Genomic DNA, 452,991 nt, shown 5'->3' on the forward strand with positions numbered 1-452,991 from the left:
AATACTTGCAAGCAACCTGCCTCTCGCAATAGATTGCGTTGTTAAGTAGCATGTATGCGGGTTTGGAGAACCGCGTGCAGGCTTCAAGGAAATCAACTGGGAGGTTAATGTGGCGAAAGAGACGACACCGGCAAAAATAACCAAGAACGCCGCGGCAAAAGCGCAAGTTGATAAAGTGGTGAAGACCACCGCGCCAGCTTTGAAAAAGCAAACCGGTAATATCAGGAAGGCCGCAACGGACAAATCGGTAAAAGCGCCTGCGAGACCAACCGCAAGCGCTTCAAAGGCGACCCAAGCAAAAGCCGGTGTGCTTGCTGAAGTCCCAGCGAAAACGAGAACTGCGCGTGAGTCCAAGGCAGCAGCTGTCCCAACAAAATCTGTTGCGGAAGCCGCTACAAAACCGGTTGCGAAAGCAACACCTGCCAAGGCGAAATCGCTGGCAAAGGCAAAGGCGGTGACTGTCAAGGTGGCCAGCGCCAGGCCTATGCCGCGCGAGTGGGTGAAATCCTATCCGGAAGGTGTTCCGGCGGAGATCTCTGCATCGCAATATGACTCGGTCGGCGATTTACTTGCGAGGGCTTTCAAGCAATATGCCGACCAACCCGCATTCAGCTGCATGGGCAAGAGCATGACCTATGCTGATCTCAATCGCCACTCACGCGCCATGGCGGCATGGCTGCAATCGCGCGGACTGGTCAAGGGCGATCGCGTCGCTGTCATGATGCCCAATATTTTGCAATATCCAGTCATGATCGCCGCGATCCTTCGGGCGGGCCTGACGGTCGTCAATATCAATCCGCTTTATACGCCGCGCGAGCTCGAACACCAGTTGAAGGACAGCGGTGCCAAGGCAATTATTATTCTAGAAAACTTTGCCTCAACACTGGCAAAAGTTGTCACCAAAACGCCTGTTCAGCACGTGATCGTAGCGGCGATGGGCGATATGCTGGGCCTGAAGGGTCATCTCGTGAATCTCGTCGTGCGGCGCGTCAAGAAGATGGTTCCCGCGTGGTCTTTGCCGGGCCATACGCCATTCAGAACAGCACTCGCCCAAGGCGCAGCTCAGAAGCTGAAACCCGTCGAGGTTACCGGAGCTGACGTCGCCTTCCTGCAATATACCGGTGGCACAACGGGCATCTCCAAAGGCGCAATCCTCACACACAGCAATATTGTTTCCAATGTCGCACAAATGCGGCTGTGGTGCGATGTCGGGTTTCGAGTGAAAGGACGCCCAAAGGACATCGTCTACATTTGCGCGCTGCCGCTCTATCACATTTTCGCTCTGACGGTGAATGCGATGATGGGCATCGATCAAGGCGCGCTGAATGTGCTCATTCCAAATCCCCGCGATATTCCCGGCTTTGTCAAAGAGCTGCAGAAGTACAAGTTCCACATTTTCCCCGGGCTGAACACGCTGTTCAACGGCCTTCTCAATAATGAAGAATTCCGCAAGCTCGACTTCAAGGAATTGATCCTTTCGCTTGGCGGCGGCATGGCGGTGCAGAAGCCGGTAGCAGAGCGCTGGAAGGAAGTAACGGGCTGCCTGATCACCGAAGGTTATGGCCTGTCGGAGACATCTCCGGTTGCTTCGGCAAACCGGCTCGATGCAACCGAATTCTCCGGCACGATCGGATTGCCGCTCCCCTCGACGGATTTCTCCATCCGCGATGATGAAGGCAAGGAGCTTCCATTGATGGAGGTCGGCGAGATCTGCATCCGCGGTCCGCAGGTCATGGCGGGCTACTGGAACCGCCCGGACGAAACCGCGAAGGCGATGACCGCCGACGGCTTTTTTCGTTCCGGCGATATGGGCTACATGGATGAGCGTGGCTATACCAAGATCGTCGATCGCAAGAAGGACATGATCCTGGTCTCGGGCTTCAATGTCTATCCCAACGAGATCGAGGAAGTGGCGATGGAGCACGTTGGCATACGCGAGGCGGCGGCTATCGGCGTGCCGAACGAGCATTCGGGAGAGATCGTCAAACTCTTTATCGTTCGCAAGGATCCGGCGCTGACCGAGGAGGCCGTGAAAGCCTTCTGTGCCGAACGGCTGACCAACTATAAACGTCCGCGCATCGTGGAGTTTCGCGATGAGTTGCCGAAGAGCAATGTCGGCAAGATATTGCGGCGCGAACTACGGGATTGATCAGGGGCTACGCCGCCTTGTCGCGAACCTGATAATCCTTGATCGCGGCGAAGCGGATCGCCTTCCAGCGCTCCGCTTCGTAAGACAGCGAAAAAGTATTCTGGGCGAGAAACACCGGATCACTGTCGAGATCGTGTGCGATATCCGCGCGATGTGAATTGATGAAACGCTGCAACTCTGCCGGATCGTCCGCGGAAATCCAGCGTGCGACAGTAAAGCGGGCGGCTTCGAAGCCCACGGGCAAAGTATACTCGACCTTCAACCGCTCGGTCAGAACATCAATCTGCAGGGCGCCAACAACGCCGACGATAGCGGGGGAGCCGTCATCCGGCAGGAAGAGCTGGACCACACCCTCCTCGGCCATCTGCTGCAGGGCCTCGCGCAGCTTCTTTGCTTTCATCGCATCATCGAGACGCACGCGGCGCAGGATTTCCGGCGCGAAATTGGGCACGCCGCGGAACAGAAGGTCCTCGCCCTCTGTCAGCGTGTCGCCGATGCGCAGCGTTCCGTGATTGGGAATGCCCACCACATCGCCGGCCCAAGCCTCATCGGCGATCTGGCGGCTGCGCGCAAAGAAGAACTGCGGCGCAGACAGGCTCATCGGCTTGCCCGTGCGCACCAGCTTGGCTTTCATGCCACGCGACAGTTTCCCGGAGCAGACACGCAGAAAAGCGATGCGGTCGCGATGATTGGGATCCATGTTCGCCTGAATCTTGAAAACAAAGCCGGTCATCTTGTCTTCGGTTGCCTCGACCTTGCGCGTATCGGCGTCCTGCGCGCGCGGGCTCGGGCCATAATCGCAGAAAGCTTCGATCAGATCCCGCACGCCGTAATTGCGTAGTGCCGAACCGAAATACACGGGGGTAAGATGACCCTCACGGAAAGCCTGCGGATCGAACGGATTGCAGGCGTCGCGCGCCAGCGTCACCTCGTCAATCCACGCTTGACGTTCATTTTCCGGTAAAAGACCGGATGCGGCGGAGGATTCCGGACCATTGACCGGGGTCGGCACCTCTTCCTCGTCGCGCCGGCGCACCGTGTTGTTCTGCAAATTATACGTTCCGGCAAAGCTCTTGGCGCGGCCAATGGGCCAGGTGATTGGCGCGGTGTCCAGCGCAAGTTTCTGCTCGATCTCGTCGAGAATTTCGTAAGGGTCGCGGCTTTCGCGGTCCATCTTGTTGATGAAAGTAACGATTGGAATATCGCGCATGCGGCAGACTTCGAAGAGCTTGAGCGTACGCGCTTCGATACCCTTGGCGGCATCGATAACCATGACTGCGCTATCGACGGCTGTCAGCGTGCGATAGGTGTCGTCGGCGAAGTCTTCATGGCCAGGCGTATCAAGCAGGTTGAAGATGCAATCCCTATACTCGAAAGTCATGACTGAAGTGACCACCGAAATACCGCGATCACGCTCGATATTCATCCAATCGGAGCGTGTCTGGATACGGTCCTTCTTGGCCTTGACCTCACCCGCGAGCTGGATCGCTCCACCGAACAATAGCAGCTTTTCGGTCAATGTGGTTTTACCGGCGTCAGGGTGTGCGATGATCGCAAAGGTACGGCGCTTGGAAACGGGATGGTCAGCAGAAGACATGGAAACTCAAACTCGGTGAAGGAACGGTTGCGCGCCTTCTATCAGCCGCAGGCTTCGCAGTCGATGGCAATTCCAGATGGGTCTTATACGAAGGTCGTATCACGCCACGATACATCTTGATTGACTATGACTTGTATCAACATATGATACGCATATTTGAGGCGATAATAATATGTTCGTTCAAGGACAAATTAACGGAAGCGGTTTTTTATGGAGTGATCAAAAAAGGCTTCCCAACGGATATCATACGGAGAGCTCAACAGCTTTTGACACTTATGGATATTGCGACTGATTTGAACGAACTTCGTTCACCGCCCGGGAATAGGTTGGAAAGACTGGCAGGTAGCCGTCAAGGCGAGTATTCAGTCCGTATCAACCAACAATGGCGCATTTGCTTTATCTGGACCAGTGCTGGTCCAGATAAAGTGGAAATCACAGATTACCATTAGTGCGCTAGCTCAATAGGAACGGGTACTATGACAAGAGGCCTTAATCGCCCCATCCGCCCCGGAGACCTTTTGCCTCCGATACATCCGGGTGAAATATTACGAGAAATCTATTTGGAGCCCCTCAACATGAGTGCCGGTGCTTTGGCGAAAGCACTCCACGTTCCCCGTACGCGCATCGAACGTCTGGTGACCGAGCAGACTTCCGTGACACCCGATACCGCATTACGGCTCGGCAAATTCTTTAAAACGTCTGCCGAGCTCTGGTTAGGCATGCAGACCAGCTATGATCTCAAAATTGCCCGCCGCGACAAGCAGGCCGAGATCGAGAAAATAACAGAACTTGACGCGGCAACCCACGAGGCTGCCTAGCATCCTCTACGCGCTGCTTCCGGCGTGTATCATGTGCAAACAACGCACCCTTCATATCTTGTGAGTTGACCGTGGCCGCCGTCTGGTGAAAAAGGTCTTTTCATGTCCAAATTATCCGATTCCGTTCGTCACAAGAATCCCGCTCTCGGTATCATCCGGTTGCCGCATGGGCTGGATCTTGAATTGCCCTCCTATGAAACGTCAGGCTCGGCCGGCATGGACCTTCGAGCTGCCGTGCCGGAAGACCGGCCATTGCTGCTTTTGCCCGGCCGGAGAGCACTCGTGCCCAGCGGCTTGATCTTTGAAATACCACAAGGTTTCGAGGCGCAGATCCGGCCACGTTCGGGCCTCGCACTGAAAAACGGAATTACCTGTCTCAACACCCCAGGAACGATTGATTCCGACTATCGTGGTGAGGTAAAAGTATTGCTGATCAATCTCGGCGATGACGATTTCTATGTGACGCGCGGCATGCGTATTGCACAGGTCATCCTCGCTCCGGTCGTGCAGCTTGATGTCGAAGAACGGCAGCATGTCGGCGAGACCGTTCGAGGCGCCGGAGGATTCGGTTCAACAGGTACGTCCTAACATAAAGGATGTCCGCACTGGAGGTCGCCATGGACAAGGGCAGGGTTTTTCGTCAGCTGCATGAAGCCCCGGGGATATTTCTCATGCCCAACCCGTGGGATCCCGGCACAACGGTGCTGCTGGCGTCGCTGGGGTTCAAGGCACTTGCGACAAGCAGCGCGGGTTTTGCATTTTCGCGTGGCCTTCCTGACGGCGGTGTGCCGTTTGACATGATGATCCAGCATTGCAGGGATCTCATTTCTGCCACGGGCCTTCCCATGAATGCCGACCTCGAAAAGGGCAAGGGTGACAGCCCAGACAGCGCGGGCGAAACGATTTTCGCGGCCGAAGCTGCAGGGCTCGCCGGCTGTTCGATCGAAGACTATTCAGGGAACGATCATAACCCCATCTACGATTTCTCGCTTGCCGTCGAGCGTGTCGCTGCAGCGAGTGAAGCAGCCAAGGCCTTGAAGGGCGATTTCATCTTTACCGCCCGCGCGGAAAACTTCCTGCATGGCAGACCCGATATCGACGACACGATCAAGCGGCTGCAGGCGTTCGAGGCTGCTGGTGCCGACGTTCTCTATGCGCCCGGTATCCGCGATATCAATCTTGTCCGGCAAGTCTGCTCGTCGGTTTCCAAGCCGGTCAACGTGATGGCCGGCCCCACCTTCACGGTTGCGCAGCTTTCAGAGGCGGGCGTCAAGCGTGTATCGCTTGGTCCGTATTTGACGACCATCGCCTTTGCGGCGGTCCGGGATGCGGCGCGCGCGATGTTGGACAAAGGCACTTTTGAATTCAGTCAACAGGCGATGCCCTTCGGCGAATTGCAGCAACTCTTTTCGCAGGGCGCAGACGAGGACATCTGAAATAATGACAAAACCCGAGCTGGTGATTTTCGACTGTGACGGAGTTCTGGTCGATACGGAGACACTCGGCAACCACCATCTCGTCAAAATGCTCGACGCTTCCGGCTACGCAACCACTTTCGAGGCTGTCCGCAAAGATTTCTGCGGCATGCCCATGCGCGCAGTGAAAGAAAAGATCGAGGCCGAAGGCTATTCGCTTGGCGACGATTTCGTCGACCGCTGGTATCAGGCGATACCGGTCATCTTCGAAAACGGCGTCGAGGCCATCCCGCATATCGAAGAGGTCATCGCCGCGGTTCGAAAGGCGGAACTTCCCTACTGTGTTGCTTCATCGGCCAATGTCGAGAAGATGCACATCACGCTGGGCAAGACCGGTCTGATCGAGCATTTTCAAGATGTGCTCTACAGCGCCTCGATGGTTGCGCGCGGCAAGCCGTTCCCCGACCTGTTCCTGCATGCGGCCAAGGAAATGGGTTACGAGCCATCGCGGTCTGTTGTCATCGAGGACAGTGTTGCCGGAACGAAGGCGGGCACAGCCGCCGGCATGCGCGTGTTTTCCTATTGCGGCGACAAGCATGCGGACCACGAGGGTCTGGCTGCTGCCGGTGGCATACTCTTCGACGACATGCGCAAACTACCCGCGCTACTGGGAGTCGCCTGATGGCCGAGCCCTTGACCGTTGTCGACATGCACACTGGCGGTGAACCCTTGCGCATTGTTACCGGCGGTTATCCCAAACTGCCAAAGGGCACGATCCTCGAAAAGCGGGTCTATGTGCGCGAAAGGCTGGATCACCTCCGCAAGATACTGATATTCGAGCCACGCGGCCATTTTGATATGTATGGCGCGGTTCTGGTCGAGCCAAACCTGCCCGGCGCCGACCTGGCAGTGCTGTTCATGCACAATGAAGGCTACTCCACCATGTGCGGCCACGCCATCATGGCGCTTGGCCGCTACGCCGTGGACTATGGTATTGTGCCCAAGGTCGAGCCTGTGACGACGGTTCAAATCGAATGCCCGTGCGGCATGGTCGTGGCGTCCGTCGAAGTTCGCGACGGCAAATCCGGCGGTGTATCATTCGAGAGCGTGCCTGCCTTTCTTTATGCTGGGGAGCAGATGATCGAGCTGCCGGGATTCGGCAAGATCAATTTCGATGTGGCCTATGGCGGAGCCTTCTATGCCTTGGCGGACTGTCATCAGTTTGGTCTCGAATTCGGCCGCGATCCGGCAAGGACCTTCATTGACGCTGCAACCATCCTCACCGAGGCGGTAAAGGAGGCGGTGTCGCTCGACCATCCAGACCATAAGGACCTGGCGTTTCTCTACGGATCGATCCTGACAGATGGAGCGGACGACTGGAATGAAGGCCCGACGAAGAATGTCTGCATCTTCGCCGACGCGCAGCTTGACCGCTCGCCGACGGGTTCGGGCGTGACCGCGCGGCTGGCTGCGATGTTCGCCAAAGGACAAATACGCGAAGGGAATGCGCGGATATTCGAAAGCATTGTAGGCTCACGCTTTGCGGGCTTCGTTGCCTCTACGACCAAGGCGGGCGATTTCGACGCTATTACCGCCCGCGTTTCCGGCCACGCTTATTATAGCGGCAAGGCTGAGTTTATCGTCGAGGACGACGATCCTTTGGGCCAAGGATTTCTGGTTCTCTAGAGCAAATTCGCTCCGTTTTCACAGGTCCAAAACCGTTGCTTGAAAATATATTAAACCAAATGGTTGACTATCGAATATTACGATGTTATTAAACCATATGGTTGAATTTCAGACACCGCACCTCGACGCCGTTTTCCACGCTCTCTCCGATCCAACACGGAGGGCCATTCTTCACCGGCTGACCGAGGGCGAACGTACCGTCAGCGAGCTTGCAACGCCCTTCAACATGTCGCTCGCTGGCGCGTCGAAACATATCAAGGTGCTGGAAGGAGCCGGATTGGTGCGCCGCCATGTCCAAGGCCGTACGCATTATTGTCAGCTTGAGGCGGCCCGTCTTGCTGAAGCGCAAGAATGGCTACGTACCTATGAGCGGTTCTGGACAACGCGTCTCGACGATCTCGAGGAACTCCTGCGCGAGGAAGATCGCGCGTCGGCTCGATCAAGCGAACAGTCGCCGTCGAGGCTAACCAAATCTGATAAAACGTCAAGGAGCACGAAATGAACGAGCATGTCGGAAATGATCGCCTCGGTGTTGTGACAGCACCGCGTACGATTCGCATCGAACGTATCCTTCCCGGCCCAGTCGAACGGGTCTGGACCTATCTTACTGAATCGGACAAGCGCAAGAAATGGCTGGCCGAGGGGCCAATTGCCAATTATGTCGGCGGCGATGTGGAACTGACCTTTTACCACTCACAATTGTCGGACGAGCCGACCCCCGCCGACTACCAGAAATATGAGGGTCACACCAACAAGGGCAAGGTCACTCGTTATGAGCCGCCGTCATTCCTCAGCTTCACCTGGCCGGAATCCACAGGAGAACCTTCCGAAGTAACATTCGAACTTACGGCTTCGGGATCGGATACATTGCTCCGGGTCACGCACACACGGCTTGGCAGCAACGATTCCATGGTGAGCGTTGCCAGCGGCTGGCACACACATCTGGGTGTCCTCATCGATCACCTCAGCGGCGAACAGACCAGCGGATTCTGGGACAAGTTCACCCGGCTCGAGAAGGAATACAAGCAGATCATCGCGGGCTGATTGCGTAAGGTATCGCTTACATAATATGTTGGCCGGCATAGTATGCCGGCCTTCGGCCTTCAACTACGGTCTAAATCGCCTCTCGAACATCCAGACCGACTCTTCCGTATAGGTCGTTTCGGCAATCTTGCGGAAACCATTCTTTTCAGCGATCCGCTGCGATCCAGCGTTTTCCGGAGATATGATGCAGACCGCCCGATCGTGCTTGAAGAAAGCATCGCCCCAAGTGACCACCTTGGCGAGAGCTTCACTTCCGAAGCCTTTGCCGTGGATTTCCGGCGCGAGAACCCAGCCCATCTCCGGCGTATCGCCAATGCGCGGTTCCATATCGCGCTCGAAATTGCCAAAGCCGAGCTCTCCGACGAAACGTCCGCTGGCCTTCGCCTGCATCGCCCAGAAACCATAACCAATCAGCGGCCACATCCCGGCATAACGCAGGAGTCTCGCCCAGGATTGCTCCCGCGTGGAGGGCCTGCCCGAGATGTATTTATACACCGAAGGATGCGTCCACATTGCGTGCAGCGCCTCAAAATCCTCGCGTTTGTGAGGACGCAGGACGAGGCGTTCGGTTTCAAGTGCTGGAATCACGATTCTGGTCTCCTGATCCACATTTAAACTTCCACAATCTGCAATGCAGCTGCTATTTTTGCTGCCAGGCGCTCCGCGACTTCTTCCTTGCTCATATCTGGCCATTCCTCGACCCCTGAACGGGTGACGATCCGCACGGCATTGCGGTCACCGCCCATGACGCCGGTCGCGTGGCTGACATCATTGGCGACGATCCAGTCCGCCCCCTTCTTGTCGAGCTTCCGCTGAGCATTGGCAAGCAGGTCCTGTGTTTCGGCCGCAAAGCCGATAACCAGACGCGGCCGCGATTTGCTGTGTCCTACCCCGGCAAGAATGTCCGGATTTTCGATCATCTGCAGCGCCGGAACTTTTTCCCCCGGCTTCTTCTTTATCTTCTCGCCCGCTTCGTTGGCGGTGCGCCAATCCGCAACGGCCGCGACCATGATGGCAGCGTCGGCGGGCAAAAGCTGCTCCACAGCATCGCGCATTTCGCGTGCCGTTGAGACGTGGATCACCGCAACGTCTTCCGGATCCGGGATCGTGACGGGACCAGAAACCAGACGGACCGTTGCGCCGAGCCTGGCGAGTGCTGCGGCAATGGCGTGGCCCTGCTTTCCGGACGAGCGATTGGCTATATAGCGAACCGGATCGATGGGCTCGTGCGTTGGCCCCGAGGTCATGACAATGGTTTTACCCGCCAGCGGTTTCGGGCTGCGGTCCAGCAGCCCCTCGATTGCTTCAACAATTTCAAGTGGTTCCGCCATACGGCCATCGCCGCTTTCGCCACTCTCCGCCATTTCGCCCTTGTTCGGGCCGACAAAACGAATGCCGTCCTTTTGAAGCACGGCGCGATTTCGCTTCGTTGCCGGATGGTCCCACATTCTGGGGTTCATCGCCGGCGCTATCAGCACAGGTTTATCGGTCGCCAGGAGGATCGCCGAGGCCAAATCATTGGCAAGGCCAGTCGCCATTTTTGCCATCAGGTCAGCTGTTGCCGGCGCGACGACGATCAGATCGGCCTCACGGGACAAGCGGATATGGCCGACATCATGCTCGTCCTCGCGCGAGAAGAGGTCTGTGAAAACCTTGTCAGCGGCTAGCGCGCCCACCGCCAATGGCGTCACGAATTCTTCTGCCGCCTTGGTCAGTACCGGACGCACCTGTGCGCCACGCTCGCGCAGACGCCGGATAAGATCGAGGCATTTATAGGCTGCGATTCCCGCACCGATGATCAGCAGGATGCGACGCCCGGATAACGAGCCCGGGGCATGGATTGTCGTCGTCGGTGCGGAGCGCTCTATCGAAACTGCATTCCCTAGTTCCCCGAGGATAAGCCGCACTTCTTCTTCCATCGAGCGGCCATGCGCCGCGGCGCGCAAACGCAGCTTTTCCTTGATGGTATCGTTGAGATTGCGGATGGTGATACTGGCCATATGATTGCGTCCACTTGGCTAAAGATTGCCAGAATGCAATCATTGCAATCATATTAGCCGATATATACCTAGTTGAGAAGCTCATAGGTGATGATGACAAGACAAATTGCAATCACCCAGAGCGCGATACGCCCTGAGCGCGTATGGCGGGCCTCTGCCTTGCCGATAGCGTGTGCCGTCTGTTCGTCAAACCGCAAGCCATCTTCGGCCATCCTGTCGAGTTCCTTCGACAGACGGTCAGCGCGCCCGACCAATTCCGGCACCTGACGGGCCAGATGCAGGACTGCCTGAGCTCCTTCACGCGCATCGATGAGAATGCCCTGCGGCCCGAGATTGCGGCGAATCCAGCTACCGACCACCGGTTCCGAAGCCTTCCACATGTTGAAGTGCGGATCCAGCGTGCGCGATACCCCTTCCACCACAACCATGGTCTTCTGCAGCATGACAAGTTCGGGCCGCGTCTCCATGTCGAAGAGTTCTGTCACCTCGAAAAGCAGTGTGAGCAGCTTTGCCATGGAGATGGTTTCGGCAGGTTGGCCATGGATGGGCTCGCCGATGGCGCGAATTGCCTGTGCAAAGCTCGCGACATCGTGCCGATGCGGCACATAACCGGCCTCGAAATGCACTTCAGCAACACGGACATAGTCGCGTGTTATGAAGCCATAGAGGATTTCGGCGAGGAAACGGCGCTCCTTCTTGCCAAGCCGGCCGGTGATACCGAAATCCACCGCAACGATATGGCCCTCGTCGTCGACGAACAGATTGCCGGGATGCATGTCTGCATGGAAGAAGCCGTCACGCAATGTATGACGCAGGAATGACTGAATCAGCGTTTCGGCGAGCTTGATGAGGTTGTGTCCGGCTGCGCGCAAGCCCTCGATGTCCGACATTTTGACGCCATCGATCCACTCGAGGGTCAGCACATCGCGTCCTGTACGCTCCCAATCGACAGTCGGAACACGAAAGCCCGGATCATCCTTGGTATTCTCGCCGATCTCCGAGAGCGCAGCGGCTTCAAGGCGCAAATCCATCTCGATACGGGTCGTCTGCGCCAGCGTGCGCGTAACTTCAATCGGGCGCAGGCGGCGTGTGGCAGGTACATAGCGCTCCTGCCATCTTGCCGCCAAAAAGAAGCTCTCGAGGTCGTTGTTGAAACGCTGGCGCACACCAGGGCGCACAACCTTGACCGCGACCTTCTTGATATCGCCATTGCTTGCAACGAATGCCGGGTGCACCTGCGCAATCGATGCGGCGGCAATTGGTTCGTCAAGTCTTACAAAGAGGTCGGAAACAGGCCTTCCGAGCGAACCCTCGATAGCCTTGATCGAAGCGTCCATCGGGAAAAAATCGAGCTGATCCTGCAGGAGCGCCAGATCGTCGGCCACTTCGGTCCCGACCACATCGGGCCGCGTTGCGAGGAACTGCCCGAGCTTGACGTAGGACGGGCCAAGCTTGTTGATGGCGCGCGACATGCGCTCGGAGCGCTGCGCCGTCATGGCGCGGCGGCGTGCCAAAAGGCCGGCTACCCGGTGACCGAAGGCGGGGAGACCACTCAGGCCTTCGGCTGGCAAAGCAGATATGACGCCTTCACGCGTCATGATCCATCCGGCCCGCATCAGGCGAAATATTGCTGCAGGACTACTCATGCAGCAGTCACAGCTTCCAGCCGGAATGCAGCGCGGCAATACCACCAGTGAAATTGCGCCAACTGACCCGTTCGAACCCGGCCTTGCGGATCATCTCGGCAAAATCGGGCTGGCGCGGAAACTTGCGGATGGACTCCACCAGATATTGATAGCTGTCAGCATCGCCGGTCACGGCCTTGCCGATCTTTGGAATAGCATTGAACGACCACGCATCATAAATCTTGTCGAGAACCGGCAATTCGACCTCGGAGAATTCGAGGCAAAGGAAGCGTCCGCCGGGTTTCAGCACGCGAAAAGCCTCTGCCAACGCCTTGTCGATGTGCGGCACGTTGCGGATGCCGAAGGCGATCGTATAAGCGTCGAAACGCGCATCCTCGAAGGGAAGGTCTTCGGCATTGGCCTCAACAAACTCGGTATTGTCGGCAAGCCCCTTCTTTTCCGCGCGATCGCGACCGACACCAAGCATCGAACCATTGATATCAAGGATTGTCGCATGGGCATTGCGATTGGACGCTTCAACAATACGGAAGGCAACGTCACCGGTGCCGCCAGCCACGTCGAGCACTTTCCAGTTGGCCGTTCTTGAGGGGGCGAGCCAGGCAATCATCGAATCTTTCCAGACACGATGCAGGCCGCCAGACATCAAATCATTCATCACGTCATAGCGTTTGGCGACGCGGTGGAAGACGTCATTGACGCGTGTCTGCTTTTCCCCATCGCTGACGTCCTGAAACCCGAAGGACGTTTCCATGCCGCCATGGGCACCGGTGCGTTGCTGGCTCATTGTGCTACCTGTTTTTCAAATCGCCAGAACCATAGAAGATTGAAACGCATAAGGCTATTGTCTCTTGCGCGATGAAGCGCCGCGTTGATCTGTTTTGTCGGGAGTGACCGGGATGGTTTTGAAAGCCGAACTGCATTGCCATATCGAAGGCGCCGCCTCACCCCGGCTGGTCGAACGGAAAGCCACCAAATATGGTGCCGACGTCTCTGCATTCATCCAGAATGGCAGATTCGTCTGGCATGATTTCACCTCGTTCCTGCGCGCATTTGATCAGGCTTCGATGCTTTTCCGTACGGCAGAGGATTATGCTGATCTCGCGGAAGACTATCTTTTGTCGTTGAGCCGGCAAGACGCCATCTATTCGGAGTTTTTCATATCGACGGACCACGCCATCAGCGCTGGGCTCGACCCGCGCGCCTATATCGACGGTCTGGCGGAAGGCATCCAGCGTGCCAAAGCCGCGACCGGTATCGAAACCCGGATGATCGCGACAGGCCTGCGCCATAAGGGACCGGAGGCCGTCACGGCAGCAGCACAATACGTTGCCGCCAATCCGCACCCCCTGATCACCGGTTTCGGCATGGCGGGCGATGAGCGCATGCATCCCCCTAGTGATTTTGCGGCTGCATTCGATATTGCGCGCGATGCGGGGCTCGGCATAACTGTGCATGCGGGCGAGCTGGTGGGGTGGGAAAGCGTGGCTAACGCGCTAGACACTTTGAAACCCGCGCGTATTGGTCATGGTGTTCGCGCCATTGAAAATGCCGATCTCGTTAAGAGGCTGGCCGACGAGCAGATCGTTCTGGAGTGCTGTCCCGGCTCGAATATCTCGCTGGGCGTCTACCCGGATTTTCTATCCCATCCATTTGCCGCGCTTGCCGAGGCCGGTGTCCCGGTCACGCTCAATGCCGACGATCCGCCCTATTTCCACACGGATCTTGCGCGCGAATATGAGATCGCAGCTACATATTTCGGCCATGACGACGTGAAATTGACGGAAGTTACAGGGACGGCTCTCAAGGCGGCTTTTGTCGATGAAGACACGCGAACTGCACTGCTGGAGCGGCTCTACCCGGACAAAACTGTGCGCGCTACAGATGAGGTCTTTGCAGGATCGGTCTCAAGCAGCTAAGAGCCTGTCTTGAAACTCTACTACGGCGGTCATCTGACGTGGTTTTCTGCGCTTCCGGTGCTCACGTACTTAATGTACGCTGCGCTCCGGTCCTCGAAGACCACTCCATCTGACTCGCCGCAGCGACTTTCAAAACAGGCTCCAAAGTCTGCAGAATTTCTAGTAAAAGGGGTTTCCTATGGGCGTGACGATTGTTTCCCACCCGCTTGTCCAGCACAAGCTCACCATAATGCGCGACAAGGATACCTCTACCGCGGGCTTCCGGCGACTGCTCAAGGAAATATCGCTGCTCCTTTGCTATGAGGTGACGCGTGACCTGCAATTGACCAATATCCGCATCGAGACTCCTCTGACGGAAATGGATTCCCCGGTGATCGAGGGCAAGAAACTGGTCTTCGCCTCGATTCTGCGGGCGGGCAACGGCTTGCTCGAAGGTATGCTTGACCTGGTTCCCGCTGCACGGGTCGCGCATATCGGACTTTACCGCGATCATGAAACGTTGCTGCCGGTGGAGTACTATTTCAAGGCGCCCGAGGATATCGTCAACCGGCTGATCATCGTGGTCGATCCGATGCTTGCAACTGCAAACTCGGCTATCGCCGCTATCCAGAAGCTGAAGGATCGCGGGGCCAGCAATATCCGTTTCCTCTGCCTGCTCGCAGCGCCGGAAGGCATCGAGCGGTTTACCAATGCGCATCCGGACGTTCAGGTTTTCACCGCGGCGATCGACAGTCATTTGAATGAGAAGGGCTACATAGTTCCAGGCCTCGGTGATGCCGGTGACCGCATGTACGGGACGAAATAATCAGGGTCCTACCCGGCGAAGCACAGGGTTGACCGTGCGAGGCTTACGCTCGGAAAATCCATAGGCCGCCTGGATTACCTTTACTGCTGCTGCTGCATCGGCGTCGGTTCGGGCGTGGACCAAGGCAATCGGTTCTCCCTCTTCCATTCTTGCCCCGATTGGCTGTAGCGCCGTGATGCCGACCGCATGATCGATGGGGTCCTGCGGGCGAATGCGCCCACCGCCGAGTGTTACGACAGCCACCCCAATAGCGCGCGTATCGACGGCCGCGACATAGCCCGCCTGCACGGCTTTGACTTCGTGCGTGATGGGCGCAACAGCCAGATGCTGGCGCGTCCGGGAGATGAAATCCGTTGGCCCGCCGAGGCCTGCGACCATCCGGCCGAAGATCTCCGCCGCCTTGCCGCTGCTCAAGGCTTCGCTTGCCTTGTCGGTTGCGGCTTTATGATTTGGGGCAAGCTTGGCCGAAACCAGCATCTCTGCGGCAAGTGCCAGCGTGACCGCTTCAAGCCGCGTGTCACGCCGGTCTCCGGTAAGGAAATCGACGGCATTTCTGACCTCAACCGCATTGCCTGCGGCAAGTGCCAGAGGTTCGTTCATATCCGTGAGAACGGCAGTCGTTGTCAGCCCCGCTCCAGCCGCGACCGCAACAATGCTTTCAGCCAACGACACAGCATCGCGGTTTCTGGTCATGAAGGCGCCATTGCCCGATTTCACATCCAGCACCAGCGCATTGAGGCCAGCGGAAAGTTTCTTGGACAGGATTGAAGCGGTAATAAGCGGGATTGATCTCGACCGTCGCCGTCACATCGCGGATCGAATAGAACCGCTTGTCGGCGGGCGCCAGATTGGCGGTCTGGCCGATGATTGCGCAACCGACCTCGTGGACGACCTTGCGAAACAAAGCGTTGTCTGGCTGGCTGCGATAACCAGGGATCGAATCCATCTTGTCGAGCGTACCGCCGGTATGACCGAGCCCACGTCCCGAGATCATCGGCACATAGGCACCGCAGGCGGCTACGATTGGCGCGAGTATCAGCGAAACGTTGTCACCAACGCCGCCAGTCGAATGCTTGTCGACGGCGGGTCCGGGCAAGTCCGACCAATCAAGAATATCGCCGGAATCGCGCATAGCCAAGGTGAGGGCCACGGCTTCGTCGCGTTTCATTCCATTGAAAAATATGGCCATGGCAAAGGCGGCAACCTGTCCCTCGGTGATGGACCCTGAACTCATCGCATTGATGAAAGCCGTGATATCGGCAGCGTCAAGGGTATGACCGTCGCGCTTTCGCCGGATAATTTCTTGCGGCAACAACATCGTTTAGCCTATCTCCCGGATCAGTACACGGATGATCTTTTGAAGACGGGCGCCGCCCTTGGGCGCAACATCCTTGGTTTCTTCATGCGAAAGTTCCGCGCCAGTCATGCCTGCCCCATAATTCGTAACGACCGAGCAAGCTGCGACACGCAGTCCGAAGAATCGCGCCAGGATGACTTCCGGAACAGTGGACATGCCGACGGCGTCGGCGCCCAAGGTTCGCGACATACGAATTTCTGCCGGCGTTTCAAAGGAGGGACCTGAAAACCACATGTAGACCCCCTGTTCCAGCTTTTCGTCCGCCTCGCCGGCAGCAACGAGAAACGCGTCTTTCAGTTGTCTGTCGTAAGCTGTCGTCATGCCGACGAAGCGCTGGTCGGACGGCTCCCCGATGAGGGGGTTGAGGCCGGAGAAATTGATATGATCATCGATCAGCATCAGGCTACCCGGCGCAAGATCGTGGCGCACCGAGCCGGCCGCATTGGTGAGGATCAGCATCTCGATGCCGAGATCGGCAAGCGCAGCGATAACCGGCCGCATGACCGAGGCATCTCCCTTCTCGTAATAATGGGCGCGACCAGCCAGCATCAGAACGGGCTTGCCCGAGAGATAACCGGCAACGACCTCCCCGGCATGCCCCGAAACGCCACTATGCGGAAAGCCGGGCAGGTCGGCGTAAGGAATGCGAACCGCATCTTCCACAGCATCGACCAGTGAACCGAGACCGGAGCCGAGGACAAGCGCAACACGCGGTGCCAAACCGTTAAGCTTCTGAAAAAGCGCATTGGTCGCAGGTGCGATCATGTGGCACCCTTGCCCAGAACTTCCGCCTCGAAGCCGTAGGGGAAAATATCCTTCATGGTCAGCGTTTCAACGATGCCATTGTTATCGCAAAGGTGCAGACGGGTATCTGGCCCGGCGAACTCCGCCAAACGCTGACGGCAGCCTCCGCAAGGCGTACATTTCGCCTTCTTTTCCGCAACGACCGCGATATCCGTGATCGTACCGCCGCCACCCATGACGAAGTGCCCCAGCGCCGTCGTTTCGGCACACCAGCCTTCAGGATAGGAGATGACCTCGATATTGCAGCCGGAATAAATGCGGCCATCACTGGTGCGAATGGCCGCGCCAACCGGAAACTGCGAATAGGGCGAGTGCGTCTTCTGCATCGCGGAAAACGCCGCGTCGAACAGGTCTTTCATTATCTCTCTTTCACATAGGCGACGCCGCCGGCCTTTGGCGGGATCGCCTTGCCGATGAAACCGGCCAGAAGCACAACGGTCAATATATAGGGCAAAGCCTGCATGAATTGCACGGGCACCTCGCCTATAAGTGGCAGTGGATGGCCCTGCATGCGTATTCCCACAGCGTCTAGAAAACCAAACAGCAGGCATGCGAACATGGCCTGAACCGGACGCCATTTGGCGAAGATCAATGCCGCAAGCGCGATGTACCCCTTACCGGCAGTCATGTCCTTGACGAAACCGGCACCTTGCGCCGTCGCCAGATAGGCGCCCGCGATACCGCAAAGCACGCCGCAGCATATCACCGCGCGGTAGCGCAGCCATGGTACCGAGATGCCGGCGGTATCCACAGCTGCAGGATTTTCACCAACCGCGCGCAGGCGCAGGCCAAAGCGCGTGCGATAGAGCACCCACCACGTAAACGGCACTAGCAAGAACGCGAGATAGACCAGCACCGAATGGCCGGAGATCAGTTCGTAGTAGAACGGGCCGATGACCGGCACGCCGCGCATGGCTTCTGCACCGGGAAGATTGATCGGATTGAAGCGCGCAGCATTCGGCAAGGAAGGCGTGCGCCCACCTTGGCTGAACCACGCCTGACCGAGGATGACGGTCGTGCCGGCAGCGATGAAATTGATCGCAACGCCAGAGACAATCTGATTGCCGCGGTGGGTTATGGACGCGAAACCATGCACGAGCCCGAGGGCGACCGATACCAGAACTGCCGCGAGCAACGCGAGATAAGCAGAACCAAACCACGTCGCGACTGCGCCAGCGGCAAAGGCCCCGGCCAGCATCTTGCCCTCAAGGCCAATGTCGAAAATGCCGGCGCGCTCGGAATAGAGCCCGGCAAGACAGGCAAGCAGGAGAGGCGCCGAAAGCCTGATCGTCGAATCGAAAAGCTGCAAGACCGTTGTGAAAGACTCCATTACTGGTTTCCTCCGGCAATGGCGGCTGCGGCAGTTCGATTTTTTGCACGTCCAAGACGATAGAATATCCGTTGCAGCGAGGGCCGGAACATATGTTCGAGGGCGCCCGCAAAGAGGATAACCAAGCCCTGAATAATGACAATCATATCGCGCGATATATTGGGCATATCGAATGCGATTTCCGCGCCGCCCTGATAGAGCATGCCGAAGAGGATCGCCGCGAGGACGATTCCGGCCGGATGCGACCTGCCCATCAATGCGACGGCAATACCAACGAAGCCGGCACCGGCGACGAAATCCAGCTGCATACGATGTTGCGCCCCCATGATCGGATTAAGTGCCATCATTCCTGCCAGCGCTCCCGAAATCATCATCGTGATGATGACGATCCGTAGCTCGCTGATACCGGCATAGCGAGCCGCTTTGGGGCTAAAACCCATGGTACGAATCTCATAGCCGAGCTTGGTGCGCCAGATCAGCACCCAGACCAGAAAGGCCGCCACCAGCGCCAGCAGGAAACTGACATTCAAGGGAGCCGAGCGCATTGAGAGACCAACGAGATCGAGCAGCCAGCCGAGACCCGGCAACTGTCCACCCTCGGCAAAGACGCGCGTTTCCGGCGCCTGGCTGCCCGCCGGCTTCAGCACGCCTACCAGCACGTAGACCATGATGCTTGCAGCGATGAAATTGAACATGATCGTCGTGATGACGACATGTGAGCCGCGCTTGGCCTGAAGCCATGCGGGGATGAGCGCCCACAGCGCTCCAACCAGCGCCGAGGCGAGGATCGCCAAAGGGAAAGTCAGCCACCAGGGCAGAAAATTGCCGAGCCAGAGTCCGACCAGCGAAACACCAAGACCGCCAATATAGGCTTGGCCCTCCCCGCCAATGTTGAACAGTCCGCAATGGAAAGCAACGGCCACGCAAAGACCGGTGAAGATGAAGTTCGTCGCATAATAAAGCGTGTAGCCCACACCGTCACCCGAACCGAATGCGCCCTTCACCATCAGGACAGCCGCATCGATCGGGCTCTCGCCGACCAGAAGCACCACGAGGCCAGCGACTAGAAATGCAACAATCAGATTGATCAGCGGAAGAAGCCCATAATCCGCCCAGGCAGGCAGTTTGGCAAAAGGTTGGCTCATGGCAAGGTCTCGATAATTTCGTCGGACGTGGTGATGCGGGCATACTCGCCGCCCAGCACGGACAATGCCAGCGCGTGTACGTCCTCGGCCGCCCACAGCTTGCCGCGATAATCCCTCCTGTCGATGCTTGCAACGGCATCCTCCGGGATACCCACCTCAAATCCGAGATTGGCCGCCATGCGTACAGTCGCGTCAACCGAATTTTCCAGAAGAACACCCGTGACGACAAGGCTGTGAACCTGCAACTCGTCCAGAACATCCATCAGATCCGTGCCGATGAAGGCATTATTGGTCCGCTTATCGACGACGGGTTCGCCGACGTGTGGAGCGACCTCCGATTTGAATTCATTGCCCTCGGTGCCGGGCCTGTAGGGCGACGCCGGATCAGTGGAATCGTGCCGGATATGAATGACCGGCAGCCGCCGCTCGCGCCAGGCGGCAAGCAATTTGGCGATCATGGCCTCGGTGTCTGGCTGGCCGCGCCTTCCCCACTTTGGATCATCGATGGCATTTTGCACGTCGACGACGATAAGCGCCTGCGTCGTCATTCCGCGGCCTCCTTGTGTTCGACACCAGCCATCAGCAAGCCAAGTTCGCCCTCATCGGCATTGGAGTCCCGTTCGCCGACGATGCGACCGGCAAACATCACCAGGATGCGATCAGAAAGCGAGCGAATCTCATCGAGTTCAACCGAAACAAGCAGCACCGCCTTGCCGGCGTCGCGCATCTCGATGATGCGCTTGTGGATGAATTCGATCGCTCCGACATCCACGCCGCGTGTCGGCTGGCCGATGATCAGGACCCCCGGGTCGCGTTCCATTTCGCGCGCAAGCACGATCTTTTGCTGGTTACCGCCGGAGAAATTGGCGGTCTTCAGCCGCGGATCACTTGGCCGGATATCGTATTTCTCGATCTTCTTGCGCGCATCCGCCTTTATCGCCTCCAGATCAAGAAATGGCCCATTCAAATAGAGCGGGTCGTCATGATAGCCGAGGATAGAGTTTTCATACTCTTCGAAGGCGAGAACCAGCCCCATGTGGTGGCGATCTTCCGGCACATGTGCGAGGCCCCGATCGCGCAATTCTCCGGGATCCGCAGCGCCGGTTATATCGATGATCTGGCCGTCGAGCAGCACGCGGCCCGAAACGGCAGCGCGGATACCCGCGATGGTTTCGATCAGCTGCGACTGGCCGTTACCTGCAACACCTGCAATCCCGACAATTTCGCCTGCGCGCACCGTGAACGACGCGTCATCGACCATCACCACGCCGCGGCTGTCGCGCACTGTCAGGTTTTCGACGGAGAGCTTGATATCGCCTGGCTTCGCCTCGCCCTTTTGCACCCTCAGAAGCACGCGGCGGCCGACCATCAGTTCAGCCAGTTCTTCGACAGTGGTTTCCTCGGTCTTGCGCGTTGCAACGACCGCACCCTGCCGCATTACCGAAACATTGTCCGTCACCGCCATGATCTCGCGGAGCTTGTGCGTGATGAGCACAATCGTCTTGCCCTGACTTTTCAACTGCTCGAGAATACGGAAAAGGTGATCGGCCTCCGGTGGTGTCAAAACGCCGGTCGGCTCATCGAGCACGAGGATTTCAGCGCCGCGATAGAGTGCTTTCAGGATTTCCACGCGCTGCTGCAGCCCTACCGGCAGCTCCTCGATCAGCGCATCGGGGTCGACATCGAGCTGGTATTCCCGTTCGAGCCGCTTCAGTTCGGCACGAGCCTTGGAGATGCCGTTCTTGAGCAGTGGCGCACCCTCGACACCGAGCATGACATTTTCAAGCACGGTGAACTTTTCAACCAGCATGAAATGCTGATGCACCATGCCGATGCCGAGCGCGATGGCGGCGTTGGGATCTGCGATCCTGGTCGTTTGCCCATTGATGCGTATCTCGCCGCTGTCAGCTTGATAAAATCCGTAGAGGATCGACATCAGGGTAGATTTGCCCGCGCCGTTCTCACCGATGATGCCATGGATCGTGCCCTTTTCGACACGCATATGGATATCGCGATTGGCATGAACGGCACCAAAGCGCTTATCGATTCCAACTAGTTCGATCGCCGGTTCGGCCATATCCCCATCCGCTGTTGTTCAGCTTTTCGTCTTTTCAAGCTTTCGACCCTAACACGGGATTTTTTTCTTTCCAGTCAAGAAACACAAGAATAGACAAGCAAATGAAGATGGAGACGAGCAATGACAGCCGACGACCCCGAGCGTTTGACCCGCCTCGAAATTCTTGTGACGGAGCATGAAAAAACCGTCGAGGAGCTTTCCGGCCAGATCGCGGAGCAATGGAAAGTGATCGAAGCCATGCGCCGCAAGCTCGACGCGCTGACGGATCGATTTCTGGTTCTGGAGGAGCAGACGGCGCCCGATGTTCCCGTGACCAAACCGCCGCATTATTGATGATCAAAATTGAGCCTCTGGAGAACCACCCTGAGCTAGTGCCGTTGTGTGCATGTTGGAATTTCGAGGAATGGGGCCGAACATTGCAAGAGACCATCGACGGGTTCAAACCCTTTCTAAACCCGGCGGGCCAGCAAAGAGCCTTCATAGGTTTTGACAACGACTTGCCAGCAGGCTTGGTGCTTCTGATTGACAACGACCTTGAAAGCCATCCGCACTTGAAGCCATGGCTTGCCAGCCTCTTTGTGGTGCCTGAAATGCGTGGGAAGGGCATCGGAACCGCATTGATCCACGCTGTGGAAAATACCGCGCGCGATCAAAGGCATGCGGCGCTTTATCTTTATACGGGCAAGGCCAACTACTATCGAAATCTCGACTGGCAAGACCATGAAGCGCTTGGCGGCGACTACAATGGTTTGATGATCCTCATTCGCAAACTTTGACTACGGCCGGCCCTTCAGCGCCTCGACCATAAGTTTGACGCCTAGCGCTCCCATCACCATACCCGCGCCCCGATCGATCCACTGTTTTAGCCGGATATAGACAGACCGCGCGCGCGAACCTGAAAACGCGAAGGCGACGACGGCGTACCAGCCGGCTTCGACGCAAAACAGCATTGGCGGCAACGCCAAGAGCAGCCATAGCGGCGGCGAAGGCGGCATGAGAGCGGCAAAAATGCTGGCATAGACGATCGAGGTCTTGGGGTTGCTGAGCTGTGTGATCAGCCCGAGGAAAAACGCGCGGGAAACGGATATGGCCTTCGTGGTTTCGCCAGCGCCTGACGTCGTCAATGGTTCAGACGCTCCGCGCCAGATGCGAATACCGATGTAGATCAGATAGGCTCCGCCAAGCAGCTTGAGAATAAGGTAGAGCCACTCGAACTGCATCAACAACGCCGTAAGGCCGAGGACGGCGAGCGCCGCAAATATGGCGCCGCCAAGACCCATGCCCAAAGCTGAAGCAAGACCATGCGTCCGCGACGATGCGATGGCAACGCGTGAGACAAGCACGAAGCTTGGGCCGGGGCTCATTGCGCCAATGAAAATTGTGGCGAGGATGCTGAGAAGGACTGCAACAGCTGTCATGGAACATTCTCCTTTCATGCAATCTTCAAGCGAAAACCGCCGATCCTATGGCCGGCGGTTTCAATGACTAGGGCAATTCCGTTTTTGGAATAGCCTAACTCTTTGTTTTTACGCAATTCCGAACGGAAAACCGGTTCCCACTTTTCCTGGAATTGCTCCAGCATTGCTTATTTGTACGGGCAGGCATTGTCCGAGAAATAGCTGTGAACCTTGATCTTGCCGGAAATGATATCCGCCTTGGCAGCTTCGACAGCCTTCTTGACATCGTCGGTCATCAGTTTGGCGTTGTTCTCGTCGACTGCATAATCGACGCCGCCTTCCTTGACGCCGAGAACATTGACCCCTGGTGTGAACTTGCCATCCGCAGCATCCTTGAAAGCATTATAGGTCGCAACGTCGACACGCTTGAGCATCGAAGTCAAAACCTTGCCCGGATGCAAGCCGTTCTGATTGGAATCGACACCGATTGCCAATTTGTCAGCGTCGGCAGCCGTTTGAAGAACGCCGATGCCCGTGCCGCCGGCAGCCGCGAAGATAACGTCGGAACCCTGGTCAATCTGCGACTTTGCGATTTCGCCACCCTTGGCCGGATCATTCCATGCCGCAGGCGTATCGCCGGTCATGTTCTGGATTACCTTGGCGTCGGGATTTGTAGCCTTGACACCGCCAACATAGCCGCAGCCGAAATTGCGGATGAGCGGAACGTCCATGCCGCCGATGAAGCTGACGGTTCCGGTTTTCGACGATTTTGCCGCGATCACGCCAACAAGATAGGAACCCTCATTGTCATTGAACACAACGGAGCGCACGTTCGGCTTGTCAACTTCCGCATCGATAATGACAAATTTGGTCTCCGGAAACTCCGCAGCGACCTTTTCGATCGCAGCTGCGGCGGAGAAACCCGCGATAACAATAGGTGAATTGCCGTCCGATGCGAATTTGCGCAAAGCCTGTTCGCGCTGGGCCTCGTTCTGGATTTCGAACTCGCGATATTTGACGCCGGAGTCGGCCGTATATTTTTCGGCGCCATTGAACGCGGCTTCGTTGAAGGATTTGTCGAATTTTCCGCCAAGATCGTAAATGACGGCCGGCTTGTCATCCGCAGCAAAGGCCGAGACGGACATTGCTGTGGCAGCCAGGAGACCAAGAACAACACGCTTCATTTGATACCAACCCTCTGGATTTTGTTGAGCAGATTCAACTTCTGTTGAGCCTTAAAATCGTTGCGGATGGTCACTCCCCAGCCGCCCCGGAAGCAATCTTGCATGCCAAGAAGCAAAATTCACGCGGAATTTTGCCTCTTGGTCAAAGATCCTCCAAAAATACAGCCAAGTCAGTCTGTTAGGCGTTAACTGGCAGGAGACACCATAGCGCGCAGACACAGGAACCGGCCAGGATCCCGATAGGCCTCCTTCAACGGTTACAGGCTTCGGCTGCTCAACGAGCGGAGAAGCGACCGGCCCTGCTCTCGCGTTTATAACCCATCGCATAGAACAGAAATGCGAGCAGCGCGAAAACGCTGAAGGTAGGCGCCTCGAGTATCCAGAGCATCAAAGGGTCCCATAGTATTGGGGATATGTGGGTTTTGATGCTTGTTTGAGCGAGGGCGAGCGAGGAAGCGGAGAGCGACTGCCAGCTGTCCTGCAGCGATGTCATCATCAATTGCGATGCCCCGACAGAACGCGCCGCATCGAGAACGGCCGCAATGATCGCCAAGCTTAAAGCGACATAGGCGAGAAGCCTGAACATAAATCGGATCACAATGATCTCCAGGATAAGGCAATACAATCGGTCTTTCACCGCTCGAATAACATCGTAGCGCCGGATCGAGGCCAGATGAATTCACTTTTACCGGTATTTTGATGGGATAGGATGAATTATTCGAAAAAATTCCCAGCAATTTCAGCAGGAAATCCGGCAAATCCATACAAAGCACGATTATGTTGAAATAGGTGTTGATCAAGTGCCTGTTCTGACTATAGTGCGCGCCGCACGGGGTCACTGTCGGCTAACCATCGACGGGTGTCGCGTGTCTATCCAGATTTGAGTGACCGATGGTTGACGGTGCTCTTGAAGCCGGTTTTTCCGGCTGCAGTAAAACAACCCGACTGGCCAGATGCCGGCCGTATGCGGAGAGGTGGCCGAGTGGTTGAAGGCGCACGCCTGGAAAGTGTGTTTACGTCAAAAGCGTAACGCGGGTTCGAATCCCGCTCTCTCCGCCATTCTGACAAACTCACGCATCAGTAGCTTCCCTGCATCATGTCTTGCGAACTGCCTTTATACGCGCCATCCCAAGTTGTATAAGTCTTGTATCACTTTCGTCGCTCTACAAATTAATAGATTTCGAATTGCTTCCAATTGTACTAATTTACTTAAATAGCGGGAAATCTGCTTGTTGTAGCGTCATTGCATCGAGACAAGGAGACCCCCTTACGATGGCAAACGCACCTGAAGCTTCCAAATTTTCTTCAATACAACTGCCCAAAAATGTTCAGTTTTCTCTATTCTCGTCAAGGCTGACGGGGATTGTACTCACCATTGGTTTGTTGGGGGTATTCGGCTTGACAGAGACCGCCCAAGCACAATCATCTTCGCTCGAAATTGCATACCCAGGAAGCCTGAAGGCGGCCACAAAAATTGGTAAACCTGCGAAAATCAAAAAGGCTGGTTCTGCGGTCATCATCAAGGCCTCTTACCTTGGCAGCGCCCCCTGGATCTGCACGCCAAGCGGGTTTGGCAGAACGTCGCGGTGCTTCGCACGATAGACAGCCGTTATGGGGTTCGAAGCCCATTTGTTCATACCGCCTGACGCGGGCAGTAAAACCGGACAGTGCATCTGTCCGGTTTTCGAAGAACCGGAACGATTTACCTCGTTGGCGATAATTTCATTCGCATCCGATCGAATCGCGCCGTGGCGTAGTCTCCAGCCTGGACCTTACGATATTCGTCACTTGCGCTTCCTGGACTGGTCTTGAAAGCATACCATTCTCCGTTCGGTTCGCGCTTCTGGAAGATCGTGTTTCCCTTCTTGCGGTGGCTGAAACATGTCAAGGCATCTGCTTTGCCACTTTTCGCGTACCACATAGCCTTGAAGCAGAGTTTACCCGGATCCGTAACAAACCAGTGCCCGGTGCCGTATGAACCTGCCCCCTCCCTTGTCCAGGCCTTGAACTCGCGTTGCTTCACGGCGAAGTAGCCGGCGCCATCCTTCCAGATCCAGGAATGATTGCCATAGAGTTTAACCAAATCCTTGCTGGTCAGAGGCTCAGACATTGCCGGGGGCTTTGCCATTTTGCTCTGCGCTGCGTCAGCGTTGAAGGTGCTGGCGCCGATGGCAGCAATGATCGTGCACAGAAGCGGTAGTTTTCTAAATTTTCTCATTTTTCTTCCTCCTGTATGGGATTTAGTTCACGACTTCATCGCTGACGACCCGCCAGTTGGGAAGTCCGTAGGGCCGGGGCCAAGGATATACTTCCTTGTCGTTGAAATAGACTACGGCGGTGAGTTGCGGAAATTCTGGATATTGTTTGGCGGCATTTTCGGCCCAGTTGTGTACGTAGCCAAAATCACCTTCGTATCCCAATTCAGCCACAACGACGGGTTTCCCAAAACCTGCGACCAAGCGATAGCCGGGCGCGAGTGCTTCAGCGAAAGTTCTTTCTTTTCCGAACTTGTCCTTATCGTACTGCTGCAGGCCAAACACCGACAGGCCAATGATATCGACGACATCGTTTCCGGGATAGAAAGCAGCGAGTCCTGGCTCTCCCTTGGGCGACCACATATATTTTGCCGACTTGTTGTGCTGACGGCATACTGTCACCATGCGCCGATAGGCTGAGGCATAATCGGCTGCTTTCCAATGCGACCAGGTGAACTGATTGTCGGTAGCGTCCATTTCCTGTGCCCAGCGGATAGTCACTTCGCTCTTGAGCCCGGCCGCGGCCGAGCAGACTGCAGCCATATTAGCATCGTACCTGCCTGCCAGAATGCCGCTGAGCAACTGTTCGGGTGACGACCTCCAGTCAAGTGCCCAAGACCACGGCTCGACCGTAATGAAAAGCTTTCGTCCGCGTTTCTGCGCATATTCATCGGCGATTGACAGCGACGACAGATCGACGTCTTCCCATGGAAGGAAAAGGTGCTCGATCTTCGAGTTCGGATCCGCGCTAAAGTCGCTATGCGGGTCATACGCGCCAAAGGTAACCGAGTTGGGGCCGATAATTGGCCGTTTATCGAAAGCATGAGCCGTATTTGGCTTCACATTGGCTGGTATGCCGCGTGGCACGCTTGCCGCAAGGACCGTTCCAGTTAACAGCAACGTTGCAAATGAAACTGCAATGGCTGTGCGTGTTTTGTTATTGTTCATTGTGTTTTCCTCTTGCTAGCATTCGTCAACGTGTTGCCTGCTAGTCTTTTTTGATTTTGAAGATCGGATTTTATTGTCCCTATGTCCGCAGACACGAGATTTTCTGCCACGAGCTTTTTGAACTCGTCGGTCTCAGTTGGCACGGCATGCCGGAAGATGTACCAAGACCCGGACGGTTCTTTCTTTTGGTAAATAGTTTCACCGGCACGCTTGTGACTGAAACAGCTCCTATTGGCATGAACCCCTGACATCGTGTGCCATTCGGCGTTAAGGCATAAACGGCCATCGTCAGTCACAATCCAACGGCCCTGTGCCCATGCAATTTTATCCCCGGCACCGGTACTTGCCGTGAAACGACGCTCCGCATCGTCAAAGCGACCGGCACCATCAGTCCAGGCCCAGGACTTGTCACGGTAAAGCATATAGAGTTCAACACCGGTCATAGGCTGCGCATCTGCGGAGGGGGAGACGCTCTCGCCCGCACGGGCAATATTCGTGAATGCAACAGCTGACAGACAGAACGACACGATCAAGGACCAGCGAAAGTATCCTTTGGCGCCGAGCTTTCGCTGCATTTGCGCCTTTGTCGGCGTTTCCCAATTGCCGAGCTCAAATTGGCCCGTTCGAGTTTTTCTCAGTTTCATTTTGTTCCGCTCTCCTTGAGCCCTTCTTCTTTTGAGAAGTTGTTAATCGGCGCTGCTGCGGGCAGCCAACGCGGCTTAAACGTCAAGGTGCGGAGCTCTCCACTTCCCACCCCGGCACCTGACACTGCGTACCTCGTTTCATAGAGTCTTAGTCTGCCGGCACCCCACCAAGAGCCTCCAGTCCTTCCTTTCCATGCTCAAAAGTTGCAAATCCTGGCAGGACGACGAGTGCAAGAAGGCTCGCGGCCATAGCGGGGCGATATGCTCTTGTTCGGATCCTGACGATATTTTCCCGGGCGTGTTGGACGACAATGGTCAGAAACAGAAGCGTATAGAGCACGGCATTGATGATCGCGAAGATATAGAACCCGCGCGTTTCCCCCGCGTTCTGCACCAGAAGAACCGGCAAGGTCGAAATGATCGACAGAATTCCGTAAGGCATGAGCACCCGCGAAGGCAATGGATCCACCTCAGACGCTCCCTTAGGGGTGATCCGGAAATCGACATGGGACCCCATGATCCGGTCGCGAACGGCAGCAACTGTTCCAGCGAGCGCCCAAGGCCAGCGCGCGAAGAGAAAAAACATTGTCTCCCAGCTCAGGATTTTAGCATCGAAGGGCCGGAATGAACCGCTCGAACGCCAACGATATGCCAATACCATCAGCGCGACAGAAAGCGGCGTGAAATGAGCGAGAAAGTCCGGATAGGTCACGGCGACAAAGTTCTGCTGACGCACCAACGCCAGGATCGGCATGAAGAACATCAAAGCCATGAAGAACGCGAACAGCGGATACCACAATTGAGAGAACAGAAATTGGAATTTCAGCTTCAGCGGCAATCGTGGAACGTAGATTGGCGAGTATTGCAAGAGCACCATGACGAGGCTGCGTGACCACTGGAATTCCTGCGTGACGAGGTCCGCGAATGTACGGGGCCCATCGCCATGTGCAATCGCGTCGAGTGCATGCACTCCGCGCCAGCCATAGGCATTCATAATCAGCGTCGTGGAGTGATCTTCGGCGAGCTCCGGCCCAAGACCTCCAATTTCCTTAAGCGCGGACGTGCGCACCGCGTAGTGCGATCCTATGCAGAGTGGAGCAAGGCCGTGATTGTAGCCAGCCTGAAGCGAACCATGCATACTGGCTTCGGCATAAAGCCTTCCGCGAGCAGACCAGCTCTCAGAGGCATTTTGATCACAAATGCTCGGCGCCGATACATAGCCGACATCTGGATCGGCAAACGGGCGCAACATCTCGACGAGGTAACCCGCCTCGGGAACATGATCGGCGTCAAGCTGCACCACAAAATCGTAGCGCTCGTAGCCGTAGTGATCGTAGAAGAAGGCAAGATTACCCTCCTTGCACCGCGTACGGCGCGGCCAGGTCGACAGGTGATAATCCGGCCGGTTCTTCCGCGTCGAAACGAAGACGCCGTGCTGCTTGCACCACCTTAATGTTTCCAATGTTGGATCTTCATCCGCGAGCCACACATCATGGGGGAACTCTTGAGCAAGCATGGCTTTCAAAGTCGTCGCCACTATGGAAAAGGGCTCGGAGGGCGCTTTCGTCACGACCATGGCAACCCGACTGTCAGTTGGCAGTCGAAGCCTACCGTTTGGCTTCCTGGCATGATAGAATATGGCCATGAAGTAGGCAGGCAACAGTGTTACCCACGCCAGAATTGCAGTAACAGAAACGAAGCCCCAAAAGTCGATATAATGCTCCGGCTGTAACCACCAGGACCAAAAATAGACAAGCAATGCCAGCCAGATGGCTGCGCCGACGAGGTATTCCCTTTTGCTGGATCCCGTCAGGACCGGTACCAGAAATGGCTCTTGCGCCACATTAATTTTGCTCGCCTCGCTCATGCACGCGACTCCAGTCCAAAGAAAGGAGCCGCGGTACGAACTATCGTTTCCAGATCGGAATATTCAGGTGTGAAGCCAAGTGTGCTGCGCGCAAAGGTCGGGTCCGCATAAAGTGCTGGTGGATCTCCGGCGCGTCTTGGATGCATTTCGATCGGCACTTTCCGTTTGGTGACGCGGCCGATGGTCTCGATAATTTCTCCAATAGACGAGCCGCGTCCTGTTCCAAGATTGACGGAAAGATTTTCGCCACCAGCAATCAGATGATCTAGCGCCTGCACATGTGCACGCGCCAGGTCGGTCACATGTATATAATCGCGGACACAGGTGCCATCATCAGTTGCGTAGTCGTCACCATAGACGCTCAGGTGTGGAATAGCTCCTCCAGCAGCAAGCAGTGCTCGCGGGATCAAATGTGTCTCGGGCTCATGCCACTCGCCGAGTTCGCCTTCAGGATCGGCACCGCAGGCGTTGAAATACCGCAGCGCCACGTATCTCAGCGCATAGGCCGCCGCATAATCTTGCAGAATTTGCTCCGCCATCAGCTTGGTCCTGCCGTACGGATTGATCGGCCGCTGCGGCGTTTCCTCGGTGATTGGAAGCGAGTCGGGAACACCATAGGTTGCGCAACTCGATGAAAAGATAATCTTGTCGATTTCCGCATGCCGGCAAGCATCTAGAAGCGACAATGTCCCTGCGACGTTATTGCGATAGTATTTCGCAGGATCTTCGACGGACTCCCCGACATAGGCAGATGCCGCAAAATGCACAACTGCGTCCGGTTTATACTGCGCGAAAGTCCGCGCCAGGTTACTCGTATCCAGGATATCGCCGTGCACGAAAGGTCCCCAGCGCACCGATGAGCGATTTCCGGTAACGAGATTGTCGAAAACAATCGGCTCGACTCCGTTCGCGTGCAATAGCTTGGCGGTATGACTGCCGATATAACCGGCGCCACCCGCAACAAGAACTCTCCGCGGAGACATTATGCGATCTCCGCGAGTTCATGTGCTTCCTCCGCAAGGAGACGATCGAAGTAATGGATCGTCTTCTCGAGACCGGTGGCAAGGGGCACCATGGGCTGCCATCCCAACTCGCGCTGAGCGAGCGAAATATCGGGGCGGCGCTGGCGCGGATCATCTGTCGGCAAGGGATTGCGAATGGTCTTCGAACGCGAACCGGTCATCTGAATTACCATCTCTGCTAGCTCGAGAATGGTAAATTCGACGGGATTTCCGAGATTGACCGGTCCGGTGAATGATGGCTCGGTTGCCATCAATTGCTGAAACCCATCGATAAGATCGTTGACGAAGCAGAAGGACCGCGTCTGCGAGCCATCACCATAAATGGTTATGTCCTGACCCTTCAGCGCCTGTACGATAAAGTTTGAGACGACACGGCCGTCGTCGGGACGCATGTGCGGTCCGTACGTGTTGAATATCCGAGCGACCTTGATCTCGACGTGGTGCTTCTTGTTAAAATCGAAGAACAGGGTTTCGGCGCTGCGCTTGCCTTCGTCGTAACAGGATCGCGGGCCGAATGAGTTCACGTTACCCCAGTAACCTTCAACCTGCGGGTGAACCAGTGGATCGCCGTAAATCTCGGAGGTTGAGGCCTGGAAAATTCGGGCGCCGGTACGTGCGGCCAGCTCCAGAAGATTGAGAGCGCCAAGAACGCAGGTCTTCATGGTGTGGACCGGATCGGCTTGGTAATGTGGAGGGGATGCCGGGCAGGCAAGATTGTAGATTTCATCCACCTCGATATCGATCGGATGGATGACGTCATGCTTCAAAACACTGAAGCGATCGAAATTGCGCAGATGGCGGATGTTGCGTTCGAGGCCCGTCGAGAAATTATCGACGCAGATGACGGTATGTCCCGCCTTGAGGAGTCGTTCGCAAAGATGCGACCCGAGAAAACCCGCGCCGCCGGTGACGAGAATGTGGCGAGGCCGTTGCTTTGACCGGACCACACGCACCTCGCCGAAGAGTGCATTGACATTTGGAAGGGAAGATAGCGGGCGCGTTGTTTTCATTGATCTGACCCCAAAAACTCGTTCTTCTTATCGATCAGCGGCGCCTGTTTTTTCTTAAATCCAACATGGAATTAGTTTTGACGCCGTCGTCGTTCTTGTTTTTGGTATACTTTCTCGCCTCTAGCCTGTCGTTAGATGCGCATCCGGGAACTTGCCGCTCCGTCCATATTTGCGATGGAAAGCCTAAATCGTGGGGAAAAAGGCGAGCCGAAGCTTACCGCGGCAAGGTGTGCGACGGTACACGTTGCCGGTGGAACGGGACTGGCAGCGTTGGGATCGCTCAGGTTCGATCAGGGCATCAGTGGCCGAGGGATCTAAGCCACTCGTCGAATGAATGCGCACTGTCGACGAATTCCGCTGGCGCCACCACGTGCGCAAAATATGGCGGCACCGCAACGCTGCGGGCCTCGCGCGGGCTGTAGCCGAATTCCTTGCTGAAGGCCCGGCTGAAATGGGCAGCGGACGTGAACCCCACTGCGGCGGCAATTTCTACGATTTGCTGTCGGTTGGCCGAGTTGCTCAATGCGGCATGGGCCGACAGCAGGCGCCGCTTTTGTATGTAATGGAGAACGCCGCCGCTAGGTTCAAACAATTGATACAGCCGCGTCCGCGATATTCCGAGTGCTCGGCACAAAGTGTCTGGCGTGAGATCGGATGAACTCAAATTGCCTTGCACGAAGCGGCGCACGCGCTCCATCAAAGCCAGGTTGCTCTGTGTGACAGAGCCAGACGATTCTGTGGACGATGAAATGCATGTCACGATCATGTCCCGGGTCGTCTGCACCACCTGCGGGAGATCCTTTGCCGCCAGGTTGGCAAGTTTTGCCTCGATGCCGTCCAGATATTCGATCAACAGTTTGGGATAATTGCCGGACAATGTCGTGTTGTTTTTGATGTCGTTGCCAACCGGCGTATCAGCGAATATGTCGCGAGGCAAATAAACCGAGAGGCTTTGTGAGGCCGTCGTACGGCCGCGAAATGGATGTCCCAAGGATCTGAATTCGACTCTCCCCGGCCCACCTTCACAAACTTGCCCATCAACTTCCGTCCATGTTCGCCCGGTTCGCAGTACCACGACATGCCAATGGTCAATTGTGTTTGATCGCAGCTTAGTGGAGGATCGCAGATAACTGTGAGGCGGAGCGTCCTGCTGCACAATAAGCATGCTGCCGAGGTTCCAAGCAATATGGTCGGCAGGGAAGCCGCTTTCTGGCGTTACGCCATCTGGCAACTTGATGTCGACAAGGGGTGCCAGATAGTTCTGCCAGGCGACGAATTGATCACTTGGTGCTAAATCTCGCGTGGAAAACTGCAACGGATGCAACACTGGTGATGAAGGCGCGGACGCGTCCTCCGGGACAGCAGGTTGTCTCGGCCAACGGCGTCGTTCGCCCTGCTCATGCAAGGCATTGCTGTCAGCATCGTCAGATTTTGCAACCAGACGTGGCCGCAATTTTCCTTTGTTGGAGTCCGGCAATACTTCCTCCTGACAACCGAAGTTTGTCTCTCCTGTCGTTCGACGAGTGAACCCCCATGCGTTAGCATTGCACTTCGAGGTTAATGTCCCTTGAAGATTGGGGGCTGTCGCAATCCGTTAGCGGCGTTGGGCGGATCAGTTCAGCCACCAACGTGCTTAGCGAGATTTTCGATTGAACTCAATCCAGCAGACCTGTCACCGAGGGCATAAAGTCCGCAGATAGCCTCGACCGGCCGGATAAAGACGTCGTTATTCGCGCTGATAATGAGACTTTTGCGGACGCTGGCTCGATGGATGCGGCTTTGTGCTATCCTTCAAACAAGCGGCCAGAACACCAGCAATGCGGGCACGGCTGTGAGCACGATGATCACCGAAAGTGGCAAGCCTAGCCGAGGATAGTCGCTGAATCTGTAGCCGCCCGGACCCATAACCAGCGTGTTGCACTGGTGGCCGATGGGTGTCAGGAAATCACAACCGGCGCCAATGGCCACCGCCATCAAAAAGGCCTCCGGTTTAAAGCCGAGGGTGCCGGCAAAGCTGGTTGCAATTGGCGCCATCACAAGCACCGTTGCGGCATTGTTCAGGAATGGGGTGACGGCCATCGCGGCCACCAGGATAAGCGTCAGTGCCCCGAACGGAGGCAGTTGATGCGCCACTTGGGTTAACCAATGTGCGATCAGTTCGGTGCCACCCGACGTCCTCAGGGCGTCGCTGACAGGTATAAGCGTTGCAAGCATTATCAGTATCGGGCCATCGATTGCTGTATAAACTTCGCCGAGCGGAATCGCACGGAATAGCACCATCGCGACCGCACCGGCAAAGAAGGCTATCGACACCGGCAACAGCCCGAACGCGGTCGATCCCATCGCGGCAAACAGAATGACGAGAGGAATAAGCCCGCGCCTGACACTGCCCAGCATGATGGTCCTCTTTGCCAGCGGCAGGCAGCCGAACTCGCGCAGCAATGTCGGCAGTACACTGCTCTGCCCCTGCAGCACGATGACGTCGCCGAACCGGAAGGTGATCTCACCCAGACGCTCCTTGATCCTTTCGCCATGGCGGCTGACGGCAAGCAGATTGACGTTGTAACGATCGAACATTGCAAGGCGCTGCGCTGATTTATCGATCAACGGTGAGTGTTGGCCGATCACTGCCTCAACGGCCTCGACCTCCGCCGACCGCTCCTTATCCAGCGGCGACCGGTCACGCGACAGTTTCAACTTTCCGGCCGTCACGATGGCGTCGAGCGCATGCGGGTTACCCTCCAGTACAAGCACATCACCTTCCACCAGTACGGAATCGGGAAGCGGTGTGACCCGGTGATCGGCACGCACGATAGACGTTACCATCGCCGCGCCCTCTGCCGGCTTCACCAAATCCATCACGGTCTTGCCGACCGCCGACGATCCCTTCGCTACAGCAGCTTCGGAGACGTAGTTGCGAATTTCGATCGCCTCGTCCACAGAAACCGTTTCGCGTGTCCGCTCCGGAACCAGCCGGTAAAACAACACCAGATAAATTATCCCGGCGGCGGCGAGTGTTGCTCCGACAGGAGTGAAATCGAACATCGAGAAGCTCTGACCAACCACTTCCGCGCGCACGCGGGAGACCACGATGTTCGGCGAGGTACCGATCTGCGTCATCAGGCCACCAATAAGGGCGCCAAATGCCATGGGCATCAGGAACACGGAAGCCGACACGTTCGATCGCCGCGCGAACTGGTAGGCAATGGGGATCATGATCGCCAGCGCGCCTATATTTTTCACAAAAGCCGACAACACGGTCACGATGATCACCAATATGGCTAGCTGCGCCCTTACCGACGACACCTGCGGCACAAACCGCTGCACCGCCGCCTCCATCAGCCCGGAACGCGCCACCCCGGCGCTGACAACGAGTGCACTGCCGACGATGATGACAATCTCGTCGCTGAAGCCGCTGAACGCCGCGTTAATGGGGACGACTCCAAGGGCGACCGCTGCGAGGAGCGAACACATCGCCACGATATCGTAGCGAACCCGGCCCCAAACGAATGCGGCCATCATCAGGCCTATTACCGTGAAGGCCAGGAATTGTTGTGTTGTCATGAGGTCTCCCGTTTCTCACCAAATTCCGATAAAGCAGGATCGTTCCCAGCTCAATGAGTTCATGGCTCATATAGATGTCTAAGCGGTAGCAAATGAAAAATCGGGAATACGTTTGATGACGCCTGTCGATTTGCACCTGTCAATGAGCGAGCAAACCTTCGTTGGTGGATGCATCTGCCCAGGCTACATTCAATGGACCATCGGGATAAGCAAAGTTAATGCCGATCTGTCATCCATCGAGGGGATACCGCCGTGCTTCCCAAAATATCCGCCACAATAGTGACGCCTTCAAATATCGATCACGCATTTCCCGCCAGAAGTTTTCTTGACTCTCTTCAATCTCCGGAACGAAACTAGAACTCGAAGCCATTGCTGGCGACTTCAGGCAGATAAACATGGTGGAGGGTCTTGCTGGGAGGTGGATATGGACGAAGCTCAGGAACAACTGCCGGTCAACGACATCGCGGCTAGATGGTCAGTCCCTCCGTTTCCAGCCACAACGGCGGAGTACATTACGGTATTGGCGCATTATCACCGCGCCGAGATGGGCCGCATGGCGGGTTGGCGCGACCGGATCGACCGGACAACCAACTGGGCCATCACAGGCGTTGCAGCAATGCTGTCTCTATCGTTATCGTCGCCGACCTCGCATCACGGCGTGCTCTTGTTTGCCATGGTGCTGGTGCAACTTCTGCTGGTCATCGAGGCGCGGCGTTATCGATTCTTCGACGTCTATCGCGGACGAGTGCGCCGGCTGGAGAAACACTATTTCGCTCAGGTCTTTGCACCCCTGCCGGAGTTGGATAGCGGCTGGGCGGGCTTACTCGGCCAAGATTTGCGCAAGCCGCAATTCCTGATTTCCATCCGAGCGGCGATGTCGCGGCGGCTGCGCCGTAATTATTTATGGATGTTCCTGGTGCTGCTTCTGGCTTGGGTATTGAAAATCTCGACGCCTAAATTGCAGGATGACGGGGTCACGCTCGATGTTGCGCGATCACTTCATGAGATCGTCGCAAACGCTGCATTCGGGCCGCTACCGGGTTGGCTCATATTGCTCGGAGTCATTATTTTCTACAGCTGGCTCGCCTACGCAGCGCTGCTCGCCGGCGACACTGACAAGAAGGAGCACGGCGAGGTTCATGTCTGATAGGGGACCAAAACAGAGCGCACTTGATCTTTGCGAAGATCGAGGCTCACCCAGACAATACGAAGCCGGAAGTCGTATGGAACATCGCGAAGGTTCTCCCTCTATTCCACGGCAGACTTCATCAGAGCAGAAACATTCGCGCCGCGATGTTCCGCAGGATGAACGACGGCCATCTGCGATCGCATTTCATGAAGCGAGGATTTCGTACTCCTTTGCGATCGGCGCGTGGACGACAGTGTAATCCTATAAATTGTTTCGTAGGACATGCCTGTGGTACCGAGGCTCCGCGTCAGTTTTCCCGGCCATGGGCTTGATTTGGCTATCTTTCGGTCCAATATGGCCAAATGTCCAAGCAACGTCCTCGTATGACTACAACTGCCTTCTTCTTTTCCCTCGGTCTTGTCGCCTGTGCCGCCGGCGATAATAATACCAATAGCGGTCGCTCTGTAGATCAATGCAATCCAATTGCGGCGCAGACACTCGTTGGAAGGTCGGGCGTAATGGACAGCGAGGCGAAGGTAATCACGGGAGCAGTTACCATACGCCGAATATCGCCCGGAGATATGGTTACGCAGGATTTCCGAAAGGACCGGCTGACGATGGAAGTTGACAGTCATGGTATCGTTATGCGAGCCGTCTGCGGCTAATATGCCTGACGCGGCTACGGCAGCAAGGACGGCTTGCGCGGCGTGGGAACGGTCAGGAAATCGGAATTCTTTGCTATTTTGACCTGCTGTTATCGTTCGACTTTATTGTACCGAACCGTTGCACCGTGTTGTAGCGTAAATTCCTGATTTCCACGGTGCCATCTTCTAGTACGGTGTAAATAACTTCCCCGTTCTTGGCTGTAGCGGTTTCACCGGGCTTTCCCTCACCTCTGATGATCTTGTTGATGGTTACGAGTTGCGATGCACTGTCCTCCACGGCAAATGCAAATTGGGAATGCAAACCGATAGTCAGGACCAAAGCAAGAAGACCCGTTGTTGGTCTGTTCATGATCATTCCTTAAGCAGAGTTAGCAGAACACAAAGCGTAATAATCTAACTCAATTGATGTTCTCTTCCGGAGCTTGAAGCTCGCAGTCAATCATAAAATAGATACGAATAACGGTTGCCGCCAACTCGAGCTGCGCGTTGGAGATGCAGAGCATGAACTTTCATTCGCGTGAGGCAACTCCTGGGGAAAATTCCTTGACCGGGCGCAAGAAGGTGGTCCCGATCGCGGTAAGGAACCGAGGCCCGCTTTCGCATTGGTGGTTTTAACCACCTCCACGTCACTGGATCGAAAGTGACTGGTATTGGGCTGGCTACCATGAGCGATCTCATTTGCTCGCGCACCAGCGCATTGCGAACCAGCCGTTGGCAGCGCCGCCAATTTCAAGCCTGTTCGTACTCACAAAATCGTGGTGGAGCATGGGTTAATGCTATCGTTTCGAATGGTTCCATTGCAACCCTTTGGCCAATGAACCGTTCGCTACTCGAAAAAGCGGCGCCAAGGGAGGAAATCATGGAGGCAAGCGTAAGAAAGCTCTTCGACCGATACGAACGCTTTTTCAGACAATCCCTTAGCGGCGACATGGACATGGATGAGATCGCATCGCTGTATGCCTCCGACTTCATAGCGGCCTCGCCTGGAGGGGTCATGACCGGAAAGAATGACGACCAACTCAAGCAAGTCATGGCGCAAGGTTATAGGCACTATCGGGCGATAGGGACGAAGGAGATGCGGATACGCAATGTCCGTTTCTCGCCTATAGATGACCATCATTGCGTCGCCCATGTTGCCTGGACGGCAACCTATGTCCGCAAGAATCACTCGAACGTAGCGATAGATTTCGATGTTCACTACTTTGTCCAGGAGCTGGGCGGAGAGCCGAAAGTTTTCGGCTGGGTGTCAGGCGATGAAGAAGCACTGCTAAGGAAACACGGCATCATCTGAATGCACTGGCGTGGCGTTCTGACTGCTAGAAATAGTTCGAGCGCGACGTGTCGGAATCTCGCTTAGCAAATCGTCCTCAAGACGGACAAGCTATGGAGAACAGCGATGACCATTACAATTACCGCGTTTGAACAATCGCCCGATGGCGGGAAGGGTCTGGCGCGTGACATGCGGGTTCGCTGGGCGCTTGAAGAAGTGGGCCAACCTTACGACGTTCGTCTTCTATCGTTTAGCGCGTTGAAGGAGCCCGAGCATCTCGCGCTTCATCCTTTCGGACAGATTCCGACCTATGAAGAAGGCGACCTGGCCCTGTTCGAGTCGGGGGCAATCGTGTTCCATATCGCGGAGCACCATGCGGGCCTGCTGCCAGACGATGCGACGGCTCGGGCGCGCGCGATTACATGGATGTTTGCCGCACTCTCCACGATGGAGCCGCCGATCGTTGATCGCGAAGTTGCCGAATACCTGGAGGGCAATGAGAGCTGGTATGAGCAGCGCCTCTCTGGCGTCGAGGAACGTATACGTACGCGGCTGAGTGAACTTTCCAGTCGGCTTGGCCATGCGGACTGGCTTGACGGCGCGTTCAGCGCCGGAGATCTGCTAATGGTACTGGTACTCCGCAGGCTGGACGGATCCGGCATACTGAACGACTATCCGAACCTTTCTGCCTATGTCGCCCGCGGCGAAGCCCGGCCCGCATACAAGCGCGCTTATGATGCTCAGTCGGCAGTTTTCACCGCCGCATCGTCTGGCTGAAAAAGACTCCACTTGGGCGTGCCAATCAATGATTTACGGATGAGGGCTTCGGCGAGAGCTGGTAGGCAAACATGATGACCAGCATAGGTATCAAAGTTATCAGCGCTATCATGGCCCATGCGTCATTGATGGATTCCACCATCGCCGCCCTTGCAATCATAGGACTGAAAATGCTCTGAACGAGCGCATCGAATTTCCCCGGCACATGCGCAACAACCTCGTTAGCGGGCATTCCGATAAATCTTTCGGTCCGCTGATCCCCCGCCAGCAAACCGTTGGCAATTGCGATGCCGTGCGTTGTGGATCGCGTGTAAATGACTGTGTCAATCAGTGCCAGGCCTATCGCGCCGCCAAGGTTGCGCATCAGATTGAACAGGCTACTGGCATCCGGTACCTGATCATCTTGAAGATTACCAAGAGCAAGGCGCGTGGGCGGGAGCAGGCAAAACATTATTGCCAGACCGCGGATAACTTGGGGCCAGAACATACCGGCAGCATCGGTTTGCGGTGTTTGAAAAGCACTGCAACCGAGGCCGATTGCGAACAACACAAAGCCGATGGTTGACAGCAGTCGCGCTTCGACCCGCTGTTCCAGTAGGACGGCAAAGGGCGCAATCATCAGTTGTGCAATTCCGGTCACAAGCATTATTTCGCCTATTTGCAGCGCGTTGTGGCCCCTGACGAAAGCCAGAAAAACGGGCATGAGATATACCGATCCAAATAGACCGAAGCCCAGAACAAAACTCAGAATGCAGCCAATGGTGAAATTTCGGTCCTTGAAGTTACGCAAATCGACTATCGGCGTGGGCGACATCCAGGTTCGCCGGGTAAAGGCGGCCAGCATCACCACGCTGAAAGCCGAAAGTGACAGAACGACGGGGCCCAGCCAGCCGCGTTGTGGCGCTTCCTTCAATGCGATCTCCAAAGCGGCAAGACCCATCGCCATCATTGCCAGCGATTGAAAATCAATCGAACGGAAATACTTGAATTCCATTGGCGCGCGGGGAAGCAACCAAGCTGCCAAGGACGCCGCAACCAAGCCAGGACCGATGTTGATCAAAAAGAGCCAGTGCCATGAGTACGTCTCCGTTATCCACCCCCCGATGATTGGTCCGACAGTCGGAGCCATGACTGCGACGACACCAGCGACGGTTGTGGCGATACTTTGGTGCCGCTGCGGAAACAACAGGAAAACCGCAGAGAAAACCAACGGGATCAAGGTTCCGCCTGAGGACCCCTGCAAGACCCGCCAGCACAGAAGGGCATTGAAACTATCGCTTTGCGCACATCCGACGGAAGCAGCAGTAAACAGCAATGTGCCAAATACAAAAAGCCAGCGCATACTGAGCAAGCGGGTCAAGAAGCCCGTCAGCGGGATCGCAACGATTTCGGCGATCAAATAGGCGGTCTGAATCCAGCTCATTTGATCCGGATTTATCCCTAAGGCACCCTGGATTGTTGGTAGCGACGTAGCGACGATCTGGACGTCGAGAATAGCCATGAACATCCCGATGCACATTGCGAAAAAGCCCAGCCAAGTTGAAAGACTTGGCAACCGCACTTCGCTTGCATCAGGGCATTGCATCATGGCGCAACTCCGAAAGCGCGGCATTCTCTTCGCGAATCCTTACCGCCAGAACCAAGGCATTCAGCGCGGAGAACGCGAGAGCATACCATATCAGCCCAAAGCACAAGGGCAGCACGGCGATCTCTCCGATCACGACGACATAATTCGGATGCGAAAGAAAGCGGTAGGGGCCCGTTCTGACGAGCGGGCTTCCCGGCAGAACGATAATGCGCGTGGTCCAGCGCTTGCCCAACGTCCCAAGCACCCAGAACCGCAAGCCTTGAAGCAATATGAAAACGGCAAGCCATCCGGGTTCAATCGGCTTGTCCCAGGCAAGAACCCACAGGCCGGCAAGCCAGGCGGCATGCAACGCCACGATGAACACATAATGACCCGGCGCCGCCTCATAGGCTCCCTTCGCCAGCAGGGCTTTGGTGTTATGTCTGGCGAGCAGGAGTTCGCCAAGACGCTCGATAGTGACGAAAGCGAGAAGCGTGGAAGCCGCGATCATGCGGCTCTCGTGAGTGAAACACAGCTGACGCTGAAGCCTGGGCCCATCGCTGTCAGCAATGTGCGGGATGGCAAACCCGGCTCGGCGACGCGGTCGAGAACGAACAGCGCCGTGGGGGCCGACATATTTCCATATTCGGATAACACATCCCGTTCATGGTCCAGGCTGCCTTGACCAAGGGAAAGCGCAGTCTCCAAGGCAGTCACGACTTTGGCGCCGCCGGGATGACAGGCAAATCTATCGATATCCGCAAGTTCCAAATCCGCGCGTCCGAGGATTCCGGAAATCGCCGGGGCGATGCGCTCTTCGGCAAAAGGTGGAATATCGCGATCGAAAATGACGCCGAAACCTTGTCTGTCAACACTCCAGCCCATTATGTCCAGCGTGCCGGGCCAGGTGTGCTGGCCGGACATCTCGACAGCTGCAAGTCCCTCATTTGCAACCTTCAGGACGCATGCCGCCGCGCCATCCCCGAAAAGCGCACTGGCAACGATATTGGCTTTTGTCAGTTGATCCAACCGGAACGACAATGTGCACAGTTCAACAGCGACCAGCAGGACGACGGTTCCAGGTCTTGACTGCGCAAGCCGGGAGGCAATGGAAAAACCGGATACACCGCCCGCACAGCCCAACCCAAAAACAGGCACGCGTTCGATATCATCCCGAAATCCCATTTGCTGGGCGACACGGGCTTCCAGGCTTGGGGTGGCAATACCCGTTGACGACACTGTTACGACCGTATCGACGTCCTTGCCCCTGATGCCTGCCTTTTCCAGAGCGGCATTGGCTGCCGAGACGAACAAACTGCACGCTCCTTCAATATAAGCGGCATTTCTTTCCGGCCACCCCAAAGGCTCCAGATACCATTCCAGGGGCTGGACAGCGTAGCGCGTGCGAATGCCGGAACTCTCGAAAACTTTCGCCAAACGGTCAAAGTCTCTGAACCGGGCCGAAAAAGCCTGATGTGCCGCAGCAGCGGCGTCGCGTTGTTGAATGATGTGGGCAGGCACTGCTGTGCCTATTGATAGCAGTTTCACGGATTGAGACATCGACACTCCTTGGTGACATTGCCTCTGCAATCGACGCGGGCACAAGTGCTGCCACGAGGACCCTGCAAGACACATCTCTTCGACAACACTTGAACTGGTGTCAATATTCGATAACCACCGCAAGCCAAATGGGCTCAGATTCTCTACGAGAATGCCAAGGGTACCGCTGTGAGTCTCGACAGCAAGAATTTTGTCGATAACCTTTAAGGTGACATCTGGTATTTTTCACCAATGGGCGACGGTATCGCCGATTGATCATTCAGGTCGACGGCATTTCGATTCCGGATTGTCAGCACGCGATTCCATCATCGGAGGCCAATCCAGCGCTCGTCTAACAATCATTATGTTCAGAAGCAGATTGCGTCCCCGTCGACGATTTCCGTTACGCCGACCAACGTGACACGAAAATCCGCAGTCAGGTCGCCATTCACATCGATCTCTAAGCTGGTCGAGGTATCGCCATGGACAAGGTGCAACTCGCCCGCTTCCCCGGAGAAATTGCTGTAACCGACGAAGGTCAAATCCATAGGATCACCCTCTTGCGGATATCCCGCATAAAACGTTCTTAGATCGATCTTGTCACCCTCGGATGCGCTAAAGTCGCTGATGACATCCGCGCGGGGAATATCGCTGTCGTAAAGAGCGGTGAACACAAAAACGTCGGCCCCTGTTCCGCCACTGAGGCTATCGTTTGCGGGAAATCCCGGGATTGCACTGGCAGGTGCAAAGTTCTCGCTGAAGTAGGCACCCATTCCGCCGATGAGCGTATCGTTCCCCGCGCCACCATAAATCCTATCCGCTCCATCACTGCCCGACAGCATATTGTCCCCGCTGTCACCCCAAATGAAATCGCCGCCAAAGCCTCCGATGACGTTTTCAATGTTGGTGAACGTGCTGCCGCCGGAATTACCGCCGGAGACTGTGCCCGACGCGAGACCGATCGTCAGACCTTCATCGAACACACTTCCGCTGCCACTGAACAGGACGCTGTCGATTCCATCGCCGCCATCGATCCGGTCGGCCCCGCCCCTGACTTCAAAAAAATTGTCATGGTTATCGCCAGTCAGAACATCATCATGGTGAGTAGCTATGATGTTCTCGATATTGCGGAACGTTTCGCCGGTTTCGACCTCACCGCCCGATGCTATACCCGCCACCAGATCAACCGTGACGCCGCCGAGGGCTGGGTTGAAATGGGAGAGGTCCATTGTGTCAACACCATCACCCCCGTCGATCTGATCAGCGCCAGCACCACCGATCAGCTTATCATCGCCAGCGCCTCCATCAAGAATGTCATTGCCCTGACCGCCACGGAGTTCATCGTCTCCGGCATCCCCGGCAAGCATATCATTACCGGCGTTGCCGGATAGTCTATTGTTGGCGCTATTGCCGGTCAGAATGTCCCCATAAGCGCTTCCAACCACATCCATAGCGTCGCGGATGATATCCCCTTCGGCAAAACCACCCTGTCCCAGGCCCACCGCGAGGTTGACGGTCACACCGGCGCTCGAGGCGCTGTAATTGACCGCGCCATCACAAATGAGCAGATCGGCACCGGGATCACCGTGCAGTATGTCTCCCCCGCCATTGCCAATAAGTATGTCATCGCCCTCACCGCCATACAGGGCATCACCCATGCCACTACCGACCAATATATCGTCCCCGGCACCGCCAAAAAGTTGATCGCCGTCGGCATCACCGGGAATACTGTCAGCCTCTAGTCTGGCACGTCCGCTGATTAGTACGTCATCCCCGTCCCCTCCATAGAGGCGGTCGTTGCCGTAACCACCGACCAGAACATCATCGCCACCGCGTCCGTAGAGCGTATCGTCATCCCACTCGTCACCAAAACTGGCATCGACCCAGTCGTTTCCATCGCCGCCATCAAGGATATCGGAGCCACCGCCGCCATAAAGCGAATCGTGCCCTTCGAAGCCGTTAAGCACATCATTGCCGGCAAGGCCGTTGATGATATCGTCTTTATCGGACCCGGTGAGAATATCATTGCTCTCCGTCCCGTCTACGATGGCTTTCGTGACCATGTGCACACCAGATAGAGCAGCAAGATCGGCATCGTCAGAACCTCGAACCAACAATGCCTGTCGATGAGATGAAACAACCATAGTCTTTCCTCCCCTAATATCAGTAATTCTTACAGTTTTTGATTTTTAAGTGTGCACTGCAAAATAAGTTCCAGTAACACACGCCTCAACCAAAGCATCACCGCTATTTATGCAATTTTACTTTAACACGTAGCACATTTAGTTCGTATTTGGCAATATCTCATTCGGCTTGATACTTTCATCAGCCCCGCGGTACCTTAATATAATACTTGAAAATTACTTCAAAATTACGAATATTCCGCGGAAAAGTCACTGAGAGGCGTGGGAATTGTGCTTCAAGTAGTCTTTATGCCGGCGAGTGACAGGATAAGCCAGCGTCCCCTAAAACCCGAGAAGCGCCAGCGACCGTTTGTCCATACGACCGTCGCAGAATTGATCCAGAGCACGTTTGAAAACAACAGGATCACTCGATGCCAGTGAAAAGAGCGTCATCGATGAACAGAACTTCAGATCATCCGGAGATCCCAGTATTCGATTGAGAGACGTATCGGTGTGGGTCAACAATATCTCGGTACAAATGACCAACCGCTCGCCTAGAAGCCGATGACCCAGATAAGCTTGCGCTTCGTCAAGCGATGCTATGCCGTAGAACTGTGCCGTGGAGGAGTGACCGAGATTCTTTAGTTGTGGAAAGATGAACCACATCCAATGGCTGCGTTTTTGTCCAGATTTCAACTCCTCGAGCACCTGCTCAAAGACAGGTTCCTGCGCTTGGACAAACCTTCCGAGGTCAAATTCGCTTGCTTCTGTCATTACACTATGTGTCGCGATCTCCACGTCGAGCTTTTCGGCGCCGGCTATTGCCACATCCCTCGCATACGCGCCCCTATGTCCACACGCGTCGTTGGCGGCTCCGATTGTCCGGCAGCACAGGACCGGGCCAGAGGCCATGCGATGCACTCGAAATATTGCAATAGCGTAGCCGGGATGAATCGTGTCCGGGATGCATAAACATGCCGGTCGCCCTGGGCATTCTGGCCATGCGTAAAGAAGCGCTGCGGCACGACAAGGTGGAGATTGTCCTTGGCCCGGGTCATGGCGACGTAGAGCAATCGCCGTTCCTCTTCGAGTTCCGCCGTGGAACCGGCGCCGAGGTCGGAGGGCATGCAGCCATCGACAACATTGAGCATATAGACGGATTTCCACTCCTGGCCCTTGGCCGAGTGGATGGTCGAGAGAATGAGATAGTCCTCGTCAAGCAGCGGCACGCCGGACTGGTCGCTGGTCGCGTCCGGCGGATCAAGGGTCAATTCAGTGAGAAAACGCTCGCGCGATGGATAACCCGCTGCAATCTGTTGCAGTTGCAGAAGATCGGCTTGCCGCATCGACGCATCTTCATGGATGCGTTCCAAATGCGGTTCGTACCAGAGCCGTGCCTGCTCGATCTCGGCCGGCCACGCTTTACCTGCACCGATCTGCTGCAGCATTTGCACGAAACCAGTCCAGTCCTCGCCGGCCCGAGGCGGCACAGGAATGTCGGCGAGTGCTGCAATTGGATCGGCTTCTTCTGCCATCCGATCCAACACACGTTGCGCCGACGAAGGCCCGACACCGGGCAAAAGCTGCATTAGCCGAAAACCCGCCACGCGGTCGCGTGGATTCTGCGCAAAACGCAGCGCTGCAAGCATGTCCTTTACATGGGCGCTATCGAGGAATTTGAGCCCGCCGAATTTTACGAAGGGTATGTTGCGGCGTGTCAATTCCACCTCCAGCGGCCCGCTGTGATGCGACGTTCGAAAAAGCACTGCCTGCTGTTTCAAAAGGGTTCCGGTTTCGCGGTTCTCCAGCACGCGTTCCACGATATAACGTGCCTGATCGGCCTCGTCGCGAACACTGACAAGTTGCGGCCGTTCAGCCGATTGCCGTTCCGTCCAGAGGTTCTTGGTGAACCGTTCCGACGCCAAGTCGATGACACCGTTGGCAGCGGCGAGGATGGTTTGCGTGGAGCGATAGTTCCTGTCCAGCGTTATGATATCCGCGGAAGGGCTGAACGCCTTGGGGAAATCGAGAATGTTACGAACTGTGGCGGCGCGAAACGAGTAAATCGACTGTGCGTCATCTCCTACCACGGTAAGGCCCAGGCCACTTGGCTTCAGCGCCAGGAGGATCGAGGATTGCAGGCGGTTGGTGTCCTGATACTCGTCGACCAAAACATGGTCGAACCGGCCGCCCATATCGTCGGCGAAAGCTGAGACACTGGCGGTTTGCGCCCAGTAAAGCAATAAATCGTCATAATCGAGAATGTTCTGTATCTGCTTGGCTTCGACATAGGCGGCGAAAAGCTGGCGCAGCTGAGCATCCCAGGCAGCGCACCAGGGAAAGAAGGCCTTGAGTACTTCGTCGAGCGGCCGTTCCGAATTGACGGTACGGGAATAAATAGCGAGACAGGTGCCTTTGGTCGGAAACCTGCTTTCCTTTTTGGAGAAGCCCAGCTCATGCCGGACGATATTCATCAGATCGGCAGAATCCTCGCGGTCGTGTATGGTAAAATCCGGGCTGAGGCCGATCTGGTCCGCATATTCGCGCAAGAGACGTGCGCCGATACCATGAAATGTACCTGCCCATTCCAGAGCATCCACGATTATACCGGACTTCGCACCCAAGACCTGGCCGCATATACGCTCGACACGGCGCGACATCTCGGCGGCGGCCCGGCGTGAAAACGTCATCAGCAAGATCCGGCGCGGATCTGCTCCGTTTACGATCAGATGCGCGACGCGATGCGCAAGCGTATTGGTCTTGCCCGAACCGGCTCCGGCAATCACCAGTAGCGGGCCAGCCGCCTGCCCTACGCCATATTCCACCGCCATGCGCTGCTCGGCATTCAGTTTTTCCAAGTAGGCAGCGCTCATATGATCCCCGACAGGCAGCCTCGCGAATCAGCCGCGAACAGAGAGTGAACGTAACATCAGGGAAATTGCTTGGGAAGATCAACTCCGCGGAATGAAACCATCGGCGAACCAAGGCGTTGTGCTATTGCCGATCGTTTTTCGGCAAAAAGCTCATTGTGGAGTTCCAATACTTGCGATCGAGGCACATCGCTCTGGCCGCCGAAAGGATGATACCATGGTCGATGATTTCGACGAAGACGACGAAGATGTCTGGGCAGTTCACAATTCTCTCGGATGGTATCTCGGCATATTTATTACTGGCGTGATAGTGGCAGCACTCGTCGCGAATTTTATCTGAAGTGTTTGTGCCGATGGCCAACTACCTGAGAGCACCGGTGCAATACCTTTGGATACTCTTTAATAAGAAATAGTAGCCAATCGCGATTGATTGAAGCGAACATCGTATCTGTGCAGACTGGTGTGGCTGATTGACCCCAGCAGGCCCGGTGCCCATTCCCCCAAGCCCCGCCGGGCCTTTTTCCATGAGAGCGCATATCATCCGAAATGGATCCAGACGATCGAGACCCGCCAAAAGCCGAGTATGATCCGTACCTTACGCCGATCCGGCCTTACGTGGTGCTGTTCGTCGTGATAACAGTCTTGGTGCTTTTTGCAGGTTGGTTGTTCGGTCGATGAGGTTATAATCCCCACGCACAGCTGCTTTTGGCAATTCGCGGGAGAGCGTCGGATGATCCGCAAGAATTCTCTGCTTGTTTTGACGGCACTACTAATTGGAAGCCCTGTTTCGGCTCCGGCATTTGCGCAGGGAACGGAGATGCAACTCAACGGCAAGGGCTTTGGTCCACCGGCATTTCGCTCCTTTTGCGGGCGCTTCGCGAGCCTTTGCAACACCCGCTCAGGTGCGAGGATTGTCCAGTTGACGGCGGATAAACGCCGGCAACTTCAATTGGTTAACTCAACTGTCAACGCGAGTATCAAACAACAGAGCGACATGCAGACCAACGGTGTCGAGGACCTCTGGACGATCCCGACGAAAGCCGGCGACTGTGAAGATTTTGCCATCCTGAAGAAGCGCGAACTCCTGAAACGAGGCTGGCCAGCAGCTGCACTGTTACTTACGGTTGCCCGTCTTCCCTTCAGCAATGAAGGTCATGTGGTGCTGACTGTTCGTACCTCGAGCGGCGACCTTATCCTCGACAACCGCACCAATTCGGTCAGGGACTGGTCGAGCACATCGTATCGCTATTATGCGCGGCAATCGCAAAAGTCGGCGGGCTGGGATAGAATAGGCAAAGCAATCCCCATCGACGTTACCGCGCGGCTGAAGTAACGGCCTCAACCGCTTGCATCCAAAGTTCAATCGCAGGATGAGATTTTCATCCCGGACCTGACCTTGCTTGCATGGGAATCGTATCAGAATCGCATCTTTTTGTTTTATTTTCACTCCTCATCAAGCTTGTTTTTGGCAAATCGTGCGGCGCGTTGCCGCCTTCCTTTGCCGCATGTTGCTATTGCCGCAGTCAGGTGAAAAACTGGTGATCTATTCGCGCTCTTGCAATGAGAGGCCTCCGGAAATTTCCGGTAGGAAATCCGATTCCCGGTATGACTGACATTGAAGAATCCGGCTCCTCGACCGAGTCACTCTACTGGCGGCAGAACCTCGTCGTCTGCCTGCTTGGCTCTTTCACGACGATCGTCGCGATGACCTTGATCCTGCCATTCCTGCCACTTTACGTTGAACAGCTTGGCGTGAAGGATCATGCGGCGATCGTGCAATGGTCGGGTGTTGCCTATGGCGCAACATTTTTGACAGCAGCGCTCGTCGCGCCGCTTTGGGGGCGTCTCGCCGATCTCTATGGGCGCAAACTGATGCTCATCCGCGCCAGTCTCGGCATGGCGGTCGCAATGTCGCTGATCGGCATGGCGACCGATGTCTGGCAGCTTGTGTTCCTGCGGCTTTTGACCGGACTGCTCGGCGGCTATGCATCGGGCTCCACCGTTTTGGTGGCAACACATACGCCGAAGGCGCGCACCGGCTGGGCGCTAGGGACTCTTGCGTCGGGCATCATGGCCGGCAATCTTGTCGGTCCGCTGATCGGTGGCGCGCTGCCGCCGTTGATCGGCATCCGCCAGACCTTCTGGCTGGCCGGGGGCGTCATTTTCATCACCTTTCTGGCGACGAGTTTTTTCATCAAGGAAGAATGGCGCCCGGCAAAGTCGAAGACTGACAAACAGGTCGGCGGCTGGTCGGCCATTCCCGACAAACGGCCGATCATCGTAATGCTGCTCGCAGGCATGCTGTTGATGCTCGCCAATATGTCGATCGAACCGATCATCACGGTCTATGTGGCACAACTCGTCGACGATCCTTCCCATGTCACGATGGTGGCCGGCATCGTCATGTCGGCGGCAGCACTGGGAAGCATTCTTTCGGCGTCGCGTCTCGGCAAACTCGCCGACCGCATCGGCCATTGGAACGTCATCGTTGCGGCGCTCGGTGTATCGGCGCTCCTGTTGATCCCGCAGGCATTCGTAACCGAAGGCTGGCAGCTTGTCGTTTTGCGCTTCCTGATGGGGCTTTCGCTCGGCGGGCTTCTGCCCTGCATCACCAGCGTGATCCGCCACAATGTTCCCGACCGCGTCTCCGGCACTATTCTTGGCTATGCCACCTCTTCGCAATATGCCGGGCAGGTAATCGGACCCCTTGCCGGCGGGTTCGTTGGCGGGCATTTCGGCATGCGCGCGGTTTTTCTCGGCACCTGCCTCATGCTTGGCTTCGGCGCGCTCTATGGCTGGCTGGCGCGTCCCCGATAGAGCCGCTGTTGACCAGCGGGTTCGACAAACTCGAAAGCGACGTTGTCGGCGAGGTGCGCGATGAACTTTTCGACAATCGCCAGTGCGGCTTCCGCATGGCCGGAGATGGGGTGACCCGAGGGTTGCAATAGAAAAAGCGTACGCGTGAGCGGTGGATTGGCAATCTTGCGCGCGATCAGCGTACCGGCCTCCACCTCCCGCGCGACGACGCCATAGGGCAGAAGTGCAGAAGCGGTACCTTGCGCTATCAGTCCCTTGATCGCCTGTTTCGATTCAATCTGATAGGTGACGTCAAGCGGCAGCTGCAGTTGCTCCATCGCCTGTTTGACAAGCTGGATGATCTGGCTCTTTTCAGTGGAGATGACGAAAGTCGCCCTGGAAAGCTCGGCAAGATCGATTGGTCCCTGCTTGTTGAATTCCGTTGATGGACCGGTGACGAAGAAGATCGATTCGGTCAGGACCGGCGTGCAATTGACCGTCTTGTGAGGAGCAACGTCGAACGCCAACGCCAGATCAATCTCGCCCCTGGCAATCCGCTCCGGCAGATTGTGGCTGATATCTTCAATGATATGAACCTTGGTGGACCAGTTCTGCCGGTTGAACTCCTGCGCCAGCGGGGCTGCGAGCAGCATCGAAAGGCTGGCCGTCAGTCCGATCGACAGATGACCTGGCTGCGGGTTGTTGAAGTTCTTTATATTCTTCTTGATCGTCGCGAACCGTCCCAGCAGGTCCCTGGCTTCTTCGAGAAAATACTGACCTGCAGGCGTTGTCTTGATGCCCCTTGGGCTGCGATCCAGCAATTGCACACCGAGCTCCTGCTCAAGCGCAGTAATCTGCGAGCCAAGCGCCGGCTGGACTATGTTCAATATTGCCGCGGCCTGCGTGATGCTTCCGCTCTCACAAACACATACGAATGATTCAAGCTGACGAACCCTCACAGGTTTTCCTCCTCTGCACGAGGTCGTCTTACCATGCCGGCAGGATCAGGTCATGCGGAAGACGTCCTCCACCGGAAGACGGAATACAGTTCACGGGGATAGACCTTTCATATCTAGGCAGTAGTGCCGATTCTACTATTCACCCCCACCCGCAGCTTCGCAGCGACCTCCCCCATCAAGGGGGAGGTGGGGCTCCCCCTTGACCCTCCCACAAGTGGGAGGGCCCGCTACCTCAGATGACGATTTTGGTCATGATGCCTTCCGGGAAAACTTCCTGGGGACTCATATGTCGTTGGGCGATACCCTGCTGATAGGTATAGAGCATCATCTGTTCGAAGGTTGCACGGTTCTTTTCGATGCCGAAGGGAAATGTATCGCCGTCGAAGAGCGTGCGCATGCGGCGGGCGTAGGTGGCAAGCCACGGCAAGGGATAACGCGAGACGGCAGGATCGAGCAGACGTTCGAGACTGCGGTTCTTCGACTCCTCGAAGGCCTTGTAAAGGTTGCGGGCGATCCATGGATTGTCGTCAAGCAGGTGTTTCTTGAGCGCGATGATGTGCATGATCGGCCAGATGCGCGTCCGCTCGTAATATTCCTCCTCCATCTCCAGATAGTCCGGAAACAATCGTTCGATATTGGGGTCCCCCTCGAGGAAACAGGTGGGTGGCCGGGCGATGATGGCGCAATCGATCTCGCCGGAGGCGAGCATCTCCGAGAGAGACTTGTCGCCGACGCGTGTCAGCCTGACGCCCTCCGGCAAGTCGAGATCGACTTTCTCGATGCGCCCGGATGCGTTTGCCCCGGCCTGATACCAATGAACGTCCTGCAATTTGACGCCGCAATCATTGTGCATCCAGCCGCGCATGTAGACGGCCGCGGAATGCGCCCATTCCGGCGAGCCGATGCGTTTCCCGCGCAAGTCTTCGACTGTCTTGATGCCGCTGTTCTTGTTGACGTAAAACGAGCTGAACCGGAACAGGCGCGAGCAAACGACCGGCAAGCCGATGATGTCGCTGTCTGGCTGGCTGACCTGTGCCATGAACTTGGCAAACGAAAGCTCACTGATGTCCCATTCGCGATTGAAGGTGAAGCGCGCGAAAATCTCGTGGTGACCCAGGGTCAACCAGTTCAGGTCAAGTCCCTCGGCTTTCACTGCGCCAGTGCGGAAATCGCGAAAGTGATCATAGTCGGTCGTGGCGATCGTAAGTTTTTTCCTGGTCATTCCAAGTTCCTGATTGCTTGCTATTTCAGAGCGGAGAACATTCGATCGAGGGGCCTCTGCAATCTCATTGACCTTTGACGGCCGCGTTGAAGGTGTCGCGCCACTTCGGCAAATTATCCAGCGTGCTGGAGGGATCGACGACGCGCACCTGCAATCCTTCCGGAAGCGGGACGAGCTTGACGTTCGTCGGCGTGAATCCGCGATCGGCGAGGATTTTTTGCCCGTCGGTCAAGGTAAAGTCCTGAAAAAGCACTGCGGCATTCGGGTGCTGGGCGGTGCGGGCCACGCCAAGGCCGTTGATGCGCGCCACGGACTGACCAAGCGCATACCAATTGATCGGCGCACCATCCTTGTGCATCTGATCGGCCTTATACAGATAGGTCGTCAAGGCGAACGGCACTTCACCCGACGCGGTAAGTTGCGTGAGCAGGGAGTGACCCTTGCGCAGCGAAAGGCCATTTGCCGCCGCGAGCTGGCGGAAGAAATCGTTGCCCTCTTTTTCGGACGGGAATGTTGCGGCAACGGTTGCCATCCAGTCATAGGCCTCGGCTTCCAGACCGATTTTGCCGGACCAGCGCGGATCGAGAAGATCCTGCCATGTCTTGGGCAGATCTGCCTCTTTGACAAGGTTGGTGTTATAGGCTGCGGTGATGATATTGAGCCGGCTTCCGACCCAATCCCTGGCTTGGGGAACCGCGTCGGGATAAATGTCGGACATCACCGGCGATTCTACCGGTTGGAGCACCCCTTCGCGATGCAGCGCTTCCAACTCCGGTCCATTCGTTTCGATGACGTCGACTTCATTGCGGCCGGCCTTTATTTCCGTCACGGCACGATGCAGCACATCTTCGGAACTGCCCCGCCAGACGGTAACGGGAATTCCATACTTCGTTTCAAAAGCCTTGGTGATCGCCATGACGTCCTCGACGGGTGTCGCGGTGTACAGCGTGAGCGCCCCTTCTTTCTTGGCTCCCGCGACCAGCCGGTCCATGCGATCCGGACCACCATACTTGGCAATCTCGTCGATGGCGGATTGTGCCAGCGCCGGAGCGAGCAGCATGCCGCTGATAAGCGCAACGCAGGCTGCGGATCGTGCAAAACCGCGGCGGAATTTGTCCATATTCATCATGTTCCTCCCAGTGAATATTATCCCGGTTTCCTGCCTTCGCTCTCCCAAGCGAAACGTACCGCAAGCCCGTTCCCCGTTCGGAATCCGGTGTATATGGATGGTTAGTAGGAGTTCCGGCACCTATCCAATACATAGATTGTTTAGGGTCATCTAAAAAACAGATGACTGCCGATGGGAGGCCGGCGGATCGGTTCCTGCGAAATTCGATCATTCAAGAATAATTCTTCAAATTGTCATGGAACCGGACTCATACCGGACTCATTTTCATGGTTGGCTGAGCGGCGCAGAACCGCTGCCAAACTATCCGACATTTGTGGAGGAAGTGATGAACGACAAGCGTTTTCCCATCCCGGTTATGATCACTCTTGGAACTGCCGGCCAACGAGCAGTCTCCAGCGTTTGGGAAGCGATCGAATGCCTGCGAAGTTATTGGCCCGCCAAGAAAGGACCGAGCTATCGCCGGGCTCTGCAAGCCTGCCTTGATGCGCTTGACGGCTGGAAACCAGCGCACAAGGCGCGCCATGCCTTTATCAGCGCTGCACGCGAGGCCGGCGTATTTCTGGATACCAGACTGCATTAGGATGCATAGGGGTGCCGCTTTACCCTCCCCCTTGTGGGGAGGCGGAGCGAAGCGACGGGAGGGGGCTTTTCTTACGCTGCGAAAGAACCCCTTCCCCTGCTACGCAGCCTCCCTCCCCACAAGGGGGAGGGCAAGTGGAGCTGTCAGCGAATATCTGCCCGTGCCCGCGGGCGTTTTTCATTCATTTCATTGGAAAAGATTGCCGGCGGCAGAGGTGTCCTTTCACGAATGATATCCGCACCTTTTTCGCCCATCATGATCGTTGGCGCGTTGGTGTTGCATGACGGTACTCGCGGTATCACCGAACTGTCGCAGACGCGCAGACCTTCAAGACCCCGAACTTTGAGATCGAGATCGACGACGGCCATGGCGTCGGTGCCCATCTTGCACGTACCGACCGGATGGTGGTCGGTCTTGGCATTGGCGCAGCCATAATCGAACAGTTCTTCATCGCTGTTGTATTTTGGTCCGGGCAGGCGCTCCGCCATGACAAATGGTTTCAACGCGGCCTGCTGCATGATTTCCCTGGCAAGCTTCAGCCCCTCGATCGACATTTTCCGATCATGCGGATCGCTCCAATAGTTCGGATCGATGAGCGGTGCCGCGGATGGATCAGCCGATTTCAGCCGAACGGTGCCGCGCGAACGGGGATGCAGATAGGCTGAATTCAACGTGACGCCGGCATTCTTCAATCGTTCGACACCTGCCTCGATGCCGGAACCAAGGCCAAGATGGAACTGGATATCGGGCGAGCGGGCCTTGTCATCGGCGTACCAGAAGCCGCCAGTCTCGAACAGGCTGGATGCGACGGGACCAGAGCGAAACAGCAGATATTGCAGCCCGGCCCACAGGGTTCTGTGCAGCTTGGCTACGCCATCATAGGTGTGATCGCCGGTGCATTCACAGATGACGAACAAGTCAAGGTGATCCTGCATGTTCTCCCCGACGCCCGGCAGATCATGCACGACCGGCACGCCGACGCTTTTCAAATGATCGGCGGGGCCAATGCCCGATTGCAGCAGGAGCTTTGGCGAGCCTATTGCGCCTGAACTCACCAGAACCTCGCGGTTGGCCCGGACGATTTCGCGCGCATTGTTGCTGATGATCTCGACACCAATGGCACGTTTGCCCTCGACGATGATCCGCGATACCTGGGCGCCGGTGCGGACCGTCAAATTCTTGCGATCCTTTATGGGCGTGAGATAGGCCATAGACGCGGACGACCGGCGGCGATCCCGCTGGGTCAGCTGGTAGAAACCGACACCGCCTTGAGTCTTGCCGTTGAAATCATGATTATAGGGTATGCCCAGCTCCTGACCGGCGCGGATATAGGCATCGCAGATCGGCAAGGTGGCCGCAGGCATGGAGACACCCAGCGGCCCGCCATAGGAATGGTAGTCGTCGGCAAAACGCTGATTGTCTTCGGCGCGCTTGAAATAGGGCAGGACATCGCGATAGCTCCAGCCTTTGCAACCATCCTCGCTCGCCCACAAATCGTAGTCGGTTGCATTTCCGCGCGTGTAAAGCTGCGCATTGATGCTCGACCCGCCACCGATGACCTTGGCCTGCGTATAGCGGAGAACGCGGTTTTTCATGTGCTTTTGCGGCACGGTTTCCCAGCCCCAGCTGGCGACGCCCTTGGTCATCTTGGCGAAGCCGGCCGGCATGTGGAACAGCGGGTTCCAATCGCCGCCACCTGCTTCCAGCAGCAGCACGGAGATCGCCGGATCTTCACTGAGGCGATTGGCGAGGACGCAACCCGCAGGACCGGCGCCGGTGATGATGTAGTCGTAGGTCATGGTCCAACTCTTTGTTTACGCAATTGCGGACGGAAAACCGGTTCCCACTTTTCCTGCAATTGCTTTAAAGCCTGCTTATCGAAAGGGCGCCGTCGGCATTGATGACGGAGCCGGTGGCAAAGTTGAAATCGCCGCTGGCGAGCGCCGCGACGATGCGGCCGAGATCTTCCGGCTCACCCCAGCGCTTCATCGGCACCAGGCCTTCGGCGATAAGTTTGTCATATTTCGCCGCGGCAACCGCAGTCATATCTGAACGGATGATACCGGGACGTACATCGAAGACGCTGATGCCCTGATCGGCCAGACGCAGGGCGAGACCCTGGGTGAAGGCAGCGAGCGCCGCTTTTGTCATGCAGTAATCGAGCCGTTCCGGCGAGGTCATCGCGGCGGAAACAGACGTGATGTTGATGATCGAACGCGGATGGGACGTCTGCTTTTGCGCCAGCATCATTTTCAATACGGCCTGCGTGAAAAACACGGTTCCGCGCAGATTGATGTCGAAAATCGCGTTATAGTTAGCTGGCTCAAGGTCGAGGAAATCTCCACGAACTTTCGAGCCGATACCGGCATTGTTGACGAGGCAATCGATGTGGCCGAAGGCCTTGATGGCGGTCTCGACTGTTGCGCCATGGCTTGAAAGGTCAGCTATATTCGACTGGATGAAAACCGTATCTGCGCCCAGCTTTTGCAGCATCTTGACTGCCGATTGGCTGGCTGCGTCATCGGCTATGTCGGTGATGGCAAGGTCGAAGCCCTTCGACGCCAAGGCCTTGGCTATGCCAAGGCCGATGCCACGGCGGGCTCCGGTGACTAGAGCGACGGGTTTCATCACGCAAGCTCCTTCGACACGATGTGATCCGCCACACGCAATGCCTGCGCAGCAATGGTCAGTGCCGGATTGACGGCGGCGGAGGTCGGCAGGAACGCTGCATCAACCACGAACAGGTTCGGGTGCTCATAGGCGCGGCAATAGATGTCGAGCGGCGCCTTTGCCGGGTCATCGCCCATGCGGACTGTGCCGCATTGATGCGAGGGGGTCTTGCGGTCAAAGGCCTTGGAGAGAACGAGCGGAAAACCGGCTGAGCGGAGGACGGATTTGATCTGCGCAACCAGCTTTTGATGCGCCGGCCAGTTGCTGCGAATCCATTCAAGGATGATCCTGTCGCCATCGACGCGGACACGGCTGTCCGGTTTTGGCACATCCTCGCTCATGGCGAGAAAATCCACCGTATGGGCACAGAAGCGGTCGAGTATCCATTCGGGCACGAGCTTCAGGTCGGACTTGAGCACCGGCCCGCTTATGCGCTCGAGCAGTTGTGCATTGCCAAGGGGAGCTCCGCCCTTGCCATCGGACAAGTAGAAATCATTGAAACCAAAGGTTTTCTGGTAGACGGAATCGTTCCTGAAACGTGGATCGAAGCCGATGACCGCAGAGAGATTGTGGTTCATGAAATTGCGCCCGACCTGATCGGAACGATTGGCAAGGCCGGCGGGGTTGGCGTCATCGGCGGAACGCAGGAGCAGCACGGCAGACTGTACGGCGCCGGCAGAAAGGATGACAAGCTTGGGCTTGATGATGTAGCGCGTGCCGTCTTTTTCATAGTGCACCGCGGCGATGGTGGTGCCCTCAGGTACAGTTTCAAGCCGGGTGACCCTAGAATTGGTCTGCAATCTGACGTTCTTGTGTTTGAGCGCAAATGCCAAAGCTGCCGTCTCGGCATCCATCTTGCCGTTGAAACTGTTCGGATGCGCGTCCCATGGTGTGTTGCCGTGGGACAGCCATGTATCGATATCGACACCGAGCGGCAGGGTCGACGGGTGCACACCCGCAGCCATCAATCGCTCCCGCAAGGCAGCGATCGGCGCTTCGTCAGGAACCGGGGGGAAATCATAAGGTGTCGAATGCAGTGGTTCGGTCGGGTCTTCGCCCAACTTGCCACGAACCTGGAACAGAGCTTCGGCCTTGCCGTACCAGGGCTCCAGTTCCTCATAAGGAAAGGGCCAGGCCGGGGACACCCCTTCGAGATGCTGCATTTCCTCGAAATCCTCGGCGCGATAGCGCGTCAGCACCGCTCCGTAGAATTTCGAATTACCACCCACATTATAATAGTTCCCGGGGTTGAAGGCGCTGCCAGTCTTGTCGTACCAGCTTTCCTTTGGACGGAAGAAGCCGTGCTGGAAGATCGCCCGGGGATCACGATTTTCCGGACGATCTGGCAGATGATCGCCTGCCTCGAGGATGAGAATATCCGCACCCGAGGTTGCAAGTCCTGCCGCCATTGTCGCGCCGCCGATGCCTGAGCCAATGATCACGATATCTGCGGCTGTGGCCGGTTGTATCTCCTGGCTCATGCGCATTGACCGTTCATGCGATTCAGGCGCCGATACGCAATTGCGATTGCGGATCGAAGAATACGGCCTTGTCCAGATTGAAGGCGAGCTGTGTTTTCGCCCCGGGGACAATCTGCGCATCCGCGCGCAGGCGGGCAACGACTTCCTTGCCGCCAAGCTTCGTCACCGCGAAAGTATCCGAACCTGCCGGCTCGACCACTTCGATCAGGCATTCGCCTTCAACCAGCGAGCCCGCATTGCGGTCCGCGCCGTCCGGATCAGTCAGCGCTTCGGGGCGAATACCGAAGACGACATCCTTGCCGGCATATCCGACAAGAGCGCTGTTGGTCTTCTTGATAGGCAGGCGCAGTGGTGCCGCATCGGGCCTGTCGAGCACGACATGGAGATCCGATGCACTGCCATCAATCCTGGCCTTGAGCAGGTTCATTGCCGGTGACCCCATGAAATCGGCAACGAACAGATTGGCCGGGTTGTTGTAGATTTCCGCCGGAGTGCCGAACTGTTGCAGCACGCCATCCTTGAGAACCGCGATCTTGCTGGCCAGCGTCATTGCCTCGATCTGGTCATGCGTCACATAGACGATCGTGGTCTTCATGCGCTGATGCAGCCGCTTGATTTCCGTGCGCATGTCGACGCGCAGCTTGGCATCAAGATTGGAGAGCGGTTCGTCGAACAGGAATACCTGGGGATTGCGCACAAGCGCCCGGCCCATGGCGACACGCTGACGCTGACCACCGGAAAGCTGGCTCGGCTTGCGGTCGAGCAGATGGCCGATCTGCAGCATGTCGGCAACCTGCTTTATGGCCTTTTCGCGCTCTGGCTTCGGGACGCCGCGAATTTCCATGCCGAAGGCGATGTTGCCGCCAACGGTCATATTCGGATAGAGCGCATAGGACTGAAACACCATGGCGATATCGCGCTTGGAGGGATGCAGCCCGCTGATCGACTTGCCCTTGATGGAGATATCGCCGGAGGTGATGGGTTCCAGCCCGGCGATGGTGTTGAGCAAAGTGGACTTGCCGCAGCCGGAAGGACCGACGAGCACGAGGAAGCCGCCCTCATCAATCTCGATATTGATATCCTTGAGGATCGGCACATTGCCGTAGGATTTATACAGGTCTTTGATCTGGAGAAATGACATTGATTTATCCCTTCACGGCGCCGGACATGAGGCCGCGGACGAAATAGCGTCCGGAAACGATGTAGACGACAAGAGTTGGTATTGCGGCGATAATAGCGGCAGCGAAATGCACGTTGTATTCCTTCACCCCGGTCGACGAATTGACGAGGTTGTTGAGCGCAACAGTCATGGGCTGGCTGTCGAAACCGGAGAAGGACGCACCGAACAGGAAGTCGTTCCAGATATTGGTGAACTGCCAGATGACGGATACGACGATGATCGGTCCCGACGACGGCAGAAGGATGCGGCGGAATATCTGGAAAAAGCTTGCGCCGTCGATCTGCGCCGCACGCACCAGCTCTGTCGGAAACGCTTCATAATAGTTGCGGAAATACAGGGTGGTGAAGCCGAGCCCATAGATGATGTGAACGAGAATCAAACCATAAATCGTGCCGGCCAACCCCAGGATTCCCAGCATGCGCGCCATGGGAATGAGCACGATCTGGAACGGAATGAAACAGCCAAGCAACAGCATGCCGAACATCACGTTGGAACCGGGAAACCGCCATTTGGTGAGGACATAGCCGTTTAACGCTCCCATGATGGTCGATATGGCGACAGCCGGAATTACCATCAGCAATGAATTGAGGAAATAGGGGCTGACGCCTGTCGGCTGTACACCAATCTGCGCTGTCGACCAGGCTGTTCGCCAAGGCTCGATCGTCCATTCATGCGGCGGAGAAAGCATGCCACCCTGACGGATTTCATCCAGCGTCTTCAGTGAGTTAACCACCATTACGTAGAGCGGCAAGAGGTAGTAGAACGCGAAGAACAGGAGCGCGGTATAAATAAGCGCTCGCGTGAGCTTGCCGCTTGAAATTGCATTGTCCGGGCTCTGGGCGCTCATTTGCTGTCCCCCCTTACTTCAGAATAGAGATAGGGAATGATGATCGAGAAGATCATGATCAGCATGATGATGGCTGAAGAAGCGCCGATGCCCATGGAATTGCGGGTGAACGTATAGGAATACATGAACGTCGCCGGCAATGCCGTGGCCTGACCTGGTCCGCCATTGGTCAGCGCGATGACAAGATCATAGGCCTTGATGGCGAGGTGGGCGAGAACCACGAAGGCCGAGAGGAAGACCGGACGCATCAGGGGAATGATGATGCGGCGATAGATCATGCCTGTCGAAGCGCCATCGATTTGCGCCGCCTTGATGATTTCATTGTCGACGCCGCGTAAACCGGCAAGAAACATGGCCATGACGAAGCCGGAAGATTGCCAGACGGCGGCAATGACTACCGTATAGATCGCCATTTTGGAGTCCTTGATCCAGTTGAAGCGGAAACTCTCCCAGCCCCATTGATGCATGGTGTTTTCAAGACCGATTCCCGGATCGAGGAACCATTTCCAGGCAACGCCGGTGACGATGAAGGAAAGGGCCATCGGATAGAGATAAATCGGGCGCAAGAACCCTTCGATGCGGATCTTCTGGTCGAGCAGGATGGCAAGACCGAGGCCAATCACAGTGCAAATGATGATATACAGCGAGGCGAAAATACCGAGATTGGTGATGGCGCGCCACCAATACGGCAACGCCCAGAGCTTGCGATAGTTTTCAAACCCGACAAAGCCGTAGGATGGCAGCATCTTGCTGTCGGTGAAAGACAGGATGCCGGTATAGGCGATGAAGCCGTAGACGAAAATCAGGACGATCAGAAAACTCGGTCCCAATACCAGTTTCGGTATCAGGTCCTGTATGCGGCTGCGGGTATCCATAGCCTCACCCCTCGATGTGTAATCTTATATTGCCGCGAAGCGTCGCGGGGTACCTGTCCGGGGCTACATCGCCCCGGACAGAAACGCCTAACTTATTTCGCCGCTTCAACAGCCGAAACGAGTTCCTTGACCGCTTCTTCCGAGGTCAAGTCGCCGTTGAATTCACGGGTCACAACGTCATAGATCGCGTTCTTGACAGCAGCCGGATTGGCATGGCCATGGGCCATCGACCCGAAGAGCGTGCCGGCCTTGTTGGCTTCGGCAAGATCCTTGATGGCCTTCTTGCCGCAATCATCAAAAGCCGTATCCGGAACATCCGTACGTGCGGGAGCAGAACCCTTTACGACATTGAACGCCGACTGGAAGGTCGGGCTTTCAATGGCCGATGCCATGACGAGCTGCGGCTTGAGCTGTGCTTCACTGACCTTGAACATCGCGAACTGGTCGGAGTTGAAGGTGACCGAGCCTTGAGTACCCGGGAAGCGCATGCAGACGAAATCCTTGCCTGGCACCTTGCCAGCCTTGACGAATTCGCCCTTGGCCCAGTCGCCCATGAACTGCAGACCTGCCTTGTTTTCGATGACCATGGCGGAAGCAAGATTCCAGTCGCGACCGGAGAAGTTGTCATCCACATAGGTACGCAGCTTGGTCATGCGGTCGAAGGCTTCCTTCATCTTGTCGCTGCCGAGAGCAGCGGGATCAAGGTCGATGAACGCCGACTTGTAGAAGTCGTTGCCGAGAGAAAGAACGACAGCATCGAAAATCGTCGCATCCTGCCATGGCACGCCACCGTGGGCGATGGGGGTGATGCCCTGCGCCTTGAAGTTGTCGAGAAGAGCGATCAGCTCGTCCCAGTTCGCAGGCTCCTTGCCACCGGCCTTGTCGAGGGCAGCCTTGTTGATCCAGATCCAGTTGGTCGAATGCACGTTGACCGGCGCTGCAATCCAGTGGCCGTCATATTTCGAGAACTTCTGCAGGGCGGTCGGGATCACGTCATCCCACTTTTCCTTGGCAGCAACTTCATCGAGATTGCCGAGAGCACCCTGTTTCGCCCAGTCGGTGATGTCGAAACCGAGCATCTGTACGGCCGTTGGCGGATTACCGGCGGTAACACGGGCACGCAGAACGGTCATCGCTTCGGTACCGCCACCACCGGAAACCGGCATGTCGGACCAGGTGATGCCCTTGGATTCCAGATCCTTCTTGAGCACTTCCAGCGCCGTCGCTTCACCGCCGGAGGTCCACCAATGCAGGACCTCGACGTTTTCGGCCGCACGGGCCATCGTTGCTGTACCGAGCAGCATTGCTGCAGCGGCAACAGTATTCATCAGCTTTTTCATAACGATCCTCCCAGAGAAAAAAGAGATAAAATTTAACATGTCCGACCGAAGGTGCCCTTAGGTCCGGGGCATTCATACAATAGGCAGAACGGCTATTACAATCGATTTAGTCTCCTGACCATACTACTTTCCTTCTACCCATGTGCATGTTCAAAGTCTTGGTTTCCGTATAGTCCTCTACCGCGTGCCTGCCGAGTTCACGGCCGAGCCCGGATTGCTTGTATCCACCGAAAGGCAGTTCCGACGCACCGTCCATGAAGGTGTTCATCCAGATGGTTCCAGCACGTACCTGGCGGCCAATCGTCATGCAGGTATCGAAGTCGCGGCTCCAGACGCCAGCGGACAGTCCATAGTCGATGGAATTCGCGATACGGACGGCGTCCTCCAGCGTCTCGAATGTTAGCACAGACAGCACCGGTCCGAATACCTCTTCCCGCGCCACGGCCATCTCCGGCTGGACTGCCGAAAGGATCGTCGGTGCCATGAATTGTCCCATGCCGAGATCGAGCGCTTCACCGCCATGGCTGACATTCGCTCCCGCGGAAGCGGCGTTGCGAACATAGGCGCCGACCTTGGCGAGATGCTCCGGCGTGATGATCGCGCCAACCTTGGTTCGCGGATCGAGCGGATCGCCAACGCTGACCTTGGCGGACAGCGCTGCGACCCGCTGTACGACTTCATCGGCGATATCGCGATGAACGATCAGGCGGGATCCGGCATTGCAGCATTCGCCTGCGTTGAAGTAGGCACCGAACACTGCAGCGTCGATGAAATCATCGAGATTGGCATCCGGAAACACGATCTGCGGGTTCTTGCCACCGAGTTCCAGCGAGACCTTTTTCAGGGTCTGGGCGGCATTGGCCATGGTCAGCTTGCCGATAAGCGTCGAGCCAGTGAACGAGACCATGTCGACATCCGGATGCGTGGTCATTGGCGCGCCGACTTCGGCACCCGTCCCGACGATAATATTGACCACGCCAGCCGGAACGCCGGCTTCCATCAGAATTTCACCGAGCACCAGGGTCGAGCCGGATGTCAGCTCAGATGGTTTCACCACAGCGGTGCACCCGGCAGCGAGCGCGAAGGGTAACTTCTGGCTTACGATGAGGAAGGGGAAATTCCAGGGCGTTATGATCGAGACGACACCGATCGCCTCGCGCAGGACGACACCCAATGTTGCATCGCCAAGCGTGTTATAGCTTTCGCCATGCAAGTCGCGGCCAAGTGCGGCCGCGTAACGCCAGATATCCACGGCGCCGCCGAGCTCCGCCTTGGCCTGGCTGATTGGTTTGCCTGACTCAATGCAGTCGAGATAAGCAAGTTCATCGGAACGCCCCGCGATAAGATCGGCGGCCTTGAGAATGATGTTCGAGCGCTCCGCGCCGGTCATGCGCGACCACGGTCCATTGTTGAACGCGTGGCGGGCGGCGGCAATTGCGCGCTCGGCATCAGCCTTGGTCGCTGCCTGATAACGCGAGACGACCACGCCATGACCGGGGCTTTTGCGCTCGATGACGCCGCCTTCCGCGCCGTCGGTCCACCGGCCGTCGATCAGCATCTGGAATTCGCGCACCTTGAAATTATCGAGTGCCTGAGGCCGCACCAGAACTGTCATTACCATTCTCCCTTGAACACGGGCTCACGCTTTTCGGCAAAGGCCGAAACACCTTCTTTGAGGTCCGCAGTTTTTGCGACGAGGATCGAGCCAAGCGCCTCGACCGCCGTTCCATTGTCTTCGCCATTGGCCGAAGCGATCATCAGTTTTGCCACCTCCACGGCGGCCGGGCCGCGCTTGGCAATGCGCTCCGCATAGGCTTGCGCCGTGGAAACCGCGGTACCGGTTTCGACCACATGATCGACGAGGCCAAGCATCAAACCCTCGCTTGCGTTGAAGATTTCACCGCCAAGCGCCATCCGGCGAACCACTTGCGCGCCAAAACGCCGGACCAGCCGCTGCGTGCCGGACCAGCCCGGCACCATGCCGAGGCCGGTTTCCGGCAGGCCGAGCTTGATCTGTGTTTCGGCGATACGGATATCCGCAGCAGCAGCCAATTCGAGGCCCCCGCCCAGTGCATGGCCGTTAAGAGCCGCGATCAAAGGTACACGCAGTGTCGCCAGCCGTTCGAAGACACGATGGCCGAAACGCACCCAGGCATGGCCGAACTCATTGGGCGTCATCGCTGCCCAAGCCTTGATATCGCCGCCTGCAGAAAATGCCTTGCCGGCGCCGGTGAGGATCGCGACCCGCACCTGCGCGTTGGTCTCCACTGCATCGCAGGCAGTGCTCAACTCCTTCAACATGTCGAGGTCGAAGGCATTGAGCTTTTCCGGCCGCGATACAGTGATCGTGGCGATAGGACCGACGAAAGTGACGTTGATGCGCGGGTCAGCCATGGAGCGTCCTTTGCGGTTTCTGCGGCAACTTCAGGCCGAATGGTTCCGGCGCGAACAGATGCGCGTCCATCAGCTTGAGGTCGCGGGCGACGACCAGCGGGAATTCCGACTGATCGAGAATGTGCGACTGCAGGTCCACCCCCGGCGCGATTTCGGTCAGGACCACGCCTTCCGGCCTCAGGACCATGACGCAGCGTTCGGTGACATAGGTGATGTCCTGCCCCTGCTCGACGGCGCGACGGCCGGAGAAAGTGACGTGTTCGACTTGCGTGACGAGCTTCTTCAGCTTGCCTTCCTTCTCGATGACCAGCTTTCCATCCTCGACATGTACTTTCGCACCGGCATTGAACATGCCGGAGAAGACGATCTTGCGCGCCCTTGCGGTGATATCGACAAAACCACCTGCGCCAGCTGTCACATGCGGACGGAAGCTGAGCTTCGACACGTTGACGGAGCCGGACTTGTCGATCTCGAGGAACGACAGCAGCGAGGCATCGAAGCCCGCGCCCTGGAAATAGGTGAACTGGTGCGGCGACGGGACAAAGGCTTCCGCGTTGGAAGCGCAGCCGAACGCGAAATCCAGAAGCGGAATACCGCCGACAGGTCCTTGCTCAATCACCCAGGTGACCGCCCCGTGCAAGCCTTCCTCAAGCAGAATACGCGGCACGTTGGCGGAAATGCCGAAGCCAAGATTGACGGCACTGCCGGCTTCGAGCTCGGTTGCGACGCGGCGCGCAATGACTTTCTGGATATTGAAATCCGGGAGTGCGAAATCTTCGAGCGGATGGAAAATTTCGCCGGAAATAGCCGGATCGTAGAGCGTTTGCGTGGTCTGCTGCTGGTCGGGATCGACGACGACGTAATCAACAAGGATGCCGGGAACGCGCACATCATGCGGCTTCAGCGAGCCGCTCTTGGTGATGCGTTTGACCTGCGCGATAACGATGCCGCCATTGTTGCGTACCGCGAGCGCCTGATCGAAGCCGCCGAGATAGGCGCCCTCATGTTCGTAGGTGAGATTGCCGCGTTCATCGGCGGTGGTGGCGCGAATGATTGCGACCTGCGGAATGATGGGCTTGAAGAACAGCCATTCCTCGCCGCCGAACTCGATCTTGCGGACAACCGGTTCCTCAGCGGCGGAGGCATTCATGGCGCAGCCCTGCCGGTCTGGATCGACAAAAGTATCGAGCCCGACCTTGGTGAAAACGCCCGGCCGCTTCGCCGCCGCTTCCCGGTGCATGTCGAACATGATGCCGGAAGGAATATTGTAGGCAGCTACCTCATCATTGCCGATCATCTGCCAGATCAGTGGAGGTTCGGCGCCGGACGGGCCGGATGGATAGGAGCCGCCGATGATCTTCTTGAGCAGACCCTTCTTGGCGATGTGATCGACACCCTTTATGCCGCTCATATCCCCTGCCGCAATCGGATGCAAGGTCGTGAGGTCGCGCGGATGACCAGTCGCATCGAAGCGAGCGCCGATGGCTTTCAACATCAGATCCGGACAGCCGAGGCCGCTCGAAGACGACACCGAAATGATCGCTTCGTCGGGGATGAGGTTCGCGGCCTCTTCGGGGGTGATGTGCTTGTTCATATCGGTATTCGTTACTCAGAGTCCGGGATTGATAGGTTGTGCAGTACCGGTCCTGGCAGCCTCGGTGACGGCGAGGCCAGCCGCCAGCGACCACAGGCCGTCTTCGCCGCTCGCTGCTGGCTTGCCCTTGCCTGCCATGGCTGCATGGAACTTGGCGATGCCGGTTTCGTAGAGGTTCTTCTGTTCCAGCTTCAGTTCCGTCTCGCCATCCGCATTGCGCAACGTTACGGTGCCGATCGGCCTCTGTGTCATCACATTGCGCCCGACAAGCGAACCTTCGGTGCCATGCACTTCGAAGCCGGTCTCGGCGTATTTCGTGGTGAAGCCATCATGAAACAGCGCTACAACACCCGACTTGAAACGCATGACGCCCATGACCGCATCTTCGAGCCCGGCCTTGGCGAGCCCGCTTTTCTGAGCGAATGCCGTCGCCTCGACGGGATTATCACCAAGAACGTAACGCAGGGTGTCCGTGTCATGTACTGTTATGTCGAGAATGACCCCGCCTCCGGCCTCCGGACGATCAAGCCGCCAGCCCTGCAGATGCGGGGGAAGGTAACCGGCATGAAAGACCTTGGCGGCAAGCGGCGTGCCGATCTTGCCAGCGGCAATCGCATCGCGCATCGCCGTGTGGCTGGCCGCGTTACGCAAATGATGATTGGTGGCGAAAACGACGTTTGCAGCTCGGCAGGCTTCGACCATAGCGCGCGCGTCGGCGAGACTCGTCGCCAGCGGCTTCTCGCATAATACGTGTTTGCCGGCTTTTGCAGCGGCCAACACCTGGTCCTTATGCAATTCGTTGGTCGTTGAAATATAAACAGCATCGACATCCGGATCGCTGACCAGCGCATCCAAAGTGGTCACCGACTTGGGGATGTTGTGGTCCGCTGCATATTTCCTGCCGCGCTCTTCATTGGTACTCATCACAACGACGATTTCGCCACTGCTGGCGCGGATCGCATCGATTACCCATTCGTGTGCAATAGTGCTTGCACCGATCAGTCCCCAGCGTGTCATGCCAGCTCCTCCAATTGTTTTACAGGTGCACCGCAGCTCTGACGCACGACCAGGCGCACCGACGTTACGATCGATTCCGGATCTGTTTGCCCGGCATTGATCTGCTTCAGGACCAGCTGTGCCGCCCGTTGACCCATGCCCTGCGGATCGACCGACACCGTTGTCAGCGCAGGTACGGCCGTCTTCGCCTCGATTACATCGTCGAAACCGACGACGCCGAAGCCCTTGCCGGGCTCGATATTGTTGGAACGCAGGCCGTCGCAAACGCCAAAGGCGACCGCATCATTGAGGCAGAGGGCCGAGGTCGGGCGCTCGGCAAAGACCATCATGCGTTCGACCGCAGCGGCACCGCCAGCGCGCGACGGAGCGGAATGGATGACGAATTTCTCGTTGAAAGGGATATTCGCCTCAACCAGCGCATCACGATAGCCGCGCAGCCGTTCGCCAAAAACCGCCGTATCCACAAATCCGCCCATGAAGGCAATGCGACGATGGCCAAGCGAGATCAGATGGCGGATAGCAGCCTTGGCGCCGGTATAATTGTCGGAAAGAAGCGTCGAGACTTTCGCGCCGGGCACATTGCGCACGACCAGCACCACGGGAATGCCGCTATCGGCGAGCGGCTTGATATCACTGGCCTCCGTGCCACGCGCCGGCGACAGGATCAGCCCGGCAATACCATTCTCGCGCATCGAGGAAATGACTTCGCGTTGACGATCGACACTCTCGCCGCTGTGAGCCAGGAACTGCACGTAGCCTGCAGACTGGACCATCATATCCATGCCGACAGCAAGCTCGGCAAAGAAACTGTTGGTGAGGTCATTGACGACAATGCCGATGATTTTTGATTTCGACTGCCGCAGGTTGGCGGCGCCGCGATTGTAGACGTAGCCAAGATCGCCGATCAGCGCATTGACCTTTTCGCGGGTCTTTTCATTGACGAGCGGACTACCCTGCAGGACCAGCGACACAGTGGATTTCGACACGCCGGCGGCGTGCGCAATATCCACAATACTGGTCCGGGTCTTGTTCAATAAAAGTCCTCCACTTGCTTTCATATAATTGGAACGTTCCAAATTCGTCAAGTTTTTTTATTGTGATACGGCTTGTTTGCGGGGTATAGCGATTTTTTCAGGCTATTAAATTGCTGCTTGTTTTTTGGAACGTTCCAAATTAAAAGGGGCCGATCGATCTGGGAGCGATGCAGAATGACCCTCAAAATTCAACTGCCGAATGCGAGCGGGGCGACACTCGATTACGCCTTGACCGGCGTTCCGATTGCCGCGTCTTCAAGCCCGCCAACGTTCAACCGGATCGCCTATGCGGCCGCCCACGTGGTTTCCGATCCATTGCGCGACGCCCGGCCTTGGGGTGCACCAGCAATCGATTGGGATGCAACCATGGCATTTCGCCATCACCTGTGGTCGCTTGGTTTCAAGATTGCCGAGGCCATGGATACGGCACAGCGCGGTATGGGCGTTGATTGGGCCGGAGCACGCGAACTGATCCGCCGCTCCCTTGCAGAATCGCGAACCGTGCCGGGCGCCGATCTGGCTTGCGGTGCGGGCACCGACCAGCTGACGCCCGACGCCACGCGAACCCTGCAGGACGTCATCGAGGCTTACGAAACGCAGATCGGATTTGTCGAAGCGGAGGGCGGACGGGCTGTCATGATGGCGAGCCGGGCGCTGGCGCGCGTGGCGCGCTCGACCGACGACTACCGCACGGTCTATGACCATATCCTGGGCCAGACGCGCGAGAAGGTCGTGCTGCACTGGCTGGGCGACATGTTCGACCCGCAGCTCGCCGGTTACTGGGGCTCGCCCTCATTCGAGCAGGCGCTGGAGACAGTTCTTGCAATCATTAGCGACAACAGGGGCAAAGTCGAAGGGATCAAGATTTCGCTGCTCGACAACGCCAAAGAAATCGAACTGCGCAAACGGCTGCCGGAAGGCGTGCTCTGCTTCACCGGCGATGATTTCAACTATGCCGAACTGATTGAAGGCGATGGCGACCGCTACAGTCATGCGCTGCTTGGCATCTTCGATGCCGTGGCGCCCTCGGCGTCCAAAGCCCTGGCGCATCTTGCCAAAGGCGAGCCTGAGCAATTTCGTGCTGTGATCGAGCCGACGGTTCCCCTGTCGCGCAAGATTTTCGAGGCCCCTACTCAATACTACAAGGCCGGAGTGGTATTCCTCGCATGGCTCAACGGCCACCAAAGCCACTTCACCATGCCGGCCGGCATGCAATCGGCGCGCGGTATCGTTCACTATGCGGATATCTTCCGGTTGGCCGACCAAGCCAATGTCCTGGACAAGCCCGAGCTCGCGGTTAGCCGCATGAAGAGCCTGCTGCAGGTCTATGGCATTTGAAGATCGGACCGGAATTCAGCCTGCTGGACCCGCAAATAGTATGAGATTCCCGTCTGGATCCAACACAATGAAATTTCGGGCTCCCCACGGTTCTTCCTTGATCGTTTGATGAAACGGCACGCCGTTGGCCTGATAATCCAGAAAAAGTTGTTTGATCTCTTCGGCTGTATCGACTGTGATCGATGCAGAGAGCAGGTGCTCACGCTCCCGGATGTCGCCGATGAATACGGGTTCACACACCAGCCGTAGCGCGAGCTGTGCCTTGTCGCGAATGACCTGTCCATAGAATGGCGGTTCGCCGTAGACGAAGTCGACCGTGAATCCCAGCTTGTCGATAAAGAAGCTGCACGACACTCGAATGTCGCTTACAAAGAGTTGCGCCGAGGTCGAACCAAGGACGGGTCGAAGTGCGGTTCGTTTGAATTGCGTGCTCATGCATTGGGCTCCTGACTTGAGCGCCAGCCATCCCTCGAACCCCATTTGACGTGCGACGAGTTCCTGCGCGTCTGTAAGTTTGAAGCTCGCTTCCAGTATCTCACTGTCACCAAGATGTTGAAACCGGGGCAAAATTGCCCTGATCTCGGCGGCCACGGGATAGTACCGTTCCCGATGCCAGCGCAAATACTGCTTGGCTTGCTTCTTCAGATTTTCAAGATTTGGCATAAGCGCATCTGTTGTTACATCATGGAGGCGGGCATTGCCCTTTCGACCTTGCGTCGATGCACCCTACGCAGCCTTAGAATAATCCATCGATCTGCGCCTATTTGTCAATGAGCAGAATTGTGATGAGAGAAAAAAGGGGCAGCGCCGAAGCGCCGCCCCTCCCCCCACCAAAACGCTTGGAACTTACTTGTTCCAGCTCTTGACCAGTTCATCGTAGTTGATGGTCTGGGGCTTTTCCTTTTCGTTCTCGACCTTCAACTGCGGAGCGAGATTGCCGTTTTTGACGGCATCGGCATTCCAGTAGGCAAGGTCATGTTCTTCGGCCAGTTTCGGACCGATGTCACCCTGCACGCCTGAACGCTCCAGACGGCCAAGAACTTTCTCCTGCTCGGAGCAGAGTGAGTCCATGGCTTCCTGAGCCGACTTTGCACCCGAGGATGCATCGCCGATCGCCTGCCACCAGAGCTGAGCCAGCTTCGGATAATCCGGAACGTTGGTACCCGTCGGCGACCATTGCAAGCGAGCCGGCGAGCGGTAGAACTCGATCAGGCCGCCAAGCTTCGGCGCGCGGTCTGTGAACGACTTGTGATCGAGCGTCGACTGACGGATGAAGGTGAGACCAACATGGCTCTTCTTCACGTCAACGGTCTTGGACGTGACGAACTGTGCATAGAGCCAGGCCGCCTTGGCACGATCGTCCGGGGTGGATTTGAGCAGTGTCCAGGATCCGGCGTCCTGGTAGCCGAGCTTCATGCCGTCCTTCCAGTAGACGCCATGCGGCGACGGGGCGAAACGCCATTTCGGTGTGCCATCCTCGTTGACTACCGGCAGGCCGGGCTTGACGAAGTCGGCGGTGAAGGCCGTATAGGTGAACATCTGCTGGGCAACCTCGCCCTGCGATGGCACCGGTCCCGACTCCGAGAAGGTCATGCCCTGCGCTGCGGCCGGAGCATAGGCCTTCATCCAGTCCAGATACTTCTGGATCGAATAGACCGCAGCCGGGCCGTTGGTGTCACCACCGCGCGCCACGCAGGAGCCCACCGGCCGCGAATTCGCATCGACCTTGATGCCCCATTCGTCGACCGGCTTACCGTTCGGGATGCCCTTGTCACCATTTCCGGCCATGGAAAGCCAGGCATCAGTGAAGCGCCAGCCGAGTGACGGGTCCTTCTTGCCATAGTCCATGTGACCATAGACCTTCTTGCCGTCCACTTCGCGGCCGGTGAAGAACTCGGCAATATCCTCATAGGCCGACCAGTTGACCGGCACGCCGAGATCGTAGCCATACTTCGCCTTGAAGTCCGCCTTGTTCTTCTCGTCGTTGAACCAGTCATAGCGGAACCAGTAGAGGTTCGCGAACTGCTGGTCAGGCAGCTGATAGAGCTTGCCGTCCGGCGCAGTGGTGAACGACTTGCCGATGAAGTCGTCGATGTCGAGTTCGGGATTGGTAACGTCCTTGCCTTCGTTCGTCATCCAGTCGGTCAGGCTGCGCGCCTGCTGATAGCGCCAGTGGGTACCGATCAGATCGCTATCGTTGATATAGGCATCATAGACGTTTTCGCCCGACTGCATCTGTGTCTGCAGTTTTTCAACGACGTCGCCTTCACCGATCAGATCGTGCGTGATCTTGATGCCCGTAATATCGGTGAACGCCTTGGCAAGGGTCTTCGACTCGTATTCATGCGTGGTGATGGTCTCCGAAACCACCTTGATGTCCATGCCGGCAAAAGGCTTTGCCGCATCGACGAACCACTGCATTTCCTTTTCCTGCCCAGCCCGGTCAAGGGTCGACATATCGCCGATTTCCTTATCGAGGAAAGCCTTTGCCTCGTCCATGCCGGCCCAGGCACTGCCTGCGCCAAACAGCAGCGCGAGGGCTGTGGTTGTTGTCAATAATCGCGTTCGCATATGTAGTCCTCCCAGAGTTGCGATTGCATCGTCAATTGTCCGACGGGTGCCGGACATATTGTTTCTAGACAAAGCGGAATACGCCGATTGCGTAGACCACAGAGAGAGCCAGAGCCCACCAGAGGTTCGGACCGATCAGTCCGAGCCAGGCGAGGTGAATGAATGCGCTGCCGAGCAGCGACACGAACAGGCGGTCGCCGCGTGTGGTTTCAAAGCGCAGGATGCCGACACGCGGATTGCCACCTGGAGATGCATATTCCCACACGGCCATCAGCGACATCAGAAAGAAAATAGTCAAGAAAAACAGGGCCGTCGGGAAGGTCCAGGCCATCCAACCGCCTTTGACAAGTGGCGCGAACCAGTCGCGCGCACCGTCCTTGAAAGGAACCGCTCCCACGAGCAGCCCGACCATGATTGCGAAAGCGGCGACGACTGCCGCCAGCGTTACAGGCCAACGCCTTGTCGTTTCCATTATACCCTCCCCAGGGCGAAGCCCTTGGCGATGTAATTGCGGACGAAGTAAATAACGATCGCACCCGGAATGATGGTCAGCACCCCGGCCGCAGCCAGAACGCCCCAGTCCATGCCGGAAGCCGAAACCGTGCGGGTCATGATGGCGGCGATCGGCTTTGCCGCGGTGGTCGTCAGGGTGCGGGCGATCAGCAGTTCCACCCATGAGAACATGAAGCAGAAGAAGGCCGCAACGCCGATGCCGCTGGCGATGAGCGGTACGAATATCTTCACGAAGAAACGCGGGAAGGAGTAGCCGTCGATATAGGCGGTTTCGTCGATTTCTTTCGGAACGCCCGACATGAAGCCTTCAAGAATCCACACGGCCAGCGGTACATTGAAAAGGCAGTGTGCGAGCGCCACGGCGATGTGCGTATCAATCAGGCCAAAGGCCGAATAAAGCTGGAAAAATGGCAACGCAAACACGGCAGGCGGTGCCATGCGGTTGGTCAGCAGCCAAAAGAACAGATGCTTGTCGCCGAGGAAGCGGTAACGCGAGAAGGCATAGGCTGCAGGCAATGCCACCAGCACCGAGATCACCGTGTTCATCACCACATAGATGATGGAATTGATATAACCCTTGTACCAGGACGGATCGGTGAAGATGACCGCGTAATTGTGCAAGGTGGGGTTCTGCGGCCACAGCGAGAAAGCGCCGAGGATTTCCTGGTTGGTCTTGAAGCTCATATTGATGAGCCAATAGATCGGCAGCATCAGGAAGATGATATAGATCGTCGGGATCAGCCACCAGAACTTCGATTCATCGCCGCGTTTGCGCATCTTGCGGGCGAGCGCCTTGTCAATCCGGTGCTGTTCGGCCTCCGGACGTCCGCTTGTGCGTGCAAGTGTGTCTTGTTGCACCGACATTTCAGCGCTCCGCATCGTAGTTGGTCATGACGGTATAGAAGACCCATGACAGCAAGAGGATGATCAGGAAGTAGATGATGGACATCGCCGCTGCCGGACCAAGGTCGAACTGGCCGACCGCCACCTTTACCAGGTCGATCGACAGGAAGGTTGTCGAATTGCCGGGGCCACCGCCTGTAACCACGAAAGGCTCCGTATAGATCATGAATGAGTCCATGAAGCGCAGCAACACGGCGATCAGCAGCACGCGGTTCATCTTGGGCAGCTGGATGTAGCGGAAAACTGCCCAGCGCGACGCACCATCAATCTTGGCTGCCTGGTAGAAGGCATCGGGGATCGAAACGAGACCGGCGTAGCAGAGGAGGACGACGAGGCTCGTCCAGTGCCAGACATCCATGATGATGACGGTAAACCACGCATGCATCGGGTTCTGCACATAGTTATAATTGATGCCGAGATTCGCCAGTGTGCGTCCGAGAAGCCCGATATCGACACGTCCGAACACTTGCCAGATGGTACCGACGACATTCCACGGTATGAGCAAGGGCAATGCCATCAGGACCAGGCAGACGGGAACACCCCAGCCCTTGCGCGGCATGTTGAGCGCAATGATGATTCCGAGAGGAACCTCGATCAGCAGAATGATCGCGGAAAAGATCAGATTGCGGCCAAGGGAGGCGTGGAAGCGCTCGGAATGCAGAACCTCATCAAACCATTCCGTCCCCGCCCAGAAGAACTGGTTGTTGCCGAACGTATCCTGCACCGAATAATTGACCACGGTCATCAGCGGAATAATGGCTGAGAACGCCACCAACAGCAGAACCGGCAGGACCATGAACCAGGCTTTGTTGTTCCAGGTTTTCTCCATGGCTACAGCCCTCCCACGCGCCAGCTATCGGCATAGATGTTGATGCCCTTCGGATCGAAGGCGATGTGCGGTTCGGCCGGGATATCCCCGCCTTCCTCGACAATGATGGCGATGTCCTGGTTTTCGAGCCGGGTCCGGACGATCTTGTGCCGGCCGATATCCTCGACCTTGGCAATTTTCACGGGCATCCCCGAGCGTCCAAGCCGCACATATTCCGGACGGATCCCAAGTTCGATTACCTTCGCGTTGGCGGGCATCACTGGCGAAGGCAGCTGGATCTGATGGCTGCCGATCTGCGCCATGCCGCCGGAAAGTTTCACGGGCATGACGTTCATGCCGGGCGAGCCAATGAAATAACCGACGAAAGTGTGTTTCGGCCGCTCGAACAATTCTTCCGGCGTGCCGATCTGCACGATCTCGCCGTCATACATGACGACGACTTTCTGGGCGAAGGTCAGCGCTTCCGTCTGATCGTGCGTGACATAGACCATCGTGTAACCGAAGCGCTGGTGCAATTGTTTCAACTGCGATCGAAGCACCCATTTCATGTGTGGGTCGATAACCGTGAGCGGCTCGTCGAAAAGGATCGCGTTGACATCGGACCGGACGAGACCACGGCCGAGCGAAATCTTCTGCTTCTGGTCGGCGGTAAGGCCACGGGCCTTCTTTTTGGCCCAGCTGGCAAGGTCGATCATCTCCAGCGTCTCGCGCACCTTGCGGTCGATTTCCGCTTCGGGAACGCCGCGGTTGCGCAAGGGAAAGGCGAGATTGTCGTAAACGGTCATCGTGTCGTAGATGACCGGGAACTGGAACACCTGCGCGATATTGCGTTCCTGCGTCGACAGGTTGGTCACGTCAACGCCGTCGAAGAGCAATTGCCCGTGCGAGGGATGGATCAACCCGGATATGATGTTCAAGAGCGTGGTCTTGCCGCAACCGGACGGTCCGAGCAGGGCATAGGCACCGCCGTCTTCCCAGCTGTGATGGACTTCCTTCAGCGCATAGTCCTTGTCCGACTTGGGGTTGGGACCGTAGGCGTGACGGATATGGTTGAGGTCGATGCGTGCCATGGTTCCCCCTATGCCGCCAGCTTCTGGCGGCGGCTGACGGAATTGCCGCTCGCGTCGAAAATCACCAGATTGCGCGGGTCGATGAAGATGTCGATCTCCTCATCGGGCGCATAGATATGGATGCCATGCGTCAGCATCGTCCAACGCGCATCGGCGAAGGAGAGGTGGACAAAGCTTTCAGAACCTGTGATTTCGGTGGCCGTGACCGTGGCTTTAAGGCCGATCTCGTCAGGATTCCTGCGGCTCGTGTTCACATGATGCGGCTGGAAACCGATCGTGTAAGCACCATCGGCGAACTCCGCGAGATGCGCCGGTACGGGCAGCGTAACGCCGCCTTCGAGCTGAAATGCCTTGCCGAATTTCGCCAGCGCAATCGTGTTGAGCGGTGGATCGGCGAAAGTCTGTGCTGTTATCAGATCATCGGGCTTGCGGAAAACATCGATGGTCGGCCCGAACTGGGTGATGCGGCCTTCGGACAATGTCGCCGTGTTGCCGCCAAGCAGCAGGGCTTCGTGCGGCTCGGTCGTGGCATAGACGAAGATCGTACCGGATTCGGCGAAAATCCTTGGCAGCTCCTGACGCAGTTCCTCGCGCAGCTTGTAATCGAGATTGGCAAGCGGCTCGTCCAGCAGAACCAGCTTGGCGTTCTTCACGATAGCGCGCGCCAGCGCAGTGCGCTGCTGCTGACCGCCGGAAAGATTGAGCGGCGTGCGATCGAGGAAGGGCGTAAGCTTGAGCATTTCGGCCGCCTTGCGTACTTCGCGGTCGATTGTCGCTTTGTCGGCTCCAGCCACGCGCATCGGCGAGGCGATGTTCTCGTAGACCGTGAAGGCCGGGTAATTGATGAACTGCTGATAGACCATGGCAACCGAACGCTTCTGTACCGGAACGCCGGTCACGTCCTTGCCGTCGAACCAGACAGAGCCAGAGGTCGGCACGTCGAGTCCTGCCATGATGCGCATGAGGCTGGTCTTGCCGGACAGAGTCGGCCCGAGCAGGACATTCAGCGTTGCATGTTCCAAAGTCAGCGATATATCGCTGAGATGGGGTTTTCCGCCCACTACCTTGGATACATTCCGCAGTTCCAACATTCCAACTCCTCCCAGAGACAGTGCAGACCTGTCTGCACCGTATCATTCAATTCTATTCCGCCGCGATCTGGCGCCGTCTATCGACAGCATTTTCCATGAAACGGTCGAGCGCAGCAGCCTCATCGGCACTCAAATGCAAACCCTTTTTTGTCCGACGCCAGAGAACATCCTGAGCCGTCACCGCCCATTCGTTTTCGATCTGATAGCGCACCTCGGCTTCATAAAGGTCAGAGCCGAAATGCCTGCCAAGATCGGCGACAGAAGCAGCTTTGCCAAGCACCAAGCGTACCTTCGTACCATAGAGCCGGAACAGGCGATGTGCATGGCGTGGATCGAGAAATGGATAATCGCCTTTGAGTTTCTGCAGCTCCGCATCAAAAGCGGTGGCTGCAAAGTCGCCGCCCGGTAGTGTTCCGGACGCCGTCCAAGGCTTGCCGCGCTTGCCAAGCTGGTCTTCGATCTTTTCCAGCATGTGCTCGGACAAGCGCCTGAATGTGGTGATCTTGCCGCCAAATATATTGAGCAGCGGCGCCCGGCCTTCGGGCGCGTCGGTCTTCAGTACATAGTCGCGCGTGGCTTCCTGTGCCTTCGAGGCACCGTCATCGTAGAGCGGGCGCACGCCTGAATAAGTCCAAACGACCTGGTCGCGCTTCACTGGCTCGACAAAGTATTCGCTGGCGGCAGCGCAAAGATAATCGATCTCGGCATCGCTGATTTTCACTTCGGCCGGATTGCCGTGATAGTCCTGGTCGGTGGTGCCGATGAGGGTGAAATCCTGCTCGTAGGGAATGGCGAAAATGATGCGGCCATCGGTGTTCTGGAAGAAATAGGCGCGCGGATCATCGAACTTTTTCTTCACGACGATATGGCTGCCCTGCACGAGACGAACGTTGTGCGCATTATTGCTGCCGACAACGCCGGTCAAGACCTCATCGACCCATGGCCCGGCGGCATTGACCAGAAGACGCGAGCGGACCTCTTCTGTCGCGCCGGTCAACCCGTCCTGCAGCGTCAGTGTCCAATGATCCGCATCGCGGCGGGCACTGACGACTTTCGTACGTGTGCGGATGACCGCGCCACGATCTGCCGCGTCACGGGCATTGAGAGCGACCAGCCGTGCATCGTTTACCCAGCAGTCGGAATATTCGAAGGCCTTGGTATAGAGCGACTTCAATGGCTTGGCTGCCGGATCTCTGGTCATATCCAGCGTGCGTGTGGCAGGAAGCTTCTTGCGTCCGCCAATGTGGTCGTAGAGAAAAAGTCCAAGCCGCAAGAGCCAGGCTGGACGCAGTCCCGCATGATGCGGGAGAACAAAACGCAGCGGCCAGATGATATGCGGCGCGCTGGCCCAAAGCACTTCGCGCTCCATCAGCGACTCGCGCACCAGCCGGAATTCGTAATATTCGAGATAGCGCAAGCCGCCATGGATGAGCTTGGTCGAACCGGAGGACGTACCGCTGGCGAGATCGTTCATCTCCGCGAGAAAAACCGAAAAACCACGGCCGACAGCATCGCGCGCAATGCCGCATCCATTGATGCCGCCGCCGATGACAAAGATGTCGTAGACCATGTCGACCAGATTAGACAATCCCTGCGCTCCCCATTTCGCAGTGCACCATTTCTTCGCAATTGCGAAAGACATACGGAAGCATTACGAAACCAATACGAAACTAAAAGGAACTATACCGCGCATGGCGACGGCGCACAAGTGCATTGTCAAATCGAAGTTTCGATGAGCTGAACGTCCGCATCGACGCAAATCTGGCGGATTGCTTCACTTTCGCAGCGGTCGGTGATGAAGGTGTGGACTTGGGAAAGATGGCCGATTCGAACCGGCGCCGTGCGTTCGAATTTGGTTGAATCGGAGACGAGGATCACATGGCGTGCATTGGCCATGATCGCCTGCGCCACCTTGACCTCGCGGAAATCGAAATCGAGCAAGGCGCCGTCGCTGTCGATAGCGGACGTTCCGATGACGGCGAAATCCACCTTGAACTGACGGATAAAATCGACCGCCGCTTCGCCAACGATTCCGCCATCGGACCCGCGCACGACACCGCCCGCGATAACGACCTCAATGTCCGGGTAAATACGTAACTTGTTGGCAACATTGATGTTATTTGTGATTATCATCAGGCCCTTGCGGTCAAGTAGTGCCTGCCCCACCGCCTCCGTGGTGGTGCCGATGTTGACGAATAGAGAGGCATTGTCGGGGATGAGGTCCGCCGCGGCGCGGCCAATCGCTTCCTTTTCGTTCGCAGCAATCAAACGCCGCGCCTCGTATTCCAAATTCTGCACGCCGGAGGGAAACAGCGCGCCGCCGTGGATACGGTTGAGCAGGCGCTGGTCACAAAGGTCGTTGAGATCCTTGCGAATGGTTTGCGGCGTGACATTGAAATGAATGGCGAGATCGTCCACGAGAACGCGTCCGTGCTCCTTGGCCATTTCCAGAATTTCGGCGTGCCTGGGAGCGAGAAACATGACTTGCGCTTTCATTTTCGTTTTTCTGCAGCCTATACGAAAACGAAAATGAAAGCGCGTGTCAATCTATGGGTAAACGAACCCGGCTCGTTTCCCTATGCCGTTGCGCCTTCGATGATGTCGAACCCCGTATTGATGATGGTCTTTTCGGCGGGCCGCTCGCGGCTTTCAAGCAATTTTTCGGCAGCGGTTTTTCCAATGAGAAAACGTTTCGACAGGATCGTTGACAGAGGCATTGGCATGGCCTGGCCGATATCGAGTCCATTGAAACCAAATATACCAAGCTTATCCTTCACGGCGATTCCGGCATGCATGCAGTGAAAAATGCCGCCCATCGCCATATCGTCATTCGGGAATACAACAACGTCCAGGTCAGGATGGGTAGCAAGGAGTATTTCCAGTGCGTCGCGCCCCGCCTTGGTCGAACTCGCGTCGGGATAACAATGCTCTGCAACAAGAGACAGGCCAGCCTCCTGCAATGCCGAGCACAGCCCTTCATAACGGGCACTGGCGCGGTCGTCTGTCGTTACGTTGTGCCTGGCATAGCCGAAACGGCGATAACCGCGCTGAACGAGATGTTTTCCGGTTTCATAGCCAGCCTGGCGATGCGACATGCCAACGGCAATGTCTACAGGCTCGCCATCGATGTCCATCAATTCGGCGACCCGGAAGCGGCCATGCTCCAGATGCCGGCGCGCGGTCGGCGTGTGATGCAGGCCGGCGACGATCACCGCTGCCGGCTGCCAGGCGAGAAAAGAGACGAGAATCCGCTCTTCAATCAGCGGATCGTAGTCAGTGACACCGATCACCGGCTGGAACGCCGTTTCGGTAAGCGCCGTATGAATGCCGCGCAGTACGTCTGGAAAGACGATGTTCGATAGCGATGGCAGCAGCACGCTCATCAGCGTGGATCCTGCAGAAGCAAGGGTACCAGCGGCGCGGTTGGGAATATAGCCAAGCTCGGCAATGGCTGTCAGCACACGCGCTCTGGTTGAGTCTGCGATAGGCCCTTGCGCACGAACAACCCGCGACGCCGTGATTTCGCTCACACCCGCAAGCCGCGCAACATCGGCAAGCGTCGGCATATCGGGACTTCGGTGAGCGTTGCGTTTGCGCGGCATAAGCACCAATCCAGTGCGATTGACAAGATTTATGACAGCGCTACCATAAAAGGCTTGATGAATGCTAGTCAGTGTGCATAACTTTGCACCACGTTCTTATATATTAGTGCGATGATTGGTGCGACGGGCCCGGGAGGGGCTTGCAGGGAGGACTTCTTCTTATGCATGTTTTGGTGATCGGCGCAGCCGGAATGGTTGGCCGCAAATTGCTCGACAGGATCGCTGCCGAGCCCGGCTCCCTGGGTGGAGACATCGACAGGTTGACACTGGTCGATGTCATCGAACCCGCCGCGCCTGAAGCCTTTGCGGACATTTCCGTGACCAAGGCGGCAGACCTCTCGGACCCTGGCGTAGCGGAATCCCTGATCGCAAGCCGTCCGGACATGATCTTTCACCTCGCGGCGATCGTCTCCGGTGAAGCAGAAGCCGATTTCGAAAAGGGCTACAAAGTCAATCTCGATGGAACCCGGGCGCTATTCGAGGCGATCCGATTGGAAGGCAAAAATGCTCCCTACAAGCCTCGCGTGGTATTTGCCTCATCCATCGCCGTGTTCGGAACGCCTTTCCCGGACAAGATCGGCGATGAATTCTTCACGACACCCCTGACCAGCTATGGCACGCAGAAGGCGATCTCTGAACTCCTCCTGTCGGACTACAGCCGCCGCGGTTTCTTCGACGGGATAGGTATCCGCCTGCCGACGATCTGCATTCGTCCAGGCAAGCCCAACAAGGCGGCATCCGGTTTCTTTTCCAACATCCTGCGCGAGCCACTGGTGGGTCAGGAAGCGGTACTTCCCGTGGACGAAAATGTGCGGCACTGGTTTGCCAGCCCGCGTGCTGCCGTCGGATTTTTCCTCCATGCCGCAACGCTGGACCTCGACAAGGTCGGTGCAAGACGCAATCTTTCCATGCCCGGACTTTCGGCTCTGGTCGGCGAGGAAATCGACGCGCTGCGCCGCGTGGCCGGCGATAAGGCGGTCAAGCTGATCCGCCGCGAACCCGATGCAACAATTCAGAAGATCGTTGCCGGCTGGGCAACCGACTTCGACACGACGCGCGCCACGAAGCTTGGCTTCAAGGCAGAAACGGCTTTCGATGATATCATCAAGGCACATATCGAAGACGAACTGGGCGGGAACGTTGCGGCATGAGTAAAGAGGATTCAGGCAAGGGGAAGATCGCGCTGGTTACCGGCGGCGGCACCGGCGTGGGCAAGGCTATTACCACAGCGCTGCTTGGCGCAGGCTATACGGTTGTGATTTCCGGGCGCCGCAAGGATGTACTGGAAGATGCTGCCAAGGCGTTGGAGAGCGAAACGGGCGGCACCGTTAAAGCCATTTCTGCTGATGTCAGCGATCCGAAATCGGTCGCTGCGCTTTTCGATGCAATCAAATCCGAATTCGGTCGGCTCGACCTGCTCATCAACAATGCAGGGGTCAATGTTCCGAATATCCCGATGGAAGAACTGACCTTCGATCACTGGAATTCGATTGTGGGCGCCAATCTCACCGGCGTTTTCCTGTGCACGCAGCAGGCGATGAAATTGATGAAAGCGCAAACACCACGTGGTGGACGCATCATCAACAATGGCTCCATTTCGGCACAAACGCCCCGGCCGAATTCCGCGCCTTACACGGCGACGAAGCACGCGGTGACCGGCTTGACCAAATCGACAGCGCTGGATGGCAGACCATTCGACATTGCCTGCGGTCAGATCGATATCGGCAATGCCACGACCGAGATGACATCGAAGATGGCGACCGGCGTGCTACAAGCCAATGGCGAGACCGCCAGCGAGCCAACCATACCGGCGCATTATATCGGCGATGCGGTGGTGCATATGGCAAGCTTGCCATTGGAGGCCAATGTACTGACGATGACGATCATGGCTACGAAGATGCCGCTGGTCGGGCGCGGCTAAAGGATACTCGACAGCGATTTCTTTAAAGAACGTTGTCTTACGAAATTTTGGAGGAGAAGGCATGGCATCGGTTGAATTCGCCAATGTACGAAAATCATTCGGCACGCACCCGGTTATCAAGGGTGTCGACATCGAGATCGCCGACGGCGAATTCGTTATTCTGGTCGGGCCCTCCGGCTGCGGCAAGTCCACATTGCTGCGCATGCTGGCGGGGCTTGAGAACATCTCTGCGGGCGAGATCAAGATCGGCGGAAAGGTTGTCAACAACCTCGCGCCGAAAGAACGTGATATCGCCATGGTGTTTCAGAACTATGCGCTCTATCCGCACATGACCGTCGCCGACAATATGGCTTTTTCCCTGAAGCTGAAGGGTGCGCCAAAGTCGGAGGTCGACAAGCGCGTGAAGCCCGCAGCGGAGATCCTCGGACTTTCGCCGCTGCTCGACCGCTTTCCACGCCAGCTTTCCGGCGGTCAGCGCCAGCGCGTTGCCATGGGCCGCGCCATCGTGCGCGACCCGCAGGTCTTCCTGTTCGATGAGCCGCTATCCAACCTCGATGCCAAGCTGCGTGTCGCCATGCGCGCGGAGATCAAGGAATTGCACCAGCGCCTGAAAACAACCACCGTCTATGTCACGCATGACCAGATCGAAGCCATGACCATGGCCGACAAGATCGTCGTCATGCATGACGGCCTGGTCGAACAGATCGGCGCGCCGCTCGAGCTTTATGACCAGCCGGCCAATCTTTTCGTGGCCAGCTTCATCGGCTCGCCGGCGATGAATATGATCAAAGGCAAGCTCGATCCGAATGACGGACTGAAATTCACCACAGAAAAGGGTGTCGTGCTGCCGGTTGCCAAAGCACCGCAAAGCGCCAAGGGCCGCACGTTGATTTATGGACTGCGCCCCGAACACATGACCATTGCGGATGGCGGAATTCCCGCCGAAGTGGTGGTCATCGAGCCAACCGGATCGGAAACCCAGATGATCATGCGCGTTGGCGGCGATCTCGTCACAGGTGTTTTCCATCAGCGTATCAGTGCGAAACCCGGCGAAACTGTCGGTCTGTCGATCCATGCTGAAGCGACATATCTGTTCGATGCGGAGACGGGCAAGCGTTTGGCCTGAAGCTCAACGGTATCTGCCAGTCGGGGTGCAGATGCCGGATACAATTCCCCGCAAGAGCATTTTGAACAAGCCTTTCTAGTTTATCCGGTCGTTAAATGGAGGAGCATCAATGACCATCAACAGAAGACATCTACTCGGCGCATCTGCCGGTCTCGTGGCCGCAGCCGGAATGGGCCGGTTCGGTCTCACGCCGGCATTCGCGCAATCGGCACCCGCTTACAAACCGGAAGAAGGTGCGACCCTTCGCCTGCTGCGTTGGGTGCCGTTCGTCCCGGCTGAAGAGGCCGCATGGCTCGCCAACACCAAGAAGTTCACCGACGCCACGGGCGTTCAGGTGCGCATCGACAAGGAAAGCTGGGAAGACGTTCGCCCGAAGGCTGCCGTTGCGGCCAATGTCGGTTCTGGCCCGGACATGGTCATGAGCTGGTTCGATGATCCGCAGCAATATCCGGACAAGCTCGTCGATGTGACGGAGCTTGGCGAATATCTTGGTGGAGCACATGGTGGCTGGTATCCAGGCCTCGAAGGCTATGCCAAGCGCGACGGCAAGTTCATCGCACTGCCGCTCTGTGCCATCGGTAACGCGGTCGTCTATCGCGACAGCCACATGAAGGCGGCCGGTTTCAGCGAATTCCCGAAGGATACGGCTGGTTTCCTCGAACTTTGCAAGGCCATGCAGGCAAAGGGGACGCCTGCGGGCTTCCCGCATGGCAAGGCGGTCGGCGACGGCAACAACTATGCCCATTGGCTGCTCTGGAGCCATGGCGGCAAGATGGTCGACGAGAGCGGCGCGGTGGTGATCAACAGCCCCGAGACGCTGGCATCTGTCAAATATGCGCAGGAACTCTACAAGACCTTCATTCCGGGTACGGAAAGCTGGCAGGACGTCAACAACAATCGCGCATTCCTTGCCGGTCAGGTCTCGCTGACTGCCAATGGCGTGTCGGTTTACTACGCCGCAGTGAAGGATCCCGCAATGAAGGCGATCGCTGACGATATGCGCTCGACCAATCTGCCGATCGGGCCAGTTGGTCAATCGGTCGAACTGCACCAGACGTCGACGATTTCGATCTTCAAGCACACAAAATATCCTGAGGCCGCGAAGGCCTATCTGCAGTTCATGTATCAGGCTGAGAACATGAATGCCTGGATCGAGGGTGCCAGCGCCTATTGCTGCCAGCCGCTGAAGGCTTTCGCCAACAATCCGGTGTGGACGTCCAATCCGATCCATGCCGCCTATGCGAAGGCATCCGGAACCCTGCGCCCGAACGGCTATGCCGGCCCGCTTGGCGCTGCCTCGGCGGGAACCATGGCCGACTATGTCCTGGTGGATATGTACGCGACCGCCGTTACCGGCCAGATGACGCCCGAAGACGCCATCGCCCAAGCCGAGAAGCGCGCAAACCGTTACTACAAGGTCTAGGCAACGAGACCGGCTTCCGCTGTCCAGAAAAAGGGCTGCGGAAGCCAACTCATCAGCTAATTTGGCAACCGGAGATATCCGATGACAATGACGACAACTGCGAAGCAGCCCTTGGCCTTCGGAAATATCGCCCGGAGCAATACCGCCGTCGGCTTGTTTTTCATGCTGCCGGCCGCCGTCTTTCTCCTGTGCTTTTTGACCTATCCGCTCGGCCTCGGTGTCTGGCTCGGCTTTACCGATACGACGATCGGCAGGGACGGCATTTTCATCGGCCTCGAGAACTATCAGGCGCTGGCCAGGGATTCGGTCTTCTGGATGGCAGTCTACAATACGATTTTCTACACGCTCATCGCCTCGATCCTGAAGTTCGGGCTCGGCCTGTGGCTGGCATTGATCCTCAACGAGCATCTGCCGTTTAAATCCTTCTTCCGCGCAATCATCCTTTTGCCATGGGTGGTTCCGACTGTCCTTTCGGCGCTCGCGTTCTGGTGGATCTATGATGCGCAGTTCTCGATCATTTCCTGGTCGTTGATGAAACTCGGCTGGATCCACAGCCCGATCAATTTCCTTGGTGATCCCAATAACGCACGCGCTTCGGTGATCGCAGCCAATGTCTGGCGCGGTATCCCCTTCGTCGCGATTTCGCTGCTCGCCGGGCTTCAGACCATTCCGCAATCGCTGCATGAGGCAGCGTCCCTTGATGGGGCGACCGGATGGCAGCGCTTTCGCTTCATCACACTGCCAATGCTGACACCGATCATCGCAGTGGTAATGACATTCTCGGTGCTGTTCACCTTCACTGATTTTCAGCTTATCTACGTCCTGACCAAGGGCGGGCCGGTCAACGCCACGCACCTGATGGCGACCCTCTCATTCCAGCGGGGCATACCCGGTGGTCAACTTGGCGAAGGTGCGGCGATTGCCGTTGCCATGATCCCGTTCCTGCTTGCATCGATCCTGTTCTCATTTTTCGGCCTGCAGCGCCGTAAATGGCAACAGGGCGGACAGGATTGAGGGAGGAAACGAACATGAGCATTACCGAACAGACCAACCCGCATGTTCTCACCGACGACGCGCAGGGCATGAGCTATCTCAATCGGCTGCCACGGCGGATCGTCGTCCTGTACCTGCCGCTTGCCGTCTTTGTCTTTGTGCTGCTGTTCCCATTCTACTGGATGGCGATCACGGCGGTGAAGCCAAACTCGCAGCTGACGGACTACAACAACTACAGTCCGTTCTGGGTCGTGAAGCCGACGCTCGACCACATCAAATACCTGCTGTTCGAGACATCCTATCCAGGCTGGTTGTGGAACACACTGGTCGTTGCGGTGTGCGCCACAGCGCTATCTCTGGTGGCATCCGTTTTTGCGGCCTATGCTATAGAGCGAGTGCGGTTCTCAGGATCGCGCCCCGTCGGCCTTTTGATCTTCCTCGCTTATCTGGTGCCGCCGTCGATTTTGTTCATTCCGCTTGCCGTCATCGTCTTCAAGTTTGGCATCTATGACACCAAACTCGCGCTGATCTTCACCTACCCGACCTTCCTTATTCCCTTCTGCACCTGGCTGCTGATGGGCTACTTCCGCTCGATCCCGTTCGAGCTCGAGGAAAGCGCCCTGGTGGATGGCGCGTCGCGGTGGCAGATCCTCATCAGGGTCATATTGCCGCTGGCGGTACCGGGATTGATCTCGGCCGGTATTTTTGCCTTCACTTTGTCGTGGAATGAGTTCATCTATGCGCTGACCTTCATCCAATCCTCGGAAAACAAGACTGTTCCGGTCGGTGTCCTGACGGAGCTGGTGCGAGGCGATGTTTTCGAGTGGGGCTCACTGATGGCAGGCGCACTTTTCGGGTCGCTGCCGGTCGTCATTCTCTACTCATTCTTTGTCGACTATTACGTTTCTTCCATGACCGGCGCGGTCAAGGAATAGCGGACACCCAGGAGTTCCTTGCAAATGACGACTTCCCACACCCCGAAAAAACTTCGCTCGCAGGAATGGTTTGACAATCCTGACAATCCGGGGATGACGGCGCTCTATCTGGAGCGCTACCTGAACTACGGTTTGACCCGCGCCGAGCTGCAATCGGGCAAGCCGATCATCGGCATCGCGCAGACCGGCTCCGACCTATCGCCGTGCAACCGCCATCACATCGAGCTGGCCAAGCGCGTGCGTGATGGCATCATTGCGGCGGGGGGAATTCCTTTCGAGTTTCCGGTGCATCCGATCCAGGAAACCGGCAAGCGCCCAGGCGCCGCGCTCGACCGCAACCTTGCCTATCTTGGCCTCGTTGAAGTCCTGTTCGGCTATCCGCTGGACGGCGTCGTTCTGACTATCGGCTGCGACAAGACCACCCCCGCCATGCTGATGGGCGCTGCTACCGTCAATATCCCTGCGATTGCGCTTTCCGTCGGACCGATGCTGAACGGCTGGCATCGCGGCGAACGCACCGGGTCCGGCACCATCGTGTGGAAGTCACGCGAGAAGCTCACATCGGGCGAAATCAACTATGACCAGTTTATGGACATCGTCGCTTCGTCCGCTCCTTCCGTCGGCTATTGCAACACGATGGGCACCGCGACCACGATGAATTCACTCGCCGAAGCCCTCGGCATGGAACTGCCCGGTGGCGCTGCGATACCGGCGCCTTATCGTGAGCGCGGACAGATCGCGTATGACACCGGCAAGCGCATCGTCGATATGGTGTGGGAAGATCTGAAGCCCTCGGATATCATGACCCGCGCGGCATTCGAAAACGCCATCGTGATCAATTCAGCGATCGGCGGTTCGACAAATGCGCCAATCCATCTCAACGCCATCGCCCGGCACCTCGACATTCCCCTCGACAACGACGACTGGCAGGCTATCGGCCACGACGTGCCGCTGCTGGTCAACCTGCAGCCGGCAGGCGAATATCTCGGCGAAGATTACCACCGCGCGGGCGGCGTGCCCGCCGTCGTCGCGGAGTTGATGAAAGCCCGCAAGCTGCCACATCCGGGCGCGCTGACCGTCAATGGCCAGAGCATCGGTACAAACTGCGAAAGTGCCGAAAATCTCAATACGGATGTCATCAAGACCTATGATGCGCCGCTGAAGAAGAAGGCCGGTTTTATCAACCTGAAAGGTAATCTCTTCGACAGCGCTATCATGAAGACCAGCGTGATCTCCGAAGAGTTCCGCGAGCGCTATCTGTCCAACCCGGACGATCCGGAAGCGTTCGAAGGCATCGCCGAAGTGTTCGACGGACCAGAGGATTATCATCATCGCATCGACGATCCGAAGCTTGCTCTCAACGAGAACAGCATCCTGATCATGCGTGGAACCGGGCCGATCGGTTATCCTGGCGCGGCGGAAGTTGTGAACATGCAACCTCCGGCTTATCTTCTGAAGAAGGGTATCCATGCGTTGCCCTGCCTCGGCGACGGCCGTCAGTCCGGAACGTCGGGCTCGCCTTCCATCCTCAACGCTTCACCGGAAGCGGCAGTGAACGGCGGACTGGCGCTGGTACGCTCCGGCGATCATCTGCGTATCGATCTCAACAAGGGCACGGCCAACATTCTGATCAACGATGAGGAGTTGCAAAAGCGCAAGGACGATCTGATCGCTGCGGGCGGTTACAAATATCCGGCAAGCCAGACGCCGTGGCAGGAAATCCAGCGCAGCATGGTCGGCCAGCTCGATGAGGGCATGGTGCTCAAGCCAGCCGTGAAGTATCAGCGCGTCGCCCAGACCAAGGGTCTTCCTCGCGATAATCACTGACCTGGAGAGCAGGAAATATGGCGAATTCGATCAGGCGCTACGAGGGGCGGCACGCGGTCATCACCGGTGGCGCTTCCGGCATCGGCTTCAAAACCGCTGAGCGAATTGTGTCGGAAGGCGGCACGGTTTCTCTATGGGACGTCGATGGTGCCAAGATCGACGAGGCGCGTGCTGCACTTGGATCGTCCTCAGCGCACGGTGTAACGCTTGACGTCTCCGACCCGCACGAGGTGGAGAGGGCCGCAAAGGAGACAGCGGAGAAGCACGGCAAGATCGACATCCTGGTTTGCTCTGCCGGCATCACCGGCCCGAACGCCAAAGTTGCTGATTATCCAATCGATCAGTGGAAGCGCGTCTTCGACATCAACATCCATGGGCTTTTCTTCTGCAACCGCTTTGTCGTGCCTATCATGCAGAAGAACGGTTACGGCCGGATCGTCAATGTCGCTTCCATCGCAGGTAAGGAAGGTAACCCCAACGCCTCGGCCTATAGCGCATCGAAAGCAGCGGTCATCGGTCTGACAAAATCGCTTGGGAAAGAGCTTGTCAGCGATGGCATCACCGTCAATGCGATTACCCCTGCCACTGTGGATACACCTATCCTCCAGCAGCTCAAGCCTGAATTCATCGACTATATGCTCTCGAAAATTCCCATGCAGCGCTTCGGCAAGGTCGAAGAGCTGGCATCGTTGATCACATGGATCGCCAGCGAGGAATGCTCGTTCACGACCGGTGCCGTCTTCGATATTTCCGGTGGCCGTGCCACCTATTAGTCTCTCCAATAAAGAAAAGGTTATCCCATGAAACTGTTGCGCTATGGCCCTGTCGGTCAGGAAAAGCCCGGTCTTGTCGACAAGGACGGCAAGGTGCGCGATCTTTCCGCACACGTCAAAGACATTGCCGGCGATGCTATTTCACCCGAAGGCTTGAAGAAGCTTGCGGCTATCGATCCGACGAGCCTGCCGGTCATTGACGTCGAGCGTTATGGCCCCTGCGTAGCCGGCACCGGCAAGTTCATCTGCATCGGCCTCAACTATTCCGATCATGCTGCTGAAACGGGGGCGACGGTGCCGCCGGAGCCTATCATCTTCATGAAGGCGACTTCAGCGATAGTTGGACCTAACGACAATGTCGAAATCCCGCGCGGCTCCCTCAAGACCGATTGGGAAGTCGAACTCGGCGTTGTCATCGGCAAGCACGCAAAATATGTCAGCGAAGATGAAGCGATGGACCATGTTGCCGGCTATTGCCTGATCAATGACGTATCGGAGCGGGCGTTCCAGGCAGAGCGCCAGGGCCAGTGGACCAAGGGGAAAAGCGCCGACACGTTCGGCCCGACCGGTCCATGGCTGGTAACAAAGGACGAGATAAAAGATCCGCAGAACCTGAAGATGTGGCTCGATGTCAACGGCCATCGCTACCAGAATGGTACATCGGCAACGATGGTCTATGGCGTCAAGTATCTCGTGTCATACCTGTCGCAATTCATGAGCCTGCATCCCGGTGATATCATCTCGACAGGTACGCCTCCCGGCGTCGGCCTTGGACAGAAACCCAACGTGTTCCTCAAGGAAGGTGATGTCATCACGCTCGGTATCGAGGGACTCGGCGAGCAGCGCCAGGATGTAGTGCAGGGGTAAATTGACGGTAGCAGTTCATGCCGATTATTTCTCCCCCACAGAGGGGGAGATAAGCGGAGTCTTCCTCAATAATCCTTTTCGAAGAACAATCCTGCGCCGGAATCGCCATTGGCTCCTACCGAGCCCTTGGCTTTCAGGTTGGGGGTAATATCGAGGTTGATCGTGCCCTTCGTCGAACCTGCCGCGCCGGCCTCTACGCCGAGATAGACATTGTCGCGGATATAGCGGCCGGCGCGAACGCCTGCATTGCCCTGGCTGTCGGTCACGACGTCCAGATCGTCAAGGCCGGTGTTCTTGCGCAGATTTTCCAGCAATGATGAATTCGAACCACCGGCGAGTTCTGCTGCCGCCGCCGCAAGCCGTGCGACCTGAAACGCTGACAATTCGCTGATCGAGCGGTTGAAGATCAGCCGGGCCATGACTTCGTCCTGCGGCAATTCAGGCTGCGAGGAGAAGGTGATTTGCAGGTCCGAGACACGGCCGCGGACCATGACATTCACGGTGATATCGGAGCCTTGCGTACTGGCGACGAAGTTGATGTCCGGATCGAGATCACCTACCAGGGTGACCTGACCTTCGGTGAAGGTAATGCGCTGGCCAAGTATGCCCAGCCTTCCGCGAATGAGATCAAACGCTCCCACAGGCTGGATATTGGTCGCCGGCCCGGTAAGCCGGACGGAACCGCCGATTTCCGCATCGAGACCTCGACCCCGAATGAAAATCCTGTTGGGTGCAGTGACGTTTATATCAAGCCGCACGACGCTTGGGCGTGCGGTTGGCGTTGCCACTTGTGGCTGGTCAGCCTTGGCGCGTTTCAATGTCTGCGCAACTGCCTTTGACGGATCCTTATGTTTCACATCGATCACAGCGGACGAACCGCCGAAGCTCTCCGGAACGGTGATCTCGGCTCGATCGATGTTGACGTTGCCTGATATAACCGGATCGCGGGTCAGGGGGCCCCTTACCGCAAGCGCGCCGGTCACGGTTGCCACAACCAGATTGCCATCCGCATAGCGCGCCCTGTCCAGCCTTATGTTGATATTGGCCGGGAAGTTTGCAGCCGCATCGGTCGAAATCGTCCCGGTTGCGCTGATGGTGCCGCCGGTCGACAGGCTTGCATTGAATGTCCTGATCGTGACGGTGGTCCCTTCCAGGCTGCCGAGCAAGGTGATGCGCTGAAGGCGGAGATTTGCCTCCGGATCGATGACCTCGGCTCCATTAGCCGAGAACATGCCGCGAATTTGCGGCTGCGCGAAACTGCCCGAAATGGATGCCGTCAGGTCGATGTTTCCTCTGGCCTGCGTGCCCCGATCCGCAAGGAAGCGGTTGGCCAACGACAAGGGAATATTACCCGTGACATTGATGCCAAGGCCCGACCCGGATACCGGAACATTGCCGCTTGCCGAAACCGTGAACCCTTGCGGGCCATCGGCTTTGGCCGAGGAAAGCGTCAGTGTACTGTTCGCAAAACGGCCGGCCGCCGCAAGCTGCAACGGGCTCAGCCCCGCCTCCTGTAATGGTCTGGCGGAAAGTCCCGCGCCTTTCAGATCAAACTCGGCATTGGGTCTTTGCAGCGTACCGGTGACCCGGCCCCTGCCGGAAATAACCCCTGCAAGATTCTGGTTCTTGACGACGCCATTCAGCGCCGTCAACGGGAAGCTTTTCAGATCGAAATCGACGCCGAGTTGCCTCTGTGCCAGCGGCACCGAACCCCTGGCTGACGCGTCAAGTCCGCCGGCGCCAGTCAGATGGGCATCGATATTGAGCTGGTCCGTGGTCGATGTTCCCTTGGCATCGAGATTGAGCGCGTCGAGCCCGGCTTTCCTAAGCGCTGCCGCAGTGACCCCGCGGGCCTGCATATCGAAATTCACGTCGGGCCTTTGCCGGGTACCCCCGACCTTGGCGGTACCGTTTATCTCGCCGCCAAGTCCAAGGTCAGGCTTGATGGTATTTGCGATATCGAGCGGCAATCTCTGGATCCCAACTGCGAGATTGAGCGTTTCCGCCACTTCGCCTCCGAGCGTGACCCTGCCCTGCCCGACATCGAGCACGATATTGCCAAAGGACACATTGCTGCCGGCAACATTGATGGCGGCGGGCTGCACCAGCCGCGCAGCGAGCGCGCCGCGGGTAAGCTCGGCATTGGCCAGCGACAGCAGATAGCCCCTGTCCGTTGGCTGCAAGGCGCCCTGAAGTGACGTCTGTGCGCCATTGTTCAGACCAGCGTTGAGCCTGAAGTTGGTGGTCTTCCCGTCCTGCGTTGCCTGAGCGTCAAGGTTGTTGACGACGATGCCCGAGGCCGAAACATCCGATGCAGTGACGCTGCCATTCGCGGAGGGGACCTTGAAAATGTCCTGCGCGGCCAATGCGATCGCTGCCTTGCCGACGACGATGTCATTGGCCCTGAGATCGTCGATTTGACCCTTGATATCGACGTTTTGTTTCTCGTCGTCATGCGAGAGGGCAATGGTGGCATCGGCCTTGCCAGTCGCCTCGACGAGAAACAGCGCTGCAGCTGTCGAGACATCGCTCGAGGCAAGCGTCAAATTGCCGTTGTAGAGGCCTTGTTTCGACTGCTTAACGTCGCCGCGAAGCCGCGTGCCGCCCGCGATGAACGAAATATTGGTCAGGCGCTTTTCATCCTGATGCAGCGCGATTTCCGTCGTAAGGTCAGCGCGGATACCATCAAGGAAGGCGAGACCCGAGACCTTGCCGTCGACGATATCCTTGTAGAGCGTGCCGTTGAATGTGAGATCGCCCTGCGTCAGCTTGCGACCGGAAAGCGTTCCTTCAGGGACCCCGGCATTGAAAGCGAGTGCGATGATATTGTCCTGACCACGCGCGCTGCCTTTGACCTTGAGAGCACCGCCTGCTTTTTCCGACAAGAGCGCGAGATCGATGAGGTCGAGGCCGAAATCGAAGTTCGCGGCGCCCGTGGCGAAAGTTCCGTTGGCCGTTACCAGCGTCTGCGGATTTTCGACCCGGAAGTTCTTTGCGCTCAGCCCGGCTTCGCCTCGCGCCACCCCACCAGTGATCCGCGTTTCACCCGCCAGCACCTTGTCGGCAGCATCAATGCCGAGTGTCATGCCGGTGGCATTGCCATCGAGCATCAGATCGAAGGCCCCGGTGAGCGCCTCGACAAGGCCATTGGCCTTAAGGTCGATCGCCCCGGCGAGATCGCGCCCTGCCAGCGCGGAAAACGGCGCGAGGCTCGAAGCCTTGACGAAGATATCGCCCCGGTAGGCAAACTTGTCGATGGTCCCGGCCAGAGCCGTGCTGAATCCGTTCGCTGCAATCAATGCCTGCTTCAGATTGACGGGCGTGCCGGCTTTCCAGTCGCCATTGATCTTGAGCTGGATCAACTCCCCCAAGGCTTCTGCGATATCCGCGCGCGTGGCCGTAATGCCGGCGACTTCGCCATTCACATCGTAGGTCAGCGAGCGCGCCGTTGGATTGTCGATGTTTTCGGCGAGACCTTTAGCGACGAGATTGATGGATTTCGAGGCAAAACTGTCCGTGGTGAAGTTGGTCACTTCGACGGTGCTCGACCAGTCATTGTTGGTACTGGTTCCAAAACCTACCGCCAGCACTGCCTTGTCGACCGTAGTCTGCCCACCTTTGACAGGCAAAATTACCTTCTTGCCGGTCGGGTCGGCGATTGTCGCATCGACCTTCAAGCGCTTCAGAAAGCCGTCATTCGTCGTTTCGCCATTCGCATCGAGCACCAGGGCGTTGCTCTTGATGTTCAAGCGGTCGAGCGCCACGCCGCCAGCGTCGCGCATCACGCCGTTGACGATCAGCGCCGTTTCGTTGCCGAAGAAATCACGGAAGACCGGCGGGATCAGCGCGGCGATTTCACCGTTGAGATTGGTCTTGAAACCAAGCCCGTCGATCTGGCGGTCGAGTTTGGTGTCGCCGGTGAGAACGCGCTTGCCTGCAGCGTCGAGCGTGAGTTGCAGCAGGAGATCGCTGAGCGGACCCGAGCCTTTCAATGCGAGAGCAACCGGCGGTTTGCCTTCGATGTTGAGGAGGTTGGCAACGATACCGTTTTGCGGCTCATTCAAGGTCAAGTCGAGATCGAGCTGCTGACTTTGATTGGCATAAGCAGCCTTGATCCGGAATTCGCCACCCGGTCCATCAAGGCGTTGCACCTGCAAGTTCGAATCCAGTGACCCGCTTTCGAGGGTCAGATTGCCAGCAAGGGAAATTTCGGACTTGAGACCAAAAACGCCATCGCCAAAAGCGATACGCCCAATATTCAATTGCTGCAGGATCACCGCCAGCGGCAGTTCCGGCAGGCTGAAACCCTTGGCCTCCGGAGACGGCAGGCTCTCGTCCGGCAACGGCTTGCGCAAGATATCGATACGATCGGCGGCAAGCGTGTTTATGTCGAGCCGGCCGCGCAGCAATGCAAGCCGGCTCCAGACGATTCTGGCATTGGTAACTCTCAGCCAGATGCCTTCCCGGTCGGCAATCGTTATGCTGCCGATGCTGGCTTCGGAGGAGAGAACACCCTGAATACCGGAAATGACGATCTGCCGGTTAGGCGTGGACAGCTGGTTCTGCACGAAGCTCAGAAAATAGGATTTCTCAGCCTCAGCACTTGCAGAGTCCTGGGCCTGCGCCAGGGCATCCTGCGCGAGGATCGGGCTCATAAAGAGCAGGAGAAAGAGAGCTGCGATAATCCGGGTCAAAACGCCTGTCCTATGCCAACGTAGAAAGCAAAATCGGGATCGTCGTTCGTTCGATCCAGCGGCACCGCGAAATCGAGCCGTATCGGACCAAGGCCGGTATTATAGCGCAGACCAGCGCCGACGCCGAGCCGCATCTGATCGGCGAAATCTGGGAACGACTCTTCGCCGACATAACCTGCATCGACGAAGCCAACGACGCCTATCGTATCGGTCATGCGGATGCGCGCTTCGACCGAGCTTTCGACCAGCGAGCGGCCGCCGATGACAAATGTCTCGCCATCGCGGGTCACGTTTACACCGACGTTGCGATAGGCGTAGCCGCGGATCGAACCGCCGCCACCGGCGAAGAACAGCTGGTCCGGCGGCAATTCAGAAACCTCGGCGCCAACGATGGAACCAAGCTTCAGGCGGCCAGCAAGGATAAAGCGGTTGTCGGCATCGAAACTGTAGTAGGTGCGGCCTTCAGCGGTGAATTTGGTGGCGAAATTGCCATACTCGAATTCATAGAAGGGCGAAATCAGTCCCTCGAGGAAATAGCCCCGTGACGGATCGACCTTGCTGTCCCGGCTGTCATAGGTGAGACCGCCGAGTAGGCCGGCAGTCAAGAAATCGCGCTTGCCGAAGAAATCATCGTCAAAGCGGGACTTGGAGACGATTGCACTTATCTTGCCGGACAGTTCATCCGAGAAAATCTGGGTGAAACCCGCTTCGGCGGTGATCGAGGTCTGGGTATAGGCATCCAGAACCTCTCGCCTGCCAATCAGCGACGAAAAAAAATCCGTATCGGGCGTATAGACACCGGGTTTGGTGAAGGTCACGCCAAGCGTGTAGTTATAGTCCTCGGGACTATAGGATTGTGCGCCAATGCCACCGATCTTTGCATCGAACCGCAGGCGCTCGGCACGTCCGAAAAGATTGCGGTGAAGCCAATAGGCATCCAGACCCGCACCGTCCAGCGTCGAATATGATCCGCCGAGGCCGAAGCGCCGCAGCTTTTGCTCCTGCACGGCCACCGTGATCGGCAACAAACCGTTATCAGTAATCGCGTCAGCTTCTTCGATGCGGGCCGAACGGAACACTTCCAGGCGCGACAGGCGCTTCTTGGCCCGCTCGATTTCGTCTGGGTCGTACTCGACGCCCGGTTGCAGACCAGTGATGAAGGCGACGAACTCCGGATCCATGCGTTCGGTGCCCGTCACCCGAACCGGACCGAAGGCGGCGCGGCGATCAGGATCGACGTCGATCGTTGCGTCGACCTTGTTGTTGTCGTGATCCGCAAGCACGTTGCGCGATATAATTTTCGCTTTCGGGTGGCCCTGCTCGCGCCACGCATCGACGGCAAGCCGTTCCGCCTTGACGATCGCCGTTGACCTCGCGATGTCGCCGGGCGCAAATCCCTGCGTTTCCGGCCGGTCAACCATGTCCTTGGGGTCGAGTGTGGGCGGGGCCATGTGCTCGACACGGGCAGTCGCGAACAGGAACTGCGGCCCCGGATCGACGGAAATCACCACGGGTGCCGGGTTGGCCAGATCAGCGTCAATCGGAATATCGCTGGCTTCCCGCCCATCGACCTTGATGCTGATCGTGCCGCCATAGCGGCCCTCCGCATACAGCGCGCCAAGGATGCGGCGATAATCGCCGCGCGCCTTGGCCAGCAACCCAGCAGCTCCCGAAGCAGGCTTGTCCTTGTCTGCGATGAGGCTGGAAGCCCCTTCGACCAGCTTTTTTGTGTCTTTATCTTCGTCCGAAGTAGTCTCGACGGTGTATTTGTGTGGATCGGCGATCACCGCATCAGCATCGGCATCCTTCCTTTCACCCCAAAGATGAATGCCGAAAAGATCGAATGCATGGGCGGGCGAGACGAGCGCCGTACAAGCCAAAAGAGCTGCACCAAACAAACTGGCCTGTGGGCGCTTGAAGTCCATCAACCAGTAAAATCCCTACTCAAGAAAACACACAAATACGCCCGCAGAAACGGAGAAACATATCCTGCAATTGATAAAATTCCCCTCCCGAGCTTAAGAAAACGATAACATGCGGGGATATGCAGGCCAACCCGCAATAGCCTCCGCGAGGTTCCGCAGAGCTTGGCTTGTGGCAGTACGGCCACAAAAGGGCCCCGTATGGGGCATGAGAGACATCACGTTTTGTTAGGACACTGTAATGTGCCGCTGGATTCACGCGCAATTGCGCTGCGCGCGCAAGCAAATTAGGTTATGGAGATCAGACTTGACCTCCGGAGTGAAATTTTATGAAACCCGTCTTCCTGCAGCTGCAATGCTTTCCCGGTAAAACCTATGAGGTGGCTGCTGCACTTTTCGAGCGCGAAATCGTCTCGGAGCTTTATTCGACCAGCGGCGACTACGACCTGCTGATGAAGATCTATATTCCCGAGGATCAGGATATCGGCAAGTTCATCAACGACAATGTGCTCGACATTACCGGCATCGCCCGATCTTTGACGACGATGACGTTTACAGCGTTCTGAACCGAGACATTACGTCCCGTTTTATTCGTCAACGACCTTCCCTATGTAATGATCGGAAAATAAAACGGCCCCGCAGGGCAACAAACCTCCATTCTTTTGCCATGGAAGTGGTTTTTCTATAAAGATACTTCCTTGAGCATTATCATCAGGAATTACGCAGATGCCGCCCTATCGTTCACGCACAACCACCCATGGCCGCAATATGGCAGGAGCCCGCGGGCTCTGGCGCGCGACCGGCATGAAGGACGAGGATTTCGGCAAGCCGATTATTGCTGTGGTGAACTCTTTCACACAGTTCGTGCCCGGCCATGTTCACCTGAAGGATCTCGGCCAGCTTGTTGCGCGTGAAATCGAAAGTGCGGGCGGCGTTGCCAAGGAATTCAATACGATCGCTGTCGACGACGGTATCGCCATGGGCCATGATGGCATGCTGTATTCGCTCCCCAGCCGCGAGATCATCGCCGATAGTGTCGAGTATATGGTCAATGCCCACTGCGCCGACGCGATGGTCTGCATCTCCAATTGCGACAAAATTACCCCCGGAATGCTGATGGCGGCACTGCGCCTGAACATTCCGGTCGTGTTCGTTTCCGGTGGACCGATGGAAGCAGGCAAGGTCGTCTGGGACGACAAGGAAAAGAAGCTCGATCTGGTCGATGCCATGGTAGCTGCCGCAGATGACCGCATCTCCGATGAGGAGGTCAAGGCAATCGAGCGCTCAGCCTGCCCGACCTGCGGCTCCTGCTCCGGCATGTTCACCGCAAATTCGATGAACTGCCTGACCGAGGCGCTTGGCCTTTCATTGCCGGGCAATGGCTCTACGCTCGCAACCCATGCGGATCGGCGTCGTCTCTTCGTCGAGGCCGGTCACCTCGTCGTGGATCTCGCGCGCCGCTATTATGAGCAGGATGACGAGACTGCCCTGCCGCGCTCCATCGCGTCATTTGCCGCGTTTGAAAACGCCATGACGCTGGATATCGCCATGGGCGGGTCAACGAATACGGTGCTGCATCTGCTTGCGGCCGCGCACGAAGGCGAGATCGATTTCACCATGGCGGATATCGACCGCCTGTCCCGCCGCGTTCCGGTTCTTTGCAAGGTTGCGCCCGCAGTTGCCAATGTTCACATGGAAGACGTCCATCACGCCGGTGGTGTCATGGGCATTCTGGGTGAACTCGATCGCGCCGGCCTGCTCGACACATCGGTTTACTCGGTACATGCAGCCAATCTCGGTGCGGCGCTCGATCGCTGGGATGTCGTTCGCAGCAAGAACAAATCCGTGCATGATTTCTTCATGGCGGCGCCGGGTGGTGTGCCGACGCAGGTCGCCTTCAGCCAGGAGCGCCGCTTCGTCGATGTCGATCTCGACCGCGAAACGGGTGTCATCCGCAACGCGGAACACGCCTATTCCAAGGATGGCGGGCTCGCGGTACTCTATGGTAATCTCGCCGAGGACGGCTGTATCGTCAAAACCGCTGGCGTAGACGAGTCGATCCTGAAATTCTCCGGTCCCGCTCGCATTTTCGAAAGCCAAGACAGTGCAGTGCTTGGTATTCTGAATGGAGGCGTCAAGCCCGGCGATATCGTGCTGATCCGCTACGAGGGTCCTCGCGGCGGACCTGGCATGCAGGAAATGCTCTATCCCACCAGCTATCTGAAATCCAAAGGCCTGGGCAAGGCTTGTGCCCTTGTGACGGACGGACGTTTCTCCGGTGGATCGTCAGGCCTTTCCATTGGCCACGTCTCGCCGGAAGCGGCGGAAGGCGGGTTGATCGCGCTTGTCCATGAGGGCGATATCATCGATATCGATATTCCCAATCGCAAGATTCACCTTGCTGTCGATGATGCTGTTATCGCCGATCGTCGCGCTCATATGGAAGCCAAGGGCGCGGCCGCCTGGAAGCCGGAAGAAAAACGCAAGCGCAAGATCACCACTGCGCTGCGGGCCTATGGCGCGATGGCGACGAGTGCTGCCCGGGGTGCTGTCCGGCAGATACCGGATCATTGGGAATAACAATAGGATAGCATTACCATTGTGCGTGGTTCGCCCCTCGACGAGCTCGGGAGGCTCACCATGAGGGGCGAACCACGCACGATAAGGATGCAACCTCCTAGAAGCTGCATCCGAAGCTACTACTTCGCGGCATCCGTGATTTTCGTCGTCCAGGCGCCTTCGGGCTTCTTGGTGATGACCGGATCAGAACCACCGCCGAGCAACGTCTCGACCGTGCGGTCAGCGGCCGCTACATCGAGAACGCCATCGGAACCTTCCGTCAGCTTGTTGATCTCGGCAACCATGCGCTTCTGGTGCTTTTCCGTCTGGGCGCCACTGGCGTCATTGTCGAGCACGATGGTTGCGGCTTCATCCGGATTGGCGCGTGCGTAGTCCCAGCCCTTCATCGAAGCCTTGACGAACTTCGCTAGCTTTTCGACCATCTTCGGATCGTCCAGGCTCTTCTGCAGTACGTAGAGACCGTCCTCCAGCGTCGCCACCTTCTCATCCTCATACTTGAACGTCACAAGCTGATCGGCCGGGATCCCCGCGTCGATCACCTGCCAATATTCATTGTAGGTCATGGTGGATATGCAATCGGCCTGCTTCTGGATCAGCGGATCGACATTGAAGCCCTGCTTCAGAACCGTCACGCCGTCTGGCCCGCCGTCGGTCTTGAGGCCAAGGTGGTTCATCCACGACAGGAACGGATATTCATTGCCTCCGAACCACACGCCGAGCGTCTTGCCTTTGAAGTCTTCCGGCTTGGTGATGCCGGTCTCCTTGCGGCAGGTCAGCATCATGCCCGAACGTTTGAACGGCTGCGCGATGTTGACGAGCGGCAAGCCCTTTTCGCGTGTAGCCAATGCCGAAGGCATCCAGTCTACAACGACATCAGCGCCACCGCCGGCAATCACCTGTGGCGGAGCAACATCGGGCCCGCCTGGCTTGATTTCCACATCCAGCCCGGCTTCCTCGTAGAAGCCTTTGTCTTTTGCCACGTAGTAACCGGCGAACTGGCCCTGCGTGACCCATTTCAGCTGGAGTACGAGCTTATCCGCAGCAAGCGCCGAACCGGCCATCAATGTCATGGCGGCTAATCCCAGCGAAAATGCAATCTTGTTTTTCATGTTTTAGTTCTCCTCTGTTCTTCTTGGTTATGTTCTATACGAGGGGTGCCAGAAGGTGACAGCCCTTTCGATGAGTGTGATCAACCCATAGGATAGCGACCCCGCGAGTGCTGCAACAAATATTTCGGCCCAGACCATATCGACGTTCATGCGCCCGACCTCGGCCGAGATGCGAAAGCCCATGCCGACAATCGGCGAGCCGAAGAACTCCGCGACGATCGCACCGATCAACGCCAGCGTCGAATTAATCTTCAGGGCATTGAAGATGAACGGCATGGCTGCAGGCAGGCGCAGCTTGAACAAGGTCTGAGTGTAGCTCGAACCGTAGGTTCGCATGAGATCGCGCTCCATGGCGCCGGACGCGGCAAGACCGGCGACGGTGTTCACCAGCATCGGGAAAAACGTCATGATGACGACGACTGCCGCCTTCGATTGCCAGTAAGAGCCAAACCACATCACCATAATCGGTGCGATGCCGACGACGGGAAGAGCCGCAACGAGATTGCCGACCGGCAGCAGGCCCTTGCGCAGGAAGGGAACGCGGTCGACGATGATAGCCGCGAGAAAGCCCGACCCGCAGCCGATTACGTAGCCGGCGATCGCAGCCTTCAGAAAGGTTTGCTGAAAGTCTGCCCAAAGGGTTGGCACCGACCCAGCAATCCGCACTGCGATCATTGAAGGCGGCGGCAGCAGGATTGCGGGTACGCCAAAGCCGCGCACGATGATCTCCCAGAGGATCAGCAACCATGCGCCGAACAAAACCGGCAGTGCGAGGTTGACCGTTCGTTGCGCAGCGAGGGATTTCGGCCGCAGCGCGGCCAGCCTCTGTACAGCGAGCCACGCCAGCAACCACGCAGCGACCACCATACACCAGTAGCCGGTAGCGGGAGCCGCCATTGCGAAGGAGCCGAGCAAGCCGATCAGGAAGAATGCCGCCAGGTGGACCAGTATCAGCAGTGCGATCAGAGAACTGTTGGAAGCAGAAGCGAAAAGCGCCAAGGCGGATGCCGCGAACAACAGGGCAGGCGTTGCAAAGAAGAAGAGTCCGGGGGCGTCGGCGCCCGTCGGCAGCACCAACGCCGCCGCTGCGAGCAGGAAAGCGACAATCGCGAGCGGCGAACGCTTCATGTTCGCACTCCCATGCGCCGGTTGACGAATGTAGCGATCAGACCGATCAGGCTAACGAGAACCGCCGCCATCAACGCCGCTACAATCAGTGCCGCCCAGATTTGTACAGTCTGGCCGTAGTAGGACCCGGCAAGCAGCCGCGCGCCTATGCCGGCCACTGCGCCAGTCGGCAATTCTCCGACAATAGCGCCGACGAGACTGATGGCGACGGCGATCTTCATCGACGTGAAAAGATAGGGCATCGAGGCCGGCCAGCGCAGCTTCCAGAACACTTGCGCCTTCGAAGCATTATAGGTGCGCATCAGGTCGAGCTGCATGGTCTCGGGCGACCGCAGGCCTTTCACCATGCCGACGGCGACCGGAAAGAACGACAGGTAGGTCGAAATCATCGCCTTGGGCAGCAGTCCGGTAATATTTACAGCGTTGAGCACGACGATGATCATCGGCGCGATTGCGAGGATCGGCACAGTTTGTGACGTGATGATCCATGGCATCAGGCTCTTGTCCAGCGTGCGCGAATGGACGATGGCGATCGCCAGAAGGATGCCCAGCAGCGTTCCGAGGCCAAAGCCAAGCAGCGTCGATGAAAGCGTCACCCAGCCATGGTAGACCAGGCTGCGCTTGGATGTGGGGCTAATTTCGAAGACAGTCTTGCGGATTTCCGCCGCCACCTGATGCGGCGCTGGCAGGACCGGACGTTCCTGCGCCATGGTGTTCGCTATGAGCTGGCTTGTCGAAATGGTCGTATTTGCCCGCGCCGCCTGATCGCGCTCGAAGGGCGCATTGAGAGTGACGGTGAATACGTACCACAGTGCGAGAATGCCGATCAGCACGGTTCCCACAGGTAGAACAGTGTTGCGGACGAAATTCATAACGCCGTCTCCGAGCCAACCGGCTGCCAACGATAGAGAATGTCGGGCAGATTCTCCTCATTGTCACCATCGGTGCGCCGTACTTCCTTGAATCCCTCACGCTCATAGAATGCCTGCGCATCGCGGTTTGCGACGAATGTCCATAGTTCAACCGGACCGCCGGCCTCTTTCTTCGCATGATCGAGTAGTGCTTTGCCGACACCTGTGTGACGTTCGCTCGCGCGTACATAGAGCGCACTGACGGTGTGGTCCGGGGCCAGCGCTACCATTCCGGCAACGTGATTATCATTTTCGGCCACAAAGACCTGGAACCTCGAGAACACGGTGTCGCGATAAAACTCCGCGACATCTTCCTTCGGGTGGACGCGTGGCATCCATTTCGTCGCATCGATCCACTCGTTGACGATTTCTGCGCATTCGGACATGTCCCGCAGTTTGGCGGCCCGAATGATCATCATATGCCCCGTTGCAATGTCATAGATGCGCCTGGTCGTAGGAATGGCCGTGACGCAGGCCTTCGCGCACGCGGTGGGCGATTTCGAGGAACTCTGGCGATTCACGTATGTCGAGCGTGCGTTCCGAGCCGAGATTGCAGTCGATGACCTCGTGAATGCGTCCTGGACGCGGGCTCATTACAACGATCTTCGTGGACAGGAATACAGCCTCAGGAATGGAGTGGGTAACGAAGACCACTGTTTTCTGCGTCTTCGCCCAAAGCTTCAACAGCTCCTCGTTGAGGTGATCGCGGACAATCTCGTCGAGCGCACCAAAGGGCTCATCCATCAGAAGCAGGTGGGGATCAAAGGAGAGTGCGCGGGCGATGGAGGCACGCTGCTGCATACCGCCGGACAATTGCCATGGAAACTTTTTCTCAAAACCTGAAAGATTGACCAGTTCCAGATTCCTGGCGATGCGGTCCTTCCGTTCCGCCTTGGGCACGCCCATTACTTCCAGCGGCAGGGAAATATTGCCGCCGATCGTCCGCCAAGGGTAAAGCGCTGCTGCCTGGAAGACATAGCCATAGGCTCGCTTTTGCCGTGCCTCGGATGGTGTCATGCCGTTTACGGAGATCGAGCCGGATGTCGGCTGCTCAAGATCGGCGATTACGCGCAGCAGCGTGGTCTTGCCGCAGCCGGACGGGCCTATGAAGGAAACGAATTCACCGCCATCGACAGAAAGATTGATATTCGACAAAGCGTTGACGGGCCCGTCATTGGTCTCGAAGACCAGTGACAGGTCTTTGACGTCAATCACGGTTTTGGCCGCTTGTGGCATTGGCTTCGCCTTGGGTCGGAGGGTCACAACGGACATCAATCTATACGCCTGCCGGAATGTTTTTCGGATCGCGCTCTACTCTACGCGGAGCCGTCAATTCCTTCCAAGTGGAAAGCGCGCGGTTTTGCGAAGGATTGGCTTCGCGTTCAACGAAACGTCCGCTGCCAGTCGGCGCCAGTACTTCGCCGTCCTTGAAGGCGATGTTTCCGCGCGAGAGTGTCATGCGCGGCAGTCCGGTAACTTCAATGCCTTCGAAGACATTATAATCGATGGCCGATTTCTGGGTCTTTGCCGAGATGGTTTTTTTCGCTTTGGGATCCCAGACGACAATGTCTGCATCGGAGCCCGGGAGGATCGCGCCCTTGCGGGGATAGATGTTGAGTATCTGGGCAATATTCGTCGATGTCGCAGCCACAAACTCGTTCGGCGTCAGCCGCCCGGTAAGCACGCCTTTGGTCCACAGCACCGGCATGCGGTCTTCAAGCCCGCCCGTTCCGTTGGGAATCTTGGTGAAATCGCCGACACCGAAGCGCTTTTGTTCGGTCGTGAAAGCGCAGTGGTCCGTAGCGACGACTTGCAGGCTGCCGGAAGCCAGGCCAGCCCACAAACCGTTCTGATTGATCTTGTCCCGGAACGGCGGTGACATGACGCGACGCGCGGCATAATCCCAGTCTTCGTGTTTGTACTCGCTCTCGTCCAGAACCAGATGCTGGATCAGCGGCTCGCCATAAACGCGCATCCCCTTGGCACGAGCGCGGCGAATGGCTTCATGCGATTGTTCGCAGGATACATGCACGATATAGAGCGGCACTCCCGCTTGATCGGCGATCATGATCGCGCGGTTGGCGGCCTCGCCCTCGACTTCCGGCGGGCGTGAATAGGCGTGCGCCTCCGGTCCGTTGTTGCCTTCTGCCAGCAGCTTCTGCTGCAGGTGGGCGACCACGTCGCCATTCTCGGCATGGACCAGCGGCATGGCACCGATCTCGCCACAGCGCAGGAACGAGGCGAACATCTCGTCATCGTCCACCATCAACGCACCCTTGTAGGCCATGAAGTGCTTGAAGGTGTTGATGCCGCGCTCGACCACTTTCGGCATCTCGTCGAAAACCTGCTTGTTCCAGCTGGTGATGGCCATGTGGAAAGAATAGTCGGTTCGTGCCTTGCCCGCTTTCTGGAACCAGTCTTGCAAGGCAACCAGCAGACCATCTGACCCCGGAAGGACGAAATCGACAACCATCGTTGTTCCGCCCGCCAGCGCCGCTGCAGTGCCTGTGTCGAAATCGTCCGTGGAATACGTTCCCATGAAGGGCATTTCGAGATGGGTATGCGGATCGATACCGCCCGGCATCACGTAGCAGCCCGTCGCATCGATAATCTCGTCGCCGGAAAGGTCCGCTCCAATGGCAGCGATGATCTCGCCGTCGATCAACACATCCGCCTTGTATGTGCGGTCGGCGGCGATGATTGTACCGCCCTTGATCACTTTCGTAGCCATGTGTCCGTTCCCCTTTTTGGTTTTTTGCCGAACAATATTCACTCAGGGCTTAGCGTATTGGGAATTTGGCCCGGGTAGAACCTTGTAATTTCGCACTTGGTAACCAAGCGCGCCCCTCAAGCACGGCCAGTATCGTGTCCAGAACGGCACGGCGCTCTTTCACAACCTCATCATTCCAGAACCGTAACAAAGAATAGCCCTCTTTGTTTAGCCAGCGTGTTCTTACGTCGTCATGCGTGCTTTCAGCATGCTGTGAGCCGTCCAATTCGACGATCAGGCGTTCGGTTCTGCAGACAAAGTCGACCACATAGGGTCCCAAGGGAATTTGACGAGAAAATTTATACCCATTGAGTAGCCGGTTGCGAAGGTCGTACCAGAGACGATATTCGGCATCAGTTTCATTCTTTCTGAGCGCCCGGGCTTTCTGCGTGGCGCCAGTTTTTCTTCTGGTAATGGGTTGTTCTGGAGTGTTCATAGCACCCCCTCATCCGGCCCTACGGGCCACCTTCTCCCCGTCGGGGAGAAGAAAAGCGCTCCACGCTTGCCACCTGTTTCTTCTCCCCGACGGGGAGAAGGTGGCCGGTAGGGCCGGATGAGGGGGGCAAATCAGACGATTCACACCACGATCTCCGCCTTCTCCAAAACCGCATGCAACAGGACATCGGTGCCGGCAGCAGCCCATTCCCTTGAAATATCTTCGTCCTCGTTGTGGCTGAGTCCATCGACACAGGGACACATCACCATCGACGTCGGAGCGACACGGTTGATCCAGCACGCATCGTGCCCCGCGCCGGAGACAATGTTGCGGTGGCTGTAACCAAGCCGCTCCGCCGCATTGCGCACCGCGGTCACGCAGCCTTCATCGAAGGTCACGGGATCGAAATGACCAGCCTCTTCGATCAGGATATCCAGACCGAGCTCCCTGGCGATTTTCGGCGCCTTGTCCTCAATCTCCGTCTTCATGGCGGTCAGCGTCGAAAGATCAGGAGAACGTATATCGACAGTGAAAACGACCCTGCCGGGAATCACATTGCGCGAGTTCGGATAAACATCGACATGGCCGATGGCACCGACAGCACTCGGCTGATGCGCCATGGCGACAGTGTGGACGAGTTCGGTGATACCGGCCATACCAAGCCCGGCATTTTTGCGCATAGGCATCGGCGTCGAGCCTGTATGGCTTTCCTTTCCAGTCAGTGTAATCTGCAGCCACCACAGTCCCTGACCGTGGGTAACAACGCCGATATCCTTGCCCTCGGCCTCGAGGATCGGGCCCTGCTCGATATGCAGTTCGAAGAGCGCGTGCATCTTGCGCGCGCCTACCTTTTCATCGCCCTTCCAGCCGATGCGCTCAAGCTCATCACCGAACTTCTTGCCCTTGGCGTCTTCGCGATTGTATGCCCACTCCTGATCGTGAACACCCGCGAAGACACCCGAAGCCAGCATGGCCGGAGCAAAGCGCGTGCCCTCCTCATTGGTCCAGTTTACGACGACTATCGGATGCTTGGTCTTGATGTTGAGATCGTTGAGCGTGCGGATCAGTTCAAGCCCGCCGAGCACACCAAGCACGCCGTCATATTTTCCGCCCGTCGGCTGGGTATCGAGGTGACTGCCGACATAGACCGGCAGCGCATCAGGATCGGTCCCTGGCCGAGTGAAAAACATGCTGCCCATGGTGTCGACGCCCATGGAAAGACCTGCCTTCTCGCACCAGGACTGGAACAGACGGCGGCCTTCACCATCTTCATCCGTCAGGGTCTGGCGGTTATTGCCACCGCGCAAGCCCGGCCCGATCTTGGCCATCTCCATAAGGCTGTCCCAGAGACGGTCGCCGTTGATCCTGAGATTTCCTGTGAGCGCCATTTAGAGCTCCTAATCGAGATTTTTCAGAACGTCGGCCAGCGTGTCGAAGAGGTGCTCGATCTGCCCCTTGCTGATGATCAGCGGCGGGGAAAGCGCGATGATATCGCCAGTGGTGCGGATCAGCACGCCCTTTTCATAAGCCTTGAGGAACGCCTGGAAAGCCCGCTTGGTTGGCGCACCCTCGATCGGCTCGAGCTCGATGGCGCCGATCAGTCCGAGGTTTCGGATGTCGATGACATGCGGCAGGCCCTTCAGCGCATGCAGCGCATCTTCCCAGTAACTTGAAATCTCGGAGGCTCGGGTCAGAAGGCCTTCATCTTCATAGGTGTCGAGCGTTGCGAGCGCCGCCGCACAGGCGACGGGATGGCCGGAATAGGTATAGCCGTGGAAAAGCTCGATCATGTTTTCCGCGCCGGTCATGAAGGTTTCGTAAATCTGCTTCGATGCGAATACCGCGCCCATCGGGATGACGCCGCTGGTGATGCCCTTTGCCGTGGTGACAAGGTCTGGAACGACCCCAAAATAATCGACCGCAAACGGCGTACCGAGACGGCCGAATCCGGTGATGACCTCGTCGAAAATCAACAGTATATCGTGCTTGGTGCAAATCTCGCGCAGGCGCTTCAAATAGCCCTTCGGCGGAATGAGGACACCGGTCGATCCGGCAACCGGTTCAACGATAACAGCTGCAATGTTGGAGGCATCATGCAGGGCGACAACCTTTTCCAGGTCATCGGCAAACTCGGCGCCGTATTCCGGTTCGCCCCGGGTATAGGCATTGCGGGCCAAATCGTGTGTGTGGCGGATATGATCGATACCGCTGAGGGCATTACCAAAGGTCTTGCGATTACCCGAAATACCGCCAACCGAAATGCCGCCGAAGCCGACGCCATGATAACCGCGCTCGCGGCCGATCAGTTTGACCTTGGTGCCATTTCCCTTGGCGCGATGATACGCCAGCGCAATCTTCAGCGCTGTATCGACCGACTCCGAGCCGGAATTGGTGAAGAACACATGATCGAGCGGTGATGGCAGCATTGCAGCAAGGCGGGCGGCGAGCTCGAATGCCTTGGGATGGCCCATCTGAAACGCCGGCGCATAGTCGAGCTCGGCGACTTGTTTTTGGACGGCCTCGACGATCTTCGGCCGGCCATGACCGGCATTGCAGCACCACAGCCCGGCGGTGCCGTCGAGCACCTCGCGGCCGTCATGGGATTTATAGTGCATGTCCTTGGCGCTGACCAAAAGACGAGGGTTTTCCTTGAACTGGCGGTTTGCCGTAAATGGCATCCAGAACGCGTCAAGATTATTGGTCCCGTATGCCGCTTTAGACATTGTGAAGCCTCCGAAGAGCGGATGTTACCGCTTGTTTTGTGTTCCCGAATGATTGAACTTGCAGCACAATCAAAAACTTGACTACTTGGTCAAAATGCAGGCTAGAAGAGCATAGGAAGGCGGTCAAGCGCTTTATAAGGCTTTGGAGCAATTCCAGGATGCGACGAAAAGGCTCGTCCGGGCAAATAATAAAGGGACGCTAGGCATGGCGAGGGCGGAGAGGAAAAAACTGAAAGAAGCGCCGGAAAAGACGACGCGGATTCAGGAAATCAATCGCCGCCTCATCCTCGACGCGGCTCTCGACGTCTTCTCGACGTACGGCTTCCGCGGCACGACGATCGATCAGATCGCCGAACGAGCCGGCATGTCGAAGCCTAACCTGCTCTACTATTTCCCGCGCAAGCAGAACATCTATGTGACGCTGCTCGAAGAGACGTTGACGGAATGGCTGGCGCCGCTCGCCGAGATCGATGCGGAAGGTGATCCGATCGAGCAATTGCGCAAGTACATAACCCTGAAGATCAACATGTCCGAAACGCACCCGGAAGCGTCGCGGTTGTTCGCCAATGAGGTTCTGCACGGCGCGCCAGCCATCAGCGACTTTCTCACCAAATATCTGAAGCCATTGGTTGATGAGAAAGCTGCCGTGATCCGCCGCTGGGTCGGCGAACGCAAGCTGGCGCCAGTCGATCCCTATCACCTCATCTTCATGATATGGGCGACGACGCAGCATTATGCGGATTTCGATGTGCAGGTTCGTGCGATCATGGGCAGCCAGGTCGGCCGCCCAGGTTTCAAGGAGCAAACCGCACAAGCGGTGCTGAGCATTATTTTAAACGGAATCAGGCCGCGAGATCAGGGTAAGGACAGTGCAGAGCGGGAATGAAGACGAACCTGCTCTTGGCATTTGCAGCCGAGGTGGGCTAAACGTTCACGTGCTCCAAGCACTGAACGAATAATTTGAGGCGTATATGGCCGATCACGGTCAAAAAAATCGACCAGATCCGGATAAATTGCTGCAACTTGCCGCTCGCGAGACGCGCGGCAAACTGACTGTATTTCTGGGCGCAGCCCCCGGTGTGGGCAAGACATATGCGATGCTGCTTCGAGCGCGCCGTTTGAAAGAGGATGGCGCGGACATCGTTATCGGTCTCGCCGAGACCCATGGCCGGGTCGAGACGGCGGAACTGCTCGACGGGCTGGAAGGCATTCCGCGCAAGCAGGTCAACTATCGCGGCAAGGTACTGGAAGAGTTCGATATCGACGCGGCGATTGCCCGCAAGCCTAAAATTATCATTGTGGACGAACTCGCTCACACCAATGTTCCCGGCAGCAGGCATCCGAAACGTTACCAGGACATCGAAGAACTGCTTTGGCAGGGCATCGATGTCTGGACGGCAATGAATGTCCAGCATCTGGAAAGCCTGTCCGATGTAGTCACCAGCATTACCGGCGTGACTGTTCGGGAGATCGTGCCGGATATTGTCCTGAAGCGAGCCGACGACGTCTTGCTTGTCGACCTGCCGCCGGCAGAGCTCATCGCACGCTTGAAGGAGGGCAAGGTCTATCTGCCCGGCAATGCGGAGCGCGCGGCGGAGGGTTTCTTCAAACCCGCCAATCTGACGGCTCTCCGCGAACTGGCGCTCAGGCGCACAGCGGATCGCGTCGACGATCAGATGATTGATCTGTTGCGGCAGAACGCGATCGAAGGGCCTTGGGCGACGGGCGAACGGCTGCTAGTCTGCGTTGGTCCCGACAGCCTTTCCGAAAAGGTCGTACGCACGGCCAGCCGCCTTGCATCGGGATTGAACGCCCGCTGGTTGGTTGTCTCGCTGACCCAGACCAACGATGCTGGTGGCGAGACCGGCAAACGTCTCGACAAACTTCTGGACCTGGCGGAACGGCTCGGTGCGGAAACGCGGCGGGTGATCGCGCAGGATTTCGTCGACGAAATCTTCCGCATTGCCCGGCGCGAAAACGTCACGCAGATCGTTGTGGGTCGCCCGAAGTCAGCGCGGTTCGCCAATCCTTTCCGGCGTTCACTGCCGGACGAGATCATCAAGCGTTTCACCGATATTGGCGTGCATATCGTCACCGGTGAGGAACAGGGCAACCCTTACGTCCCACCGTCGATGCGCAAGCGTACCCGGCTCGAGCTTGCCAAGGCAATCGCGCTGCCCGTTGTGGCGACCGGTGTGACCACACTGCTCGGTCTTGCTGCCAGCGACATCGTTCACGCTCAAAATCTGTCGATGCTGTTCCTTGTCGCCGTTATCCTCTCGGCAATGATCTGCGGGCGGCTTTCGGCGGTGATTGCGGCTGGCCTTGCCTTCGTTTTCTACAACTTCTTCTTCCTCGAACCGCTGCATGATCTGAGCATTGCAAAACCGCATCAATTGTTCTCGCTGATCATCTTTCTCGGGGTTGCCTTGATGATCGGGGATCTTGCCGGTCGTCTGCGCGATCAGGTCGCCCGCTCGCGCAACCAGGCAAAGAACACGCAGGCGCTTTACGAATTTTCGCGCAAGCTTTCAGGCACGGCGCGCCTTGATGACGTCCTGATTTCCACCGCCACGCATCTGCATTCGACCTTTGGAACCGGTATTGTCATCCTGATGCCTTATGACGGCGAGCTTTCGCTGCAGACCGCATGGCCGCCAGACCTGACGTTGGATGGCACGGATATGACAGCGGTACGCTGGGCCTACGAAAAGAACGAGCGCGCGGGTTCCGATACGGCAACATTGCCGCAGATCGAATGGCAGTTTCTGCCCATTCTCACTTCAAATGGCGTGGCGGGTGTATTGGGCCTTTCCATGAAGGACCGTGCGGCTTTGAGTGAGAACGATGACCGAATGCTCTCCGCGATTCTCGATCAGACTGCCATCGCCATCGATCGCGCACAGCTCGTGCGGGAAAACGCTAAAACGGCCGCATTGCAGGAGAGCGACAAGCTGCACACGGCACTGTTTTCATCTCTTTCACATGATCTGAAAACCCCGCTTGCCTCGATTACCGGCGCGGTTACGACGCTGCGGCAGTTGGGCAGCCGCATCAAAGCCGATACGCGTGACGACCTCTTGCTTTCCATCGAGGAAGAAGCCGGACGGTTGAACCGCTTCGTTGCCAACCTGTTCGATATGACGCGGATCGAGGCTGGAACGCTCAAGGCCAAAAATCTTCCCGTCGATGCGGCAGAAATTATCTTGTCTTCAATCGAGCGCACGACAAAACTGAAGCCCGGCATCGCTATCGACACCAGCATCGCCCCGGATTTGCCCATGGTGAACGGCGATGCTTCTTTGCTTGGCCAGACTCTGTTCAACCTTTTGGATAATGCAACGAAATATGCGGGGGATGGGCCGATTGCCGTCTATGCAAAGCAGGATGGTCCGGAAGTTGCCATCAGTATCACGGATCAAGGAAGGGGCATCCCACCAAAGGATCTCGACAAGATTTTCGACAAGTTCTACCGGCGCGTCAAAGGCGACGGTCGCGCGCCGGGGACGGGGCTCGGCCTTTCCATCTCTCGCGGTTTTATTGAGTCCATGGGCGGTACGATCAAGGCGGAAAGCCCAGCCATTCGCAAACGCGGAACGCGGTTCATCATCCGCCTACCCATCGCCAATCCTGACGGCGAGGCAATGGGATGAACCAGCATCGTATCCTGGTCGTCGATGACGAGCCGCAGATCCAGCGTTTTCTAAACCCTGCGCTCACGGCGTCGGGTTACGAAGTGATCCTTGCTTCGACCGGCGCCGAGGCCGAACGGCTCGCTGCGACCAGCGCGCCGGATCTGATCGTCCTCGACCTTGGCCTCCCCGACAAGGACGGCAAGGAAGTGATCGAGACAGTGCGCGCGTTTTCTGAAGTGCCGATCATCGTTCTGTCGGCCCGTGACCGCGAGGCTGAAAAGATTGCATCCCTTGATCTTGGTGCCAATGACTATGTCGAGAAGCCCTTTGGCATCGGCGAGTTGCTGGCGCGTATACGCACGGCGCTACGCCAGCAAGTGGCCGGCACAAGCGTACCTTCACGGTTCGAAGCCAATGGACTTGTGGTTGACATGGTCAAGCGGATTGTCAGCCGCAACGGCGAGGAAGTGCATCTGACCCGCAAAGAATACCAATTGCTCGTGCATCTGGTACTGCACGCGGGCATGGTGATCACGCACCGTCAGCTCCTCGCCTCGGTCTGGGGCGCTGCACATGTGCAAGATTTGCAATATTTGCGCGTCTTCGTTGGCCAGCTACGTGCCAAGATCGAAGACGACGCCAACAATCCGCAATTTATCCGCACCGAAGCCGGTGTGGGCTATCGTTTCATCGCGGAGTGAAATGAGTTGCTCTATCCCTGGGTCGAATTGTAGGCACCACCGTCGAGCAACAAGTTCTGGCCGACGATAAAACCGGAATACTGGCTGCACAGAAAAGCCGCTGCGGCGCCGAATTCCTCTGCCGTTCCGTATCGCCCCGTGGGATTTTCCGCATAGGCATCGGCGCGTGCCTCCTCGATGGAAATGCCCTTGGCCAGCGCCGTTCGCTCCAGGAAGCCCTTCGTCCGATCCGTATCATGGGATCCGGGAAGAATATTGTTGATGATGACGCCATGCTTGGCCACTTGCCGCGCAGTGCCTGCAACGAAACCTGTCAGCCCGTTGCGGGCGGCGTTGGAAAGTCCAAGCGAAGAGATCGGAGATTTCACCGAGCCCGACGTGATATTGAGCACGCGCCCCCACTTCCGCTCGATCATGCCGGGCAAGATCGCGTTCATCAACAGGATGGGCGTCAACATATTGTTGTTGATCGCCTTCAGCCATTCCTCTTCGCCCCACTCGGACCAGTTGCCGGCTGGCGGACCACCTGCATTGTTGACGAGGATATCCGGTTGCGGTTCGGCCTTCAGCAGTGCGTTGCGCCCGGTCTCCGTCGTCACATCCTCGGCAACGATCTGAACCTTGACACCGTATTTGTCCGCAATCTCATTGGCCGTGGCGCGCAACGTTGTCTCGGTGCGTGCATTCAGCGTCAGGTCGACGCCAGCTTCAGCCAGTTTTTCCGCAACGCCGCGGCCAAGTCCCTTTGAACTTGCGCAGACGATGGCGCGCTTGCCTTTGATACCCAGATCCATGATGTCCTCGCCGGTTGTTCCCGTGTCATCCCTTATCGACAATTCCAGCATGTTTTGACAAGCTTGACCTCAAACAAAATCGGATTCGGGAAACGCAAAGCCATGACGACATTCGGAGCAACTGTTCTGTGGACGCGGCCGGAGGGCACCCCCTTCACCGACAACAAATATAGCCGAGCGCATGTCTGGCAGTTCGACGGCGGTGCCGAGGTGCCGGCTTCGTCTTCGCCGCATATTGTTCGCCTGCCCTATTCCACGGCGGAGAATGTCGATCCCGAAGAGGCTTTCGTCGCCTCGATTTCGAGCTGCCACATGCTGTTTTTTCTCAGTGGTGCCGCCAAAAAAGGATTTGTCATTGATGAATACCGTGATGCCGCGGAAGGCGAACTCGCAAAAAACGATCAGGGAAAACTCTATGTCAGTCGGGTCACGCTGAAACCGCATGTAACCTATGCGGGTGCCGCGCCCGATGCGGAGACTGAGCAACATCTGCACCACGAAGCGCACGAGCAATGTTTCATTGCCAACTCCGTGCTCACCCATATCGACGTTCAGCCCGTCTGAACTCACAGGAGGAAATATCATGTCTGAACTCAAGATCGGCGATGCCATAAACACCACCTGCCCATGGTCGGGTGATCCGATCAAGGAGGATAGCCTGACGCTTTATAACGGCGCTGTCGTCGGATTCTGCAACCCGGGCTGCCGCGACAAGTTCGAAAAAGCGATCAATCATTTCGAGGCGGCACTCCAGCGCCGCAGTCACGAAAGCGTCTAGAACTAAAAAATCCATTTGACAATTTTCCTGGATCACAATACTTAAGTATATGCTTAACCAACAAGTACCACTCGATCTCATGTTCCAGGCGCTGGCGGATCCCTCGCGCCGCATCATGGTTGAACGGCTGAGCCGCGGACCGGCTTCGGTCAGCGAACTCGCCAAGCCGCTTGCCATGTCACTGCCTGCAGTGGTTCAGCATCTACAGGTGCTGGAGGCGAGTGGGCTTATCCGCTCGGAAAAGATCGGGCGCGTTCGCACCTGCCATATCGAATGGGCAGCTTTGCAAACCGCGGAAGAGTGGATGCTGGAACGGCGCAAGACCTGGGAACATCGCCTCGACAGACTGGGTGATTTTCTCGCTGATCAGGAAAAAGGATAGATCTATGACCAACCGATCCGTGACACACGACACCTTCGTCCTCGAACGCAGCTATTCGGCCTCTCCAGCGCGCGTATTTTTTGCGCTCAGCGACAAGCAGGCAAAGGCCAAATGGTTTGGCGGTCCCGATGAATGGGGTCAGGGCAAATATGAAATGGATTTCCGTGTTGGCGGGCAGGAGATCAGCAGTGGAGGTCCGAAAGGCGGACCGGTGCACACTTACGTAGCCGTCTACCAGGACATCGTACCGGATGAGCGCATCATATACACCTATGACATGCACCTCGATGAAAAACGCATCTCGGTGTCACTTGCGACGATGGAATTGCGCCCCGAAGGGACGGGTACGAGGCTGATTCTCACCGAACAAGGCGCGTATCTCGATGATTTCGACGAACCATCCGTGCGCAGGGAAGGCATGGGAGAACTCCTGGACGCATTGGGCAGATCCCTGGAAAACACGAACGTCAACGCCTGACCCATGGTATCAAGGCGCTTCACCCGACCCCGTGACAATGGTCTCGGCCGGCGCCTTGATTCTGCCCTGGCGCTTCAATTGCTGTTCCCGGAAGAAGATGAACAGTCCCGACGCGATGATGAAGCCTGATCCGACGAGCATCGATATGCGCGGCACATCTCCGAATACCAGCCAGCCAAAGACGATCGCCCAGAACAACATCGTGTATTGCAGTGGCGCGACGGTCGCGGCATCCGCAACCTTCAGCGCCCGGTTTACCAGCACGTGCGCGAGCATGGCGACAACGCCAAGCAATGCCAGCAGAACGAGGTCGCGCAGGCTAACCGGCGTCCACTCGAAGCTGACAGCGACCAGGCCCGCAAGTCCGGCGCCGACGATCTGCCAGAATACCAGAGTCGTGTCCGGGGTGCCGCGAAGTGAACGCCCAAGCAGCAGCATGAATGCAAAGAACATGCTGCCAAGAATGGAGATGATCGCCTGCGGGGTCAGCGCCTGTGACGAGGGCTCGAGCGCAATCAGCACGCCGATGAAGCCGACGATGATGGCGGTCCAGCGTCGCCAGCCGACGGGCTCCTTCAAGACGAAAGGGGAGACGGCCGCCACATAGATCGGCGCGGCCAGCCAATAGGTCATGACATCGGCGAGCGGCAGATAGACAACGGCGAAATAGAAGGCGAAGACTTCAGCTGTCGAAAGAAATACGCGTGCAGCCTGCAGCCAGGGTCGCTCGACCTGAACGATCTTTGCCGGTCCATTGAACCAGAGAAATGGCGCAAGCACGATAAGTGCCGCGATGCTGCGGATGAACACCACCTGACCGACGGAATAGGTCGATACGAGCCATTTGCCCATGACGTCGTTGAGCGAGAACATCAACATACCGAGGAGCATAAGCAGAACGCCGCTGCGTGCTGCCGAGGACATGGACGCGCTGGAAAAGCGCGCCGGAGCGGTGGTCATGGGCCGTTTCCTGGATCACGATGTTTTTTCGATTGCTTTGGGCTATTTTCCGCCGCCAATCCAGCCGAAAAGCACGCAAATCGAAAAACTTTTATGAACCCAAGAGGGTTTCCAGCTGTTTGGCGCATGCTCGCAGTGGCTCGGCGCTCTGGCTCGCCTTGGCCATTGCCATGGCCCCGGAATAACTCGCGACCACCAATGTCGCGAGATCATGGGCCCGCGATGCGTCGAGATCCGGCCTGTCGGCTCGCAATCTGAGTGAGAGGGCCGAGCGCCAGCGGTCGAAGACAGCATTGACCGCTTCACGAAAATCCGTATCCGCCAGCGATAGTTCCAGCGCCAGATTGTTCAACGGGCAGCCGGATACCGCGCGGTTGCGCTCCAGTGTATCGGCCACGCCATTGAAAACCGCACGAATGCCAGCAGCGGCGGAGGTGGCGGTCATGATGGGCTGGATCGCGGTCTCGTCCACTTCCTTCGCCACACGTTCGGCAATAACTGCGAGACCGAGGGTCTTTTTCGTCGCGAAATGATGATGCAGCGCACCGCCGGTCGTCGCTGCGCCGCGCACCACTTCATGGACGCTGGTCGCGTTATAACCGTTTCGCTGGAAGAGATCGGCAGCAACATCGAGAATACGCGTCCGCATCGCCTGCGGATTATTGATGCGTCTGGGCCGTTCAATGGTGTCCTGCGTCATGATGCGCCTTTCAAAAACTTAAAATAACAAATTGACAAAACAGGACAACCGGTTTTATCAAAACAGGACAACCGGTTTGTTTTGGGAGGAACGGTTTATGACCACCGCCAAGATTGTGCAAAAACTCGACCGTGAACTTCATAGTCCAATTGTTGAGCTGCGCCGCTATACATTGCATCCGGGTCGGCGTGACGATCTGATTTCGCTTTTCGATGCGCATTTTCTGGAAAGTCAGGAATCATGCGGCATCAAGGTCATCGGCCAGTTCCGCGATATCGATGATCCCGACGCCTTTGTCTGGCTCCGCGGTTTTGGTGACATGCAGGCTCGCCACCAGGCGCTCACTGCCTTCTATGACGGTCCCGTCTGGGCTGCACATCGCAACGCGGCCAATGATACCATGATCGACTCGGACGATGTGCTTCTGCTGCGCCCCGCCGGCCGTGACGCCGGTTTTTCCCTTACGCACGAACGTCCTGGACGTGTTTCAGGAACGCCTTCGCATGCAATCATAGAGGCTGCGACGTATCAGCTAAAAACGTCCGTAGAGGGCTTCCTCGCCTTCTTCGACGATGTCCTTGCGCCGCTCCTGCGCGCGTCCGGAAACGACAGCATTGCAACCTTTGCCTCCAATCACAGCCCGAACAGCTTCACACGCTTGCCGATACGCCTCGGTGAGAATGTCGTCGTGGTTTTCTCACGTTTCGATTCAATTGATGATCAATCGGTGTTCAGAGATTTGCTCGATGACAATCCGGCGTGGCAGGCAGTGCAACAGCGCCTTGCAACCCATCTTATAGCACCGCCGATCATCACGCGGCTCGCGCCAACCGCAAGGTCATTGTTGAGATAGGCGTACGCGCTGCCAAAAAACTTGAGATCAGGGGTTTGCATATCGATGGAATTCAACTATATGACGACCCGCACCGGCCAATGCTGCCAGCTCTTTTGGGGAATAGGTTAACGGTAGACCCACGGACTCTGACTCCGTTAGTCCTGGTTCGAATCCAGGTTCCCCAGCCACTCACATTTTTCACAATAAAATCATATACTTAAGCGAATTAGAAAAACACTAAGTGTTACACCTTAGCGGATGTTCCGTATGGTCTACCAAAAGCCCTGAACCGAATCTGCCCACTGTTGGGCGATCTGAACTACAGCATGCAATGAATCGTAGACTTCCTTGGGATTGTTGTGCATCCAAGAAATTGCCTCCCAAGCGGCGCTTCCCGCGACACCTCCCGCAATAACTTTGACGCCAGACCAAATTGCCGAGCCAAGCTGTGACAATATGGTTGCTTGAGCACGCAGCACGTTTGCATCTGGCACTTCCTTGGCGGTCTCAACTCGCAACGCTGTAGCGGCTTGCTGGGCCCGCTCTATTTGGGCCGAGCTAATAACCTCTGCATCAATTAACTCTGGCGGATTATTGTGGTTTCTTGGTGCGAGATTTTGACTATACCCCGCAATCGCGGTCTCTAGCCGATCGAGCCGCGAAAGCATTTCAGTGCGGTAGTCAATTTCTGGGATGTCTCGTGAGACGATTATTCTATTGCCATTTTCGTCTGTTATAGAGTTTCCGTTTTCATCCGCCAGATATTCTTCACCATCATCATAGTCATCATCACTTTGGACGGGTCCCCATTCATAAAGTCCATCGCTAGTGATTTGCTCGACCGCTCTTTGCATTGTTTGAAATTCTACAACACCGGAAAATTCTGACTGAATTTCATTGTCAGCATCGAATGGCCCCCCGTGAACCCACAAGTAGCCCCCCTCGCGGCTGTTATAGGGAGTCCGGTGGACAGGGTCCTCGTAATGCTGGTGGAACCACTCCAGCATTGCTTCAACCTTCTCATCTTCAGTAAGCCTTCGAAACTCCTCCGCTGTGTAGGTAACTTCTCCAATTTGATAAGTGTGGTCGGCCATAGATCGATCTTCTTCGCTTCAAAAACTCTGCCCGCATCAGCTACAACAGAATAAGGAAGCCCGCCGATCTTCACCGGCGGGCCGAGCTACTTAACGGTTACCCTTTTTTTCGTCCTGAGAAAGGACCGACGCTGCAAGTCGCTTTGCATCGGCAGGGGTAGCCTTCTTAGTTCCCGAAAGAACCTTTGAGGCAAGGGTCGATACTGGTGAGGAAGATTGTTTCTTCACCATGCTGATGCCCCTCCTGCCGGAGCGACATCAACGAACCGCCTGCCGGTTTTGATCTCACTGACGCGACCCGGATTTATCCCGAATTGCGCAGCGATATCGTGTTGCATCATATTCTTCGAAAGGAGCCGCTTTATATGTGCGGCCATTTCAGGTGTTACGCGCGGAGAGCGCTTTCTATGGGACATAAAATTTTCCTTATGTCGTTGCGCTCCGCCTTGCCCAAGTGACTCGGAGTATGTAGAATCCCCTAGCTGCAAGGATTCTTATATCCGCTTGAGCATCCGCACGGCAGAGCATTTGCCAATGTGTGCGGCCACGTAGTCTCCGGCACCTTCTGTCCTGCCAGACGGTTGGTTGCCGGGTTCTGCGAATCGAACAATCCGAGAACATCGCCAATCTATCGTGAGTCGCGGTGGAGTCCAGATTGAATCTGGCCTTGCAACCATATTTTGTGTGTCCTTCCCCAAAATTCACACCTTATTGCAACATATTGTTAATGCAGGGAAAGAAAAGGTGTTTCGCCAGCGCTGTGGCCCGACTATTCGTAGCTGAATCCGGTAGAATCAGTCATTCTCCGAATAAATTACACAATCGGCTGTTAAAACGGGTGCGATAAGATGGGCTTTTTACTTAGAGATTGTGTGAGGTGCGGTGTATCAAAGGTCCAAATGATCGCGCGCGGATTCTCCACGTATGACAGTCTGAATTCGGAGGTTTTCTTCGCATGTCAGGCCTGTAACCTCGGGAGCATCTATCGAGGCCAACCACAAGACGATCCTGTTAAATCTACTTTATTGTTGGACTACGCTCGCCATTTTGATAGCAATCCAATATTCGTTTATCCGGGTGTTCCGACCGTTTCGACTTACATTCCTGAGCGTGTCGCAAATCTTTATCGCGAGGCGGCACGATGTCGTCGGCTTCAACTCTATGAAGCCGCGGGAGCAATTTTCAGAAAAGTAATCGATGTAGCTACAAAATACATCTATGCCCATGATTTGCGCCTAGCCGAACGAAATCCCGCTGAAGCTTTGCGGCCGCGCATCAAGGCTTTAGGCCAGTTAAAAATACTGGAGGATGATATTGTCGAGCTTGCTGATGTCGTAGCCTTAGATGGCAACGATGCTGCACATGACGTCGATCCATACACTGCCAATGAAGCGGAAGCGCTGGAGGAACTGACAGTCGATCTTTTGGAACGCCTCTTTGTTAAACCCGCAAAAATCGCGGCTGTGAGGGCCAAGCAAATTGCTTCCGGACAACGAAAGCCGGATCCGGTGCCAGAAGGCTGAGCGAAAACAAAGCTAAAAAGACCGCCGGGGCGGTCTTTCCATTGTCGTATTGATGCGCAGTATCAGCCAAGGAAATCGACTGGCAAGTCCGGATCGCAGAAGATCAATCGATCTCCATCCTTGGCAAGGGCACGGCGCTCAATTTCCTCCAGCAACGCGGTTGCTTTCGTTACGGCTTCAAGGTGTCCCGACACACTATCCCTGTCGTTCGCCAGTTCATGGAATATCAATTCCAGTACTTTATCGCGGGGCGTAGCATTGGTCATCACGCGGCCTCCTTTACCGAAGGTTCGCAGTCATCGCGAATGCTATCCGGCCATATGTCTAGCACTTCGCCAAGAATGATCGTGATCCGGGAACGAGGGTCAAGCAGCGGATCGTCGGAAGGCGCGGCTACGATCTGATCGAGCGCCGCGTGATAGTCGTCAGTGTTTACGTATAAAGGCATTTTTGAACCCATGAGCTAGTGTTTACGAGCGGAATCATGAGTCAAAGCCGGAGATTTGGCAAGCAGAAAATGAGAAAAAATGGAACAAAAACAATTAGTTATAGTCAGCGCTGACTGACTTTTCCTGCCGATTTGCCCGCATTCCTGGCCTTTAGCCGCGCTATGACCCTCTTACGATCCGCCTCATATTCAGCTTGCGCTGATTTCCGCAAAGCCTGAGACGCCGCATAGGGTTCACCGGAGAAGCCTCTGAACGGTGCGTTTCGGCTGCGAGCGCTGTTCCAAGCCAAATCTTTTAGCGCGTAAGAAACCCAACCATCGTCCGGAAGCTCGCTTGTGTGGCATTGATGCTGCCGAACCTGAGCCCATTCGCCGCCCGCCTTTCTAAGTGCTTTGCGTGCCAATGTGGCGTCTGAGCCCGGAAGTATGACTTCGCCGTGAATGTGCAAACGCTTTAGGCTCTGCGCCGCCTCTATCACAAACCAGCAATCGACCTTACGTCCATATGCTGCCTTCAGTTCCAACTGAATACGCTTGTGAAGCCATGACGCGGCGGAAAGCTGCTTACGCGCAAGCTCCTCAATATCCGGCCTGAGATTCAGTGAGAAGGAGTGAACCGTGCCAAGATGCGAACCGGCGTCGTGAAGGTGAACGGCTTGGAACCAGAACGTGAGATCGCGCCACGGTGCCGGAACCTTCCATTGATGCAGATGGGTATCGACGGGCTGTTGGCGTTGGCGGAGGGATCGATCCAGCTTGCTCGGTTTCGGTGATGGCGCCCGGGCGGCTTTTTGGGCGGCTGCTAGGGCTCCCATCTTCTTCAGCAATCGTGAGGGCGAGGTTCCGTGGTTGCCGGTGAGAGTATCAGCGTAGGTAGGCTTGTATGCGCCCCTCCCTGTAACTGAAGTCTCTATAGAAACAGGGGTAAGCCGCTCTTGCCTAAGTTCTTGGAAATAAGGGAAGAAATGAGCGTCCCGCATACTGAATTTCGGGTGATGCCGTTTTCCAAAATTGGCAACTGGCTTCGGTTCATTATCATTGGCTTCTTTTACAGTATCAATTGGTATATATTGACACTGAACAGAAAAATTGTTGTCATTTGCAGCAACATTTTCCTGCACTTCCCGAAAAGGTATGCTATAATTCATCCATAAACCCAATAGCCAAGTGGTTTAAGGGCTGGATCGTTGTTTAGCGGCGCGATCCAGCCCTCTTTATTTCAACAGTATAGCAAACATTTCAGAGAACATCAGATATATTTTGGTAGTGCTTGAAAAAAGTGTCACCGCCGCAACGTGCCGCCACCGCGCCGTTGATTGATCATTTCTTCCGCCATGATCGCCTTCACCGTATTCCGAACTTCGCGCGCCGTTTGCTGTGCAAGGTCGCGGTTCTGTTCCGGGCTGCCTCCTGTGGCATTGACGGTGGTGTTCACGTTGAACGTCACCTCCGGACTATCGCTCGCACGATTGCTGTTTGCGCCGGACAATGAGGGCCGCTGCAATGCCAGTGGTGTGAGGTTCGGCGCTACCAAGCCACCGTCCGCATATCCACGATGAAGGCGCTCAAGATTGTCGAGGCCAATACGACTGACGGCTTTCTGACTCATGACGTATTCGCCACGATGCACCACACCAGCCGGTTCATACTTTCCGCCGCTGCCGGTATAGCCACCATCGGCAAATCCGAACACTGCGCCAAGGATGCCAGTGCCGCCGCCGAACAAGCCGCCAAGCGGACCTTGTCCTAGCAGAGCGGCTTGAGCAAGCGCGCTGATCAAAGACGAAAGCAACTGCTGCACGGCCTGTTCTGCGGTCGTCGCGCCGGTGAGAACACCTGTCAGAACATCGGTGAAGCCTTGTGCAATGAACTGCTGCGCATCCCTCATCTGTTCCATGCGCGCTTGAGATTTTCCTGTCGCATCGTCCAAGCGCTGCGTTTCGGTGATCTTGGCACGGATGCCCGCAAGCTCCTGTGGTGTCAGTGTGATACCGGCGCGACGGGCTTCCAATTGGCGCTGATAGACGGCCAATTCGATTTGCTGCTGCGATTGCGTCTTTCCGGAAATCGACTGCTCGAACTTCGCGAGGTCCAAACCTTCCTGCACGGACAGATTGAGACTCTTACGGGCGTCATTCTGCTGCTTGAGCAAATCAACGGCCTTCTGCTGCGCGGGCGTGTTCTCCAGCTTCTGCGGCGCTGTAGACGTGCCGGAATAGGCTTCGCGGATGGTTGAGTCGTCAACGCGGCGTAAGCCCTCCCATTCATTGCGAAGGGAGTCCGGATCGCTGCCACGACGTCGGAGAAGAGCGCGGGCAATTTCGTCCTGGGTCTTCTCATCAAACATGCGGTCGCCGGTTAGACCAAGCTGGCTCATCATGTCGCGGAGCGTGCCGCTCGTGATCTGATAGCGGCCTAGCGCGGATGATCCTTTGCCGTCGCCATATAGCGCGCGATTCTCCGGCGTCCGCATACTATCCTGCAGCGCAAGAATTTCAGTGAGCGTCATGCTGGTGAGATTGCGAGCGCCGCCGGTCCAGCGGCCATAATCCAGTGTCTCGTTATAGCCGCGCCCTTTATCAGTGCCTTCCACCGCGCCAATGAGGGAAAGCATATCCTTATGAGTGCCGAACGTGGCGGTGGTCTTGGCGCGGTTCGCAATGTCGGTGGCGGTGCGGATTTCGGACATGGTGCGGGCGTTTTTGACCGCATTCTGATAAGCGGTATCGATCGCATCATTCTGCGCAAGCGTATCGAGCTCGGCTTTGAGTTCCGGAATAAACTTCTTGAGGTCAGTAAGTGCGGATTTGAAATTGGCCGCTGCCGTTACGTTGCCACTGAAGCCGCTGGAAAGTGAGCGGCTCGCATCGGACAAGGTGCGCATAGCCGTTTCCATATCGACGGTGCCGTTCTCAAGCTGGCTGATTTCGCGGTCGAGCGCTTCAACATCCTGCCTGAGCCTTGGCAATGCAGTCATGCGGCCTTTTTCGCTGGAGGCTTCAATCGCGGCAATAGTTTCTAGGAGCTTTTTCCGGCGCTCTAGGGCGCGCTCAAGCGTGGCTTCCTGAGACAGGAAATCATCGCGCGCGGACGAAACATAGCCATCACCTTTCAAGGTGCCGATCAAGCCAATGATCTGCTTGGCATAGCTCACAGACTCAATCGCGGCTTTCTTGGCATTAACGCGAACATTCTGCCAAAGGGTTTCGAATTCAGCATCGATCCGCTTGGCGGCTTCGATCTGCTCATTGCTGAAGGTCGCGGCCTCATCCCGAAGCTTCTGGATTTCCGCGACGGAAAGGCCCAGCACCTTGGCTAGCTGTTCCGCGCCGGTCCCACCGAACACTTCATCCAAGATACGTGTTTTACCCGCGCTGTCCAAAAGCTGAAGCTTGCTAATGATCTCATCAAGGAAGCGGTTCGGATCACGCAGGCGTTCGGCAACATCGGCAGCGGAAAAGCCTAGACGCTTGAAAGCATCCTCTGCGGAACCCTTGCCGGTCTTGGCGAATTCGTCGCCGCGAATGTTCAGTTCCTTCAGGGCGTCGGCAACACCATCAATGGTTGCGCCGGTCGCCTTGGCGACGTATGACCATTGCTGCCAGACTTGCGACGACACGCCGGCCTTGCGGGCCTCTTGATCCACTTCGGCGATGCTGCCGGCGATCTGAGTCACTGCGGTTGCTGTAGCCGCTATGGCTGCCGTCGCAATTCCTCCGGCCATGAATGGTTTGAAGAGGCTTTCCAGCCGACTATTAATGGAGCTGCCAGCATCAGCCATGGATTTTTCCATGCGCTGCGCTGACTGCTTGGCGCGAGCTTCCATCGCATCGAAGCTCTTTCCGCCTGAACGCATTGCGCGTTCCATGTTTTTCTCGTAATCGCGGATACGGGCCTCAAGAGCGATAACTAGGCGTTCTTCGTCGGTTGCCATTCTGATATTTCCTATGCTGCCGCAAACATGCGGTCGAATTCTTCGGGATCCTGATCGTAAATCGAGCCGGTCGTTTCCGCATTGCAGGCGCGGCTCACGGCCATTGCTGCGGCAACTGCGCCATCGATGCGATTGTTGTTCGCGGCCTTGTGCATTCGCACCAAGCCGGTGTCGTTTCGGGATGCGACAACGCTGTCAAAGTGATGCCGCAAGACGGGATGGCCGTTGTGCCGGATTTTGAAACCGTTCACGGTGCGCTCAAGATCACCGATAGCCGGTCCCATGGTGAGCGGTCCCTGTCGCATTTCGATGGTCGGCAAACCTTCATCGAAAAGGCGCTGCATGATCTTGCGAGCAAGATGCGGATCGAACGCGATTTCCTGCACGTTGTAGGTCGCGCAAAGCTCGCGAATATGGTTCTCGATTTCATCCGGCTCTATGATCGGGCCGTCAATGACATTGATAAGCTCGTCATCCTTCCAAGCGACGTAGGGAACGTTATCCTTAGCCGCGCGGTCGGCAAGATCGTCGCCGGGAACGAAAAACCAAGGGTGAATCGTGATCCGGCCATCCTCATGCCGCCAAGCAGCAACAATGGCAGTTAGATCGCCGTTCACCGACAAATCGACGCCAAGATAGCAGGGCAATTCCGTTAGCTCTTCAAGCTCGAACTCAAACCTGCCTTCATCATAGACGGCCATATCGAAGAGCGGATCACGGCTACTCGCTTGCCAGATATTCAAATTCAGTTGCTTGAACGCGTGGCGCTCGGATGGCCTGTGCTCGGCTTGCTGCGCTTCCCGGCGAAAAGACGGAAGATCAGGGAAGCCATATTGGAGGCCAGGATTAACGCGGTGCCAAAGGGCCTCATCCTGCCAATCGTCTTTAGCGTCAGCTTCAAAGATGATCGGCAAATAGGAAGGATCGATCACTTCTCCGGTCGCAACCTTCCGGGCGTATTCATATTCTTGATAGCCAAGGTTCTCTTGCCCGCGTCCGGCGGTTGTGGCGATCACCATGAGCGTGTTCGGCGTTTTCACTAAGCCGGACTTCAAGGCTTCCCAAAGGTCGCGGCCTTTCCAAGCGTGTATTTCATCGACCAGAACGAAGGCCGGTGTCTTGCCATGCTGTGCCGCGCCGTCACTGGAAACGGTTTGCAGGGAAACGCCTTGCTTCCTGTAGACGATCTTTTTCACGCTGTTATGGGCGTCATAAATGCGCGTTGCCGCGATTAGGCGCTTGTCTTGGCGGATGATATCGGCGGCTTCTTTAAAGCCAATTCCGGCTTGCTCGCGATCTGAAGCGGCGAAAATCACCTGTCCAGCCGGAACATGCTCGGGGCCAATGGTATGTAGAAGCGACAATGCGGCGGCTAGGCTAGTCTTGCGATTGCCGCGCGGAATCATCCAGAACACTTTGGTAACGATCCGGCTTCCGTCCCGATGGCGAGGGCCATAGATGGCGCGAATAATGCGCTCTTGCCAGTCGTAAAGCTGGAACACTCGTCCGGTTGCCGTGCTCCTCGGATGCCGCAAGAGCCGGACGAACTTAACGGCACGCTCGCCGAATCCCATAGGGTCAGCAATCGGTGAACCGTCAAAAATCCATTCCGGATAAGCACTCTTGCTCACTACCGAACGTCCAACGGGTTATCGTCACCATCTTCCGCCATCTCCATCATGGCAGCGCGTGAGCGAGCCGAGGGTGTCAGACCAAGCTCACCTGCACAACGCAGTTGCTGTTGCTGCATTGCAGTCAGGATACCGGCGGCAGGATGGCGTTTGCCCTCTGTCGTCACATAACCTTCAGCCTGAAGCAGTCGGTGCATCTCGCGAATGGTGCCAAGAGAAATGCAGTAATTTTCCAGCGTGCCAAGATCAGCAACCGTCAACACCTTTCGCTCACGGATCAAAATTGGCGCAACGCGTTTCCATTCCGCCTTAGCATCTTTTGAAAGGTAAGCAGGAGGTGAGGGAATTTTTATAACAGGCGAAGAACCGCCAATAATTGTCGATGGTTTAAGGCCGCGCATGTGCAGCCTTTTGGTGCGCCGTGCGGGAGTTGAACCCGCATGAGTTTCCTCGCCTGATTCCTAAAGGCCACCCCGTTGATGTGGCCCTTAGGTAATCAGGTGCGTCTGCCAGTTTCGCCAACGGCGCGCTGGAAAGAATATAGCATCCATGGCTGAGGTTCACAATCACGTCGCGCACCTCAGTTCGAGGCCGCGCCGCCTGCCAATTTCTTTGATTTCCTTTAGGTCGTAGGGCTTGCCGGAATAGAAAATGCGGTCGTCGGTGCTGATATCAGACACGTATCGGGTGCGGAATATGACGGCGTTCGTCTCGGCTTCACCGAAGCCGGTAAGATACTCGGACGCAGATTGTTGCACGATCTCGGCGCGGATGGTGGCGAATGTCTGCCATTCCTTCACGACTGAACCGGAGGGTTTCACAATTTGGGTTTCGCGCTGAAGTTCGATGCGCCGGTCGAGTTTACCGGCACGCATCAGAGCTTCCACCGGATCACGGCTTCAAACGTCAGAACACCATGGCAATAGTTCTTTTCCGGATCGGGATCGCGAAGCCAGCGAACCGAAGGCTTTGCAAATTCGTCAATGGTGCAGCCGTCCGCGTTTGGAATTTCCCGCAAAGCGTTCATGGCTGCAAAGCCGATGGCCTTGGCCGTGTCTTCGCCATCCTCGATAGCCCAAATGTGTGCGTCAACGAACACGCGGGCGGCGTATCCAGCGCCAGCCGTATAGCCAAGGAAGATGGTTTGAGCGTCGGTAAGCATGATGCATGGTAAGGCTTCGGGCCGTGACGATCCGGCAAAGATGGACGTTGCGGAAACAAGCGAGGTGACGGCGGTGTCACTGATTAGGCGGGCACGGATGGCCGTGCGCAGTGCAAGCGATGGCTCAATCACGGGCAAGCCTTTCCTTGATGGCCTTGCGGCTGGCACGATTGACACGGTTCGCGATACGCTTTTTCAGAATGCGATAGGCGGGCCAGAAATAAGCCTGCGCTTCTGCTTCAGCGGTGCCGTATTCGACAAGGTGAGCATAGCGAACGTCACTGTTGCCAGCGGTCACAAGCACCTCATTCTCAGCGGCAACGCGCGAGCCTCCCGGCTGCGAATATGCCGGTGTTGCTTGCTTCGGGCCGGTGACGGCAATGGAATTTTTCAGCGCGCCGGTATCTTCAGGCGCAAAACGGCGCTGCAAATCGGCCAATTCTTCAGCGGATTTCTCAAGCGCCGGAACGGTAGCTTCAAGATAGGCCTTCGGAAGGCTCATAACCTTGCGCTGGATACGGCTGTATTGTTCGGATTTCGCCATCAGAACGTCCATTCCCGATAGGGCCGGATCATATCGAGCAATCCGAACGGCAATTCATAAGGGTTTACGCCGACAAGCGTAGCTTCGCGGTTCTCGTAAAGGTGTCCAGCAAGGAGCAAAACGCCTTCCTTCACGTCCGAAGGAACCGTGTCATAATTCGTCCAGGGCGTGCCGGTGTAATTGGCGACCCATGCTTCGGCGGCGTCCAGCTTGTGCTGAAGCAACTCGTCATCGGCGGAATCATCGATATTAAGCTGGAGCTTCAGCAAGGATAGGGTGACGATACTCACTACAAAATCGCCTTTCGCGGTGTGGTTTCAGAAAAAGTTATTTCGGGCGTCTCTTGCAAAGTGCTCCCCGCGCCGGTCCCCTGAGAGGGCGTAAAATTGGAGACTACCCCCGGGGTGTTGTCGTTGGATGCAAGCACGCGAGAGGGATTGTGTCTGTGCTGCGGTTCATGGATGGCTCGTTCAATCGACCAGCCATAGCTCAAGCGGGCGTAGAGTGTCTGATGAGGGATGCCCGTGACCACAGACCATTGCCTAAGCGAGAGCGCTCTGCCGTCACACTCATAGAGCTTTGCTATGTTCTTTCGGCTCACACGCAATCTATCTGTGATGCCACGTAAAGGAGTTTCGAAGGTCTGTTGATTTGACCAACCTCTGTCTAAGCGAGCCTGTAGCGTCTTCACCTTTATCCCGGTGACTTTGGACCATTGAGCTAGGGTAAGTGTCCTGCCATCTAATGAATAGGGCTTTGCACCTTCATAGATGCTGGCGGGTTTTGCTTTTGGTTTGGTGGTGACTTTGATGGTGGTCGTCAGGGTCCGACGCGGGTTCAAATATCGACGGATATAACTACCATTCAGGATTTGCCCTTTGATTGCGAACATCGGGCGCGTGATCGCCTGTTCAGCATCCCAGCCCTTTTGAAGGCGGGCAATGATGATTTCCGGTGTGATGCCAAAATCAAGGGCCCATTCCGTCACTGATTGGCTCGTGCCGTCAAAAGTGATGATCGTATCGGGGTTCACAGGTTTTCCCCCGGTGTTTGGATAGGGTCCGTTGAAGAATTTTTAAATAACGCGCAAGGTGCGAGTGAAAATAAACAGCCGGGGAGGCAAGCATGGCGCGCACGCAATACATTGTTGTTCTTCTGAATGGTGAATGGAAGATCAGTTATAGCGGTAAACATGCCGGACCTTATGACACCCAGAAAGCCGCTATAAAGGCGGCAGTCGATGCTGCACATAAGACCGGACAGAATGGAGGGGATGCTCAAGTCCTTATTCAAGGTGAGGACAATAAGTTTCGCACCGAATGGACATATGGTCATGATCCATACCCACCCAAGGGTTGAGTGAAGCTGCGCTTTTCTTGACGTTGTTTGATGCTGTTATGACAGGTAGTGCAAAGTGGCTGCCAATTACGGCTGTCCCAGAATAAGCGGTCATCGCCTTTGTGTGGCCGGATGTGATCGACAACGTTTGCCGAAGAACCGCAGATTTTGCAGGTGGGAAAATACCCGAGATATTCAGCGCGGGCGTTCTGCCATTCATGATTATAGCCGCGGGCGCGGGCGCTAGGGCGCTTCTGATCGAAGCGTGCTTTACGTTCACGATCCTGCTTCGCTTGGCATGTGCAGCGAACGCCATGCGCAACGATCTTGCCGCATGAGCAAAGGTGTGGAGGGCGTGCCATTATGCAAACCCCTTCGAAAGCGCTTTTAACCGTGCAAGGTTCTCGCGAAGCTGGTCGGGCGATATTTCGTGGTCGGCGGGATTATATTGGTTATGTGGGTCCGGCTGATCGTCATCATCCTTAGCGCCGTGGATCGCCTTCAGCTTGGCAACATGACCATTAAAAGCCGTCATGATTTCAGCCGGTGTGCTAGTCCAAGCGGTTTCAGGCGTCCAGCCTAGCCAACCGGTCGCATATTCATAGAGCGACACAAGGCGTGCTGTGATGGATTGTGATTTGCCGGGATTGATAATGGTGTTCGAGGGTTCGTCTTCAGTGCCATCGTTCAAGCCAAACGACATACTGATGAAGTCAGAGAGCGATTGCTGAAGTTCGAGCAATGATAGAACGCCATCGGCTTCAATCATGTCGGCTATCAGGTTGCGGGCCTCATATGGATACGGGGTCGAGGCTGATACGATATCATTGATGATGGTTAGATTGCCCTGAAGTGCGCCAAACCATAGCTTGGTCAGGCCGTGCTTCTGTTCAAGGAGGTATGCGGCTCGCAACGAAGGGCGCAATTCTATGCGCCGGTCGTCATGGATGATCATGATTGCTTCTGATACGAGCCGCATATTCGTGGTTCCTTACGCGGCGATCTTCAAGCCGGTCAGGGCTTCGCCAAGCGTTACACGGCCACCCACGCGGCGACGTGCGGAAAGCTTCACAATGCCGTTAAGGAACGAGTTAGCTTCGTCACGGTAAGTCTCGAAACCAACGCGGTCGGCAATGGTGTAAGCCGACGCAAAGTCACCGAAGGCAATCGGAACTGCGTTGGCACCAATGGCGGGCATATCGACTGCTTCCAAGACCGGGCGGCCAAGGAGTGTCGGCGGAACGCCAGCGGCGATTGAAGGCTGCCAGAGATAGGAACCATCGGTGTCCTTCAGCTTGCGAATTACTGCCATTGTGCCACGGTTCATCAGCCAAGAACCGTTGGCCGAATAGGCCGAAGCGATCTTATAGAAGGCATCGATCAATGCGTCGGCGTCGATAACATCGGTTTCAAGTGGCGCAAACTCTGCGGATTTCAGGAAACCTTCCGCCTGAGTAGTGCCGTTGCCGTTTACGAACCAAGCGGCCTCTTTCTGACCAAACCGGCGGGCGACGTGGTTAGCGAGATAAGCTTCAAGATTGATCTGTGCGTCTTCGAGCAAGGTGCGCGTGACAGGCACGACTACGGCCATTTCGAAAGGCTTCAGGTCGATCTGTTCGAACGATGGTTCGGATTCAGGACGGTCGCCAGTTTCGCCAACGTCGCCAACCTGAACTTCGTTCACAAGGCGAGGAAGCTGCAAGAGCGGGCCGGACATGCTCATAGAAGCTGCAATCTGGCGAACCGGGGAGAATTCAGCAATTTTTTCGATGATCGACGCTGCGGTCTCTTCCGGTGCCAGAACAACAGCGGTTGAAGCGCCGTAAGAGAGCGTCTTCTCTTCCATGCGGCCTGTGCGGAGGAAATCGCCGAAGGCTTTACGTTCCTCATTATCGTTGGAAGCTGTCGGATGATTGTTATTATCAGCCTTCGGGCGATTGCTCTTGGCTTCCAGCTTATCCAGTCGGGCCTTCATCGCGTCGAAGGCCTTCTGGTCAATAACCGGCGCGGATTTCGCCTCCGGCTGTTCATTCTCAAGTTCATTTTCCATAGTATTTTCCTTATCGGTTGCCGTGCCATCGGCGGCTTTGATTGAAGTGATTTGTGCGGCCGGATGGCACGGAACCGCGACAACTGAGATTTCATGAAGATTGAGGGCGCTGATCGTTCGCCCGCCGCCCTTGCGTGACTTTGCCTGTTTGGTGACAAAGCCGATTGATAGGCCGGTTGCAGCGTTAGCTCTGATCATGGCGCGGACTTCTGCGGCGCGGGCAATCTGATCAACCAAAAGGCGACCTTTGACGATCAAGCCTTGTGTCGTTTCGGTGATGCTGTCCCAAACCCCAATGACTTGCGACTGATCATGTGCAAACAGCATTGGTAGGCTTGCCGGTGACGTGAACGATCCTTTTTCAATCACGTCGCCAACACGATCGGGCGAGCCGAACGGCCATGCGATGCCGGTGATCTCGCCAGCATCAGTTACGGTGAAATCGGCTTTCGTTTCGAGAAAATCCATTATGGTGCCACCTGATTAAGCGCGTCGTCGATTGCGGCGGCGTGTCCAATTTCGTCCTGGGGGATGGCTTCAGCCGGTTCATCAGTCGTAGTTGGCGAGCCGAACCAGACCGTTTCGAGCACAACAATTGCAAGAGGAAGGATTTCCACGATGGGGCGCGGCTTAGCGTATGCATCAACAAGGGCTTCCGCATCGCTAGACGAAGTGCCGCCGCCGATAAGACCAAGCCGGATCGTTTCGAGGATATCGGTGAAATGGAATTGAGCGCGGAACACGCGGTTGCAAAAAGCAGCAATGCCGATGCCGGTCTTGCGCTCAAGTTCAATGATCAATTCAGGCGTGAGCGCAAAGGCGCGCTCTTTGTCGCCAAAGAACGCCTTATGCGTCATTTGCGGGTGTTTCCTTATTCGGGATTGTAGTGGCCGGGGCGGTCGTGGTGTATGGGTTTGCCAGTTCGTCGCCGCCTTCCTTTGCCGGAAGGTTCATTGCGGCGCGCACTTCGTTCGGTGCCATGACGCGGGCGGCGATTAGCTTGCTGAAGGTATCGGCGCGGGCTGCGGTATCGGCGCGCAACAGATCATCGATGACGAATTCGCAGAATAGTTCGTCGCGCTCGTCGTCAGAGAAGAGAACGAGATTATAGGCGTCCTGCCATTTATCGAGCCAAGGCCGGAGGCAAAGCTGAAGGAAGGTCGAACCCATTTGTTCGGCGTTCGACCAAGTGGCGCGGGATAGCTCGAAGAGCATGTGCGGCGGGATACCGAAGGCGCGAGCAATCTCACGGATTTGTTCGGTGCGCATTTCCGCGAACTGTGAATCTGTGGAATTCAATGCAATCTGTTGATACCGCCAGTTGCCATCGAGAATGAGCGGGTCGCCTTGCTTGCCTTCGGCAAACGTATTGCGCCACGACCGCAGCATGTTGCCGATGGTCTTCGAACCGTTCTCGTTTGCCGGTGTCTTGCTTTCATTCCAGAGCATCGAAGCGGGGCGTGCGCCGCCAGCGAACAATTGCGCGGCGTGCTTCTCAAGCACCATCGCGAGGGAAATAGCTTCGCGGGCGCTTCTGATCGGAGCAACACCACCGAAGGCCGGTATGTGCAGAATGTCAGTGTAATGATAGGTCTTTTGACCCTTGCCCTTTCCGGAGACGAAAACCGGCTCTCCAGTGTCATCATCGATTTTTACGGTGATGTTTGTAGGATCGAGCCGGATCAATTCGAAGGGTTTGCCGTCAACGCGATTCACAAAGGCAAAGCCGCCATGATGTAAAAGAGCGTCGGCTGTTAGTTGCGCGCGAAAGAGGTTTGCAGAAGTCCAGCCATTAGACCAGCCGTGAACGAGCTTGTAGGCCGGATGATCCTTTGCGACCTCCTTGCCGTCATCAGTATTGCGATAGACCTTGCACGGAAGCGAACCAGCGGTTTCGGAGATAAGTCGGACGGCTTGAAGAACAGCCGGAACCTTCAACGCGGAAACAGGGCTAACGGAAGGTCCGGCAACCGTTGGCGTAACACCAAAAATCCCGAATGCTTCAGGAGAGGTAAGAGAATACGACTTCTCTTCTAACGAAACTGGCCTCGAACGGAAGCCAAAGAACTCACTTAAACGCGATACTGGCACAAAACATTCCTACACACTTAACGTAAGAATATTGTCCCATTTGCTAAGAATTTATGCAACACTAAATGTGAAAATAAACCTATTTTTTATCGCCGATAACTTCTCGCAATCTGACATCAAACTCTGTAGCGAAGAAGCCAAATGACAGACCGATGACACCTAATTTCTGAGCTAGCAGAAGTAGCTGTTCTCTCGTTACTGTCTTGGTTTCCAACTTCGTAGAAAGGCTTTCTGGATTAATCAGCGTTAATATGAATTCATCCTCGATTACTTCGAAGTTCAATATTGCCCAATGGACGATATGATGCCGGTCTGTCTTGATAGCATCTATGTTTGATTTATGTTTTTCGAACTCATCTTTAAATACCGATAGCTCATAATATTCTTTGGTCAGATAGGACATGAGCCTGAGTTTCGCATCAAGTCCTCGCGGCATTTTTTGATATTTTTTCGGGAGATCGTTCTCGAAAGCCGGATACAGCCAAAAGGTTAGGTAAGTTAAATCCTGCTCAATACGATTCCATAACGCCAAAATACGACCGATTAGCTCATACGCTTCGCTGTGCACTTCCGTTAATTCCGATGCTTGAAATACGGTAAACGGATTGGCGTCAAAGCGAAGTTCGAGCGAGATTTTGGTCAATGACTATGCTCCCTTATTCATCAGGTGCTCGATGTTAAGCTGAGGGTAATTGATTGAATCAATCAGCGCCGCTCGCTGCTCAAGCATTCCCTGCGGAAGAACACCGTAGCGCTGCGTCATAGTGCTGGACGTATGGCCGAGGATGAAGCCAAACTCCTCGTCCAGATATCCCGCGCGGCGAAGGGCATCAGTCGCGCCGTGTCGAAAGCTGTAAAGCGAAAGGCCGGGCCCGTTCTTGAGACTAATCTTCGCAAGGTAGCGCGGAAAGTCCCGGCTGAAATCCGCAATCATCTGGCCCCGTGAATTGCGCACCGCCTGCGGGAAAAGTCGGGTCTGTCCTGCTTGCTTCATGTCGGCATGATACTTGAGGAAACCGAGCTTCACGAGCTCTTGGTGAATCGGAACTACACGCATTGAGCCCTCGGTCTTAACGCTCTTGTCGCCGTCCCCTTCCGTCGTAATGTGCATGAACCAAATACCTTCCTGCTCCCGAACGTCATCGATAGCAAGCTGCGCAATCTCTGCCGGGCGTGCGCCGGAATAGAGCATAATAAGTGGGACCCAATAGCGATGATCGCGGATAAGAACGTTTCCCGGCTTGCTCCAAAAACGGGGCGCTTCATCGCTCTCGCACCCAATGAATAGCGGTGAAGAAAACAGGCCATTCAACTGGTCAACCTTGAACGGAACAGTTGTCTTATCCTTCTTTTTCGCAAGGAACATATCGGCTACCGGGTTGCTGTCCAAATAGCCGTTGTCAGCAAGCCAGCCGCAAAACGCGCCGAGGCTCGAAAGATAGCGGTTCACGGTCGTTGTGGAGAGAACCGGCTTGCCTACGGTTTCGTTGTGCTTGATGATCTGCGAAATCTTCATGCCTTCGAACGCTTTGCTTTCCGTCGCCTTCACCGGGTAGCGCATCAAAAGCGTTTTCCACTCGCGAACGGCCTTCTTGTCAATCCGATGGACCGGGCAAGTGCTGCCGACACAATCAACAAACGTGCCAATGTCCCGACGTGCTTGCGCGAGCGTGTCGGGTTTGATCTGTTTCGGGTTCTCGCGTTCATAAATCGCGAAAACCTCCATAATGTTTTCGCCCGGTGCTGCTACTTCGCGGTTCGTGCCGGTCGCGGGCTTCACAATGGGATCTTTTGGGGTGCCGCTATAGTCTCCCCGGTCGCGCTCAAGGGTGCGCTCTAAGCCCTGGATTTCAGCCCTCATCATCTTCCGGGCGATGTCGTTCCAATCCGGGTGCGCATCATCAATGAGCAAGCGGTTCCGCTGCGCGTAGTCCTCAACCTCATGAGCGATAAGGCCCGTTTCTCCCGTCACGAGATGTTTACGCAGAGCGTCCAGTTTGGCACGTCGGGCAAGAGCGTCATACTCGCGGGCCTTTTTCAGGACTTGCACATCGAGAGTCGCGTCGAGGATTGCCAGAGGGTCGGCGGATGAAATCTCGCCGCGACTAGCACGGGCTAACACGGCGCTCGTGGCCTCATCGATAATAGCTTGCGTCGGCATATCCTGCCGGGTTTGTTCGTCGCGCTGAAGGGTAGCTTCGTAGTGTTGCCATACGGCAAAGGCTTTGTCGTCAGCGGTAACGGCGCGGCGAGCGCGTAGGTCGTCGAAATGCCGGTTCCATCCTTCAATGACCGGCCAGAGCAACCGCTTCGCCTCGCTCTGTTCCTTTGTGCCCAGTGCTTTCACAAGCTCCTTCTTTCCGACGATACCCACCAAATCGAGAGGGACGCGGATGCGAGCCGAGTAGCTAGCGCCGCGCCGAATAAGATAGTTAAATCCGGTCATGACTGCCCCATGTGGAAGGTCTGCGTGTTACAGTCATGTGTTACAGATTTGCCCGAGATTCGTCAATAAAGACAATAAGATATTAGATATCAAGACTATAGAATTAGTTGGATTATAGTCCAGGTTCCCCAGCCAGCTAAATCAGCCATTTCTCATAACCGATTCGACGCTTCAGTCGCCCGAGTGTTTATCGCCCTCCGAACATCCGCATGCCGTCGTTGTCATGTCCGGTGAAAAGCGTTACACGAGCGATAAAGCCTATCCGCCGAATTTTGAGCTTAGCAGTGTGTCCCGGATCTCAACGATGATGATATTCCCATGACAAGTTTGAAGTTTGGAACAAGCGGGCTTCGCGGCCTGGTAACGGAACTGCCGGATCAGGTTTGCCGCGCCTATACGCTGGCGTTTCTCAAACATATGCAAAGCGCTCATGCAGCGCCTGCCGTTGTGCTCGTCGGGTATGATCTGCGATCAAGCAGCCCGCAGATGGCTGCTGCCTGCATTTCCGCGGCCCGGGAATTTGGCATGAACGTCGAAAACTGCGGCCCGGTACCGACGCCGGCGCTGGCCTTCCGGGCGATGAGCCTGAAAGTGCCGGCTATCATGGTGACAGGCAGCCACATTCCGGCAGATCGCAACGGGCTGAAGTTCTATCGGCCTGATGGTGAAATCGACAAGGGCGACGAGGCCGGTATTCTTTCCGCGCTCGACGCGGAAACGACCGCACCCCCATCCTCGCCGGAAGCTTTGCCGGTCGCATCGGAAGCACTGGAAAACTACATCAGGCGTTGCGCTTCTCTTCTTGCACCGAAATCCCTGGCTGGACTGCGGATAGGCGTTTATCAGCATAGCTCGGTCGCGCGCGATTTGATGGTGACCATCTTGCAAGACTACGGCGCGGACGCGGTTGCTCTCGCCCGCTCAGAGGTTTTCGTGCCAGTCGATACCGAAGCGCTGCGGCCGGAGGACGTTGAATTTGCGCACGCAGCTGTCAAAAAGTACAAGCTGGACGCGGTGGTTTCCACGGATGGCGATGCCGACCGGCCGCTCATCGCCGATGAACAAGGCGCGTTTTTGCGCGGAGATAGTGTCGGGCTTCTGACCGCGCACTTTCTGCGTGCCGATGCGGTCGTCACACCGGTGACCTCGAATACGGCGATCGAACTTAGCGGCCTGTTTTCAAAGGTTTATCGCACGCGCGTCGGCTCGCCATACGTCGTCGAGGGCATGGAAGAGGCCAGCAAGGACAGCTACCAGCGCGTCGTCGGTTTTGAGGCCAATGGCGGTGTTCTGCTTGGTTCGCAAGTCACCGCGGATGGCGGGCGTCTCGACGCCTTGCCGACACGCGACGCGATGCTTCCCATCCTCGCTGTCCTGGGCACGGCTGCAAAAGGAGGTGTCGCGCTGTCAAAGCTCCTCGATAATTTGCCAGCGCGATTCACACGTAGTGGCCGCCTCGAACACGTCGATGCGAGCCAGAGCGGACCATTCCTGCAAAATCTTGGCGACGACAGCCACCGGAAACATTTTTTTGCGGAGCTCGGAGCGATCAAGGAAAGCGACACTATCGACGGTGTTCGCACCGTGCTTGCGACCGGCGAGGTGGTCCATTATCGCGCCTCCGGCAACGCGCCCGAGTTGCGCTGCTATGCGGAAGCGGCGACGGACGAGCGCGCCGAAGAGCTTTTGCAGTGGGGTTTGAAACGGGCGCAGCAAGCCGTGGTCTCGGGCTAGGTCAGAACACTTTCATCTTATGCTGCGTGAAGAAAATCGCGGCTGAGCGCACAAATTGCCAAATGTGCCAAAGGCCTTTATCAGCCGCGCCGCCACCTTCGTGGACGATCCTGACTGCCGGCACATAGGCGATGCGAGCGATTTCTGCTGTGCGCAACGAGATGTCGAAGTCTTCGAAATATAGCAAGTAACGCGGATCGAACCCCTTCAATTTCGTGTAGACATCGCCTCGGAAAAACATGCAGCAGCCGCTGACGATTGGCGGATCCCATGCGATGGAATTGGTTGGCTGGTCATGCATCTCATACCGGTCGAGGCGCTTGCGAAACCAGGATTTAAGCCAGCCGGGCGCAAACCCGCGCAGAAGAAGATCGAACAGCGTAGGATATCGTTTGCACAGATACTGCTTGCTGCCGTCTGGATTGAACGCCTGCGGGGTAATAAGGCCACATTCCTCGTGCTCGCCCATGAACGACAGTGCTTGCTCGATCGCGTCCGGCTCCATCTCCACATCCGGATTGAGCACCAGATGATATTTGCCGGTATGGCCGAGCACCAGATTGTTGGCTTGGCCAAATCCCACATTACCCTGGCCTGCAATAATCTCGCAGGGCAGATCGCCCCACGCTGCATAGAGCCAGGCATGATCGGAAGCGCCAGGCGAATTATCGACAATAGTAAGTTTCACCAGTAATGGCGGCGCGTAACCAAGCGCATCACGCAAGCTTTGCAATGTCCTAAGGACAGTCGGCCTGTCGGGTTTGAAGATGACAATACAGACTGTGAGCTCGAGATCCTGCGATTCAGCCATTGCCGGCCTTCTTTCCCATCTTGCCGGAAAGGCCATGAAAGATGCCGGTCGTCATCATCTTGGCGTGCTGAACCCGCGGCACGGTCATCAGACTGTAGAATACGTATTTTCGCAGGAGGCGGGACCCGTCCACGACCTTCCAGTTGAACCTTAGCCACGGCTGACGGTAGAGCCAGACCGCATTTCTGAAATGATAATAATGCCGCAGCGGACCATGAACGGGAATTTGCCTGCCGAGAAACAGGATCGGTTCGTCGCCGAGATCGTGCTTCATGAGCGCCGCGCAAACCCCGAAGGAGCGATAACCCTTCTGCTGCGCCCGCAGACCCCACTCGATATCAACATAGTCGATGAACAACTCCTCCCGCATGCCGCCAACATCATCGAGCGTTCCCATCGGAATGAGACACCCTGAAGCGATCAGGTAGTCGACGTCCACGACGGCATCCGGTGTCGCGCAGGCCTGCCGTTCCAGCCGGAAGCCGTTCGTCCTGATGAAGGGCGGCGGATTGTTCTGGCGGGTGTCTTCATATCGCGGGCCGACACATCCAAGTTTCACGCCGTTGGAAATCTGCGCTTTGGCAGCGGCCAGCAGCGTCACCACCATGTCGGGCGCGGGAAGACTGTCCTGATCGAGGAGCAGCACAAATCGAGATCCATGCGCACGCGCCCGCTCGATGCCGACGTTCTGCGCCTTGGCGATGCCCAGATTATCGCCGAGCGCTACGATTTCGACATGAACATCCTGCTCACGCAGCCACGTTCCGATGTCGGCTTTCGAACCATTGTCAACGATGATCACCGGGCCGAGTTGCGGAACGATTGCATCGAGTAGCGATTTCAGGCCTTTGAGGTCAGGATTGTAGGTGACGATAATGCCGCTGACTTCTGGCTGGCGTTCAATCTGCATTTCAAACCCATGGTTCGCTATCTGGTGCGATCGCGCTACAAAAAATGTTATCTGTTGGAAGCAAAACGACTGAGCCCTCGGCGCGGTCGACTTGTCCAGGCATTGCCGCGAAATGTCTGTCCCAAAGATGAGCGAACCGCATCCCGCGCTTGTGCTGAAAACGGTTCTGTTTGTCCAGTACATTATTTTCCGCGTTCTGTTCTTCTCCGAAACCTATGATGCGCAAGCTGGCCAAACCGGGATCGATCTGCTTCGCCCGCAGATTGTCGACGGACAAATTCTCGACGTTTTCGATTGGCGTACGCCAAACAATACTTCGGAATGATTAGTACCGCGGCTCGAATGCTTTAGTCAGCAATTGAAAAGAATGTTATTCTTGTCGGCATTCGCGATGAGTCAACGACCATCTTGATCCAAGGCCGTTAACGGGGGACCTATGGAGGATGTCAGGAAATGGTTGAACAAGCTGAAGCTTGATCACTTCGCCGATGCGTTCGCGGAATCGCAGGTCGACTTTGATAGTCTCCCCCTCCTCTCGGACAGTGACCTGCAGAGCATGCGGATTCCGCTCGGCCCCAGAAAAAAGATCCTCGCGGGTATCGCGCGATTGGTCGAAGAAGGCAGTGGCGAACTGTCCCAAATTTCGGGCGAGCGCCGTCCGTTGACCATTCTATTCTGCGATCTGGTCGATTCAACCGAATATGCGGTTCTGCTTGATCCGGAAGATTTCAGCAAACTGACGCGAGACTATCTGCGGCAGTGCAACAATGCGGTGAGACGGCACAACGGCATTGCGGCCAACTATATCGGCGACGCTTTCCAGGCGTTGTTCGGTTACCCGATCGCTGAAGAAGACGACGCGGAGCACGCACTTGCCCTGGCCTTCGATATTCTGAGGCTCGTACCCGAGATTCCGGTGGCGGCAGGACCGCCTTTAAGGGTCCGGATAGGAATAGCCAGCGGCCTCGTGGTTGTGGGGGATTTTCTCGGAGCGCCTGCGGGCGTGTCTACCGTCGCTTTAGGATCGATACCCAACCTTGCACAGCGGCTCCAGACAATGGCGCAGCCGCAAACGATCTTGACGGATCAACAGACTCACGACAATGCCGCCGGCGCATTCGAATTCATTGATCATGGCCCGCAAACACTTAAAGGTTTTTCCAAGCAGATACACGTCTGGCAAGCCGAAAAAGAGCGGATTCTGGAGAACCGCTTCGCCAAACGAACGCAATTGACGGAACTTGTTGGCCGCCGCAATGAAATGTCGCAGGTGCTCGAACTCTGGCGAGATGTAGCTTCTGAAAACCGCGGTCAGGCAGCACTTGTTTTGGGCGAAGCCGGTATCGGCAAGTCGCGCCTCATTTTCGAAGCTCAGCGTCGCATGCCACAATGTACATATTTGACGCTGCAGTGTTCGGCCGCGTACTCCAACAGTGCCCTGTTCCCATTTCTCACATTGCTCAAACGCTACGCCGGAATTCACGGCGACGATCCTGCGCACCGTCTGGAAAAACTCGAGGCCATTCTCGCTCTGAGCGACGTTCCCCTCGCCGAATCCCTGCCCATATTTGCGGGGTTGCTTTCCATCGACCAACGGCGTTACCCACCGTCTGAACTGACGGCCCCCCGGCAGCGCAGTGTTTCGCATCGCATAATCATCGACTGGCTCCATCACGTATCGCGTATCAACCGCGTCCTGTTGTTGATCGAGGACGAACAATGGATCGACCCTTCTTCGAGTGATGTGCTTGAGGCGCTCCTGGAAGAGGTTGCATCGTTCCCGATGCTGATCCTCATCACAACGCGAGAGAAGACACTTTGCAGGCCCCCGAAAGTGGAGAACCTGCACGAGATCGCACTCAAGCGGTTAAGCGACTACGAAGCTCATATACTCGTCAGCAATGTCAGCGGCGGCAAACCCCTGGCGAGCGAAATTCAAACCTCTGTCCTGAACAGAGCCGAGGGCGTTCCTCTCTACGTCGAAGAATTGGCGCGGGCAGCTCTGGAGACCGGCGGTCCACTCTTTCCTTCCGAGTCGGAGGTGCGGGAGCAGTCCGTCGGGGTTCCGAATTCGCTGCAATCTTCGCTGTTGTCACGTCTCGACAAACTTGGCCCCGGCAAGATGATCGCCCAAACCGCTGCGGTCATTGGACGTGAATTCGATCTCAAGTTGCTAAGCCGGCTTAGCGGTCTGTCGGCTCGCTCCTTGAATGCCGCATTGCGTCACCTTGTCGAATCCGGGTTGTTCGCACCCCAACCCGACCGGAAGAGCTACGTATTTACACATGCGCTGCTCCAGGAAGCCGCGCGCGACACGCTGTTGCGGGAACGCTGCCGGCAACTTCATGGCAAAGTTGCGGAGGCTATTCAGAAGATCTATCCCAAACTGGCAGCCGAACACCCCGAGCTCTTGGCACAGCACTATTCGGAGGCCGGCGAGTTCGAAAAGGCAGCTGACTGCTGGCTGGCTGCTGGTCTCAACGTTGGCAAGACCTGGGCCAAAGTAGAAGCCGCGAACATGTTTGCACATGGCGTAGAATGCCTGCAGAAGCTTCCGGCTACGCTTGAGCGCAAAGAGAAGGAGTTGCGGCTTTGGCTGGAGATTGGCGACGTGCACTACGCGACATTTGGGTATGTCACGCGCGAAGGCAGCGATGCATACCGAAACGCCATGCAGTTGAGTGACGAGCTCGGCGATACGGAGTCGCCTGTCCGGGCGCTCGACGGGCTCTTCGGCACGGCCTTCAACTCTGCGCACTTTGCCGATGCCGAATGGGCAAGTGACCGGTTGCTCGACATTGGCAGTAAACGCGACCATATCAAGGCCCGGGTACTGGGACTGCAGTTCAAGGGCATGAGTCTGTTTGCTCAAGGTAATCTGAAAGGTGCCCGCGACTATCTCGAACGTTCGCTTGGGTACGAAGCACATAAGGACACAATCGGCAGCGACTTTCCGAGCATGCCGATGCTTTACCTCGCCTGGACGTTGCATTTGCTCGGTGAACATCAAAGGTCAATCGACCTCTATAACGCTGCGGAACTCGATGCACGTCAGCAGTCGGCTTACAGACTTGCCGCCTGCCTTGGTAATGGTTGCATTCTGCTGGCATTGCGCAATGATGTCATCAAACTACGCGAGCTAAAGGATGAGCTCATCCCTTTGGCAAGGGAGAACGGATTTCAGCTGTGGCTGAATATGGGTTCTTTTTTCGAGGGCTGGGCCATGGTCCGCGCCGACCGCAACTTTGACGGCTTGGAAAAGATGCGTAAGACCTGCGATAACCTCGGCGATCAAGAGATCGACAAATCTTGCTATCTGGGGCTACTGGCCGAATGCTATCTCCAGGCCCATGCCATCGAGCAAGCATCTGACGCCGTCGACGAGGCGCTGGATCTCGTGAGCAACACCAACGAAAACTATTTCACGGCGGAGCTGCTTCGGCTGAAAGGCGAAGTGCTGCGTATGAAAAATGCACCTGGCTTTGCCGAAGCGTTGTTTAAAAAGGCCATTGCCTTTGCGCGCAAACAAGGGGCGCGGTCGTGGGAGCAGAAGGCCACCCACAGCCTGAATGAACTGCGGCGCTCGTCCGATGGCAAGATCCAGAACGATCGGCCCTCTTCACTCGCATGAGACGTCAGCGTACAGAACATGATCAGCCTGCCCATAGGTGATGTTGCTTTGATCGAAGCAAAACCTCTTGGGCATTATGCGAACGAGGTAACGCCGATTGCATTGGGCAGGTAAATCCAGCCTGAAGGTCCGCATATCCTTTGACGGAACGGGGTCCGTGAGTTTCGAATGGCCGAAGTAGGAAACGTTGCGGATCAGCATAGCCGACCCCGACGTCCCTGTCTCATCGTCTATGGCGACAAAATTTTTATCCGTCGCCTGCTCCAAACCAGGATAGTCTGATGGTGACGGCGCTGCGCCTGACATCGGAATTTCCGTTGATTTGACCGCCACATTGAACCGCACGTCGTCCCGTTGCGGAACATTGCCGTAACTGTTCAAATAGCGCCAACTCAGCCCAACTACCCGGTCGGCAATCGCTTCTGCGCCCGGCGGGCGTACAACGTCAATGGACAGGCCCTCGGGCTTCGAGTGATCGCCCTGCGCCGCCACCCCTGGTGTGGGACAGGACGTATAAAGCGGCGTGTAAGCGCACTCATCTCCCCCTGCTCCCCACAGACAATTGCTCAACACGCTCCAGTCGGAGGCGCTGATTTCGGGTGGAGCAGCCGACAGTTCATTTCCGTCGATCGGAACCATCCAGGGATGAATTTTCCCCGGGCCGGATCGGGACGCCCACTTCGTCCGGTGAGAGTTTATTTCCCGCAACTTGCGCTGCTCCGCCTTGAGCCGAAGAAACTGAGACCTTTTCGGATGTGCAATGACCGGGTCTCGTGCCACTGCATCGGCGGCAAAGCGCTGCCCCGTCGTTTGCGTCGTCAAGGTATGACACTCCGTGCAGTTTCCCGTCGGATCCTGGACCGTCATGGCGCGTTCGAGATCGACGCGATAGGTGGCGGTGTAACCGGATCCTATAACCCGGAACGGTGTTGACCTGCGCCGCGGCGCCGCGGGGAGCAAACTGCCCAGACTGAAGGCAGACGCTTTCGGATCATGATTTCCGGCAAGGTAGCCTACTCTCGCCTGCTGGATATTGGGGTTGATGACATAGGCACCTTTGTTGTCGTGGCACGCAGAGCATTGCACCTGGAATGTCGGATCGTAAAGGGCTTCTGCGGCTGCTCGGCCCTCGTTGTCGTGATAGGAATGGCCACCTGGCGGCACAAATTTCTGCGACCAGTCGAATTCGCTCCAGTCTTTTCTGCCGTCAAAGAACACGATCTCGCCTGAGCGCCTGTTGAAACCGATGATGCCGAACAGCGCAAACTTCGGATTTGATCGCTGCCAATAGGGGATGGGTTCCACCTCGAGGTGGTGGCTCGATTTGCGGCAAAGGAAAAGCCATTCCACATTGCCATTTTCGACACGGTTCAGTCTTGAGTTCAGGCCGCAGTAAGTTGCGCTTCCAGTCAGTGAAGGCTTGTCACATCGCGCAACACCGCTTGTCCATTTGACCACTTTCCCCTTGATATCGCGGTGCTCGAATTCCAGTGGATGCCCTGCCTTCCCGGGGTTGGGTTTAAGGTCGACAAGATTGCCGTCGATTTGCAAGGGTATTGTCTTGGCCGCGCCGTCCGTGCAGTCCCCGTCAGGAATCGGACCGAACACAGCGCGTGTTTCATCCCCGAACCGGGTGATCGTCTCGCCGCTCGCCGACGCCGGCTCCCAAAGGAAATGTCCATTCCAGCGCTGCACCGTCTCAGCAAAAGAAATCTTATCAAATCCGAGACTACCGCTGCTGAGCCGGTCCACGTCGCTGCCTTGGGAGTATCTCGCCAAACCCTGAGTGAGGGCGACGACCGCGGCTCCGATAATGAGGATTTGGCCGATGTGCCTCACTGGCGATTCCGATAAAGTTCAACGTGCCCGGAATTCGATCTTGCGCCCATCGGTGATGAGCGTGATTCTCGAAAATTTCCAGACACCTCCTTCCCGCCTGAACACGGGTCTAAATTCACCGGTGTAGTCGAGCACCGGCGTTTCGATATCCGAGTGTTGGAGCGTCACCGCCAAACTTGTTTTCCCCTGGATGGTGTCTGTGTCCACGGAATTGAGCAATGCGTTGCTTTGAATATGCCGTGTCTGCGTACCCAGCCGCCCAAGTTCGTCGAAGACGCCGCCGAGATATATCTCCAGCTGGCCTTTGTCGGTCCTCTTGAGAATCTGTTCCCCGGCTGCATCGCACAATTCATAGAACACATCGTCCGTAAAAAGCCCGTCCAGCTGACCGAAGTCGTGATCGTCCAGAGCCCAGTTATAGCGATGAATCAATTTCAAAATTGCCCTGGCATCCGCGGGTCCGGGGTCGCTGGGATTTATCAGCCAGTCCGCTTGCGGACGATTCTCACACGCCGGCACAGCGGCAGACCCTCCCGTTGAAGGCGCACTTCCAGCCTGCTTGGTTTGACCCGTCTGCGCTATCGCTGTTCCAGCGACGACGAGGCAGAGTGAGCAACCGATCATCAAAGCTATCATTCTAGCCCAATCGGCAAAAAGCTTCCTGTCCATGACTGACATTCCAACCTCCTTTAACTCATGACTTTTAACAGACGTGCCTTGACCCGCAGTTGATTCTAATTCTCACCAAGCGAAGTTGGTCACCTTCGCGCTGAAGACGATGCGTGGTATGTGCCAGTGCTGGATCCTTGTTATCCTTGTCGCCCTTGTGATCCCTGTCCCCGAATTCGCCGTAGTTGACGAGGCCTTTGATAAATAATTGATCGACGAAAGCTGTTGCAGCCGCTTCGGGGCTGGGCGGCTCCATCGAGCTACCGTCCGGGGTTGCGCTTCGTGCTATGGTATTTACCGGGTCCGACGGCATCTGAACGAACAAGGGCTCGTTCAGTCCATAACGAGATGGATCAAGCGGAGCGAGTTTCGGCATGTAGGTTTGATTTATTCCTTCGTCTGCATCCGCACCGATCGTACCGTTCAGCAACGACATAATGGTTGAGGCCGATTCAAGTGACAGAATGTTGCGACGGACAAAGGCGGCTCGGAAGATCGCCGGATACGCAGGATTTTTTGCGGCACTTTTCTGCACGATCTTGGCCGCAACTTCCGCATAGTAGTTGGTCACGATCCCGGCAGATTTGACCGCCTCAACCATTATGTCCCGCATTTCCTCAGTAACCAAAAGCAACTGAGCTGAAGTTGGAGCAGGATAAAGGGAGAGCATACCTGCCAACGCCTCGAATATGGCGTTGGTAAAAATCCTTGAGAACGAATGCGAATCCGGTGTGGTGGGGGCGCTCGATGGCAGGGTGCTGGGGTCGCGATAGCAGAAAAACTTCACCGCATTGCGCAGGCAATCCGGATCCGCGTCGTCGGGAAAGTGGATGTGAAGGGCTGTCCCGAATTGCTCAGCAACTCGGGACAGTCTTGAGTTGCAGTATAGATTGCCGCCCGTCGACACCAGAATGGAATCCCGCATCGACGGGATTTGAAGCGAACATAGTATTGCACTGATATCGCCGAACGATTCATGAAAGGCTTCGACTTCCAGGGAAGTTGTAATCCAAAGATGTGGCTGGATCGCATCAAGCATGGCATGACCCAGCTCATGGCAAAGCATGTCAGGGCTTGCCGCAGCATAGATGTTCCCGGTGGAAGTTACCCCGTGATAGAAGTTCAGCGCTCGCCGATCATAGCTGGCGTTCCACCCGGGCCCTAGATCCAGGCTCACGCCAAGGGCAGGACCGCGAAGCCATTCACACCTGTCGACCTTCGGGCCCCAAAAATCTGCGCCTCGCCGCAAAGCTGCAGCAGCGTTCCAGTATCTAAACTCCCGCGTGTCCGGAAGTGGGTTGGGATTGAGACTAGGCGGCGGAAAAGTATATTTGAACGGAATCGTGCTGATGCTGGGTTTGTCAGCCATTACCAATACACCGGAAGCAGGATCGTTCTCCCAAATCAGAATCTGCTGGGCGGCCATGATACATCCCCCAAATGACCAGAACTGCGCCGGCGGGCACGGTGTATTATTCGAAGTTCTGACAGTCATTCACAGTTGCGAATACGGAAACAGCGTATAAACGCTGCTATAAGATCAAAACTGTAGAGCTATAAAAATGCGTCCTCCGGGCAAATTTCATTGTATTGTTGCCCGATTGCCCAATCACAGCTCCCCCATGAGGTAAGTCGATTGATTGTTCACTTACCCTGTATGATATAGCAATCTGGAACAACTATGAATACGTAGAACGGCTTAGCCTGATTACCGCCCATCTCCGCCCAAATGGATATAGCCGAATTGCAGGCTCTTCTTTTTCTTCAACTGACTTCACAATACATCGAAGAAATGGACGCAAGTTTTGCGGACTGAATGGAGAGACGCAATGCCGGAAACTCGCCCTATGTCAGAAGAAGCACCTAACCCGAACGTCAGCCAAAGTGCGATCTCTGGTTCCGCATCCGGTCACCTGGCTTTGGTGCCAACATGGCTGCCCCTCGAGGTCGTCCCGAGTCCCACATATTCCGCGGGCAGTGGTGGCGACGGCATTGCCATTGGTCTTATCAGCAGCATGCCTATGGCGATCTTCCAACCCTCCAATGCCGCCATTGCTGGTCCCAACACCGCGGTAGAAGCGCATCAGGGTAACAACGCCTTGATCAATCAGCATTCCACAGCAATAGCCGGCATGGGCGGAGACGGTGGAAACGGCAATGTTGCTCTCGGCGGGGGCGACGGCAATCACAATTCCGGAAGCGGTGGCAACGGGCTCTTCTTCGGTGGCATGGTGAGTTCGGATGTCGGTGTATTCGCGCCTGTCAACACTGCCATCTCGTGGGGCAGCGGTTCATCCGCTGTTGCCAGCCAGTCAAACAATTCCGTTATGCACCAAGGCGCCACGCAAATTGGCGGTGTCGGTGGTTCCGGCGGGGATAATAACGGGACATTCGACAGCACTCCCGGAGGCGTTGGAACACATACCTACACGGGAGATATGTTCGGCGGCCATGGCGGCAACGGCTATTTCATGGGCAGTATGGTCGACGTGAATGTTGCTATCTTTTCACCGATCAATATCGCCGTCGGCGCGGCGGGCGGCTCCGCCGAAGCGCATCAGACCAACAACGCGATTTTTGACCAGGGTGGCATCCAGATCGCGGGTATCGGCGGCGATGGCGGCGGATTCAATTTGAGTTCGGATACGATTTTCACCGGCAACCACAGCGGTGGCAATGGGGGTTCAGGCTTCTCGAACGGTAATTTCGTCGATCTCAATGTCGGCGTTTATCATCCGATCAACATTGCTGTGCCCGCGGGCGGCACAGCGGATGCCCAGCAGATCGATAATGTGCTTTTCGATCAGCACTCATTCCAAATGGGCGGCATCGGCGGCAACGGCGGCGACGGCAGCCTTGCTGATAATCACTCTGCGCTGGTGGATGATATTCTTTCGTTCCTGCACACCTAGAGCAAATTCTTCCCAGACTTCTCGCGGTCTTCGAAACCACGCTTCTTGTGGACGATTTTCGATGCGCCGCCAATCGGCGCGCCGCGCCGATGTAATAACCACACCCCGTCGCCAGATACACACCCCACCCAAACGGACGTCCCCGAATATCCGGCTAGTTCCCAAGCAAAATCGCGAGCACTCTTTCCAGGCGGTTAATCTGCCTGACGATGACGTCGCGGGTATCTGGCCGTGGGAGAAACACGGAAAAACTTAGTAAGGAGTAATATTATGCCTATTCCACAAATGTCTGACACGATCCAGCTGAACAATTCCGATGCTGGCGATGCAAATGCCGGTAACGGCGGTGACGGCTACAACAAGGGAGATATCAGCTTCAGCCCCAGCGCCTACTTCAACGCTTCACAAACGGTAGAGGGTGCTCATACCAAATTGTATAACGGCGATGACGTTTGGCAAAAAGCCAGTTGGGAAGCCAAGGACGCCGGCAACGGCGGCGATACCTCGGCGCATCATGGTCTCATTGCAGCAATCACCAACAATGGTGACGGCGGTGCCGGCGGCGACGCCAACTCCAATGGCAGCCAGTCCAACTCCAGCGGAGGCAATACGGCAACGGTTGCTGCAGCCACGACGGCCACTCAGGTGAATGAGCTCATGGCCAGTCAGGATGCCACTATTATCGCTGGCGTCGGTGGTAGTGGCGGCAACGGCAACCTGGCACTGGGTGGCAACATCGAGTCGACAGCGGTTCATATCGATCCCACGACCGTCAATAATACTCTCGACCATTTCGTCAACGTCCTCGGAACGATCGATCAGCACGATCTGGGCTCATAAAATCAATTCGCCAGGATCGCCGGTTGTGACCGGCGATCCTTAAATCCGGACGGCGACACCAGTTGGCTGTCCAATCAGTGAGCACCTGACCATGACAACGAGTCTCGTACAATCGCAGCGTCAACCGACGCATCTGGTGGTAGCCCTTCGTGCTTGCGCTGGAGCCTTCGGTCTGGTCTTCGTCTATAGCTGCGGTTACAACCTCTTTCTGCTCGCACCGTCCATCTATCTCCTGCAGATATATGATCGCGTCTTGTCCAGCCGCAGCACCGATACGCTGCTGATGTTGACGCTCATCATAGCGGTCGCCGTCATCGTCGGATCCGTGCTTGATATTGTCCGGCGCGCCGCCCTATCTCGCATTGGAAGCTGGTTCGACCATCGCTTGCGGCCTTGTGTCCTCACGGCATCGTTCGAATATGCGGCGAGAGCCGATGCGGGCGTGGCTACCGATTGCTACCGGGACCTCGCCTCTCTGCGCCAGTTTCTCGATTCGCCCGCAAGCGCACTGCTTTTCGACGTGCCGTGGGCGCCAGTTTTCCTGCTGCTGCTTTTCCTCGTACATCCCTTGCTCGGAGCAATCGGTGTCTTGAGCGCGATCGCATTGTTATTGCTTGCGCTGCTTACCGAACTCGCCACGCGGGAACCACTCACCCACGCGAATGTTGCGCTGGCAAGGAGCTACGCCCGGTTTGCCACAGCGCTCAAATATATCCAGGTCATCCGCGCGATGGGCATGCAGGATGGTGCTGCACAGATCGTCTATCGCGATGCGGAAGTCGCAAGGAAAGCGCAAGACAGCGCCATGCACCGGACCGAGATCATCCTTGGTTTTTCCAAGTCCATTCGCACCTTGACCCAGATACTCGTGATGGGTGCCGCGACGTGGCTGGTGCTGGCCGAAAACAGCAGCCCCGGTATCATTTTCGTCGCCAGCCTTCTGCTCGGTCGTGGGCTCGCTCCAGTCGAGGGCGCGATCGGCGCCTGGCGTTCCTTTGCCTATGCCCGCAACGCTTTCAACCGTCTCAACAAGATGCTCATTGCTGTTTCCTCGGACGCCGACACGCGTATGGTGCCGGTCCCCGAACCCAGCGGCCTTATCCTTGACAATGTCAGTTATGCATTGCCCTTTTCCGGCCGGCCACTGCTGAGCGGCGTCAAGCTTCGGCTCGCCCCGGGGGACTGCGCGGCGCTGATTGGCCCTTCTGGATCGGGCAAGTCGACGCTCGGCCGCATTATCGCAGGCGTCCTCCAACCCTCCAGTGGATGCGCGCTTCTTGGCGGTGTCGACATATCTGCCTTGCGTCTTTGCGGAGGAACCCACCACATCGGGTATCTGCCGCAGGACATCGAGCTTTTCGGCGGCGCCATCAAAGATGTGATCGGCCGGCTCGATGGTTCAGGGCCCGGTAAGGCAATCGAAGCGGCAAAGCTCGTTGGTCTGCATGATGCGATCATGCGGCTGCCGCAAGGTTACGAGACCGACGTCGGCGAAGGCGGCAACTTGCTGCTGCGCGCGCAACGCCAGCAACTCGGACTTGCCAGGGCAGTTTATGGCTATCCTTCCTTGATCGTCCTCGACGATCCGAACTCCAGTCTCGACTATGACGGCGAGCGGGTTTTGTTCAATGCGATCGAACGCATGAAGGCAAGGGGAATGACGATCGTCGTCATAACCCACCGGATGGGAATACTGCCTGTCACCAACAAAATCGCAATCATGCGCAACGGGACCGTCGATGCATTTGGAGATAGCGACGAAATTTACGACACTTATCTTCAACCGCCATCGAAGACAGGGACATAAGGATGTTTGCCATGGCCCTCGTTCAATTCGGCATTCCAGAAAAATTTACAGGCGCCTTGAGCGCAATCCGGCACAGCGTCCAAACGTCAGGAATCAAAACACGATTCTTGATCTATGCGCCGACACCAAACACCTCGACAGCCTTGGCACCAATATCCCCGATGCCGCGGCTTCGCAGGGTCGCCTTGGTTGGCAACCTTTTGATTTGTACCTTCATCGTTGGTTTCGGCGCCTGGTCTGTCTTTGCGCCTTTGAAGAGCGCCGCGATCGCCTCGGGTGTGGTTGAACCCGAATCGAGCCGCAAAACGATCCAGCACTTCGAAGGCGGTATCATCCGGCAAATTCTCGTCAAAAATGGTGACGCGGTCAAAGCCGGTCAAACATTGATTCAGCTTGAAGATACAAAGTCTCGCTCTGAGCGCGACGCCTTGCAGGGTCAACTTTGGGACGCCCAGGCCAACCATGCGCGCCTGACCGCCGAGCGGACGAGCAGCGACAACGTCGTCTATCCCGCAGACCTCGCGGCGATCCGAGCCACGAACCCGGCTGTCGACAGCATTCTAACGGGACAGCAGCGTATCTTCGCGACACGCAGGATGGTTATGCGATCGGAGATCGCAATCACCCAGAGCAAGATGGAGCAAGTGCAACAGGAGATAGCGGGCCTGACAGCACAAAAGGCGGGCCTGACGCAACGAGCCGAAATCGCGCGGCAGGAACTCGCAGTGGTGACGCCTCTCGTGGCGAAGGGCATCGAGAAAAAGAGCCGGCTTCTCAATCTCAACCGTGAGAAAGCCGATATAGATGGTCAGCTTGGTGAAGTGACTGCCCAAATATCACGGGCTTATCAGGTGATAGGCGAAAGTCAGGCTTACCTTGTCAAAATTGAGAATGACCGGTTAAACGAAGTGGCCCAAGGTCTGCGCGACGCCGAGAGCCAGATCATGCAGCTGAATGAGCGACTTCGGGCAATCGATGATCAACTCTCAAGGACACAGATCAAGGCACCGGAAGATGGCGTGATCATGGATCTGCGTATCCATACGGCGGGCGGTGTCATCGGTGCTGGCGAACCCATTGTCGATCTGGTCCCTCGCGAAGGGCGGCTTATCATTACGGCACATGTCCGCCCGGAAGATATCAACCTCGTGCACTCGGGGTTATCCGCACAGGTTCACCTCCTCCCATATAATCAACGTCGGGTGCCGCTTCTCAAAGGCCTCGTCGAATATGTTTCCGCAGACCGTCTTGTCGACAAGGCCACCGGTCTACCTTACTACGCGGCGACGATCCGAGTGACGGATGAGCGCCTGCCCAAGATGAAGAATGTTGGTTTGGTTCCCGGAATGCCGGCCCAGACCTTGATCGAAACGGGGGAAAGCACTGTGGCTTTTTATGCAGTCCGGCCGCTCATAGACAGTTTCAACAGGGCATTCCGCGAGGATTGAGCAGGAACTTGATCGGTCGATGATCGACGAAGCCAGTACGGCATGCCATCAAGCTCCGCGCTGTCCAGGTCGTAAACTCATACTGTCGGAGGGAGATGGTGCGATGAGCAAAAGGAAATTCAATGACGACGAGGTTATGAACATTCTCAAGGCACATCGCAGCGGAATGAGCGTGGCCCAGTTATGCAGCGAACATGGTATCAGCGAGCCGACGTTCTACCGGTGGCAATCCCTGCAACTCAGAAATGCCGGCTTTGACGTGAAAAGGCTCAAGGCCCTGGAAGACGAGAACCAGAAGCTCAAGAAGCTGTTGGCCGAAGCCATGCTGGCAGCAGCGACACTCAGCGAGATGCTTGCCAATACGCCATCAAGGGGAAATGCCTAGAGCAAATTTTTCTATTCAAAAACTTGCTCTAGGTTCCGGAATTATGAGGCAGTGTATTCATGATCCGTGGATGGCGCCTGCCCCAGCCGCGCAACCACCTCCGTCCGATTCTGGACGTTGAGTTTGCGCATGATGTGCTGCAGGTGCATCTTCACGGTGTTGCCCGACAGGTTGAGCTTTCCCGCAATCACCTTGTTCGGGTGACCGCGCTGCAATTCTGCGAGAACGTCCGCTTCGCGCGGCGTGAAATCTGCAACGCTTAGGTAACGTGCGCTTCCATTCCCGTTTGTCCGGTTCTCGCGGGCGGCGTATCTGTCGCTTTTTGGCATCTCGGCAACAAACGTGCCGAGCGGATTTGGACAAAATATGCCGCCTGCAAGAACCAGCCGTATTCCGGCAATCGCTATCTCAATGGGCAGCGAGGTGGTGAAATACCCGCGAACTCCCATCGCCAGCGCATGCGAGGCCATCGCAGGATCGTCCGTGCTGGATAAAAGCGCAATCGCAGCTTCAGGAAAGAGCTCGGATATTGCAGCGAGGTCATTGTGCAAACTGGAGCTTTCGACGTTTCGTCCCGCCACATCCAGTGCGACCAGACGCACGTCCATACCGATGGCGCTATCGAGGTTATCGATGCCCATCATGTCTATAAAATCCCAGCCAACAACTTCGTGCGCAAGGAGTCTTACGATAGTCGTCCTTGCAAGCGTGTGTTGGTCTATGATTATAACGGCAGGAACTTGACGCGCCCGACGGCGTTTTGTTTCATAATTGGACACTGCTCCCCCATTCTCCCCGTCTCTGCAGAGTTTGAATGCAAATGCCACATTCACATATTATATCTCTTTACTCTTCCTGTCGTGATAAAATTGGAAAAATACTACCAATTAGTTAGGGTCTCCTGAGAAATGACCCTGATCATACTACCGAAGGATTTAACCCGACGGCCGCTGATATGATGAACAGGATAAGGCCGGCGAACGGGAGGAATGACAACAGTGGCCTTGCCACGTCGCAATAATCGACATTGAGGAGACCATTATGTGCCGCAATATAAAGACACTGTTTAACTTCGATCCACCTGCAACCAAGGATGAGATCGACGCTTCCGCTCTGCAATTCGTGCGTAAGCTATCTGGTTTCAACAAACCTTCGCAGGCCAACACCGAAGCTTTCGATCGCGCCGTCAAGGAAGTTTCAGATGCTGCGCGGCGTCTGCTTGCCTCTCTCCATACTCAAGCGCCGGCACGTGATCGGACTGTCGAAGCCGAAAAAGCACGCGAGCGCTCAAGGGCACGCTTCGCACAGGCTGGGTAGGGCACAATGTCCTACCCGACCCGCAACATGCGGTAGGCGAGTTGAGAGCCTCTCGACCTGGCGCCCATAGTCGAGCCAAACAGGTTTCGTTATTTGGACAACGCATGCCCGAGTGCGGCACCTATTGCGATGCCAACCACTATTCCCATCGAGATGCTGCCAAACATTGTGTTTCCAAGCATCGCGCCGATGCCAATACCGAAGGCTATTCCGAGAGCCATGCCTCAAGACTTGCCCAACGTTATGACGAGAATTGGGCAACACCGCTCGTAAGGCTGAACTGCGAATATATTGGAAACCTGCTGAGAAATTTGGTGGAGCCAAGCGGGATCGAACCGCTGACCTCTTGCATGCCATGCAAGCGCTCTCCCAGCTGAGCTATGGCCCCATTCAAAATGGCCGTTTAGGCCGCCGGGCGAACCGGCAAACTGTCCGGCAAGGTCTGGAGCCTTGCCTCTTGCTTTCGCGAAGATGGCGGTACTTATCGCCCGCCGTCCGGAAGATCAAGTCCTGTTCACCGGATTTTTCGGTGAACAGGAATAATCAAAATCAATTCTCGTCGTCGTCGCCAATACCACCGCCAAGAATATCGGTGACATCGTCATCCTCATCTTCTTCGTCGGTTGCGAGGAACGTGTCGTCGTCATCCGTGTCCTCGACCTCGACATCGTCATCCCCGATATCCGGGACGTCGTCGCCTTCGGCGTCAGCTTCTTCAAGAGCAACGAATTCCGGCTTCTCGAGAGCAACGTCGAGCTCTTCCGTCTCGACCTCTTCCTCTTCCTCGCGCGCGGACGAAGCGGTGCTATCGAAATAGCTGAGCGGATAGCTCTTGCCCGTATAGGGCGAAACGATCGGATCGCGATTCAGATCGTAAAATTTCTGCCCGGTCTCCGGGTCAACTCGCTTGGTGCCAAGTTTTGGATTCGCCACGTTTTGCCTCGTCTTGCTGCGCTCGCCTGCGACCGGCTGATATCAGGTCCCTGTTGGCCCCAACCGTTTACGCCGATACTCATCAAAATGAATTTGCGGTCCCATAAACGCAATTCGACGCATTTGTCAAAGCGAAAAAAGCTTGTATCGATCATTGAATTTGCAAGATGACCACACTGGCAAGCTGTGTTAGTAGGATGCCCGCATCCCAATGACCTTCTTTTATCGCGATTGATCCTCTCCATGTCCCATTCCGCGCCGACGAAACCCGCCACTGCCCGCCGCTCACAGGCTCTCTCCGGCGATATCCGCATTCCCGGCGATAAATCGATTTCGCATCGCTCCTTTATGTTTGGCGGGCTCGCTTCCGGCGAAACGCGCATCACCGGTCTGCTCGAGGGCGAGGACGTCATCAATACGGGCCGCGCCATGCAGGCAATGGGCGCGAAAATCGCCAAGGAAGGCGATGTGTGGGTCATTCAGGGAACCGGCAATGGCTGCCTGCTTGCCCCGGAAACGCCGCTCGATTTCGGTAATGCGGGCACGGGCGCGCGCCTGACCATGGGTCTCGTTGGCACCTACGCCATGGAGACCACCTTCGTGGGCGATGCTTCATTGTCGAAGCGGCCGATGGGCCGCGTACTTGATCCCTTGCGCGAAATGGGTGTCCAGGTTTCCGCGGCGGAAGGCGACCGCATGCCGCTGACGCTGCGCGGTCCGAAAGTCGCAGCGCCGATCACCTACCGCGTGCCGATGGCCTCAGCGCAGGTGAAATCCGCCGTGTTACTCGCCGGGCTCAACACGCCGGGCATTACGACAGTCATCGAACCGGTCATGACGCGCGATCATACGGAAAAGATGCTGCAAGGGTTCGGCGCCAACCTTTCCGTCGAGACCGACAGGGATAATGCGCGCCACATCCGCATCGAAGGTCAGGGGAAGCTGACCGGCCAGACCATCGACGTGCCGGGTGACCCGTCGTCCACGGCTTTTCCGCTGGTTGCGGCCATCATCGTGCCGGGCTCAGATATCACCATTCGCAATGTGTTGATGAACCCGACGCGCACCGGGCTTATCCTGACGCTGCAGGAGATGGGCGCGCACATAGAAATACTCAATGCGCGCCTGGCCGGCGGCGAGGATGTCGCGGATCTGCGCGTTCGCGCCTCCGAACTCCACGGCGTCAATGTGCCCCCAGACCGCGCGCCGTCGATGATCGACGAATATCCCGTGCTTGCGGTTGCGGCCTGCTTTGCCACTGGCGAGACGGTGATGAACGGGATCGAGGAGCTGCGCGTCAAGGAATCCGATCGGCTTTCTGCTGTTGCCAACGGCCTCAAGGCCAATGGCGCCGATTGCACCGAGGGTCATGACACGTTGAGCGTTCGCGGCCGTCCGGATGGCAAGGGCCTTGGCGGCGGCGCAGTCGAGACGCATCTAGACCATCGCATCGCAATGAGTTTTCTTGTCCTCGGCCTCGCTGCCGAAAAGCCTGTCACAATCGACGATTCGACCATGATCGTTACCAGCTTCCCGGAATTCATGGACATGATGACGGGAATGGGTGCGGAGATTTCCGAACTCGAAATCTGAAAACGAGCAAGAAAGTCAGCGATGACCGAGCTCATATCGCGTCTCACCGTATATTTCCTGTATGCCATGTCCAGCGTGCCCTTCCTTGTCTGGGCAGGACGAAGCGCCTATAGCGGCACGGTCGCGAGCACGGCGCCGGCGCCGTGGCCGGGTATAACCAGCACGATATTTCGCGTCCTTCTTCCTTTGACGATCATCTTCCTCTATGCGTGGAACGTCTCGGCCGGTGCGGAGGCAGAGAATACGAGCGAGTGGGTACCATTCCAGTTTTTGCTGCTACCGCCGGCACTTGGATCTATCGCCGGATACGGTATCGGTTATTTCATGGGCAAGAGAAGGATCATCTGATGTTTTTCCTGCTGACGTCATTTGTCGTCGTTGCCATTCCCTATGTGATCGAACGGTTCGGTCTTCGGGTTCGCTTTGGCCTGTTTGCGCTGCTGTTCTGGCTGTTCGTCTTCCAGTTCGTGCTGATCTTCAGCATCGACGCGCTGCTGCAGAATTTTGCAACGTCCATGCCCGACTTGCTTGAATCCATGTTGACGACGCTCGGTGGCTTTGCTTTCGTCACAATCGGAATCACGCCTATCATCACCCTTGTTTTGGCTGCGGCCTATCTGCTCTTTGCGCTCGGACAATGGTTGTTCGACAAGGATGAGAAAGACCTGCCGACACCGCAGACGCACTTTACGGTCGCGATCGATGGCCCCGCGGCTTCTGGCAAGGGAACGCTCGCCCGCAGGATTGCCGAGGCTTACGGTTTTCATCACCTGGACACGGGCCTGACCTATCGCGCCGTCGCCAAGGCTCTGATCGATCAGAACATGCCGCTGGATGATGAATTTCTCGCTGAGAAGGCGGCGCGCAGTGTCGATCTGACGAAGCTTGATCGCGCTGTTCTGTCCGCACACGCTGTCGGCGAAGCCGCATCAAAAGTTGCAGTCATGCCAGCAGTGCGCCGTGCGCTCGTCGCCATGCAGCACAGTTTCGCCGAGCGCCCGCCCGGTGCCGTACTCGACGGGCGCGATATCGGCACAGTCGTCTGCCCCGATGCGCCGGTGAAGCTCTATATCACAGCGTCGCCCGAGGCACGCGCCCGAAGGCGCTATGATGAAATCAAGTCCAATGGCGGCGGCGCCAATTATGAGGAAATTCTCGAGGATCTCACGCGCCGCGATGCCCGCGATATGGGGCGCACCGATTCGCCGTTGAAGCCCGCTGCCGACGCGCACTTGCTAGATACGACGGAAATGGATATAGAGACCGCGTTTCTTAGCGCTAAAACCCTGATTGATCAGGCTCTCGCGAAGAACACGCATTAAGGGCTGTTGAGATTCATGCTCTGACGCGATGAAAATGGTGGTTTTCGAGCACCGGAGCGCAGCGTACTCTAAGGTACGTGAGCACCGGAGCTGCGAAAAACGGCATTTGCAGGCCGTCAGAGTGTGAATATCAACAGCCCTAGACCATCTGCAACCGACCCAAGCACCGGATTGCCCTTCAATGGGCGGGTTGGCATGCAGGTGAACCGAAACACGAACCACCGGTGCTGTGTCCGATGAGTTTTCCGGACACTCAGGAGTATTTATGTCTGAAGCCAATCCAACGCGCGAAGATTTCGAAGCTCTTCTCGCCGAGTCCTTTGCCACCAATGACCTTGCTGAAGGTTATGTCGTCAAGGGCCGTATCGTCGCCATCGAAAAAGACATGGCGATCATCGACGCCGGCCTCAAGGTCGAGGGCCGCGTTCCGCTGAAGGAATTCGGCGCGAAAGCCAAGGACGGTTCGCTCAAGCCGGGCGATATCGTTGAAGTTTACGTTGAGCGCATCGAAAATGCTCTCGGCGAAGCAGTTCTGTCGCGCGAAAAAGCACGTCGCGAAGAGAGCTGGGTCCGTCTCGAAGAGAAGTTCAACCGCGGCGAACGCGTCGATGGTGTGATCTTCAATCAGGTCAAGGGTGGTTTCACTGTCGACCTCGACGGCGCCGTAGCCTTCCTGCCGCGCTCGCAGGTCGACATCCGTCCGATCCGCGACGTTACCCCGCTGATGCACAACCCTCAGCCCTTCGAAATCCTCAAGATGGACAAGCGTCGCGGCAACATCGTTGTTTCGCGCCGTACCGTTCTCGAAGAGAGCCGTGCCGAACAGCGCTCTGAAATCGTCCAGAACCTCGAAGAGGGTCAGGTCGTTGAAGGCGTTGTCAAGAACATCACCGATTATGGTGCGTTCGTTGACCTCGGCGGCATCGACGGTCTGCTGCATGTGACCGACATGGCATGGCGCCGCGTCAACCATCCGTCGGAAATCCTGTCCATTGGCCAGACGGTCAAGGTGCAGATCATCCGTATCAACCAGGAAACCCATCGTATCTCGCTCGGCATGAAGCAGCTCGAGAGCGATCCTTGGGATGGTATCGGTGCGAAGTACCCGATCGGCAAAAAGATCACCGGTACGGTTACGAACATCACCGACTACGGTGCATTCGTCGAGATCGAGCCAGGCATCGAAGGTCTTATCCACGTTTCCGAAATGTCCTGGACAAAGAAGAACGTGCACCCGGGCAAGCTGCTCTCGACAACACAGGAAGTCGAAGTCGTTGTTCTCGAAGTGGATCCGGTCAAGCGCCGCATCTCCCTCGGCCTCAAGCAGACGCTCGACAACCCATGGACGACCTTCGCAGACAAGTTCCCTGTCGGCACGATCGTCGAAGGCGAAGTCAAGAACAAGACCGAGTTCGGCCTGTTCATTGGCCTCGATGGCGATGTGGACGGCATGGTTCACCTCTCCGATCTCGACTGGAACCGCCCAGGCGAGCAGGTCATCGAAGAGTACAACAAGGGTGACGTGGTCAAGGCGCAGGTTCTCGACGTTGACGTCGAGAAGGAACGCATCTCGCTCGGCATCAAGCAGCTGACCGGCGATAAGGTCGGCGAAGCCGCTACTTCGGGTGAACTGCGCAAGAACGCCGTTGTTACCGTTGAAGTCACGGGCATCACCGATGGTGGTCTTGAAGTGCGTCTGGTCGATCATGACCTCGACTCGTTCATCCGCCGCGCTGATCTGTCCCGCGATCGCGACGAACAGCGTCCGGAACGCTTCACGGTCGGTCAGAAGGTTGACGCCCGCGTCATCGCCTTCGACAAGAAGACCCGCAAGCTGCAGGTCTCGATCAAGGCGCTGGAAATCGCCGAAGAGAAGGAAGCTGTTGCCCAGTACGGTTCGACCGATAGCGGTGCTTCACTCGGCGACATCCTCGGTGCCGCTTTGAAGAGCCGTGAAAAGAACTAAGTTCTTTTCCTGATCTCGAAACAAATGAAACCCGCCGGTGCGAGCCGGCGGGTTTTTTCATGGCCAATACCAAACCAATAGGCGAAATCCAAATAGGCGAGTTTGCGCTAAAGCCTCAGGCTCTAACTTGCCTCTTTTTCCCCGATCCAGGCTGCCTTGCTTGCAGTACGTATCACTGCCGCGGCGAAAATGACGCTTAGAACGAGCACAATGGTCGGCGCTGGCGCACTGTCGAGGAAGAATGCGAGATAGACACCGAGGAACGAGGCGGTCACAGCGACGGCAACCGAGATGATCAGCATGGTGCCAAACCGGCGCGTGAGTAGAAAAGCGATGGCTCCCGGAGCAATGAGCATGCCAATGGCCATGATGATGCCAACTGCTTTCAAGGCCCCGACGATGGTCAGCGAGACCAGGCATAGAAGACCGTAATGCAGAAGCCTGACCCTGAGGCCAACGGCTTTTGCCTGAACGGGATCGAATGCGTGCAACAGGAAATCCCGCCATTTAATGATGATGATACCGGTGGTGATCGCCGCGATGATTGCGGTCTCGGCAATGTCGCGAAGAGCAACGCCGAGCATGTCGCCAAACAAGATGTGGTCGAGATGCATGTCCGGCTGGATCTTGACCTGGAGCACCAGACCGAAACCGAACATTCCCGAAAAGACCACACCCATGATCGTGTCCTGTTTGATGCGGCTATTGTCCTTCAAAAAACCGGTCACCAATGCGCAAGCCATGCCGGCTGTGAAGGCGCCAATAGCCAGCGGGATACCGGCAATGTAGGCGATGACAATGCCGGGAAAGACCGCATGGCTCATCGCATCTCCCATGAGCGACCAGCCTTTCAGCACCAGAAAACAGGAGAGCAGGGCGGCTGGGATTGCAACCAGCGCGGAAATCATGAACGCGTTGACCATGAATTCGAACTGAAACGGCGCAAGCAGATCCGGAATATTCATGGCGTTGCCTCCGTGCCTGCTGCCCGACGGCGTGCGGCAAGCAGGCCGTGCTTGGGTGCGAAGAGGAAGGCAGCAAAGAAGACCAGCGTCTGCAGGACGACGATGATGCCGCCGGTGGCGCCATCAAGGAAATAGCTGACATAGGCACCGGTGAAGCTGGTTCCCGCACCAATAGCGACAGCCAGGGCAAGCAGACGTGAAAAACGGTCGGTAAGCAGATAGGCTGTTGCGCCGGGCGTGACGACCATGCAGATGACAAGAAAGGCGCCGACGGTCTGGAGCGCCGCGACCGTTGACGCGGACAGCAAGGTGAAGAACATGATCTTGAGAGCTGTGGGATTGAGACCGATCGAACGGGCATGGCTTTCGTCAAAGAAGACGACCAGCAGATCCTTCCATTTCACAAGGAGGACTGCCAGGGATACAAAGCCAATGATCGCAAGTTGAAGCGTATCCTCAGGACTTATGGCAAGAATATTGCCGAGCACGATGGTCTGGATGTTCACTGAGGTTGGAGACAGCGACACCATGAACAGGCCAAGGGCAAAGAAGAACGAGAAAATCAGTCCGATAATGGCGTCTTCCTTCAGCCTTGTACGCTGATTGAGCAGCAGCATGGCAGCGGCAGCCAGGCCACCGGCAAAGAAAGCCCCAAGCGAAAAGGGAAGGCCGAGCATGTAAGCGCCTGCGACGCCAGGGACAATGGAATGCGAAAGCGCATCGCCAATCAACGACCAGCCCTTGAGCATCAGATAGCACGACAGGAAGGCGCAGACCCCGCCGACGAGGGCCGAAACCCACATGGCATTGACCATATAGCCATAGGCAAAGGGCTCCAGCAGAAGATTTATCAAGCCAGACTCCCGTTAACTTTTTCGCGATCATGCGCCGCGTGCCTGTCATGGTAAGAGCCAGACAGGCTCTCATCCCTAACGACGAGGTTGGCAGCACAGCCCGGCATGGTCCCGTTCAGCGCAAAATGGCGAAGCACCCCGCCAAAAGTCTTCTCAAGATTGGCCTGCGTAAAGGTCTCCTTCGTCGCGCCATGGGCCAGAACCGTCCGGTTGATCAGTACGGTGCGGTCGCAAAATTCCGGCACACTGGCGAGATTATGGGTCGAAACCAGCATTATCCTGCCTTCTTCGCGCAGCACGCGAAGAAGTTTGACAATGGCGTCTTCGGTCTTGACGTCAACGCCTGTAAAAGGCTCATCAAGAAGTATGACACGGCCATTTTGCGCCAGCGCGCGCGCAAGAAATACCCGCTTTTTCTGGCCGCCCGAAAGCTCGCCGATCTGGCGTTTGCGTAAGTCATTCATACCCACGCGTGCCAGAGCAGATGATACCGCCTGATGATCGGCGGCTTTGGCAAGACGCATCATGCCCATATGGCCATAGCGGCCCATCATGACCACATCTTCGACGAGGACAGGGAAGTTCCAGTCAACATCCTCGTTCTGCGGCACATAGGCCACGAGATTCTTCTTCAGTGCCCTCTCGGCCGGCTGCCCCAGAATGGATATCTCACCCCGTGCGAGGCGGGCAAAACCCATGATCGCCTTGAAAAGCGTCGATTTGCCCGAGCCATTGATACCCACGAGAGCGGTTATAGTGCCCGCCGGGATCTGGAAGGTGACGTCATGCAAAGCGGTGTGGCCATTGCGATAAGTAACCGTCGCATCCCGCAAGGTAAGGCCAGAGGGTTCGTCCGCATCCAACGAGCCAGGGGAAACCAAGGGTGAAACAAGGGCGTTCATTGTGACAATCCCCGCGCCAGACCCTTCTCCACCGTGTCGGAAGTCACGCGCAGAAGGTCGATATAGGTTGGCACCGGGCCATCGGCATCGCTAAGAGAATCGACATAAAGCACCCCTCCATAATACGCCCCTGTCTCGCGCGCCACCTGTTTGGCCGGCTTGTCCGAAATTGTGCTCTCGCTGAACACCGCAGCGATCTTGTTGGCTCTGACTGCATCAATGACCTTACGTACCTGCTGCGGCGTACCTTGCTGGTCGGCATTGATCGGCCACAGATAAAGCTCCTTCAGACGAAAATCGCGGGTGAGATAACTGAAAGCCCCTTCACTTGATACCAGCCAACGCTTGTCCACGGGGATCGTATCGAGCTTTGCCCGAATGGGTGTCACGACATCAGTGATCTGCTTTTTGTACAGCTCCGCATTGGCTTTGTAGGTTGCAGCATTGGCAGGATCATATTTCACGAAGGCGTCGCGAATATTGTCGATGTAAACAAGCGCGTTCTTTGGCGACATCCAGGCATGGGGATTGGGCTTGCCGGTATAGGGGCCCTCGGCAATGCCCATTGGCTCAACCCCTTCAGAAACCACCACGTTCGGGACATCCTTGAGGTTATGAAAAAATTTTCCAAACCAGAGTTCAAGATTGAGACCGTTCCATAAAATAAGCTGTGCGCCTTGCGCTTTCTGGATGTCGCCGGGCGTTGGCTGATAATTGTGAATCTCCGCACCCGGTTTGGTGATAGATTCAACGACTGCTGCATCTTTTGCCACGTTTCTGGCCATGTCCGCGATCACGGTGAAGGTGGTTACGACCTTGAACTTTTCCACCGCAAACGCGCTGCCTGAAATCACGCCGAGCATCAATGCCCCGACGATTGCGCCCAGAAACATGCGCCCAACGTAATTCATCATGCCGCCACTCCTTTTTGCTATTGCTTTGCAACTGCATCTTTATCGATCGATTTTTGATTCTGCAAGTGCGAATTATTTGCAACTGTCGCCAGATCCGACTCATCAACGAAAGGATAAGTCAGGTACCGTTCTGTCAGATTGTATCGAACTGGATCAGAATGAATGCGATCTGCGTGACAAGAGCCAAAGCCAGTACGACCAGCTGGATTTTTTGCCGGTGTACATAAATTCCCAATCCGAAAAGTGCGATGAGGAAGAGGTTGCGGAAGGGATATTCCGCCCCAAGTGCTTGAAAATGAGCCATGCCTTTCATGGCCGTATCGATGAAATCGAAAATGAATATCGATATCAATATCCCGAAGAACCAGGCCCTGCGCGACATGAAATAATCCTCATAGCCGGAATAACCCTCCATGCTGTCGGGAAAAAGCATGCTGCAGGCAAGAAAGTGCAGGCTGGCAAAGAAAATGACAAAGAGATAGGCCTCGAATTTCCACAACACCAGCGTATGCAGGTAGAACTCGAACCACCAGAAATGCACGACGGTAAGGAAAGCGAACAAAACCCAGCCAAGGTGCACCGCGTAGATATTCTTGCGCTGCGGATGCTGGATGATGCGGGCGATGCCAGTCAATAAACGCGAGACGCTCAGGCCAAGGATGATGCCGATAATCACGCGTACATGGGTGAAGACTTCCGGATTCGGAATACCGCCCTCCATTACATCCCTCCAGCTTCTGGCCGATGTTTACACTCTGAGGTTGCATGCTACTTGACTATCAACCCAATGCAATCTTGCACGCCATTTTCAACGACGTCAGCCTGGCGCAAGTTACCGCACGTAAACTTTAATGATTGAATAAGCCAACTTTCTGGTGCAGAGAGTTGAGGAGGGCGAAGAAAGCCCAAATAGCTCTATCTAGTTGATGCGGTTTAAATAAAATCTTGACGCATGTCACTCATGCTGTAAATTTTCAACCATTAAGAGCGGCCCTGGATCAATCATGCGATGTATTGCGTCGGCGTAGTTTTCAGCAATGATTGCAAATGTCCTTCGCAATTTCTTCGCCGGCATACGGTCTTGAAATGAGCAAGGGATAATAAAAAGGAATACGTGCGGTGAATCAGCCGATCAAGACAATGGAAGACTTCTCTGCATTTGTAGGATTGTCGCGTCCCACTGTGTCGAAATATTTCAACGACCCCACATCGGTGCGCAAGAAGACGCGTGACATCATCGAAGCGGCCATCAAGAAGTCTGGCTTCCGGCCAAACATATTCGCCGTCAATCTCAATCGCCGCCGCACGAATATTCTAGGCCTTATAGTTCCGAATTCGACGGACCCGTTCTACATGGCCCTGACGCGGCGGATCGAAGGGATCGCAGATCAAGCCGGGTATCTGGCGTTTGTACTGAGTTCCGATGGCAAGCCGGAGCTTGAGGAACGTGCCATTGAAACCTTCAAGTCGATGAACGTCGCTGGTGCGATCATCGGGCCGCTCGGTGTCAAGTCGCATCATGATAAACTGGCCAAGCTCGGCGAATCGATTCCACTGATCTACGTCGACTCTCCGCTAGACGCGACGTCGCCGTTTGTCGGTACGAATAATCGTCAAAGCTTCAAATTGATCGTCGACTATTTGATCCGCTCGGGTGATCAGCCGTGTTATTTCGGTATGACCTCGGTCAACAGCAACGCGCTCGAACGTCGCGAGGGCTATATCGAAGCAATGCAAAACCTCAATCTCGAGCCCCGCTTTGTTGTACACGAAGCGCATGCCAACTGGGAGTTCGAGAAGTTCGCCTTCGATGCGACGAAGCAGATCCTGAAGGAGGGTGGCTTTCCTACCAAAACCGTTCTTTGCGCCAATGATCGCATTGCCTATGGCGTCCTTGCTGCCGCTTTCCAGGCTGGCTTGAAGGTCGGACGGGGCGAGGGTTGCGATCTACGGGTTGCCGGCCACGATGACCAGCCACTGTCGCGTTATATGTGCCCGCCGCTGACGACAGTCGCGCAAAACTACAACGAAATCGGCAGACTGGCGATCAAGCTGTTGTTCGACAAGCTCGGGGAAAGCGACGAGGCGAAGATCGAGCTTCCCGATGACCAGCGAATTCTGTTGAATGCGGAAATCATGCTGCGCATGTCAGCCTGATTGCGCGCTGGTTGCGCCCGGACGGCATCAAACCTTCACAGCCTGCTCCACACGGTCCTGCGCTCCGAACAACTCCAGATAACGTTTGATTTCCGCCGGATCCCCAGTTGCCTTCTTCGGGTTATCGGAAAGCTTGACCGCGGGACGTCCATTGGCGTCACTGACTTTGCACACCAGTGAAATCGCATTCAACTGGTCATTGTAGCGGGGCGCGCAATCTTCAAAATCATTGGTGAGGTTGGTGCCCCAACCAAAACTCATACGGACCTTGCCGTCGAAGTGGCGATAGGTTTCCTCAATCGTATCGACATCGAGCCCGTCGGAAAACACCAGCAGCTTTTCCCGTGGGTCCTTGCCCTTTGATCGCCACCAGGCAAGGATTTTCTCTCCTCCCTCTACCGGAGGCGCGCTGTCCGGACGAAAGCCCGTCCAGTCCGCCACCCAGTCGGGCGCGTCGCGAAGAAACGCGGCCGTTCCGAACGCATCCGGCAAGACAATGAGCAGGTTGCCGCCATAATAGCGGTTCCAGTCCTGCAAGACCTTGTAGGGTGATTTCAGCAGCTCCGTGTCGCTGGTACTCAGTGCAGCAAGTACCATCGGCAATTCGTGTGCGTTGGTGCCGAGCGCTTCCAGATCATTGTCCATCGCCATCAACACGTTGCTTGTGCCGGTAAAGGCCTCACCGATACCTTCTTTCAGGGCTTCGACGCACCAGCGTTGCCAAAGGAAGGAATGGCGGCGGCGCGTGCCGAAATCGGAAATCTTGATGTCGGGGAGTGCACGCAACCGCTCCACCTTCGACCACATCTTGGCCTTGGCACGGGCATAAAGAACGTCAAGTTCGAACCGGCCCATCTTCTTCATGGCAGCACGCGAACGCAGCTCGTTGATGATGGTCAGCGCCGGTATCTCCCACATCGTCGTGTACATCCACGGCCCGTAGAAATTCAGTTCGTATTGTCCGTCCCGCTTTGTCAGTTCGTATTCCGGCAACTGGAAGTTCGACAGCCATTCGAGAAAGTCCGGTTCGAATATCTGGCGCTTGCCGTAGAAAGTGTTACCGCCGAGCCAGATCATTTCCTTTTTGGAAAAGCGGATCGTCCGCGCGTGATCGAGCTGCTCGCGCAATTCCTGTTCGTCGATCTCCTCGGCAAGCCGTACCTTGGTGGTGCGGTTGATCAGCGTAAATGTCGCATCTACGTCGGGATAGACGCCCCAGATCATCTGTAGCATGAGGAGCTTGTAGAAATCCGTGTCGAGCAGGCTGCGAACGATCGGATCGAGCTTGAACGTGTGGTTGAACACGCGCCGTGCGATATCGGTCTTCGTCGCCATTGACTGTTTTCCTTGCGAATTTTCCGCCCGTCATGTTGCACGCCAGAACCGGACCTTCAAGGAGCGACAAGCAAATCCGGCTGATTTCGGCGGATCTCGTGGCTGTGCTTACTCCATTAAATATTTGTAACATAACGGAATTGTCATTAACGGTTAGGTAAAACCCCCTTATTCTGCCCGGCAAACAACCGTTCGCGCTGAGTTGCGCGTTGGGATATGATCATGTTGTGCTGGCTCTGCTTGTGCGGGACCGGCCTTTTGGAGTGGTATATGCGGCTTTCGAAGCAACTGATTTTTGCCGTACTAATTCTGGTACTCGCTGGAGCTGGCTGGCTGTATTTCTATCCAGGCTCGAAGGCTGGCATTGATCGCAACTCGACCGCTGCAACCGAACCCGCTGCCACCCCGGGACAGCGTCGCGGCGGACAGGCTTTGCCGCTTGTCGTCGTCCGCGCTGCGGCTGAGGCGAAAATCAACGACAAATTGTCTGCAATCGGCACCGGCAAGGCCAAGAGTTCCGTCGCAGTCACTCCGTTCACCGCCGGGCGCCTGACCGAAATTCTTGTCACATCAGGAACCAAAGTAAAAGGCGGCGATGTGATAGCCCGTCTTGATTCAGAAGCCGAAAGCATCCTTGTCGACAAAGCGCGGGTAGCGCTGAAGGACGCACAGACCAAGCTCAAGCGCGCCGAGAGCCTGCGTTCAAGCAACACGGTATCCGCTGTGCAGCTTTCGGAAGCGGCATTGGCGGTCGATAACGCCGCCCTCAACGTTCGCGAGGCGGAACTCGCCCTGGATCGCCGGGCAATCAAAGCCCCTATTGGTGGCATTGTCGGCATCCTGCCTATAAACGCGGGCAACTACGTCACGATATCGACCACGGTCGCAATGATCGATGACCGCTCCGATCTTCTGGTTGATTTCTGGGTGCCCGAACGCTTTGCGCCGGCCATATCGATCGACCTGCCGGTGACGGCAACCTCCATCGCCCGCCCGGGTGAAACTTTCAAAGGTGCCATCAGCGCCATCGACAACCGCGTCGATCCGACGAGCCGTACACTGCATGTCCAGGCGAAAATCACCAATCCAAACGATGCCTTGCGCGAAGGCATGGCTTTCCAGATGGCGGTCGGCTTTCCAGGCGACACCTACCCGACGGTTGATCCCCTCGCCGTTCAGTGGGGTACGGAGGGCGCCTATGTCTGGAAGATCGACGATAACAAGGCGACACGCGTTCCGGTGCGTGTTGTCCAGCGCAACACCGCCTATGTGCTGGTCGATGCCGACATAAAGCCCGGCGATCAGATTGTGGCCGAAGGCGTGCAGTCAGTCCGCCAGGACGGGCTTGTCCAAATTCAGGGACAGCCGGCTCCAGCGGCCAATACCAGCGCGGAACCAACTGCTTCCGTCGGCGAACGGGGCTGAGGTCCAAGGTGAGCACGTCAAACGGACAGAACGATTCCAGTTTCACCGCACTGTTCATTCGTCGACCTGTCATGGCGCTGGTGCTCAATGCCCTTATCGTCGTCGCGGGTCTTGCCGCCTGGTATGGCGTCGATGTCCGCGAATTGCCCGATGTCGATCGCCCGGTGGTCACAGTCTCGACTGTTTTTGAATCAGCTGCCGCGGAGACAGTGGACCGTGAGTTGACTTCCGCCATCGAAGGCGCTGTATCCCGCGTTTCGGGCGTCAAATCCATATCTTCCAGTTCTTCTTTCGGCAGCAGCCGTGTCACCGTCGAATTCAATGATGGCGTGGATCTCAACGTTGCAGCCGCCGACATGCGCGATGCCATCAGCCGCATCGCCAACACTCTGCCAGACGAAGCGGATCCGCCGCAGATCGTCAAAGCCGATGCAAATTCTGATGCGGTAATGCGTCTTGCGGTCACCTCGGACACCATGGCGGTCGAGGATATGACCGTCCTCGTCGAGGATCAGATCGAGGACGTGCTCGCTTCGGTTCCGGGGGTCGCCGACGTTCAGGTCAATGGCAACCGCAGCAAGATATTCCGCATCGACATCGATCAGGGCAAGGTTGCCAGCCTCGGCATGAACATCGCGGACATTCGCAACGCCCTGACCACGATGGCCTTCGATACACCCGCCGGCCAGCTCAACAGCAACGACCAGAGCATCGTCGTTCGTGCAACGGCTCCGGTATCAACGCCTGAAGACTTCGAAAACATCATCATCAAGGGTCAGACGAAGATCCGCGACGTGGCGACGGTAACGATGGGCCCCGACATCGGCACCTCGATTCTGCGCGCCAACGGCAAGACCGGCATCGGCCTCGGCATCATCCGCCAGGCTCAATCCAACACGCTCGATATTTCGAAAGGTGTCCGTGCCGCGGTCGCGCAATTGCAGCAAACGCTACCTGAGGGTGTCGACATCCGCGTGACCAGCGATGATGCTGATTTCGTCAATGGCGCAGTGCATGAGGTGGAGATTGCGCTTGGCGTGTCTGTCGTCATCATCATCCTGATCATCTATCTTTTCCTTTGGGACATTCGCGCAACCCTTATTCCGGCTGTCAGTCTGCCGGTTGCGCTGATTGGCACCATTTCTGCTGTCTATCTTGCCGGTTTCTCAATCAACATTCTGACGCTGCTCGCCCTGGTGCTGGCGACCGGTCTGGTGGTGGACGATGCGATCGTGGTGCTGGAAAACATCGTGCGCCGCCGCAATCAGGGCATGGGGCCACGCGCTGCCGCAGTTCTCGGCACGGAGGAAGTGTTTTTCGCAGTCATCGCGACGACGGTGACGCTCGCGGCGGTTTTCGTCCCGCTATCCTTCCTGCCTGGCCAGACCGGGGGGCTCTTCCGCGAGTTTGGTTTCGTCCTGGCGATCTGCGTGCTTCTGTCCGCCGTCGTGGCGTTGACGCTGTGCCCGATGCTGGCTTCCCGCTTGCTCAGTGCGAGTGAGGCCAAGCATCAGGATGTCACCCACACGCCGGGACGGGTGGCCCGTGTCGGAAGCTGGTTCGGCAATCTTTACAAACGCATGTTGCATGTTTGCCTTGCCGCCCCGTGGATCGTCGTCGTGATCTCGGTGCTGTTTGCCGGCGCGGCGTTTGGCGCGTTTTCCCTTCTCAAACAGGAACTGACACCGGTCGAAGACCGAGCTTCGGCGTTCCTGCGCATTACAGCACCACAAGGCGTCAGTCTCGAATATCTCGGTGACGAGATGCGTCAGATCGAGCAGTTGATCCAGCCGTTGCGCGATAACGGCGAAATCCAGAATACGTTCTCGATCGCCGGACAGAATGGCAATACCAACCGTGGCTTCATGGTCCTCAGTCTCGCCACCTGGAAAGAGCGGACGCGGAGCCAGCAGGAGATCCTCGCCGACGTCTCGAAACGCGTTCGAAATATTCCAGGTATCCAGGTTTTTGCCGCGCAGCCGAATTCGCTTGGTATCCGCGGCGCAGGTAACGGCCTGCAATTTGCTGTCGTCGGCACCAGTTATGCCGAGCTCGGGACCACCGCCGCTAACATCGTGGCGGAGCTCGAAAAGGACAGCCGTTTTGATCGTCCGCGTCTGACCAATGAGCCGACCCAGCCGCAACTGGCCGTGTCGATCGACCGCGAGCGCGCTTCGGATCTCAACATCAATATCACTGGCCTGGCCGAAGCGCTGCAATCGGTGCTGGACGGCTACAAGGTCGGTTCAGTCTACATCGAAGATCGTTCCTTCGATGTGAAACTCGTATCGAGCACAAATCCCATCAACGATCCGACAGACCTTGAAAACGTTTTTCTGCGCACTGGCGATGGCCGGTTCGTCCCGATGTCGACGATTGCCAAACTCACCGAAGTCGCCGTTCCACCGGCATTGACGCGCGAACAGCAGATGCGTTCCGTCGCCATCACCTCGGGCCTTAGACCGGATTTTGCACTCGGCGATGCCTACAAGGACGTGCAGGAGGTCGCCGCACCTTTGCTGCCCTCCGGCTATCGCATCATTCCGCTGGCTGAAGCGGCGACGCTGGGCGAAAATTCGTCGAGCATGGTCACGACATTCGGCTTTGCCATCTTGATCATTCTACTGGTTCTCGCAGCACAATTTGAAAGCTTTATCAGTGCGGCCGTCGTGATGGCTACGGTTCCGCTTGGTCTCGCCTGCGCAGTCTTTGCCATGGTCATGACCGGCACAAGCATGAACGTCTACAGTCAAATTGGACTGGTGTTGCTCGTCGGTATCATGGCCAAGAACGGTATTCTGATCGTCGAATTTGCCAATCATCTGCGCGATGAGGGCAGGAATGTAAGAGAAGCCATCGAAGAGGCTTCGAACATCCGCCTGCGCCCCGTCGTGATGACCATGCTCTGCGCCATCCTTGGCGGTGTGCCGCTAGTCCTCGCCAGTGGTGCGGGGGCCGAAGCGCGTATCGCCCTTGGCTGGGTCATCGTCGGCGGCCTCGGCATGGCGACCGCCTCGACGCTCTTCCTGACGCCGGTTGCCTATCTGCTGCTAGCCGGCTTCTCCAAGCCGAAAGCCGAGGAAGAAGCGCGGCTCAACCGCGAACTTCTGGAAGTTGCCTCACAACCACCGCTGGCGGCGGAATAGCCACGATCAAGATTGTCGGGCATCGGGTTTGCAATAAATTGCGCTCATTGGCTCAATTCTGAATTTCTTTGACTATCGTATTATTGACGGCGTTCTGTTGCACCTATAGCCAAATCCTGCGGTTCCCTTGGGAGGAAACCCCGAAACTCTTTTCTACAGTCTGTGCCGTCGTGCGAGCGTGCGGCCGGTCGTTACTGCATGCGCATTATTTTTAAGACAAGCATTTTTTATTCATATTGGGAGGAATCATGGCTTCGTTTCGGATGCTGTTGGGAGCCTTGGCATGTTGTTTCATGCTGGCAGCCTGCAATGACTCGAACAAAACAGCGGGTGCGGACGACGAGTCCGGAACTTTTGTCTCGTGCGCAGGCACCCTTGTTGATGGCAAATGCGTCATCACGCCGGAAGTGGTTACGAGCGCATGTGAGGCGGGCACGCTTGTTGATGGCAAATGCATCGTCACGCCCGTTGTAACCTCGGTATGCCAGACCGGCACCCTTGAAGACGACAAGTGCGTCGTCAAGCCCGATGTGATGACCGGCAAGTGCGAGAGCGGCACTCCCGAAGGCGACAAGTGCATCATCAAACCCGTTGTGGTTGGCCGTTGCGATACAGGAACGCTCGAAGGTGACAAATGCGTGGTCAAGCCCGATGTAATTGCCCGATGCGACACAGGTACCCTTGAGGACGGCAAGTGCGTCGTCAAACCGAATGTGGTGACTAGCGCATGCGAGAAGGGCACTCGTGTTGGCAACGAGTGCGTCGTCACCCCCGTTGTGGTTATGCGGTGTGAATCAGGGACGCTCGTCGGCGACGAGTGCATTGTCAAGATTCCGCCCGTTACCGATCCCGTCAATAAGGATGATGGCATCAAGCGTGTGGATTGGAATGGCAGCAGTGCTGCGATAGAGACTGCCGATTTAGTATCTACGCTGCGCACCTATCAGCTGACGACCACCCAGGAACAGCGGAAAGCTGGCAAGAGCAAACAACTCAAAATTACGGAACAAGCCGGCGACCCGACGATCCGCACGGGCAGCCAGATGTTTGATGGGCTGTTTGCTATGGCAATGCAGGAAGCCAAGGAGCTGACCGTAACCTCCATCAAGGATGGCGCATACAATAACGGCAATCCGGTACCCTGTGGCGGCGACATTGGCTGCTACCAGACAGGGGACGAGTGGACCTATGTGTGGACGCGCGATACCGCCTATGCGGTTGATCTTGGCTTGGCGCAGATCAACCCGCAGGCCGCCAAAAACAGCCTGTTATTCAAACTGTCAAAGCGGCGCAGTGCAACGCAGACACTCGGTGCCGAAACAACGGAAATCGTTCAGGACACCGGCAGTGGTGGCAGCTGGCCGATCAGTACCGATCGCGTGGTTTGGGCGCGTGCCGCTTTCGAACTGCTCAAATATCTCGACGGTGAGGATCGCACGCAATTCCTGAACGACGCCTATACCGCCATTCACAACACGATCGAAAGCGATCGCCTTGCTGCCTATGACAACCGTGATGGGCTCTATCGCGGCGAAACCTCATTCCTCGATTGGCGCGAACAGACCTATCCCGACTGGATGAAGGATACTGTGGTCCACATTGCGATGTCGAAGACGCTGTCTACCAACATCAATCACTGGAAAATTCTCGATGTCGCGGCAAAAATGGCTGTCGAACTGAACAAAACTTCGGACGCCGCCAAGTATGCCGGCTGGGCCGACGAGTTGAAACAGCATATCAAGAGCGACCTTTGGATGAAGGATCCCGGCCTGTTCAGCATGATGAAATCAACCGAGCTCGATCAGGCTCCAGTTCGGCGCTACGAATTGCTTGGCGAGGCTCTGGCGATCCAGGACGGCATTGCTGATGAAGCCGAAGCAACGAGAATTCTGAACAACTATCCCCATACAGCGGCTGGCGCACCGGTCGTCTGGCCGCAGATGCGCGGTGTAAAGGTCTACCACAATCGGGCGATCTGGCCGTTCGTTTCCAGCTATCTGATCAAAGCCGCGGCCAAGGGGCGCAATTCAGACGTAGTCGATCGCAACTTCGAAACTCTCATCAACGGTGCGGCATTGAACCTGTCCAATATGGAGAATTTCGAATTCACCACCCTTGCGGTGACAGCGCCGAACGATGATGACCGGCCAGCTATCGATTCCGACAAGCAATTGTGGTCGGTGGGCGGCTACATCGGTTCCGTACTCGACGTCGTATTCGGGCGTGAGGCCGACATGACAGGTATCCGGTTCCAGCCGTCGATCACTAAAAAGATGCACAAGAACGTCTTCAACGGTGCCCGGCAGATCCAGTTGAACAATCTGGATTATCGAGGCCGAAAAATTACAGTCAAAGTGAATTTGCCCGATGCAAGTTTAGTCGATAATGGTTTCTACACAGCACAATCGGTCACACTGAACGGCGCACAGATACCGCTGGACCGCTACACGAAAGCGTCAGATTTCAAAAGCGACGGAACCAATATTTTCGTAGTGGAACTGATCAACAACAAGGTAGATGGCAGCTTGGCCACCGTGGCATCCGACACCGAGCTCTATGGTCCGGACAAGGTGGAACTCGATCTGCCAGCGAGCGGTTGGGCGCTGTCAAAGGATAGCAATAGGCTGATCAATATCAACTGGACAGGAGCAAATCCCGCCGGTACTGCGATCAACGTCTATCGCAACGGTGCTGTGGTCGCCGCAGAGGTCGCCGGCACCGGATGGACGGATACATCCAGTGAGATCACCGATCAGGCGCTTTGCTATTCGCTGGAACGGCAAGATAGCAGTGGGCTGAAGAATGTGTCGCAGCGAACCGATCCGGCGTGTTATTGGGGCAATGACAGACTCACATTTATTGGCGCTGACCAAGCGACGAACAATTCTGTTGCAGGTTCACACGCGCAACTGAAGTACGACCATGGTCGCAGAGCCTGGTCAGACTGGGGTGTCCCAGGCGAAGAGCTGACCTTCACCGTCACGCCATCTTTCAGCGGGAGCTATCATGTTCTCCTGCGCTACGGAAATGGTTTTGGCCCTGTCAATACCGGCGTAACAGCGGCAGTCAAGCAAATGGAGGTAACGGGTGCGGGTCAGACTCCGGGCAAAGGCGTTGTAGTCATGCCGCATTTGCCAAGGTGGAATATCTGGGGCGAATCGACCCCTGTCCCGGTGACGCTGGTAGCGGGCGTGTCCTACACAATCAAATTTAGCGATTTTTACAATATGTCCTATCTCGACTCAAATTCGGCCTATAGCGGCAGTGGTGGCGCCGGCGGCATATCGAACCGGGCTAATATCACTGAGCTGATATTGCGGCGTATGGCCGATTGAACTTGAATCTTGATGCGATGCATCGGGAGTGGCCCGGCAAGTCCGGGCCTCCTCTTTTTGCAAATTCCAGATACCCGCAAAGTTTAATTTCTTGACCGTTTGATAAAAAATTTGACCTTCCGAGAAAATATGCCATTCTTCCGTGCAGGGTCCGGACGCACCGGCCATCGAAAAGACTGCTGATCCATGGGAACCGGACGCAGTCAAAACGAGGAGATGAGATTTCATGGGATCGATGGATTCTGGAATCCGTGACGTCAGAGCCGGGCGGCTTTCGTCCGGCGCCTACGCGGACGTTTTTGCCGATCTTCATCCGCCGCTAAGCCGGCACGAAGCCTTCGTCGAATCGGACCGGTGTTACTTCTGCTATGACGCGCCATGCATGAATGCCTGCCCGACCGGCATTGATATTCCCCTGTTCATTCGCGAGATTGCTGCAGACAATCCTACCGGTTCTGCCAAAACCATTCTTTCCGAAAACATCCTTGGCGGCATGTGCGCCCGCGTCTGCCCCACCGAGACATTGTGCGAGCAGGCATGCGTGCGCGAAGTGGCGGAAGGCAAGCCCGTGAAGATCGGACTTTTGCAGCGTTACGCTACCGATCATTTGATGGCCAATGGCCAGCATCCCTTCACCCGTGCCGAGCCTACGGGCAAATCCATCGCAGTCGTCGGCGCGGGGCCAGCGGGTTTGTCTGCCGCCCACCGTCTGGCCATGCATGGCCACGATGTGACCATTTTCGAAGCGCGCCCCAAGGCAGGCGGCCTCAACGAATACGGTATTGCTGCCTATAAGAGCGTCGACGACTTCGCCCAGAAGGAACTCGACTTCATTCTCGAAATCGGCGGCATCACCATCCAGAATGACAAGGCTCTTGGGCGCGATATCAGCCTCGATGCGCTGAGAGCAGGTTTCGATGCGGTGTTTCTCGGCATGGGGCTGCCGGGCGTCAACGATCTTGGCCTCGAGGGCGAAGACGCTGCCGGCTGCATCGATGCCGTGGACTATATTTCGGTGCTTCGCCAGAGCGATAATCTGTCGGAAATTCCTGTCGGCCGTGATGTCGTCGTTATCGGCGGCGGCATGACCGCGATTGACGTCGCGGTACAGACGAAACTGCTCGGCGCGGAGAATGTCATTATCGCCTATCGCCGTGGCCCGGAAAACATGAATGCCAGCGACTTCGAACAGGAACTCGCGCTGAAGAACGGCGTTATCATCCGCCATTGGCTGCAACCTCGCGCGCTGACCCGCAACGAGCATGGCGAGGTCTGCGGCATAACGCTGGACTACACCGTCATGTCCGATGGCCGTCTTGGTGTTTCAGGAGAGAGCATCACGCTGGCCAGCGATCAGATATTCAAGGCGATAGGTCAGACACCGGCCGAAGCAATCCTTGGCGAGGCCGGCCTCGCGTTGTCGCGCGGGCGTATCAGCGTAGACGATGAAGGGCGGACCTCGGTCCCGGGCATCTGGGCCGGCGGCGATTGTGTTGCAGACGGCGAGGATCTGACCGTCGCGGCCGTACAGGACGGCAAGATAGCGGCCGAATCAATTCACCGTGCGCTGATGCAACAACCGGAAAAGGTCAACGGCTTCGTCGAAGCCATCATGGCCGATAGTCCAGATGGCGCGTCTGTTCCGGAACAACAATCCAGTCAACCAAGTCATTTAGTCAGCTAAAGGAAACTGCCATGGCTGATCTTTCAACGAATTTCCTCGGCATCAAATCTCCGAACCCTTTCTGGCTGGCCTCTGCTCCACCCACGGACAAGGCCTATAATGTCGAGCGCGCCTTCAAGGCGGGCTGGGGCGGGGTTGTCTGGAAAACCCTGGGCGAGGAAGGCCCGCCTGTCGTCAATGTTAACGGACCGCGCTATGGCGCTATTCACGGTCCGGACCGGCGCTTGCTCGGCTTCAACAATATCGAACTCATCACCGACCGCCCGCTCGAAGTGAACCTGCGGGAAATGACCGAGGTGAAGAAGAAATGGCCAGATCGCGCGCTGATCGCCTCGATCATGGTGCCCTGCGAGGAGGAAGCCTGGAAAGCAATCCTGCCGCTCGTGGAAGCGACGGGCTCAGACGGCATCGAATTGAATTTCGGCTGCCCGCACGGCATGTCCGAGCGCGGCATGGGCGCCGCCGTCGGTCAGGTGCCGGAATATATCGAAATGGTCGTTCGCTGGTGCAAGCAATATACGCGCATGCCGGTCATCACCAAGCTTACGCCGAACATCACAGACGTACGCAAGCCCGCGCGTGCCGCCAAATCCGGCGGAACCGACGCCGTATCGCTCATCAACACCATCAACTCGATTGTTTCAGTTGATCTGGATAACTTTGCCCCTAACCCGACCATCGATGGACGCGGCTCACATGGCGGCTATTGCGGCCCGGCCGTAAAGCCGATCGCGCTGAACATGGTCGCGGAAATCGCCCGCGATCCTGAAACGCGCGGCCTGCCGATTTCAGGCATCGGCGGTATCACCACATGGCGCGACGCGGCGGAATTCATAGCACTCGGCTGCGGTAATGTGCAGGTCTGCACGGCAGCCATGACCTATGGCTTCAAGGTCGTGCAGGAAATGATTTCCGGTCTTTCCGACTGGATGGATTCCCGCGGGTTCCGCACCATTGACGACTTCCAGGGCCTCGCCGTGCCGAATGTCACCGATTGGCAGTACCTCAACCTGAACTACATCACCAAGGCGCAGATCGATCAGGAGCTTTGCATCAAATGCGGCCGCTGCCACATCGTCTGCGAGGATACATCGCATCAGGCGATCACATCGATGGTGGATGGCGCGCGGCATTTCGAAGTCATCGACGAGGAATGCGTTGGCTGTAACCTCTGCGTCAGCGTTTGCCCCGTTGAAAACTGCATCACCATGGAACCGATGGTCTCAGGCGTCGATCCGCGTACCAAAATGCCGATCCAGCCGGATTACGCCAACTGGACCACGCATCCGAACAATCCGATGGCAAAGCTCGCCGCCGAGTGAACGCCGGGTTCGATTAGGGGCTGCGACAGCGCATCCATTGACTAACAGGGGCGGAATATGAAAAGTCCGGCGCAGTGAAAATGCAGCAGGTAGCAAAATTGTGATCCGCCATATCGTATTCTTCAGCGCCCGTGAAAAGAAAGACGTCGACACGATCGTGAAGGGCCTGCGGCGCCTTGGTGAAATCCCCCACTCGACGGTTTTCGAAGTGATGCAGAATACCAAGACTGACCCGATTTCCGGCGAAATCGATGTGGTCGTCTACGGCGAATTCGAAAATGCCGAGGCGCTGGCCGCCTACAAGGCGCATCCGATCTACAGCGAAACAACGGCCGTCGTCCGGCCGCTACGTGAACTGCGCATTTCTGCGGATGTGGTGTCGACGCTCAGTTAGACCCAGCCGTGCCGGAAATGCTCTCGAGAATCGGACAATCCGGCCGCTGGTCGCCATGGCAATGAGCAACCAGATGTTTCAGTGTGTGCTGTAATTCGCGCAGTTCGATAATCTTGCGCTCGATTTCCTGCAGCTTTGACTGCGCGATCGACTTGACGTCGGCGCTCGCCCGGCTTTTGTCCTCATAAAGTGCCAGCAGCTGGCGGCATTCCTCAACAGAAAAACCCAGGCCGCGCGAGCGCTGCAGGAAGCGCAGCTTGTGCACATCCGACATGGAATAATCGCGATAGCCATTGTCCGCCCGATCCGGCTTCAGGAGGCCGATATCCTCGTAATAGCGAATCGTTTTGGCGGGCAAGCCGGATTTATCAGAAGCGTTACCGATATTCATGGGACCTCACAATCTTATTGTCCGCAGCCGCAGCGCGTTCGCGATGACCGACACGGATGAAATGCTCATGGCCGCTGCAGCCAGCATGGGTGAAAGCAACAACCCGAATACGGGATAAAGCACACCTGCTGCGACCGGCACACCGAGCACATTGTAGACGAAGGCGAAGAACAGGTTCTGCTTGATGTTGCGGATGGTGGCGGCGGCAAGATGGCGGGCACGAACGATACCGTTGAGATCACCTCCGACCAAAGTTATTCCGGCACTCTGCATTGCTACATCCGCTCCCGTACCCATGGCGATACCGACATCGGCCGCGGCAAGTGCAGGCGCATCATTGACGCCGTCGCCGGCCATGGCGACCTTGGCACCTTTGGCATGCAGCGCATCGATGAGCTGTTTCTTGCTTTCCGGCAGCATATCGGCGCGAACCTCGTCGATCCCGAGCACGCGTGCAACTGCCTGCGCCGTCACGGCGTTATCGCCGGTGGCCATGATGACCTTCAGCCCAGCCTCATGCAGCAGACGAATCGCCTCCACGGCCGTTTCCTTGACCGGGTCGGCAACCGCAACGATCCCGGCGGCCCTGCCATCGACTGCTATGAAAAGCGCGCTCTTGCCCAGCGCGCGCAATTGGTCGGCCTTCTCGATCAATTGTGAAACGTCAGCACCGATGTCCTGCATCATGGCCTTGTTGCCAAGCGTCACGCTTCTGGCGTTGACCGTCCCGGATACCCCCTTGCCCGTCGCTGCTTCGAACCCGATTGCATCGGCAAGTATGAGATTGCGCGACTTTGCCCCCTCGACAATCGCTTCGGCGAGCGGGTGTTCGGAGCCTTTCTCGAGGCTTGCAGCAAGTGCCAGCAATTCGTCTTCAGCAAAACCCGGTTCTGCAACCATATCAGTAAGTTTTGGCTTGCCTTCTGTCAGCGTTCCGGTCTTGTCGACGATGAGCGTATCGACGGCGGCGAATCGTTCGAGAGCTTCCGCATCCTTGATCAGCACGCCCGCATGCGCCCCGCGCCCGGTGGCGGTCATGATCGACATTGGCGTCGCCAGACCAAGCGCACAAGGGCAGGCGATGATCAATACGGAAACAGCGGCAACCAGGCCATAGATCATGCTCGGCTCTGGTCCTATGAGCGACCAGACGATAAAGGCGATGATCGCAACAAGCACCACAGCCGGAACAAACCAGGCGGCGACGCGATCGGCCAAGCCCTGGATCGGCGCGCGCGAACGCTGGGCCGAGGCGACCATGGAGACGATCTGTGACAGTACTGTATCAGCGCCGACCTTTTCCGCTTTGATCATCAGCGTGCCGTTGCGATTGAGTGTGCCGCCGGTCACCGTGTCATGTTCGGTCTTTTCGACCGGCACAGGTTCTCCGGTGAGCATGGATTCGTCGATGGAGGAGCGTCCTTCAAGCACGATGCCGTCCACCGGCACGCTTTCCCCGGGGCGCACACGCAGCCGGTCGCCGGCAATTATCTCATCCAGGGGCACGTCCGTTTCTGTTCCGTCCTCGGCAACGCGCCGGGCCCTCTTGGGCGCAAGATCCAAAAGGGCGCGGATGGCGGAACCTGTACGCTCACGGGCTCTCAGTTCGAGTATCTGGCCGAGAAAGACGAGCGTTACGATCAGCGCCGCCGCTTCGAAATAGACCGGCACCGAACCGCCATGCATACGGAAGGAATGCGGAAAAATACCCGGCAGGAACGTGGCGACGACACTAAAAGCGTAGGCCGTGCCGACACCGATGGCGATCAACGTCCACATATTCGGGCTGCGGTTGACGAAAGAAGCCCAGGCCCGCTCAAAGAAGGGAATGGCCGCCCAGACAACGACCGGCGTTGCCAGCGCGAACTCCAGCCACGTAGCCAAACTCTCACCAATCCAGGCACGCAGCGGTAAACCGAGCATCGGACCCATGGTAATCAAAAGCAGAGGAACCGAGCACGCAGCGCTGATCCAGAAGCGGCGGGTAAAATCCACCAGCTCCGGGTTCGGCCCTTCGTCGCCAGTCGGAATACCAGCAGGTTCCAGCGCCATGCCGCAGATCGGGCATGAGCCCGGGCCATCCCTGATGATTTCGGGATGCATAGGGCAGGTATATTGCGTCCCCGCGGGCATCGGTTGGGCCGCTGGCCGGTCGCCAAGATAATCCTGCGGTGCGTTCTCAAATTTTGCCAGGCAGCCTGCCGAGCAGAAATAGTATTTTTCACCTTCATGACGCAGGAAATGTTTCGCGCTTGCGCGGTCTACTTTCATGCCGCAAACAGGATCGATCGCCTCGAGATAGGCCTCCGGCTCCGCCGTGAATTTGCTCTGGCAGCCTGCAGAGCAGAAATGAAACAGCCGCCCGCCATGTTCGGCTGTCGGTTTGTTCGCCTTCGGGTCTACAATCATCCCGCATACCGGATCGCGCACGATTGCAGCTTCTGCGCTTTTCTCCCCGCCGCAGCAGGAATCATCGTGGCTGTGGTGGGGGTGATGGTCGTGTTTCATGATGCAACTTTCGGTTAGGAACCAGATAGTGCATCAAAGGTAATCTTTCCAGTAACTGGAAGGTCAAGGGTTTTTCGAGGTGGATGGGAAGTGAAGAAAGAGCCCTTCGAAGGGTGCCGACACTAACCCTCCCCCTTGTGGGGAGGGAGGCTGCGAAGCAGCAGGGAGGGGCTTTGAGGCAAAGTTTTCATAAGCCCCCTCCCGGACCTACGGTCCTGCCCTCCCCACAAGGGGGAGGGTTAAGAAACTGAGCTCAACCCGCCTGTGCCTGATCCGCCGCTTCTCCGCCCAACTGACCGGCTTCCCAACCAAGGATGGCGCGTTTTCGAGTCAAGCCCCAATGATAGCCGGTCAGCGCTCCGGACTTGCCGACTGCGCGATGGCAGGGGACGACGAAACTGACCGGGTTGGCGCCGACGGCGGCACCCACGGCGCGCGAAGCCTTGGGGGAGCCGATATCGGCGGCGATATCCGAGTAGGCGACGCATTTGCCCATCGGGATCTTCAGCAATGCTTCCCAGACACGCAGCTGGAAATCCGTGCCGATCGTGACGACCTTGAGCGGCCGGTCGGCACGCCATTCTGCCGGGTTGAAGATGCGCGCTGCATAGGGAGCGGTCGCGGCGAGATCTTCAACATAGCTGGCATTTGGCCAACGCGATGTCATATCGGCCAGCGCTTCCCTCTCCTTGCCCGGATCGGCGAAGGCCAGACCCGCCAGCCCGCGGTCCGTCACCATCACCAGCGCCAGGCCGAACGGCGAAATCAGAAAGCCGTAGCGGATTGTCAGCCCCGCACCGCGGGTTTTGTAATCGCCCGGCGACATGCCTTCGTGCGTGACAAACAGATCATGCAGCCGGCTTGGACCCGAAAGACCCGTTTCATAGGCTGTTTCCAGGAGCGGCATCCCCTCATCCAGCAAACGCCGGGCATGATCGATAGTCACCGCCTGCAGGAACCCCTTGGGAGAAAGGCCCGCCCAGCGGGTGAACAGCTTCTGCAACGCGGTTGGCGACAGCCCGGTGTCGCGGGCCAGTGTCTCCAGCGACGGCTGGTCGCGATAGTCCTTGCTGATACGTTCGATGATATGACTGACGATCGCATAATCGTCGCCGGTCGGGGTGATGTCTTTCTGAAGTATGGCATGTGGTTTCATGAGTTTTTACCTCTCTATTGAGGCTATATGACCACTCCGGGGCCCTTGTCGCCACCCGATTCTTGCAGGCCGTGGATTTACCGGCCCTTGGCGGTTGCAAGTGCCATCTGGAATGCGGAAGCGAAGCTTTCACGGTCATCGGGATTGAGAAACGAGCCGATCGCCACGGCCTTGCCCTGCCCTTCGACCAGCATTGACGTGATGCCGATTTCCGCATGACGGGCGACGCTGAATCGTGTCCAGAACGGATTGAATTCATGCAGCTTGGCCCGGCCTGACGGGGCGACCTGGCGGATTTTCAAGGCAATGCGCGAAACGCTCACCTCTTCATGGGCTTTTGCCGACGTATAATTCATCCTGAAAGCTATATAGACCAGCAGAACATCGAGGCCGAAGAAGCCAAAAACCGGCCAGGCACCAAGGGATAGAAAAAATAGGCCGGTGAGGAAGCTGCTGACACCCATCGTTGCCATCAGGATTAGAAAACCCGAACGCGCGAGCGAACGATGAGGCACGAGAAGCGCACGAAAAATTTCTTCCTCGTTTTGGCCCGCAGCGTCAATTGGGTTCATTGTTTGGCTCATGGGCGTTGAGTATAGATTGAGCATGGAAAATCCCAAGCGTAAAATCGATCAGAAGAGAGCAATTCCAGGAAAAGTGGGAACCGGTTTTCCGTCCGGGATCGCGGAAGAGCAGAGTGTGAGCCCTGCCAAGTCAACCAAGGCACGCAACGTTCCGGGCACGCGTTATAACGCTGCGGAAATCCATGAAATCTTCCGGCGTTTTTCGGTCCAGCGCCCTGAGCCCCGGGGCGAGCTTGAACATATCAATCCCTTCACCCTGCTCGTCGCCGTGGTGCTTTCAGCGCAAGCGACCGACGCCGGTGTGAACAAGGCGACGCGGGCATTGTTCAAGGTCGCGGACACGCCGGAAAAGATGCTGGCGCTGGGCGAAGCAAAGGTCGGCGACTATATCCGCACTATCGGGCTGTGGCGCAACAAGGCGAAGAATGTCATCGCTTTGTCCGAGGCGCTCATCAACCAATATGGCAGCGTGGTTCCGGATGATCGCGACGAGCTGATCAAATTGCCGGGCGTTGGCCGCAAGACGGCTAATGTCGTCCTCAACATGGCTTTCGGCCAATCGACCATGGCGGTGGACACCCACATCTTCCGTATTGGCAACCGGCTTGGCCTTGCACCCGGCAAGACGCCGGAGGAGGTGGAAGCGCGGCTGATGAAGGTTGTTCCTTCTGAATATCTTTATCACGCGCACCACTGGCTGATCCTGCATGGCCGCTATATCTGCAAGGCGCGCAAACCGGAATGCCCTTCCTGCGTTATCGCCGATATCTGCAAAGCAGCGGAAAAGACCTCGGAAATACCGGCGCCGCTGGTGCCGCTGCCACCACAAATTATCTGATCACAGTGGCTGGAGGCTCGGACTGCGCGACCGCCTTGTGCAAATGCACCATCATCGCCGCAGCAAAGAGCGGGGTCAAAAGATTGAGGATCGGGATCGCCATGAAGGCGGCGATGACCAGCCCTCCCAAAAACACTGTCGTCGCATGTTTTGAGCGCAGCGCCTTGGCCTCCAATTCCGGACGAAAGCGCATCGCGGCAAATTCGAAGAACTCGCGGCCGAGCAGATAGCCATTGACGACGAAAAAGGCGATAATGTTGACGCCGGGGATCAGCAGCATCAGCAAAGCAGCAATATTGCCGAGAATAACGACGCCGAGGAATTTCACCGACAGGATCAGCGATCGGACAGCGGGCAATGGCTGTCCTTTCGGGTCGAGTGGGTAATCTTCTTTTTCTACCACCGCCGCCACATCGTCGAGGAAGAGCCCGGCAACGATTGCCGTGACGGGCGCTATAAGAAGTGCCAATCCAAGCGCAAGCCCAATGCTTGCAAGAATGCCGGCAAGGAACCCGAGCCATCCCGCCCAGGACGGCAGTTCCGGCAGCATCTGGTCGAAAAAGGGCCATGCGAGCGCTTCGAACAGTTCCCGCAGGCCGAACCATATGCCGATGAGCAGCAAAACGGTCAGGCCGATCGATTTCCACAGGACAGCACGAAACTCCGGGCGAAACAGATGATTGGCCGCAGCGCGGGCGCTTTCAACGATCATTTAGGGTCGCTCTCCAAGGTTGCCGGGTTGCGGACATAGGGGCAGTTCACCGGTGAGACAAGGCAACACACCAAACAAGGGGTAGTCAACCGGCTGCCGACGCGCTAGGACAGGCGCCAAAATAACCGCCAACAGGTACCGAACAGTTCAATCCCGGAGTTTTCATGTCCAGCTTTGACGTGCTTTGCATCGGCAACGCCATCGTCGATATCATTGCCCGCACCGATGATGATTTCATCATCAAGAACGGCATCATCAAGAACGCCATGAACCTGATCGATGCTGATCGCGCGGAGTTTCTCTACGAACGCATGGGTCCGGCGATCGAAGCGTCCGGCGGAAGTGCAGGCAACACCGCCGCTGGCGTCGCCAGTCTCGGCGGGCGTGCAGCCTATTTTGGCAAGGTCGCAGACGATCAACTTGGCCATGTGTTCACCCATGATATCCGTTCGCAGGGCGTTGCCTTCGATACACGCGTATTGAATTCGCCGCCCCCCACCGCGCGCTCGATGATCTTTGTCACCCCGGATGGTGAGCGCTCGATGAACACCTATCTCGGCGCCTGCGTCGAGCTTGGACCGGAAGATGTTGAAAGTTCCAAGGTTTCCGAAGCCAAGGTCACCTATTTCGAGGGCTATCTTTGGGATCCGCCCCGGGCCAAGGAAGCAATCCGCCTGTCGGCGAAGATCGCGCATGAGTATGGGCGCGAAGTGTCGATGACGCTATCAGACCCTTTCTGCGTCGATCGCTACCGCGAGGAGTTCCTTGAGCTTATGCGCTCCGGCACGGTGGACATCGTCTTTGCCAATGAGGCGGAATTGAAGTCACTGTACCAGACCGATGATTTCGAAAAGGGCCTCGAACTCATCCGCAGGGATTGCAAACTTGCAGCCGTAACCCGGTCCGAGAAGGGCTCGGTCGTGGTCTCGAAGGATGAGACCGTGGCGGTTCCGGCGATCGAGATTGCGGAACTGGTCGATACGACCGGCGCTGGCGATCTTTATGCCGCCGGCTTCCTGTTCGGGTATACGAACGGCCGGTCCTTGACGGATTGTGCCAAACTCGGTTCGCTGGCCGCAGGTCTCGTCATTCAGCAGATCGGTCCGCGGCCGCAGCAGAACCTGAAAGCGGCTGCCAAGCAAGCTGGATTGCTCTAGGCGTTGATCGCTATCGGATGAGCCACAAGCGCGCGATCTATCGTGACAAGGCGCAAGCCTTCGACCTGACATTGCGCCAGCAACAACCGGTCAAAAGGATCCCGCGTCAGTGGCTCGGGCTCGACGGCAATCAAAGTGTGGTGCTCGTCGATTGCAATGAGTTCGATACCAATGCTGGTCAACAGACTTGGCAATGCTTTGAGAGGGGGCGTCAGCTGGAGTTTTCCGAGCCGCCACTTGATCGCGATTTCCCACAAACTGGCCACGCTCACGTAGAATTCACCGGTCGGATCGGCGAGCAAGCTGCGGATTCCGGGCGTAAACCTGTCCAGCCGCTGTTCGATAATAGCCAGCAGAATATGAGTATCCAATAATATTCTCATGCGTCTGGCGGCAGAGGCTCAAGGAGAAAATCTTCTGGCAAAGGTTCGTCGAAATCGTCCGCAATAAAGGGCACAATCGTCGTGATGCCGTGGACTTTCTTGAATTCGTCAATCGCCTCCAACCGCAGCCCCTTTCGAGGCTTGTGCGGCACGAGATCAAACGCCGGGCGACCGTTGCGCGTGACCACAATGGTTTCCCCCTTTTCGACCTGCCGGGCAAGCTCGGTCAGGCGATTCTTTGCGTCCCGGATCGATACAGTTGTCATGGGCGGATTGTGGCCACATGTAGCTCTTTTGTCAAGCCATACATTCTACTCAGAGCGGATATAGCCCTCGCGCTTCAGCTCTTCCGATGTGCGACCGGGCTTGTGATAAGTCGGCAGTGCCCAGCCGAAATAGAGCGCGCCGCCCCGCACGGCAAACGCAGCAAGCGCTGCGACGAGGGCGGAAATCCCTAGACCAGCGGCGAGGCTGTGCAGCACAATGTATGTAACCGACCCGGCGAGAGCGGCGGTCACATAGATCTCGCGCCGCATCAGCACGGACGGTTCTCCCGATATGATATCGCGCAGAATTCCACCAAACGTCGCGGTCATGATTCCGGTAACAATCGCAATCGTTGAGTCGAAGCCCAGTGCCAGGCTTTTGGCCGCGCCGATGACACTGTAAGCGGCAAGACCGAGCGCATCGAGCCAAAGCAGGACACGGTAGCGCGATTCGAGCAGATTGGCGGAAAAGTAGACGATAATGGCTGCCGCAGCACAGACCATGAGATTTGCGGGATCCGTGACCCAGAAAACCGGTACACCAAGGATCAAGTCGCGCAATGTGCCACCGCCGATACCGGTGACGGCGGCGAGAAACACGAAGGCGATAATATCGAGCTGGCGACGCGATGCCGCCAAAGCCCCCGTCGCAGCAAAGACGAATATTCCGGCATAGTTGAAGAGCTGGATCATGGACATCGGCTTAAAACCCCCTCATCCGGCCCTTCGGGCCACCTTCTCCCCGTGGGGAGAAGAATAGCACACAACCGTTGCCACCTTTTTCTTCTCCCCACGGGGAGAAGGTGGCCCGAAGGGCCGGATGAGGGGGCTCTACCCAGGTGATCAGGCGTCTTTTTCCGCCTGCGGATTGATCGGGCCAGGCTCAGGCTGACCTTCGGCAGATGCCTGTTTCGGACCGCCTTTTGAGACGCCGACAAGCGCCGGCCGCAGCATGCGGTCACCGATGACGAAACCGCTCTGCGCAACCTGCAGCACCGTGTTGTGCGGCACGTCGACATTTGGAATTTCGAACATCGCCTGATGGAAGTTAGGATCGAATTTCTGGCCCAGGGGATCCAGTTTCTTGACGCCATGGCGTTCCATTGCCGACATGAGCGAACGCTCGGTGATCTCGACGCCTTCGGCGAGGGTCTTGAACCCTGCATCGCCACTTGCCAGCACATCGGCGGGGATGGCCTCCAATGCACGCTTCAGATTGTCGGAAACGGAGAGCATGTCGCGGGCGAAATTGGCGACCGAATAGGCCCGTGCATCATGGACATCGCGCGCGGTACGCTTGCGCAGGTTTTCCATGTCGGCAGCAAGCCGCAACAGCTGGTCCTTCAGATCGCCATTCTCGGCGCGCAATTTATCAAGCTCGGCCCAGTTGTTGGCATTTGCCTCCATCTCGTCGTCCTGAGCGAGGGCATATTCTTCAGCTTTGCGTGATTTCAGAAAATCATCGGCAGCGCGCTTCAGCGCATCGCGATCGCGCGGGTTCTTCAGGTCGCGCTGGTCGAGATCGGGGTTGTCGTGATTTTTCTTGTCTTCAGCCATGTATCCTGTCCATTCATTATTCGTAAGTTGCGCTGGATATCGAGGTTTAGGCCATAAAAATCAAGTGCAAATGACTATCTCAAGAGGCGCGAGACGAGCTGGGCGGTATAATCCACCATGGGTACGATGCGCGCGTAATTAAGCCGTGTCGGGCCGATGACGCCGAGTGCTCCAATGATCCGCTGTTCGGAATCGCGATAGGGCGCGATGACCAGCGATGAGCCGGAAAGCGAAAACAGCTTGTTCTCCGAGCCGATGAAGATGCGCACGCCCGGCCCGGCTTCCGCCAGATCAAGAAGCTGCAGCGTGCCCTCTTTGGTCTCGAGATCATCGAAGAGGTGCCGCAAACGATCAAGGTCCGCTTCAGCGTTGACGGACTTAAGCAGATTGCCCCGCCCGCGCACGATCAGCCGTGCCGGCTGGCCGCCGCCATCGCCGCCCCAGATGGCGAGGCCCTGCTCGACCAGGTGTTGCGAGAGGGCGTCGAGCGCCTGCTGGGTTTCTTCCTTCAGCCGGGCGATTTCCTGCCGCGCCTCGGTGATGGTGCGGCCTTGAATATGTGCATTGAGGAAATTCGAGGCTTCGATCAATTGCGACGGCGTCACGCCAACCGGCAGATCGATGACGCGGTTTTCGACGTCACCGCTTTGCGTGACCAGTACGGCGAGAGCCCTTGTCGGTTCGAGCCTGACAAACTCGATATGTTTGAGCGCACCTTCCGCCTTGGCCGCGAGGACCAGCCCCGCCCCGCGCGACATGCCGGAAAGTATCTGGCTCGCCTGCGTCAGTACGCTTTCGGCTGACTGCGTTTCCCCGGCCCTGACCTGCGCCTCGATGGAATTGCGTTCGGATTTGGAAAGGTCGCCAACTTCCATGAAAGCATCGACGAAGAAGCGCAGCCCGATCTGGGTCGGCAAGCGGCCGGCCGATATATGAGGCGCATAAACAAGGCCGAGATGCTCGAGATCGCTCATCACATTGCGGATCGTCGCCGGAGACAACGAGACTGGCAGGATGCGCGACAGATTGCGTGAACCCACAGGCTCGCCATCGCCGAGGTAACTCTCGACGATGCGCCGGAAAATATCGCGCGACCGCTGGTCGAGCGATTGCAATGTGTCCGGAACAACGGTCCTGTTCATCGTGCCTCGTACTTCCGTTCTTTGTGTCTTGATATAAGCATTCTCTGCGCAATCATCAAAGCCTTTGCTTCATCGCCCCATCACGGTTAAAAGGCCCGGAACACATCAACAAGAGGTCTACCCATGCGTCACTCCAAGCGAGCCCCCGACGAAATGCGCGCCATTTCCTTTGAGCGCGGCGTTTCCAAACATGCCGAGGGCTCGTGCCTGGTAAAGTTCGGCGACACGCACGTCTTGTGCACTGCCAGCCTCGAGGAAAAAGTGCCGGGCTGGATGCGAAACACCGGCAAAGGCTGGGTGACGGCGGAATACGGCATGCTGCCTCGCTCGACGGGTGACCGCATGCGCCGCGAAGCTTCTTCAGGCAAACAGGGCGGACGCACGCTGGAAATCCAGCGCCTGATCGCCCGTTCTTTGCGCGCGGTCGTTGACCTGCAGGCGCTTGGCGAAGTGCAGATTACCGTCGATTGCGATGTCATCCAGGCCGACGGCGGCACGCGCACCGCAGCGATTACCGGTGGCTGGGTTGCGCTGCACGAATGTCTGCGCTGGATGGAAACACGCCAGATGCTCAAGGTGGAAAAGGTACTGAAGGATCATGTCGCAGCCATTTCCTGCGGCATTTCCAATGGCACACCTGTGATCGATCTCGACTATCTCGAGGACTCGACCGCGCAGACAGACGCCAATTTCGTCATGACCGGCAAGGGTGGTATCGTCGAAGTACAGGGAACTGCCGAAGGCGAGCCCTTCTCCGAAGAGGAATTGCTGTCGCTGATGGGTCTTGCCCGCAACGGCATCAACCGCTTGGTTTCCCTGCAGAAAATGGCCGTCAGCTAACGGGATTTCACCATGCAGCCCTCGGGAATATTGGAAACAGCGCTTTATGTGACCGATGTCGAAACGGCTGCGCGATTCTACGGCGATGTGCTGGGGCTTGAATGCATCCTGCGTGCGGGCGAAGAATCCGTTTTCTTCCGCTGCGGGCCCGGCGTATTGATCCTGTTCAATGCGGAAAAACTGCAAGAACGCCCGAAAGGTGGTTTGCCGATACCCTCGCATGGTGCCACGGGTCCGGGTCATGTCTGCTTTCGCGCGACCCGGGATGAAATCGCCGGATGGAAATCCCATCTTGAAGCGCATGGCGTTGCCATCGAAAGCGAATTCGACTGGCCGAATGGTGCGCACTCGCTGTATTTCCGCGATCCCTCGGGAAACTCGATCGAATTTGCCGAACCGAAATTATGGAATCTAAAATGAAGACACTCGAAAAAGGCAAGCTGCTTGTCGCCAGTCACAACCAGGGCAAGATCAAGGAAATGATCGACCTGCTCGGTCCGTTCGGCTTTGAAGTGGTCTCGGCAAAGGATATCGGTCTGCCCGAACCGGACGAAACCGGCACGACATTTGAAGAGAACGCCTATATCAAAGCCTTCGCCGCCGCCAAGGCGACCGGTCTCGTAGCGCTTTCCGATGATTCCGGCCTTTGCGTCGACGCGCTGGGCGGCAAACCGGGTGTCTATACGGCCAATTGGGCGGAACTGCCCGATGGCAAGCGCGACTTTGCCCATGGCATGCAAAAGGTTGAAGCCGAACTGCGGCAAGCGGGCGCTAAAGCGCCTGAAGATCGCAGCGGCCGTTTCGTTTCCGTCATTTGCCTTGCATGGCCGGATGGCGAAGCCAATTATTATCGCGGCGAGGTGGAAGGCGAACTTGTCTGGCCGCCGCGCGGCACGGCCGGTTTCGGCTTCGATCCGGTGTTCAAGCCGGAAGGCCACGACGTGACGTTCGGCGAAATGACTGCCGAACAAAAACATGGCTGGAAGCCTGGCGACAAGGACGCGCTGTCGCATCGCGCCCGCGCCTTTCAGCATTTTGCCAAAGATTGTCTGGACGCCGGATGAGCGATTCCGACAAAGGCGAGTCCGGGTTCGGCGTCTATGTCCATTGGCCGTTCTGCATGGCCAAATGCCCCTACTGCGACTTCAATTCGCATGTCAGGCATCAAGCTGTCGATCAATCGCGCTTTGCCGCAGCCTTCGCACGCGAAATGGCGACAATGCGGGAACGGACCGGATCGCGCACGGTTTCGAGCATTTTCCTCGGCGGCGGCACACCATCGCTGATGCAGCCGGAAACCGTTGCATCCGTTCTCAACGAGATTTCGCGCAATTGGCATGTGCCAGATGATATCGAGATCACGCTCGAAGCCAACCCGACCAGCGTTGAAGCCGATCGCTTCCGGGGTTACCGCGCTGCCGGAGTGAACCGCGTTTCGCTTGGCGTGCAGGCACTCAACGATGCCGATTTGCGTCGCCTCGGAAGGATGCACAATGTCGAGGAGGCCCTTGCCGCGATCAAATTGGCGCGGGAGATCTTTCCCCGACTCTCGTTCGACCTGATCTACGCCCGGCCCGACCAGACGATTGCCGCATGGCGCGACGAACTGGCAAAAGCCATCTCCTATGCCGCGGATCATCTTTCGCTCTACCAGTTGACCATTGAAGAAGGGACGCCGTTCTATAACCTCTGGAAAGCCGGCAAACTGGTGACGCCCGATGGTGATCATGCAGCAATGCTCTATCAGGAGACGCAAGACGTGACGGCCCGGCATGGCTTGCCCGCCTATGAGATTTCCAATCACGCCGCGCCGGGCGCAGAATCGCAGCACAATCTCGTCTATTGGCGCTACGGCGAATATGTCGGTATCGGACCGGGCGCGCATGGCCGCTTTATCGAGAACGACACCCGCGCAGTGACAATCACCGAACGGCACCCGGAAACCTGGGTGCAGAACGTCGAAACCACCGGTCACGGAGTGGTCGAAGAAGAGTTTCTGACGCATGAACAGGAGGGCGATGAATTCCTGCTCATGGGATTGCGGCTCGTCGAGGGTATCGACCTTTCCCGTTACGAACGCCTGGCCGGACACAGCGTCAAGGAGAGCCGCGTGATTTCCTTGGCCGAACAGGGTCTTATCGAATATATCGGCAATAGCCGCATCCGCACGACGCCCGCAGGCGCGATCGTGCTCAATGCGGTCATCGCCGATCTCGCAGCTTAGGGAAGAGACTTGTCCGAAGGGGAAGCAAAAGAGCGGGACTATCAGATCGGCAGCGCGTCGTTCCGCGCCCGGCCGCTGGAGCCAGCGCTTTATATCGTGGCGACACCGATCGGCAATCTCGGCGACATGACCATTCGCGGGATCGAAACCCTGGCCGCTGCGGATATCATCGCTTGCGAGGACACGCGGGTCAGCCGCGTTTTGCTTGATAGATATGGCATTTCGCGGCGTCCCTATGCGTATCACGAACACAATGCGGATATGGCGGGACCCAAGCTGATCGAAGCGCTGCTGTCGGGGAAAAGTGTCGCGCTGATTTCCGATGCGGGCACGCCGCTGGTCTCCGATCCGGGCGGACGTCTGGTACCCGAAGCCAAGGCGGCAGGCATTCGCGTCGTCCCGATCCCCGGCGCATCGTCGGTTCTGGCGGCGCTCACGGCGTCTGGTCTGTTCAAGGATGCGTTTTATTTTGCCGGCTTCCTTTCATCCAGACAAGGCCAGCGCCGCGCCAAGCTTGAGCAACTGAAGTCGCTCGATGCGGCATTGGTGTTCTTTGAATCGCCCAATCGCGCGGCGGCGACCCTGGCAGATATGGTCGAAGTGTTCGGCCCTGAGCGCCAGGCCTCGCTGTGCCGCGAGCTGACCAAGACCTATGAGACAATCGTCACCCTGCGACTCAAGGAGCTGGCAGCGGAATTCGACGGCGAAGATCGGATAAGGGGAGAGGTCGTGCTGGTCATCGCTCCGCCTCCGGAAGATGAACACGTGCCTCGAACCGACCATGACATCGACGCGCTGTTGCGTGCACTCAGCCTTGAAATGTCTCCCGCCAAGGCGGCTGGTGAGGCCTCGCGCATGACCGGACGACCCAAAGGCGAGCTGTATCAGCGGCTCCTGGCGATGAAATGACAGAGCCCGGCAAGCGCCACAAGGCCTACCGTCGCGGTCATTCCGCCGAGCGCCTTGCCGCCGTTGCCTTGATGCTGAAGGGTTATCGCATTATCGGCCGCCGCTATCGCACGAAACTCGGAGAGATCGATCTGATCGCGCGGCGTAAGGATGTCGTGCTCATCGTCGAGGTCAAGGCTCGAACAACGCTTGAGCAGGCGATGGATTCTGTCAACGTTCTGACCATGGGCCGTATCGAAGCCGCCGCCGATCTGTGGCTCGCGCGCCAGCCAGACCATTCCCGCCTCTCCCTTCGCTTCGATCTTGTTGCTATTCTGCCATGGCGCTGGCCTGTGCACGTGCCTGCGGTATTTACAGCCTGAGGAGAAATATCGTGACAACGCAACAACTTGACCTCGAAAAACTGCGTAAAACGGCAATCGGGGGATGCATCAAGGCCTTGGTGGCATTGGTGCTACTGGTGCATGTTCCCGCCTGGACCTTCAGCTTCTGGCAGGGCTGGCTTTATCTGGTTGTCTTTACGCTTTGCATGTTCTGGCTGACATTCTATTTTCTCAAGCATGATCCAGCGCTCGTTGCCAGCCGGCAGAAAGCCGGTGCGGGTGCCGAGCGTGAAACTTCGCAGAAATGGATTCAGGGCGCGGCCAGCGTGGTCGGCCTCCTGATGTATATCGTACCGGGAATAGAGCGCCACTTTACCGGACTGCCCTTGCCGGTTTGGCTCGTCATCGTGGCCAACATACTTGTTGTCGTCGGGTTCTGGATCATGTTTCTGGCTTTGCGCGAGAATGGCTACGCGTCGAGCATCGTCGAGGTGAAATCCGGCCAGAGCGTTATCTCCAGCGGCCCTTACGCCTTGGTGCGTCATCCCATGTATTCAGGCGCAGTTGTGCTTTTTCTGGCAACGCCTTTGGCGCTCGGCTCGCTCTGGGCACTGCCTGTTGCAATCGTCTTGAGCGTCGTCATCGCCATACGATTGCTTGATGAGGAACGTTATCTGAAGGCAAATCTATCGGGATATGATGCCTATTGCGGGAAGGTGAAGTCGCACCTCATCCCCGGTATCTGGTAAAATGCAATTGGCCGCCCTCGCATGAGGAGGGCCAATTGCTGCAGAGTTTTCCTACTGTGCGGACATGTCCATGTACGCGACTTCCCAGACATGGCCATCGATGTCCTGGAAGCTGCGTCCATACATGAAACCGAGATCCTGAATCGGCTTCCACGCCTTGCCGCCTGCGCTAAGCGCCTTGGCCAGCATGTCGTCCACTTCCGCACGGCTCCCGGCGGAAAGCGCGATCAATACCTCCTGCGCCTTGGTGGCGTCGCTGATATCATTGTTGATGAAATCCCGAAACCGATCCTCCTCCATGAGCATCGCAAAGATGTTTTCCTCGATAACCATGCAGGCGGTCTTGTCGTCAGAAAAATCGGGATTGAAACTGAATCCCAAAGCAGCAAAGAAGGCCCGCGTAGCCTCTATCTTCTTGACCGGCAGGTTCACGAAAATCATGCGCATGAAATAAATCTCCTCTTCATTCAGCGGCTTTCCTATAGAGGACGAAGGAAGGTTGCGCGATCCGACATTGGCAATGACAAAAAAATAACTTGCATTTGCTTGCTAACACGATAAATCTAGTCGTGTATCGACGCCTCGCGGATACGGACAATCAAGCATGTCGTGCTTTGCCTTCAGGAGGCAATGGCGGGGCGTGTGTCCTTTTGAATGCTGGGAATGCGAATCCTCTTGTTCCGGCATTTTCAGAAATTCCATGCTCACCCGCGACAATCGGCGCATTTCTGTTCCTTATAAAACGAAGACGGATCATGGATAATCCCCGGAACCATCGGGATATCTTGATTATGTCTATCCGTTCCAGCCAGCTATCTGTCTTTCCAGCCTTCTTCCGCGTGCGGAATGAAGTGCTTGTCGTTGTTGGGAACGGCGAGGAAGCCTTGAACAAGGCGCGGCTTTTAGGCCAGACCAACGCCACCATCCGGGTCATCGCACCAGAGCCGGAGCCCGAACTCGCCGCATTCCTGCGTGATGGCCGCTACGAACACATCGCGACAAAATTTGCTCCCAAGCAACTGACCGGCGCAAAACTGGTCTTCGTCGCTACTGGCGACGAAGACCAGGATGCGGAGATCGCCGAGGAAGCGCGCCGCCAGCACATTCCGGTCAATGTCGTCGATCGCCCCGAGCTTTGCGATTTCTACACGCCTGCCATCGTCAATCGCGCACCGCTCGCCATTGCCATCGGTTCGGAAGGCACTGGCCCCGTGCTGACGCAGATGATCCGCACCCGTATTGATGCCGCTTTCTCGCCGCGGCTCGGCGATCTCGCACGTCTTGCCAATGCCTATCGCCCTGTGGTCGAGAAGCTGGTCAAAAAAGGAGTGCCGCGCCGCCTGTTCTGGCGCTCTTTCTTTTCGGGCGATGTCGCCGGCAAGATTTACAACAATGACCTTACAGGCGCCCACCAGGCAGCAGCCGGTCTCCTCGAGGACCAGGCCGCCCCGAAGGGTTACGTCTGGCTGGTTGGTGCGGGACCCGGCGCCGAAGATCTTCTGACACTGCGCGCGCACCGCGTCCTTATGGAGGCCGACGTTATCGTCTATGACGCGCTGGTTCCGGAAGCGGTCGTTGCCATGGGCCGCCGCGATGCAACCCGGCTCTCCGTCGGCAAGCGCAAGGGTTGCCACACCAAGAGCCAGAGCGAGATCAATGATCTCCTCGTCGCGCTTGGACGTGAAGGCAAGCGCGTCGTTCGCCTGAAGTCGGGTGATCCGCTGGTCTATGGCCGCGCAGGCGAAGAAATGGCCGCCTTGCGGGACGCCGGCGTTGCCTTCGAGATCGTACCCGGCATTACCTCGGCCTTTGCCGCTGCTGCGGATATGCAACTGCCTCTGACCCTGCGCGGTGTCGCATCCTCCCTCGTCTTCACCACGGGTCACGACATGGCGGGCGAAGTGCTGCCCGACTGGGCGCGCCTTGCCATTTCCGGCGCAACCATCGCCGTTTACATGGGCCGCAGCGTTGCGGCTTCAGTCGCGGAACGGCTGATGCAGGCAGGGCTTCATGCCGATACCGGCGTTGCCGTCATCGAGAATGCAGGACGGGTAGACCGGCGCATGTTCCATGGCACGCTCAATGATTTGCCGGCGCTGGAACAGCGCGACGATCTCGGCGGCCCGGTCATGGTCATTATTGGCGATGCGGTTGCCGGCGCAGCCATCGACAAGGCCGAACCGCTTTCCGCCAATGCAAAGAATTCCGTGGAGCAGCACCACCTTGAACCCAATGCTGCATAACTGCGAAGGATAAAGATCATGAGCGTTAAAGTCTTGACTGCAAACCGCCTGACCGATGGCGAAGTTGTATGGCTCGGCGCCAATGGCGAGTGGCTGGAGCATATCGATGGAGCGCTGATCGCGCGCCACGCGGAAGCGGTCAGTGCGCTGGAAGAAGCCGGCAAGTCCGCCATCAAGTCCAACCTCGTCATCGACGTGAATGTCATCGACGTCGAAGAGCGCGGCACAGATCTCTATCCGGTCCGCTTGCGCGAGCGCATCCGTCAGCTCGGACCCACTATTCGCCTCGACCTCGGCAAACAGGCTGAAAAGCCCAAAGCCGCCTGACTTGAAAATCGAAAGACCGCAGTATGTATCGTTATGATGAGTTTGATCACGCGTTCGTCTCTGCTCGCGTTGAACAGTTCAAAGATCAGGTGGAGCGCCGTCTTTCCGGCGAACTGACGGAAGAGCAGTTCCGGCCGCTGCGGCTGATGAATGGCGTCTATCTGCAGTTGCACGCCTATATGCTGCGTGTTGCGGTTCCTTATGGCACGCTGTCCAGCCGTCAGATGCACAAGCTCGCTCATATCGCCCGACACTATGATCGCGGTTATGGCCATTTCACCACGCGCCAGAACATCCAGTACAACTGGCCTGCGCTCAAGGATATTCCAGCAGTTCTCGACGAGCTCGCCTCGGTGGAAATGCACGCGCTGCAGACCTCGGGCAATTGCATTCGTAACGTGACCGCCGATCATTTTGCCGGCGCCGCTGCGGATGAGGTCGGGGATCCCCGCCCTTATGCCGAGATCCTTCGGCAGTGGTCGTCGATGCACCCGGAATTCTCCTATCTGCCGCGGAAATTCAAGATCGCCGTGACCGGCGCTGACCGCGATCGCGCCGCGATCCAGGTTCATGATATCGGCCTGCACCTGAAGAAGAACGAAGCCGGTGAACTCGGCTTTGCCGTCTATGTCGGCGGTGGTCAGGGCCGCACGCCGATGGTCGCCAAGAAAATCCGCGATTTCCTGCCCGTCGAGGATTTGCTGACCTACACGACAGCCATCGTGCGCGTTTACAATCTCAATGGACGCAGGGATAACAAGTACAAGGCGCGCATCAAGATCCTCGTGCATGAGACCGGTACCGAAGAAATCACCCGCCAGATCGAGGCCGAATGGCAAGCGATCAGGGAAACCGATCTCAAACTGCCGCAGCAGGACGTCGATGCCATCGATACCTACTTCGCGCCGCCAAATCTGGTCCAGCGACCGGAAGGCTGGTCCGGGCTTGCAGCCGCGCGCAAGGCCGATCATGCGTTCTCCGCTTGGGTCGACCAGAACGTCACACCGCACAAAAATCCAGATTACGGCGTCGTGACCATTTCGCTAAAGCCAATCGGCGGTATTCCGGGCGATGCCACCGACGCGCAGATGGATCTGGTTGCCGATATCGCCGAGAAATTCTCCTATGACGAGATACGCGTCAGCCATGAACAGAACCTTGTTCTGCCGCATGTGGCGATTGCCGATCTGCGCATCGTTTACGATCTGCTTTTGACGGATGGTTTGGCAACGGCCAATGCCGGTTTGATTACCGATATCATTTCCTGCCCCGGTCTCGACTATTGTGCTCTGGCGACGGCGCGTTCGATCCCCGTCGCGCAGCGCATTTCCGAACGCTTCGGCGATCCGGAGCGTCAGGCGGATATCGGCGAACTCAAGCTCAAGATTTCCGGATGCATCAATGCTTGCGGCCATCATCATGTCGGCCACATCGGCATTCTCGGCGTCGAGAAGAAGGGTGAAGAGCTCTATCAGATTTCGCTCGGCGGTTCGGGCGACGAGATATGCACGATCGGTGACATCACTGGCCGCGGCTTCTCGTCTGAAGAGATCGTCGATGCAATCGAAACGATCGTCGATCGCTACCTGGAAATCAGAACCGACAAGGAAGAGACCTTCCTTGCCACCTACCGGCGCGTGGGCGCAGCACCGTTCAAGGATGCGCTCTATAGCGAGGTTGCAAATGCTGCTTGAAGTCAATGACATTACCGTGGCGGACGAGGCGCGTGCGCTTCAGGCCCGCTATGGTAATCTCGAGCCGATGGATGTCATCGAGCTCGCGGTCGATCACCTCTTCAACGAGGAGATCGCCGTCGTTTCCTCTTTCGGCGCTGACAGCGCAGTGATGCTGCACATGATCGCGCAGATCGACCGCGCAACGCCGGTGCTTTTCCTTGAGACCGGCAAGCATTTTCCGGCAACGCTGCGCTACCGCGACCAGCTCATAGCCGAGCTTGGCATGACGGACGTGCATGATATCCACCCGCTGAAGCAGAGCCTCAAGGATGAGGACCCGTTCGGCGCACTGTCCATGACCAACAAGGATCGCTGCTGCTATATCCGCAAGGTCGAGCCGATGGCCCGTGCCGTCGCGCCCTACCGCGCATGGATGACCGGCCGCAAGCAATTCCAGGCATCGACGCGTACGGCACTGCCTGTGTTCGAATCTGTGGGGGCGCGTGTCCGCATCAACCCGCTTGCGCACTGGACCTCCGCCGACCTCAAGGCATATATGGCCGAGCATGATTTGCCGCCGCATCCGTTGGTCGCCGAAGGCTACCGGTCGATCGGCTGCATGCCCTGCACCTTGCCGGTCAAGGACGGCGAAGATGATCGCGCTGGCCGTTGGGCTGGCTCCGACAAGACCGAGTGCGGCATTCACCTGACCGGACTTACCGACGAACTGAGCAACATCTCGCTGACGGATTCGAGTTTATGAGTGACATTGAACAACCTGCGGGTGAGCTTTGGGGCCGCGAAGGGTTCCGCGAGGATCCCTACGTTATAGCCGAAACGCTGGAGGAGGCCGGTGATGCACCCGCTGTGATCCTGCCGCTGGGCGTCTGGCTCGGTCTCACCGAAGAGATACGCAATGCCTCCAATCGCAAGATCGGTGTTCTGGTCGCCCCGGGTGAAAGCATCGAGCCGCTATTGCCGTTGCTGGATTCAATCCCTGTGATTGCGCTGCAGTTTCCGGCTTTCAATGATGGGCGCTCCTATTCGAAGGCCGAGCTGATCAAGAACCAGCATCATTTCAAGGGTGAGTTGCGCGCTGTCGGGGATGTTTTGATCGATCAGGTCGCCTATATGCTGCGCACCGGCTTCGACACGATGAAGGTCAACCATGCGGTGACGCTGAACCGTCTTGCCGGCCATAATCTTCACGATGTTCCCGGTTACTACCAGCCGGGACGAGGCTCGCACACAGTGTCCGGCACCTATAGCTGGCGCCGCGTTCCCGGGGCGTGAACTCCAAACAACTCGAATTTGCTACCTAGAAGGCACCTTTATGTCCGAATTGATTGAAACAGATGTGGTTATTGTCGGCGCCGGCCCGGTCGGCCTCTTTGCCGTGTTCGAACTTGGTTTGCTCGATCTGCGCGCCCATGTGATCGATATCCTCGATCGTCCGGGCGGCCAGTGTGCCGAGCTTTATCCGGAAAAGCCGATCTACGACATTCCGGGTTTGCCTGAAGTCACCGGTCAGGACCTTACCACCAACCTCTTGAAGCAGATCGCGCCTTTTGATCCGCAGTTCCATTTCTCTACCATGGTCACCGCGCTAGAGAAGCTCGAGGACGGGCGTTTTCGCGTCGAGACCGATGCGGACGAAGTTTTCATCACCAAGGTCATCGTCATCGTGGCTGGCGGTGGTTCCTTCCAGCCCAAGCGCCCGCCTGTGCCGGAAATCGAGCTCTATGAGGGCGTCAGCGTTCACTATGCGGTGCGCAAGATCGAGGCTTTCCGCGGTCACGACGTGGTTATCGTCGGCGGCGGCGACAGCGCCCTCGACTGGACGCTCAACCTTGAACCGGTTGCGAAATCGGTGACCCTCGTGCATCGCCGGCCGGAATTCCGCGCCGCGCCCGATAGCGTCAACAAGATGTGGGCGCTGGAAAAGGAAGGACGCGTCAATTTCCGCATGGGGCAGGTCAGCGGTCTGGAAGGGGCAGACGGCCAATTGTCAAAGGTCATCCTCAAGGGCGCCGAGGGCGAAGAGATCCTCGACGCCGGGCGTCTGCTACCATTCTTCGGCCTGACGATGAAGCTCGGTCCGATTGCCGATTGGGGCCTCAATCTCGACCAGAACCTGATCGCCGTCGATACGGAGAAATTCGAGACATCGGAGCCAGGTATCTTCGCCATCGGCGATATCAATACCTATCCCGGCAAGTTGAAGCTGATCCTCTCTGGCTTCCATGAAGCCGCGCTGATGAGCCAGGCGGCCAAACGCATTGTTTCGCCGGGCGAACGGATCATCTTCCAGTATACGACGTCCTCCACCTCCCTGCAGAAGAAACTGAAGGCGGCATAGGTAACCCTGATGAGCTCAGAGTCCCTCTATATCCACGTCACCGATCAGCACGGCAAGCGCCATACGCTGGAAGCCCTCGAAGGCTTTCGCGTCATGGAAGTCATCCGCGATTGGGGACTAGACATCAAGGCGGAATGCGGCGGCGCCTGCGCCTGCGGCACGTGCCATGTCTATGTCGATCAGGATTGGTCGGAAAAGCTCTTTGCACCGCTTGATGAGGAAGTCGACCAGCTCGACGTGACCTTTCACGTCGAGGACAATTCTCGTCTTTCCTGCCAGCTGATCATGACCGAAGAATTGAACGGTCTCGAAATCACCCTGGCTCCGGACACCCAGCGGGAGAGCGTCGCAGCCTAGAGCAAGTTTTGTTTATTCAGAGCCAGTTCTGTTTCTCGGATGGCGAGACAATCCACGCGGAAGGTGGCGAGGTCGATGTGGTTCATCGGACGAAGCCGCCTGACAAAGTGGTTGTCCGCCAGCCGGAAACCCAAAGGGCCGGGTGAATTTTGCCCAATTTCTTCGAGCTTCGGCTTCGTCCGATGGATAAACATCGGCCTCGCCAAATCCCTTGATCTTGAACCAAATTCCTTCCGGCAGAACGACTCTGAATAGACAAAATTTGCTCTAGATTACGACGACTCTGGCACCTACCGGCACTCGCGCATACAGATCCATGACGTGTTCGTTGACCATGCGGATGCAGCCATTCGATACGGCGCGTCCTATCGTCCACGGCTCCGTCGTTCCGTGGATGCGATAATGCGTGTCGCGTCCATTGCGATAAAGATAGAGCGCGCGGGCGCCCAGCGGATTGCGGGGACCACCCGCGACACCACCGGCATAGCGCGCATATTTTTCCGGTTGGCGTCTGATCATACCGTTCGTCGGGATCCAGCGCGGCCATTTCGCCTTGCGGCCGACTTTCGCGACGCCATGGAAGACCCGGCCAGCCCGTCCGACCCCAACGCCATAACGCCGTGCGGTGAAACTGTCTTCGATCAGGTAAAGGAACCGGCCACGAGGGTCGATCACCACTGTGCCCGGCGCGTAGGATGAATCGTACGATACATATTGTGGGCGGAATTCCGGATTGATGACGAAGATTTTCTTCTTCTTTGGCGCCGCCAACGCAGCCTGCGGCGCCAGCGCCGCTGCAAGTATACCGGTAAGAACATCGCGACGTGTCAGCATATCAAACCCCAAGTTCTCTGCTGTCCATCCTTTGGACACTACTCGCTCAAGGGGATTTTGTCCGAGAATTACTTATTGATGGTTTACGCGATTTCAACTTTCCGTGAATAAACAAAGGGATAGGCCCAGCAAACCAGCCAGACCTGTATGGGCTCACGGCAGGCGTGCAACGCGTTCGGTCAAGAGATCGAAGAAACCTTCATCGTCGACATGGCGGATATAGAGCGCGTTCTTGGGGCGATGGGTCACCCCCCACCAATCGACAACGGTCATGCCGAGCGTCAATTCGTTCGTGGCGTCGACGACGACGTTGCAATGCCTGCCTCGATAGAGCTCAGGTTTCAGCACGTAGGCGATGACATTCGGATCATGCAGCGGACCGCCATCCCGGCCGTATTTTTCCTCGTCAAACCGTTCGAAGAATTCCAGAAGGGCAACGGAGGCATCCCCGGCCTTTGTCCCCATTGCCCGGAAACGCTCGATACGCTTGGCGGTTGTCAGCGTCTTGTGTGTTACGTCGAGCGGCAGGATGACCACGGGAACGTCTGACCTGAGCACGATCTGCGCCGCATGCGGATCCACATAGATATTGAACTCCGCCGTCGGTGTAATGTTGCCGCCTTCGAAGAACCCGCCGCCCATGAGGACGATTTCCTGGATACGGGGTGCAAGCTCCGGGGCGCGAATCAGGACTTGTGCAATGTTGGTGAGGGGTCCAAGTGCGCAGAGCGTAACGCTTCCCGTTTCTTCCTTGCGCAAGGTCTCGATGATGAAATCGACCGCGTGCTGATCTTGCAGCAGCATCGCCGGTTCCGGCAGATCAGGGCCGTCAAGCCCCGTCTTTCCGTGCACGTGCTCGGCCGTGACCAGCGGGCGCATCAAGGGGCGATCGGCGCCGGCGAAAACGCGCGCGTCAGGGCGGCCGGCAAGCTCGCAGATCTTGCGTGCGTTCAATTCGGTCAAAGCCAGTGACACATTGCCGGCGACAACCGTCACTCCGAGGACTTCCAGTTCCGGGCTGGCGAACGCCAGAAGGATTGCGAGAGCATCGTCTTGGCCGGGATCGGTGTCGATTATGATTTTACGCGTCATTTCTTACTTTCTTTAGGCCTTAAACCGGCACTCTCTTGAAGTCTGCAGTTCAATCGCCATATCAATGAACAGAAGTGAAATGCCTTAACATCACGGGTTTTGCTTTTAGGTCGCTTTTCTCAAGGACTGCACAAATGACACGAATGACACCGTTTTCAAGCCCCCTGTTGCTTGGTTTCGATTCGATGGAAAAGACGCTGGAGCGTATCGCCAAGTCCGGCGACGGCTATCCGCCTTACAATATCGAGCGCATCCGCGGCAACAATGACCGTGAACAGCTTCGAATTATTCTCGCCGTTGCGGGCTTCTCCAATGACGATCTCGAAGTGACCACGGAAGACAATCAGCTGATCATTCGCGGCAGGCAGGCCGAAGAAGAGACCCGCGAATATCTGCATCGTGGTATTGCCGCACGTCAGTTCCAGCGCATCTTCGTTCTTGCCGATGGAATGCGCGTCAGCGCCGCCGCTTTGAAGAATGGGCTTCTGTCGATCGATCTCGACCGGCCGGAACCCGAACGACTGGTCAAGCGCATCAATATTGCGGTTCAGGACTAGCCCCATGATCCCAAAATCATGTCGATTTTGGACAGGATCATGGGTAGTTGAAAGTGCTACTTCGACCTTTACGCGTCCAAGCGGACGCGCGGCGCAGTAGAAGCTCTAACTGGACGGGGCCTAAGAATGGACTGTCCGAACATGGAGGCTATTATGCAAACCACCGATCACAAGAATCTCCTGACCGAGCTTGAATTTGCGCGCCTTGGCGCTGGCCAGGTGGCTTATATGCGCAAGGTCAAAACCGATGACCTTGCTACGAGTTTCCCGGCGCTCCCGCCGATGACGCCGGGCGTCGAACTCTGGGCGCTTTTTGCGGCCAATGGCGAGCCGATCGTGCTTTCCGATGAACGTGACAATGTGCTTGTCGGCGCGCAGGAACACGAATTGCGCACCGTGATGCTGCAGTAGTCAATCAATGCGCGTGGTTCGGCGTTTTTGCCGGGCCACGCATATGTACTTCGGCGCGGCAACGCGCCGCGAACTTTGAGCTCCATTCCCCTTTGCGCGGGCAACAAAAGGCATTAAACAGCATTTGTTGCCCGCTTGCATTTTAGGAGAGCTCGATGACAATCATCAAGCCAAAACTCGTCACCGTTTTCGGAGGCTCCGGCTTTATCGGTCGTCATGTCGTGCGTGCGCTGACCAAGCGCGGCTACCGCGTTCGCGTTGCCGTCCGTCATCCCGATCTGGCTTTCCATTTGCAGCCGCTTGGCGGCGTCGGCCAGATCCAGGCCGTACAGGCAAATCTGCGTAACCGCGCTTCAGTGGATCGTGCCGTAGCGGGCTCCGACCACGTGATCAACCTTGTCGGGCTGCTGTTCGAAGGCGGCAAGCAGAAGTTCAGCGCGGTGCACGATTTCGGTGCTCGTGCCGTCGCCGAAGCGGCCCGTGCAGCGGGCGTCCCCCTTACCCACATGTCGGCGATTGGCGCCGATCCCCGCTCTCATTCCGCCTATGCCAGCACCAAGGGCCGCGCCGAGGTAGCCGTGCACGATACGCTACCGGACGCCATCATTATTCGCCCGTCGATCGTCTTCGGCCCTGAAGATAGTTTCTTCAATAAATTTGCCGGCATGGCGCGTATTTCGCCCTTCCTGCCGCTGATCGGCGGCGGCCATACCAGGTTCCAGCCGGTCTATGTCGGTGATGTCGCCGATGTCTTTGCACGTTCCGTCGATGGCACCTTGCAGCCGGGCAAAGTCTACGAACTTGGCGGCGGTGAAGTCTTGACGTTCAAGCAGTGCCTCGAAGAAATGCTGCGTGTCATTGGCCGCAAGCGTATGTTCGTATCGATCCCGTTCTGGATCGCCAAGATTCAGGGCTCTATCCTTGGCTATCTGCCAAAGCCACCACTGACAAGGGATCAGGTCTTGCTCCTGCAGCACGACAACGTGGTTTCGAACGCTGCGAAGGAAGAAGGGCGCACGCTCGAGGGCCTTGGAATCCGGCCGCAGACGATCGAGACGATCCTGCCGTCCTATCTCTGGCGTTTCCGGAGCCACGGACAATATTCCAGCCATACACCCGCCTGAGGCTTGATCATTGGGCGCTGAGATTCAGGTCAGGACGCGCCGAAAATGGTGGTTTTCGAGACCCGGAGCGCAGTGAAGTTTTGGGTTCATGAGCACCGGATCGCAGAAGAGCGCCATTCGCAGGCCGTCCTGGCGTGAATATCATCACCGCGTCAAAATCAGCGCGACCAGTCCGAGCGTCCCGACGACGAGCCGCCACCATGCGAACAATGCAAAGCCGTGGCGCGAGACATAGTCCAGCAGAAAGCGGACGACGAAGACGCCCGAGATGAACGCCGCGATAAATCCTACAAAGATCAGCGACGCATCGTTGAAGGTCAGTATGTGACGGTTTTTGAAGAGATCATAGGCGAAGGCGCCGGCCATTGTCGGCATTGCCAGGAAGAATGAAAATTCGGCTGCCGAGCGCTTGTCTGTTCCCAGCAGCAGGGCTCCAACGATTGTCGCCCCGGAACGCGACGTACCGGGAATCATGGCAAAACACTGGATCAAGCCGATCTTGAAACAGAGACCCAGCGGATAATCCATGACATTGGTATAGCGCGGCTTCAGTTCGACCCGGTCGACCCAGAGCAGGATCAGCCCGCCGATGATGAGCATCACGCAGATCAGCATGGGCGATTCAAACAGCACGGTCTTGATGACGTCATGGGCGAGCGCCCCGACGACTGCTGCCGGGAGGAAGGCGATAAGCACGCCAGCGACGAAACGGCGGGCTTTCGGATCGGTTGGAAGATCGCGCGCGATCTTCACGAGGCGGCCGAAATAGACGCTGAGGATCGCCAGGATAGCACCGAGCTGGATCAACACCTCGAATGTCTTGCCGTTCGATTCGAAGCCTAGAAAATGCCCCGCGAGCAACAGATGCCCAGTCGATGATACCGGCAGGAATTCGGTTATTCCTTCCAGCAAGCCAAGGAAGAGGGCTTCGACAATCGTCTGTGTTTCCATAATTACCGCTTTCTTGATGGGTGCCGGCTGGGAGAACCGGCTGTTGGTGAAATCCTGTTTACTTGTCTCGTGCTAGTGTTGCGCCTATAGGTTTGACGCAGGTCCGACGCGGCTGTCGCGAGACGACGGTGCGGATAAAATACCAGTTTGAAAGATTTACCAATCTGCCATGTTGACGCTCTTCCATCATCCCATGTCCACCGGCTCGCGCTATACCCGGCTTATCCTCAATGAATATGACATTGAAGTGGAGCTGATCGAAGAAAACAGCTGGGCACGGCGCAAGGAGTTTCTGGCGCTCAACCCGGCGGGAACCCTGCCCGTACTCCTGGCGGAAGGCGATGTTCCGGTTTCAGGGGCTTCCGTGATCGCCGAATACATCGATGAAACCCGCGGCGCACTCAAGCGCAGCCGCCGGTTGTTTCCTGAAGATTCGCTCAACCGTGCCGAAGTACGGCGGCTGGTCGACTGGTTCCTTACAAAGCTGGAAAATGAAGTGACCCGGCACATGGCACGTGAACGCATCTTCAAATTGCACATGACCGCCGAACAGGGCGGTGGAGCGCCGGATTCGGGCGCTATTCGTGCTGCCCGTACCAATATTACCCAGCACATGAAATATATCGACTGGCTGACGGCCACGCGCAACTGGCTGGCCGGACCGGCCCCGAGCTATGCGGACATGTCGGCCGCGGCTTCGATCTCGATTCTCGACTATCTTGGCGAAATCAAATGGGGCGATTATAAAGCGGCGCGCGACTGGTACACGCGGATGAAATCGCGTCCGTCGTTCCGGCCATTGTTGTCGGATCGGGTGCGCGGCTTGCCGCCTTCGTCGCATTATGGCGATCTGGATTTTTAATTGACCTCCAAATAATCCTTTTAGTCGATCCATCCGTGATCTTTGAATCTCAACCTCTCCGTCATCCTCGGGCTTGACCCGAGGACCCACGGCCAGGAAGTGCTTTCATAACAGCTTGCGCGGCGCGTTCCAGATGGCTATCCCTCAATCAACTCTTATAGCGCTCTCTGGATTTCCTCGCAGTTTTCCAAGACAGTGGCGCTCCTCTGCCATGGGTCCTCGGGTCAAGCCCGAGGATTACGGAGAGGTGGGTGCTTACGAAAACAGAGAGACGGCGGTCTCTGACAAGGTTCATGCAAATGAACTCAAACCAACAACAACGGCTGAAGCAGTTCATTCTTGAGGAATCGCGTGCCGCTGGCTTCGATCTGGTCGCCATCACGCGCCCGGATGCCATCCCGTTCGCCGAAGAGCGCCTGCGCCACTATCTGGCGCTCGGACGCCACGCCAGCATGGACTGGATGCAGGAAACGGAAGAGCGCCGCGCCAGTCCGCAAACCCTTTGGCCGGAGGTGCGTTCGATCATCGTGCTTGCCATGAACTACGGACCGGACAGCGATCCTCTGGCAATCCTCCAGCACAAGGATAAGGCCGCGATTTCCGTCTATGCACAGAACCGCGATTATCACGACATCATCAAAGGCAAGCTCAAAGGCGTCGCCAGCCGTTTCGCCTCCCGTGCCGCAGGCGAAGATCTGAAAGTCTTCGTCGATACGGCACCGGTAATGGAAAAGCCGCTGGCCGAAGCCGCCGGTCTCGGCTGGCAGGGCAAGCACACCAATCTCGTCAGCCGCAGCCATGGCTCCTGGCTGTTTCTCGGCACGATCTTCACCACGGCGGAATTGCCGCCTGATGAACGCGAGGCGGATCATTGCGGCTCGTGTCACGCCTGCCTCGACGTGTGCCCGACCAACGCATTCCCCGCACCTTATCAACTCGATGCAGGGCGCTGCATCTCCTACCTCACCATCGAGCACAAGGAACCCATCCCGCTCGAGTTCCGTAAGGCGATGGGCAACCGCATCTATGGCTGCGATGATTGTCTGGCCGTCTGCCCCTGGAACAAATTTGCCGAGACTGCGCGTGAAACCAAGCTACAGGCGCGCGATGAACTGAGATCGCCATCGCTCGCATCGCTGCTGATGCTGGACGACGCGGCATTCCGCACGATGTTCTCGGGGTCACCTATCAAGCGCATCGGCCGCGACCGTTTCATGCGCAACGTGCTTATCGCCAGCGGCAATTCCGGCGACCCGGTCCTCATCGAAGCCGTCAAGATACATCTCGCCGATCCCTCACCACTTGTGCGCGGCGCCGCCGTATGGGCGTTGGGTGAACTGATGGATGCAGACCGGTTCGCAGCCCTGCGCATGCACGGAGCCGCGCAGGAAAATGACGCGAGCGTCTTGACCGAGTGGCACAAAGCCGCGAAAAATCAATAATGAATATTTTTCTCTTCGGTGCCGGATACTCGGCGCGAGCCTTTGCCAAAGTCATCGATGGTCAAGCGGATTTCATCGGCGGGACGACGCGCGATAGCGCCAAATTTTCAGATCTCAAGAAGGATGGCATCACGCCGTTCCTGTTTCACGGTACCCATGCCTCACAGGAGATCGTCGATGTTCTCGCCGGTGTCACGCATCTCGTCATCTCGACGTCACCCGGGCAGAGCGGCGATCCGGTGCTGGCACAGTTTGGCAAGACCATTCGGCACGCCATGCCCAAGCTGCAATGGATCGGCTATCTTTCCACCGTTGGCGTCTATGGCAATCATGGCGGTGCATGGGTCGACGAGACTACACCATGCCACCCGCTTTCCGCCCGTTCCACCGAACGTGTCGCCGCCGAGCAGGGCTGGCAGCAACTGGCCGATGAGCGCGGTGTTCCGCTCGCTATCCTGAGGCTTGCCGGCATTTACGGGCCGGGACGCAACGCTTTCGTCAATCTCGCCAACGGCAGCGCGCGCCGGCTGAACAAAAGCGGGCAGGTGTTCAACCGTATCCATGTCGATGATATTGCCGGTGCACTGGTTTTTCTCAGCCTGCGCAATGAGGCCGGCGTTTTCAACATAACGGATGATGAACCTGCACCGCCGCAGGACGTCGTCGCCTATGCGGCGGAGCTGATGGGCGTCGAACCGCCGGAAGAGGCCGATTTCGATACAGCACCGCTGACGCCGATGGCACGCTCGTTCTACGGCGAGAACAAACGCGTTTCCAATAAGCGCATCAAGGCGCTCGGCTTTTCCTTCCGCTATCCCGATTACGGCACCGCCTTTGCCACCATGTGGCGCGATGGCAGCTGGAAATAGCGCCGCTGGCGCTAGAGACCGTTTTGAGAATTCAGCCTGACGAGGCAGCTGGTGCGGTTTTCGAGAACCGGAGCGCAGTGGACTTTTGGGTCCATGAGCACCGGAAGCGCAGAAAATCGCATTGGATGCTCGTCAGGGTGGATTGGCAAAGGTCTCTAAAACCGCGTTATCACGTTAATCCCCAGTCCCTCGAACCGGTCCATCGCCATGAGCGCTGCGGGTGCATCATCCAGCGCGATCTCCTTGCCGATCAGTTTTTGCGGCTGCAACTTACCCGTTTCAAGCATGTCCATCAGCGCCTTGTAGCGGAAAGCCTGCATGCCGTGGCTGCCATAGATCTCGAGCTCATGGGCGATGACCTTGTCCATCGGGATCGGCGGATGCGCGTGGTCGCCAAGCATTAGTCCCACCTGCACGTGCCGGCCGCGGCGGCGCAGATTGGCGATGGAGTTGAAACAGGTCGATGGATGGCCGAGCGCATCGATGGAGACGTGCGCTCCGCCCTTGGTAATTTCCCGCACCGCACCGATCACATCCTGCCTCTCGCGGCCATTTATCGTCGCAACTGCGCCAAGCTCGCGGGCGAAGGCAAGTTTCTCTTCGGTCAGGTCGATGGCGATAACATTGGCACCCATCGCCGTCGCGATCATGACCGCCGAAAGACCAACGCCGCCGCAGCCATGCACCGCCACCCATTCACCCGGCTTGACCTTTGCCTGATCGACGATTGCGCGAAACGATGTAACGAAGCGGCAGCCGAGGCTTGCCGCCGTGGCAAAATCCAGCGTATCTGGTAGCGCGACGAGATTGGTATCGGCAAAATCCACCGCCACATATTCCGCGAAGGAACCCCAGGCGGTGAAGCCCGGCTGAAACTGGTTTTCGCACACCTGATGGTTGCCGGAATTGCATTCAAAACAATGGCCGCAGCCGCCGACGAATGGCACGGTGACGCGCTGGCCAACCTTCCATTGCGTCACGTGCTTGCCTACAGCCTGCACGGTCCCGGCCAGTTCGTGCCCCGGCACATGCGGCAGGACGATATCGGCGTCGTGGCCCATCCAGCCATGCCAGTCGCTGCGGCAGAGGCCCGTCGCCTCGACCTTGATGACCACGCCCGTTGCAGCGGGTGTTGGGTCCGCAACACTCTGCACGCGCGGCGCCTGGCCGAATTGCTCGAAAATGACTGCTTTCATGGCGATGTTCCGTTCGAATCAATGTGAGGTCCGCATTGCTATATTGCGACTTTCCCGCGAATCTGGCCATCATAAAGCCCCGATCCGAAGCATAAATTCGCCAAGGTCACTTGTGGGGACAGCGATCATGAAATCGAAAACCCTGTTGCGTCTCGCCCTCGGCGCACTCATTTCGTTCACCAGCACCATCGATGCCATTGCCGTGGATGGTCCTGCCAAGCAATTGTTCGGAGCACAGAGCCTTCCGACCGTCAGTGCACCTCAATCGGCGGGTTTTTACTCCAAAGGCTGTCTTGCAGGCGGTGTCGCGTTGCCCGTGGATGGACCGGCCTGGCAAGTTATGCGCCTGTCGCGCAATCGCCGCTGGGGACATCCGCGCATGATCGCCCTCCTGGAAAGGCTGGCGCGCGATGCCGCGACGAAGGATGGTTGGCCGGGTCTGCTCGTGGGCGACATATCGCAGCCGCGCGGTGGCCCGATGCTGACCGGACATGCCTCGCATCAGGTGGGACTGGACGCCGATATCTGGCTGACGCCGATGCCGAAACAGCGCTTTACCGACGATCAGCGTGAGAATGTGGCAGCAACCTCCATGCTCAAGGGCGACACACTCTATGTCGATCCGGACAGATGGACCCAGTCACGAACGGCGCTTCTGAAACGCGCTGCCAGCTACCCCGAAGTCGAACGCATTTTCGTACACCCCGGCATCAAGAAGAAGCTGTGCGACAGTGTTCAGGGCGATCGCAGCTGGATGGCGAAGGTCCGGCCCTACTGGGGACATTATTACCATTTCCATGTGCGTATAAAATGCCAGCCGGGATCACCCAATTGCAAGCCGCAGGAGCCGATCGGTGCCGATGACGGTTGTGGCAAGTCGCTGGCGTGGTGGTTTACGGATGAGCCGTGGAAAAAGGCACCCGAACCTGCCAAACCCAAGAAGCCGAAGGTGACAATGCTCTCCGATCTGCCGAAGGCTTGCGCGATGATCCTCAACGCGCCAGGGCCGAAATCGGTTGATCAAGTGACCTACGGCGCAGGTGCGAAAGTTGCGCAGCCTGCTGCGGCGGGAACTCCGGCAACGGCCTATGCCCCGGAAGGCGGCGATTTGCCGGAAGACGTGCCGGCGCAAGGTCAATGACCACCAAAAAAGGCGAAATTTACCGCGTTGGGATTTTCTTTTGGTAGAGATTGTGTCCAGTATCTTCTTTTACGAGGAAGATATTATGAGAGATTTTTATTCAAGTCTAACAACTCGCTGGCCTGATTATCTGGCTGAGGTCAGCTCGGCGTGCAACTCATGACTGCCAGTGAGATCGAACGGATCAAACTTCGAGCCAACTTCATCAATGGACTGGCAATCGGTGTAGTCCTGATCGGCGTATTCACTCCAATCACGCGCGCCGCATATGATCCGGTTATGAAGGGCGATGTTTTCCTGTTCATGGCGCTGTCGGCGGGGGTGTGCCTTGTGCTTGGGGTTGTCCTCCATTACTATGCAACACGCCATCTGAGCGAGATGCTATAATGACCATATACAATTATCTATCTTTGTTGATTCCGATCGTTGCTGTGGCTGCGGTGCTTGCGGCCTTGCATCTGCAGAAGCATTAATCGCCGTCGGGCAGATAATTCAACTTCGAACTACCTCCGGCCTTTTCATGCTGTCATGAATTGAGTATAGGGTTTCAATCGATTTAGGGTTGGACCCGATACAGAGTTTTCATGACACAGCCATTTCGCCTCGCGTTGATCGCGCATGACCAGAAAAAGGACGACATGGTGGATTTTGCCCGCACCTATGAAAGGTTGCTTGCTCCTTGCACGATCGTCGCCACAGGTACGACGGGCGGGCTCGTTCAGGATGCTTGCCCTTCGCTGACCATCGCGCGAGTGAAGAGCGGACCGCTCGGCGGCGACCAGCAGATCGGCGCACTGATTGCCGAGGGGAAGATCGACGGATTGATTTTCTTTGTCGACCCGCTGTCTCCAATGCCGCATGATGTCGACGTCAAGGCGCTGATGCGGCTCGCAAGCGTCTACGATATTCCGATGGCCTTGAATCGGGCGACAGCCGAGGTTCTGGTGCAAAAGCGAGGTTTGCTGCGCGATGACGCAGCGGAAAATACACTTACTGCGCCGCGCGCTCTGAACGACACGCAAAGGTCGCAGTAACACTAAAATAGGGAAGCGATAATGGTTACACAGGCAGATACCGACCACATCATGAAGTTTCCGATCCTGGTTGGTGACATCGGTGGTACCAATGCGCGATTTGCCATTCTGGTCGACGCTTATGCGGACCCGAAGGAATTTCCGGTTTTGCAGACCGCCGATTATCCGACCATCGACGAGGCGATCCAGAACGCCATTCTCGACCATACCTCAATCCAGCCGCGTTCGGCGGTCCTCGCCATCGCCGGTCCGGTGGAAGGCGACGAAATCGATCTCACCAATTGCGCGTGGGTGGTCAAGCCGCACCAGATGATGGAGACACTCGGCCTGCGCGATATCACCGTGCTCAACGATTTCGAAGCGCAGGCGCTCGCCGTCGTGTCGCTAGAACCCAAGCATCTGGAAAAACTCGGCGGCGGTGCAGGCGATCCGCATGGCAGCCGCGCCGTGCTCGGACCCGGCACCGGCCTTGGCGTCGCCGGCATGGTCCGCGCACGCTCGAGCTGGGTCCCGGTTCCCGGCGAAGGCGGCCACGTGGATATGGGGCCACGCACGCCACGCGATCTCGAGATCTTCCCGCATCTCGAGCATATCGAGGGGCGCATCTCGGGCGAACAGCTGCTCTGCGGCCGTGGTCTGCAGAATATCTATCGCGCGATCTGCAAGGTTAACGGTACCGATGCGACACTGCAGACGCCAGCCGATATCACTTCGGCCGGCCTTTCCGGAGAATCCGCTGAGGCCAAGGAAACCCTGGCGCTATTTGTCATCTATCTCGGCCGCCTTGCCGGTGATTTCGCCCTGACGTTCATAGCCCGCGGCGGCGTTTACCTCGCCGGCGGCATCGTCCAGAAGATCATCGAACCGTTGAAGGATCCGGCTTTTCGCCAAGCTTTCGAGGACAAGGCACCGCATGGAGAGATCCTGCGTGAGACGCCGGTTTATGTCATTACCCATCCGCTCGCGGCGCTCAGCGGCCTATCCGCGTTCGCGCGGACACCGACCCGCTTTGGGGTTTCCATCGAGGGACGGCGCTGGCGACGCGACTAGCGTTTTTCATGCCTAAATAGAATTGTCTCGCCGGAGATGATTCGTTCGGGGCTAGCGAAGCCAATTGAAACGCCAGTTTCGGTTGCCAACAAGCCTTGGAGCGAATGACGTCGTTCGCGCCAATTCCGCCTCTGCGCCGCCATACGAGCCTTTGCAAAAAAATACGTCAACCTCGTATTTACTTCTATGTTTCTGTATGTTCTCATTAACATGAGACGTTTACTTATATTTCTGTCTCAGACGCCGCCCTTTTATAACTATACTTTAGTATTATTGTGATTTTTACCAAGGAGATATGATGTTGGCGAGATTTAAGCGCGTGACTTTTGAAATGAGCAACGTTTCTGGCATTGTTATTACGAAATTGACCGAGAGTGCCACCAGACTCACTTTGGGTGATAAAGGTCCAGTCCCAGAATATTTCCCTGATCCTTTTTTGGATGATGACGGGCCCTGCAAGTCCAGGCCCGGGGTGCCCTCCCGTTGCAAAGGACCCCCTGTTACTTTTTACGGGTAAATATCAATTGTGAGGACCGATTATTAATCGGTCCTCTTCCTCCAAACAACAATTTTGTGCTCTACAATAATGTATTATATCCTCCGAAATAACATAAAAGCAGCGCATTACTCAGATGATTTGATACTTCTGAACACATCACGAAATCGTTTTACGGTGCTCCACGATGTTGACCGTACGCGAGTAAATAAAGTTTTTTCTGAGCCATTTCTACAGGAGAGTTCCGATACTCTCCGGGCGTTGTTGTCATTAGACGTACTCGATAAAAGCTCTGCCCCCCGAAACTAATACCGGCTGTTGAACATCAAGGATATTATGATCACAGATGGATTACACCAGTCCATGTTGCTGAAAATTTTAAGCGAGCGGACTGTGCCAAAGCACTGGCTGCCCTTTGGCGGAGCGGGCTGATAGTCAGGCTGGCAGGATATCGAGGAATTCTAAAAAGACTTGGTGGAACTGTCGCAACAAACAGCATTTGCGGCGACCTCGATCGCGAACGTGATAAACTTTCTAGAATCATATCTGCCCTAAACAAAACTTTTATATTCGATTTCAGTGGCAACAAATGCCTGACATATGCACTAGCACTTGTGCTCCTTGCGCGATCCAAAAGATAGCTCTGAAGCTCATCATCGGCGCCAAGACAAGACCATTCTGTGCGCATGCCTGGGTTGAGCATGATGGAACAGTGATCAATGATGATCCCGCACTCCGCAACAAACTCGCAGTCCTGTTGGAGTGTTGATGTTTATTCTACATCAGGACAAAATCTCAACAGAAAATGCCACAAGAGTAGCTATCTTCGCAGCTAAACGCGGGATGTCCAAACATGTCTTGTCAGGATGTACTATATATTGCGGCGATTTATTCTTGATCGCGACCATCGAAAAAAACATGGTTTCTATTTTGGAATGGCATTCAGCGGCAGTACCAAGATAAATCCGTATGATCATCACTGTTTAGTTCACCTGGCGAAGACGCTGGAATCTGCAGTGGGATTTTTTCTGTGTATCGTAGTAGGCGACAAGGGCGTGACCGTTTTTTCAAGCTTGTATCGCGGCAAGGATTGCTTCTTTAGCGATGGCAGTGATGGATTCATTCTCGCTACGGACCCTGCTTTCTTGCAGTCCCTGTCTAATAATACAGCGGCACCTTTAAACGTCGAGTACTGCACGAATTTCATTCTAAACGACCACACCTATAATGGAGATACCGCATTCGCGAATGTTAGCCAGATAATGCTTGGGGAAATTCTTACTTTTCACCGGAATGGTCTTATTGATCGAAATGGAATCACAGCAGCGATACCTGATTGCAGTGACATCATTGATATCCATAAGCACAACATGCAGACCTTCGTTCCGCTTTTTAAGAGTGTCTCTCTGATGTTCTCGGGTGGCCTCGACTCAAGCACATTGTTTTTTGTCCTTGATGGATTGGGCTTTGATTTCTCGTGTCTGCATACGACGACGACCGAAGATCCGAATTCGACTGAGATCGATGAGGCGAGGTCGGTAGCGGCTTCTCGCGGGCGAGATATTGTGGAGTTGAGAGCGAAGGTGCCGTCCATGGAGAAAAAGCGTTTTACCCTATGTACGCTTGATACCGTCACTTCGCCATATGATGTTGATATAATGGAATTGTTAGATGGTTCCGAAAAACCTGACAATCACGACCCAAAAGTGAACGCAACCCATTCGCACGACTTATTACAATTGAACGGACATGGCGGAGAACATTTGTTTCTGCAGAACCCAAGTAGGGCGATTGGATATGATGCGTTTTATTATGGCGACGTCGTAAACGCAGTGAAGGAAATAGTGAAGTTCTGCACTCTGAAAAAAGAGTTTGTATTTCCGGTGATCCTTACAACTATTGCGAATCTCTTGAGAATCGGACATCCGCGTCGAAGCTGCGACCAACATCGTTCAGAATGGTGTCAGGCCAGTAGCACCGTCCCCAGTCGCCGACACCATTTGCTGATGGGCGCTGATCCGCGAAGCGCAAAATATCAGCATTTGCTTGGCATCCTGTCGGTCCTCCATTCTTGTCCCCGCATCGATTCACTCGAAAATATATCTTTGAGCCCATTCGTGCTTCAGAACATGGTGAGTTACGTAATCAATCTACCCGTAAGCAAATTATACTCCGATACATTTGACCGTTTGCCCATCAGGAAAGCACTATATGAATATAGCCGCAACGAAGTGGCGTGGCGAAGAACAAAGCGATCATCTTCTGGCTTCCTGTTTAATGTACTTAGAAGAAACCATGACAATTTTAACAAAGCCCTTTGTGAGGGAACTGTTGCCAGAACGTTGGGCATTTATGTATCCAAACTGAATTCATGCATTTCATATAATGCTCACATTGCGTTGACAGATGACTTGCCGGCGCTTCTCAGAATGTATCAGTTAGAGACATTCATCCGAAAACCACTGTATCGATTTAACTAGTTTGATTTGGAGAATTGCTCGCCACATCCACAGATGTGGGGCAGAGACGGGATAATATTGATGACGAATTGGTCAAGCCTGTGGATGTTTGTGCTTTATGATCTGGAACGTACCACCAAGTACAGGTGCGCTTCGATAATGGCCATCACCATAGGCACATCGATAATATTTGGAATTGCGCCATTCGCCCTTTCCAAGATTACAGATTTGGTTGCCAGTGGCAATCTCGCCGCAGGTATCTCCTCAAACACGATATTCTTATGGGCTTCGATCTATCTCGTCTGTCTCGCGGTCGGCAGATTCTCATCGACTTTGTCGTTGTATTTTCAAAGCATGCTCCGGCTCGACGTTGTTAACGTTTTGTCGAAGATCTATTTTCGCTACATTATTGGACAAAAGGCGGACTTTTTCACAATTAAGAATTCCGGCGATCTTTCTCAAGAACTAAACCAAGCAAACAATGACTTTTACGTAATTATCCGAAGTTTTTCGGGGAGCGTGGTATCACCCATTATTCAAATCGCTTCATCCTTCCTCGTTCTGTTGTATACCGAAAATTACCCCGTAGTGGTGTATTTCATTATATATATACTCGCGTTCTCTATAAATAACGCATACTTCACAAAAAAATTATATGATAAGAAGATTAAATTGATGGACGCTGGGCGGCAATCGCACTCGGTGTTAGTCGATTCTATAGCCAACATTTCTGTTGCGAAACAGTATGGTTCTTTTGATTTTTTCTTCGCACGTTATACCGGCGTGTTGGATCAAGACCGCGCCACACAGTCCGAATATTGGCGTACCACTATACTTATGCTTTTATTGAATACGACGCTCTTTACAACTCTCTACGTTGTCAGCTTTTTGCAAGTTGTTTATGGCGTGATCGCTGGTAGTGTGACCATTGGCGAGTTTGTTATGGTTGCGTCGTATATTGTGATTTTAGCTAGCCCCATTGAAAACTTGGGCAGTATGTTTACAGAAGTTAACCAGTCGGTAATGACATTTGGAGCTTTTCTGTCCCGCATTCGTGACCAAGTAACACGCGCTCCCAAAGCAATTTCGCCAATATTTTCCAACAACAAGATTGCACTAAAGGTCACGCAGCTTTCTTTTTCCTATATGCAATCTTCGCACAATGCATTGGAAGATGTTTCGTTTGAAATCCGTTCGGGCAATAGCATTATATGGACGGGCGAAAGTGGTTCCGGAAAAAGTACGCTCGTCAAGATTTTAACAGGCCAATACGAACCGTCGTCGGGACAAATTCAAGTATTTGGAGTTAATCTGGAGGACATTGATCCGGCGACTCTTAATGGAACCGTGGGAGTGGTTTCGCAAGATGTTATGATCTTCAAGGACACCCTGCGTTTCAATCTATTGATGGCCAAACCTGACGCGGACGATAACCAGTTAGTGGAGGCACTGATAAATGCAGGCCTAGGAGAATTCTTTGATCAATTACCTGAAAAGTTGGACACACTCTTAGGCGACCGTGGAACAAAACTTTCAGGTGGACAAAGGCAAAGGATTTCCTTTGCTCGTTTATTTCTCACCAGCCCCTCTATTGTGATCGTTGACGAGGGTACATCCTCCTTGGATGTGGTGACCGAACGAAAAGTACTGGAAAAGCTGGCTGATTATTTCAAAACAAGAACAGTCATTACCATTAGCCATCGAGCTAGTGCCATGGTCAATAGTGACGCGATTTTCGTATTTAACAGGGGACGCCTACAAGATCGAGGTACTCGCTCTGAACTTAAGGGAAGAAACCCATATTTCGCGCAACTTTTGGAACTATCATTATAGATGACCCTAAGTCAGCGTAGGCACAAGAGCAACACTCGTCCAATCCCTGCGAAACCGCGGCCAAAACCGATAGGCAAGCCGGGTCAATAACGCTATAGGGACGTAGAGCCCGTTTGGAAAGTCGCTGCGGCGAGACATATGGCGCGGTTTTCGAGAACCGGAGCGGAGCGTATATTGAGTACGTGAGCACCGGAAGCACAGAAAATCGCATCAGATGACCGCCGCAGTAGAGTTTCGAAACGGGCTCTGAATAAGCGGCAAAAGCAATGCCTTTGCCGGATTTTTGGTACCAGCGAGTTGCCGCCTCTAATGAGCGAACAGACCAGGAAAAAGAAGATCGATCCATCCGAGGCGAAGCGCGTCATCGGCCGGGTTCTTGGCGAAAATGTCCGCGATCACCGGTCTTCCTATGCCATTGCCATCGTCGCCATGCTTGCGGTTGCCTGCACGACGGCTTTCGTCGCCTATATCTTCAAGGACGTGATCAACAAGATCTATTACGAACGCCGCGAGGACCTCATACTTCCGATCAGTCTCGGCATTCTTGGTGCTTTCGTCATTCGCGGCATTGCGACTTATGTCCAGTCCGTCACCATGGCGAGAATCGGCAATAACATCGTTGCGCGTTATCAAGCCCGCGTCTTCGATCACCTGATGAAGCTCGGCCTCGATTTCTATCACGACACCCGCTCTGGCCAGCTTGCTGCCCGTATCAACCAGAACGTCGGCGGTGTGCGCGAGCTTTTGGATATCGTCGTCACGACCATTGCCAAGGACGTGCCGACGCTGATCGCGCTCATCGTGAGCATGGTTTTGCTCGATCCATTCCTGTCGCTGATCGCGCTGCTCGTCGGGCCGCCGTTGATACTTGTGGTCCGCTACCTGGCGAGACGGCTGCGCAGCATCCATCGCGAATCCGTGACGCTGAACTCGCATCTGCTCGGCGCCATGCAGGAGGCGACGCAGGGCATCGCCATCGTCAAGGCGTTCACGATGGAAGACCAGTTGCGCATCAAGATCAGCGCGCTGATCAAGCGGGCCGAGGAACGCGCCAACAAGATCGCTCGTGTTTCGGAGCGTATGACGCCGATCACCGAACTCATCGCCGGCATCGCCATCGCTTCGATGATCATCTATACGGGCTACCGCGCTGTCTACAATGCCGAGCCGCCCGGTGCCATGTTCGGCTTCATGACTGCAGTACTGCTCGCCTATGATCCCGTGCGCCGTCTGGCGCGTGTCCAGGTTGGACTCGAACGTTCGCTGGTCAATGCGCGCATGATTTACGAGATCCTCGATATCGAGCCGCGTCAGGCGGACAGCATCGGCGCCGTGCCGATAACCGTGCAGAGCGGTGAGGTGCAATTCGACAATGTCAACTTCAGCTATGGCAATGGCGTGCCGGTGCTGCATGGCATCAGCTTCACGGCGGAAGCCGGCAAGACCACCGCCATCATCGGCGCTTCCGGCGCAGGCAAATCGACGCTGATCGGCCTTGTCCAACGCTTCTACGATATCAATGGCGGGCGTATTCTCGTCGATGGGCAGGATATCGCCTATGTCAGCAAGCGCTCGCTGCGCCAGCAGATCGCCTATGTCTCGCAGCAACCCTATCTCTTCGAAGGAACGATCGCCGACAATATCCGCTACGGCCGACCGGATGCCACCGATGAGGAGATCATCGAGGCGGCGAAGCTTGCCAACGCCGACGAGTTCATCCGCCAGCAGCCGCAGAGCTATGGCACGGAAGTCGGCGAGAACGGCGTGACCCTTTCCGGTGGCCAGCGCCAGCGTCTTTCCATCGCCCGCGCCATCGTCCGCAATGCGTCCATCCTTCTTCTCGACGAAGCGACGTCCGCACTCGACAATGAATCGGAAAAACGCGTGCAGCAGGCACTGGAGCGCGTCATGCAGGGGCGTACCACGATCGTCATTGCCCACCGCCTGTCGACCATCGTCAACGCCGACCATATCGTCGTCATGGAGGCCGGCCGGGTCGTGGAGGAAGGCGTGCACGAAACGTTGCTCGCCCGTCCCAACGGGGTCTATGCCCGCTTCTACCAGTTGCAGGGCAAGGAAGAGTCGCCCATCATCGATGACAGCGAAGAAGTATCCCATCGGATAGCGAGACCAGCCGAATGAGCAGAGCGGAACAGCCCACGACACCAATGAGACTTGCAGTCGTCGGTGCCGCGGGGCGCATGGGCCAGACGTTGATCCGCGTCATTCACGCCACCCCCGGCGCGATACTTGCCGGAGCCATTGAAAGGCCCGGCTCACCCCATATCGGCGCTGATGCGGGTGACCTTGCCGGCGTCGGCAATCTTGGCGTTCCGATCACCGATGACGCGGCCACAGCATTTGCCCGCGTCGAGGGCGTGCTCGATTTCACGACGCCCGCCGCGACCGTGGCGTTTTCCGGGCTGGCAGCACAGGCGCGTATCGTCCACGTCATCGGCACGACCGGCTGCACGAGCGACAACGAAGCAAAGATCGCCGCAGCCGCCCGTCATGCGGTCGTCATCAAATCTGGCAATATGAGCCTCGGCGTCAATCTGCTCGCCGTCCTCGTCAAACAGGCGGCGCGTGCGCTCGGCGCGGATGATTTCGACATCGAGATTCTGGAAATGCACCACAAGCACAAGGTCGATGCGCCCTCGGGCACCGCATTGCTGCTCGGCGAAGCCGCAGCCGAAGGCCGCGACATCGGGCTCGGCCAGCATAGCGTGCGGGTGCGCGACGGCCATACGGGGCCACGCGAAAACGGCACGATCGGTTTTGCCGCATTGCGCGGCGGATCCGTCGTCGGCGACCATTCCGTCATCCTTGCCGGTCAGGGCGAGCGCATCACCCTTTCGCACCATGCGGAAGATCGCACGATATTCGCGCGCGGCGCCGTCAAGGCAGCGCTGTGGGGCAGAGGCCGCAAACCCGGCCTTTATTCCATGTCCGACGTTCTCGGTCTCAATTCATAAGTCTGTCAAACAGGAGTACTGCAATGTCCGGAACCCTCGTCCTTGTCCGCCATGGCCAGAGCGAATGGAATTTGAAGAACCTCTTCACCGGCTGGCGCGACCCCGCGCTGACCGAGCTCGGCCACGAGGAAGCCAAGGATGCGGGCCAGCGGCTGAAGGCCATGGGATTGCATTTCGACATCGCCTTTACCTCGGTGCTCTCGCGCGCCGAGGCGACCCTCGACCACATTCTCGAAGAGGTTGGCCAGACCGGCCTCGAAACGATCCGCGACCAGGCCTTGAACGAACGTGACTATGGCGACCTGTCCGGTCTCAACAAGGATGATGCCCGCGTCAAGTGGGGCGAAGAGCAGGTGCATGTCTGGCGCCGCTCCTATGACGTTCCGCCGCCCGGCGGCGAAAGCCTGCGCGATACCGGCGCGCGCGTCTGGCCTTATTACATGCACGACATGCAGCCGCATGTGCTGCGCGGCGAAAATGTGCTGGTGGTCGCGCATGGCAATTCGCTGCGCTCGCTGGTCATGGCTCTGGACGGCCTGACGGGCGAGGAGATCGTCGCACAGGAAATCGCGACCGGCGTTCCGATCGTCTACAAGCTCAACGCGGATTCGACGGTCGCTTCCAAGAAAGTTCTCGAAGGCTGACCGGGCGGCGCGCCAAAGGCTGACAATCGCTGACGAATTCCCCGGCAAATGGATTGACAGACTCTGAAGCGCCCCTTACATGGAACCCCGCTGCCCAGATGGCGGAATTGGTAGACGCGCACGGTTCAGGTCCGTGTGCCGCAAGGCGTGGAGGTTCGAGTCCTCTTCTGGGCACCATTTCCAAATACGCTAACGTTCGCGACTGTTCGTTAATGTCTTGAATAAGCCTCGGTTTTCCGGGGCTTTTTCGTTTGTGGCTTCCCCTCGTACACCAGTTCAGACAATTCCATGTTCAGGCAAGCTTGAGAGAGCTAGATGCTCGGAGTCGAACATGAGAATGGGATCAAGGCGAAGATGAACATGAGAAGAATCTCCACCGTCGCGGTGCTGGTAACATTTTCGGTCGCGATATCTGCGTGCGTAACTCACAAGGGTCCCGACGCGACGAACTCGCAATATGTCAATGTAGAGAAGATAGCACTATCCGGACAACGAACTGCCCTTTGGCGAAATTTTCAGGCTAATGAAGATTGTTCGCCCGGCGTAGTGCCCTCCATGAAGGTGACCTCACAACCAGCGCATGGAAAAATCGATATCGTTGTTGAGGCGTTTGATCCTAAATTTCCGAAGAGCAACATCCGGTTCAAATGCAACTCCAGGAAATACACTGGTCCCGTAGCCTATTACACGTCCTCGGATGGTTATAGCGGGACAGACAAGGTGAGCCTGGCCACTCAATTCAAGGGCATGGATTCACCCAACCTTACAGCAATAGTGGTCAAGGTAGGCAAATAGCTTGTCGTTGGTTCGATGGGTATTCGGCCTGTAGCGTGCACCAGTCACAGCTTTGTGGTCGCAGATTCGTGTCGTCGGTAAACCTGTTAATCGCGGCGACGGGATTCAAAGTGTATTCCGGAGCGACGTTGCAGGCGCGATGATCCGCATTGCCATTATCGCTGGCACCCCCATTTCCACCACTCCTCACCCATCCCCCCATACCTCTTCCGGTACTCCGCCAGCGTCACACCAACCCGCCGGACAAAGACGCGCCGCAGCGTGTCGACATCGGCAAAGCCGCAGCGTCCGGCTACCTGCTTCGGGGCAGCGTCTCCGGTCTCCTGCAGTTCTCGTGCGGCGGTGACGCGGACTTTTGTCACCCAATCCCCGGCGTCATCCAGACCTCTTGACGGAGAGCCGCGCGAAGGTGTTCCGGGAGTTCCCCCCACCCTGCCCGGTTGAAGCCATTATCGCTCACGGCAAAGCAGCGACGATCAGGAATGCAGCAACTATTGCCACGACGTCCTCGATGATCGCGGCGGGCCGGTCCTGACCAAAGCTCCTGGCCAAGCGCCCGCGGATGTCGGCGCCCGCCAGAGTGCCAACTACTGCGCCGATCACGCCGGCGACAGCACCGCCTATGGCCAAACCGCCGCTGATTCCAATCGCCGCGCCGCACAAGGCTCCCATGACAATACGTGCACCGAATTGCACCGGGACCTTTCGGCTTGGCGTGGACGGCAGTTGATCGGTGACCAGCTCCACGATTGCCAGGAGGGTGAATATCCAGGGTGTGAGTGCATAACCGAGGAATGCGAGCCAACTGTCGCCGAGATGCAGCCAACCGAGATGCGCCGCCCAGCTGATAGCCGCCGGGGCCGTCATCGCACGCAAACCAGCTACGATCCCGATCAGAAGTGCCAAGAGCAAGATCATCATGTTCCTTTGTCCAATCCGGTAGGCAGGTCCATTTCGATGTGAATATGACACGAACAAAGTTTGGTGCAACTCCAGCGCGCCACAGCGTTCCGCATGCAACCGCGCTTGGGTGGCTTGCGCCCATATAGACGTAGCCCCTATCTGTTTCGCGAAGTGGCGACTTTCATGTCCTCCCTCGCGTATCGCTTGCGGTACTCCGCCGGCGTCACACCAACCCGCCGGACAAAGGCGCGGCGCAGCGTGTCGACATCGGCAAAGCCGCATTGTCCGGCTACCTGCTTCGGGGCAGCGTCTCCGCTCTCCAGCAGCTCCCGTGCGGCGGCGACGCGGGCTTCCTCCACCCAGTCCCCCGGCGTCATGCCGACCTCCTGGCGGAAGAGCCTGGCGAAATGGCGTGCGCTCAACCCCGTTCGCTGCGCGAGGCTGCCGACACTATGGTCTTCGGCGGGGTTTGCGGCGACCCATCGCTGCACCTCCTGCAGTGCCGACCGCCCAACAGGCGCCGCCTCGCCTTTCCGGCTGAACTGCATCTGCCCGCCGGGCCGCTTGAAGAACATCACGAGCTGTCCCGCTACCCTCATCGCCACTTCGCGGCCGAGATCCTCCTCGACCAGAGCCAGGGCCAGATCGAGACCGGCGGTTACGCCCGCTGCCGTCCACAGGCGGCCGTCGCGGATGTGGAGTGCGTCAGCGTCCACGCTCACCCCCGGAAATTCCCGGACCAGCCGCTCGGCCACCGCCCAATGGGTCGTGACCCGCTTTCCGTCCAGCAGGCCCGCCTGCGCCAGGAAAAACGCGCCGCTGCAGACCGAGCCATAGCGGCGCGCGACCGGTACCGTCGATCGAAGCCACTCGACCATCCCGCCACCCTGCGGCACGTCCGCCGCATTGGGCGCACCCGCCACCAGCAACGTATCGATCTTCGGGTTCGGGCTTTCCCCGAGCACCATGTCCGGCATCAGCCGCACACCCGATGAACTTCGGATGGCGCCATGCCGGGTGCCGAGGACGCAAAGCTCGTAGACCGTCCGGCCGGCCTGCGCATTCGCCTCGGCAAAAACGTCGAGCGGCCCTGACACATCCAGCAGCTGAACACCGGGTACAGCCAGTATCGCAACCCTCAACGGCCCGCTCGGCATCGATCCCGTGTCCCTTTCTGGCGGAGAATGTCTGTTTTTGACGTAATACGTTTATTGCAGCCAAACTAGCGCATCCCCTACACTTTGCCAACGGAAAGAAGGAGAGTTCCATGGCATTGACAATCGAAGGGGTCAGCATCCCTGACAGCAAGCTCGCACGCGAGGTCACCGAACTGGTCCGCGACACCGCTTCGCCGTTGTTGTTTCACCATTCGAGCCGCGTCTATTATTTCGGCGCGCTCTCCGGCAAGCATCGCGGCCTCAGGTTCGACCCGGAGCTGCTCTATACCGGCGCCATGTTCCACGATATGGGCCTCACCCGTCAGCACAGCAGTGCGCATGAGCGGTTCGAGGTCGATGGTGCCAACGCCGCGCGCGATTTCCTGCGCGGACATGGCATCGCCCTGACCGACATCGATCTCGTCTGGACCGCCATCGCTCTGCATACGACACCCGGCATACCGCAGCACATGCACCCGGTCGTCGCACTCGTGACCGCAGGCGTTGAAATGGATGTGCTCGGGCTGACCTATGCCGAATACAGCGATATGGAGCGGGAGACTGTCGTCCACGCCCATCCACGCAGCGATCACTTCAAGGAGGATATCATCCAGGCCTTCTATGATGGCATCAAGCACAAGCCCGACACCACCTTCGGCAACGTCAAGGCCGATGTGCTTGCCGACAAGGATCCGCATTTTCACCGTGGCAACTTCTGCAGCGTCATCCGCGGCTCGGCATGGACAGCATAAGCGAGATCATGCCCCGGGCTCTTTTCTGAATGCATTGCAATGACTATCTAAGGGCCATATCGAAGCACATACAGAGGAGCCACGGCGATGTCCCGGCTAGACACGACCGTCCGCGTGTTCATTGTCGAGGGAAGGTTGACGATAACGGCAATCAAATACCCATGCGCCAAGGACGCCTTCCGCGCAGTACAGAAATATCCGGTGCTGCAGGTGGAGGTCGAAGGCGAAGGCATGATGTTGCCGGAAGAGTTCATGACCTATTGCGCTGACCGCGGCCTGAAAAATTAACGCTCCAATGGTGAGCGTCTCTGCCTGCTCGCAAAAGTTACCAATAATTATACAGAAGGCGGTTAAGTTGCCTTCCAGCAATAATAACAATGCATTTCTGGCAGAGACGCGATGAGCCCCAACCAACCTGCAGAAGCGCTTGCGCTGCCCTTGCGGCATCTGATCGCCGCCGACCAGCTATTGGCCGTGCGCCGCAGCATGCTTATTTCCGTTCCCGTCAGTATTATCCTGGGGTTGATCAGTCTGCTCGTCGCCCTTCACTACGGACAAGGACTGGCCGGTTTGTTGTGGTTTCTCGCTTCCAGCCTCGTGAATGTGGTCCGGATGCTTCTGTGCCGTTTTCCGGTGCGGCTGCTTGATCCCGGCGGCCCGGTGGAGCCAAAGAATCTGGACCCCGCCTCGGTAAGACAACATCTTTTCCTGCAGTCGCTCGTGGCGGCGGCCTCAGGTGTGGTATGGGCCTTCGTCGCAATTCTGTGCGACGGTTATACCGCCCCGCAATCGATATTCTACCTGGTCGTCCTGTGTGGAATTACTGCGGGCGCAATTACCGCCGGCTTTGCCTATGCGCTGATGCCAATCTGTTACATTGTACCGGTTCTACTGTCGGTTGCCGGATGCCTCGTCTATGCCGGTGGCTTTGACCGGTATTGTCTGGCAGCAACGACGATCATTTACCTCGCCGCCCTCATACGCGGCGCACGGGAAAGCGAAGCATTGTTCCGTCAGTCCAGCAGGCTGAAGAACGAGGCCACCGCAATGGCAATTTCGCTGGAAGTGGCCAGGGATCAGGCGACGCAAGCCGCTGCCAAAATGGGACATCGCGCCACTCACGATGAACTGACCGGACTTCTCAACCGCAGCGGGTTCATGCAGGAGGTTGCGTCTTTACCGTCCTCCGGCGAGGCCGGGTTCGCGCTCATGCTTCTCGATCTCGATGGCTTCAAATCGATCAACGACGCGTTCGGTCACAAAGCGGGCGACAGGGTGCTTGTGGAAGTCGGCAGGAGGCTTCGTCAGAGTCTGAGTAACGACGTACTTGTGGCACGTCTGGGTGGAGATGAGTTTGCCGTTCTGCTCGACACCGCGCGTCATGACGATACGCCGTCGATACTGGCGACCAAGTTGATCGCCGCAATATCCATTCCGTTCGCCACCTTCGATGCCGGCCGTATCGGCGTCAGCATCGGCGTTTGCGTATCCAGCGAACGTGACGTCGACGAGATGCTGGTCCGTGCAGATGCGGCGCTTTACAGGGCGAAGTCACAGGGCCGCAATCGGCATTATGTGTTCGACGACGATTTGCGCGATCACCTCGCGATGCGGCGCGATATAGAGCGCGACGTTGCCAAGGCATTGAGCAATGACGCATTGGAGGTCTGGTTTCAGCCAATTTTTGGAAATGGCGGGCGCAAGATTACCGATCTCGAAGCGCTTGTACGATGGAACCACCCGCGACATGGCTGGATTCCCCCGACGGACCTGGTAGCGGTGGCATCGTTTTCCGGACTCGCCGAACCGCTGTTCCGATACATATTGAAGGACGTCTGCACCATGATGCAGACATTGCGCGCAATGAACCTCGGTCATTTGCGTGTGGCGATGAACATGTCCCCGCGCGAGATGTCTCAACTCGCCGTGGACGATCTTATCATCACCAAACTGCGCAAACTCGATCTGCCGGCTTCCATGCTGGAGATCGAGATCACCGAAGACACTGCAAAGGACATCAGCTCGGTGCAAGGCAAACTGGCTGCGTTGGCCAAAGAGGGCGTGCGCATTGCCATCGACGATTTTGGCGTCGGCTATTCGTCGATGTCATCGCTGCGGCAATTGCATGTCGACCGGATCAAGATCGACCGTTCTTTCGTCTACGGCATCGCTCAGTCAGTGGACGATCGCAAAGTGGTGCAATCCATTCTCGGCCTCGGCAAGTCGCTCGGAATCGAAGTTGTCGCCGAAGGCGTTGAAACGGAAGCAGACCTGCGCATTCTGCGGCAACTCGGGTGCGTGAGCATGCAAGGCCATTACTTTGCGAAGCCCATGCCGCATCACGAAGCGATCGACTGGATCAACCAGTCCAGATCGCTCGTGCAGTAGTGCGGTATCCCGCTAGTTCAAAAGTGTCGGCTCTGTCTCCACCTCGATCCGGTCCGCCACGCGCCGGATATGCAGCGCCGGCTGTTTCTCTCCAACGGCAACGGGGATCGAGATCGAGTGGGACTGGCCCGGCTGCAGCACCGCGGAGAACCTTACCACGGCGTGATTTCCGGTCCCGGAACTGATGGCTGCGTTCTTCGTATCGACTGTTGTCACGACATGCCAGCCATCGGCTTGGCTGACCCAGTAGGTTACAGCGGACGTATCACTACCAAGGGTCGTAACGACGGCCTGGCCTTCTTTGACATTGTGATCTGGTTCGGTGGCCTGAACCGGCGATGTAGCGGCAACCATACCATACAGGGCGGCACTGCCAGCGATTTTCAAATATCCAGTCATTTCAGTCTCCTACATTTTGTAACGTTATGTGCGTATGCACACTATTTGGCACGCAATTTCAATTTCTGATACATTCTAGGTACTGTGTGTCATTTCCAGAAAATCGTGCCGCCATTGTGCGGCTCGCTCGGACCCTACCTGGGCCTCGAATTCCTGCTGGGCCTTTTGCCACAACGGTCTGGCCTCCCGAACCTTGCTCTGACCCGGTTCAGTCAGTGACAGCACCAGCTTTCGCGGCTCATTTTGAGCCGGCTCCGTTTTAAGCCAGCCATCGCGTTGCATTGGTTTGATGGCCCGTACGAGTGACGTCCTGTCCATGACCATTGCCTGCGCAAGCTCGCTCATCGTGATACCCGGTCTCTCATTGAGCAGCACCAATATCGAGAACTGGGTGCTCGTCACGTGCGCTGCCGCAAGATGCCGCTCGTAAAGCCTCGTGATGTAACGAGCAGCACGTCTCGTCGCGAAACCATTGCAGGCGTGCATGGATGATGTTTCACTCATACCCGCAATATAAGTGTGCATATGCACTACGTCAAGACCATTTCGATTTTAGTATCTGCCGTCTCCGCTGGGAACCAAACATGGTCCAGGGCATTTCGGGAGACCGAAACCTGCCAGATCCGGAGATCCGCCATGGCCGATACGATTGAAACGACGGCTTCCGCCATCGCCTCCAGCGTAAATCTGGTGAAAATGATCAAGCAAAAATTCAACTACACTGTCGAGGATCTCGCTATCGCGTGCGGCCTGACCGTCGATGAACTCAACGGCATCGAGATGGGCGAAAACACCGAGCCGGGGAAGTTGCATCGCATTGCCCATTCCGTTGGTCTTCCGGACGATATTGCCGGCGTCGCCCACTAGAGCTGATCCGTTTGTCAGAATGACGAACTCCGATACGTCATTCTTTCAGGATCACCATCGGGAGAATTCGTCATGGATAACTTCATGCATATTCTATCGCTGCTGCTCGTTGCCGTTGCGATGGGACTTTCATTGGCGCATGCCCTGGAGTTTCCAGGGAAGAAGCGGCTCGACAAGGATACATACAGCATCGTCCAGCCAATCTATTACCCGGGCTTCACTCTGGGCGGTCTGGTCGGCGAATTTGGCGGTATCGTGGCTCTCGCCATTCTACTCTTTATCCTGCCCTATGGCACTTCGCGCTTCTGGTGGAGCGCTATAGCGCTGGCTTGCCTCGTCGTCGTCAATCTCATCTATTGGACGTTCACCCACAGAGTGAACAATTTCTGGCTGAGGGATACCAAACTATCCGGCGCCGGAAACGCCTTCTTTTCGAGTTTCGCCGGTAAAGCCGGCAAAGAGGACTGGAAGCAGTTTCGGGACATCTGGGAATATTCACATGTCGCACGCGCTGTCTTTGCGATGCTCAGCCTTGTCTCAATAGCCATCGCATTGACCGCGTAGTAAATCACGACCTAATCAGAATGATCCGGATTACGACCCGTCATCGTCCTGAACGGGAGGACGGTCATCGATCTCGGACTGATAAGCGAGAAGAACAATAGCGAAGATTGCCAGGACTATCGTTAGGTCGTGCATCTGACTATCCTCCTTGGGCGGAAATAGTACCCTCGGCGCGAACGTCTAAAGCGAGGTTGTGTTCAGTTTAGGTCTGTTTTTGATCAAAAGGAGGCTTGAGGACGACGATTCCGCGAAGTTCGATCACACTGCATTTACCAGAGCCTTTCATGCCTAAATAGTGTCTCTTCTGCCGGAGGGAATTCGTCACAAGGTCAGGGGATTTGGCGACGCCGATGTCTTTCCATCGGACGATGCCGAAGCCCGATGGGTTTGGCCCGAATCCACCCGGAAGGACGATTCCATTCAGGCATGGAAAAGCTACCCCCCCATTGCCTTCGCACGCACTGGCATCCCCGATATGACAACCTTCGATGCGGGATCTTCAATCTTTCTCTGCGCCAATTTCGCGATGATCGCATCGCGGATCGGCCCGGCATATGCTGTCGGACCAATGATCACGCGGTCGATGAGCTCGGGCAGTTCTATACCCAGCACATTGTCGGCGGGGTTGTTTTTCAGCGGCATCCGGTAGACCGTCTGCGGAACTCCATTGATGACGTCATGGTGTTCGATCAGCTGGGGTGATGGCCAGAGTTGGGGATTGGTCAATACTCGCCACTCGCGCTCGTCGCCCAGTCCGGGATGTTTGGAGCATGTCGCTGCGAAGACCAGCATCAGGAACAGCATTTCGATCAGTGCGGGCTTCGGTAATTTTGACAGGAAATCCTTGTTGGCAGACACGCGCTGGGCGACGACCTTGAACTCGTCGTCGAGCTGGTGCCGCGTCCAGTACGCCACCGGGCTGGAGAAGGCTTTAAGGGCCTCCGTCACCTGCATGAAAGGCGCGACCTTGACGACGACGGCGACCCCGGTTTCGCTTTTTTCGTATGCCCGCCACATCGACAGCCGCCCGGTGTCATTTTCAGCAGGATCGTGTTCGGCGACCGACAAGACATAGGATTGGGTGCGCAAGCTCGGCAACGCGTGGTAGTATTTCTTGATTGCCTCACCCCAAATCCCTGGGCTGCTGGCTTCAAGCGCTTTCGCAAGGCGCTCGCTGCTTTCCCCGTCATTGTTCCACTGGTGCAGCTGCATGACCCCCTGTTCCACATCGCGATAGTCGTTCATGCATCGCGTGTTTCGGAACCGTATTTCCTCCTGATCGAGAATGCGAAACAGATTTTCAGCCGTGGTGTAATGGACGAAGCGGGAATGCCCCTTGATGGCCAGGCGCCTGTCAAAAGTGGTCGGCATGAAGATGCTGAGCATCTTGACTACGTTAGGGTCCCAGTCTTCCAAATCATACTCCGAACACTCGAACTGGCATGCTCGTCTGCATGTCTTCACTATTCGTACGGGTTTTCAGCTCACAGGATGAGATCGGCTGAAGGCACAGTACCGTCAAGATCGACATCCCACAATCGAACGTAGAAGTCTACCTGCCCGTCGCCATTCATATCGCCCTCGAGATCACCGTGAAATTCGCCGAGAATAAAGCCAAACCGGAGCTCACCGGCGACTCCTGAAAAATCGTCACTACCGATATAATGGAATGCCTGATCGCCCTCGATCATTAAATTTGCGTCTATAGCTTGCACGTTGATGATATCGCCGGTCTGTACACCGAACAAATATGTGTTGACCTCCGTAGGCGACGTGAAGACAAAGATATCATTCCCCTCCCCACCGAAAACATCGTCGTCTCCGCTGCAAATGAAAGTGTCGTCACCGCCTTCTCCGCTGAGACGATCGTATCCCTGCCCGCCGATGATCAGGTCGTCGCCTACACCGCCCTCGATCGTGTCCCAGCCGTCTCCGCCGACTAGCTTATCGTCCCCGGCACCGCCAGTTATCCTGTCGTAGCCGTCCCCACCGTCCAGCCAGTCGTTGTCATCGCCTCCATCGAGAACATCGCTGCCAGAGCCGCCGTTCAGGCGATCCTCGCCTGCGCCGCCGTTAAGGGTGTCATAATTGTCTCCGCCGCGAAGCCAGTCGTCGCCGTCTCCACCAAGCAGGTGATCGGGTCCGGCACCACCGTCCAGCCAGTCTGTCCCGACTCCGCCGATGAGCGTGTCGGCTCCAGCGCCACCGCTAAGCCGATCGTCGTCCGCGCCGCCGTCAACGACATCATTGCCGTCGCCACCATACAGCCAGTCATCGCCGTTTCCGCCGTAGATATGATCGTTGCCTCCAGCCCCGTCGATCCAGTCGGTGCCAGCGGTCCCAATGAGATGGTCCGGGCCATCGCTATCTTTCAACGGCTCTCCGGCCAGCAACTCGCCACTACCTGCGCCGCCGTTCACGCGGTCTTCATCGCCAGCGCCATTCAGCGTGTCACCGCCCGAATAGCCGGCGATCCATTCATCGTCCGGTGTCCCGCGAAGATTGTCATCAGCCAGCGTACCGCCGGGCCAATTTGCATGGTCGCCGGCGATCAGGCCATAACGCCAGTCGTAATCACCTTGCCTTGAACCCACCTGATCGACCACGTTGTTCCTTATTCATCACATCACGAAGTCATGCACCGACAGTCCATCCTCGACGTTCCCCGAGACCTCGGCGATCAGGTCGGCGATACCATCGCCATTCGTGTCGCCTTCGACCAGCCAATGGTCGATGGCCGTGCCTTCCGAGTGGTCCTGTGGAACGTGGAAAACCCGCAATTCGCCGGCAACGCCAGAGAAGTCGCTTTCGCCGATGAAATGGAAACCCTGATTGCCCGAGGTGCCCGTGTCGGCATCGATCCGACCGAGATCGATCCTGTCGCCTTCGCTGGCATTGAAATCGACGATCGAAGTCACGGCGCTGTGTCCGCCCTGGGTTTGGAAACCGGTTTCGACCTGACCGAATATGAACATGTCCGCGCCGGTCCCGCCCGCAAGGATATCGGATCCCGGGCCGCCAATGAGTTGATCATTCCCGGCACCACCATTCAGCGTGTCGTTGCCGGTGCCGCCATCGAGCGTATCGTTGTTGTCTCCGCCGCGCAGGAAATCATCGCCGGAACCACCAAGGAGATGATCGGCACCCGCGCCGCCATCCAGCCAGTCCGTACCTGAACCGCCAACGAGCGTGTCATCGCCGGCCTCTCCGTTCATCCGGTCCTCGCCCGAGCCGCCATCGAGCGTGTCATTGCCATCGCCGCCGTAGAGCCAGTCCTGTCCTGACCCGCCTTCAAGCCGGTCGTCGCCGGCTCCACCGTCCATCCAGTCGCTGCCCTGGCCGCCGGCGATGTAGTCGGTACCCGTACCGCCGTTCAGGCGGTCATCGCCGGAGCCACCGTTCAACGTGTCATCACCGGCGCCGCCAATCAGCGTATCGGCGCCGCGGCTACCATCGAGCAAATCGTTGCCGTCACCGCCATCGAGATAATCGGCACCATTGCCGCCATCGAGCCAGTCCGTGCCGCCACCGCCAAGCAGGTGGTCATCGCCGTTGCCGCCGTCGAGGCGATCCTCGCCTTCTCCGCCATTGAGCGTATCGTCGCCGTCCCGGCCATAAAGATAGTCCTCGCCGTCACCGCCGAGGAGCGTGTCATCGCCAGTTCCACCATCGAGCCAGTCGGTGCCTGCACCACCAACCAGCGTGTCATTGCCTTCACCGCCGGAGAGACCGTCATCGCCATCCATGCCGACAAGCACATTGTCACCGGCGTCGCCGGAGAGCTTGTCGTCAAAGGCGGAACCCACGAGATTCTCGAAACCGACGGCAAGCCGGTCGCCTTCGGCATCCCCGCCCCACGTACCGAGCGCACCGGATCCGTGGAGGCCGCCAAGGTGAACCATCACACCTTCGGACGATCCGACATAGGCCAGCGTATCGATACCCTCATAACCGAAGAGCAGATCGCTGCCGGCCTTGCCCTGGATAAAGTCGTTGCCGCTGCCTCCGAACAAAATGTCGGGTCCGTCGCCGCCGGTGAGTATCTGGTCCAGGCCGTTTTCCGGGTGGATATTGAGGAGGTCGAGCAGGGAATTGTTCAGCGCCATCATGGCCCCCATTTTGAGACAGTTAGAAACGGATTTATTTAGCTATATTTGGATATAGAACTAAATTTGGTATTTCATGCAAATGAATTTTTCATAACGAAGTATCGCAGAATATAATGGAAATGTACTTCAAAATTTGAATTAAATTATGCTTCGGATTACTGCTGTTTTTGGGGGGCCGTACCAGACGTTACGGCTCGCACCGGCAAAAAAATTCCACGCGACACCGATAATTACGGACTGCAGATTCCCGATAAAAATTTTCAGGCACAGGGGCTCAAATCGCGTCCATGTTTGCGCAAGAAAGCCGGAAAATGGAACAAGAGTTAGCAATTCCCATGCAAGAATGTGCGAAACTGGCGTAAGAATTTCAGCTGGCGCGTGTAATTCGGTTGCGAGCGGTTGATCATACCCCCCGCTGGATCTTCCGATGGCGTAATAGGTCCATCTTGCCACATTGCAACTGGCGCCGGATCTAATTAATATATTAATTGACCAGTTGGAGAATTCGATGGACACGCTTACCGCTCCCCGGCACTTGCGCCTTCACGCCAGCGACAATGTGATTGTTGCTGTCGATACGTTTCAGGTGGGCCAAAAAATCGAGGCGGTGACCGTGGCAAGCCGCGTTCCACGCGGGCACAAGCTGGCTTCCCGCGTGATTGCGGCGGGTGAACCTGTGCGCAAGTTCGGCCAGATCATCGGCTCCGCTTCCAAGCGGATCGAAGCCGGCGAATGGGTGCACGAACACAATCTCGACTACAGCAATTTCGTTCGCGAACCCGATGCAACGCACTTGATTCCTGCGAATGGCATTTTGCCGTTAGAGCAGCGCGCAACGTTCGAAGGCTTCCGCCGGGCCAATGGCCGGGCGGGTACGCGCAACTATATCGGCGTACTGACCTCCGTAAACTGTTCGGCTTCCGTCGCGCGGTTCATCGCAGAGGCGGTCCAGAAATCCGGCCTGCTTGACGAATATCCGATGATCGATGGCATTATTCCCCTGGTGCACGGCGGCGGCTGTGCGCTCGACGTCAAGGGCGAAGGCTACGAAGTTCTCAAGCGCACGCAGTGGGGCTATGCCTCCAACCCGAACATCGCCGCCGTGCTGATGGTTGGTCTGGGTTGTGAAGGTTTCCAGATCGGCCGCTGGAAGGAAGCCTATAATATCGTCGAGAGTGACACGTTCCGCAGCCTGACGATCCAGGAAGTCGGTGGCACGCGCAAGACCATGGAGGCAGGCATTGCTGCCGTACGCGACATGCTGCCGACCGCCGCCAATGTGAAACGTGAGACCATTCCGGCATCAGAACTCATGCTCGCCCTGCAGTGTGGCGGTTCCGACGGCTACTCCGGCATCACCGCCAACCCGGCGCTCGGTGCTGCCGTCGATCTTCTGGTGCAGCAGGGCGGCACTGCGATCCTTTCGGAAACACCGGAGATTTACGGAGCCGAGCATCTGCTCATCGAGCGTGCTTCCAACCCGGAGGCTGTCGAGCGCCTGCAATCGATCATCGCCTGGTGGGAGGACTATACCGCCCGCAACAAAATGGAAATGAACAATAATCCTTCACCCGGGAACAAGGCTGGGGGCTTGACCACGATCCTGGAAAAGTCCCTCGGGGCCGTGGCCAAATCCGGCACGACACCACTTGAAGCGGTTTACGGTTATGCGGAGCCTGTCACGTCGCATGGGCTCGTTTTCATGGACACGCCCGGGTATGACCCGGTCTCGGCCACGGGACAGGTCGCGGGCGGTGCCAACATACTCGCCTTCACCACAGGGCGCGGCTCGGCATATGGCTGCAAGCCGACACCATCGATCAAGCTTGCCACCAATACGCCGATGTATACCCAGATGATCGAGGACATGGACATCAATTGCGGCGATGTGCTCGACGGCGTGTCGATCAAGGACAAGGGCCGCGAGATTTTCGAGCATATTCTGAAGATCGCCTCGGGCCAGCGCAGCAAATCCGAAGAACTCGGCTACGGCGATGCTGAATTCGTGCCCTGGCAGATCGGCGCCACGATGTAAGGCTCTAGAGTCTGTCATGCCTAGATAGAACTGTTCTATTTAGGCATGACAGACTCTATGCGGTGGTCTGCTGCTGTTTGGCGCGGGCTACGATCTGCGTCGGATTGACAAAACGCAGCGCGGGTCAGCTCGAACATCGCTACAGTACGCACCAGAACCAGCAGCAAGGCCGCCAGAATACCAGGCAGCAGCATGGGCAACAGCACATGTCTGAACAGCTGGAATGTTCCGGCGCAAAAGCCAGCGCACGCGCTGGATCTATGGAGAGCCAGATCGAACTGCCAAGCTCGGCCGTCCGCGGCGCATGAGATTTGATATATTAATCTATCAGATCGGGACAGCAAGGGCTTTCGCGCCTTATGACGTCATCCCGGCAACGGTTCGTGCCGCACCATCCTCTAGAAGCTTTTCCAGAGCGCGGCCGACGGTTTGGCGAAATTCCAGGTTTCCGGGAAGGTCTTTACCGAATATCTGGTCAAAACCGAGATAGGCATTCAGAAGGTCGTCAGAGGATATTTTCCCGGTCGTACGCTGTTTGAATTGGTCAGTGAGCGGATCGCGCACATCGATCGGCTTGCCGTTTTCGTCCACTCCCGTAGCGTAGCGCATCCAGCCGGCGACGCCGAGAGCGAGACGGTCGAAAGGCTTCTTCTGCTCCAAACGCTGCCGGATCGTGTTCAGCAGGCGTTGCGGCAGTTTCTGCGAGCCGTCCATGGCGATCTGCCACGTGCGATGGCGCAGGGCCGGGTTGCGAAAGCGTTCGCGTAGCTGAGCCTTATAGGCGTCCAGATCAAACCCTGGAAGCGGCGGAAGTGTCGGCGTGATTTCCTCGTCCATCATTGCTTCAATGAAAGTACTGAAGCCTTCCGCCTTCATCACATCGGAGACGGTTTCATGACCCGCGAGATAACCGAGATAAGCCAAGGTTGAGTGGCTGCCATTCAACAGCCGGAGTTTCATCAGTTCGAATGCATCGACATTATCGACGAATGTTGCGCCGAATCTCTCCCATGTCGGACGGCCGGAAGGGAAATGATCTTCCACCACCCACTGTGTGAAGGGCTCGGTCATGATAGGCCATGCATCGAATAGTCCAGTGGCCTGGGCCGTCATGGTACGATCTGCATCGGTCGTAGCCGGGACAATCCGGTCAACCATGGTCGAAGGAAAGGCGATGTTTTCGCCAATATATCGCCCAAGCGCAGCATCGCGCAGTTCGGCAAAACGTGTAACCACGCGCTTCAGCGTTTCGCCATTGGAGGGAAGGTTATCGCAGGACAACAGCGTGAAAGGCTCGGTACCATTGGCACGGCGCCGAGCCAACGCTTCTACGATAAAACCGATGGCCGAGCGCGGCGCGGCAAGATCAGCAAGGTCGTGGATGATATCGGCATGAGATTCGTCGAGCGATACCGTGGCGGGCGAATAGCAATACCCCTTTTCCGTCACGGTCAAGGAAACGATCCTGACGTCGGGATCTGTCATTGCCGCGAGTACCGATTCCGGATTTTCGGGTGCGACCAGAACTTTTGCGACGCTGCCGATCACACGGAAGCTATCCCCGTCCCCATCGCGGGATGCGACCATATAAAGTCCGTCTTGCGGTTCGATTGCCTCTCTCGTATCGCTACTGCGCAACGAAACACCCAGTATGCACCAGCGATTGTCGCCACTGGCGATTACGCTGTCCGTATAGACGGCCTGATGTGCCCTGTGAAACGCACCAATGCCGAGATGCACGATACCAATGCGAACCTTGCTTCGATCATAGCCGGGTTGCTTCACATTTGTTGCCAGATGATGCAGCGTCGCGTCGGAGAGGCGGAGCTTTTCAGTCATTCGGTGCCTGCATTTGTAGTGTCTATTTTCAAAGCTTGTAGGCCTGTTTCGCCAGCCCGTAGGCAAGGTCGTGCGCAACCTCATGCGCCTCATCCTCATTCAACCGGTGATCGGCGACAAGCCGAGCCAGATACGCGCAATCGACGCGCCGGGCCATGTCGTGCCGCGCGGGAATGGATAAATAGGCGCGCGTATCGTCGTTAAAGCCGACCGTATTGTAGAAACCGGCTGTCTCCGTGGTCAGTTCACGGAAGCGGCGCATACCTTCCGGACTATCATGGAACCACCAGGCTGGGCCAAGGCGCAAGGCGGGATAATGGCCCGCCAAGGGGGCAAGTTCCCGGCTGTAACTGGTTTCATCGAGCGTGAACAGAATGAGCGTCAGCCGAGGATCATTGCCAAACGCATCGAGCAGAGGTTTCAGTTCCTCGACATAGCCGGTAGAACGCGGAATATCGGCGCCCTTGTCCGCACCAAACCGTTCGAAAAGAGCAGGATTGTGATTTCGATATGAGCCGGGATGTATCTGCATGACCAGACCATCCTCGACGCTCATTCGCGCCATTTCCGTCAGCATTTGCGCGCGGAAGAGGTCGGCGTCTTCAGGCGAAGCGCCTTTCAGCACGCGTTCGAACAAAGCTGACGCTGCGGAGACAGAAAGATCAGCGGTACGCGCGTTCGGATGCCCGTGATCGCTGGACGTGGCGCCACGCTGTTTGAAATAGGCACGGCGCACCCGATGCGCTTCGAGATACCCCTCATAGTCGAGCTTGGTGCCTGCTAGTGCAACGAAATCCTCAACGTTGGCGAGGAAGTCTGCACGCGATGCATCTACGACGGCATCAGGACGATAGGCGGGAACGACGCGGCCATCCCAGCCTGACTTCAAGATCGCATAGTGCGCAGCAAGTTCATCAGTCGCTGCATCGGTCGTCGATATGACTTCGATGCCAAATTGTTTGTAGAGCGCCCGAGGACGCAGGGAGGGTTGCGTCAGGCGCTCTGCAATCCGGTCATAAAGCGCCTCTGCATTCTTCTCGTCAAGCCGCTCCTCAATGCCGAAAACCGTTTCCAGAGCATGCTCGAACCAGAGGCGGGAGGGTGTCCCCCGAAACAGATAGAAGTGCTTCGCAAACAGCTGCCATATCTTGCGGCCGTCAACTTCCACCGGCCCGCCATCCTGACGTGGTACGCCTAGATCTTCGAGCCTCACACCCTGCGAGTAGAGCATGCGAAAAATATAGTGATCTGGTTTGACGAACAGGCTGGCCGGGTCCGGAAAAGCCTCGTCATTGGCATACCAAAGGGGGTCAGTGTGACCATGCGGCGAGATGATCGGCAGCCTCTCGATCACGCTGAACAGACGGCGGGCAATTCCTCGTGCATCGGGCTCGATCGGGAAAAGTCGGTCAGGATGAAGTGCCATTATGCGTCCTTGCTACCATCGTTCGTGTGCCTTGCCCTGGATCCCAGGTCGTCATGGCAGTTTATGATGGCAGTCGTCCCGTTTGTGAACATCGATAACGATGATCTTGGCGAACAGTAAATAATAATATATTAGTATGTCAACCGAAACTATGCTTACGATATCGTCGCATAACGGCGGTCTCGGACTATGAATTCAAATGGAATTCCATCATTCAATAGATCGGATGATCTGTGAATATGGAAAATGGAGCACTGCAATGACAGCAGAGAACCAGGGAGAAAAAGGCTTAGCCATTGCAGCGCCGCCCGAGGCGCAAACGTCAGGTGTCAATCGCGGTGCGCGCCCCGGAGCGCGCGGGGCACCAGCCGGGCGGATGACCACTGCCACCGCAATTTACCGAGAACTCCACGCAGCCATCGTATCGATGGAAATGACACCGGGAACGGCCCTCAACGAGAAGGTCCTGACCGAACGGTTCGGCGTCAGTCGCACGCCGGTGCGCGAGGCGTTGATCCGCCTGGTTGAAGACGGACTTGTCGATGTCTTTCCGCAATCAGGAACATTTGTTGCCCGTATTCCTGTTGCGCTGATCCCCGAGGCCGTCGTGATCCGCCAGGCGCTCGAGGGAGCAACAGTGGAGCGTGCAGCGGCGGTCGCAACGGCCAAGGATGTCGAATGGCTTGATGAAATCCTCGCCCGCCAGCGCTTCTTTGCTGATCGTCAGAACACGAGCGCGTTTCACGAGGCCGACGAGGCCTTCCACGAAGCGATTGCCGGAATTTCCGGCCATCCCGGCATCTGGCACTATCTCAAGCCGGTGAAAGTGCAGATCGATAGGGCGCGGCGCATGACGTTACCGGGTTTGGGCCGCATGGAGCATGTCCTGTCCGAGCATCAGATCATCCGTAATGCCATTGAAGCCCATGACGTGCCCGCCGCCTGTGCGGCGATGAAACAGCATCTGAACGCCGTCATCCCCGATATTGAAACCTTGAGAAAGAGCCATCCTGGATCATTTGTCTGATAGGGATTGGCGATGTAATTTGACGGAGGAATGAATGCGTCAGGCATGGCGATGGTTTGGCCCAAAAGCCGGTGTCTCACTCGATAATGTACGGCAGGCCGGCGCGACCGATATCGTTTCGGCGCTCCACGAAGTGCCCATCGGTGAAGCGTGGACAATAGCGCAGGTGCACGAGCGCAAATCACTGATTGAATCAACACCTGCAGGGCGGACGCCGCTGACCTGGTCGGTCGTCGAGAGCATTCCGATTCCTGATGCGGTGAAGCGCCTCGGCGGTGCTGCCAAGGATGAGATTGCCGCCTGGATCGCCAGCATGGAGGCAGTCGCGGCAAACGACATCAAGGTCATCTGCTATAACTTCATGCCTGTGGTCGACTGGTGCCGTACCGATCTCGACTATGTCACGCCGACCGGGTCGACGGCCATGCGCTTCGACCACAACGTCTTCGCTGTATTCGATTTGCACATCCTGCAGCGAAAGGGCGCCGAAAATGATTACTCAGAAGCTGACCGCGAGATTGCCAGCGACCTTTATAAAGCCATGGGCGCACCAGAAATCGCTGATCTTACGCGCAATATTGCCAGCGCGCTCCCTGGCTCGACCACTGAACCGCTGACCATACCGGCGTTCCGCGACAAGCTCGAAACCTATTCCGGCATCGATGCGAACCGGTTGCGTCAGCATCTGGTTGAATTCCTGGCGGCTGTGACACCGGTCGCCGAAAAGCTGGGTGTCAAGCTGACCCTGCATCCGGATGATCCGCCCCGTTCGCTCTTCGGCCTGCCGCGTATTGCCTCCACCGAGGTGGATTATGCGGCGCTGTTCGATGCGGTACCCTCGCCTGCAAATGGCATGTGCTTTTGTACAGGCAGTCTTGGTGTGCGGGCCGACAATGACCTGCCCGAGATCGCCAGGCGCTTTGCTTCGCGCATTCACTTCACCCATCTGCGGGCGACGACCCGCGAGGGTGATGGCCGCAGCTTCCACGAAGCAGCTCACCTCGAAGGCGACGTGGATATGGTCGCGGTGTTGCGCAAACTCCTCATCGAAGACCACAAGCGCGACAGGGCCAACAGCATTATTTTCCGCTCCGATCATGGGCACCGCATGCTCGACGATCTGAACAAGGACGTGACGCCCGGTTATCCGGCAATTGGTCGCCTGCGCGGTCTTGCCGAACTGCGCGGTATCATCCACGCTTTGGATGCCTCCGCGCTCGTATAATCCGGGCTGATTTTCTGGTTTTTAAAGCCCTGGTTTTCACGAGCCGGGGCTTTTCTACATCCGAAGGTACACCGATTTTTCTACGTATTCGCCAACATGCGGTCGCCGCTAAATAACTTTGTTAGAATTCATCACATTGTGGCCATATTCTCGGCCGTTGGCAGTCATACCGCATTTAACTGCAAGCATACGTCATCACTTTTTGAGTCATATTAAGACAAGTTTTTTGAGTAACTTAGACCATATGCTCGATTGATCTCGAGAAAGTTTCCAAAACGGGTCACCTCAAGGCCACATTTCTCCAAAATAGAGAGAGCTACTCGCTCACGCCACGATCTACTTGCCCGGGGGTCAATCTTTATGCGTGTGTCTTCAGTCCGGCAATTCTGCCGCGGGCTACTCAAAGTGTGAATTTCACATGGTTTCTTTCGCAAGTGTCCGCACGGCGCTTATTTCATCCATCCTTTTTCTGATGTTGGGCGCTGTATCCGCCAGTGCCGGTTCGGCCTGTGGCGGTGCTTCCTGGTACGCTCTCCATTCCAGAACCGCTTCTGGCGAGAGGATGAATCCCTCCGCTCTCACCGCCGCTCATCGCACCTTGCCGCTCGGCTCGCGGGTCAAGGTAACCAACCAGCGCAATGGCAAGACGGTCGTAGTACGCATCAACGATCGCGGCCCGTTTGTCAGGGGCCGCATGCTCGATCTTTCCAAAGGCGCGGCCGGCCGCCTTGGCTTTATCGGCGCTGGTCACACCAATATCTGCATGGCCCGTTTGTAACTCGCAGGATGTTGATGCCGTCTCGGCATTGACCTTGATCATTGAACGTGACATCGCCATGTGAACACTCCTAATCCACGGGGACGTTCCATGGCACTCAAAGTCGCGGTCCAGATGGACCATATCAAATCGATCCGGATCGCCGGCGATACAACTTTTGCGCTTTGCCTCGAGGCGCAAAAGCGCGGCCATGCACTCTACCACTATACCCCTGACCGGCTCAGTATGCGCGACGGCGTGGTTTCTGCGCGCGTTGAAGAACTCAGCGTCCGCGATATCGAAGGCGATTATTATACGCTGGGAGAACAGGTTTCACGCGATCTGTCGGAAATGGACGTGGTTCTGCTACGCCAGGACCCGCCCTTCGACATGAATTACATCACGACCACGCACATGCTGGAGCGGATCCATCCGAAGACGCTTGTCGTCAACGATCCTGCCTGGGTGCGCAACAGCCCCGAGAAGATTTTCGTCACCGAGTTTCCCGATCTGATGCCGGAAACACTGATCACCAAGGATCCATTGGAAATCGCGGCATTCCGCAAGGAATTCGGTGATATCATTCTGAAACCGCTTTATGGCAATGGCGGCGCAGGTGTATTTCACCTGGCCGATGGCGACCGCAACTTGACGTCATTGCTGGAAATGTTCGGCCAGATGTTCCGCGAATCGTTCATTGCACAGCGTTATTTGAAAGATGTGCGCTCGGGTGACAAACGTATCATCCTGATCGATGGCGAGCCTGTTGGCGCGATCAACCGAGTGCCATCTGAAACCGATTCTCGCTCCAACATGCACGTGGGCGGCCGCGCCGAAAAGACCGAACTCACGGATCGTGAACGCGAAATCTGCGCTCGGATCGGTCCGTCCTTGCGAGAGCGCGGCTTCATTCTGGTGGGCATTGACGTGATCGGCGACTATATGACCGAGATCAATGTCACTTCTCCGACGGGCGTTCGGGAGGTCAAGCGCTTTGGCGGTGCCGATATTGCCGCGCTGTTTTGGGATGCGGTGGAAGCCAAACGCCCGTAGCTCATCCTTCCGATCTGTTCCCTTATTGTTCTTGTCATGCGGATTGAAGTGTGCTGATGTGTGTTCATCAGCATGCTTCATTTTTTAAACGACTGCATTTTCAAGAAAGATTTCATGGTTACCCGCGTTCGTACGGTTGCCTTTCAAGGTATTGAAGCCCAGCCCGTAGATGTGCAGGTGATGATTGCCCCCGGCAAAATGGGAATGCATATCGTCGGTCTTCCGGACAAGGCAGTCGCCGAAAGCCGGGAACGTGTCCAGGCGGCCTTGCATGCCTCCGGGCTTTCAATGCCGGTCAAGAAGGTTACGGTGAATCTCGCGCCTGCCGATTTGCCCAAGGAGGGAAGCCATTACGATCTGCCGATCGCCGTGGGGTTGATGGCAGGGCTTGGCGCCATGCCTGCCGACGCGCTGCAGAATTATGTGGTGCTCGGTGAACTGTCACTTGATGGAACTATTACTCATGTCGCGGGCGTGCTGCCCGCAGCAATTGCTGCCAACCGACAAGACAAAGGCCTCATATGCCCGGCATCGTGCGGCCCGGAAGCCGCATGGGCCGGCTCCGACATCGACATCCTCGCGCCACGCAGTTTGATTCAGCTTGCTAATCATTTTCGCGGCACACAAGTCTTGTCGCGTCCTGAGCCGGTCATGCAGACCAGCGCTACAGGACTGCCAGATCTTGCAGATATAAGAGGCCAGGAAAGTGCGAGGCGCGCGCTCGAGGTCGCCGCAGCGGGCGGACACAACCTCTTGATGATGGGCCCGCCAGGGTCCGGCAAATCCATGCTGGCGCAGCGTCTGCCCTCTATTCTGCCGCCACTGCTGCCGCGTGAGCTGCTGGATGTCTCGATGATCGCCTCGATCGCGGGTGAACTAATGGGCGGCAAGTTGACGGACAGGCGGCCATTCCGCGCGCCTCATCACTCGGCGTCCATGGCAGCTATGGTTGGGGGCGGCATTCGAGCAAGGCCGGGGGAAGTCTCGCTGGCCCACCGCGGCGTACTGTTTCTCGATGAGTTCCCCGAGTTTACGCCGCAAGTCCTTGATTCCCTTCGCCAGCCTTTGGAGACTGGCGAATGCATGATTGCGCGCGCCAATCACCGTATCTCCTACCCGGCGCAAATCCAGCTTGTCGCGGCTATGAACCCGTGCCGTTGCGGCATGGCCGGGGAACCCGGTCACCAATGTGCGAGGGGCCCACGATGCCGGCAGGATTATCAGGCAAGGATTTCTGGCCCCCTGCTGGATCGTATCGACATCAGGATTGATGTCCCGTCGGTGAGCGCTAGCGATCTCATACGCCCGCATTCATCTGAAAGCAGCGCATCCGTCGCTGAACGGGTTGCGCGGGCCCGGGCAATCCAAAAGAGACGTTACGAGGAATTGGGTTTTCCAACGATCACCACAAACGCGCAGTGCTCCGTTGCTCTGATCGAACAGGTGGCACGACCGGATGGATCCGGTCTTTCCTTGCTTCAACAGGCGAGCGAGCAAATGCGTTTCTCCGCCCGTGCCTATCATCGCGTGCTGAAAGTTGCGCGGACCCTTGCAGACCTTGACGGACACGAAATCGTCGGGCGCATTCATCTTGCCGAAGCTATTTCATATCGGATGGGAGCGGACACGATGTCGACAGCTTGAGCAGAGCTAGCTCACGACACGATTTCGTTAACACACACACAAAAACTGCCAGACCTTCCGATCTGGCAGTTCGAATAGATTGACGTCGCTTCGCCCGATTATTGGACCGAACCAACCAGAATATTCGTGGGCGCCTCAATGCTGACCCAGCGACCCGAATTGTTGGTCGCTTGGCGTTTAAGGTAGGTATATGGGGTTTCTGACCAGTTTTTTACGCCGTCAACAAGGTTGTCGAGGACGAAGTCGCCCTTGTCAGTGCGGACGGTCAGCACAGCGTGACCTTCGCCATCGGGCTTGCGCACCACGGTAATCAATAGATTGGCCGGAGAAATTCCCGACTGCATCAGATCACGGCGCTTCAAAAGGACATAATCCTCGCAATCGCCCACCTTGTCGGGATAGGCCCAATATTCCTCCACGCCGTAGATTTCCATATCCGTCAACGGCTTGATCTTGTGGTTGTCATTGCTGTTGACGTTGACGATCAACTGCCAGAAATCATGGTTCATCTTTTCAGGCATGACATTCCGGCTGCGGATAGCGCATTCTTCCGGCAGTCTCTTGCAAAATTCATAATGGCCGATTGGCTGTGATGTCAGACCGCCAGTGGTCATGAATGCTTCGGAGGCAAAAGCGTTTGCGCCAAGCATGCCCATGAAGAGCGCCGCGGCGACACCTATGGTCTTTACAACCCCTGCTACCCCGAACATGCTTTACTCCAGCCCCGATCGCTATCCTTAACAAAACGTTAATGGCGGGAGGGGACGTGAGTCAATCACAATGGCGCCACGATCCAGCCATTGTTAATATATGGTTAAAATTTGAATTTTCGGAACTCCGCAATATTCATGAGAGATCATAAGCCGAAAGGAAACCACAATGGCCCGCCGATCCGACGGTGCAAATCGCTGTGATCAAACAAGACAAGCCACTGATTTTTCTCGATTTTACAATTCGACGGCCCCCGTGATAAACCGAGGTATCCGATCATAACGCGGCGTCGGTCAGTGTCGTCCCGGTACATCCACCGGCCTAGCGTCACGCACGCTTGACGATCGGAGTCACGTTGGTCCTGCGGTTCATTTGTGCGTGATCATTAACGAACTGGACAATGCGTGGAGCAATCTCCGCGCGAAACCGCGAGCCATTGAATACGCCGTAATGGCCAACCTTCGGTTGCAGGTAATGCATACGCATCTCGTCCGGAATATTGACGCACAGTGTCTGGGCAGCCTTGGTCTGGCCGACGCCGGAGATATCGTCGTTCTCCCCTTCGACTGTCAGTAGCGCAACATTGCGAATAGCGGCGGGATTGACCGGGAGGCCCCGGTGAGTCATTTCGCCTTTCGGCAATGCCTGGCGGACGAATACCGTATCCACAGTCTGCAAATAGAATTCCGCGGTCAAATCCATGACCGCGAGGTATTCATCATAGAATTCACGATGCTTGTCGGCGGAATCGCCATCTTCGTGCACGAGATGCATGAAGAATTCCTTGTGGGCAGTGATGTGGCGATCGAGATTCATACTCATGAAGCCGGACAACTGCAGGAACCCCGGGTAGACATCACGCATGAACCCGCCATGCGGCCACGGCACCGACATGATTACGTTATCGCGGAACCAGTTGATCCCCTTTTCTTCCGCCAGCTTGTTGACGGCAGTCGGATTCTTGCGGGTGTCGATCGGCCCGCCCATCAACGTCATGCTGGAAGGAGCGAATCTGTCACCATTGGTCTCCATGATGGAAACTGCAGCAAGCACCGGAACGGATGGCTGACAGACGGCCACGACATGGGCATCTTCGCCCAATGCATGAAGCATTTCAATAACATAGTCGATATAATCATCGAGATCGAATTTACCGTCGCTAAGCGGCACGGTGCGCGCATCGACCCAATCGGTAATATAGACCTCAGCATGCGGCAGCAACGCTTCCACCGTGCCACGAAGCAAAGTCGCATAGTGACCCGACATTGGTGCCACCACGAGAATCTTCGGGTCGGCGGGACGTTTGGCACTCAATGCGCGCTTGAAATGGATGACGTTACAGAATGGTTTCGACCAGACGATTTTTTCTTTTATGTCTGTTTCGACACCGTCAACGATCGTCGTCGGCAAGCCGAAGGAGGGTTTGCCGTAGCATCGCGTCGTGCGTTCGAACAGCTCGCACATGGCGGTAACCGAGCGTCCGACCACCGTTTGAGACAATGGATTCAAGGGGTTATCATAGAACAGCTTGGTGGCGTCGGCGAGTGCGCGATAGGGTTGGAGTGCGGCATGGTTCAGTTCATAGAGCTGATAAAACATCCAATTTCCGATCGATCAACGCAAAGTCAGTTCCAAGAACGCCTCCCTTAAATATGAAAGATTTCTTGACTGGTCAGCGACCGTAACCGGTTTCCTCAATATTGCAATGCAACAATGGGATAAGATCGGGTATAAATGTTCACAACTTCGCGTGCTGGAAACCACGGCCCGCCAGCGATCAAGCGCCTTCGACGACCAGCATCTCTCCATCAGCAACGGTAATGCGAATTGCCTTAGCTGCTTGATATTCCACAGAATTATAGCAATCGAGGGCGGCCTGAACCGAGGGAAATTCGATGACCACGTTGCGGCCACGAGCCTGACCTTCAAGCACATGGTACTGGCCGCCACGAGCCAGGAAATTGGCACCGTATTTCTCAAATGCAGGCTTGGCTGTGGAAATATAGTCCTTGTAGCGTTCCGCGTCCCTGACATCGATCCGTGCGATCCAATATCCTTTGGCCATTTCCTCTACCTTCCACAATCAAATTACACCAGCAGGTTGATATTCTTACCCCAGTTCCGGGTGTTCATGCGCCAGAATCAAACAATTCTTGTCCCAATTTCAGGCAAAGTCGCCCAATCTTCACCCCATCCCAGCACTTACGCCAGCCATTTCTGCAAGAATTGCCTTGGCGGCCGATTTCCGGTCTGAAGCGCCGACGATCGGCCGGCCAATCACCAGATGGCTTGCTCCGGAGCGCAGCGCATCGGCTGGTATCATCACCCGCTTCTGATCGCCCGCGTCGGCACCGGCCGGACGGATTCCGGGTGTGACGATTGCCAGCTCCGGTCCGACGATCTTGCGGACGGCGGCGGCTTCCGTTGCCGCACAGACGATCCCGCCCATTCCCGCCTGAAGCGCCTGCTCGGCTCGGATGAGGACCAGCGTATGGGGATCGTGCTCGTAGCCTGCATCGGCCAGGTCCTGCTCGTCCATCGAAGTCAGCACCGTTACACCGAGAAGACAAAGGTCCGATCCCCTGGCTGCCTCGACGGCCGCCCTCATCGCCTTGGGGTAGGCGTGCAAGGTGAGCATGGAAACGCCCATCCTGACGATGTTCTCGACGCCTTTGGCGACGGTATTGTCTATGTCGAGAAGTTTCATGTCGAGAAAGACTTTCTTGCCCGAACTGACAAGTTCGCTGGCAAAGCCAAGGCCGCCGGCAAATGCCAGCTGATAGCCGATCTTGTAGAATGACACCGTATCGCCAAGTTCGGCGACCGCCTGTTCGGCTGCTTTCAATGTCGGCACATCAAGTCCGACGATCAGGCGCTCGCGCAAGGCCGCATCCGTCATGACAACTCACCCTTTTTGTTGATCGAACCTCAATCGCACAGATCAACCGGATAGGAAATATGCTAGCGGCGAGAAATGGCGAATCTCGTTTGATCGATCAAGGATTGGCACGTGCGCTGCATCGATTTGGCAGTTCGCTCATCCTTGAACGAACCATCCTCGGCGAATGCGTCCTGGGCGCGCGGCACCGAACATTGTTCCGTAATGATCTGGGTGCCAACATTCATCATGACGGAGCGCAGGTGATAGAGGCCGCGAGCACCTGCGAAATTGCCGTCCGAAGACGAGCACAGCGCCACGACCTTTCCGGCATAGGGCTTCAGCGGCTTGTCGCCGTCCTTCGAGATGCGGCTGACCCAATCGATGGTATTCTTCACAAGCGGCGGGATCGACGAGTTATATTCCGGCGATGCGATCAAAATGCCATCATGCGCGGCGAACAGCCGGCCAAGTTTCATGGCATTTTCCGGAATGCCTTTTTCCTGTTCCAGATCCTGATCCATGAGCGGCAGCGGATAGTCGATCAGTGCAATCCGTGTGACATCGGCGCCAAGTTCCACCAGCGTCCTGACTGCAACATTCGCAACCTGGCCACTAAAGGCGCCCGTACGATTCGAGCCCGCGAAAACAAGAATTTTCGGCAGCATTGAGTCCCCTCTGAGGAGTTTATCAGATTACGGCGAAACTATAGGAGATCAATCGACCCGGCGGTAGACCCACAAACGCGCCGGCGGCACATTACGGATGATGAAATCGAGATGTTCGATCTTGTAATTGCCACGCCCGGCCGGAACCGGCGACATCGGCCCATAGGTGATCTGCACAATCGGACGGCCATGCGGAATACGGCGCAGCAAATCTTCGATGATCTTGACGCGGTCACCGACGGGGAAATTCAAAAGCGGTACGGCTGAAACGACCGAATCGAATTTCTGCTCGCGTTTGTCGCCAAGGGTCACGTCCAGGTCGAAGGCATCGCCCTCGATGATATTCACGCCGGGAAAATCCTCGCGCAAATGCTCGGCAAAATCCGCTGAATATTCGACGCTGTAGAGTTTGGACGGAGCAACACCGCGATCGAGAATTGCGCGGGTGATAACGCCGGTGCCCGGCCCCAGCTCAAGCACGGGAAGGCCCGAGTGCGGGTTGACGACACTGGCCATGCGGCGCGCGGTAATGGAACTTGTCGGCAGGATCGAGCCCACGGCCTTGGGGCCATGCATCCATCCCTTGAAGAACCGGATCTCCTCGCCGAACTTTTCGGCCAGTTTTTTTCCCAAGGGTCGTGACATCCCGCTTATCCTCCGTCGCAGCAAGAGCAAATTTTGCCTATGGAGAACCAGTTCTGTTTCTCGGATGGCGAGACAATTCACTAGGAAGGTGGCGAGGCCGATGTTTTTCCATCGGACGAAGCCGCCTGACAAAGTGGGTGTCCGCCAGCCGGAAACCCGAAGGGCCGGGTGAATGTGCTTCAAATCCTTCGGGCTTTGGCTTCGTCCGATGGATAAACATCGGCCTCGCCAAATCCCTCGACCTTGAACCACATTCCCTCCGGCAGAACGGCTCTCAATAGGCAAAACTTGCTCTGGACAAGTTTATGACGCAACCTATGGCGGAAGCAAGACCGACACCCGGAAAAGTTCCAATAAAATTATTCGCTTAGACCCTCGAAGAACTCTTTCATCCGCGCGAAGAAGCCCGACGATTGCGGGCTGTTGTCCTGCGACGAGATGCGGTCGAACTCTTCCAGCAACTCGCGCTGACGCTTGTTGAGGTTTTGCGGCGTCTCGATTGCGATCTGAATATAGAGGTCACCCATGGCCGGCTGGCGCAGGACCGGCATGCCTTTGCCCTTCAGGCGGAATTGCTTGGCGTTCTGCGTACCGTCAGGAATCTTGACACGCGTCTGCGTGCCGTCGAGCGTCGCTACCTCGAACTGACCGCCAAGCGCCGCGGTCGTCATCGAGATGGGCACTTTGCAATAAAGATCGGCACCATCGCGCTGGAAGAATTCATGCGGCTTCAACGAGAGGAAAATATAAAGATCGCCGGCGGGGCCGCCACGCAGGCCCGCTTCGCCCTCGCCCGTCAGCCGGATACGCGTGCCATCTTCGATGCCAGCGGGAATATTGACCGAAAGAGCGCGCTCCTCGGTTATACGCCCCTGGCCACTGCATTTGGGGCAAGGATCCTTGATGATCTGGCCGCGGCCATGGCAGGTCGGGCAGGTGCGTTCGATCGAGAAGAAACCTTGCGCCGCCCGAACACGCCCGGAGCCGCTGCACATGCTGCAGGTGACCGGCTGCGTACCTGGCCTGGCTCCACTGCCTGAACATTCGTCACAGGTGATCGAAGTCGGGACCCTGATCTGCGCCGTCTTGCCCGCATAGGCTTCTTCCAGCGTTATTTCCATATTGTAACGCAGATCAGCGCCGCGCTCGCGTCCGCCTGACCGGCGCTGGCGTCCGCCGCCCATCATCTCGCCGAAAATATCTTCGAAAATATCAGCAAAGCCACCGGCGCCGCCAAAGCCGCCGCCGCCATTCATCCCGCCGTTTTCGAAGGCAGCATGACCGAACCGGTCATAGGCAGCACGTTTCTGCGGGTCCTTCAGGGTTTCATAGGCCTCGCCTATTTCCTTGAAGCGGTGCTCGGCATCGGCATCGCCCGGATTCTTGTCAGGGTGAAATTGCATTGCCAGTTTACGGAAAGCGCTCTTCAGCTCTTTCTCATCAGCGCTTTTGGCTACGCCGAGGGTTTCGTAATAGTCAGCCTTCATCCAGACACTCGTTCCCAGAAAATCGCAAACGCTTCTTCAGAAGCACATTTAAAGCCGGTATTTAGGTGCTCACGGCCGAGAATGCCATAGCCAACTTATATTGATTCGCCCGAAATGGCGCATATTTGCTGATTATTGCGTTTGTGTGGCAAGTGCTCCACGAATGTTTCTTTTGCTTTTCCGTAGTCGGATGCTATTTCGCGCTGTTGCAATTGGTAGTAAGCTTACCTACCACAGTGCTTTCGGAGAACCCTAGCCATGGCAAATGTTGAAAAAGTGAGCGTTGCTCTCACTCCTGAAATGGCAACCATGATGCGCCAGGCGGTGGAAGCTGGGGAATATGCATCCGCGAGCGAAGTCATGCGCGAGGCTCTGCGCGAATGGAAGCTTCGGCGAACCGAGCGCCAGCGAGCTCTCGACGAACTTGGCCGTCTTTGGGATGAAGGAGTTGCAAGCGGTCCGCCTGTAGCGAGGGACGAAGCCTTTATTCGCATTAAAAGCGAGCTTGACGCCAAACTTGGAAAACACGCAACACGATGATTGTCCGCCTTCGCCCCCAAGCCGAGACGGATATCGAAAGAATCGTTCTTTACATCGCCGAAGATAGCCCAACTGCGGCGCGGCGCTGGTATGATGAAATTTATGATCTATGTGGCCGTGTCGGAGAAATGCCGCGGATGGGCACTGCGAGGCCGGAGGTACGACCGGATCTGCGCACATTTCCCATGGGAAATTATCTTGTTCTCTATCGCGAAATCGATAAGGACGTGGAGATCGTGCGCGTGATCCATAGTGCGCGACAGTGGCAGGAATTGCTGTAGTTATCGGTCGGGCATGTTGATTTAAAGTTCTATCTAAATTTTCGCCATTAGGTCACACTCTGGCAGTCTATGTGAACACTGCTAAACACCTGAATGGTCATAAAAAGCCCGGCACGAGGCCGGGCTTTTCGTTTGGAACTCAGTCGTCGGCCGGTTAAGCAGACTTCTTCTTGCCGTCTTCGTCGATTTCTTCGAAATCGGCATCGACGACATCATCATCCGCCTTGGCGGTCGCATCGGCTTCGCCACCTTCGGCAGAAGCGGCCTCGGCAGCCTGTGAGGCTTCATACATGGCCTGACCAAGCTTCATCGAAACTTCGGCAAGCGTCTGGGTCTTTGCCTTGATTACCTCGGCATCGTCGCCTTCGACCGCCGTCTTCAACTCGGCAAGTGCCGTTTCGATCGATGCCTTGTCCTCGGCCGAAACCTTGTCGCCATAATCCTTGAGCGACTTCTCGGTCGAATGGACCAAAGCTTCAGCCTGGTTCTTCGACTCGACGGCCTCGCGGCGCTTCTTGTCGCTTTCGGCGTTGGCTTCGGCGTCCTTGACCATCTTTTCGATATCGGCGTCAGAGAGACCACCGGATGCCTGGATACGGATCTGGTGCTCCTTGCCCGTGCCCTTGTCCTTGGCCGAGACGTTGACGATACCATTGGCGTCGATGTCGAACGTCACCTCGATCTGCGGAACGCCACGCGGTGCGGGCGGAATGCCGACGAGGTCGAACTGGCCGAGAGACTTGTTGTCGGCAGCCATTTCACGCTCGCCCTGGAAGACGCGGATCGTCACGGCGGACTGGCTGTCCTCGGCCGTGGAGAAGGTCTGCGACTTCTTGGTCGGGATCGTGGTGTTGCGCTCGATCAGACGGGTAAAGACACCGCCAAGTGTTTCGATGCCGAGCGAAAGCGGGGTAACGTCGAGCAGGAGAACATCCTTGACGTCGCCCTGCAGGACGCCGGCCTGAATGGCAGCACCCATGGCAACAACTTCGTCAGGATTGACGCCCTTGTGGGGTTCCTTGCCGAAGAAGGCTTTCACGATTTCCTGGATCTTCGGCATGCGGGTCATACCGCCGACGAGAACCACTTCATCGATCTCGCCAGCCTTGAGGCCGGCATCCTTGAGCGCCGACTTGCAAGGCTCGACAGTGCGCTGAACCAGATCATCGACCAGGCTCTCGAACTTGGCACGCGACAGTTTCATCGTCAGGTGCTTCGGGCCGGTAGCGTCGGCGGTGATGAAGGGCAGGTTGATTTCCGTCTGCTGGGCGGACGAAAGCTCGATCTTGGCCTTTTCGGCAGCTTCCTTGAGGCGCTGCAGAGCCAGCTTGTCGTTCTTCAGGTCGATGCCCTGTTCCTTCTTGAACTCAGCTGCAAAATATTCGACCAGACGCATGTCGAAGTCTTCACCGCCAAGGAACGTATCGCCATTGGTGGATTTGACTTCAAAAACGCCGTCGCCGATCTCGAGGATCGAAACGTCGAAAGTACCGCCGCCAAGATCGTAGACGGCAATGGTCTTGCCTTCCTTCTTGTCGAGGCCATAGGCAAGGGCAGCCGCAGTCGGCTCGTTGATGATGCGCAGGACCTCAAGGCCAGCGATCTTGCCGGCATCCTTGGTGGCCTGACGCTGCGCGTCGTTGAAGTATGCAGGAACAGTGATGACAGCCTTCTCGACTTTTTCGCCAAGATAGGCTTCTGCCGTTTCCTTCATCTTCTGCAGGATCATCGCCGAGATCTGCGATGGCGAATACTTCTTCTTGTGAACCTCTACCCATGCGTCGCCATTGTCGCCTTTGACAATGTTGTAAGGAACAAGCTTCTTGTCCTTCTCGACGGTCGGGTCTTCATAACGCCGGCCAATGAGGCGCTTCACCGCAAAAACGGTCCCTTCCGGATTGGTGACAGCCTGGCGCTTGGCCGGCTGGCCAGCGAGGCGCTCATCGCTATCCGTAAAAGCGATGATCGAAGGTGTCGTGCGTGCACCTTCCGCATTTTCAATAACCTTCGCGTTTTTGCCATCCATGACAGCTACGCAGGAATTAGTGGTACCTAGATCAATACCGATAACTTTAGCCATTACTCTTCTCCATTCAGCAGGCTGCCGGGACCTCTGCCGAGCATTCCATACGGCAGCCTCTAGGGGTTTCACAATCCAGAGCTGCCGAGACGGGCGGTTCTAGCGTGTTGAGGGCTATATAAGAAGGGGAAAATTACCATGCAAGTCGGAAGAAGCTGCATTTGCATGCATAATCACCCTAAAAGACTCGGCAAAATGCGTTTTTCGCTCCATATGTTGCCTATGACGGACAATGCACTCCACCTCCCCTTGCCTGGACATCGCCGGAACCGGCTTATCAACAGGCTGCACACATGGCTGCTGCTGGCGGGAAGCCTGCTATTGCTCATCGTTTGCGCCTGGACCCTGGCGGGGCCCGCCGGCATCATATACGCCTTCGTGTTTGGCGGCATCAGTCTTTATGCCATCAGGCGCATAAGCCCTCAAATGGTGCTGACGATGTATAAGGCAAGGCCTGTTACACGCGCCGAATTCCCGCAAGGACTGGCGATCGTCGAGGAGCTTGCGCGGCGCGCCGGCCTGCCAAAGCCGCCGAAACTACATGTCATTCCCTCGCGCATGATGAACGCCTTTGCTGTGGGGCGGAAAGACAATTCCGTCGTCGCCGTTACCGACCAGCTCATCCGGGCACTGACAGCGCGCGAGCTTACCGGCGTTCTGGCACATGAAATCAGCCATATTCACAACGAGGACCTCAAGGTCATGGCTCTGGCCGATACGGTCTCGCGCTTTACCTCACTGATGTCCACCGTGGGAATCGTTTCCCTCCTTTTCAACATCACCTGGATGGCCAGCGGATCGTCGGCGCAAGTGCCGTGGCTCGGCGTGATCGTGCTGCTGTTTGCGCCAACCATCGGCGGATTGCTGCAGATGGCGCTGTCACGCACCCGCGAATTCGATGCCGATCTCGGCGCAGCGATGCTGACCGGCGATCCCGATGGTCTGGCCGATGCACTGACGAAGCTGGAAAAGGCACAAGGCAGGATCTGGGAAAACCTCATCCTTCCCGGCGGACGCATTCCCGACCCCTCGATACTCCGCACGCACCCGCTGACGGAAGCCCGTGTGGCGCGGCTCCACGCGCTAAAAGAAGCGTGCGATATGGCGGCTCGCGGCGATATCCTGACTGATCTGGAGCTGAAACCGGAGGATCATATCCGCACGCGGCCAAGATCTGTCCCGCAGATCGGTCAGCAATATGGACGCTGGAACTCCAACAATCTGGAAATCCTGTCGCTGATCAACACACAGGCGACCCATCCGGTGGTCTCGGGCGACAATGCGGACTGCGAAGCGTGCGCCCAGAGCCTCTATACGCCGGATGGCAAGCCGCGCGTGCATGTGGCGCGCGGCGGCGTGTATTGGTGAGTTCTCCGGATTAAACGGCTTCCCAGTTGCCGCTCTCGCCTGCACGATAAACGGCGTCGATCAACTTTTGATTGAGGACGGAATTTTCAAGGGTGAACACCTCGACATCCTCTCCCTGTGCGGCACGGGCAAAGGCTTCCACCTCAAGGCAATAATGGTCGACATTGCCGAAATTATATTCGGTGGAAGTACCATGGCTGGCATCATGCAACGTGATCTTGGCGTGGTCGTATTTGCCGGTGTTGAACGGCGCGAGGACCTCGATGTAGCCCTTGTCGCCATGGAAGGCGATCGACTGGCGCGCCGCGAGCTGTGTCGCGACATAGAAGGTCAATTCGAAATCCTCGAAGTCGGCGCGGACGCTCGCATAGCGATCGGTACCGAAATCCGGATCGCGCTCGATGGTCGCCATGGCGCGAACAGGCTCCTTGCCGGTGACGAAGCGCGTCACCACGGTCGGATAGACACCGATATCCGGCAAGGCGCCGCCGCCCAGCGACAGCTGGTTGCGCATATTGCTCGCGTCCTTGTTGAAATAGGTGAAAGCTGCCTGCACCTGACGCAGCTGTCCGATTGCTCCCTGGGCGATCAGTTCGCGAACCTTCAGCCACTGTGGGTGATACGTCACCATGAAGGCCTCCGAAATCAGCACGCCATTTGTATCGCGGGCGCGCTGCAGCGCTGCGATCTCGCTGGCATGCAACGAGATCGGCTTTTCGCACAGGACGTGCTTGCCGGCTTCCGCCGCTTTCAAGGACCATTCCACATGCTGCGACGTAGGCAGCGGAATATAGACGCCGTCAATATCGTTCGAGGCCAGCATCTCCTCGTAGGAACCGAAGGCATGCGGGGCGCCGAAGCGGTCAGCGACGGCGCGCGCTTTCGCAAGGTCGCGGCTGGAAATGCCAGCGAGCACGGAATTTACCGCGTTGCATATTGCTGGAATAACCAGCGTTACCCCGATTTTTGCCGTCGATAGAACACCCCAACGAAACATAGTGACCTCTCCTTTGCGTCGATATTCACGCCATGGCAGCCTGCAAACGGCATTTTTCTGCACTCCTGTGCTCACGTACCAGAATGTACGCTGCGCTCCGGTGCTCGAAAACCACCGTTTTCGTCTCGCCCTGACATGAATCTTCACAACCCCTAGATCGTAAACTTGAAGAAATCAATGAAGGCGCGCAGTGCCGGACGCATCTGGCGGCGGCTGGGGTAATACAGGTAGACGCCGGGAAACGGCGCGCACCAATCCTCAAGCACGCGGCGAAGTTTGCCCTGGGCTATGGCTTCCGGCGCCATGTGTTGCAGCAGGAATGCGACGCCAGCACCGCCAAGAACTGCTTCGACCACGAGCCGGTCATCACCAAGAATAAGCGGGCCGTTTACGTCAAGGACGATCTCCTCGCCATCCTTTTCGAATTCCCAGCGATAGACCCGCCCACTGGAGAAACGGCGGCGGATGCAGAGATGATCGAGAAGATCGCGCGGGTGCCTCGGCACAGCATGGTTTTCGAAATAGGCCGGCGTGGCAACGATGCTGGCACTGATCGCGTCGCTCATGCGCACTGCAATCATGTCCGGCTCCAGGCTTTCACCAAGCCGCATGCCGGCATCGACACCCGTCGCGACAATATCGTTGAACGGTTCCTCGACACGCAGCTCGAGCGTCACGCCGGGATAGGCCTCGCTGAAGGCAGCAAGGCGGGGGGCGAGAAGCCAGTGCGCAGCAAAGGGCGGAACACTCAGGCGCAGATTGCCGGCAACGCGGTTGTTCGCCTCCTTGACCGCATCGAGCGCAAGATCGATCTCGCCAAGGGCCGGACGAAGCCGTTTGAGCAGCAGCGCGCCCTCTTCCGTCACGGCGACGCTGCGCGTTGTCCGGGCGAGAAGCCTTACGCCCAAACTTTGTTCGAGACTCGAAATCGCATGACTGACAGCTGACGGCGCAATGCCGAGTTCCTTGGCCGCGCCGCGAAACCCGCCACTCGCCGCGACAGTCGCAAAGATTGCCAGTTGGGGAAGCCGGGAACGATCCATTGATCTATCATATAGAACAAGCTGTGAAAGTTTAAGCCAATTATCGAACACTGCTCCACGTTCTATCTTCCACCCATCACACGTGAAGGAGATCAGTGATGGAAAAACGCAAACTCGGAACAGAACTCAGCGTCTCGGCTGTGGGCCTCGGCTGCATGGGCATGACTTTCGCCTATGGCGGGCAAGACGAAGCCGATGCAATCCGCACACTGCATCGCGCAGTGGATATCGGCGTCACCTTTTTCGATACGGCGGAAGTCTATGGGCCGTTCGACAATGAGATTCTCGTTGGCAAGGCAATGAGCGGCCGTCGCGACAAGGTTGTGATCGCCACCAAATTCGGCTTCAAGATCGCCGACGAAGGCGAGGGCATGTCGCGCATGGTCGGCGTCGACAGCCGGCCGGAACATCTGAAGGCCGTCGCCGAAGCATCCCTTGGACGCCTCGGCATCGAGCAGATCGATCTTTTCTACCAGCACCGCGTCGATCCGAACGTTCCGATCGAAGATACAGTCGGAGCCATGGCCGACCTCGTCAAGCAGGGCAAAATTAGAGCCCTTGGCCTCTCCGAAGCCAGCGCCGCCACAATCCGCCGTGCCCACAAGGTGCATCCCATCGCTGCCGTACAGAGCGAATATTCCCTTTGGAGCCGTGATCCGGAAGACGAGGTCCTCGCCGTCTGCCGCGAACTTGGTATCGGCTTCGTGCCATATAGTCCGCTTGGGCGCGGTCTCCTCACCGGCACGATCAACAAGCCGGACGAGCTTGGTGCCGATGATTGGCGCAAGACCTTGCCGCGTTTCCAAGCCGAAAACATGGATGCCAATGCGGTCCTGATTGCCACACTCAAGGGGCTCGCTGCGGATAAAGGTGTTACGCCGGCGCAGCTCGCGCTGGCCTGGGTGCTGCACCAGGGTGATTTCATCGTTCCCATTCCTGGGGCGCGCAAGATAAGGCATCTCGAAGAGAATGCAGCCTCGGCTGATATTTCCTTGTCTGCCGCTGATCTCACCAAGATTGGTGATGCGCTCTCGCCGACCCGCGTCGCCGGCAAGCGCTACACGGATGCGGGCCTCGCGTTGGTGAATGGCTGAGACAACGAGGCTTGGGGCCAAATATGCGAGAAGGGGCGGCCACGGCTGTCCCTTCTCGCGCCCTTGACAGACTAATCGACGTAAGGCCTATTCCTGACCGTCGCTGACCACTTTTAAAAGTTCGCCGGCGGTTGTATATCGCGCAAGATCGATTTGTCTCAACAAGCCGCGCCCTTCTGTCTCGCATCGCTGGCGCCGAACCTGGAATACCATGGAAAAAGCAACGAAAAAGTCCCTTCGGCGTTGGTCTGTCGGATTGGTTCTTCTGGCAATTCTCGCTTATTTTGTCCCTTATCTGGTGATCTTTTACCTGATCTGCGGCCTTTATGATTTGTCGCGCAACAAGAATTTGAACCTGCAGGTTGTCGAGCAATATTTCTTCGGCAATGGCATGTTCACCTGGATTTTGTCACCGCTCAACATTCTTCTCGACATCCTGTCGCTGCCTTACGTCAACAAGGGCGTTTACAAGCTGCAGGACCTTCCGGCCAATTATCAAGCCGAGGTGAAGCGCCTGATCACGGCGACGCAGAAGGAAAACATCGTTGGGCAGTTGCAGGCACGCGCCGAACAGCAGGCGCGCAGCATGTTCTTTTTCAAATGGTACGGCAAAGACCAGCCGAGCTTCGCCAACGTGCCATCCTTCTACGAGAAGTACAATTTCGTGAAGACAATCGGTGTATCGGTTTTCAACAAGAAGAACTCGACTTCAAAGCATTTCGGTCCGATCCGGGCAACGATACGCGTGCTTTACAACATCAACGACATGAATGACCGCACGGCCTATATCTGGTGCGGCGACACGACGAGCTACTGGAAGGACGACAAGCTGTTTATCTTCGATGACACGCTGATGCACCAGTCCGTCAACCAGACCGACCAGACGCGCTATTGCCTGTTCGTCGACATCCTGCGCCCATCTTATCTGCCGGGCCTGTTTGCCGCCATCGTTTCGTTCATGGGTGTTATTCTCAAAGGCAGCAACTCGATCTTCTACAAGAACTGGAAAGTCATCCAGAAATAGCTGTTACGGATTAGACATAGGAAAGGGGCGCGATGTGCCCCTTTTTTTGTTGACAGGATCATTGTGCGTGGTTCGACAGGCTCACCACGAGGGAGGTTGGGCATGTTGCAGGGAGATCGGCATACGGAGCTCGCAATCATACGAGCGTCCAAATGCCCTCCCTCATGGTGAGCCTGTCGAACCACGCACTACCGGATTGCAATCCGGCTTCATCGCTATCCGCGCAGCATGCCACCTGTCTGCTTGCCGACGCTTTCAACGATGCGTTTTGTCAGCGCTTCCAGATCCTCATCGGTCAAGGTACGCTCCACGGGCTGGATGGCCACTTCGATCGCAACAGACTTCTTGTCAGCGCCAAGCGATGCGCCTTCGAAAAGATCGAAGACCTGAACGCCGGTGATCAGCTTCTTGTCGCCGGCAAGAGCTGCCCGGACAATCGCGCCCGCTTCCACCGACTTGTCGACCACAAACGCAAAGTCACGGCGCACAGTCTGGAAATCCGAAAGGTTAAGCGCCGGCTTGGTGCGCGTCGCCTTCTGCTTCGGTTCGGGAATGGCGTCGATGAAAACTTCAAAGCCGCAAAGGCTTCCAGAGACATCAAGCGTTTCCAGCGTTTTTGGATGGAACTCGCCGAAGGTTCCGAGGATTACCTTTGGCCCGAGCTTGATGGTGCCGGAACGCCCCGGATGATACCAGGTGGGACCGCCGCTTTCGATCTGCAGCTTATCAACCGGAGCGCCGCACGCTTCGAGCACGGCCAGCGCGTCGGCCTTTGCGTCGAATACGCCAACCGGCCCAATATTACCCGACCAGTGACGACCCGAACCTTCGAGCTTCGCCGTGCCACGGCGAACACCTGCCGCCACGCGGCGCTGCGTTTCCGGCGTATTGCCTTCATAGGTGCCGGAGACTTCGAACAGCGCGAGGTCGTTGAAGCCGCGATCGGCATTGCGCTGAGCGGCAGCAAGCAGGCTCGGCAACAGCGATGGGCGCATGTCGGACATGTCGGCCGCGATCGGATTGGCAAGCTTCAGTTCGCTCTGACCGCCGCCAAATACTTTTGCTGACGTTTCCGAAATGAACGACCAGGTAACCGCCTCCATCATGCCGCGCGAAGCAAGTGCCCGGCGGGCATTGCGCGTACGGATCTGCAACGTAGTCAAGATCTTGCCGTTGACCGCCGCATGGCTAGCCAAGGGCTGCGGATCGATCTGGTCGACGCCATGAATACGCATGACCTCTTCGACGAGATCGGCCTTGCCGTCGACATCAGGACGCCATGACGGGACCACGACATCAACAAGCTCGCCGCTCCCTTGCGGCTTGAAGCCGAGGCGCGACAGGATATCGAGGCTGGTTTCGGCCGGAACATCGATACCGGTAAGACGTTTGACCTCCGATGCAGGGAAACGGACTGTCTTCGGTGTATGGCCCTTGTAGCCGATGACTTTCGCTTCGGATGGGGTGCCGCCGCAGAAATCGAGGACCAGCTGTGTGGCAAGCTCAAGACCGGGGATCATGAACTCAGGATCGACGCCGCGCTCGAAACGGTAGCGCGCATCGGTGATGATCCCGAGCGTGCGGCCTGTACGGGCAATATTCATCGCGTCCCAAAGCGCGGACTCGATCACGACATTGACGGTGTTCTCATCACAGCCGGAGTGTTCGCCGCCCATGATGCCGCCAATCGATTCGACCCCGTCAGCATCGGCGATGACCACATTGTCCGGGCCGAATGTGTATTCCTTGCCGTTGAGGCCGAGAATCTGCTCGCCTTCCCGGCCGCGACGCACGGTGAGATTGCCGCTGACCTTGTCGGCATCGAAAACGTGCAACGGGCGGCCGCGATCGAAGGTCAGATAGTTGGTTATGTCGACGAGCGCGTTGATCGGGCGCAGACCGATGGCGATCAACCGCTGCTGCAGCCATTGCGGGCTGTGACCGTTCTTGACGCCCTTGACTGTGCGCCAGGCGAAGCCGGGGCAAAGATGGGTATCGTCGCCAAGTTCAAGACGAACATCCACCAGCGCGGGTCCTGCGCCTTTGACCGTTTCGACTGGCTGCTGCCTGAGCTTGCCGATGCCGGCTGCCGCAAGGTCACGGGCAATGCCGTAGACGCTCGTGCAGTCCGGTCGGTTCGGCGTCAAATTGATCTCGATGACCGGGTCGTCCAGACCGGCATATGCAGCAAAGCTGGTGCCGACCGGCGCATCTGCGGGCAGGTCGATGATGCCATTATGTTCATCCGACATCTGCAATTCGCGCTCGGAGCACATCATGCCATGGCTCTCGACACCGCGGATCTTGCCGACTGACAATGTAAGGTCGATTCCCGGAACATAGGTACCTGGAGCCGCGAAGGCGCCGATCAGGCCCGCACGGGCGTTGGGAGCACCGCATACCACCTGCAGCGGCTTGCCATCGCCCGTATCGACGGTCAGAACCTGCAGCTTGTCTGCGTCGGGGTGGCGGGAAGCCGTCAGCACCTTGGCTATGACGAAGGGCTTTAGCGCCGACTTGTCGTCGAGCTGCTCGACTTCCAGACCGATTCTTGTCAGGGTCTCGACGATCTCGTCGAGTGAAGCCTCGGTCTCGAGATGATCTTTAAGCCAGGAGAGTGTGAATTTCATGATTTCACTCGTTTTCAAATTTCGAGGTTTAGAGGTTTCGGCAAGCGCCTTCGTCCCCGTGAAGCCTGTGGCGCGTTAGGCGCTCAGGCCTCCAAACAGCGTCGGCATGTCGAGCGGGCGGAAACCGTAGTGCTGGAGCCAGCGAACATCGGCATCGAAGAACGCGCGCAGGTCCGGCATGCCGTACTTCAACATGGCAATGCGGTCGATGCCCATGCCCCAGGCAAACCCCTGATACTCATCCGGATCGAGACCGCCGGCGCGCAACACTTTCGGATGCACCATGCCGCAGCCGAGGATTTCCATCCAGTCGGTGCCTTCACCGAATTTCACTTCCTTGCCAGAGCGGTCGCACTGGATATCGACCTCCAGCGATGGCTCGGTGAAGGGGAAATAGGACGGGCGGAAGCGCATCTTCAGCGACGGCACTTCGAAGAACGCCTTGCAGAATTCTTCGAGCACCCATTTCATGTTGGCGACATTGGCCGACTTGTCGATGACCAGCCCTTCCACCTGATGGAACATAGGCGAATGGGTGGCATCGCTATCCATGCGGTAGGTCTTGCCGGGAATAACGATGCGGATCGGCGGCTTCTGATTTTCCATCGTACGAATCTGCACCGGGCTCGTATGGGTACGCAGCACCCGTCGCTCGCCGGTCTCGTCGGGATTGAAGAAAAAAGTGTCGTGCATCTCGCGAGCCGGGTGACCCTCGGGGAAATTGAGCGCGGTGAAGTTGTAGTAGTCGGTCTCGATATCCGGACCTTCGGCAATGGAGAAGCCCATATCGGCGAAGATCGCAGTGATCTCATCGATGACCTGGCTGATCGGATGGATACGTCCCCGTTCTGCCGGCGCGGCGCGCACAGGAAGCGTGACGTCCACCTTTTCCTTTTCAAGGCGCAAGGCGATGGCCGCGTCCTTGAGGGCATTCCTGCGCGCGGTGAGCGCTTCGGTGATTCGGTTCTTCAAGCCATTGATGGCAGGTCCCTGGAGCTGCCGTTCTTCCGGCGACATGGAACCCAGCGACTTCAGCTTTTCCGAGATCGAGCCCTTCTTGCCGAGAGCTGCGATGCGGACAGCCTCGATGGCCGCTTCATCATTGGCTGACTCAATCTGCGCGGCAAGCACGCTTTCCAGTTCTACCAGGTCGTCCATCGTTCTTCACCTGTTGGTTTCTTGAGATCCTGTCATTTCTCTCGAAATGACCGCCTCTTGCTCGTCGATGCATAAAATCGAAAAACCCGCGCCAGCCGAGCCAGCGCGGGTTTCCCAAATCTAAATTTCCGGAATGCTTTGGGAGCGCTGGCTTAGTGGACAGCGCCTTCAAAAGCGTTCGGAGTTGTATTCTTGAGATATTCAAGCGCCTTCTTGGCAGAAGCCACGAGCGAACCGAATGCCTCCGGCTCGTGGATCGCGAGATCCGACAGAACCTTGCGGTCAACCTCGATACCCGACTTCGACAGACCGTCGATGAAACGGCTGTATGTCAGGCCATGTTCGCGGACAGCGGCATTGATGCGCTGGGTCCAGAGCGCCCGGAAAGTACGCTTCTTGTTCTTGCGGTCGCGATAAGCGTACTGCTTCGAACGATCGACAGCGGCCTTGGCGGTCTTGATGGTATTCTTGCGGCGGCCACGGAAACCCTCGGCCTGCTTCAGAACTTTTTTATGCTTGGCGTGGGACGTAACGCCCCGTTTTACACGTGCCATGATATGATCTCCTTACTGAGATGGATAACGTTTGCCCGATCAGAGACCGTTAGGCAGGAACTTCTTCACGATTTTCGCATCTGGCTCGGAAAGAACCATCGTGCCGCGTGCGTCACGAATGAATTTGTTCGAACGTTTGATCATGCCATGGCGTTTGCCAGCGGCGGCGGCTTTGATTTTGCCAGTTCCGGTAATCTTGAACCGTTTCTTGGCAGCAGATTTGGTCTTCATCTTGGGCATTTTGCTACTCCTGATTTTTGAGGCCTATGCCATTTCTGCGAAATGACTGCCTCTTGTTTTTGACTTCAGGCCGACCAAAGCCTGAAAGCATACAAAACCGCCACGGCATGCCCTGCCGGGCGGTTTGAACGCGTGCTTATTACCAGAAGTCAGAAAAAGCGCAACAGTTGAATTGCGTGAGCCGGCGAAAAGCCTAGTAGAGGCGCAACAGAACGGGCAAAATGTGTTCGCCCTGCAGGTATTCCACGAACTCGAGCAACGGATAGGAGACGAAGAACACAAGCCCATCGGTAAGCGTCCTGTAGAGCATGGACGACTTGACGCTCAGCACATCGGCTTCCCTGTAGAGCCGGGGATCGGGGAAGAAGCGCGGCACTTCGCGCTTATAACTGGTGTAGGTTTCACCGAACACCTTTTCGAGATAACCCTCTTCGGCGGTAATGACGAACTGGAAGGCAATGTAGCAAATCACGGCGAGCGCGAGCGACACCGTGAGGCTGCCGGTCATCATGCCGATGCCGAATGCGCCGATCGTGCTGAAGACATAAAGTGGATTGCGGCTCATCGAATATGGTCCGAGGCGGACGATCTCCGAACTTTTGCGCCCGCCGATGTAGAGCGTGCACCACATACGTCCAAGAATCGTCAGGACAATCACACCGATACCGAAATCCTCGATATACTCATGGACGCGATCATTACTCCATGCGGAGCGAATTGTAAGAAGTGCAACCAGGATCAAGCCGATAACGATTGCAACGGCAATGCGCCTGCGGTGTTGAAACCGGGACATGTCTTTGAGAGAGTTCAGTTCCGCCATGGTGGCCCTTCGAATTTCGGTCGGCATAGAAAAAGCCGCCCGAAGGCGGCTTTTCTATGTGCGTTGGCTGGCTTATCGCGGCGCCAGAACCATCATCATCTGACGGCCTTCAAGCTTTGGCTCGGCCTCGACCTTGGAAATTTCGACCGTATCTTCCTTGACGCGATCCAGAAGCCGCATGCCGAGTTCCTGGTGGGCCATTTCACGGCCGCGGAACCGCAAAGTCACCTTGACCTTGTCGCCCTCTTCGAAGAAACGCTTGATCGCCTTCATCTTCACATCATAGTCATGCGTGTCGATATTCGGGCGCATCTTGATTTCTTTGATTTCGACGGTCTTCTGCTTCTTGCGCGCTTCCGCCGCTTTCTTCTGACCCTGGTATTTCAGCTTCCCGAGATCGACGATCTTGCAGACCGGCGGCTCGGCATTGGGCACGATCTCGACGAGATCGAGTCCAGCCTCATCGGCCATCGCCAGTGCTGCTTGAATAGTGACTATGCCGTGGTTTTCACCTTCGGCATCAATGAGCTGTACCTGAGGTACGCGGATATCGCGGTTGGAACGAGGTCCATCTTTCTGGACCACCTGGGCTCTAAAGGGTCGACGAATGGCAGTAATCTCCTTGAATTATTTCGGACCCGCAAATAGCACCGTCAGGCCGGAGCCGCAATGCTTCTGTGCGCGGGCGCATGCCAATATCGTTATTTTTGGGAAAAATCACGCCAATCAAACATAGGTTTATTTCAGATTTATGCAATGTTGCGGGCTTCAACGATGAACTTTGCCGTGGCAAAAGGGCCGATCACGACACGGAGTTACCTTTATGAATGCACCCCTGCCCCAGTTTTTAGCCGTCAATGGCCTCGATATTGCACTGCGCCGCCGCGAAGGTCGCACGCCTGGCATTGTGTGGCTGGGGGGCTACTACTCGGACATGCTGGGCAGCAAAGCCCAATGGCTGGATCAGTGGGCATCGGAACGCGGCGTGGCCTTCCTTCGGCACGACTATTCCGGCCATGGCGAATCCGGCGGCGAATTCCGCGATGGCACGATCTCGTTATGGCTGGAGCAAAGCCTAGCGGTATTTCGGCAGTTTTCGTCCGGCCCGCAGATCCTCGTCGGCTCGTCGATGGGCGGATGGATCGCCTTGCGCATGATCGAGGAATTGCAAAGGACTGGCGAAGGCGGGCGGGTCGCAGGTCTGGTGCTCATTGCGCCGGCGCCGGATTTCACCTCGGAACTCGTCGAGCCGCAGCTGACAAATGATCAACGCCGGCAGATCGCCGAGCGCGGTTATATGGAAGAACCATCCGACTATTCGTCCGTACCCTACATCTATACAAAGGCATTGCTGGAAGACGGCAAGACCAACCAGGTTTTGAAGGGTGTCATCCAGACTGATTGTCCTGTCCACATCCTCCAGGGCATGGAGGACAAGGACGTGCCCTATACCCACGCGCTGCGATTGATGGATCATCTGCCTGTCGACGATGTGACGATCACGCTGGTGCGGGACGGCGATCATCGCCTGTCGCGTCCGCAAGACCTTGATCTTCTGACACGAACCGTGTCTTCAATGGTGGACAGAGTCAAACTCCTTCATCCGGTCCAATAGGTTCCCAAGCCCCCATGCGCTTTTCCGTGATCGCTTCTGCTGTCGTCGCTGCTGTCGTCGGCTTTGGCGGAACGCTTGCACTCATCATCGCGGCAGCGCAGGCACTCGGAGCCACCCAGGCCGAAACTGCGAGTTGGGTGACTGCATGCTGTCTCGCGATGTTCCTCGCGACGGGCTATCTGAGCTGGCGTTACAAGATGCCGATCATTGCCGCCTGGTCGACACCTGGACTGGCGCTCATCGGCGGCTCGATCGGCTTTACCATGCCGCAGGCTGTAGGGGCGTTCATTGTCACCGCGATAGCGATCATTCTCACCGGGTTGATCAAACCGGTTTCTGCCTTTGTCTCCAGGATCCCGGCATCGATAGCGTCTGGCATGCTGGCCGGTGTGCTGTTTGCATTCCTGATCGGCGCTGCACGAACCATACCCATAGACCCGGTTTTTGTACTGCCTCTTATTGCGCTCTTCTTCATCATCCGCCTGTTCAACCCGGCCATGGCAGTGCTGGCCGTGCTTTTCGGCGGCGTGATTTATGCCTTTGTCAGCGGCCGCGTTGCCAGCGTTCCTGGTGTCGAGCTTTCGACACTGACACTCATCATGCCGATCTTCGACATGCACGCGATGATCGGCCTGGCGCTGCCGCTCTATCTGGTCACCATGGCATCGCAGAACCTGCCGGGCTTTGCCGTGCTTCGTGCAGCAGGTTATGAGCCGCCGACAGCAGCGGCGTTGCAGGTCACAGGTCTGGTCTCTCTTGTCACGGCCCCCTTCGGCGCGCACACAAGCAACATGGCGGCAATTTCTGCTGCGATCTGCACCGGCCCGGACGCGCATCCCGACCCGGAAAAGCGCTGGCTGACCGGCCCGTTCTATGCACTGTCCTATCTGATCTTTGCGATTTTTGGGGCATCGCTGGTTGCCCTGTTTGCTGTCTTGCCTGCGCCGCTGATCGCCCTTGTCGCGGGTCTCGCGCTTATCGGGGCGTTCACCAACGCCCTGTCGCTCGCGCTCAAAGTCGAGCACGAGCGGCTGGCGGCGATCGTTACCTTTGCCGTCACGGCCTCCGGAATTACCATTGCGGGGATCGGCGCAGCCTTTTGGGCCCTCGTGGCTGGACTTCTCGTCATAGCCATCGACTACGCAAAGAAACGTTTCGTATTTCAGTGATTTGGAGCATTTGAAATCACAGTTTCTTGAAAAGCCGCAAAGTCTTTCCCATGTCGATATCAATCGGCCAATAGGGGCCGGGCTTTCTTGATAGGGAAGGGCTTTAGATGAACACCTCTGCTTTAATCCGTCCAGGCTGGTCTCCGGCGACCATCGCTCTGATGATTATCGGATTCATGTTGTTCTGGCCTCTCGGTTTGGCCATGCTTGCCTACATTGTCTGGGGCAACCGTTTCGGCGGTTTCAAGCACGAAATGAACAATGCGGCTGACAATGTTTGCGGTGCGTTCCGCCGAAGCCGCCGTTCTCAGCATTTCGGCCGCGGCCCATTCGGCACGGGTAATATCGCCTTTGACGAGTGGCGCGAGAAGGAACTGGAGCGGCTCGACGAAGAACGCCGCAAGCTCGAAGAGATGCGAACCGAATTCGAAGACTATGCCCGCGAACTCCGGCGCGCCAAGGACCGGGAAGAGTTCGATCGTTTCATGGCTGAGCGGAACGCTGCGCCAAAGAAACCTTCGGGTTCCGTTCCCGATACTGATCAGGAATAATTCCGAACCTGCAACGGCACCGCATCAATCCCGGTGCCGTTGTTTTTTTTCTGTTTTTGCAACTATGCTGTGCGTGGTTCGACAAGTTCACCATGAGGGGATTTGTGGGTTGCACGGATCATCGTCAACGTTGCAGGTCTTCTCACCCTGCAATCACCGAATCTACCTCATGGTGAGCTTGTCGAACCAAGCACAAGGATTTTGTAACCGAATCATTTATTGTCATCACTATGATCCTGTCCCTGTTCCGCAGCCCGCCGAAAAAATCCGCGACGCTTAAAGCCGAGCGGAGTTATGAGGTCGCGGGCCGTGTCCTGCCGCTGCTGGTAATGGAAAATCCGCGGGCGACGCGGTTGACACTGCGCATAGACCCGGGGGGCAAGGGTCTGCGCATGACCGTGCCACCGGGCATGCCTACGCGCGAGGTCGAAAAATTTCTCGCCCGTCACGAAGGCTGGATCGAGACCCGCATTGCGAAGATGCCGGATCAACCGAACGTACGCCCGGGCGTGAAGGTCCCCGTGCGCGGCGTGCCGCATCTCATCGTTCACGAACCGGCAAAGCGTGGAACTGTGCGGCAGGAAAACGGAGCCGAAGGGCCGAGGCTGATCGTCTATGGCGATCGTCCACATCTCGCCAGGCGCGTTGGTGACTTCTTGAAACGCGAGGCGCGACGCGATCTGGAAATGCTCGTCGCCCGTCACACGACAACCGTTGGGCGGCGCGCAAAGGCTGTCCGCCTGAAAGATACAAAAAGCCGCTGGGGCTCATGCACATCGGACGGTACGTTATCTTTTTCCTGGCGCATCATGATGGCGCCGCCGCCGGTTATCGACTATCTCGTCGCACATGAAGTGGCCCATTTGAAAGAGATGAACCACGGTCCGAAATTCTGGAAATTGTGCTGCGAGCTTTGCCCCGACACGGAGCGCTGCAAAGCCTGGCTGAAACGCAATGGCAGCGCCTTGCAGGCTATCGATTTCAGCTGATGGAACGCGCTTCTTCACCTGCCGTTTTGCAGGCGGCAAGAACGCTGTGGAATTTTCATCTGATATATGACGAATTGTCCGAGGTCGATGTGATCATTGGTCTCGGCAGCTACGACTTGCGCGTCGCCGATCGTTGCGCCGAGCTGTTTCACCAGCGCCTGGCCAAAAAAATTCTCTTTACCGGCAAAACCGGCAATTGGACCAACAATCTATTCGATGGCAGTGAAGCTGAAGCGTTTGCCAGGCGTGCCAAGGAACGGTTTGTTCCTGCGGACGCGATCCTGATCGAACCGCAAGCCACCAATATCGGGGAGAACATCCTCTTTTCACGTGCAATGGCGAAGGGCCAGGTTGGTCGCATCATCATTGTCACCAAGCCCCAGACCCAGCGCCGCGCCTATGCGACGGTCCGGGCACAATGGCCCGAAGTATCGGCACTTGTCACTGCACCGATGACGCCCTTCGAAGAACAACCTATCGAAGCCTACCCGTTTGAAATGTTCGTCCACGAAATGGTTGGCGACGTACAGCGAATACGCGACTATCCGTCGAAAGGCTTCCAGATAGCGCAATCCATCCCTGCATCTGTCGCGGATGCGTTCGATTTCCTTGTTAAAGAAGGCTATCACCACCATCTCTAACCATTGATCAATGCGCAAAATCCTCGACTTTGACGCATTTTCATGCGAGTGGCGGCTTATGAGCCTTGATATCAAGATATGCGGGTTGAAAACCGACGAAGCAGTGGCTGCGGCGCTGGACGGCGGCGCCTCTCATATCGGCTTCATTTTCTTTCCGAAAAGCCCCCGCTATGTCGATCCAGGCGAGGCTGGCCGTCTGCGTAAGGCTGCCAAGGGGCGCGCGATAGCAGTCGCTGTGACTGTCGATCCGGATGACGTCACGCTCGACGGTATTGTTGCTGCGATGCAGCCGGACATGCTCCAATTGCACGGCGATGAGAGCGTCACCCGGGTTGCGGAAATCAAGGCCCGTTATGGCTTGCCGGTCATGAAGGCACTTGCCTTGCGCGAACGCGGCGACCTTGAACAGATCAAGCCGTATATCGGCATGGCCGACCGCTTCCTTTTTGACGCCAAACCACCAAAGGGATCGGAGCTTCCAGGCGGAAACGGTGTTTCTTTTGACTGGGAGGTGCTGAGTGAGCTTGACGCCTCTACCGATTACATGCTTTCCGGTGGTCTCAACGCGCGTAATATCGGCGAGGCGCTGCGGGCGACGAATGCACGAGGCATCGACATTTCTTCCGGCGTCGAGTCTGCACCGGGCGTGAAGGATGTTGGCCTGATCAAGGATTTTTTCCGGGCTGTGCGCGCTGCCAAAAGCGCTGATGCGGCCTGAATATCAGAGGCGGTCGTTTCAATAAAGCGACAGGACCTCAAGAACGGAGTGATGCAGTGAACACCGTGGTTGAACCCAATTCATTCAAGACAGGCCCTGACGAGGAGGGCATGTTCGGCATTTTCGGCGGACGTTTTGTTGCCGAGACCCTGATGCCGCTGATCCTTGAACTGCAGCAGGCCTATGAAGACGCGAAGAACGATCCGTCGTTCAAAGCAGAGCTTCAGGCCCTGTCGACCCATTACGCCGGACGACCCTCCAAGCTGTACTACGCCGAGGGCCTGACAAAACATGTGCGCCAGTTGGCCAAGGATCAGGGCCTCGACGGCGGCGCCAAGATCTATTTCAAGCGCGAAGACCTGAATCATACGGGCAGCCACAAGATCAACAATTGCCTCGGCCAGATCCTGCTGGCAAAGCGTATGGGCAAGACGCGCATCATCGCGGAGACGGGCGCCGGCCAGCACGGCGTCGCATCGGCCACGGTGTCCGCCCGGTTCGGCCTGCCCTGTGTGGTCTATATGGGCGCGACTGACGTCGAGCGGCAGAAGCCCAATGTGTTTCGCATGAAATTGCTTGGCGCCGAGGTCAAGCCCGTATCATCCGGCCATGGCACGCTGAAGGATGCAATGAACGAGGCCCTGCGCGACTGGGTCTCCAATGTCGAGGATACGTATTACCTGATCGGTACCGCCGCGGGCCCGCATCCCTATCCGGAGATGGTGAGGGATTTCCAGTCGGTCATCGGGACTGAAGCCCGCGAGCAAATCCTCGAGCGCGAGGGACGTCTGCCGGACACCATCATTGCTGCCGTTGGCGGCGGGTCCAACGCAATTGGTCTTTTCCATCCCTTCCTTGACGACAAGAGCGTCGAGATCATCGGCATCGAAGCTGGCGGTCGCGGGCTCGATGGCGAAGAACATTGCGCTTCGATGAGCGCGGGGCGCCCCGGCGTCTTGCATGGCAACCGTACCTATCTCCTGCAGAACAAGGACGGCCAGATCCTCGACGGTCACTCGGTTTCGGCCGGTCTCGATTACCCCGGCGTCGGGCCCGAGCATTCATGGTTGCGCGATACGGGCCGCGTTTCCTATGTACCGATACTCGACGATGAAGCTCTCGAAGCTTTCACCCTGACAACCCGCACCGAAGGCATAATTCCTGCACTGGAATCCGCCCATGCTATCGCCCATGCGGTCAAAATCGCGCCTAAGATGGCACAGGACAAGATCATGATCGTCAACCTCTCAGGCCGCGGCGACAAGGATGTGCACACGGTCGGGCAGCTTCTAGGGATGGACATCTGATCATGAAGACGCGTATCGACAGAAAATTCGCAGCGCTCAAAGCTGAAGGGCGTCCGGCACTCGTGACCTATTTCATGGGTGGCGATCCGGACTTCGACACATCGTTGAAGATCATGAAGGGGCTGCCCGGCGCAGGTTCCGACATCATTGAACTCGGTGTGCCATTCTCCGACCCCATGGCGGATGGACCTGCCATTCAGGCCGCCGGTTTGCGCGCCCTGAAAAAGGGCATGTCGCTGACGAAAACACTCGATCTCGCCGCGCGCTTTCGGCAAACCGACGATACGACGCCGATCGTGCTGATGGGATATTACAACCCGATCTACATTTACGGCGTCGACCGTTTCCTTGTGGACGCCGTCGCCTCTGGCATCGATGGCCTGATCATTGTCGATTTGCCACCGGAAATGGATGAAGAACTCTGTATTCCCGCCATCAAGGCCGGAATCAATTTCATTCGCCTCGCGACGCCAACAACTGATGACAAGCGGCTGCCGAAGGTCCTGCAGAACACGTCGGGCTTTGTCTATTACGTGTCGATGAACGGCATTACGGGATCGGCTTTGCCTGATACCAGCAGGGTTGCGGCCGCTGTCGAGCGGATCAAGAAGCATACGGACTTGCCGGTCGTCGTCGGCTTCGGCGTCAAGACCGCTGAGCAGGCGAAGGTAATCGGCTCCGCCGCCGACGGCGTTGTCGTCGGTACGGCGATCGTCAATGCTGTTGCCAACACGATCAATCCCGACGGTTCTTTGGTGGCAGATCCCGCCGAAGCCGTTGCCACGATGGTCAAAGGCCTTTCCAGCGGTGTGCGGGCGTCAAGTCTTGCGGCGGCCGAGTAAAGCTCCTAAATCAACCGTTTGCTAGAAGAACAGGACCGATCATGAACTGGATCACGAATTACGTTCGGCCCAAGATCAATTCGATGCTTGGTCGCCGTGAAATGCCGGAGAATCTCTGGATCAAGGATCCCGAATCCGGCGAAATGGTTTTCCACACTGATCTGGAAAAGAACCAGTGGGTCGTGCCAACGTCCGGGCATCATATGCGTATTCCCGCAAAGGACCGGTTGAAGTTCTTTTTCGACGACGGCGTCTTTGAAGTGCTGGAACAGCCCAAAGTCGCGACAGATCCGTTGAAATTCCGCGATGAAAAGCGTTACGTCGACCGTCTGAAGGAACACCGCACCAAGACCGGCCAGGATGATGCCATCATCAACGCGCTGGGCACGATCGAGGGACTGCCGATCGTCGTGACCATCCATGACTTCAGTTTCATGGGCGGTTCGCTCGGCATGGCGGCGGGCGAGGCGATCATCAAAGGTTTCGAAACCGCGATCGCCCAAAAGAAACCGCTGGTGCTTTTCGCTGCGTCCGGCGGTGCTCGCATGCAGGAGGGAATTCTTTCCCTGATGCAGTTGCCGCGCACGACAGTTGCCGTCGAAATGCTGAAAGAAGCTGGTCTGCCTTACATCGTTGTCCTGACCAATCCGACGACAGGCGGCGTTTCCGCCTCTTACGCAATGCTTGGTGATATCCACATCGCCGAACCCGGTGCATTGATTGGCTTCGCCGGGCAGCGTGTCATTGAACAGACCATCCGAGAAAAATTGCCCGAAGGGTTCCAACGTGCCGAATATCTGAAGACGCATGGTATGGTGGATATGGTCGTTCCGCGGCCGGAATTGAAAGCAACCATCGCCCGGTTGCTGAAAATGCTGATGGGTGAAGCAGCCACTGAAATTGCGGAAGAACACCCGATTGAACCGGCTGTACTGCCGGTGCCGGCCGAAACCCAAGCTTGATGCCTACCTGCTTTTCGAATTGGCTGTGCAATGCCGTCGCGCGCTGAACAAGAGATCGACCGGCTACTCGGGCTTCACCCCAAGGGCTTCGATCTGTCTCTCGGCCGTATAACGCGCCTATTGGACACACTGGGCAATCCGCAGCTGCGGATACCGCCGGTAATCCACGTTGCTGGCACCAATGGCAAGGGTTCTGCCGTTGCCTTCTCGCGGGCGCTGCTTGAAGCCGCAGGCTACACGGTGCACGTCCACACCTCGCCACATCTCGTGCGCTGGCATGAGCGCTACCGGATTGGCGCGCCCGGCGGCGGCAAGATCGTCGACGATGATGTGCTGGCGGATGCGGTCAAGCGTGTTGCCGACGCCAATGCCGGACAGGCAATCACCGTCTTCGAGATACTTACCGCGGTCACTTTCGTTTTGTTTTCAGAACACCCGGCGGATGCTGTCATCCTCGAAGTTGGCCTTGGCGGGCGGTTCGATGCGACGAATGTCATTCCCGAGCCGGCTGTCAGCGTCATCATGCCCATTTCGCTCGATCACCAGCCCTATCTCGGCGACCGTGTGGAACTGATTGCAGCGGAAAAAGCCGGCATCATCAAGCCGCGTTGCCCTGTTGTCATCGGAGCCCAGGAAGAAGAAGCCGTCCGCATGGTGCTGATCGAGACCGCCGAACGCCGCGATTGCCCCTTTACGGTTTATGGCCAAGATTTTCTCAGTTTCGAAGAACGCGGGCGCATGGTCTATCAGGACAATAAGGGATTGATGGACCTTCCTTTGCCGGCACTGCTCGGCCGCCACCAGCTGGCGAACGCTGCTGCAGCAATTCAGGCGGTCAGAACTGCCGGCTTCAAGGTGCCGGAACAGGCCGTCGAACGGGCGATGGCAAACGTCGAGTGGCCCGCCCGGATGCAGCGGCTCATCAGGGGCAAGCTGGTGGAAATGGCAGTTCCGGGTTCGGAAATCTGGCTTGATGGCGGACACAACCCCGGAGCGGGGCTGGTGATCGCCGAGGCCGTTGCCACATTGGAGGATCGCAATCAACGGCCGCTATTTCTGATCACCGGCATGATCAATACCAAGGATCCTGTTGGCTATTTCCAGGCTTTTACCGGCATGGCGCGGCACGTCTATACGGTGCCGATACGGTCCAGCGGCGCCGGGATTCCACATGACGAGCTTGCGCTCGCAGCCAATGAAGCCGGGCTTTCGGCTGAACCTGTGCATTCGGTAGAAAATGCTCTGAAGATCCTGGCGCATAGCTGGGACACATCCGAGCCGGCACCGCGAATTCTTATTGGCGGATCGCTCTATCTGGCTGGCGACGTTCTTTCGGACAACGGCACGCCGCCTTTATAGGCAACAAAAAGCCCGGCACTAAACCGGGCTTTTTTCGTTCGAATGACTTGAACAATCAAGCAGCCGAATTCCTTATCCAGTCGGACAATTTGCTCTTCGGAGCAGCACCGACCAGATTAGCAGCAAGTTCACCATCCTTGAACATCAGCAAAGTCGGGATCGAACGTACACCGAACTGGGCAGCAAGTTCCGGATTTTCATCGATGTTCACCTTGGCAATCGTGATCTTGCCTTCCATCTCGGAGGCAATCTCTTCAAGAGCAGGAGCGATCATCTTGCACGGGCCGCACCATTCCGCCCAAAAATCAACGACGACAGGCTGGCCCGCCTGAATGACGTCGGACTGGAAATTGCTGGTGTCGATCTTGACGGTAGCCATGGGCTTTTCCTTGTGTGTTTGTGAATGTGTTGCACATCATGTGGTGAGTCGGCTCGCAATCGTCAAGCTCGGTATTGTCACGATTCAGTGCAAACAGTCTGGAGGAGCCTGCAACCCTGCTTCGTTGCCTGCCCGCAGCAATCAACAATCAGCATTACCACGTTTTGCATTTTCCAATCCATATCCTTTGCTCACACCATCCGACCGAGTGCGTCGCGCATCGCATCGGCGGGGATATCGATCAGGTGCGGACCTTCGGTGAAGAGCAGCGCAGCCTCCACAACCTTGCCTGGATAAAGCGGCTCCAGCAATTGGCGGTAAAGGGCGAGCTGCGCGACATACGCCTCCGGAACCTTGGCGAGAGTGCTCGGCGGTGGCCGGTTTGTCTTGTAATCCACGATGAGCACCCGCTTTTCATCGGCTGACAGCCTGTCGATCACACCCGAAACGGCGTGATCCTTGCCGCGCAGATGCAGCGTTCCCATGATCGCCACTTCTGCGAGCGAACCTGATGCGAAAACCGGTGCATAGCGTGGATCATCTATAACGCCGAGGACCGATTGCAAGACATCTTCGATTTCTTGGCGGGGCCAGTCGGAGGCCGCGCGCGAAAGGTAGCGTTCCGCAGCTGGGACCCGTTGCCCGGCGGGCAAGTTCGGCAGGGTCTGCAACAAGGCGTGGATGACCGTTCCTCGGCGGATCGCGAACGACGGATCACCCCCATCACTTGTCAGTACTGGTGAGCCGATCATTGCGGGTGCTTCGTCATCTGGTTCGATCAAGACCGAGACGCCGGATGGCGCAAGCGGTCTTGGCAGGCCGGCTTCTCGCGGCATGGGAGAGCGATAGGCCGTTGGAAATGGTTCGGCACGTGCTGCGGATGGGGTGGCAGGTTGATCGATCGGCGAGTGAGTGCGCTCCGTCACGCGATAACGCCTGGCGACCACAGCTTCTACGGGATGCTGGAATGGTTCGCTTAATTCACCCAGCGCGGCTTCGACCAAACCATGCCATGTTTCGGATGCCTGCCGTGGTCCGCGATAGCCGCACACGATCAAGCGATCCTCGGCGCGCGTCATCCCCACATAGAGAAGCCGGCGATACTCTTCTTCGGCGCGAACTTTCAGATTATCGACGATTGCCCCCGTGAAGGCGGTTGCATAGGTCTTGCCGGGGACGAAGAGAAAACCTGGACCTTGCCAGCCATCTTTTTCCTGCAGCTCGAAAGACAGCAAATTCGGCGTTCGCCCGCCTGCTGACGCCGCACTGCCGGAATCGACCAGGAAGACGACGGCCGCCTCCAGCCCCTTGGCCGCGTGTACCGTCATGATGCGAACTTCATTGCGGCTCTGATCGAGTTCGCGTTTTATCTCGGGGGTTGCGGCATCAAGCGTTTCAAGGAATGCCTGAAGTCCGGGGAGGCCAGTCTTTTCCGTAGCAACCGCATAGTTTTGAAACTCGTCGATGACATCACCGGCTTCATGGCCAAGTCTTGCCAACAGATCGCGTCTGGCGCCTCCCGGCCCCAGGATCTCCGCATAAAACTCGAACACCGGTACGGTGTCGGCCCGATTGCGCCAACTCTGCAATCGTTGCGCCGTTGCACTCGCGATCAGATCATCGTCGGCGCGCGCCTTCAACCTTTGGTAGAGTGTTTCATGCTCCGCCCGGCCATAGGCGAGGTCAAACAGTTGTTCATCATTCCACTTGAACAACGGGCTCTTCAACAATGCTGCAAGGGACAGATCGTCGGATGGCAGCAGCATGAACCGGCCGAGTGCCACCAGATCCTTGATGGCAATGTGGTTCGTGAGCTTCAACCTGTCAGCGCCGGCGACCGGGACCTGCCGTTTTTTCAGCTCACGCGACAACGCTGGCATGAACTGATCGCGCTTGCGCACCAGCACCATGATGTCTCGCGCTTCAAGACGCCGACCCTGCCCCTCAAGTACTTCACCACTCCTTAGCGAGCTATCTATCGTCTTGGCTATCTGCTCAGCGAGCCGAACGGGTGGGGCAGGCAGGCTATCCACGGGTTTGCGCCAATCATCTTCCTGGGGCGCGTTTTCAGGCGTGATCATATCCCATATCTGGACCTCGCCGGGATCATGATCGCGAATGGCCGTATGGACAGTCGGGCCGTGTTCCCGCCCGAAGCCACGATTGGCCTCGGGCCGCGCAAAAACTTTATCGACGGCAGACAAAACATCGGGGGCCGAGCGAAACGAGAAGTTGAGATTGACACGCTCAAAACTCAATTCAGATTGCCTGGTGTTCCTTTCGGTCTCCCTGCCATGCTTGGCAAAATCCTCAGGAACAGCGCCCTGAAACGAATAAATGGATTGCTTTTCGTCACCCACGGCAAACAATGTGCGCCGGATGTCGCGGGCGGATCTGCCGGCAAAAAATTCCGCGCTGAGCAGACGAATGACGCGCCATTGATTGGGGCTTGTATCCTGCGCCTCATCGACCAGAATATGATCGATACCCTTGTCGAGCTTGTATTGTACCCATGGTCCAGCATCCTGACGCGACAGCAATCTGACTGTACGCACAATCAGATCATCGAAATCGAGCAGACCATGCGTCTTTTTCATGTGCTGATAGCGGCCGATCAGATCGTCAATCAGAACCAAGGCTGACAGGGTAAGGCGAAGCAAGCGCCATTGTTTAAGGCGGTCCAACCCCTGGAATGCGCGTTGCGCCGCTTGATCGTAACGATCGATAAAATCCGGATAACGGTCAGTCACCCCCTTGGTCGCGATATAGGAACCGCTTTTGGGATCACCTGTCGCTTTCAGGAAGGCCGCCCGCAGTGCTTCCTCACGTTGATCGATCTGTTCGTTAACCTTTGCATGAAGCAGAATCAGCGCAAATTCTTGCGCCCGCGTCGCGCTCTTTTGTATCTGCAGAATGCCGGACAACATCGAGTGATCGAATTCGTCCACCGGCCAAAGCGTCGACAGGATACTGTCTTCGGTCTCGTCGCCTTGGAAGCCAAAGTGCGAATAGAAAGCCTGGCGGCGCAGATCATCGTGACCGACTTCGCCGATAAATTGTGTCAGATCATGCCGTTTGTTTACTGCCTCGTCGAGCAGTTGCTGCAGACCAAATTCTCCGGCGGCATCGAGCACATCGGCAAAAGCAGCGGCAAGCTCCGTGTTATGGTCAAGGCGCGCCGCCTGCAACAATTGACGGCGCGCTTCGCCGACCAGCGCAACCTGCATCATGTCATCCATCAATTCGAAATGACCCGCAATATTGGCCTCGAGCGGGAACTGATGGAGGATCGCTTCGCAAAAGGCGTGGATGGTTTGAATCTTGAGGCCGCCCGGCGTTTCCAGCGCCCGTGCAAACAGACGGCGCGCTTGTGCCAGCCGCTTCGGCCCGGGGCGATTGCCATCGATCTGCTCGATGGTCTGGGCCAACGCACCTTCGTCCAATGTTGCCCAATCGGACAATCGCGCAAAAACGCGGTTCTGCATGACCGCTGCCGCTGCCTTGGTATAGGTCAAGCAAAGGATCTTGGAGGGATCGGTTCCGTCAAGCAGCAGGCGAATGACGCGTTCCGTCAGGACATGCGTCTTCCCTGATCCGGCATTTGCCGAAACCCAGACGGAATCCTTCGGATCGGCCGCCTTGTTTTGATTGGCAATTGTTTCGCTCGGGATGTTGCGCGGCGTCTTCATTCGCCGTCACCGCTATCGTCAGCGCCGCCTGCCGACCATTCCAGCACACGCGCAAGATGATCGTAGTCCCCGGTCAAATCGCTTTCCTTGAATGGCAGCGCCCGCGAAAGATAGCCTTTGTGCGGGTCGCGATAAGCGGTCAACAACTCGGCCAGGCGATGCCACGAGAGCTCGCCCAATTCTGGCGCGGACTTCTCGCTGGCATTGGCGGCGGTGCCGATCTTCAGGATCGATTCGGGATCGACCTTACCATTAGGACGAAGCCGCACATAGAGGAGGTCCGCAGCATCGCGGGCACCGACTTCGTGGAAAGCACCGCGCGCCAGAAGTGCTGCCTCGAGTGCAAGCTGCGGAGACAACAGCACATGCGCCTGCCGTTTGGATGGTGTCGAACCGGTCTTGTAGTCGATAATCTCAGCCAAACCATCGTGCCGGAGATCAACGCGGTCAGCACGGCCAGAGAGCGTCACGCCGGTCGTTTCAACGGGAATCTTTCTTGAAGCGATTTCCGGATGACGTGCCGTTATAAGGTGCGCGCGCTGGCGTTCCCATTGGAGGTATTCCGGAACCAAAGATTGAAAACGAGGCCACCACACCGCATCGATTTCTTCCGGCAATGCGATCTCATCGAAAAAGCGCCGTCCGATGTCCACCAGACGCGCGGACGCGTCGGCGTTCTGCGGATCAACACCCTGCGCAGTGAAATCCGCCAGAATATCATGGAACAGCGATCCGCGCTCGGCGACATCAGGATCGCGGATCAGCGGATCGATGGGGCGCAGGCGCAGGATGCGCCGGGCAAAGATCGCGTAAGGGTCGCGCCTGAGCGTCTCGATTTCCGTAACTGAGAAATGCTTTGGCCGCGCGCCCAACGGCGGCTTTGGTTCGGGTCGCTTGACGAAATCTTCGTTCGGTGCAGTATCGATCTCCCGCGCCCAGTTCAGATATTTTACACCCCGCGCACGCAATTCTGCAGTTGCAGTTTTGCCCAGAACCGTTTCGAGCCGCTGCAGCCAGCGCGAAGCAACCGTCGGAGCGTTGGCGGCGCGCTGCGCCCGCGTGAGAATGACGCGATCCATGCCCATCGCCATTTGAAAATCATGCGCTGCAAGGCCAATGCGCCGTTCGGGTGGTTCAAGATTGATGATTGATTTCATTGGCCGCGACATGAAGGGATCATTGCGGGTTTTGCCCGGCCAGGACCCTTCGTTCAGACCGCCGATGACGACCGTATCGACTGTCTGCAAACGGGCTTCCAGTGCCCCCCAAATAAAAAGGCGGGGATGTGCACCGGCCTTAGGCTTGACCACCTCTCCCGCGACCAGCGCCTCGATTATCGACGGCCATTCGGAGGGCATGAACTCCAACCCCGCATCTGCCGATATCAAATTGCGCAGGAAGGCGGCAAACTGTTCGCCAGCGGCGCCTGAGTAGAGCGCCGCAATGTCGCCCTGGTCGTCCCGCGTCAGATTTTCCAGACTGGCGACTGTGGCATGGACAATCGCCGCCATCTCCACCGGAATTTCTTTGGCGGCAAAGGCGACTAGTGGTTCCATGCATTGCGAGAGCGCTTCGCAGGCTGAGCGCGCAGTCTCGATCTGCGCAACGGTAATCTGCCGAAGCCACCCGGGTTCAAATGGCGTTGTGCTTGCGTCCGAAAGGCGTTTTTCAAAGAAAGACCGCAGGCCGGTCACTGTAGCCCGGCCGGTACCACCGCGAAGCGATACGAGTTCGATGGTTTCCGCAGCTTGCCGTACGGCTGAACGTTCCTGGCCGAGCCGGGTCAAAGGATGCTTGAGAAGCGCGAGCAGTGCGACGGGATCGCCAGGATTGAAGACTGTTTCCAGTGCCAGCCGCATCAATGTGGCCGGTTGCGTTTCGCGCAGGGCATGCCCGCCGGAATCATCAGCTGCGATATTGAAGCGCGCAAGCTCGGTCGAGACACGCCGCGCAAGATCACGATCCGCTGTGATCAAGGCTGCCGTCTTACCTTGCTGGTCAATCGCGTCACGCAAGGCGACAGCCACGGCGAGAGCCTCTTCGCGTTCATTCGCGGCCTCTACAAGCGCGATAGGCGCGATGGCAGCCAAGAACCTGCCATCGCCACGGTCGATATCGGCCCAGGCTTCACTGGTGTCTGCTGGACGCATCGCCTCGGCCAGCAAAGCCTCACGCGCACGCTTTGGAGCCGCTACGTCTCCTAACTGGATGACGTCCTGACGCAGAACGCCGAGCTGGCTCAATAGCTTTCTCAAACCATATTGCGGGTGACCGAAGATCGATGGGCTGTCGATGGTATTGGCCAGAAGTTCCCAACTTGCCGCGTCCATGTCACGATCAACGCCGGGCAGAACCAAAGCGCCTTGTGGCAAAGAAGCGACCGCCGCGAGCAACTGTGCGGTGGCAGGTATCGAGCCCGTGGAACCGGCGGCGATAACCGGCCCGACTGGCGGGCTACGCAACAGACGTTCAGCTTCGAGCTCAATCAGCCGATTGCGATGTGCAGCAGGGTTGGATCGATGCCGATCGGCAAGAACCTCGGGCCAAAGACTGGTGACTATTCCCAAGAAGTCCAGGGTTACCTGCCACCAATTCGGCAGATCCTCCGACACAATGTTGGAGAGTGACGACCAGCCCATTGCTTCGGTCTCAACCTGATCCATCAAGCTCGCAAGATCGCGCGCCAGCCAGATTGCATCGGCGGTCGTAGCCGGGATGGCGATCTCTTCATTGCCAAAAAGTGCCCGGACATGGTCGGGCAGACGTTCGCGCCAAGGCCTCACGAGCCGCGCGAGCAGCAGCAAGCGTTCTGTCGAATTTATCGGCGGCAGGAGATCGAAAAAAGCATCCGATCCCAGATCGAACATTGCCGCATCCTCGTCCACATCACCGAGCGGCCGGATGACGGGGAGGATAGCAGACCTGGCCGGGCTCGTTTCGACCAGCAAGGAACGCAGGGTGCGTGCAGCGCGGCGTGTCGGCACGTAGATCGTTGCATGTGCCAGCGCCATGGGATCCGACGGATCGGCCGGATAACCTGGTACAAGCGTGCCCGATCGCAGCGCGTCAACCAGAGCGGGCAGAAATGGAATGCCCCGCGCTATGGAAAATATGCGCGAATGTCCGTGCTCAACCATTGACCATCTGTCTGGCGATGGCTGCTTCCGCCTCGCCAATCGCATCAGGTGTTCCGACCGTCAGCCACAAGCCGTCCATCCGCCGGCCATAAAGCCGGTCCGTGGCGATCGCCGCATCAAAATAGCGATTGAGCGAGGCCTTGCCCGCCACGGCGCCTGTGAAAATCCGAGGATGGATAATGGCTGCACCGGCATAAATATTGGGCGACGTTTCGCCAATTCCGAGGCGGCGCAGGCGACCGTCATTGTCCATGTGGAAATCACCGCGCCCATCATAGCCGGTGGCCTGATCCTTTGCTGCAATCATCAGCAGAATATCCATGCGCGCATCATCCCATCCTTCGGCCAACAGGACAAGATTTGGCTTCGATCCATCCACCCAAAAAGTATCGGCGTTGACCACATAGAAAGGATCGGCACCGATCTTCGGCAGTGCATTGATGATACCGCCGGCGGAATCAAGCAGTTCATTGCGCTCGTCCGAAATGACGATCGCCGGGTCCTTGCGCTTTGCCAGATGTGCATCAACCTGATCGGCGAGATAGTGAACGTTGACGATAGCTCGTTCAACGCCGACATTTTCAAGTGCTTCGAGTCCCCAGTCGATTAATGGTTTGCCGGCAACCTTTACCAGTGGCTTCGGTATAGTATCAGTAATTGGAGCCATGCGCTTGCCAAGCCCGGCTGCCAGAACCATTGCCGTGTGCGGACCCGCCATTGATCAAATCTCCGAAGAAAGTATTCCCGCCTTTTCGCACCATTGCTTGACCGGCGCCAGTGCAGGATGAACGATAACGCGATCAAGATAGGAGCGGATACGCGGCAGATGTTTCAAATAAAAGGACTTGCCGTCTCGTTCGTCGAGCCGGACGAAAATACCGAGTATCTTGGCGTTGCGCTGTGCCGCCATGATGGCAAACGCCTTACGAAACAATGTTTCGTCAAAACCGCGATCAGCCGAACGCCGTTCGTCGATATAAGCAGCAAGCAAATGATCCTGCAACTCCGGGGCAACCGTTACGCGCGCATCGAAGATCAACGACGCAACGTCATAGGCCGAAGGACCAATCATGGCGTCCTGAAAGTCAATAAGCCCGACACGATTGATACCAGTTTCGTTCTCGCGCCATAGGATGTTGGGAGAGTGCACATCGCGCAGGAGAAGGCTTTTCTCCGTATTATTTAGTTCACTAAATACTTTGTCCCATGCGACCACATATTCTGTCTTTTGGGCGGGTTCGAGTACTGCTCCACTCATCCGCGGCACATACCAATCGGACAGAAGTTCGACCTCGATCATCATGGCGTCGCGATCGAAATCGTGAATATGATGGGAAATGCCCTCACCTAGATCGATATCCTTTGACCAGGAATGCTGATGCAGATTTGCCAGCAAACGGACCGTTGCTTCATAACGTTCGAGGATTGGAGCGCCTTCAGCATCCAGTATCCCCTCGCTGCCGAGGTTTTCGAGAATGAGAAAACCGTTCTTTAAATCCTGCGCGTAGATTTTTGGCACTGTGAAGCCGCGCGATGTGAGCAGGCTGTCAAGGGCGACAAACGCAGTCACGGATTGGGAAAGGTGCGCGATTTGCATGTAGGTCTTGCCGTCGCGAAGGACCGGTCCACCTGGATTGTAGGGCGAATTCATGAGGATAAATGGCGACCCATCGCCCGTCGCAATGGTTTCATAACCCCGGGCCGAAGCGTCGCCAAGCAAATAGCGGCGTTCGGCCGTGGCAAATCCTTCCTCAGCGAGAAACGTGCGAGCTGCCAGGGAGCGTTGCAGCCGCGACAATGCAGCTGCTTCGCCCTCGATCAATGCCTTCCGGCCGTCGCCATCATTCAACAGCGTCACCTTCAAGCTGGACGCTGATACGATATCCCCGGCCCGTTCCGGCCACTCTACCAGAACCGCGCCATCCTCCAGGGCTTCGTCAAGACCGAGCTCATCCACCTCATTGGCAGAAGTCAGGCGAAAAAGATCTGCATGACTTATCGGCAGGCGCAACTCCGGATAGGATTGCACGATGGTGAAGGTCGGGCTCGGCACCTCAAAAAGATTGTCATCGGCGATGGTACGTATCAGTCCCCGTGCGAGCGTCGACTTGCCGGCACCGAGATCACCGGACAGCGTGACGAGATCGCCCTTGCGCAACGCCAGAGCAAGATCCTCGCCAAGCCTTGTCGTATCCTCGGGTGTTGCAAGTTGAATGATGATCGATGTCATGGAGAGTTTATTCGGCAGCGATGCTGAATGTGCGAGCCTCCACCGGGAACCGGCAGGTAACCAGCGTGCCTTTGCCGGCACCGCTATCGATGTCGACCGTACCACCATGCAATTCGACGAAACCCTTGACTATGGAAAGTCCAAGACCGGCGCCACGCTTGCGGCCGCCATTCGGATAGGGCTGAAAGCGCTTGAAGATGCTGTCGAGAACATAGTCCGGCATGCCTGGGCCATTGTCCTTTACGCTGAACACCATTTCGGCCTGTTCGCGCCAGCATGCGAGCGTCACCGTGCTGCCTTCTGGTGCGTAGTTGGCAGCATTGCTGAGAAGATTGGATAGAACCTGCTTGACCCTGCTGGCATCGGCGCGGAAAGAGCCCGTTCCTGGTGTGATGCGGATGTCGAGCAGGATATTATGCTCCCTGAATCGTTCCGCCACTTTCTCGGATGCTGTCGTGATCGCATCGGTGACCGACACATCGCTGATATCGAGTTCCATGATCCCGGCGTCAACGGTGGCGAGATCGAGAATATCGTTGACGATCGTCAGCAGCACCGACGATGACGTGCCGATGTGATCGAGATAATCGCGTTGACGGTCATTGAGCGGTCCCGTCATCGGCGTCTGCAGAAGCTCGGTAAAGCCGATGATATTGGTCAAAGGCGATCGCAGCTCATAGGACACATGCTGGACGAAATCGTTCTTCAGCTCATCCGTCCGCTCCAGCGCCTCGTTCTTTTCCTTCAGCGCCCGCTCCACTTGCACCGAGTCCGTCACATCAACGAAGGTCAGCATTGTCTGGCCGTTTGGCAGCGGCGCCGTCGCATAGTAGAGAATTTTACCGGAGCTGAGTTCGAGATGTCCCGAGAGAGAGAGCCGCTCGTCGTCAAAACCGGTAACGGTGGTGACAAAGGTTTCCCAATGCGCAGCATCCGAAACCGGCTCACACAGCCGGCGAATGGCCGAAATGTGCATACCTTCAGAGATTTGTTCGCGTTTCAGCGACCACAGGGAAGCGAAGGCAGGATTCGATAGACGAATCTTTCCGTCCGAACCGAACACGGCGACGCCTTCCGCCAGATGGTCCAGCGTCTGACCTTGCACCTTTATCAATGTGTTGTAACGGCTTTGCAGCTCGAGCTTCTCCGTAAGGTTTTCGAAAACCCACGTCACTCCGCCTTTTGGCTGCGGATTGACGATGACACGCAGCGTGCGGCCGTCAGTCAGATACCAGATATGTTCCTGCGACTCGACCGAATGATAGGCCGACAAGACCGTTTCCTTCCACCGGCGCCAATCCTGCTGCTCTGGCAGGATTCCATCACTACGAAAGCGATCGAGTAGCATAGCATTGTCAGGGCTACTCTCAAGGAATGCCGCGTCCAGTCCCCACAGCTTGGCAAACGCCTGGTTGTGGAACTGCAGCTTGCGATTTGCGTCGAACATCGCGACAGCAGTATTCAGCTGGTCGAGTGTGTCCGAATGGTTGAGAACCGTTCGCTTGAACTCTTCACGGATCAGTTCGACTTCGCTGACGTCGGTCGCGAGGCCGGCTGAACCCGCGCTACTGGCGACATCGGTGACCCGGAAGACATGACGATCGCCAGCAACCACTGTCGAAAGCTGATCCTGGAAGCGCCGGTTTGTCACCTTGTCGCGTTCGATCTTTTCTCGCGCCTGTGCGCCGAATAATTCGCGACCGTCGCGAACCGCGATCTGCGGATCGCGAACATCAACAGCCTTGGCATAGGCCATGTTCACCCAGTTGAGACGGCCATCCCCATCGCGGCTCCAGGACGGCATATCGATCAATTCCAGCAAGCCGCGCAGTGTGGTTACGGCCTCATTGAGCTGATAGTTTTCAGACTTGAGGAGCGCGTGCGCGACCCGGGTCTCACCAAGATTGATGAAACGCACTATTGCATAACCGCCGGAGGTGCGACCCTGGACTTCCAGTGGTGCGCCTTTCGACGTTTCGACGGCAATATCGAATGGCCGCGCTTTCTCGCGCAAAGCCGAGATGGAACGATCGAGCAGCGTAACGGAATCGACACGCAGCCATCGTCCGAAGGCCAAAAACAGCGCGCGACCCTCGGGCACGCCGATCTCCGGAGGAAGAGTGCCTATGAGATTGGGTGTGCTCGAAGCGCCTTCCCACACGACCACACGCTGATCCTTGAGATTAAGCAGGGCCTCATTGCGCTGGACTGTCACGTTGAGATCCGCAACCTTGCCACGCAGCTGGCGATTTTCCTGGGCAATACGACCGCGCTCGCGAATAAGCCAGCCAGCAGAAAGCAGCGCTGCACCCATGGCGCCGAGGAAAATAGCGAACTGCACGACTTCGAACGTGCCGACCTCAACGCCAAAGGGCGTGGTGATTTTACCTAGCGCGTCCTGTGCACCGGCTGACGGGGAAGATATCAACAGGACCGGCAGGGCTGAACTTGCCCCTTTAGCCAAGAGCCTCCGCAGTCTGTTCAGCACCGGTCCGTGTGCTGCATTTTTACTGCGAACATCACCTGTCCCAATTTTCATATCAACCGTCGCTGCCCCATCCTGACGAATGCCGGCTATTCCCTTCCGCTTGCTTTTTTAAACAAGCGGCCCACCTGGAACACCGTCATCCCGAATCACTACAATAAACCTTGAGCGAATCGACGGGAAGAACTAGGTGCAAAAAAGAAAACCGAAGGATTTGTCGATCCTCCGGTTTCTATATCTTGTGTGTATATACTAATCAGATCAATATCTGTAGTGGTCTGACTTGAAAGGACCCTTCGGCGTCACACCGATATAGGCAGCCTGTTCTTCCGAAAGCACCGACAATTTCGCGCCGAGCTTGTCCAGATGCAACCGGGCAACCTTTTCGTCGAGGTGCTTCGGCAGGACGTATACTTCATTCTTGTACTGTTCGCCGCGGCTATAAAGCTCGATCTGAGCCAGAACCTGATTGGTGAACGAGGCGGACATGACGAAGCTTGGATGGCCCGTAGCATTGCCGAGGTTGAGGAGACGGCCTTCCGAGAGAAGCAGCAAGCGCTTGCCATCCGGGAACGAGATCATGTCGACCTGTGGCTTGATGTTGTTCCACTTGAGATTGCGCAAGGCAACGACCTGAATCTCGTTGTCGAAGTGACCAATATTGCCGACGATGACCATGTCCTTCATCGCGCGCATGTGCTCGATGGTGATAACGTCCTTGTTGCCGGTCGTCGTGATGATGATGTCGGCAGTCGGGGCAGCATCTTCGAGCGTCACAACCTCGAAACCATCCATCGCGGCCTGCAACGCACAGATCGGATCGACTTCCGTGACCTTGACGCGGGCGCCGGCGCCAAGCAGCGACTGGGCAGAACCCTTGCCCACATCGCCGTAGCCGCAGACGACGGCGACCTTGCCAGCCATCATGACGTCGGTAGCGCGGCGGATACCGTCAACCAGCGATTCCTTGCAGCCATACTTGTTGTCGAATTTCGACTTGGTGACGCTGTCATTGACGTTGATCGCAGGGAAAGGCAGCAAGCCCTTCTTCTGCAGCTGATACAGACGATTGACGCCGGTCGTGGTCTCTTCAGTGACGCCCTTGATGGCATCGCGCTGCCTGGTGAAGAAGCCAGGTGTTTCTTTCATGCGCTTTTTGATCTGTGCGAAGAGGATTTCCTCTTCCTCGCTTTCCGGCTTCGACAAAACATCTTCGCCAGCCTCGGCGCGTGCACCGATGAGAATGTACATCGTGGCATCGCCGCCATCGTCGAGGATCATGTTCGATGGCTGACCATCCGGCCACTGGAAAATCTTGTCCGTATAGGTCCAGTACTCTTCGAGCGACTCACCTTTGACGGCGAAAACCGGCGTTCCGGTTGCAGCAATCGCTGCGGCGGCGTGATCCTGTGTGGAGAAGATATTGCACGAAGCCCAGCGAACTTTCGCGCCGAGTGCCTGCAGCGTCTCGATCAAGACAGCTGTCTGGATCGTCATGTGGAGCGACCCGGTGATGCGCGCGCCCTTGAGCGGCTGTGTCTTGCCGAATTCTTCGCGGCTGGCCATCAGGCCCGGCATTTCTGTTTCGGCGATATCCATTTCCTTGCGGCCCCATGCGGCCAGCTCAAGGTCCTTGACGATGTAATCCTGTGTGTCGGCCATCTCGTGTCAGCTCCGTCTTCGTTTTCATTTGGCCGCGCACTATTTGATCGGGCGACCGGAGATGACGTTGACTAGCAGATTAGACCTCGCCGCACAATGGGATATAAAGAAATCCTTATGCGTGCATATGATTCCACAGCGAGAGTTCCTTCAATCAGGCTTCTTCGCCGAACTTGTCGGCAATGAGTGCGCCAAGAGCCTTCATCAATTCGCGCGCCTGTACACCGGAGGCGCTGACCTTGATGCAGCAACCAGGAGACGCGGCCAGCATCATCAGACCCATGATCGAAGTGCCGCCAACTGTCATTCCATCCTTTTCAACACGGACATGGACGTCGTAACCATCGACGAGCTGGACGAACTTGGCGGACGCGCGTGCATGGAGACCACGCCGGTTGACGATCTCGAATTCCTCGACGAGTGCATTCTCCGGGTCAAACGTACCGGTTGTTTCGGCAGTCAGGCGCATCTATTTCCTCTTTGAGCACAAGCCCTATTTGGCTGTCAGCACCTGACTGGCCACATTGATATATTTCCGTCCGGCATCCTGACCTTCGCGCAATGCTGCTGCCATGTCATTGGTAACCCGCACACTCGAAAGCTTGATCAGCATTGGCAGATTAACCCCGGCAATGACTTCGATACGCCCCGATTCCATCACCGAGATGGCCAGATTGGAAGGCGTACCACCAAACATATCTGTCAGGATAATGACGCCCGAACCATTATCGGCCCGGGCAACGGCATCGACGATGTCACGCCGCCGCTGCTCCATATCGTCATCCGCACCGATCGAGACGGTTTCCAAATATTCCTGCTGGCCGACCACATGCTCCACGGCATGATGAAATTCTTCAGCCAGTCTTCCGTGCGTCACAAGCACGAGTCCGATCATTCTGAAACTGCTCCTGTCGCGCCAGCCCCTTGGGTTTGGGCTTTTTACTGCGCATTGAATGCCCCGTTTGGCAGGTGTCGCATTTTGGCAGGACGAATCGTGAAGGCAAGCGGAAAAATGGCCTTAGCAAGACGGTCAGTCATTTTATCGCAGTGCAACATTGCAACCACTTGAATCAGTTAGCCTATTTCTTCCAGAACGCCTGGAAAAGGCTTGCCTCCACCGCCCGGCAAGCCGCTTCCACCTCCTGCTCAGGTAGAATTAGATGTGGGATCGAGACCCCTTCGAGCAGTATCGTGGCGTCACTCGCAAATCGAATGGCTCGTCCGGGCTTGGTCAATTCAACGGCAAGATGGATCACTCCGCAAGTCTCAAAATCAACCCTATGCAGGCCGGAGCCGCGCACTTCCACGCCGCCCTGCAATGAGGCAGGGGCAGCGCAGACCAAGCGGCCGGATATGGCTTGCAAAAGACACTGATCGTCGCAGATCAGCGCGGCAAATACACCTCTGCCAGCCGCTCGACGCATCAGTTCATTGGCAATCGATGATTTACCCGATCCGGAAGGTCCCGAAATCAGGATGCCGCGATCTCCGACGAGGACTGCGGTCGCGTGCACACGCCCGTCCGGCTCGACAATCATCAGACCTCGACTGGAATAATGGCGATGAACTTCGCACCGAGATAATTGTCAGGATCTTTGGGGTCGATGATGTTCTCGGCATTCAACGTGCCGCCGTGAGCCTCGATTATCTGACGGCTGATGGATAATCCCAGGCCCGAGTTCTGGCCGAAGGCCTCTCCGGATGGCCGATCCGTATAAAACCGCTCGAAAATCCGGTCGATCTGTTCCACTCGGATACCTGGGCCGTTGTCTTCGACGGTAATGCGAATACGATCGCCCAGGTGCTCCAGGGTCACTGTGATAACGCCGTCCTCGACGGGAACGAAAGACCGCGCGTTTTCGATCAGATTCGAGACGACTTGGCCGAGCCGCAGATCATGCCCGGCGACAAAGAATCCCTTCCTGTTGTTCGGCAACTTGCCCACTACCAATTCGATGCGGGTGTCTTTCTTGTTCCGCCGCACCTCGCGGGCAGCCGTAACAAGATTGCCCAGCAGGTATTTGAGATCGACGTGCTCGGAATCCTCGCGGGCCAGTTCAGCGTCCAGTCGCGAGGCGTCGGAGATATCGGTGATCAGACGATCGAGGCGGCGCACATCATGCTGGATCACATCCATGAGCCGTTTCTTCGACTCTTCGTTCTTGGCAAGCGGCAGCGTCTCCACGGCGCTTCGCAACGAAGTCAGCGGGTTTTTGAGTTCGTGGCTCACATCGGCCGCAAAGCTCTCAATCGATTCGATGCGGGCATAGAGAGCGTTGGTCATGTCGCGGATCGATGTAGAAAGATGGCCGATTTCGTCTTGCCGCTCGGAAAAATCCGGTATCTCCTCGCGATTCTTGACCCCGTGCCGGACGCGATCGGCAGCGGCAGCAAGACGCCGAAGCGGATTGGCAATTGTTGAGGCGAGAAAAAGCGACAAAATAGCCATGACCAGCGCGGCAACCGTAAAGACCCGGATGATCGCATAGCGCTCCCCCTGAACGATCTTGTCGATATCGCCGCCTTCGGTCGAAAGAAGCAGCACGCCGAGCACGGCACGAAATCGCTGGATCGGAACTGCGACCGAGACGATCTGCTCTCCCTTTTCCGTCATGCGGACGACGGTAGCCGGAGAACCGGTCAACGCCTTCATGATTTCAGGATAAGACGAACCATTGCCACCAGGCTGCTCCTGATAAACCGGCAGGTCGCTACGGCGCAAAAGCCGTGTCATGCGATTGGTCAGACGTTCGAAAAAGCTCGGTTCCTCGCCATCGATCGGCGGGAGCTCGTACCGCAGAACCTGGCCCCGCGAATAGAGATGGCGCGAATCCAGCAACAGATTGGAATCCCGGTCATAGATACGGGCCCGCGTACGCGTCGGAGAGATCAGTCTGCGCAGAACCGGCGCCACGCGCTCCGGATTAATAGGGAAATCGAGATTGTCCAGAACATCGGGTGACGGGGTAATGCTCTGACCAGCCTGCAGTTCCAGCAGCTTCTCAGGGTCGATGGCAATGGAATTCGTATCGACCGTTGCCGATGACGCTATGGCGCCAGCGATGATCTCGCCCTGCGTCATCAGGCTCTCGACGCGAGCATCGATCAACCCGTCGCGGAACTGATTGAGATACATGATGCCGGACAGAAGCACGGCAAGCCCGGCCAGGTTGAGAAAAAGAATGCGCCGGGTCAGGCTTGAGAACAGATAGTTGCCAAAGACACGATTGAGCGGACGGAAAAAGCGGCGCAAGGCCAGCGAACGCTTGCGGCGCATAACGGCGCTTTTGCGCGTGATATTGCCGCCTTGCAGTTCGGCTACCATCTTTGCCTCAGAACATCGTGATTCGGTTGGCTCATCGCATTCATGCAGCGGCGAGACAACCTTGTTTTACAGCGGATCACGTAGCTTTGAAAGCGCAGGAACGTTTTCGCACCGAAGTCCCCTTGAGAGGAGCCAGTCTGACGATCAGGTTTCGCGGAAGCGATAGCCAACGCCGTACAGGGTTTCGATCATGTCGAAATCATCGTCGACGACCTTGAACTTCTTGCGCAGGCGCTTGATGTGACTGTCGATGGTGCGATCGTCCACATATACCTGCTCATCATAGGCCGCATCCATCAACGCATCACGGCTTTTGACGACGCCCGGGCGCTGGGCCAGCGAGTGCAGGATCAGAAATTCGGTCACGGTCAACGTCACCGGTTCACCCATCCACGTGCAGGTGTGACGCTCCTGGTCCATGACAAGTTGGCCGCGCTCGAGTGATTTCGTCTGGGGACTGCCGGGCTTTGCTGCGCTTTCCCTCGCCGCAACACGGCGCAGGACCGCCTTTACCCGCTCGACGAGGAGGCGCTGCGAAAACGGCTTGGTGATGAAATCATCGGCGCCCATCTTGAGGCCGAACAGTTCGTCAATCTCGTCGTCTTTGGAGGTCAGGAAAATGACGGGCAAGTCGGACTTTTGGCGCAGACGACGCAGAAGTTCCATCCCGTCCATACGCGGCATCTTGATGTCGAAAATGGCGAGATTCGGCGGACGGGCCATCAAACCATCGAGTGCGGAGGCACCGTCGGTATAGGTTTCGACACGATAGCCCTCCGATTCAAGCGCGATCGATACGGATGTCAGAATATTGCGATCGTCGTCGACCAGCGCAATAGTCTGCATTGCGGGTACTTCCCTCATGCCCTGCCTTTCATCATGTCATCAAAACAGCTATGCTTGTGCCGGACAAATTAGGTACAAAATGTGGCATAGATCGCGAGTCGTGTCATCCCTGCCGGTTTTAGCTGCTTTACGCTCACGGAAGCAGAGCGAAAATTTCCCTTATTTAAAACGATTTAAAAAAATTTAAATTCTTTAAATCGATTAAACATTTGATACTATTCAGTATTTCTGCTTTTGAGCATGGGCAGCCGCATTCATGCTGGAAGATGCAGGAAGCGGCACAATTGGCTTGACCCCTCAATGCGTACTTAAACAATGGCGGACACATGACTAGAGAGACCGGTATTCATAACGCGACGATCGCGCTCGGCACCTCAGGCTTGAAGGATGTTTCGGCGGTCTATTACAATCTCGGAACCGCGGAACTCTACGAGGAAACCTTGCGCAGAGGCGAAGCTGAACTGACGGCGCAAGGAGCGCTTGTTGCTCGTACCGGCCAACATACCGGGCGCTCGCCAAAGGACAAATTCGTCGTGCGCGATGCGTCAACCGACGCTCATGTCTGGTGGGACAACAACGCGCCAATGTCACCTGAGGCATTTGAGCTGCTCTATGCAGATTTTATGGAGCAGGCAAAGGGCAAGGAACTGTTTGTCCAGGATCTCATCGGTGGCGCCGATGAAGAGTACAGGCTGAATACGCGCGTCATCACTGAATTCGCCTGGCATTCGCTTTTCATCCGCAATCTGCTGATCCGTCCGGACCGTGCTGCCTTGGCTGATTTCGTGCCGCAGATGACGATCATCGACCTTCCGTCCTTCCGCGCCGATCCCGCAAAGCATGGCACGCGCTCGGAAACGGTAATCGCTGTCGATCTCAATCGCATGATCGTGCTGATCGGAGGCTCGGCCTATGCCGGCGAGATGAAAAAGTCCGTCTTCACGGCACTCAACTATATTCTCCCGGCCAAAGGCGTCATGCCGATGCATTGTTCGGCCAATGAGGGTCCGGATGGCGATACTGCCGTCTTCTTCGGTCTCTCGGGAACGGGCAAGACCACGCTCTCGGCTGACTCTACCCGTACACTGATTGGCGATGACGAACATGGCTGGGGCGAGAACGGTGTCTTCAATTTCGAGGGCGGTTGCTACGCCAAGACCATTCGTCTTTCCGCCGAGGCGGAACCGGAAATCTACGCGACGACCCAGCGTTTCGGCACTGTGCTTGAAAATGTCGTTCTCGATGAAAACCGTGAGCCGGATTTCAATGACGGTTCGCTGACGGAAAATACGCGCTGCGCTTATCCTCTCGACTTCATCCCGAATGCATCGAAAACCGGCAAGGCAAGCCATCCGAAGAACATCATCATGTTGACCGCGGATGCCTTCGGCGTCATGCCGCCCATCGCCAAACTTACCCCGGCGCAGGCGATGTATCACTTCCTCTCCGGGTACACCGCCAAAGTCGCCGGTACGGAACGCGGCGTGACCGAACCAGAGGCAACATTCTCGACGTGTTTCGGTTCGCCTTTCATGCCGCGTCATCCCTCGGAATATGGCAATCTTCTGCGCCAGCTGATCGCCGATCACAATGTCGATTGCTGGCTGGTAAACACGGGCTGGACCGGTGGCGCTCATGGCATAGGCAAGCGCATGCCCATCAAGGTAACGCGGTCGCTGCTTGCGGCGGCGCTCGACGGTTCGCTGAAGAACGCGCAGTTCCGGACAGACCCGAATTTTGGTTTCGCAGTACCTGTCGCCGTGCCGGGCGTCGATGACGCGATCCTCGATCCCCGCTCGACCTGGGCGGACAAGCCCGGCTATGATGCCCAGGCAACAAAGCTGGTTGATATGTTTATTCGCAACTTTGGCAAGTTCGAAAGCCACGTTGACGGTGACGTCAGGGCGGCAGCTCCGCATACGCCCGTCGCGGCAGAGTAATCGCCTGTATTTTGCACTTATTCAAGACCTCGCTGGTGTCCAGCGGGGTCTTCTTGCATTTTGGGGCACTGCTGGGGTGCTTTCCGCGAATCAAAGATTAGGCTACCAATCCTTTCATGGAAGAGAGCCGCAGCCGGATCAGGATAAGCAATAGAATCTGGATCGACGAGGACGATCTGGAGGAAAGCTTCATTCGCTCTGCCGGCCCCGGCGGACAAAATGTCAACAAAGTCTCGACGGCCGTACAACTGCGATTCCTGGCGGCGCGTGCCGGTTTACCAGACGATGTTTTTGCGCGCCTCATCAAACTTGCCGGCCAAAGGGCGACCAAAGACGGCGATGTGCTTGTCGAGGCCAACCGTTTTCGCACCCAGGAGCGCAACCGGCAGGACGCGCGCGAGCGCATGATTGCGCTGATTGCGAAGGCCGCAGAGCCGCCACCGCCACCGCGCAAGAAAACCAGACCAACAAAGGGATCGATCGAGCGTCGTCTCAAGGAGAAATCGGGCCGCGCCGATGTCAAAAAGATGCGTGGCAAGGTAAAGGGAGATTAGTTAAAAGAACGAATATTAACCGCGGGCAATAATCTTGGCTTTTCAACTGCTTCACGGAATGCCACAACACTATTTCGGTTTGAACAATCAACAGGAGCCAGACATGGGACTATTTGATTTCGTTAAATCCGTAGGCAAGAAAATCGGCATCGGCGACGACGAGCCAAGTGCCGATGCGCTGAAGAAAGAACTCGATTCCCACAAGCTTGGTACCGAGAATGTCCAGGTAGTGGTTGAAGGTGACAAAGCAGTCCTGAAGGGCAATGTCACCAATCAGGAAGTACTCGAAAAGGCTATCATCGCCGTTGGAAATTCACTCGGCATCTCCAAAGTCGAGACCGAAGGGCTGAAAGTCGATGAAGTAACCACCGGCTCCGTCGCGAAGGAACCGGTGTTCTATACGGTAAAGAAAGGCGACAATCTGTGGAAGATCGCCGAGTCGCAGTATGGCAAGGGCAAGGGCGCGAAGAATACGCTCATCTTCGAAGCCAACAAGCCGATGCTCACGCACCCCGACAAGATTTATCCAGGTCAGGTGCTCAGAATTCCCGAACTCGGCTGATCGCACCTCCATTGCCAAACGGCCCGGCTCCCTATTGCGCCGGGCCTTTCAATTTAGATAGTTGGATAAATGATGCTTTTGCTGGCCCCCGGCATTCGCTACTTCCCCGAACATTTTGATCCGGCCGAACAGGCTGCGTTGGTCGAGGATATCCGGGCTGTCGTCACGGAAGCGCCGCTTTACGTTCCTGCCATGCCGAAAACCGGCAAGGAAATGAGCGTGCGTATGACAAATTGCGGCGTGCTCGGATGGGTTACCGACAAGGAAGGCGGCTATCGTTATCAGGCAGCCCATCCTGTGACGCGAAGACCTTGGCCTTCTATCCCGCAGCGCTTGCTCGAACTCTGGCAGGAAGTCGGCGACTTTCCGCTTCTTCCGGAGGCTTGCCTCGTCAACTTCTATTCCGACACAGCGAAAATGGGCTTGCATCAGGATCGCGACGAGCAGAATTTGAACGCGCCCGTTGTTTCAGTCTCGCTCGGAGATGCGTGCCTGTTCCGCTTTGGCGGCACGAACCGCAATGACAAGACGCAGTCGATCAAGCTATCCAGCGGCGACGTAATCGTGCTTGGCGGGGAAGGCCGCATGGCGTTTCACGGCGTCGACCGCATTTATCCCGGCACTTCGACGCTGTTGAAAAATACCGGCCGCATAAACCTGACGCTTAGAAGGGTTACAGCTTCCTGAGCGCAACTTCCTCGACCAGATGATTATCGCCCTTGCGCAGAATGAGATCAGCGCGCGGCCGCGTGGGCAGAATGTTCTCCCGCAGGTTCTTCAAATTGATGTTTGCCCAAAGACTTTCGCCGATGGCCAGCGCGGAATCATCCGAAATAGTCGAATAGCGATGGAAGAACGAGCTCGGATCCTTGAACGCCGTCTCCCGCAAACGCATGAAGCGGCTGATGTACCATTTGTGTATCTGCTCTTCGTCGGCATCGATATATATTGAAAAGTCGAAGAAATCCGACACGAATGGCACCATTTTGCCGTCTTCAGGCAGATCGCGGACCTGAAGCACGTTGATTCCTTCGAAAATCAGAATGTCCGGCGCATCGACGGTCTGATAGCGGCCCGGCAGCACATCATAGGTCAGGTGCGAATAAAGCGGCGCGTTTACGTTGCGCTGGCCGGCCTTGATCTGCGAGAGGAACCGCAACACCATGCCGACATCGTAACTCTCGGGGAAACCTTTGCGCTCCATCAAACCTTTGGCTCGAAGCACCTCGTTCGGATAAAGAAAACCGTCCGTGGTAACCAGATCGACCTTGGGGCTCGATGGCCAACGGGCGAGCAATTCCTTCAGAACGCGCGCAGTGGTAGATTTGCCAACGGCCACCGAGCCCGCAATGCCGATAATGAACGGTGTCTTTAAGGCGTCTCCGGTATTGAGGAATTGGCGGCGCTGATAGAATAACAGCTGGCTTGCCTCGACATGCGCCGACAACAGCCGCGACAGCGATAGGTAAATTCTGCTCACCTCATCGAGGTCGATCGGATCGCCGAGAGAGCGCAGCCGCTTGACCTCATCATAGGTTAGCGTCAGTGGCGTATCAGCGCGAAATTCCGCCCACCTCTCGGCACTGTAAAACCGATAAGGCGAAAACTCGCTTGGTGCCAACTGATCCACGACATCCTCTCCCGTCTGCCGTTCAAGAGCCGGAGCTTTAAACATGATCAGTCATGTCCTCGCGCGGCTTTTTCTTCAAGTCCGGTCTGCGCCGTTCTCCGCTCCAGTTCTTCCAGCACTTCTTTGAGTTTTATGCCGGATATCCCGAGAACGACGAGAAGATGATAGAGCAAATCGGCGCTTTCCGAAATAACACCCTGCCTGTTGCTGGAGACGGCGGCAATGACTGTTTCGATTGCTTCCTCACCCAGCTTCTGGCTCGCCTTGCCAATACCCTTGGCATAAAGGCTGGCGGTATAGGATTTGGCGTCTGCTGACGTGGCACGTTCCGCCACAATGCGTTCGAGATCGGCAAGGGTGAATGCGCTCATTAACGTCTCCAGTCAGTGGACAGGGTCCAGGCGCATCGGGATACCCGCCGCCGCCATGTGGGCTTTCGCTTGCGCGATCGTATAGGTGCCAAAGTGAAAAATGGAAGCGGCCAGCACTGCCGAAGCGTGGCCTTCGAGAATGCCTTCAACCATGTGGTCGAGATTGCCAACACCGCCGGAAGCGATAACCGGGACACGAACCGCATCGGCAATCGCCCGCGTGACGGGAATGTCGTAGCCGATCTTCGAGCCATCGCGGTCCATCGAGGTCAGCAGAATTTCGCCCGCACCAAGATCAACCACCTTGCGCGCAAACACGACGGCATCGATGCCTGTCGCCCGTCTTCCGCCATGGGTAAAGATTTCCCAGCGATCGGCCTCGTCCTCGCGCGATACCTTCTTGGCATCGATGGCGACGACGATGCATTGGTTACCAAACTTGTCGGCGGCCTCGGCAATAAAGTCAGGATTGTCCACGGCAGCGGTGTTGATTGATACCTTGTCTGCACCCGCCAGCAAAAGCTTGCGGATATCGGCGACGGTGCGCACCCCTCCGCCGACTGTCAGCGGCATGAAGCATTGCTCGGCGGTGCGAGCCACCACATCGAGGATAGTCTCGCGATTGTCGGAAGAAGCCGTGATGTCGAGAAAGCAGAGTTCGTCTGCCCCCGCAGCGTCGTAGGCCTTTGCCGCCTCGACCGGATCACCGGCATCGATGAGATCGACAAAGTTTACACCCTTGACGACACGTCCGTCCTTGACGTCGAGGCAGGGAATTACGCGGGCTTTGAGGGTCATGCTGCGCGCTCCCTTGCATCGCGAAGCACCTTTAATGCCTCTGCAGGATCGATACGCCCGTCATAGAGCGCACGGCCGGAAATCGCCCCCTCGAGCTTTTGTGCGTCGGGCATGGTCATGCGAACGACATCGGCGATCGAAGCCAGGCCGCCGGAAGCGATGACCGGGATCGAGACCGCTTCGGCAAGTTGCAGTGTCGATTCCCAGTTGATGCCCGTAAGCACGCCGTCACGGTCGATATCCGTGTAGATGATCGCTGCGACACCGGCGCCCTCGAATTTCTTTGCAAGCTCAATGACGCCGAGTGTCGAGGCTTCGGCCCAGCCTTCAACGGCAACCTTGCCGCCTTTGGCATCGATGCCGACGGCGACCTTGCCTGGAAAACGTTTGCAGGCCTCGATCACCAACCCCGGATCGCGCACGGCAACGGTGCCGAGGATGACACGTGACAGTCCTTTCGTCAGCCAACTTTCGATATGATCGAGTGTGCGGATGCCCCCGCCAAGCTGTACAGGATTTTTCGTCGCCTTCAGGATCGCTTCGACAGCAGCGCCATTGATTGATTGGCCGGCAAAAGCGCCGTTCAGATCAACGACGTGCAGCCACTCAAACCCCTGATCTTCAAAGGCTTTGGCCTGAGCGGCCGGGTCGGCGTTGTAGACCGTCGCCTGATCCATGTCGCCAAGCTTCAGCCGCACGCACTGGCCGTCTTTCAGATCGATTGCCGGAAAAAGGATCACGGATTCCACCTTAAAAAATTGGCTATAAGAGCGAGGCCCAGCGCCTGGCTCTTTTCCGGATGAAACTGTGTCCCCGCCATGTTGTCATTGGCTACGGCAGCGGTAACCGGCCCGCCATAGTCAGTGACGGCGACGACATCTTTTTCCATCTCGGCATCGAGAAAGTAGGAATGAACAAAATAGGCATGCAGGCCTTGCGGCCCGGTCTCAATTCCGTCGAACAATGGATGCGGACGGGTAAGCCGGATCGTGTTCCAGCCGATTTGCGGAATTTTCAACGCCGTGTCAGATGGCACCATCTCGCGAACGTCGCCCTTGATCCAGTCAAAGCCGGTCGAAATGGTCTTTTCCAGACCACGCGACGACATCAGCTGCATGCCGACGCAAATCCCGAGAAACGGCCGCGCTTTTTCCACGGCTGCTTCATGGATTGCCTCGACCATGCCCTCGACCGCATGGAGCCCACGGCGGCAATCGGCATAGGCGCCAACGCCCGGAAGGACGATGCGATCAGCCGTGCGGACCCGGTCAACGTCGGCTGTCAGATCGATGCGCGCATCGACGCCACTTTCCCGCGCAGCGCGCTCGAATGCCTTTGTTGCCGAGCGGAGATTGCCCGACCCATAATCGATGATGGCGACGCGCATGCTCAGTTTTCTCCGCGGTGGCTGACCAGACCGACCATACCGCCGAGCGCCGGCTTGTGACTGGCTTGTACAGTAGGTATCGCCGGGGGGGCGCTGACAGATACCTCATGCGATGAAACGAAGTTTTCGCCGAGGAACCAAGCCATTTCAGCATCGTCCGCATTGCGTGCATCGACAACGCCGAGCTGGCTGAAGCCGCGGCGCTCGAGCGCCCTGACGCGCCAGTTATTGCCTTCAAAACCTACGAGGAGCGAAAGCAACGCTGTGATAAATCCAGCCATGTTTTCGTGGCCGCTATAGGTGCCCACCCCTGAAATCAAGACCATCGATCCAAAAACAACCGCCGCTTCGAACCACAGCCGCTGCACCAGCAGCCAGGGAACAGTCAGGATAAAGGCAAGCAAGGCAAAGCCGTCCCTGACGAAGACGGTCTTGTCATCGTCACGCTGGCCGTCCAGCTCAGGTGCCAACACAATGAAACTGGCCATGTTTCAGCCTTTCAAAGTACCCTTGGTGGATGGAATGGCATCCTTCTGCCGCGGATCGGTTTCTATGGCGTGCCGTAACGTGCGCGCGACCGCCTTGAAGCAGGTCTCGGCGACGTGGTGATTGTTGGCGCCATAAAGGTTCGAGACATGCAATGTTATTCCGGCATTCTGCGCCAGCGCCTGGAAGAACTCGCGGACAAGCTCCGTATCGAAGGTGCCGATCTTCGGTGCAGAAAATTCAACCTGCCAGACAAGAAATGGACGCCCGGAAACGTCGAGTGCCGCACGCGTCAAGGTCTCATCCATGGCGAGATCGAGCGAGGCGTAACGGTTTATGCCGCGACGATCACCCAGCGCCTCGGCTATAGCCTGGCCGATGGCGATACCCGTATCTTCCACTGTGTGGTGATCATCGATATGCAGGTCGCCCTTGGCCTTGATGTCCATGTCGATCAGAGAGTGACGGGAGAGCTGCTCCAGCATATGGTCAAAGAAGCCGACGCCGGTGGAAATATCGAACGCTCCGGTACCATCCAGATTGACCGAAACGGCAATGCTGGTCTCCTTGGTGCTACGCTCGATCTTCGCGGTGCGTGTGTTGACGCTTGTCATTACTGTATCCCGCCACAAGGTTCTATAAAAAAGCCGTTCCGAATGAGGCCTTCTAAAACACGAACGGCGAATCTCCAAATGCTTTGATGGCGCAGACCAACGTCGTGACCTGAGCAGTATTTGCAATTCTGCGAGCGCTTCATACATAAGTGGAACGGAAGGGGTTCGATCTGCTGCCGTTTGGGGCATAATCGAACTCGCTTGAAGGAGAACCGAATGCAAGAACACAATCCCTCAACCATGTATGGAACCACGATTGTCACTGTCCGCAAGGATGGCAAGGTGGTCATTGCCGGCGACGGGCAAGTCAGCCTTGGCAATACGGTCATGAAAGGCAATGCGCGCAAGGTACGCCGTATCGGCAAAGGCAATGTCATCGCCGGATTTGCCGGTGCCACCGCCGATGCGTTCACCTTGCTTGAGCGGCTGGAAAGCAAGCTCGAACAATATCCGGACCAGTTGATGCGCGCCTGCGTAGAACTCGCCAAGGATTGGCGCACCGATCGCTATTTGCGTCGGCTGGAGGCCATGATGCTTGTCGCTGACAAGTCAGTCACGCTTGCGCTGACCGGCACTGGCGACGTGCTCGAGCCCGAACATGGTGTCATGGCCATTGGCTCCGGCGGCAATTATGCGCTGGCCGCTGCCCGTGCCCTTGCCGATACGGACTTGAGCGCCGAAGAGATAGCCCGCCGTGCCATGCAGATCGCCGCAGACATTTGCATCTATACGAACACGAGCGTCACACTCGAGACTCTTGATGCCGAATGAGCCGAGAGCGGGATGGTGCCATATTGAAACGTTCTGCCGGAGAGAATTTGTGGACAAGGTCGAGGGATTTGGCGAGGCCGATGCCTTTCCATCGGACGAAGCCGAAGCCCGATGGATTTGGCCCGAATTCACCCGGCCCTTCGGGTTTCCGGCTGGCGGACAACCACTTTGTCAGGCGGCATCGTCCGATGGGTAAACATCGGCCTCGCCACCTTTCGCGTGGATTGTCTCCCCATCCGAGAAACAGAACGGTTCCAATATGACACCATCCCGCTCTACCTATCGCTACCGCTTTATCCCGGTGGAACCCCGCCATTTGAACATGATTTCGGAATGGCTGACGGAACCGCATGTGGCAAAATGGTGGAATGAGGACCCCGGCGTCGAGATGGCGTCGATCGCGGAACACATGGACAGCGTCTCAGTTGAGCCGTTCATTATCATGCTCGGCGACGAAGCGATTGGCTATCTGCAGACCTACGATCCGCATCTGGAGGATGATCACCCCTACCAGGATCAGCCCACCGGCACACTCGGGCTCGACCAGTTCATCGGCGAACCCGATCTGATTGGTCAAGGCCACGGTCCGCGTCTGCTTGATGAGTTCGTATCGCTACTTTTCGAAGAAGGCGTGCCTCGCGTTATCGTCGATCCTGACCCTGCGAACAGCCAGGCAATCAAGGCATACGAAAAGGCGGGCTTCGTCGCTTTCGATACCCGGACATCGATTTATGGTCCCGCCCTCATGATGGCACGGGACAACCCTGACCTTGTGTTTGAACAATCGCCCGACGACGGGCAGGAAACGAGATTACAATGACAACATTTTCCCCTCGCGAGATCGTCTCTGAACTCGACCGCTACATTATTGGTCAGAACGACGCCAAACGTGCCGTAGCCATCGCCCTGCGTAATCGCTGGCGCCGTCAACAGCTGGAAGGCCAGATGCGCGAAGAGGTGATGCCGAAGAATATTCTGATGATTGGACCAACCGGCGTCGGCAAGACGGAAATATCCCGCCGCCTCGCCAAGCTTGCCGGTGCACCCTTCATCAAGGTGGAAGCAACCAAGTTTACCGAGGTCGGCTATGTCGGCCGCGATGTCGAACAAATCATTCGCGATCTCGTCGAAGTCGCCATCGGTCTCGTGCGCGAAAAGAAACGCGAGGATGTGAAGGCCAAGGCGCATGTCAATGCGGAAGAACGCGTTCTCGATGCATTGGTGGGCAAGACCGCAAGCCCGGCAACGCGCGACAGCTTCCGCAAGAAACTGCGTGACGGTCTGATTGACGACAAGGAGATCGAGGTCGAGGTTGCGGACACCGGTTCAGGCATGCCGAATTTCGAGCTACCGGGCATGCCCGGAGCAAACATCGGCGTCCTCAACCTCAGCGACATGCTGGGCAAGGCCATGGGCGGCCGCACAAAAACGGTGAAGACGACGGTCAAGGAGTCGTATGGTGTCTTGATCAATGATGAATCCGACAAGCTTCTCGATCAGGATCAGATCACCCAGGAGGCGCTGCGTTCTGCCGAGGATGACGGCATCGTATTCCTCGACGAGATCGACAAGATTGCTGCTCGCGATGGCGGCATGGGCGCTGGCGTCTCACGCGAAGGCGTGCAGCGGGATTTGTTGCCGCTCGTGGAAGGGACGACCGTCGCCACCAAGTACGGTCCGATCAAGACAGACCATATCCTGTTTATCGCATCTGGTGCGTTCCATGTTTCGAAGCCCTCTGACCTTCTGCCGGAACTGCAGGGCCGTCTGCCGATCCGGGTGGAGCTTAGCGCTCTGACCCGCGATGACATGCGCCGCATTCTGACCGAGCCTGAAGCCAGCCTGCTCAAGCAATATATCGCGTTGATGGCAACCGAAGAGGTTACGCTCAATATAACCGATGACGCCATTGACGCTTTGGCCGATATCGCAGTCGATCTGAACTCGACTGTCGAGAACATCGGTGCCCGACGCCTGCAAACGGTGATGGAACGGGTGCTTGATGACATTTCGTTCAATGCGCCCGACAAATCGGGCGCCGAACACACGATAGACGCCAAATATGTACGGGAGACTGTCGGAGATCTTGCCAAGAATGCCGATCTCTCTCGGTTTATACTCTAGCGCCTCATCTTGGGTCTTGTGCCCGAAAGACATCCCTTATCCCTGGTGTCCCCTCGTGCTGCGCGGGGGCATTTTTGTTCAGAACGATCATTCATTCAGGTTTTTCTGGCTTTCGAGGGTGCAAGGCGCTATTCGGAGCGTCCCATCAATTTCTGGACCGATGATGAACCGCCACCTGATCCTTTTCGCGACAAGCTGTCTTTCGCTGTTGCTGGTCACTTTGCAGCCGGCGGCGGCTGTGACTGTTGTTCCTGAAGGCAACCGCAACGCGGCCCAGCCAGGTGTTCCAGCCGCCTCCGCCAAGCGGACGCGCGAGTTGAACACCACTTATGAGGCAAAATATCAGAAGATCTATAACCTGCTTAAAACCGACGCCAAACTGCGATCGAAGATCGTCAGCGTTGCGCGCACTTATGGTATCGATCCTGTTCACATCGTTGGCGCGCTCGTTGGCGAGCATACCTATAATGTCGATGCCTATGACCGGCTTCAGACTTACTACGTCAAGGCTATTTCCTACGTACAGCAAGGCTTGAATTTCGATTATCAAGGCGAGACAATCGGCACCTTCGTCAGACGTCCGCAATTTTCTTCCTGTGCGCAATTCAAGGACAGTTTGCGGCTTTGGACATGTCGCGAGGATGTCTGGGAAGAGAATTTCCGCGGTAAATCTGTTGGTGGCAAGCCCTTCCCGAACAATCGCTTCAGCGCCGTATTCTTCCAGCCGTTTTACGCAGGGCAAAGTTTTGGCCTGGGGCAACTGAGCCCATTGATAGCGCTGCAGATGACCGACATGGTCAACCGCTATTCAGGCCTTCCTAGGCTCGATGCTGACCACGCTGCTGATGTTTACAAGACCATCATGGATCCGGATCTTACCCTGCCCTACATGGCGGCAACGTTAAAACACTCTATCGACGTCTACCGCCGCGTCGCCGACTTCGACATTTCCAACAATCCTGGTCTTACGGCGACACTTTACAATACGGGAGGTGCCGATAGCCGCGCACGGGCGCTGGCTGATTCCAACTTGGCCCGTATCGCTAACGGCGAACAGCCGCAACTGCCGGAAGAGAATTACTACGGCTGGCTGGTTAACGACAAGATCGACCAATTACGGGCCCTCTTCTAGAGCAAGTTTTGTCTATTTAGAGTCGTTCTGCCGGAGAGAATTCGGGACAAGGTCGAGGGTTTGGCGAGGCCGATGCCTTCCCATCGGACGAAGCCGAAGCCCGAAGGATTTGAACCAAATTCACCCGGCCCTTCGGGTTTCCGGCTGGCGGCCAACCACTTTGTCAGGCGGCATCGTCCGATGGATAAACATCGGCCTCGCCACCTTCCGCGTGGATTGTCTCGCCATCCGGGAAACAGAACTGGCTCTAAATAGACAAAATTTGCTCTAGCGTTTTCGCTTTTCCGGCACTGCTTCCATTGTCCGGATCAAAAGTCGGGCCGTCTCTTCATCCATATCTCCGATCCTTGTGGCCAGAACATTGGCGAGTTCCGTTGCAGCTGGTGGAAGCCCCCCCGTATCGATGACGATGCGCGGGTCCGAGATCATCGCCAGCCGCTGCAGTTCCTCGGCCTCGTCCCAGATAATATTGAAATACTGGATGATGCGCTGCAGCTTGTCCCAGGTCGGCTGACCTCGCCTGCCGTGTTCGAGAGCTGACAAATAGGCAGCCGATACACCGATCGACCTGGCCATATCCTTTTGCGAGATGCCGCGTTCCGCGCGCAGGTCGCGCAATTTTGCACCAAAAGGCGTCACGGTGCCTCCGGCTGACGGCGCATGCGCACATAGATCGCACCTGTGCCGCCATGATTGCGAGCAGCATCTTCATAGCCATTGACCAGGATACGAAACGATGGCGTCATGAACCACATGGGAACCGCCTGACGTAGCACACCATCGCTGCCCATGGATGAGCCCTTTCCGGTGATGACGAGAACATGCCGAAGCTTGCGCAGATGGGCGCGTTGCAGGAACCCGAGAAGCAAGCCATAGGCCTCGCTTTGGGTCAGGCCGTGCAGATCAATCCTCGCTTCTATGACAACCCGCCCCTTGGCGATCTTCTTGTGTGTTGGCCGATCGATTGGATGCAGGCGATGCGCCGGCGCCGGCTTCGCCCCCGCCGGTGCGGCGAGCGGCCTCGGATTTTCCGGTGCAGACGGATGTATCGAAACCTGCTCTTTCTTTTCATCGATCAGAAAACTGGGCTTCTCCCTGCCCTTGAGCGGGCGGGCAGTCTTGGCCACCGTTTCCCAGAGGATCCGGTCCTCCAAAGTGGCGAATTCATCCTTTGCCGACTTCTTCTTCATCGGTCTGCGGCTGTCAGAAGAACGCGGGGAACCAGCGCGTAGAAATCCGCCTTATGGCGGATACCGCCGGCGATCTCGCCCGCCGCATTGCCAGAACCGGCAAAGAGATCACCCCGTGCCGGACCAACGATGGCCGAGCCCGTGTCCTGCGCGATCATCAGCCTTGCAAAGCGCTCCCCGCCAAAAGCCTTTAACTCCGGTGCATGAATATAGAACGGCGTGCCAAATGTATGCAGGAGCCGGTCTACCGCGAGCGACCGGCCGCCCGTCAGGGGGACTTTCGCGGCAGCGATCGGCCCCATCGTTGCATCGTCAACGTCGGCTTCGCGAAAGAAGATGTAAGAGCGGTTGTTCCACATCAGTGCCTGAGCTCTGTCCGGGTGATCGGCAAGCCAGCCACGGATGGATTGCATGGACATTCTGTCCGGCGCAACCTCACCGCTTTCGAGCAGGATCTTGCCAATACCGGTGAACCGATGCCCGGTCTTTGCCGCATAGGTGATGCGGTGCAAGCGCCCGTCAGTCATCTTTAGCCGAGCAGCGCCCTGCACGTGGATAAAGAAAGCATCGATCTGGCTTTCCACATAGGCGATCTCAAGACCTCGGCCATCAAGCGCGCCGCTCTCGATGGCCGGCCGGTCAAAATATTCGACGAGTCCCGCCGGCGTCTGTCGCGCAAAGGCAAAATAGGGATCGAAGCCCTCTGGCCGATTATTGTCGTCGACATCGACCAAATCCGCGGGACGGCGCAGGAATGGAACGGTAAATCTCGCATTGCGAACCGGCGAGGCAACCACTTCCGGTTCGTAGAAGCCGGTCACAATGCCACTGACTGCTTCGGTATTCTCAATGAGCGCGGGACGGAACCATTTCTCGAAAAAGGCCTTGGCCTCGCCGTCAGACTCGACGATTGTTTCACGTGAATCAGTAAAAATCGGTGCGAGGGCTTCGAAGCTGATCCCGAGCGATCCGGATTTGTAAGGCTTTGCCTGGACCTGTTCTGCCGAGCGAGCGAACGCGCGAAATGCTTCGAGGTGCCGGTCATCCCGCCAACCGGGGCAGTCAGCGAAATCCACCGGTTTGAAGAGGGGCGACAGCATGCTTTAGTCTTCGGCTTCAGTCGCGACCAGCTTCCAGTTCGGGTCTTTCGACCTCGTATCCCGCGCAAAGGTCCAGACATCCTTGACCTCCGCAACGGCTTCCTTGTCACCGTCGATCACGACGCCATCCTTGTCGAGCGTTGCCGAAATAAGTTCGCTGGTGATGCGCACCGTAACATGGGACTCACTGCCCTTCATTTCCGCGCCGATGATTTCCGCCTTGTTGATCCCGACGAACGAGGATTGCACTTTTTCGCCGCGTGCTTCGCGATCGGCAATGGCGGAAACGAAACCATCGAAGACTTCGCGCGACAGCAGGGTCTTCAATGTCTTGCGGTCACCATCGGCAAACGACATGACGATCATCTCATAGGCCATTTTCGAACCTTCGAGGAATTTCGCAGGCTCGAATGCAGGATCCGCATTCTGGATGGCGCGCAGGCCGTCATTCAACGGCGTGCCAGGTTTGGAAATGGCATCGATCTTTTCGAAGCTGTTTTCCTTTACTTCGCCGCGGCGTGGCAACGAAACGACATTGTCGCCAGGTTTGGACTTGTCGTCGGCATCGGCAGTGCGAGTATAGGGATTGAACGGTGGGCGTTCACTGCCTGTGCGGCGACCGAGGACCTTCCGCAGCTGCAGGAAAATCACCACTGCCGCCACGAAAAAGAAAATCGTTCCAAAGTCCAGATATTCCATGTCGCCTGCCATTCGTCCTAAATGTTCGTTTACGGCTTTCAATCTTCCGTCGAAATACCAAAAATATATAGATTGCCAACAGCAATCATACAAATACTCTTCACGCCATCCTATATAGGCATGAAATTGACACCGGCTATGGATAATATCCGGATATGTCCTTTGAAAGGTAAATTAGTTTGCGATCTCTTGTGCCCCTTTTCGTTCTGGCTTTGCCATTTCTTGAAATCGCCGGTTTCATTGTAGTCGGCAGCGAGATCGGTGTTTTGGCAACGCTTGGTCTGATAATCCTGTCGATTTTTGTCGGCGTGTTCCTTCTGCGCTTTCAAGGCCTTGGCCTCATCCAGAAAATCCGTGAGGAAACCGCCGCTGGCCGCACACCAAAACGCGAACTGGTTCATGGTGTCATGCTGGTTTTCGCGGCGTTCCTGCTGATCATACCTGGATTCATCACCGACATCATAGGCCTGCTGCTTTTCATCCCCGCTGTTCGGGACTTTGGCTGGCGCTGCATCAGTGACCGTGTGGTCGTCGTCAACTCCGGCGAACGCCCTCGTCGCCGTCCCGATACATCGCGCATCAAGGACCGGGTGATCGAACTCGATCCTGAAGACTACTCGAGCAAGCCCGATCCGGACTCACCGTGGAACCCGAAACCATAGGGATTCGGCGTGTCATTGAACTATGAGACTAGTGCGAGAGCCTTGCCTCGTTGAGGCACACATGCTAGCGACCCCTGCATTCATTCGATAACCGTGCAAAGCGGACGTAACAGAAGAAGGTTTCCAGACAATGGCTCAAAAGCCTGATGAAAAGGCCGAGAACGGCAACGAAGCGACAACTGGCAACGGTTCCGCTCAGCAGCAGACGCTGAATATACTGGCGCAGTATGTAAAGGACCTTTCCTTTGAAAGCCCCGGCGCTCCCTTGTCGCTGCGTCCGCGCGAAAATGCTCCCGGTATCAGCATCAATGTCAACGTCAACGCCAATCCGATCGCCGAAACCGACTTCGATGTCGTGCTCACGCTGTCGGCAAAGGCGAGCGAAGGCAAAGATGTCCTTTTCAATGCCGAACTCGTCTATGGTGGTGTTTTCAGGCTTGTCGGTTTCCCGCAGGAACATCTCTTGCCGCTGCTGTTCATCGAATGCCCGCGCCTGCTGTTCCCGTTCGCCCGCCAGATCATTGCAGAAGCCACACGTAATGGCGGCTTCCCCCCGCTGATGATCGACCCGATCGATTTCGCGCAAATGTTCCAGCAGCGCATGGCCGAAGAACAGGCCAAGGCGCAAGTCAGCTGAGCCAGACTATTTAAAGTTGAGAAAAACCCAGGTCTCGCCCGGGTTTTTTCACTCAAGCAGCGGAAGCTATGCGTTCGTTCCAGATGGCCTTGTCGCCAATCTTGTCGACCAGTTGCGCGTGGGCCATTTTCTCAGCCTCGGTTAAACGAGGCTGAAGCGGTATTGGCCGGCGGGAAATGATAATTGTTCCCGAGATATCACCTGACCGCTGGTTGTTTCCTTGTTCGGCAATCGTGAGGCCAAGTGCGGCCTGCTTGCCACCGATCAGCTCTATGTAGACTTCGGCGAGAAGCTGCGAATCCAGCAGAGCGCCATGCATCGTGCGGTGGCTGTTATCAATGCCATAGCGCCGGCAAAGAGCGTCGAGCGAATTCGGCCCCATCGGATGTTTTCGCCGCGCCAGCGCCAATGTATCCACGACGCGGTCATTGTGAATCGGCGGATGACCCAGCCGGTTGAGCTCCGCGTTGATGAAGCCCATATCGAAGGTTGCATTGTGGGCAATCAATTTCGCCCCGTCGATGAAATCCAGGAAGTCATGCAGTATCCCGGCGAAAAGCGGCTTATCGGCCAGCTTGTCATTGCTGATACCGTGCACGGCCAGCGCATCAGGATGGATGATCTTGCCTTCGGGATTGATGTAGACGTGGAACGTCCGTCCTGTCGGGAACCGGTTGATCAGCTCAACGCCGCCGATCTCTATGACACGGTCATCAAGCCGGTCAAGACCGGTCGTTTCTGTATCGAATATGATTTCGCGCATGTAATCACCCCTTTGCCCAAGTTCCACGAATCGGCCAATGTGGGCAAGTGGGGACTGAAATGTTATCCCCTCTATACTGTCAGCAGACTGATAATCCTGCGAATTTCACCTCGCGTGACGTCGAAATTATGGCGCGTGTCGATGATGAAATCGGCTCGGGCGCGCTTTTCCGCATCCGGCGTCTGGCGTGCCAAAATGGCGTTCAGCTTGTCTGGCGTCATGCCGGGACGTTCGAGAACGCGCTTTCGTTGCACTTCTTCAGGCGCGGTAACGACGAGTATCTTGTCAACCCGGTCTTCAGCCCCTGTTTCGAAGAGCAGAGGAATATCGACGACAATCAGTTTCGCACCGCTGGCGCGCGCGGCATCTCGAAATCTGTTCTCCTCGGCCCGAACAAGCGGATGGACAATCGCCTCGAGCTTTTCCAGCGCCTCCGGATTTCCCATAACCGCGGCGGAGAGTTTCGTACGATCCACCTTGCCTCCTTCGGTCGTTCCAGGGAATGCCGCCTCGATCAATGGAGCGGCGGCCCCGGAATAAAGCCGATGCACAGCCTCGTCTGCCGAATAAACCGATATGCCTTCGTCAATGAACATCTGAGCAGATGTTGACTTGCCCATGCCGATGGAACCCGTCAGGCCAAGCACGATCATATGGACGTCCCGCTATGGTTTGATCTGTCCATATCGGCGAGAATGAGTGCACGCAGTTCCGGTGTTACTTCCGGTGTGGCACCAAACCAATGTCTGAAACCGGGAACAGCCTGGTGCAACAGCATGCCAAGTCCGTCCACCGTTCTCAGTCCATGTGCGCGTGCTGTCTTCAGCAGCGGTGTTTCCAGCGGAACATAGACAATGTCTGTCAGCAGGGCATTTGAATTTGCAAACGACAGATCGATGCTCAGATCGTCCTTGCCTTCCATACCCAGTGAAGTCGTGTTGACAACGAATGTGGCGTCTTGCAGCAATTCAGGAATTGCCTGCCATCCATGCGCGCTTGTGCCGTACCCGAAGCGGTCCGCAAGTGCCTGCGCTCGATCCACCGTGCGATTGACTATGCGGATGTCGTTAAATCCTCGCTGCTTCAGTGCATAAACGACTGCACGACTGGCACCGCCGGCGCCGAGAACCAGCGCCTTATCGCCATTGTCCCAGCCTGCGCCAAGTGCATCCAGATTGGCGAGGAAACCGTAGGCATCGGTGTTACCACCCCACAACTCCCCATCCTCAAACCATAGCGTGTTGACGGCGCCTATATCTTCAGCGGCACTGTCGCGTTTTTTGCACAAGGCAAATGCCATCTCCTTGTGCGGTATCGTTACGTTACCGCCGGTATAACCATTGTTCTGCAGGCTTCGGACAAAATCAGCAAAGCCTTCCGGCGCAATCTCAATGGCCTGGTAGGAGCCTTCCACGCCATACTTTTTCAGCCAATAGCCGTGGATCAATGGCGAACGCGAGTGGCGAATGGGGAATCCCGTAACAAACGCCTTTGGATGATCAGCCATCTATCGCGCCCTCACGGCGTAACTCGGCGAGCAATGGTAAAAGCGGTAAACCCACTATGGTGAAATAGTCGCCATCAACCTTTTCGAATAACTGAACGCCTTCGCCCTCGAACTGATAAACGCCAACACTTTGCAAAGCGATAGGTCCAACGCGCGACAGGTATCTACCAATGAAACCCGGATCGAGATCGCGCAAAGTCATGCGTGCGACCGACACGTGGCGCCACAATGTCTGGCCATCCTTGGCGAGAACGACCGCGCTGTTGAGATGATGCGTTTTCCCAGACAGTTTCAGTAATTGCCGGCGAGCCGCTTCCATGTCTTCCGCCTTGTGGAGTACCTCATCGCCCAGGGAAAGTGTCTGATCGGAACCGATGATCAATGCGGAAGGGTTGCGTTCACTGACATCGAGAGCTTTTGCCTCCGCCAGAATCTGAGCGACATCTTCTGGCGTTGCGCCGCTTTCATACAATGGCGCCTCCACAGCACGCTCATCGATGTCCGCCGACTGAACGGTGAAAGAAATGCCAGCATTTTTCAACAATGTGGCACGGAAGGGGCTTTTGGAGGCCAGAATGATATCCATGTTTGGTTCTCCCTTGACCAGCGATGCGTTACCGCCCCTGCGAACGCAGGGCAAGAACCGCTGCCGCAGTTTCTTCAATCGAACGGCGGGAAACATCTATCATCGGCCAGTTATGCCGATGGCAAATCTGCCGTGCATAGGTCAGTTCTTCTATAATATTGGCACGATCAAGGTAATGATCCGCGTCGAAGCTGAGTGCTGCACCGAGCACGCGGTGCTGACGTACCTGTGAAATACGTTCCGCTGACGCGACCAACCCGACAATCAGGGGTCTTTCGGATTTCACAAGAACGTCTGGTATAGGTACCCCGATAACGATGGGAACATTGACCGTCTTGATGCCCCGATTGGCAAGATAGATGCTGGTTGGCGTTTTGGACGTGCGCGAAATGCCGATCAAAATGACGTCCGCTTCCTCGATATCGGGTGGGAGCTGGCCATCGTCGTGCTCCATTGTGAAATTGAGCGCATCAATCCGCTGGAAATATTCAGCATTGAGAACGTGCTGGGCACCGACGCGCCGCCCCGCCGGAGCACCCAGATAGGATTGGAACAGCGTCAGCACCGGCTCGAGAACGGAGACACAGGGAACACCGATTGCCGCGCAAGTGTCGTCGATCATGGCAGCGAGGCGCTGGTCGACGATTGTGTAAAGGACGATGCCCGGTTCGGCATCGATACCCTCCAGCACTCTTTTGATCTGCTTTTCGGTCCTTATCAGTGGATAGACGTGCTCAATCGCCCGCGCATGCGCATATTGTGCCGCGGCGGCGCGACCGGCTGCGATGAGAGTCTCTCCCGTCGCATCAGAGATCATGTGAAGATGAAAGTAGTTTATCGGTTTCGTCACAGAAAATTCCATGTCTTGTTGATGACTGGGGACAAAGTGCCAGCGCGTCCACAACTGATGGCAGCCATGTGAATTATTGGCAAGTCATCCACAGCGAGCCTGCCTGTGGGAACTCTTTCCGATCGTTTTGCAATTCTGTGGACTATTGCGACTTTTCGCCTGTTTTCCCATGGTTTTCACAGGATTATCCACAATTGATGCTAAGTTAAATATTTGATATTGTTGACTTATATCGATTATTATCACTACCTTTGGAAACTTTGCTGCAGTTATTCTGGATTGGATCCGGAATTGTTCGTTGTGGGAAAATTCTGGCAATGTGGTAATTCCCATTACAAACAGACTCTAAGAATCAGAAATCCAATTAGATCTAAATTTCTTTTTTGTAAGATAGACTGGGAGTGATCAATGATGGTTCGCAAAGTGATGAAAGTCCTTGGAGGCGAGACTGTCTTTCCTCCACCAATCTGGATGATGCGCCAAGCGGGGCGCTATCTTCCCGAATATCGAGAAGTGCGAAAGAACGCAGGCAGCTTTCTCGACCTGTGCTATTCGCCGGATCTGGCTGTCGAGGTGACTATGCAGCCTATTCGCCGTTTTGGTTTCGATGCGGCAATCCTGTTTTCTGATATTCTGGTTGTCCCGCATGCGCTCGGCCGAGATCTTCGCTTTGAAGAAGGACGTGGGCCCCTGATGACCCCGATCGACAAGGACGGGATTTTCTGGTTGGAATCGAAAGGCGCTGCCGATCGCCTGGAGCCGGTCTACGAGACCGTGCGGTTGCTAAGACAGCAACTCCCCACTGAAACAACCTTGCTCGGCTTCTGTGGGGCGCCCTGGACGGTGGCGACCTATATGATCGCCGGACATGGCACACCGGATCAGGCTCCCGCCCGGCTTTTTGCCTATCGCAACCCGGAGGCATTTCAAAAGCTATTGGACGAGCTTGCTGATGTATCCGCTGAATATCTCATCCGTCAGATAGATGCAGGTGCCGATGCGGTGCAGATTTTCGATTCCTGGTCTGGTGTTCTCGATGAAGCCTGCTTCGAGCAGTTTTGCGTGGCGCCCGTTGCGGCAATCGTTAAAAAGGTCCGCGAAGTCCATCCGGATGTTCCGATCATCGGTTTCCCCAAAGGTGCGGGTGCGCTTTATATGAATTATCGAGAACGTACCCATGTCACTGCACTCGGACTGGATTGGTCAGTGCCGCTTTCCATGGCCTCTTCATTGCAGGGTGGTGGCGCAGTCCAGGGCAATCTCGATCCCTTGCGGGTAGTTGCCGGCGGCCGGGCTCTGGATGATGGCATCGATGCTATTCTGGATGCGTTGGGTCAGGGACCACTGATTTTCAATCTGGGTCATGGCATTACACCGGATGCGCCGGTGTCTCATGTAGAGCAGATGGTAAACCGTGTACGTCAGGCAACTATCCGGACCTGACTCTCAACGTAGGCAAGCAATATGAGCGATATCAAATTGACCAATACGGAATCGAAGAAAATTCCAGTTCTGCCGCGGTTGATCGCTGCAGCTGTGGCGCTTTGTGTCATCACGCTGGTTTTTCTATACCCCGGCGACGCTTATCCATGGGTCAAGGCGATCCATGTCATTGCCGTCATCTCGTGGATGGCTGGCATGCTCTACTTGCCACGATTGTTTGTTTATCACTGCACCGCCGAACCGGGTTCAGTTCAATCCGAAACCTTCAAGGTGATGGAAAATCGCCTGTTGAAGGCGATCATCGATCCCGCCATGGGTGTGACCTGGCTCGCGGGACTGTGGCTCGCCTGGCAATCGGGCGCCTATATGGATGGCTGGTTCCACGTCAAGTTTCTATCTGTTCTCATTCTTTCGGCCGTGCATGGGTATTTTTCCAAGGCCGTACGGTTATTTGCCGAGGATCGAAACGTGAAGTCGGTTCGCTTCTGGCGTATGATGAACGAGGTACCGACCGTGTTGATGGTCATTATTGTGATCATGGTCATCATAAAGCCATTTTGATCGATAATAAAAATTTTGGTCAGTGATCAATACCACTGATGAAATCTCTTGCCCTTATGGTCATGATTGGCTAGACAAGGGCCTCCTCTCCGGAAATACCGCCACAGCAATCTTCGGCCATTTTTAGTGGCACTGCATTCAGGCATCGTCATTTCCCTTTCTCATTTCACACCAATAGAATTAAGAGTTCCGCACACATGCAGGAAATGAAACTACAAGAACTCAAGAACAAGACCGCGGTTGATCTTCTCGCCTTTGCCGAATCGCTCGAGGTTGAAAACGCCAGCGTCATGCGCAAACAGGAGTTGATGTTTGCGATCTTGAAAAAATTAGCCTCGCAGGAGGTAGAAATCATTGGCGAAGGCGTGGTCGAGATTTTGCAAGATGGCTTCGGCTTCATGCGCTCTGCCAATGCCAATTATCTGCCGGGCCCCGATGACATCTATATTTCGCCATCGCAGATCCGGCGTTTTTCGCTGAAGACAGGCGATACGGTAGAAGGCCCAATACGCGGACCGAAGGAAGGTGAGCGCTATTTTGCTCTACTCAAGGTTAATACCGTCAACTTCGAAGATCCCGAAAAAATCCGCCACAAGATTCATTTTGACAATCTGACGCCGCTCTATCCAAACGAGCGCTTCAAAATGGAACTAGAGAATCCGACCACCAAGGATCTTTCCGCTCGCGTCATCGATCTTGTCGCACCACTCGGCAAAGGCCAGCGCGGACTGATTGTTGCGCCGCCCCGCACCGGTAAAACCGTGCTCTTGCAGAATATCGCGCATTCGATCACTGCCAATCATCCGGAATGCTATCTTATAGTGCTTCTGATCGACGAACGCCCGGAAGAAGTGACCGACATGCAGCGCTCGGTGAAGGGCGAAGTCGTGTCGTCGACTTTCGATGAGCCGGCCTCGCGCCACGTACAGGTCGCCGAGATGGTTATCGAGAAGGCGAAGCGTCTCGTCGAACACGGCCGCGATGTTGTCATTCTGCTCGATTCCATTACCCGGCTTGGCCGCGCCTACAACACGGTTGTGCCCTCATCAGGTAAGGTCTTGACCGGCGGTGTCGACGCCAATGCCCTGCAGCGGCCGAAGCGTTTCTTTGGTGCTGCGCGTAATATCGAAGAAGGCGGTTCGCTGACGATTATCGCGACGGCGCTGATCGATACAGGCAGCCGTATGGATGAAGTCATCTTCGAAGAGTTCAAGGGTACGGGCAACTCCGAAATCGTGCTCGACCGCAAGGTCGCCGACAAGCGTATCTTCCCGTCCATGGATATTCTGAAATCCGGTACGCGCAAGGAAGACCTTCTTGTACCGCGTCAGGATCTGCAGAAGATTTTCGTTCTGCGCCGTATTCTTGCTCCCATGGGCACGACAGATGCGATCGAATTTCTTATCGACAAGCTCAAGCAGACCAAGACCAATGGTGAATTCTTCGATTCGATGAATACGTAACGTTTAAGGGAATGGCCGAAGCAGGGCGTGAAGCTCTTCGGTTGTCTCCACTGGTGCAAGACAGACAAACCCGCGGCACAAATAGGCTGCGGGTTTGTTTATTGTGACCTCGCCCGCACCGTGGACGAATTCGATCTTTTCGCCTTTGCGAAACTCGATCCATATGTCGGTACGGCGCGGGTCGGGGGTGTGATCCGCCAGGTTCATTAGAGGATGGTTGTTCCTGTCTGGCGCAACGACGACGAGTTTCAACGGCTCAAGCAGAAGACTGGCGCTGTTGAAAACTCCAGCCTGTCCGTAACGCTGTTGGATCACCCGGCCCAGGGCATTCTCAGCGATGCCTTCCGCATTCTGCCGAAGTTCGTCATCGCCCGTAAAGGTCGCCAGCCGTAGCATTGCTTCAATGATCTGGCTGGTGGCGCTAGGTATTGCCTCATCCTGATCGCCGCGCACGCGAATGATGACATCCCCGCTGTCCGAAGCGCTAAGGGCATAATTACCGTCCTCAGTCTTATGCCATTTATCCAGCATTGTCAGCCAATGTTGCGCATCCTTGATATATGGCTTTTCCTGCGTCGCCTGATAGAGCGACAGAGCGGCGTTGATCATCGCGGCATAGTCTGATGATAGCCCTGGAAACAGTCGCGACTGACCTAGGACCGAATGCGGAAGCCGCCCGTCCACCATAGATTCGGATATGGAACGATAGGCTGTGGCACCTAGTTGCACCCAATCCGGTCGATCAACGAAGCGCCCAGCCTCTGCGAGCGCACGAACCATCAGGCCATTCCAATCGGTAAGTGCTTTGTCGTCCCGCCCCGGGCGAACTCGATTCTCCCGTATGGCAAAAAGCTTTTGCCGTGCGCGGGTCAATTGGTGTTCAACGCCGGGATCCAGGCTGTTGGGAGCGCGGAGGCGATTGAGGATCGTCTTTCCCTCCCAGTTTCCCTCATCGCGCACATCATATATCCGCCGGAAAGTCTCGAATTCCCGTTCATCAGGGATTTGGGCAGCCTCCCAGACATAGAAACGCCCCTCCTCCCCTTCGCTGTCAGCGTCGAGACTGGATGCAAAACGGCCATCGATAACCATTTCTCGCTGCAGCCACCCAATCGTTTCTTCGATTCGGATACGGAACAATTCGTCTAGCGTCTGCGCGTAGGCGTAAGTGGCATGCCGAATGAGTTGCGCATTGTCGTAGAGCATTTTTTCGAAGTGCGGCACCAGCCAATCGTCGTCGACGGAATAGCGCGATAATCCGCCGCCTAGATGATCGTAAATCCCGCCCTGAAGCATCGTCTTCAGGCTAGTTAGAAATGCATCCCGATGGGCAATTTCGCCATTTCGGAGCCAGGATAGCCACAGGATGTCCATAAAGGGAGCATTTGGAAACTTGGGCGCACCCGAGAGACCTCCTTTTGACAGATCGATCATGCTGTAGACATCGGCGGCAAATCGATCAAACAGATCTTTATTGATCGGTTTGGAATCAGCCTGGGCATTAAGCCGCCCGCTTACGTGCTGGGTAACCAGGCGGACATTTTGCTCAACACGCGTCCGATCCTGATGCCACGCAGAACTGATGGAACTGAGCACGTCAAGGAAGCCGGGCCTGCCATACTTGGAGTGCTTGGGAAAATACGTCCCGCCCCAGAAGGGCTCCGCCTCCGGCGTGAGGAACATCGTCAGCGGCCAACCGCCCTGTTGGCCCATTGCACCGAGAGCGGCCATATAGATCTGATCGATGTCAGGCCGCTCTTCTCGATCCACTTTCACATTGACGTAGAGATTGTTCATCAATGCAGCGACTTCAGCGTCTTCGAAACACTCATGCGCCATGACATGGCACCAGTGGCAGGCGGCATAGCCGACGGATAATAGAATGGGCTTGCGGGTTTCGCGAGCCTCCTCCAATACGCGCTTGCTCCATGGCCGCCAGTGAACAGGATTTGCCGCATGCTGGCGTAGATAGGGGCTGGATTCGTGGCTGAGCAGATTGGCTTTCTCAAACATCGAAATTGCAACACCCTTTTCGAATGAAACACGACAGTCTATCAAGGCCTAGTGTAGGCGTGGATTGAATGAAATGGAACAGAACCATATTTTTGGCGATACGATTTTCGCCCTCTCGAGCGGCAGGCTTCCCTCCGGCGTGGCTGTCATACGCATCTCCGGACCACAGACTCGATTCGTCACCGAAACTATCTCCGTCCGACTTCCCCAGCCGAGAAGCGCAGCCCTGAGGTTCCTGAGGGATTCAGACGGCAGTCTCATTGATCGTGGACTGGTACTGTTCTTTCCAGCGCCGGCGAGCTTTACTGGCGAAGATTGCGCTGAGCTCCATCTTCACGGGGGCAAGGCCGTTGTCGACGCTATGATTACCGTCCTGTACAAATTTGCCGGCTGCCGGTTGGCAGAGGCGGGAGAGTTTACCCGCCGAGCTTTTGCCAACGGCAAATTTGATCTGACAGTGGCTGAAGGCCTTGCCGACTTGATAGCGGCGGAAACCGACGGCCAACGCAAGCTTGCGTTGCAGGTTTCTTCGGGAGCTCAAGCGAACCTCTATTCCTCTTGGCGCACCGAACTGATCCGCGCACGCGCTTTGATCGAAGCAGAGCTCGATTTCGCGGATGAATCCGATGTCCCCGGATCAGTTTCCGATCAGGTTTGGGAGTCGATGCGCAACTTGGCCGAACGCATTGGCAAGCACGTCGTAGATGGAAAACGCGGCGCGATGGTCCGCGACGGTTTTCGCGCGGTTATCGTCGGGGCACCGAATGCTGGCAAGTCCAGCCTCCTCAATGCGCTGGCGGGTCGCGATGTTGCTATTGTATCCGACGAGCCGGGAACGACGCGGGATCTGATAGAAATAAAGCTCGATCTGAATGGACTTCCGGTACTGGTCACTGATACGGCTGGCTTGCGCGAGACCGAAGGCAAGGTCGAGAAAATGGGGATCGACCGTGCTCTCGAACAAGCGTCGGCGGCGGATTTGGTCATTACGCTGACCGATCTATCGAATCCGGTGGAACCTAGGCTGAACGATGTTGCAGACGGCATAATCCTCCGCGTCGGCACAAAATCGGATCTCACCCAATCTCCCGGTGCTGCAGCGTATGATTTGGTCCTTTCCACTCGAACCGGAGAAGGACTGGACGATCTGTTGGAGATGCTTGCCAAACGAGTGGAACTTGCCGCTGGCAGTCTTTCGGACCCATTGCCCACACGCCGCCGCCACATGGAACTTCTGACGGAAACCGGCCGTGAGGTCACGGCTGCAGTTTACGACGAAGCCGCGCCTTTGGAAGTCCGGGCCGAATACCTCCGGCGCGCTTCACATTCATTGGGCAGGATAACCGGGGATGTGGATGTCGAAGATATACTGGACGTTGTCTTTTCGCAGTTCTGCATCGGAAAATGATTCACGTGAAACATATCCAGCGATGGATAGAGTCGCTGGTTATGCTGTGCGTGGTTCGACAAGCTCACCATGAGGGAGGTGGGTGGGCTGCACGATAACCTGCAATGTTGCGACAGCCACACGACAACCGGCCGCGTCGCGACAGGCATCAACGGTGCTGTTCCTTGCTCCCTGCAATCAACCCACCTCCCTCATGGTGAGCCTGTCGAAGGGCGCACAGCAGCATTGCCATCCGGCAAATCAAGCAGCCTTAAAGGTACCCGCTCGAACCTCCGGACAAAAATAATCATGGCTGTTTATCCACGCCCCTGAAACCTGAGCTATCCTATGCCCGTCCTTTCCATGGGGAGCTGCTTCCGGAGCCGTTCGAAAGTGGGGAAGGACGGCGTGTCAGCGGGCGGGCAACGGACCCGAGCGCTGGCCGACCTGTTCGTCTTCGGAGGTCAATCTGCGCATTCCAGGCAGATATTGCCTCCATTGTTGACGCCAACGCCAATCGTGCGGACACTGCACCGACGGCGACGATGGGCCCGGACTCCAGGCGTTCATCCACTCGCCCTTCGGAACAAGCAGAAGCTGGCCGGCAGGGGGAAAACGTTAGCGGGCGGTCTTCGGATCGCATTATTTATCTACCAAGACGCGCTTCGACGACCGCCCGTCTTCCCACAATGCAAAGCAATGGCCAGACTCTGATGAGGGCGTGGCAATGCAAGTGCACGCATCGAATAAGGACAAATTGTTTCACGTGAAACATGTCACACTCGCTTATACTTGACTCACGACACGGTTTTGCCCATCAAGGCACAGATTCTGAATCTCTGAAAGTTCTGGCACGTGGGAAACGCTTTTGACGTCATCATTATTGGTGGTGGCCATGCCGGCTGTGAAGCAGCAGCGGCCTCCGCACGCGTTGGTGCAAAGACGGCACTGATAACACACCGTGCTGACACTATCGGTGTGATGTCGTGCAATCCGGCTATCGGGGGGCTGGGCAAGGGTCATCTCGTCCGCGAGATTGATGCCCTCGATGGGCTCATGGGCCGTGTGGCCGACGCGGCCGGGATCCAGTTTCGGCTGCTCAATCGTCGAAAGGGCCCTGCCGTGCGCGGGCCGCGCACACAGGCCGATCGCAAACTCTATCGCGTAGCTATGCAACTGGCGATTGCCGAGCAAAGCAATTTAACCGTGATTGAAGGTGGCGCCGACGATCTCGCTGTCGAGGATGGCAGTGTCATCGGAGTCCAACTGATGGATGGGCGTGTGCTGTCCTGCAGATCAGTAGTATTGACAACGGGAACATTTCTGCGGGGTCTCATTCATATTGGAGAGAAGCAGATACCTGCGGGACGTATGGGCGAGGCCCCTGCTCTTGGCCTCTCAGCAACCTTGGCAAAGCATGAGTTTGCGCTTGGTCGTTTGAAAACGGGAACGCCGCCAAGGCTCGACGGTCGTTCGATCGATTGGCGTAGCCTGGATATGCAATCCGCCGATGCGGATCCCTCGCCGTTCTCGCTGATGACGGATTCGATCCGGAACCCGCAGATTGATTGCGGAATCACGCGAACGACGCCAGAAACACATGCAATCATTCGGGCGAACTTGCATCGATCCGCCATGTATTCCGGCTCCATCGAAGGTATCGGCCCGCGTTATTGTCCATCCGTCGAGGATAAAATTGTAAAGTTTGGTGATCGGGATGGACACCAGATATTTCTAGAGCCTGAGGGCCTCGACGATAACACGGTCTATCCGAACGGCATCTCGACCTCGCTGCCGGAGGACGTCCAGCGCGATCTTTTGCAGACAATACCGGGCTTGGAACGGGCTGTTATGCTGCAGCCAGGCTACGCCATCGAGTACGATTTTATCGATCCACGTGAGCTTGATCGCGGCTTGCAAACACGCCGTATTTCTGGCCTGTTCTTGGCAGGCCAGATCAATGGAACCACGGGTTATGAGGAAGCCGCTGCACAAGGTTTGCTCGCTGGTCTTAATGCTGCTCGCCTCGCCGGCGGTTCTTCTCCGGTCATTATTCAGCGGACGGAAGCCTATATTGGCGTCATGGTCGACGATCTTACGTCGCGTGGCGTAAGCGAACCATACCGCATGTTTACATCCCGGGCGGAATTCCGGTTGTCGCTTCGTGCGGATAATGCCGATGAACGTTTGACGCCAATGGCTGAACGGCTTGGTATTCTCGGTGCGCCCCGCAAAGAACGCTTTGCCGACCGGACGCGTCACCTTGATGCGGCGCGCGAGCTCGCAAAAGGATTGACGATCACTCCCAATGCGGCAGCGCGGGTGGATCTCCATTTGAACCAGGATGGCATCCGGCGCTCGGCCTACGACCTGCTGGCGTTCCCCGACGTCGACTTTGTGCGTCTTAAGCAAATTTGGCCAGAGCTTGGCGGGATCAATGGCCGTGTTGCCGATGCACTGGAGATCGAAGCACAGTACGCGGTTTATCTCGACCGTCAGAAGGCCGATGTGGCCGCCATGGAGCGCGAGGAAGCCTTACTGATACCGCAGTCGATTGATTTTTCCAAAACACCGGGTCTGTCGAATGAGCTTAGGCAAAAATTGAAGCAGCGGCAGCCGCGTTCGCTTGCTGAAGCGCAGCGTATCGATGGCATGACCCCCGCAGCCATGGCTCTCATCATTACGCAGATCCGCCGGACTGCTAGGCGTGAAGTTGCGTGAGTTCCAGCCGGGAAAAACGCCTGCAAGACGTATTGTCCAGTGTTTCACGTGAAACAGTGGATAACCTTCTCGATTTTGAAGCGTTGTTCCGCAAGTGGTCAAAAGCTATCAATCTGGCATCGCCCTCAACACTCGATCAGCTATGGGAACGGCATATCGTGGACAGCGCCCAACTTTTCGACATGGCGCCAAATGCTTTGAAGTGGCTGGATCTTGGTTCCGGTGGAGGGTTTCCCGGCATTGTATTGGCAATCCTTCTCAAGCAACGAGCGGGGGCCGGTATAGATCTGGTCGAAAGTAATGGTAAGAAAGCCGCCTTTTTGCGTACAGCGATTGGCCGGTTCTCCGCTCCTGCCACCGTCCATGCTATGCGAATCGATGCTGCATGGGCCAGAATAGCTACCCCGGACGTTATAACAGCCCGCGCTCTCGCCCCTTTAAGCGGGTTGTTCACCCTTGCGGAGCCTTGGTTGAAGCAGGATTCGGTAGGCCTTTTTCAAAAAGGGCGGGATTACCGAAGGGAAATTGAGGAAAGCCGTGACGCATGGTCGTTTGATCTGGTAGAACGTGTCAGTGCCGTCGACAAAGATTCTGTTGTGCTACAAGTAAGCCATTTGCGACGGAAAGACACGAACCAATAGAATTTGCATTCGCTTGATCGTCCTCGATCAACGTTTTGCTCAGGAAGTCAAGCGATGAACAGCCAGACTCGCATCATTACCATAGCCAATCAAAAGGGCGGAGTGGGTAAAACCACGACCGCCATCAACCTGGCCACGGCATTGGCTGCTATTGGCGAGAGTGTATTGATTGTCGACCTTGATCCGCAGGGCAATGCCAGCACAGGGCTTGGAATCGATCGAAAAAATCGAACTATATCGTCCTACGACGTCCTGATGCAGGTGGCTTCCGTCGAAGAAGCGGCTGTACCGACAGCGGTGCCGAATCTATCGCTAATTCCATCCACGCTGGACCTACTTGGTGTCGAGATGGAGATTTCGAATGCCTCCGACCGTGCTACCCGGCTGCGCAAGGCGTTTCGCGGCGGTGTAGACGCATCTCCTTTTACCTACATCTTGATTGATTGCCCTCCGTCGCTCAATCTATTGACAATGAATGCGATGGCTGCGGCCGATTCAGTTCTGGTTCCATTGCAGTGCGAGTTCTTCGCGCTTGAGGGATTAAGTCAGCTTCTGGAGACGGTCAATCAGGTCAGAGCGGCGCTTAATCCTAATCTGATGATCCAGGGGATCGTGCTCACCATGTTTGATGGACGAAACAATCTTGCGACGCAGGTCGTCGATGATGTGCGCTCTTTCATGGGCGACAAGGTTTACCGGACCGTCATACCGCGCAATGTTCGGGTTTCCGAGGCGCCGTCCTATGGAATTCCAGCGATTCTGTACGATCTGAAATGCGCGGGCAGCCAGGCTTATTTGCAACTCGCATCAGAGGTTATTCAAAGAGAGCGGCATCTGCGTGCAGCCTGATCGATTCGAAGACGAAACATTTATGAGAGCCCACTTAAAATGAATGAAGACCTGTCAAAAAAACGTTTGGGCCGCGGTCTGGCAGCCCTGATAGGCGAGATGGACCGTGTGCCTGATGAGGCCGGTTCACAGTCCATTTCGCCTTTGGATCGTCAAGTTCCCATCGAATTCATAACCCGAAATCCTCGCAACCCGCGCCGCCTGTTTACAGAAGGCGATCTGGAAGATCTGACGCAATCGATACGCGAGCATGGCATTGTCCAGCCCGTGGTCGTTCGTCCGGCAAAGGATTCTCCTGGCCATTACGAGTTGATCGCGGGCGAACGCCGCTGGCGTGCGGCTCAGCGCGCCGGCCTCGCGACAGTTCCAGTCATTGTCCGCGAAGTTGATGATCGCGTCGCGCTCGAGCTTGCAATTATCGAGAACGTGCAGCGTGCTGACCTTAACCCGATTGAAGAAGGTATGGGATATCAACAGCTTATCGATGATCACGAATATACCCAGGCTGATCTGGCGCAGGTGATCGGCAAGAGCCGCAGTCACGTTGCCAATACGCTGCGACTGCTCAAACTGCCTGATTCAGTGCGCGACATGATTACAAATGGATCGTTGTCGGCCGGCCATGCTCGCACCCTCATCACCACCGAAGACCCGAGTGGGCTTGCCGAAAAAATCGTCAGGGATGGCTTGTCGGTACGCCAGGCCGAAGCGCTTGCGCAGGATGGCGGCAAGCCGTCAGCCATCAAGCGGAAAGCCGAACCCGGAGAGGGGAAGGACGCGGATACCAAGGCCCTGGAGAAACTGCTTTCGGATGTCATGGGAATGCGCGTATCGGTCAATCACGTGAACAATGGTGGCGATGTGCGCATCCATTATACGACGCTGGAGCAGCTTGATGAGATCTGCCAACGTCTTCAAAATCGCGCAAAATGGGGCGGTCTAGCCTGACGAAGTTGTTCATCGACTATTGCGCGCTACCCGAGCTGCCTCGGCGGCGAGGGCAATCATGGATTGCCGGATAATCGGGACGGCCAGCGCCGCATTGCGCCGGCTCTCAAGGACCGTCCTCTGCAATCGCTCGATGGCACGCGTGCATGATTGCGTCGTCCAAAACCGAAGGGCAGTCTCCACCAGTTTTTTTCGTGCGAAGAAAATCGGGGGTCTGGCAGACGTAACGGCGAGGTTCGCGGTCTTTCCTTCGTTTTCCATGCCGTAACGTAACGTTTGTAACGACTGAAACTGGCGGATTGCGGCGCTGAGGACAAGAAAACTTGACGAACCGGTCCCGATGACGCGATCAAATGCGTGGGTGAAATCGACGATGTTGCCAACCATCATCGCATCGACAATTGTCTCATAAGAGACGGCGCTGACGTCCCCGATGATCTCGCGCACATCGTCAATAGAGATGCGCTCTTTGCCGTATGCGTAAAGGCAAATCTTGTCGAGCTCGGCTCGTGTGGCGAGACGATCACCGCCAAGGCTTTCCTTCAGGAGATTGCGAGCGTCAAGCGCGATCTGCAGCTGGTTCTTCGCCAGCACATCGTCAATAGTGCCATCAATTCCACGTGCATCATCGCTATAGCAGGGAAGGGCCATAGCGCTGGAGCTCTGCTCGACGATGCCACGCAAGCCCGCGCCCTTCTTCAGATCCCCGGCTTCGACCAGGATAAACGTGTCAGTGGGCGGGTTTTTGGCAAGAAACCCAAGGGCGTCTGCCAACCCTTTCTGGCCTGCCGCGCTGCGCACCCAGATCAAACGCTCGCCACCAAACATGGAAATCGTGTTTGCCTCGTCAGAAAGCCTGCCTGGCTCGGCGTTGATATCGTCGGCATCAAGTCGAATGACTGCAAAGGGGTCGTCTTTCGCAAGGCCGGTGAGCTTGATGAAAAGATCGGCTCGCTCACTCACAAGACCTTTGTCCGGTCCGTAAAGCAGAACGATGGGGTAGGCGCGATCCAGCCTTTTCAGGAAAGAATCAACCTCGTGCGCTTTCTTTTGTGCCATGGCATGGGTTTACCCATTTCACCAAGGATTGCAATTGCGACGTGGTCCGCCAGCATCAACTGCCGTGCCCCTAAACAGCAAAAAGGCCCAGGTAAACCTGAGCCTTTTGAACTTCGGACAACTGGAGCGGGAGAAGGGATTCGAACCCTCGACCCCAACCTTGGCAAGGTTGTGCTCTACCCCTGAGCTACTCCCGCATATGCCAGTTAGTCTTGCGAAGCGGGGCCTATATGGCCCAAGCGCCGGCTAATTGCAACAGGGAAATTTCGCCTTCTGCGAGATATGGTGGAAATCGCTCATGAACATCTGCCGGATTCGGCTTTCCCCTTGAGGAAGAGCGGTTGAACCATTACGAGAACATACGGTTATTACCCGAAAGACCAGCGAAAAGGCCGTCATGGGCAAGTCATTCGACGAGTTGATGCAGTATCTCGGCGACATGGGCATAGAGGTGTCGACCATTCGTCATGCCGCTGTGTTTACAGTAGCCGAGGCCCGGAACCTGCGTGGGCAGGTTTCTGGCGCTCACACCAAGAATCTTTTTCTCAAGGACAAGAAAGACAACTACTTTCTGGTGACGGTGGACGAGGATGCCGAGATCGATCTCAAGACAATTCACAGCAAGATCGGCGCTGCGAGCCGTGTATCGTTCGGCAAACCGGAAAAACTGCTGGAGTACCTTGGTCTGACACCAGGAGCCGTAAGTGTGTTCGGGCTGATCAACGACACGCAGCACCAAGTCAGCGTGGTGCTGGACGAAAAGCTCATGCAGCATGGCATTATCAACGCCCATCCGTTGACGAATGAGGCCACGACATCGATCCGGCGCGAAGACCTGCTGGCGTTCCTCAAGATGACCGGACATGAACCTCTCATCTTGAAAATCGACGTGGCAACACCAAACTGATACCTCGTCGCATGAGTTGGCCTTTGCAAGAGGTTGTGGTTGAATGGAACGGCAGATGACGGGAGAATTTCATGAGCAAAATCGATAACCCGTTCGGCAGCGGCTATGGCGCAGTCTCGGCCGCCCAAACCGTCTCCTTTGGAACGCCGTCTCCAAACGGAGCTGCAGCCAGCGCCGGCGACCTCATCAAGGAAACGACCACGGCTGGGTTCTCCAAAGATGTGATTGCGGAATCGAAAAGTCAGCCGGTCCTTGTGGATTTCTGGGCACCGTGGTGTGGACCATGCAAGCAGCTCACGCCTATTCTTGAAAAGGCAGTTCGCGCAGCTGGCGGACGGGTCAAGCTCGTCAAGATGAATATCGACGACCATCCGGCTATCGCTGGCCAGCTTGGAATCCAGTCCATTCCCGCTGTCATCGCTTTCGCCGACGGCAAGCCGCTCGATGGCTTCATGGGAGCCCTCCCGGAATCGAAGGTGACAGAATTCATCGATCGTATTGCGTCGCCCGATGGGGGCGGGGATGCGGCCATCCAGTCGGCACTCGACGCAGCGGCTCATGCTGTAGAAGCCGGCGATGTCGAGCAGGCGGCCCAGATTTATTCTGCTGTCCTTGGCGAAGTGCCAGACCACGTGGCGGCGCTTGCGGGCTTAGCCAATTGTTTGATCGAGCTCGGTGAACTCGACAAGGCCAAAGCCACCTTGGAGCAAGTGCCTGCCGCGAGCAAAGACGACGCGGGTGTCCGTGCCGCCGAGGCCAAGATCGCATTGGCTGAGCAGGTGGCAAAACTTGGCGATCCGGTGGCGTTGGAGGCGCGGCTTCAGGAAAACCCGAAGGATTACGCGGCACGATTCGACCTTGCGATGATTCTGAATGCCAAAGGCCAGCGCCACGAAGCCGCAGACCAGCTCCTCGCAATCATGAAGGCTGATCGGGCATGGAACGACGATGGTGCCCGCAAGCAGCTGTTGCAATTTTTCGACGCTTGGGGAGCCGCGGATGAAGCCTCGGTCACTGCACGCCGTAAATTATCTTCCCTACTGTTCTCTTGACGGAAATCAGGCACAATAGCCGAGACCCCGATTTTTTCGGGCCGGAGTAGGCAATGCAAGCTGGAAATGTTCGCTATCGGACGCTGGATGATATCCCTGAAAACGTGCCGATCTTTCCCCTTTCGGGTGCGTTGCTGCTTCCTGGCGGGCAACTGCCACTCAACATTTTCGAACTACGCTATCTGGCTATGGTGGACGCGGCGCTCAGCGGCAAGCGAATAATCGGCATGATCCAGCCGCGTTTCGACCAGGACAATGAGGATGGTGGCGATCTGTGTGAAGTTGGTTGCTTGGGCCGGATCACATCTTTTGCTGAAACCGGCGATGGCCGTTTGCTGATAACTCTTCAGGGCATATGCCGCTTTCGGGTCATCAAGGAACTCTCGACTCGCACTCCATTTCGTCAATGCAAGATCGCCCCACTGCGTGCCGATCTCGACGAACCAGACGATTCGGAAGTGGACAGGCTCGCATTGCTGCGGGTATTTCGTGCTTATCTGGATGCAAACAACCTTGAAGCGGATTGGGACGGCATCTCGCGGGCCGGCAATGAGACGCTGGTCAACGCATTGGCGATGATGTCGCCCTTTGGTGCAGCTGAAAAACAGGCACTCCTGGAGGCTGCGGATTTAAAGACGAGAGCTGAAACCTTGATCGCGATTACCGAGATTGCGCTAGCCAAGGATCAGGATGATTATGAGGGCAGCCTCCAGTGAGATATTTCAGGGGTGAGGCATGACTGAAGCGAAACACGAAACAGTGATCGATCGCAAGTTGCTCGAACTGCTGGTCTGTCCCTTGACCAAAGGTCCACTCGTTTACGATCAACAAAGGTCAGAACTGGTTTCCAAATCGGCACATCTGGCTTATCCCGTGAGAGACGGCATTCCGATCATGCTGCCATCGGAAGCGCGCCCAATCGAGGATTGAGTTGCACCAAGGCTTTTCATACAGGATTGTTTGCGGCATAGTGAGTCAGTTGTGCAACTGACTTGCTTGCGAATATGACAAAGCGTAACGACAAACGCGAAATTCTGATTGCTACAGCCGCCGGATTATTCTGGCGACAGGGTTATGCGACGACGAGTCTTGCCGATATTGCAACCGATTCTGGCGTACCGCTTGGGAATATCTACTATTACTTCAAGAGTAAGGCCGAGCTGGCGCGTGGCGTTGCCGATATCTTCGTTGCCGAGACCGAAGGCATGCTGGCGGAAATCACCGTGACCGACCAGAACCCGCGTACACGTTTAAAGCTCCTTATTGAGAAGCTCTCGAACTCACTCAAAAGCAGGGTGGAGCATGGATGCCCGATTGCTCTGGGAATTCGTGACTTCAGGCATGAATCGCCTGAAGCTGCAGGGCGAGCCGCCGAAGCGTTCAGTCTTCTCATCGGCTTCATAGGGCGGGAGCTTGGCCGTTCCGGTATTCGCCCTTCCAGCGCCTTGGGCATAGCACGCAATGCGGTGACCGAATGGCAAGGTGGAATCATGCTCGCCCATGGTTTGAATGACCCGGCTGTTCTGGTCGAGAGTTTTCGCCGAATGGAACGATTATTGATCGCAGGGTCAGCGCGCTCCTGACTGCGACAACTCCACTCGCATATATGGGTTAAAGGCCCTATATGACGCCAGAGAGCTCTCCAGGAGTTATGATGGCCAGAAGTAACCAAACCGCTGACTGGGCGAATCGCCTGTCACCATCGCTGGGCGAAATCGAATCATTGGCGATCGAGGCTTATGCTCATCTGCCTGAAACGTTCCGTGCGCTATGCGGCGACATTACAATTCAGGTATCCGAATTTCCAGACGATCAGATTATCGAGGATATGGGACTTGAATCGCCGTTCGATTTGCTTGGCCTTTTTGAAGGGACAGGTATCGGGGAGCGGTTTTCGCTGCAAACTGGCGAGCAGCCCAACCGGATCACCATCTACCGGCGCGCCGTTCTCGACTACTGGGCTGAATATGAAGAAGCGCTAGGCGACATTGTCACTCATATTCTCATCCACGAAATCGGCCATCATTTCGGTCTGTCGGATGAGGACATGGAACGCATAGAAGCAAGTGCTGAATAAAGTTTGCTGCGAGTTTCAGTAATCGCTCAGCTTGATGCCCGGTTCATAGTCGACGCCATCGATATCCTTGACAACAGCTTGACCGCATTGCATCACGCCTGTTGCTGAATTGAACGCATAGGTGGGTGAACCATAAATGTGCCAGCCTTTGTTTATGGCTGCCGTCACCTTGTGGCAGAAGCTTGCATCATCGGGACCTGTTAAAATCCGGTACAGTTTCATGTGACGTTCTTTCCCTAATCTACGAGAAATCGGCATGCTGATTTCATTTCTTGCCGATTATGTCGAGTTTTTCCAGCAGCTTTTCTGCCATTTCGAGATGCAGACGTTCGACCATCTTGCCATTCAGTGAAGTCACTCCCTTGCCAAGGTTTTCCCGATTGGAGAATGCCTCAACGATCATTTTGGCCTCCGCGACAGAAGCTGAGTCGGGAAGGAAGGAGGAGTTTGCTGTTTCAATCTGTGATGGATGGATCAACGACTTTCCGTCAAAACCCATCCGAACGGCCTCGATGCATTCGGCCGCAAACCCGTCGAGGTCGGAGAAATCATTGTATACGCCGTCGATGACATCAAGTTTGCCGGCTTTGGCACACAACAGAACTTGCATGATCCACGGCCCGAGAGCGCCGCGCCCTCTCGTTCCGGTTTCCTTCGAAATATCATTGGTCCCGATAACAAAACAGTCGAGCCGCGCCGTCGATCGCAATCCAAGCTCGGCAATTTCATCGGCATTGAGGATCCCACGCGGCGTTTCGATCATCGCCCAGAGACGAATGCCGTCCGAAGCATCGGTCTCCTCGAGAATTTCGGCAACGCCGGTGATATCCTGCGGGGTCTCCACCTTGGGAAGGAGTATGGCGTCCGGTCTGCAGGCACGAGCAGCAAGCAAGTCCTCAGCGCCCCATTCGCTCGCCAGGCCATTGATACGGACAATGCGTTCGGCCTTGCTTTGGGGATGAGCCAGGAAGTATTCCCGCAAGATCTCGCGCGCATCTTCCTTGACGTCGGGCGCTACGGCATCCTCCAGATCGAATATGATGGCATCGGCATCCAGCGATGCTGCTTTGGCCAGCGCCCGGTTGTTTGACGCGGGAACATACAGCACGGACCGGCGAGGACGGAAAGTTCGGATCATTCACCTGTTTTGCCTTGATCGGACAGTCAAGACAAGGACAATCACAAGGGATTGAGGGACTTCGCCCAAAGTGCCACAGGCGAAAAGCTTTGATTCGAAGTAAAGCTGGTGTAAAGCGAAACGCAAAATCATTACCCAATATCTACAGGCAGATATCATGGACAAATTCACCAAGCTCACCGGCGTCGCAGCTCCGCTGCCGATTATCAACGTCGACACCGACATGATCATTCCAAAGGACTACCTGAAGACGATCAAGCGCACGGGTCTTGGTACCGGTCTTTTTGCCGAAATGCGCTATAATGAAGATGGCTCGGAAAACCCCGATTTCGTTCTTAACAAACCGGCCTATCGCAAGGCGCAGATTCTCGTCGCCGGTGATAATTTCGGTTGCGGCTCGAGCCGTGAACATGCGCCATGGGCCCTTCTGGATTTTGGCATCCGCTGTGTAATTTCGACCAGTTTTGCCGACATTTTCTACAATAACTGCTTCAAGAACGGCATTTTGCCGATCCGGGTAAGCCAGGAAGATCTCGACAAGCTGATGGATGATGCGCAGCGCGGTGCAAATGCGACAATCTCCATCGACCTTGAAGAAATGACGATCAAGGGTCCCGATGGCGGTACGATCACTTTCGAACTCGATGAGTTCCGTCGCTACTGCATGCTCAATGGTCTCGACGATATCGGCCTGACCATGGAAAAGGCGGCGAAGATCGACAATTTCGAAGCGTCCAATGCCGAAAAGCATCCTTGGGCCTGAAAGCAATATCCTAATCTGAAAGCCCGGTTATCCGGGCTTTTTTCTGCGTCTTTTTGTGAGGGTTCTACAATGGCAGCAAGAAAGCTTCTCCTTCTTCCGGGGGATGGTATCGGCCCCGAGGCAATGGCCGAAGTCCGCAAGATCATCGCCTATATGAATGCGGAACTGAACAGTGACTTCTCATTGGAAGAGGGGCTTGTTGGCGGCTGCGCCTATGACGTGCATGGCAAGGCGATCTCCGAGGCCGATATGGCAAAAGCTCTGGCCGCCGACGCGGTCCTGTTTGGCGCTGTTGGCGGACCAGAGTGGGACAGCGTTCCCTATGATGTGCGCCCCGAGGCGGGCCTCCTGCGTTTGCGCAAGGATATGGAGCTTTTTGCCAACCTGCGGCCGGCGATCTGCTATCCTGCACTTGCCGATTCATCGTCCTTGAAAAAGGAAATTGTCGAAGGTCTCGACATATTGATCGTCCGCGAACTGACGGGCGGCGTCTATTTCGGCGAACCCAAGGAAATTCGCGACCTCGGCAACGGCCAGAAGCGCGGCATCGATACACAGGTCTATGACACCTATGAGATCGAGCGCATCTCTGGCGTTGCCTTTGAGCTGGCGCGCACGCGCGGCAACAAGGTGACGTCGATGGAAAAGCGCAACGTCATGAAGTCGGGCGTTTTGTGGAATGAAGTGGTTACGGCTACTCACAAGACGAAATATCCAGATGTCAAACTCGAACATATGCTAGCCGATGCCGGCGGAATGCAGCTCGTTCGCTGGCCTAAACAGTTCGACGTCATCGTCACCGACAATCTGTTCGGCGACATGCTTTCCGATATCGCCGCAATGCTCACCGGCTCGCTCGGTATGCTGCCGTCGGCTTCACTCGGTGCGCCCGACGCCAAGACTGGCAAGCGCAAGGCGCTTTATGAGCCGGTGCACGGCTCGGCGCCGGACATTGCCGGGACAGGCGCAGCCAACCCGATCGCGATGATCGCGTCGTTCGCGATGTGTCTGCGGTACTCGTTCAACATGGTCGCCGAAGCTGACAGGTTGGAGGCGGCCGTAGCCGGTGTGCTCGAAGATGGCCTTCGCACGGGGGATATCATGTCGGAAGGCAAGACCAAAGTCGGGACCGTTGAGATGGGTGACGCAATTCTCGCCAAATTCCAGGCTCTTGCAACGTAGTATCGAAATCTGGACAAACAAAAGCCCGGCATGAGAAATCATGCCGGGCTTTTTTTTACCGGGTCACTTAATGTCGTGGAGATCGACTCCCTTGGTATCACGGACAAAAATGAGACCGATTATCAGGGTCATGGCTGCAACGATGATCGGATACCACAGGCCGTAGTAGATATCGCCCTTGAACGCGCTCATTGCGAAGACCGTCGCCGGGAGCAGCCCGCCGAACCAGCCATTACCGATATGATAGGGCAAGGACATGCCGGTGTAGCGGATGCGGGTCGGGAACATCTCGACGAGGATTGCGGCGATGGGACCATAAACCATTGTCACATAGAGCACGAGCACGAACAGGATCGCGATGACCTTTGTCCAGTTGACAGCGGCCGGATCGGCAACCATCTTGAACGCGCCTGCGCCGGGAACAGTATAGACCGGCACCTCGGTTGCGCCGGCAGCCTCTTCTGCGGTCAGCAACTTGTCCTTGATGGCCTGGTCAACCGGAACGAGCGTCTTTTCGCCACCGCGGATCGCGGCAGCATCGAGAGCCAGTTTCGGATTGGCCGCGACCAGAGCATCAAGCTTCGAGTCGACGACCTTCACCGGATCGCGGACGAGGGGATAGCCGCCGTCTTGAAGCGCGATGTTGACACTTTTGGCGAAAGCCACGTCCTTTGCCTTTGCGTCTGCTCCGGCGGCTGTTGCGTCGTAGGACTCGACCGTTTCCGAGCCGATCTTCACCGTCGCTACAGTACCTGGTGCCGCCGTTGCCACGACGTCATAGGGAACCGAGTTGCGAGTCAGGTAAGAGGTCGCGATATCGCACGAGGTAGTGAACTTGGCCGTGCCAGTCGGATTGAACTGGAACTTGCAGTCGCCCGGTGCAGCTGTGACGGTCGCTCGAATATTTTGCTGTGCCATGGCGAGCGCAGGATTTGCTGCCCAGGTCAATGCCTTGAACAGCGGGAAATACGTCAGGATTGCCAAGGCAAGACCGGCCATGATGATAGGCTTGCGACCGATCTTGTCGGAAAGCCAGCCGAAGAAGACGAAGAAACCGGTTCCGAGCAGGAGCGCGATGGCGATCATGATATTGACTGACTGGCCGTCGACCTTCAGGACGTTCTGCAGGAAGAACAATGCGTAGAACTGGCCGCAATACCAGACAACGGCCTGGCCGGCAGTGAGGCCCAGGAGCGCGATGAGAGCGATCTTGGCGTTCTTCCACTGCCCGAAGGCTTCCGATAGCGGTGCCTTGGAGCCTTTACCCTCCTCCTTCATTCTTTGGAACGCCGGCGATTCGCTCAAGGACAAACGGATCCAGACGGAGATACCGAGGAGTATGAAAGATAGAATGAATGGAATACGCCAACCCCATGCAGCAAACGCTTCCTTGCCGAGCCAATTCTGAATGATCAGGATGACGACGAGGGAAAGGAAAAGACCAAGTGTTGCTGTGGTCTGAATCCAGGACGTATAGTAGCCGCGTCTATTGTTTGGTGCGTGTTCAGCGACATACGTTGCTGCACCGCCATACTCACCCCCGAGAGCGAGCCCTTGCAGCATGCGCAGGGCAATAAGGATGATGGGCGCGGCAATACCCCAGCTGGCTGAACCTGGAAGAATACCGACAAGGAAGGTCGACAGACCCATAATCATGATGGTGATGAGGAACGTGTATTTACGGCCGACAAGATCACCGATGCGTCCGAAAACGAGGGCGCCGAATGGCCGAACCAGGAAGCCTGCGGCGAAGGCCAGTAGCGCGAAGATATTCCGCGTCGCTTCCGGATACTCACTGAAGAAGGCGGTACCGATGAAAGCGGCCAGGGAACCATAGAGATAGAAATCGTACCATTCGAAAACGGTTCCGAGCGAAGAAGCGAAGATGACCTTCTTTTCCTCCCTCGTCATACCCCGACTAGAATCGTCGGCCACAGTAGTGGTTGTCATTTCATTTTCTCCCAGAAAACAGCAGTTGAGCCAAGAACACGACAGGTAACCCCCTTGTCATGCCATTACCTGTCGACACTACGCGTGGTCAGCTGCGGACCAGAATTGCTCGCCGTAGACAACGCGTTGGTGGGTGTCCTCCGGAATTTCCCCCCAAAAGGTCACGCACCCGATATACGGATGAAGTGTTCACCATATATTGATCAAAGCAAAGCCCGCAGCTTACGTCAATTGCCGAAAATTGTGCGTAACGCGACATATTCTTGTCATTTGCCGAAACAATTGACTCTTTACCGAAACCGCGTACAAGCACAGGCGGACAAGGAGAAGCCCGCATGGGTGGCGAATCAACAGCGCTGTTATTGACGAACGGTTCCGGCAAGCTCGCCGGCGGCATTGACGCGCGTACTCTTGTCCTTAAAATTTCGGCCAAACAGACTGCGAAAACGACCACTAAAACGGTCTGATTTCCCTTGGCCTGGTCGCCCCCTCCCGGGTCCGGCCCGGGGGAGAAGACCCGCAGTGGCCAGCGGGTTTATACAGCAGAGAGGGACAGGAGATATTACAGATGAGTTTCAAGGTTGCGGTTGTTGGTGCCACAGGCAATGTGGGCCGCGAAATGCTTACAATACTGGAAGAGCGCGGGTTTCCGGTCAGCGAAGTCGTGGCGCTTGCGTCGCGCCGTTCGCAGGGAACCGAGGTGTCCTATGGCGACCGGACGCTTAAGGTCAAAAACCTCGAGAATTACGATTTTTCCGATACGGATATTTGCCTGATGTCTGCCGGCGGTAACGTCTCGAAGGAATGGTCGCCGAAGATCGGCGCGCAGGGTTGCGTTGTCATCGATAACTCCTCCGCTTGGCGTTACGATTCAAACGTACCGCTGATCGTGCCGGAAGTTAATCCCGATGCAATTGTCGGCTTTACCAAGAAGAACATCATCGCCAATCCGAACTGTTCGACTGCGCAGCTCGTGGTCGCGTTGAAGCCATTGCATGATAAGGCCAGGATCAAGCGCCTGGTCATCGCGACCTATCAATCGGTTTCGGGTGCCGGCAAGGACGGAATGGACGAACTGTTTCAGCAGTCGCGGGCGGTATTCGTCGCCGATCCGGTGGAGGCCAAAAAGTTTACCAAGCGCATTGCTTTCAATGTCATTCCACACATTGACGTCTTCATGGAAGATGGCTCGACCAAGGAAGAGTGGAAGATGGTCGCCGAAACCAAGAAGATGCTCGATCCGAAGATCAAGCTCACGGCGACTTGCGTGCGCGTACCAGTGTTTATTGGCCACTCGGAAGCGGTAAATATCGAATTCGAAAGCCCGATGAGTGCCGAGGAAGCCCGCGAGATCCTGAGCGATGCGCCGGGCTGCCTGGTCGTGGATCGCCACGAAGATGGTGGCTATATCACGCCTTACGAAGCTGCCGGTGAAGATGCCACCTACATCTCGCGTATCCGCGAAGATATTACGGTCGAAAATGGTCTTTCCATCTGGATCGTTTCCGACAACCTTCGCAAGGGCGCAGCACTTAATGCAATCCAGATTGCCGAGCTTCTGGTTGCGCGCGGGCTCATCCAGCCGAAGAAGATCGCGGCCTGATAATCTAGCCTATTGAACTATAGAAGGGCGCGGGAAAACTGCGCCCTTTTATTTGCTGCGTCGATGCTCGCGATGAGGTTGTCGCGCATGGTAATCAACTCGGCACGCAGCCCTTTTGCCTCGTCCAAGGTGCAGCCGAATGCCTTTCCCATAGCGATGGGCACAGCTTCGGCCCGTTCGCGCATGGCGCGGCCATTGCCAGTCAGTCCGATCAGAACCTGGCGCTCATCAACCGTATCGCGGCGGCGTGTAATCAAGCCCGCGCTTTCCAGGCGTTTTAGAAGCGGGGTTAGCGTGCCGGAATCAAGGCTGAGCTTGTCGCCGATCGATTTAACCGTCTGGCTTTCGCGCTCCCAGAGTACCGCCATCACAAGATATTGCGGGTAGGTCAGGCCGAGCGCCACCAGGCGCGGTTGATAGGCGCGCGTAACGGCGTTGGCGGTCGAGTAGATAGCGAAGCACAGGAAGTTTTCCAGTTTGAGCAGCGAGTCCGGTGCCTTTCCCGATGTTGCGTTCATTGTTTGTCGTCCTTTCAGGGCAACGCACAATAGCAGGCCCGATTGAATTGCGCACCATTTAATTTTTCGTCACTCACCAAAATATCTATTGCGCACAATTTAATTGTATGCAAATTAAATTGTGCTGACTAACCAACCTAAGGAACAAATGATGAGCATTCTCTACACAACGAAAGCGACGGCAACTGGTGGCCGCGAGGGCCGAGCAGCAAGTGAGGATGGCCGCCTGCAGATTACGCTGTCAACGCCAAAGGAGCTTGGCGGGAATGGCGGTGATGGCACCAATCCGGAACAGCTCTTCGGCGCCGGCTATTCCGCCTGCTTTCTTGGCGCGATCAAATATGTAGCCGGCCAGAAGAAAGTTAAACTTTCCGAGGAGAGCGCTGTCACTGCAACAGTTGGCATTGGTCCCCGCGAGGACGGCAAGGGGTTCGGCCTGGACGTTGCGCTCGCAGTCACTCTGCCGGGCGTGGAAGCTGCACAGGCTCGGGAAATTGTCGATGCTGCGCACGTTGTTTGCCCCTATTCGGAGGCCACGCGTAGCAACCTCAACGTACGTATATCGATTAATTGACACCAAGGGTTGTCGTACTAGGGTTGTCCAAGACAGCTACACCCAGAGCGATATCCCGTTACACATGACATCTCCCCCGCGTTTTCCGAGGGCCGCGTTCGCTGCCCAAATGCAGAAAATCAAGCCACAACCAGCGAAAGGACAAGCTATGCCTACCATCACCACAAACGACGGTACCGAGATCTACTACAAGGACTGGGGTAAGGGACAGCCGGTGGTTTTCAGCCATGGCTGGCCGCTCTCTTCGGATGCCTGGGAGGACCAGATGTTCTTCCTCGCCTCAAATGGCTACCGGGTCATTGCCCATGACCGCCGCGGTCATGGACGCTCCAGCCAGCCTTGGAATGGCAATGATCTGGACACCTATGCGGACGATCTGGCGGAACTGTTCGAAAAGCTTGATCTGAAGGATACAATCATGATCGGCCATTCGACGGGCGGCGGCGAAGTTGCCCGTTATATCGGACGGCATGGCACAAAACGTGTTGCCAAAGCAGTGCTTGTCGGGGCTATTCCACCGCTGATGCTGAAAACCGAAGCCAACCCCGAAGGCCTGCCCATCGACGTTTTCAATGGCATACGCGATGGCGTTCTCGCTGACAGATCACAGTTCTTCACAGACCTGTCGCTACCGTTCTACAGCTATAACCGTCCTGGTGCGAAAATTTCCGAAGGCGTCAGAGATTTCTTTTGGCTGCAAGGCATGATGGCTGGAATGCCCGCCTCCTACTTCTGCGTCAAAGCATTCTCCGAAACCGACCTCACCGAAGATCTGAAGAAGTTCGACATTCCGACCTTGTTCATCCATGGCGATGACGACCAGATCGTGCCAATTGACGATGCGGCGCGCAAGGCTGTCAAAATCGTGAAGAACGCTACCTTGAAGGTCTATCCCGGTGCGCCTCACGGTCTTGCAACGACGCACAAGGATCAACTCAACAAGGACCTTCTGGATTTCGCCAAGGCCTGATCTGGACTTTAATCAAATCAAAGCCCACGCTTTTCGATCATGGCATCGGGCGTGGGCATCTTGCCGCGAAACGCCTTGTAGAGATCTTCCGGATCGCGGCTTCCACCCGCTGAATAAATATACTGTCTCAGCTTCGCGGCGAGATCACTGTTGAACACATCGCCGGTCTCCTCGAAAGCCTTGAACGCATCCGCATCCAGCACCTCCGACCACATGTAGGAATAATAGCCGGCTGAATAACCGTCTCCGGAAAACACGTGGGTGAAGTGCGGGGTGCGATGGCGCATGATAATGGCGTCGGGCATCTCCAGTTGCCTCAATGTATCGGCCTCGAATTTGATCGGATCGACGGGCGGGGTACCGTCCGCATGAAACGCCATGTCAACCAGCGCAGACGAGGTGAATTCAACGGTGTTGAACCCCGCATTGAATGTATTGGCTGCGAGTACCTTGTCGAGCAAGGCTTTCGGCATCGCTTCGCCAGTACGGTAATGAATTGCATATTTCTCAAGAATGGCCGGCACGGTCAGCCAGTGCTCGTAGAGTTGAGATGGCAATTCGACAAAGTCACGCGATACGGATGTGCCGGAAACCGCTGGCCAGGTGACGTCCGACAAAAGTCCATGCAGCGCATGGCCAAACTCATGAAACAGCGTTTTCGCACCATCAAGCGATAGCAGAGCGGGCTCACCCTTGGGCGGTTTGGCGAAATTCATAACGTTGTAGATGATCGGATTGTGCTCGCCGTCGAGCTTGTGTTGCGATTGGAGCGCGCTCATCCATGCGCCAGAGCGCTTCGATTGGCGATTGAAATAATCGCCGAGGAAAAGACCACGTTCGCTGCCATCCGCATTGAAAACTTCCCAGATGCGGACATCCGGATGCCAGGTCGGAATGCCCTGTTTCTCCTCGAACGTAATTCCGAACAGACGTGTCGCGACGTCGAAGCAGGCTTCGATGACCTTCTCCAGTTGCAGGTATGGTTTCAGTTCGGCCTCGTCGAAAGCGAAACGCTCGTTGCGCAGTTTCTCGGCATAGTAGCGCCAGTCCCAAGGTTCGACTTTGTGATTGCGGCCTTCCCCGGTGATAAGACGCTGCAGATCGGTCTCTTCTTCGGCGGCGCGCGCCTTGGCTTTGTCCCAGACCGGTTCCAGCAAGTCCATAACCGCCTTGGGCGTCTTGGCCATCGTGTCATCGAGCTTGTAAGCCGCGAAGCTTTGATAGCCCAGCAGTTTGGCTTTCTCGGCGCGCAGCTTCACCATTTCGGCAACGATGGCCGTATTGTCTGTCGACCCGCCGTTTTCGCCTCGAGCGGCCCAGGCACGGAACGACTTTTCCCGCAAGGAGCGATTTTCGGAGAAGGACAGGAAGGGTTCGATGATGGAGCGGGATAAGGTGACTGCCCAAGCATCGGGTCGATCACGCTCTTCGGCGGCACCGCGCATTGCGTCACGCACAAAATCCGGTAGGCCGGCTAGTTCCGTCTCGTCCGTGATGAAAAGTGCCCAGTCAGCTTCGTCTTTTTGCACGTTCTGTCCGAATTGCGCGCCAAGGCTTGCGAGCCTTTCATTGATGTCGGCAAGCCGTGCCTTCCCCTGTTCGTCGAGCCGCGCGCCGCTGCGCACAAAACCTTTCCAGGTTTTTTCCAGCACACGATCCGTTTCGGGATCGAGGCCGAGCAGATCGCGCTGCTCGTAAAGCGAATCGATACGCGCGAAGAGAAGCGGATTCATCATGATCGAGGAAGAATGGCGTGACATTTTCGGTGCGATGACCCGCTCAAGCGCCTGTATTGTTTCATTGGTGTGGGCACCGGCCCGCAGCCAGAAGATTGCCGAGACACGATCCAGGTCCTTGCCAGAAAGTTGCAGTGCCTTCAGCGTGTTCTCAATCGTTGGGACGTCGTGCTGGTCAACCACGGCCTCGATATCGGCGAGGTCTGCCGCCAGGGCGGCATCAAAGGCAGCAGCGAAGTCATCATCGTTGAAAGCGGTGAAGTCGGGCAGCCCAAGAGGCCCGGTCCATTCTGTCAATGCTGCGTTGATGGACGGTTTTGTTGAAGACATGGGGGCGCTCCGTCAGGTGGGAAGAACAACAAGGTTCTAACATCTAAGACGGAGACGGTGCAGCCACAAGCCGCGTCGTCAAGAAAGTAGCAGCATCGCTGAAAACAAAAAGCGGGGCAGGGCCCCGCTTCGTTTCGTGTTCGGAAGTATCAGCTGTTGCGCTTGCGGGCGGCAAGCGTGCGCAGCCGCAACGCGTTAAGGCGGATAAATCCGGCGGCATCCTTTTGGTCATAAGCACCGCGGTCGTCCTCGAAAGTCACGAGAGCGTCTGAATAGAGCGACTTCTTTGATTTCCGGCCGGAAACCATGACGTTGCCCTTGTATAGCTTCAAACGAACGGTGCCTTCGACATCGTCCTGGCTTTTGTCGATCATGGCCTGCAGCATTTCACGCTCCGGCGAGAACCAGAAGCCGTTGTAGATAAGTTCGGCATAACGGGGCATGAATTCATCTTTGAGATGGGCCGCACCGCGATCGAGCGTAATCGATTCCATTGCACGATGTGCGGCGAGAAGTATGGTGCCGCCCGGTGTCTCGTAGACACCGCGCGATTTCATGCCGACGAAACGGTTTTCGACCAGATCAAGACGGCCGATACCATTGTCGCGGCCAAGGTCGTTGAGCGCTTTCAACAATGTTGCAGGGGAGAGCGGCTTGCCGTCAATGGCAACCGCATCGCCTTTTTCAAAGGCGATTTCGATTTCCGTTACTCTATCTGGCGCTTCCATCGGCGAGATCGTGCGCTGGTGCACGTATTCCGGAGCCTCCACCCACGGATCCTCAAGCACCTTGCCTTCCGACGAAGAGTGCAAAAGGTTTGCATCTACGGAGAACGGGGCTTCACCGAGCTTGTCCTTGGCGATCGGAATCTGATGTTCGCGCGCAAACTCCAGAAGATCCGTGCGCGATTTGAAGGTCCAGTCGCGCCAGGGTGCGATCACCTTGATATCCGGATTAAGCGCATAGGCGGAAAGCTCGAAGCGGACCTGATCGTTGCCCTTGCCGGTCGCGCCGTGGGCGATTGCGTCAGCGCCGGTGCGAGCTGCGATCTCGACGAGATGTTTTGAAATCAGCGGGCGGGCAATCGAAGTGCCGAGCAGATAGACGCCTTCATAGACGGCATTGGCGCGGAACATCGGAAAGACGAAATCGCGAACGAATTCCTCGCGCACATCCTCGATATAGATCTCCTTGATGCCCATCATTTCGGCCTTCTTGCGCGCCGGCTCGAGCTCTTCGCCTTGGCCGAGATCGGCGGTGAAGGTAACGACTTCAGCGCCGAGTTCCGTCTGCAGCCATTTCAGGATGATGGAGGTGTCGAGTCCACCCGAATAGGCGAGGACGACCTTCTTGACGTCTTTCCACTTGTTCATTCTGTTTTCCTGCATATTCGCTATTTCTTGCAGGTCTTTTAGCAGGTGCGGTGATGTTGGCAAGGCTGGTCTCGGAGAGCTGCGGCTTGCCTCTGCAGGACTTGTCTCGCTCGGTGAACCGGAGACGACAGCTGTTCGAGAACAACGTACGAAAATGCATCATATAAAATGAGCCGCAGGAACCGAAAACGGGTGGTTAAAATCCGATAGTCGCGTTAGCTTCCGACAAAATTCATTGCGGAGCTTGTAAATGAACTTCATTCCCGAATGGTCCATCATCCTGCAGTTCGCCGTTGCGACCTTCGTTCTGTCAATCACACCCGGGCCTGATATGACGCTTTTCGTGGGACGGGCTTTGTCGGAAGGCAAGGCGGCCGGTTTTGCTTGTCTGGCCGGCGCAAGCAGCGGAGTTGTCGTACACACGACGATGGTGGCTATCGGGCTTTCCGCATTGATTGTTGCGTCGCCGACCGCGTTCCTTGCGCTCAAGATCGTCGGCGCAGGATACCTGGTATGGCTTGCCTATCAGGCCATCCGACATGGCTCAGCGTTCTCGCCGGAAAAGCAGGTCGGCCAATCCCACACATTGTTTCAAAACTGGTTGACCGGTTTCGGAATCAATCTGCTCAATCCGAAAATCATCCTGTTCTTCATGACCTTCCTGCCGCAATTCGTCTCGGCCTCGGACCCTCACGCACCCGGAAAGCTGTTTTTTCTAGGTGTGCTGTTTATCCCGCTCGCCTTGCCTGTGGTTGCGCCGATGATTATCGCGGCGGACAAGTTTTCAAAACTGCTCAAGAAAAACCCGACAGTCACCCGGATCACCGATTGGCTTTTCGCGGGCGTTTTTTCCGCTTTCGCGGCAAAGATCCTGATGGCACAAGCGAAGTAGTGCGCCAGGCTATAGGTCTTTCGGAAGCTGGGCGATCCCGCCTGCACTGCGTCCTGAAATCAGCCAGTATACAAAGCCACCGACAACACCGGTGGCAAGGATTGCTGCGAATGTACTTGTGTCTTCTGCCTGCGGCCGCCATTTCCAGACAATGATCACGACGGCAATGCCAGCACCGCCGAGCGCATAGAATAGCCAATCGCGCCAGGCGGTCAGCTCGGCATACAGGATAAGAATCGCCGCGGGAAAGAAGATGCTGTAGCCAATTACCACCGCAAAAGCCGGAACGGTCAAATACAAGAATGGACCCTCCGAGCCGATCAACTCGGAACTACCAAGCAGCAGCAGGTTGAGGAACAGCGATGCGGCGAAAATCGCGCAGACGAAGCCAAACGTGATCAGGGCAAAACGCAGCAAGTAGAACAGGATCCGGCTCAATCTTCGCCGTGCCCGGCGATCATGGCCGCCTCGAACGCCAGACGGTCCGTCTTCTTCATGCGTTCCGATTCTGATTTCAACTGACCGCAGGCTGCCAAAATATCACGTCCGCGCGGAGTGCGGATCGGCGAGGCGTAGCCGGCATTGTTGACGTAATCGGCGAACTTCTCGATCTGTTCCCAATCGGAACACTGGTAATTCACACCGGGCCAGGGGTTGAACGGGATCAGATTGATCTTTGCCGGAATGCCCCTGAGCAGCTTGACAAGCTGCTTGGCATCGTTGAGCGAGTCATTGACGCCCTTGAGCATGACATACTCGAAGGTGATCCGCTTCGAATTGGAAAGGCTCGGATAGGCCCGGCATGCATCCAGCAATTCTTTCAGCGGGTACTTCTTGTTGATAGGCACGAGCATGTCGCGCAGGTCGTCGTTCACCGCATGCAAAGAGATTGCCAGCATGACGCCAATCTCTTCGCCTGCGCGATAAATTTCCGGCACGACTCCTGAAGTCGACAATGTGATCCGGCGCTTGGACAACGACAGGCCATCGCCATCGGAGGCGATCAGCAGAGCCTTCTTGACGTTCTCGAAATTATAAAGCGGCTCGCCCATTCCCATCATCACGATGTTGGAAACCTTGCGGCCCTCAGCGGGCACAATGGCGCCATCGGGCGTATTGCGATCGGGGAAATCGCCGAGGCGGTCCCGGGCGATCAGTAGCTGTGCCAGAATCTCTTCGGCGGTCAAATTGCGGACGAGCTTCTGGGTGCCCGTGTGGCAGAAGGAGCAGGTGAGGGTGCAGCCGACCTGGCTGGAAATACACAGGGTGCCTCGGCCTTCTTCCGGAATATAAACGGTTTCGATCTCGACAGGACGTCCGGCCCCGCGCGGCGGGAAGCGGAACAGCCACTTGCGCGTGCCATCATTGGAGATCTGTTCCTCGACAATCTCCGGACGCGCAATATTGAAATGCCGGTCCAGCAATTCACGCATGTCCCGGGAAATGTTCAGCATATCGGCAAAATCGGAAACGCCGCGCACATATAGCCAATGCCAGAGCTGCGCGACGCGCATCTTTATCTGACGTTCAGGCACGCCGATCGCAACCAGCGCCTCGCCCATTTCCGCACGCGACAAGCCAATCAACGATGGCTTTTCAACGATCGCGGTTCGAATGGCATCACGGGATTTGTCCCGGGCAACAGGATGTGTCAGGTCTAGCGATACGGACATGGAGTTTTCTAACGTTCTAATCGGAAGCGGGGCTCATACCACGTTCCAGCCCGCGCGTCACCTCCACATGCAAAAGGGCCGAAACAGTGGTCGGCCCTTCTAACGACATCTCTTCGAATTGTTACTTGCAGGTCGCGATAGCTTTCAGAGCAGCCGATACACCCTTCAGCGAATATGCATAACTCGTCTTCGTACCGCGCTTCGAGACAGCGTTGATCGACATCTGTTGTCCCGCGCGCAGCGCAGCGACGAGTTGCGGTTCTTCGGCAGCGTTTTCCATCCAGCCGTGACTGCCACTGGTAAACATGGAGAAAGAACGCTCGTCGATCTTCACAACGACCTTGGAATTTGCCTGCAGATCGTAACCGGCCTTGAACTGCGGCTCATAACTGACGTTCTGACCCGGCTTCTGGCTCACCATAAAGAAGTTATCGCCATGATCGATCTTGGCAGGCTGCTTGTCGATCGGGACAGAAAGGACGTAGCAGACTTTACCATTGCCTTGCTGGTAGCTGTAAGCGCCCCACGCGTTGTACTGGCTGATCTGACTTGGGGTCTGGGCAAGAGCTGTTCCCGTCAGCCCAAACATGAGCACAGAGACCGCTACGATTGATTTACCAAACATTTTACCTACCAGTTTTTCTCGCGTACTTCATAACTCGCGAACCGGCAATGGCCCGGAGATTTCCGGATGCCGTATTGTCCAGTTCGCTTCCCTTAATTTGACTTAATCTGGGTTACCAAACGGTGAAGATAGAGCAAATTTTCAGAGCTACGAATATCGCGTCCTCGTTAACGTCCCACCAGTGAACTCCAGCCAAACAAAAGCGGCGAGACTTTGACGTTTCGCGGTTTCACGTCCTTGTGATGAATCGAAGTCAATTGGCCGGTGACGGATCGCGGTCGAGGTTTTCGATAGCCCTTTGGGCGGCCACACGATGCGCTGGTGTGATGTGACTACGAATAGCGCTCAATGCTGCCATCAGGACGGCAACATCGTCGGTGAAACCGAGACCGAAGAGGAAGTCGGGAATGAAGTCGAGCGGCAATACGAAATAGGCAAGCGAACCGAGAAGGATGCCGCGTACTTTCGTCGGCGTCGCAGGATCGAGCGCACAAAAATAACCGGCAACGACGTCATCAAGGAATGGAATCGATTTCGCTGCTTTGCGTGCCGTTTTCCAGAACCGCGCACGAACGTGTTCCTCACGGGAGCGTTGCTGATCCTCGCTTCCCGGTTCCAGAATTTCGCCAATCTTTGCGTCGTTCATCCCTTTTCCTTCAAAACCATTCCGTGACAACATGGTAAGAACGGCCACCTGCTGCAAGAGTTTCAACGAAATTGTTGTGGAATTCGTGAGCGCGTCCACGTCCAAACCAGAGTGCTGCATGACATCATACCCGCTCCATTCCGTCCTGTTCGTTTGTCTCGGCAATATTTGCCGCTCGCCCTTGGCGGAGGGTGTATTCCGATCGGTGCTCGTGGCGGAGGGGAAGGGTGATGGTGTCGTCATAGACTCCGCTGGTACCAATGGCTATCACACGGGAGAATTGCCGGACGAACGCTCTATTGCCGTCGCCAGCCGCCACGGCATCGATATTTCAGGTCAAAGGTGCCGCCAGCTCATTACGAGTGATTTCACCCGATTCGACTTGATCGTTGGCATGGACCGGCAGAATATCGCGATGATTCAGACGCGCCGGCCCAGCGTTGCCACTGCCGAAGTCGGTATGTTCCATGAACTCGCCTTTGGAGACGCCAAACAGATCCCGGATCCGTATTACGGCACGAGTGTCGATTTCGAACGCGTCTACCGAATGATCCTGGCGGCTTCCAAAGGCCTCTCCGCGCGGTTCTGATAGAAGGAGCGCGGGGCTTCGAGTGGCCAGGCTTCCTCGACGATATAAGGCCCGCCACCGATGGAGTCGCGCGATGACATCAGCACGAAACGTCCTATGGTGAACGGCGCTGTGGAGAAGTTTCCACGTGAGGACAGGTAGTGTGCGACTTCTTCATTACGGACATTGCGCAGTCGTGCCAGCGTGACATGCGGGGTGAACTTGCGTTGATCGGGCGGCAGCATAAGCCGCTGGCAGATGCGTTCGATTTCGGCGTGCAGCGCCTGAATATCGGGCGAAGGAGAAACACCCGCGACCAGACTATGCGGTTTCTTTGAACCGAAGGCCTTTACGCCGGAAAGTTGCAGCGTGAATTCCGGTCGCCTTATCCGGTCGAGCGCATTGGCAACCTCGTCGGCGATATGGCCTTCGACATCCCCGATAAAGCGTAATGTGATGTGATAGTTTTCGACATCAATCCATCGGGCACCTGGCAGGCCACCGCGCAAAAGCGACAGTGAGAGAGCGGCGTCCCTCGGGATTTCGAGGGCAGTAAAGAGACGCGGCATAAGGCATCCTCCCCGAATCGAGTTGTAACTTCAGAGAATCATCGAATGAACTCGCGAGCAAGACATAAGTTCAGATTATCCTCCGGCGCGACAAATTAGACACGGCTCATCCAAAGGTGGCGGAACAGGTTGCCGGATTGCCTTCATCAGCGCGTTGAGCACCTATTGTGATGCGGTGCGCTGGCTTATGGTCTTTTCCATGAGCGGCAGAAAACCTTCAACCATCTTGGCGACGCCCTCTGTGTTCGGATGTTCGCCGTCTTCGAGTTGCAATGATTTTACTGTCGCCACGCCGTCCAGAAAGAAGGGATAGAGCGGCACATCATATTTTTCCGCCAGACGTGGAAAGATCGCGTTGAATTTCTCGGCATAATCGTTGCCCATGTTAGGCGGTGCCAGCATGCCGGCGAGAATGACCTGAACGTTGCGCTGCTTCAGTTTCTCAAGGATATCGGAAAGGTTTTTCTCGCTGATAGCCGGGTCGATGCCTCGAAGCGCGTCATTGGCGCCAAACTCGAGAATCACCAGGTCAGTGCCTTGTGGCACCGACCAATCCAGCCTGGAAACGCCGTCTGTGGTCGTTTCTCCCGCGACGCCCGCATTGGTGATCGTCACGTTGACCCCCTTGTCCTTCAGCGCCTTTTCCAACTGGGCGGTGAACGAATCCTGGATTGGCAGTTGGAAGCCGGACATCAGGCTGTCGCCGAAACCGACGACCGCCAAGGGGCGGCCGGACACGGCATTTTGATTGGCCAGAGCCACGGACGGCAAGGCAACAAGGGCAGACAAAACGAAGAACTGTAACAATGGTTTGAATCTCATTCTTGGGTACCCATATCAGACCAGCTGCAATCAATCTGGTGATGACCATACCGCAAAGGAAGTGCTTCGTGACTAAATCCGTTATCGCGCTTGATCACATTGAGTTGACACTTGGCAGTGGCGCTTCCTCGGTTCACGTGCTGAAAGGCATCTCCCTAAACATCAACTATGGGCAGTCAGTCGGCATTGTCGGCCCGTCCGGCTCGGGCAAATCGACCCTGCTGATGGTTCTTGCCGGACTTGAGCACGTCGATTCCGGTTCGGTCCAGATTGCCGGCGAGAAGCTCGAAAGCATGAGCGAAGATCAGATCGCGGCGTTCCGCGGTCGCAATATCGGCATCGTATTCCAATCATTTCATCTCATCCCGAACATGACGGCTCTCGAAAATGTCGCTGTGCCGCTCGAGCTCGCGGGGAATCCGGATGCCTTCGGTATTGCAGAGAATGTGCTCGCGGCAGTCGGTCTTGCCGATCGCATAACACATTACCCAGGGGAGCTCTCGGGCGGCGAGCAGCAGCGTGTCGCGATTGCCCGCGCACTGGCGCCGTCGCCGAAGATCCTCATTGCCGACGAGCCAACAGGCAATCTCGACACTGCGACCGGCCGACAAATAGCCGACCTCTTGTTTGAGAAGCAGAAGGAATTCGGCGTCACGCTGGTCCTCGTCACCCATGATGCGACGCTTGCCGCGCGCTGCGACAGGGAGATCCGCGTTCGCTCCGGCCTGATCGAAGCGGATGAACATGCTCCGGAGCTGGCGAAAAGCGCATGAGCGAGATATCCCCCGCCCGCGTTACACCGTCCCTGAACCTGGCGTTGCGTTTCGCTCTGCGCGAAATGCGCGGTGGTCTATCAGGGTTCTATATCTTTCTCGCCTGTATTGCGCTTGGTGTGGCAGCCATTGGCGGTGTCAACTCGGTCGCAAACTCCGTTACGGCGGGTATTTCCACGCAAGGCCAAAGCATCCTTGGCGGCGATCTCCGTTTCCAGCTCAACCAGCGCGAAGTAAACCCGGACGAGCGGGCTTTTCTTGAGGGCAAAGGCGGCGTCGCCGTCAGCGCCAACATGCGGTCGATGGCAAGGCTCGCCGACGGGTCTGATCAGTCGCTGGTGGAAGTGAAGGCAGTGGACAATGCCTATCCGCTCTATGGAGCGCTGCAGACGACGCCTGCACTTGACCATCAGGCACTGTTTGCAGAAAAGGATAGTGCCTACGGAGCCGCTGTTGCCCAGATATTTCTCGACCGGCTCAATCTGAAGCTGGGTGACCGGGTTCTCCTTGGAACTGCAACGTTCGAGTTGCGCTCCGTCATCAACAACGAGCCGGATTTGCTCTCGGACGGCTTTGGCTTTGCACCTCGCTTCATGGTTTCGCTTGAAGGGCTTGGAGCCGCCGGGCTTGTCCAACCGGGAAGTCTTGTCGATCATAGCTACAAAATCGCCTTGCCTGCCGGGGAGACGGACGCTGCAATCACTGCCATACGCGACGAAGCGCAGAAGCAATTTCCACAAGCCGGTTGGACAATACGTGGCCGCAACAATGCCGCGCCTTCACTCAGCGCCAATATCGAACGGTTCTCGCAGTTCCTGACCTTGGTCGGGCTGACTTCCCTGATCGTTGGCGGGGTTGGCGTAGCCAATGCAGTAAGGTCCTATCTCGACGCAAAGCGCGGCGTCATTGCCACCTTCAAGTCGCTTGGAGCCCCAGGCTGGTTCATCATCGCCGTCTATTTGATACAGATCGTCATCATAGCGCTGGCCGGAATTCTCATCGGACTGGTTGTTGCGGCCCTTATTCCTTATGCCGCTGGCTATGCGTTGCAAAGCGTTCTGCCCATCGCCTCGAAGGGCGGCTTCTATCCCGGCGCATTGCTCTGGGCGGCGCTGTTTGGTCTTTTGACAACCCTCGCGTTCGCCATATTGCCCTTGGGGCGCGCCAGAGACGTTCCAGCGACGGCACTCTTTCGAGAACAGGGGTTTGAACAGCGCGGCTGGCCGAAGCCAATCTATGTCGTAGCCGCGGTTGTGCTAATTGCTATTCTTTGCTTGCTGGCCGTGATTTTTGCCTATGACCGGCGAATCGCCATGGTCTTTGTTGGCGCAGTGGCGTTCTCATTCGTCGTTTTGCGCGCTGTTTCGGGCCTGGTTCAGTGGCTTGCACGGCGTGCGCCGCGCGTGCGATCGACAGCGCTGCGACTTGCTTTTGGCAATATTCACCGGCCTGGAGCCCTGACTCCGTCCGTAGTCCTGTCGCTTGGCCTGGGACTGACCCTTCTTGTTACGCTTGCACTTATCGACGGTAGTTTGCGCCAGCAACTGGCGGGTAACTTGCCCGAGCGGGCGCCAAATTTCTTCTTTGTCGATATTCAGAGCAAACAGGTCGATCAGTTCACTAGTCTCCTGCAGAATGCGGCGCCGAATGGCAAGATCGTCAGCGCTCCGATGCTGCGCGGTCGGATCGTCGCGTTCAATGGAACCGACATCACCAAATTGACCATTTCCCCCGAGGGCGCATGGGTATTGCGCGGCGATCGCGGAATTACCTACGCAAAAAATGTGCCGGAAAACTCGACGTTGACTGAAGGTTCGTGGTGGCCGGCCGACTATTCCGGCGAACCGCTCGTCTCCTTCTCCGCCGAAGAGGCCGGCAATCTTGGCTTGAAGATTGGTGATACCGTTACGGTCAATGTGCTTGGCCGTAACATCACAGCGCGGATTGCCAATTTTCGTCAGCTGCAGTGGGAATCCCTTGCCATCAATTTCGTGATGGTGTTTTCCCCGAACACCTTTACCGGCGCGCCGCATGCATGGCTGGCGACCCTGACTGACTCCGCGGCTACCTCGCAGCAAGAAGCCACCGTCATGCGTGACGTGACCCGCGCCTTTCCTGCGGTGACGACGGTTCGGGTCAAGGATGCGATCACCATCGCCAATGAGCTGGTCGGGCAGTTGGCCGTTGCTATTCGAGCGGCAGCGTCGGTTGCACTCATCGCGTCGATCCTGGTGCTTGGCGGTGCTTTGGCGGCAGGAAATCGCGCGCGCGTCCATGATGCCGTCGTATTGAAAACGCTTGGAGCGACCAGACGCACGCTGATAAAGGCCTTTACACTCGAATATATGCTGCTCGGCCTCTCGACCGCTATTTTTGCGTTGCTCGCCGGTGGTGTGGCTGCCTGGTATGTGATTGTGAGGGTGATGACACTGCCAGCTTCATTTCAGCCGGAGGTGGCGATGATGACCGTAATTATCGCACTGGTTCTGACTATCGGTTTCGGCCTCGCTGGCACATGGCGAATACTTGGCCAGAAGGCGGCGCCGATCTTGCGAAACCTTTGAAATCATTAAAACGATGTAATATTGTACGGATTCAGGGCAATTTGGGACTGCAACACACGATCTTGAGTAAATGAGGTCTTGTTATAGCGCGTATAAATCACCATAATTCTTAGCAAGGCATGCTGGGGTTCCGCCAGCGGCGCCCGGGATTCCCCCCGACACCCGACGGGACGAAGCAAATGAGGAAAACCATGGCTGACTATCGCAACATCCAGGCCCGTACATCGGCCGGAGTGCGTGTGGACGCGGGGATCGATCAAGGTCTACGCAGCTACATGCTGAAGGTGTATAACCTTATGGGTATCGGTCTTGCAGTGACCGGTTTTGCCGCCCTTGCAATCGTTTATCTCGCAACCACCAATGATGCGTCTCTTGCCGCGGCGCAGTTGCCGAACGGCAAGATGCTGACAAATCTTGGCGTTGCAATCTATGGCTCGCCGCTGCGCTGGGTTGTGATGCTCGCACCGCTTGCCGCAGTGTTCTTCTTGAGCTTCCGCATCGAGAAGATGAGCGTTGCTGCTGCCCAGACGACGTTCTGGGTCTATGCGGCGCTCGTCGGTATCTCGCTGTCCTCGATCTTCCTCGTGTATACATCGGGAAGCATCGTTCAGACGTTCTTCATCACCGCAGCATCGTTTGGTGCGCTGTCTCTGTACGGCTACACCACAAAGCGCGATCTGTCCGGGATGGGCTCGTTCCTGTTCATGGGCCTGATCGGCATCATCCTTGCGTCGCTGGTTAATATTTTCCTTGCGTCGAGCGCATTGCAGTTCGCAATCTCGGCTATCGGCGTTCTGGTCTTTGCAGGCCTGACTGCCTATGACACGCAGAATATCAAGGAAATGTACTACGAAGGCGATAGCTCGGACACTTATGGCCGCAAGGCAATCATGGGTGCGCTCCGACTTTATCTCGACTTCATCAACATGTTCATGTTCCTGCTGCAGTTCCTCGGTAACCGCAACTGACTCTTGCGAACTTGAATTGAAGATAAGGGCAGCGGAAACGCTGCCCTTTTCATTTTTCCTGCCGCCGGTGATGCGGCGACAATTTTCGCAACGCTCCCTTCAAATTCCATGCAAAGAAGTGCATGAAGCGTGCAAGTTCATCATTATTGCGAAATGCCATGTCCCAGATTCATATCCGTTCGGCCCGCCCCGCAGACCTTCCGGCCATAACCGAAATCTATCGCGACGCCGTCCTGCATGGCACGGCGACCTATGAAATCGATCCACCCGATATGGAGGAGATGACGCGGCGGTTCCATGCGATCACCACGGATGGATTTCCCTACGTTGTCGCGGAACTCGACGGAGCAGTAATCGGCTATGCCTATGCCAGTTATTTCCGGACACGCCCGGCTTATTGGTGGTCAGCCGAAGATTCGATTTATGTTGCGCCGGAGGCCAAGGGGAAGGGGCTCGGCAAGGTCCTGCTGCAACAGCTGATCAAGGATTGTACCAATCTCGGCTTCCGCCAGTTTATCGCAGTCATCGGCGATGGTCACGATGCATCGGCGTCAGTACGCTTGCATTTGAGCTCCGGCTTCAAACATTCGGGGACGATCAAGGCATCGGGCTTCAAGCACGGACGTTGGCTCGACACCGTGTTGATGCAGCTGGATATGAACGGTGGCTCGGAAACATTGCCTGGCAAGCCTCCGCTGAAGGCTTAAGCGCTAACTCCGTACGACACTCAGACTCTTGTCGAAGATCCTTAGTACCCGATCGAGTTCCTGACCGCGCTTGAGAATGAGGCCACCGGCGGCAATGACACTGTAGGCGCCTTGCTTGCGCGCAAGCTTGGGGTTTTTCTCTATCCGGAACATCGGTACTTCGCTGGTTCGCCGGAAGATCGAAAAGACTGCCCGGTCCATCAAATGATCGATGGCATAGTCCCGCCATTCACCGGCAGATACCATGAAACCATATATTCGTAGGATCTGATCGAGTTCGCGCCGGTTGAAGGTTACGGGCAAATCGTTGTTACGGGTAAGGGAGATAAGTTTAGCCTGCTGTTGCGATTCGTCGCCACCTGCATTGCTGTCCATCAATCAACCGCCTTTGAGAACTGTTGTGTCACGTGGATGACATAAAGGTGGCCTGATCCGTGTTAATTTACAAGTCCGGAGTTAAGGGAGCTGTTCGATATCGCGGCTTACGAACTGTTTTGTTGGCTTTCTCACAAAGCAATACGCCGTGAATTCAATGGTGATAGGCTGACACATTCTCGCCATTATCTGTTCGCATTGCCGCCGGATTCGACACCCAACATCAATTGCATGTTGTCGGAGACCGGCCTCGTTCTCGAAGCAATCCGAAAACCCCAAGCCCCCGCCCACGGGTTGCCCGGGTTGAGCCCGACAAGTCTCCGTAAGCAACATGCCCCAATACTCAGGCCGGATTTATCCGGCCTGTTTTTCTGTGTGCTCTAAGGTTTCGCGGCAATAATGGAGGCGCCGATGATAGGGCCGGGCTTGCCTTCACCCAGCATCTCCTGCAACAGCACCGCGCAACCGGACGCTTTCTTGCTGGCGATCTCGCTTAGCGGGATTTCGATCTTCTGCGCCGCTCCGTCCCACATGCCGACCGTCTCCATCGCGCGCACACTATTGGCGTAATTGACCTTGCGCCCGGCATTCTCGCCATCGGGAATGGCGATGATGCTCTCCCGATTGAAATATGCCAGCAGAACCCGAACCGGATTGGTAGCGGATGGACCTGAACCTATGTCGATCAACAGCCGGTCCTGCGCGGCCTTTTCGATGGATACGGGGATGGTAAGCCCAGTCGGTGTGTTACGCGTTTCTGCAATACGCCTGCGAATCTTCTGGCCATCCTGACCGTTCATATGCTCACGGCCATTGAGGATCACCTGCGGCGTATAAACACCGTTCAATCCCAGCGCGGTACGATATGCATTCTGACGGTTGGTGTTTTCGGGTACTGCCAGGCTATCCCTCCAGCCACGGTAGTCCCAATAATCCACGTGGAAGGCCAGTGCGACAACCTTTCCTTCCGTAGCAAGCGACTTCAGCACCGCATCCGCCGGGGGGCATGATCCACAGCCTTGAGACGTATAAAGCTCGACGACACCTTCGGGTTGCTGGCCAGAATCCCCCGCATAGACAGGCAGCACATAGGCCACTGCTGCTACGAACGGTGCGCTGATTACAATGCGTCTGGATAGGGTGCGCAGGGGCAAGGCAGTTATTTTCTTCCCGAGTTTCTTAGTTCTTATTTGTCAGTTCATTGCCAGAAGATTGATAGGAGCCGATCGTTTCAACAGGAAGTCACTTTGAGGTGAATTCGATCACGTTTCGTCTTGCCTTAGAGCCCGAGGCTCTGGTCGAAAGGCCGCCGGTTTCCCGGCGACCATCAATTTCACATTATCCTTGAACAATCAGGCAGCAAGATCACGCAGAACGTATTGCAGGATACCGCCGTTTTTCAAATATTCCAGTTCGTCGATCGTATCGATGCGGCAGATCAACGGCACCTGCTTGACGCTGCCATCGGCATAAGTCACCGTGGCAAATGTCTTTTGCCGTGGCTGAATTGTCGCCAGACCGTCAATCGAGACGATCTCGTCACCCTTGAGTCCCAGTGATTGCCAGCTCGTGCCGTCTTCGAGAACGAATGGTACTATGCCCATGCCGACCAGGTTCGAGCGGTGGATACGCTCGAAGGACTGGGCAATCACGGCACGAACCCCAAGCAGGCTGGTTCCCTTTGCCGCCCAGTCGCGTGACGAGCCGTTGCCATATTCCACACCGGCAAAGACCACCAGAGGAACGTTTTCGCTACGATATTGCATGGCAGCATCGTAGATCGGCATCTCCTCCTTGGTCGGGTAATGGATCGTATAGCCACCTTCACGGCCGTTTTCACCCAGCATATGGTTGCGGATGCGGATATTGGCGAAGGTGCCGCGCATCATCACTTCATGGTTGCCACGGCGTGTGCCGTATTGGTTGAAGTCCAGCGGAGCGACACCATGCTCGGTCAGGTACTGTCCGGCAGGAGAGGCCGCCTTGATCGAACCGGCCGGAGAAATATGGTCGGTGGTGATCTTGTCGCCAAACAGACCAAGAATGCGCGCACCCTTGATGTCGTTGACCTTGCCCGGTGTCTTGCCCATGCCGACAAAGTAAGGCGGGTTCTGCACATAGGTTGACTGATCGTCCCAAGTATAGGTCTGACCTGCGGGAACCTTCACCGCCTGCCAGTTTTCATCGCCCTTGAACACATCGGCATATTTGGCCGAAAACAGTTTGCGGGTAACGTTCTTGGTGATGAACTCCTGAATCTCGTGTGAAGACGGCCAGACATCCTTGAGGAAAACCGGGTTACCGTTCTGATCTTCGCCAAGCGGCTGGGTGGTCAGGTCGAGTTTGACCGTACCCGCGATCGCATAGGCAACGACGAGAGGCGGTGAAGCCAGATAGTTTGCCTGAACGTCGGGCGATACACGGCCTTCGAAGTTGCGATTGCCGGAAAGGACCGATGCCGCGATCAGCCCCTTATCGTTGATCGTCTTGGAAATCGGCGTCAGCAGCGGACCGGAATTGCCGATGCAGGTCGTGCAGCCGAAACCGACGAGGTTGAAACCAAGTGCGTCGAGCGACGTCTGCAGCCCAGCGCTTTCGAGATAGGCGGCAACGACCTGTGAGCCCGGAGCAAGCGATGTCTTGACCCAGGGCTTCGACTTCAGGCCCTTGGCGACGGCATTGCGGGCAAGAAGACCCGCTGCAATCAACACGCTCGGATTCGAGGTGTTCGTGCAGGAGGTGATAGCGGCGATGGCGACATCACCGTGACCAAGATCGTAATCCTCTCCTTCGACCGCATAGCGGGCATCGAGCTGCGTGGTCTTCTTGTATTCTTTCTGCAGCGATTCATGAAAGCCCGACGCAATGTCTTCAAGCGCGATACGGCCCTCGGGACGCTTCGGTCCAGCCATGGATGGTACAACCGTCCCGAGATCGAGTTCCAGCGTGTCGGTGAACACCGGATCAGCCGAGTTTGGCTCGCGCCACATGCCTTGCGCTTTCGAATAAGCCTCGACAAGCGCAAGGCGGTCTTCATCGCGTCCGGACATGTGCATGTAATTGATGGTTTCACGGTCGATCGGGAAAAAGCCGCAGGTCGCGCCATATTCCGGACCCATATTGCCAATGGTTGCACGATCCGCGAGCGTCATGCTTTCGAGGCCAGGTCCGAAGAACTCGACGAACTTGCCGACGACACCCTTCTTGCGCAGCATCTGCACAACAGTAAGAACGAGGTCGGTCGCCGTCACGCCTTCCTTGACCTTGCCGGTCAGGCGGAAGCCGATGACTTCCGGCAGAAGCATCGAAACGGGCTGGCCAAGCATGGATGCCTCAGCCTCGATACCGCCAACGCCCCAGCCGAGTACGCCCAGCCCATTGACCATGGTCGTGTGCGAGTCGGTGCCGACACAAGTATCAGGATAAGCGACGGTCACGCCATCCTCTTCCTTGGTCCACACGCCTTGCGCGAGATATTCGAGATTGACCTGGTGGCAGATGCCGGTGCCGGGCGGAACGACGCGGAAGTTCTTGAATGCCTGCTGGCCCCACTTAAGGAAGCGGTAGCGTTCGCCGTTGCGTTCATATTCGAGATCGACATTGCGTTTGAAGGCCTGGGGATTGCCGAACTCGTCGACGATAACAGAGTGATCGATGACCAGGTCAACCGGAACAAGCGGATTGATCTTTTCCGGATCGCCACCGAGATTGACCATGGCGTCGCGCATCGCTGCAAGGTCCACGACTGCTGGAACCCCGGTAAAGTCCTGCATCAGGACGCGGGCCGGACGATAGGCAATTTCCGCACCGGCACTGCCGCGGTCGACGAGCCAGGCCGCGACGGCCTCGATGTCCTTCTTGAAAACCGAGCGGTTGTCTTCAAAACGAAGCAGATTTTCGAGAAGAACTTTCATCGAGAATGGCAGCTGGGAGATGCCTTCGAGGCCGTTCTTTTCGGCTTCGGTCAAACTGTAATAGACGTATTCCTTGTCACCCACGGCGAGGGTCTTACGACATTTGAAGCTGTCAATCTGAGACATTGTTGCGTTCGTCCTTATGCTGAGGCCTAAACCCGGGACGAACGCCTTTGCCGCGTTTCAAGGACGCGCTAAGGTGCGGGTGCAGTCATTTCCGCTGTCCGTCCCGCAACAGGTCCAATGAACCCGTATCGAGATCGGCCAAAATGGTTTCCACGCCGACCGCTGGCATGGTTGTCAGCTATATAGAGTTTTTCGCTGATCTGTGCCAGACCGGAATTAGTCTAAATTGTGTGCTGCGTCGAAATAATCACGTGGCGTTTCACAAGTACCAAAAAGCGGATCGGTCATGCGGTTAATCGCCGAGAATTTGGGTGGTGAACGGGGAGGAGAACTGTTGTTTTCCGGTCTTCATTTTGCTGTTTCCTCCGGTGAAGCGCTTATGGTGACCGGGCCCAACGGTTCAGGTAAATCGACCCTGCTTCGAATTATCGCAGGTCTGCTTGTCCAGGCGGAAGGAATGCTTCGGCTCGAGGGTGCGCCGGCCGCGTTTGAGGGGCTCGCCGCGGCCGCTCATTATCTTGGCCACCTCAATGCCATGAAGCCGGTTCTCAGCGTCGATGAAAACCTGCATTTCTGGCAATCGTTCAACGGACGCGGTCAGTATTCGATTGCCGAAGCGCTCGAACGCGTCAGTCTCGGCGAAATTGGTCACCTGCCTTTTGGCTATCTTTCGACCGGACAAAAACGCCGTGTCAGCATCGCCCGGCTTCTCGTCAGCGACCGGCCGGTGTGGCTCTTGGATGAGCCAACCGCCGGCCTGGACAAAGCATCGGAGACGCAGTTCACCGGACTTATGCGCGGACACCTGACAAGCGGCGGAATTATAGTTGCAGCGACCCATTTGCCGCTGGGACTTGAGGGATCGACGGAATTGGCCTTGGGAGCGGCCGCGTAATGGGCGCATTGTTCCTTCGTGACGTTCGACTGGGCTTGCGCGCTGGTGGCGGCGCGTTGGTTGGCATCCTGTTCTTTCTGGCGGTAATTGCCGTCGTTCCCTTTGGCGTGGGGCCCGATCTGAAGCTGCTTTCCCGCATCGGTGCGGCGATGTTGTGGATCGGAGCTCTGCTTGCGACCTTGCTCGGCCTCGACCGCCTGTTTCAGGCGGATCGTGATGATGGTTCGCTCGATCTCTTGATCATGGCGTCGGACCGGCACATGCTTCCACTTACAATTCTCGTCAAATGTCTGGCGCATTGGACAGTCAGCGTCTTGCCATTGGTCATTGCCTCGCCGCTGCTTGGGCTCTTCATGAACATGGAACCTGTGGCCATTGGTGCGACCGCCTTGACCCTTCTGGTTGGCACGCCGGCGATCACGCTGATCGGTGCTGTTGGCGCTGCGGTGGCGGTTTCGCTGCCGCGGGGCGGACTTTTGGTTTCTGTGATCATCCTGCCGCTGACGATACCGGTGCTGATTTTCGGCGTGTCTGCGTCCTATGGCGCAGTTGAAGATCCGGCACCGTTTCTGGCACCTTTCCTTATTCTTGCTGCGATTACGCTGTTTTTTGCAGTGCTGGGACCAATAGCCGCCGCAGCGGCGTTGAAGTCTTCAGCCGATTGACAGCGTGATGAATTGCGAAACGGGCATCAGAAAGCTAAGAGTATGTGATGAGTGACGCAGTATCCAAGACCGGACGATGGATCGACCTGGCCAACCCTACGCGGTTTTTGAGCCTGGCAGGTGGCATTCTGCCGTGGCTCGGCGGGCTCACTGTGCTGGTGCTGGCTATAGGCTTCTGGATGTCGATGAACGCGCCCGACGATTACCAGCAGGGCTCGACGGTCAAGATCATGTTCATCCACGTGCCTTTCGCATGGCTCTCGATGATGTGTTACACGATCATGAGCATCGCGGCGCTCGGAACGCTGGTATGGCGCCACCCGCTGGCCGATGTTTCCGCCAAGGCGGCTGCGCCGATCGGGGCGGTCTTCACTGCTTTGGCGCTGATCACCGGTTCACTTTGGGGTAAGCCGATGTGGGGCACGTGGTGGGTCTGGGATGCGCGGCTCACGTCCGTTTTTGTCCTGTTTCTGATGTATCTCGGGATCATCACGCTCACCCGCGCCATGGATGATCCGGCAAAATCGGCAAAGGCTACGGCTATTCTCACCCTTGTCGGCTTCATCAATATTCCGATCATCAAGTTTTCGGTCGACTGGTGGAACACGTTGCATCAACCTGCGTCAGTGCTGCGCATGGGTGGCTCAACCCTCGACCCGTCTTATCTTAAGCCGTTGCTGGTCATGGCAATCGGTTTCACCCTGCTATTTTTCACGTTGCATCTGATGGCGATGCGCAATGAAATCTGGCGTCGCCGCGTCACGGCGATGCGCCGCGTTGCTGCCCGCAGCGCCGATCGGGGAACAGTGTCATGACGAGCCATACCGGTTTCGTGCTTGCCTCCTATGGCGCTGCCATCATTGTCCTTGCTGCCTTGATCGGATGGATTTTCATCGATCAACGCAGCCAGCGTCAGGCGCTGCAGGAGCTGGAATCGCGCGGGGTGCGTCGCAGGTCCGAGACGAAGATGGATAACGCATCGTGACGGGGCAGGAGCAAGTCGAAAAGGCTCCACGTAAGCGCGGTCTGTTCTTTGTCTTTCTGCCGCTTATCCTGTTTGCCGCCCTAGCCGCTGTTTTCGCATTCCAGCTTGCGTCGGGCCGCGATGAATCTGTTATTCCGTCGGCGCTGATTGGCAAACCCGCTCCCAATGTGTCGCTGCCGGCCGTGAGCGGCTTGCAAAAGGATGGCCAGCCACTTCCCGGGCTTGATCCGGCAGACTTCAAGGGGCAGGTCACGCTCGTCAATGTTTTTGGCTCCTGGTGTGTGCCCTGCCGTGTCGAACACCCGCTGCTCATGCAATTGGGTGAAGACAAGCGTTTTCGGCTCACCGGGTTGAACTACAAGGATAAAAACGAGAACGTCCTCGGCTTCCTCGACGAATTGGGCAATCCTTACGCCGCCGTTGGAGCTGACTTGAACGGCCGTGCCGCAATCGAGTGGGGCGTTTACGGTGTGCCGGAAACCTTCCTAGTGGGCAAGGACGGCATCATCGCCTACAAGCATGTCGGACCTTTGACGGAAGACTCGATCCGCGGCAACCTCATACCTGCCATCGAGGCAGCGCTAAAGGCGAAGTAGACGCCTTTCAGTTTTCCAGCATGGCATAGCGCCGTACCCATCCCGCGGCCTTTGTTGCGGCGGTCGCCGTGCTGTCATAGGCATGGGTGAGCGGAACAGTGATCATCCGATAGCCGAATCTCGTTTTTGTTGCGACCGTGACAGGCGCAACAAGTGGCGTGCCAAGTGCAAGCGTTTCTATTGGCCGGTCCGCAGCGGGTTCCGGAACCGTAAAAGACCTGCTGGCAACCACCGAGCCCGGAGCGGATTTCACGGTACAGGTCGCGGTGATCAACGGATAGTCGACCTTGGTGTTCCGACGAATCTGATTCTCCTGGTCGGCTCGGCATCGTTCGACACTGGTCCAGCCGGCATCTGCTGTCTTGATATATTCGCAGATTTTCGCATCGCAGTCGCAACCCATCAGGGTCATTACGATGAGAGCCGTCTTCATAGGTCGCACTTTCTGAAAATTCGTTGCCAGTAACGTAATTCTTGAGCGCGGATCGCGGCGGGATTTCGTCGCGATCGGGCGGAAATTATGACCCTTTTCAGCCGGATTGTGGCGGTCCTATTGCTCTTTGCTCGACGCTTTCTCGGCCGCAGGCTCGATGGAATACTTCATTACGAGCGGCATCTGCGCGAAGGTGAAGAGCAGCGTGATCGGCATGGTGCCCCAAACCTTGAACGCTACCCAGAAATCGGTCGAGAAACTGCGCCACACGACTTCATTCAGTACGGCGAGGAAAATGAAGAAAATCCCCCAGCGCATGGTCAGCTTGCGCCAACCCTCGGCATTCAGCTTAAAGGCACTGTCAAAAACATAGCCGAGCAGGGATTTGCCGAAATAAAGTCCGCCGAGCAGGATGATCCCGAACAATGCATTGACGATGGTCGGCTTCATCTTGATGAAGGTCTCATTGTGGAGCCATAGCGTCAGCGCTCCGAAGATCAGCACGACAATGCCGGAGATCAGCGGCATGATCGGCAGGCTGCGCACCAGAATCCAGGAAGCGGCAAGTGCAATCGCCGTTGCCGCCATGAACAGGGCGGTGGCGATGAAAATCGGCCCGCCAATATTGGAGAGGGCAGGAAAGCGTTCGATCAACCATTCGCCGCGCGCGTTGGCGAAAAAGAACACCATCAGCGGGCCGAGTTCCAGAACCAGCTTGAGCAGTGGATTGATCTCCTTGCGCGCCGGATCGGTTCTGGCTGCCGGATCAGATGGATCGCGTTCGAATATGGGCTGTTCCATCATGCAACTCCTGCGATGGCTTTGGCAAAATCGCTTGCGGCGAAAGGTTCGAGGTCTTCGACCTGCTCGCCGACACCAATGAAATAGACTGGCAGTTTATGTTTTGCCGATATGGCGACAAGAATGCCGCCACGTGCTGTGCCGTCAAGTTTGGTCATCACGAGACCATTGACGCCGGCGATGTTCTTGAAAATCTCGACCTGATTGAGAGCATTCTGCCCGGTCGTCGCATCAAGCGTCTGCAGCACCGTATGCGGTGCTTCCGGGTCGTTCTTGCCGAGCACACGAACGATCTTCGCGAGTTCGTCCATCAGTTCCGCCCGGTTCTGCAGACGGCCGGCTGTGTCGATGATCAGAACGTCGCTTCCGGCCTCTTTTGCCTGTTTCCACGCATCGAAGGCGAGCCCCGCCGCATCGGCGCCAAGCTTGGAGGAAACGACAGGTGCGCCGGTGCGTTTGCCCCAGATGTGCAACTGTTCGATGGCTGCCGCCCGGAACGTATCGCCCGCTGCGAGCATGACGTTGAGGCCACCCGCCGTAAGCTTGGCGGCAAGCTTACCGATCGTCGTGGTCTTGCCGGTGCCATTGACGCCGACAACGAGGATCACATGCGGTTTATGCGAAAGGTCGAGTTCCAGCGGCTTGGCCACCGGACCCAGCACCTTCTCGATTTCCGCTGCCATGATGGCGCGGACTTCCTCCGTGCTGATATCCTTGCCATAGCGTGTTGCGCTCAAGGCGCCAGTGATGCGGATGGCGGTCTCCATGCCGAGATCTGCCTGGATCAGCACGTCTTCCAGATCCTGCAACGTTTCTTCGTCGAGCTTGCGCCGGGTGAAGATGCTGCCGATGGAATCGCCGAGTTGCTGGGAGGAACGGAACAACCCCTTGCGCAGGCGCTCGAACCAGGAAAGGCGCGTTTCCGGTTCTGTAATGGCGGGTTGTTCAGCCTGCTTTTCCTCGACCGTTTTGCTAACCGTTACTTTTGAGGGCTTGGGTGCGGCTACAGGCTCGGGTGCTTCTTCAACTTCGGGCGTGGGAGCTTCGGGAGCAGAGATCGGCACTGGCTCGATCGCCATGTCGCCCATGGGCGATTCAATCTCATCCGTGACCTCGACGAGTTCATCGACTGGCGAGGGTTCAATTTCGGTCTGTTCGACGACGACAGGTTCGATATCTTGAAGTAACTCCGGCTCTACCGCCGTCTCTTCGAAGGTATCCTGTTCCTCGACAACCGGTGCTGCCTCAGCAGGAATAGTTTCGACAGGAACATCCAATGCTTCCTGCGCCGTTGTATCCTCATAAAGCTGCTCAGGCGTCGGTAGCTGATCGAGCTCGACTAGAGGCTTCTCAACCGCAACCTCTTCGATCTCCTTTTTACCGAAGGAGAATATCTTCTTGATGAAACCCAGAGCCATGAAAACTGCTTTGCTGATTAAGTTTATGCTGCGCGCCGGCTGCTATCATTAGCCAATAGCTTGTCGCTGTCATGGCCATTGATCGTGCGCTCGATGATTTGGCCCGGCACACCGCCATCAACACCGACCAAGGTGAAACCCTCTGTCCGGCCAAGGCCTTCACGTTCGATGAGAATTTTCTGCGTCGTGCCAACGATACTCTGCAAGTGGCGGCGATAGGCCCTATCGCCCGCAGCCCGAAGGCTTGCCGCGCGTGCCTTGACGATCTGGCGGTTAACCTGCGGCATGCGCGCAGCGGGCGTTCCTTCACGCGGGCTGAACGGAAAAACGTGCAGATGCGTCAAGCCACATTCCTCGACGATCCGGATGGAATTCTCGAACATCTCGTCCGTCTCGGTCGGAAAACCGGCGATAATATCCGCACCGAAAACGACATCCGGGCGAATCTTGCGGACATTCTCGCAAAACTCGATTGAATCTTCGCGCAGATGGCGGCGCTTCATGCGCTTCAGGATCATGTTGTCGCCGGACTGCAACGATAGATGCAGATGTGGCATCATACGTTTCTCGGTCGCGAGCGCTTCCATCAAATCCTCGTCGGCCTCGATCAGAATCGATGGAGGAAAGACGCAGCCGCTGCAAGTCCGGTACTTCCCTGAGTACAGTCTTAATTAGCTTGCCCAGCCGCAAGTTTCCCGGAAGATCCGGTCCATAGCTGGTCATGTCGACGCCAGTCAGCACCACTTCGTTATAACCGTTGCCGACCAGGCGCTTTACCTGCTCGACGACGCCGCCCATCGGCACCGAGCGCGAGTTACCCCGGCCGTACGGAATGATGCAGAAGGTGCAGCGGTGATCGCAGCCATTCTGCACCTGAACAAAAGCACGGGCGCGACCCTCGATGGCGTCGACCATGTGCGAGGCGGTCTCGCGCACCTCCATGATGTCGTTGACACGCACTTTTTCAAACTGGTTGACACCGAAATCCGGCAGCATGCGATAGGAGTTGGATTTCAGCTTCTCCTCGTTACCGAGAACGAGATCGACTTCATCCATGGCAGCAAATTCATCCGCGCCCGTTTGCGCGGCGCAACCGGTAACGATAATGCGCGCTTGCGGATTGTCTCTGCGTGCCTTGCGGATGGCTTGCCGGGCCTGGCGCACAGCTTCGCTGGTAACGGCGCAGGTATTGAAAATGATCGCGCCATCTTCCAGCGCGCCCAGACCCGCCGCATCGGCTTCGCGCTTCATCACCTCCGACTCGTATGTATTGAGCCGGCAACCGAATGTGACGACGTCGACAGCCATCACGCCGCTCCCTGCGAGGATTTGGCATCGTCGCGGTGCCACGCTCCGGTCGCGGGGTCCAGAGATCCTGAAAACTCCCATTCCGCGGGCCCGATCATGATCACGTGATCGTTTTCAAGCCATTCGATCACCAGCGGTCCGCCCGGAACAGTGACCGTTACAGTTCTTTCGGTGCGGCCGGTACGCGCGGCGGAAACACCAGCGGCGCAGGCAGCAGAACCGCAAGCCTTGGTCAAACCGGCGCCGCGTTCCCACGTACGCAGGGTAATGGCATTGCGGCTTGTCACGTGCGCAATGGAGATGTTGGCGCGTTCCGGGAAGATCGGATGGTTTTCTAGGAGAGGCCCGAAGCGCTCCAGATCGTAGGTCCACACATCCTGGTCAACCCAGAAGATCGCATGCGGATTGCCCATGCTGGCGACCGATGGCGAATGCAGGACCGGTGCATCGATCGGCCCAATTTGCAATTCGATCCTGCGTGTGTCGTGAAACGGTTCCGCGAGGGGAATGTCCTGCCAATCGAAGCGCGGCTTGCCCATGTCTACGGAGATCTGCCCGTCTGGATGTTCGCGGGCGGTCAGGATTCCGGCGATAGTCTCGAAAGTGAACTCACGCTTGCCGGTTTCGGAACTCAGCGCCTGCACCACGCAGCGCATGCCATTGCCACAGGCCTGCGCCTCGCTGCCGTCGGAATTGATGATCTCGATATAGGCTTCCGTGCCGCCAGTTTTCGGTGCGTGAATTGCCATGATCTGGTCGAACTTGGTCGCCGGATCCCGGTCGAGCGCGATAGCCGCGTCAGCCGTAATCCGGTCCGCACGCCCGCGCATATCGGCAACGATGATTTCGTTACCAAGCCCGTTCATCTTCGCAAATTGCGCGTATGCCGCCATGCCTTCGCTAGCCTATAATTGTCATCATCTGTCGATAGAGGGCTTATATGGCGGAAAAGGGGAAGAAATGCCAGTGCCAGCGCGCACCAATGCTGCGCGGCATCGATACTGGCGTTGTGGTCTGCCAGCGTTCAGTGCGGCTCGTGCGCATCGGCGACGCCGCGCAACCAGTAGCCGGCTGCCTTGACCCACTCGGCATTGAAGCCGCGTTGGTCAACGAGATGATTGCGTACAGCCTTTGAAATGCTGCTTTCGGCGGCGATGAAGGCGTAGCAGTCCCCCTCGGGCAGATCGAGCTGCTCGATTCTGCGCAACAATAAATTGTTGTTACCGGCTTCCGCGCCATTGCGATGTACCCAGATGATCTCTGCTTGGGCTTGGGTATCAAGCAGCTGTTCTTCTTCTCTGCTGGCGACCTCGATTATCGCGATAGCCCGCGCCGAGGATGGCAGTTCCTCCAGGCGGCGGCTAATGGCTGGCAAGGCCGTTTCGTCGCCGGCAAGCAAGTACCAATCGAAAGCGTCAGGGATGACTAGCGAGCCGCGGGGTCCACCAATCACGATCTTTTGGCCGCCTTTCGCCTGCGCAGCCCAGCTTGAGGCGGGGCCATCCCCATGCAGGACAAAATCTACCTCCAGCGTATTGGAGGCCGCGTCATAGGCGCGCGGCGTGTAATCCCGCATTTCCGGGCGCGGGCTATCTGCCGGAAAAGCGAGGCCATCTGACCCCAGCACCGGCATAACGGGTTCGCTTCCTGCGGGCGGAAAGAAAATCTTGATATGATCCGCATAGCCCGGGCTGCTGAAACCCGCGAGCTGATCGCCTGCAAGGGTTACACGCAACATCAATGGAGTGATGTGTTTGACGGCATGCACGTCGAGGAGGCGGAGCCGGGCTTCATGGCGGATTCGTTGCGGAGATTTATTCATGAGTGTCATACTCAGGAAATATCTTACGATGCGGGTTAGTTCAACGGCGTTGTTTACACATTTCCGTCATTGCTTGCTGCGATGCATAAGACTTTATTCACCTTGAAATGATTGAATTGGTTAATACCGCGGGTCCAGGTTGACCGCGGGCAGCTTTGGAAGGTGTGGCGATATTGTCAGTTCCACCATATTTTGATGGTCCTGATGGCCGGTTCAGTCAGAAAAACAGCGCTTTTTCTGGGGTGCGGGTTGAAATTTCGCCGCTATCGCCATTGTATTGATAGTTAACGAGCGCCGAATGGAATCGCATTCCGAGTTCAAATGCGCAGATGGAGAACTGAAGTTATGGGGACTTTGAAAGTCAATTTGCTGGCCGTCGCCGTTGTCGGCATGGCGCTGGCGGGATGCCAGAGTTCACGGATGGATCCTGTCTCTACCGCGCCTGCACCATTGCAGCCGGCACCATCAGGCTCGGTGAGCCAGAGCCAGCTGCCACCACCGGGCGGGACCAATCAGTTTCCGACGGCGCCGACAACGGGTAACGCAACTCCAGCGCCCCAGGGCAATACGCAGGTCGCCGCGCTTCCCCCGGAAAACGCACCAGACCTTACTGCCAGCAGCGTCGCCGGCGTGTGGAATGCTTCGATGGGCGGGCAGAGCTGCAAGATCGCGACGCCGCAGACCAAGTTCGGCCAAGGCTACCGAGCCGGTCCTCTGCGCTGCCCGGGCGAACTTGCCAACCTCTCTTCCTGGGCTGTGAGTGGCAAACAGCTCACGCTTTATGATGCAGCTGGCGGTACAGTGGCAAAACTCTATTCTTCCGGCCAGTCGAAGTTCGATGGCCAGACTTCGGGCGGGCAGAACGTCAGCCTGTCACGTTAGCTAAAGTTGGAGTGCGCCACGGGCGCACCCGGAGACTGCATTTCGCATGTCGCACGATAATCTGAAAGTATTTCCCTCCGTGCGTGAGCGCTACGATGCGCTTGTGCATGCAGGAGATTTGGACGACGATCCATCGCAACAGCGTCTTGCCAGTCGATTTGATCGTTTGATCCACGACGTGGCGACGAAGCGTCTGGCAACAAAATCCAGTGCGCTGGGCTGGCTGTTCAGCCGAAAGGCGCCTCGGCACGAGATCGTCAAGGGCCTGTACATCCATGGCGAAGTCGGTCGCGGCAAGACCATGCTGATGGACATGTTCCATCAACTGGTGCCGGTCAAACGCAAACGCCGGGCACATTTTATCGATTTCATGGCGGATGTGCATGAACGCATCAATGCGCACCGCCAGGCTCTCAAGAAGGGCGAGACGAAACAGGAGGATCCTATTCCGCCAGTCGCCGATGCGTTGGCAGAACAGGCGTGGGTTCTGTGTTTCGACGAATTCACGGTGACCGATATCGCCGATGCAATGATCCTGTCGCGCCTGTTTCGAGCGCTCTTCGAGCGTGGCGTGGTGCTCGTTGCTACTTCTAATGTCGCGCCGGACAATCTTTATCGCGACGGTCTCAACCGCCAGCTTTTCCTGCCGTTCGTCGACCTTCTGAAAACCCACGTGGATGTCATCAACCTCGACGCGCGCACGGATTATCGCCTGGAGAAGCTGAACCGCATGCCGGTTTTTCTTTCGCCACTCGACGACGAGACGAACCGGCTGATGGATGAGGCCTGGCACGCTGCAACCGATGGCGCGACGATCACGCAAGATAGCGTCAAGGTCAAAGGCCGCACGGTCGTCATTCCGCATGCAGCGCGGCACGTCGCGCGTTTTACCTTTGCCGATCTTTGCTCGAAGCCGCTCGGGGCAGCAGATTATACCGCGATCATCAAGCGCTATCAGACAATCTTTATCGATGCTGTGCCGGTACTCGACCAGCCGAGACGCAATGAAGCCAAGCGATTCATCATCCTGATCGATATTCTTTATGACCACCATGTTCACGTGGTGATCTCGGCGGCCGCCTCACCGGACCAGCTTTACGTGGCAAAGTCAGGTACAGAGGCCTTTGAATTTGATCGTACGGCATCGCGGTTGTTCGAGATGCAGAGCGAAGACTATCTGGCGGAAGCAGGCAAGCTCGAGCCTGTCGCGGAGGCACGATCCGCCGGGATTTGACCCATCAATTGAGTGCGATGCGGCTCGCCATTCTTTCATCATTTTGATATGTTGCCTGTGTTAAAAACAACGGGGTTTGGCTGCCGTGGAGCGAATAGAATTGACGTTTACGTAAATCCCATCAATTCTAACCGATTGAATTTATTAGGGTGAAAATTTTATGTTGAGTTATTTTTGAAAGAGGAATATTCGAACGTCCCAGCGCAAAGACATGTGGTAAAAGGTTTGCCCGTGGGCTGCCTCAATATTGCGATGTGTCCTTTGGCGTCCGTCAAGACTTCAGATCAAGGAAGTAATCAGCATGGCACGTAATAAAATCGCCCTCATCGGTTCAGGCATGATCGGTGGAACGCTTGCACATCTGATCGGGCTCAAGGAGCTCGGTGATATCGTGCTTTTCGACATCGCAGAAGGCATACCGCAGGGCAAGGGACTGGACATCGCCCAGTCGTCGCCAGTCGACGATTTCGACGCCAGTCTCGTCGGCGCCAATGATTATTCGGCAATCGAAGGCGCGGACGTGGTGATCGTTACCGCCGGAGTACCGCGCAAGCCAGGCATGAGCCGCGATGATCTTCTCGGTATCAACCTCAAGGTCATGGAGCAGGTCGGTGCGGGCATCAAGAAGTACGCCCCCGGCGCTTTCGTGATCTGCATCACCAATCCGCTGGACGCCATGGTCTGGGCATTGCAGAAGTTCTCCGGTCTGCCGAAGAATATGGTTGTCGGCATGGCCGGTATTCTTGATAGCGCACGCTTCCGTTATTTCCTTGCTGACGAGTTCAAAGTCTCCGTTGAGGATGTCACCGCCTTCGTTCTCGGTGGTCACGGCGACAGCATGGTGCCGCTTGCACGCTATTCGACCGTTGCGGGTATCCCGCTTCCGGATCTCGTCAAGATGGGTTGGACCAGCCAGGAGAACCTCGATCAGATCATCCAGCGTACCCGCGATGGCGGCGCCGAAATCGTCGGCCTGCTGAAAACGGGTTCTGCTTTCTATGCGCCGGCATCGTCAGCTATCCAGATGGCTGAAGCTTTCCTCAAGGACAAGAAGCGCGTTCTTCCCGTCGCAGCGCATCTTTCCGGCCAGTATGGCGTCAAGGACATGTATGTCGGCGTCCCGGTCATCATCGGCGCCGGTGGTGTCGAGCGCGTCATCGAAATCGATCTCAACAAGACCGAACAGAAACAATTCGAGGCTTCGGTCGCTTCTGTTGCGGGTCTGTGTGAGGCCTGCATCAACATTGCTCCGAACCTGAAGTAACTCGGGCCTGAAACAATTCTGAAACGATCCGCACCTATGTGTGCGGATTATTCGTAGAGGAAATATCATATGAATATTCACGAATATCAGGCCAAGCGTCTGTTGCACTCATTCGGTGCCCCGATCGCCAATGGCGTCGCCGTCTATTCCGTCGAACAAGCGGAAGAGTGGGCGAAGACGTTGCCCGGTCCGCTTTATGTGGTGAAGAGCCAGATCCATGCGGGCGGGCGCGGCAAGGGCAAGTTCAAGGAACTCGGACCGGATGCAAAAGGTGGCGTACGCCTTTCGAGATCGGTTGAGGAGGTCGTTGCCAATGCGAAGGAAATGCTCGGCAACACGCTGGTCACCAAGCAGACCGGCCCTGCCGGCAAGCAGGTAAACCGCCTCTACATCGAAGACGGCGCCGACATCGAGCGCGAGCTCTATCTGTCGATTCTGATCGATCGCGCTACCGGGCGCCCGGCTTTCGTTGTTTCCACTGAGGGTGGGATGGATATCGAAGGCGTCGCGCACGACACGCCGGAAAAGATCATCACCGTTTCGATTGATCCGGAAAAAGGCGTGACTGCAGAAGATACCGCCAAGATCAATGACGCGTACGGCCTGGCGGGTGAAGCCAAGGCCGACGGCGAGACGCTTTTCCCGATCCTCTACAAGGCCTTCACCGAGAAGGACATGAGCTTGCTCGAGGTCAATCCGCTGATCGTTATGAAAGACGGCCGCTTGCGGGTTCTCGATGCCAAGGTGTCGTTCGATGGCAACGCGCTGTTCCGCCATCCCGACGTTGTCGAACTCCGCGATACGACCGAAGAGGACGCCAAGGAGATTGAGGCTTCGAAATATGACCTCGCCTATGTGGCCCTCGACGGCAATATCGGCTGCATGGTCAATGGTGCCGGTCTCGCCATGGCAACGATGGACATCATCAAGCTGTATGGTGCTGAGCCAGCGAACTTCCTCGATGTCGGCGGTGGCGCCAGCAAGGAGAAGGTCACGGCTGCGTTCAAGATCATCACGGCCGATCCCGCGGTCAAAGGCATCCTGATCAATATCTTCGGCGGCATCATGAAATGCGATATCATCGCTGAAGGGGTGATCGCTGCGGTCAAGGAAGTCGGCCTCAAGGTCCCGCTCGTCGTTCGCCTCGAAGGTACCAATGCCGAACTCGGCAAGAAAATCATCAATGAAAGCGGTCTGAATGTCGTCTCTGCGGACGATCTCGATGATGCGGCGCAGAAAATCGTCGCAGCTGTGAAGGGGAACTGAGGCATGTCTATTCTGGTCAACAAAGACACCAAGGTTCTCGTTCAGGGCCTCACCGGCAAGACCGGTACATTCCATACCGAGCAGGCCTTGGCCTATTACGGCACCCAGATGGTCGGCGGCATCCATCCGAAAAAGGGCGGCGAGACCTGGGAAGGCAATCTGCCGACCGGTTCGAGCGCGCAGCTGCCGATTTTCGCTACGGTTGCGGAAGGCAAGGATCGTACAGGCGCCAATGCGTCGGTCATCTACGTTCCGCCTGCAGGCGCAGCAGAAGCAATTCTGGAAGCCATCGAGGCAGAGATTCCTTTGATCATCTGCATCACCGAAGGTATTCCCGTCATGGACATGGTTCGCGTCAAGGCACGCCTCGACCGTTCGACCTCGCGCCTGATCGGCCCGAACTGCCCTGGCGTCCTGACGCCGGAAGAATGCAAGATCGGCATCATGCCCGGCAATATCTTCAAGAAGGGTTCGGTGGGTGTTGTATCGCGCTCAGGGACACTTACCTATGAAGCTGTGTTTCAGACGACGAACGAGGGCCTCGGCCAGACGACTGCAGTCGGTATCGGCGGCGACCCTGTGAAGGGCACCGAGTTCATCGACGTCCTGGAAATGTTCCTTGCCGACGAGGCGACCAAATCGATCATCATGATCGGTGAAATCGGCGGCTCGGCTGAAGAAGATGCAGCGCAGTTCATTGCCGACGAAGCAAAGCGTGGCCGCAAGAAGCCGATGGCTGGTTTCATTGCCGGACGTACGGCACCTCCCGGACGCACGATGGGTCATGCCGGCGCTGTCATCTCTGGCGGCAAGGGCGGCGCGGAAGACAAGATCGCAGCGATGGAAGCCGCGGGCATCCGCGTTTCACCTTCGCCGGCACAGCTTGGCAAGACATTGGTCGAAGTCCTCAAGGGCTGAGATGTCAACATAGCGAGAATGGATCGGGACGGTAGTCGCCCCGGTCAACCACCAGAAAAGGAGACGGAGCAGGGCTCCGGTCACGAACATGGCACGTCAAGAACAGGCCAACGATCTTTTCGCTCTCACCTCATTTCTCTATGGCGGCAACGCCAATTATATCGAGGAATTGCACGCGCGTTACGAGCAGGATCCGGCATCGGTGGATGCCGAATGGCAGGAATTCTTCGCCAACCTCAACGACAGCAAGGCTGACGTCATCGCCAATGCCAAGGGCGCGTCCTGGGAGAAGCCGAACTGGCCGATTACCAGCAATGGCGAGCTCGTTTCAGCGCTCGACGGCAATTGGGGCGAAGTCGAAAAGCACATCACCGACAAGTTGAAGGCCAAGAGTGCCAACGGCGCAGCAGCGACCAATGGCGCTGCCGTTGCCCTTCAGGTGCCAGCGTCAGATTCGGATATCATCCATGCTGCCCGCGATTCCGTACGCGCAATCATGATGATCCGTGCCTATCGCATGCGTGGTCATCTGCATGCCAAACTTGACCCGCTCGGCCTTGCCGAAGTCAAGGAAGATTATAATGAGCTGTCGCCCGAGAGCTACGGGTTTTCGCCGGCCGACTACGACCGCAAGATATTCATCGACAATGTGCTGGGTCTCGAATATGCGACGATACCGCAGATGCTCGACATCCTGCAGCGCACCTACTGTTCGACTATCGGCGTCGAGTTCATGCATATTTCCGATCCGGTGGAAAAAGCCTGGATTCAGGAACGAATCGAAGGGCCGGACAAGGGCGTCGCTTTCACGGCGGAAGGCAAAAGGGCCATCCTGTCGAAGCTGATCGAGGCCGAAGGTTTCGAGCAGTTCATCGACGTCAAATACAAGGGCACCAAGCGTTTCGGCCTCGATGGCGCCGAGTCGCTCATCCCGGCGCTTGAGCAGATCGTCAAGCGCGGCGGTTCCATGGGCCTGAAGGAAATCGTTCTCGGCATGGCGCATCGCGGCCGGTTGAATGTTCTCAGCCAGTTCATGCGCAAACCGCACCGCGCGATTTTCCATGAGTTCAAGGGCGGTTCCTATACGCCGGATGACGTTGAAGGTTCCGGTGACGTGAAGTATCACCTTGGCGCCTCATCGGATCGCGAGTTCGACGGCAACAAGGTTCACCTGTCGCTTACCGCCAATCCTTCGCACCTCGAGATCGTCAATCCGGTCGTCATGGGCAAGGCGCGCGCTAAACAGGATCTCATTGCCGGGAATGCCCGCGATGAGATTGTGCCGCTGTCCGAGCGTGCCAAGATCATGCCGCTGCTTCTGCATGGCGATGCGGCGTTCGCCGGTCAAGGCGTTGTCGCCGAATGTCTCGGACTGTCAGGTCTGCGCGGCCACCGCGTTGCCGGGACCGTACATTTCATCATCAACAACCAGATCGGGTTCACCACCAATCCGCGCTTCTCTCGTTCCTCGCCCTATCCCTCGGATGTGGCGAAAATGATCGAAGCGCCGATCTTCCACGTCAATGGCGACGATCCCGAGGCCGTTGTTTACGTGGCGAAGATTGCCACCGAATATCGCATGACGTTCCATAAGCCAGTCGTCATCGACATGTTCTGTTATCGCCGGTTCGGCCACAATGAAGGTGATGAGCCCGCATTCACGCAGCCGATCATGTACAAGACGATCCGCAGTCAAAAGACGACGGTCCAGGTTTATTCCCAGAAGCTGATCGAACAAGAGCTTATCACCGAGGCGGACCTCGACAAGATGCGCGCAGCATGGCGTGAAAGTCTCGAACAGGAATTCGAAGCGGGCCAGCATTACAAACCAAACAAGGCTGATTGGCTTGACGGTGCGTGGAGCGGCCTGCGGACGGCCGACAATGCCGATGAGCAGCGGCGCGGCAAGACCGGGCTGCCGGTGAAGACCTTGAAGGAAATCGGCAGGAAGCTCGCCGAAGTTCCCCCAGGGCTCAATGTGCACCGGACCATCCAGCGTTTCCAGGATAACCGCGCCAAGATGATCGAGACCGGCGAGGGCTTCGATTGGGCGACTGCCGAAGCTTTGGCGTTCGGTTCACTGGTCACGGAAGGCCATCCGGTGCGCCTGTCTGGCCAGGATGTCGAGCGCGGCACGTTCAGCCAGCGTCATTCGGTGCTTTATGATCAGGATACCGAGAAGCGCTATATCCCGCTCAACAATCTGCAGAAGGGCCAGGCAATCTACGAAGTCATCAATTCGATGCTTTCGGAAGAGGCTGTGCTCGGCTTTGAATATGGTTATTCGCTGTCCGATCCGAGAGCGCTGACCCTGTGGGAAGCGCAGTTCGGTGATTTCGCCAATGGCGCACAGGTCATCTTCGACCAGTTCATCTCCTCGGGCGAGCGTAAGTGGCTGCGCATGTCTGGTCTTGTCTGCCTGCTGCCGCATGGCTATGAAGGTCAGGGGCCGGAACATTCCTCGGCCCGGCTCGAGCGTTATCTCCAGCTTTGCGCCGAAGATAATATGCAGGTCGCGAATTGCACGACGCCGGCTAACTACTTCCATATCCTGCGCCGTCAGATGAAACGCGATTTCCGCAAGCCGCTTATCCTGATGACACCGAAATCCTTGCTGCGTCACAAGCGTGCCGTCTCGTCGATCGGAGATTTCACGGGCGATTCATCGTTCCACCGCTTGCTGTGGGATGATGCGCAACTCCTCAAGGATCAGCCGATCAAGCTGCAGAAGGACTCGAAGATCCGCCGCGTGGTATTGTGCTCCGGCAAGGTCTACTACGACCTTTACGAAGAGCGCGAAAAGCGCGGCATAGACGATGTCTATCTTCTGCGTGTCGAGCAGCTTTATCCATTCCCGGCAAAAGCCCTGATCACCGAGCTCTCCCGCTTCCGCAATGCGGAAATGGTCTGGTGTCAGGAAGAGCCCAAGAACATGGGCGCCTGGGCATTCATCGATCCCTATCTGGAATGGGTCCTCGCGCATATCGATGCCAAGCATCAGCGCGTCCGTTACACCGGACGTCCTGCTGCAGCCTCGACGGCAACGGGCCTGATGTCCAAACACCTTGCACAGCTTGAAGCATTCCTTGAAGATGCTTTGGGTTCATAATTGAACAGTAGACGATCAACGGAAGAACGAGAACATGGCCACCGAAATCCGCGTCCCAACGCTGGGCGAATCCGTTTCCGAAGCGACAATTGGCAAATGGTTTAAAAATGTCGGCGATGCGATTGCCGTTGACGAGCCTCTGGTCGAACTCGAAACCGACAAGGTGACGATCGAGGTGCCGGCATCTTCTGCCGGCTCGCTCGCTGAAATCACTGCAAAGGAGGGTGATACGGTCGAAGTCGGTGCCCTGCTTGGTATGATCGGTTCCGGTGATGGCGCTGCAGCGGCTCCTGCCAAGAAGGCGGAGGCAAAGCCGGAAGCTACCGCGCAGGCCTCGGGCAGTGCTGCTGCTGCTTCGACCAAGGAAGCAGAAGCAAAGACCGCCGAAGTCGCCGGTGAGCCGGCCATTACCGAACGCAAACCAAGCGAGATGCCGGCTTCCCCTGCTGCGTCCAAGATTCTTGCCGAGAAAGGCGTTTCCCTCTCTCAGGTCGAGGGGTCCGGCAAGCGTGGACAGGTGCTCAAGGGTGATGTGCTCGATGCCGTTGCCAAAGGCATCACGGCCCAGTCCGCCGCAGCGGAAGCATCCAAGCCTGTTGCGGCTCGTCCCGCATCGTCTGCCGACGACGCGTCGCGCGAAGAGCGGGTGAAAATGACCCGTCTGCGTCAGACAATTGCGCGCCGGTTGAAGGATGCACAGAACACTGCCGCCATGCTGACCACCTATAATGAGGTGGATATGTCGGCTGTCATGGATCTGCGCAATCGCTACAAGGAAATTTTCGAGAAGAAGCATGGCGTCAAGCTCGGCTTCATGGGCTTTTTCACCAAGGCCGTAACGCACGCGCTGAAGGAAGTGCCATCGGTCAACGCCGAAATCGACGGCAACGATATCATCTACAAGAACTTCGCTCACGTTGGCGTCGCTGTCGGCACGGACCGGGGTCTTGTCGTTCCGGTCGTGCGCAATGCTGACCAGATGTCGATCGCCGAGATCGAAAAGGAAATCGGCCGCCTCGGCAAGGCTGCACGTGATGGCGCGCTGTCCATGGCTGACATGCAGGGCGGCACATTCACCATTTCCAACGGCGGCGTCTACGGCTCCCTGATGTCCTCGCCGATCCTCAATGCTCCCCAGTCGGGCATTCTTGGCATGCACAAGATCCAGGATCGCCCGGTGGTTGTCGGCGGGCAGATCGTTATTCGTCCGATGATGTATCTGGCGCTGAGCTACGATCATCGCATCGTCGATGGCAAGGAAGCCGTGACGTTCCTTGTTCGCGTCAAGGAAAGCCTCGAGGATCCGGAGCGTCTTGTTCTCGATCTTTAACAAATGCGACGGTGCTGGCTTTGCTCCCGCAAGGGAGAACAGCTGGCCCGTCGTGTCAAATCCGAGAGTTAGAGTATTGATGGATTCGCGTGTTTATTCCCGTTCTGCACGTATTCTAGCTGCTCTCTTGGGGTCGGCTCTATTTACTGCTCCTGCCTCTGCCGCCTGTACGCAGGATCGCGCGATCTACACTGACAGGGATGATGCTTATACACTGAAGTTCAAGCATGTTCCCGAAGATCAGCCTGTCATGACATCGAATGAATTCTCTATCGAGATGAACGACAGCGATCTGAAGCTTGATGGCGTGGTCATGTGGAATGAGGGCATTGCAAGACCCAATGGCATCATCATGCACAAGTGCCCGAGCGGCGACGTTACCGGTGACGAACTGCAGGCGTGCACCGTTTGGCGCGGCGTCATTTATGCGTTGAAGGAGGGAGCTGACGCCGACCTGCTGCCCCTAGCCAAGGAACCGGCTGCACAGGCGTTGCTCCTGCCGGATTTTTCCAGTTCCATCAGCAAGTTCAATTTCAAAACTGAAAAACCCATCGAGACTTTTCCCTGGGAAGTCTTCCGCTTCAAAGAATGCGTGCCCGAACAGTAAGTTGTTGGCACCGTCGCAAGAGAAGGAATCAATCATGGCATATGATGTCGTCGTCATCGGAACAGGTCCGGGTGGCTACGTCTGCGCGATCAAGGCCGCGCAGCTTGGCCTCAAGACCGCGGTGATCGAGAAGCGCGCTACTTTCGGCGGAACCTGCCTCAATATCGGCTGCATCCCGTCAAAGGCACTGTTGCACGCCTCCGAAGTGTTCCATGAGGCGGGTCATTCCCATGCCACTTTGGGTGTCGATGTCGGCACGCCAAAGCTCAATCTTCCTGCCATGCTTGCCCATAAGGATGCAACGGTCGAAGCCAACGTCAATGGCGTGGCGTTCTTGTTCAAGAAGAACAAGATCGACACGTTCATAGGCACAGGCAAGATTTTGGCAGCCGGCAAGGTTTCCGTGACCGCCGAAGACGGCACGGTTCAGGAGATTGAAGCGAAAAACATCGTCATCGCTACCGGTTCGGATGTGGCCGGCATTCCCGGCGTCAATGTCGAATTCGATGAGAAGGTGATCATATCCTCGACTGGCGCTCTGGAACTTGAAAAAGTGCCGGAACGTCTCATTGTGGTTGGTGGCGGCGTCATTGGCCTCGAGCTCGGATCGGTCTGGTCGCGTCTCGGATCGAAGGTCACAGTCGTCGAGTATCTGGACAAGATCCTCGGACCAATGGACGGTGAAGTCTCGCGCCAGTTCCAGCGCATGCTGGAAAAGCAGGGCATCGACTTCAAGATGAGCGCCAAGGTGACCGGCGTTGAAAAATCCGGAAAAGGCGCCAAGATCACGTTCGAGCCGGTCAAGGGTGGCGAAGCCCAAACCATCGAGGCCGACGTAGTGCTCGTCTCAACCGGCCGCAAACCCTATACGGACGGTGTGGGCCTGAAGGAGGCCGGCGTTGCAGTCGATGATCGCGGACGTGTCGCCATCAATGACCATTGGCAGACGAATATCCCGGGAATCTATGCCATTGGCGATGTCGTCGATGGTGCGATGCTGGCGCACAAGGCGGAGGATGAAGGCATTGCCGTTGCCGAGATCCTCGCCGGACAGGTGGGCCACGTCAATTACGATGCAATCCCGAGCGTGGTCTATACGCAGCCCGAAGTGGCGTCTGTCGGCAAGACGGAGGAAGAGCTGAAGGCGGCAGGCATCGAATACAAAGCCGGCAAATTTCCGTTCACGGCCAATGGCCGTGCCCGTGCCATGCTGCACACGGACGGTTTTGTGAAAATCCTGGCTGACAAGGCGAGCGACCGGGTGCTCGGTGTCCATATTCTGGGTTATGGTGCTGGTGAAATGATCCACGAAGCAACTGTGCTGATGGAATTTGGCGGTTCTTCAGAGGATTTGGCGCGCACGACACACGCTCACCCGACCATGTCGGAAGCCGTGCGCGAAGCCGCTCTGGCGACTTTCTTCAAGCCGATCCACATGTAGGTTTTCTTGATAATCGTATCAAAAAAGGCCCGGAGATCCGGGCCTTTTCTGTGTCCTCGCTAATTATTGAGCGGGTGCAGGAGCCGGAGCCGGCGTAGTTGGTGCCGGAGCAGGTTCTGCAGGAGCCGGAGCAGTCGGTGCAGGTGCAGTCGCTGCTGGCGGCTCGGGTGTAGCCGGTGCCGGTGTTGTGTCAGTCGCAGCAGGCGGTGTCGGAGCCGTCGGGCTCATACCGGTATCGCTACGATTGAGGAAGAAGTAGCCGCCGATCACCAACGCAGCTATGATAATCCCGGCGATCAGGAATCCGCCGCCACCACCGCTTTTAACAATGGTTGATCTCGGATTGTTCGGATCGCTTTCCATCGGCCGCTGCTGCAGGTTTGGATCGTATGTCATTTCGTGTCCTCCATGACTTTTCAGTACATTCCGAAGAGCACAACGATTATTGGTCAGGAAAGTTCCGGAAATCGCCGTTGCCGTCCTAACGATGCTTTTTGACGTTTTGCCCGATATAGGACGGTTCATCACATCAATACTTGGTAAGACTATCAGTCTGCGGTGACTGTGTAGCCTTTGCTTCTCAGCAGTGAAACAAGACCTTGCTCGCCGGGCAGGTGCAGTGCGCCGACTGCTATGAAAGCATTGCCCTTGGCTACGATTGGCACGGCACGCTCTGCCATGGTCCGGTTGCGCGCATTGACCATCTTCTCCTCGAACTCGGCATAATTCGCGCCACTTGTGGTGTCGGGAGATACCGAACGCATCAAGGGAAAGATCATGCCGATATCGCCTTGGGTATAAAGTACGGTCATCGTTTCGAAGACATCCGGCAGTTTCGACCCGAGTGTCAGTGTCTCGATCAATCCGTCGATGTGAAACTGTGTTGGCAGCGACGCCATGGCGCCGAGTTGATCCTTGATGGTCTCAAGACCGGCAATCTGCTTGCCTTGTGCCTTGGCGTCTTCCGCCAGCTTGATATCGAGAAAAGCTGCGCCTTCCTTCTTGCGGGCGAACTCGCATGCCGGCATGGCGAGCATGCTGGTCAGCATCCAGGGCTGCATCCGATTGACCGCGGCAAGCGAGATACCCCGCTCTGACAGCGCAGTCCTGACCGTCTCAAGCTCGTCCTGGGGAATGATCTTGTCCAGCGTATTGCCGTCCATGAACATCATCAGTTCCGGCGTTTCGGCCATGACCTTCATTGGGGCCTTCGGGTCGAGGACCTCATCTGTTTCTATGACGACAGTGCCAGCACCCCGATAGGCGGCTTCAGCCGCATCGGAAAGCTTGAGTACGCGCGGATCGGTCAGATGCATCGTGCCATAGAGATAGGATGGTTGTGTTCCGGATTTCTCTATCTTCCACAGCAGACCCTTGCCGTTTACGGTCTCCGCGGCCTCCTTCCGCAAGGCATCAAGCTTTGCCGGATTGGTCCTTGCCATTTCCGCAATCAGATCATGGCCGCCGCACGAGACCTCTTCGGCCCCAGCGCGTGTCACGCTAGAGGCCACCACGAAGAGCGAAGCCAAGAGCAGCCAGCTCAGTACGAGGCAAAGCCGCAGCAAGCTATCTGCTATATGATCAAGCGAAGTGAGATTATTGGTGTCGTTCATGCCTGGTATCTATCCGTAAGCCTGCAGAGAAAACGTAGGGTCAGGACCCATTGATCTGGTCGAAATGGTAGTAGGCCATTTGTTCGGATACGAGGAGCAAAGGCGATGGCAATGTTTATCCATTGTCGAGCCTTTGCGACAAAGTAGCCGGGCAAATGGACCCTATCCTGCGGACGCCGAAACGGCTGCAAGCTGCAGTGTCGAACTGCTCGGCCGGGGGAAAGACCCCGCCCTTCACATCTCTCCTCGCACCTTCTTGCCGTTTCATGCGCCATTTCGATCATATCAATGGGTCCTAACCCTAATCTCCGCCGGTAAATTGTCCGTATTCAGGCGCGGGGATGGGCTTTGGCGTAAATTTCCATCAATCGCTCCGTATCGACGCCGGTATAGACCTGCGTCGTCGACAGGCTGGCGTGGCCGAGCAACTCCTGGATCGTGCGCAGATCGCCGCCGCGCCCCAGCAGATGCGTGGCAAACGAATGGCGCAAGGCGTGCGGTGTCGCCGTGTCTGGCAGGCCGAGCGCGCCGCGCATCTTCTGCATGTCACGCTGGATGATGGCCGGGTGCAGTTCGCCGCCGCGCGCGCCGCGAAACAGCGGCCTGCCCTCTTCGAGATCGTAGGGACAGAGCGCGCGATATTCGGCAACGGCCCTGTGTACGACAGGCAGCAATGGCACCATGCGGGTCTTGCCACCCTTGCCGGTAATCAGGATCGAGCGCGCATCCGGATCGGTCAGCGCGCCGCCATCGAGACCGAGCGCTTCGGAAATGCGCAAGCCGCAACCGTAAAGCAGGGTCAGAACCGCAGCATTGCGGGCCGCGATCCATGGTTCTTCGTTCAGCTGTTCGCCCTTCTCGACGACACGCCGCGCGTCCACCATCGTCAGCGGCTTGGGCAGGGATTTCGGCTGGCGCGGCGCCCGCATGGCGATCGAAGCAGCAGCGTTGGCCATGCCCTGCTTTTCGAGGAAGCGCAGAAATGAACGTATCCCGGCAAGCCCGCGGCCGAGCGTACGCGCACCGGCGCCGTCATTGCGCCGCCGCGCCAGAAATGAGCGCAGATCGGCGATCCGTAGTGTCGCCACGTCCTTCAGTGCTGGAGGTTCGCCGAGATGCCCGGTGAGAAACTGGAAGAACTGGCGTGTGTCGCGCTCATAGGCTTCCAATGTGTTGGCTGCCAGCCGCCGCGTGTTCTTCAGCGATTTCAGCCAGTTTTCGCGCGCATCGATCAGATCAGGTCGAGCGGAAACAAGAAACTGCTCGGTTTGTGGCTGGACGCCCATGGCATCGCTCCTTAGCTAATCTGCCCGGACTATGCCACATGACTTCTTACGGAGTCGTTTCGTCCTTGGATTTGCTCCGGCTTTGCTCTAATTCGATGCTGAATGAACAATATGGAAGAAGCCCAATGGCGAAGTTGAACGATCCGGTGCAGTTGGCGGTGATCGGTGCGGCGCATGGCACGCGCGGAGAGCTCAGGGTGAAAACCTTCACCGGCGACCCAATGGCGCTGGCGGACTACGGACCGCTTTACGACGTGACCGGCAGGCCTTTCGAGGTGCTTGATATCCGACCGGCGAAGACGGTGGTCGTCGTGCGCTTTCGCGGAGTGAACGATCGCAACATGGCCGAGGCCCTCAATGGCACGACCTTGTTCATAGATCGCTCGCAGCTGCCGCAGGATCTCGACGAGGACGAATACTACCATTCGGACCTGATCGGGCTCGAGGCGATCGACGCTGAAGGCAATAGGCATGGCAAGGTATCGGCCATGTTCGATTTCGGCGGCGGCGATTTGCTGGAACTAACCATGCCGGGCAAGCGCCCGATGCTGATCCCGTTTACGATGCTCGCGGTGCCGCATGTGGATATCAAGGCTGGCCATATCATTATCGATCCCGCAGCCGCCGGGCTCATCGCCGACGAGAACGAAGATGAGGAACGGCGCCGGCAACTTGGCGATGAGCATGGCGGGAAGAAGCAGCCATGACCACAGTTGAGGGCGGTTTTCGCGCCACTGTGCTGACGCTTTATCCGGAAATGTTTCCGGGACCGCTTGGGGTGTCGCTTGCCGGAAAAGCGCTTGTGGACGGCGCGTGGTCACTGGAAACGGTGCAGATACGCGACTTCACCACCGACAAGCATCGCATGGTCGATGACACGCCAGCGGGCGGTGGCGCCGGCATGGTGATGAAAGCGGATGTTCTCGCCCGTGCGGTCGATCATGTATCAGGTGGGCATGTAGCTGACGGGCGTCCGAAACTTTACATGACTCCGCGCGGCAAAACCTTGACCCAGGCCCGTGTACGGGAACTGGCTGCGGGTCCAGGCGCGATCATGCTCTGCGGACGTTTCGAAGGTGTGGACGAACGGTTGATCGAGGCCCGGAATTTCGAAGAAATCTCGATTGGCGACTACATCCTTTCCGGCGGCGAGACAGCCGCAATCGTCATTCTCGATGCGATCGTCAGGCTTCTGCCGGGTGTGATGGGCAATATCATGTCCGGGGAAACCGAGAGTTTCGAGACCGGCCTTCTTGAACATCCGCACTATACCAAGCCGCAGGAATGGGAAGGGCGGCGCATTCCCGATGTGCTCCTCTCTGGCAACCACGGCGCTATCGATAAATGGCGGCGTTCGGAAGCAGAACAGTTGACGAAGGAGCGCCGGCCGGATCTTTGGCAGGCGCATAGAGCGTCACTAAAGAAATAAGCAGGCAAAAAGAATCGCCAGTGTAGGTGACAAACCGGGTTTTATGGTGTATCAGCCCGCCAACTCGGGAAATACCCAAGTCCATTAACAATGGCCATTAATCAATGAATGGTGAATTCGCTCCTGCTTCGTCGGAGGCATAGAAATGTGGCCAGGTTGCTATGTTTCAAGTGTCGAGCGCTCTGACTGTTTGAAAAACAAAGGATGAAGACGATGACCGTCGATATTATTCGTCAGCTCGATCTCGAGCAGAGAGCAAAAATCGAAGCCAAGCGCGTGCTCCCGGATTTCCGCCCAGGCGACACCGTTCGTGTAAACGTCCGCGTGACGGAAGGTACCCGTACCCGCGTTCAGGCCTATGAAGGCGTTTGCATCGCCCGCAACGGCGCTGGCATCAACGAGAACTTCACGGTCCGCAAGATTTCCTATGGCGAAGGCGTCGAGCGCGTATTCCCGGTCATTTCTCCGCTGGTCGAAGGCGTCGATATCGTTCGTCGCGGTAAGGTACGTCGCGCCAAGCTGTACTATCTGCGTGGCCTCACCGGTAAGGCTGCCCGTATCGTCGAGAAGAAAGACAATCGCAAGAACAAGACAACTGTTCCTGCAACCGGTGCAGCCGAGACAGTCTCGGAAGCAACCGTTGCCAAGGCACCTGCCGCTGAATAAGCGCGGTCCAAGTCAATTTGAAAAAGGCGGTCTTCGGACCGCCTTTTTTGTTTGCCGCGCAAAATATCCTCTGTCTTCACGGCGCAGAAGGAACAGACGTGCTTGCAGGGATTGACGAGCCAGTGGCAAGGTGAAATCTGTTGCCGACGCAAACACGTGACAGGGGTTTGAGATGAACTTGCGATCCGTTCTTCTGGCAGGGCTGATACTCGCCCTGACGCCGTTTTCAGCATGGGCTGCGGACTTGCCCGATCTCGGCGGGCGGAAAGTCGCGGTCGTGACGGAAAATGCCTATCCGCCGCTCCAATTCGTCGACCCGAAGACGGGCAAGGCTGTCGGCTGGGAGTATGACGCCATGAACGAGATCGCCAAACGGCTCAATTTCAAAGTCGAATATCTCAACACCAGCTGGGACGCGATGATCCAGGCTGTTTCCGACAATCAGTACCAGATCGGCATGACCGGCATCACCATCAATGACGAGCGCAAGCAGAAGGTGGATTTCTCAGAACCCTATATGCGTTCGGAACAGTTCATGCTGGTGCGCGGCGACGAGAGCCGCTTTACCGATCCGAAAAGCTTCGCCGACGCCAAGGATACACTCGTCGGTGCGCAGCCCGGTACCAGCAATTTCTACGTGGCCGTCTATAATGTGCTGGACGGTAATGAGCAGAACCCGCGCATCAAGCTTTTCGAGACATTCGGCGCAACCATCCAGGCGCTGAAGACCGGCGATGTCGATCTCGTTCTTACTGACAGCACGGCCGGCAAGGGCTATGTCGATGCGTCCGGTGGTGCCTTGAAGCTGATCGGCGGGCCGCTCGGCGCCGAGGATTTCGGTTTCATCTTCCCGAAGGGTTCTGATCTCGTCGCGCCAGTCAATGCAGCTATCGCTGCGCTGAAAGCGGATGGCACCTTCGATGCGCTCAACAAGAAATGGTTCCTCGACTACAAACTCGGGCAGTAATCCCGACTGTGCCCGACAACACGAAGAACAGGGGACCTTCCGCGAAGAATGATTTCCCGTGGTGGCTGCTTGTTGCGGGAACCATTGCCGTTGCACTCGGCATCGCCATTCTCGTCAGTCCGATCTACGGGCAGGTCTTCACTACCGTCTCGCAAGGTATCTGGATTACGATCTGGGTTTCGCTGCTGGCCTTCTTCCTCGCGTCGGCCCTCGGTCTTCTCCTTGCGGTAATGAGCCTTTCAGATCATATCGCAATAAGGCAGACCGCGCGGTTTTATGTCGAGATTGTTCGCGGCATCCCCTTGCTCGTGCTGCTGTTCTACATCGCCTTTGTCGGCGCGCCGGCCGCAGTCTGGCTGTGGAATTTCATGACGCAGCCGCTGCAGGCGGCAGGGCTTCTCGATCCACTGCAAGTTCGCGATTTCTCGCTGCTCTGGCGCGCGATCATCGCGTTGATGCTGGCCTACGCCGCCTTTCTCGCAGAGATTTTCCGGGCGGGCATCCAAGCCGTCGACAAGGGGCAGATCGAAGCTGCGAAAGCGTTGGGCCTCAAGCGGTTTCAACGGTTCCGGCTGATCGTCATGCCGCAGGCGATCCGCACCATTCTGCCGCCCTACGGCAATGATTTTATCTCGATGGTGAAGGATTCTTCGCTTGTCTCGGTTCTTGGCGTCGTCGACGTAACCCAGATGGGCAAGGTCTATGCCTCAGGTTCCTTCCGCTTCTTTGAAACCTACTCCATCGTCGCCTATATATACCTGGTTCTGACAATCAGCCTGTCACTCGGGCTGCGCTGGCTGGAACGCCGTTTGAATCGTCGTTAATCCAGGAAATAGCGGCGCTTTGTCGCCGGATTATTACTTTTTTCGCTTGTTTCTTGACGTAACTGGGCCTCGAGTGCATATGTCCACGAAATAATCGGAAAGTCTGAGGAAACAACGCAATGTCTGCGCCACGCACACTCTATGACAAGATATGGGATGACCATCTGGTCGATAGTCAGGAGGACGGCACATGTCTTCTCTACATCGATCGCCATCTTGTCCATGAAGTGACCAGCCCGCAGGCTTTTGAAGGTCTTCGCCTCACCGGCCGCAAGGTTCGTCATCCGGAAAAGACACTCGCCGTCGTCGATCACAACATACCGACCTCGCCGGACCGGACCAAGCGTATCGAAAACAACGAGAGCCGTATCCAGGTCGAAGCCCTTGCCAAGAATGCGCTGGATTTCGGCGTCGAATACTATTCGGAGAAGGATATCCGTCAGGGCATCGTCCACATCATCGGACCCGAGCAGGGTTTTACCCTGCCGGGCATGACGATCGTCTGTGGTGACAGCCACACCTCCACGCATGGTGCTTTTGGTGCCTTGGCGCATGGTATCGGCACATCGGAAGTCGAACATGTTCTGGCGACCCAGACGCTGATCCAGTCGAAAGCCAAGAACATGCTGGTGCGTGTCGATGGCGTGCTGCCGGCTGGCGTCACCGCCAAGGACATTATCCTTGCCATCATCGGCGAGATCGGTACTGCGGGCGGCACTGGCTATGTCATTGAATATGCCGGCGAAGCCATTCGCGCGCTGTCGATGGAAGGCCGCATGACCATCTGCAACATGTCGATCGAAGGCGGGGCCCGCGCAGGTCTGATCGCACCGGACGAAACGACTTTCGCCTACGTCAAGGACAAACCCCGCGCTCCAAAGGGCGCAGCGTTCGAACAGGCGGTCGAATACTGGAAAACCCTCCAGAGCGATGAGGGTGCGCATTTCGACAAGGTCGTCGTTCTGAATGCAGCCGATCTGCCGCCTATCGTTTCCTGGGGTTCTTCGCCGGAAGACGTGATTGCCGTCACTGGTGCCGTGCCGAACCCGGACGAGATTCCGGATGAGACCAAGCGCTCATCGAAGTGGCGCGCGCTCGACTATATGGGCCTGAAGCCCGGTACACCGATGACGGATATCAAGCTTGATCGTGTGTTCATCGGTTCCTGTACCAATGGCCGTATCGAAGATCTTCGTGCTGTCGCCAAGGTCGTCGAGGGCCGCACCGTTGCTGCGACCGTCGATGCGATGATCGTGCCCGGATCCGGACTCGTCAAGCAACAGGCGGAAGCCGAGGGACTCGACAAGATTTTCAAGGCTGCGGGTTTTGACTGGCGCGAGCCTGGCTGCTCCATGTGCCTTGCGATGAACGATGATCGTCTGAAGCCCGGCGAGCGTTGCGCCTCGACGTCGAACCGCAATTTCGAAGGTCGTCAGGGCTTCAAAGGCCGTACCCATCTTGTCTCGCCTGCCATGGCTGCAGCCGCAGCGATTGCCGGACATTTTGTCGATATCAGAGAGTGGAAATAATCTGGATTGCATCGCTGCTGTGCGCGGTTCGACAAGCTCACCATGAGGGATGTGGACTGATTGCAGACGCCAAACATCAAGCTTGGCGACTGTCACTGCAATCCACTAATCTCCCTCATGGTGAGCTTGTCGAACCACGCACAGCAGTCGTGCCATCCGTTTAAGCGAATCACCGCCCCCTATAGGCAGGGACACCCTGGTCTGGCAGCCACAGACCTTCCGGTACCGGACCGGTCTGCCAGAACACATCGATCGGGATACCGCCGCGTGGATACCAGTACCCGCCAATGCGCAGCCACAAGGGCTTGACCGCTTCGACAATACGCTTGCCGATTCCGACGGTGCAGTCTTCGTGGAAAGCGCCGTGATTGCGGAAGCTGCCGAGAAACAGCTTGAGCGATTTGGACTCGACCAGCGTCTGGTCTGGCGCATAGTCGATCACAAGGTGGCCGAAGTCCGGCTGGCCGGTGACTGGACATAGCGAGGTGAATTCCGGGCAGGCGAAACGTGCGAGGAAAAGCGTTCCCGCCTGCGGGTTTGGGACTGCATCAAGGATCGCCTCATCCGGATGCTGCGGGATTTTGACATCCTTGCCGAGCATCGTCGCCTGTTCTGCATAATGACTCATGCTGCTTTCCTTTCCATCTCGAACTCGCCCTGATACTCGCAGCCTTCGCCGCAGGTGTCCCTGTAGACGCCGACCTCGGCCAAACCGGGCAGAGACAATGCAAAGTGCCGCCACAGCCACACCGCAATGTTTTCAAGCGTTGGTGTTTCCAGCCCTTCGATCTCGTTGAGATAGCGATGATCGAGTTGCTCGTGCGCGCTGTCGAAGGCGCTTTTGACAGAGCCAAGATCGGAGATAAGGCCGGTCCTCGCATCCGGTTTTCCTTCCAGCGTTACGCGAACGCGAAAGCTGTGCCCGTGCAGACGCGTATTGATGTGTCCGTCCGGAAAGATGTGCGGCAAATGATGTGCCGCCTCAAACGTAAATTCGTTGAAGATTCTCATGGTTGTCCTCGTTCGCATTGGCGCAATACAGGCGCCCGCAAAAGCAATTCCAGCAAATCGGAATTGCGGTAAACAAAGGGCTTACCTCAAGGCAAACCCAGTATCTTGTGTGTCTGCGTGCTCAGCCGCCAAAGCGGATGGGCGAGGCAATAGGCCGCTGCAGATGCCACATGCGCGGCGGTTTGCGCCGGATCACCGATGACGTCAAGAGGCTGCAAATAGAAATGCTCGAAGGAAAGCCGCTCGAACCGTGATGGATGTGCCTCGGCTTCCTTCTGCGGAAAGACCAGTTTGAGCTCGTTGCCGCTGGTCTGGACGAGCGGTGCTGCCGCCTTGGGCGATACACAGATCCAGTCGATCTCCGCCGGCGCCGCGATGGTGCCGTTGGTCTCGATACCCACTTCGAAACCGCGCGCGTGAAAGGCATTGATCAGCGGCGTGTCGAGTTGCAGCAGAGGCTCGCCGCCAGTGCAAATGACATAGGGCTTGCCGCCAGCATTTTGCGGCCAGGCTGCTGCCACCGCGTCAGCCAGAGCGTTGGCAGTCTTGAACTTGCCGCCGCCCGGACCATTCACGCCGACGAAATCCGTATCGCAGAACTTGCAGACCGCTTCTTCACGGTCGCGCTCGAGCCCGGACCACAGGTTACAGCCGGCAAAACGCATGAAGACGGCAGCACGGCCCGTATGATTGCCTTCACCCTGCAGGGTCAGGTAGATCTCCTTGACGGCGTAGGTCATGCGGCTTCTGCCTTGAACTTCTGCCACCCTTTCGAACGCAGTTCGCAGGCCGGACAGCTGTTACAGCCATAGCCCCACTCATGCCGCTGCGAACGATCGCCGAGATAGCACGTATGGGTGTGCTCGACGACCAGATCCAGCAAAGCTTCGCCGCCAAGATCTTGCGCAAGCGCAAAGGTCTCGGCCTTGTCGAGCCACATCAACGGCGTTTCGATCGTTATCCGGCGATCCAGCCCCAGCGACAGCGCTACTTGCTGGGCCTTCAATGTGTCGTCGCGGCAATCGGGGTATCCGGAGTAGTCGGTCTCGCACATGCCGCCAACGATCACACGCAGGCCACGGCGGTAGGCCAGCGCAGCGGCAAGTGTGAAAAACAGCAGATTGCGGCCGGGCACAAACGTATTCGGCAAGCCGTTTTCCGCCATCTCGATCGCGATATCCTGGGTCATGGCTGTCGATCCAAGCTGGCCGATGATGCTTGCGTCAAGCATATGGTCGCCGCCAAGCTGCGCTGCCCATTGCGGAAATTTCCCGGCAAGGGCGCTACGGAATTGCCCGCGCACCTCGAGCTCGATCCGGTGCCGCTGGCCATAGTCGAAACCAACCGTTTCAACGCGGTCGAAGCGTGATAGTGCCCAGGCGAGACAAGTCGCCGAATCCTGCCCGCCAGAAAACAGGACGAGTGCGCCGTCAGAATTGCGAGCCATTATTACTACCTCTTCGATGAAGCGGCCCCCAATACAGGGCGCAGCTAACAGAGGCAAATCAAATCTTGACGCGAGGAGGCGCTATTCGCAGCCCGGATTGCCAAGAACCGGCGTTTCGTTGCGGTCGACACCATACATGTAACCGCGTCCTTGAATGACAAACGCGCTGTTGCAACCGCCGGTATTTGGCGCTGGGACGACACCTGCGACGAGCGGGTCGCTGACTGGCGAGATTACCGAGGGGCCTTTACCGCGTTTGTAGACTGGCACCTGCCGCCGAATGTCCCGGCCCAGTTTGTCGGATTTCGCAGCAGCGGCACCCACAAAGATGATCTTCAGGCCTCCCGCCTCATGCAGGATCACATTGCCATATTCGTCGCCATAGCTATTGCCGGGATTGAAATCCTCTGCCGCCGCAATCTGCGAACTGATCGCGAGCGCCAGCGATAACAGCACTGAGCAGGCAAGATTCTTGTTCTGGAACATGGCCGACCTCGGATGCTCGAATTTCGTCAACCGAAGATTAACCTTTTATTAACAATTGTCATCCGCTCAAAACCTAATCAAATCGATTTTCATCCCCGGTGCAGGTTGACGTGCTGACCGCAATCAACCAATCCTCCGATGTATAAGAACACCCTGCCGAGGCAGCCAAAAAGGGACGGATGTGACCATGACCAAGAAAAGCGCGGACGAGCACGCCATCGACATTTCCTTGCTGCATCTCAGCCATGCCCACGAGTTCGCGCCTCTCCTCGCCAGTTATGCCCAGGCGTTGAAGCGCGGCGCACCGCGCCGTCCGGACGATTACTACGCGGAGAACCTGTTGCGGGATCGCACGGCGGAAATCGCGGGCGCCAGGCTCGATGGCGTTCTTGTTGGCTTCGTCATTTTCTACGATCTGCCCGAGCCGGTGTCCGGCATGCGGGCCGGTCAGGTCGATCATATCTATGTGCACCACGATCATCGCGGCAAAGGTATCGCCAAGGCTCTGATCGACGTGCTCGCCGACAAGGCGGAAGAACGTGGCTGGACCAAGCTTTCGCTGAATGCGCCGCGCGTGCCGGAAGATGGCCGCAAGCTATATGAACAGGTCGCGGCGCCGGCCGACTGGACCAGTTTCATCATCCGCTTCGGCAATCAGTAACCCCGGGGGCAACTGCGGATTGTTACGGCACGATGAATATCCTGCAAACGACCCGTCCCGTCGCGTTCGACTATCGTATAAATGCCCGCCTTAACGTCGCTATTCGAGACTCACGCGATTTATTTTTGCAGGGCACGCGTGCCAGATTCGACCTCTGAAACAGGCGTTTTTACTGCTTTAAACGATTGAATTCTAAGCAGAAACCTTATTGGCTTGCTATTCAAGCCAATTCGCCGCATGAGGGTGCGGAATGGGGCTTTGACGCAGTGCAAAAACCGGATTAAAACCCCTCTAAATTGCCTTTATCCAGCCTTTCGGCCCTGCCCGTCTAACCAGATGTGGCGCTACCCTCGGGGACGCTATGAGCAAGACAAATCTACATGCAAACCGGCCGCTGTCGCCGCATTTGCAAATCTACAAACCAATTCCAACCATGGTCATGTCGATCGTCCACCGCATCACCGGCTCGGCGCTCTATGTCGGCACGCTGCTGGTCGCCTGGTGGCTGATCGCAACGGCGACAAGCGAGCGGCAGTTCGACATTGTCAACATGGTCTATGGTTCGTGGATCGGCCTTCTGGTTCTGCTCGGTTACACCTGGGCGCTTATTCATCACATGATCGGCGGCATACGCCATCTGATCTGGGATACCGGTCGCGGCCTCGAGAAGGACACGACCACGAAGATGGCCTGGGGTTCGCTCGTTCTTTCCGTCGCATTGACGATCCTGGTCTGGATCGTCGCATTCACCATAGCTTGAGGAGGCGGATATGAGCGATATGCGCACGCCGCTTAAGAAAGTTCGCGGACTTGGTTCTGCGAAAGAAGGCACGGAACATTTCTGGCGTCAGCGCCTGACCGCGATGTCAAATATTCCGCTGATCCTGTTTTTTATCGGGTTGGTTCTGTCCCTGCATGGTGCAGGCTATGTCGAGACAAAGGCCGCCCTGTCCCACCCGCTGACCGCCATTGTGCTGTTGATGGTGCTCGTCTCCGGTCTCTATCACATGCGCCTCGGCATGCAGGTCATCATTGAAGATTATGTACACGGTGAAGGCGCGAAGGTCGTGCTTTTGATGCTCAATACGTTCTTCGCCCTTGGCGTCGGTATTGTCTGCATCTTTGCGATCCTCAAGCTGAGCTTTGGAGTTTAAACTCTACTATGGCACCAACAGATAAAGCCTATAAATTCGTCGACCATAAATTCGATGTGGTCGTCGTCGGTGCGGGTGGCGCCGGCCTGCGCGCCACGCTCGGCATGGCGGAGCAAGGCCTGAAGACAGCCTGCATCACCAAGGTTTTCCCGACCCGTTCGCACACGGTTGCGGCGCAGGGCGGCATTGCTGCCTCGCTCAGCAATATGGGTGCCGATTCCTGGCAGTGGCATATGTATGACACCGTCAAGGGTTCGGACTGGCTCGGCGATACGGACGCCATGGAATATCTGGTGCGGGAAGCGCCGGCCGCCGTCTACGAGCTCGAACATTACGGCGTGCCTTTCTCGCGTACCGAAGAGGGCAAGATCTACCAGCGCCCCTTCGGCGGTCACATGATGAATTATGGCGATGGGCCACCCGTGCAGCGCACCTGCGCGGCGGCCGACCGTACCGGCCACGCCATCTTGCACACGCTCTATGGCCAGAGCCTGCGCCACAATGCGCAGTTCTTCATCGAATATTTCGCGCTCGATCTCATTCAGGATGAAGAGGGTACGATCACAGGCGTTGTCGCCTGGAACCTCGACGACGGCACGATCCACCGCTTTGCCGCCAAGATGGTGGTTATGGCAACGGGAGGCTATGGCCGCTCCTATTTCTCCGCAACGTCGGCGCATACCTGCACCGGCGATGGCGGCGGCATGGTCGCGCGCACGGGCTTGCCCCTGCAGGATATGGAATTCGTCCAGTTTCACCCGACTGGCATCTATGGTGCTGGCTGTCTGATCACGGAAGGTGCGCGCGGCGAGGGCGGTTACCTCGTCAATGCCGAAGGCGAGCGCTTCATGGAGCGCTATGCACCCTCCGCCAAGGATCTGGCATCGCGCGACGTGGTTTCACGCTGCATGACGCTGGAGATCCGCGAAGGGCGCGGCGTCGGCAAGAACAAGGATCACATCTTCCTGCATCTGGATCACCTCGATCCGGCCGTCCTGCACGAGCGCCTGCCAGGCATCTCGGAATCGGCGAAGATTTTTGCCGGCGTCGATCTCACCAAGGAGCCGATTCCGGTTATTCCGACGGTTCACTACAACATGGGCGGCATTCCGACCAATTATTGGGGTGAAGCGCTCAATCCGACTGCAGAAGATCCGGACCGCATCCAGCCCGGTCTGATGGCGGTGGGCGAGGCGGGTTGCGCCTCGGTGCATGGTGCCAATCGTCTCGGCTCCAATTCGCTGATCGACCTTGTGGTGTTCGGTCGCGCGGCTGCGATCCGCGCTGGCCAGGTGATCGATCGCAACGCCAAGATCCCGGACATCAATGAGGCTTCTGTCACGAAGATCATGGACCGCTTCGACCGCCTGCGTCATGCCAATGGCGGCATTCCGACTGCTGCGTTGCGCGAAAAGATGCAAAAGACCATGCAGGAAGATGCGGCGGTGTTCCGCACTTCGGAATCGCTGAAGTCGGGCGTGAACCGTATGGCACAGATCTGGAACGAGCTGCCGGATGTAAAGGTCACCGATCGCTCGATGATCTGGAATTCCGATCTGGTGGAAACGCTTGAGCTCGAAAACCTTATGGCCAATGCCATCACCACGGTCGTTGCAGCCGAAGCGCGCAAGGAAAGCCGCGGCGCGCATGCGCACGAGGATTTCCCCAACCGCGACGATGTCAACTGGCGCAAGCACAGTCTTGCCTGGCTGGCGCCGGATGGCAAGGTCACGCTGGGCTATCGTCCTGTTCACCTCGAGCCGTTGCTCAAGGAGGAGGATGGCGGCATCAGCCTCGCCAAGATCGCGCCGAAAGCGCGTGTGTACTAAAAGCAGTCCCAGGAAAAGTGGGTACCGGTTTTCCGTCTAGGATTGCGAAAGAACAAATAGAGAGACCAGAATATTATGGTTGAACTTGCACTTCCCAAGAACTCGCAGATGCGGCCCGGCAAGACCTGGGATCGTCCGCAGGGAGCAAACAATCTGCGCGAGTACCGGATCTACCGCTGGTCGCCGGACGACGGCGAGAACCCGCGTATCGATACCTATTATGTCGATCTCGACGATTGCGGGCCCATGGTTCTCGACGGTCTGTTGTGGATCAAGAACCAGATCGATCCGACACTGACATTGCGCCGGTCGTGCCGCGAGGGCATTTGCGGCTCCTGCGCCATGAACATCGATGGCACCAATACGCTCGCCTGCACCAAGGGCATGGATGAGATCAAGGGCGCTGTGAAGGTCTACCCGCTGCCGCATCTGCCGGTCGTCAAGGATCTGGTGCCGGATCTGTCCAATTTCTATGCCCAGCATCGTTCGATCGAGCCGTGGCTGAAGACGGTTTCGCCCGAGCCAGCCAAGGAATGGCTGCAGAGCCACGACGATCGTGCCAAGCTCGATGGCCTTTACGAGTGCATCCTGTGTGCCTGCTGCTCGACCTCATGCCCAAGCTACTGGTGGAATGGCGATCGCTATCTCGGCCCGGCAGTTCTCCTGCAGGCCTATCGCTGGCTGATTGACAGCCGCGACGAAGCAACGGGCGAGCGTCTGGACAATCTGGAAGATCCGTTCCGGCTCTATCGCTGCCATACGATCATGAACTGCGCGCAGGCTTGCCCGAAGGGTCTTAACCCCGCCAAGGCAATCGCCGAAATCAAGAAGATGATGGTGGAGCGGCGGGTCTGATGCCGTCCCGGCCGAAGGAAGCTAGGCGGAATTCGGCCAGAAAACCCACAGCAACGCAATAGCCGCCAGCGTCCAGACCAGCACTACAAAGATCAGCCCCTCCTTGCTCACCGGTCTGGCGCGGCGCGTGGCTTCGTTCCGGAATTGGTGCATGAGAGCGTCAGGCACAAGTTTGACCGCCAGCATGATGCCAAGCGGTACTATGATGAGATCGTCCAGATAGCCGATGATCGGAATGAAGTCCGGTATAAGGTCGATAGGGCTTAGAGCATAGGCGGCAACGCCCCCGGCGACTGCTTTCGCATACCACGGAACACGCGGATCACGCGCGGCGAGCCAGAGCGCAACGACATCGCGTTTGATGGTTCGCGCCCACTGTTTGAGCGATGCAATCATAAGTTAAGTGATCCGGCCTATCGCCATACACAATAACGGGCGCAAGAGCGCCCGCAACTCATTCGGCAGGTTGGCTGACAATCAAGCCAACTTTGCATCCAGAGTAAGTTCGATCGCGCCGAGCGCCTTTGACACCGGGCAGTTGGCCTTGGCTTTGTTGGCAAGCTCGCTGAAAGTCGCTGCATCGATACCCGGAACACTGCCGACCAAGATCAGCGCACTCTTGGTGATCGCGCCTTTGGCCGGATCAAGCGTCACGACCGCCTTGGCTTCGAGCTTTTCAGCCGGGGTGCCGTTTTCCGCCAGGAAGTGTGAAAGCTGCATGGCGAAGCAACCCGCATGGGCCGCACCGAGCAGTTCCTCGGGATTGGTACCGGAAGTGCCGCTTGCGTCCTCGAAACGCGCCTTGAAATTGTAAGGGAGACCCTTTAACGCGCCGCTTTGGGTGTCGAGCGTGCCTTGACCATCTTTCAGCGCGCCTTTCCAGATTGCTGTTGCTTGTCTGTCCATTTGTCGTCTCCCTCGTGGTTGAAGTATCGAGCCGGCTGGTCTTCGATAAAAGCATAACGCGCCGAGCATAGTGCAGTTCCGAGACAGATGCATGTCGGGAATTCGCTCAACCTTTGGCAGCAAGAAGAGAATCCCATATTGATGAAATGCTGTCATCAGGCTAAAAAAACAATTCCCTTATGGAACGGTCTCACACGCTTCCGTTCAGACTATTCAATTCTCATCGCCAGAACTGGAATCATCCCGTGAAACTGAAGAAACTCGGCAGGACCGATATCGACGTCACTGAAATTTGCCTCGGCACCATGACCTGGGGCGCACAGAACACCGAAGCCGATGCACACAGCCAGATCGACTATGCGTTGGATGCGGGTATCAATTTCATGGATACGGCGGAAGTCTATGCAATTCCGTCGAGCGCGGACACCTACGGCAAAACCGAAAGTTATATCGGCACGTGGTTCAAGAAGACCGGGAAGCGCGACAAATTCGTGCTGGCGTCGAAGATTTCCGGCGGCGGCAATAGCTGGATCCGCAATGGAACCCCGCCTGATCGCCAGAGCGTGCGTGAAGCGGTTGAAGGCAGTCTGCAGCGTCTACAGACCGACTATATCGATCTTTATCAGGTCCACTATGCCGCCCGCGGTCATTATCATTTCGGTACCGCATGGCAGTATGCACCGCAGAACCAGGACAAGTCGCAGGTCGTCGCGCAGATCGAAGAGACCCTGCAGGGGCTTGGCGATATGGTCAAGGAAGGCAAGATCCGCCACGTCGGCCTGTCCAACGAAACGGCCTGGGGGATCGGTCAATGGCTCAAGCTTTCCGAGCGTCACGATCTGCCCCGCATTGCTTCTGTGCAGAACGAGTACAGCCTTATCCAGCGCGTCTTCGATCTCGATCTTGCCGAACTCAGCCATCACGAGGATGTCGGCCTTCTCGCCTATTCGACGCTGGCTTCCGGCGTGCTGACCGGCAAATATCTCGATGGGAAAACGCCGGCGGGCACGCGCGGCTCGATTCAGCCGGGCGGTCTATGGCGCAACAATGAATACTCCGCGCCTGCGGTTCGCGCTTATATTGAACTCGCCCGCAAGCACAATCTCGATGTGGCGCAGATGGCGATCGCCTTTGCGCTGTCGCGGCCGTTCATGACCTCGGTTATTATCGGGGCAACATCGATGGAGCAATTGAAGACCGATATCTGGGCAAGCCAGATCACGCTGCCACCGGAACTCCTCAGGGAGATAAACGCGATCTACCGCAGATATCCGCGACCGCTCTAGAGCAAGTCTAGATCGGCTGGCCCTGCAGCAGTTTCGGCGCTGTCGTCGATAGTCCCGCGGCCTGGCGGATGAAGAATCCCTTGAGCCGCGGCATCCGTTCGACAAGGCCGAGACCAAAATCGCGCAGCGCCCGGACCGGCACGTTGTCGTTGGAAAACAGCCGGTTCAAAACGTCCGTGGTGACGCCCATCTGCACCGTGTCGAAGCGCCGCCAGGTCTGGTAGCGTTCGAGCACCGCTACCGAACCGATGTCGAGCCCGAGCCGATCGGCATCGACGATGGTTTCCGCCAGCGCTGCCGCATCCTTGAAGCCGAGATTGAGACCTTGCCCGGCGATCGGGTGGATACCATGCGCTGCGTCGCCCACCAGCGCGAAGCGCGGCTTGACGAAATCCCGGGCAAGGGTAAGACCGAGCGGAAAAGCTTTACGCGCGCCTTCCACATGTACCTCGCCGAGTTTCAGGCCAAAACGCTGTTCGAGCTCGGCTTCGAAAACGAAATCATCCTCGTTGATCAGGCGTTCTGCATCGGCGGTCCGTTCAGTCCAGACCAGCGAAGAGCGGTTGCCTTTGAGCGGCAGCACCGCAAAGGGTCCGGCGGGAAGGAAATGTTCCTCGGCCCGGCCATGGTGCGGGCGCTCATGCGCGACGGTGCAGACGATACCTGACTGGCCATATTCCCAGTTCACGACCTTGATGCCGGCCATCTCGCGCAGGCGGGATTTGACGCCGTCGGCCGCAATCAGCAGCCGGGTTCGCAAGCTCTTGTCGTCAGAATAACGGACCGTCAGATCTGCCTCGCCATGTTCGAAACCGTTTACCGGCGCGCCCTCGACGAAGGTGACGCCAAGCTCTTCCGCCTTCTTGCGCAACGATGCGTTGAGGATGCGGTTCTCCACCATATGCGCGAATGGCTCGCCCGGCTCGACTTCGCCGTTGAAGGTCAGGAACACGGGTCGTACAGGATCGGACGTGCGCGAATCGGTGACAATCATCTCGGTAATGGGTTGCGCTTCGGGAAGGATCGCCTCCCAGCATCCAAGGCGGTCCAGCATGCGGCTTGCGGCGGCAGCGATAGCGGAGGCGCGCGTATCGTTACGCCATACGCCGGCGGGCGCCGCGTCGACAATCGTAACGGCAAGGTGCGGCGCCGATGATTTCAGCGCAACTGCTGTCGCGAGGCCAACATAGCCTGCGCCGGCGATGGTGATGTCTTGCGGGGAGCTTCGTTCAACCATGGTTTGCCTCCGGGTTGCAGTTATGCGGCGCTTGACTTGTGCTCTTGTTCCTGTTGCAAGCGTTGGACGCGCGAACGGGAGACTTCGATCATGTCTGACGCCATGAATGAGCTTTTGTCCATACTCGACCTTGAGATGCTTGAACACAACCTGTTTCGAGGTCGCAGCCCGCAATCCGGCTGGCAACGTGTTTTCGGCGGCCAGGTGATCGGCCAGGCATTGGTCGCAGCACAGCGCACCGTCGATCCTCTGCGTCATGTGCATTCGCTGCACGGTTATTTCATGCGTGCCGGCGATCCGAAAGTGCCGATTATCTATGAGGTCGATCGTATTCGCGACGGTTCGAGCTTCACCACGCGGCGGGTCGTCGGTATCCAGCACGGCCACGCGATCTTTTCGCTGGAAGCTTCCTTCCAGATCGAGGAGGAGGGACTCGAACATCAAAAGCCCAAACCGCTCGACGTCACCGAACCGGAAAATCTCATCAGCGACCGCGACCTGAAAGAGCAATATCTGCAGAATGCGCCTGCCGCTATCCGCAAGTACTGGGAGCAAGACCGGCCCATCGAGATGAAGCCATTGTCGCTCGCGCACTATTTTTCGCGCGAGAAGCTGCCGCCCGAGCAGAATGTCTGGATCAAGACCACAGGTCCCGTGCCGGATGATCGCGCCGTGCAGGCGGCGGTGCTGGCTTATCTGTCGGACATGACGCTGCTCGATACCTCGCTCTATGCGCATGGGAGATCGATTTTCGATCGCGACCTGCAGGTCGCCAGTCTCGACCACGCCATGTGGTTTCATCGGCCCTGCCGTTTCGACGATTGGCTGCTTTATACGGCAGACAGCCCCAGTACATCCGGAGCGCGTGGCTTTAATCGTGGTGCAATCTATAGCCGTGACGGCATATTGATTGCCTCGACAGCACAGGAAGGCCTAATTCGTGTGCATTCCGAAGCGTGACGTTTTTAAAGCCCGCCGAGTTTGCCTAAATTTTAGGCATGTTGCATCGTATTGCGTAATCATGCCGTCAATTGTTAAAAATATACATTTGTAATCAATGGCTTGGCGTTATATTTCGAGTCTGGCACAGAACTTGAATACTCCTTAGCAGTCACCGACTGCCGCAAGCGGCTTTAGGCGATGGGTTCAACGCGGATGTGAAGCCTTTCGAGTAATTCCACCTGAAAGGCGCCGCGCAAAGCGCAGGGGTATATTCAATGAAAATTGTGATGGCCATCATCAAGCCGTTCAAGCTGGACGAAGTGCGCGAAGCACTCACTGCTGTCGGCATCCAGGGCCTGACCGTCACCGAGGTGAAAGGTTATGGCCGCCAGAAAGGGCACACCGAGATTTATCGCGGGGCGGAATATGCCGTCAGCTTCCTTCCGAAACTGAAGGTGGAAGTAGCGGTCGCATCCGAGCTCGTCGACACTGCCGTTGAAGCCATCACCACGGCTGCCAAGACCGGTCAGATCGGTGATGGAAAGATATTCGTTCTCAGCATCGAGCAGGCCGTCCGTATCCGCACGGGCGAAACCGACACCGACGCGCTGTGATTTATTTGGGGTTCAAGGAGACAATAATGAAAATTCCAACCAGTCTGACATCTGCGGCGCGCAGCACCCTTCTCGGGTCGCTGGCACTGGTCGCTATCGGTACGCTGGCCGCATTCGCTCAGGAGGCCGCGCCAGCAGCTCCCGCCGCCGCAGCGCCAGCCTTCACAGTCGACAAGGGCGACACCACCTGGATGATGATCTCGACAGTGCTTGTGCTGTTGATGACCATCCCTGGCCTCGCGCTTTTCTATGGCGGTCTTGTCCGCTCGAAGAACATGCTCTCGGTTCTCATGCAGGTCTTCACCATCACCGCTGTGGTGATGCTGATCTGGGTGTTCTACGGCTATAGCCTGGCCTTCACACCCGGCAATTCGTTTGTCGGTGGCCTGTCGAAGGCATTCTTGCAAGGCGTCGACGTGACGACGATGTCCGAAACCTTCACGAAGGGCGTTGCCATCCCCGAGCTGGTCTATGTCGTCTTCCAGATGACCTTCGCCTGCATTACGCCGGCGCTTATCGTCGGTGCGTTCGCTGAACGCGTGAAGTTCTCAGCGGTCATCCTGTTCGTCATTCTCTGGGTTACCTTCGTCTACTTCCCGATCGCTCACATGGTCTGGTTCTGGGGTGGTCCAAGCGCCTATTCCGATCCGTCCGGCCTGATCTTCGGCTTCGGCGCAATCGACTTTGCCGGTGGTACCGTCGTTCATATCAATGCGGGTATTGCAGGTCTCGTCGGCGCTCTGATGATCGGTAAGCGTACCGGCTACAAGAAAGACATCATGGCACCGCACTCCATGACGATGACCATGATCGGTGCGTCATTGCTGTGGGTTGGCTGGTTCGGCTTCAATGCCGGTTCCAACCTCGAAGCCAATGCCTATGCGGGCCTTGCCATGATCAACACCTTTGTCGCAACGGCTGCTGCTGCGGTGATGTGGATCATCCTCGAATCCTTCCTGCGTGGTAAAGCCTCGATGCTCGGTGCCGTATCGGGTGCAGTTGCCGGTCTGGTTGCCGTTACCCCGGCTGCCGGTTTCGTCGGTCCGATGGGTGCCATCGTGCTCGGTGGGGTCGTCACCGTCGTCTGCTACTTCTTCGTCGCGGTGGTGAAGAACACGTTCGACTATGATGACAGCCTCGATGTCTTCGGCATCCATTGCGTCGGCGGCATCATCGGTGCTCTCGGCACCGGCATCCTCGTCAATCCGGCACTGGGTGGCGCCGGCATCGTCGATTATTCGACTGCCGATTTCGCCGCCAGCTATGCAGGTACGGCGACTCAGCTGTGGGCGCAGTTCAAGGGTGTCGCCGTGACACTGCTCTGGTCCGGTATCGGCAGCGCGATCCTTTACAAGATCGTCGATCTCATCGTCGGCCTGCGCGCATCGCCCGAATCAGAGCGTGAAGGCCTCGACCTCACCTCGCACGGTGAAGCTGCCTACCACAGCTGATAGAAATACCTTGAAAAGAACCAGAAGGGCCCGGTTTCCGGGCCCTTTTCTTTTTGAGCATGGCGTCCCGGCTTAACTTGCGAGCGCTTTTTCAGGCTGATAACGATCGGCAGCGTGGACCTGCGCGTAATTCGGAATCATCAGCTGTCGAGCCATGTCGAAAGCCTTCCATTGATCGGCATCCGGAAGCGGCGGAATAGTCACGGACTCGCGACGATCGAAGCCCACGAGCGCTGCGTCAACGAGTTCCTCTACTTCCATCACAGCCGGAAGTGCATTCACATCCCTGCCAGACCGCTCCCAGATTTCTGTTCGCGTTGCCGCCGGCAGCACCACCTGGACATACACGCCCTTTGGGCCAAGTTCGAGCTGGAGCCCCTGGCTGAGGAACAGCACGAATGCTTTTGTCGCTCCGTAGACGGTTAGACCAAACTCAGGAGCCAATCCAACAACCGAGGCGATATTGATGATCGACCCTGCCCCGGCTTCGATGAAACGTGGCGTAACAGCACTGATCAGCCGGGTCAGCGCAGTCGTGTTGAGGCTTATGAGCTTGGCCACGTCGTCCGGCGTTTGATCGGCGAACCCGCCAGCTGCGCTGGCGCCGGCGTTGTTGATCAGTATGCCAATGCGCGCATCCTCACGTACGCGCGACTCCACCCTGGCCAGCTCAACCTCATCGGTGAGATCAGCTTGAAGGATATCGACATTGGCTCCGGTTTCACGGCGTAGGCGCTCGCTCAGCGTTTCCAATCGAGCCAGGTCTCGAGCAACCAATACCAGATCGTGCCCCCGTTTTGCGAAACGGTCGGCATAAACAGCACCGATGCCCGTGGAGGCTCCGGTAATAAGGACGGTGGGTTTGGCTTTCATTGCTTTTTCCTTGAGTTTGGATTATTAATCATGATCGTCATCATGTTTAGTGTATTCATGATCGCTATCATGATTAAAGTCAAGTGAAAAATCGAGGACGTAATGAAAGTCAGTCGTGAGCGAGTGGCGGAAAACCGGCAAAAGATCCTGGAGGCGGCTGGCAGGCTTTTCAGGGCCCACGGATTCGAGGCGGTGACGGTGGCGGATGTGATGAAGGCGGCGTCTCTCACCCATGGCGCTTTTTATGGGCACTTCAATTCGAAAGATGACCTGATCGTTCAAACCCTGGCCCACATCGTTTCAGCCGGGATACCGGAGGACCTCGATCTGACGCGGTACGCGGCGACCTACCTTTCGGAAAGTCACCGAGATGATATCGCAGGCGGATGTCCAACGGCGGGGCTGGCCGGCCAAACCATCCATCAATCGCCAGAGGCCCGTGCAGCGATGACGGCAGGCTTGCGAGAGCACATCGAGCGCCTGAGTCGCTCGGCTCCTGGGGCAACTGCGGAAAACAAACGTCGGGCTGCCATTGGGAGCTGGGCGGCGATGGTGGGAGCAGTCATCTTGGCCCGGATGAGCGATGACCCGAATTTGTCTGATGAACTGCTGTCGCAGACGCGTGAGTGGATTAGCCCGAAGTGACGCCGCGTATCACAGCTGATAGAACAATCTTGAAAAGGAGCAGCAGGGCCGGGTTTTCCGGGGCTCTTTTTTGTTTTGAGAGCCACCTCTCTTGCCGGGGGAAAGAAATTCCCTGCGTGGTTCGACAAGCTCACCATGAGGGAGGTTGTTGTGCTGCAACTGGCGATGATCATCGCCTACACTCCAGAACTTGACTCTCTGCAATCCACACAACTCCCTCATGGTGAGCTTGTCGAACCACGCACAGCGCCTTTACCGCTGATCCTGCTAATTTCGTCCCACTCATTCCCCATGGTTAATGGCCCCTTAACCATCCGCACCGTAACGTCAGAATCAACTCTATGATTTGCGGCTGCTCGCAGCCGTTCTGTATGCGTTCACGCGGGGCCGGATTTCATGCGTCAAGGATACCTTTCCTCCTATGCCATTGAAGATCAGCGAACCGGGTTATCCAGCCTGTTTCGCAGGCAGATTCATATCCTGTGGGGGCTGGGACTTATCGGCTTCGTGGCCTTTGCCATCGGCAGCCTCGCCACCTGGAACGTGCTCGATCCAAGCTTCAGTCACGCCACGTCGAATCCGACCCGCAATGCCCTCGGTTATCCCGGTGCGGTCTTCGCCGATCTCGGCATGCAGTTCTTCGGTCTTTCCATGGTTGTGGCACTGATGCCGGCGCTTTTCTGGGGCGGGCTCTTTCTCACAGGGCGTGGTGTCGACCGTATGCCGCGCCGGGCCGTCGCCTGGCTTTGCGCGTCGCTTCTGGCTGCGGCGATCGCCGGCTGCTTCGCCATACCGGAAAGCTGGCCAATGCCTATTGGTCTTGGCGGTGTCTTTGGTGATATGGTCCTCAAGATACCCGGCATCTTTATCGGCACGTTCCCCCGTGGTGGTCTGGCCATGATCATGGTTGCCATTCTTGCCATCCCGACCCTTTGGATCTTTGGCTTTGCCAGTGGCATCACCTACCGTGACAGCGAACCGGTGGTCACCAAGAAGTCCACGCGCCACGTCGCCGAAGATGATGACTACGACGACGAGGATGATGATGACGATCGCGGAGGCGGTGGCCTGCTCGCTCTCGGCGCCTTGACCCATTGGTTCCTGAGCACGAAAGCCCTGTTCCGCCGGTTTTCCGGTCGTAGCGCCGGGCTCTATAGCAGCGCACGCAGTATCGGCTCGCGGCATGACGGTGATTTCCCTGACGTTGCGGTTTCGCGTCAGAAAAGCGCCCAGACCGATGGCCGGCGCGAGCCCGGCTTCTACGACGAAGCACCACAAATCGAGGCGCCTTCAATCGATATCGGCAGGGATGAATTCGACGGCCGCTTCGATCCGGTCGCCTTCAGCGATGAAGAGGATGTCGACGATTGGGCGCTGCAGTCAGCCCCGGCAAGACCGACGGCGATTCCGAACAGGCCAGTTGCCGCACGCATTGATACACCGGCACCTGCGCCGCGGGCCGGCGCGCGCGTTCAGCGCGAGGCGCAGGCGTCGTTGATTGCATCCGACGAATACGAGATGCCTTCGTTGCATTTCCTGAGCGAACCGAAGAACGTTGTGCGCAATCCGGGCCTTTCCAAAGAGGCTTTGGAACAGAACGCGCGGCTGCTGGAAGGTGTGCTTGAGGATTTCGGCGTGCGCGGCGAAATCATCCATGTACGTCCGGGTCCAGTGGTAACGCTCTATGAACTGGAACCGGCGCCGGGGATCAAATCGTCGCGGGTCATCACCCTCGCCGACGATATCGCCCGCTCCATGAGCGCGATTGCCGCGCGTGTCGCCGTTGTGCCCGGTCGCAATGCCATCGGTATCGAGCTCCCGAACCAGACGCGCGAAATGGTCTATCTGCGTGAACTTCTGGCAAGCCGCGATTTTGAGCAGACAAAGACCAAATTGGCGCTTGCCCTTGGAAAGACCATCAATGGCGAGGCGGTTATCGCGGACCTTGCGAAAATGCCGCATTTGCTGGTCGCCGGCACCACGGGTTCGGGCAAGTCCGTTGCGATCAATACGATGATCCTTTCGCTGCTTTACCGGATGACGCCGGAGCAGTGCCGCCTGATCATGATCGACCCGAAAATGCTCGAACTGTCGATCTACGATGGCATTCCGCATCTGTTGACGCCTGTCGTCACCGATCCGAAAAAGGCCGTCGTCGCGCTGAAGTGGACGGTCAAGGAGATGGAAGACCGCTACCGCAAGATGTCGAAAGTCGGCGTGCGCAATATTGACGGCTTCAATCAGCGGGTCGAGCAGGCCCACAAAAAGGGTGAGCGTATTGCCCGGACGGTACAGACCGGCTTTGATCGTGCAACGGGCGAAGCCGTCTACGAGACCGAAGAGCTCGACCTGAAGCCGATGCCCTATATCGTCGTCATAATCGATGAAATGGCCGACCTGATGATGGTCGCCGGCAAGGATATTGAAGGCGCGGTACAGCGGTTGGCTCAGATGGCGCGCGCCGCCGGTATCCACGTGATCATGGCGACGCAGCGTCCATCGGTCGATGTCATTACCGGCACGATCAAAGCCAATTTTCCGACTCGTATTTCGTTCCAGGTTACATCGAAGATCGATTCGCGAACGATCCTTGGCGAGCAGGGCGGCGAGCAGCTGCTCGGCATGGGCGATATGCTCTATATGGCCGGCGGCGGCCGCATCCAGCGCGTGCACGGACCATTTGTCGGGGACGATGAAGTAGAGAAGATCGTCCAGCACCTGAAACTGCAGGGCGTTCCGGAATATCTCGATTCCATTACAGAGGAAGACGACGAAGACGAAGGTGGCGGACCAGCGGGAACATCCAATCTCGAAGATTCGGACGATCCCTATGACCAGGCTGTCGCGGTCGTTCTACGCGACAAGAAGGCGTCAACGAGTTATATCCAGCGCCGGCTCGGCATTGGTTACAACCGCGCCGCTTCGATCATCGAGCGTATGGAACAGGAAGGACTAGTTGGCCCCGCCAACCATGCGGGTAAACGCGAGATTCTCGTGCCGACACAGGATGACGAGTTCTAGGCGTAACGTAACGTTTATGCGGTTCGTTATGGAACAATAGGCAGCGGCGCATTACATAACGATTCAAGCTCAGGTTACGTAACGGCGCAAGGGAACAAGAAACGATATCCTGCCGTTTAGCAGAGTGAATTGAGGAAATATTGGATCGTTCTGCCGGAGGGAATTTGGTTCAAGGTCGAGGGGTTTGGCGAGGCCGGTGTTTATCCATCGGACGACGCCGAAACCCGAAGGATTTAAAGCAAATTCACCCGGCCCTTCGGGTTTCCGGCTGGCGGACACCCACTTTGTCAGGCGGCATCGGACGATGGAAACCCATCGGCCTCGCCACCTTCCGCGTGGATTGTCTCGCCATCCGAGAAACAGAACTGATGCAATATTCCCTTAATTCACTCTCGCCATAGTGCAGCCCAACTGGCTTCGTACAGAAAGAGACGACAGGAGATATGATCATGATACTGACAAATGCACCGTTTCGCGCCCTTGGCTCAGTGGCGAAGAGCTCTGCGGTTGCTTCCATTGTCGGCATGGGTCTCCTGTTTGGCGCTGCGAATATCGCGCTGCCGACCCCTGCCCTGGCACAAGCCGGTCCCGCCGGCATCAATGCGGCGCAGGACATAGCCAACAAGTTTTCCAGCGTTAAAACGCTGACGGGCAGTTTTGTCCAGTTCGGCCCGCGTGGAGATCAGACCGGCGGCACGTTCTATATCGAACGCCCCGGCAAAATCCGCTTCAACTATAACAAGCCATCGCCCATTCGCGTTATCTCCGATGGCAAATCCGTGGTGATCAACAATCGCAAGCTCGACACCTGGGATCTCTATCCGCTGTCGAAAACCCCGCTGAAGCTGCTCCTCAGCGATCAGATCGATCTGTCCGCCAGGTCGGTCAAATCGGTGAAGCAGGAGCCGGACATGACGACGATAGTGCTCGGCGACAAGTCGATCTTCGGCAACTCGACCATTTCCATGATGTTCGATCCGAAAACCTCCGACCTGCGCCAGTGGACCATCACCGATGCCCAAGGCCTTGATACAACGGTGATGATCACCGATGTGCGGACCGGCGTGCGCTTTGCCGATGATATGTTCAAGATCGATTACACCCGCATCGCGATGAAGCGGTAGCCTTGCGATTTGCGGAATCTTTTGGCATGACCGGAGTGCGTGGTTCGACAAGCTCACCATGAATGGTGGTCATCTGGCATCAACAGTTGCAAAAGTTGGCGCTCTTATTCTTCAGCTCGACATCCCTCATGGTGAGCTTGTCGAACCACGCACTGCTTATAGTGCCGTCCATTCATCTTGCGAGTCTTCATGCCCTTTTCCGTTGCCACCTGGAACATCAATTCGGTGCGCCTGCGCTTGCCGCTGGTCCTGCAATTCCTGCGCGATTATCAGCCTGATGTGCTGTGCCTGCAGGAAACCAAGTGCCCGGATGATCTTTTCCCGCGCGAGGCATTTCATATGGCCGGGTATGAGCATATCGAGATCAGCGGCCAGAAAGGCTATCATGGGGTTGCCACCCTATCGCGCCGCCCCCTCACCGAACCGGCACGCGTCGGGTTTTGCGATATCGCCGATTGCCGGCATTTGAGCACGGTCGTCAATGCTGGAACGAAGCGGCTGCGTATCCACAATTTCTACGTTCCGGCTGGAGGCGATGAGCCCGATCCGGAAATCAATGCGAAGTTCAGGCACAAGCTCGGGTTCCTTGACGAGATGAAGGCGATGAATGCCGTCTACGGTGATGGCCATGCGTCTCTGCTGGTCGGCGATCTCAACATTGCTCCGCTCGAAACCGACGTCTGGTCGCACAAGCAACTTTTGAAGGTCGTCAGCCATACCCCGATTGAAACCGAAGGTCTGGAAAAGCTGCGGAAGGATGGCGGGTGGAGCGATCTGATGCGCCACCACATCCCGCCGAGCGAGAAGATCTATACGTGGTGGAGCTATCGCGCCGCCGATTGGGCTGCGGCCGATCGCGGGCGGCGACTGGATCATATATGGGGTTCGCCGGACCTTGAAACCGATCTGACCGACATCACGATCCTTCGTGAGGCACGCGGATGGGAGCGCCCGTCGGACCATGTTCCGGTCATCGCTCGTTTTAATCTGGATTGAGCTGGATCTGGAACAAGAATTGCACAAAATAGTCGAATCCCGCACAAACTTCCTCGAATCCTATGCCGGAATCCTCGATTCCGGTGCAAGAATTTCAATCGCCGCGGGCAATTTGGTTGCGGCCGGTTTAGTCACTGCTCATTGAACAGGTGTTCGTACCGGGTAATGGCCTCGATCATTTCGCTGAGGTCGGCCGATATCTGGTCATGCAAAGCGGCGGCGATTTCGGGATATTCTTCGAGAATCCGCCGGAAAAGCGAACGATTGAGCCGGATGACCTCGGTTTCGGATTCGGCCATGGCACTGGTCAGGCGCTTGGTCTGGGCGATGATCGCCATCTCGCCGAGGACGGCACCAGGACCCACCGTTTTCAGGATTATACGACCTGACGGCCCTTCGCGGAACAGGGAAATATCACCGCGATCAATAACATAGGCACAATCTGCCGCCTGGCCTTCACGGTAGAGTTCGCGGCCTTCGCGCAAAACAAGACGTTCGGTGCCGAAGGCGAGCAGGCGCAACTGGTCGCGCGTAAACGTCTCGAACAGCCCCACCGTCTCCAGAATGCGAATATCATCTTCAATTGCCATGCAATAACAGACATATACCTAGATTGGCGTCGCGCATAACCCCAAAAAATCATCTTCAGGATTACGCGCAAATCATTCGTGTGCTGCGTCCTTTATGCCTCAAAAAAGAGGTAGGGCGTAGCAATCGGCATCAAGGAATGAGCTTGTATCCCCCGCTTTCCGTGACAAGTATGGTTGAATTGGATGGATCATGCTCTATTTTCTGCCGCAAGCGGTACACATGCGTCTCCAGCGTGTGTGTCGTCACCCCAGAGTTGTATCCCCACACCTCTTCAAGCAAGATATCCCTTGTGATGACCTTGCCGCCCGCGCGGTAAAGATATTTGATTATGGCGACTTCCTTCTCGGTCAGCCGAATCTTGCTGCCTTTGGCGTCGATCAGCATCTTTTGCCCCGGCTTGAATGTATAGGGCCCGACAATGAAAGTCGCGTCCTCGCTTTGCTCATGCTGGCGAAGTTGTGCCCGAATGCGCGCCAATAGGACAGCGAAGCGAAACGGCTTGGTCACATAGTCGTTTGCGCCCGATTCGAGGCCGAGAATGGTGTCCGAATCGGTGTCGTGCCCCGTCAGCATGATGACCGGGGCCTTGAAGCCGCCCTTGCGCAAAAGCTTGATTGCCTCGCGCCCATCCATGTCCGGCAGCCCGACATCCATGATCAGGAGATCGACGACGCCGTTTCTCGCGGTCTGAACGGCTTTGGTTGCATTATCTTCCTCGATGATCTGGAATTCTTCATAGAGGCTCAGTTGTTCAACCAGGATGGCTCGCAAGTCTGCATCGTCGTCGACGATAAGAATGGTACGCGCTGTCATCGGATCTCCCGCAGATGGAAAGAAGTCATTGGAATTTAAGTCGAATAGGACAGGAAAGAAAGGGGATCGACTTGATATTGGTTATGCGGCGCATCAGTCTGACAAAAAAATGCTTTTTATGAGGCAAGCATGAGTCGCAGGTCCTTGAAATTGATTGATGTCCGTCCAAGACCTGGCCACACGAGCCAAGGGCAGCTGATTGCTGGCAATATAATCCTGCGCTGTGCGCTGGGCAAAGGCGGAATCACTGCTTTCAAGCGCGAAGGTGATGGTGGAACGCCGCTCACGCGCATGCGGTTGCTCTACGGCTTCAAGCGTCCCGACAAGAAAGTGAAGAGTACGCAGGCCTTGCTGTTACAGCCACTTCGCCGCGATGATGGCTGGTGTGAAGTCAGCAACGATCGCAATTACAACCGGAAGGTGCGCATTCCCTATGGCGCCAGCCACGAAACCATGTGGCGCAAGGATGATCTGTACGATATCTGCATCGTCATGGATTGGAACGTCAGACCGCGACGTCGTGCCAAGGGCAGTGCAATCTTCTTTCATTTGGCAAGACCGGGCTATACACCGACGGAAGGTTGCATTGCCTTGAGTCGAGTCGATATGAACCGGCTTTTGCCCTATCTCTCAGACCAGACGGTCATTCGCGTGCTGCGTTAGCGCTTGAAGCGCCAAACCGTCGTTTGCTTTACTTCGGCGTCTTCGAGAATTCTTGTCACCGGTACCGAATAAACTGCCAATGAATCCAGCAGGTTGTTGGGAAAATAGGAGCGGCCAGGATCGCCAACGATGATGTCCGCACCGCGGGCAGCCAGTGAGGTGAACCAAGGTACGAGTCTGTCGGCCAATGGCTTGTCATAAAAAACGTCACCGGCCAGAACGACATCCCAACCGTCGTCGCTGCCAATCAGATCGTCGATCCGAATCTCGACTGTTGCACAATTTGCATCGGCGTTAAGAGCGATGGCGGGGCGTGCAAACGGGTCGATATCGCAGCAGATGACATGCTTTGCCCCCGCCTGAGCAGCAGCAATACCGACCAGACCGGAACCCGAGGCGAAATCGAGGACAACTGCGTTTGCAACCGTTGCGGGATGGTCGAGCACGTAGCGCGCCACCCCTTGTCCGCCCGCCCAGGCAAACGCCCAGAAAGGCGGTGGCAGTCCGATTGTTGTCAGTTCTTCTTCTGTACGGTGCCAGAGGTCATGCGCTTCATCGGCAAGATAGAGCCTGATCTCCGGCACGTGCGGGGGCGGTTGGAGAATGGTATTCGCCAGAACGAACCGGCGATAGCGATCGCTTTCAGGATCGAGAGCAGCCTCAACCACGGGATGAAATCATTCCGGTGCTGGAACCAGTCCGCCCATACGGCAAACCTCTTTCCATTCATCCGGTTGCACTGGCTGCACCGATAGCCGCATGGACGTAACCAATGCCATTTTTTCCAGTTTCGGATTGGCCTTGACGTCCTTTAATGTCACCGGATTAGGCACATCCTTGACCGCGCGGATATCCACGCATTCCCAGCGCTGATCTTCGGTGCTCGAATCATGATGAGCGAGGGCACAAACCTCGACGATGCCGACGACGTCCAGCCCTTCATTGGAATGGTAGAAGAAGCCTTTATCACCGATCTTCATGGCACGCATATTGTTGCGTGCCTGATAGTTGCGCACGCCGGTCCACTCCGTACCTTTGGCCCCGGCGGCTTTCTGGTTGTCCCACGACCATGAATCAGGTTCTGATTTGAATAGCCAAAATGCCATGATAGCACCTATTTGTTGTCAGGATTCTTGATTGCCCAGTTCCAGGGGCGGATATCGACAGCCGCGAAAAGTCCAGCTCTAGCATAGGGATCATGCGCTGCAATCTCCTTTGCTGCGTCAAGGTCAGGCGCCTCGACGACCACCAGGCTGCCGTTCGGCTTGGCGTCATCGCCAAGAAACGGCCCGGCAAATTTCAGGCGATCACCCAGGCTGTTCAAATAATCGAGATGAACAGCACGTGTGTCGAGGCGTAATTGCAGATGATCAGGCTTGTCGTTGCACAGAAGGGCATAGAGCATTCATCGTCTCCAGGTTTAACTCTCGTTCTTTAGCGGCCGCGCCAGTAGCGCCTCCATGGCCTCGTCGATGGTGATGTGGCGGTCGAGTATTTGCGCGACAGTCGCAATGATCGGCGCTTCGATATTGTTGCGGACGGCAAGTTCCGCGGCAATCGCAGCCGTGGCCACGCCTTCGGCCAACGGTCGGCCAGTCAAATCTTCCCCGCGCCCGAGCGCAAGACCGTATGAATAATTACGCGATTGTGGTGTAGAGCAAGTAAGCATGAGATCGCCAAGCCCCGAAAGACCCATGATCGTCTCCGGCCTTGCGCCCATAGCCTCGCCGATCCGCCGCAATTCGACAAACCCGCGGGTGACCAGCGCCGCTTGGGCACTGGCACCAAAACCGCGGCCTATCGCTGCCCCGGCGGCAATGGCGAGCACATTCTTGAGTGCACCGCCGATTTCCACACCGATCAAATCATCGGTGGAATAACAGCGGAAAGTCGGACCGGACAGGATCAGGGCAATGCGGTCGGCAAGCGCCTGACTACGAGCGGCGACTGTTACCGCGGTCGGCAATCCCCTCGCCACATCGGTTGCAAAACTTGGCCCCGAAAGAGCGCCAAGGGTCTGATCGGGCATAATCCTGGCGACCAGTTCGGACATCAGCTGGCCACTGTGGCGCTCTATGCCTTTGGCGCAAATCACTAGCGGTGCGGCGACCGGAATGAGGTTTTTCAGTTCCTGTAGGGCGTCGGCAAGCGCTTGCGCCGGAATGACGCAAAGGATCACGTCAATTCCGGCCAGAACTTCCCGAGCGTCGATACTTGCCGTGAGTGCCGGATGCAGGTCTATTCCGGGCAGATAAGTCTCGTTACGATGGTATTTGTTGATGGAATCGACGGTTGTGGCGCTGCGTGCATACAGCCGGACGGCATTGCCGTTGCGGGCGGCCATTGTGCCAAGCGCCGTACCCCAGGCACCTCCGCCAATTACGGCAATCGAAGGCTCGCTCATGCCTTGGCTCCGCGCCGGCCAGCGCCGATCAAAGGCGTTGAATGCATGTCCAGTGGCCAGCGCGAGCGTGGCGCGATGTCGAGCGAATCGCCAAGTGTGAGACCAGCTCTTTCGGCACCTGCCCAGGCAATCATCGCGGCATTGTCGGTGCAAAGTGCCATGGGTGGTGCGATGAAGCGGAAGCCATTGTCCGAGCACAGACGCTGCAGGCCGTCGCGCAGAACCTTGTTTGCGGCAACTCCACCGGCAACAACCAATGCCGGCTCCTCGACGTCAGGGAAACTCGCGCGAAACCGTTGCAGCGAGCGTGAAACCCGGTCGTCAAGTGTGTCGGCGACGGCGGTTTGAAAGGCGGCGCAAATGTCGTTGACGTCGTCCTGTGACAAGGGTTCCAACGTGGTTGCCAGTTGCCGCACCGCTGTTTTCAAACCAGAAAAGGAGAAATCCAGTCGTTCCTCGCCCTTCAGCGGGCGTGGTAGTGTGAATCGGCTGGGATCGCCCGCCAGGGCCGCTTTTTCCACTTCAGGCCCTCCCGGATAGGGCAGGCCGAGTAGTTTGGCGGTCTTGTCGAATGCTTCACCGAGAGCATCGTCGATAGTCGTGCCTAGCCGCTCATAATCGCCGAGACCTTTGACCAGAACCATCTGCGTGTGGCCGCCGGAGACCAGCAGCAACAAATAAGGAAAATCGATGCGATCGGTCAAACGTGGGGTCAGAGCATGACCCTCGAGGTGATTAATGGCGTAGAAAGGCTTCTGACCGGCCATCGCGATCGCCTTTCCGGTCATCAAACCGACGATCAATCCGCCGATCAAGCCCGGACCTGCGGTGGCAGCCACGGCATCGACATCGCCCAGAGTTATCTGCGCCTCGTGCAGTGCCTGGCCAATCAATCGATCAAGCACCTCGACATGGGCGCGCGCAGCGATTTCCGGCACCACGCCGCCATAGGGCGCGTGTTCGTCGATCTGGCTCAGGACGACGTTCGAGAGGATGCGCCCATGGCCTTGGTCGTCGCGCTCGACTACCGCTGCCGCCGTTTCGTCACAGCTTGTTTCAATGCCTAGTACCCGCATCGGTAAACCTGATATCCTTCGCCGCATTGTCGACCTGCGAAAAGGTCGTTAGTAGAACGCTCAACTCGAATTCGCGTAACACGGACAGCCGCCAATGCAAACAAAAACGCTCAAGATTGGTACACGTGGGAGTGCACTGGCGCTCGCACAAGCCCATGAGACGCGTGACCTTCTGGTAAAGGCCCACGGACTTCGCGAAGAAGACATCGAAATCGTGGCCATTTCCACCAGCGGTGACCGGATACAGGATCGATCCCTGTCTGAAGTTGGCGGAAAAGGCTTGTTCACGCTCGAAATCGAAGAACAGCTTGCCGACGGGCGCCTCGATCTTGCCGTGCATTCATCAAAGGATATGCCAACCGTTCTGCCGCAAGGGTTGCACCTGTCTGTCTTCCTCGAACGCGAAGATCCCCGTGACGCATTCATTGGCCGCGAGGTAAAGACCTTCATGAATCTGCCGAAAGGCGCCGTGGTCGGTTCCGCCTCTCTGCGACGGCAGGCGCTGATCCATCGTGCACGCCCGGATCTGAAGGTGATCAATTTTCGTGGGAATGTCGAGACGCGGCTGCGCAAACTCGCGGACGGCGAGGTGGATGCAACATTCCTCGCTTATGCTGGTTTGAAACGTCTCGGCCTCGGTCACGTTGCAACCGAGCTTATGGATGCAAAAGCTTTTCCGCCAGCCCCTGGACAAGGTGCAATCACGGTAGAGAGCCGCATTGGTGATAATCGCATCGATGCGCTATTGGCGCCGCTCAACCACCTGCCGACCTCCACTGCACTGGCATGCGAACGCGCATTCCTCGGTTCGCTCGATGGTTCCTGCCGTACGCCAATCGCCGGTCTGGCGACCGTATCGGGAGGGAGGCTTCAATTCCATGGCATGATACTCTTGCCCGATGGCAGCGAGGTGCATGAGGTCACAGGTGACGGTGTACTCTCCGACGCTGTCGGCATCGGCCAGGACGCGGCGCTGCGGGTGCGCAAACTCGCAGGGCCACACTTCTTTTCGGATTGGTTCTGACGATGAAAACAGTTTTGGTCACACGGCCTCAGCCGGGCGCGATCAAAACTGCCGAACGTTTGCTTGGCGATGGCTTCCTGCCTCTGGTTTTGCCCCTGACCAAGATTGTTCCGCTTCCGGTAAAAACGCCCAGAGGAAAATTTGACGCGGTTGCGGTGACAAGTGCGAATGCATTGCGGCAGGCCCCGGACAAGATGTTGCGACCGTTCCTTGGGCTTCCCTGCTTTGTTGTCGGAGAAGCGACCGCAGCCGCGGCGCGCGCCCGCGGGTTCGAAACGGTGACAACGGGGGACAGAGATGGCGTCTCGCTTGCTCAAACCATAGGTGAGGAGTTATGTGCCGGCGCCCGCGTTCTTTATGTGACAGGGCGCGTTCGCGCGCCGGATTTTGAGCATGCTCTCCGTACATCAGGGATGCAATTTAAGCCCGTAATGGCCTACGATACTGTTTTAGTCAGTTATACGACTGAGTTTCTCTTAGAATTTTTCAGCAAGGGCGAGATAGATCACTGCCTCCTGTATTCTCGCTGGGGCGCTGAAGAGTTCTTGCGTCTGAGAGGCCGGGGAAATATTGCCCATCATTTTGATAACACATCGATTTTCTGCCTATCCCCTCGTGTGGCAAATGCGCTGACTGAAGTGGATCAAGCTTTAATCCATGTGGCAAACAGCCCCGATGAAGACGCTCTCTTCGAGCTTCTGCAGCAGGCGCAGGACGCTTCCTGCTCGTCGCAATGAATGTGTGTAGTTTCGCTGCCGGAACTTCCTTGCTAACTTCGGGTTTACGAGAAGTCTTACGTTCAGGAAAAGTCTGTCCATGGCCAAATCATCTGTTCCGCGTCATTCGAAGTCTGCCCGCAAACCCGTGACAATCGAACTGGCGCCATTGGCGGTCGACAAAGCTGCATCCAAGGCCGACGTACCGCAGCCCGAACCGGTCGGCTTCGACCCAAGCGCTGACGCGAAGGCAGATGTAGCAGAGAAGTCAAAGGAAAAGCAGCGCGAAGAGGCCCCAAAGATTTCGCATTCTTCGGAGTCCGGGCAGTCATTTGGGCGAACCAATTCCTCCGCTCAATCGACTGCTTCGCGACCAACGGTGTCGTCCTCCGGATCAAAGCCAAATGACCCATTGGGCCGCTTTGTAGCAGGAATCATTGGCGGCATTGTAGCTCTTGTCGGCGCTGCGGCGCTGCAATGGGCGGGCGTCCTGCCATCGCCAAAGGCGGATACTTCAGCGCTCGAGCAACAGATAGCTGAATTGCGAGATGCGCGACCAGCGGCTCAGACGCTGGATGAGGGTGCGCAGGTGGCGCTTAACGGCGCCGTGGAGAACGCCAAACAAGCCGCAAGCCAGGTTTCTGGGCTTTCCGCGGAGCTTGTCGCACTCAAGCAAAGTATTGCGGATATTCAGACAAGCGCCGGCTCCGGCGCAGTCGTAGATACGAGTGGTATTGACGGGCGCCTCGCTGCCCTGGAGACCCAACTGAACAGCAGCCAGCAACAGGCGGAGCAGGCCGGTGGCGTCGCTGCGGGCGCCACGGAGCGGTTGAATGCCCTGGAGGCGAAAGTCAACGATCCCTCGGCGCAGGCCAATATGGCGCTTGCCATGGCGGCAACGGGCATGAAGGCCGCTATCGATCGTGGCGAGCCGTTCGCGGCCGAACTGGATACGTACGTGGCCGTTGCGCCACAAGGCGGAGAGGTCGAGAGCCTCCGTGGGTTTGCTGCGAAGGGCATTCCGACGCTCAATACGCTGGTCAGCCAGTTCGCGGACGTCGCTCCCAAAATCATTGCAAGCGCCCACACAGTGGATCCCAATGCCGGGGTGGTCGATCGCTTGTGGGCAAGCGCGAGCAGCTTGGTGCAGGCGCGTCCGGTCGGTATGGTTGAGGGCGAGGGCGTCGATGCAATCACGGCACGGATCGAGGCGCATTTGAATGCAGGCGACCTTAGGCTCGCCATTGCCGAATGGGAGAAACTGCCGGAGAATGCCAAGGCCGTTTCAATGGATTTCGCCAACGCGATGAAAGCCCGGCAAAGGGCTGGGGACGTCGTGTCGAAGGCCTTGTCCGATGCCTTGACCGGCATCAAGTCCCCAGCAGCGGCCAATTAGGAGCAAGATCATGATTCGTATCCTGTTCTTCCTCCTTGTCGTTCTCCTCCTCGGTGTCGGTTTCGCTTGGCTTGCAGATCGGCCTGGCGATCTGGTCGTTACCCTTGGCGGCATGCAGTACAAGGTCACCCTGATGGTGGCGGCTTCTGCGATCGTGGCGATTGTCGCCGCGGTCATGTTGACCTGGTGGATTGTCAAAAGCCTCATCACATCGCCTTACGCGCTGCGCCGCCATTTCCGTGCGCGCAAACGCGATCGGGGCTACCAGTCGCTGTCGACTGGACTGATCGCGGCAGGTGCCGGTGATAGCGAGACTGCACGCAGAATGATCAAACAGGCGGAAAAACTGCTGAACGTCGATCAGGAGCCGCTGATCAAACTGCTTGATGCCCAGTCCGCCATGCTTGAAGGGCGCGCCGATGACGCGCGGGACAAATTCGAAGCCATGCTCGAAGATCCGGAAACGAAGCTTCTCGGGTTACGGGGCCTTTACCTCGAAGCTCAGCGCCTTGGCGCACGGGATGCTTCCAGGCATTACGCTGAGGAAGCCGCTTTGCTGGCTCCGAATGTCGAATGGGCAGCTTCGGCGGCTCTTGGCCAAAAAACCACCCATGGTGATTGGGATGGAGCGCTCTTGCTGCTCGAAAAGCAGAGAGCGGCCAAACAGCTCGACAAGGAGAAGGCCAAGCGCGAGCGCGCGGTGCTCTTGACGGCCAAGGCAATCGAAACCTTCGAAACTGATCCGGCTAGCGCCAAATCGACTGCCATCGAGGCGAATAAAATGGCTCCCGATCTCATACCGGCTGCGGTCATTGCCGCGAAAACATTGTTTAGCCAAGGCGACTTGCGCAAAGGATCGAAAGTCTTGGAATATAGCTGGAAGAAGCAACCTCATCCGGAAGTTGCCGAAACCTATGTACACGCGCGGCTTGGCGATTCGGTGTTGGATCGCCTCAAGCGCGCCCGTCATCTGGCGTCGCTCTATCCACATCACCCTGAGTCGAGCCTGGCCATCGCCCAGGCCGCGCTGGCTGCAGGCGAATTAAAGGAAGCGAGAGAGGCAGCGGAAGCGGTGCTCCGCAGTGCACCGCGCGAGAGCGCATATCTTCTACTGGCCGATATCGAAGAAGCGCAAACGGGCGATCAGGGCCGCGTCCGGCAGTGGCTGTCGCGTGCCGTCAAGGCGCCACGCGATCCCGCCTGGACGGCCGATGGCTACGTTTCGGAACGCTGGGCACCAGCATCTCCGGTGACGGGCAGGCTCGACGCCTTCGAATGGAAGGTTCCCGTTGAACAGCTCGGTCCGGTGATCGATTCCGGCGACGATTTCGACAATGCGTTGGCAAAGGAACCAGCGCGGCCTCGCGACGAAGTGAAGCCGCTCATATCGGCCAAGCCAGTCGTTCTGGAAGCGGAGAGGCCAGTTTCCAAGGAAGATCGCGGCCAAACGGATGTCGTCGATGCTGAAATCGTACAACTTGAGCCACCGGTAGACTCTAGGGAAAGGCCGGCCTCGAAGCCCACAGAAACGGTCAATCCGGAGAGAATAGCTTCCGTTCTGCCTGCATTTCCGGAGAAACCAATGCAATCCAAGGAAAAAGATGAGGAATTTGTCTTTCCTGTCCCGGATGACCCGGGCGTGCGGCCTAAAGATGGCGCAGAACGAACCAAGAAGTTCCGGCTATTCTGATCATCCAAACGTGATGATCGCCGCCGTCTTTGCGGCAAGATGTACAGTGGTTTAGGCATATAAACAGCTATATGGGTGGTTCAGCCCTCCAGATAGACGCGAAAGATTTCCCTTTATGCTCGATAGTCTCGTGACGTTTTTCAAATCCTTGCCGTCGGGTGACAGCAAGGAGCATTTTTCAAGGAAAGATCCGCGCCTTGCGGCAGCAGCCTTGCTGTTCCATGTGATGGATGCAGACGGTAACCGCGGCAAGGCGGAGCGCAAACGCGTCTCACAGCTGATTTCCGAGGCCTATGGCCTGAAGGGCGAGGCGCTGAAGCGCTTGCTTGACGAGGGCGAACAAGCGGACCAGGAGGCAGTCGACCTTTACAGTTTCACCAGCATCATCAAGCGCAATCTTGACGAAGAGGCGCGCATCAGATTCATTGAGCTGATGTGGGATGTCGTCTTTGCTGATGGTAGCGCGCATGAGCTGGAGGATAATGTCGTCTGGCGTGTCGCGGAACTGATCGGCGTATCGACACGCGATCGGGTGACTATGAAACGACAGGCAGCGGTTCGCGCAAAACAGACGGTGCAAGAGGAATAGGCTTAAGCGAATGTACCAAACTGGATGGATGGAAAGCGGACAGTCGCATCGTCCCAAGATCCTGACGGTGCTGCACCAGGAGCGTTCCAGTCCCGGCCGCGTCGGCCATTTGCTGATCGAGGCCGGTTTTGCTCTCGACATTCGCCGCCCGCCTCTTGGAGATACCTTACCCGTAACACTGGAAGACCATGCAGGCGCCGTTATTTTTGGCGGCCCGATGAGTGCCAATGATTCGGAAGAATTTGTACGCGCAGAAACCGATTGGCTGTCCGTACCTCTCGCTGAAGACAAGCCCTTTCTCGGCATTTGCCTGGGCGCACAGATGCTTGCCAACCACCTCGGCGGTCGTGTTGGCCCTCATCCGGATGGCCTTGTCGAAATAGGCTGGTATCCGCTCGAACCGACAGAAGCCGGTCGCGCACTAATGGACTGGCCGTCGATGGTTTATCATTTCCATCGCGAAGGTTTTGAATTGCCGCAGACAGCAACCTTGCTGGCGACGGGCAGCTCCTACCCTAATCAGGCGTTCCGGTATGGCAACAATGCCTGGGGCGTCCAGTTCCATGCGGAACTGACGCGGGCCATGATGCATCGTTGGGTTGTGCGTGGCGCGGAACGCTTTACCCTGTGCGGTGCGCAGCAGGGCCGCGACCATCTGGATGGCCGCATGATTTACGACGCCGTTCTCAGGGCCTGGCTGCACCGCTTCCTTGCGACGATTTTCGGCATTCCCGTAAAAGTCTAGGTCCTGCCCTGCAAATTCCGTGCCTTGCGCAATTGCGGGAACCAATAGGCCCAAAGGCCGGCAACGGCCACCGTTCCGATGCCACCGAAGACAACAGCAGGCACCGTACCGATCAGGGATGCCATAACACCAGCGCGGAATTCGCCTAGTTCGTTGGATGCGCCGACAAAAACCATGTTAACGGCATTGACCCTCCCTCGCACATGGTCCGGTGTCCACAATTGCAACAGTGTCTCGCGGATATAGACGCTGATCATGTCGGCTGCACCCATCAAAGCAAGTACCACGATCGATAACCAAGCAATATCGGAAATGCCGAACATGACCGTGAGCAAACCGAAGAGCGCCACGAAGGCAAACATGATCATTCCAGCATGGTCGCGAATGGGATGCCCGGTCAACCAGACCGCCGTTGCAATGGCGCCAATGCCGGGCGCAGCTCTCAGCATGCCTAAGCCCCACGGGCCGAGCTGCAAGATATCACGCGCGTAAACTGGCAGAAGTGCCACGGCCCCACCGAGCAGTACAGCAAACAGATCAAGCGAAATCGCGCCAAGAACAATCTTTTCCTTCCATATGTAGTGGAAGCCGGCCAGCAGAGTCTGAAACGATCTTGTTTCGTGCAGCGTATGCTGGGCGGGTTTGGCAATGGAAAACGTGCTCAGGGTCGCGATGACAAGCATTGCACTGGCGACGCCGTAGGCTGCGACAGGAGAGACACCGTAGAGCAGTCCCCCGGCGACCGGTCCGACGATCGTTGCAATTTGCCAGGCCGACGAGTTCCAGGACACGGCGTTGGAAAATGCCTCCGCTGGTACAAGATTAACGACTAACGACGAGGAGGCTGGTCCAAGGAACGCTCTGCCGACACCAAATCCCGCGAGAATGATGAAAACCAACGATGGCGTAAACAGGTGGGTTATCGTCAACAAGAGCAGCAGAGCGGCGCAAATCACCTCGACACACAAGGAAAGCCCCATGATCAATCGCCGCCCGAAGCGGTCGGAAGCTGCGCCGGTAATGAGCACGAGCAGCAGCGATGGTGCGAATTGTACCAGCCCAACGATGCCCAGATAAAAGGGATCGCGCGTCAGATCATAGATCTGCCAGCCGACGGAGACGCTGATGATCTGGATGGCAAATGAGCCAAAGAAGCGTGCTAGCCAATAGCGGGTAAAGGACGAATGGCGAAACGCGGCATAACGATCATGCGCAGCATTCGTTTCGGAGATGGTCATTTCGTTGAAAGGCTCCGGAATCGGGAGCTTTCTTCTAGACCAGTTTAGGGAGAATGGGGATAAGGAGAATCAGAAATATTATGAGAGAGGAAAAGCAAATGGGCCGGCCCGAACCGGCCCATTTTCGTTCAAGCCGCGTTTACAGCTGCAGTAACAGAAGCGTCTGAATCTTTGCTGAGCAAGGATTTCCAGATGATTGCGCCGAGTACCGCGCCGATGAGCGGGGCGAACCAGAACAGCCAGAGCTGGCCAAGCGCGGCGGTTTCCGCGAAAAGGGCGACGCCGGTGGAACGTGCCGGATTGACGGAGGTATTTGTCACCGGAATCGAAACCAGATGTATCAGCGTCAGGCCGAGACCAATCGGGATCGGTGCAAACCCAGTCGGAACGGAAGCCGAGGTCGCACCGAGAATGATCATGATGAAGAACGCAGTGAAGACGATTTCTGTGACAAGTGCGGCGACCAAGCCATACTTGCCGGGCGAAAGGTCACCGTAACCGTTGGAAGCGAATCCACCGGCAGTAAAGTCCGCCTTGCCGGATGCAATCAGGTAAAGGACGGCAGCCGCGACGATGGCACCGACAACCTGTGCGATCCAATAGGGAATGAGATCCTTGAAGTCGAAGCGTCCCGCAACGGCAAGGCCGAGCGAAACAGCGGGATTGAAATGGCCGCCGGAAATTCCGCCGACCGCATAGGCCATGGTTAGAACCGTAAGACCAAACGCAAAGGCAACACCAAGCAAACCAATACCGACATCAGGAAATGCAGCGGCAATAACGGCACTGCCGCAACCGCCGAGGACAAGCCAGAATGTGCCGAAGAACTCGGCCGACAGTTTATTGAGCATGGAAACCCCCTTGGATGAAAAGCGGGCCGGGATAGCCCGAATCACGACGCAAATTTATTCCGGTTTTTTAAATTCAACAATATCGGTAAAGATCAACAGGTCGTAATACCTTAGGCGCAGTCGATGTCGTGAATAGTCTGGCACGAATACTGTCACAATAATATCTGGACTGAGCCGTCTGCGTCTAGGTCCATCGCCGCCTCTTGCTCGCGAGCCAGCCAGTCGCTACATGTCGTGGAAATCTTAGGAGACCTGTATGCTCGCCCTCATCCGCACCATCGATCTGGCTCTCGACATTTACACCTGGATTCTCATTGCCAGTGCGATCTTCTCATGGCTCTATGCCTTCAACGTCATCAATTCCAGCAACCGGTTCGTTGCCTCGATAGGAGATTTTCTCTATCGCATCACCGAACCTGCATTGCGACCCATTCGCCGCTTTCTTCCTGACCTCGGCGGTATCGATATTTCCCCGATCGTCCTTTTGTTGATCATCTTCTTCATTCGCCAGTTTCTCTGGACGACGATCGCACCGATTCTGGTTTGATCAAAAAACCACAGCATTTCCGCAAGGAGCGTGACGGGATCACTCTCTTTGTGCGGCTGACGCCGAAATCGGCTAAGGATGCGATTGAAGGTGTGGAAGAGACAGATGATGGGCGCTCCCATCTCAAAGCACGGGTGCGGGCGGTTCCTGAAGACGGAAGGGCCAATGCAGCACTGGTAAAGCTACTGGCGAAGCAACTGGATCTTTCGGCGCGAGATGTAACGATTGCTGCAGGAGCAACTTCGCGACTGAAGCAGGTGAGAATTTCGGGCGATCCTGACGAACTGGCTTTGAAGCTTGCCGTTCTTGAACCGCCCGAATATTGAGCGATCAGGCCTTCTTGGCGTTGTGGCGTTCGATTGCTTCGGTGATGAGCTGGCGGGCGGCATCTTCATCGCCCCAATCCCCAATCTTCACCCATTTGCCGGGTTCCAGATCCTTGTAGTGCTCGAAGAAATGCTGGATCTGTTTGAGCGTGATGTCGGGAAGATCGGTGTAGTTGTGCACCTTCTCGTACCGTAGCGTCAGGTGAGGTGAAGGAACAGCAATGATCTTTTCGTCCTGTCCCTTATTGTCTTCCATGACGAGGACACCGATCGGGCGGACATTGATCACACTCGTAGGCATCAGAGCGCGTGTATTGCAGATCAACACATCTATGGGGTCGCCATCATCCGACAACGTATGCGGCACGAAACCGTAATTGCCCGGATAGGTCATGGGCGTGTGCAGGAAGCGATCGACGAACAACGCGCCCGAATCCTTATCGAGCTCGTACTTGATCGGTTGACCGCCAACCGGGACCTCGATGATAACGTTTACATCTTCAGGGGGATTGTTGCCGACAGCAATGGCATCGATGCGCATATTTTCAGAGTCCTTATGAAGTATGGAAGTCCTGTACTGATTTTTATACCGCGGCGCAACAATGCCGTCGATCCTATGTAAGGAAAACGATTGATAGGCTCATTAAGAGCGAATGGCAAAACACAACTCGGGATTTGAGTGCGAGAAGAATCTGGCCTAAACCAGCATCAATTCCAGACAAAAGCGACCTTCTTGAGCGTCTTGCCATCGAAACACTCGACACCCTCGGCGACATCGCGGCCACCGGCGCTCTGGTAGAATGAAATCGCAAGGTCGTTGTCCTCGAGCGCCCAGATCACCATACCCTTCAGGCCTTGATCGCCGAGACTGCGGCGAGCGGCGCCCAGGAGGCGGGTGCCCAGACCAAAGCCTTGGTATTCCGGCCTGACATAGAGTTCGTAAATTTCACCCTGTTGCTGCAACTGGCGGGCGCGGTTTGGCCCAAGCGTCGCGTAGCCGGCAACGATGCCGCCAACATCGGCTACAAGGATCTGTGTCGAGCGCTGGATCGCCTTTGCCCACCAATTGGCGCCGCGCCGCTCCAACATGTTGTTGAGCGCGCGGTGGGGTATGATACCTGCATATGCGCCTTTCCAGGCAGCCAGATGGATGGCTGAAATCGCCACTGCATCGGCCATATGCGCCCGTCTTATCTCGATCACATGGGTGTTCATGGTCCCTTAATCATAGACCCGCAACGCGCGAGTTCGCAACATCCAAAAAAGCGTTTTGGGCATGTACGAAAACAAAAAAAACGGCGAAGATCGCCGCTTTTGTCTCACGCAGAACATCGATGGTTAGGCAGCGCCTGCAGTCTTGCTGCTCTTTTCGAAACGCTTGCGCTCGTTCGGATCGAGGTAAAGCTTGCGCAGACGAATTGATTTCGGAGTTACTTCCATCAGCTCGTCGTCCTGAATCCAGGCAAGCGCACGTTCCAGAGTCATGCGGATCGGTGGAGTCAACTTGACAGCTTCATCCTTGCCTGCAGCACGAATGTTGGTCAGCTTTTTGCCTTTGAGGATGTTCACTTCAAGATCGTTGTCGCGCGAATGGATGCCGATGATCATGCCGGCATAGACCTTTATGCCAGCCTCGATAATCATTGCGCCGCGATCTTCAAGGTTCCACATGGCGAAAGCTACGGACTCTCCCTGATCGTTGGAGATCAGAACGCCATTGGTTCGGCCGGCGATTTCACCCTTGAAAGGCTCGTAGGCACGGAAAAGGCGATTCATGATCGCGGTGCCACGCGTATCGGTCAAAAGCTCCGACTGGTAGCCGATGAGCCCGCGCGTCGGCGCATAGAATACCATGCGAACGCGATTACCACCGGATGGACGCAGCTCGACCATTTCAGCCTTACGTTCGGACATCTTCTGGACAACGGTGCCGGAATATTCCTCGTCGACGTCAATCAGCACTTCTTCGATGGGCTCGAGCAAAGTGCCGGAGTCATCTCTTTTCAAAACGACGCGAGGGCGCGATATACTTAGTTCAAAACCCTCACGGCGCATGTTTTCAATGAGAACCGCGAGCTGCAATTCGCCGCGACCCGAGACGAAGAAGGAATCCTTGTCGTCGGATTCCTCGACCTTCAGCGCGACATTGCCTTCAGCTTCCTTCATCAGGCGGTCGCGAATGACACGGCTCGTAACCTTGTCGCCTTCGGTGCCGGCAAGCGGACTGTCGTTGACGATAAAGGACATGGTAACTGTTGGCGGATCGATCGGCTGTGCATGCAGGGCTTCGGTCACTTCGAGTGCGCAGAACGTGTCCGCGACGGTGCCTTTCTGCAGGCCTGCGATAGCGACGATGTCACCGGCATGGGCTTCTTCGATCGGCTGGCGTTCAAGACCGCGGAACGCCAGGATCTTCGAGATACGGCCAGTTTCGAGCTGAGTGCCATCGCCATGCAAAACTTTGACCTGCTGGTTCGACTTGACGGTACCAGAATGAATGCGGCCGGTGATGATGCGGCCAAGGAATGGATCGGCTTCAAGGATGGTGCCGATCATCTTGAATGGACCTTCACCGACAGTGGGCGCAGGGACGTGATCGAGAACCATGTCAAACAGCGCTGCCAGACCCTGATCTTTCGGACCTTCCGGGCTCGTCGCCATCCAGCCGTTACGGCCGGAGCCGTAAAGAATTGGAAAATCGAGCTGTTCGTCCGTAGCATCAAGAGCGGCGAAGAGGTCGAAAACTTCGTTCACGACTTCTTCGTGGCGGGCGTCGGGACGATCGATCTTGTTGATCGCTACGATTGGACGAAGACCAACTTTCAAAGCCTTGCCAACGACGAACTTCGTCTGCGGCATGGGGCCTTCTGCAGCATCGACCAGAACGATAGCGCCGTCCACCATGCTGAGGATACGTTCGACTTCGCCGCCAAAATCGGCGTGGCCGGGGGTGTCGACGATATTGATGCGTGTATCTTTCCAGATGACGGAGGTCGCCTTGGCGAGGATTGTGATCCCGCGCTCGCGCTCTATGTCATTGGAATCCATCATCCTTTCGCCAACCCGCTGGTTTTCGCGGAAGTTGCCAGACTGTTTCAATAGTTCGTCAACGAGCGTGGTTTTGCCATGGTCAACGTGTGCGATGATCGCGATGTTGCGCAGTTTCATAAGGTTCTCTTTTGGAGGATTGTGGACGCCATCTGAGCTGCGCCGCTTTACATTTGCGCGCTCCATACATGTTTTTTCGCAAACGCGAAAGGGGGCAAAGCGTTTTGGCCCGCATGACAGCCATGCAGACCAAAAGGTTTAAAGCAATGTTCCCGACAGGATTATCAAGGCGATACTGAAGTAAATCACCAATCCGGTTACATCAACGAGCGTTGCCACGAACGGCGCCGAGGCGCTCGCAGGATCGAAGCCGAGCTTTTGCATGGCGAATGGCAGCATGGACCCGGCCAGCGAGCCGAATGTCACGATCCCGACCAGCGCCGTGCCGACGGTTGCAGCGACGAGCGGCCAGTGCTGGCCATAATCATAGAGACCCAACATTTGCCACGTCGCAATCCGGACCACGCCGATCAGCCCGAGGAACGAGCCGAGCACGAGGCCTGTCGGGATTTCGCGCAATGCGACCCGCCACCAATCCTTCAACCGCAATTCCTGCAACGCCAGGGCGCGGATGAGCAAAGACGTGGCTTGAGAGCCGGAATTGCCGCCGGAACTCATGATAAGCGGAATAAAAAGAGTCAAAACGACTGCTTTCTCCAATTCCCCTTCAAAATGCTGCATGGCGCTGGCGGTCAGCATTTCGCTCAAGAACAACACGCCAAGCCAACCGGCGCGTTTGCGCAGCATCTGCACGAAGCCGATTTGCATGTAGGGCTTGTTCAAAGCCTCCATGCCGCCGAACTTCAGCGTATCCTCGGTCATCTCCTGGGTCATGGCGTCGATCACGTCATCCACGGTGACGATACCGATGATCTGGTCGCTGTCATTTACCACCGGGACGGCGAGCAGATCATGCTTGCGAAAAAGCCGTGCCACGTCTTCCTGGTCAGTCAGCGGGGCAACGGTCACGGGGGCGACGTCGCGGCCAATACTCATGATCGAAGCGTCCGGTTCGCTGGTGATCAAGCGGCGCAGGGTTACGACCCGCAACAGATTTTTCGTTGCAGGATCAGTAACATAGATGGCATAGATGGTCTCCCTCGACCGCTCCACTTCGCGAATGTGCTGCAGCGTTTGCGTGGCGGTCCAGTTGGACGGCACGCTGACGAATTCGGTCGTCATCAGGCTGCCCGCCGTATGCGGCGGATAGCGCAGGAGCTTGCGCAATGCGGCCGTCGTTTCTGGCCCGAGACCGACAACAAGCCGGGCCCGGGTCTTGGTATCGAACTCGTGAAAGATGTCGGTGACACGGTCGATCGACATTGCGTCAAGGAGTTGCCGCGCGGTCTCGGCCGGCAATCCCTTTATGATACCGGCAGCATCATGCAACTCCGGCTGATCAAGGATCAGGACGGCGTGCTCGTGCGGCATGTCGGCAAGAATCTCAATGGATTCAGATAGTTCGAGCTCATTGAGAAGTTCGATCGCATCTGCAGCATGCATGGTTGCAAGCTGTTCTGCGAGGGTCAGCACGGATGCCAGCTCGGCATTGTCCGCACCTGTGGGAAAGCGAAGATCGTTCATTTTAGCTCGCCTTTCTGTCGATCCGCCGTCACAGGGGATCGAGGCGAGCTGATCTCAGATCAGGCCACGATCGCCGTTGACGGCGCAAACAATCGACTACTACTGTCGTCGCTGGGCATGAGAGATTTAACTCCGGTTGAAGATATACAGACTTGTGGACACAGGTCCGCACGATGTGCATTTGGTCCTGTCGAACGTCAAAGTCAAGCCTTTTGATTTGCTGCAAAAAACACAACTTTGTGCAACTAAACTTCGCGCTCCGATTGATAAACATGGGCCGGAATCGACGATTGTTGTGGGGGTCTTATCGATTCCTGTGCAAGATTCGACTCATCCTGCGCCAAAAGCGCGGGCGACCGGAAGCTTTTCATTGAGGAACACAAATCCCGGAAGGCTCAGTCCCTCACCCGCGCATTTTCCGGATCATATAATGGCTCCAGATGGACTTCAGCAGCGTAACGTTCATTGGCGACGATGAGCTCATATTTGCCCTCGGTGAGGAAAGCGTCACTGATGCCATCGGCCTTGCGCACATAGCCCATGCCAATCGGACGATCGACCGTGTAGCTGTAGCCGCCGCTGGTGAGATAGCCGACCGGCTCGCCATTGCGCAGGATGGTCTCGCGGCCGAGCAGTACGACGTCCTTGTCCGTGACTGTGAACGTTGCGAGTCTTTTTTTGAGCGAAGCGGCATGGATGGCCTCGCTCGCCTGCCGTCCGACGAATTCGGTGTCCTTGCGCAGTTTCACCGCCCAGCCGAGTCCAGCCTCGAATGGTGAGTCATTCGGGGTGATGTCGGAACCCCAGGCGCGGTATCCCTTCTCCAGACGCAGGGATTCCAGTGCCCGATAGCCGACCGGCCTGATGCCGAATTCTTTTCCGGCCAGCATCAGCGCATCAAAGACCTCGCCGGTTGCAGCAATTGGCACATGCAACTCCCAGCCGAGTTCGCCGACATAGGTGATGCGCAGCGCCCGAACCGTTTCGCCGGCGATCTTGATCTCGCGAACATGACCGAAAGGAAATGCAGCGTTGCTGACATCGGCGTTGGTGACCCCGACCAAGACGTCGCGCGCCTTGGGGCCCATTAGCGAAAGGGTACCGAAGTCCTCGGTTACGTCGGTGAGTTTCGCATCGAGGTCTTTGCCGATGTGATCCCGGATCCAGGCGAAGTCATGGGTGCGAAAGCCGGTGCCGGTGACGATGTAGAACCTGTCGTCGGAGAGCCGTGCAACGGTCAGGTCGCACTCGATGCCGCCGCGCGTATTCAGGAGTTGGGTATAGGTCAGGCGGCCCGAAGGTTTCGACACATCATTGGCGCAGATGGTGTCGAGCGCCTTTGCGGAGTCCCTGCCGGTCAATTCGAACTTGGCGAAGGAAGACTGGTCGAAAATGCCGACCTTGTCGCGCACGTGCCGATGTTCTTCGCCGACGGCATCGAACCAGTTCTGGCGGCCCATGGAATAGACGTCTTCGGCAGCTACGCCTTCTGGCGCGAACCAGTTGGGCCGCTCCCAGCCGAGCTTGGAGCCGAAGACGGCGCGATGCTGCTTCAGACGCTCATAGAGCGGAGAGACGATAGCAGGGCGCCCGGACACATATTCCTCGTGCGGAAAGCCGACAGTGTAGTGTTTGCCGTAGGCCTCAAGAGTCCTGTCGCGCACCCAGTCGCGATTGCGGTGGAGATTGGAGAAGCGCCTGATATCGACGGTCCAGAGGTCGAGCGGCGCTTCGCCATCGATGGCCCATTGTGCCAGCACCCAGCCCGCGCCGCCACCGGAGGCGATGCCGAACGCGTTGAAGCCAGCTCCGACGAACATGTTGGAACATTCCGGCGCGACGCCGAGGATGAAATTGCCGTCGGGCGTAAAGCTCTCCGGGCCGTTGATCATCTGCTTGACGCCAACGGTTTCAAGCGCGGGGATACGTTCGATCGCAGCGAGCATATGCTGCTCGAAATGATCAAAATCATCATCGAACAGGCGGAACTGCCAGTCGTTCGGCACATCGCCGGTCATCCAGCTCTGCGGATTGGGCTCATAACCGCCCATGACCAGGCCGCCGACTTCTTCCTTAAAGTAAGTGCGGCGGTCCGGATCCCGGATCGTCGGCGCATTGGATGAAAGCCCGTCGATTTTTTCGGTGATGATGTATTGATGTTTGACCGGCTGCAGCGGCACATTGATGCCGGCCAACTCACCGACCTGCCGTGCCCATTGGCCGGCGCAATTGACGACCTTTTCGCAGGCAATGTCGCCCTGGTCGGTCTTGACCTTGACGATCCGGTCGCCATTCATCTCGAAGCCGGTGACGCGGATGTTCTCGATGAGTTTCGCGCCATGCATGCGAGCGCCGCGCGCCAGTGATTGGGTAATATCGGAAGGGCTGGCCTGCCCGTCGGTTGGCAGCCAGCTCGCGCCAACGAGATCATCGACACGCATCAGCGGGAACATGGCCTTGGCCTCCTGCGGGGAGAGGAGGTGCATTTCCATGCCGAAACTTCCCGCAGTGGTTGCGAGGCGGCGGAACTCGGTCCAGCGGTCCTGATTGGTGGCGAGGCGCAAGCAGCCGGTCATTTTCCAGCCGGTCGCAAGGCCGGTTTCCTCATCGAGACGTTTGTAGAGATCGACCGAATATTTGAGGACGCGGGTAATCGACGCGGAGGAACGCAATTGCCCGACCAGCCCCGCCGCGTGCCATGTCGAGCCAGAGGTCAGTTGCCCCATCTCCAGCAATACCACGTCGGCCTTGTGATCCTTGGCAAGATGATAGGCCGTCGAGCAGCCGATAATCCCGCCGCCAATGACGACGATCTGGGCATGGGAGGGGAGGGTCATAATGATGTACCGCTTTTGAAGATCACAGTTGCATATCCATTGTGCGTGGTTCGCCCTTCGACAGGCTCAGGAGGCTCACCATGAGGGAGGTTGGGTTGATTGCAGTGAGCCAAGCAATGCGCTCTTGGCGACCGTTGTTGCAAGGCACTAATCTCCCTCATGGTGAGCCTCCTGAGCCTGTCGAAGGGCGAACCACGCACATTTGGATTTGCCAACCAAACGACACAGATAGCTGCAGGTTAGAATCATTTTCCATACTCGGTCCGGTACCGATCAAGAGCTTGGTCGAGCCGCTGCAGGTTCTCGGTGGTATAGGCAACGTAGTCGACGCCGGGTGCGTCGAGGTAAAGCTCGGAAACCATGCTCCACATGGCCTCGCGCAACAACGAAGCGCATTGCATGGCTGCATGGGCGCGCCTGAGTTCGCGGTCGGGCGCGGCTTGAAAATAGGCGGCAAGCAAGGCCTCGGACTCGTCTTCGCTCAATCCCGCATTGGAAGCAAGGCCCGCAAGATCGAACATGGAGGTCGAAAAACCGGCATACTCGAAATCAATCAGCCAGAGGCGATTGCCATCATCGAGTATGTTGGCAGGCAAGAGATCGTTGTGGCTGAAGATGATCGGCAGTGGCCGTTGCACGGCTTCCATTTCCGCGGCGACGGCAAGATAGGTGGCAAGGTGCGGCACCATGCGGCTGTTGCCCGCCTGCAGCGTGCGGGCATAATCACGGATGACATGGAAGACCCAGAACATGAAACCCGGCCCGAGGATATGTTCGGGCATTGTCGTGTGGAATTGCCGGATCAGTTCGGCTATGCGCGGTATATTGGCCCGCACATCGTCCGCATTGTAGGTGCGTGCGCCGAGGAACGCGGTTACCATGACGCCGTCGCCCGCATGGAACAGTTCCGGGGCAAAACCGGCGCGATGCGCCGCCTTGGCCGTCATCGCCTCGCGGTCGCGGAACACATGGTGAAACGGATAGTCGGTTCCGAAGCGCACGACATATTTGCGGTTATCGTCTTCGACGACATAACTCTCGTTGCTAATCCCGCCCTTCAAAAGAGCAATATGAATATCGCCCTGCCAGAGCGGCAGAGCGGCAATACGTCGTCTGATTTCTGAAAATGCCGTCATCTGCTGACAAATGCGTGGTTCGACAGACTCACCATGACGGCGTTGATCTGCAGAAGGAGGGTTGTGGGCTCTCCAAGAACAGGAATCCGTCTGTGGCAAAGACTTCTGTTTCGCATCCCAATAACTGCTTTTTGATTATTTGCAGGGATACTCCCCCTCATGATGAGCCTGTCGAACCACGTATTTATCTAATAATGTGACTTTCCGCCTTTATATCACCTATGTCAACACGTTTTTGTGGTGATTTGTGGCTTTAATGACAAATTTGTGGGAATCGTGTGATAATGTTGCGGATAATTTACACTTGGCTGGGGTTTCAGGCATGAATTCCAAACGACACGGCGAAATAAAACGGCTGCTGCAGGACGAAGGGACTATATCCATCGCCGATCTGGCGCAAAAACTTGGTGTGTCCCTCGAAACCATCCGGCGCGACGTAAAGCCGATGACAGATGAGGGCACAATCGTCAAAATCCATGGTGCCATCGGTCTGCCGCAGCATCTGGGCGAAGCGCCATTCGAGATACGCATGCGCGAAAACGCGCCGGCCAAGCGCATGATTGCGCAATGGGTCGCGCGGACGATCCAGGACGGCGACTCCATCATGCTGGACACTGGTACAACCACGAGTTTTCTCGCCCGCGAGTTGCTACAGCACCGGAACCTGACGGTCATAACCAATTCATCCGATATTGCCCGCACGTTGGCGACCGTGAATGGCAACCGGGTTTTCATGGCGGGTGGCGAGTTGCGCCGGGATAGCGGAGCGGCCTTCGGGGTCTCGGCAATCGAGTATGTCAACCGTTTCAGTGTTGACCATTCCGTCATTTCGGTGGGGGCGATGGATGCGGTGGGCGGACTTACCGACTACGATCTGGAGGAGGCGGAATTTGCCCGCACGGTGTTGTCGCGCGGTACACGCTCGATCGCGATCACGGACGCGGCGAAATTCGGCAAGCGTGGCCTTGTCCAGGTCTGTGGGTTCGGCGGGTTCGGTGAACTGGTGACTGACCAGGAACCGCCGGACGACATCATGCAGGCGCTGCATGTAGCGGGCACGGTTGTTACTATTGCCGGCAGGAACGCATGAATCGGGTGGGCATCGCACGCTGAGGTGCTAGAATCGCGCGTGAATCGGAGATCACGTGATGAAGATTTTGCTGCGGAAGTCCATCCAGACGCCGCTTGGACCGATGATTGCGATGGCGGGCGATGAAGGATTGTCATTGCTGGAGTTTGACGACCGGCCAGCCTTGCCGGCGGAGGTCGAGGAACTCGAAAAACGCTACGGCTACACTATTGAACCGGGCAAAAATGCCGTGCTTGAGCAGATCGAGGCGGAGCTGGTTGATTATTTTGCCGGCAAGCTCACCTTGTTCGAAACGCCGCTTGTGCTGCCGGGCATGGCATTTCAGCGGCAGATTTGGTCGACACTGCAGGCAATTCCCTATGGGGAAACACGCACATATGGCGGCATAGCCAGAGATCTGGGCAAGCCGGGTTCAAGCCGTGCCGTGGGTGCGGCCAATGGACAAAACAGGGTTGCAATCGTTGTCCCGTGCCACCGGGTCATTGGCGCCGATGGTTCCCTGACCGGTTATGGCGGCGGGCAGCGGCGCAAGCGCTTGCTGCTCGATCTCGAACACCGCATATTCGCCAGCATGGCCAGGCGGCCAGTGTTCCATCCGATTACGGCACAGGGAAGCCTGTTGTGAACAGGGGCCTGTGCTAAACTGCCACCTGCATTTGTGTGCCCACCCTGCTTATATTCAACTTGGTCGCTCGCTGTGACCGGAAAGGCAGAAGTCCCGTGTCACATGTTCACTACCATCCCACTGAAAACCCGATGAAAACCGGGATTCTCGGGCGCTGCCCGCGATGCCAGCAGGGGCATCTGTTCAGTGGTTTCCTTCAACTGGCGCCGTCCTGTGAGGTTTGCGAGCTTGACTATTCCTTTGCCGACCCGGCGGACGGCCCGGCGTTTTTTGCCATGACCATCGTTGCCGTGCCCGCCCTGGTATTTGCACTGTGGCTGCAGACGACCTACGAAGTGCCCATCTGGGTGCATCTGATCACGACACTGCCGTTGACGCTGCTTGGCAGCCTCATCCTTTTGCGGCCGCTGAAGGGCTGGCTTGTCTGCTCGCAATATTTCCACAAGGCCGAAGAAGGCAAGCTCGTGCGCAAGGGCGATGTCTGACGGATTGCCCTTGCGCAGTATAGATCAGGCGTTGGCGCCGCCATCGATGGTGAGCGATGCGCCCGTGATAAAGCGGCCATCGTCACCCGCCAGGAACGCTACAAGACCGGCGATATCGCTCGCCTCTCCAAATTTTGGAATCGCCATACGGGCACGCTGGCCATCAGCGTGATCACCATTGGCGGGATTCATGTCCGTATCGGTCGAGCCGGGATGGACGATGTTGGCTGTGATTTCCCTCGGGCCAAGATCACGTGCCAGCGCCTTGGTCAGACCTATGAGGGCGGCCTTGCTGGTTGAATAGGCGATGAGACCGGGGAAAGGCACGATCTCGGCGAGATTGCTGCCGATGTTGATGATACGCCCGCCCGCGCCCATCAGCGCCGCTGCCGCCTTCGCGGCGACGAAGCTCGCGCGGACGTGGATGGACATGACGCGGTCGAACTCCTCGAGCGTCAGCGCATCGACGGTATCCATCGAGTAGACGCCGGCATTATTGACGAGAATATCCAGCCTGCCAAATTTGGCGTGCGTCTCGTTGACTGCGGCCTCGATGGCGGCTGCATCAAGATTATCCGCCTTAATGGCGATGGCGCGACGGCCCAGCTTCTCGATTGTCTTGACGGTCTCTTCTGCCTTGGCAGCGGCGCTCGTATAGGTAATGGCGATATCTGCACCATCCTCTGCCAATTTCAGTGCAATCGCGGCACCCATGCCGCGGCTTCCGCCCGTGATGAAGGCAATCTTATTTTCAAGACGTGACATCGTGTTTCCTTTTTGTAATGATCGATACGTATTGCAATGTCACTATTGCGTAGCGGCGTCAAGTGATTTATGTATTAGTCGTTACAGAAAGGAAATTCGTGATGTCTCCGAAGGGTCGTCCGCGTGCATTCGACCGCGATGCAGCGCTTGACTGCGCCATGCGGGTTTTCTGGCAGAAGGGCTATGACAGTGCGTCCCTGGCGGATCTGACGCAAGCGATGCACATCAATGCGCCCAGTCTCTACGCTGCGTTTGGCAGCAAGGCGGAGTTGTTCCAGGAGGCTGTCGAGCTCTATACGAACAAGATCGGCCAGCGCATCAAACATTCATTGCCGACGGCGGCGACTGCAAAGGAGGGGGTCGCCGATTTTCTCATGCAGACAGCGATCTCTCATACCGACCCAGGCCAGCCGCATGGCTGCATGGTGGTGATGGGCGCGTTGCACGGCGATGAGGGTCCGGGTACGCCGTCATCGCTGCTGAAAGAGCGCCGCCTCGGCAACGTGACCCAGTTGCGCCAACGGCTGGAGCGCGCCGTGCGCGAAGGCGAACTCTCCAAGACTGTCGATATCCAGCAGGTGGCGGAGTTCTACGCGACCGTGCAACATGGCATGTCGATCACCGCGCGTGACGGCGCCACATTTGAGCAATTGAAGAAGACCGCGGATGCTGCCATGGCGGCCTGGGGCGGGTTGACTTCACCCTGATGGGCATCTGATGCAATTTTCTGCGCTTCCGGTGCTCATGGACCAAATGTCCACTGCGCTCCGGGTCTCGAAACTCACACCAGCTGCCTCATCAGGCTGAAGTCAGATGCAAACTGGCATCAGATCGAACGAACAGGATCGAGCGTCACCTTGTAGAGTTCGGCATCGTCGCGGTCCATCAGCCTCACCGTCATCTGTTCGCTTGCCGCATCGATATCGACGAGACCGAAGAATTGCAGCCCGGCCGAGGGCGGCAGGTTCTGTCCCTGCTCGGGCGTTGGCGCCTTGATGAACTTCAATTCCGGCCCGAAGGTCTGATCGAGATCGTTGGGACCGAAAGTGCCGGCATGAATGGGGCCCGAGACGAACTCCCAGAACGGCTCGAAGTCCTGGAACTGCGCCTTGTCCGGATTGTAATAATGCGCTGCCGTGTAGTGCACATCTGCCGTGAACCAGACGGTATTGCGGATACCGGCAGATTTGATGAAGCGCAGCAGATCGGCAATCTCGAGCTCCCGGCCCTTCGCCGGGCCGTTGTCGCCATTGGCGACGGCCTCCGCCCCCTTCTTCTCCTTGGCATTATCCCACACCACCAGACCCAGCGGCATGTCCGCAGCGATGACCTTCCATGTGGCCTTGGAATTGAGCAATTCACGCTTCAGCCAGCGCACCTGGTTCGCGCCAAGAATGGACGATTCCGGCGTGATCGTGTCTTCCACATCCGGACCATTCGGACCGCGATAGGAGCGCAGGTCGAGAAAGAAAACATCGAGGAGCGGACCATATGCAATCTTGCGGTAAACGCGTCCGGGTTCAGCAGGCGTGTAGCGGATGGGGGTCATTTCGTGAAAGGCACGCCCGGCACGGGCCGACAGGAGCGCGATGGATTTTTCGGTGTAGCGATCGTCGGCGGTCAGATCCTTGGAGGAAGACCAGTTGTTGAGCACTTCGTGGTCGTCCCACTGGAGGAAAGTCGGGCAGATCGCATTCAGGGCACGGACGTGATCGTCGAGCATGTTGTATTTCCACTGGCCGCGATATTCGTCCAGCGTTTCGGCTACCTTGCGCTTCTCATCGGTGATGATGCGGTTCTTCCAAATGGTGCCGTCCTTCAGCTTGGTTTCCTCGACGAGAGGGCCGTCTGCATAGATCGTATCGCCCGAGTGCAGGAAGAAATCGGGGGTGTGGCTGGCAATCGTCGCATAGGTTTTCATGCCAATCTCGTCGATACCCCAGCCTTGGCCCACCGTATCGCCCGACCAGGCAAAACGGACATTGCGCTTTGCCGTCGGGGCAGTTTTGAAATGGCCTATAATCGGTTCCGAGACAGCATTGAGGTCGCTGAGATCAACTGCAGTCAGGCGATAGAAAATATCCTGATCCGAGACGAGATCGGTGAGCAATTGCTTGACCGCAAGGTCACTGTCCGGGAAGGCATCGAGCGGCGGCAACGAATAGGCGTTGGCAAAGCTCTCCGTCGTGGAAACTTCGATATTGACCCGCGCTGGCCTGTCGGTTCGCGTCCAGATCATGCCCGTTGTCGTGTCGACGTCACCCGACTGCACGCCATGGGTAAAAACGGGTCGCGCATTGGCGCGTGAATAGGAGGGGAGGGCAAGACCTGACGCTGCGGTCAGTGCAACGGCTCCCGATGAAGCGAGGAAGTTGCGGCGCGTGAACGAAGCCGATCTGCTCATGGTGTTCTCTCCGGGCTGGCTGACGCATGACCCCAAAACCGCAAAAGGGCCTTGGGGGAGGATTATGCGCCGATTCAATTGGCTGGCTGAGTCTTCTTTGCGCGGAGAACGTTTCAGTTTTTTTGCAGTTCTGTGAAGTTTGTTCAAAACAAAAAAACGGGCGGCAAAAACCACCCGTTTTCGTCGTCAACAGCAGAAGCTGATGATCAGCTTGCAGTTTCTTCAGCCGGAGCTTCTTCGGCAGGGGCAGCAGCTGCTTCTGCAGCGGCAGCCTTTTCAGCCTCAGCGGCGGCGGCAGCAGCTTCCGCATCAGCAATGACCTTGGCCTTTGCATCTTCTTCAGCCTGCTTGGCCATGGCAACGCGTTCCTGTGCCTTCTTGCCCGGCAATGCCTTTTCAGGATTGCTGCGGGTGTCGCGCTTGGCGATACCGGCCTGATCGAGGAAGCGCAGAACGCGGTCCGTTGGCTGTGCGCCGTGACCGATCCAGTAATTGATGCGGTCGGCATCGAGCTTGACGCGGTCGCCATCCTTGGGAAGCATCGGATTCCATGAACCGACGTTTTCGATGAAACGGCCATCGCGCGGCGAACGCACGTCAGCAATGACGACGTGGTAGTAAGGGCGCTTCTTCGACCCTGCGCGGGCCAGACGGATTTTCAGTGACATTGGTATTCTCCTTGGTAGTTGGGTTAAGCGCCATTTTCCTTGGCGGCTGTTGTTTCGTGATGCCTGATCACTTCCTTGACGATGAAGTTCAGGAACTTCTCGGCAAAATCGGGGTCCAGATCTGAATCCAGCGCCAAAGAGCGCAGACGTTCGACCTGTAGTTTTTCACGCCCCGGGTCAGCGGGTGCGAGGCCATTCTTCGCCTTCAAAACGCCCACTGCCTTGGTGCAGCGGAAACGTTCGGCGAGCATGTGGATCAACGCTGCATCGATATTGTCGATGGAAGCGCGCAGCTGGAGCAGTTCTTTGGGGAGAGAGGAGGACGACATATTCACCCTTTCTTTTTCGGCAGCCCTGGAAGACCACCACCAAGGCCGGGCAGGCGCGGCATGCCGCCGCCCAGGCCACCGAACCCGCCCGGAAGACCACCGAGCCCGCCAGGCAAGCCGCCGCCCTTGCCAAAACCAGCGGCTTCCGCCTGCTTCTGCAAGGCTTCAAGCTGCTTCGGGTCCATCTTGGACAGGTCGGGCATGCCGCCCATGCCGCCAAGGCCTCCAAGACCCATTTTCGCGCCGAGGCCGCCCATCATCTGTTTCATCATGCCGCCTTTGCCCTTGCCGCCCATCGCCTTCATCATGTCCGCCATCTGGCGATGCATCTTGAGAAGCTTGTTGATCTCGGCGGCATTGGTGCCGGAACCCTTGGCGATACGCTGCTTGCGCGAATGCTTGAGCAGATCGGGATTGCCACGCTCGGCCTTGGTCATCGAAGAGATAATAGCGAGCTGGCGCTTGAAGATCGAATCGTCGAGACCGGCCGCAGCCATCTGATCCTTCATCTTGCCCATGCCGGGCATCATGCCCATGATGCCGCCCATGCCGCCCATCTTCTGCATCTGTCCGATCTGGTCAGCCAGATCGTTAAGATCGAACTTGCCGGACTGCATCTTCTTGGCCATCGCCGCGGCTTTTTCCGCATCAATGTTTTCGGCTGCCTTTTCGACCAGCGAAACAATGTCGCCCATGCCGAGAATGCGATCGGCGATGCGCCGCGGGTAGAACTCTTCCAGCGCATCCATCTTTTCGCCGGTGGCGATCAGCTTGATCGGCTTGCCTGTGACGGCGCGCATGGAAAGGGCTGCACCGCCGCGGCCGTCGCCATCCATACGGGTAAGAACGAGACCGGTGATGCCGACGCGCTCATCGAAGGATCGCGCAAGATTGACGGCGTCCTGCCCGGTCAGCGCATCGGCGACCAGCAGGATTTCATGCGGGTTGGCCTTTTTCTTGATGTCGGCCATTTCGATCATCAATGGCTCATCGATATGGGTGCGGCCCGCCGTATCGAGAATGACGACATCATGGCCGCCGAGCTTGGCCGCCTGAACGGCACGCGCTGCGATCTCGACGGGTGTCTGGCCGGCAATGATTGGCAGCGTGTCGACGCCGGTCTGCACACCGAGCTGGCGCAACTGTTCCTGTGCGGCCGGGCGGCGCGTATCGAGAGAGGCGAGCAGCACCTTCTTCCTCGACCGCTCGGTCAGGCGCTTGCCGATCTTGCCGGTGGTGGTGGTTTTACCGGAACCCTGCAGACCAACCATCATGATGACGACCGGCGCCGGCGCATTCAGATCTATGGTGACGCCCTCGGCGCCGAGCATGTCGACCAGCTCGTCATGGACGATCTTGACGACCATCTGGCCGGGCTTGATGCTCTTGACGATATCAGCGCCAACGGCCTTGGCACGAACCTTGTCGGTAAACGAACGGACGACATCGAGCGCGACGTCAGCTTCGATCAGCGCCCGGCGCACTTCGCGCAAGGCCGCCGCGACATCGGCATCCGACAGCGCGCCACGGCCTGTGAGGCCGTTCAAAATCGAACCAAGTCGTTCCTGTAAGCTCTCGAACATCCAGTTTTCCTTTATCCTTTCAGGGACCCGTTCCCCAAAAGATAAGTACCAACCACGCCAGGGCAAAGAGCTCAAAGCAAAATGACACCCGAGGGCGCATCGCGCTGTCGGGTGTTGACCTCCGGGATCGTCTAGACCCTTGTGGGGCCCCGGTCGGCTGCTCGGAGTTTCAAAACTCGTCGCGGATTGATATGCGGCTTAAACAGGAAATGCCGCGTGGAGTCAAGACGCGCGGGGTCAGGCGCGCTTTTTCCGGCTTGTCGCAGCGTCCGGCGCCTCATTTAGAGTTGTATGGACTTGCGCAATGCCTCGTCGATGCGGCCCTGCCAGCCACGGCCGCTTGAGCGATAATGATCGAGCACATCCGGGCTGAGACGAATGGAAACCGGATTTTTGGCGCATCGGCTTGTCCGGAAATTACGGACTATGCGGCAAGCGGGATTAACAATTGGCGGGATCTGACGACCACAACGGCGCAGGTGAGGGGCTATCTCGGTATTTCCCCCTCGGCCTATGAGGATGCGCTCGATGTTTTTGGTCAGGAGAACACTGCCGTCATCATCGCCTGCATCCTGCAGCGAGCCCAACACATCAATTCCGCGGGCGGTTACCTGCGGGCTTTGACCGAAAAGACGCGGGCAGGGGGAGTTTTCCGTCGGGCCTATGCTGATGGCGGCGCTGAACGCAAAATGGTGCGCATCCGCAGTTGGTGGGTCCAGTGGGCTGGTTATCCGCCAGGTCCTGGCTGCTGCAGCGGAGTGGTGGGAGCCAGACTGGGAGGCGCCTCTTCGGTCGAACAAAAAGCAAGTGCAGCCAACAGCGCAAATCCCATGACAAGCGCGAGGAAGAAGAGGTGTTGTGTGTTCATCTGTTTCCACCGTTTGAGCACAGTTCGATGCGCATCCTTCCATCCTCTACCCACTAACGGAACATAACCTCAATGGATCGAAGAGCGCCAATATGTCAAATCGCCCGGTCCTGGGTTGACAGCTTTTTTAGCGGTATCCGGCTTTGACTCCACCATCGCAACCCGGTGTTTCGAGATCGCGCTCGTATATCTTCTGTATCTGGTTTGCGGCCCGTTGCTTCGATGCCTGGTCACCACTCATTGTACCTTGGCGGAATTGCGAATGGCCAAGCAGAAAAACCCAGCGCCAGTGGCCTTTGAGCGGGCCTCCATCGATGCGATAAATCCGGCCGACATCGATGGGATGCGCGCGGTGTGCGCTCGTGCATCGCCTCAAGCTGGCTTGCAATATCACGGAACGTCAGGTCCGGTTTGGCGTTGGCAATTCCGGTGATCAGCGACATCAATCGATCTTGCGGCATGCGCCGAGGCGCGGGGACAATCAATCCTGGATTAGCGAGTCCCTCGCGCACCAGCCGTTTGACCGACCTACGCAGGCGATCGACCGACCATTTCTGCCCTATCTCGCGATTGATCTTGAAACACAGTTAAGCATACAGAGTTGATTGCATAAGTTTTCTATGGCATTGGGTGACACGGTCGGGAAGCCGATTCTCGGATCGAAATTCAGACATCGATGGGCAGCGTTTGCGTTCACGCCGCCGCGTCCCATCCATTGCGAATATGGCGGTGGCCCTCGCGGTAGACCGCTTCCGGCGTCTCGGAAAAGTCGCGCCAGACCTTCGTCGCCGCGGCAAGGTCCTTGAGCGCACGGCCGAAGGCCTCGATCGTCAGCCAACCGTCGTAGCCACTCGCGCGCAGTGCCCGGAACGTCTCCGCCCAGGGAATGTTGCCGCGCCCCGGTACGCCGCGATCGTTCTCCGAAATGTGGACGTGGACGATGCGGCCGCTGTTTCGCATGAAGGCGTCGATCGGATCGGCCTCCTCGATATTGCTGTGGAAGGTGTCGTACATAGCGCGGATGTTCGGATGCCCGACCGCGTCGACATGGGCCGCAAGGGCGTCCATCGTGTTGAAGAGGTAACATTCAAAGCGGTTCAATGCCTCGAGCCCGATCGTGACGCCGCGCTTTGCTGCGTGATCGCCGATCGCTAGTTGCGAGGAGATCGAGCGCTTGAGTTCCGCCGCTGTCGGCCCGCTTCCGGAAAATTGGCCGAGCGTTGAATGCAACGGCCCGCTCAGCATTGGGGCGCCGAGCGCATCGCTGCAGTCGATTGCCCATTTCATGTAGTCGATGCCGCGTTTACGGGTGGCGGAGTCGGGGGCAATCAGGTTCATCGAGGGGTCGCCCATGGCGGAAACGGCAGTTCGTTCCAAGCCAATCCGCTCCAGCAGATCCCCCAGCCGGCGGTAGTTGTCTGGCGTGCCCGAAAAGACCGGGATCTCGACGCCGTCAAACCCCGTGTCCTTGATGTCGCGCAAAAGCCCTTCATGCTTCCGGCCGACGCTAGTCGTCCAGAGGAACATGCACATACCGATCTTCACGTGTCCTCCTTTTGGCCTACAGGCCTTGTGCGTCGCTTATAGCACCTAACGGTTTTCCATGATCTGGTAATACCAAATATGAGAATCTGGTCAAGCCAATTCGCTGGTTCGATCACCCGCAAAACCCACGCAAAAGCAAGAGAATTAGCATTAAGCATTGACATAATAATAGAAATCGCCGCTTCGACTCCATCTTGCATAGGGTGAAAAATTACGCTAGAGCTTTCAAATAACGAGAATTGGCCACACCAGATCGCTCAAAGGCGGCGTGTTGGCTGACGAGAAGGCGACCATTACTGTCGTCGGTGCTCGAGCAAGCTGTAAACAGCCTGGGAGGACTTCATGCATCTTTCGACACACAACTGGATGCGGGCGGAACCGCTCGCCCTCACGCTGAGGCGGATCAAGAAATATGGTTACGAAAGCATCGAGATATCCGGCGAGCCGGCACAATACGACGTCAAGGAGACGCGCGCACTGCTGAAAGAATACGGCATCCGCTGCTGGGGCGCCGTCACGCTGACACTCGGCGAACGCAACCTTGCCGCCAGGGACGAAGGCCAGCGTGCCAGGTCAGTGGACTATGTCAAGAGCGTCATCACGATGGTCAGCGAACTCGAGGGCGAGATCGTCACCCTTGTACCGGCAACTGTGGGCAAGGTGGTGCCGGACGGGACCGAGGAGGAAGAGTGGACGTGGGTGGTGGGGGCCACCAAGGAATGTTTTGCTCATGCGCGGAACAAGGGCGTGCGCATTGCCGTCGAGCCGCTCAACCGTTTCGAGACCTATTTCTTCAATCGCGCCGCCCAGGCGTTGGCGCTCGCCGATGCCGTCAGCCCCGAATGCGGGGTCTGTCTCGATGCTTTTCACCTGAATATCGAGGAGGAAGACATGTATGGGGCGATCCGGCTTGCCGGAAAGCGCCTGTTCGATTTCCATGTCGCCGACAACAACCGTTTCGCCGCCGGCCTCGGCCAGCTCGACTGGCCAAAGATCATCGGCACGCTGAAAGAGATCGGATACGACGGCGCAGTAACGAACGAGTTCGTCGCTCCGGTCGATCGCACGCCAGCGGCCAAGTACCCCGACATGGTGGAGCGCAACCCCGTCGATATCCCGCCGGAGCAACTGAAGTTCATCCAGGACCACGGCTCAAGCCTGCTCACCGAGAAGTTCTACGACGATCAGATGCGGATCACCGCCGAGACGATCCTGCCGCTGATCAGGTAACGAACAATGCCCTGCGGCCCGCCGGTCGTGAGGGCGAGGAATCCGACACATGCGCATCAAGACAGTAGAGGCCTGGTGGGTGAGCATCCCCATAGAGGCGAGCCGCCAACATCGCAGCGATTTCGGCAGGCTGACGACCTTCGATGCTGCGATCCTGCGTATCGAAACGAATGACGGCATCGTCGGCTGGGGAGAGGGGAAGAATGCCGCCGGCAGTGCAGGCACCTATGGCACGCTGGTCCACATGCTGAACCATGAGGTCGCGCCGAAGCTCATCGGCCGTGACCCTGCCGACATCTCCAGCATATGGGAGATGCTTTACAACGGCATGCGCCACGAAATGGCGGCGATTTCGGGTCACGCCATGCCTGAGATCGCGCGGCGCGGCCTGTCCGTCGCAGCCATCAGCGCCGTCGACATAGCGCTGTGGGATATTCTCGGCAAATCGCTCGGCGTTCCCGTCTGGAAACTGCTGGGTGGCCGGAAGGCGGACAGGTTGCCCGCCTATGCTTCGGGTGGTTGGGAAAGCGCGGACCGGATCGGCGGACAGCTCCAGTCCTATATCGCCGCCGGCGGTTTCAAATCGGTCAAGATGCGCGTCGGCGCGATGGACCGTGCGCCGCATGTCTCGGCGTCGCGGGTGCGGGCGGCCCGCGAGGCGATTGGCCCCGATGTCGACCTTATGGTCGATGCGCACGGCACCTATACGGTTGCCGAAGCGAAGCGCTTCATCCAGATGGTGACGGATTGCGACCTCGCCTGGTTCGAGGAACCGGTGATCGCCGACGACAAGCCGGGCATGGCGGAGGTGCGCGCGGCGGCGAACGTGCCGATCGCTGCGGGCGAGAGCGAGGCGACACGTTTTGCATTCCGCGATCTTGCCATCCTGCGAGCTGCCGATATATTTCAGCCCGATCCGGCCTTCTGCGGTGGCATTACGGAGGCGATGCGCATCAGTTCGCTCGCCAGCGCCTTCAACCTCCGTTTCGCACCGCATCTTTGGGCCGGAGCGCCTTGTTTCTTCTCCGGCCTGCACTTGTGCGCGGCTTCTCCGGCAAGCTTCGTCATCGAATATTCGCTCGGCGCCAATCCGATGATCCATGATCTTGTCGAGGAAACCGTGTCGGTAAAGGATGGTATGATAGAGATTCCTGATAAACCCGGTCTGGGATTCACGATCAATCAGAAGGTCCTGGAGGCTCACGCGCAAAGACTGTGACGATGAAAGAAAATTCCCTCCTCTCCGATCTCGCGGCATATCTTTTCTCAAATTCGAGCGGCAACGGCCGCACGCCTTCGGAGCGGGAGCTTGCTGAGCATTTCGGCGTCAGCCGCGGCCAGATCCGCGAGGCGCTGGCGATCCTGGAGGCGATGCGCATCGTCGAGCGCCGGGCCAAGTCGGGTATCTACCTGACGACTACGGAGGCGAGCGTAGAGGCCATGGCACTTTTTGCCCGCGCCGGCGTGCCGCTTGATCCGATCCTGATCTACGAGACCGTGGAACTCCGCAAGATCCATGAGATCAAGGCTGCGGAACTCGCCTGCTTGCGGGCGACAGAAGAGAACTACCAGCGCCTCCGCGACATCCTCGCCGCGTCCGAGGCAAAGCTTGCCGCAGGCGAGGGGCTGGCGCGCGAGGACCGGGATTTCCATCTGGAGATTGTCCGAGCCACCAAGAATAGCGTCTTCTATCGTGTGTGCAGCGTCTACTACATGATGGGGGAGCAGCGCCTGCCGATCTATTTTGGCGATGCCGCCCGCAGCCGGCTCTCGCATGAAGAACATATCCGCATCTACGAGGCGCTGCTTGCCCGCGACGGCAATCTCGCCCAGGCGCTGATGAACGCGCATCTCCAGGGTGCTGAAAGCTATTGGAAGGGTCTCATCGGCGGACCTGCCATGGCCGCCGGATAGGCGTAACCGGCGAGGAGGGCCGATGAGCTTCATCTTGTCCACACATCCCCTGCATCCTGCTGCCGAGGCGATGCTCAAGGCTGCGGGCGAACTGCGCGTCGCCTCCGCGCCCGATCCCGAAACGTTGCTGCGAGAAGGGTTGGGCGCGGGCATCGTCGTCGTGCGCGCGCCGATCCCGCCGGCTTTCTTCGAGGATGCGCCGGCGCTGCGTGCTGCGATCCGCCATGGCGCCGGGCTCGACATGGTGCCGATGGATGCGGCGAACCGCGCCGGCGTGCTTGTCGCCAACGTGCCGGCTGTCAATGCGTCGACGGTCGCCGAGCACGTCTTCCTCGTGACGCTGGCCCTGCTTCGGCGCTTCCGCCTGATGGACCGGGAACTGCGGCAGAAGGGCTGGGCGGCGGGGCGTGGCCAGTCGGACGGGGCGGCGGACCTCGGCGGCCGCACCATGGGCATTGTCGGCATGGGCAATGTCGGCAAGGCGATTTTCCGGATCGCGAAGTTCGGTTTCGGCCTGGAGGTGGTCGCCACGAGCCGGTCGCCGGAAGGTGTACCGGATGGTGCGCGCTTCCTGCCGGTCGACGACCTCGTCGCGATGGCCGACATCGTCGTGCTCTGCTGTCCGCTGACGCCGGAGACGACGGGCCTGCTCAATGCCCGTCGCATCGGCCGCATGAAGTCCGATGCCATTCTGGTTAACGTCGCGCGCGGCCCGGTTATCGATGATGTAGCGCTGATCGAGGCGCTGGCCGAGGGCCGCATCGGCGGAGCCGCGCTCGACGTCTTCGCAACTCAGCCCCTTCCGCTCGACCATCCATATTTCGGCTTCGACAATGTCATCGTCACTCCGCATCTCGCCGGTCTTACGGACGAAAGCATGATGCGCATGGGAACGGGCGCGGCAAGCGAAGTCCTGCGCGTCATGAAGGGCAAACTGCCCGTCAATCTGCGCAATCCCGAAGTGGTCGAGCACTACCGCCGGCGCTTTCCGGCATAGCTGTGGGCCCCTTCACGACGTCTCGGACTATGAGGTCAGCCCGCATGCCGCAGGCTCAAGCCGCTTCCGCTGTCGAACAGCACGACCTTCTCCGGATTCCACGAAAAGCGAACCGTATCCTCGATCCGCAGCACCGTCTGCGCCGGCACGGTCGCGTGGATGAAATTCTCGCCGGTGCGCAGCGTCACGATCTTCTCGACGCCATGGTTCTCCACGTCGTGCACCCGTGCTTCCCCCGGCGCACCGCTCTCGAGGAAGAGGTCCTCGGGGCGGATGCCGAAGGTGAGCGGACGACCGTCCGTGGCGATGCCCTGACCGTTGCCGAGCGGCAGCCGGTAACCCTCGCTGGCCACTGCCTCGCCGCCCGCAAGCGTGCCGGCGATCAGGTTCATCGGCGGTGACCCGACCGCGCGCGCGACGAAGGTGTTGACCGGGTTTCGGTAGATCTCCTGCGGCGTACCCGTCTGCACGAGTTGGCCGTTGTTCAGCACGCCGATCTTGTCGCCCATCGACATGGCCTCGATCTGGTCGTGTGTGACAAACAGGAAGGTCGCGCCGAGGTTCATCTGCAGGTTTTTCAGCTCGGTCCGCAGCGCCTCGCGCAGTTTCGCGTCGAGCGCCGAAAGCGGTTCATCCATGAGAAAGACGCGCGGCTTGCGCACAATGGCCCGGCCGATCGAAACGCGCTGCATCTCGCCGCCCGATAACCGGTCAGTCTTGCGCTCGAGCAGGTGCTCGATGCGCAGGGTTTTCGCAACCCGGTCGACGCGTTCCTTGATCTGTGCTGGTTCGACGCGGCGGATGCGGGATTTCAATGGAAATTCCAGGTTCTCCCGCACCGTATAGCGCGGATAGAGCGAATATTGCTGGAGCACCAGGGCTACGTCGCGGTCGGCGGCACCCCAGTTGGCGACGTCCTGCCCGTCGATGAAGATCTGGCCGGCCGTCGGTTTTTCGAGACCGGCGATCAGGCGCAGCGTCGTCGTCTTGCCGGCGCCGGTCTGGCCGAGCAGCACGAAGAACTCGCCGTCAGCGATGTCGATGTTCAGGTTCTTCAGCGCTGTATGATTGCCGAAGGTCTTGGTAATGCCCTTGAGTTCGATATGTGCCATCAGAGTCTGATCCCAAGCGACGAGCCGGTCGCCGTGTTGAAGAAATGCGCCTGGGCGGGGTCGATGCGCGCCCATACGGCTTCGCCTGGACCGGGCACGAATCCGCTCTTGGTGCGGGCTCTGATCAGCTGGTCGCCGACCTTCAGGTCGACGATGTCGTGCGAGCCGAGCGGCTCGATGATATGCGCCTCGACCGGCATGAAGCCCTCGCGGGCCTCGTGCGAGATGAGGACGCCCTCAGGCCGGACGCCGAGCGTCAGCTTGCCGTCCTCGGCCCTCGCGTCCGAGAGGCGATTGGCAAGGGCGGCCGGAAACTCGAAGCCCGTTGCCCCACCGCCGACCTGCACGCTGGCATGGCCGCCCGTTTCGCTGACGGTCGCCTGCGCCATGTTCATCACCGGGCTGCCGACGAACTGGGCGACGAACATGTTGGCGGGCTGCGAGTAGACCTCTTCCGGCGTGCCGACCTGCTGGAGAATGCCCTCGTGCATGATGACGATGCGGTCTGCGAGCGACATGGCCTCCACCTGGTCGTGGGTAACGTAGATCGTGGTCGAACCCTGCTTGATATGCAAACGCTTGATTTCCGCCCGCATCTCTTCGCGCAGCTTGGCATCCAGCGCACCTATTGGCTCGTCCATCAGCATGGCCTTTGGCCGTCGCACGAGTGCGCGGCCGATCGCAACACGCTGCATGTCGCCGCCTGATAGCGCTGAAGGCTTGCGGCCCAGCAGACCGGTGATGCGCAGCACGCCAGCGATCTCGCGCACCGACGTATCGACATCGTTGCGGCTCATCCGGGTGGCGCGGAGCGGAAAGGCGATGTTCTCGTAGACCGTCATGTGCGGATAGAGCGAGAAAGACTGGAACACCATGGCTATGTCCCGGTCGGATGCCTTGATATGCTGCACCGGCTGGCCGTCGATCAGGATGTCGCCTTCGTCGATGGTCTCCAAGCCTGCGACGGCGCGCAATGTTGTCGTCTTACCGCAGCCAGATTGGCCAAGCAGCACGATGAATTCGTTGTCCGCAATGGCGAGATTAAGGTCCTTGATAACCTGGACGGCACCGAAATATTTCTGGATGCCGCGAAGTTCGATCTGCGTCATGAATGGCTGCCTTCGTCTGGTTGATCGTCCCGCGGGATTTTGGTCGTCACCATGAAGGCGATCAGTCCGACGAGCGTCATCGTCATGCCGTAGCGGTGGAGAAACAGGTTCCAGGGCTGGCAGAGCGCGATGATGCCGAAGATCATCAGGTACTGCGAACCGGGTTCGAGATATTTCTGATTGAGGGCGCGGAAGGTCATTTGCGGATCGCTCCGAAGCTCATGCCACGCAGGAGGTGATTCCTGAGCAGGAAGGTGAAGATGGCCACCGGTAGCAGGAACAGGAACGTGCCGGCGGCAATCACCGTCCAGTCCGGCAGACCGGAGCCGACCTGGCTCGGGATGAAGGGTGGTGCGGTCTGCGCGCGCCGGTTGGTCATGATCAGCGCGAACGCATATTCGTTCCAGGCCGTGATGAAGCAGAAGACGGCGGTGGCGGCGATGCCGGTGGCCGCTTCCGGGATGACAATCTTGAAGAAGGCCTGCATACGCGTGTAGCCGTCGACGAGGGCAGCCTCCTCGTATTCCTTCGGGATCTCGTCGATGAAGCCTTTCATCAGCCAGACCGAGAAGGAGAGATTGAAGGCGGTGTAGAGGATGATGAGGCCCCAATGGGTATCGTTTAAGCCGACGGCGCGGTACATGAGGAACATCGGGATTGCCACGACGACGGGCGGCAACATGCGCGTCGACAGGATGAAGAAGAGAAGGTCCGCCTCGCCCTTTACCTTGAAGCGCGAGAAACCGTAAGCCGTGAAGGTTCCCATGCCCACGGCCAGCACCGTGGACGTGATGGCGACGATCAGCGAGTTCATGAAACGGTTCGGATAGCCGGACAGCTGCACCTCGCCGCGGCCGGAGCGGACAATCTTCTCGCCGCCGTCGAACACCATGCGCTCCCACCATGGGGCGGCGGCATATTCTTCCGGCGTTGGCGCTACGCGCAGTTGCGAGCGCTTGGTGAAGAGCTTCACGAAGGGCGAGATTTCCGGCTGGAAGAGCACGGTTGGCGGAATAGTGGTGGCGAGATTGCGCGGCTTGAAGGCCGTCGAGGTGATCCAGTAGATCGGCGCCAAGAAGATCAGCGTGATGACCAGTACGGCGGCGATCGCTACCCGGTTCAGCGCGCGTTCGGAGCGGGTTTGGACGGCAGCCATCTCAGCGCTCCTTCACCTTGTTGAGGTACTTGACGTAGATGTTGGTGATGGCGAGCACCATGATGAGCACGATGTAGGCGAGTGCGCAGGAGCGTCCCGTCTGCCATTCCTGGAAGGCCATCTTGTAGAGCCGGATCGAGATCACCTCGGTCGTCGGTTGGCTGGTCAGGATGTAAGCGAGGTCGAAGGTCTTGAAGGCTTCCATGGTACGGAAGATGATCGCGATCATCAGGATCGGCGCCACCAGCGGCAGCGTAATGCGGAAGAAGGTGTAGAAAGGTCCCGCCCGGTCGATCGCCGCGGCCTCGTAGAGATGCTTTGGCACGGCCGAGAGGCCGGCAAGCGATAGCAGCATCACGAAGGGCGACCACATCCAGATATCCGTGATTGCGACCGCATAGAGCGCCATGTCCGGATTCGACAGCCACTCGAAGGAGCCGAGGCCGAGTGTATAGTTGATGATGCCGAAGGACGGATCGTAGAGCAGCTTCCAGAAGAGGCCGACCACTGCCATAGAGAGCATCATCGGCAGCAGCAGCAGGGTCGTGAGCAGGCCCTTCAGCGGAATGTCGCGGTTGAGCAGCATCGCGGTGCCGAAGCCTACGATCACCTGCCCCGTCACGGAGACGATCACATATTTCGCGGTGATGGCGAAGTTCAACCAGATGAAGGGGTCGTTCAGCAGCGCGCGGTAGTTCTGCAGGCCGACGAAATTGGCTGGCGCGGCCGACGAAGCACGGAAGTCGGTAAAGGAATAGCCGAGCGAATAGATCAGCGGAAAGATGTTGAAGACGATCAGGAACAGGATCGTCGGAATGATGAACAGATTGCGGATCCGGATGTCGCTCATGCCGTGGGATGCGGCACGCGAGTTCGTGTTCAGCGATGTCATGACTGCGGTGGCCAATACTCTCCTCCTCCGAGAGTTCGGCGTCGGATGCCGGAACGAGCATCACGATGCGCGAAGTTAATATCGGGCGCCGTGCCCGCTCGAACCGCGCACTTCGGCGCGGATATGCAGAAATGAAAAGGGGGCAGGGCCCCCTCCGCGGGGTGCGCGCTACTTGTTGCGTCCGTATTTATCGAAGGTGGCTTTCCAGTCGGCGGCCAGAGAGTCGAGCGCTTCCTTCGCCGTGCCTTGGCCGGCAGTGACGAAGGGATAAATGCGCTGATTCATCTGGATCAGCAGTTCGGCATATTCCGGGGTCGCCCAGAAGTCCTTGACCTTAAACATGGTCTCGTAGAAGGCCTTGTTGTAGGGTGTCGCATTCTGAAACTCCGGCGATTCAAGCACCTTGGCGCTTGCGGTGTAGCCGCCGAGTTCGGCCCAGCGCTTCTGGGTGTCGTCCTTGATAAACCATTCGAGGAATTTCATCGCCTCTTCCTGGTTGTCCGAATAAGAGATGACCGATATGCCCTGGCCGCCGAGCGCTGCGAACTGCTCGCCGTTGGGGCCTGCCGGATTGGCAAAGAAGCCGGTGACCTTGGCGTTTGGGTTGGACGCCTCGTTCACCAGTGCCGGGAAGAAGGCGAAGTAGTTCATGCTCATCGCTGCCAGGTTCTCGGTGATCGCCTGGTTGTTCTCGACGAAAAATGACTTGGCCCAACCCGGCGGCGTGAAGCCGTAGAGCTCGCGATACATCTCGAGCGCCTTGACGTTCTTGTCTGAATTAATGATGCCGTCGACCTTGTAGCTCTGATAGTCGCCGAGTTCGCCGCCATAGGAGAACATCGCGTTCTCAACGCCCATGACGAGGCCGTCATAGGAGTTATCGGTGTATATTGCGATGCCGTAGCGCTTTTCGCCTGGGCGGTGGAAAAACTCGGCGATGTCACGCATCTCGGCCCATGTCTTCGGCGGGGCGAGGTCGTAGCCGTATTTGGCCTTGAACGCTTCCATCTCCTTGGGGTCTTCGAACCAGTCCTTGCGGTAGGACCAGCCGACGGCGTCACCTTCCGCCGGAATCGACCAGTACTTTTTCGAATTCGACGGATACTCGGCATAGTATTTCACTGTTGCCGGCGCCATGACTTCGTTCAGTTTGTGCTGGTTGAAAAAGTCGGTGAGATCGACGTAATGTCCCGCTTGTGACGCTGCACCGATCCACTGACTGTCGCCCACGACCATGTCATAGGCTGAGCCCTTGGCATTGAACTCGGTGAAGGCCTTGGTCTGGAAGTCGGCCCACGGGGTGGTTTCGACCGTGACCTTCACGCCGGTTTGAGCCTCATATTCATTCACGAGCTCCTGAAGGTAATTTGCCGGGTCCCACTCGGCCCAGAAGATCGTCAGTTCCTGGGCCTGTGCGGACGTTCCGCAGGCCCACATCAAGCCGATCCCGGCCAACAGACCGGTCATAGTTTTGCGCATAACGTTTCCTCCCATTTATGCACGCTTCCCGCGTCATTGCGGGCCTTCCGATCCGGCTTTCCGATCCTCGTGGGGTGGTGTTCGCGCTGGGGTTCTCCCCGACCCTTCGCTCCGTTTCAGATCTCAAGCCTGATGATATTTTTCTGATCTGGTAGTACCAAATTTCACTATCGTCAAGAGCACTTTGGTTGGGCTTGCTCCAAAACCCGTCTGCAACAGTTGCCATATCTCCCAGTAATTGTGTGTTCTGCAACGTATTCTTGCCGGATAGTCTGATTCAGCATCAAAGATCTGGACAACGACACAAAAGAATATCAATTAATCTGGTAAAACCAGATTTCGCTTCAAGTCGGAGGATCGCCGATGTCATGCCTCACTTTCCGCCTGCCGTATCGCGGCGTCCACGAGCGCCTTGGCCGCCCATTCGGCAACAGACTGCGCGCGTTCGGCGGTCAGTCCCCAGATATCTTTCAACACGATCAGCACCTCGACGCCGAAGACGAGGGAGAGCGCCTGTGCAAGGCGTTCCCGGGATTCGGGTGTCATGGTGCCCTGCAGGGGCGCAGTCACGCTCTTCAGCAGATCGACACGGTGGCCGCGCGTGAACAGCGGCTCATTGCCGAGCGTGCCGGCCTGGCGCTGCGCCCACTGGTCCAGCGAAAGCTTCAGCGCCGCCTTAAAGGTAGCCTCGAACTCGTCAATGCGCGGCATCGCGGTCGCCAGCAGATCGGCAATGCGGGTGCGTGCATCGGGTCTCTCGCACGACCAGTCGAGTATGGGCCCCAGAGCCTCGTCCACCACGGAATGCACGAGCGCAGCCTGGCTTGGAAAGTAACGGTAGGCCGTGGCGCGCGACACTTCGGCAGCCTCGGCAACTTCGCTTACCGAGGGAGTAATGCCCGATTGCATGAGCCGCGTTGCCGTCTCGAGCATCAGTTTCCGCGTGCGGGCACGCGGGCCCCGCTCGGCGCTACTGACGGTTTCGTTCTGTTGACGTGAGACTTGCATGTCTTTATGATACGCTCGTCTCACAAATTTGCAAGGGTCGATTGTCTGACCCAAAGCTTGGGATAAGGCTCCGAGTGAAACCACCCGGTCGCGGAGGAGAAATGAAGCGGATCTACGTAGTCGGCAC

443 protein-coding genes, 6 tRNA genes and 5 pseudogenes (1 of these 454 only partly in view) are annotated in these 452,991 nt (G+C 56.8%); 216 read left to right on the plus strand and 238 right to left on the minus strand.

Annotated elements, in window-relative coordinates:
- The first annotated feature begins 436 nt into the window (after positions 1-436).
- Positions 437-2,149, plus strand: a complete 1,713-nt coding sequence (locus N8E88_RS16260; protein ID WP_315975313.1) for a long-chain fatty acid--CoA ligase — start codon at positions 437-439, stop codon at positions 2,147-2,149.
- Between the two features lie 7 nt (positions 2,150-2,156).
- Here the strand turns inward: N8E88_RS16260 and N8E88_RS16265 are convergent, their stop codons facing one another.
- The gene (locus tag N8E88_RS16265; protein WP_262294580.1) at positions 2,157-3,746 is read right to left on the minus strand and encodes a peptide chain release factor 3; all 1,590 of its coding nucleotides are present in this window, start codon (positions 3,744-3,746) and stop codon (positions 2,157-2,159) included.
- Between the two features lie 167 nt (positions 3,747-3,913).
- On the opposite strand from N8E88_RS16265, the gene N8E88_RS16270 reads away from it, so the two are divergent.
- The 8 genes from N8E88_RS16270 to N8E88_RS16305 all read left to right on the plus strand — a co-directional run bounded on the left by N8E88_RS16270 (position 3,914) and on the right by N8E88_RS16305 (position 8,709).
- Entirely contained in the window at positions 3,914-4,195 is a 282-nt protein-coding gene (locus N8E88_RS16270) for a type II toxin-antitoxin system RelE/ParE family toxin (RefSeq protein ID WP_315975314.1), read from the plus strand.
- Between the two features lie 27 nt (positions 4,196-4,222).
- A complete protein-coding gene (locus N8E88_RS16275; protein ID WP_262294581.1) occupies positions 4,223-4,564 on the plus strand; it encodes a HigA family addiction module antitoxin in 342 nt (113 codons plus the stop codon).
- A gap of 102 nt (positions 4,565-4,666) precedes the next feature.
- Positions 4,667-5,152 carry a dUTP diphosphatase gene (gene dut / locus N8E88_RS16280; RefSeq protein WP_262294582.1) on the plus strand — a complete coding sequence of 162 codons (486 nt, stop codon included), beginning with the start codon at positions 4,667-4,669 and terminating at the stop codon, positions 5,150-5,152.
- Positions 5,153-5,181: 29 nt separating this feature from the next.
- Positions 5,182-6,000: an isocitrate lyase/PEP mutase family protein gene (locus tag N8E88_RS16285; protein WP_262294583.1), complete on the plus strand. Its 819-nt coding sequence runs from the start codon at positions 5,182-5,184 to the stop codon at positions 5,998-6,000.
- Positions 6,001-6,004: 4 nt separating this feature from the next.
- The gene (locus N8E88_RS16290) at positions 6,005-6,661 is read left to right on the plus strand and encodes an HAD family hydrolase (protein ID WP_262294584.1); all 657 of its coding nucleotides are present in this window, start codon (positions 6,005-6,007) and stop codon (positions 6,659-6,661) included.
- Positions 6,661-7,665, plus strand: coding sequence for a proline racemase family protein (locus tag N8E88_RS16295; protein WP_262294585.1), 1,005 nt, complete (start codon positions 6,661-6,663; stop codon positions 7,663-7,665). The genes N8E88_RS16290 and N8E88_RS16295 overlap by 1 nt, the downstream gene beginning before the upstream one ends.
- A gap of 97 nt (positions 7,666-7,762) precedes the next feature.
- Positions 7,763-8,167: an ArsR/SmtB family transcription factor gene (locus tag N8E88_RS16300; RefSeq protein WP_262295501.1), complete on the plus strand. Its 405-nt coding sequence runs from the start codon at positions 7,763-7,765 to the stop codon at positions 8,165-8,167.
- Positions 8,164-8,709: an SRPBCC family protein gene (locus N8E88_RS16305; RefSeq protein ID WP_262294586.1), complete on the plus strand. Its 546-nt coding sequence runs from the start codon at positions 8,164-8,166 to the stop codon at positions 8,707-8,709. Before N8E88_RS16300 ends, N8E88_RS16305 begins: the two co-directional genes overlap by 4 nt.
- A gap of 63 nt (positions 8,710-8,772) precedes the next feature.
- On the opposite strand, the gene N8E88_RS16310 is transcribed toward N8E88_RS16305, so the two are convergent.
- The 4 genes from N8E88_RS16310 to ubiE all read right to left on the minus strand — a co-directional run bounded on the left by N8E88_RS16310 (position 8,773) and on the right by ubiE (position 13,139).
- Positions 8,773-9,297 carry a GNAT family N-acetyltransferase gene (locus N8E88_RS16310; RefSeq protein ID WP_262294587.1) on the minus strand — a complete coding sequence of 175 codons (525 nt, stop codon included), beginning with the start codon at positions 9,295-9,297 and terminating at the stop codon, positions 8,773-8,775.
- A gap of 23 nt (positions 9,298-9,320) precedes the next feature.
- Positions 9,321-10,709, minus strand: a complete 1,389-nt coding sequence (gene coaBC, locus N8E88_RS16315) for a bifunctional phosphopantothenoylcysteine decarboxylase/phosphopantothenate--cysteine ligase CoaBC (protein ID WP_262294588.1) — start codon at positions 10,707-10,709, stop codon at positions 9,321-9,323.
- Between the two features lie 68 nt (positions 10,710-10,777).
- On the minus strand, positions 10,778-12,355 hold the full coding sequence (ubiB, locus tag N8E88_RS16320) for a 2-polyprenylphenol 6-hydroxylase (protein ID WP_262294589.1): 1,578 nt from the start codon (positions 12,353-12,355) through the stop codon (positions 10,778-10,780).
- Between the two features lie 7 nt (positions 12,356-12,362).
- Positions 12,363-13,139, minus strand: a complete 777-nt coding sequence (gene ubiE / locus N8E88_RS16325; protein WP_262294590.1) for a bifunctional demethylmenaquinone methyltransferase/2-methoxy-6-polyprenyl-1,4-benzoquinol methylase UbiE — start codon at positions 13,137-13,139, stop codon at positions 12,363-12,365.
- Positions 13,140-13,251: 112 nt separating this feature from the next.
- On the opposite strand from ubiE, the gene N8E88_RS16330 reads away from it, so the two are divergent.
- Complete coding sequence (locus N8E88_RS16330; RefSeq protein ID WP_262294591.1) at positions 13,252-14,271, plus strand: adenosine deaminase; 1,020 nt, start codon at positions 13,252-13,254, stop codon at positions 14,269-14,271.
- 178 nt (positions 14,272-14,449) lie between these two features.
- The gene (upp, locus tag N8E88_RS16335; protein WP_112525651.1) at positions 14,450-15,076 is read left to right on the plus strand and encodes a uracil phosphoribosyltransferase; all 627 of its coding nucleotides are present in this window, start codon (positions 14,450-14,452) and stop codon (positions 15,074-15,076) included.
- Here the strand turns inward: upp and deoA are convergent.
- The 7 genes and pseudogenes from deoA to N8E88_RS16370 form a co-directional block, all read right to left on the minus strand.
- Positions 15,077-16,391, minus strand: a pseudogene (gene deoA, locus N8E88_RS16340) (thymidine phosphorylase). It lies immediately after the preceding gene.
- A 6-nt stretch (positions 16,392-16,397) separates the two neighbouring features.
- Entirely contained in the window at positions 16,398-17,198 is an 801-nt protein-coding gene (locus N8E88_RS16345; RefSeq protein WP_262294592.1) for a purine-nucleoside phosphorylase, read from the minus strand.
- Positions 17,195-17,599, minus strand: coding sequence for a cytidine deaminase (locus N8E88_RS16350; protein ID WP_262295502.1), 405 nt, complete (start codon positions 17,597-17,599; stop codon positions 17,195-17,197). The genes N8E88_RS16345 and N8E88_RS16350 overlap by 4 nt, the downstream gene beginning before the upstream one ends.
- On the minus strand, positions 17,596-18,567 hold the full coding sequence (locus N8E88_RS16355) for an ABC transporter permease (protein ID WP_262294593.1): 972 nt from the start codon (positions 18,565-18,567) through the stop codon (positions 17,596-17,598). Before N8E88_RS16355 ends, N8E88_RS16350 begins: the two co-directional genes overlap by 4 nt.
- Entirely contained in the window at positions 18,567-19,712 is a 1,146-nt protein-coding gene (locus N8E88_RS16360; protein ID WP_262294594.1) for an ABC transporter permease, read from the minus strand. Before N8E88_RS16360 ends, N8E88_RS16355 begins: the two co-directional genes overlap by 1 nt.
- Positions 19,709-20,260: a cysteine hydrolase family protein gene (locus N8E88_RS16365; RefSeq protein WP_262294595.1), complete on the minus strand. Its 552-nt coding sequence runs from the start codon at positions 20,258-20,260 to the stop codon at positions 19,709-19,711. Before N8E88_RS16365 ends, N8E88_RS16360 begins: the two co-directional genes overlap by 4 nt.
- Positions 20,257-21,789 (minus strand): ABC transporter ATP-binding protein, encoded by a 1,533-nt coding sequence (locus tag N8E88_RS16370; protein ID WP_262294596.1) that lies wholly within the window; start codon positions 21,787-21,789, stop codon positions 20,257-20,259. The genes N8E88_RS16365 and N8E88_RS16370 overlap by 4 nt, the downstream gene beginning before the upstream one ends.
- A 120-nt stretch (positions 21,790-21,909) precedes the next feature.
- Between N8E88_RS16370 and N8E88_RS16375 the strand changes: the two genes are divergently transcribed.
- Entirely contained in the window at positions 21,910-22,122 is a 213-nt protein-coding gene (locus N8E88_RS16375; protein ID WP_114431425.1) for a SlyX family protein, read from the plus strand.
- Positions 22,123-22,205: 83 nt separating this feature from the next.
- Complete coding sequence (locus N8E88_RS16380; RefSeq protein WP_262294597.1) at positions 22,206-22,565, plus strand: GNAT family N-acetyltransferase; 360 nt, start codon at positions 22,206-22,208, stop codon at positions 22,563-22,565.
- Here the strand turns inward: N8E88_RS16380 and N8E88_RS16385 are convergent, their stop codons facing one another.
- From N8E88_RS16385 to N8E88_RS16395, 3 genes are all read right to left on the minus strand, one after another.
- Positions 22,566-23,207, minus strand: coding sequence for a LysE family translocator (locus N8E88_RS16385; protein WP_262294598.1), 642 nt, complete (start codon positions 23,205-23,207; stop codon positions 22,566-22,568). It abuts the gene before it with no gap.
- A 167-nt stretch (positions 23,208-23,374) separates the two neighbouring features.
- Positions 23,375-24,370: a BMP family lipoprotein gene (locus tag N8E88_RS16390; protein ID WP_262294599.1), complete on the minus strand. Its 996-nt coding sequence runs from the start codon at positions 24,368-24,370 to the stop codon at positions 23,375-23,377.
- A 274-nt stretch (positions 24,371-24,644) separates the two neighbouring features.
- Positions 24,645-24,968, minus strand: coding sequence for a hypothetical protein (locus N8E88_RS16395; protein WP_262294600.1), 324 nt, complete (start codon positions 24,966-24,968; stop codon positions 24,645-24,647).
- 370 nt (positions 24,969-25,338) lie between these two features.
- Between N8E88_RS16395 and N8E88_RS16400 the strand changes: the two genes are divergently transcribed.
- Positions 25,339-25,429: transfer RNA gene (locus N8E88_RS16400), tRNA-Ser, on the plus strand.
- Between the two features lie 213 nt (positions 25,430-25,642).
- A complete protein-coding gene (locus N8E88_RS16405; protein ID WP_262294601.1) occupies positions 25,643-25,972 on the plus strand; it encodes a hypothetical protein in 330 nt (109 codons plus the stop codon).
- Between the two features lie 100 nt (positions 25,973-26,072).
- Here the strand turns inward: N8E88_RS16405 and N8E88_RS16410 are convergent, their stop codons facing one another.
- The 8 genes and pseudogenes from N8E88_RS16410 to N8E88_RS16445 form a co-directional block, all read right to left on the minus strand.
- Positions 26,073-26,588 (minus strand): DUF995 domain-containing protein, encoded by a 516-nt coding sequence (locus N8E88_RS16410; RefSeq protein ID WP_262294602.1) that lies wholly within the window; start codon positions 26,586-26,588, stop codon positions 26,073-26,075.
- 22 nt (positions 26,589-26,610) lie between these two features.
- A complete protein-coding gene (locus tag N8E88_RS16415) occupies positions 26,611-27,573 on the minus strand; it encodes a glycoside hydrolase family 26 protein (RefSeq protein ID WP_262294603.1) in 963 nt (320 codons plus the stop codon).
- Positions 27,570-28,217: a DUF995 domain-containing protein gene (locus N8E88_RS16420; RefSeq protein ID WP_262294604.1), complete on the minus strand. Its 648-nt coding sequence runs from the start codon at positions 28,215-28,217 to the stop codon at positions 27,570-27,572. The genes N8E88_RS16415 and N8E88_RS16420 overlap by 4 nt, the downstream gene beginning before the upstream one ends.
- Positions 28,214-30,084: pseudogene (locus tag N8E88_RS16425) on the minus strand (glycosyltransferase family 2 protein). Before N8E88_RS16425 ends, N8E88_RS16420 begins: the two are co-directional and overlap by 4 nt.
- Positions 30,081-31,067, minus strand: coding sequence for a UDP-glucose 4-epimerase GalE (galE, locus tag N8E88_RS16430; RefSeq protein WP_262294605.1), 987 nt, complete (start codon positions 31,065-31,067; stop codon positions 30,081-30,083). Before galE ends, N8E88_RS16425 begins: the two are co-directional and overlap by 4 nt.
- Positions 31,067-32,116, minus strand: a complete 1,050-nt coding sequence (locus tag N8E88_RS16435) for a UDP-glucuronic acid decarboxylase family protein (RefSeq protein ID WP_262294606.1) — start codon at positions 32,114-32,116, stop codon at positions 31,067-31,069. Before N8E88_RS16435 ends, galE begins: the two co-directional genes overlap by 1 nt.
- 298 nt (positions 32,117-32,414) lie before the next feature.
- Positions 32,415-33,107 (minus strand): helix-turn-helix domain-containing protein, encoded by a 693-nt coding sequence (locus N8E88_RS31555; RefSeq protein ID WP_315975292.1) that lies wholly within the window; start codon positions 33,105-33,107, stop codon positions 32,415-32,417.
- Positions 33,108-33,907: 800 nt separating this feature from the next.
- On the minus strand, positions 33,908-35,680 hold the full coding sequence (locus tag N8E88_RS16445) for an SLC13 family permease (protein WP_262294607.1): 1,773 nt from the start codon (positions 35,678-35,680) through the stop codon (positions 33,908-33,910).
- Between the two features lie 424 nt (positions 35,681-36,104).
- Between N8E88_RS16445 and N8E88_RS16450 the strand changes: the two genes are divergently transcribed.
- The gene (locus N8E88_RS16450; protein ID WP_262294608.1) at positions 36,105-36,827 is read left to right on the plus strand and encodes a DUF2270 domain-containing protein; all 723 of its coding nucleotides are present in this window, start codon (positions 36,105-36,107) and stop codon (positions 36,825-36,827) included.
- 365 nt (positions 36,828-37,192) lie between these two features.
- Positions 37,193-37,474: an I78 family peptidase inhibitor gene (locus N8E88_RS16455; protein ID WP_262294609.1), complete on the plus strand. Its 282-nt coding sequence runs from the start codon at positions 37,193-37,195 to the stop codon at positions 37,472-37,474.
- Positions 37,475-37,547: 73 nt separating this feature from the next.
- Here the strand turns inward: N8E88_RS16455 and N8E88_RS16460 are convergent, their stop codons facing one another.
- Complete coding sequence (locus N8E88_RS16460; protein WP_262294610.1) at positions 37,548-37,823, minus strand: hypothetical protein; 276 nt, start codon at positions 37,821-37,823, stop codon at positions 37,548-37,550.
- 510 nt (positions 37,824-38,333) lie between these two features.
- On the opposite strand from N8E88_RS16460, the gene N8E88_RS16465 reads away from it, so the two are divergent.
- Together N8E88_RS16465 and N8E88_RS16470 are read left to right on the plus strand one after the other, a co-directional pair.
- Positions 38,334-38,765 carry a DUF6841 family protein gene (locus N8E88_RS16465; protein WP_262294611.1) on the plus strand — a complete coding sequence of 144 codons (432 nt, stop codon included), beginning with the start codon at positions 38,334-38,336 and terminating at the stop codon, positions 38,763-38,765.
- 105 nt (positions 38,766-38,870) lie between these two features.
- Positions 38,871-39,521 (plus strand): glutathione S-transferase family protein, encoded by a 651-nt coding sequence (locus N8E88_RS16470; RefSeq protein WP_262294612.1) that lies wholly within the window; start codon positions 38,871-38,873, stop codon positions 39,519-39,521.
- A gap of 25 nt (positions 39,522-39,546) precedes the next feature.
- Here the strand turns inward: N8E88_RS16470 and N8E88_RS16475 are convergent, their stop codons facing one another.
- From N8E88_RS16475 to N8E88_RS16500, 6 genes are all read right to left on the minus strand, one after another.
- On the minus strand, positions 39,547-41,109 hold the full coding sequence (locus N8E88_RS16475) for a DHA2 family efflux MFS transporter permease subunit (RefSeq protein WP_262294613.1): 1,563 nt from the start codon (positions 41,107-41,109) through the stop codon (positions 39,547-39,549).
- Complete coding sequence (locus tag N8E88_RS16480) at positions 41,093-41,599, minus strand: isoprenylcysteine carboxyl methyltransferase family protein (protein WP_262294614.1); 507 nt, start codon at positions 41,597-41,599, stop codon at positions 41,093-41,095. The genes N8E88_RS16475 and N8E88_RS16480 overlap by 17 nt, the downstream gene beginning before the upstream one ends.
- Positions 41,596-42,648 carry a type III polyketide synthase gene (locus N8E88_RS16485; protein WP_262294615.1) on the minus strand — a complete coding sequence of 351 codons (1,053 nt, stop codon included), beginning with the start codon at positions 42,646-42,648 and terminating at the stop codon, positions 41,596-41,598. The genes N8E88_RS16480 and N8E88_RS16485 overlap by 4 nt, the downstream gene beginning before the upstream one ends.
- A 347-nt stretch (positions 42,649-42,995) precedes the next feature.
- Positions 42,996-44,771 carry a calcium-binding protein gene (locus tag N8E88_RS16490; RefSeq protein ID WP_262294616.1) on the minus strand — a complete coding sequence of 592 codons (1,776 nt, stop codon included), beginning with the start codon at positions 44,769-44,771 and terminating at the stop codon, positions 42,996-42,998.
- Between the two features lie 321 nt (positions 44,772-45,092).
- Entirely contained in the window at positions 45,093-45,524 is a 432-nt protein-coding gene (locus N8E88_RS16495) for a DUF1810 domain-containing protein (RefSeq protein ID WP_262295504.1), read from the minus strand.
- A gap of 44 nt (positions 45,525-45,568) precedes the next feature.
- The gene (locus N8E88_RS16500) at positions 45,569-47,623 is read right to left on the minus strand and encodes an ATP-dependent helicase (protein WP_262294617.1); all 2,055 of its coding nucleotides are present in this window, start codon (positions 47,621-47,623) and stop codon (positions 45,569-45,571) included.
- Between the two features lie 214 nt (positions 47,624-47,837).
- On the opposite strand from N8E88_RS16500, the gene N8E88_RS16505 reads away from it, so the two are divergent.
- The 3 genes from N8E88_RS16505 (at position 47,838) to N8E88_RS16515 (ending at position 50,437) form a co-directional block, all read left to right on the plus strand.
- A complete protein-coding gene (locus N8E88_RS16505) occupies positions 47,838-47,960 on the plus strand; it encodes a hypothetical protein (protein WP_262294618.1) in 123 nt (40 codons plus the stop codon).
- A 390-nt stretch (positions 47,961-48,350) separates the two neighbouring features.
- Positions 48,351-48,953, plus strand: coding sequence for a transglutaminase-like cysteine peptidase (locus N8E88_RS16510; RefSeq protein ID WP_262294619.1), 603 nt, complete (start codon positions 48,351-48,353; stop codon positions 48,951-48,953).
- 272 nt (positions 48,954-49,225) lie between these two features.
- Positions 49,226-50,437, plus strand: a complete 1,212-nt coding sequence (locus N8E88_RS16515) for an MFS transporter (protein WP_262294620.1) — start codon at positions 49,226-49,228, stop codon at positions 50,435-50,437.
- Here N8E88_RS16515 and N8E88_RS16520 read toward each other — a convergent pair.
- From N8E88_RS16520 to N8E88_RS16530, 3 genes are all read right to left on the minus strand, one after another.
- A complete protein-coding gene (locus tag N8E88_RS16520; protein ID WP_262294621.1) occupies positions 50,410-51,375 on the minus strand; it encodes a LysR family transcriptional regulator in 966 nt (321 codons plus the stop codon). The genes N8E88_RS16515 and N8E88_RS16520 overlap by 28 nt on opposite strands.
- A gap of 232 nt (positions 51,376-51,607) precedes the next feature.
- Complete coding sequence (locus N8E88_RS16525; RefSeq protein ID WP_262294622.1) at positions 51,608-52,597, minus strand: substrate-binding domain-containing protein; 990 nt, start codon at positions 52,595-52,597, stop codon at positions 51,608-51,610.
- Positions 52,598-52,661: 64 nt separating this feature from the next.
- Complete coding sequence (locus tag N8E88_RS16530; RefSeq protein ID WP_262294623.1) at positions 52,662-53,717, minus strand: ABC transporter substrate-binding protein; 1,056 nt, start codon at positions 53,715-53,717, stop codon at positions 52,662-52,664.
- 334 nt (positions 53,718-54,051) lie between these two features.
- Between N8E88_RS16530 and N8E88_RS16535 the strand changes: the two genes are divergently transcribed.
- Positions 54,052-54,306, plus strand: coding sequence for a DUF982 domain-containing protein (locus tag N8E88_RS16535; protein WP_114429916.1), 255 nt, complete (start codon positions 54,052-54,054; stop codon positions 54,304-54,306).
- Between the two features lie 143 nt (positions 54,307-54,449).
- Here N8E88_RS16535 and N8E88_RS16540 read toward each other — a convergent pair whose 3' ends face one another.
- The 12 genes from N8E88_RS16540 to N8E88_RS16595 all read right to left on the minus strand — a co-directional run bounded on the left by N8E88_RS16540 (position 54,450) and on the right by N8E88_RS16595 (position 68,738).
- Positions 54,450-56,105, minus strand: a complete 1,656-nt coding sequence (locus tag N8E88_RS16540) for a GMC family oxidoreductase (protein ID WP_262294624.1) — start codon at positions 56,103-56,105, stop codon at positions 54,450-54,452.
- A gap of 64 nt (positions 56,106-56,169) precedes the next feature.
- The gene (locus tag N8E88_RS16545; RefSeq protein ID WP_262294625.1) at positions 56,170-56,934 is read right to left on the minus strand and encodes a 3-ketoacyl-ACP reductase; all 765 of its coding nucleotides are present in this window, start codon (positions 56,932-56,934) and stop codon (positions 56,170-56,172) included.
- The gene (locus N8E88_RS16550; RefSeq protein WP_262294626.1) at positions 56,934-58,463 is read right to left on the minus strand and encodes a GMC oxidoreductase; all 1,530 of its coding nucleotides are present in this window, start codon (positions 58,461-58,463) and stop codon (positions 56,934-56,936) included. The genes N8E88_RS16545 and N8E88_RS16550 overlap by 1 nt, the downstream gene beginning before the upstream one ends.
- 16 nt (positions 58,464-58,479) lie before the next feature.
- A complete protein-coding gene (locus N8E88_RS16555; protein WP_262294627.1) occupies positions 58,480-59,598 on the minus strand; it encodes an ABC transporter ATP-binding protein in 1,119 nt (372 codons plus the stop codon).
- Between the two features lie 4 nt (positions 59,599-59,602).
- Complete coding sequence (locus tag N8E88_RS16560) at positions 59,603-60,484, minus strand: carbohydrate ABC transporter permease (RefSeq protein ID WP_262294628.1); 882 nt, start codon at positions 60,482-60,484, stop codon at positions 59,603-59,605.
- Complete coding sequence (locus N8E88_RS16565; protein WP_262294629.1) at positions 60,481-61,359, minus strand: carbohydrate ABC transporter permease; 879 nt, start codon at positions 61,357-61,359, stop codon at positions 60,481-60,483. Before N8E88_RS16565 ends, N8E88_RS16560 begins: the two co-directional genes overlap by 4 nt.
- Before the next feature lie 92 nt (positions 61,360-61,451).
- Positions 61,452-62,699 carry an ABC transporter substrate-binding protein gene (locus tag N8E88_RS16570; RefSeq protein ID WP_262294630.1) on the minus strand — a complete coding sequence of 416 codons (1,248 nt, stop codon included), beginning with the start codon at positions 62,697-62,699 and terminating at the stop codon, positions 61,452-61,454.
- Between the two features lie 106 nt (positions 62,700-62,805).
- Positions 62,806-64,314 carry an aldehyde dehydrogenase family protein gene (locus N8E88_RS16575; protein WP_262294631.1) on the minus strand — a complete coding sequence of 503 codons (1,509 nt, stop codon included), beginning with the start codon at positions 64,312-64,314 and terminating at the stop codon, positions 62,806-62,808.
- Positions 64,314-65,093 (minus strand): enoyl-CoA hydratase/isomerase family protein, encoded by a 780-nt coding sequence (locus tag N8E88_RS16580; RefSeq protein ID WP_262294632.1) that lies wholly within the window; start codon positions 65,091-65,093, stop codon positions 64,314-64,316. Before N8E88_RS16580 ends, N8E88_RS16575 begins: the two co-directional genes overlap by 1 nt.
- The gene (locus tag N8E88_RS16585; protein ID WP_262294633.1) at positions 65,086-66,687 is read right to left on the minus strand and encodes an acyl CoA:acetate/3-ketoacid CoA transferase; all 1,602 of its coding nucleotides are present in this window, start codon (positions 66,685-66,687) and stop codon (positions 65,086-65,088) included. Before N8E88_RS16585 ends, N8E88_RS16580 begins: the two co-directional genes overlap by 8 nt.
- Before the next feature lie 15 nt (positions 66,688-66,702).
- Entirely contained in the window at positions 66,703-67,704 is a 1,002-nt protein-coding gene (locus tag N8E88_RS16590; protein ID WP_262294634.1) for a Gfo/Idh/MocA family protein, read from the minus strand.
- On the minus strand, positions 67,701-68,738 hold the full coding sequence (locus tag N8E88_RS16595) for a LacI family DNA-binding transcriptional regulator (RefSeq protein ID WP_262294635.1): 1,038 nt from the start codon (positions 68,736-68,738) through the stop codon (positions 67,701-67,703). The genes N8E88_RS16590 and N8E88_RS16595 overlap by 4 nt, the downstream gene beginning before the upstream one ends.
- A 174-nt stretch (positions 68,739-68,912) precedes the next feature.
- On the opposite strand from N8E88_RS16595, the gene N8E88_RS16600 reads away from it, so the two are divergent.
- Positions 68,913-70,076, plus strand: coding sequence for a dihydrodipicolinate synthase family protein (locus tag N8E88_RS16600; protein WP_262294636.1), 1,164 nt, complete (start codon positions 68,913-68,915; stop codon positions 70,074-70,076).
- Positions 70,077-70,091: 15 nt separating this feature from the next.
- Here N8E88_RS16600 and N8E88_RS16605 read toward each other — a convergent pair whose 3' ends face one another.
- From N8E88_RS16605 to N8E88_RS16650, 10 genes are all read right to left on the minus strand, one after another.
- On the minus strand, positions 70,092-70,739 hold the full coding sequence (locus tag N8E88_RS16605; protein WP_262294637.1) for a VOC family protein: 648 nt from the start codon (positions 70,737-70,739) through the stop codon (positions 70,092-70,094).
- A 183-nt stretch (positions 70,740-70,922) separates the two neighbouring features.
- Positions 70,923-72,647 (minus strand): ABC transporter substrate-binding protein, encoded by a 1,725-nt coding sequence (locus N8E88_RS16610; protein WP_262294638.1) that lies wholly within the window; start codon positions 72,645-72,647, stop codon positions 70,923-70,925.
- Between the two features lie 64 nt (positions 72,648-72,711).
- On the minus strand, positions 72,712-73,119 hold the full coding sequence (locus tag N8E88_RS16615) for a DUF2160 domain-containing protein (protein WP_262294639.1): 408 nt from the start codon (positions 73,117-73,119) through the stop codon (positions 72,712-72,714).
- A complete protein-coding gene (locus N8E88_RS16620; RefSeq protein WP_262295505.1) occupies positions 73,119-73,937 on the minus strand; it encodes a carbohydrate ABC transporter permease in 819 nt (272 codons plus the stop codon). Before N8E88_RS16620 ends, N8E88_RS16615 begins: the two co-directional genes overlap by 1 nt.
- 88 nt (positions 73,938-74,025) lie before the next feature.
- Entirely contained in the window at positions 74,026-74,892 is an 867-nt protein-coding gene (locus N8E88_RS16625; protein WP_262294640.1) for a carbohydrate ABC transporter permease, read from the minus strand.
- Between the two features lie 2 nt (positions 74,893-74,894).
- Positions 74,895-75,962, minus strand: coding sequence for an ABC transporter ATP-binding protein (locus N8E88_RS16630; protein ID WP_262294641.1), 1,068 nt, complete (start codon positions 75,960-75,962; stop codon positions 74,895-74,897).
- 8 nt (positions 75,963-75,970) lie between these two features.
- Complete coding sequence (locus tag N8E88_RS16635) at positions 75,971-77,053, minus strand: ABC transporter ATP-binding protein (RefSeq protein ID WP_262294642.1); 1,083 nt, start codon at positions 77,051-77,053, stop codon at positions 75,971-75,973.
- 52 nt (positions 77,054-77,105) lie between these two features.
- Complete coding sequence (gene glpD, locus N8E88_RS16640) at positions 77,106-78,623, minus strand: glycerol-3-phosphate dehydrogenase (protein ID WP_262295506.1); 1,518 nt, start codon at positions 78,621-78,623, stop codon at positions 77,106-77,108.
- A gap of 146 nt (positions 78,624-78,769) precedes the next feature.
- Positions 78,770-79,534, minus strand: a complete 765-nt coding sequence (locus tag N8E88_RS16645; protein WP_262295507.1) for a DeoR/GlpR family DNA-binding transcription regulator — start codon at positions 79,532-79,534, stop codon at positions 78,770-78,772.
- 95 nt (positions 79,535-79,629) lie between these two features.
- Positions 79,630-80,655, minus strand: coding sequence for a LacI family DNA-binding transcriptional regulator (locus tag N8E88_RS16650; RefSeq protein ID WP_262294643.1), 1,026 nt, complete (start codon positions 80,653-80,655; stop codon positions 79,630-79,632).
- A 161-nt stretch (positions 80,656-80,816) separates the two neighbouring features.
- Between N8E88_RS16650 and denD the strand changes: the two genes are divergently transcribed.
- From denD to N8E88_RS16695, 9 genes are all read left to right on the plus strand, one after another.
- Positions 80,817-81,806: a D-erythronate dehydrogenase gene (gene denD / locus N8E88_RS16655; protein ID WP_262294644.1), complete on the plus strand. Its 990-nt coding sequence runs from the start codon at positions 80,817-80,819 to the stop codon at positions 81,804-81,806.
- Positions 81,803-82,576, plus strand: coding sequence for an SDR family oxidoreductase (locus N8E88_RS16660; RefSeq protein ID WP_262294645.1), 774 nt, complete (start codon positions 81,803-81,805; stop codon positions 82,574-82,576). The genes denD and N8E88_RS16660 overlap by 4 nt, the downstream gene beginning before the upstream one ends.
- 61 nt (positions 82,577-82,637) lie before the next feature.
- Positions 82,638-83,702, plus strand: coding sequence for an ABC transporter ATP-binding protein (locus N8E88_RS16665; protein ID WP_262294646.1), 1,065 nt, complete (start codon positions 82,638-82,640; stop codon positions 83,700-83,702).
- A 109-nt stretch (positions 83,703-83,811) separates the two neighbouring features.
- Complete coding sequence (locus N8E88_RS16670; protein ID WP_262294647.1) at positions 83,812-85,125, plus strand: ABC transporter substrate-binding protein; 1,314 nt, start codon at positions 83,812-83,814, stop codon at positions 85,123-85,125.
- Positions 85,126-85,287: 162 nt separating this feature from the next.
- The gene (locus N8E88_RS16675; RefSeq protein ID WP_410010680.1) at positions 85,288-86,139 is read left to right on the plus strand and encodes a carbohydrate ABC transporter permease; all 852 of its coding nucleotides are present in this window, start codon (positions 85,288-85,290) and stop codon (positions 86,137-86,139) included.
- Positions 86,140-86,153: 14 nt separating this feature from the next.
- Positions 86,154-87,053: a carbohydrate ABC transporter permease gene (locus tag N8E88_RS16680; RefSeq protein WP_262294649.1), complete on the plus strand. Its 900-nt coding sequence runs from the start codon at positions 86,154-86,156 to the stop codon at positions 87,051-87,053.
- Between the two features lie 24 nt (positions 87,054-87,077).
- Positions 87,078-88,880 (plus strand): IlvD/Edd family dehydratase, encoded by a 1,803-nt coding sequence (locus N8E88_RS16685; RefSeq protein WP_262294650.1) that lies wholly within the window; start codon positions 87,078-87,080, stop codon positions 88,878-88,880.
- A gap of 17 nt (positions 88,881-88,897) precedes the next feature.
- Entirely contained in the window at positions 88,898-89,653 is a 756-nt protein-coding gene (locus N8E88_RS16690) for an SDR family NAD(P)-dependent oxidoreductase (RefSeq protein WP_262294651.1), read from the plus strand.
- 27 nt (positions 89,654-89,680) lie between these two features.
- Complete coding sequence (locus N8E88_RS16695) at positions 89,681-90,520, plus strand: fumarylacetoacetate hydrolase family protein (RefSeq protein WP_262294652.1); 840 nt, start codon at positions 89,681-89,683, stop codon at positions 90,518-90,520.
- 65 nt (positions 90,521-90,585) lie between these two features.
- Here N8E88_RS16695 and N8E88_RS16700 read toward each other — a convergent pair whose 3' ends face one another.
- Together N8E88_RS16700 and N8E88_RS16705 are read right to left on the minus strand one after the other, a co-directional pair.
- Positions 90,586-95,175, minus strand: a complete 4,590-nt coding sequence (locus N8E88_RS16700) for a translocation/assembly module TamB domain-containing protein (RefSeq protein ID WP_410010681.1) — start codon at positions 95,173-95,175, stop codon at positions 90,586-90,588.
- A 35-nt stretch (positions 95,176-95,210) separates the two neighbouring features.
- On the minus strand, positions 95,211-97,139 hold the full coding sequence (locus tag N8E88_RS16705; RefSeq protein ID WP_262294654.1) for an autotransporter assembly complex protein TamA: 1,929 nt from the start codon (positions 97,137-97,139) through the stop codon (positions 95,211-95,213).
- A 326-nt stretch (positions 97,140-97,465) separates the two neighbouring features.
- On the opposite strand from N8E88_RS16705, the gene N8E88_RS16710 reads away from it, so the two are divergent.
- A complete protein-coding gene (locus N8E88_RS16710) occupies positions 97,466-97,702 on the plus strand; it encodes an Lrp/AsnC ligand binding domain-containing protein (RefSeq protein ID WP_262294655.1) in 237 nt (78 codons plus the stop codon).
- A 160-nt stretch (positions 97,703-97,862) separates the two neighbouring features.
- Positions 97,863-99,716, plus strand: a complete 1,854-nt coding sequence (ilvD, locus tag N8E88_RS16715) for a dihydroxy-acid dehydratase (protein WP_262294656.1) — start codon at positions 97,863-97,865, stop codon at positions 99,714-99,716.
- A 119-nt stretch (positions 99,717-99,835) separates the two neighbouring features.
- Here ilvD and N8E88_RS16720 read toward each other — a convergent pair whose 3' ends face one another.
- From N8E88_RS16720 to N8E88_RS16760, 9 genes are all read right to left on the minus strand, one after another.
- On the minus strand, positions 99,836-100,825 hold the full coding sequence (locus N8E88_RS16720) for an ABC transporter substrate-binding protein (RefSeq protein ID WP_224511219.1): 990 nt from the start codon (positions 100,823-100,825) through the stop codon (positions 99,836-99,838).
- 27 nt (positions 100,826-100,852) lie between these two features.
- Positions 100,853-101,953, minus strand: a complete 1,101-nt coding sequence (locus tag N8E88_RS16725; protein ID WP_262294657.1) for an ABC transporter permease — start codon at positions 101,951-101,953, stop codon at positions 100,853-100,855.
- Entirely contained in the window at positions 101,950-102,825 is an 876-nt protein-coding gene (locus N8E88_RS16730; protein ID WP_262294658.1) for an ABC transporter permease, read from the minus strand. The genes N8E88_RS16725 and N8E88_RS16730 overlap by 4 nt, the downstream gene beginning before the upstream one ends.
- On the minus strand, positions 102,822-103,283 hold the full coding sequence (locus N8E88_RS16735; protein WP_262294659.1) for a GNAT family N-acetyltransferase: 462 nt from the start codon (positions 103,281-103,283) through the stop codon (positions 102,822-102,824). The genes N8E88_RS16730 and N8E88_RS16735 overlap by 4 nt, the downstream gene beginning before the upstream one ends.
- Positions 103,284-103,299: 16 nt before the next feature.
- Positions 103,300-104,100, minus strand: a complete 801-nt coding sequence (locus N8E88_RS16740) for an ABC transporter ATP-binding protein (RefSeq protein WP_245426254.1) — start codon at positions 104,098-104,100, stop codon at positions 103,300-103,302.
- A gap of 40 nt (positions 104,101-104,140) precedes the next feature.
- Positions 104,141-105,595 carry a dihydropyrimidinase gene (gene hydA, locus N8E88_RS16745; protein WP_262294660.1) on the minus strand — a complete coding sequence of 485 codons (1,455 nt, stop codon included), beginning with the start codon at positions 105,593-105,595 and terminating at the stop codon, positions 104,141-104,143.
- A gap of 49 nt (positions 105,596-105,644) precedes the next feature.
- Positions 105,645-106,070, minus strand: coding sequence for an endonuclease domain-containing protein (locus N8E88_RS16750; RefSeq protein WP_262294661.1), 426 nt, complete (start codon positions 106,068-106,070; stop codon positions 105,645-105,647).
- Between the two features lie 140 nt (positions 106,071-106,210).
- Positions 106,211-107,458, minus strand: coding sequence for a Zn-dependent hydrolase (locus tag N8E88_RS16755; protein ID WP_262294662.1), 1,248 nt, complete (start codon positions 107,456-107,458; stop codon positions 106,211-106,213).
- Between the two features lie 9 nt (positions 107,459-107,467).
- Positions 107,468-108,793 carry an omega-aminotransferase AptA gene (locus tag N8E88_RS16760; RefSeq protein WP_262294663.1) on the minus strand — a complete coding sequence of 442 codons (1,326 nt, stop codon included), beginning with the start codon at positions 108,791-108,793 and terminating at the stop codon, positions 107,468-107,470.
- 205 nt (positions 108,794-108,998) lie between these two features.
- Here N8E88_RS16760 and rutR point away from each other — a divergent pair, with 205 nt between their 5' ends.
- From rutR to N8E88_RS16775, 3 genes are all read left to right on the plus strand, one after another.
- Positions 108,999-109,679, plus strand: a complete 681-nt coding sequence (rutR, locus tag N8E88_RS16765; RefSeq protein ID WP_262294664.1) for an HTH-type transcriptional regulator RutR — start codon at positions 108,999-109,001, stop codon at positions 109,677-109,679.
- 85 nt (positions 109,680-109,764) lie between these two features.
- A complete protein-coding gene (locus N8E88_RS16770; protein ID WP_262294665.1) occupies positions 109,765-112,446 on the plus strand; it encodes an ATP-binding protein in 2,682 nt (893 codons plus the stop codon).
- On the plus strand, positions 112,443-113,129 hold the full coding sequence (locus tag N8E88_RS16775) for a response regulator (RefSeq protein WP_262294666.1): 687 nt from the start codon (positions 112,443-112,445) through the stop codon (positions 113,127-113,129). The genes N8E88_RS16770 and N8E88_RS16775 overlap by 4 nt, the downstream gene beginning before the upstream one ends.
- Before the next feature lie 11 nt (positions 113,130-113,140).
- Here the strand turns inward: N8E88_RS16775 and N8E88_RS16780 are convergent, their stop codons facing one another.
- Positions 113,141-113,923 (minus strand): SDR family oxidoreductase, encoded by a 783-nt coding sequence (locus tag N8E88_RS16780; protein ID WP_262294667.1) that lies wholly within the window; start codon positions 113,921-113,923, stop codon positions 113,141-113,143.
- A 102-nt stretch (positions 113,924-114,025) separates the two neighbouring features.
- Between N8E88_RS16780 and N8E88_RS16785 the strand changes: the two genes are divergently transcribed.
- From N8E88_RS16785 to N8E88_RS16800, 4 genes are read left to right on the plus strand one after another with little or no spacing between them, the layout of a single operon-like run.
- The gene (locus tag N8E88_RS16785) at positions 114,026-114,487 is read left to right on the plus strand and encodes an OsmC family protein (RefSeq protein ID WP_262294668.1); all 462 of its coding nucleotides are present in this window, start codon (positions 114,026-114,028) and stop codon (positions 114,485-114,487) included.
- Positions 114,488-114,506: 19 nt separating this feature from the next.
- The gene (locus N8E88_RS16790; RefSeq protein WP_262294669.1) at positions 114,507-114,701 is read left to right on the plus strand and encodes an eL24 family ribosomal protein; all 195 of its coding nucleotides are present in this window, start codon (positions 114,507-114,509) and stop codon (positions 114,699-114,701) included.
- Positions 114,702-114,750: 49 nt separating this feature from the next.
- Positions 114,751-115,083: an ArsR/SmtB family transcription factor gene (locus N8E88_RS16795; protein WP_262294670.1), complete on the plus strand. Its 333-nt coding sequence runs from the start codon at positions 114,751-114,753 to the stop codon at positions 115,081-115,083.
- A gap of 4 nt (positions 115,084-115,087) precedes the next feature.
- Positions 115,088-115,561, plus strand: a complete 474-nt coding sequence (locus tag N8E88_RS16800) for an SRPBCC family protein (RefSeq protein ID WP_262294671.1) — start codon at positions 115,088-115,090, stop codon at positions 115,559-115,561.
- A 9-nt stretch (positions 115,562-115,570) separates the two neighbouring features.
- Here N8E88_RS16800 and N8E88_RS16805 read toward each other — a convergent pair whose 3' ends face one another.
- Positions 115,571-116,521 carry a DMT family transporter gene (locus tag N8E88_RS16805; RefSeq protein ID WP_262294672.1) on the minus strand — a complete coding sequence of 317 codons (951 nt, stop codon included), beginning with the start codon at positions 116,519-116,521 and terminating at the stop codon, positions 115,571-115,573.
- Between the two features lie 91 nt (positions 116,522-116,612).
- On the minus strand, positions 116,613-117,221 hold the full coding sequence (locus N8E88_RS16810) for a TetR/AcrR family transcriptional regulator (RefSeq protein WP_262294673.1): 609 nt from the start codon (positions 117,219-117,221) through the stop codon (positions 116,613-116,615).
- Between the two features lie 97 nt (positions 117,222-117,318).
- On the opposite strand from N8E88_RS16810, the gene N8E88_RS16815 reads away from it, so the two are divergent.
- Positions 117,319-118,074: an NIPSNAP family protein gene (locus tag N8E88_RS16815; RefSeq protein WP_262294674.1), complete on the plus strand. Its 756-nt coding sequence runs from the start codon at positions 117,319-117,321 to the stop codon at positions 118,072-118,074.
- A gap of 96 nt (positions 118,075-118,170) precedes the next feature.
- Positions 118,171-118,244 (plus strand) — tRNA-Gln (locus tag N8E88_RS16820).
- Between the two features lie 84 nt (positions 118,245-118,328).
- Here the strand turns inward: N8E88_RS16820 and N8E88_RS16825 are convergent.
- Positions 118,329-119,150: a hypothetical protein gene (locus N8E88_RS16825; protein ID WP_262294675.1), complete on the minus strand. Its 822-nt coding sequence runs from the start codon at positions 119,148-119,150 to the stop codon at positions 118,329-118,331.
- A gap of 899 nt (positions 119,151-120,049) precedes the next feature.
- Here N8E88_RS16825 and N8E88_RS16830 point away from each other — a divergent pair.
- Positions 120,050-120,673, plus strand: coding sequence for a DUF4145 domain-containing protein (locus N8E88_RS16830; protein WP_262294676.1), 624 nt, complete (start codon positions 120,050-120,052; stop codon positions 120,671-120,673).
- A gap of 62 nt (positions 120,674-120,735) precedes the next feature.
- On the opposite strand, the gene N8E88_RS16835 is transcribed toward N8E88_RS16830, so the two are convergent.
- The 12 genes from N8E88_RS16835 to N8E88_RS16890 form a co-directional block, all read right to left on the minus strand.
- A complete protein-coding gene (locus N8E88_RS16835) occupies positions 120,736-120,939 on the minus strand; it encodes a hypothetical protein (RefSeq protein ID WP_262294677.1) in 204 nt (67 codons plus the stop codon).
- Positions 120,939-121,121, minus strand: a complete 183-nt coding sequence (locus N8E88_RS16840) for a hypothetical protein (protein WP_262294678.1) — start codon at positions 121,119-121,121, stop codon at positions 120,939-120,941. Before N8E88_RS16840 ends, N8E88_RS16835 begins: the two co-directional genes overlap by 1 nt.
- Before the next feature lie 104 nt (positions 121,122-121,225).
- Positions 121,226-122,269, minus strand: coding sequence for a hypothetical protein (locus N8E88_RS16845; protein WP_262294679.1), 1,044 nt, complete (start codon positions 122,267-122,269; stop codon positions 121,226-121,228).
- Positions 122,270-122,403: 134 nt separating this feature from the next.
- Positions 122,404-125,055: a hypothetical protein gene (locus N8E88_RS16850; RefSeq protein ID WP_262294680.1), complete on the minus strand. Its 2,652-nt coding sequence runs from the start codon at positions 125,053-125,055 to the stop codon at positions 122,404-122,406.
- 11 nt (positions 125,056-125,066) lie between these two features.
- Positions 125,067-126,686 carry a terminase large subunit gene (locus N8E88_RS16855; protein WP_262294681.1) on the minus strand — a complete coding sequence of 540 codons (1,620 nt, stop codon included), beginning with the start codon at positions 126,684-126,686 and terminating at the stop codon, positions 125,067-125,069.
- Positions 126,686-127,087: a phage terminase small subunit P27 family gene (locus tag N8E88_RS16860; protein WP_262294682.1), complete on the minus strand. Its 402-nt coding sequence runs from the start codon at positions 127,085-127,087 to the stop codon at positions 126,686-126,688. Before N8E88_RS16860 ends, N8E88_RS16855 begins: the two co-directional genes overlap by 1 nt.
- A gap of 11 nt (positions 127,088-127,098) precedes the next feature.
- Positions 127,099-127,214, minus strand: a tRNA-OTHER gene (locus N8E88_RS16865).
- A 38-nt stretch (positions 127,215-127,252) separates the two neighbouring features.
- Positions 127,253-127,561 carry a phage head closure protein gene (locus tag N8E88_RS16870; protein ID WP_315975294.1) on the minus strand — a complete coding sequence of 103 codons (309 nt, stop codon included), beginning with the start codon at positions 127,559-127,561 and terminating at the stop codon, positions 127,253-127,255.
- Positions 127,561-127,980 carry a DUF3168 domain-containing protein gene (locus N8E88_RS16875; protein ID WP_262294683.1) on the minus strand — a complete coding sequence of 140 codons (420 nt, stop codon included), beginning with the start codon at positions 127,978-127,980 and terminating at the stop codon, positions 127,561-127,563. The genes N8E88_RS16870 and N8E88_RS16875 overlap by 1 nt, the downstream gene beginning before the upstream one ends.
- On the minus strand, positions 127,973-128,392 hold the full coding sequence (locus N8E88_RS16880; protein WP_262294684.1) for an HK97-gp10 family putative phage morphogenesis protein: 420 nt from the start codon (positions 128,390-128,392) through the stop codon (positions 127,973-127,975). The genes N8E88_RS16875 and N8E88_RS16880 overlap by 8 nt, the downstream gene beginning before the upstream one ends.
- Positions 128,392-128,682 (minus strand): head-tail connector protein, encoded by a 291-nt coding sequence (locus tag N8E88_RS16885; protein WP_262294685.1) that lies wholly within the window; start codon positions 128,680-128,682, stop codon positions 128,392-128,394. Before N8E88_RS16885 ends, N8E88_RS16880 begins: the two co-directional genes overlap by 1 nt.
- Positions 128,682-129,425 carry a hypothetical protein gene (locus N8E88_RS16890; protein WP_262294686.1) on the minus strand — a complete coding sequence of 248 codons (744 nt, stop codon included), beginning with the start codon at positions 129,423-129,425 and terminating at the stop codon, positions 128,682-128,684. The genes N8E88_RS16885 and N8E88_RS16890 overlap by 1 nt, the downstream gene beginning before the upstream one ends.
- Positions 129,426-129,517: 92 nt before the next feature.
- Here N8E88_RS16890 and N8E88_RS16895 point away from each other — a divergent pair, with 92 nt between their 5' ends.
- The gene (locus N8E88_RS16895) at positions 129,518-129,751 is read left to right on the plus strand and encodes a DUF2188 domain-containing protein (protein ID WP_262294687.1); all 234 of its coding nucleotides are present in this window, start codon (positions 129,518-129,520) and stop codon (positions 129,749-129,751) included.
- Here N8E88_RS16895 and N8E88_RS16900 read toward each other — a convergent pair.
- The 7 genes from N8E88_RS16900 to N8E88_RS16930 form a co-directional block, all read right to left on the minus strand.
- A complete protein-coding gene (locus tag N8E88_RS16900; RefSeq protein WP_262294688.1) occupies positions 129,724-130,092 on the minus strand; it encodes an HNH endonuclease signature motif containing protein in 369 nt (122 codons plus the stop codon). The genes N8E88_RS16895 and N8E88_RS16900 overlap by 28 nt on opposite strands.
- Positions 130,092-130,709 carry a hypothetical protein gene (locus N8E88_RS16905; RefSeq protein WP_262294689.1) on the minus strand — a complete coding sequence of 206 codons (618 nt, stop codon included), beginning with the start codon at positions 130,707-130,709 and terminating at the stop codon, positions 130,092-130,094. Before N8E88_RS16905 ends, N8E88_RS16900 begins: the two co-directional genes overlap by 1 nt.
- Before the next feature lie 12 nt (positions 130,710-130,721).
- Positions 130,722-132,248 (minus strand): phage major capsid protein, encoded by a 1,527-nt coding sequence (locus N8E88_RS16910; protein ID WP_262294690.1) that lies wholly within the window; start codon positions 132,246-132,248, stop codon positions 130,722-130,724.
- A complete protein-coding gene (locus N8E88_RS16915; RefSeq protein WP_262294691.1) occupies positions 132,248-132,637 on the minus strand; it encodes a gene transfer agent family protein in 390 nt (129 codons plus the stop codon). The genes N8E88_RS16910 and N8E88_RS16915 overlap by 1 nt, the downstream gene beginning before the upstream one ends.
- Positions 132,627-133,871 carry a phage portal protein gene (locus tag N8E88_RS16920; RefSeq protein ID WP_262294692.1) on the minus strand — a complete coding sequence of 415 codons (1,245 nt, stop codon included), beginning with the start codon at positions 133,869-133,871 and terminating at the stop codon, positions 132,627-132,629. Before N8E88_RS16920 ends, N8E88_RS16915 begins: the two co-directional genes overlap by 11 nt.
- Before the next feature lie 79 nt (positions 133,872-133,950).
- Positions 133,951-134,514 (minus strand): hypothetical protein, encoded by a 564-nt coding sequence (locus N8E88_RS16925; RefSeq protein ID WP_262294693.1) that lies wholly within the window; start codon positions 134,512-134,514, stop codon positions 133,951-133,953.
- 3 nt (positions 134,515-134,517) lie between these two features.
- A complete protein-coding gene (locus N8E88_RS16930; RefSeq protein ID WP_262294694.1) occupies positions 134,518-136,317 on the minus strand; it encodes a site-specific integrase in 1,800 nt (599 codons plus the stop codon).
- A 318-nt stretch (positions 136,318-136,635) separates the two neighbouring features.
- Here N8E88_RS16930 and N8E88_RS16935 point away from each other — a divergent pair, with 318 nt between their 5' ends.
- The gene (locus N8E88_RS16935; RefSeq protein WP_262294695.1) at positions 136,636-138,051 is read left to right on the plus strand and encodes a phosphomannomutase; all 1,416 of its coding nucleotides are present in this window, start codon (positions 136,636-136,638) and stop codon (positions 138,049-138,051) included.
- 1 nt (position 138,052) lies between these two features.
- On the opposite strand, the gene N8E88_RS16940 is transcribed toward N8E88_RS16935, so the two are convergent.
- Both N8E88_RS16940 and N8E88_RS16945 read right to left on the minus strand, forming a co-directional pair.
- Complete coding sequence (locus tag N8E88_RS16940) at positions 138,053-138,862, minus strand: glycosyltransferase (RefSeq protein WP_262294696.1); 810 nt, start codon at positions 138,860-138,862, stop codon at positions 138,053-138,055.
- Positions 138,855-139,772: a glycosyltransferase family 2 protein gene (locus N8E88_RS16945; RefSeq protein ID WP_262294697.1), complete on the minus strand. Its 918-nt coding sequence runs from the start codon at positions 139,770-139,772 to the stop codon at positions 138,855-138,857. The genes N8E88_RS16940 and N8E88_RS16945 overlap by 8 nt, the downstream gene beginning before the upstream one ends.
- 112 nt (positions 139,773-139,884) lie before the next feature.
- On the opposite strand from N8E88_RS16945, the gene N8E88_RS16950 reads away from it, so the two are divergent.
- Both N8E88_RS16950 and N8E88_RS16955 read left to right on the plus strand, forming a co-directional pair.
- The gene (locus N8E88_RS16950; RefSeq protein WP_262294698.1) at positions 139,885-140,097 is read left to right on the plus strand and encodes a hypothetical protein; all 213 of its coding nucleotides are present in this window, start codon (positions 139,885-139,887) and stop codon (positions 140,095-140,097) included.
- Between the two features lie 111 nt (positions 140,098-140,208).
- Complete coding sequence (locus N8E88_RS16955) at positions 140,209-143,403, plus strand: AAA family ATPase (protein WP_262294699.1); 3,195 nt, start codon at positions 140,209-140,211, stop codon at positions 143,401-143,403.
- Here N8E88_RS16955 and N8E88_RS16960 read toward each other — a convergent pair.
- Genes N8E88_RS16960 through N8E88_RS16970 form a run of 3 tightly spaced genes read right to left on the minus strand, consistent with a single transcriptional unit; the run spans position 143,392 to position 147,337 of the window.
- Positions 143,392-145,242, minus strand: coding sequence for a hypothetical protein (locus N8E88_RS16960; RefSeq protein ID WP_262294700.1), 1,851 nt, complete (start codon positions 145,240-145,242; stop codon positions 143,392-143,394). The genes N8E88_RS16955 and N8E88_RS16960 overlap by 12 nt on opposite strands.
- Before the next feature lie 18 nt (positions 145,243-145,260).
- Positions 145,261-145,920 carry a nuclear transport factor 2 family protein gene (locus N8E88_RS16965; protein WP_262294701.1) on the minus strand — a complete coding sequence of 220 codons (660 nt, stop codon included), beginning with the start codon at positions 145,918-145,920 and terminating at the stop codon, positions 145,261-145,263.
- 25 nt (positions 145,921-145,945) lie between these two features.
- Positions 145,946-147,337, minus strand: a complete 1,392-nt coding sequence (locus N8E88_RS16970) for a gluzincin family metallopeptidase (RefSeq protein WP_262294702.1) — start codon at positions 147,335-147,337, stop codon at positions 145,946-145,948.
- Positions 147,338-147,740: 403 nt separating this feature from the next.
- On the opposite strand from N8E88_RS16970, the gene N8E88_RS16975 reads away from it, so the two are divergent.
- The 5 genes from N8E88_RS16975 (at position 147,741) to N8E88_RS16995 (ending at position 153,303) form a co-directional block, all read left to right on the plus strand.
- Positions 147,741-148,823: a hypothetical protein gene (locus tag N8E88_RS16975; RefSeq protein WP_262294703.1), complete on the plus strand. Its 1,083-nt coding sequence runs from the start codon at positions 147,741-147,743 to the stop codon at positions 148,821-148,823.
- 270 nt (positions 148,824-149,093) lie between these two features.
- The gene (locus tag N8E88_RS16980) at positions 149,094-149,663 is read left to right on the plus strand and encodes a PE-PGRS family protein (RefSeq protein ID WP_114429816.1); all 570 of its coding nucleotides are present in this window, start codon (positions 149,094-149,096) and stop codon (positions 149,661-149,663) included.
- Between the two features lie 91 nt (positions 149,664-149,754).
- Positions 149,755-151,470: a type I secretion system permease/ATPase gene (locus N8E88_RS16985; protein WP_262294704.1), complete on the plus strand. Its 1,716-nt coding sequence runs from the start codon at positions 149,755-149,757 to the stop codon at positions 151,468-151,470.
- An 11-nt stretch (positions 151,471-151,481) separates the two neighbouring features.
- The gene (locus N8E88_RS16990) at positions 151,482-152,918 is read left to right on the plus strand and encodes an HlyD family type I secretion periplasmic adaptor subunit (protein WP_262294705.1); all 1,437 of its coding nucleotides are present in this window, start codon (positions 151,482-151,484) and stop codon (positions 152,916-152,918) included.
- Positions 152,919-152,937: 19 nt separating this feature from the next.
- On the plus strand, positions 152,938-153,303 hold the full coding sequence (locus N8E88_RS16995; protein ID WP_262294706.1) for a transposase: 366 nt from the start codon (positions 152,938-152,940) through the stop codon (positions 153,301-153,303).
- Positions 153,304-153,344: 41 nt separating this feature from the next.
- Here N8E88_RS16995 and N8E88_RS17000 read toward each other — a convergent pair whose 3' ends face one another.
- Complete coding sequence (locus N8E88_RS17000) at positions 153,345-154,082, minus strand: response regulator transcription factor (protein ID WP_262294707.1); 738 nt, start codon at positions 154,080-154,082, stop codon at positions 153,345-153,347.
- A gap of 262 nt (positions 154,083-154,344) precedes the next feature.
- Here N8E88_RS17000 and N8E88_RS17005 point away from each other — a divergent pair, with 262 nt between their 5' ends.
- Entirely contained in the window at positions 154,345-154,620 is a 276-nt protein-coding gene (locus tag N8E88_RS17005) for a DUF2277 domain-containing protein (protein ID WP_114429812.1), read from the plus strand.
- A 312-nt stretch (positions 154,621-154,932) separates the two neighbouring features.
- Here the strand turns inward: N8E88_RS17005 and N8E88_RS17010 are convergent.
- Together N8E88_RS17010 and N8E88_RS17015 are read right to left on the minus strand one after the other, a co-directional pair.
- A tRNA-Ala gene (locus tag N8E88_RS17010) sits at positions 154,933-155,008 on the minus strand.
- 161 nt (positions 155,009-155,169) lie between these two features.
- Positions 155,170-155,553: a TIGR02300 family protein gene (locus N8E88_RS17015; RefSeq protein WP_112529620.1), complete on the minus strand. Its 384-nt coding sequence runs from the start codon at positions 155,551-155,553 to the stop codon at positions 155,170-155,172.
- Positions 155,554-155,796: 243 nt separating this feature from the next.
- Between N8E88_RS17015 and aroA the strand changes: the two genes are divergently transcribed.
- From aroA to rpsA, 4 genes are all read left to right on the plus strand, one after another.
- The gene (gene aroA, locus N8E88_RS17020; protein WP_262294708.1) at positions 155,797-157,146 is read left to right on the plus strand and encodes a 3-phosphoshikimate 1-carboxyvinyltransferase; all 1,350 of its coding nucleotides are present in this window, start codon (positions 155,797-155,799) and stop codon (positions 157,144-157,146) included.
- Positions 157,147-157,167: 21 nt separating this feature from the next.
- Complete coding sequence (locus N8E88_RS17025; protein ID WP_262294709.1) at positions 157,168-157,494, plus strand: hypothetical protein; 327 nt, start codon at positions 157,168-157,170, stop codon at positions 157,492-157,494.
- 317 nt (positions 157,495-157,811) lie between these two features.
- Complete coding sequence (cmk, locus tag N8E88_RS17030; protein WP_262295509.1) at positions 157,812-158,468, plus strand: (d)CMP kinase; 657 nt, start codon at positions 157,812-157,814, stop codon at positions 158,466-158,468.
- Positions 158,469-158,733: 265 nt separating this feature from the next.
- The gene (gene rpsA, locus N8E88_RS17035) at positions 158,734-160,434 is read left to right on the plus strand and encodes a 30S ribosomal protein S1 (protein WP_106714926.1); all 1,701 of its coding nucleotides are present in this window, start codon (positions 158,734-158,736) and stop codon (positions 160,432-160,434) included.
- Between the two features lie 122 nt (positions 160,435-160,556).
- Here the strand turns inward: rpsA and N8E88_RS17040 are convergent, their stop codons facing one another.
- The 5 genes from N8E88_RS17040 to N8E88_RS17060 form a co-directional block, all read right to left on the minus strand.
- Positions 160,557-161,399, minus strand: a complete 843-nt coding sequence (locus N8E88_RS17040) for a metal ABC transporter permease (RefSeq protein ID WP_262294710.1) — start codon at positions 161,397-161,399, stop codon at positions 160,557-160,559.
- On the minus strand, positions 161,396-162,253 hold the full coding sequence (locus N8E88_RS17045) for a metal ABC transporter permease (protein WP_315975295.1): 858 nt from the start codon (positions 162,251-162,253) through the stop codon (positions 161,396-161,398). Before N8E88_RS17045 ends, N8E88_RS17040 begins: the two co-directional genes overlap by 4 nt.
- Positions 162,250-163,155, minus strand: coding sequence for a manganese/iron ABC transporter ATP-binding protein (locus N8E88_RS17050; protein ID WP_262294711.1), 906 nt, complete (start codon positions 163,153-163,155; stop codon positions 162,250-162,252). The genes N8E88_RS17045 and N8E88_RS17050 overlap by 4 nt, the downstream gene beginning before the upstream one ends.
- Complete coding sequence (locus N8E88_RS17055) at positions 163,152-164,018, minus strand: metal ABC transporter substrate-binding protein (RefSeq protein WP_262294712.1); 867 nt, start codon at positions 164,016-164,018, stop codon at positions 163,152-163,154. The genes N8E88_RS17050 and N8E88_RS17055 overlap by 4 nt, the downstream gene beginning before the upstream one ends.
- 184 nt (positions 164,019-164,202) lie before the next feature.
- Complete coding sequence (locus tag N8E88_RS17060; protein WP_262294713.1) at positions 164,203-164,790, minus strand: hypothetical protein; 588 nt, start codon at positions 164,788-164,790, stop codon at positions 164,203-164,205.
- 419 nt (positions 164,791-165,209) lie between these two features.
- Here N8E88_RS17060 and N8E88_RS17065 point away from each other — a divergent pair, with 419 nt between their 5' ends.
- Positions 165,210-166,226, plus strand: a complete 1,017-nt coding sequence (locus N8E88_RS17065) for a LacI family DNA-binding transcriptional regulator (protein ID WP_262295511.1) — start codon at positions 165,210-165,212, stop codon at positions 166,224-166,226.
- A gap of 27 nt (positions 166,227-166,253) precedes the next feature.
- Here N8E88_RS17065 and pncB read toward each other — a convergent pair whose 3' ends face one another.
- Complete coding sequence (pncB, locus tag N8E88_RS17070; RefSeq protein WP_262294714.1) at positions 166,254-167,561, minus strand: nicotinate phosphoribosyltransferase; 1,308 nt, start codon at positions 167,559-167,561, stop codon at positions 166,254-166,256.
- Positions 167,562-167,831: 270 nt separating this feature from the next.
- Here pncB and N8E88_RS17075 point away from each other — a divergent pair, with 270 nt between their 5' ends.
- The 6 genes from N8E88_RS17075 (at position 167,832) to N8E88_RS17100 (ending at position 178,867) form a co-directional block, all read left to right on the plus strand.
- The gene (locus tag N8E88_RS17075; RefSeq protein WP_262294715.1) at positions 167,832-168,986 is read left to right on the plus strand and encodes an efflux RND transporter periplasmic adaptor subunit; all 1,155 of its coding nucleotides are present in this window, start codon (positions 167,832-167,834) and stop codon (positions 168,984-168,986) included.
- Positions 168,987-169,057: 71 nt separating this feature from the next.
- Positions 169,058-172,132: an efflux RND transporter permease subunit gene (locus N8E88_RS17080; protein ID WP_262295512.1), complete on the plus strand. Its 3,075-nt coding sequence runs from the start codon at positions 169,058-169,060 to the stop codon at positions 172,130-172,132.
- 248 nt (positions 172,133-172,380) lie between these two features.
- Positions 172,381-175,467 carry an alpha-L-rhamnosidase-related protein gene (locus tag N8E88_RS17085; protein WP_262294716.1) on the plus strand — a complete coding sequence of 1,029 codons (3,087 nt, stop codon included), beginning with the start codon at positions 172,381-172,383 and terminating at the stop codon, positions 175,465-175,467.
- Between the two features lie 226 nt (positions 175,468-175,693).
- Positions 175,694-177,151 carry an NAD(P)-dependent oxidoreductase gene (locus tag N8E88_RS17090; RefSeq protein WP_262294717.1) on the plus strand — a complete coding sequence of 486 codons (1,458 nt, stop codon included), beginning with the start codon at positions 175,694-175,696 and terminating at the stop codon, positions 177,149-177,151.
- An 11-nt stretch (positions 177,152-177,162) separates the two neighbouring features.
- Positions 177,163-178,473, plus strand: coding sequence for an NAD-dependent dihydropyrimidine dehydrogenase subunit PreA (gene preA, locus N8E88_RS17095; protein WP_262294718.1), 1,311 nt, complete (start codon positions 177,163-177,165; stop codon positions 178,471-178,473).
- Positions 178,474-178,573: 100 nt separating this feature from the next.
- Positions 178,574-178,867, plus strand: coding sequence for a Dabb family protein (locus tag N8E88_RS17100; protein WP_262294719.1), 294 nt, complete (start codon positions 178,574-178,576; stop codon positions 178,865-178,867).
- On the opposite strand, the gene cueR is transcribed toward N8E88_RS17100, so the two are convergent.
- The 4 genes from cueR to N8E88_RS17120 all read right to left on the minus strand — a co-directional run bounded on the left by cueR (position 178,860) and on the right by N8E88_RS17120 (position 183,494).
- Positions 178,860-179,258: a Cu(I)-responsive transcriptional regulator gene (gene cueR, locus N8E88_RS17105; protein ID WP_262294720.1), complete on the minus strand. Its 399-nt coding sequence runs from the start codon at positions 179,256-179,258 to the stop codon at positions 178,860-178,862. The genes N8E88_RS17100 and cueR overlap by 8 nt on opposite strands.
- 6 nt (positions 179,259-179,264) lie before the next feature.
- A complete protein-coding gene (locus N8E88_RS17110; protein ID WP_262294721.1) occupies positions 179,265-181,766 on the minus strand; it encodes a heavy metal translocating P-type ATPase in 2,502 nt (833 codons plus the stop codon).
- A gap of 253 nt (positions 181,767-182,019) precedes the next feature.
- Positions 182,020-182,922, minus strand: a complete 903-nt coding sequence (locus N8E88_RS17115) for a methylated-DNA--[protein]-cysteine S-methyltransferase (protein ID WP_262294722.1) — start codon at positions 182,920-182,922, stop codon at positions 182,020-182,022.
- Between the two features lie 77 nt (positions 182,923-182,999).
- Complete coding sequence (locus N8E88_RS17120) at positions 183,000-183,494, minus strand: DUF2244 domain-containing protein (protein ID WP_262294723.1); 495 nt, start codon at positions 183,492-183,494, stop codon at positions 183,000-183,002.
- 34 nt (positions 183,495-183,528) lie between these two features.
- Between N8E88_RS17120 and nth the strand changes: the two genes are divergently transcribed.
- The gene (nth, locus tag N8E88_RS17125; protein WP_410010655.1) at positions 183,529-184,344 is read left to right on the plus strand and encodes an endonuclease III; all 816 of its coding nucleotides are present in this window, start codon (positions 183,529-183,531) and stop codon (positions 184,342-184,344) included.
- On the opposite strand, the gene N8E88_RS17130 is transcribed toward nth, so the two are convergent.
- A complete protein-coding gene (locus N8E88_RS17130) occupies positions 184,337-185,056 on the minus strand; it encodes a sulfate transporter family protein (RefSeq protein ID WP_262294725.1) in 720 nt (239 codons plus the stop codon). The two genes, nth and N8E88_RS17130, sit on opposite strands and share 8 nt — an antisense overlap.
- A gap of 164 nt (positions 185,057-185,220) precedes the next feature.
- Between N8E88_RS17130 and N8E88_RS17135 the strand changes: the two genes are divergently transcribed.
- The gene (locus N8E88_RS17135) at positions 185,221-186,213 is read left to right on the plus strand and encodes an adenosine kinase (RefSeq protein WP_262294726.1); all 993 of its coding nucleotides are present in this window, start codon (positions 185,221-185,223) and stop codon (positions 186,211-186,213) included.
- Here the strand turns inward: N8E88_RS17135 and N8E88_RS17140 are convergent.
- The 5 genes from N8E88_RS17140 to hrcA form a co-directional block, all read right to left on the minus strand.
- Positions 186,210-186,596 (minus strand): type II toxin-antitoxin system VapC family toxin, encoded by a 387-nt coding sequence (locus N8E88_RS17140; RefSeq protein WP_262294727.1) that lies wholly within the window; start codon positions 186,594-186,596, stop codon positions 186,210-186,212. The two genes, N8E88_RS17135 and N8E88_RS17140, sit on opposite strands and share 4 nt — an antisense overlap.
- A complete protein-coding gene (locus N8E88_RS17145; protein WP_262294728.1) occupies positions 186,593-186,862 on the minus strand; it encodes a type II toxin-antitoxin system Phd/YefM family antitoxin in 270 nt (89 codons plus the stop codon). Before N8E88_RS17145 ends, N8E88_RS17140 begins: the two co-directional genes overlap by 4 nt.
- Before the next feature lie 45 nt (positions 186,863-186,907).
- Positions 186,908-187,561 carry a trimeric intracellular cation channel family protein gene (locus N8E88_RS17150; protein WP_262294729.1) on the minus strand — a complete coding sequence of 218 codons (654 nt, stop codon included), beginning with the start codon at positions 187,559-187,561 and terminating at the stop codon, positions 186,908-186,910.
- 144 nt (positions 187,562-187,705) lie between these two features.
- Positions 187,706-188,419, minus strand: a complete 714-nt coding sequence (gene grpE, locus N8E88_RS17155; RefSeq protein ID WP_262294730.1) for a nucleotide exchange factor GrpE — start codon at positions 188,417-188,419, stop codon at positions 187,706-187,708.
- A gap of 74 nt (positions 188,420-188,493) precedes the next feature.
- Positions 188,494-189,561, minus strand: a complete 1,068-nt coding sequence (hrcA, locus tag N8E88_RS17160) for a heat-inducible transcriptional repressor HrcA (protein WP_262294731.1) — start codon at positions 189,559-189,561, stop codon at positions 188,494-188,496.
- 123 nt (positions 189,562-189,684) lie between these two features.
- Here hrcA and rph point away from each other — a divergent pair, with 123 nt between their 5' ends.
- From rph to N8E88_RS17195, 7 genes are read left to right on the plus strand one after another with little or no spacing between them, the layout of a single operon-like run.
- Positions 189,685-190,401 carry a ribonuclease PH gene (rph, locus tag N8E88_RS17165; RefSeq protein ID WP_262294732.1) on the plus strand — a complete coding sequence of 239 codons (717 nt, stop codon included), beginning with the start codon at positions 189,685-189,687 and terminating at the stop codon, positions 190,399-190,401.
- A gap of 12 nt (positions 190,402-190,413) precedes the next feature.
- Positions 190,414-190,821 carry a VOC family protein gene (locus N8E88_RS17170; RefSeq protein ID WP_262294733.1) on the plus strand — a complete coding sequence of 136 codons (408 nt, stop codon included), beginning with the start codon at positions 190,414-190,416 and terminating at the stop codon, positions 190,819-190,821.
- Positions 190,818-191,465, plus strand: a complete 648-nt coding sequence (gene rdgB, locus N8E88_RS17175) for an RdgB/HAM1 family non-canonical purine NTP pyrophosphatase (RefSeq protein ID WP_262294734.1) — start codon at positions 190,818-190,820, stop codon at positions 191,463-191,465. The genes N8E88_RS17170 and rdgB overlap by 4 nt, the downstream gene beginning before the upstream one ends.
- Positions 191,462-192,625, plus strand: coding sequence for a radical SAM family heme chaperone HemW (gene hemW, locus N8E88_RS17180; protein ID WP_262294735.1), 1,164 nt, complete (start codon positions 191,462-191,464; stop codon positions 192,623-192,625). The genes rdgB and hemW overlap by 4 nt, the downstream gene beginning before the upstream one ends.
- A gap of 9 nt (positions 192,626-192,634) precedes the next feature.
- Positions 192,635-193,534 (plus strand): 16S rRNA (cytidine(1402)-2'-O)-methyltransferase, encoded by a 900-nt coding sequence (rsmI, locus tag N8E88_RS17185; RefSeq protein WP_262294736.1) that lies wholly within the window; start codon positions 192,635-192,637, stop codon positions 193,532-193,534.
- On the plus strand, positions 193,531-193,896 hold the full coding sequence (locus N8E88_RS17190; RefSeq protein WP_262294737.1) for a YraN family protein: 366 nt from the start codon (positions 193,531-193,533) through the stop codon (positions 193,894-193,896). Before rsmI ends, N8E88_RS17190 begins: the two co-directional genes overlap by 4 nt.
- An 11-nt stretch (positions 193,897-193,907) precedes the next feature.
- Positions 193,908-194,606, plus strand: a complete 699-nt coding sequence (locus N8E88_RS17195; RefSeq protein WP_262294738.1) for a methyltransferase family protein — start codon at positions 193,908-193,910, stop codon at positions 194,604-194,606.
- 51 nt (positions 194,607-194,657) lie between these two features.
- Here N8E88_RS17195 and N8E88_RS17200 read toward each other — a convergent pair whose 3' ends face one another.
- Entirely contained in the window at positions 194,658-195,053 is a 396-nt protein-coding gene (locus N8E88_RS17200; protein ID WP_262294739.1) for a VOC family protein, read from the minus strand.
- A 344-nt stretch (positions 195,054-195,397) separates the two neighbouring features.
- Between N8E88_RS17200 and cysG the strand changes: the two genes are divergently transcribed.
- Genes cysG through N8E88_RS17235 form a run of 7 tightly spaced genes read left to right on the plus strand, consistent with a single transcriptional unit; the run spans position 195,398 to position 201,568 of the window.
- On the plus strand, positions 195,398-196,849 hold the full coding sequence (cysG, locus tag N8E88_RS17205) for a siroheme synthase CysG (protein WP_262294740.1): 1,452 nt from the start codon (positions 195,398-195,400) through the stop codon (positions 196,847-196,849).
- Positions 196,850-196,867: 18 nt separating this feature from the next.
- Positions 196,868-197,176, plus strand: a complete 309-nt coding sequence (locus tag N8E88_RS17210; protein WP_114429910.1) for a DUF2849 domain-containing protein — start codon at positions 196,868-196,870, stop codon at positions 197,174-197,176.
- 23 nt (positions 197,177-197,199) lie between these two features.
- Positions 197,200-198,870 carry a nitrite/sulfite reductase gene (locus N8E88_RS17215; RefSeq protein ID WP_262294741.1) on the plus strand — a complete coding sequence of 557 codons (1,671 nt, stop codon included), beginning with the start codon at positions 197,200-197,202 and terminating at the stop codon, positions 198,868-198,870.
- Positions 198,863-199,615, plus strand: coding sequence for a phosphoadenylyl-sulfate reductase (locus N8E88_RS17220; protein ID WP_410010682.1), 753 nt, complete (start codon positions 198,863-198,865; stop codon positions 199,613-199,615). The genes N8E88_RS17215 and N8E88_RS17220 overlap by 8 nt, the downstream gene beginning before the upstream one ends.
- The gene (locus tag N8E88_RS17225; RefSeq protein WP_262294743.1) at positions 199,612-200,145 is read left to right on the plus strand and encodes a DUF934 domain-containing protein; all 534 of its coding nucleotides are present in this window, start codon (positions 199,612-199,614) and stop codon (positions 200,143-200,145) included. The genes N8E88_RS17220 and N8E88_RS17225 overlap by 4 nt, the downstream gene beginning before the upstream one ends.
- A 40-nt stretch (positions 200,146-200,185) precedes the next feature.
- Complete coding sequence (locus tag N8E88_RS17230) at positions 200,186-201,211, plus strand: NAD(P)/FAD-dependent oxidoreductase (RefSeq protein ID WP_262294744.1); 1,026 nt, start codon at positions 200,186-200,188, stop codon at positions 201,209-201,211.
- A gap of 9 nt (positions 201,212-201,220) precedes the next feature.
- Positions 201,221-201,568, plus strand: coding sequence for a 2Fe-2S iron-sulfur cluster-binding protein (locus tag N8E88_RS17235; RefSeq protein ID WP_262294745.1), 348 nt, complete (start codon positions 201,221-201,223; stop codon positions 201,566-201,568).
- Between the two features lie 267 nt (positions 201,569-201,835).
- Here the strand turns inward: N8E88_RS17235 and N8E88_RS17240 are convergent, their stop codons facing one another.
- Both N8E88_RS17240 and N8E88_RS17245 read right to left on the minus strand, forming a co-directional pair.
- Complete coding sequence (locus N8E88_RS17240; RefSeq protein WP_262294746.1) at positions 201,836-202,402, minus strand: L,D-transpeptidase; 567 nt, start codon at positions 202,400-202,402, stop codon at positions 201,836-201,838.
- A 153-nt stretch (positions 202,403-202,555) separates the two neighbouring features.
- Positions 202,556-203,494, minus strand: coding sequence for a nucleoside hydrolase (locus tag N8E88_RS17245; RefSeq protein ID WP_262294747.1), 939 nt, complete (start codon positions 203,492-203,494; stop codon positions 202,556-202,558).
- A 134-nt stretch (positions 203,495-203,628) separates the two neighbouring features.
- On the opposite strand from N8E88_RS17245, the gene N8E88_RS17250 reads away from it, so the two are divergent.
- From N8E88_RS17250 to N8E88_RS17260, 3 genes are all read left to right on the plus strand, one after another.
- Positions 203,629-204,051, plus strand: a complete 423-nt coding sequence (locus N8E88_RS17250; RefSeq protein ID WP_262294748.1) for an Hsp20 family protein — start codon at positions 203,629-203,631, stop codon at positions 204,049-204,051.
- 153 nt (positions 204,052-204,204) lie between these two features.
- Entirely contained in the window at positions 204,205-204,462 is a 258-nt protein-coding gene (locus tag N8E88_RS17255; RefSeq protein WP_112529544.1) for a BQ00720 family protein, read from the plus strand.
- Between the two features lie 155 nt (positions 204,463-204,617).
- A complete protein-coding gene (locus N8E88_RS17260) occupies positions 204,618-205,586 on the plus strand; it encodes a complex I NDUFA9 subunit family protein (protein WP_262294749.1) in 969 nt (322 codons plus the stop codon).
- Positions 205,587-205,730: 144 nt separating this feature from the next.
- On the opposite strand, the gene N8E88_RS17265 is transcribed toward N8E88_RS17260, so the two are convergent.
- Complete coding sequence (locus N8E88_RS17265; RefSeq protein ID WP_262294750.1) at positions 205,731-206,537, minus strand: undecaprenyl-diphosphate phosphatase; 807 nt, start codon at positions 206,535-206,537, stop codon at positions 205,731-205,733.
- 169 nt (positions 206,538-206,706) lie between these two features.
- On the opposite strand from N8E88_RS17265, the gene N8E88_RS17270 reads away from it, so the two are divergent.
- The 3 genes from N8E88_RS17270 (at position 206,707) to N8E88_RS17280 (ending at position 209,710) form a co-directional block, all read left to right on the plus strand.
- The gene (locus N8E88_RS17270) at positions 206,707-207,399 is read left to right on the plus strand and encodes a glutathione S-transferase family protein (RefSeq protein WP_114429772.1); all 693 of its coding nucleotides are present in this window, start codon (positions 206,707-206,709) and stop codon (positions 207,397-207,399) included.
- Between the two features lie 293 nt (positions 207,400-207,692).
- Entirely contained in the window at positions 207,693-208,841 is a 1,149-nt protein-coding gene (gene queG, locus N8E88_RS17275; RefSeq protein WP_262294751.1) for a tRNA epoxyqueuosine(34) reductase QueG, read from the plus strand.
- Complete coding sequence (locus N8E88_RS17280) at positions 208,841-209,710, plus strand: SDR family oxidoreductase (protein ID WP_262294752.1); 870 nt, start codon at positions 208,841-208,843, stop codon at positions 209,708-209,710. Before queG ends, N8E88_RS17280 begins: the two co-directional genes overlap by 1 nt.
- 155 nt (positions 209,711-209,865) lie before the next feature.
- Here the strand turns inward: N8E88_RS17280 and N8E88_RS17285 are convergent, their stop codons facing one another.
- Complete coding sequence (locus N8E88_RS17285) at positions 209,866-210,906, minus strand: zinc-dependent alcohol dehydrogenase family protein (RefSeq protein ID WP_262294753.1); 1,041 nt, start codon at positions 210,904-210,906, stop codon at positions 209,866-209,868.
- A 127-nt stretch (positions 210,907-211,033) separates the two neighbouring features.
- Here N8E88_RS17285 and mepA point away from each other — a divergent pair, with 127 nt between their 5' ends.
- The 13 genes from mepA (at position 211,034) to N8E88_RS17340 (ending at position 223,333) form a co-directional block, all read left to right on the plus strand.
- The gene (gene mepA / locus N8E88_RS17290) at positions 211,034-212,047 is read left to right on the plus strand and encodes a penicillin-insensitive murein endopeptidase (protein WP_262294754.1); all 1,014 of its coding nucleotides are present in this window, start codon (positions 211,034-211,036) and stop codon (positions 212,045-212,047) included.
- A gap of 159 nt (positions 212,048-212,206) precedes the next feature.
- On the plus strand, positions 212,207-212,434 hold the full coding sequence (locus tag N8E88_RS17295; RefSeq protein WP_262294755.1) for a hypothetical protein: 228 nt from the start codon (positions 212,207-212,209) through the stop codon (positions 212,432-212,434).
- Positions 212,435-212,631: 197 nt separating this feature from the next.
- The gene (locus N8E88_RS17300; RefSeq protein ID WP_262294756.1) at positions 212,632-213,081 is read left to right on the plus strand and encodes a methylglyoxal synthase; all 450 of its coding nucleotides are present in this window, start codon (positions 212,632-212,634) and stop codon (positions 213,079-213,081) included.
- Between the two features lie 21 nt (positions 213,082-213,102).
- Positions 213,103-214,131, plus strand: coding sequence for a glucokinase (locus N8E88_RS17305; protein ID WP_262294757.1), 1,029 nt, complete (start codon positions 213,103-213,105; stop codon positions 214,129-214,131).
- A gap of 331 nt (positions 214,132-214,462) precedes the next feature.
- Positions 214,463-214,648: an acinetodin/klebsidin/J25 family lasso peptide gene (locus N8E88_RS31860; RefSeq protein ID WP_410010683.1), complete on the plus strand. Its 186-nt coding sequence runs from the start codon at positions 214,463-214,465 to the stop codon at positions 214,646-214,648.
- 568 nt (positions 214,649-215,216) lie between these two features.
- Positions 215,217-215,396: a lasso peptide biosynthesis B2 protein gene (locus tag N8E88_RS31865; protein WP_410010656.1), complete on the plus strand. Its 180-nt coding sequence runs from the start codon at positions 215,217-215,219 to the stop codon at positions 215,394-215,396.
- 109 nt (positions 215,397-215,505) lie between these two features.
- Positions 215,506-217,107, plus strand: coding sequence for an adenine nucleotide alpha hydrolase family protein (locus N8E88_RS17310; protein WP_262294758.1), 1,602 nt, complete (start codon positions 215,506-215,508; stop codon positions 217,105-217,107).
- A gap of 60 nt (positions 217,108-217,167) precedes the next feature.
- Positions 217,168-218,919 (plus strand): ABC transporter ATP-binding protein, encoded by a 1,752-nt coding sequence (locus tag N8E88_RS17315; RefSeq protein ID WP_262294759.1) that lies wholly within the window; start codon positions 217,168-217,170, stop codon positions 218,917-218,919.
- Positions 218,920-219,228: 309 nt separating this feature from the next.
- Complete coding sequence (locus N8E88_RS17320) at positions 219,229-221,061, plus strand: ABC transporter ATP-binding protein (protein ID WP_262294760.1); 1,833 nt, start codon at positions 219,229-219,231, stop codon at positions 221,059-221,061.
- A gap of 26 nt (positions 221,062-221,087) precedes the next feature.
- Complete coding sequence (gene dapB / locus N8E88_RS17325; RefSeq protein WP_410010684.1) at positions 221,088-221,894, plus strand: 4-hydroxy-tetrahydrodipicolinate reductase; 807 nt, start codon at positions 221,088-221,090, stop codon at positions 221,892-221,894.
- A gap of 23 nt (positions 221,895-221,917) precedes the next feature.
- On the plus strand, positions 221,918-222,538 hold the full coding sequence (locus N8E88_RS17330; protein WP_262294762.1) for a 2,3-bisphosphoglycerate-dependent phosphoglycerate mutase: 621 nt from the start codon (positions 221,918-221,920) through the stop codon (positions 222,536-222,538).
- Positions 222,539-222,630: 92 nt separating this feature from the next.
- Positions 222,631-222,715, plus strand: a tRNA-Leu gene (locus N8E88_RS17335).
- Between the two features lie 138 nt (positions 222,716-222,853).
- Positions 222,854-223,333, plus strand: a complete 480-nt coding sequence (locus N8E88_RS17340) for a hypothetical protein (protein ID WP_262294763.1) — start codon at positions 222,854-222,856, stop codon at positions 223,331-223,333.
- Between the two features lie 155 nt (positions 223,334-223,488).
- Here N8E88_RS17340 and N8E88_RS17345 read toward each other — a convergent pair whose 3' ends face one another.
- The 3 genes from N8E88_RS17345 to N8E88_RS17355 form a co-directional block, all read right to left on the minus strand.
- Positions 223,489-223,695 carry a helix-turn-helix domain-containing protein gene (locus N8E88_RS17345; protein ID WP_315975297.1) on the minus strand — a complete coding sequence of 69 codons (207 nt, stop codon included), beginning with the start codon at positions 223,693-223,695 and terminating at the stop codon, positions 223,489-223,491.
- A gap of 94 nt (positions 223,696-223,789) precedes the next feature.
- Positions 223,790-224,251, minus strand: a complete 462-nt coding sequence (locus tag N8E88_RS17350; RefSeq protein WP_262295513.1) for a DUF4126 domain-containing protein — start codon at positions 224,249-224,251, stop codon at positions 223,790-223,792.
- A 140-nt stretch (positions 224,252-224,391) separates the two neighbouring features.
- Entirely contained in the window at positions 224,392-225,393 is a 1,002-nt protein-coding gene (locus N8E88_RS17355) for a GlxA family transcriptional regulator (RefSeq protein WP_262294764.1), read from the minus strand.
- Positions 225,394-225,503: 110 nt separating this feature from the next.
- Here N8E88_RS17355 and N8E88_RS17360 point away from each other — a divergent pair, with 110 nt between their 5' ends.
- From N8E88_RS17360 to N8E88_RS17370, 3 genes are all read left to right on the plus strand, one after another.
- Positions 225,504-226,145, plus strand: a complete 642-nt coding sequence (locus tag N8E88_RS17360; protein WP_262294765.1) for an HD domain-containing protein — start codon at positions 225,504-225,506, stop codon at positions 226,143-226,145.
- A gap of 87 nt (positions 226,146-226,232) precedes the next feature.
- On the plus strand, positions 226,233-226,433 hold the full coding sequence (locus N8E88_RS17365) for a hypothetical protein (protein ID WP_262294766.1): 201 nt from the start codon (positions 226,233-226,235) through the stop codon (positions 226,431-226,433).
- A gap of 111 nt (positions 226,434-226,544) precedes the next feature.
- Positions 226,545-228,533 carry a putative bifunctional diguanylate cyclase/phosphodiesterase gene (locus N8E88_RS17370; RefSeq protein ID WP_262294767.1) on the plus strand — a complete coding sequence of 663 codons (1,989 nt, stop codon included), beginning with the start codon at positions 226,545-226,547 and terminating at the stop codon, positions 228,531-228,533.
- 12 nt (positions 228,534-228,545) lie between these two features.
- Here the strand turns inward: N8E88_RS17370 and N8E88_RS17375 are convergent, their stop codons facing one another.
- The gene (locus tag N8E88_RS17375; protein ID WP_262294768.1) at positions 228,546-228,932 is read right to left on the minus strand and encodes a hypothetical protein; all 387 of its coding nucleotides are present in this window, start codon (positions 228,930-228,932) and stop codon (positions 228,546-228,548) included.
- Between the two features lie 75 nt (positions 228,933-229,007).
- Positions 229,008-229,457, minus strand: a complete 450-nt coding sequence (locus tag N8E88_RS17380; RefSeq protein ID WP_262294769.1) for a MarR family winged helix-turn-helix transcriptional regulator — start codon at positions 229,455-229,457, stop codon at positions 229,008-229,010.
- Positions 229,458-229,568: 111 nt separating this feature from the next.
- On the opposite strand from N8E88_RS17380, the gene N8E88_RS17385 reads away from it, so the two are divergent.
- Both N8E88_RS17385 and N8E88_RS17390 read left to right on the plus strand, forming a co-directional pair.
- Positions 229,569-229,799, plus strand: coding sequence for an XRE family transcriptional regulator (locus tag N8E88_RS17385; RefSeq protein ID WP_262294770.1), 231 nt, complete (start codon positions 229,569-229,571; stop codon positions 229,797-229,799).
- A gap of 72 nt (positions 229,800-229,871) precedes the next feature.
- Positions 229,872-230,363, plus strand: a complete 492-nt coding sequence (locus N8E88_RS17390) for a DUF1772 domain-containing protein (RefSeq protein WP_262294771.1) — start codon at positions 229,872-229,874, stop codon at positions 230,361-230,363.
- Between the two features lie 435 nt (positions 230,364-230,798).
- On the opposite strand, the gene N8E88_RS17395 is transcribed toward N8E88_RS17390, so the two are convergent.
- The 3 genes from N8E88_RS17395 to N8E88_RS17405 all read right to left on the minus strand — a co-directional run bounded on the left by N8E88_RS17395 (position 230,799) and on the right by N8E88_RS17405 (position 234,472).
- Positions 230,799-231,779 (minus strand): DUF2971 domain-containing protein, encoded by a 981-nt coding sequence (locus N8E88_RS17395; protein WP_262294772.1) that lies wholly within the window; start codon positions 231,777-231,779, stop codon positions 230,799-230,801.
- Positions 231,780-231,847: 68 nt separating this feature from the next.
- Positions 231,848-232,969 carry a calcium-binding protein gene (locus N8E88_RS17400; protein ID WP_262294773.1) on the minus strand — a complete coding sequence of 374 codons (1,122 nt, stop codon included), beginning with the start codon at positions 232,967-232,969 and terminating at the stop codon, positions 231,848-231,850.
- Between the two features lie 15 nt (positions 232,970-232,984).
- Positions 232,985-234,472, minus strand: coding sequence for a calcium-binding protein (locus N8E88_RS17405; protein ID WP_262294774.1), 1,488 nt, complete (start codon positions 234,470-234,472; stop codon positions 232,985-232,987).
- A 508-nt stretch (positions 234,473-234,980) separates the two neighbouring features.
- Here N8E88_RS17405 and N8E88_RS17410 point away from each other — a divergent pair.
- Entirely contained in the window at positions 234,981-236,507 is a 1,527-nt protein-coding gene (locus tag N8E88_RS17410; RefSeq protein WP_262294775.1) for a D-arabinonate dehydratase, read from the plus strand.
- A gap of 55 nt (positions 236,508-236,562) precedes the next feature.
- Here N8E88_RS17410 and N8E88_RS17415 read toward each other — a convergent pair.
- From N8E88_RS17415 to uxaC, 3 genes and pseudogenes are all read right to left on the minus strand, one after another.
- Positions 236,563-236,761: pseudogene (locus N8E88_RS17415) on the minus strand (ABC transporter permease); the annotation flags it as partial.
- A gap of 103 nt (positions 236,762-236,864) precedes the next feature.
- A complete protein-coding gene (locus N8E88_RS17420) occupies positions 236,865-238,346 on the minus strand; it encodes a mannitol dehydrogenase family protein (protein WP_262294776.1) in 1,482 nt (493 codons plus the stop codon).
- Positions 238,347-238,374: 28 nt separating this feature from the next.
- Positions 238,375-239,772 carry a glucuronate isomerase gene (uxaC, locus tag N8E88_RS17425; RefSeq protein ID WP_262294777.1) on the minus strand — a complete coding sequence of 466 codons (1,398 nt, stop codon included), beginning with the start codon at positions 239,770-239,772 and terminating at the stop codon, positions 238,375-238,377.
- A gap of 259 nt (positions 239,773-240,031) precedes the next feature.
- Between uxaC and N8E88_RS17430 the strand changes: the two genes are divergently transcribed.
- The 5 genes from N8E88_RS17430 (at position 240,032) to N8E88_RS17450 (ending at position 245,478) form a co-directional block, all read left to right on the plus strand.
- Complete coding sequence (locus N8E88_RS17430; RefSeq protein WP_315975298.1) at positions 240,032-240,799, plus strand: GntR family transcriptional regulator; 768 nt, start codon at positions 240,032-240,034, stop codon at positions 240,797-240,799.
- 34 nt (positions 240,800-240,833) lie between these two features.
- Positions 240,834-242,024, plus strand: coding sequence for a mannonate dehydratase (gene uxuA, locus N8E88_RS17435; RefSeq protein WP_262294778.1), 1,191 nt, complete (start codon positions 240,834-240,836; stop codon positions 242,022-242,024).
- Between the two features lie 472 nt (positions 242,025-242,496).
- Positions 242,497-242,802, plus strand: a complete 306-nt coding sequence (locus N8E88_RS17440; protein WP_181872402.1) for a septal ring lytic transglycosylase RlpA family protein — start codon at positions 242,497-242,499, stop codon at positions 242,800-242,802.
- A gap of 90 nt (positions 242,803-242,892) precedes the next feature.
- Positions 242,893-243,834, plus strand: a complete 942-nt coding sequence (gene gshB / locus N8E88_RS17445) for a glutathione synthase (RefSeq protein ID WP_262294779.1) — start codon at positions 242,893-242,895, stop codon at positions 243,832-243,834.
- Positions 243,835-243,948: 114 nt separating this feature from the next.
- On the plus strand, positions 243,949-245,478 hold the full coding sequence (locus N8E88_RS17450; RefSeq protein ID WP_262294780.1) for a YifB family Mg chelatase-like AAA ATPase: 1,530 nt from the start codon (positions 243,949-243,951) through the stop codon (positions 245,476-245,478).
- A 98-nt stretch (positions 245,479-245,576) separates the two neighbouring features.
- On the opposite strand, the gene N8E88_RS17455 is transcribed toward N8E88_RS17450, so the two are convergent.
- From N8E88_RS17455 to dnaJ, 7 genes are all read right to left on the minus strand, one after another.
- Positions 245,577-246,188, minus strand: a complete 612-nt coding sequence (locus N8E88_RS17455) for a transglutaminase-like cysteine peptidase (RefSeq protein ID WP_262294781.1) — start codon at positions 246,186-246,188, stop codon at positions 245,577-245,579.
- Between the two features lie 328 nt (positions 246,189-246,516).
- Positions 246,517-247,788, minus strand: a complete 1,272-nt coding sequence (locus N8E88_RS17460) for a polyhydroxyalkanoate depolymerase (protein WP_262294782.1) — start codon at positions 247,786-247,788, stop codon at positions 246,517-246,519.
- Positions 247,789-247,966: 178 nt separating this feature from the next.
- Positions 247,967-248,254, minus strand: coding sequence for a DUF1330 domain-containing protein (locus N8E88_RS17465; protein ID WP_262294783.1), 288 nt, complete (start codon positions 248,252-248,254; stop codon positions 247,967-247,969).
- A gap of 120 nt (positions 248,255-248,374) precedes the next feature.
- Entirely contained in the window at positions 248,375-249,088 is a 714-nt protein-coding gene (gene pyrF / locus N8E88_RS17470; RefSeq protein WP_262294784.1) for an orotidine-5'-phosphate decarboxylase, read from the minus strand.
- Positions 249,089-249,150: 62 nt separating this feature from the next.
- The gene (locus tag N8E88_RS17475) at positions 249,151-249,735 is read right to left on the minus strand and encodes an NADPH-dependent FMN reductase (protein ID WP_262294785.1); all 585 of its coding nucleotides are present in this window, start codon (positions 249,733-249,735) and stop codon (positions 249,151-249,153) included.
- Positions 249,736-249,783: 48 nt separating this feature from the next.
- Positions 249,784-250,380, minus strand: coding sequence for a phospholipid N-methyltransferase PmtA (gene pmtA, locus N8E88_RS17480; RefSeq protein ID WP_262294786.1), 597 nt, complete (start codon positions 250,378-250,380; stop codon positions 249,784-249,786).
- A gap of 359 nt (positions 250,381-250,739) precedes the next feature.
- The gene (gene dnaJ / locus N8E88_RS17485) at positions 250,740-251,867 is read right to left on the minus strand and encodes a molecular chaperone DnaJ (protein WP_262294787.1); all 1,128 of its coding nucleotides are present in this window, start codon (positions 251,865-251,867) and stop codon (positions 250,740-250,742) included.
- A 258-nt stretch (positions 251,868-252,125) separates the two neighbouring features.
- Here dnaJ and N8E88_RS17490 point away from each other — a divergent pair, with 258 nt between their 5' ends.
- Together N8E88_RS17490 and N8E88_RS17495 are read left to right on the plus strand one after the other, a co-directional pair.
- Positions 252,126-252,407 (plus strand): type II toxin-antitoxin system ParD family antitoxin, encoded by a 282-nt coding sequence (locus tag N8E88_RS17490; RefSeq protein WP_262294788.1) that lies wholly within the window; start codon positions 252,126-252,128, stop codon positions 252,405-252,407.
- Positions 252,404-252,688, plus strand: a complete 285-nt coding sequence (locus N8E88_RS17495; RefSeq protein WP_262294789.1) for a type II toxin-antitoxin system RelE/ParE family toxin — start codon at positions 252,404-252,406, stop codon at positions 252,686-252,688. Before N8E88_RS17490 ends, N8E88_RS17495 begins: the two co-directional genes overlap by 4 nt.
- A 154-nt stretch (positions 252,689-252,842) precedes the next feature.
- On the opposite strand, the gene dnaK is transcribed toward N8E88_RS17495, so the two are convergent.
- Positions 252,843-254,768: a molecular chaperone DnaK gene (dnaK, locus tag N8E88_RS17500; protein WP_114429737.1), complete on the minus strand. Its 1,926-nt coding sequence runs from the start codon at positions 254,766-254,768 to the stop codon at positions 252,843-252,845.
- Between the two features lie 195 nt (positions 254,769-254,963).
- On the opposite strand from dnaK, the gene N8E88_RS17505 reads away from it, so the two are divergent.
- On the plus strand, positions 254,964-256,136 hold the full coding sequence (locus N8E88_RS17505; protein WP_262294790.1) for a zinc metalloprotease HtpX: 1,173 nt from the start codon (positions 254,964-254,966) through the stop codon (positions 256,134-256,136).
- A 10-nt stretch (positions 256,137-256,146) separates the two neighbouring features.
- Here the strand turns inward: N8E88_RS17505 and N8E88_RS17510 are convergent, their stop codons facing one another.
- A complete protein-coding gene (locus N8E88_RS17510; RefSeq protein ID WP_262294791.1) occupies positions 256,147-257,133 on the minus strand; it encodes a Gfo/Idh/MocA family protein in 987 nt (328 codons plus the stop codon).
- A gap of 152 nt (positions 257,134-257,285) precedes the next feature.
- Complete coding sequence (locus tag N8E88_RS17515) at positions 257,286-258,176, minus strand: LysR family transcriptional regulator (RefSeq protein WP_262294792.1); 891 nt, start codon at positions 258,174-258,176, stop codon at positions 257,286-257,288.
- A gap of 98 nt (positions 258,177-258,274) precedes the next feature.
- Here N8E88_RS17515 and N8E88_RS17520 point away from each other — a divergent pair, with 98 nt between their 5' ends.
- Both N8E88_RS17520 and N8E88_RS17525 read left to right on the plus strand, forming a co-directional pair.
- Positions 258,275-259,270 (plus strand): aldo/keto reductase, encoded by a 996-nt coding sequence (locus tag N8E88_RS17520; protein ID WP_262294793.1) that lies wholly within the window; start codon positions 258,275-258,277, stop codon positions 259,268-259,270.
- Between the two features lie 211 nt (positions 259,271-259,481).
- A complete protein-coding gene (locus N8E88_RS17525; protein WP_262294794.1) occupies positions 259,482-260,294 on the plus strand; it encodes an aspartyl/asparaginyl beta-hydroxylase domain-containing protein in 813 nt (270 codons plus the stop codon).
- 215 nt (positions 260,295-260,509) lie between these two features.
- Here the strand turns inward: N8E88_RS17525 and pheT are convergent, their stop codons facing one another.
- The 6 genes from pheT to infC form a co-directional block, all read right to left on the minus strand.
- The gene (gene pheT, locus N8E88_RS17530) at positions 260,510-262,924 is read right to left on the minus strand and encodes a phenylalanine--tRNA ligase subunit beta (RefSeq protein WP_262294795.1); all 2,415 of its coding nucleotides are present in this window, start codon (positions 262,922-262,924) and stop codon (positions 260,510-260,512) included.
- A gap of 75 nt (positions 262,925-262,999) precedes the next feature.
- Positions 263,000-264,082, minus strand: a complete 1,083-nt coding sequence (pheS, locus tag N8E88_RS17535) for a phenylalanine--tRNA ligase subunit alpha (protein ID WP_262294796.1) — start codon at positions 264,080-264,082, stop codon at positions 263,000-263,002.
- Positions 264,083-264,234: 152 nt separating this feature from the next.
- Positions 264,235-264,636: a 50S ribosomal protein L20 gene (gene rplT, locus N8E88_RS17540; RefSeq protein WP_112524827.1), complete on the minus strand. Its 402-nt coding sequence runs from the start codon at positions 264,634-264,636 to the stop codon at positions 264,235-264,237.
- Between the two features lie 39 nt (positions 264,637-264,675).
- Positions 264,676-264,876: a 50S ribosomal protein L35 gene (gene rpmI / locus N8E88_RS17545; protein ID WP_106713409.1), complete on the minus strand. Its 201-nt coding sequence runs from the start codon at positions 264,874-264,876 to the stop codon at positions 264,676-264,678.
- Positions 264,877-265,069: 193 nt separating this feature from the next.
- The gene (locus N8E88_RS17550) at positions 265,070-265,687 is read right to left on the minus strand and encodes a methyltransferase family protein (RefSeq protein WP_262295514.1); all 618 of its coding nucleotides are present in this window, start codon (positions 265,685-265,687) and stop codon (positions 265,070-265,072) included.
- An 81-nt stretch (positions 265,688-265,768) separates the two neighbouring features.
- A complete protein-coding gene (gene infC, locus N8E88_RS17555) occupies positions 265,769-266,305 on the minus strand; it encodes a translation initiation factor IF-3 (protein ID WP_112524829.1) in 537 nt (178 codons plus the stop codon).
- Positions 266,306-266,519: 214 nt separating this feature from the next.
- Between infC and N8E88_RS17560 the strand changes: the two genes are divergently transcribed.
- The 10 genes from N8E88_RS17560 to N8E88_RS17605 all read left to right on the plus strand — a co-directional run bounded on the left by N8E88_RS17560 (position 266,520) and on the right by N8E88_RS17605 (position 275,849).
- Positions 266,520-267,311: an alpha/beta hydrolase gene (locus N8E88_RS17560; protein ID WP_262294797.1), complete on the plus strand. Its 792-nt coding sequence runs from the start codon at positions 266,520-266,522 to the stop codon at positions 267,309-267,311.
- A gap of 14 nt (positions 267,312-267,325) precedes the next feature.
- Positions 267,326-268,480 carry a benzoate/H(+) symporter BenE family transporter gene (locus N8E88_RS17565; RefSeq protein WP_262294798.1) on the plus strand — a complete coding sequence of 385 codons (1,155 nt, stop codon included), beginning with the start codon at positions 267,326-267,328 and terminating at the stop codon, positions 268,478-268,480.
- 107 nt (positions 268,481-268,587) lie between these two features.
- The gene (locus N8E88_RS17570; RefSeq protein WP_262294799.1) at positions 268,588-269,031 is read left to right on the plus strand and encodes a DUF2852 domain-containing protein; all 444 of its coding nucleotides are present in this window, start codon (positions 268,588-268,590) and stop codon (positions 269,029-269,031) included.
- A gap of 230 nt (positions 269,032-269,261) precedes the next feature.
- A complete protein-coding gene (locus N8E88_RS17575) occupies positions 269,262-270,020 on the plus strand; it encodes a M48 family metallopeptidase (RefSeq protein WP_262294800.1) in 759 nt (252 codons plus the stop codon).
- Complete coding sequence (locus N8E88_RS17580) at positions 270,020-270,661, plus strand: YdcF family protein (RefSeq protein WP_262294801.1); 642 nt, start codon at positions 270,020-270,022, stop codon at positions 270,659-270,661. Before N8E88_RS17575 ends, N8E88_RS17580 begins: the two co-directional genes overlap by 1 nt.
- A 58-nt stretch (positions 270,662-270,719) precedes the next feature.
- Entirely contained in the window at positions 270,720-271,379 is a 660-nt protein-coding gene (locus N8E88_RS17585; RefSeq protein ID WP_262294802.1) for a phosphoribosylanthranilate isomerase, read from the plus strand.
- A 56-nt stretch (positions 271,380-271,435) separates the two neighbouring features.
- Positions 271,436-272,686, plus strand: coding sequence for a tryptophan synthase subunit beta (gene trpB, locus N8E88_RS17590; RefSeq protein WP_112524843.1), 1,251 nt, complete (start codon positions 271,436-271,438; stop codon positions 272,684-272,686).
- 2 nt (positions 272,687-272,688) lie between these two features.
- Entirely contained in the window at positions 272,689-273,528 is an 840-nt protein-coding gene (gene trpA, locus N8E88_RS17595; RefSeq protein WP_262294803.1) for a tryptophan synthase subunit alpha, read from the plus strand.
- Between the two features lie 41 nt (positions 273,529-273,569).
- Complete coding sequence (accD, locus tag N8E88_RS17600; RefSeq protein ID WP_114429723.1) at positions 273,570-274,490, plus strand: acetyl-CoA carboxylase, carboxyltransferase subunit beta; 921 nt, start codon at positions 273,570-273,572, stop codon at positions 274,488-274,490.
- Positions 274,491-274,520: 30 nt separating this feature from the next.
- Positions 274,521-275,849 (plus strand): bifunctional folylpolyglutamate synthase/dihydrofolate synthase, encoded by a 1,329-nt coding sequence (locus N8E88_RS17605; RefSeq protein WP_262294804.1) that lies wholly within the window; start codon positions 274,521-274,523, stop codon positions 275,847-275,849.
- A 55-nt stretch (positions 275,850-275,904) separates the two neighbouring features.
- Here N8E88_RS17605 and trxA (N8E88_RS17610) read toward each other — a convergent pair whose 3' ends face one another.
- From trxA (N8E88_RS17610) to N8E88_RS17665, 12 genes are all read right to left on the minus strand, one after another.
- Entirely contained in the window at positions 275,905-276,228 is a 324-nt protein-coding gene (gene trxA / locus N8E88_RS17610; protein ID WP_112524851.1) for a thioredoxin, read from the minus strand.
- A gap of 191 nt (positions 276,229-276,419) precedes the next feature.
- A complete protein-coding gene (gene addA / locus N8E88_RS17615; protein WP_262294805.1) occupies positions 276,420-279,917 on the minus strand; it encodes a double-strand break repair helicase AddA in 3,498 nt (1,165 codons plus the stop codon).
- Positions 279,914-283,054, minus strand: coding sequence for a double-strand break repair protein AddB (addB, locus tag N8E88_RS17620; protein ID WP_262294806.1), 3,141 nt, complete (start codon positions 283,052-283,054; stop codon positions 279,914-279,916). Before addB ends, addA begins: the two co-directional genes overlap by 4 nt.
- Complete coding sequence (locus tag N8E88_RS17625) at positions 283,047-283,772, minus strand: nucleotidyltransferase family protein (protein ID WP_262294807.1); 726 nt, start codon at positions 283,770-283,772, stop codon at positions 283,047-283,049. The genes addB and N8E88_RS17625 overlap by 8 nt, the downstream gene beginning before the upstream one ends.
- Before the next feature lie 3 nt (positions 283,773-283,775).
- Positions 283,776-285,284 carry a tRNA (adenosine(37)-N6)-threonylcarbamoyltransferase complex ATPase subunit type 1 TsaE gene (gene tsaE, locus N8E88_RS17630; RefSeq protein ID WP_262294808.1) on the minus strand — a complete coding sequence of 503 codons (1,509 nt, stop codon included), beginning with the start codon at positions 285,282-285,284 and terminating at the stop codon, positions 283,776-283,778.
- Positions 285,285-285,291: 7 nt separating this feature from the next.
- Positions 285,292-287,823, minus strand: a complete 2,532-nt coding sequence (locus N8E88_RS17635) for a sensor histidine kinase (RefSeq protein WP_262294809.1) — start codon at positions 287,821-287,823, stop codon at positions 285,292-285,294.
- Positions 287,824-288,030: 207 nt separating this feature from the next.
- Complete coding sequence (gene ahcY, locus N8E88_RS17640) at positions 288,031-289,431, minus strand: adenosylhomocysteinase (RefSeq protein WP_224507552.1); 1,401 nt, start codon at positions 289,429-289,431, stop codon at positions 288,031-288,033.
- A 154-nt stretch (positions 289,432-289,585) separates the two neighbouring features.
- Positions 289,586-289,900 (minus strand): HPr family phosphocarrier protein, encoded by a 315-nt coding sequence (locus tag N8E88_RS17645; protein ID WP_114429715.1) that lies wholly within the window; start codon positions 289,898-289,900, stop codon positions 289,586-289,588.
- 24 nt (positions 289,901-289,924) lie between these two features.
- Positions 289,925-290,326, minus strand: a complete 402-nt coding sequence (locus N8E88_RS17650) for a PTS sugar transporter subunit IIA (protein WP_112524863.1) — start codon at positions 290,324-290,326, stop codon at positions 289,925-289,927.
- Positions 290,327-290,510: 184 nt separating this feature from the next.
- Positions 290,511-290,969 (minus strand): HPr kinase/phosphorylase, encoded by a 459-nt coding sequence (locus N8E88_RS17655; RefSeq protein ID WP_262294810.1) that lies wholly within the window; start codon positions 290,967-290,969, stop codon positions 290,511-290,513.
- Entirely contained in the window at positions 290,969-292,756 is a 1,788-nt protein-coding gene (locus tag N8E88_RS17660) for a sensor histidine kinase (protein ID WP_315975299.1), read from the minus strand. Before N8E88_RS17660 ends, N8E88_RS17655 begins: the two co-directional genes overlap by 1 nt.
- A gap of 144 nt (positions 292,757-292,900) precedes the next feature.
- Complete coding sequence (locus N8E88_RS17665; RefSeq protein WP_162701788.1) at positions 292,901-293,620, minus strand: response regulator transcription factor; 720 nt, start codon at positions 293,618-293,620, stop codon at positions 292,901-292,903.
- A 308-nt stretch (positions 293,621-293,928) separates the two neighbouring features.
- On the opposite strand from N8E88_RS17665, the gene N8E88_RS17670 reads away from it, so the two are divergent.
- From N8E88_RS17670 to N8E88_RS17685, 4 genes are all read left to right on the plus strand, one after another.
- Positions 293,929-295,542 carry a phosphoenolpyruvate carboxykinase gene (locus N8E88_RS17670; RefSeq protein ID WP_262294811.1) on the plus strand — a complete coding sequence of 538 codons (1,614 nt, stop codon included), beginning with the start codon at positions 293,929-293,931 and terminating at the stop codon, positions 295,540-295,542.
- Positions 295,543-295,658: 116 nt separating this feature from the next.
- Positions 295,659-296,096 (plus strand): alternative ribosome rescue aminoacyl-tRNA hydrolase ArfB, encoded by a 438-nt coding sequence (gene arfB / locus N8E88_RS17675; protein WP_262294812.1) that lies wholly within the window; start codon positions 295,659-295,661, stop codon positions 296,094-296,096.
- Between the two features lie 103 nt (positions 296,097-296,199).
- Positions 296,200-296,658 carry a peptidoglycan-binding protein LysM gene (gene lysM / locus N8E88_RS17680; RefSeq protein ID WP_112524871.1) on the plus strand — a complete coding sequence of 153 codons (459 nt, stop codon included), beginning with the start codon at positions 296,200-296,202 and terminating at the stop codon, positions 296,656-296,658.
- A 72-nt stretch (positions 296,659-296,730) separates the two neighbouring features.
- Positions 296,731-297,345, plus strand: coding sequence for an alpha-ketoglutarate-dependent dioxygenase AlkB family protein (locus tag N8E88_RS17685; protein WP_262295516.1), 615 nt, complete (start codon positions 296,731-296,733; stop codon positions 297,343-297,345).
- Here N8E88_RS17685 and coaA read toward each other — a convergent pair.
- The 7 genes from coaA to hisB are packed head-to-tail and all read right to left on the minus strand — an operon-like array spanning position 297,332 to position 301,944.
- Entirely contained in the window at positions 297,332-298,333 is a 1,002-nt protein-coding gene (gene coaA, locus N8E88_RS17690) for a type I pantothenate kinase (protein WP_262294813.1), read from the minus strand. The genes N8E88_RS17685 and coaA overlap by 14 nt on opposite strands.
- A 2-nt stretch (positions 298,334-298,335) precedes the next feature.
- Positions 298,336-298,659, minus strand: a complete 324-nt coding sequence (locus tag N8E88_RS17695) for a phosphoribosyl-ATP diphosphatase (RefSeq protein WP_262294814.1) — start codon at positions 298,657-298,659, stop codon at positions 298,336-298,338.
- 12 nt (positions 298,660-298,671) lie between these two features.
- A complete protein-coding gene (gene hisF / locus N8E88_RS17700; protein ID WP_262294815.1) occupies positions 298,672-299,457 on the minus strand; it encodes an imidazole glycerol phosphate synthase subunit HisF in 786 nt (261 codons plus the stop codon).
- Positions 299,454-300,197 (minus strand): 1-(5-phosphoribosyl)-5-[(5-phosphoribosylamino)methylideneamino]imidazole-4-carboxamide isomerase, encoded by a 744-nt coding sequence (gene hisA / locus N8E88_RS17705; protein ID WP_262294816.1) that lies wholly within the window; start codon positions 300,195-300,197, stop codon positions 299,454-299,456. The genes hisF and hisA overlap by 4 nt, the downstream gene beginning before the upstream one ends.
- Positions 300,194-300,844 carry an imidazole glycerol phosphate synthase subunit HisH gene (hisH, locus tag N8E88_RS17710; protein WP_262294817.1) on the minus strand — a complete coding sequence of 217 codons (651 nt, stop codon included), beginning with the start codon at positions 300,842-300,844 and terminating at the stop codon, positions 300,194-300,196. Before hisH ends, hisA begins: the two co-directional genes overlap by 4 nt.
- Positions 300,845-300,846: 2 nt before the next feature.
- Positions 300,847-301,332 (minus strand): DUF2628 domain-containing protein, encoded by a 486-nt coding sequence (locus N8E88_RS17715; RefSeq protein ID WP_262294818.1) that lies wholly within the window; start codon positions 301,330-301,332, stop codon positions 300,847-300,849.
- Positions 301,333-301,335: 3 nt separating this feature from the next.
- On the minus strand, positions 301,336-301,944 hold the full coding sequence (gene hisB, locus N8E88_RS17720; protein WP_262294819.1) for an imidazoleglycerol-phosphate dehydratase HisB: 609 nt from the start codon (positions 301,942-301,944) through the stop codon (positions 301,336-301,338).
- A gap of 216 nt (positions 301,945-302,160) precedes the next feature.
- Between hisB and hslV the strand changes: the two genes are divergently transcribed.
- The 5 genes from hslV to N8E88_RS17745 all read left to right on the plus strand — a co-directional run bounded on the left by hslV (position 302,161) and on the right by N8E88_RS17745 (position 305,971).
- Positions 302,161-302,715 (plus strand): ATP-dependent protease subunit HslV, encoded by a 555-nt coding sequence (hslV, locus tag N8E88_RS17725; protein WP_262294820.1) that lies wholly within the window; start codon positions 302,161-302,163, stop codon positions 302,713-302,715.
- Positions 302,716-302,764: 49 nt separating this feature from the next.
- Positions 302,765-302,911 carry a hypothetical protein gene (locus N8E88_RS17730; RefSeq protein WP_262294821.1) on the plus strand — a complete coding sequence of 49 codons (147 nt, stop codon included), beginning with the start codon at positions 302,765-302,767 and terminating at the stop codon, positions 302,909-302,911.
- 63 nt (positions 302,912-302,974) lie between these two features.
- Entirely contained in the window at positions 302,975-303,535 is a 561-nt protein-coding gene (locus N8E88_RS17735) for a GNAT family N-acetyltransferase (RefSeq protein ID WP_262294822.1), read from the plus strand.
- Complete coding sequence (hslU, locus tag N8E88_RS17740; protein ID WP_112524889.1) at positions 303,532-304,839, plus strand: ATP-dependent protease ATPase subunit HslU; 1,308 nt, start codon at positions 303,532-303,534, stop codon at positions 304,837-304,839. Before N8E88_RS17735 ends, hslU begins: the two co-directional genes overlap by 4 nt.
- Before the next feature lie 163 nt (positions 304,840-305,002).
- Entirely contained in the window at positions 305,003-305,971 is a 969-nt protein-coding gene (locus N8E88_RS17745; RefSeq protein WP_262295517.1) for a DUF1402 family protein, read from the plus strand.
- Positions 305,972-306,238: 267 nt separating this feature from the next.
- Here N8E88_RS17745 and N8E88_RS17750 read toward each other — a convergent pair whose 3' ends face one another.
- Genes N8E88_RS17750 through N8E88_RS17765 form a run of 4 tightly spaced genes read right to left on the minus strand, consistent with a single transcriptional unit; the run spans position 306,239 to position 308,960 of the window.
- The gene (locus N8E88_RS17750; RefSeq protein WP_262294823.1) at positions 306,239-306,610 is read right to left on the minus strand and encodes a type II toxin-antitoxin system RelB family anti-toxin; all 372 of its coding nucleotides are present in this window, start codon (positions 306,608-306,610) and stop codon (positions 306,239-306,241) included.
- On the minus strand, positions 306,607-307,161 hold the full coding sequence (locus N8E88_RS17755) for a Smr/MutS family protein (RefSeq protein WP_262294824.1): 555 nt from the start codon (positions 307,159-307,161) through the stop codon (positions 306,607-306,609). Before N8E88_RS17755 ends, N8E88_RS17750 begins: the two co-directional genes overlap by 4 nt.
- On the minus strand, positions 307,158-308,261 hold the full coding sequence (locus N8E88_RS17760) for a murein transglycosylase A (RefSeq protein ID WP_262294825.1): 1,104 nt from the start codon (positions 308,259-308,261) through the stop codon (positions 307,158-307,160). The genes N8E88_RS17755 and N8E88_RS17760 overlap by 4 nt, the downstream gene beginning before the upstream one ends.
- Before the next feature lie 3 nt (positions 308,262-308,264).
- Positions 308,265-308,960 carry a Tim44/TimA family putative adaptor protein gene (locus N8E88_RS17765; RefSeq protein WP_262295518.1) on the minus strand — a complete coding sequence of 232 codons (696 nt, stop codon included), beginning with the start codon at positions 308,958-308,960 and terminating at the stop codon, positions 308,265-308,267.
- A 179-nt stretch (positions 308,961-309,139) separates the two neighbouring features.
- Here N8E88_RS17765 and N8E88_RS17770 point away from each other — a divergent pair, with 179 nt between their 5' ends.
- Complete coding sequence (locus tag N8E88_RS17770) at positions 309,140-309,622, plus strand: FxsA family protein (protein WP_262294826.1); 483 nt, start codon at positions 309,140-309,142, stop codon at positions 309,620-309,622.
- 130 nt (positions 309,623-309,752) lie between these two features.
- A complete protein-coding gene (secB, locus tag N8E88_RS17775; RefSeq protein WP_262294827.1) occupies positions 309,753-310,259 on the plus strand; it encodes a protein-export chaperone SecB in 507 nt (168 codons plus the stop codon).
- Between the two features lie 52 nt (positions 310,260-310,311).
- Here secB and dnaQ read toward each other — a convergent pair whose 3' ends face one another.
- From dnaQ to N8E88_RS17800, 5 genes are all read right to left on the minus strand, one after another.
- Complete coding sequence (gene dnaQ / locus N8E88_RS17780; protein ID WP_262294828.1) at positions 310,312-311,022, minus strand: DNA polymerase III subunit epsilon; 711 nt, start codon at positions 311,020-311,022, stop codon at positions 310,312-310,314.
- A gap of 71 nt (positions 311,023-311,093) precedes the next feature.
- On the minus strand, positions 311,094-311,675 hold the full coding sequence (coaE, locus tag N8E88_RS17785) for a dephospho-CoA kinase (protein WP_262294829.1): 582 nt from the start codon (positions 311,673-311,675) through the stop codon (positions 311,094-311,096).
- On the minus strand, positions 311,672-312,529 hold the full coding sequence (locus N8E88_RS17790; protein WP_262294830.1) for a shikimate dehydrogenase: 858 nt from the start codon (positions 312,527-312,529) through the stop codon (positions 311,672-311,674). The genes coaE and N8E88_RS17790 overlap by 4 nt, the downstream gene beginning before the upstream one ends.
- Positions 312,522-313,115 (minus strand): Maf-like protein, encoded by a 594-nt coding sequence (locus N8E88_RS17795; RefSeq protein ID WP_262294831.1) that lies wholly within the window; start codon positions 313,113-313,115, stop codon positions 312,522-312,524. The genes N8E88_RS17790 and N8E88_RS17795 overlap by 8 nt, the downstream gene beginning before the upstream one ends.
- 28 nt (positions 313,116-313,143) lie before the next feature.
- Positions 313,144-313,965, minus strand: a complete 822-nt coding sequence (locus tag N8E88_RS17800; protein ID WP_262294832.1) for a pyruvate, water dikinase regulatory protein — start codon at positions 313,963-313,965, stop codon at positions 313,144-313,146.
- 411 nt (positions 313,966-314,376) lie between these two features.
- On the opposite strand from N8E88_RS17800, the gene hemE reads away from it, so the two are divergent.
- The 3 genes from hemE to rho all read left to right on the plus strand — a co-directional run bounded on the left by hemE (position 314,377) and on the right by rho (position 317,432).
- On the plus strand, positions 314,377-315,408 hold the full coding sequence (gene hemE / locus N8E88_RS17805) for a uroporphyrinogen decarboxylase (RefSeq protein ID WP_262295519.1): 1,032 nt from the start codon (positions 314,377-314,379) through the stop codon (positions 315,406-315,408).
- 21 nt (positions 315,409-315,429) lie between these two features.
- Positions 315,430-315,969, plus strand: coding sequence for a protoporphyrinogen oxidase HemJ (hemJ, locus tag N8E88_RS17810; RefSeq protein WP_262294833.1), 540 nt, complete (start codon positions 315,430-315,432; stop codon positions 315,967-315,969).
- Positions 315,970-316,166: 197 nt separating this feature from the next.
- Entirely contained in the window at positions 316,167-317,432 is a 1,266-nt protein-coding gene (rho, locus tag N8E88_RS17815; RefSeq protein WP_114429694.1) for a transcription termination factor Rho, read from the plus strand.
- Between the two features lie 3 nt (positions 317,433-317,435).
- On the opposite strand, the gene N8E88_RS17820 is transcribed toward rho, so the two are convergent.
- Positions 317,436-319,445: a thioredoxin domain-containing protein gene (locus tag N8E88_RS17820; RefSeq protein WP_262294834.1), complete on the minus strand. Its 2,010-nt coding sequence runs from the start codon at positions 319,443-319,445 to the stop codon at positions 317,436-317,438.
- Positions 319,446-319,518: 73 nt separating this feature from the next.
- Between N8E88_RS17820 and mnmE the strand changes: the two genes are divergently transcribed.
- From mnmE to N8E88_RS17845, 5 genes are all read left to right on the plus strand, one after another.
- Positions 319,519-320,853: a tRNA uridine-5-carboxymethylaminomethyl(34) synthesis GTPase MnmE gene (gene mnmE, locus N8E88_RS17825; protein ID WP_262294835.1), complete on the plus strand. Its 1,335-nt coding sequence runs from the start codon at positions 319,519-319,521 to the stop codon at positions 320,851-320,853.
- Positions 320,854-321,687: 834 nt separating this feature from the next.
- The gene (gene mnmG / locus N8E88_RS17830) at positions 321,688-323,553 is read left to right on the plus strand and encodes a tRNA uridine-5-carboxymethylaminomethyl(34) synthesis enzyme MnmG (RefSeq protein WP_262294836.1); all 1,866 of its coding nucleotides are present in this window, start codon (positions 321,688-321,690) and stop codon (positions 323,551-323,553) included.
- On the plus strand, positions 323,550-324,194 hold the full coding sequence (gene rsmG, locus N8E88_RS17835; RefSeq protein ID WP_262294837.1) for a 16S rRNA (guanine(527)-N(7))-methyltransferase RsmG: 645 nt from the start codon (positions 323,550-323,552) through the stop codon (positions 324,192-324,194). Before mnmG ends, rsmG begins: the two co-directional genes overlap by 4 nt.
- Positions 324,195-324,248: 54 nt before the next feature.
- Positions 324,249-325,043, plus strand: coding sequence for a ParA family protein (locus tag N8E88_RS17840; protein WP_262295520.1), 795 nt, complete (start codon positions 324,249-324,251; stop codon positions 325,041-325,043).
- A gap of 39 nt (positions 325,044-325,082) precedes the next feature.
- Complete coding sequence (locus N8E88_RS17845; protein ID WP_262294838.1) at positions 325,083-325,991, plus strand: ParB/RepB/Spo0J family partition protein; 909 nt, start codon at positions 325,083-325,085, stop codon at positions 325,989-325,991.
- A 9-nt stretch (positions 325,992-326,000) separates the two neighbouring features.
- On the opposite strand, the gene holA is transcribed toward N8E88_RS17845, so the two are convergent.
- A complete protein-coding gene (gene holA, locus N8E88_RS17850; protein ID WP_262294839.1) occupies positions 326,001-327,050 on the minus strand; it encodes a DNA polymerase III subunit delta in 1,050 nt (349 codons plus the stop codon).
- Positions 327,051-327,172: 122 nt separating this feature from the next.
- Positions 327,173-327,247, minus strand: a tRNA-Gly gene (locus N8E88_RS17855).
- Between the two features lie 200 nt (positions 327,248-327,447).
- Between N8E88_RS17855 and N8E88_RS17860 the strand changes: the two genes are divergently transcribed.
- The 6 genes from N8E88_RS17860 to N8E88_RS17885 all read left to right on the plus strand — a co-directional run bounded on the left by N8E88_RS17860 (position 327,448) and on the right by N8E88_RS17885 (position 331,086).
- Entirely contained in the window at positions 327,448-327,957 is a 510-nt protein-coding gene (locus N8E88_RS17860) for a prolyl-tRNA synthetase associated domain-containing protein (protein ID WP_262294840.1), read from the plus strand.
- A 71-nt stretch (positions 327,958-328,028) separates the two neighbouring features.
- The gene (gene trxA / locus N8E88_RS17865; RefSeq protein ID WP_262294841.1) at positions 328,029-329,009 is read left to right on the plus strand and encodes a thioredoxin; all 981 of its coding nucleotides are present in this window, start codon (positions 328,029-328,031) and stop codon (positions 329,007-329,009) included.
- Between the two features lie 53 nt (positions 329,010-329,062).
- A complete protein-coding gene (locus N8E88_RS17870) occupies positions 329,063-329,725 on the plus strand; it encodes an LON peptidase substrate-binding domain-containing protein (RefSeq protein ID WP_262294842.1) in 663 nt (220 codons plus the stop codon).
- A gap of 19 nt (positions 329,726-329,744) precedes the next feature.
- Positions 329,745-329,939, plus strand: a complete 195-nt coding sequence (locus tag N8E88_RS17875; protein WP_262294843.1) for a Trm112 family protein — start codon at positions 329,745-329,747, stop codon at positions 329,937-329,939.
- 74 nt (positions 329,940-330,013) lie between these two features.
- Complete coding sequence (locus N8E88_RS17880) at positions 330,014-330,592, plus strand: TetR/AcrR family transcriptional regulator (protein ID WP_262294844.1); 579 nt, start codon at positions 330,014-330,016, stop codon at positions 330,590-330,592.
- 71 nt (positions 330,593-330,663) lie between these two features.
- Entirely contained in the window at positions 330,664-331,086 is a 423-nt protein-coding gene (locus N8E88_RS17885; protein WP_262295521.1) for a metallopeptidase family protein, read from the plus strand.
- A gap of 15 nt (positions 331,087-331,101) precedes the next feature.
- Here the strand turns inward: N8E88_RS17885 and N8E88_RS17890 are convergent, their stop codons facing one another.
- Both N8E88_RS17890 and N8E88_RS17895 read right to left on the minus strand, forming a co-directional pair.
- Positions 331,102-331,308 carry a DUF1737 domain-containing protein gene (locus N8E88_RS17890; RefSeq protein ID WP_112524959.1) on the minus strand — a complete coding sequence of 69 codons (207 nt, stop codon included), beginning with the start codon at positions 331,306-331,308 and terminating at the stop codon, positions 331,102-331,104.
- A 43-nt stretch (positions 331,309-331,351) separates the two neighbouring features.
- Positions 331,352-332,224 (minus strand): HpcH/HpaI aldolase/citrate lyase family protein, encoded by an 873-nt coding sequence (locus N8E88_RS17895; RefSeq protein ID WP_262294845.1) that lies wholly within the window; start codon positions 332,222-332,224, stop codon positions 331,352-331,354.
- Positions 332,225-332,381: 157 nt separating this feature from the next.
- On the opposite strand from N8E88_RS17895, the gene leuD reads away from it, so the two are divergent.
- Together leuD and leuB are read left to right on the plus strand one after the other, a co-directional pair.
- Complete coding sequence (gene leuD, locus N8E88_RS17900) at positions 332,382-332,987, plus strand: 3-isopropylmalate dehydratase small subunit (protein ID WP_262294846.1); 606 nt, start codon at positions 332,382-332,384, stop codon at positions 332,985-332,987.
- Positions 332,988-333,056: 69 nt separating this feature from the next.
- A complete protein-coding gene (gene leuB, locus N8E88_RS17905) occupies positions 333,057-334,169 on the plus strand; it encodes a 3-isopropylmalate dehydrogenase (protein WP_262294847.1) in 1,113 nt (370 codons plus the stop codon).
- Positions 334,170-334,232: 63 nt separating this feature from the next.
- Here the strand turns inward: leuB and N8E88_RS17910 are convergent, their stop codons facing one another.
- A complete protein-coding gene (locus N8E88_RS17910) occupies positions 334,233-336,119 on the minus strand; it encodes an MFS transporter (protein ID WP_262294848.1) in 1,887 nt (628 codons plus the stop codon).
- A 335-nt stretch (positions 336,120-336,454) separates the two neighbouring features.
- On the opposite strand from N8E88_RS17910, the gene N8E88_RS17915 reads away from it, so the two are divergent.
- Complete coding sequence (locus tag N8E88_RS17915) at positions 336,455-336,586, plus strand: hypothetical protein (protein ID WP_262294849.1); 132 nt, start codon at positions 336,455-336,457, stop codon at positions 336,584-336,586.
- Between the two features lie 101 nt (positions 336,587-336,687).
- Entirely contained in the window at positions 336,688-337,722 is a 1,035-nt protein-coding gene (locus N8E88_RS17920; protein WP_262294850.1) for an aspartate-semialdehyde dehydrogenase, read from the plus strand.
- Positions 337,723-337,739: 17 nt separating this feature from the next.
- Here the strand turns inward: N8E88_RS17920 and N8E88_RS17925 are convergent, their stop codons facing one another.
- The gene (locus tag N8E88_RS17925) at positions 337,740-338,240 is read right to left on the minus strand and encodes a MarR family winged helix-turn-helix transcriptional regulator (protein ID WP_262294851.1); all 501 of its coding nucleotides are present in this window, start codon (positions 338,238-338,240) and stop codon (positions 337,740-337,742) included.
- A 151-nt stretch (positions 338,241-338,391) separates the two neighbouring features.
- Between N8E88_RS17925 and N8E88_RS17930 the strand changes: the two genes are divergently transcribed.
- Both N8E88_RS17930 and N8E88_RS17935 read left to right on the plus strand, forming a co-directional pair.
- On the plus strand, positions 338,392-338,814 hold the full coding sequence (locus N8E88_RS17930; protein ID WP_262295522.1) for an organic hydroperoxide resistance protein: 423 nt from the start codon (positions 338,392-338,394) through the stop codon (positions 338,812-338,814).
- Between the two features lie 148 nt (positions 338,815-338,962).
- Positions 338,963-339,784 (plus strand): alpha/beta fold hydrolase, encoded by an 822-nt coding sequence (locus N8E88_RS17935; RefSeq protein WP_262294852.1) that lies wholly within the window; start codon positions 338,963-338,965, stop codon positions 339,782-339,784.
- Positions 339,785-339,801: 17 nt separating this feature from the next.
- Here N8E88_RS17935 and N8E88_RS17940 read toward each other — a convergent pair whose 3' ends face one another.
- Together N8E88_RS17940 and N8E88_RS17945 are read right to left on the minus strand one after the other, a co-directional pair.
- Positions 339,802-341,850, minus strand: a complete 2,049-nt coding sequence (locus tag N8E88_RS17940) for a M3 family metallopeptidase (protein ID WP_262294853.1) — start codon at positions 341,848-341,850, stop codon at positions 339,802-339,804.
- A 149-nt stretch (positions 341,851-341,999) separates the two neighbouring features.
- A complete protein-coding gene (locus N8E88_RS17945; protein ID WP_262294854.1) occupies positions 342,000-343,223 on the minus strand; it encodes an argininosuccinate synthase in 1,224 nt (407 codons plus the stop codon).
- A gap of 250 nt (positions 343,224-343,473) precedes the next feature.
- Here N8E88_RS17945 and N8E88_RS17950 point away from each other — a divergent pair, with 250 nt between their 5' ends.
- Positions 343,474-344,115 (plus strand): LysE family translocator, encoded by a 642-nt coding sequence (locus tag N8E88_RS17950; RefSeq protein ID WP_262294855.1) that lies wholly within the window; start codon positions 343,474-343,476, stop codon positions 344,113-344,115.
- A gap of 9 nt (positions 344,116-344,124) precedes the next feature.
- Here N8E88_RS17950 and N8E88_RS17955 read toward each other — a convergent pair whose 3' ends face one another.
- The 4 genes from N8E88_RS17955 to N8E88_RS17970 form a co-directional block, all read right to left on the minus strand.
- Positions 344,125-344,553: a hypothetical protein gene (locus tag N8E88_RS17955; RefSeq protein ID WP_262294856.1), complete on the minus strand. Its 429-nt coding sequence runs from the start codon at positions 344,551-344,553 to the stop codon at positions 344,125-344,127.
- Positions 344,550-345,788 carry a dual-specificity RNA methyltransferase RlmN gene (rlmN, locus tag N8E88_RS17960; protein ID WP_262294857.1) on the minus strand — a complete coding sequence of 413 codons (1,239 nt, stop codon included), beginning with the start codon at positions 345,786-345,788 and terminating at the stop codon, positions 344,550-344,552. Before rlmN ends, N8E88_RS17955 begins: the two co-directional genes overlap by 4 nt.
- Positions 345,789-345,909: 121 nt before the next feature.
- Positions 345,910-346,413: an invasion associated locus B family protein gene (locus tag N8E88_RS17965; protein ID WP_262294858.1), complete on the minus strand. Its 504-nt coding sequence runs from the start codon at positions 346,411-346,413 to the stop codon at positions 345,910-345,912.
- 253 nt (positions 346,414-346,666) lie between these two features.
- Positions 346,667-347,059, minus strand: a complete 393-nt coding sequence (locus N8E88_RS17970; RefSeq protein ID WP_262294859.1) for a YkvA family protein — start codon at positions 347,057-347,059, stop codon at positions 346,667-346,669.
- Between the two features lie 31 nt (positions 347,060-347,090).
- Between N8E88_RS17970 and N8E88_RS17975 the strand changes: the two genes are divergently transcribed.
- Complete coding sequence (locus N8E88_RS17975) at positions 347,091-347,648, plus strand: low molecular weight protein-tyrosine-phosphatase (protein ID WP_410010657.1); 558 nt, start codon at positions 347,091-347,093, stop codon at positions 347,646-347,648.
- Here the strand turns inward: N8E88_RS17975 and thpR are convergent.
- Positions 347,600-348,196 carry an RNA 2',3'-cyclic phosphodiesterase gene (gene thpR / locus N8E88_RS17980; protein WP_262294861.1) on the minus strand — a complete coding sequence of 199 codons (597 nt, stop codon included), beginning with the start codon at positions 348,194-348,196 and terminating at the stop codon, positions 347,600-347,602. The two genes, N8E88_RS17975 and thpR, sit on opposite strands and share 49 nt — an antisense overlap.
- Before the next feature lie 162 nt (positions 348,197-348,358).
- On the minus strand, positions 348,359-349,018 hold the full coding sequence (locus N8E88_RS17985) for an arylesterase (RefSeq protein WP_262294862.1): 660 nt from the start codon (positions 349,016-349,018) through the stop codon (positions 348,359-348,361).
- 41 nt (positions 349,019-349,059) lie between these two features.
- Here N8E88_RS17985 and N8E88_RS17990 point away from each other — a divergent pair, with 41 nt between their 5' ends.
- The 4 genes from N8E88_RS17990 (at position 349,060) to N8E88_RS18005 (ending at position 354,030) form a co-directional block, all read left to right on the plus strand.
- Complete coding sequence (locus N8E88_RS17990; protein ID WP_262295523.1) at positions 349,060-349,791, plus strand: ABC transporter ATP-binding protein; 732 nt, start codon at positions 349,060-349,062, stop codon at positions 349,789-349,791.
- On the plus strand, positions 349,788-352,355 hold the full coding sequence (locus N8E88_RS17995; RefSeq protein ID WP_262294863.1) for an ABC transporter permease: 2,568 nt from the start codon (positions 349,788-349,790) through the stop codon (positions 352,353-352,355). The genes N8E88_RS17990 and N8E88_RS17995 overlap by 4 nt, the downstream gene beginning before the upstream one ends.
- 191 nt (positions 352,356-352,546) lie before the next feature.
- Positions 352,547-353,323 (plus strand): Bax inhibitor-1/YccA family protein, encoded by a 777-nt coding sequence (locus N8E88_RS18000; protein ID WP_262294864.1) that lies wholly within the window; start codon positions 352,547-352,549, stop codon positions 353,321-353,323.
- 158 nt (positions 353,324-353,481) lie between these two features.
- Positions 353,482-354,030, plus strand: a complete 549-nt coding sequence (locus tag N8E88_RS18005) for a GNAT family N-acetyltransferase (RefSeq protein WP_114429892.1) — start codon at positions 353,482-353,484, stop codon at positions 354,028-354,030.
- A gap of 3 nt (positions 354,031-354,033) precedes the next feature.
- Here the strand turns inward: N8E88_RS18005 and N8E88_RS18010 are convergent, their stop codons facing one another.
- From N8E88_RS18010 to acnA, 3 genes are all read right to left on the minus strand, one after another.
- Positions 354,034-354,405 (minus strand): DUF2794 domain-containing protein, encoded by a 372-nt coding sequence (locus N8E88_RS18010; protein ID WP_262294865.1) that lies wholly within the window; start codon positions 354,403-354,405, stop codon positions 354,034-354,036.
- Positions 354,406-354,785: 380 nt separating this feature from the next.
- Positions 354,786-355,559 (minus strand): DUF1223 domain-containing protein, encoded by a 774-nt coding sequence (locus N8E88_RS18015; protein ID WP_262294866.1) that lies wholly within the window; start codon positions 355,557-355,559, stop codon positions 354,786-354,788.
- A gap of 198 nt (positions 355,560-355,757) precedes the next feature.
- Positions 355,758-358,445: an aconitate hydratase AcnA gene (gene acnA, locus N8E88_RS18020; protein ID WP_262294867.1), complete on the minus strand. Its 2,688-nt coding sequence runs from the start codon at positions 358,443-358,445 to the stop codon at positions 355,758-355,760.
- A gap of 286 nt (positions 358,446-358,731) precedes the next feature.
- Between acnA and ccmA the strand changes: the two genes are divergently transcribed.
- From ccmA to N8E88_RS18045, 5 genes are read left to right on the plus strand one after another with little or no spacing between them, the layout of a single operon-like run.
- Positions 358,732-359,340, plus strand: a complete 609-nt coding sequence (gene ccmA, locus N8E88_RS18025) for a heme ABC exporter ATP-binding protein CcmA (protein ID WP_262294868.1) — start codon at positions 358,732-358,734, stop codon at positions 359,338-359,340.
- Positions 359,340-360,005, plus strand: coding sequence for a heme exporter protein CcmB (gene ccmB, locus N8E88_RS18030; protein WP_262294869.1), 666 nt, complete (start codon positions 359,340-359,342; stop codon positions 360,003-360,005). Before ccmA ends, ccmB begins: the two co-directional genes overlap by 1 nt.
- Positions 360,006-360,049: 44 nt before the next feature.
- A complete protein-coding gene (locus tag N8E88_RS18035; protein ID WP_262294870.1) occupies positions 360,050-360,820 on the plus strand; it encodes a heme ABC transporter permease in 771 nt (256 codons plus the stop codon).
- Positions 360,817-360,990, plus strand: coding sequence for a heme exporter protein CcmD (ccmD, locus tag N8E88_RS18040; protein ID WP_209998911.1), 174 nt, complete (start codon positions 360,817-360,819; stop codon positions 360,988-360,990). Before N8E88_RS18035 ends, ccmD begins: the two co-directional genes overlap by 4 nt.
- The gene (locus tag N8E88_RS18045) at positions 360,987-361,586 is read left to right on the plus strand and encodes a DsbE family thiol:disulfide interchange protein (protein ID WP_262294871.1); all 600 of its coding nucleotides are present in this window, start codon (positions 360,987-360,989) and stop codon (positions 361,584-361,586) included. Before ccmD ends, N8E88_RS18045 begins: the two co-directional genes overlap by 4 nt.
- Before the next feature lie 7 nt (positions 361,587-361,593).
- Here the strand turns inward: N8E88_RS18045 and N8E88_RS18050 are convergent, their stop codons facing one another.
- The 6 genes and pseudogenes from N8E88_RS18050 to N8E88_RS18075 all read right to left on the minus strand — a co-directional run bounded on the left by N8E88_RS18050 (position 361,594) and on the right by N8E88_RS18075 (position 367,377).
- Positions 361,594-362,019, minus strand: a complete 426-nt coding sequence (locus N8E88_RS18050) for a hypothetical protein (protein WP_262294872.1) — start codon at positions 362,017-362,019, stop codon at positions 361,594-361,596.
- A 117-nt stretch (positions 362,020-362,136) separates the two neighbouring features.
- Positions 362,137-362,820: a septation protein A gene (locus N8E88_RS18055; RefSeq protein ID WP_262295524.1), complete on the minus strand. Its 684-nt coding sequence runs from the start codon at positions 362,818-362,820 to the stop codon at positions 362,137-362,139.
- The gene (ftsY, locus tag N8E88_RS18060; RefSeq protein ID WP_262294873.1) at positions 362,820-364,238 is read right to left on the minus strand and encodes a signal recognition particle-docking protein FtsY; all 1,419 of its coding nucleotides are present in this window, start codon (positions 364,236-364,238) and stop codon (positions 362,820-362,822) included. The genes N8E88_RS18055 and ftsY overlap by 1 nt, the downstream gene beginning before the upstream one ends.
- Positions 364,239-364,261: 23 nt before the next feature.
- Positions 364,262-365,546, minus strand: a pseudogene (mtaB, locus tag N8E88_RS18065) (tRNA (N(6)-L-threonylcarbamoyladenosine(37)-C(2))-methylthiotransferase MtaB).
- Positions 365,546-366,439 (minus strand): diaminopimelate epimerase, encoded by an 894-nt coding sequence (gene dapF, locus N8E88_RS18070; protein ID WP_262294874.1) that lies wholly within the window; start codon positions 366,437-366,439, stop codon positions 365,546-365,548. The pseudogene mtaB and the gene dapF overlap by 1 nt, the downstream one beginning before the upstream one ends.
- A 131-nt stretch (positions 366,440-366,570) precedes the next feature.
- Positions 366,571-367,377, minus strand: coding sequence for a siderophore-interacting protein (locus N8E88_RS18075; RefSeq protein ID WP_262294875.1), 807 nt, complete (start codon positions 367,375-367,377; stop codon positions 366,571-366,573).
- Between the two features lie 336 nt (positions 367,378-367,713).
- On the opposite strand from N8E88_RS18075, the gene N8E88_RS18080 reads away from it, so the two are divergent.
- The 9 genes from N8E88_RS18080 (at position 367,714) to lpdA (ending at position 379,419) form a co-directional block, all read left to right on the plus strand.
- Positions 367,714-368,250, plus strand: coding sequence for a protease inhibitor Inh/omp19 family protein (locus N8E88_RS18080; protein ID WP_262294876.1), 537 nt, complete (start codon positions 367,714-367,716; stop codon positions 368,248-368,250).
- Between the two features lie 46 nt (positions 368,251-368,296).
- The gene (gene zapE, locus N8E88_RS18085) at positions 368,297-369,484 is read left to right on the plus strand and encodes a cell division protein ZapE (RefSeq protein ID WP_262294877.1); all 1,188 of its coding nucleotides are present in this window, start codon (positions 368,297-368,299) and stop codon (positions 369,482-369,484) included.
- Positions 369,485-369,785: 301 nt separating this feature from the next.
- Positions 369,786-370,748, plus strand: a complete 963-nt coding sequence (mdh, locus tag N8E88_RS18090; RefSeq protein ID WP_262294878.1) for a malate dehydrogenase — start codon at positions 369,786-369,788, stop codon at positions 370,746-370,748.
- Between the two features lie 69 nt (positions 370,749-370,817).
- The gene (gene sucC, locus N8E88_RS18095) at positions 370,818-372,014 is read left to right on the plus strand and encodes an ADP-forming succinate--CoA ligase subunit beta (RefSeq protein WP_262294879.1); all 1,197 of its coding nucleotides are present in this window, start codon (positions 370,818-370,820) and stop codon (positions 372,012-372,014) included.
- 3 nt (positions 372,015-372,017) lie between these two features.
- Positions 372,018-372,932 (plus strand): succinate--CoA ligase subunit alpha, encoded by a 915-nt coding sequence (gene sucD, locus N8E88_RS18100; protein ID WP_114429646.1) that lies wholly within the window; start codon positions 372,018-372,020, stop codon positions 372,930-372,932.
- 88 nt (positions 372,933-373,020) lie between these two features.
- Positions 373,021-376,041, plus strand: coding sequence for a 2-oxoglutarate dehydrogenase E1 component (locus tag N8E88_RS18105; protein WP_262294880.1), 3,021 nt, complete (start codon positions 373,021-373,023; stop codon positions 376,039-376,041).
- Positions 376,042-376,075: 34 nt separating this feature from the next.
- On the plus strand, positions 376,076-377,371 hold the full coding sequence (gene odhB / locus N8E88_RS18110) for a 2-oxoglutarate dehydrogenase complex dihydrolipoyllysine-residue succinyltransferase (protein ID WP_262294881.1): 1,296 nt from the start codon (positions 376,076-376,078) through the stop codon (positions 377,369-377,371).
- Between the two features lie 79 nt (positions 377,372-377,450).
- On the plus strand, positions 377,451-377,978 hold the full coding sequence (locus N8E88_RS18115; RefSeq protein WP_262294882.1) for a hypothetical protein: 528 nt from the start codon (positions 377,451-377,453) through the stop codon (positions 377,976-377,978).
- Positions 377,979-378,012: 34 nt separating this feature from the next.
- On the plus strand, positions 378,013-379,419 hold the full coding sequence (lpdA, locus tag N8E88_RS18120) for a dihydrolipoyl dehydrogenase (protein WP_262294883.1): 1,407 nt from the start codon (positions 378,013-378,015) through the stop codon (positions 379,417-379,419).
- Positions 379,420-379,482: 63 nt separating this feature from the next.
- On the opposite strand, the gene N8E88_RS18125 is transcribed toward lpdA, so the two are convergent.
- From N8E88_RS18125 to N8E88_RS18135, 3 genes are all read right to left on the minus strand, one after another.
- The gene (locus N8E88_RS18125) at positions 379,483-379,815 is read right to left on the minus strand and encodes a hypothetical protein (RefSeq protein ID WP_262294884.1); all 333 of its coding nucleotides are present in this window, start codon (positions 379,813-379,815) and stop codon (positions 379,483-379,485) included.
- Positions 379,816-379,967: 152 nt separating this feature from the next.
- Positions 379,968-381,032, minus strand: a complete 1,065-nt coding sequence (locus N8E88_RS18130) for a TraB/GumN family protein (RefSeq protein ID WP_262294885.1) — start codon at positions 381,030-381,032, stop codon at positions 379,968-379,970.
- Between the two features lie 329 nt (positions 381,033-381,361).
- Positions 381,362-382,318, minus strand: coding sequence for a tyrosine recombinase XerC (locus N8E88_RS18135; protein WP_262294886.1), 957 nt, complete (start codon positions 382,316-382,318; stop codon positions 381,362-381,364).
- A 125-nt stretch (positions 382,319-382,443) separates the two neighbouring features.
- Here N8E88_RS18135 and rimM point away from each other — a divergent pair, with 125 nt between their 5' ends.
- The 6 genes from rimM (at position 382,444) to leuC (ending at position 387,733) form a co-directional block, all read left to right on the plus strand.
- On the plus strand, positions 382,444-383,025 hold the full coding sequence (rimM, locus tag N8E88_RS18140) for a ribosome maturation factor RimM (RefSeq protein ID WP_262294887.1): 582 nt from the start codon (positions 382,444-382,446) through the stop codon (positions 383,023-383,025).
- Positions 383,022-383,747 (plus strand): tRNA (guanosine(37)-N1)-methyltransferase TrmD, encoded by a 726-nt coding sequence (gene trmD / locus N8E88_RS18145; RefSeq protein WP_262294888.1) that lies wholly within the window; start codon positions 383,022-383,024, stop codon positions 383,745-383,747. Before rimM ends, trmD begins: the two co-directional genes overlap by 4 nt.
- Positions 383,748-383,960: 213 nt before the next feature.
- Complete coding sequence (gene rplS / locus N8E88_RS18150; protein ID WP_112525226.1) at positions 383,961-384,413, plus strand: 50S ribosomal protein L19; 453 nt, start codon at positions 383,961-383,963, stop codon at positions 384,411-384,413.
- Between the two features lie 172 nt (positions 384,414-384,585).
- Positions 384,586-385,380, plus strand: a complete 795-nt coding sequence (locus N8E88_RS18155; protein ID WP_262294889.1) for a basic amino acid ABC transporter substrate-binding protein — start codon at positions 384,586-384,588, stop codon at positions 385,378-385,380.
- Positions 385,380-386,204: an amino acid ABC transporter permease gene (locus tag N8E88_RS18160; protein ID WP_410010685.1), complete on the plus strand. Its 825-nt coding sequence runs from the start codon at positions 385,380-385,382 to the stop codon at positions 386,202-386,204. Before N8E88_RS18155 ends, N8E88_RS18160 begins: the two co-directional genes overlap by 1 nt.
- 119 nt (positions 386,205-386,323) lie before the next feature.
- Positions 386,324-387,733 carry a 3-isopropylmalate dehydratase large subunit gene (gene leuC, locus N8E88_RS18165; protein WP_262294891.1) on the plus strand — a complete coding sequence of 470 codons (1,410 nt, stop codon included), beginning with the start codon at positions 386,324-386,326 and terminating at the stop codon, positions 387,731-387,733.
- Between the two features lie 169 nt (positions 387,734-387,902).
- Here the strand turns inward: leuC and queF are convergent, their stop codons facing one another.
- From queF to N8E88_RS18190, 5 genes are all read right to left on the minus strand, one after another.
- Positions 387,903-388,361, minus strand: coding sequence for a preQ(1) synthase (queF, locus tag N8E88_RS18170; RefSeq protein ID WP_224507392.1), 459 nt, complete (start codon positions 388,359-388,361; stop codon positions 387,903-387,905).
- Positions 388,358-388,744, minus strand: coding sequence for a 6-pyruvoyl trahydropterin synthase family protein (locus N8E88_RS18175; protein WP_262294892.1), 387 nt, complete (start codon positions 388,742-388,744; stop codon positions 388,358-388,360). The genes queF and N8E88_RS18175 overlap by 4 nt, the downstream gene beginning before the upstream one ends.
- 86 nt (positions 388,745-388,830) lie before the next feature.
- Positions 388,831-389,484, minus strand: a complete 654-nt coding sequence (queE, locus tag N8E88_RS18180; protein ID WP_262294893.1) for a 7-carboxy-7-deazaguanine synthase — start codon at positions 389,482-389,484, stop codon at positions 388,831-388,833.
- Complete coding sequence (gene queC / locus N8E88_RS18185) at positions 389,481-390,191, minus strand: 7-cyano-7-deazaguanine synthase QueC (RefSeq protein ID WP_262294894.1); 711 nt, start codon at positions 390,189-390,191, stop codon at positions 389,481-389,483. The genes queE and queC overlap by 4 nt, the downstream gene beginning before the upstream one ends.
- 81 nt (positions 390,192-390,272) lie before the next feature.
- Positions 390,273-390,677, minus strand: a complete 405-nt coding sequence (locus N8E88_RS18190; RefSeq protein WP_262294895.1) for a hypothetical protein — start codon at positions 390,675-390,677, stop codon at positions 390,273-390,275.
- 187 nt (positions 390,678-390,864) lie between these two features.
- Between N8E88_RS18190 and N8E88_RS18195 the strand changes: the two genes are divergently transcribed.
- The 5 genes from N8E88_RS18195 to N8E88_RS18215 all read left to right on the plus strand — a co-directional run bounded on the left by N8E88_RS18195 (position 390,865) and on the right by N8E88_RS18215 (position 395,176).
- Positions 390,865-391,338: a GNAT family N-acetyltransferase gene (locus tag N8E88_RS18195; protein WP_114429624.1), complete on the plus strand. Its 474-nt coding sequence runs from the start codon at positions 390,865-390,867 to the stop codon at positions 391,336-391,338.
- 361 nt (positions 391,339-391,699) lie between these two features.
- Positions 391,700-392,098 carry a succinate dehydrogenase, cytochrome b556 subunit gene (gene sdhC, locus N8E88_RS18200; protein ID WP_262294896.1) on the plus strand — a complete coding sequence of 133 codons (399 nt, stop codon included), beginning with the start codon at positions 391,700-391,702 and terminating at the stop codon, positions 392,096-392,098.
- A 10-nt stretch (positions 392,099-392,108) separates the two neighbouring features.
- Positions 392,109-392,492 (plus strand): succinate dehydrogenase, hydrophobic membrane anchor protein, encoded by a 384-nt coding sequence (sdhD, locus tag N8E88_RS18205; protein ID WP_262294897.1) that lies wholly within the window; start codon positions 392,109-392,111, stop codon positions 392,490-392,492.
- 8 nt (positions 392,493-392,500) lie between these two features.
- On the plus strand, positions 392,501-394,321 hold the full coding sequence (gene sdhA / locus N8E88_RS18210) for a succinate dehydrogenase flavoprotein subunit (RefSeq protein ID WP_262294898.1): 1,821 nt from the start codon (positions 392,501-392,503) through the stop codon (positions 394,319-394,321).
- Between the two features lie 75 nt (positions 394,322-394,396).
- Positions 394,397-395,176, plus strand: coding sequence for a succinate dehydrogenase iron-sulfur subunit (locus N8E88_RS18215; protein ID WP_262294899.1), 780 nt, complete (start codon positions 394,397-394,399; stop codon positions 395,174-395,176).
- Positions 395,177-395,197: 21 nt separating this feature from the next.
- Here the strand turns inward: N8E88_RS18215 and N8E88_RS18220 are convergent, their stop codons facing one another.
- Together N8E88_RS18220 and N8E88_RS18225 are read right to left on the minus strand one after the other, a co-directional pair.
- Complete coding sequence (locus tag N8E88_RS18220; RefSeq protein ID WP_262294900.1) at positions 395,198-395,572, minus strand: YkvA family protein; 375 nt, start codon at positions 395,570-395,572, stop codon at positions 395,198-395,200.
- An 81-nt stretch (positions 395,573-395,653) separates the two neighbouring features.
- Positions 395,654-396,082 carry an OsmC family protein gene (locus tag N8E88_RS18225; RefSeq protein WP_262294901.1) on the minus strand — a complete coding sequence of 143 codons (429 nt, stop codon included), beginning with the start codon at positions 396,080-396,082 and terminating at the stop codon, positions 395,654-395,656.
- A gap of 245 nt (positions 396,083-396,327) precedes the next feature.
- On the opposite strand from N8E88_RS18225, the gene N8E88_RS18230 reads away from it, so the two are divergent.
- Positions 396,328-397,368 carry an aldo/keto reductase gene (locus N8E88_RS18230; protein WP_262294902.1) on the plus strand — a complete coding sequence of 347 codons (1,041 nt, stop codon included), beginning with the start codon at positions 396,328-396,330 and terminating at the stop codon, positions 397,366-397,368.
- A gap of 7 nt (positions 397,369-397,375) precedes the next feature.
- Here the strand turns inward: N8E88_RS18230 and N8E88_RS18235 are convergent, their stop codons facing one another.
- Positions 397,376-398,605 carry a ubiquinone biosynthesis hydroxylase gene (locus N8E88_RS18235; protein WP_262294903.1) on the minus strand — a complete coding sequence of 410 codons (1,230 nt, stop codon included), beginning with the start codon at positions 398,603-398,605 and terminating at the stop codon, positions 397,376-397,378.
- A 90-nt stretch (positions 398,606-398,695) separates the two neighbouring features.
- On the opposite strand from N8E88_RS18235, the gene tesB reads away from it, so the two are divergent.
- From tesB to N8E88_RS18250, 3 genes are all read left to right on the plus strand, one after another.
- Positions 398,696-399,565, plus strand: coding sequence for an acyl-CoA thioesterase II (gene tesB, locus N8E88_RS18240; protein ID WP_114429610.1), 870 nt, complete (start codon positions 398,696-398,698; stop codon positions 399,563-399,565).
- A gap of 257 nt (positions 399,566-399,822) precedes the next feature.
- The gene (locus N8E88_RS18245) at positions 399,823-400,161 is read left to right on the plus strand and encodes a P-II family nitrogen regulator (protein WP_100000921.1); all 339 of its coding nucleotides are present in this window, start codon (positions 399,823-399,825) and stop codon (positions 400,159-400,161) included.
- A 26-nt stretch (positions 400,162-400,187) separates the two neighbouring features.
- The gene (locus N8E88_RS18250) at positions 400,188-401,612 is read left to right on the plus strand and encodes an ammonium transporter (protein ID WP_262294904.1); all 1,425 of its coding nucleotides are present in this window, start codon (positions 400,188-400,190) and stop codon (positions 401,610-401,612) included.
- A gap of 72 nt (positions 401,613-401,684) precedes the next feature.
- Here N8E88_RS18250 and N8E88_RS18255 read toward each other — a convergent pair whose 3' ends face one another.
- The gene (locus N8E88_RS18255) at positions 401,685-402,485 is read right to left on the minus strand and encodes an SDR family NAD(P)-dependent oxidoreductase (RefSeq protein ID WP_262294905.1); all 801 of its coding nucleotides are present in this window, start codon (positions 402,483-402,485) and stop codon (positions 401,685-401,687) included.
- Positions 402,486-402,587: 102 nt separating this feature from the next.
- Here N8E88_RS18255 and N8E88_RS18260 point away from each other — a divergent pair, with 102 nt between their 5' ends.
- The 4 genes from N8E88_RS18260 (at position 402,588) to N8E88_RS18275 (ending at position 408,271) form a co-directional block, all read left to right on the plus strand.
- Complete coding sequence (locus N8E88_RS18260; protein WP_262294906.1) at positions 402,588-403,130, plus strand: TetR/AcrR family transcriptional regulator; 543 nt, start codon at positions 402,588-402,590, stop codon at positions 403,128-403,130.
- Between the two features lie 396 nt (positions 403,131-403,526).
- Positions 403,527-406,151 (plus strand): DNA translocase FtsK, encoded by a 2,625-nt coding sequence (locus N8E88_RS18265; protein ID WP_262294907.1) that lies wholly within the window; start codon positions 403,527-403,529, stop codon positions 406,149-406,151.
- A 449-nt stretch (positions 406,152-406,600) separates the two neighbouring features.
- Entirely contained in the window at positions 406,601-407,275 is a 675-nt protein-coding gene (locus tag N8E88_RS18270) for an outer membrane lipoprotein carrier protein LolA (RefSeq protein ID WP_262294908.1), read from the plus strand.
- A gap of 189 nt (positions 407,276-407,464) precedes the next feature.
- Positions 407,465-408,271, plus strand: a complete 807-nt coding sequence (locus N8E88_RS18275; RefSeq protein ID WP_262294909.1) for an exodeoxyribonuclease III — start codon at positions 407,465-407,467, stop codon at positions 408,269-408,271.
- 131 nt (positions 408,272-408,402) lie between these two features.
- Here the strand turns inward: N8E88_RS18275 and N8E88_RS18280 are convergent, their stop codons facing one another.
- Both N8E88_RS18280 and N8E88_RS18285 read right to left on the minus strand, forming a co-directional pair.
- Positions 408,403-408,861 carry a cyclic nucleotide-binding domain-containing protein gene (locus N8E88_RS18280; protein WP_262294910.1) on the minus strand — a complete coding sequence of 153 codons (459 nt, stop codon included), beginning with the start codon at positions 408,859-408,861 and terminating at the stop codon, positions 408,403-408,405.
- A gap of 130 nt (positions 408,862-408,991) precedes the next feature.
- Entirely contained in the window at positions 408,992-409,675 is a 684-nt protein-coding gene (locus N8E88_RS18285; RefSeq protein WP_112525106.1) for a response regulator transcription factor, read from the minus strand.
- Between the two features lie 129 nt (positions 409,676-409,804).
- On the opposite strand from N8E88_RS18285, the gene N8E88_RS18290 reads away from it, so the two are divergent.
- Positions 409,805-410,338 (plus strand): L,D-transpeptidase family protein, encoded by a 534-nt coding sequence (locus N8E88_RS18290; protein WP_262294911.1) that lies wholly within the window; start codon positions 409,805-409,807, stop codon positions 410,336-410,338.
- On the opposite strand, the gene N8E88_RS18295 is transcribed toward N8E88_RS18290, so the two are convergent.
- From N8E88_RS18295 to tsaD, 5 genes are read right to left on the minus strand one after another with little or no spacing between them, the layout of a single operon-like run.
- Complete coding sequence (locus N8E88_RS18295) at positions 410,335-411,006, minus strand: class I SAM-dependent methyltransferase (protein ID WP_262294912.1); 672 nt, start codon at positions 411,004-411,006, stop codon at positions 410,335-410,337. The two genes, N8E88_RS18290 and N8E88_RS18295, sit on opposite strands and share 4 nt — an antisense overlap.
- A 9-nt stretch (positions 411,007-411,015) precedes the next feature.
- The gene (locus N8E88_RS18300) at positions 411,016-411,444 is read right to left on the minus strand and encodes an EVE domain-containing protein (protein ID WP_262294913.1); all 429 of its coding nucleotides are present in this window, start codon (positions 411,442-411,444) and stop codon (positions 411,016-411,018) included.
- Positions 411,445-411,452: 8 nt separating this feature from the next.
- Positions 411,453-411,743 (minus strand): YciI-like protein, encoded by a 291-nt coding sequence (locus N8E88_RS18305; protein WP_262294914.1) that lies wholly within the window; start codon positions 411,741-411,743, stop codon positions 411,453-411,455.
- Positions 411,744-411,758: 15 nt separating this feature from the next.
- Positions 411,759-412,742, minus strand: a complete 984-nt coding sequence (locus N8E88_RS18310) for an NAD(P)H-dependent glycerol-3-phosphate dehydrogenase (RefSeq protein ID WP_262294915.1) — start codon at positions 412,740-412,742, stop codon at positions 411,759-411,761.
- Positions 412,739-413,818, minus strand: coding sequence for a tRNA (adenosine(37)-N6)-threonylcarbamoyltransferase complex transferase subunit TsaD (gene tsaD, locus N8E88_RS18315; protein WP_262294916.1), 1,080 nt, complete (start codon positions 413,816-413,818; stop codon positions 412,739-412,741). The genes N8E88_RS18310 and tsaD overlap by 4 nt, the downstream gene beginning before the upstream one ends.
- A 94-nt stretch (positions 413,819-413,912) precedes the next feature.
- Here tsaD and hemC point away from each other — a divergent pair, with 94 nt between their 5' ends.
- The 6 genes from hemC (at position 413,913) to N8E88_RS18345 (ending at position 419,978) form a co-directional block, all read left to right on the plus strand.
- On the plus strand, positions 413,913-414,842 hold the full coding sequence (hemC, locus tag N8E88_RS18320; RefSeq protein WP_262294917.1) for a hydroxymethylbilane synthase: 930 nt from the start codon (positions 413,913-413,915) through the stop codon (positions 414,840-414,842).
- A gap of 2 nt (positions 414,843-414,844) precedes the next feature.
- Positions 414,845-415,579, plus strand: coding sequence for a uroporphyrinogen-III synthase (locus N8E88_RS18325; protein WP_262294918.1), 735 nt, complete (start codon positions 414,845-414,847; stop codon positions 415,577-415,579).
- A gap of 79 nt (positions 415,580-415,658) precedes the next feature.
- Positions 415,659-416,954, plus strand: a complete 1,296-nt coding sequence (locus N8E88_RS18330; protein ID WP_262294919.1) for a COG4223 family protein — start codon at positions 415,659-415,661, stop codon at positions 416,952-416,954.
- Between the two features lie 10 nt (positions 416,955-416,964).
- Positions 416,965-418,644: a heme biosynthesis protein HemY gene (locus tag N8E88_RS18335; protein ID WP_262294920.1), complete on the plus strand. Its 1,680-nt coding sequence runs from the start codon at positions 416,965-416,967 to the stop codon at positions 418,642-418,644.
- Positions 418,645-418,759: 115 nt separating this feature from the next.
- The gene (locus tag N8E88_RS18340) at positions 418,760-419,233 is read left to right on the plus strand and encodes a tellurite resistance TerB family protein (protein ID WP_262294921.1); all 474 of its coding nucleotides are present in this window, start codon (positions 418,760-418,762) and stop codon (positions 419,231-419,233) included.
- Between the two features lie 28 nt (positions 419,234-419,261).
- Positions 419,262-419,978, plus strand: coding sequence for a glutamine amidotransferase (locus tag N8E88_RS18345; RefSeq protein WP_262294922.1), 717 nt, complete (start codon positions 419,262-419,264; stop codon positions 419,976-419,978).
- Here N8E88_RS18345 and N8E88_RS18350 read toward each other — a convergent pair.
- Together N8E88_RS18350 and aqpZ are read right to left on the minus strand one after the other, a co-directional pair.
- Positions 419,975-421,216 (minus strand): MFS transporter, encoded by a 1,242-nt coding sequence (locus N8E88_RS18350; RefSeq protein WP_262294923.1) that lies wholly within the window; start codon positions 421,214-421,216, stop codon positions 419,975-419,977. The genes N8E88_RS18345 and N8E88_RS18350 overlap by 4 nt on opposite strands.
- Positions 421,217-421,344: 128 nt before the next feature.
- Positions 421,345-422,067 carry an aquaporin Z gene (gene aqpZ, locus N8E88_RS18355; protein ID WP_262294924.1) on the minus strand — a complete coding sequence of 241 codons (723 nt, stop codon included), beginning with the start codon at positions 422,065-422,067 and terminating at the stop codon, positions 421,345-421,347.
- Between the two features lie 256 nt (positions 422,068-422,323).
- On the opposite strand from aqpZ, the gene N8E88_RS18360 reads away from it, so the two are divergent.
- Positions 422,324-422,614 carry a YggT family protein gene (locus tag N8E88_RS18360; protein ID WP_262294925.1) on the plus strand — a complete coding sequence of 97 codons (291 nt, stop codon included), beginning with the start codon at positions 422,324-422,326 and terminating at the stop codon, positions 422,612-422,614.
- Positions 422,611-422,940 (plus strand): DUF167 family protein, encoded by a 330-nt coding sequence (locus tag N8E88_RS18365; RefSeq protein WP_262294926.1) that lies wholly within the window; start codon positions 422,611-422,613, stop codon positions 422,938-422,940. Before N8E88_RS18360 ends, N8E88_RS18365 begins: the two co-directional genes overlap by 4 nt.
- Positions 422,941-422,944: 4 nt before the next feature.
- On the opposite strand, the gene ppa is transcribed toward N8E88_RS18365, so the two are convergent.
- The 6 genes from ppa to N8E88_RS18395 form a co-directional block, all read right to left on the minus strand.
- Positions 422,945-423,481, minus strand: a complete 537-nt coding sequence (gene ppa, locus N8E88_RS18370) for an inorganic diphosphatase (RefSeq protein ID WP_112525138.1) — start codon at positions 423,479-423,481, stop codon at positions 422,945-422,947.
- A gap of 167 nt (positions 423,482-423,648) precedes the next feature.
- Positions 423,649-424,155 (minus strand): GNAT family N-acetyltransferase, encoded by a 507-nt coding sequence (locus N8E88_RS18375; protein WP_262294927.1) that lies wholly within the window; start codon positions 424,153-424,155, stop codon positions 423,649-423,651.
- A 123-nt stretch (positions 424,156-424,278) separates the two neighbouring features.
- Complete coding sequence (gene typA, locus N8E88_RS18380) at positions 424,279-426,108, minus strand: translational GTPase TypA (protein WP_262294928.1); 1,830 nt, start codon at positions 426,106-426,108, stop codon at positions 424,279-424,281.
- Between the two features lie 138 nt (positions 426,109-426,246).
- Positions 426,247-427,632 carry a magnesium transporter gene (mgtE, locus tag N8E88_RS18385; RefSeq protein WP_262294929.1) on the minus strand — a complete coding sequence of 462 codons (1,386 nt, stop codon included), beginning with the start codon at positions 427,630-427,632 and terminating at the stop codon, positions 426,247-426,249.
- A gap of 395 nt (positions 427,633-428,027) precedes the next feature.
- Positions 428,028-430,469, minus strand: coding sequence for a GcvT family protein (locus N8E88_RS18390; RefSeq protein ID WP_262294930.1), 2,442 nt, complete (start codon positions 430,467-430,469; stop codon positions 428,028-428,030).
- A gap of 245 nt (positions 430,470-430,714) precedes the next feature.
- A complete protein-coding gene (locus N8E88_RS18395; protein WP_262294931.1) occupies positions 430,715-431,605 on the minus strand; it encodes a choline/ethanolamine kinase family protein in 891 nt (296 codons plus the stop codon).
- Between the two features lie 322 nt (positions 431,606-431,927).
- On the opposite strand from N8E88_RS18395, the gene N8E88_RS18400 reads away from it, so the two are divergent.
- The 3 genes from N8E88_RS18400 to N8E88_RS18410 all read left to right on the plus strand — a co-directional run bounded on the left by N8E88_RS18400 (position 431,928) and on the right by N8E88_RS18410 (position 433,805).
- On the plus strand, positions 431,928-432,695 hold the full coding sequence (locus tag N8E88_RS18400; RefSeq protein ID WP_262294932.1) for a DeoR/GlpR family DNA-binding transcription regulator: 768 nt from the start codon (positions 431,928-431,930) through the stop codon (positions 432,693-432,695).
- A 58-nt stretch (positions 432,696-432,753) separates the two neighbouring features.
- The gene (locus N8E88_RS31560; RefSeq protein WP_315975300.1) at positions 432,754-433,320 is read left to right on the plus strand and encodes a methylated-DNA--[protein]-cysteine S-methyltransferase; all 567 of its coding nucleotides are present in this window, start codon (positions 432,754-432,756) and stop codon (positions 433,318-433,320) included.
- A 131-nt stretch (positions 433,321-433,451) separates the two neighbouring features.
- On the plus strand, positions 433,452-433,805 hold the full coding sequence (locus N8E88_RS18410) for a DUF983 domain-containing protein (protein WP_262294933.1): 354 nt from the start codon (positions 433,452-433,454) through the stop codon (positions 433,803-433,805).
- Positions 433,806-433,829: 24 nt separating this feature from the next.
- Here the strand turns inward: N8E88_RS18410 and N8E88_RS18415 are convergent, their stop codons facing one another.
- The gene (locus tag N8E88_RS18415) at positions 433,830-434,570 is read right to left on the minus strand and encodes an SDR family oxidoreductase (RefSeq protein ID WP_262294934.1); all 741 of its coding nucleotides are present in this window, start codon (positions 434,568-434,570) and stop codon (positions 433,830-433,832) included.
- 101 nt (positions 434,571-434,671) lie between these two features.
- Between N8E88_RS18415 and N8E88_RS18420 the strand changes: the two genes are divergently transcribed.
- Entirely contained in the window at positions 434,672-435,277 is a 606-nt protein-coding gene (locus tag N8E88_RS18420; protein WP_262294935.1) for a TetR/AcrR family transcriptional regulator, read from the plus strand.
- 119 nt (positions 435,278-435,396) lie between these two features.
- On the opposite strand, the gene N8E88_RS18425 is transcribed toward N8E88_RS18420, so the two are convergent.
- From N8E88_RS18425 to N8E88_RS31870, 5 genes are all read right to left on the minus strand, one after another.
- Complete coding sequence (locus N8E88_RS18425) at positions 435,397-436,974, minus strand: alkaline phosphatase D family protein (protein ID WP_262294936.1); 1,578 nt, start codon at positions 436,972-436,974, stop codon at positions 435,397-435,399.
- A gap of 206 nt (positions 436,975-437,180) precedes the next feature.
- Positions 437,181-437,642: a 30S ribosomal protein S16 gene (gene rpsP, locus N8E88_RS18430; RefSeq protein WP_262294937.1), complete on the minus strand. Its 462-nt coding sequence runs from the start codon at positions 437,640-437,642 to the stop codon at positions 437,181-437,183.
- A 23-nt stretch (positions 437,643-437,665) separates the two neighbouring features.
- Positions 437,666-437,971, minus strand: coding sequence for a chorismate mutase (locus N8E88_RS18435; protein ID WP_112525166.1), 306 nt, complete (start codon positions 437,969-437,971; stop codon positions 437,666-437,668).
- 2 nt (positions 437,972-437,973) lie between these two features.
- Positions 437,974-439,554, minus strand: a complete 1,581-nt coding sequence (gene ffh / locus N8E88_RS18440) for a signal recognition particle protein (protein ID WP_262294938.1) — start codon at positions 439,552-439,554, stop codon at positions 437,974-437,976.
- A 281-nt stretch (positions 439,555-439,835) separates the two neighbouring features.
- The gene (locus tag N8E88_RS31870) at positions 439,836-440,075 is read right to left on the minus strand and encodes a BrnA antitoxin family protein (protein ID WP_410010686.1); all 240 of its coding nucleotides are present in this window, start codon (positions 440,073-440,075) and stop codon (positions 439,836-439,838) included.
- Between N8E88_RS31870 and repC the strand changes: the two are divergent.
- A pseudogene (gene repC / locus N8E88_RS18450) lies at positions 439,959-440,244 on the plus strand (replication initiation protein RepC); the annotation flags it as partial. The gene N8E88_RS31870 and the pseudogene repC sit on opposite strands and share 117 nt — an antisense overlap.
- An 871-nt stretch (positions 440,245-441,115) precedes the next feature.
- On the opposite strand, the gene N8E88_RS18455 reads toward repC, so the two are convergent.
- Positions 441,116-441,967 carry a sugar phosphate isomerase/epimerase family protein gene (locus N8E88_RS18455; protein WP_262294939.1) on the minus strand — a complete coding sequence of 284 codons (852 nt, stop codon included), beginning with the start codon at positions 441,965-441,967 and terminating at the stop codon, positions 441,116-441,118.
- A 342-nt stretch (positions 441,968-442,309) separates the two neighbouring features.
- Between N8E88_RS18455 and N8E88_RS18460 the strand changes: the two genes are divergently transcribed.
- From N8E88_RS18460 to N8E88_RS18475, 4 genes are read left to right on the plus strand one after another with little or no spacing between them, the layout of a single operon-like run.
- A complete protein-coding gene (locus N8E88_RS18460) occupies positions 442,310-443,197 on the plus strand; it encodes a sugar phosphate isomerase/epimerase family protein (protein WP_262294940.1) in 888 nt (295 codons plus the stop codon).
- Between the two features lie 49 nt (positions 443,198-443,246).
- A complete protein-coding gene (locus tag N8E88_RS18465) occupies positions 443,247-444,416 on the plus strand; it encodes a mandelate racemase/muconate lactonizing enzyme family protein (protein WP_262294941.1) in 1,170 nt (389 codons plus the stop codon).
- A 2-nt stretch (positions 444,417-444,418) separates the two neighbouring features.
- Entirely contained in the window at positions 444,419-445,111 is a 693-nt protein-coding gene (locus tag N8E88_RS18470) for a FadR/GntR family transcriptional regulator (RefSeq protein ID WP_262294942.1), read from the plus strand.
- 22 nt (positions 445,112-445,133) lie between these two features.
- Positions 445,134-446,108 carry an NAD(P)-dependent oxidoreductase gene (locus N8E88_RS18475; protein WP_262294943.1) on the plus strand — a complete coding sequence of 325 codons (975 nt, stop codon included), beginning with the start codon at positions 445,134-445,136 and terminating at the stop codon, positions 446,106-446,108.
- A 35-nt stretch (positions 446,109-446,143) separates the two neighbouring features.
- Here the strand turns inward: N8E88_RS18475 and N8E88_RS18480 are convergent, their stop codons facing one another.
- From N8E88_RS18480 to N8E88_RS18510, 7 genes are all read right to left on the minus strand, one after another.
- On the minus strand, positions 446,144-447,220 hold the full coding sequence (locus tag N8E88_RS18480) for an ABC transporter ATP-binding protein (RefSeq protein ID WP_262294944.1): 1,077 nt from the start codon (positions 447,218-447,220) through the stop codon (positions 446,144-446,146).
- On the minus strand, positions 447,220-448,329 hold the full coding sequence (locus N8E88_RS18485) for an ABC transporter ATP-binding protein (RefSeq protein ID WP_262294945.1): 1,110 nt from the start codon (positions 448,327-448,329) through the stop codon (positions 447,220-447,222). Before N8E88_RS18485 ends, N8E88_RS18480 begins: the two co-directional genes overlap by 1 nt.
- On the minus strand, positions 448,326-448,529 hold the full coding sequence (locus tag N8E88_RS18490) for a hypothetical protein (protein ID WP_114428386.1): 204 nt from the start codon (positions 448,527-448,529) through the stop codon (positions 448,326-448,328). The genes N8E88_RS18485 and N8E88_RS18490 overlap by 4 nt, the downstream gene beginning before the upstream one ends.
- Complete coding sequence (locus N8E88_RS18495) at positions 448,526-449,485, minus strand: carbohydrate ABC transporter permease (RefSeq protein ID WP_262294946.1); 960 nt, start codon at positions 449,483-449,485, stop codon at positions 448,526-448,528. The genes N8E88_RS18490 and N8E88_RS18495 overlap by 4 nt, the downstream gene beginning before the upstream one ends.
- 1 nt (position 449,486) lies before the next feature.
- The gene (locus N8E88_RS18500) at positions 449,487-450,377 is read right to left on the minus strand and encodes a carbohydrate ABC transporter permease (RefSeq protein WP_410010687.1); all 891 of its coding nucleotides are present in this window, start codon (positions 450,375-450,377) and stop codon (positions 449,487-449,489) included.
- Positions 450,378-450,545: 168 nt separating this feature from the next.
- Positions 450,546-451,856: an ABC transporter substrate-binding protein gene (locus tag N8E88_RS18505; protein ID WP_262294948.1), complete on the minus strand. Its 1,311-nt coding sequence runs from the start codon at positions 451,854-451,856 to the stop codon at positions 450,546-450,548.
- A gap of 366 nt (positions 451,857-452,222) precedes the next feature.
- Positions 452,223-452,864 (minus strand): TetR/AcrR family transcriptional regulator, encoded by a 642-nt coding sequence (locus tag N8E88_RS18510; protein WP_262294949.1) that lies wholly within the window; start codon positions 452,862-452,864, stop codon positions 452,223-452,225.
- Positions 452,865-452,965: 101 nt separating this feature from the next.
- Between N8E88_RS18510 and N8E88_RS18515 the strand changes: the two genes are divergently transcribed.
- A protein-coding gene (locus tag N8E88_RS18515; protein ID WP_262294950.1) for a Tm-1-like ATP-binding domain-containing protein crosses the window boundary here: on the plus strand, positions 452,966-452,991 show its beginning. Its footprint extends 1,171 nt past the window's final position; the window shows 26 of its 1,197 coding nt (coding positions 1-26); its start codon is at positions 452,966-452,968; its stop codon lies beyond the right edge, outside the window.

The sequence above is a fragment of the Phyllobacterium zundukense genome (genome assembly GCF_025452195.1).
Taxonomy (GTDB): domain Bacteria; phylum Pseudomonadota; class Alphaproteobacteria; order Rhizobiales; family Rhizobiaceae; genus Phyllobacterium; species Phyllobacterium zundukense_A.

Excerpts from the sequence above, each read along its gene's own strand:
- N8E88_RS16265 (WP_262294580.1), bottom strand. The coding sequence starts at position 3,746 with ATGTCTTCTGCTGACCATCCCGTTTCCAAGCGCCGTACCTTTGCGATC.
- N8E88_RS16275 (WP_262294581.1), top strand. The coding sequence starts at position 4,223 with ATGACAAGAGGCCTTAATCGCCCCATCCGCCCCGGAGACCTTTTGCCT.
- dut (WP_262294582.1), top strand. The coding sequence starts at position 4,667 with ATGTCCAAATTATCCGATTCCGTTCGTCACAAGAATCCCGCTCTCGGT.
- N8E88_RS16285 (WP_262294583.1), top strand. The coding sequence starts at position 5,182 with ATGGACAAGGGCAGGGTTTTTCGTCAGCTGCATGAAGCCCCGGGGATA.
- N8E88_RS16290 (WP_262294584.1), top strand. The coding sequence starts at position 6,005 with ATGACAAAACCCGAGCTGGTGATTTTCGACTGTGACGGAGTTCTGGTC.
- N8E88_RS16295 (WP_262294585.1), top strand. The coding sequence starts at position 6,661 with ATGGCCGAGCCCTTGACCGTTGTCGACATGCACACTGGCGGTGAACCC.
- N8E88_RS16300 (WP_262295501.1), top strand. The coding sequence starts at position 7,763 with ATGGTTGAATTTCAGACACCGCACCTCGACGCCGTTTTCCACGCTCTC.
- N8E88_RS16305 (WP_262294586.1), top strand. The coding sequence starts at position 8,164 with ATGAACGAGCATGTCGGAAATGATCGCCTCGGTGTTGTGACAGCACCG.
- coaBC (WP_262294588.1), bottom strand. The coding sequence starts at position 10,709 with ATGGCCAGTATCACCATCCGCAATCTCAACGATACCATCAAGGAAAAG.
- ubiB (WP_262294589.1), bottom strand. The coding sequence starts at position 12,355 with ATGAGTAGTCCTGCAGCAATATTTCGCCTGATGCGGGCCGGATGGATC.
- ubiE (WP_262294590.1), bottom strand. The coding sequence starts at position 13,139 with ATGAGCCAGCAACGCACCGGTGCCCATGGCGGCATGGAAACGTCCTTC.
- N8E88_RS16330 (WP_262294591.1), top strand. The coding sequence starts at position 13,252 with ATGGTTTTGAAAGCCGAACTGCATTGCCATATCGAAGGCGCCGCCTCA.
- upp (WP_112525651.1), top strand. The coding sequence starts at position 14,450 with ATGGGCGTGACGATTGTTTCCCACCCGCTTGTCCAGCACAAGCTCACC.
- N8E88_RS16345 (WP_262294592.1), bottom strand. The coding sequence starts at position 17,198 with ATGATCGCACCTGCGACCAATGCGCTTTTTCAGAAGCTTAACGGTTTG.
- N8E88_RS16355 (WP_262294593.1), bottom strand. The coding sequence starts at position 18,567 with ATGGAGTCTTTCACAACGGTCTTGCAGCTTTTCGATTCGACGATCAGG.
- N8E88_RS16360 (WP_262294594.1), bottom strand. The coding sequence starts at position 19,712 with ATGAGCCAACCTTTTGCCAAACTGCCTGCCTGGGCGGATTATGGGCTT.
- N8E88_RS16365 (WP_262294595.1), bottom strand. The coding sequence starts at position 20,260 with ATGACGACGCAGGCGCTTATCGTCGTCGACGTGCAAAATGCCATCGAT.
- N8E88_RS16370 (WP_262294596.1), bottom strand. The coding sequence starts at position 21,789 with ATGGCCGAACCGGCGATCGAACTAGTTGGAATCGATAAGCGCTTTGGT.
- N8E88_RS16375 (WP_114431425.1), top strand. The coding sequence starts at position 21,910 with ATGACAGCCGACGACCCCGAGCGTTTGACCCGCCTCGAAATTCTTGTG.
- N8E88_RS16385 (WP_262294598.1), bottom strand. The coding sequence starts at position 23,207 with ATGACAGCTGTTGCAGTCCTTCTCAGCATCCTCGCCACAATTTTCATT.
- N8E88_RS16390 (WP_262294599.1), bottom strand. The coding sequence starts at position 24,370 with ATGAAGCGTGTTGTTCTTGGTCTCCTGGCTGCCACAGCAATGTCCGTC.
- N8E88_RS16405 (WP_262294601.1), top strand. The coding sequence starts at position 25,643 with ATGGCAAACGCACCTGAAGCTTCCAAATTTTCTTCAATACAACTGCCC.
- N8E88_RS16410 (WP_262294602.1), bottom strand. The coding sequence starts at position 26,588 with ATGAGAAAATTTAGAAAACTACCGCTTCTGTGCACGATCATTGCTGCC.
- N8E88_RS16415 (WP_262294603.1), bottom strand. The coding sequence starts at position 27,573 with ATGAACAATAACAAAACACGCACAGCCATTGCAGTTTCATTTGCAACG.
- N8E88_RS16420 (WP_262294604.1), bottom strand. The coding sequence starts at position 28,217 with ATGAAACTGAGAAAAACTCGAACGGGCCAATTTGAGCTCGGCAATTGG.
- galE (WP_262294605.1), bottom strand. The coding sequence starts at position 31,067 with ATGTCTCCGCGGAGAGTTCTTGTTGCGGGTGGCGCCGGTTATATCGGC.
- N8E88_RS16435 (WP_262294606.1), bottom strand. The coding sequence starts at position 32,116 with ATGAAAACAACGCGCCCGCTATCTTCCCTTCCAAATGTCAATGCACTC.
- N8E88_RS16445 (WP_262294607.1), bottom strand. The coding sequence starts at position 35,680 with ATGACAACACAACAATTCCTGGCCTTCACGGTAATAGGCCTGATGATG.
- N8E88_RS16450 (WP_262294608.1), top strand. The coding sequence starts at position 36,105 with ATGGACGAAGCTCAGGAACAACTGCCGGTCAACGACATCGCGGCTAGA.
- N8E88_RS16455 (WP_262294609.1), top strand. The coding sequence starts at position 37,193 with ATGACTACAACTGCCTTCTTCTTTTCCCTCGGTCTTGTCGCCTGTGCC.
- N8E88_RS16460 (WP_262294610.1), bottom strand. The coding sequence starts at position 37,823 with ATGAACAGACCAACAACGGGTCTTCTTGCTTTGGTCCTGACTATCGGT.
- N8E88_RS16465 (WP_262294611.1), top strand. The coding sequence starts at position 38,334 with ATGGAGGCAAGCGTAAGAAAGCTCTTCGACCGATACGAACGCTTTTTC.
- N8E88_RS16470 (WP_262294612.1), top strand. The coding sequence starts at position 38,871 with ATGACCATTACAATTACCGCGTTTGAACAATCGCCCGATGGCGGGAAG.
- N8E88_RS16475 (WP_262294613.1), bottom strand. The coding sequence starts at position 41,109 with ATGATGCAATGCCCTGATGCAAGCGAAGTGCGGTTGCCAAGTCTTTCA.
- N8E88_RS16480 (WP_262294614.1), bottom strand. The coding sequence starts at position 41,599 with ATGATCGCGGCTTCCACGCTTCTCGCTTTCGTCACTATCGAGCGTCTT.
- N8E88_RS16485 (WP_262294615.1), bottom strand. The coding sequence starts at position 42,648 with ATGTCTCAATCCGTGAAACTGCTATCAATAGGCACAGCAGTGCCTGCC.
- N8E88_RS16490 (WP_262294616.1), bottom strand. The coding sequence starts at position 44,771 with ATGGTTGTTTCATCTCATCGACAGGCATTGTTGGTTCGAGGTTCTGAC.
- N8E88_RS16495 (WP_262295504.1), bottom strand. The coding sequence starts at position 45,524 with ATGACAGAAGCAAGCGAATTTGACCTCGGAAGGTTTGTCCAAGCGCAG.
- N8E88_RS16500 (WP_262294617.1), bottom strand. The coding sequence starts at position 47,623 with ATGAGCGCTGCCTACTTGGAAAAACTGAATGCCGAGCAGCGCATGGCG.
- N8E88_RS16505 (WP_262294618.1), top strand. The coding sequence starts at position 47,838 with ATGGTCGATGATTTCGACGAAGACGACGAAGATGTCTGGGCAGTTCAC.
- N8E88_RS16510 (WP_262294619.1), top strand. The coding sequence starts at position 48,351 with ATGATCCGCAAGAATTCTCTGCTTGTTTTGACGGCACTACTAATTGGA.
- N8E88_RS16515 (WP_262294620.1), top strand. The coding sequence starts at position 49,226 with ATGACTGACATTGAAGAATCCGGCTCCTCGACCGAGTCACTCTACTGG.
- N8E88_RS16525 (WP_262294622.1), bottom strand. The coding sequence starts at position 52,597 with ATGACCAGGAAAAAACTTACGATCGCCACGACCGACTATGATCACTTT.
- N8E88_RS16530 (WP_262294623.1), bottom strand. The coding sequence starts at position 53,717 with ATGGACAAATTCCGCCGCGGTTTTGCACGATCCGCAGCCTGCGTTGCG.
- N8E88_RS16535 (WP_114429916.1), top strand. The coding sequence starts at position 54,052 with ATGAACGACAAGCGTTTTCCCATCCCGGTTATGATCACTCTTGGAACT.
- N8E88_RS16540 (WP_262294624.1), bottom strand. The coding sequence starts at position 56,105 with ATGACCTACGACTACATCATCACCGGCGCCGGTCCTGCGGGTTGCGTC.
- N8E88_RS16545 (WP_262294625.1), bottom strand. The coding sequence starts at position 56,934 with ATGAAACCCGTCGCTCTAGTCACCGGAGCCCGCCGTGGCATCGGCCTT.
- N8E88_RS16550 (WP_262294626.1), bottom strand. The coding sequence starts at position 58,463 with ATGCGCATGAGCCAGGAGATACAACCGGCCACAGCCGCAGATATCGTG.
- N8E88_RS16555 (WP_262294627.1), bottom strand. The coding sequence starts at position 59,598 with ATGTCATTTCTCCAGATCAAAGACCTGTATAAATCCTACGGCAATGTG.
- N8E88_RS16560 (WP_262294628.1), bottom strand. The coding sequence starts at position 60,484 with ATGAGCGCCCAGAGCCCGGACAATGCAATTTCAAGCGGCAAGCTCACG.
- N8E88_RS16565 (WP_262294629.1), bottom strand. The coding sequence starts at position 61,359 with ATGGATACCCGCAGCCGCATACAGGACCTGATACCGAAACTGGTATTG.
- N8E88_RS16570 (WP_262294630.1), bottom strand. The coding sequence starts at position 62,699 with ATGAAAAAGCTGATGAATACTGTTGCCGCTGCAGCAATGCTGCTCGGT.
- N8E88_RS16575 (WP_262294631.1), bottom strand. The coding sequence starts at position 64,314 with ATGACAGTTCTGGTGCGGCCTCAGGCACTCGATAATTTCAAGGTGCGC.
- N8E88_RS16580 (WP_262294632.1), bottom strand. The coding sequence starts at position 65,093 with ATGGCTGACCCGCGCATCAACGTCACTTTCGTCGGTCCTATCGCCACG.
- N8E88_RS16585 (WP_262294633.1), bottom strand. The coding sequence starts at position 66,687 with ATGAACAAGCACATCACCCCCGAAGAGGCCGCGAACCTCATCCCCGAC.
- N8E88_RS16590 (WP_262294634.1), bottom strand. The coding sequence starts at position 67,704 with ATGACACGCTGGGGACTGATCGGTGCAAGCACTATTGCACACGAATGG.
- N8E88_RS16600 (WP_262294636.1), top strand. The coding sequence starts at position 68,913 with ATGACCCTCAAAATTCAACTGCCGAATGCGAGCGGGGCGACACTCGAT.
- N8E88_RS16605 (WP_262294637.1), bottom strand. The coding sequence starts at position 70,739 with ATGCCAAATCTTGAAAATCTGAAGAAGCAAGCCAAGCAGTATTTGCGC.
- N8E88_RS16610 (WP_262294638.1), bottom strand. The coding sequence starts at position 72,647 with ATGCGAACGCGATTATTGACAACAACCACAGCCCTCGCGCTGCTGTTT.
- N8E88_RS16615 (WP_262294639.1), bottom strand. The coding sequence starts at position 73,119 with ATGGAAACGACAAGGCGTTGGCCTGTAACGCTGGCGGCAGTCGTCGCC.
- N8E88_RS16620 (WP_262295505.1), bottom strand. The coding sequence starts at position 73,937 with ATGCGCAAACGCGGCGATGAATCGAAGTTCTGGTGGCTGATCCCGACG.
- N8E88_RS16625 (WP_262294640.1), bottom strand. The coding sequence starts at position 74,892 with ATGGAGAAAACCTGGAACAACAAAGCCTGGTTCATGGTCCTGCCGGTT.
- N8E88_RS16630 (WP_262294641.1), bottom strand. The coding sequence starts at position 75,962 with ATGGCACGCATCGACCTCAACCATATCCGTCACGCCTACGGTCCCAAC.
- N8E88_RS16635 (WP_262294642.1), bottom strand. The coding sequence starts at position 77,053 with ATGTTGGAACTGCGGAATGTATCCAAGGTAGTGGGCGGAAAACCCCAT.
- glpD (WP_262295506.1), bottom strand. The coding sequence starts at position 78,623 with ATGGTCTACGACATCTTTGTCATCGGCGGCGGCATCAATGGATGCGGC.
- N8E88_RS16645 (WP_262295507.1), bottom strand. The coding sequence starts at position 79,534 with ATGTTTCTCGCTCCCAGGCACGCCGAAATTCTGGAAATGGCCAAGGAG.
- N8E88_RS16650 (WP_262294643.1), bottom strand. The coding sequence starts at position 80,655 with ATGCCGCGCAAACGCAACGCTCACCGAAGTCCCGATATGCCGACGCTT.
- denD (WP_262294644.1), top strand. The coding sequence starts at position 80,817 with ATGCATGTTTTGGTGATCGGCGCAGCCGGAATGGTTGGCCGCAAATTG.
- N8E88_RS16660 (WP_262294645.1), top strand. The coding sequence starts at position 81,803 with ATGAGTAAAGAGGATTCAGGCAAGGGGAAGATCGCGCTGGTTACCGGC.
- N8E88_RS16665 (WP_262294646.1), top strand. The coding sequence starts at position 82,638 with ATGGCATCGGTTGAATTCGCCAATGTACGAAAATCATTCGGCACGCAC.
- N8E88_RS16670 (WP_262294647.1), top strand. The coding sequence starts at position 83,812 with ATGACCATCAACAGAAGACATCTACTCGGCGCATCTGCCGGTCTCGTG.
- N8E88_RS16675 (WP_410010680.1), top strand. The coding sequence starts at position 85,288 with ATGCTGCCGGCCGCCGTCTTTCTCCTGTGCTTTTTGACCTATCCGCTC.
- N8E88_RS16680 (WP_262294649.1), top strand. The coding sequence starts at position 86,154 with ATGAGCATTACCGAACAGACCAACCCGCATGTTCTCACCGACGACGCG.
- N8E88_RS16685 (WP_262294650.1), top strand. The coding sequence starts at position 87,078 with ATGACGACTTCCCACACCCCGAAAAAACTTCGCTCGCAGGAATGGTTT.
- N8E88_RS16690 (WP_262294651.1), top strand. The coding sequence starts at position 88,898 with ATGGCGAATTCGATCAGGCGCTACGAGGGGCGGCACGCGGTCATCACC.
- N8E88_RS16695 (WP_262294652.1), top strand. The coding sequence starts at position 89,681 with ATGAAACTGTTGCGCTATGGCCCTGTCGGTCAGGAAAAGCCCGGTCTT.
- N8E88_RS16700 (WP_410010681.1), bottom strand. The coding sequence starts at position 95,175 with ATGAGCCCGATCCTCGCGCAGGATGCCCTGGCGCAGGCCCAGGACTCT.
- N8E88_RS16705 (WP_262294654.1), bottom strand. The coding sequence starts at position 97,139 with ATGGACTTCAAGCGCCCACAGGCCAGTTTGTTTGGTGCAGCTCTTTTG.
- N8E88_RS16710 (WP_262294655.1), top strand. The coding sequence starts at position 97,466 with ATGAAACCCGTCTTCCTGCAGCTGCAATGCTTTCCCGGTAAAACCTAT.
- ilvD (WP_262294656.1), top strand. The coding sequence starts at position 97,863 with ATGCCGCCCTATCGTTCACGCACAACCACCCATGGCCGCAATATGGCA.
- N8E88_RS16720 (WP_224511219.1), bottom strand. The coding sequence starts at position 100,825 with ATGAAAAACAAGATTGCATTTTCGCTGGGATTAGCCGCCATGACATTG.
- N8E88_RS16725 (WP_262294657.1), bottom strand. The coding sequence starts at position 101,953 with ATGAAGCGTTCGCCGCTCGCGATTGTCGCTTTCCTGCTCGCAGCGGCG.
- N8E88_RS16730 (WP_262294658.1), bottom strand. The coding sequence starts at position 102,825 with ATGAATTTCGTCCGCAACACTGTTCTACCTGTGGGAACCGTGCTGATC.
- N8E88_RS16735 (WP_262294659.1), bottom strand. The coding sequence starts at position 103,283 with ATGATGATCATTCGGGCCGCCAAACTGCGGGACATGTCCGAATGCGCA.
- N8E88_RS16740 (WP_245426254.1), bottom strand. The coding sequence starts at position 104,100 with ATGCCACAAGCGGCCAAAACCGTGATTGACGTCAAAGACCTGTCACTG.
- hydA (WP_262294660.1), bottom strand. The coding sequence starts at position 105,595 with ATGGCTACGAAAGTGATCAAGGGCGGTACAATCATCGCCGCCGACCGC.
- N8E88_RS16750 (WP_262294661.1), bottom strand. The coding sequence starts at position 106,070 with ATGAACACTCCAGAACAACCCATTACCAGAAGAAAAACTGGCGCCACG.
- N8E88_RS16755 (WP_262294662.1), bottom strand. The coding sequence starts at position 107,458 with ATGGCGCTCACAGGAAATCTCAGGATCAACGGCGACCGTCTCTGGGAC.
- N8E88_RS16760 (WP_262294663.1), bottom strand. The coding sequence starts at position 108,793 with ATGTCTAAAGCGGCATACGGGACCAATAATCTTGACGCGTTCTGGATG.
- rutR (WP_262294664.1), top strand. The coding sequence starts at position 108,999 with ATGGCGAGGGCGGAGAGGAAAAAACTGAAAGAAGCGCCGGAAAAGACG.
- N8E88_RS16770 (WP_262294665.1), top strand. The coding sequence starts at position 109,765 with ATGGCCGATCACGGTCAAAAAAATCGACCAGATCCGGATAAATTGCTG.
- N8E88_RS16775 (WP_262294666.1), top strand. The coding sequence starts at position 112,443 with ATGAACCAGCATCGTATCCTGGTCGTCGATGACGAGCCGCAGATCCAG.
- N8E88_RS16780 (WP_262294667.1), bottom strand. The coding sequence starts at position 113,923 with ATGGATCTGGGTATCAAAGGCAAGCGCGCCATCGTCTGCGCAAGTTCA.
- N8E88_RS16785 (WP_262294668.1), top strand. The coding sequence starts at position 114,026 with ATGACGACATTCGGAGCAACTGTTCTGTGGACGCGGCCGGAGGGCACC.
- N8E88_RS16790 (WP_262294669.1), top strand. The coding sequence starts at position 114,507 with ATGTCTGAACTCAAGATCGGCGATGCCATAAACACCACCTGCCCATGG.
- N8E88_RS16795 (WP_262294670.1), top strand. The coding sequence starts at position 114,751 with ATGCTTAACCAACAAGTACCACTCGATCTCATGTTCCAGGCGCTGGCG.
- N8E88_RS16800 (WP_262294671.1), top strand. The coding sequence starts at position 115,088 with ATGACCAACCGATCCGTGACACACGACACCTTCGTCCTCGAACGCAGC.
- N8E88_RS16805 (WP_262294672.1), bottom strand. The coding sequence starts at position 116,521 with ATGACCACCGCTCCGGCGCGCTTTTCCAGCGCGTCCATGTCCTCGGCA.
- N8E88_RS16810 (WP_262294673.1), bottom strand. The coding sequence starts at position 117,221 with ATGACGCAGGACACCATTGAACGGCCCAGACGCATCAATAATCCGCAG.
- N8E88_RS16815 (WP_262294674.1), top strand. The coding sequence starts at position 117,319 with ATGACCACCGCCAAGATTGTGCAAAAACTCGACCGTGAACTTCATAGT.
- N8E88_RS16825 (WP_262294675.1), bottom strand. The coding sequence starts at position 119,150 with ATGGCCGACCACACTTATCAAATTGGAGAAGTTACCTACACAGCGGAG.
- N8E88_RS16830 (WP_262294676.1), top strand. The coding sequence starts at position 120,050 with ATGATCGCGCGCGGATTCTCCACGTATGACAGTCTGAATTCGGAGGTT.
- N8E88_RS16835 (WP_262294677.1), bottom strand. The coding sequence starts at position 120,939 with ATGACCAATGCTACGCCCCGCGATAAAGTACTGGAATTGATATTCCAT.
- N8E88_RS16840 (WP_262294678.1), bottom strand. The coding sequence starts at position 121,121 with ATGCCTTTATACGTAAACACTGACGACTATCACGCGGCGCTCGATCAG.
- N8E88_RS16845 (WP_262294679.1), bottom strand. The coding sequence starts at position 122,269 with ATGAATTATAGCATACCTTTTCGGGAAGTGCAGGAAAATGTTGCTGCA.
- N8E88_RS16850 (WP_262294680.1), bottom strand. The coding sequence starts at position 125,055 with ATGGCAACCGACGAAGAACGCCTAGTTATCGCTCTTGAGGCCCGTATC.
- N8E88_RS16860 (WP_262294682.1), bottom strand. The coding sequence starts at position 127,087 with ATGCGCGGCCTTAAACCATCGACAATTATTGGCGGTTCTTCGCCTGTT.
- N8E88_RS16870 (WP_315975294.1), bottom strand. The coding sequence starts at position 127,561 with ATGCGTGCCGGTAAACTCGACCGGCGCATCGAACTTCAGCGCGAAACC.
- N8E88_RS16880 (WP_262294684.1), bottom strand. The coding sequence starts at position 128,392 with ATGGCGAAATCCGAACAATACAGCCGTATCCAGCGCAAGGTTATGAGC.
- N8E88_RS16895 (WP_262294687.1), top strand. The coding sequence starts at position 129,518 with ATGGCGCGCACGCAATACATTGTTGTTCTTCTGAATGGTGAATGGAAG.
- N8E88_RS16900 (WP_262294688.1), bottom strand. The coding sequence starts at position 130,092 with ATGGCACGCCCTCCACACCTTTGCTCATGCGGCAAGATCGTTGCGCAT.
- N8E88_RS16905 (WP_262294689.1), bottom strand. The coding sequence starts at position 130,709 with ATGCGGCTCGTATCAGAAGCAATCATGATCATCCATGACGACCGGCGC.
- N8E88_RS16910 (WP_262294690.1), bottom strand. The coding sequence starts at position 132,248 with ATGGATTTTCTCGAAACGAAAGCCGATTTCACCGTAACTGATGCTGGC.
- N8E88_RS16915 (WP_262294691.1), bottom strand. The coding sequence starts at position 132,637 with ATGACGCATAAGGCGTTCTTTGGCGACAAAGAGCGCGCCTTTGCGCTC.
- N8E88_RS16930 (WP_262294694.1), bottom strand. The coding sequence starts at position 136,317 with ATGACCGGATTTAACTATCTTATTCGGCGCGGCGCTAGCTACTCGGCT.
- N8E88_RS16935 (WP_262294695.1), top strand. The coding sequence starts at position 136,636 with ATGACAAGTTTGAAGTTTGGAACAAGCGGGCTTCGCGGCCTGGTAACG.
- N8E88_RS16940 (WP_262294696.1), bottom strand. The coding sequence starts at position 138,862 with ATGGCTGAATCGCAGGATCTCGAGCTCACAGTCTGTATTGTCATCTTC.
- N8E88_RS16945 (WP_262294697.1), bottom strand. The coding sequence starts at position 139,772 with ATGCAGATTGAACGCCAGCCAGAAGTCAGCGGCATTATCGTCACCTAC.
- N8E88_RS16950 (WP_262294698.1), top strand. The coding sequence starts at position 139,885 with ATGTCTGTCCCAAAGATGAGCGAACCGCATCCCGCGCTTGTGCTGAAA.
- N8E88_RS16955 (WP_262294699.1), top strand. The coding sequence starts at position 140,209 with ATGGAGGATGTCAGGAAATGGTTGAACAAGCTGAAGCTTGATCACTTC.
- N8E88_RS16965 (WP_262294701.1), bottom strand. The coding sequence starts at position 145,920 with ATGTCAGTCATGGACAGGAAGCTTTTTGCCGATTGGGCTAGAATGATA.
- N8E88_RS16970 (WP_262294702.1), bottom strand. The coding sequence starts at position 147,337 with ATGGCCGCCCAGCAGATTCTGATTTGGGAGAACGATCCTGCTTCCGGT.
- N8E88_RS16975 (WP_262294703.1), top strand. The coding sequence starts at position 147,741 with ATGCCGGAAACTCGCCCTATGTCAGAAGAAGCACCTAACCCGAACGTC.
- N8E88_RS16980 (WP_114429816.1), top strand. The coding sequence starts at position 149,094 with ATGCCTATTCCACAAATGTCTGACACGATCCAGCTGAACAATTCCGAT.
- N8E88_RS16985 (WP_262294704.1), top strand. The coding sequence starts at position 149,755 with ATGACAACGAGTCTCGTACAATCGCAGCGTCAACCGACGCATCTGGTG.
- N8E88_RS16990 (WP_262294705.1), top strand. The coding sequence starts at position 151,482 with ATGGCCCTCGTTCAATTCGGCATTCCAGAAAAATTTACAGGCGCCTTG.
- N8E88_RS16995 (WP_262294706.1), top strand. The coding sequence starts at position 152,938 with ATGATCGACGAAGCCAGTACGGCATGCCATCAAGCTCCGCGCTGTCCA.
- N8E88_RS17005 (WP_114429812.1), top strand. The coding sequence starts at position 154,345 with ATGTGCCGCAATATAAAGACACTGTTTAACTTCGATCCACCTGCAACC.
- aroA (WP_262294708.1), top strand. The coding sequence starts at position 155,797 with ATGTCCCATTCCGCGCCGACGAAACCCGCCACTGCCCGCCGCTCACAG.
- N8E88_RS17025 (WP_262294709.1), top strand. The coding sequence starts at position 157,168 with ATGACCGAGCTCATATCGCGTCTCACCGTATATTTCCTGTATGCCATG.
- rpsA (WP_106714926.1), top strand. The coding sequence starts at position 158,734 with ATGTCTGAAGCCAATCCAACGCGCGAAGATTTCGAAGCTCTTCTCGCC.
- N8E88_RS17040 (WP_262294710.1), bottom strand. The coding sequence starts at position 161,399 with ATGAATATTCCGGATCTGCTTGCGCCGTTTCAGTTCGAATTCATGGTC.
- N8E88_RS17050 (WP_262294711.1), bottom strand. The coding sequence starts at position 163,155 with ATGAACGCCCTTGTTTCACCCTTGGTTTCCCCTGGCTCGTTGGATGCG.
- N8E88_RS17055 (WP_262294712.1), bottom strand. The coding sequence starts at position 164,018 with ATGCTCGGCGTGATTTCAGGCAGCGCGTTTGCGGTGGAAAAGTTCAAG.
- N8E88_RS17060 (WP_262294713.1), bottom strand. The coding sequence starts at position 164,790 with ATGGAGGGCGGTATTCCGAATCCGGAAGTCTTCACCCATGTACGCGTG.
- N8E88_RS17065 (WP_262295511.1), top strand. The coding sequence starts at position 165,210 with ATGGAAGACTTCTCTGCATTTGTAGGATTGTCGCGTCCCACTGTGTCG.
- pncB (WP_262294714.1), bottom strand. The coding sequence starts at position 167,561 with ATGGCGACGAAGACCGATATCGCACGGCGCGTGTTCAACCACACGTTC.
- N8E88_RS17075 (WP_262294715.1), top strand. The coding sequence starts at position 167,832 with ATGCGGCTTTCGAAGCAACTGATTTTTGCCGTACTAATTCTGGTACTC.
- N8E88_RS17080 (WP_262295512.1), top strand. The coding sequence starts at position 169,058 with ATGGCGCTGGTGCTCAATGCCCTTATCGTCGTCGCGGGTCTTGCCGCC.
- N8E88_RS17085 (WP_262294716.1), top strand. The coding sequence starts at position 172,381 with ATGGCTTCGTTTCGGATGCTGTTGGGAGCCTTGGCATGTTGTTTCATG.
- N8E88_RS17090 (WP_262294717.1), top strand. The coding sequence starts at position 175,694 with ATGGGATCGATGGATTCTGGAATCCGTGACGTCAGAGCCGGGCGGCTT.
- preA (WP_262294718.1), top strand. The coding sequence starts at position 177,163 with ATGGCTGATCTTTCAACGAATTTCCTCGGCATCAAATCTCCGAACCCT.
- cueR (WP_262294720.1), bottom strand. The coding sequence starts at position 179,258 with ATGAATATCGGTAACGCTTCTGATAAATCCGGCTTGCCCGCCAAAACG.
- N8E88_RS17110 (WP_262294721.1), bottom strand. The coding sequence starts at position 181,766 with ATGAAACACGACCATCACCCCCACCACAGCCACGATGATTCCTGCTGC.
- N8E88_RS17115 (WP_262294722.1), bottom strand. The coding sequence starts at position 182,922 with ATGAAACCACATGCCATACTTCAGAAAGACATCACCCCGACCGGCGAC.
- N8E88_RS17120 (WP_262294723.1), bottom strand. The coding sequence starts at position 183,494 with ATGAACCCAATTGACGCTGCGGGCCAAAACGAGGAAGAAATTTTTCGT.
- nth (WP_410010655.1), top strand. The coding sequence starts at position 183,529 with ATGGAAAATCCCAAGCGTAAAATCGATCAGAAGAGAGCAATTCCAGGA.
- N8E88_RS17130 (WP_262294725.1), bottom strand. The coding sequence starts at position 185,056 with ATGATCGTTGAAAGCGCCCGCGCTGCGGCCAATCATCTGTTTCGCCCG.
- N8E88_RS17135 (WP_262294726.1), top strand. The coding sequence starts at position 185,221 with ATGTCCAGCTTTGACGTGCTTTGCATCGGCAACGCCATCGTCGATATC.
- N8E88_RS17140 (WP_262294727.1), bottom strand. The coding sequence starts at position 186,596 with ATGAGAATATTATTGGATACTCATATTCTGCTGGCTATTATCGAACAG.
- N8E88_RS17145 (WP_262294728.1), bottom strand. The coding sequence starts at position 186,862 with ATGACAACTGTATCGATCCGGGACGCAAAGAATCGCCTGACCGAGCTT.
- N8E88_RS17150 (WP_262294729.1), bottom strand. The coding sequence starts at position 187,561 with ATGTCCATGATCCAGCTCTTCAACTATGCCGGAATATTCGTCTTTGCT.
- grpE (WP_262294730.1), bottom strand. The coding sequence starts at position 188,419 with ATGGCTGAAGACAAGAAAAATCACGACAACCCCGATCTCGACCAGCGC.
- hrcA (WP_262294731.1), bottom strand. The coding sequence starts at position 189,561 with ATGAACAGGACCGTTGTTCCGGACACATTGCAATCGCTCGACCAGCGG.
- rph (WP_262294732.1), top strand. The coding sequence starts at position 189,685 with ATGCGTCACTCCAAGCGAGCCCCCGACGAAATGCGCGCCATTTCCTTT.
- N8E88_RS17170 (WP_262294733.1), top strand. The coding sequence starts at position 190,414 with ATGCAGCCCTCGGGAATATTGGAAACAGCGCTTTATGTGACCGATGTC.
- rdgB (WP_262294734.1), top strand. The coding sequence starts at position 190,818 with ATGAAGACACTCGAAAAAGGCAAGCTGCTTGTCGCCAGTCACAACCAG.
- hemW (WP_262294735.1), top strand. The coding sequence starts at position 191,462 with ATGAGCGATTCCGACAAAGGCGAGTCCGGGTTCGGCGTCTATGTCCAT.
- N8E88_RS17190 (WP_262294737.1), top strand. The coding sequence starts at position 193,531 with ATGACAGAGCCCGGCAAGCGCCACAAGGCCTACCGTCGCGGTCATTCC.
- N8E88_RS17200 (WP_262294739.1), bottom strand. The coding sequence starts at position 195,053 with ATGCGCATGATTTTCGTGAACCTGCCGGTCAAGAAGATAGAGGCTACG.
- cysG (WP_262294740.1), top strand. The coding sequence starts at position 195,398 with ATGTCTATCCGTTCCAGCCAGCTATCTGTCTTTCCAGCCTTCTTCCGC.
- N8E88_RS17210 (WP_114429910.1), top strand. The coding sequence starts at position 196,868 with ATGAGCGTTAAAGTCTTGACTGCAAACCGCCTGACCGATGGCGAAGTT.
- N8E88_RS17215 (WP_262294741.1), top strand. The coding sequence starts at position 197,200 with ATGTATCGTTATGATGAGTTTGATCACGCGTTCGTCTCTGCTCGCGTT.
- N8E88_RS17225 (WP_262294743.1), top strand. The coding sequence starts at position 199,612 with ATGAGTGACATTGAACAACCTGCGGGTGAGCTTTGGGGCCGCGAAGGG.
- N8E88_RS17230 (WP_262294744.1), top strand. The coding sequence starts at position 200,186 with ATGTCCGAATTGATTGAAACAGATGTGGTTATTGTCGGCGCCGGCCCG.
- N8E88_RS17235 (WP_262294745.1), top strand. The coding sequence starts at position 201,221 with ATGAGCTCAGAGTCCCTCTATATCCACGTCACCGATCAGCACGGCAAG.
- N8E88_RS17240 (WP_262294746.1), bottom strand. The coding sequence starts at position 202,402 with ATGCTGACACGTCGCGATGTTCTTACCGGTATACTTGCAGCGGCGCTG.
- N8E88_RS17245 (WP_262294747.1), bottom strand. The coding sequence starts at position 203,494 with ATGACGCGTAAAATCATAATCGACACCGATCCCGGCCAAGACGATGCT.
- N8E88_RS17250 (WP_262294748.1), top strand. The coding sequence starts at position 203,629 with ATGACACGAATGACACCGTTTTCAAGCCCCCTGTTGCTTGGTTTCGAT.
- N8E88_RS17255 (WP_112529544.1), top strand. The coding sequence starts at position 204,205 with ATGCAAACCACCGATCACAAGAATCTCCTGACCGAGCTTGAATTTGCG.
- N8E88_RS17260 (WP_262294749.1), top strand. The coding sequence starts at position 204,618 with ATGACAATCATCAAGCCAAAACTCGTCACCGTTTTCGGAGGCTCCGGC.
- N8E88_RS17265 (WP_262294750.1), bottom strand. The coding sequence starts at position 206,537 with ATGGAAACACAGACGATTGTCGAAGCCCTCTTCCTTGGCTTGCTGGAA.
- N8E88_RS17270 (WP_114429772.1), top strand. The coding sequence starts at position 206,707 with ATGTTGACGCTCTTCCATCATCCCATGTCCACCGGCTCGCGCTATACC.
- queG (WP_262294751.1), top strand. The coding sequence starts at position 207,693 with ATGCAAATGAACTCAAACCAACAACAACGGCTGAAGCAGTTCATTCTT.
- N8E88_RS17280 (WP_262294752.1), top strand. The coding sequence starts at position 208,841 with ATGAATATTTTTCTCTTCGGTGCCGGATACTCGGCGCGAGCCTTTGCC.
- N8E88_RS17285 (WP_262294753.1), bottom strand. The coding sequence starts at position 210,906 with ATGAAAGCAGTCATTTTCGAGCAATTCGGCCAGGCGCCGCGCGTGCAG.
- mepA (WP_262294754.1), top strand. The coding sequence starts at position 211,034 with ATGAAATCGAAAACCCTGTTGCGTCTCGCCCTCGGCGCACTCATTTCG.
- N8E88_RS17295 (WP_262294755.1), top strand. The coding sequence starts at position 212,207 with ATGACTGCCAGTGAGATCGAACGGATCAAACTTCGAGCCAACTTCATC.
- N8E88_RS17300 (WP_262294756.1), top strand. The coding sequence starts at position 212,632 with ATGACACAGCCATTTCGCCTCGCGTTGATCGCGCATGACCAGAAAAAG.
- N8E88_RS17305 (WP_262294757.1), top strand. The coding sequence starts at position 213,103 with ATGGTTACACAGGCAGATACCGACCACATCATGAAGTTTCCGATCCTG.
- N8E88_RS31860 (WP_410010683.1), top strand. The coding sequence starts at position 214,463 with ATGAGCAACGTTTCTGGCATTGTTATTACGAAATTGACCGAGAGTGCC.
- N8E88_RS31865 (WP_410010656.1), top strand. The coding sequence starts at position 215,217 with ATGCCTGACATATGCACTAGCACTTGTGCTCCTTGCGCGATCCAAAAG.
- N8E88_RS17315 (WP_262294759.1), top strand. The coding sequence starts at position 217,168 with ATGACGAATTGGTCAAGCCTGTGGATGTTTGTGCTTTATGATCTGGAA.
- N8E88_RS17320 (WP_262294760.1), top strand. The coding sequence starts at position 219,229 with ATGAGCGAACAGACCAGGAAAAAGAAGATCGATCCATCCGAGGCGAAG.
- dapB (WP_410010684.1), top strand. The coding sequence starts at position 221,088 with ATGAGACTTGCAGTCGTCGGTGCCGCGGGGCGCATGGGCCAGACGTTG.
- N8E88_RS17330 (WP_262294762.1), top strand. The coding sequence starts at position 221,918 with ATGTCCGGAACCCTCGTCCTTGTCCGCCATGGCCAGAGCGAATGGAAT.
- N8E88_RS17340 (WP_262294763.1), top strand. The coding sequence starts at position 222,854 with ATGCTCGGAGTCGAACATGAGAATGGGATCAAGGCGAAGATGAACATG.
- N8E88_RS17350 (WP_262295513.1), bottom strand. The coding sequence starts at position 224,251 with ATGATCTTGCTCTTGGCACTTCTGATCGGGATCGTAGCTGGTTTGCGT.
- N8E88_RS17355 (WP_262294764.1), bottom strand. The coding sequence starts at position 225,393 with ATGCCGAGCGGGCCGTTGAGGGTTGCGATACTGGCTGTACCCGGTGTT.
- N8E88_RS17360 (WP_262294765.1), top strand. The coding sequence starts at position 225,504 with ATGGCATTGACAATCGAAGGGGTCAGCATCCCTGACAGCAAGCTCGCA.
- N8E88_RS17365 (WP_262294766.1), top strand. The coding sequence starts at position 226,233 with ATGTCCCGGCTAGACACGACCGTCCGCGTGTTCATTGTCGAGGGAAGG.
- N8E88_RS17370 (WP_262294767.1), top strand. The coding sequence starts at position 226,545 with ATGAGCCCCAACCAACCTGCAGAAGCGCTTGCGCTGCCCTTGCGGCAT.
- N8E88_RS17375 (WP_262294768.1), bottom strand. The coding sequence starts at position 228,932 with ATGACTGGATATTTGAAAATCGCTGGCAGTGCCGCCCTGTATGGTATG.
- N8E88_RS17380 (WP_262294769.1), bottom strand. The coding sequence starts at position 229,457 with ATGCACACTTATATTGCGGGTATGAGTGAAACATCATCCATGCACGCC.
- N8E88_RS17385 (WP_262294770.1), top strand. The coding sequence starts at position 229,569 with ATGGCCGATACGATTGAAACGACGGCTTCCGCCATCGCCTCCAGCGTA.
- N8E88_RS17390 (WP_262294771.1), top strand. The coding sequence starts at position 229,872 with ATGGATAACTTCATGCATATTCTATCGCTGCTGCTCGTTGCCGTTGCG.
- N8E88_RS17405 (WP_262294774.1), bottom strand. The coding sequence starts at position 234,472 with ATGATGGCGCTGAACAATTCCCTGCTCGACCTCCTCAATATCCACCCG.
- N8E88_RS17410 (WP_262294775.1), top strand. The coding sequence starts at position 234,981 with ATGGACACGCTTACCGCTCCCCGGCACTTGCGCCTTCACGCCAGCGAC.
- N8E88_RS17420 (WP_262294776.1), bottom strand. The coding sequence starts at position 238,346 with ATGACTGAAAAGCTCCGCCTCTCCGACGCGACGCTGCATCATCTGGCA.
- uxaC (WP_262294777.1), bottom strand. The coding sequence starts at position 239,772 with ATGGCACTTCATCCTGACCGACTTTTCCCGATCGAGCCCGATGCACGA.
- N8E88_RS17430 (WP_315975298.1), top strand. The coding sequence starts at position 240,032 with ATGACAGCAGAGAACCAGGGAGAAAAAGGCTTAGCCATTGCAGCGCCG.
- uxuA (WP_262294778.1), top strand. The coding sequence starts at position 240,834 with ATGCGTCAGGCATGGCGATGGTTTGGCCCAAAAGCCGGTGTCTCACTC.
- N8E88_RS17440 (WP_181872402.1), top strand. The coding sequence starts at position 242,497 with ATGTTGGGCGCTGTATCCGCCAGTGCCGGTTCGGCCTGTGGCGGTGCT.
- gshB (WP_262294779.1), top strand. The coding sequence starts at position 242,893 with ATGGCACTCAAAGTCGCGGTCCAGATGGACCATATCAAATCGATCCGG.
- N8E88_RS17450 (WP_262294780.1), top strand. The coding sequence starts at position 243,949 with ATGGTTACCCGCGTTCGTACGGTTGCCTTTCAAGGTATTGAAGCCCAG.
- N8E88_RS17455 (WP_262294781.1), bottom strand. The coding sequence starts at position 246,188 with ATGTTCGGGGTAGCAGGGGTTGTAAAGACCATAGGTGTCGCCGCGGCG.
- N8E88_RS17460 (WP_262294782.1), bottom strand. The coding sequence starts at position 247,788 with ATGTTTTATCAGCTCTATGAACTGAACCATGCCGCACTCCAACCCTAT.
- N8E88_RS17465 (WP_262294783.1), bottom strand. The coding sequence starts at position 248,254 with ATGGCCAAAGGATATTGGATCGCACGGATCGATGTCAGGGACGCGGAA.
- pyrF (WP_262294784.1), bottom strand. The coding sequence starts at position 249,088 with ATGACGGATGCGGCCTTGCGCGAGCGCCTGATCGTCGGACTTGATGTG.
- N8E88_RS17475 (WP_262294785.1), bottom strand. The coding sequence starts at position 249,735 with ATGCTGCCGAAAATTCTTGTTTTCGCGGGCTCGAATCGTACGGGCGCC.
- pmtA (WP_262294786.1), bottom strand. The coding sequence starts at position 250,380 with ATGTCACGACCCTTGGGAAAAAAACTGGCCGAAAAGTTCGGCGAGGAG.
- dnaJ (WP_262294787.1), bottom strand. The coding sequence starts at position 251,867 with ATGAAGGCTGACTATTACGAAACCCTCGGCGTAGCCAAAAGCGCTGAT.
- N8E88_RS17490 (WP_262294788.1), top strand. The coding sequence starts at position 252,126 with ATGGCAAATGTTGAAAAAGTGAGCGTTGCTCTCACTCCTGAAATGGCA.
- N8E88_RS17495 (WP_262294789.1), top strand. The coding sequence starts at position 252,404 with ATGATTGTCCGCCTTCGCCCCCAAGCCGAGACGGATATCGAAAGAATC.
- dnaK (WP_114429737.1), bottom strand. The coding sequence starts at position 254,768 with ATGGCTAAAGTTATCGGTATTGATCTAGGTACCACTAATTCCTGCGTA.
- N8E88_RS17505 (WP_262294790.1), top strand. The coding sequence starts at position 254,964 with ATGCGTTTTTCGCTCCATATGTTGCCTATGACGGACAATGCACTCCAC.
- N8E88_RS17510 (WP_262294791.1), bottom strand. The coding sequence starts at position 257,133 with ATGTTTCGTTGGGGTGTTCTATCGACGGCAAAAATCGGGGTAACGCTG.
- N8E88_RS17515 (WP_262294792.1), bottom strand. The coding sequence starts at position 258,176 with ATGGATCGTTCCCGGCTTCCCCAACTGGCAATCTTTGCGACTGTCGCG.
- N8E88_RS17520 (WP_262294793.1), top strand. The coding sequence starts at position 258,275 with ATGGAAAAACGCAAACTCGGAACAGAACTCAGCGTCTCGGCTGTGGGC.
- N8E88_RS17525 (WP_262294794.1), top strand. The coding sequence starts at position 259,482 with ATGGAAAAAGCAACGAAAAAGTCCCTTCGGCGTTGGTCTGTCGGATTG.
- pheT (WP_262294795.1), bottom strand. The coding sequence starts at position 262,924 with ATGAAATTCACACTCTCCTGGCTTAAAGATCATCTCGAGACCGAGGCT.
- pheS (WP_262294796.1), bottom strand. The coding sequence starts at position 264,082 with ATGGACGACCTGGTAGAACTGGAAAGCGTGCTTGCCGCGCAGATTGAG.
- rplT (WP_112524827.1), bottom strand. The coding sequence starts at position 264,636 with ATGGCACGTGTAAAACGGGGCGTTACGTCCCACGCCAAGCATAAAAAA.
- rpmI (WP_106713409.1), bottom strand. The coding sequence starts at position 264,876 with ATGCCCAAGATGAAGACCAAATCTGCTGCCAAGAAACGGTTCAAGATT.
- N8E88_RS17560 (WP_262294797.1), top strand. The coding sequence starts at position 266,520 with ATGAATGCACCCCTGCCCCAGTTTTTAGCCGTCAATGGCCTCGATATT.
- N8E88_RS17565 (WP_262294798.1), top strand. The coding sequence starts at position 267,326 with ATGCGCTTTTCCGTGATCGCTTCTGCTGTCGTCGCTGCTGTCGTCGGC.
- N8E88_RS17570 (WP_262294799.1), top strand. The coding sequence starts at position 268,588 with ATGAACACCTCTGCTTTAATCCGTCCAGGCTGGTCTCCGGCGACCATC.
- N8E88_RS17575 (WP_262294800.1), top strand. The coding sequence starts at position 269,262 with ATGATCCTGTCCCTGTTCCGCAGCCCGCCGAAAAAATCCGCGACGCTT.
- N8E88_RS17580 (WP_262294801.1), top strand. The coding sequence starts at position 270,020 with ATGGAACGCGCTTCTTCACCTGCCGTTTTGCAGGCGGCAAGAACGCTG.
- N8E88_RS17585 (WP_262294802.1), top strand. The coding sequence starts at position 270,720 with ATGAGCCTTGATATCAAGATATGCGGGTTGAAAACCGACGAAGCAGTG.
- trpA (WP_262294803.1), top strand. The coding sequence starts at position 272,689 with ATGAAGACGCGTATCGACAGAAAATTCGCAGCGCTCAAAGCTGAAGGG.
- accD (WP_114429723.1), top strand. The coding sequence starts at position 273,570 with ATGAACTGGATCACGAATTACGTTCGGCCCAAGATCAATTCGATGCTT.
- N8E88_RS17605 (WP_262294804.1), top strand. The coding sequence starts at position 274,521 with ATGCCGTCGCGCGCTGAACAAGAGATCGACCGGCTACTCGGGCTTCAC.
- trxA (WP_112524851.1), bottom strand. The coding sequence starts at position 276,228 with ATGGCTACCGTCAAGATCGACACCAGCAATTTCCAGTCCGACGTCATT.
- addA (WP_262294805.1), bottom strand. The coding sequence starts at position 279,917 with ATGAAGACGCCGCGCAACATCCCGAGCGAAACAATTGCCAATCAAAAC.
- addB (WP_262294806.1), bottom strand. The coding sequence starts at position 283,054 with ATGGTTGAGCACGGACATTCGCGCATATTTTCCATAGCGCGGGGCATT.
- N8E88_RS17625 (WP_262294807.1), bottom strand. The coding sequence starts at position 283,772 with ATGGCGGGTCCGCACACGGCAATGGTTCTGGCAGCCGGGCTTGGCAAG.
- tsaE (WP_262294808.1), bottom strand. The coding sequence starts at position 285,284 with ATGACATCGATCATCATTCAACTTGCAACACCCGAGGATACGACAAGG.
- N8E88_RS17635 (WP_262294809.1), bottom strand. The coding sequence starts at position 287,823 with ATGAAAATTGGGACAGGTGATGTTCGCAGTAAAAATGCAGCACACGGA.
- ahcY (WP_224507552.1), bottom strand. The coding sequence starts at position 289,431 with ATGGCCGACACACAGGATTACATCGTCAAGGACCTTGAGCTGGCCGCA.
- N8E88_RS17645 (WP_114429715.1), bottom strand. The coding sequence starts at position 289,900 with ATGCGCCTGACTGCCGAAACAACCGGTACGTTTGACCCGGAGAATGCA.
- N8E88_RS17650 (WP_112524863.1), bottom strand. The coding sequence starts at position 290,326 with ATGATCGGACTCGTGCTTGTGACGCACGGAAGACTGGCTGAAGAATTT.
- N8E88_RS17655 (WP_262294810.1), bottom strand. The coding sequence starts at position 290,969 with ATGATTGTCGAGCCGGACGGGCGTGTGCACGCGACCGCAGTCCTCGTC.
- N8E88_RS17660 (WP_315975299.1), bottom strand. The coding sequence starts at position 292,756 with ATGGTAGCCGAACTGCAAGGCGGCAATATCACGCGCAAAAGCGCCGTT.
- N8E88_RS17665 (WP_162701788.1), bottom strand. The coding sequence starts at position 293,620 with ATGAGGGAAGTACCCGCAATGCAGACTATTGCGCTGGTCGACGACGAT.
- N8E88_RS17670 (WP_262294811.1), top strand. The coding sequence starts at position 293,929 with ATGACTAGAGAGACCGGTATTCATAACGCGACGATCGCGCTCGGCACC.
- arfB (WP_262294812.1), top strand. The coding sequence starts at position 295,659 with ATGGAAGAGAGCCGCAGCCGGATCAGGATAAGCAATAGAATCTGGATC.
- lysM (WP_112524871.1), top strand. The coding sequence starts at position 296,200 with ATGGGACTATTTGATTTCGTTAAATCCGTAGGCAAGAAAATCGGCATC.
- N8E88_RS17685 (WP_262295516.1), top strand. The coding sequence starts at position 296,731 with ATGCTTTTGCTGGCCCCCGGCATTCGCTACTTCCCCGAACATTTTGAT.
- coaA (WP_262294813.1), bottom strand. The coding sequence starts at position 298,333 with ATGTTTAAAGCTCCGGCTCTTGAACGGCAGACGGGAGAGGATGTCGTG.
- N8E88_RS17695 (WP_262294814.1), bottom strand. The coding sequence starts at position 298,659 with ATGAGCGCATTCACCCTTGCCGATCTCGAACGCATTGTGGCGGAACGT.
- hisF (WP_262294815.1), bottom strand. The coding sequence starts at position 299,457 with ATGACCCTCAAAGCCCGCGTAATTCCCTGCCTCGACGTCAAGGACGGA.
- hisH (WP_262294817.1), bottom strand. The coding sequence starts at position 300,844 with ATGCGCGTCGCCATCATCGATTATGGGTCGGGCAATCTCCGCTCGGCA.
- N8E88_RS17715 (WP_262294818.1), bottom strand. The coding sequence starts at position 301,332 with ATGGCCAGTTTCATTGTGTTGGCACCTGAGCTGGACGGCCAGCGTGAC.
- hisB (WP_262294819.1), bottom strand. The coding sequence starts at position 301,944 with ATGACAAGCGTCAACACACGCACCGCGAAGATCGAGCGTAGCACCAAG.
- hslV (WP_262294820.1), top strand. The coding sequence starts at position 302,161 with ATGCAAGAACACAATCCCTCAACCATGTATGGAACCACGATTGTCACT.
- N8E88_RS17735 (WP_262294822.1), top strand. The coding sequence starts at position 302,975 with ATGACACCATCCCGCTCTACCTATCGCTACCGCTTTATCCCGGTGGAA.
- hslU (WP_112524889.1), top strand. The coding sequence starts at position 303,532 with ATGACAACATTTTCCCCTCGCGAGATCGTCTCTGAACTCGACCGCTAC.
- N8E88_RS17745 (WP_262295517.1), top strand. The coding sequence starts at position 305,003 with ATGAACCGCCACCTGATCCTTTTCGCGACAAGCTGTCTTTCGCTGTTG.
- N8E88_RS17755 (WP_262294824.1), bottom strand. The coding sequence starts at position 307,161 with ATGAAGAAGAAGTCGGCAAAGGATGAATTCGCCACTTTGGAGGACCGG.
- N8E88_RS17760 (WP_262294825.1), bottom strand. The coding sequence starts at position 308,261 with ATGCTGTCGCCCCTCTTCAAACCGGTGGATTTCGCTGACTGCCCCGGT.
- N8E88_RS17765 (WP_262295518.1), bottom strand. The coding sequence starts at position 308,960 with ATGGAATATCTGGACTTTGGAACGATTTTCTTTTTCGTGGCGGCAGTG.
- secB (WP_262294827.1), top strand. The coding sequence starts at position 309,753 with ATGGCTCAAAAGCCTGATGAAAAGGCCGAGAACGGCAACGAAGCGACA.
- dnaQ (WP_262294828.1), bottom strand. The coding sequence starts at position 311,022 with ATGCGCGAAATCATATTCGATACAGAAACGACCGGTCTTGACCGGCTT.
- coaE (WP_262294829.1), bottom strand. The coding sequence starts at position 311,675 with ATGATCGTGCTTGGCCTGACGGGTTCCATCGGCATGGGCAAGTCAACA.
- N8E88_RS17790 (WP_262294830.1), bottom strand. The coding sequence starts at position 312,529 with ATGGCTGATCATCCAAAGGCGTTTGTTACGGGATTCCCCATTCGCCAC.
- N8E88_RS17795 (WP_262294831.1), bottom strand. The coding sequence starts at position 313,115 with ATGGATATCATTCTGGCCTCCAAAAGCCCCTTCCGTGCCACATTGTTG.
- hemE (WP_262295519.1), top strand. The coding sequence starts at position 314,377 with ATGGTTCGCAAAGTGATGAAAGTCCTTGGAGGCGAGACTGTCTTTCCT.
- hemJ (WP_262294833.1), top strand. The coding sequence starts at position 315,430 with ATGAGCGATATCAAATTGACCAATACGGAATCGAAGAAAATTCCAGTT.
- rho (WP_114429694.1), top strand. The coding sequence starts at position 316,167 with ATGCAGGAAATGAAACTACAAGAACTCAAGAACAAGACCGCGGTTGAT.
- N8E88_RS17820 (WP_262294834.1), bottom strand. The coding sequence starts at position 319,445 with ATGTTTGAGAAAGCCAATCTGCTCAGCCACGAATCCAGCCCCTATCTA.
- mnmE (WP_262294835.1), top strand. The coding sequence starts at position 319,519 with ATGGAACAGAACCATATTTTTGGCGATACGATTTTCGCCCTCTCGAGC.
- N8E88_RS17840 (WP_262295520.1), top strand. The coding sequence starts at position 324,249 with ATGAACAGCCAGACTCGCATCATTACCATAGCCAATCAAAAGGGCGGA.
- N8E88_RS17845 (WP_262294838.1), top strand. The coding sequence starts at position 325,083 with ATGAATGAAGACCTGTCAAAAAAACGTTTGGGCCGCGGTCTGGCAGCC.
- holA (WP_262294839.1), bottom strand. The coding sequence starts at position 327,050 with ATGGCACAAAAGAAAGCGCACGAGGTTGATTCTTTCCTGAAAAGGCTG.
- N8E88_RS17860 (WP_262294840.1), top strand. The coding sequence starts at position 327,448 with ATGGGCAAGTCATTCGACGAGTTGATGCAGTATCTCGGCGACATGGGC.
- trxA (WP_262294841.1), top strand. The coding sequence starts at position 328,029 with ATGAGCAAAATCGATAACCCGTTCGGCAGCGGCTATGGCGCAGTCTCG.
- N8E88_RS17870 (WP_262294842.1), top strand. The coding sequence starts at position 329,063 with ATGCAAGCTGGAAATGTTCGCTATCGGACGCTGGATGATATCCCTGAA.
- N8E88_RS17875 (WP_262294843.1), top strand. The coding sequence starts at position 329,745 with ATGACTGAAGCGAAACACGAAACAGTGATCGATCGCAAGTTGCTCGAA.
- N8E88_RS17880 (WP_262294844.1), top strand. The coding sequence starts at position 330,014 with ATGACAAAGCGTAACGACAAACGCGAAATTCTGATTGCTACAGCCGCC.
- N8E88_RS17885 (WP_262295521.1), top strand. The coding sequence starts at position 330,664 with ATGGCCAGAAGTAACCAAACCGCTGACTGGGCGAATCGCCTGTCACCA.
- N8E88_RS17890 (WP_112524959.1), bottom strand. The coding sequence starts at position 331,308 with ATGAAACTGTACCGGATTTTAACAGGTCCCGATGATGCAAGCTTCTGC.
- N8E88_RS17895 (WP_262294845.1), bottom strand. The coding sequence starts at position 332,224 with ATGATCCGAACTTTCCGTCCTCGCCGGTCCGTGCTGTATGTTCCCGCG.
- leuD (WP_262294846.1), top strand. The coding sequence starts at position 332,382 with ATGGACAAATTCACCAAGCTCACCGGCGTCGCAGCTCCGCTGCCGATT.
- leuB (WP_262294847.1), top strand. The coding sequence starts at position 333,057 with ATGGCAGCAAGAAAGCTTCTCCTTCTTCCGGGGGATGGTATCGGCCCC.
- N8E88_RS17910 (WP_262294848.1), bottom strand. The coding sequence starts at position 336,119 with ATGACAACCACTACTGTGGCCGACGATTCTAGTCGGGGTATGACGAGG.
- N8E88_RS17915 (WP_262294849.1), top strand. The coding sequence starts at position 336,455 with ATGGGTGGCGAATCAACAGCGCTGTTATTGACGAACGGTTCCGGCAAG.
- N8E88_RS17920 (WP_262294850.1), top strand. The coding sequence starts at position 336,688 with ATGAGTTTCAAGGTTGCGGTTGTTGGTGCCACAGGCAATGTGGGCCGC.
- N8E88_RS17925 (WP_262294851.1), bottom strand. The coding sequence starts at position 338,240 with ATGAACGCAACATCGGGAAAGGCACCGGACTCGCTGCTCAAACTGGAA.
- N8E88_RS17930 (WP_262295522.1), top strand. The coding sequence starts at position 338,392 with ATGAGCATTCTCTACACAACGAAAGCGACGGCAACTGGTGGCCGCGAG.
- N8E88_RS17935 (WP_262294852.1), top strand. The coding sequence starts at position 338,963 with ATGCCTACCATCACCACAAACGACGGTACCGAGATCTACTACAAGGAC.
- N8E88_RS17940 (WP_262294853.1), bottom strand. The coding sequence starts at position 341,850 with ATGTCTTCAACAAAACCGTCCATCAACGCAGCATTGACAGAATGGACC.
- N8E88_RS17945 (WP_262294854.1), bottom strand. The coding sequence starts at position 343,223 with ATGAACAAGTGGAAAGACGTCAAGAAGGTCGTCCTCGCCTATTCGGGT.
- N8E88_RS17950 (WP_262294855.1), top strand. The coding sequence starts at position 343,474 with ATGAACTTCATTCCCGAATGGTCCATCATCCTGCAGTTCGCCGTTGCG.
- rlmN (WP_262294857.1), bottom strand. The coding sequence starts at position 345,788 with ATGTCCGTATCGCTAGACCTGACACATCCTGTTGCCCGGGACAAATCC.
- N8E88_RS17965 (WP_262294858.1), bottom strand. The coding sequence starts at position 346,413 with ATGTTTGGTAAATCAATCGTAGCGGTCTCTGTGCTCATGTTTGGGCTG.
- N8E88_RS17970 (WP_262294859.1), bottom strand. The coding sequence starts at position 347,059 with ATGAACGACGCAAAGATTGGCGAAATTCTGGAACCGGGAAGCGAGGAT.
- N8E88_RS17975 (WP_410010657.1), top strand. The coding sequence starts at position 347,091 with ATGGTAAGAACGGCCACCTGCTGCAAGAGTTTCAACGAAATTGTTGTG.
- thpR (WP_262294861.1), bottom strand. The coding sequence starts at position 348,196 with ATGCCGCGTCTCTTTACTGCCCTCGAAATCCCGAGGGACGCCGCTCTC.
- N8E88_RS17985 (WP_262294862.1), bottom strand. The coding sequence starts at position 349,018 with ATGAGATTCAAACCATTGTTACAGTTCTTCGTTTTGTCTGCCCTTGTT.
- N8E88_RS17990 (WP_262295523.1), top strand. The coding sequence starts at position 349,060 with ATGACCATACCGCAAAGGAAGTGCTTCGTGACTAAATCCGTTATCGCG.
- N8E88_RS17995 (WP_262294863.1), top strand. The coding sequence starts at position 349,788 with ATGAGCGAGATATCCCCCGCCCGCGTTACACCGTCCCTGAACCTGGCG.
- N8E88_RS18000 (WP_262294864.1), top strand. The coding sequence starts at position 352,547 with ATGGCTGACTATCGCAACATCCAGGCCCGTACATCGGCCGGAGTGCGT.
- N8E88_RS18005 (WP_114429892.1), top strand. The coding sequence starts at position 353,482 with ATGTCCCAGATTCATATCCGTTCGGCCCGCCCCGCAGACCTTCCGGCC.
- N8E88_RS18010 (WP_262294865.1), bottom strand. The coding sequence starts at position 354,405 with ATGGACAGCAATGCAGGTGGCGACGAATCGCAACAGCAGGCTAAACTT.
- acnA (WP_262294867.1), bottom strand. The coding sequence starts at position 358,445 with ATGTCTCAGATTGACAGCTTCAAATGTCGTAAGACCCTCGCCGTGGGT.
- ccmA (WP_262294868.1), top strand. The coding sequence starts at position 358,732 with ATGCGGTTAATCGCCGAGAATTTGGGTGGTGAACGGGGAGGAGAACTG.
- ccmB (WP_262294869.1), top strand. The coding sequence starts at position 359,340 with ATGGGCGCATTGTTCCTTCGTGACGTTCGACTGGGCTTGCGCGCTGGT.
- ccmD (WP_209998911.1), top strand. The coding sequence starts at position 360,817 with ATGACGAGCCATACCGGTTTCGTGCTTGCCTCCTATGGCGCTGCCATC.
- N8E88_RS18050 (WP_262294872.1), bottom strand. The coding sequence starts at position 362,019 with ATGAAGACGGCTCTCATCGTAATGACCCTGATGGGTTGCGACTGCGAT.
- N8E88_RS18055 (WP_262295524.1), bottom strand. The coding sequence starts at position 362,820 with ATGGAACAGCCCATATTCGAACGCGATCCATCTGATCCGGCAGCCAGA.
- ftsY (WP_262294873.1), bottom strand. The coding sequence starts at position 364,238 with ATGGCTCTGGGTTTCATCAAGAAGATATTCTCCTTCGGTAAAAAGGAG.
- dapF (WP_262294874.1), bottom strand. The coding sequence starts at position 366,439 with ATGGCGGCATACGCGCAATTTGCGAAGATGAACGGGCTTGGTAACGAA.
- N8E88_RS18075 (WP_262294875.1), bottom strand. The coding sequence starts at position 367,377 with ATGACACTCATGAATAAATCTCCGCAACGAATCCGCCATGAAGCCCGG.
- N8E88_RS18080 (WP_262294876.1), top strand. The coding sequence starts at position 367,714 with ATGGGGACTTTGAAAGTCAATTTGCTGGCCGTCGCCGTTGTCGGCATG.
- zapE (WP_262294877.1), top strand. The coding sequence starts at position 368,297 with ATGTCGCACGATAATCTGAAAGTATTTCCCTCCGTGCGTGAGCGCTAC.
- mdh (WP_262294878.1), top strand. The coding sequence starts at position 369,786 with ATGGCACGTAATAAAATCGCCCTCATCGGTTCAGGCATGATCGGTGGA.
- sucC (WP_262294879.1), top strand. The coding sequence starts at position 370,818 with ATGAATATTCACGAATATCAGGCCAAGCGTCTGTTGCACTCATTCGGT.
- sucD (WP_114429646.1), top strand. The coding sequence starts at position 372,018 with ATGTCTATTCTGGTCAACAAAGACACCAAGGTTCTCGTTCAGGGCCTC.
- N8E88_RS18105 (WP_262294880.1), top strand. The coding sequence starts at position 373,021 with ATGGCACGTCAAGAACAGGCCAACGATCTTTTCGCTCTCACCTCATTT.
- odhB (WP_262294881.1), top strand. The coding sequence starts at position 376,076 with ATGGCCACCGAAATCCGCGTCCCAACGCTGGGCGAATCCGTTTCCGAA.
- N8E88_RS18115 (WP_262294882.1), top strand. The coding sequence starts at position 377,451 with ATGGATTCGCGTGTTTATTCCCGTTCTGCACGTATTCTAGCTGCTCTC.
- lpdA (WP_262294883.1), top strand. The coding sequence starts at position 378,013 with ATGGCATATGATGTCGTCGTCATCGGAACAGGTCCGGGTGGCTACGTC.
- N8E88_RS18125 (WP_262294884.1), bottom strand. The coding sequence starts at position 379,815 with ATGACATACGATCCAAACCTGCAGCAGCGGCCGATGGAAAGCGATCCG.
- N8E88_RS18130 (WP_262294885.1), bottom strand. The coding sequence starts at position 381,032 with ATGAACGACACCAATAATCTCACTTCGCTTGATCATATAGCAGATAGC.
- N8E88_RS18135 (WP_262294886.1), bottom strand. The coding sequence starts at position 382,318 with ATGGGCGTCCAGCCACAAACCGAGCAGTTTCTTGTTTCCGCTCGACCT.
- rimM (WP_262294887.1), top strand. The coding sequence starts at position 382,444 with ATGGCGAAGTTGAACGATCCGGTGCAGTTGGCGGTGATCGGTGCGGCG.
- trmD (WP_262294888.1), top strand. The coding sequence starts at position 383,022 with ATGACCACAGTTGAGGGCGGTTTTCGCGCCACTGTGCTGACGCTTTAT.
- rplS (WP_112525226.1), top strand. The coding sequence starts at position 383,961 with ATGACCGTCGATATTATTCGTCAGCTCGATCTCGAGCAGAGAGCAAAA.
- N8E88_RS18155 (WP_262294889.1), top strand. The coding sequence starts at position 384,586 with ATGAACTTGCGATCCGTTCTTCTGGCAGGGCTGATACTCGCCCTGACG.
- leuC (WP_262294891.1), top strand. The coding sequence starts at position 386,324 with ATGTCTGCGCCACGCACACTCTATGACAAGATATGGGATGACCATCTG.
- queF (WP_224507392.1), bottom strand. The coding sequence starts at position 388,361 with ATGAGTCATTATGCAGAACAGGCGACGATGCTCGGCAAGGATGTCAAA.
- N8E88_RS18175 (WP_262294892.1), bottom strand. The coding sequence starts at position 388,744 with ATGAGAATCTTCAACGAATTTACGTTTGAGGCGGCACATCATTTGCCG.
- queE (WP_262294893.1), bottom strand. The coding sequence starts at position 389,484 with ATGACCTACGCCGTCAAGGAGATCTACCTGACCCTGCAGGGTGAAGGC.
- queC (WP_262294894.1), bottom strand. The coding sequence starts at position 390,191 with ATGGCTCGCAATTCTGACGGCGCACTCGTCCTGTTTTCTGGCGGGCAG.
- N8E88_RS18190 (WP_262294895.1), bottom strand. The coding sequence starts at position 390,677 with ATGTTCCAGAACAAGAATCTTGCCTGCTCAGTGCTGTTATCGCTGGCG.
- N8E88_RS18195 (WP_114429624.1), top strand. The coding sequence starts at position 390,865 with ATGACCAAGAAAAGCGCGGACGAGCACGCCATCGACATTTCCTTGCTG.
- sdhC (WP_262294896.1), top strand. The coding sequence starts at position 391,700 with ATGAGCAAGACAAATCTACATGCAAACCGGCCGCTGTCGCCGCATTTG.
- sdhD (WP_262294897.1), top strand. The coding sequence starts at position 392,109 with ATGAGCGATATGCGCACGCCGCTTAAGAAAGTTCGCGGACTTGGTTCT.
- sdhA (WP_262294898.1), top strand. The coding sequence starts at position 392,501 with ATGGCACCAACAGATAAAGCCTATAAATTCGTCGACCATAAATTCGAT.
- N8E88_RS18215 (WP_262294899.1), top strand. The coding sequence starts at position 394,397 with ATGGTTGAACTTGCACTTCCCAAGAACTCGCAGATGCGGCCCGGCAAG.
- N8E88_RS18220 (WP_262294900.1), bottom strand. The coding sequence starts at position 395,572 with ATGATTGCATCGCTCAAACAGTGGGCGCGAACCATCAAACGCGATGTC.
- N8E88_RS18225 (WP_262294901.1), bottom strand. The coding sequence starts at position 396,082 with ATGGACAGACAAGCAACAGCAATCTGGAAAGGCGCGCTGAAAGATGGT.
- N8E88_RS18235 (WP_262294903.1), bottom strand. The coding sequence starts at position 398,605 with ATGGTTGAACGAAGCTCCCCGCAAGACATCACCATCGCCGGCGCAGGC.
- tesB (WP_114429610.1), top strand. The coding sequence starts at position 398,696 with ATGTCTGACGCCATGAATGAGCTTTTGTCCATACTCGACCTTGAGATG.
- N8E88_RS18245 (WP_100000921.1), top strand. The coding sequence starts at position 399,823 with ATGAAAATTGTGATGGCCATCATCAAGCCGTTCAAGCTGGACGAAGTG.
- N8E88_RS18250 (WP_262294904.1), top strand. The coding sequence starts at position 400,188 with ATGAAAATTCCAACCAGTCTGACATCTGCGGCGCGCAGCACCCTTCTC.
- N8E88_RS18255 (WP_262294905.1), bottom strand. The coding sequence starts at position 402,485 with ATGAAAGCCAAACCCACCGTCCTTATTACCGGAGCCTCCACGGGCATC.
- N8E88_RS18260 (WP_262294906.1), top strand. The coding sequence starts at position 402,588 with ATGAAAGTCAGTCGTGAGCGAGTGGCGGAAAACCGGCAAAAGATCCTG.
- N8E88_RS18265 (WP_262294907.1), top strand. The coding sequence starts at position 403,527 with ATGCGTCAAGGATACCTTTCCTCCTATGCCATTGAAGATCAGCGAACC.
- N8E88_RS18270 (WP_262294908.1), top strand. The coding sequence starts at position 406,601 with ATGATACTGACAAATGCACCGTTTCGCGCCCTTGGCTCAGTGGCGAAG.
- N8E88_RS18275 (WP_262294909.1), top strand. The coding sequence starts at position 407,465 with ATGCCCTTTTCCGTTGCCACCTGGAACATCAATTCGGTGCGCCTGCGC.
- N8E88_RS18280 (WP_262294910.1), bottom strand. The coding sequence starts at position 408,861 with ATGGCAATTGAAGATGATATTCGCATTCTGGAGACGGTGGGGCTGTTC.
- N8E88_RS18285 (WP_112525106.1), bottom strand. The coding sequence starts at position 409,675 with ATGACAGCGCGTACCATTCTTATCGTCGACGACGATGCAGACTTGCGA.
- N8E88_RS18290 (WP_262294911.1), top strand. The coding sequence starts at position 409,805 with ATGAGTCGCAGGTCCTTGAAATTGATTGATGTCCGTCCAAGACCTGGC.
- N8E88_RS18300 (WP_262294913.1), bottom strand. The coding sequence starts at position 411,444 with ATGGCATTTTGGCTATTCAAATCAGAACCTGATTCATGGTCGTGGGAC.
- N8E88_RS18305 (WP_262294914.1), bottom strand. The coding sequence starts at position 411,743 with ATGCTCTATGCCCTTCTGTGCAACGACAAGCCTGATCATCTGCAATTA.
- N8E88_RS18310 (WP_262294915.1), bottom strand. The coding sequence starts at position 412,742 with ATGAGCGAGCCTTCGATTGCCGTAATTGGCGGAGGTGCCTGGGGTACG.
- tsaD (WP_262294916.1), bottom strand. The coding sequence starts at position 413,818 with ATGCGGGTACTAGGCATTGAAACAAGCTGTGACGAAACGGCGGCAGCG.
- hemC (WP_262294917.1), top strand. The coding sequence starts at position 413,913 with ATGCAAACAAAAACGCTCAAGATTGGTACACGTGGGAGTGCACTGGCG.
- N8E88_RS18325 (WP_262294918.1), top strand. The coding sequence starts at position 414,845 with ATGAAAACAGTTTTGGTCACACGGCCTCAGCCGGGCGCGATCAAAACT.
- N8E88_RS18330 (WP_262294919.1), top strand. The coding sequence starts at position 415,659 with ATGGCCAAATCATCTGTTCCGCGTCATTCGAAGTCTGCCCGCAAACCC.
- N8E88_RS18335 (WP_262294920.1), top strand. The coding sequence starts at position 416,965 with ATGATTCGTATCCTGTTCTTCCTCCTTGTCGTTCTCCTCCTCGGTGTC.
- N8E88_RS18340 (WP_262294921.1), top strand. The coding sequence starts at position 418,760 with ATGCTCGATAGTCTCGTGACGTTTTTCAAATCCTTGCCGTCGGGTGAC.
- N8E88_RS18345 (WP_262294922.1), top strand. The coding sequence starts at position 419,262 with ATGGAAAGCGGACAGTCGCATCGTCCCAAGATCCTGACGGTGCTGCAC.
- N8E88_RS18350 (WP_262294923.1), bottom strand. The coding sequence starts at position 421,216 with ATGACCATCTCCGAAACGAATGCTGCGCATGATCGTTATGCCGCGTTT.
- aqpZ (WP_262294924.1), bottom strand. The coding sequence starts at position 422,067 with ATGCTCAATAAACTGTCGGCCGAGTTCTTCGGCACATTCTGGCTTGTC.
- N8E88_RS18360 (WP_262294925.1), top strand. The coding sequence starts at position 422,324 with ATGCTCGCCCTCATCCGCACCATCGATCTGGCTCTCGACATTTACACC.
- ppa (WP_112525138.1), bottom strand. The coding sequence starts at position 423,481 with ATGCGCATCGATGCCATTGCTGTCGGCAACAATCCCCCTGAAGATGTA.
- N8E88_RS18375 (WP_262294927.1), bottom strand. The coding sequence starts at position 424,155 with ATGAACACCCATGTGATCGAGATAAGACGGGCGCATATGGCCGATGCA.
- typA (WP_262294928.1), bottom strand. The coding sequence starts at position 426,108 with ATGAAACTGCGCAACATCGCGATCATCGCACACGTTGACCATGGCAAA.
- mgtE (WP_262294929.1), bottom strand. The coding sequence starts at position 427,632 with ATGAACGATCTTCGCTTTCCCACAGGTGCGGACAATGCCGAGCTGGCA.
- N8E88_RS18390 (WP_262294930.1), bottom strand. The coding sequence starts at position 430,469 with ATGACCCTCCCCTCCCATGCCCAGATCGTCGTCATTGGCGGCGGGATT.
- N8E88_RS18395 (WP_262294931.1), bottom strand. The coding sequence starts at position 431,605 with ATGACGGCATTTTCAGAAATCAGACGACGTATTGCCGCTCTGCCGCTC.
- N8E88_RS18400 (WP_262294932.1), top strand. The coding sequence starts at position 431,928 with ATGAATTCCAAACGACACGGCGAAATAAAACGGCTGCTGCAGGACGAA.
- N8E88_RS31560 (WP_315975300.1), top strand. The coding sequence starts at position 432,754 with ATGAAGATTTTGCTGCGGAAGTCCATCCAGACGCCGCTTGGACCGATG.
- N8E88_RS18410 (WP_262294933.1), top strand. The coding sequence starts at position 433,452 with ATGAAAACCGGGATTCTCGGGCGCTGCCCGCGATGCCAGCAGGGGCAT.
- N8E88_RS18415 (WP_262294934.1), bottom strand. The coding sequence starts at position 434,570 with ATGTCACGTCTTGAAAATAAGATTGCCTTCATCACGGGCGGAAGCCGC.
- N8E88_RS18420 (WP_262294935.1), top strand. The coding sequence starts at position 434,672 with ATGTCTCCGAAGGGTCGTCCGCGTGCATTCGACCGCGATGCAGCGCTT.
- N8E88_RS18425 (WP_262294936.1), bottom strand. The coding sequence starts at position 436,974 with ATGAGCAGATCGGCTTCGTTCACGCGCCGCAACTTCCTCGCTTCATCG.
- rpsP (WP_262294937.1), bottom strand. The coding sequence starts at position 437,642 with ATGTCACTGAAAATCCGTCTGGCCCGCGCAGGGTCGAAGAAGCGCCCT.
- N8E88_RS18435 (WP_112525166.1), bottom strand. The coding sequence starts at position 437,971 with ATGTCGTCCTCCTCTCTCCCCAAAGAACTGCTCCAGCTGCGCGCTTCC.
- ffh (WP_262294938.1), bottom strand. The coding sequence starts at position 439,554 with ATGTTCGAGAGCTTACAGGAACGACTTGGTTCGATTTTGAACGGCCTC.
- N8E88_RS18460 (WP_262294940.1), top strand. The coding sequence starts at position 442,310 with ATGCATCTTTCGACACACAACTGGATGCGGGCGGAACCGCTCGCCCTC.
- N8E88_RS18465 (WP_262294941.1), top strand. The coding sequence starts at position 443,247 with ATGCGCATCAAGACAGTAGAGGCCTGGTGGGTGAGCATCCCCATAGAG.
- N8E88_RS18470 (WP_262294942.1), top strand. The coding sequence starts at position 444,419 with ATGAAAGAAAATTCCCTCCTCTCCGATCTCGCGGCATATCTTTTCTCA.
- N8E88_RS18475 (WP_262294943.1), top strand. The coding sequence starts at position 445,134 with ATGAGCTTCATCTTGTCCACACATCCCCTGCATCCTGCTGCCGAGGCG.
- N8E88_RS18480 (WP_262294944.1), bottom strand. The coding sequence starts at position 447,220 with ATGGCACATATCGAACTCAAGGGCATTACCAAGACCTTCGGCAATCAT.
- N8E88_RS18485 (WP_262294945.1), bottom strand. The coding sequence starts at position 448,329 with ATGACGCAGATCGAACTTCGCGGCATCCAGAAATATTTCGGTGCCGTC.
- N8E88_RS18490 (WP_114428386.1), bottom strand. The coding sequence starts at position 448,529 with ATGACCTTCCGCGCCCTCAATCAGAAATATCTCGAACCCGGTTCGCAG.
- N8E88_RS18495 (WP_262294946.1), bottom strand. The coding sequence starts at position 449,485 with ATGGCTGCCGTCCAAACCCGCTCCGAACGCGCGCTGAACCGGGTAGCG.
- N8E88_RS18500 (WP_410010687.1), bottom strand. The coding sequence starts at position 450,377 with ATGACATCGCTGAACACGAACTCGCGTGCCGCATCCCACGGCATGAGC.
- N8E88_RS18505 (WP_262294948.1), bottom strand. The coding sequence starts at position 451,856 with ATGCGCAAAACTATGACCGGTCTGTTGGCCGGGATCGGCTTGATGTGG.
- N8E88_RS18510 (WP_262294949.1), bottom strand. The coding sequence starts at position 452,864 with ATGCAAGTCTCACGTCAACAGAACGAAACCGTCAGTAGCGCCGAGCGG.